This window comes from Micromonospora sp. NPDC093243 (assembly GCF_044753725.1).
Taxonomy (GTDB): domain Bacteria; phylum Actinomycetota; class Actinomycetes; order Mycobacteriales; family Micromonosporaceae; genus Micromonospora.
On the sequence record NZ_JBIVNT010000003.1, the window covers coordinates 57,033 to 510,107 of the forward strand.

At 72.7% G+C, this 453,075-nt stretch carries 405 protein-coding genes, 6 tRNA genes, 1 other RNA gene and 12 pseudogenes (2 of these 424 running past the window's edge); 263 read left to right on the forward strand and 161 right to left on the reverse strand.

All coding sequences use genetic code 11. The features are described 5' to 3' along the window. On the reverse strand, positions 1–387 hold the 5' end (the start) of the coding sequence (locus ACIP9D_RS09905; RefSeq protein WP_350868927.1) for a GNAT family N-acetyltransferase. 723 nt of this gene lie to the left of the window's left edge; the window shows 387 of its 1,110 coding nt (coding positions 1–387); the start codon lies at positions 385–387; its stop codon lies beyond the left edge, outside the window. Further along, a complete protein-coding gene (locus ACIP9D_RS09910) occupies positions 384–1,538 on the reverse strand; it encodes a GNAT family N-acetyltransferase (RefSeq protein WP_350868929.1) in 1,155 nt (384 codons plus the stop codon). Before ACIP9D_RS09910 ends, ACIP9D_RS09905 begins: the two co-directional genes overlap by 4 nt. Before the next feature lie 168 nt (positions 1,539–1,706). On the opposite strand from ACIP9D_RS09910, the gene secA reads away from it, so the two are divergent. Then, on the forward strand, positions 1,707–4,628 hold the full coding sequence (gene secA, locus ACIP9D_RS09915) for a preprotein translocase subunit SecA (protein WP_350868931.1): 2,922 nt from the start codon (positions 1,707–1,709) through the stop codon (positions 4,626–4,628). 144 nt (positions 4,629–4,772) lie between these two features. Here secA and ACIP9D_RS09920 read toward each other — a convergent pair whose 3' ends face one another. Together ACIP9D_RS09920 and ACIP9D_RS09925 are read right to left on the reverse strand one after the other, a co-directional pair. Continuing rightward, the gene (locus tag ACIP9D_RS09920) at positions 4,773–5,372 is read right to left on the reverse strand and encodes an Rv3235 family protein (RefSeq protein WP_350868932.1); all 600 of its coding nucleotides are present in this window, start codon (positions 5,370–5,372) and stop codon (positions 4,773–4,775) included. A 101-nt stretch (positions 5,373–5,473) separates the two neighbouring features. Next, the gene (locus ACIP9D_RS09925) at positions 5,474–5,701 is read right to left on the reverse strand and encodes a helix-turn-helix domain-containing protein (RefSeq protein ID WP_350868934.1); all 228 of its coding nucleotides are present in this window, start codon (positions 5,699–5,701) and stop codon (positions 5,474–5,476) included. 215 nt (positions 5,702–5,916) lie between these two features. On the opposite strand from ACIP9D_RS09925, the gene ACIP9D_RS09930 reads away from it, so the two are divergent. Then, on the forward strand, positions 5,917–6,426 hold the full coding sequence (locus tag ACIP9D_RS09930; protein ID WP_350868936.1) for a DUF6912 family protein: 510 nt from the start codon (positions 5,917–5,919) through the stop codon (positions 6,424–6,426). 10 nt (positions 6,427–6,436) lie between these two features. Here the strand turns inward: ACIP9D_RS09930 and ACIP9D_RS09935 are convergent, their stop codons facing one another. Continuing rightward, entirely contained in the window at positions 6,437–7,672 is a 1,236-nt protein-coding gene (locus ACIP9D_RS09935; protein WP_350868938.1) for a hypothetical protein, read from the reverse strand. A 269-nt stretch (positions 7,673–7,941) separates the two neighbouring features. Between ACIP9D_RS09935 and pruA the strand changes: the two genes are divergently transcribed. The 9 genes from pruA (at position 7,942) to ACIP9D_RS09980 (ending at position 15,983) form a co-directional block, all read left to right on the forward strand. Continuing rightward, on the forward strand, positions 7,942–9,570 hold the full coding sequence (gene pruA, locus ACIP9D_RS09940; protein WP_350868940.1) for an L-glutamate gamma-semialdehyde dehydrogenase: 1,629 nt from the start codon (positions 7,942–7,944) through the stop codon (positions 9,568–9,570). Positions 9,571–9,749: 179 nt separating this feature from the next. After that, positions 9,750–10,265: a PadR family transcriptional regulator gene (locus ACIP9D_RS09945; protein ID WP_350868942.1), complete on the forward strand. Its 516-nt coding sequence runs from the start codon at positions 9,750–9,752 to the stop codon at positions 10,263–10,265. A gap of 64 nt (positions 10,266–10,329) precedes the next feature. Continuing rightward, positions 10,330–11,451: a peptide chain release factor 2 gene (gene prfB, locus ACIP9D_RS09950; protein WP_350868945.1), complete on the forward strand. Its 1,122-nt coding sequence runs from the start codon at positions 10,330–10,332 to the stop codon at positions 11,449–11,451. Positions 11,452–11,569: 118 nt separating this feature from the next. After that, positions 11,570–12,250, forward strand: a complete 681-nt coding sequence (gene ftsE / locus ACIP9D_RS09955; RefSeq protein WP_109802316.1) for a cell division ATP-binding protein FtsE — start codon at positions 11,570–11,572, stop codon at positions 12,248–12,250. 68 nt (positions 12,251–12,318) lie between these two features. Continuing rightward, positions 12,319–13,194: a permease-like cell division protein FtsX gene (gene ftsX, locus ACIP9D_RS09960; protein WP_350868947.1), complete on the forward strand. Its 876-nt coding sequence runs from the start codon at positions 12,319–12,321 to the stop codon at positions 13,192–13,194. 152 nt (positions 13,195–13,346) lie between these two features. Beyond that, on the forward strand, positions 13,347–13,826 hold the full coding sequence (gene smpB, locus ACIP9D_RS09965) for an SsrA-binding protein SmpB (protein WP_350868949.1): 480 nt from the start codon (positions 13,347–13,349) through the stop codon (positions 13,824–13,826). Between the two features lie 105 nt (positions 13,827–13,931). Further along, positions 13,932–14,307, forward strand: a transfer-messenger RNA (tmRNA) gene (ssrA, locus tag ACIP9D_RS09970). A gap of 194 nt (positions 14,308–14,501) precedes the next feature. Further along, positions 14,502–14,969 carry a hypothetical protein gene (locus ACIP9D_RS09975; RefSeq protein ID WP_350868951.1) on the forward strand — a complete coding sequence of 156 codons (468 nt, stop codon included), beginning with the start codon at positions 14,502–14,504 and terminating at the stop codon, positions 14,967–14,969. Between the two features lie 45 nt (positions 14,970–15,014). Further along, positions 15,015–15,983, forward strand: coding sequence for a hypothetical protein (locus ACIP9D_RS09980; RefSeq protein ID WP_350868953.1), 969 nt, complete (start codon positions 15,015–15,017; stop codon positions 15,981–15,983). Positions 15,984–16,070: 87 nt separating this feature from the next. On the opposite strand, the gene mdlC is transcribed toward ACIP9D_RS09980, so the two are convergent. Continuing rightward, complete coding sequence (gene mdlC, locus ACIP9D_RS09985) at positions 16,071–17,666, reverse strand: benzoylformate decarboxylase (protein WP_350868955.1); 1,596 nt, start codon at positions 17,664–17,666, stop codon at positions 16,071–16,073. 153 nt (positions 17,667–17,819) lie between these two features. Further along, positions 17,820–18,623 (reverse strand): S-methyl-5'-thioadenosine phosphorylase, encoded by an 804-nt coding sequence (locus tag ACIP9D_RS09990; protein ID WP_350868957.1) that lies wholly within the window; start codon positions 18,621–18,623, stop codon positions 17,820–17,822. A gap of 161 nt (positions 18,624–18,784) precedes the next feature. Between ACIP9D_RS09990 and ACIP9D_RS09995 the strand changes: the two genes are divergently transcribed. The 3 genes from ACIP9D_RS09995 (at position 18,785) to ACIP9D_RS10005 (ending at position 20,365) form a co-directional block, all read left to right on the forward strand. Further along, the gene (locus ACIP9D_RS09995) at positions 18,785–19,375 is read left to right on the forward strand and encodes a YqgE/AlgH family protein (RefSeq protein ID WP_350868959.1); all 591 of its coding nucleotides are present in this window, start codon (positions 18,785–18,787) and stop codon (positions 19,373–19,375) included. A gap of 121 nt (positions 19,376–19,496) precedes the next feature. Next, positions 19,497–19,569 (forward strand) — tRNA-Ala (locus ACIP9D_RS10000). 178 nt (positions 19,570–19,747) lie between these two features. Further along, positions 19,748–20,365: a TMEM175 family protein gene (locus ACIP9D_RS10005; protein ID WP_350868961.1), complete on the forward strand. Its 618-nt coding sequence runs from the start codon at positions 19,748–19,750 to the stop codon at positions 20,363–20,365. A 28-nt stretch (positions 20,366–20,393) separates the two neighbouring features. Here ACIP9D_RS10005 and ACIP9D_RS10010 read toward each other — a convergent pair whose 3' ends face one another. The 4 genes from ACIP9D_RS10010 to ACIP9D_RS10025 form a co-directional block, all read right to left on the reverse strand. After that, positions 20,394–21,080 carry a TMEM175 family protein gene (locus tag ACIP9D_RS10010; protein WP_350868963.1) on the reverse strand — a complete coding sequence of 229 codons (687 nt, stop codon included), beginning with the start codon at positions 21,078–21,080 and terminating at the stop codon, positions 20,394–20,396. Between the two features lie 16 nt (positions 21,081–21,096). Further along, positions 21,097–21,972, reverse strand: coding sequence for an alpha/beta hydrolase (locus ACIP9D_RS10015; protein WP_350868965.1), 876 nt, complete (start codon positions 21,970–21,972; stop codon positions 21,097–21,099). 126 nt (positions 21,973–22,098) lie between these two features. Then, positions 22,099–22,893 (reverse strand): MBL fold metallo-hydrolase, encoded by a 795-nt coding sequence (locus tag ACIP9D_RS10020; protein ID WP_350868967.1) that lies wholly within the window; start codon positions 22,891–22,893, stop codon positions 22,099–22,101. A 4-nt stretch (positions 22,894–22,897) separates the two neighbouring features. Next, a complete protein-coding gene (locus ACIP9D_RS10025) occupies positions 22,898–23,692 on the reverse strand; it encodes an alpha/beta hydrolase (RefSeq protein ID WP_350868969.1) in 795 nt (264 codons plus the stop codon). A gap of 675 nt (positions 23,693–24,367) precedes the next feature. Here ACIP9D_RS10025 and ACIP9D_RS10030 point away from each other — a divergent pair. Beyond that, a complete protein-coding gene (locus tag ACIP9D_RS10030; RefSeq protein ID WP_350868971.1) occupies positions 24,368–24,958 on the forward strand; it encodes a hypothetical protein in 591 nt (196 codons plus the stop codon). 162 nt (positions 24,959–25,120) lie between these two features. Here the strand turns inward: ACIP9D_RS10030 and ACIP9D_RS10035 are convergent, their stop codons facing one another. Next, the gene (locus ACIP9D_RS10035) at positions 25,121–25,243 is read right to left on the reverse strand and encodes a 50S ribosomal protein L36 (RefSeq protein WP_091591861.1); all 123 of its coding nucleotides are present in this window, start codon (positions 25,241–25,243) and stop codon (positions 25,121–25,123) included. A gap of 197 nt (positions 25,244–25,440) precedes the next feature. Here ACIP9D_RS10035 and ACIP9D_RS10040 point away from each other — a divergent pair, with 197 nt between their 5' ends. Beyond that, positions 25,441–26,361: a lytic polysaccharide monooxygenase gene (locus ACIP9D_RS10040; RefSeq protein ID WP_350868973.1), complete on the forward strand. Its 921-nt coding sequence runs from the start codon at positions 25,441–25,443 to the stop codon at positions 26,359–26,361. A gap of 20 nt (positions 26,362–26,381) precedes the next feature. Here ACIP9D_RS10040 and mgrA read toward each other — a convergent pair whose 3' ends face one another. Further along, positions 26,382–27,377: an L-glyceraldehyde 3-phosphate reductase gene (gene mgrA / locus ACIP9D_RS10045; RefSeq protein ID WP_350868975.1), complete on the reverse strand. Its 996-nt coding sequence runs from the start codon at positions 27,375–27,377 to the stop codon at positions 26,382–26,384. A 108-nt stretch (positions 27,378–27,485) separates the two neighbouring features. Between mgrA and ACIP9D_RS10050 the strand changes: the two genes are divergently transcribed. The 7 genes from ACIP9D_RS10050 to ACIP9D_RS10080 all read left to right on the forward strand — a co-directional run bounded on the left by ACIP9D_RS10050 (position 27,486) and on the right by ACIP9D_RS10080 (position 35,175). Next, on the forward strand, positions 27,486–27,983 hold the full coding sequence (locus ACIP9D_RS10050; protein ID WP_350868977.1) for a hemerythrin domain-containing protein: 498 nt from the start codon (positions 27,486–27,488) through the stop codon (positions 27,981–27,983). A gap of 55 nt (positions 27,984–28,038) precedes the next feature. Continuing rightward, positions 28,039–29,286 carry a histidine kinase gene (locus ACIP9D_RS10055; RefSeq protein ID WP_350868979.1) on the forward strand — a complete coding sequence of 416 codons (1,248 nt, stop codon included), beginning with the start codon at positions 28,039–28,041 and terminating at the stop codon, positions 29,284–29,286. Further along, positions 29,283–29,933 carry a response regulator transcription factor gene (locus tag ACIP9D_RS10060; protein ID WP_350868980.1) on the forward strand — a complete coding sequence of 217 codons (651 nt, stop codon included), beginning with the start codon at positions 29,283–29,285 and terminating at the stop codon, positions 29,931–29,933. The genes ACIP9D_RS10055 and ACIP9D_RS10060 overlap by 4 nt, the downstream gene beginning before the upstream one ends. A 110-nt stretch (positions 29,934–30,043) precedes the next feature. Continuing rightward, entirely contained in the window at positions 30,044–31,117 is a 1,074-nt protein-coding gene (locus ACIP9D_RS10065) for a hypothetical protein (RefSeq protein ID WP_350868981.1), read from the forward strand. 65 nt (positions 31,118–31,182) lie between these two features. Next, positions 31,183–32,649, forward strand: a complete 1,467-nt coding sequence (locus ACIP9D_RS10070; RefSeq protein ID WP_350868983.1) for a sigma 54-interacting transcriptional regulator — start codon at positions 31,183–31,185, stop codon at positions 32,647–32,649. Positions 32,650–32,651: 2 nt separating this feature from the next. After that, complete coding sequence (locus ACIP9D_RS10075) at positions 32,652–34,604, forward strand: VWA domain-containing protein (protein ID WP_350868984.1); 1,953 nt, start codon at positions 32,652–32,654, stop codon at positions 34,602–34,604. Positions 34,605–34,710: 106 nt separating this feature from the next. Further along, positions 34,711–35,175, forward strand: a complete 465-nt coding sequence (locus ACIP9D_RS10080) for a hypothetical protein (RefSeq protein ID WP_350868986.1) — start codon at positions 34,711–34,713, stop codon at positions 35,173–35,175. Between the two features lie 15 nt (positions 35,176–35,190). Here the strand turns inward: ACIP9D_RS10080 and ACIP9D_RS10085 are convergent, their stop codons facing one another. Further along, positions 35,191–36,210: a DJ-1/PfpI family protein gene (locus tag ACIP9D_RS10085; protein ID WP_350868987.1), complete on the reverse strand. Its 1,020-nt coding sequence runs from the start codon at positions 36,208–36,210 to the stop codon at positions 35,191–35,193. Between the two features lie 52 nt (positions 36,211–36,262). Between ACIP9D_RS10085 and ACIP9D_RS10090 the strand changes: the two genes are divergently transcribed. Continuing rightward, positions 36,263–37,573 (forward strand): MFS transporter, encoded by a 1,311-nt coding sequence (locus ACIP9D_RS10090; RefSeq protein WP_350868989.1) that lies wholly within the window; start codon positions 36,263–36,265, stop codon positions 37,571–37,573. Between the two features lie 4 nt (positions 37,574–37,577). On the opposite strand, the gene ACIP9D_RS10095 is transcribed toward ACIP9D_RS10090, so the two are convergent. Continuing rightward, the gene (locus ACIP9D_RS10095; RefSeq protein ID WP_350868991.1) at positions 37,578–38,294 is read right to left on the reverse strand and encodes an RICIN domain-containing protein; all 717 of its coding nucleotides are present in this window, start codon (positions 38,292–38,294) and stop codon (positions 37,578–37,580) included. 100 nt (positions 38,295–38,394) lie between these two features. Further along, positions 38,395–38,865, reverse strand: coding sequence for a YbaK/EbsC family protein (locus tag ACIP9D_RS10100; protein WP_350868993.1), 471 nt, complete (start codon positions 38,863–38,865; stop codon positions 38,395–38,397). Between the two features lie 96 nt (positions 38,866–38,961). Between ACIP9D_RS10100 and ACIP9D_RS10105 the strand changes: the two genes are divergently transcribed. The 12 genes from ACIP9D_RS10105 to ACIP9D_RS10160 all read left to right on the forward strand — a co-directional run bounded on the left by ACIP9D_RS10105 (position 38,962) and on the right by ACIP9D_RS10160 (position 53,385). After that, positions 38,962–40,365, forward strand: a complete 1,404-nt coding sequence (locus ACIP9D_RS10105; protein ID WP_350868994.1) for an FAD-binding oxidoreductase — start codon at positions 38,962–38,964, stop codon at positions 40,363–40,365. Further along, positions 40,362–41,705, forward strand: a complete 1,344-nt coding sequence (locus ACIP9D_RS10110) for a class I SAM-dependent methyltransferase (RefSeq protein WP_350868996.1) — start codon at positions 40,362–40,364, stop codon at positions 41,703–41,705. Before ACIP9D_RS10105 ends, ACIP9D_RS10110 begins: the two co-directional genes overlap by 4 nt. Positions 41,706–41,799: 94 nt before the next feature. Continuing rightward, complete coding sequence (locus ACIP9D_RS10115) at positions 41,800–42,357, forward strand: helix-turn-helix domain-containing protein (RefSeq protein ID WP_350868998.1); 558 nt, start codon at positions 41,800–41,802, stop codon at positions 42,355–42,357. Then, positions 42,350–43,225 carry an SRPBCC family protein gene (locus ACIP9D_RS10120; protein ID WP_350868999.1) on the forward strand — a complete coding sequence of 292 codons (876 nt, stop codon included), beginning with the start codon at positions 42,350–42,352 and terminating at the stop codon, positions 43,223–43,225. The genes ACIP9D_RS10115 and ACIP9D_RS10120 overlap by 8 nt, the downstream gene beginning before the upstream one ends. 439 nt (positions 43,226–43,664) lie before the next feature. Further along, positions 43,665–44,597: a CHRD domain-containing protein gene (locus tag ACIP9D_RS10125; RefSeq protein WP_350869000.1), complete on the forward strand. Its 933-nt coding sequence runs from the start codon at positions 43,665–43,667 to the stop codon at positions 44,595–44,597. A 133-nt stretch (positions 44,598–44,730) separates the two neighbouring features. Then, positions 44,731–44,964, forward strand: coding sequence for a zinc-ribbon domain-containing protein (locus ACIP9D_RS10130; protein ID WP_350869002.1), 234 nt, complete (start codon positions 44,731–44,733; stop codon positions 44,962–44,964). A 250-nt stretch (positions 44,965–45,214) separates the two neighbouring features. Beyond that, the gene (locus ACIP9D_RS10135; RefSeq protein ID WP_400449638.1) at positions 45,215–46,633 is read left to right on the forward strand and encodes an MFS transporter; all 1,419 of its coding nucleotides are present in this window, start codon (positions 45,215–45,217) and stop codon (positions 46,631–46,633) included. 182 nt (positions 46,634–46,815) lie between these two features. After that, a complete protein-coding gene (locus ACIP9D_RS10140) occupies positions 46,816–47,139 on the forward strand; it encodes a hypothetical protein (protein WP_350869005.1) in 324 nt (107 codons plus the stop codon). Between the two features lie 58 nt (positions 47,140–47,197). After that, on the forward strand, positions 47,198–48,331 hold the full coding sequence (locus ACIP9D_RS10145) for a hypothetical protein (RefSeq protein ID WP_350869007.1): 1,134 nt from the start codon (positions 47,198–47,200) through the stop codon (positions 48,329–48,331). Next, complete coding sequence (locus tag ACIP9D_RS10150) at positions 48,328–49,854, forward strand: hypothetical protein (protein ID WP_350869009.1); 1,527 nt, start codon at positions 48,328–48,330, stop codon at positions 49,852–49,854. The genes ACIP9D_RS10145 and ACIP9D_RS10150 overlap by 4 nt, the downstream gene beginning before the upstream one ends. A 427-nt stretch (positions 49,855–50,281) precedes the next feature. Continuing rightward, positions 50,282–52,576, forward strand: a complete 2,295-nt coding sequence (locus ACIP9D_RS10155) for an EAL domain-containing protein (RefSeq protein WP_350869010.1) — start codon at positions 50,282–50,284, stop codon at positions 52,574–52,576. 50 nt (positions 52,577–52,626) lie between these two features. Next, on the forward strand, positions 52,627–53,385 hold the full coding sequence (locus ACIP9D_RS10160; RefSeq protein ID WP_350869012.1) for a MerR family transcriptional regulator: 759 nt from the start codon (positions 52,627–52,629) through the stop codon (positions 53,383–53,385). Between the two features lie 60 nt (positions 53,386–53,445). Here ACIP9D_RS10160 and ACIP9D_RS10165 read toward each other — a convergent pair whose 3' ends face one another. After that, on the reverse strand, positions 53,446–54,714 hold the full coding sequence (locus tag ACIP9D_RS10165) for a serine hydrolase (RefSeq protein WP_350869015.1): 1,269 nt from the start codon (positions 54,712–54,714) through the stop codon (positions 53,446–53,448). 134 nt (positions 54,715–54,848) lie between these two features. Between ACIP9D_RS10165 and ACIP9D_RS10170 the strand changes: the two genes are divergently transcribed. After that, complete coding sequence (locus ACIP9D_RS10170; protein WP_350869017.1) at positions 54,849–55,133, forward strand: antibiotic biosynthesis monooxygenase family protein; 285 nt, start codon at positions 54,849–54,851, stop codon at positions 55,131–55,133. A 126-nt stretch (positions 55,134–55,259) separates the two neighbouring features. On the opposite strand, the gene ACIP9D_RS10175 is transcribed toward ACIP9D_RS10170, so the two are convergent. After that, a complete protein-coding gene (locus tag ACIP9D_RS10175; protein ID WP_400449642.1) occupies positions 55,260–56,813 on the reverse strand; it encodes a gluconokinase in 1,554 nt (517 codons plus the stop codon). Between the two features lie 428 nt (positions 56,814–57,241). On the opposite strand from ACIP9D_RS10175, the gene ACIP9D_RS10180 reads away from it, so the two are divergent. The 3 genes from ACIP9D_RS10180 (at position 57,242) to ACIP9D_RS10190 (ending at position 62,256) form a co-directional block, all read left to right on the forward strand. Then, a complete protein-coding gene (locus ACIP9D_RS10180) occupies positions 57,242–58,408 on the forward strand; it encodes a hypothetical protein (RefSeq protein WP_350869020.1) in 1,167 nt (388 codons plus the stop codon). A gap of 126 nt (positions 58,409–58,534) precedes the next feature. Further along, positions 58,535–60,910 (forward strand): acylase, encoded by a 2,376-nt coding sequence (locus ACIP9D_RS10185; RefSeq protein ID WP_350869023.1) that lies wholly within the window; start codon positions 58,535–58,537, stop codon positions 60,908–60,910. A gap of 200 nt (positions 60,911–61,110) precedes the next feature. Further along, positions 61,111–62,256, forward strand: a complete 1,146-nt coding sequence (locus ACIP9D_RS10190) for a hypothetical protein (protein ID WP_350869025.1) — start codon at positions 61,111–61,113, stop codon at positions 62,254–62,256. A gap of 114 nt (positions 62,257–62,370) precedes the next feature. On the opposite strand, the gene ACIP9D_RS10195 is transcribed toward ACIP9D_RS10190, so the two are convergent. Beyond that, entirely contained in the window at positions 62,371–62,943 is a 573-nt protein-coding gene (locus ACIP9D_RS10195) for a hypothetical protein (RefSeq protein ID WP_350869026.1), read from the reverse strand. A gap of 203 nt (positions 62,944–63,146) precedes the next feature. On the opposite strand from ACIP9D_RS10195, the gene ACIP9D_RS10200 reads away from it, so the two are divergent. Continuing rightward, positions 63,147–63,632: a hypothetical protein gene (locus ACIP9D_RS10200; RefSeq protein ID WP_350869027.1), complete on the forward strand. Its 486-nt coding sequence runs from the start codon at positions 63,147–63,149 to the stop codon at positions 63,630–63,632. A gap of 118 nt (positions 63,633–63,750) precedes the next feature. After that, the gene (locus ACIP9D_RS10205; RefSeq protein ID WP_350869029.1) at positions 63,751–65,031 is read left to right on the forward strand and encodes a hypothetical protein; all 1,281 of its coding nucleotides are present in this window, start codon (positions 63,751–63,753) and stop codon (positions 65,029–65,031) included. Positions 65,032–65,077: 46 nt separating this feature from the next. Here the strand turns inward: ACIP9D_RS10205 and ACIP9D_RS10210 are convergent, their stop codons facing one another. Next, positions 65,078–65,515, reverse strand: coding sequence for a VOC family protein (locus tag ACIP9D_RS10210; protein WP_350869030.1), 438 nt, complete (start codon positions 65,513–65,515; stop codon positions 65,078–65,080). Between the two features lie 138 nt (positions 65,516–65,653). On the opposite strand from ACIP9D_RS10210, the gene ACIP9D_RS10215 reads away from it, so the two are divergent. Both ACIP9D_RS10215 and ACIP9D_RS10220 read left to right on the forward strand, forming a co-directional pair. Beyond that, positions 65,654–66,427 (forward strand): PPOX class F420-dependent oxidoreductase, encoded by a 774-nt coding sequence (locus ACIP9D_RS10215; RefSeq protein ID WP_350869032.1) that lies wholly within the window; start codon positions 65,654–65,656, stop codon positions 66,425–66,427. Between the two features lie 228 nt (positions 66,428–66,655). Further along, positions 66,656–68,002 (forward strand): phosphatidylserine/phosphatidylglycerophosphate/cardiolipin synthase family protein, encoded by a 1,347-nt coding sequence (locus tag ACIP9D_RS10220; protein ID WP_350869034.1) that lies wholly within the window; start codon positions 66,656–66,658, stop codon positions 68,000–68,002. Positions 68,003–68,044: 42 nt separating this feature from the next. Here ACIP9D_RS10220 and ACIP9D_RS10225 read toward each other — a convergent pair whose 3' ends face one another. After that, positions 68,045–70,840 (reverse strand): BTAD domain-containing putative transcriptional regulator, encoded by a 2,796-nt coding sequence (locus tag ACIP9D_RS10225; protein ID WP_350869036.1) that lies wholly within the window; start codon positions 70,838–70,840, stop codon positions 68,045–68,047. A 255-nt stretch (positions 70,841–71,095) separates the two neighbouring features. Here ACIP9D_RS10225 and ACIP9D_RS10230 point away from each other — a divergent pair, with 255 nt between their 5' ends. From ACIP9D_RS10230 to ACIP9D_RS10240, 3 genes are all read left to right on the forward strand, one after another. Continuing rightward, a complete protein-coding gene (locus ACIP9D_RS10230) occupies positions 71,096–71,866 on the forward strand; it encodes an SAM-dependent methyltransferase (protein WP_350869937.1) in 771 nt (256 codons plus the stop codon). 101 nt (positions 71,867–71,967) lie between these two features. Beyond that, positions 71,968–73,224 (forward strand): RNA polymerase sigma factor, encoded by a 1,257-nt coding sequence (locus ACIP9D_RS10235; RefSeq protein ID WP_350869038.1) that lies wholly within the window; start codon positions 71,968–71,970, stop codon positions 73,222–73,224. A gap of 76 nt (positions 73,225–73,300) precedes the next feature. After that, positions 73,301–73,666 carry a YciI family protein gene (locus ACIP9D_RS10240; protein WP_350869040.1) on the forward strand — a complete coding sequence of 122 codons (366 nt, stop codon included), beginning with the start codon at positions 73,301–73,303 and terminating at the stop codon, positions 73,664–73,666. Between the two features lie 53 nt (positions 73,667–73,719). Here ACIP9D_RS10240 and ACIP9D_RS10245 read toward each other — a convergent pair whose 3' ends face one another. Continuing rightward, positions 73,720–74,499, reverse strand: a complete 780-nt coding sequence (locus tag ACIP9D_RS10245) for a DivIVA domain-containing protein (RefSeq protein WP_350869043.1) — start codon at positions 74,497–74,499, stop codon at positions 73,720–73,722. Between the two features lie 211 nt (positions 74,500–74,710). On the opposite strand from ACIP9D_RS10245, the gene ACIP9D_RS10250 reads away from it, so the two are divergent. The 5 genes from ACIP9D_RS10250 to ACIP9D_RS10270 all read left to right on the forward strand — a co-directional run bounded on the left by ACIP9D_RS10250 (position 74,711) and on the right by ACIP9D_RS10270 (position 82,760). Continuing rightward, positions 74,711–75,619, forward strand: a complete 909-nt coding sequence (locus ACIP9D_RS10250) for a hypothetical protein (protein ID WP_350869045.1) — start codon at positions 74,711–74,713, stop codon at positions 75,617–75,619. A gap of 201 nt (positions 75,620–75,820) precedes the next feature. Continuing rightward, entirely contained in the window at positions 75,821–76,540 is a 720-nt protein-coding gene (locus ACIP9D_RS10255; RefSeq protein ID WP_350869047.1) for a hypothetical protein, read from the forward strand. Positions 76,541–76,543: 3 nt separating this feature from the next. Then, positions 76,544–77,380 carry a cobalt transporter gene (locus ACIP9D_RS10260; RefSeq protein WP_350869049.1) on the forward strand — a complete coding sequence of 279 codons (837 nt, stop codon included), beginning with the start codon at positions 76,544–76,546 and terminating at the stop codon, positions 77,378–77,380. 69 nt (positions 77,381–77,449) lie between these two features. Then, entirely contained in the window at positions 77,450–81,652 is a 4,203-nt protein-coding gene (locus tag ACIP9D_RS10265; protein WP_350869050.1) for a LamG-like jellyroll fold domain-containing protein, read from the forward strand. Positions 81,653–81,806: 154 nt separating this feature from the next. After that, a complete protein-coding gene (locus tag ACIP9D_RS10270) occupies positions 81,807–82,760 on the forward strand; it encodes a serine hydrolase (RefSeq protein ID WP_350869051.1) in 954 nt (317 codons plus the stop codon). Between the two features lie 241 nt (positions 82,761–83,001). Here ACIP9D_RS10270 and ACIP9D_RS10275 read toward each other — a convergent pair whose 3' ends face one another. After that, positions 83,002–83,259: a hypothetical protein gene (locus tag ACIP9D_RS10275; protein WP_350869053.1), complete on the reverse strand. Its 258-nt coding sequence runs from the start codon at positions 83,257–83,259 to the stop codon at positions 83,002–83,004. Between the two features lie 186 nt (positions 83,260–83,445). Further along, the gene (locus ACIP9D_RS10280; RefSeq protein WP_400449892.1) at positions 83,446–85,512 is read right to left on the reverse strand and encodes an MMPL family transporter; all 2,067 of its coding nucleotides are present in this window, start codon (positions 85,510–85,512) and stop codon (positions 83,446–83,448) included. Between the two features lie 178 nt (positions 85,513–85,690). On the opposite strand from ACIP9D_RS10280, the gene ACIP9D_RS10285 reads away from it, so the two are divergent. The 4 genes from ACIP9D_RS10285 (at position 85,691) to ACIP9D_RS10300 (ending at position 90,512) form a co-directional block, all read left to right on the forward strand. Continuing rightward, entirely contained in the window at positions 85,691–86,998 is a 1,308-nt protein-coding gene (locus tag ACIP9D_RS10285; protein WP_350869058.1) for a histidine kinase, read from the forward strand. Then, complete coding sequence (locus ACIP9D_RS10290; protein ID WP_350869060.1) at positions 86,950–87,594, forward strand: response regulator transcription factor; 645 nt, start codon at positions 86,950–86,952, stop codon at positions 87,592–87,594. The genes ACIP9D_RS10285 and ACIP9D_RS10290 overlap by 49 nt, the downstream gene beginning before the upstream one ends. A 184-nt stretch (positions 87,595–87,778) precedes the next feature. After that, complete coding sequence (locus ACIP9D_RS10295; RefSeq protein ID WP_350869062.1) at positions 87,779–89,896, forward strand: MMPL family transporter; 2,118 nt, start codon at positions 87,779–87,781, stop codon at positions 89,894–89,896. Between the two features lie 67 nt (positions 89,897–89,963). Beyond that, positions 89,964–90,512, forward strand: a complete 549-nt coding sequence (locus ACIP9D_RS10300) for a hypothetical protein (protein ID WP_350869064.1) — start codon at positions 89,964–89,966, stop codon at positions 90,510–90,512. A 91-nt stretch (positions 90,513–90,603) separates the two neighbouring features. Here ACIP9D_RS10300 and ACIP9D_RS10305 read toward each other — a convergent pair whose 3' ends face one another. Further along, on the reverse strand, positions 90,604–93,678 hold the full coding sequence (locus ACIP9D_RS10305; RefSeq protein ID WP_350869066.1) for a DUF3427 domain-containing protein: 3,075 nt from the start codon (positions 93,676–93,678) through the stop codon (positions 90,604–90,606). A 915-nt stretch (positions 93,679–94,593) separates the two neighbouring features. Between ACIP9D_RS10305 and ACIP9D_RS10310 the strand changes: the two genes are divergently transcribed. The 3 genes from ACIP9D_RS10310 (at position 94,594) to ACIP9D_RS10320 (ending at position 99,875) form a co-directional block, all read left to right on the forward strand. Then, entirely contained in the window at positions 94,594–96,900 is a 2,307-nt protein-coding gene (locus tag ACIP9D_RS10310; RefSeq protein ID WP_350869068.1) for an AAA family ATPase, read from the forward strand. A gap of 59 nt (positions 96,901–96,959) precedes the next feature. Further along, positions 96,960–98,114 (forward strand): 5-methylcytosine restriction system specificity protein McrC, encoded by a 1,155-nt coding sequence (locus ACIP9D_RS10315; RefSeq protein WP_350869070.1) that lies wholly within the window; start codon positions 96,960–96,962, stop codon positions 98,112–98,114. Between the two features lie 354 nt (positions 98,115–98,468). Then, the gene (locus tag ACIP9D_RS10320) at positions 98,469–99,875 is read left to right on the forward strand and encodes a hypothetical protein (protein WP_350869072.1); all 1,407 of its coding nucleotides are present in this window, start codon (positions 98,469–98,471) and stop codon (positions 99,873–99,875) included. A gap of 283 nt (positions 99,876–100,158) precedes the next feature. Here ACIP9D_RS10320 and ACIP9D_RS10325 read toward each other — a convergent pair whose 3' ends face one another. From ACIP9D_RS10325 to ACIP9D_RS10335, 3 genes are all read right to left on the reverse strand, one after another. Next, entirely contained in the window at positions 100,159–102,375 is a 2,217-nt protein-coding gene (locus ACIP9D_RS10325; RefSeq protein WP_350869074.1) for a choice-of-anchor J domain-containing protein, read from the reverse strand. 212 nt (positions 102,376–102,587) lie between these two features. Beyond that, complete coding sequence (locus ACIP9D_RS10330) at positions 102,588–103,796, reverse strand: hypothetical protein (protein WP_350869076.1); 1,209 nt, start codon at positions 103,794–103,796, stop codon at positions 102,588–102,590. Continuing rightward, the gene (locus ACIP9D_RS10335; protein ID WP_350869077.1) at positions 103,783–104,322 is read right to left on the reverse strand and encodes a SigE family RNA polymerase sigma factor; all 540 of its coding nucleotides are present in this window, start codon (positions 104,320–104,322) and stop codon (positions 103,783–103,785) included. The genes ACIP9D_RS10330 and ACIP9D_RS10335 overlap by 14 nt, the downstream gene beginning before the upstream one ends. Before the next feature lie 161 nt (positions 104,323–104,483). Between ACIP9D_RS10335 and ACIP9D_RS10340 the strand changes: the two genes are divergently transcribed. Further along, positions 104,484–105,779, forward strand: coding sequence for a phosphodiester glycosidase family protein (locus tag ACIP9D_RS10340; RefSeq protein WP_350869079.1), 1,296 nt, complete (start codon positions 104,484–104,486; stop codon positions 105,777–105,779). A gap of 205 nt (positions 105,780–105,984) precedes the next feature. On the opposite strand, the gene ACIP9D_RS10345 is transcribed toward ACIP9D_RS10340, so the two are convergent. Then, on the reverse strand, positions 105,985–106,710 hold the full coding sequence (locus ACIP9D_RS10345) for a DUF998 domain-containing protein (protein ID WP_350869081.1): 726 nt from the start codon (positions 106,708–106,710) through the stop codon (positions 105,985–105,987). Positions 106,711–106,950: 240 nt separating this feature from the next. On the opposite strand from ACIP9D_RS10345, the gene ACIP9D_RS10350 reads away from it, so the two are divergent. Continuing rightward, complete coding sequence (locus ACIP9D_RS10350; RefSeq protein WP_350869084.1) at positions 106,951–107,580, forward strand: hypothetical protein; 630 nt, start codon at positions 106,951–106,953, stop codon at positions 107,578–107,580. Positions 107,581–107,684: 104 nt separating this feature from the next. Here ACIP9D_RS10350 and ACIP9D_RS10355 read toward each other — a convergent pair whose 3' ends face one another. The 4 genes from ACIP9D_RS10355 to ACIP9D_RS10370 form a co-directional block, all read right to left on the reverse strand. Continuing rightward, a complete protein-coding gene (locus ACIP9D_RS10355; RefSeq protein WP_350869086.1) occupies positions 107,685–108,005 on the reverse strand; it encodes a GYD domain-containing protein in 321 nt (106 codons plus the stop codon). 88 nt (positions 108,006–108,093) lie between these two features. Further along, positions 108,094–108,348 carry a hypothetical protein gene (locus ACIP9D_RS10360; protein ID WP_350869088.1) on the reverse strand — a complete coding sequence of 85 codons (255 nt, stop codon included), beginning with the start codon at positions 108,346–108,348 and terminating at the stop codon, positions 108,094–108,096. A gap of 108 nt (positions 108,349–108,456) precedes the next feature. Then, complete coding sequence (locus ACIP9D_RS10365; protein WP_350869089.1) at positions 108,457–109,716, reverse strand: phosphodiester glycosidase family protein; 1,260 nt, start codon at positions 109,714–109,716, stop codon at positions 108,457–108,459. A gap of 228 nt (positions 109,717–109,944) precedes the next feature. Next, complete coding sequence (locus ACIP9D_RS10370) at positions 109,945–110,466, reverse strand: DUF6194 family protein (RefSeq protein WP_350869090.1); 522 nt, start codon at positions 110,464–110,466, stop codon at positions 109,945–109,947. 53 nt (positions 110,467–110,519) lie between these two features. Between ACIP9D_RS10370 and ACIP9D_RS10375 the strand changes: the two genes are divergently transcribed. The 7 genes from ACIP9D_RS10375 (at position 110,520) to ACIP9D_RS10405 (ending at position 120,951) form a co-directional block, all read left to right on the forward strand. Beyond that, positions 110,520–111,245, forward strand: a complete 726-nt coding sequence (locus ACIP9D_RS10375; protein ID WP_350869092.1) for a TioE family transcriptional regulator — start codon at positions 110,520–110,522, stop codon at positions 111,243–111,245. Between the two features lie 146 nt (positions 111,246–111,391). Continuing rightward, positions 111,392–113,875, forward strand: a complete 2,484-nt coding sequence (locus ACIP9D_RS10380; RefSeq protein ID WP_350869094.1) for a choice-of-anchor D domain-containing protein — start codon at positions 111,392–111,394, stop codon at positions 113,873–113,875. Positions 113,876–114,019: 144 nt separating this feature from the next. Next, positions 114,020–115,342, forward strand: coding sequence for an AAA domain-containing protein (locus ACIP9D_RS10385; RefSeq protein WP_400449893.1), 1,323 nt, complete (start codon positions 114,020–114,022; stop codon positions 115,340–115,342). 191 nt (positions 115,343–115,533) lie between these two features. Then, positions 115,534–116,061, forward strand: coding sequence for a DUF6244 family protein (locus tag ACIP9D_RS10390; RefSeq protein WP_350869098.1), 528 nt, complete (start codon positions 115,534–115,536; stop codon positions 116,059–116,061). 149 nt (positions 116,062–116,210) lie between these two features. Beyond that, the gene (locus tag ACIP9D_RS10395; protein ID WP_350869939.1) at positions 116,211–116,633 is read left to right on the forward strand and encodes a hypothetical protein; all 423 of its coding nucleotides are present in this window, start codon (positions 116,211–116,213) and stop codon (positions 116,631–116,633) included. 13 nt (positions 116,634–116,646) lie between these two features. After that, entirely contained in the window at positions 116,647–117,099 is a 453-nt protein-coding gene (locus tag ACIP9D_RS10400; RefSeq protein WP_350869100.1) for a SitI3 family protein, read from the forward strand. 198 nt (positions 117,100–117,297) lie between these two features. Next, positions 117,298–120,951 (forward strand): AAA family ATPase, encoded by a 3,654-nt coding sequence (locus ACIP9D_RS10405; protein WP_350869102.1) that lies wholly within the window; start codon positions 117,298–117,300, stop codon positions 120,949–120,951. A gap of 396 nt (positions 120,952–121,347) precedes the next feature. On the opposite strand, the gene ACIP9D_RS10410 is transcribed toward ACIP9D_RS10405, so the two are convergent. From ACIP9D_RS10410 to ACIP9D_RS10420, 3 genes are read right to left on the reverse strand one after another with little or no spacing between them, the layout of a single operon-like run. Further along, entirely contained in the window at positions 121,348–122,202 is an 855-nt protein-coding gene (locus ACIP9D_RS10410) for an ABC transporter permease (protein ID WP_350869104.1), read from the reverse strand. Then, the gene (locus ACIP9D_RS10415; RefSeq protein WP_350869105.1) at positions 122,199–123,212 is read right to left on the reverse strand and encodes an ATP-binding cassette domain-containing protein; all 1,014 of its coding nucleotides are present in this window, start codon (positions 123,210–123,212) and stop codon (positions 122,199–122,201) included. The genes ACIP9D_RS10410 and ACIP9D_RS10415 overlap by 4 nt, the downstream gene beginning before the upstream one ends. 25 nt (positions 123,213–123,237) lie before the next feature. Beyond that, a complete protein-coding gene (locus ACIP9D_RS10420) occupies positions 123,238–123,792 on the reverse strand; it encodes an NAD(P)H-dependent oxidoreductase (protein WP_350869106.1) in 555 nt (184 codons plus the stop codon). A 230-nt stretch (positions 123,793–124,022) separates the two neighbouring features. On the opposite strand from ACIP9D_RS10420, the gene ACIP9D_RS10425 reads away from it, so the two are divergent. The 3 genes from ACIP9D_RS10425 (at position 124,023) to ACIP9D_RS10435 (ending at position 126,931) form a co-directional block, all read left to right on the forward strand. After that, positions 124,023–124,529: a GNAT family N-acetyltransferase gene (locus ACIP9D_RS10425; protein WP_350869107.1), complete on the forward strand. Its 507-nt coding sequence runs from the start codon at positions 124,023–124,025 to the stop codon at positions 124,527–124,529. Between the two features lie 170 nt (positions 124,530–124,699). After that, complete coding sequence (locus ACIP9D_RS10430) at positions 124,700–125,350, forward strand: ABC transporter ATP-binding protein (protein ID WP_350869109.1); 651 nt, start codon at positions 124,700–124,702, stop codon at positions 125,348–125,350. A gap of 60 nt (positions 125,351–125,410) precedes the next feature. Beyond that, positions 125,411–126,931, forward strand: a complete 1,521-nt coding sequence (locus ACIP9D_RS10435) for a DUF6297 family protein (protein WP_350869940.1) — start codon at positions 125,411–125,413, stop codon at positions 126,929–126,931. Positions 126,932–126,965: 34 nt separating this feature from the next. Here ACIP9D_RS10435 and ACIP9D_RS10440 read toward each other — a convergent pair whose 3' ends face one another. The 3 genes from ACIP9D_RS10440 to ACIP9D_RS10450 all read right to left on the reverse strand — a co-directional run bounded on the left by ACIP9D_RS10440 (position 126,966) and on the right by ACIP9D_RS10450 (position 128,917). Then, positions 126,966–127,598, reverse strand: coding sequence for a PH domain-containing protein (locus tag ACIP9D_RS10440; protein WP_350869110.1), 633 nt, complete (start codon positions 127,596–127,598; stop codon positions 126,966–126,968). Beyond that, positions 127,595–128,062 carry a MarR family transcriptional regulator gene (locus ACIP9D_RS10445; RefSeq protein ID WP_350869112.1) on the reverse strand — a complete coding sequence of 156 codons (468 nt, stop codon included), beginning with the start codon at positions 128,060–128,062 and terminating at the stop codon, positions 127,595–127,597. Before ACIP9D_RS10445 ends, ACIP9D_RS10440 begins: the two co-directional genes overlap by 4 nt. A gap of 102 nt (positions 128,063–128,164) precedes the next feature. Continuing rightward, the gene (locus tag ACIP9D_RS10450) at positions 128,165–128,917 is read right to left on the reverse strand and encodes an SDR family oxidoreductase (RefSeq protein WP_350869114.1); all 753 of its coding nucleotides are present in this window, start codon (positions 128,915–128,917) and stop codon (positions 128,165–128,167) included. 104 nt (positions 128,918–129,021) lie between these two features. Here ACIP9D_RS10450 and ACIP9D_RS10455 point away from each other — a divergent pair, with 104 nt between their 5' ends. Next, entirely contained in the window at positions 129,022–129,864 is an 843-nt protein-coding gene (locus ACIP9D_RS10455) for a helix-turn-helix transcriptional regulator (protein WP_350869117.1), read from the forward strand. Here ACIP9D_RS10455 and ACIP9D_RS10460 read toward each other — a convergent pair. Continuing rightward, complete coding sequence (locus tag ACIP9D_RS10460; RefSeq protein WP_350869942.1) at positions 129,795–130,817, reverse strand: winged helix-turn-helix domain-containing protein; 1,023 nt, start codon at positions 130,815–130,817, stop codon at positions 129,795–129,797. The genes ACIP9D_RS10455 and ACIP9D_RS10460 overlap by 70 nt on opposite strands. A gap of 132 nt (positions 130,818–130,949) precedes the next feature. Here ACIP9D_RS10460 and ACIP9D_RS10465 point away from each other — a divergent pair, with 132 nt between their 5' ends. Next, positions 130,950–131,489 (forward strand): nuclear transport factor 2 family protein, encoded by a 540-nt coding sequence (locus ACIP9D_RS10465; RefSeq protein WP_350869120.1) that lies wholly within the window; start codon positions 130,950–130,952, stop codon positions 131,487–131,489. 70 nt (positions 131,490–131,559) lie between these two features. On the opposite strand, the gene ACIP9D_RS10470 is transcribed toward ACIP9D_RS10465, so the two are convergent. The 3 genes from ACIP9D_RS10470 to ACIP9D_RS10480 all read right to left on the reverse strand — a co-directional run bounded on the left by ACIP9D_RS10470 (position 131,560) and on the right by ACIP9D_RS10480 (position 134,346). Beyond that, entirely contained in the window at positions 131,560–132,252 is a 693-nt protein-coding gene (locus ACIP9D_RS10470) for a hypothetical protein (RefSeq protein ID WP_350869123.1), read from the reverse strand. A 128-nt stretch (positions 132,253–132,380) separates the two neighbouring features. Continuing rightward, a complete protein-coding gene (locus ACIP9D_RS10475; protein WP_350869126.1) occupies positions 132,381–133,232 on the reverse strand; it encodes an aldo/keto reductase in 852 nt (283 codons plus the stop codon). Positions 133,233–133,386: 154 nt separating this feature from the next. Next, a complete protein-coding gene (locus ACIP9D_RS10480; protein ID WP_350869128.1) occupies positions 133,387–134,346 on the reverse strand; it encodes a LysR family transcriptional regulator in 960 nt (319 codons plus the stop codon). A gap of 62 nt (positions 134,347–134,408) precedes the next feature. Between ACIP9D_RS10480 and ACIP9D_RS10485 the strand changes: the two genes are divergently transcribed. Continuing rightward, positions 134,409–135,359, forward strand: coding sequence for a serine hydrolase (locus tag ACIP9D_RS10485; RefSeq protein WP_350869131.1), 951 nt, complete (start codon positions 134,409–134,411; stop codon positions 135,357–135,359). 141 nt (positions 135,360–135,500) lie between these two features. After that, positions 135,501–136,481, forward strand: a complete 981-nt coding sequence (locus ACIP9D_RS10490; RefSeq protein WP_350869134.1) for an MBL fold metallo-hydrolase — start codon at positions 135,501–135,503, stop codon at positions 136,479–136,481. Positions 136,482–136,526: 45 nt separating this feature from the next. On the opposite strand, the gene ACIP9D_RS10495 is transcribed toward ACIP9D_RS10490, so the two are convergent. The 3 genes from ACIP9D_RS10495 to ACIP9D_RS10505 all read right to left on the reverse strand — a co-directional run bounded on the left by ACIP9D_RS10495 (position 136,527) and on the right by ACIP9D_RS10505 (position 139,028). Next, positions 136,527–137,066, reverse strand: a complete 540-nt coding sequence (locus ACIP9D_RS10495; RefSeq protein WP_350869136.1) for a DUF1697 domain-containing protein — start codon at positions 137,064–137,066, stop codon at positions 136,527–136,529. A gap of 76 nt (positions 137,067–137,142) precedes the next feature. Further along, positions 137,143–137,871, reverse strand: coding sequence for a response regulator transcription factor (locus ACIP9D_RS10500; RefSeq protein ID WP_350869138.1), 729 nt, complete (start codon positions 137,869–137,871; stop codon positions 137,143–137,145). Next, positions 137,868–139,028 carry a sensor histidine kinase gene (locus tag ACIP9D_RS10505; protein WP_350869140.1) on the reverse strand — a complete coding sequence of 387 codons (1,161 nt, stop codon included), beginning with the start codon at positions 139,026–139,028 and terminating at the stop codon, positions 137,868–137,870. Before ACIP9D_RS10505 ends, ACIP9D_RS10500 begins: the two co-directional genes overlap by 4 nt. Before the next feature lie 169 nt (positions 139,029–139,197). Between ACIP9D_RS10505 and ACIP9D_RS10510 the strand changes: the two genes are divergently transcribed. The 3 genes from ACIP9D_RS10510 to ACIP9D_RS10520 are packed head-to-tail and all read left to right on the forward strand — an operon-like array spanning position 139,198 to position 143,458. After that, positions 139,198–139,941 (forward strand): ABC transporter ATP-binding protein, encoded by a 744-nt coding sequence (locus tag ACIP9D_RS10510; protein WP_350869143.1) that lies wholly within the window; start codon positions 139,198–139,200, stop codon positions 139,939–139,941. Further along, on the forward strand, positions 139,935–142,367 hold the full coding sequence (locus ACIP9D_RS10515; RefSeq protein ID WP_350869144.1) for an ABC transporter permease: 2,433 nt from the start codon (positions 139,935–139,937) through the stop codon (positions 142,365–142,367). Before ACIP9D_RS10510 ends, ACIP9D_RS10515 begins: the two co-directional genes overlap by 7 nt. Positions 142,368–142,426: 59 nt before the next feature. Further along, positions 142,427–143,458 carry a hypothetical protein gene (locus tag ACIP9D_RS10520; protein WP_350869147.1) on the forward strand — a complete coding sequence of 344 codons (1,032 nt, stop codon included), beginning with the start codon at positions 142,427–142,429 and terminating at the stop codon, positions 143,456–143,458. 151 nt (positions 143,459–143,609) lie between these two features. Here the strand turns inward: ACIP9D_RS10520 and ACIP9D_RS10525 are convergent, their stop codons facing one another. Genes ACIP9D_RS10525 through ACIP9D_RS10535 form a run of 3 tightly spaced genes read right to left on the reverse strand, consistent with a single transcriptional unit; the run spans position 143,610 to position 146,040 of the window. Next, positions 143,610–144,353, reverse strand: a complete 744-nt coding sequence (locus tag ACIP9D_RS10525; RefSeq protein WP_350869149.1) for a hypothetical protein — start codon at positions 144,351–144,353, stop codon at positions 143,610–143,612. A gap of 2 nt (positions 144,354–144,355) precedes the next feature. Next, positions 144,356–145,150, reverse strand: a complete 795-nt coding sequence (locus ACIP9D_RS10530) for an ABC transporter permease (RefSeq protein WP_400449671.1) — start codon at positions 145,148–145,150, stop codon at positions 144,356–144,358. After that, positions 145,147–146,040 carry an ATP-binding cassette domain-containing protein gene (locus tag ACIP9D_RS10535; protein ID WP_350869152.1) on the reverse strand — a complete coding sequence of 298 codons (894 nt, stop codon included), beginning with the start codon at positions 146,038–146,040 and terminating at the stop codon, positions 145,147–145,149. Before ACIP9D_RS10535 ends, ACIP9D_RS10530 begins: the two co-directional genes overlap by 4 nt. A 133-nt stretch (positions 146,041–146,173) precedes the next feature. On the opposite strand from ACIP9D_RS10535, the gene ACIP9D_RS10540 reads away from it, so the two are divergent. The 4 genes from ACIP9D_RS10540 (at position 146,174) to ACIP9D_RS10555 (ending at position 150,200) form a co-directional block, all read left to right on the forward strand. Then, the gene (locus tag ACIP9D_RS10540) at positions 146,174–147,424 is read left to right on the forward strand and encodes a histidine kinase (RefSeq protein ID WP_350869155.1); all 1,251 of its coding nucleotides are present in this window, start codon (positions 146,174–146,176) and stop codon (positions 147,422–147,424) included. Further along, positions 147,403–148,182: a response regulator gene (locus tag ACIP9D_RS10545; protein ID WP_400449896.1), complete on the forward strand. Its 780-nt coding sequence runs from the start codon at positions 147,403–147,405 to the stop codon at positions 148,180–148,182. The genes ACIP9D_RS10540 and ACIP9D_RS10545 overlap by 22 nt, the downstream gene beginning before the upstream one ends. A gap of 125 nt (positions 148,183–148,307) precedes the next feature. After that, positions 148,308–149,702, forward strand: coding sequence for a DUF234 domain-containing protein (locus tag ACIP9D_RS10550; RefSeq protein ID WP_350869157.1), 1,395 nt, complete (start codon positions 148,308–148,310; stop codon positions 149,700–149,702). An 87-nt stretch (positions 149,703–149,789) separates the two neighbouring features. Further along, on the forward strand, positions 149,790–150,200 hold the full coding sequence (locus ACIP9D_RS10555; protein ID WP_350869160.1) for a hypothetical protein: 411 nt from the start codon (positions 149,790–149,792) through the stop codon (positions 150,198–150,200). Positions 150,201–150,297: 97 nt separating this feature from the next. On the opposite strand, the gene ACIP9D_RS10560 is transcribed toward ACIP9D_RS10555, so the two are convergent. Next, positions 150,298–151,074 carry a D-Ala-D-Ala carboxypeptidase family metallohydrolase gene (locus tag ACIP9D_RS10560; protein WP_350869161.1) on the reverse strand — a complete coding sequence of 259 codons (777 nt, stop codon included), beginning with the start codon at positions 151,072–151,074 and terminating at the stop codon, positions 150,298–150,300. A 306-nt stretch (positions 151,075–151,380) separates the two neighbouring features. Between ACIP9D_RS10560 and ACIP9D_RS10565 the strand changes: the two genes are divergently transcribed. Further along, the gene (locus tag ACIP9D_RS10565) at positions 151,381–152,022 is read left to right on the forward strand and encodes a DUF6642 family protein (protein WP_350869163.1); all 642 of its coding nucleotides are present in this window, start codon (positions 151,381–151,383) and stop codon (positions 152,020–152,022) included. Between the two features lie 50 nt (positions 152,023–152,072). Further along, positions 152,073–152,534, forward strand: coding sequence for a PPOX class F420-dependent oxidoreductase (locus ACIP9D_RS10570; protein WP_350869166.1), 462 nt, complete (start codon positions 152,073–152,075; stop codon positions 152,532–152,534). A gap of 9 nt (positions 152,535–152,543) precedes the next feature. On the opposite strand, the gene ACIP9D_RS10575 is transcribed toward ACIP9D_RS10570, so the two are convergent. Together ACIP9D_RS10575 and ACIP9D_RS10580 are read right to left on the reverse strand one after the other, a co-directional pair. Further along, positions 152,544–153,185 carry an NAD(P)H-binding protein gene (locus tag ACIP9D_RS10575; RefSeq protein ID WP_350869169.1) on the reverse strand — a complete coding sequence of 214 codons (642 nt, stop codon included), beginning with the start codon at positions 153,183–153,185 and terminating at the stop codon, positions 152,544–152,546. Positions 153,186–153,269: 84 nt separating this feature from the next. After that, positions 153,270–154,502, reverse strand: a complete 1,233-nt coding sequence (locus ACIP9D_RS10580) for a serine hydrolase domain-containing protein (RefSeq protein ID WP_350869171.1) — start codon at positions 154,500–154,502, stop codon at positions 153,270–153,272. Between the two features lie 74 nt (positions 154,503–154,576). Here ACIP9D_RS10580 and ACIP9D_RS10585 point away from each other — a divergent pair, with 74 nt between their 5' ends. From ACIP9D_RS10585 to ACIP9D_RS10610, 6 genes are all read left to right on the forward strand, one after another. Further along, entirely contained in the window at positions 154,577–155,170 is a 594-nt protein-coding gene (locus ACIP9D_RS10585; RefSeq protein WP_350869174.1) for a pentapeptide repeat-containing protein, read from the forward strand. A 45-nt stretch (positions 155,171–155,215) separates the two neighbouring features. Next, complete coding sequence (locus ACIP9D_RS10590) at positions 155,216–155,665, forward strand: pyridoxamine 5'-phosphate oxidase family protein (protein ID WP_350869176.1); 450 nt, start codon at positions 155,216–155,218, stop codon at positions 155,663–155,665. 223 nt (positions 155,666–155,888) lie between these two features. Continuing rightward, positions 155,889–156,833, forward strand: coding sequence for a hypothetical protein (locus ACIP9D_RS10595; protein ID WP_350869179.1), 945 nt, complete (start codon positions 155,889–155,891; stop codon positions 156,831–156,833). 119 nt (positions 156,834–156,952) lie between these two features. Next, entirely contained in the window at positions 156,953–157,390 is a 438-nt protein-coding gene (locus tag ACIP9D_RS10600) for a nitroreductase family deazaflavin-dependent oxidoreductase (RefSeq protein ID WP_350869182.1), read from the forward strand. Positions 157,391–157,507: 117 nt separating this feature from the next. Continuing rightward, complete coding sequence (locus ACIP9D_RS10605) at positions 157,508–157,852, forward strand: DUF1330 domain-containing protein (protein ID WP_350869185.1); 345 nt, start codon at positions 157,508–157,510, stop codon at positions 157,850–157,852. Between the two features lie 92 nt (positions 157,853–157,944). Continuing rightward, the gene (locus ACIP9D_RS10610; RefSeq protein WP_350869187.1) at positions 157,945–158,271 is read left to right on the forward strand and encodes a hypothetical protein; all 327 of its coding nucleotides are present in this window, start codon (positions 157,945–157,947) and stop codon (positions 158,269–158,271) included. 53 nt (positions 158,272–158,324) lie between these two features. Here the strand turns inward: ACIP9D_RS10610 and dacB are convergent, their stop codons facing one another. From dacB to ACIP9D_RS10625, 3 genes are all read right to left on the reverse strand, one after another. Continuing rightward, positions 158,325–159,908 carry a D-alanyl-D-alanine carboxypeptidase/D-alanyl-D-alanine-endopeptidase gene (gene dacB / locus ACIP9D_RS10615; RefSeq protein ID WP_350869189.1) on the reverse strand — a complete coding sequence of 528 codons (1,584 nt, stop codon included), beginning with the start codon at positions 159,906–159,908 and terminating at the stop codon, positions 158,325–158,327. 68 nt (positions 159,909–159,976) lie between these two features. Next, positions 159,977–160,414: a hypothetical protein gene (locus ACIP9D_RS10620; RefSeq protein ID WP_350869192.1), complete on the reverse strand. Its 438-nt coding sequence runs from the start codon at positions 160,412–160,414 to the stop codon at positions 159,977–159,979. Between the two features lie 121 nt (positions 160,415–160,535). Further along, the gene (locus ACIP9D_RS10625; RefSeq protein WP_350869194.1) at positions 160,536–161,261 is read right to left on the reverse strand and encodes an aquaporin; all 726 of its coding nucleotides are present in this window, start codon (positions 161,259–161,261) and stop codon (positions 160,536–160,538) included. Positions 161,262–161,379: 118 nt separating this feature from the next. On the opposite strand from ACIP9D_RS10625, the gene ACIP9D_RS10630 reads away from it, so the two are divergent. Both ACIP9D_RS10630 and ACIP9D_RS10635 read left to right on the forward strand, forming a co-directional pair. After that, positions 161,380–162,453 (forward strand): NAD(P)-binding domain-containing protein, encoded by a 1,074-nt coding sequence (locus ACIP9D_RS10630; RefSeq protein ID WP_350869197.1) that lies wholly within the window; start codon positions 161,380–161,382, stop codon positions 162,451–162,453. A 190-nt stretch (positions 162,454–162,643) separates the two neighbouring features. Beyond that, complete coding sequence (locus tag ACIP9D_RS10635; RefSeq protein WP_350869198.1) at positions 162,644–162,925, forward strand: adhesin; 282 nt, start codon at positions 162,644–162,646, stop codon at positions 162,923–162,925. Positions 162,926–162,929: 4 nt separating this feature from the next. Here the strand turns inward: ACIP9D_RS10635 and ACIP9D_RS10640 are convergent, their stop codons facing one another. Continuing rightward, on the reverse strand, positions 162,930–164,033 hold the full coding sequence (locus tag ACIP9D_RS10640) for a beta family protein (protein WP_350869200.1): 1,104 nt from the start codon (positions 164,031–164,033) through the stop codon (positions 162,930–162,932). A gap of 93 nt (positions 164,034–164,126) precedes the next feature. Between ACIP9D_RS10640 and ACIP9D_RS10645 the strand changes: the two genes are divergently transcribed. After that, positions 164,127–165,014, forward strand: a complete 888-nt coding sequence (locus ACIP9D_RS10645) for a sulfotransferase domain-containing protein (protein WP_350869203.1) — start codon at positions 164,127–164,129, stop codon at positions 165,012–165,014. A 139-nt stretch (positions 165,015–165,153) separates the two neighbouring features. Here the strand turns inward: ACIP9D_RS10645 and ACIP9D_RS10650 are convergent, their stop codons facing one another. The 3 genes from ACIP9D_RS10650 to ACIP9D_RS10660 all read right to left on the reverse strand — a co-directional run bounded on the left by ACIP9D_RS10650 (position 165,154) and on the right by ACIP9D_RS10660 (position 167,777). Further along, positions 165,154–165,726 (reverse strand): PepSY domain-containing protein, encoded by a 573-nt coding sequence (locus tag ACIP9D_RS10650; RefSeq protein WP_350869205.1) that lies wholly within the window; start codon positions 165,724–165,726, stop codon positions 165,154–165,156. Positions 165,727–165,807: 81 nt separating this feature from the next. Then, a complete protein-coding gene (locus ACIP9D_RS10655) occupies positions 165,808–167,085 on the reverse strand; it encodes a HAMP domain-containing sensor histidine kinase (protein ID WP_350869207.1) in 1,278 nt (425 codons plus the stop codon). Continuing rightward, complete coding sequence (locus tag ACIP9D_RS10660; protein WP_350869209.1) at positions 167,082–167,777, reverse strand: response regulator transcription factor; 696 nt, start codon at positions 167,775–167,777, stop codon at positions 167,082–167,084. Before ACIP9D_RS10660 ends, ACIP9D_RS10655 begins: the two co-directional genes overlap by 4 nt. Positions 167,778–167,880: 103 nt before the next feature. Here ACIP9D_RS10660 and ACIP9D_RS10665 point away from each other — a divergent pair, with 103 nt between their 5' ends. The 4 genes from ACIP9D_RS10665 (at position 167,881) to ACIP9D_RS10680 (ending at position 171,446) form a co-directional block, all read left to right on the forward strand. Then, the gene (locus ACIP9D_RS10665; protein ID WP_350869212.1) at positions 167,881–168,357 is read left to right on the forward strand and encodes a septum formation initiator; all 477 of its coding nucleotides are present in this window, start codon (positions 167,881–167,883) and stop codon (positions 168,355–168,357) included. Between the two features lie 197 nt (positions 168,358–168,554). Beyond that, a complete protein-coding gene (locus ACIP9D_RS10670) occupies positions 168,555–168,962 on the forward strand; it encodes a hypothetical protein (RefSeq protein WP_350869215.1) in 408 nt (135 codons plus the stop codon). 243 nt (positions 168,963–169,205) lie between these two features. Then, positions 169,206–169,595 carry a cupin domain-containing protein gene (locus ACIP9D_RS10675; protein WP_350869217.1) on the forward strand — a complete coding sequence of 130 codons (390 nt, stop codon included), beginning with the start codon at positions 169,206–169,208 and terminating at the stop codon, positions 169,593–169,595. A 54-nt stretch (positions 169,596–169,649) separates the two neighbouring features. Continuing rightward, the gene (locus tag ACIP9D_RS10680) at positions 169,650–171,446 is read left to right on the forward strand and encodes a glycoside hydrolase family 15 protein (RefSeq protein WP_350869219.1); all 1,797 of its coding nucleotides are present in this window, start codon (positions 169,650–169,652) and stop codon (positions 171,444–171,446) included. Between the two features lie 34 nt (positions 171,447–171,480). Here the strand turns inward: ACIP9D_RS10680 and ACIP9D_RS10685 are convergent, their stop codons facing one another. Together ACIP9D_RS10685 and ACIP9D_RS10690 are read right to left on the reverse strand one after the other, a co-directional pair. Further along, positions 171,481–172,671 (reverse strand): threonine synthase, encoded by a 1,191-nt coding sequence (locus tag ACIP9D_RS10685; RefSeq protein ID WP_350869222.1) that lies wholly within the window; start codon positions 172,669–172,671, stop codon positions 171,481–171,483. 14 nt (positions 172,672–172,685) lie between these two features. After that, positions 172,686–173,745 (reverse strand): annotated as a pseudogene (locus ACIP9D_RS10690) (DNA polymerase ligase N-terminal domain-containing protein). A gap of 124 nt (positions 173,746–173,869) precedes the next feature. On the opposite strand from ACIP9D_RS10690, the gene ACIP9D_RS10695 reads away from it, so the two are divergent. The 3 genes from ACIP9D_RS10695 (at position 173,870) to ACIP9D_RS10705 (ending at position 175,917) form a co-directional block, all read left to right on the forward strand. Further along, entirely contained in the window at positions 173,870–174,658 is a 789-nt protein-coding gene (locus ACIP9D_RS10695; protein WP_350869224.1) for an aldo/keto reductase, read from the forward strand. A 138-nt stretch (positions 174,659–174,796) separates the two neighbouring features. After that, positions 174,797–174,952 carry a hypothetical protein gene (locus ACIP9D_RS10700; RefSeq protein ID WP_350869225.1) on the forward strand — a complete coding sequence of 52 codons (156 nt, stop codon included), beginning with the start codon at positions 174,797–174,799 and terminating at the stop codon, positions 174,950–174,952. Further along, a complete protein-coding gene (locus ACIP9D_RS10705; protein ID WP_350869227.1) occupies positions 174,952–175,917 on the forward strand; it encodes an N-acetylmuramoyl-L-alanine amidase in 966 nt (321 codons plus the stop codon). Before ACIP9D_RS10700 ends, ACIP9D_RS10705 begins: the two co-directional genes overlap by 1 nt. Before the next feature lie 82 nt (positions 175,918–175,999). Here the strand turns inward: ACIP9D_RS10705 and ACIP9D_RS10710 are convergent, their stop codons facing one another. After that, positions 176,000–177,127 carry a GH12 family glycosyl hydrolase domain-containing protein gene (locus tag ACIP9D_RS10710; protein ID WP_350869230.1) on the reverse strand — a complete coding sequence of 376 codons (1,128 nt, stop codon included), beginning with the start codon at positions 177,125–177,127 and terminating at the stop codon, positions 176,000–176,002. A gap of 342 nt (positions 177,128–177,469) precedes the next feature. On the opposite strand from ACIP9D_RS10710, the gene ACIP9D_RS10715 reads away from it, so the two are divergent. Together ACIP9D_RS10715 and ctaD are read left to right on the forward strand one after the other, a co-directional pair. Further along, positions 177,470–178,576: an FAD-dependent monooxygenase gene (locus ACIP9D_RS10715; protein ID WP_350869233.1), complete on the forward strand. Its 1,107-nt coding sequence runs from the start codon at positions 177,470–177,472 to the stop codon at positions 178,574–178,576. Between the two features lie 140 nt (positions 178,577–178,716). Continuing rightward, positions 178,717–180,474: a cytochrome c oxidase subunit I gene (ctaD, locus tag ACIP9D_RS10720; protein WP_350869236.1), complete on the forward strand. Its 1,758-nt coding sequence runs from the start codon at positions 178,717–178,719 to the stop codon at positions 180,472–180,474. A 728-nt stretch (positions 180,475–181,202) separates the two neighbouring features. Here ctaD and ACIP9D_RS10725 read toward each other — a convergent pair. From ACIP9D_RS10725 to ACIP9D_RS10740, 4 genes are read right to left on the reverse strand one after another with little or no spacing between them, the layout of a single operon-like run. Beyond that, positions 181,203–182,444: an MFS transporter gene (locus ACIP9D_RS10725; protein ID WP_350869239.1), complete on the reverse strand. Its 1,242-nt coding sequence runs from the start codon at positions 182,442–182,444 to the stop codon at positions 181,203–181,205. Between the two features lie 40 nt (positions 182,445–182,484). Next, on the reverse strand, positions 182,485–183,066 hold the full coding sequence (locus ACIP9D_RS10730) for an isochorismatase family protein (RefSeq protein ID WP_350869241.1): 582 nt from the start codon (positions 183,064–183,066) through the stop codon (positions 182,485–182,487). A gap of 43 nt (positions 183,067–183,109) precedes the next feature. After that, the gene (locus ACIP9D_RS10735) at positions 183,110–184,396 is read right to left on the reverse strand and encodes a nicotinate phosphoribosyltransferase (RefSeq protein ID WP_350869243.1); all 1,287 of its coding nucleotides are present in this window, start codon (positions 184,394–184,396) and stop codon (positions 183,110–183,112) included. 16 nt (positions 184,397–184,412) lie between these two features. Then, positions 184,413–187,091 (reverse strand): LuxR C-terminal-related transcriptional regulator, encoded by a 2,679-nt coding sequence (locus tag ACIP9D_RS10740; protein WP_350869246.1) that lies wholly within the window; start codon positions 187,089–187,091, stop codon positions 184,413–184,415. 231 nt (positions 187,092–187,322) lie between these two features. Here ACIP9D_RS10740 and ACIP9D_RS10745 point away from each other — a divergent pair, with 231 nt between their 5' ends. The 15 genes and pseudogenes from ACIP9D_RS10745 to ACIP9D_RS10815 all read left to right on the forward strand — a co-directional run bounded on the left by ACIP9D_RS10745 (position 187,323) and on the right by ACIP9D_RS10815 (position 203,171). Next, complete coding sequence (locus tag ACIP9D_RS10745; RefSeq protein ID WP_350869247.1) at positions 187,323–188,858, forward strand: hypothetical protein; 1,536 nt, start codon at positions 187,323–187,325, stop codon at positions 188,856–188,858. Between the two features lie 148 nt (positions 188,859–189,006). Next, complete coding sequence (gene clpS / locus ACIP9D_RS10750) at positions 189,007–189,297, forward strand: ATP-dependent Clp protease adapter ClpS (RefSeq protein WP_350869249.1); 291 nt, start codon at positions 189,007–189,009, stop codon at positions 189,295–189,297. Positions 189,298–189,299: 2 nt separating this feature from the next. Further along, the gene (locus ACIP9D_RS10755; protein ID WP_350869252.1) at positions 189,300–189,800 is read left to right on the forward strand and encodes a DUF2017 domain-containing protein; all 501 of its coding nucleotides are present in this window, start codon (positions 189,300–189,302) and stop codon (positions 189,798–189,800) included. Between the two features lie 47 nt (positions 189,801–189,847). Further along, positions 189,848–190,336, forward strand: a complete 489-nt coding sequence (locus tag ACIP9D_RS10760; protein ID WP_350869255.1) for a M67 family metallopeptidase — start codon at positions 189,848–189,850, stop codon at positions 190,334–190,336. 68 nt (positions 190,337–190,404) lie between these two features. Further along, positions 190,405–190,704 (forward strand): annotated as a pseudogene (locus ACIP9D_RS10765) (MoaD family protein); the annotation flags it as partial. A 142-nt stretch (positions 190,705–190,846) separates the two neighbouring features. Beyond that, the gene (locus tag ACIP9D_RS10770) at positions 190,847–191,812 is read left to right on the forward strand and encodes a pyridoxal-phosphate dependent enzyme (protein WP_350869258.1); all 966 of its coding nucleotides are present in this window, start codon (positions 190,847–190,849) and stop codon (positions 191,810–191,812) included. Positions 191,813–192,176: 364 nt separating this feature from the next. Then, complete coding sequence (locus ACIP9D_RS10775) at positions 192,177–192,920, forward strand: MBL fold metallo-hydrolase (RefSeq protein WP_350869260.1); 744 nt, start codon at positions 192,177–192,179, stop codon at positions 192,918–192,920. 106 nt (positions 192,921–193,026) lie between these two features. After that, positions 193,027–194,172 (forward strand): glycosyltransferase family 1 protein, encoded by a 1,146-nt coding sequence (locus ACIP9D_RS10780; protein ID WP_350869262.1) that lies wholly within the window; start codon positions 193,027–193,029, stop codon positions 194,170–194,172. Next, on the forward strand, positions 194,169–195,326 hold the full coding sequence (locus ACIP9D_RS10785) for a glycosyltransferase (RefSeq protein ID WP_350869265.1): 1,158 nt from the start codon (positions 194,169–194,171) through the stop codon (positions 195,324–195,326). Before ACIP9D_RS10780 ends, ACIP9D_RS10785 begins: the two co-directional genes overlap by 4 nt. A gap of 62 nt (positions 195,327–195,388) precedes the next feature. After that, entirely contained in the window at positions 195,389–196,114 is a 726-nt protein-coding gene (gene rph / locus ACIP9D_RS10790) for a ribonuclease PH (RefSeq protein WP_350869268.1), read from the forward strand. Continuing rightward, positions 196,111–196,731, forward strand: a complete 621-nt coding sequence (gene rdgB, locus ACIP9D_RS10795) for an RdgB/HAM1 family non-canonical purine NTP pyrophosphatase (RefSeq protein ID WP_350869269.1) — start codon at positions 196,111–196,113, stop codon at positions 196,729–196,731. Before rph ends, rdgB begins: the two co-directional genes overlap by 4 nt. 207 nt (positions 196,732–196,938) lie before the next feature. Continuing rightward, complete coding sequence (locus tag ACIP9D_RS10800) at positions 196,939–198,999, forward strand: acyltransferase family protein (protein ID WP_350869272.1); 2,061 nt, start codon at positions 196,939–196,941, stop codon at positions 198,997–198,999. A 403-nt stretch (positions 199,000–199,402) separates the two neighbouring features. Further along, on the forward strand, positions 199,403–200,860 hold the full coding sequence (locus ACIP9D_RS10805; protein ID WP_350869274.1) for a hypothetical protein: 1,458 nt from the start codon (positions 199,403–199,405) through the stop codon (positions 200,858–200,860). Then, positions 200,857–201,813, forward strand: coding sequence for a glycosyltransferase (locus ACIP9D_RS10810; protein WP_350869275.1), 957 nt, complete (start codon positions 200,857–200,859; stop codon positions 201,811–201,813). The genes ACIP9D_RS10805 and ACIP9D_RS10810 overlap by 4 nt, the downstream gene beginning before the upstream one ends. Continuing rightward, positions 201,810–203,171 (forward strand): polysaccharide biosynthesis C-terminal domain-containing protein, encoded by a 1,362-nt coding sequence (locus tag ACIP9D_RS10815; protein WP_350869277.1) that lies wholly within the window; start codon positions 201,810–201,812, stop codon positions 203,169–203,171. Before ACIP9D_RS10810 ends, ACIP9D_RS10815 begins: the two co-directional genes overlap by 4 nt. A gap of 57 nt (positions 203,172–203,228) precedes the next feature. Here the strand turns inward: ACIP9D_RS10815 and hutH are convergent, their stop codons facing one another. The 6 genes from hutH to ACIP9D_RS10845 form a co-directional block, all read right to left on the reverse strand. Beyond that, a complete protein-coding gene (gene hutH / locus ACIP9D_RS10820) occupies positions 203,229–204,767 on the reverse strand; it encodes a histidine ammonia-lyase (RefSeq protein WP_350869278.1) in 1,539 nt (512 codons plus the stop codon). Then, the gene (gene hutI / locus ACIP9D_RS10825) at positions 204,755–205,987 is read right to left on the reverse strand and encodes an imidazolonepropionase (RefSeq protein WP_350869947.1); all 1,233 of its coding nucleotides are present in this window, start codon (positions 205,985–205,987) and stop codon (positions 204,755–204,757) included. Before hutI ends, hutH begins: the two co-directional genes overlap by 13 nt. 44 nt (positions 205,988–206,031) lie before the next feature. Beyond that, positions 206,032–207,390, reverse strand: a complete 1,359-nt coding sequence (locus tag ACIP9D_RS10830) for a formimidoylglutamate deiminase (protein WP_350869280.1) — start codon at positions 207,388–207,390, stop codon at positions 206,032–206,034. A gap of 82 nt (positions 207,391–207,472) precedes the next feature. Then, positions 207,473–208,669 carry an allantoate amidohydrolase gene (locus ACIP9D_RS10835; protein ID WP_350869282.1) on the reverse strand — a complete coding sequence of 399 codons (1,197 nt, stop codon included), beginning with the start codon at positions 208,667–208,669 and terminating at the stop codon, positions 207,473–207,475. A 55-nt stretch (positions 208,670–208,724) separates the two neighbouring features. Then, positions 208,725–210,380, reverse strand: coding sequence for a urocanate hydratase (hutU, locus tag ACIP9D_RS10840; RefSeq protein WP_350869284.1), 1,656 nt, complete (start codon positions 210,378–210,380; stop codon positions 208,725–208,727). A 13-nt stretch (positions 210,381–210,393) separates the two neighbouring features. Next, positions 210,394–211,245, reverse strand: a complete 852-nt coding sequence (locus ACIP9D_RS10845; RefSeq protein WP_350869286.1) for a MurR/RpiR family transcriptional regulator — start codon at positions 211,243–211,245, stop codon at positions 210,394–210,396. Between the two features lie 147 nt (positions 211,246–211,392). Between ACIP9D_RS10845 and ACIP9D_RS10850 the strand changes: the two genes are divergently transcribed. The 4 genes from ACIP9D_RS10850 to ACIP9D_RS10865 all read left to right on the forward strand — a co-directional run bounded on the left by ACIP9D_RS10850 (position 211,393) and on the right by ACIP9D_RS10865 (position 217,853). Next, positions 211,393–213,372: a hypothetical protein gene (locus ACIP9D_RS10850; protein WP_350869289.1), complete on the forward strand. Its 1,980-nt coding sequence runs from the start codon at positions 211,393–211,395 to the stop codon at positions 213,370–213,372. Positions 213,373–213,911: 539 nt separating this feature from the next. Next, positions 213,912–214,862 (forward strand): glycosyltransferase, encoded by a 951-nt coding sequence (locus ACIP9D_RS10855; protein ID WP_350869291.1) that lies wholly within the window; start codon positions 213,912–213,914, stop codon positions 214,860–214,862. A 184-nt stretch (positions 214,863–215,046) separates the two neighbouring features. Further along, a complete protein-coding gene (locus tag ACIP9D_RS10860; protein WP_350869294.1) occupies positions 215,047–216,192 on the forward strand; it encodes an endo-1,4-beta-xylanase in 1,146 nt (381 codons plus the stop codon). 203 nt (positions 216,193–216,395) lie between these two features. Continuing rightward, positions 216,396–217,853, forward strand: coding sequence for a sugar transferase (locus ACIP9D_RS10865; protein WP_350869949.1), 1,458 nt, complete (start codon positions 216,396–216,398; stop codon positions 217,851–217,853). 99 nt (positions 217,854–217,952) lie between these two features. Here ACIP9D_RS10865 and ACIP9D_RS10870 read toward each other — a convergent pair whose 3' ends face one another. Continuing rightward, positions 217,953–219,023 carry an LCP family protein gene (locus ACIP9D_RS10870; protein WP_350869297.1) on the reverse strand — a complete coding sequence of 357 codons (1,071 nt, stop codon included), beginning with the start codon at positions 219,021–219,023 and terminating at the stop codon, positions 217,953–217,955. Between the two features lie 141 nt (positions 219,024–219,164). On the opposite strand from ACIP9D_RS10870, the gene ACIP9D_RS10875 reads away from it, so the two are divergent. The 3 genes from ACIP9D_RS10875 to ACIP9D_RS10885 all read left to right on the forward strand — a co-directional run bounded on the left by ACIP9D_RS10875 (position 219,165) and on the right by ACIP9D_RS10885 (position 221,217). Next, on the forward strand, positions 219,165–219,998 hold the full coding sequence (locus ACIP9D_RS10875) for a class I SAM-dependent methyltransferase (RefSeq protein WP_350869300.1): 834 nt from the start codon (positions 219,165–219,167) through the stop codon (positions 219,996–219,998). A 4-nt stretch (positions 219,999–220,002) separates the two neighbouring features. After that, positions 220,003–220,821: an MOSC domain-containing protein gene (locus ACIP9D_RS10880; RefSeq protein WP_350869302.1), complete on the forward strand. Its 819-nt coding sequence runs from the start codon at positions 220,003–220,005 to the stop codon at positions 220,819–220,821. A gap of 69 nt (positions 220,822–220,890) precedes the next feature. After that, positions 220,891–221,217 carry a hypothetical protein gene (locus tag ACIP9D_RS10885; protein WP_350869304.1) on the forward strand — a complete coding sequence of 109 codons (327 nt, stop codon included), beginning with the start codon at positions 220,891–220,893 and terminating at the stop codon, positions 221,215–221,217. 75 nt (positions 221,218–221,292) lie between these two features. On the opposite strand, the gene ACIP9D_RS10890 is transcribed toward ACIP9D_RS10885, so the two are convergent. From ACIP9D_RS10890 to bcp, 3 genes are all read right to left on the reverse strand, one after another. Continuing rightward, entirely contained in the window at positions 221,293–221,838 is a 546-nt protein-coding gene (locus ACIP9D_RS10890) for a GNAT family N-acetyltransferase (protein ID WP_350869305.1), read from the reverse strand. 67 nt (positions 221,839–221,905) lie between these two features. Further along, positions 221,906–221,991 (reverse strand) — tRNA-Leu (locus ACIP9D_RS10895). 114 nt (positions 221,992–222,105) lie between these two features. After that, positions 222,106–222,582, reverse strand: coding sequence for a thioredoxin-dependent thiol peroxidase (gene bcp / locus ACIP9D_RS10900; protein WP_350869307.1), 477 nt, complete (start codon positions 222,580–222,582; stop codon positions 222,106–222,108). 161 nt (positions 222,583–222,743) lie between these two features. On the opposite strand from bcp, the gene ACIP9D_RS10905 reads away from it, so the two are divergent. Genes ACIP9D_RS10905 through ACIP9D_RS10920 form a run of 4 tightly spaced genes read left to right on the forward strand, consistent with a single transcriptional unit; the run spans position 222,744 to position 225,452 of the window. Further along, the gene (locus ACIP9D_RS10905; RefSeq protein WP_350869309.1) at positions 222,744–223,460 is read left to right on the forward strand and encodes an energy-coupling factor ABC transporter permease; all 717 of its coding nucleotides are present in this window, start codon (positions 222,744–222,746) and stop codon (positions 223,458–223,460) included. Beyond that, positions 223,457–223,906: a PDGLE domain-containing protein gene (locus tag ACIP9D_RS10910; RefSeq protein WP_350869311.1), complete on the forward strand. Its 450-nt coding sequence runs from the start codon at positions 223,457–223,459 to the stop codon at positions 223,904–223,906. Before ACIP9D_RS10905 ends, ACIP9D_RS10910 begins: the two co-directional genes overlap by 4 nt. 5 nt (positions 223,907–223,911) lie before the next feature. Then, entirely contained in the window at positions 223,912–224,682 is a 771-nt protein-coding gene (gene cbiQ, locus ACIP9D_RS10915; protein ID WP_350869314.1) for a cobalt ECF transporter T component CbiQ, read from the forward strand. Beyond that, positions 224,679–225,452, forward strand: a complete 774-nt coding sequence (locus tag ACIP9D_RS10920) for an ABC transporter ATP-binding protein (protein WP_350869316.1) — start codon at positions 224,679–224,681, stop codon at positions 225,450–225,452. The genes cbiQ and ACIP9D_RS10920 overlap by 4 nt, the downstream gene beginning before the upstream one ends. Before the next feature lie 9 nt (positions 225,453–225,461). Here ACIP9D_RS10920 and ACIP9D_RS10925 read toward each other — a convergent pair whose 3' ends face one another. From ACIP9D_RS10925 to ACIP9D_RS10940, 4 genes are read right to left on the reverse strand one after another with little or no spacing between them, the layout of a single operon-like run. Continuing rightward, complete coding sequence (locus ACIP9D_RS10925; RefSeq protein ID WP_350869318.1) at positions 225,462–226,535, reverse strand: hypothetical protein; 1,074 nt, start codon at positions 226,533–226,535, stop codon at positions 225,462–225,464. Next, positions 226,532–227,248 carry a thioredoxin domain-containing protein gene (locus ACIP9D_RS10930; protein WP_350869320.1) on the reverse strand — a complete coding sequence of 239 codons (717 nt, stop codon included), beginning with the start codon at positions 227,246–227,248 and terminating at the stop codon, positions 226,532–226,534. The genes ACIP9D_RS10925 and ACIP9D_RS10930 overlap by 4 nt, the downstream gene beginning before the upstream one ends. Then, positions 227,241–227,765, reverse strand: coding sequence for a MauE/DoxX family redox-associated membrane protein (locus ACIP9D_RS10935; RefSeq protein WP_350869321.1), 525 nt, complete (start codon positions 227,763–227,765; stop codon positions 227,241–227,243). Before ACIP9D_RS10935 ends, ACIP9D_RS10930 begins: the two co-directional genes overlap by 8 nt. A gap of 34 nt (positions 227,766–227,799) precedes the next feature. Next, positions 227,800–228,387 (reverse strand): sigma-70 family RNA polymerase sigma factor, encoded by a 588-nt coding sequence (locus ACIP9D_RS10940; RefSeq protein WP_350869322.1) that lies wholly within the window; start codon positions 228,385–228,387, stop codon positions 227,800–227,802. Positions 228,388–228,494: 107 nt separating this feature from the next. On the opposite strand from ACIP9D_RS10940, the gene ACIP9D_RS10945 reads away from it, so the two are divergent. The 4 genes from ACIP9D_RS10945 to ACIP9D_RS10960 all read left to right on the forward strand — a co-directional run bounded on the left by ACIP9D_RS10945 (position 228,495) and on the right by ACIP9D_RS10960 (position 232,848). Further along, positions 228,495–229,139 (forward strand): zf-HC2 domain-containing protein, encoded by a 645-nt coding sequence (locus tag ACIP9D_RS10945; RefSeq protein WP_400449709.1) that lies wholly within the window; start codon positions 228,495–228,497, stop codon positions 229,137–229,139. A 35-nt stretch (positions 229,140–229,174) separates the two neighbouring features. Beyond that, positions 229,175–230,836 carry a copper resistance protein CopC gene (locus tag ACIP9D_RS10950; RefSeq protein WP_350869326.1) on the forward strand — a complete coding sequence of 554 codons (1,662 nt, stop codon included), beginning with the start codon at positions 229,175–229,177 and terminating at the stop codon, positions 230,834–230,836. Between the two features lie 17 nt (positions 230,837–230,853). Continuing rightward, positions 230,854–231,582 (forward strand): YcnI family protein, encoded by a 729-nt coding sequence (locus ACIP9D_RS10955; RefSeq protein ID WP_350869327.1) that lies wholly within the window; start codon positions 230,854–230,856, stop codon positions 231,580–231,582. Between the two features lie 144 nt (positions 231,583–231,726). After that, a complete protein-coding gene (locus tag ACIP9D_RS10960; RefSeq protein WP_400449713.1) occupies positions 231,727–232,848 on the forward strand; it encodes a hypothetical protein in 1,122 nt (373 codons plus the stop codon). Between the two features lie 125 nt (positions 232,849–232,973). On the opposite strand, the gene ACIP9D_RS10965 is transcribed toward ACIP9D_RS10960, so the two are convergent. After that, a complete protein-coding gene (locus ACIP9D_RS10965; protein WP_350869328.1) occupies positions 232,974–234,278 on the reverse strand; it encodes a glycosyltransferase 87 family protein in 1,305 nt (434 codons plus the stop codon). Between the two features lie 66 nt (positions 234,279–234,344). Here ACIP9D_RS10965 and orn point away from each other — a divergent pair, with 66 nt between their 5' ends. Together orn and ACIP9D_RS10975 are read left to right on the forward strand one after the other, a co-directional pair. Beyond that, positions 234,345–234,941, forward strand: coding sequence for an oligoribonuclease (gene orn / locus ACIP9D_RS10970; protein ID WP_350869329.1), 597 nt, complete (start codon positions 234,345–234,347; stop codon positions 234,939–234,941). Between the two features lie 105 nt (positions 234,942–235,046). Continuing rightward, positions 235,047–235,119, forward strand: a tRNA-His gene (locus tag ACIP9D_RS10975). A 69-nt stretch (positions 235,120–235,188) separates the two neighbouring features. On the opposite strand, the gene ACIP9D_RS10980 is transcribed toward ACIP9D_RS10975, so the two are convergent. Next, positions 235,189–236,493 (reverse strand): Ig-like domain-containing protein, encoded by a 1,305-nt coding sequence (locus ACIP9D_RS10980; RefSeq protein ID WP_350869330.1) that lies wholly within the window; start codon positions 236,491–236,493, stop codon positions 235,189–235,191. Between the two features lie 260 nt (positions 236,494–236,753). Continuing rightward, complete coding sequence (locus ACIP9D_RS10985; RefSeq protein ID WP_350869331.1) at positions 236,754–238,013, reverse strand: Ig-like domain-containing protein; 1,260 nt, start codon at positions 238,011–238,013, stop codon at positions 236,754–236,756. 184 nt (positions 238,014–238,197) lie between these two features. Here ACIP9D_RS10985 and ACIP9D_RS10990 point away from each other — a divergent pair. Together ACIP9D_RS10990 and ACIP9D_RS10995 are read left to right on the forward strand one after the other, a co-directional pair. Beyond that, positions 238,198–238,273, forward strand: a tRNA-Lys gene (locus ACIP9D_RS10990). A 617-nt stretch (positions 238,274–238,890) separates the two neighbouring features. Further along, positions 238,891–239,688, forward strand: a complete 798-nt coding sequence (locus ACIP9D_RS10995; protein WP_350869333.1) for a DeoR family transcriptional regulator — start codon at positions 238,891–238,893, stop codon at positions 239,686–239,688. A gap of 420 nt (positions 239,689–240,108) precedes the next feature. Here ACIP9D_RS10995 and ACIP9D_RS11000 read toward each other — a convergent pair whose 3' ends face one another. Together ACIP9D_RS11000 and ACIP9D_RS11005 are read right to left on the reverse strand one after the other, a co-directional pair. Next, positions 240,109–240,819 carry a 5-formyltetrahydrofolate cyclo-ligase gene (locus ACIP9D_RS11000; protein WP_350869336.1) on the reverse strand — a complete coding sequence of 237 codons (711 nt, stop codon included), beginning with the start codon at positions 240,817–240,819 and terminating at the stop codon, positions 240,109–240,111. 10 nt (positions 240,820–240,829) lie between these two features. Beyond that, on the reverse strand, positions 240,830–241,996 hold the full coding sequence (locus ACIP9D_RS11005) for a helix-turn-helix transcriptional regulator (RefSeq protein WP_350869337.1): 1,167 nt from the start codon (positions 241,994–241,996) through the stop codon (positions 240,830–240,832). Between the two features lie 503 nt (positions 241,997–242,499). Here ACIP9D_RS11005 and amcA (ACIP9D_RS11010) point away from each other — a divergent pair. The 4 genes from amcA (ACIP9D_RS11010) to ACIP9D_RS11025 all read left to right on the forward strand — a co-directional run bounded on the left by amcA (ACIP9D_RS11010) (position 242,500) and on the right by ACIP9D_RS11025 (position 244,464). Further along, positions 242,500–242,664 carry a multiple cyclophane-containing RiPP AmcA gene (gene amcA, locus ACIP9D_RS11010; protein WP_350869339.1) on the forward strand — a complete coding sequence of 55 codons (165 nt, stop codon included), beginning with the start codon at positions 242,500–242,502 and terminating at the stop codon, positions 242,662–242,664. Beyond that, a complete protein-coding gene (locus ACIP9D_RS11015) occupies positions 242,664–243,014 on the forward strand; it encodes a hypothetical protein (protein WP_350869341.1) in 351 nt (116 codons plus the stop codon). Before amcA (ACIP9D_RS11010) ends, ACIP9D_RS11015 begins: the two co-directional genes overlap by 1 nt. Positions 243,015–243,216: 202 nt before the next feature. Further along, positions 243,217–243,879 (forward strand): pentapeptide repeat-containing protein, encoded by a 663-nt coding sequence (locus ACIP9D_RS11020; RefSeq protein ID WP_350869344.1) that lies wholly within the window; start codon positions 243,217–243,219, stop codon positions 243,877–243,879. A 15-nt stretch (positions 243,880–243,894) separates the two neighbouring features. Next, positions 243,895–244,464 carry a kinase gene (locus ACIP9D_RS11025; protein WP_350869346.1) on the forward strand — a complete coding sequence of 190 codons (570 nt, stop codon included), beginning with the start codon at positions 243,895–243,897 and terminating at the stop codon, positions 244,462–244,464. A gap of 96 nt (positions 244,465–244,560) precedes the next feature. Here ACIP9D_RS11025 and ACIP9D_RS11030 read toward each other — a convergent pair whose 3' ends face one another. Then, a complete protein-coding gene (locus ACIP9D_RS11030; protein ID WP_350869348.1) occupies positions 244,561–245,079 on the reverse strand; it encodes an HAD domain-containing protein in 519 nt (172 codons plus the stop codon). Positions 245,080–245,577: 498 nt separating this feature from the next. On the opposite strand from ACIP9D_RS11030, the gene ACIP9D_RS11035 reads away from it, so the two are divergent. From ACIP9D_RS11035 to ACIP9D_RS11050, 4 genes and pseudogenes are all read left to right on the forward strand, one after another. Further along, positions 245,578–246,453: a replication-relaxation family protein gene (locus ACIP9D_RS11035; RefSeq protein ID WP_350869349.1), complete on the forward strand. Its 876-nt coding sequence runs from the start codon at positions 245,578–245,580 to the stop codon at positions 246,451–246,453. A 371-nt stretch (positions 246,454–246,824) separates the two neighbouring features. Next, positions 246,825–247,593 (forward strand): annotated as a pseudogene (locus ACIP9D_RS11040) (DUF2637 domain-containing protein). Between the two features lie 136 nt (positions 247,594–247,729). Continuing rightward, complete coding sequence (locus tag ACIP9D_RS11045) at positions 247,730–248,137, forward strand: hypothetical protein (RefSeq protein WP_350869352.1); 408 nt, start codon at positions 247,730–247,732, stop codon at positions 248,135–248,137. Beyond that, complete coding sequence (locus tag ACIP9D_RS11050; protein ID WP_350869354.1) at positions 248,134–249,606, forward strand: tyrosine-type recombinase/integrase; 1,473 nt, start codon at positions 248,134–248,136, stop codon at positions 249,604–249,606. Before ACIP9D_RS11045 ends, ACIP9D_RS11050 begins: the two co-directional genes overlap by 4 nt. A 344-nt stretch (positions 249,607–249,950) precedes the next feature. Here ACIP9D_RS11050 and ACIP9D_RS11055 read toward each other — a convergent pair whose 3' ends face one another. Genes ACIP9D_RS11055 through ACIP9D_RS11070 form a run of 4 tightly spaced genes read right to left on the reverse strand, consistent with a single transcriptional unit; the run spans position 249,951 to position 255,281 of the window. Further along, on the reverse strand, positions 249,951–250,760 hold the full coding sequence (locus tag ACIP9D_RS11055; RefSeq protein WP_350869356.1) for a hypothetical protein: 810 nt from the start codon (positions 250,758–250,760) through the stop codon (positions 249,951–249,953). Further along, positions 250,757–252,328, reverse strand: a complete 1,572-nt coding sequence (locus ACIP9D_RS11060) for an AAA family ATPase (protein WP_350869358.1) — start codon at positions 252,326–252,328, stop codon at positions 250,757–250,759. Before ACIP9D_RS11060 ends, ACIP9D_RS11055 begins: the two co-directional genes overlap by 4 nt. Next, positions 252,325–253,851 (reverse strand): hypothetical protein, encoded by a 1,527-nt coding sequence (locus ACIP9D_RS11065; RefSeq protein WP_350869360.1) that lies wholly within the window; start codon positions 253,849–253,851, stop codon positions 252,325–252,327. The genes ACIP9D_RS11060 and ACIP9D_RS11065 overlap by 4 nt, the downstream gene beginning before the upstream one ends. After that, positions 253,848–255,281 (reverse strand): N-6 DNA methylase, encoded by a 1,434-nt coding sequence (locus tag ACIP9D_RS11070; RefSeq protein WP_350869362.1) that lies wholly within the window; start codon positions 255,279–255,281, stop codon positions 253,848–253,850. Before ACIP9D_RS11070 ends, ACIP9D_RS11065 begins: the two co-directional genes overlap by 4 nt. A gap of 1,694 nt (positions 255,282–256,975) precedes the next feature. Here ACIP9D_RS11070 and ACIP9D_RS11075 point away from each other — a divergent pair. The 7 genes from ACIP9D_RS11075 to ACIP9D_RS11105 all read left to right on the forward strand — a co-directional run bounded on the left by ACIP9D_RS11075 (position 256,976) and on the right by ACIP9D_RS11105 (position 262,250). Continuing rightward, entirely contained in the window at positions 256,976–258,337 is a 1,362-nt protein-coding gene (locus ACIP9D_RS11075; protein WP_350869364.1) for a hypothetical protein, read from the forward strand. Positions 258,338–258,344: 7 nt separating this feature from the next. Then, positions 258,345–259,229 carry a phosphotransferase gene (locus ACIP9D_RS11080; protein ID WP_350869366.1) on the forward strand — a complete coding sequence of 295 codons (885 nt, stop codon included), beginning with the start codon at positions 258,345–258,347 and terminating at the stop codon, positions 259,227–259,229. A 447-nt stretch (positions 259,230–259,676) separates the two neighbouring features. Beyond that, positions 259,677–259,841, forward strand: coding sequence for a multiple cyclophane-containing RiPP AmcA (gene amcA, locus ACIP9D_RS11085; protein ID WP_350869368.1), 165 nt, complete (start codon positions 259,677–259,679; stop codon positions 259,839–259,841). Continuing rightward, positions 259,838–260,173: a hypothetical protein gene (locus ACIP9D_RS11090; protein ID WP_350869369.1), complete on the forward strand. Its 336-nt coding sequence runs from the start codon at positions 259,838–259,840 to the stop codon at positions 260,171–260,173. Before amcA (ACIP9D_RS11085) ends, ACIP9D_RS11090 begins: the two co-directional genes overlap by 4 nt. Continuing rightward, entirely contained in the window at positions 260,170–261,312 is a 1,143-nt protein-coding gene (gene amcB, locus ACIP9D_RS11095; protein ID WP_350869371.1) for a cyclophane-forming radical SAM peptide maturase AmcB, read from the forward strand. The genes ACIP9D_RS11090 and amcB overlap by 4 nt, the downstream gene beginning before the upstream one ends. Beyond that, complete coding sequence (gene amcA / locus ACIP9D_RS11100; protein WP_350869374.1) at positions 261,309–261,491, forward strand: multiple cyclophane-containing RiPP AmcA; 183 nt, start codon at positions 261,309–261,311, stop codon at positions 261,489–261,491. The genes amcB and amcA (ACIP9D_RS11100) overlap by 4 nt, the downstream gene beginning before the upstream one ends. Positions 261,492–261,563: 72 nt before the next feature. Continuing rightward, positions 261,564–262,250 (forward strand): pentapeptide repeat-containing protein, encoded by a 687-nt coding sequence (locus ACIP9D_RS11105; RefSeq protein ID WP_350869376.1) that lies wholly within the window; start codon positions 261,564–261,566, stop codon positions 262,248–262,250. A 94-nt stretch (positions 262,251–262,344) separates the two neighbouring features. On the opposite strand, the gene ACIP9D_RS11110 is transcribed toward ACIP9D_RS11105, so the two are convergent. The 3 genes from ACIP9D_RS11110 to ACIP9D_RS11120 all read right to left on the reverse strand — a co-directional run bounded on the left by ACIP9D_RS11110 (position 262,345) and on the right by ACIP9D_RS11120 (position 265,585). Next, entirely contained in the window at positions 262,345–262,557 is a 213-nt protein-coding gene (locus ACIP9D_RS11110; RefSeq protein ID WP_350869378.1) for a hypothetical protein, read from the reverse strand. 302 nt (positions 262,558–262,859) lie between these two features. Next, positions 262,860–264,266: a carboxylesterase family protein gene (locus ACIP9D_RS11115; RefSeq protein ID WP_350869380.1), complete on the reverse strand. Its 1,407-nt coding sequence runs from the start codon at positions 264,264–264,266 to the stop codon at positions 262,860–262,862. A gap of 128 nt (positions 264,267–264,394) precedes the next feature. Beyond that, entirely contained in the window at positions 264,395–265,585 is a 1,191-nt protein-coding gene (locus ACIP9D_RS11120) for an MFS transporter (protein ID WP_350869381.1), read from the reverse strand. A gap of 221 nt (positions 265,586–265,806) precedes the next feature. On the opposite strand from ACIP9D_RS11120, the gene ACIP9D_RS11125 reads away from it, so the two are divergent. After that, positions 265,807–266,196, forward strand: a complete 390-nt coding sequence (locus ACIP9D_RS11125; protein ID WP_350869383.1) for a DUF2267 domain-containing protein — start codon at positions 265,807–265,809, stop codon at positions 266,194–266,196. A gap of 49 nt (positions 266,197–266,245) precedes the next feature. Here the strand turns inward: ACIP9D_RS11125 and ACIP9D_RS11130 are convergent, their stop codons facing one another. Beyond that, on the reverse strand, positions 266,246–266,746 hold the full coding sequence (locus ACIP9D_RS11130; protein ID WP_350869385.1) for a hypothetical protein: 501 nt from the start codon (positions 266,744–266,746) through the stop codon (positions 266,246–266,248). A gap of 227 nt (positions 266,747–266,973) precedes the next feature. On the opposite strand from ACIP9D_RS11130, the gene ACIP9D_RS11135 reads away from it, so the two are divergent. After that, complete coding sequence (locus ACIP9D_RS11135) at positions 266,974–267,696, forward strand: Clp protease N-terminal domain-containing protein (RefSeq protein ID WP_350869387.1); 723 nt, start codon at positions 266,974–266,976, stop codon at positions 267,694–267,696. A gap of 48 nt (positions 267,697–267,744) precedes the next feature. On the opposite strand, the gene ACIP9D_RS11140 is transcribed toward ACIP9D_RS11135, so the two are convergent. Together ACIP9D_RS11140 and ACIP9D_RS11145 are read right to left on the reverse strand one after the other, a co-directional pair. After that, complete coding sequence (locus tag ACIP9D_RS11140; RefSeq protein WP_350869388.1) at positions 267,745–268,263, reverse strand: hypothetical protein; 519 nt, start codon at positions 268,261–268,263, stop codon at positions 267,745–267,747. A gap of 101 nt (positions 268,264–268,364) precedes the next feature. Beyond that, on the reverse strand, positions 268,365–268,556 hold the full coding sequence (locus ACIP9D_RS11145) for a DNA repair protein (protein WP_350869390.1): 192 nt from the start codon (positions 268,554–268,556) through the stop codon (positions 268,365–268,367). Between the two features lie 234 nt (positions 268,557–268,790). On the opposite strand from ACIP9D_RS11145, the pseudogene ACIP9D_RS11150 reads away from it, so the two are divergent. The 3 genes and pseudogenes from ACIP9D_RS11150 to ACIP9D_RS11160 all read left to right on the forward strand — a co-directional run bounded on the left by ACIP9D_RS11150 (position 268,791) and on the right by ACIP9D_RS11160 (position 271,058). After that, positions 268,791–269,341: pseudogene (locus tag ACIP9D_RS11150) on the forward strand (DUF4396 domain-containing protein). A gap of 175 nt (positions 269,342–269,516) precedes the next feature. Then, on the forward strand, positions 269,517–270,179 hold the full coding sequence (locus ACIP9D_RS11155) for a GNAT family N-acetyltransferase (protein WP_350869392.1): 663 nt from the start codon (positions 269,517–269,519) through the stop codon (positions 270,177–270,179). A 519-nt stretch (positions 270,180–270,698) separates the two neighbouring features. Continuing rightward, positions 270,699–271,058 carry an STAS domain-containing protein gene (locus ACIP9D_RS11160; protein ID WP_350869395.1) on the forward strand — a complete coding sequence of 120 codons (360 nt, stop codon included), beginning with the start codon at positions 270,699–270,701 and terminating at the stop codon, positions 271,056–271,058. A gap of 32 nt (positions 271,059–271,090) precedes the next feature. Here the strand turns inward: ACIP9D_RS11160 and ACIP9D_RS11165 are convergent, their stop codons facing one another. Both ACIP9D_RS11165 and ACIP9D_RS11170 read right to left on the reverse strand, forming a co-directional pair. Then, positions 271,091–272,293, reverse strand: coding sequence for a PP2C family protein-serine/threonine phosphatase (locus ACIP9D_RS11165; protein ID WP_350869398.1), 1,203 nt, complete (start codon positions 272,291–272,293; stop codon positions 271,091–271,093). 74 nt (positions 272,294–272,367) lie between these two features. After that, the gene (locus tag ACIP9D_RS11170; RefSeq protein ID WP_350869400.1) at positions 272,368–273,822 is read right to left on the reverse strand and encodes a glycoside hydrolase family 3 N-terminal domain-containing protein; all 1,455 of its coding nucleotides are present in this window, start codon (positions 273,820–273,822) and stop codon (positions 272,368–272,370) included. A 179-nt stretch (positions 273,823–274,001) separates the two neighbouring features. On the opposite strand from ACIP9D_RS11170, the gene ACIP9D_RS11175 reads away from it, so the two are divergent. Beyond that, the gene (locus ACIP9D_RS11175) at positions 274,002–275,177 is read left to right on the forward strand and encodes an ROK family transcriptional regulator (protein ID WP_350869403.1); all 1,176 of its coding nucleotides are present in this window, start codon (positions 274,002–274,004) and stop codon (positions 275,175–275,177) included. A gap of 189 nt (positions 275,178–275,366) precedes the next feature. On the opposite strand, the gene ACIP9D_RS11180 is transcribed toward ACIP9D_RS11175, so the two are convergent. Then, positions 275,367–276,380: an ABC transporter permease subunit gene (locus ACIP9D_RS11180; RefSeq protein WP_350869405.1), complete on the reverse strand. Its 1,014-nt coding sequence runs from the start codon at positions 276,378–276,380 to the stop codon at positions 275,367–275,369. After that, a complete protein-coding gene (locus tag ACIP9D_RS11185; protein ID WP_350869408.1) occupies positions 276,377–277,405 on the reverse strand; it encodes an ABC transporter ATP-binding protein in 1,029 nt (342 codons plus the stop codon). The genes ACIP9D_RS11180 and ACIP9D_RS11185 overlap by 4 nt, the downstream gene beginning before the upstream one ends. Before the next feature lie 131 nt (positions 277,406–277,536). Between ACIP9D_RS11185 and ACIP9D_RS11190 the strand changes: the two genes are divergently transcribed. Continuing rightward, on the forward strand, positions 277,537–278,379 hold the full coding sequence (locus ACIP9D_RS11190; protein ID WP_350869410.1) for an ABC transporter ATP-binding protein: 843 nt from the start codon (positions 277,537–277,539) through the stop codon (positions 278,377–278,379). 50 nt (positions 278,380–278,429) lie between these two features. Here the strand turns inward: ACIP9D_RS11190 and ftrA are convergent, their stop codons facing one another. Beyond that, positions 278,430–279,467: a transcriptional regulator FtrA gene (gene ftrA / locus ACIP9D_RS11195; protein ID WP_350869413.1), complete on the reverse strand. Its 1,038-nt coding sequence runs from the start codon at positions 279,465–279,467 to the stop codon at positions 278,430–278,432. A gap of 70 nt (positions 279,468–279,537) precedes the next feature. Here ftrA and ACIP9D_RS11200 point away from each other — a divergent pair, with 70 nt between their 5' ends. Then, a complete protein-coding gene (locus ACIP9D_RS11200; protein ID WP_350869415.1) occupies positions 279,538–279,996 on the forward strand; it encodes a rhodanese-like domain-containing protein in 459 nt (152 codons plus the stop codon). Here the strand turns inward: ACIP9D_RS11200 and ACIP9D_RS11205 are convergent. Continuing rightward, positions 279,980–280,735: a hypothetical protein gene (locus tag ACIP9D_RS11205; RefSeq protein WP_350869418.1), complete on the reverse strand. Its 756-nt coding sequence runs from the start codon at positions 280,733–280,735 to the stop codon at positions 279,980–279,982. The genes ACIP9D_RS11200 and ACIP9D_RS11205 overlap by 17 nt on opposite strands. 94 nt (positions 280,736–280,829) lie before the next feature. Beyond that, positions 280,830–281,312: a DUF6232 family protein gene (locus tag ACIP9D_RS11210; RefSeq protein ID WP_350869421.1), complete on the reverse strand. Its 483-nt coding sequence runs from the start codon at positions 281,310–281,312 to the stop codon at positions 280,830–280,832. Between the two features lie 294 nt (positions 281,313–281,606). Here ACIP9D_RS11210 and ACIP9D_RS11215 point away from each other — a divergent pair, with 294 nt between their 5' ends. Then, positions 281,607–282,008, forward strand: a complete 402-nt coding sequence (locus ACIP9D_RS11215) for a nuclear transport factor 2 family protein (protein ID WP_350869424.1) — start codon at positions 281,607–281,609, stop codon at positions 282,006–282,008. Here the strand turns inward: ACIP9D_RS11215 and ACIP9D_RS11220 are convergent. Continuing rightward, positions 282,005–282,532 (reverse strand): DUF6232 family protein, encoded by a 528-nt coding sequence (locus ACIP9D_RS11220; RefSeq protein ID WP_350869427.1) that lies wholly within the window; start codon positions 282,530–282,532, stop codon positions 282,005–282,007. The genes ACIP9D_RS11215 and ACIP9D_RS11220 overlap by 4 nt on opposite strands. Before the next feature lie 98 nt (positions 282,533–282,630). Here ACIP9D_RS11220 and ACIP9D_RS11225 point away from each other — a divergent pair, with 98 nt between their 5' ends. The 4 genes from ACIP9D_RS11225 to ACIP9D_RS11240 all read left to right on the forward strand — a co-directional run bounded on the left by ACIP9D_RS11225 (position 282,631) and on the right by ACIP9D_RS11240 (position 287,079). Beyond that, complete coding sequence (locus ACIP9D_RS11225) at positions 282,631–283,404, forward strand: enoyl-CoA hydratase-related protein (protein ID WP_350869429.1); 774 nt, start codon at positions 282,631–282,633, stop codon at positions 283,402–283,404. 104 nt (positions 283,405–283,508) lie between these two features. Further along, positions 283,509–285,131 (forward strand): acetolactate synthase, encoded by a 1,623-nt coding sequence (locus tag ACIP9D_RS11230; protein WP_350869432.1) that lies wholly within the window; start codon positions 283,509–283,511, stop codon positions 285,129–285,131. A 170-nt stretch (positions 285,132–285,301) separates the two neighbouring features. Next, a complete protein-coding gene (locus ACIP9D_RS11235; RefSeq protein WP_350869434.1) occupies positions 285,302–286,273 on the forward strand; it encodes an ATP-binding cassette domain-containing protein in 972 nt (323 codons plus the stop codon). Beyond that, positions 286,270–287,079, forward strand: coding sequence for an ABC transporter permease (locus ACIP9D_RS11240; RefSeq protein ID WP_350869437.1), 810 nt, complete (start codon positions 286,270–286,272; stop codon positions 287,077–287,079). The genes ACIP9D_RS11235 and ACIP9D_RS11240 overlap by 4 nt, the downstream gene beginning before the upstream one ends. Here the strand turns inward: ACIP9D_RS11240 and ACIP9D_RS11245 are convergent. Genes ACIP9D_RS11245 through ACIP9D_RS11260 form a run of 4 tightly spaced genes read right to left on the reverse strand, consistent with a single transcriptional unit; the run spans position 287,063 to position 291,767 of the window. Further along, positions 287,063–290,455, reverse strand: coding sequence for a BTAD domain-containing putative transcriptional regulator (locus tag ACIP9D_RS11245; RefSeq protein ID WP_350869440.1), 3,393 nt, complete (start codon positions 290,453–290,455; stop codon positions 287,063–287,065). The genes ACIP9D_RS11240 and ACIP9D_RS11245 overlap by 17 nt on opposite strands. Before the next feature lie 32 nt (positions 290,456–290,487). Further along, complete coding sequence (locus ACIP9D_RS11250; protein WP_350869442.1) at positions 290,488–290,949, reverse strand: PLDc N-terminal domain-containing protein; 462 nt, start codon at positions 290,947–290,949, stop codon at positions 290,488–290,490. A 27-nt stretch (positions 290,950–290,976) separates the two neighbouring features. Continuing rightward, the gene (locus tag ACIP9D_RS11255) at positions 290,977–291,378 is read right to left on the reverse strand and encodes a DUF202 domain-containing protein (protein WP_350869445.1); all 402 of its coding nucleotides are present in this window, start codon (positions 291,376–291,378) and stop codon (positions 290,977–290,979) included. Beyond that, positions 291,375–291,767 (reverse strand): DUF202 domain-containing protein, encoded by a 393-nt coding sequence (locus ACIP9D_RS11260; RefSeq protein ID WP_350869447.1) that lies wholly within the window; start codon positions 291,765–291,767, stop codon positions 291,375–291,377. The genes ACIP9D_RS11255 and ACIP9D_RS11260 overlap by 4 nt, the downstream gene beginning before the upstream one ends. 41 nt (positions 291,768–291,808) lie before the next feature. Here ACIP9D_RS11260 and ACIP9D_RS11265 point away from each other — a divergent pair, with 41 nt between their 5' ends. The 9 genes from ACIP9D_RS11265 to ACIP9D_RS11305 all read left to right on the forward strand — a co-directional run bounded on the left by ACIP9D_RS11265 (position 291,809) and on the right by ACIP9D_RS11305 (position 300,760). Beyond that, positions 291,809–292,606 carry a GNAT family N-acetyltransferase gene (locus ACIP9D_RS11265; RefSeq protein WP_350869450.1) on the forward strand — a complete coding sequence of 266 codons (798 nt, stop codon included), beginning with the start codon at positions 291,809–291,811 and terminating at the stop codon, positions 292,604–292,606. After that, positions 292,603–293,016 (forward strand): hypothetical protein, encoded by a 414-nt coding sequence (locus tag ACIP9D_RS11270; RefSeq protein ID WP_350869452.1) that lies wholly within the window; start codon positions 292,603–292,605, stop codon positions 293,014–293,016. Before ACIP9D_RS11265 ends, ACIP9D_RS11270 begins: the two co-directional genes overlap by 4 nt. A gap of 405 nt (positions 293,017–293,421) precedes the next feature. Then, a complete protein-coding gene (locus ACIP9D_RS11275; RefSeq protein WP_350869455.1) occupies positions 293,422–294,201 on the forward strand; it encodes an electron transfer flavoprotein subunit beta/FixA family protein in 780 nt (259 codons plus the stop codon). 11 nt (positions 294,202–294,212) lie between these two features. Then, positions 294,213–295,172: an electron transfer flavoprotein subunit alpha/FixB family protein gene (locus ACIP9D_RS11280; RefSeq protein WP_350869458.1), complete on the forward strand. Its 960-nt coding sequence runs from the start codon at positions 294,213–294,215 to the stop codon at positions 295,170–295,172. Between the two features lie 438 nt (positions 295,173–295,610). Then, positions 295,611–296,789, forward strand: a complete 1,179-nt coding sequence (locus ACIP9D_RS11285; protein ID WP_350869461.1) for a cysteine desulfurase family protein — start codon at positions 295,611–295,613, stop codon at positions 296,787–296,789. Between the two features lie 246 nt (positions 296,790–297,035). After that, positions 297,036–298,109 carry a tRNA 2-thiouridine(34) synthase MnmA gene (gene mnmA, locus ACIP9D_RS11290; RefSeq protein WP_350869464.1) on the forward strand — a complete coding sequence of 358 codons (1,074 nt, stop codon included), beginning with the start codon at positions 297,036–297,038 and terminating at the stop codon, positions 298,107–298,109. A 62-nt stretch (positions 298,110–298,171) separates the two neighbouring features. Continuing rightward, positions 298,172–299,176 carry a methionine synthase gene (locus tag ACIP9D_RS11295; protein WP_350869467.1) on the forward strand — a complete coding sequence of 335 codons (1,005 nt, stop codon included), beginning with the start codon at positions 298,172–298,174 and terminating at the stop codon, positions 299,174–299,176. A gap of 36 nt (positions 299,177–299,212) precedes the next feature. Continuing rightward, positions 299,213–299,581: a VOC family protein gene (locus ACIP9D_RS11300; RefSeq protein WP_350869469.1), complete on the forward strand. Its 369-nt coding sequence runs from the start codon at positions 299,213–299,215 to the stop codon at positions 299,579–299,581. Positions 299,582–299,734: 153 nt separating this feature from the next. Beyond that, positions 299,735–300,760 (forward strand): ADP-ribosylglycohydrolase family protein, encoded by a 1,026-nt coding sequence (locus ACIP9D_RS11305; protein ID WP_350869471.1) that lies wholly within the window; start codon positions 299,735–299,737, stop codon positions 300,758–300,760. A 90-nt stretch (positions 300,761–300,850) separates the two neighbouring features. Here ACIP9D_RS11305 and ACIP9D_RS11310 read toward each other — a convergent pair whose 3' ends face one another. Continuing rightward, a complete protein-coding gene (locus ACIP9D_RS11310; RefSeq protein ID WP_350869473.1) occupies positions 300,851–301,732 on the reverse strand; it encodes an NAD(P)-binding domain-containing protein in 882 nt (293 codons plus the stop codon). A 95-nt stretch (positions 301,733–301,827) separates the two neighbouring features. On the opposite strand from ACIP9D_RS11310, the gene ACIP9D_RS11315 reads away from it, so the two are divergent. Beyond that, positions 301,828–302,271 (forward strand): helix-turn-helix domain-containing protein, encoded by a 444-nt coding sequence (locus tag ACIP9D_RS11315; RefSeq protein WP_350869475.1) that lies wholly within the window; start codon positions 301,828–301,830, stop codon positions 302,269–302,271. On the opposite strand, the gene ACIP9D_RS11320 is transcribed toward ACIP9D_RS11315, so the two are convergent. Next, positions 302,188–302,703 (reverse strand): type II toxin-antitoxin system PemK/MazF family toxin, encoded by a 516-nt coding sequence (locus ACIP9D_RS11320; RefSeq protein WP_350869477.1) that lies wholly within the window; start codon positions 302,701–302,703, stop codon positions 302,188–302,190. The genes ACIP9D_RS11315 and ACIP9D_RS11320 overlap by 84 nt on opposite strands. A 396-nt stretch (positions 302,704–303,099) precedes the next feature. Here ACIP9D_RS11320 and ligA point away from each other — a divergent pair, with 396 nt between their 5' ends. From ligA to ACIP9D_RS11350, 6 genes are all read left to right on the forward strand, one after another. Next, positions 303,100–305,235, forward strand: a complete 2,136-nt coding sequence (gene ligA, locus ACIP9D_RS11325; protein ID WP_350869480.1) for an NAD-dependent DNA ligase LigA — start codon at positions 303,100–303,102, stop codon at positions 305,233–305,235. 192 nt (positions 305,236–305,427) lie between these two features. Then, complete coding sequence (locus tag ACIP9D_RS11330; RefSeq protein WP_350869482.1) at positions 305,428–308,229, forward strand: bifunctional diguanylate cyclase/phosphodiesterase; 2,802 nt, start codon at positions 305,428–305,430, stop codon at positions 308,227–308,229. A gap of 242 nt (positions 308,230–308,471) precedes the next feature. Beyond that, positions 308,472–308,777: an Asp-tRNA(Asn)/Glu-tRNA(Gln) amidotransferase subunit GatC gene (gene gatC, locus ACIP9D_RS11335; RefSeq protein WP_350869484.1), complete on the forward strand. Its 306-nt coding sequence runs from the start codon at positions 308,472–308,474 to the stop codon at positions 308,775–308,777. Next, on the forward strand, positions 308,774–310,249 hold the full coding sequence (gene gatA, locus ACIP9D_RS11340; RefSeq protein WP_350869487.1) for an Asp-tRNA(Asn)/Glu-tRNA(Gln) amidotransferase subunit GatA: 1,476 nt from the start codon (positions 308,774–308,776) through the stop codon (positions 310,247–310,249). The genes gatC and gatA overlap by 4 nt, the downstream gene beginning before the upstream one ends. A gap of 13 nt (positions 310,250–310,262) precedes the next feature. After that, entirely contained in the window at positions 310,263–311,762 is a 1,500-nt protein-coding gene (gene gatB, locus ACIP9D_RS11345) for an Asp-tRNA(Asn)/Glu-tRNA(Gln) amidotransferase subunit GatB (RefSeq protein ID WP_350869489.1), read from the forward strand. Positions 311,763–311,903: 141 nt separating this feature from the next. Then, positions 311,904–314,261 (forward strand): transketolase-like TK C-terminal-containing protein, encoded by a 2,358-nt coding sequence (locus ACIP9D_RS11350; RefSeq protein ID WP_350869491.1) that lies wholly within the window; start codon positions 311,904–311,906, stop codon positions 314,259–314,261. A gap of 148 nt (positions 314,262–314,409) precedes the next feature. Here the strand turns inward: ACIP9D_RS11350 and ACIP9D_RS11355 are convergent, their stop codons facing one another. From ACIP9D_RS11355 to ACIP9D_RS11365, 3 genes are all read right to left on the reverse strand, one after another. Then, positions 314,410–315,987 carry a metallophosphoesterase gene (locus ACIP9D_RS11355; RefSeq protein WP_350869492.1) on the reverse strand — a complete coding sequence of 526 codons (1,578 nt, stop codon included), beginning with the start codon at positions 315,985–315,987 and terminating at the stop codon, positions 314,410–314,412. 73 nt (positions 315,988–316,060) lie between these two features. Beyond that, on the reverse strand, positions 316,061–317,236 hold the full coding sequence (locus tag ACIP9D_RS11360) for a PQQ-dependent sugar dehydrogenase (RefSeq protein WP_350869494.1): 1,176 nt from the start codon (positions 317,234–317,236) through the stop codon (positions 316,061–316,063). Positions 317,237–317,305: 69 nt separating this feature from the next. Continuing rightward, complete coding sequence (locus tag ACIP9D_RS11365) at positions 317,306–319,123, reverse strand: SpoIIE family protein phosphatase (protein WP_350869496.1); 1,818 nt, start codon at positions 319,121–319,123, stop codon at positions 317,306–317,308. Positions 319,124–319,292: 169 nt separating this feature from the next. Here ACIP9D_RS11365 and ACIP9D_RS11370 point away from each other — a divergent pair, with 169 nt between their 5' ends. Continuing rightward, entirely contained in the window at positions 319,293–320,219 is a 927-nt protein-coding gene (locus ACIP9D_RS11370; RefSeq protein ID WP_350869498.1) for a 2-hydroxyacid dehydrogenase, read from the forward strand. Here ACIP9D_RS11370 and ACIP9D_RS11375 read toward each other — a convergent pair. Next, entirely contained in the window at positions 320,213–320,599 is a 387-nt protein-coding gene (locus ACIP9D_RS11375) for a PH domain-containing protein (protein WP_350869501.1), read from the reverse strand. The genes ACIP9D_RS11370 and ACIP9D_RS11375 overlap by 7 nt on opposite strands. A gap of 229 nt (positions 320,600–320,828) precedes the next feature. Here ACIP9D_RS11375 and ACIP9D_RS11380 point away from each other — a divergent pair, with 229 nt between their 5' ends. Beyond that, a complete protein-coding gene (locus tag ACIP9D_RS11380; protein ID WP_350869502.1) occupies positions 320,829–323,201 on the forward strand; it encodes a bifunctional diguanylate cyclase/phosphodiesterase in 2,373 nt (790 codons plus the stop codon). Positions 323,202–323,236: 35 nt separating this feature from the next. Here ACIP9D_RS11380 and ACIP9D_RS11385 read toward each other — a convergent pair whose 3' ends face one another. The 6 genes from ACIP9D_RS11385 to ACIP9D_RS11410 are packed head-to-tail and all read right to left on the reverse strand — an operon-like array spanning position 323,237 to position 328,225. Further along, positions 323,237–323,980, reverse strand: a complete 744-nt coding sequence (locus ACIP9D_RS11385; protein ID WP_350869503.1) for a copper homeostasis protein CutC — start codon at positions 323,978–323,980, stop codon at positions 323,237–323,239. After that, entirely contained in the window at positions 323,980–325,002 is a 1,023-nt protein-coding gene (locus ACIP9D_RS11390) for an asparaginase (RefSeq protein WP_350869505.1), read from the reverse strand. Before ACIP9D_RS11390 ends, ACIP9D_RS11385 begins: the two co-directional genes overlap by 1 nt. After that, positions 324,999–325,883, reverse strand: a complete 885-nt coding sequence (locus ACIP9D_RS11395; protein ID WP_350869507.1) for an amino acid ABC transporter permease — start codon at positions 325,881–325,883, stop codon at positions 324,999–325,001. The genes ACIP9D_RS11390 and ACIP9D_RS11395 overlap by 4 nt, the downstream gene beginning before the upstream one ends. Next, positions 325,865–326,509: an amino acid ABC transporter permease gene (locus tag ACIP9D_RS11400; RefSeq protein WP_350869511.1), complete on the reverse strand. Its 645-nt coding sequence runs from the start codon at positions 326,507–326,509 to the stop codon at positions 325,865–325,867. The genes ACIP9D_RS11395 and ACIP9D_RS11400 overlap by 19 nt, the downstream gene beginning before the upstream one ends. Before the next feature lie 16 nt (positions 326,510–326,525). Next, positions 326,526–327,479, reverse strand: coding sequence for a glutamate ABC transporter substrate-binding protein (locus ACIP9D_RS11405; protein WP_350869513.1), 954 nt, complete (start codon positions 327,477–327,479; stop codon positions 326,526–326,528). Positions 327,480–327,496: 17 nt separating this feature from the next. Then, complete coding sequence (locus ACIP9D_RS11410; protein WP_350869515.1) at positions 327,497–328,225, reverse strand: amino acid ABC transporter ATP-binding protein; 729 nt, start codon at positions 328,223–328,225, stop codon at positions 327,497–327,499. Between the two features lie 192 nt (positions 328,226–328,417). On the opposite strand from ACIP9D_RS11410, the gene ACIP9D_RS11415 reads away from it, so the two are divergent. Beyond that, positions 328,418–329,605 carry an ROK family transcriptional regulator gene (locus ACIP9D_RS11415; protein ID WP_350869517.1) on the forward strand — a complete coding sequence of 396 codons (1,188 nt, stop codon included), beginning with the start codon at positions 328,418–328,420 and terminating at the stop codon, positions 329,603–329,605. Between the two features lie 254 nt (positions 329,606–329,859). Further along, a complete protein-coding gene (locus ACIP9D_RS11420) occupies positions 329,860–330,396 on the forward strand; it encodes a hypothetical protein (protein ID WP_350869518.1) in 537 nt (178 codons plus the stop codon). Between the two features lie 55 nt (positions 330,397–330,451). Here the strand turns inward: ACIP9D_RS11420 and ilvD are convergent, their stop codons facing one another. Next, on the reverse strand, positions 330,452–332,299 hold the full coding sequence (gene ilvD / locus ACIP9D_RS11425) for a dihydroxy-acid dehydratase (RefSeq protein WP_350869521.1): 1,848 nt from the start codon (positions 332,297–332,299) through the stop codon (positions 330,452–330,454). Between the two features lie 111 nt (positions 332,300–332,410). On the opposite strand from ilvD, the gene ACIP9D_RS11430 reads away from it, so the two are divergent. The 5 genes from ACIP9D_RS11430 to serA all read left to right on the forward strand — a co-directional run bounded on the left by ACIP9D_RS11430 (position 332,411) and on the right by serA (position 340,657). Continuing rightward, positions 332,411–334,825: a bifunctional diguanylate cyclase/phosphodiesterase gene (locus tag ACIP9D_RS11430; protein ID WP_350869523.1), complete on the forward strand. Its 2,415-nt coding sequence runs from the start codon at positions 332,411–332,413 to the stop codon at positions 334,823–334,825. A gap of 189 nt (positions 334,826–335,014) precedes the next feature. Then, positions 335,015–336,895 (forward strand): acetolactate synthase large subunit, encoded by a 1,881-nt coding sequence (locus ACIP9D_RS11435; protein ID WP_350869525.1) that lies wholly within the window; start codon positions 335,015–335,017, stop codon positions 336,893–336,895. Positions 336,896–336,974: 79 nt separating this feature from the next. Further along, positions 336,975–337,490, forward strand: coding sequence for an acetolactate synthase small subunit (gene ilvN / locus ACIP9D_RS11440; RefSeq protein WP_350869528.1), 516 nt, complete (start codon positions 336,975–336,977; stop codon positions 337,488–337,490). A gap of 88 nt (positions 337,491–337,578) precedes the next feature. After that, entirely contained in the window at positions 337,579–338,592 is a 1,014-nt protein-coding gene (gene ilvC / locus ACIP9D_RS11445; protein ID WP_350869531.1) for a ketol-acid reductoisomerase, read from the forward strand. Positions 338,593–339,058: 466 nt separating this feature from the next. Then, positions 339,059–340,657 (forward strand): phosphoglycerate dehydrogenase, encoded by a 1,599-nt coding sequence (gene serA, locus ACIP9D_RS11450; RefSeq protein WP_350869533.1) that lies wholly within the window; start codon positions 339,059–339,061, stop codon positions 340,655–340,657. Positions 340,658–340,736: 79 nt separating this feature from the next. Here serA and ACIP9D_RS11455 read toward each other — a convergent pair whose 3' ends face one another. Together ACIP9D_RS11455 and ACIP9D_RS11460 are read right to left on the reverse strand one after the other, a co-directional pair. Continuing rightward, positions 340,737–341,093, reverse strand: coding sequence for a hypothetical protein (locus ACIP9D_RS11455; RefSeq protein ID WP_350869534.1), 357 nt, complete (start codon positions 341,091–341,093; stop codon positions 340,737–340,739). A 327-nt stretch (positions 341,094–341,420) separates the two neighbouring features. Next, positions 341,421–342,266, reverse strand: a complete 846-nt coding sequence (locus ACIP9D_RS11460) for an FAD:protein FMN transferase (RefSeq protein WP_350869535.1) — start codon at positions 342,264–342,266, stop codon at positions 341,421–341,423. A gap of 221 nt (positions 342,267–342,487) precedes the next feature. Here ACIP9D_RS11460 and ACIP9D_RS11465 point away from each other — a divergent pair, with 221 nt between their 5' ends. Both ACIP9D_RS11465 and ACIP9D_RS11470 read left to right on the forward strand, forming a co-directional pair. Further along, entirely contained in the window at positions 342,488–343,519 is a 1,032-nt protein-coding gene (locus ACIP9D_RS11465; protein ID WP_350869536.1) for a 3-isopropylmalate dehydrogenase, read from the forward strand. Between the two features lie 366 nt (positions 343,520–343,885). After that, positions 343,886–344,983: a branched-chain amino acid aminotransferase gene (locus ACIP9D_RS11470; RefSeq protein ID WP_350869538.1), complete on the forward strand. Its 1,098-nt coding sequence runs from the start codon at positions 343,886–343,888 to the stop codon at positions 344,981–344,983. Between the two features lie 70 nt (positions 344,984–345,053). Here ACIP9D_RS11470 and ACIP9D_RS11475 read toward each other — a convergent pair whose 3' ends face one another. From ACIP9D_RS11475 to ACIP9D_RS11490, 4 genes are all read right to left on the reverse strand, one after another. After that, on the reverse strand, positions 345,054–345,794 hold the full coding sequence (locus ACIP9D_RS11475) for a tyrosine-protein phosphatase (protein ID WP_350869540.1): 741 nt from the start codon (positions 345,792–345,794) through the stop codon (positions 345,054–345,056). A 60-nt stretch (positions 345,795–345,854) separates the two neighbouring features. After that, positions 345,855–346,313, reverse strand: coding sequence for a PRC-barrel domain-containing protein (locus ACIP9D_RS11480; protein ID WP_350869542.1), 459 nt, complete (start codon positions 346,311–346,313; stop codon positions 345,855–345,857). A gap of 141 nt (positions 346,314–346,454) precedes the next feature. Continuing rightward, on the reverse strand, positions 346,455–346,985 hold the full coding sequence (locus ACIP9D_RS11485) for a carboxymuconolactone decarboxylase family protein (protein WP_350869543.1): 531 nt from the start codon (positions 346,983–346,985) through the stop codon (positions 346,455–346,457). Between the two features lie 2 nt (positions 346,986–346,987). Beyond that, positions 346,988–347,548 (reverse strand): peroxiredoxin, encoded by a 561-nt coding sequence (locus ACIP9D_RS11490; protein ID WP_350869546.1) that lies wholly within the window; start codon positions 347,546–347,548, stop codon positions 346,988–346,990. Positions 347,549–347,941: 393 nt separating this feature from the next. On the opposite strand from ACIP9D_RS11490, the gene cimA reads away from it, so the two are divergent. After that, positions 347,942–349,525, forward strand: a complete 1,584-nt coding sequence (cimA, locus tag ACIP9D_RS11495; protein ID WP_350869548.1) for a citramalate synthase — start codon at positions 347,942–347,944, stop codon at positions 349,523–349,525. Here cimA and ACIP9D_RS11500 read toward each other — a convergent pair. Next, positions 349,498–350,529: an endonuclease/exonuclease/phosphatase family protein gene (locus ACIP9D_RS11500; protein WP_350869550.1), complete on the reverse strand. Its 1,032-nt coding sequence runs from the start codon at positions 350,527–350,529 to the stop codon at positions 349,498–349,500. The genes cimA and ACIP9D_RS11500 overlap by 28 nt on opposite strands. Positions 350,530–350,884: 355 nt before the next feature. Between ACIP9D_RS11500 and ACIP9D_RS11505 the strand changes: the two genes are divergently transcribed. The 9 genes and pseudogenes from ACIP9D_RS11505 to ACIP9D_RS11545 all read left to right on the forward strand — a co-directional run bounded on the left by ACIP9D_RS11505 (position 350,885) and on the right by ACIP9D_RS11545 (position 357,415). Continuing rightward, positions 350,885–351,385, forward strand: coding sequence for a hypothetical protein (locus ACIP9D_RS11505; RefSeq protein ID WP_350869552.1), 501 nt, complete (start codon positions 350,885–350,887; stop codon positions 351,383–351,385). Between the two features lie 189 nt (positions 351,386–351,574). After that, positions 351,575–352,621: a MoxR family ATPase gene (locus ACIP9D_RS11510; RefSeq protein ID WP_350869554.1), complete on the forward strand. Its 1,047-nt coding sequence runs from the start codon at positions 351,575–351,577 to the stop codon at positions 352,619–352,621. Positions 352,622–352,644: 23 nt separating this feature from the next. After that, on the forward strand, positions 352,645–353,631 hold the full coding sequence (locus ACIP9D_RS11515) for a DUF58 domain-containing protein (protein WP_350869953.1): 987 nt from the start codon (positions 352,645–352,647) through the stop codon (positions 353,629–353,631). After that, complete coding sequence (locus ACIP9D_RS11520) at positions 353,628–354,587, forward strand: VWA domain-containing protein (RefSeq protein WP_350869555.1); 960 nt, start codon at positions 353,628–353,630, stop codon at positions 354,585–354,587. Before ACIP9D_RS11515 ends, ACIP9D_RS11520 begins: the two co-directional genes overlap by 4 nt. A 58-nt stretch (positions 354,588–354,645) precedes the next feature. Further along, entirely contained in the window at positions 354,646–355,512 is an 867-nt protein-coding gene (locus ACIP9D_RS11525; RefSeq protein WP_350869557.1) for a trypsin-like peptidase domain-containing protein, read from the forward strand. A 110-nt stretch (positions 355,513–355,622) separates the two neighbouring features. Next, a complete protein-coding gene (locus ACIP9D_RS11530; protein WP_350869559.1) occupies positions 355,623–355,919 on the forward strand; it encodes a hypothetical protein in 297 nt (98 codons plus the stop codon). 9 nt (positions 355,920–355,928) lie between these two features. Beyond that, a complete protein-coding gene (arfB, locus tag ACIP9D_RS11535; RefSeq protein ID WP_350869561.1) occupies positions 355,929–356,354 on the forward strand; it encodes an alternative ribosome rescue aminoacyl-tRNA hydrolase ArfB in 426 nt (141 codons plus the stop codon). Positions 356,355–356,455: 101 nt separating this feature from the next. Further along, positions 356,456–356,803: pseudogene (locus ACIP9D_RS11540) on the forward strand (DUF4180 domain-containing protein); the annotation flags it as partial. A 39-nt stretch (positions 356,804–356,842) separates the two neighbouring features. Beyond that, entirely contained in the window at positions 356,843–357,415 is a 573-nt protein-coding gene (locus ACIP9D_RS11545; protein WP_350869954.1) for a GNAT family protein, read from the forward strand. Positions 357,416–357,442: 27 nt separating this feature from the next. Here ACIP9D_RS11545 and ACIP9D_RS11550 read toward each other — a convergent pair whose 3' ends face one another. After that, a complete protein-coding gene (locus tag ACIP9D_RS11550) occupies positions 357,443–358,312 on the reverse strand; it encodes a 3-methyladenine DNA glycosylase (RefSeq protein ID WP_350869563.1) in 870 nt (289 codons plus the stop codon). Between the two features lie 33 nt (positions 358,313–358,345). Further along, positions 358,346–359,695: a hypothetical protein gene (locus ACIP9D_RS11555; RefSeq protein ID WP_350869565.1), complete on the reverse strand. Its 1,350-nt coding sequence runs from the start codon at positions 359,693–359,695 to the stop codon at positions 358,346–358,348. Positions 359,696–359,854: 159 nt separating this feature from the next. On the opposite strand from ACIP9D_RS11555, the gene ACIP9D_RS11560 reads away from it, so the two are divergent. From ACIP9D_RS11560 to ACIP9D_RS11570, 3 genes are all read left to right on the forward strand, one after another. After that, positions 359,855–360,658: a fumarylacetoacetate hydrolase family protein gene (locus tag ACIP9D_RS11560; protein ID WP_350869566.1), complete on the forward strand. Its 804-nt coding sequence runs from the start codon at positions 359,855–359,857 to the stop codon at positions 360,656–360,658. A 109-nt stretch (positions 360,659–360,767) separates the two neighbouring features. Next, a tRNA-Gln gene (locus ACIP9D_RS11565) sits at positions 360,768–360,839 on the forward strand. A 137-nt stretch (positions 360,840–360,976) separates the two neighbouring features. Next, positions 360,977–361,049, forward strand: a tRNA-Glu gene (locus tag ACIP9D_RS11570). Between the two features lie 205 nt (positions 361,050–361,254). Here ACIP9D_RS11570 and ACIP9D_RS11575 read toward each other — a convergent pair. Continuing rightward, positions 361,255–361,941, reverse strand: coding sequence for an IclR family transcriptional regulator (locus tag ACIP9D_RS11575; protein ID WP_350869568.1), 687 nt, complete (start codon positions 361,939–361,941; stop codon positions 361,255–361,257). A 49-nt stretch (positions 361,942–361,990) separates the two neighbouring features. On the opposite strand from ACIP9D_RS11575, the gene leuC reads away from it, so the two are divergent. The 4 genes from leuC to ACIP9D_RS11595 all read left to right on the forward strand — a co-directional run bounded on the left by leuC (position 361,991) and on the right by ACIP9D_RS11595 (position 367,033). After that, positions 361,991–363,433, forward strand: a complete 1,443-nt coding sequence (gene leuC, locus ACIP9D_RS11580) for a 3-isopropylmalate dehydratase large subunit (RefSeq protein WP_350869571.1) — start codon at positions 361,991–361,993, stop codon at positions 363,431–363,433. A 14-nt stretch (positions 363,434–363,447) separates the two neighbouring features. Continuing rightward, entirely contained in the window at positions 363,448–364,035 is a 588-nt protein-coding gene (leuD, locus tag ACIP9D_RS11585; protein ID WP_350869573.1) for a 3-isopropylmalate dehydratase small subunit, read from the forward strand. A 172-nt stretch (positions 364,036–364,207) separates the two neighbouring features. Next, positions 364,208–364,825, forward strand: coding sequence for an HU family DNA-binding protein (locus tag ACIP9D_RS11590; protein ID WP_350869575.1), 618 nt, complete (start codon positions 364,208–364,210; stop codon positions 364,823–364,825). A gap of 135 nt (positions 364,826–364,960) precedes the next feature. Further along, on the forward strand, positions 364,961–367,033 hold the full coding sequence (locus tag ACIP9D_RS11595; RefSeq protein ID WP_350869577.1) for an endonuclease/exonuclease/phosphatase family protein: 2,073 nt from the start codon (positions 364,961–364,963) through the stop codon (positions 367,031–367,033). A 71-nt stretch (positions 367,034–367,104) separates the two neighbouring features. Here the strand turns inward: ACIP9D_RS11595 and ACIP9D_RS11600 are convergent, their stop codons facing one another. The 5 genes and pseudogenes from ACIP9D_RS11600 to cofC form a co-directional block, all read right to left on the reverse strand. Further along, positions 367,105–367,983, reverse strand: coding sequence for an NUDIX hydrolase (locus ACIP9D_RS11600; RefSeq protein WP_350869579.1), 879 nt, complete (start codon positions 367,981–367,983; stop codon positions 367,105–367,107). Continuing rightward, positions 367,971–369,500: a CYTH and CHAD domain-containing protein gene (locus ACIP9D_RS11605; protein ID WP_350869580.1), complete on the reverse strand. Its 1,530-nt coding sequence runs from the start codon at positions 369,498–369,500 to the stop codon at positions 367,971–367,973. The genes ACIP9D_RS11600 and ACIP9D_RS11605 overlap by 13 nt, the downstream gene beginning before the upstream one ends. A 24-nt stretch (positions 369,501–369,524) precedes the next feature. After that, positions 369,525–371,726: pseudogene (locus tag ACIP9D_RS11610) on the reverse strand (RNA degradosome polyphosphate kinase); the annotation flags it as partial. A gap of 213 nt (positions 371,727–371,939) precedes the next feature. Further along, positions 371,940–372,137 (reverse strand): cold-shock protein, encoded by a 198-nt coding sequence (locus ACIP9D_RS11615; protein WP_350869584.1) that lies wholly within the window; start codon positions 372,135–372,137, stop codon positions 371,940–371,942. Between the two features lie 26 nt (positions 372,138–372,163). Then, a complete protein-coding gene (gene cofC, locus ACIP9D_RS11620) occupies positions 372,164–372,808 on the reverse strand; it encodes a 2-phospho-L-lactate guanylyltransferase (protein ID WP_350869586.1) in 645 nt (214 codons plus the stop codon). A gap of 129 nt (positions 372,809–372,937) precedes the next feature. On the opposite strand from cofC, the gene ACIP9D_RS11625 reads away from it, so the two are divergent. The 5 genes from ACIP9D_RS11625 to ACIP9D_RS11645 all read left to right on the forward strand — a co-directional run bounded on the left by ACIP9D_RS11625 (position 372,938) and on the right by ACIP9D_RS11645 (position 378,159). Further along, positions 372,938–373,669: a lysophospholipid acyltransferase family protein gene (locus tag ACIP9D_RS11625; protein ID WP_350869588.1), complete on the forward strand. Its 732-nt coding sequence runs from the start codon at positions 372,938–372,940 to the stop codon at positions 373,667–373,669. A gap of 156 nt (positions 373,670–373,825) precedes the next feature. Beyond that, positions 373,826–374,842, forward strand: coding sequence for an NAD(P)H-dependent glycerol-3-phosphate dehydrogenase (locus tag ACIP9D_RS11630; RefSeq protein ID WP_350869589.1), 1,017 nt, complete (start codon positions 373,826–373,828; stop codon positions 374,840–374,842). 7 nt (positions 374,843–374,849) lie between these two features. Further along, entirely contained in the window at positions 374,850–375,971 is a 1,122-nt protein-coding gene (locus ACIP9D_RS11635) for a cystathionine gamma-lyase (RefSeq protein ID WP_350869591.1), read from the forward strand. 160 nt (positions 375,972–376,131) lie between these two features. After that, complete coding sequence (locus ACIP9D_RS11640) at positions 376,132–376,920, forward strand: putative protein N(5)-glutamine methyltransferase (RefSeq protein ID WP_350869594.1); 789 nt, start codon at positions 376,132–376,134, stop codon at positions 376,918–376,920. A 189-nt stretch (positions 376,921–377,109) separates the two neighbouring features. Further along, positions 377,110–378,159, forward strand: coding sequence for an ROK family protein (locus ACIP9D_RS11645; protein ID WP_350869597.1), 1,050 nt, complete (start codon positions 377,110–377,112; stop codon positions 378,157–378,159). Positions 378,160–378,269: 110 nt separating this feature from the next. Here ACIP9D_RS11645 and ACIP9D_RS11650 read toward each other — a convergent pair whose 3' ends face one another. Then, positions 378,270–378,470, reverse strand: coding sequence for a DUF397 domain-containing protein (locus ACIP9D_RS11650; RefSeq protein ID WP_350869599.1), 201 nt, complete (start codon positions 378,468–378,470; stop codon positions 378,270–378,272). Positions 378,471–378,475: 5 nt separating this feature from the next. Further along, positions 378,476–379,329: pseudogene (locus ACIP9D_RS11655) on the reverse strand (helix-turn-helix domain-containing protein). Positions 379,330–379,605: 276 nt separating this feature from the next. On the opposite strand from ACIP9D_RS11655, the gene ACIP9D_RS11660 reads away from it, so the two are divergent. Further along, on the forward strand, positions 379,606–379,824 hold the full coding sequence (locus ACIP9D_RS11660) for a hypothetical protein (protein WP_350869600.1): 219 nt from the start codon (positions 379,606–379,608) through the stop codon (positions 379,822–379,824). A gap of 97 nt (positions 379,825–379,921) precedes the next feature. On the opposite strand, the gene ACIP9D_RS11665 is transcribed toward ACIP9D_RS11660, so the two are convergent. Beyond that, a complete protein-coding gene (locus tag ACIP9D_RS11665) occupies positions 379,922–381,205 on the reverse strand; it encodes an ATP-binding protein (RefSeq protein ID WP_350869602.1) in 1,284 nt (427 codons plus the stop codon). Between the two features lie 230 nt (positions 381,206–381,435). On the opposite strand from ACIP9D_RS11665, the gene ACIP9D_RS11670 reads away from it, so the two are divergent. Continuing rightward, the gene (locus tag ACIP9D_RS11670; protein ID WP_350869955.1) at positions 381,436–382,542 is read left to right on the forward strand and encodes a D-alanine--D-alanine ligase family protein; all 1,107 of its coding nucleotides are present in this window, start codon (positions 381,436–381,438) and stop codon (positions 382,540–382,542) included. Positions 382,543–382,555: 13 nt separating this feature from the next. Here the strand turns inward: ACIP9D_RS11670 and ACIP9D_RS11675 are convergent, their stop codons facing one another. Further along, complete coding sequence (locus tag ACIP9D_RS11675) at positions 382,556–383,203, reverse strand: DUF3515 family protein (RefSeq protein ID WP_350869604.1); 648 nt, start codon at positions 383,201–383,203, stop codon at positions 382,556–382,558. Next, the gene (locus ACIP9D_RS11680) at positions 383,204–383,437 is read right to left on the reverse strand and encodes an Lrp/AsnC ligand binding domain-containing protein (RefSeq protein WP_088646044.1); all 234 of its coding nucleotides are present in this window, start codon (positions 383,435–383,437) and stop codon (positions 383,204–383,206) included. Positions 383,438–383,583: 146 nt separating this feature from the next. Between ACIP9D_RS11680 and ACIP9D_RS11685 the strand changes: the two genes are divergently transcribed. Both ACIP9D_RS11685 and ACIP9D_RS11690 read left to right on the forward strand, forming a co-directional pair. Further along, positions 383,584–384,522, forward strand: coding sequence for a thiamine-phosphate kinase (locus tag ACIP9D_RS11685; RefSeq protein WP_350869956.1), 939 nt, complete (start codon positions 383,584–383,586; stop codon positions 384,520–384,522). A 28-nt stretch (positions 384,523–384,550) separates the two neighbouring features. Further along, the gene (locus ACIP9D_RS11690) at positions 384,551–385,018 is read left to right on the forward strand and encodes a GNAT family N-acetyltransferase (protein ID WP_350869605.1); all 468 of its coding nucleotides are present in this window, start codon (positions 384,551–384,553) and stop codon (positions 385,016–385,018) included. A gap of 57 nt (positions 385,019–385,075) precedes the next feature. Here ACIP9D_RS11690 and ACIP9D_RS11695 read toward each other — a convergent pair whose 3' ends face one another. Next, the gene (locus tag ACIP9D_RS11695; RefSeq protein WP_350869606.1) at positions 385,076–386,332 is read right to left on the reverse strand and encodes an ATP-grasp domain-containing protein; all 1,257 of its coding nucleotides are present in this window, start codon (positions 386,330–386,332) and stop codon (positions 385,076–385,078) included. Between the two features lie 188 nt (positions 386,333–386,520). After that, a complete protein-coding gene (gene rpmB, locus ACIP9D_RS11700) occupies positions 386,521–386,712 on the reverse strand; it encodes a 50S ribosomal protein L28 (RefSeq protein ID WP_007456456.1) in 192 nt (63 codons plus the stop codon). Positions 386,713–386,969: 257 nt separating this feature from the next. Here rpmB and ACIP9D_RS11705 point away from each other — a divergent pair, with 257 nt between their 5' ends. Both ACIP9D_RS11705 and recG read left to right on the forward strand, forming a co-directional pair. After that, positions 386,970–388,580, forward strand: a complete 1,611-nt coding sequence (locus ACIP9D_RS11705) for a DAK2 domain-containing protein (protein WP_350869608.1) — start codon at positions 386,970–386,972, stop codon at positions 388,578–388,580. Beyond that, the gene (gene recG, locus ACIP9D_RS11710; protein ID WP_350869609.1) at positions 388,577–390,835 is read left to right on the forward strand and encodes an ATP-dependent DNA helicase RecG; all 2,259 of its coding nucleotides are present in this window, start codon (positions 388,577–388,579) and stop codon (positions 390,833–390,835) included. The genes ACIP9D_RS11705 and recG overlap by 4 nt, the downstream gene beginning before the upstream one ends. 71 nt (positions 390,836–390,906) lie before the next feature. Here the strand turns inward: recG and ACIP9D_RS11715 are convergent, their stop codons facing one another. Continuing rightward, positions 390,907–392,007, reverse strand: a complete 1,101-nt coding sequence (locus ACIP9D_RS11715; RefSeq protein WP_350869612.1) for a hypothetical protein — start codon at positions 392,005–392,007, stop codon at positions 390,907–390,909. Between the two features lie 323 nt (positions 392,008–392,330). Then, a complete protein-coding gene (locus tag ACIP9D_RS11720; protein WP_350869614.1) occupies positions 392,331–393,839 on the reverse strand; it encodes a cell wall anchor protein in 1,509 nt (502 codons plus the stop codon). A 311-nt stretch (positions 393,840–394,150) separates the two neighbouring features. Here ACIP9D_RS11720 and rsmD point away from each other — a divergent pair, with 311 nt between their 5' ends. From rsmD to ACIP9D_RS11765, 9 genes are all read left to right on the forward strand, one after another. Next, positions 394,151–394,714, forward strand: coding sequence for a 16S rRNA (guanine(966)-N(2))-methyltransferase RsmD (rsmD, locus tag ACIP9D_RS11725; RefSeq protein ID WP_350869616.1), 564 nt, complete (start codon positions 394,151–394,153; stop codon positions 394,712–394,714). Next, positions 394,711–395,199, forward strand: coding sequence for a pantetheine-phosphate adenylyltransferase (gene coaD, locus ACIP9D_RS11730; protein ID WP_350869618.1), 489 nt, complete (start codon positions 394,711–394,713; stop codon positions 395,197–395,199). The genes rsmD and coaD overlap by 4 nt, the downstream gene beginning before the upstream one ends. 322 nt (positions 395,200–395,521) lie before the next feature. Beyond that, entirely contained in the window at positions 395,522–396,019 is a 498-nt protein-coding gene (locus ACIP9D_RS11735) for a hypothetical protein (protein ID WP_350869620.1), read from the forward strand. Positions 396,020–396,128: 109 nt separating this feature from the next. Continuing rightward, positions 396,129–396,692 (forward strand): YceD family protein, encoded by a 564-nt coding sequence (locus ACIP9D_RS11740; RefSeq protein ID WP_350869621.1) that lies wholly within the window; start codon positions 396,129–396,131, stop codon positions 396,690–396,692. A 5-nt stretch (positions 396,693–396,697) separates the two neighbouring features. Then, positions 396,698–396,871, forward strand: a complete 174-nt coding sequence (gene rpmF / locus ACIP9D_RS11745; protein WP_088646032.1) for a 50S ribosomal protein L32 — start codon at positions 396,698–396,700, stop codon at positions 396,869–396,871. A 114-nt stretch (positions 396,872–396,985) separates the two neighbouring features. Further along, positions 396,986–397,978 carry a phosphate acyltransferase PlsX gene (locus tag ACIP9D_RS11750; RefSeq protein WP_350869623.1) on the forward strand — a complete coding sequence of 331 codons (993 nt, stop codon included), beginning with the start codon at positions 396,986–396,988 and terminating at the stop codon, positions 397,976–397,978. Further along, positions 397,975–398,862, forward strand: coding sequence for a ribonuclease III (gene rnc / locus ACIP9D_RS11755; RefSeq protein ID WP_350869625.1), 888 nt, complete (start codon positions 397,975–397,977; stop codon positions 398,860–398,862). The genes ACIP9D_RS11750 and rnc overlap by 4 nt, the downstream gene beginning before the upstream one ends. After that, entirely contained in the window at positions 398,855–399,712 is an 858-nt protein-coding gene (gene mutM / locus ACIP9D_RS11760; RefSeq protein ID WP_350869628.1) for a bifunctional DNA-formamidopyrimidine glycosylase/DNA-(apurinic or apyrimidinic site) lyase, read from the forward strand. Before rnc ends, mutM begins: the two co-directional genes overlap by 8 nt. A gap of 233 nt (positions 399,713–399,945) precedes the next feature. Continuing rightward, positions 399,946–402,162: an MMPL family transporter gene (locus ACIP9D_RS11765; RefSeq protein ID WP_350869630.1), complete on the forward strand. Its 2,217-nt coding sequence runs from the start codon at positions 399,946–399,948 to the stop codon at positions 402,160–402,162. A gap of 84 nt (positions 402,163–402,246) precedes the next feature. Here ACIP9D_RS11765 and ACIP9D_RS11770 read toward each other — a convergent pair. Together ACIP9D_RS11770 and ACIP9D_RS11775 are read right to left on the reverse strand one after the other, a co-directional pair. Further along, a pseudogene (locus ACIP9D_RS11770) lies at positions 402,247–403,089 on the reverse strand (endo alpha-1,4 polygalactosaminidase). A 113-nt stretch (positions 403,090–403,202) separates the two neighbouring features. Next, a complete protein-coding gene (locus ACIP9D_RS11775) occupies positions 403,203–404,603 on the reverse strand; it encodes a CAP domain-containing protein (protein ID WP_350869632.1) in 1,401 nt (466 codons plus the stop codon). A gap of 372 nt (positions 404,604–404,975) precedes the next feature. On the opposite strand from ACIP9D_RS11775, the gene ACIP9D_RS11780 reads away from it, so the two are divergent. From ACIP9D_RS11780 to ACIP9D_RS11790, 3 genes are all read left to right on the forward strand, one after another. Next, entirely contained in the window at positions 404,976–405,170 is a 195-nt protein-coding gene (locus tag ACIP9D_RS11780) for a hypothetical protein (RefSeq protein ID WP_350869634.1), read from the forward strand. A gap of 373 nt (positions 405,171–405,543) precedes the next feature. Then, a complete protein-coding gene (gene smc, locus ACIP9D_RS11785; protein WP_350869635.1) occupies positions 405,544–409,158 on the forward strand; it encodes a chromosome segregation protein SMC in 3,615 nt (1,204 codons plus the stop codon). Next, positions 409,158–409,778 (forward strand): HAD-IA family hydrolase, encoded by a 621-nt coding sequence (locus ACIP9D_RS11790; RefSeq protein WP_350869637.1) that lies wholly within the window; start codon positions 409,158–409,160, stop codon positions 409,776–409,778. Before smc ends, ACIP9D_RS11790 begins: the two co-directional genes overlap by 1 nt. A gap of 4 nt (positions 409,779–409,782) precedes the next feature. Here ACIP9D_RS11790 and ACIP9D_RS11795 read toward each other — a convergent pair whose 3' ends face one another. The 4 genes from ACIP9D_RS11795 to ACIP9D_RS11810 all read right to left on the reverse strand — a co-directional run bounded on the left by ACIP9D_RS11795 (position 409,783) and on the right by ACIP9D_RS11810 (position 413,211). After that, on the reverse strand, positions 409,783–410,304 hold the full coding sequence (locus ACIP9D_RS11795) for a DinB family protein (RefSeq protein ID WP_350869639.1): 522 nt from the start codon (positions 410,302–410,304) through the stop codon (positions 409,783–409,785). A 43-nt stretch (positions 410,305–410,347) separates the two neighbouring features. Further along, complete coding sequence (locus tag ACIP9D_RS11800) at positions 410,348–410,842, reverse strand: universal stress protein (RefSeq protein WP_400449760.1); 495 nt, start codon at positions 410,840–410,842, stop codon at positions 410,348–410,350. 192 nt (positions 410,843–411,034) lie between these two features. After that, positions 411,035–411,475 carry a MarR family transcriptional regulator gene (locus tag ACIP9D_RS11805; protein WP_350869640.1) on the reverse strand — a complete coding sequence of 147 codons (441 nt, stop codon included), beginning with the start codon at positions 411,473–411,475 and terminating at the stop codon, positions 411,035–411,037. Between the two features lie 23 nt (positions 411,476–411,498). Then, on the reverse strand, positions 411,499–413,211 hold the full coding sequence (locus tag ACIP9D_RS11810; protein WP_350869642.1) for an alkaline phosphatase D family protein: 1,713 nt from the start codon (positions 413,209–413,211) through the stop codon (positions 411,499–411,501). 151 nt (positions 413,212–413,362) lie between these two features. Between ACIP9D_RS11810 and ftsY the strand changes: the two genes are divergently transcribed. The 9 genes from ftsY to ACIP9D_RS11855 all read left to right on the forward strand — a co-directional run bounded on the left by ftsY (position 413,363) and on the right by ACIP9D_RS11855 (position 424,571). After that, positions 413,363–414,547: a signal recognition particle-docking protein FtsY gene (ftsY, locus tag ACIP9D_RS11815; protein ID WP_350869644.1), complete on the forward strand. Its 1,185-nt coding sequence runs from the start codon at positions 413,363–413,365 to the stop codon at positions 414,545–414,547. A 6-nt stretch (positions 414,548–414,553) separates the two neighbouring features. Continuing rightward, positions 414,554–415,417, forward strand: coding sequence for an aminoglycoside phosphotransferase family protein (locus tag ACIP9D_RS11820; protein WP_350869647.1), 864 nt, complete (start codon positions 414,554–414,556; stop codon positions 415,415–415,417). A 245-nt stretch (positions 415,418–415,662) separates the two neighbouring features. Next, positions 415,663–417,075 (forward strand): ammonium transporter, encoded by a 1,413-nt coding sequence (locus ACIP9D_RS11825; RefSeq protein WP_350869650.1) that lies wholly within the window; start codon positions 415,663–415,665, stop codon positions 417,073–417,075. Positions 417,076–417,100: 25 nt separating this feature from the next. Continuing rightward, positions 417,101–417,439, forward strand: coding sequence for a P-II family nitrogen regulator (locus ACIP9D_RS11830; protein WP_348651077.1), 339 nt, complete (start codon positions 417,101–417,103; stop codon positions 417,437–417,439). Positions 417,440–417,449: 10 nt separating this feature from the next. Continuing rightward, positions 417,450–419,765, forward strand: coding sequence for a [protein-PII] uridylyltransferase (locus ACIP9D_RS11835; protein WP_350869652.1), 2,316 nt, complete (start codon positions 417,450–417,452; stop codon positions 419,763–419,765). Positions 419,766–419,860: 95 nt separating this feature from the next. Next, entirely contained in the window at positions 419,861–420,979 is a 1,119-nt protein-coding gene (locus ACIP9D_RS11840; RefSeq protein WP_350869654.1) for a histidine kinase, read from the forward strand. Next, on the forward strand, positions 420,976–421,629 hold the full coding sequence (locus ACIP9D_RS11845; RefSeq protein WP_350869656.1) for a response regulator transcription factor: 654 nt from the start codon (positions 420,976–420,978) through the stop codon (positions 421,627–421,629). The genes ACIP9D_RS11840 and ACIP9D_RS11845 overlap by 4 nt, the downstream gene beginning before the upstream one ends. Positions 421,630–421,822: 193 nt before the next feature. Next, on the forward strand, positions 421,823–423,376 hold the full coding sequence (gene ffh / locus ACIP9D_RS11850) for a signal recognition particle protein (protein WP_350869658.1): 1,554 nt from the start codon (positions 421,823–421,825) through the stop codon (positions 423,374–423,376). Positions 423,377–423,491: 115 nt separating this feature from the next. Continuing rightward, a complete protein-coding gene (locus ACIP9D_RS11855) occupies positions 423,492–424,571 on the forward strand; it encodes an amidohydrolase family protein (RefSeq protein WP_350869660.1) in 1,080 nt (359 codons plus the stop codon). 121 nt (positions 424,572–424,692) lie between these two features. Here ACIP9D_RS11855 and ACIP9D_RS11860 read toward each other — a convergent pair whose 3' ends face one another. Then, positions 424,693–425,250 carry a hypothetical protein gene (locus ACIP9D_RS11860; protein ID WP_350869662.1) on the reverse strand — a complete coding sequence of 186 codons (558 nt, stop codon included), beginning with the start codon at positions 425,248–425,250 and terminating at the stop codon, positions 424,693–424,695. A gap of 69 nt (positions 425,251–425,319) precedes the next feature. Here ACIP9D_RS11860 and proS point away from each other — a divergent pair, with 69 nt between their 5' ends. The 12 genes from proS (at position 425,320) to ACIP9D_RS11920 (ending at position 433,767) form a co-directional block, all read left to right on the forward strand. Next, on the forward strand, positions 425,320–426,726 hold the full coding sequence (proS, locus tag ACIP9D_RS11865; RefSeq protein WP_350869664.1) for a proline--tRNA ligase: 1,407 nt from the start codon (positions 425,320–425,322) through the stop codon (positions 426,724–426,726). Between the two features lies 1 nt (position 426,727). After that, complete coding sequence (locus ACIP9D_RS11870; RefSeq protein WP_350869666.1) at positions 426,728–427,396, forward strand: DUF402 domain-containing protein; 669 nt, start codon at positions 426,728–426,730, stop codon at positions 427,394–427,396. Between the two features lie 274 nt (positions 427,397–427,670). Further along, complete coding sequence (rpsP, locus tag ACIP9D_RS11875; RefSeq protein ID WP_350869668.1) at positions 427,671–428,144, forward strand: 30S ribosomal protein S16; 474 nt, start codon at positions 427,671–427,673, stop codon at positions 428,142–428,144. Between the two features lies 1 nt (position 428,145). Next, entirely contained in the window at positions 428,146–428,379 is a 234-nt protein-coding gene (locus ACIP9D_RS11880) for an RNA-binding protein (RefSeq protein WP_013284588.1), read from the forward strand. Next, the gene (rimM, locus tag ACIP9D_RS11885) at positions 428,379–428,948 is read left to right on the forward strand and encodes a ribosome maturation factor RimM (protein ID WP_350869670.1); all 570 of its coding nucleotides are present in this window, start codon (positions 428,379–428,381) and stop codon (positions 428,946–428,948) included. Before ACIP9D_RS11880 ends, rimM begins: the two co-directional genes overlap by 1 nt. 28 nt (positions 428,949–428,976) lie before the next feature. After that, positions 428,977–429,750, forward strand: a complete 774-nt coding sequence (gene trmD, locus ACIP9D_RS11890) for a tRNA (guanosine(37)-N1)-methyltransferase TrmD (protein ID WP_350869672.1) — start codon at positions 428,977–428,979, stop codon at positions 429,748–429,750. Positions 429,751–429,894: 144 nt separating this feature from the next. Then, the gene (gene rplS / locus ACIP9D_RS11895; RefSeq protein ID WP_350869958.1) at positions 429,895–430,251 is read left to right on the forward strand and encodes a 50S ribosomal protein L19; all 357 of its coding nucleotides are present in this window, start codon (positions 429,895–429,897) and stop codon (positions 430,249–430,251) included. A gap of 181 nt (positions 430,252–430,432) precedes the next feature. Then, the gene (gene lepB, locus ACIP9D_RS11900; protein ID WP_350869674.1) at positions 430,433–431,305 is read left to right on the forward strand and encodes a signal peptidase I; all 873 of its coding nucleotides are present in this window, start codon (positions 430,433–430,435) and stop codon (positions 431,303–431,305) included. Positions 431,306–431,315: 10 nt separating this feature from the next. After that, on the forward strand, positions 431,316–431,951 hold the full coding sequence (lepB, locus tag ACIP9D_RS11905) for a signal peptidase I (protein WP_350869676.1): 636 nt from the start codon (positions 431,316–431,318) through the stop codon (positions 431,949–431,951). 51 nt (positions 431,952–432,002) lie between these two features. Then, on the forward strand, positions 432,003–432,548 hold the full coding sequence (locus tag ACIP9D_RS11910; protein WP_350869678.1) for an NUDIX domain-containing protein: 546 nt from the start codon (positions 432,003–432,005) through the stop codon (positions 432,546–432,548). Beyond that, the gene (locus tag ACIP9D_RS11915; RefSeq protein WP_350869679.1) at positions 432,542–433,447 is read left to right on the forward strand and encodes a ribonuclease HII; all 906 of its coding nucleotides are present in this window, start codon (positions 432,542–432,544) and stop codon (positions 433,445–433,447) included. The genes ACIP9D_RS11910 and ACIP9D_RS11915 overlap by 7 nt, the downstream gene beginning before the upstream one ends. Next, the gene (locus ACIP9D_RS11920) at positions 433,444–433,767 is read left to right on the forward strand and encodes a DUF2469 domain-containing protein (protein WP_007075222.1); all 324 of its coding nucleotides are present in this window, start codon (positions 433,444–433,446) and stop codon (positions 433,765–433,767) included. Before ACIP9D_RS11915 ends, ACIP9D_RS11920 begins: the two co-directional genes overlap by 4 nt. A gap of 111 nt (positions 433,768–433,878) precedes the next feature. Here the strand turns inward: ACIP9D_RS11920 and ACIP9D_RS11925 are convergent, their stop codons facing one another. After that, on the reverse strand, positions 433,879–435,009 hold the full coding sequence (locus ACIP9D_RS11925; protein ID WP_350869681.1) for a sulfite oxidase: 1,131 nt from the start codon (positions 435,007–435,009) through the stop codon (positions 433,879–433,881). 394 nt (positions 435,010–435,403) lie between these two features. Here ACIP9D_RS11925 and ACIP9D_RS11930 point away from each other — a divergent pair. Beyond that, positions 435,404–436,000: pseudogene (locus tag ACIP9D_RS11930) on the forward strand (murein hydrolase activator EnvC family protein); the annotation flags it as partial. 73 nt (positions 436,001–436,073) lie between these two features. Here the strand turns inward: ACIP9D_RS11930 and ACIP9D_RS11935 are convergent. From ACIP9D_RS11935 to ACIP9D_RS11960, 6 genes and pseudogenes are all read right to left on the reverse strand, one after another. Beyond that, the gene (locus ACIP9D_RS11935) at positions 436,074–437,255 is read right to left on the reverse strand and encodes an aminotransferase class V-fold PLP-dependent enzyme (protein ID WP_350869683.1); all 1,182 of its coding nucleotides are present in this window, start codon (positions 437,253–437,255) and stop codon (positions 436,074–436,076) included. 64 nt (positions 437,256–437,319) lie between these two features. Further along, positions 437,320–437,826 (reverse strand): annotated as a pseudogene (locus ACIP9D_RS11940) (tyrosine-type recombinase/integrase); the annotation flags it as partial. 141 nt (positions 437,827–437,967) lie between these two features. Further along, positions 437,968–438,384 (reverse strand): annotated as a pseudogene (locus ACIP9D_RS11945) (site-specific integrase); the annotation flags it as partial. A 169-nt stretch (positions 438,385–438,553) separates the two neighbouring features. Continuing rightward, a pseudogene (gene dprA / locus ACIP9D_RS11950) lies at positions 438,554–439,815 on the reverse strand (DNA-processing protein DprA); the annotation flags it as partial. Beyond that, positions 439,812–441,332 carry a YifB family Mg chelatase-like AAA ATPase gene (locus tag ACIP9D_RS11955; RefSeq protein ID WP_350869688.1) on the reverse strand — a complete coding sequence of 507 codons (1,521 nt, stop codon included), beginning with the start codon at positions 441,330–441,332 and terminating at the stop codon, positions 439,812–439,814. The gene ACIP9D_RS11955 and the pseudogene dprA, both read right to left, overlap by 4 nt. A gap of 51 nt (positions 441,333–441,383) precedes the next feature. Next, positions 441,384–441,743 carry a YraN family protein gene (locus ACIP9D_RS11960; protein ID WP_350869690.1) on the reverse strand — a complete coding sequence of 120 codons (360 nt, stop codon included), beginning with the start codon at positions 441,741–441,743 and terminating at the stop codon, positions 441,384–441,386. 196 nt (positions 441,744–441,939) lie between these two features. On the opposite strand from ACIP9D_RS11960, the gene ACIP9D_RS11965 reads away from it, so the two are divergent. The 5 genes from ACIP9D_RS11965 (at position 441,940) to frr (ending at position 446,894) form a co-directional block, all read left to right on the forward strand. Continuing rightward, a complete protein-coding gene (locus ACIP9D_RS11965; protein ID WP_400449771.1) occupies positions 441,940–443,229 on the forward strand; it encodes a hypothetical protein in 1,290 nt (429 codons plus the stop codon). Between the two features lie 271 nt (positions 443,230–443,500). Continuing rightward, positions 443,501–444,367, forward strand: coding sequence for a 30S ribosomal protein S2 (rpsB, locus tag ACIP9D_RS11970; protein WP_350869694.1), 867 nt, complete (start codon positions 443,501–443,503; stop codon positions 444,365–444,367). 134 nt (positions 444,368–444,501) lie between these two features. After that, positions 444,502–445,329: a translation elongation factor Ts gene (gene tsf, locus ACIP9D_RS11975; protein WP_350869695.1), complete on the forward strand. Its 828-nt coding sequence runs from the start codon at positions 444,502–444,504 to the stop codon at positions 445,327–445,329. A 159-nt stretch (positions 445,330–445,488) separates the two neighbouring features. Next, positions 445,489–446,256 carry a UMP kinase gene (gene pyrH / locus ACIP9D_RS11980; RefSeq protein ID WP_350869696.1) on the forward strand — a complete coding sequence of 256 codons (768 nt, stop codon included), beginning with the start codon at positions 445,489–445,491 and terminating at the stop codon, positions 446,254–446,256. Positions 446,257–446,336: 80 nt separating this feature from the next. Further along, complete coding sequence (gene frr / locus ACIP9D_RS11985; protein WP_350869697.1) at positions 446,337–446,894, forward strand: ribosome recycling factor; 558 nt, start codon at positions 446,337–446,339, stop codon at positions 446,892–446,894. A 79-nt stretch (positions 446,895–446,973) separates the two neighbouring features. Here frr and ACIP9D_RS11990 read toward each other — a convergent pair whose 3' ends face one another. Beyond that, positions 446,974–447,417, reverse strand: coding sequence for a hypothetical protein (locus ACIP9D_RS11990; protein WP_350869698.1), 444 nt, complete (start codon positions 447,415–447,417; stop codon positions 446,974–446,976). Positions 447,418–447,805: 388 nt separating this feature from the next. On the opposite strand from ACIP9D_RS11990, the gene ACIP9D_RS11995 reads away from it, so the two are divergent. The 3 genes from ACIP9D_RS11995 to ACIP9D_RS12005 all read left to right on the forward strand — a co-directional run bounded on the left by ACIP9D_RS11995 (position 447,806) and on the right by ACIP9D_RS12005 (position 451,627). Next, the gene (locus ACIP9D_RS11995; protein ID WP_350869699.1) at positions 447,806–449,239 is read left to right on the forward strand and encodes a phosphatidate cytidylyltransferase; all 1,434 of its coding nucleotides are present in this window, start codon (positions 447,806–447,808) and stop codon (positions 449,237–449,239) included. 101 nt (positions 449,240–449,340) lie between these two features. Beyond that, a complete protein-coding gene (gene rlmN, locus ACIP9D_RS12000) occupies positions 449,341–450,492 on the forward strand; it encodes a 23S rRNA (adenine(2503)-C(2))-methyltransferase RlmN (RefSeq protein WP_350869700.1) in 1,152 nt (383 codons plus the stop codon). A gap of 31 nt (positions 450,493–450,523) precedes the next feature. Then, positions 450,524–451,627 (forward strand): DivIVA domain-containing protein, encoded by a 1,104-nt coding sequence (locus ACIP9D_RS12005; protein WP_350869702.1) that lies wholly within the window; start codon positions 450,524–450,526, stop codon positions 451,625–451,627. Positions 451,628–451,730: 103 nt separating this feature from the next. Here the strand turns inward: ACIP9D_RS12005 and ACIP9D_RS12010 are convergent, their stop codons facing one another. After that, a complete protein-coding gene (locus ACIP9D_RS12010; protein ID WP_350869704.1) occupies positions 451,731–451,952 on the reverse strand; it encodes a DUF2631 domain-containing protein in 222 nt (73 codons plus the stop codon). A gap of 91 nt (positions 451,953–452,043) precedes the next feature. On the opposite strand from ACIP9D_RS12010, the gene ACIP9D_RS12015 reads away from it, so the two are divergent. Next, complete coding sequence (locus ACIP9D_RS12015) at positions 452,044–452,913, forward strand: hypothetical protein (RefSeq protein WP_350869706.1); 870 nt, start codon at positions 452,044–452,046, stop codon at positions 452,911–452,913. Between the two features lie 128 nt (positions 452,914–453,041). Next, positions 453,042–453,075 carry the 5' portion of a Rieske 2Fe-2S domain-containing protein gene (locus ACIP9D_RS12020; RefSeq protein WP_350869707.1) on the forward strand. 1,547 nt of this gene lie beyond the right edge of the window, so 34 of the gene's 1,581 nt are visible here — the first part of the coding sequence; it begins with the start codon at positions 453,042–453,044; its stop codon lies off the right edge, out of view.

Here is a 453,075-nt window from a genome sequence, read left to right on the forward strand (position 1 = left end):
CAGCCGGGCCCACCCGGCGTCGAAGGCGTGTTCGCTGAGCGCCCGGGCGGCCGCGGTGGCCACCCCGCGCCCGCGCGCCGAGGGCGTCAGCCAGTAGCCGATCTCGACGGTGCCGAGATACGACGCCGGCCGACTCAGACCCACCGCGCCGAGCAGCCGGTCGGTGGCCGGGTCGGCGATGGCGTACGCCGCCCCGCCGCCGGACCGGACCGCCGGGGCGCCCTCGGCGATCCACCACCGGGCGTCCGCCTCGGTGTACGGCGCCGGCAGGGCGGTGACGAAACGCTGGCTCAGCGGGTCGGCGCAGCCGGCGACCACGTCGGCGATGTCGTCGAGGCGGAACGGCCGCAGCCGGACCCCGTCAGCCTCGATGACCTCCGGCGTCACGTCAGGTCCTCGGCGAGCAGGGCGCCGACCCAGGCGTCCGTCCGCTCGCCGCGGTGGAGGACCCCGGCCCGGGCGGTGCCCTCGAAGGTGAACCCGGCCTTCTCGGCGGCCCGCCGTGAGGCGGTGTTGCCCACGTTGGCCCGCCACTCGATCCGGGCCAGGCCGAGCGTGGTGAAGCCCCAGGCGCAGAGCGCGGCCAGCGCGGCCGGCATGAAGCCCTGGCCGCGGGCGGCCGGAGCGGTCATGAAGCCGACGTCGGCGAGGAGCGGGTCGCTGGGGGAGAGCCGCAGGTCGATCGAGCCGGCGTACCGGTCGTCGGCGTCGGCGAAGACGAAGCAGGCATTGGTGCCCGCGGCCCAGCCGTTCCGGACGAAGTCGAGGAAGCCTTCGGCGTCCGACCGCTCGTAGGGGTCGGGCACGGTGGTCCAGCGGATGCTGTCGGGGTCCCGGCAGGTCTCGACGACGGCGTCCAGGTCGCGCTCCTCCATCGGCCGGATCCGCAGCTCGGTGGCGCCGGCGGTGGCGAAGAGGGTGGGCTGCGGCCGGCCGAAGACGGCGGCCCGCCGGGCCTGGACGGTGCCGGCGGCGGCCGGGCCGGCCGTGCCGACCGCGGGCACCTCGCCGGGGAACAGCGAGCCGATCCAGCCGTCGGCGCTGCCCTCGGGGGCGGGATCGGCGAGCCGGAGCCGACCCTCGATCCGGAACCCGGTCCGGAGCGCGACCAGCCGGGACGCGTGATTGCCCACCTCCGCCTGCCAGATCAGCCGCCGCAGCTTGAGCGTGTCGAACGCCCAGCGGGCGACCGCCCGGGCGGCCCGCACGGTCACACCGCGGCCACGCGCCCAGGGCGCCGTCCAGTAGCCGATCTCCGCGGAGCCGAGGCGGGTGTCGATCGTGACCAGGCCGCAGGAGCCGAGCACCTCCCCGGTGGCCGCGTCGCAGACCGCGAACGGGGCTCCGGTGCCGTTCGCCCAGTCCTGACCGCTGACCTCGGTGACGAACGTGCTGGCGTGTTCCGGCAGGTACGGCCGGGGTACGGTGGTCCAGCGCTGGATGTCCGGATCCTGGCACGCACGGTGCACCGCCTCGGCGTCGGTGGCGCGCCACGGGCGCAGCAACAGGCCGTCTTCGGTGATCTCCACGGGCTCCACGGCAGCATCGTGCCGGATCGTTCGCCCACGGCGTAACCGGATATCCGCCGGTCTCCGCGCGGGGCGTGCGATATGTCGCTTTCCGGGGTCCGGTCCACCGCCACCAGTGACCATCGCCCCGATGTAGCGCCTACGATGGTTCGAGACTGTCTAGGGGAGCGTTGATCCGTGTCGATTCTGGAAAAGGTCCTTAACGCGGGCGAGGGCCGGATGGTGCGCCGGCTCAAGGCCGTCGCCAACGCCGTGAGCTCGATCGAGGACGACTACGTCAACCTCACCGACGACGAGCTGAGCGGCATGACCGAGCAGTTCAAGGAGCGGCTGGCCGACGGGGAGACCCTCGACGACCTGCTGCCGGAGGCGTTCGCGGTCTGCCGGGAGGCGGCCGCCCGCGTGCTCGGCCAGCGCCCGTACGACGTCCAGGTGATGGGCGGCGCGGCGCTGCACTTCGGCAACATCGCCGAGATGAAGACCGGTGAGGGCAAGACCCTGACCTCGGTCATGCCGGTCTACCTCAACGCGCTCTCCGGCAAGGGCGTGCACGTGATCACCGTCAACGACTACCTCGCCCAGCGCGACGCCGCCTGGATGGGCCGGGTGCACGAGTTCCTCGGCCTCAGCGTCGGCGTCGTGCTGCCGAACCGGCCGGCCACCGAGCACAAGGCCGCCTACGAGTGCGACATCACCTACGGCACCAACAACGAGTTCGGCTTCGACTACCTGCGCGACAACATGGCCTGGTCGAAGGAGGAGCTGGTCCAGCGGGGCCACAACTTCGCCGTGGTCGACGAGGTCGACTCGATCCTGATCGACGAGGCCCGCACCCCGCTGATCATCTCCGGCCCGGCCGAGCACTCGGCCCGCTGGTACGGCGAGTTCGCCGGTGTGGTGGCGCGGTTGCAGGCGGGCAAGGACGGCGAGGGCGACTACGAGGTCGACTACGCCAAGCGGACCATCGCGGTCACCGAGCGGGGCGTGGCCAAGGTCGAGGACCGGCTGGGCATCGACAACCTCTACGAGTCGGTGAACACGCCCCTGGTCGGCTACCTGAACAACGCGATCAAGGCCAAGGAGCTCTACAAGCGCGACAAGGACTACATCGTCAGCGACGGTGAGGTCCTGATCGTCGACGAGTTCACCGGCCGCATCCTGCACGGGCGCCGCTACAACGAGGGCATGCACCAGGCGATCGAGGCCAAGGAGGGGGTGGAGATCAAGCAGGAGAACCAGACCCTGGCCACCATCACCCTCCAGAACTACTTCCGCCTCTACGAGAAGCTCTCCGGGATGACCGGTACCGCCCAGACCGAGGCGAGCGAGTTCAACAAGGTCTACAAGGTCGGCGTGGTGACCATCCCGACCCACCGGCCGATGGTCCGTGAGGACCGGCCGGACGTGATCTACAAGACCGAGAAGGCCAAGTTCAACGCCGTGGTGGAGGACATCGCCGAGCGGCACCAGCTGGGCCAGCCGGTACTGGTCGGCACCGTCTCGGTGGAGAACTCCGAGATCCTCTCCCAGTTGCTGCGCCGCCGCGGCATCCCGCACTCGGTGCTGAACGCGAAGTTCCACGCCCGCGAGGCGGAGATCGTCGCCCAGGCCGGCCGTAAGGGCGCGGTCACCGTGGCCACCAACATGGCCGGCCGGGGCACCGACATCCTGCTCGGCGGCAACCCCGAGTTCCTCGCGGCCAACGAGCTGCGTCAGCGTGGCCTCGACCCGCTGGAGAACGAGGAGGAGTACGCCAAGGCGATGGAGGAGGTCCTGCCCACCTGGAAGCAGGCCTGCGACGCCGAGGCCGAGGAGGTGGCCGCCGCCGGCGGCCTCTACGTGCTGGGCACCGAGCGGCACGAGTCGCGCCGGATCGACAATCAGCTGCGCGGCCGCTCCGGCCGCCAGGGTGACCCCGGCGAGTCCCGGTTCTACCTCTCGCTGCAGGACGAGCTGATGCGGCGCTTCCGGGCCGGCGCGGTCGAGGCGGTGATGGAGCGCTTCAACATCCCGGAGGACGTGCCCATCGAGTCGAAGATGGTCACCCGCCAGATCAAGAGCGCCCAGGCCCAGATCGAGGGCCAGAACGCCGAGATCCGCAAGAACGTGCTGAAGTACGACGAGGTGCTCAACAAGCAGCGCCAGGTGATCTACGCCGAGCGGCTCCGCGTGCTCAACGGCGAGAACCTCTCCGACCAGGTCCGCAACATGATCGACGACGTGGTCGAGGCGTACGTGCAGGGCGCCACCTCCGAGGGCTACGGCGAGGACTGGGACCTCGAGCAGCTCTGGTCCAGCCTCAAGCAGCTCTACCCGGTGGGGATCACCATCGAGGAGCTGGAGGAGGAGGCCGGCGGGTCGCGCACCGGCATGGACGCCGACTTCCTGATCTCCCGGCTGAAGGAGGACGCGCACGCCGCGTACGACCGGCGCGAGGCGGAACTCGGCGAGGAGGGCGTCCGGCAGCTCGAGCGGATGGTGCTGCTCCAGGTCATCGACCGGAAGTGGCGCGAGCACCTCTACGAGATGGACTACCTCCAGGAGGGCATCAGCCTCCGGGCCTACGCCCAGCGCGACCCGGTGGTGGAATACCAGCGTGAGGGCTTCGACATGTTCGCCACCATGATGGACGGCATCAAGGAGGAGACGGTCGGCTTCCTCTACAACCTGGAGGTCCAGGTCGCGGAGCCGGAGCCGGAGGCCGAAGAGGTCGCTCTGCTGGACAAGCCGGTGGAGCTGCGGGCGAAGGGCCTCAACCGGGCCCCGCAGCAGCAGCCTCTGCAATACTCCGCGCCCACCATCGACGGTGAGGCGGGCGGCGGTTCGGTCGCCGTCGAGCAGGCCGAGCAGCAGGCGCCGGCGCTCGGCGTCGGCCGGCCGGCGAAGGCCGCTCCGGGCGGGCCGGGGACGACCGCCCCGACCGCTCCGCAGCGCCCCGCTACCGGCGTGCGCGGTCCGGCCGTCGCGGGCAACACGGCCCGCCGCGCGGCGACCGGTCAGGCGGAGGCCAGCAACGGCCCGTCCCGTAACGCGCCCTGCCCGTGCGGCTCCGGCCGCAAGTACAAGCGGTGCCACGGCGCGCCCAACGGCGGCGCCTGATCACCGCGCCGACGCCATCCGGCGTCGGCCACACCCGTTGGAAACCCGGGGCGCCCACCGACGAATGTCAGGTGGGCGCCCCGGGCGCATTCTGCGCCCCGGCCCCGCCTCGGCCCTGGCCTCGGGCGCCGTCGGGGCGGGCCTTCACAGGACGTGCAGCGCGGTGCAGAGCCAGCGGCCGCGGCGGTGTTCCAGGCGCAGCGCCATCGCCCACGTGCGCCCGACCGGGCCGGTGAGCACCGCGGCCACCTCGACCGCACCGTCGCGGGGCTCACCGGCGCGTAGCCGGCGCAGCCGGACCGTCGGGCGGGTCGACCTTCGCCGGGCCGGGCCGGTGCGGCTGGCGGCGTTCGCCAGCTCGGTCAGCAGGTCGTGCGCCCGGGCCGGGTCGAGCAGGGAACGCAGCTGCCCCGGGGGCCGGTAGCCGTTGAGCACCTCCAGGCAGGTGCCGACGAAGCGGTGGGCGGCTCGGGTCGCCTCCGGAGTGGCGGTCACCAGCGCCCCGGGCGGCAGCGGTGCGGCGGAGTGTCGGCCGGGGCCGGCGGGCACCGGTCGGAGCGCGGCCCGGCGGGCCGGCGGGCGGCCGGCATCGGGCCGCGCCGGTGCGAAGAGGTCGAGGGCGAGCTGGCCGTGGGTCGGCGGCGACCAGCCGTCGCCCTCGTCGGCGTAGGGCGGGTCGAGCGGGGGCGCGGGACGGAGCCGGATCGGGGGCCGGGATGGCCCGGGACGGCGGATGTCGCTCATCGGCTGCTCCCCGATCTTGCGTTTGCCTTCGTTTGCCTTCGACTGGCTCCATTCTCGGGCATGGCAGAGCCCTCGGTCAATGCCTCTACGAGTGCGGCGGGCTACTCGGAGTCGCGGTCGGTCAGCGGATTACCCCGTACCCATTCGGCCGTCTCGTCGTACTTCTGCTGGATGTACTCCTCCAGCCGGGCTCGCTCCACACGCCACTGACCCCGCCCGCCGATCTTGATCGCGGGAAGCTCGCCGCTGCGCACCATGTGGTAGACCTGCGAATCCGACACGTTCAGCTCGACGGCCACGTCGGACAGCAGCAGGAACCTGGGCTCCACGGAAACTCCCTCGATTGGCGTCGCTTGCCTCAGTTTGCCACCGACTGCCGACCTGGCCCAGCATCCGGCTGCGGCTGACGACGCCATCCTGGCGGGACACACCGGCGGGGAACTTCCACCGACCGGATGCGAGGTGTATGACGGTCACGGCGTACGGCATGATCGGCGCCCGGGCCGGCTGCCGCCGGCGGAGGACCTGAGCGGGGAGAAGACCGGTGACCGACGAGCTTGTCCGGGTGTACGTGCCGGCGACCGTGCCGATGCTGGCCCGGCTGCGCGAACACGGGCTCACCGCTGCCGAGGCGCACGCGGTCACCCCGGCGTTGCGCGAGTGGTACGCCGAGGGCGACGAGGAGGAGTTGGAGTACGTCGCCTTCACCCGCGCCGCGCAGGACGCGTTGCAGCTGCTCCGGGTCGATTCCGCCGCGCCCCGTCGCCGGGTGGTGGTCTCCGCCGATCTGCCGGCGGCCGTGGTCGGCCGCTCCGACGGCGAGTTGGGGTCCAGCATCGTCGGGCTGAACGGCCCGGTGCCGGTGGGCGCCGTCGCGGCGATCCACGTGGACGGCGCCGACGCGGTCGAGGACGTCGCCGCGGCGGCGGAGGTGGTGACCGAGGCGCTCGCCGGGGACCCGGACGCCCAGTTCACCGTCGACAGCGCCGAGGACCACGAGCTGGAGTGGTACGACGTGACCGAACTCGACGTGCTGCTCCGCGCCGGCTCCTGAGGGCGGTCGGTCAGCGGGCCGCCTCCGGCTCCAGGGTCTCCTCGTCCGGCTCGGCGTCGGCCGGCGACGGGCCGAGCGTCCGGCCGAAGGCGATGAGCGCGGTGAGCGCCCCGACGAAGAGCACCCAGATGCCGTTGTCCACCCGGGAGGTGCCGAGGGTGGTCTGGGCGACCGAGTCCGCTTCGCTCAGCGCGCCGGCCAGGTCGAGCAGCGAGCGCCCGCCGATCCGGATGATCACCTCGGCCAGCAGCAGGAGCAGGCCCGGCCCCGCCCCGGCCAGCAGGTACGCCGGCCAACGCGGGGCCAGCGCAGCGCCGCGCCGGTCGGCCCTGCGCCGGGCCCAGGTCAGGTATCCGAAGGCCAGCAGCCCGGCCACCAGCCCGGCCAGCAGGGACTCGGTGCGGGACACCCACTTGGCCGCGTTGACCAGCGACTCCTGGGTGTCTCCGGCGCCGTAGAGGTCGAAGAGGGCGTCCCGGGCGCGGCTGAACGCGACCACGAAGACCAGCGTGCCGAGCGCCGAGGCCACCACCGCGCCGACCACCGGCGCGGTACGGGCGCCGGCCACCGCGCTGCCGACGATCGCCGCGGCGGCGGCGGTGCCGGCGATGACGTTGGTGGTCGAGTTGTCGGCGTAGGTGAGGTTCACCGCCAGCGCGGCGGCGAGGCCGACCACCATGCCGGCGCCGATCGCCCCGACGAAGCGCACGGTCGTCTGGTCGTGGCCCCGGCGGGCGAGCAGGTTCCCGGCGGCGAGCGCGCCGGCGGCCCCGGCGACCAGGGCGGCCGAGATGACTCCGGGCAGCGCGAAGGCGGAGAGGCTGATCGCGGTGATGCCGGCCGCCGCGGAGAGGATCGCCTCCCGGGTCGACCAGAGCATCGCGGCCAACCAGCCCAGCGCGAGCAGCGCCAGCACCCCGGCGGCGGGGGCGAGCACCGACCCGTCGACCGGCTCCGTGGCGGCGTCGTCCGCGCCCTCGTCATCGGCGAACCGGTCGTCGACGGCGGCGGCCTGATCGTCAGCGGCGGCATGGTCGTCGCCGGTGGCCTGGTCGTCCACCTCCGCAGCCCGGTCGTCGTCCGTCGTCTCGTCGCCTGCCGGGGCGGGGTCGTCGACGGCAGCCTCGTCCGCGGTCCGGGCCGCGACCACCGCCGGGGCGACCTCGCCGACCGTGGTCGGTGCGGTGTCGCCGACCGTGGGCTGGTCCGGCTCCGCGGCCGTCGAGCCGCCGGGCTGCTTGGTCATCGTCTTCCCTTCACGGGTCGGCAGGTCACCGGTCATCCAGCCTAACCGCCCCGCGTTCCCACCTTCGGAACCCACCACCCGGGCCCCTGCACACCGGGCGTCGGCCCCGGGCGGCGGGGGAGGCGGGGCGGTCACCGGCGCGTGGGAGAATCGGCGCAGGTCCCGCCGTCGTCGCCGGTCAACCCGGGGTGGTGTGCGGCTTCCGGCCGTCCGGCCGGTGCCCGCGGGTCCGGTTCCGCCACCGCTGTCGAGATCGCCAGGAGCCTGTCATGGACGCCGTGTTCTCCGTACCCGAGCCGCGCAACGAGCCGGTCCGCACCTATGAGCCGGGCGGTGCCGACCGGGAGCGGCTCCAGCGGCGGCTGACCGAGCTGGCCGCCGAGCGGATCGACCTGCCGATGACCATCGCCGGCGAGCAGCGGATGGCCGGTGGCGAGTCAATCAACGTGGTGCAGCCGCACAAGCACGCCCACGTGTTGGGCGTCACCGCGCACGCCACCCACGACGACGCCCGGGCGGCGGTCAAGGCGGCCAAGGACGCGGCGCCGATGTGGCGGGCGCTGCCCTTCGAGGAGCGGGCCGCGATCTTCCTGCGCGCGGCCGAGCTGCTCGCCGGCCCGTGGCGCGACACCCTGAACGCCGCCACCATGCTCGGCCAGTCCAAGACTGCGGTGCAGGCGGAGATCGACGCGGCCTGCGAGCTGATCGACTTCCTTCGGTTCAACGTGCACTTCGCCCGGAACCTCCTCGCCGAGCAGCCGATGTCGTCGCCGGGGGTGTGGAACCGCTTCGACCACCGCCCGCTGGAGGGCTTCGTCTACGCGGTCACCCCGTTCAACTTCACCGCGATCGCCGGCAACCTGCCCTCGGCGCCGGCCCTGATGGGCAACACCGTGGTCTGGAAGCCGGGCCCGACCCAGCAGTTCGCCGCGCACTTCACCATGCGGCTCTTCGAGGCGGCCGGCCTCCCGCCCGGCGTGATCAACATGGTCACCGGGCGCGGCGAGGAGGTCTCCGACGTCGTGCTCGCCGACGCCGATCTGGCCGGCATCCACTTCACCGGCTCCACCAAGGTCTTCCAGCACCTGTGGCGGACCGTCGGCGAGAACATCGCCCGCTACCGCGGCTACCCCCGGCTGGTCGGCGAGACCGGCGGCAAGGACTTCGTGGTCGCGCACACCAGCGCCGACGTGGACGCGCTGCACACCGCGCTGATCCGGGGCGCCTACGAGTACCAGGGCCAGAAGTGCTCGGCGGCCTCCCGGGCGTACGTGCCGCGCTCGCTCTGGGAGGGCGGCCTGCGCGACCGGCTGGCGGCGACCACCGACTCGCTGACCTACGGCGACGTCACCGACTTCCGCAACTTCGGCGGCGCGGTGATCGACGACAAGGCGTTCTCCCGGCACACCGCGGCGCTGGAGTTGATCTCCGGTGACGACACCTGCCGGATCCTGGCCGGCGGCACCGCCGACGACTCGGTCGGCTGGTTCGTCCGGCCGACGCTCTTCGAGTGCAGCGACGCCGCGCACGAGACCTTCACCACCGAATACTTCGGGCCGATCCTCGGCGTGCACGTCTTCGAGGACGGCCGCTTCGACGAGGTGGTGGCCCAGGCCGAGTCGATCGCACCGTACGCGCTGACCGGGTCGATCTTCGCGACCGACCGCCAGGTCGTCGACGCGGTCGCCGAGAAGATGCGGTACGCGGCCGGGAACTTCTACATCAACGACAAGCCGACCGGCGCGGTGGTCGGGCAGCAGCCGTTCGGCGGCGCCCGGGCCAGCGGCACCAACGACAAGGCCGGCTCCTGGCACAACCTGGTCCGCTGGACGTCCCCTCGGACGATCAAGGAGACCTTCGTCCCGCCGACCGACCACACCTACCCGCACATGGGCTGAGCGGTCCCCGGCCGCCGGTGACGCGACCCGCGTCGCCGGCGGCCCGGACCGGCCCCACCGGGAGGCATCGATAGTCCTCAACGGACTGTCGCCCGCCGACAGTGCACATTGGAAGTCCTGTCGGGTGGCAAACCGCCAAATCCTGGACGCCGCGACGGCAAAGTGGCAGCGTAATGCCCATGGCGGATTCCGGAGTCAACCCCACGGCGGCGGCCCTGCTCGGGCTGCTCCACGAGGGCCCGATGACAGGCGGCCAGCTGATGGCCGCCGCCGAGCGCCGGCTGGCGCCGTACTGGTCGATGACCCGCAGCCAGGTCTACCGCGAGTTGCCGGTGCTGGCCGAGCGGGGGATGGTCCGGATGGGCAAGCCCGGCCCGCGGCTGAGCCAGCCGTACGCGATCACCGCGTCCGGGAAACGGACATTCTCCAAGTGGCTGGCCGAAAACCCCGGCCGGGACACGATCCGCAACCCGATCGCGTTGCGGATGGCCTTCGGCAACCTGCACTCGGCCAACCAGCTCAAGAACCTCTACGCGTCGGCGAACGAATACCACACCGAGGCGCTGGCGCAGGTCCGTGAGCAGGTCAAGAACGCCAAGAAGGAGGGCGAGACGTACGACGCGACCGCCCTGGAGTTCGCCGTCGCCTACCACAAGGCGGCGCTGTCCTGGCTGAAGACCGCCCCCGTCGGGTGACCTCCCGGCGGGTTCGCCAAGGGGAACGCGCTGCTCCGCGCGCGGCACAGTACGCTTGTCTGTCGTGACCGCTGCCGATTACGCCGAACAGCTCAAGGAACTCGACGCCACCCTGCGCAACATCGAGGCCGTGCTCGACCTTGACCGGCTGCGCGACGACAAGGCCCGGCTGGAGCAGGAGGCCTCCGCCCCCGATCTCTGGGACGACCAGGCCAAGGCCCAGCACGTGACCTCCCAGCTGTCGTACGTCAACGGCGAGATCGGCAGGCTGGGCAGCCTCCGCGCCCGGCTCGACGACGCCCGGGTGCTGCTGGAGCTGGCCGAGGCGGAGTCCGACCCGAGCGTGCTCGGCGAGGTGGAGAGCGAGATCACCGGGCTGACCAAGGCCATCCAGGAGATGGAGGTCCGCACCCTGCTCTCCGGCGAGTACGACTCCCGGGAGGCGCTGGTCGCCATCCGGGCCGGCGCCGGCGGGGTGGACGCGGCGGACTTCGCCGAGATGCTGCTCCGGATGTACCTGCGTTGGGCCGAGCGGCACGGCTACCCGACCGAGGTCTACGAGACCTCGTACGCCGAGGAGGCCGGGCTCAAGTCGGCCACCTTCACGGTCAAGGTCCCGTACGCCTTCGGCACGCTCAGTGTCGAGTCGGGCACCCACCGGCTGGTCCGGATCAGCCCGTTCGACAACCAGGGGCGTCGGCAGACCAGCTTCGCCGGTGTCGAGGTGCTGCCGGTGGTGGAGCAGACCGACCACATCGACATCCCCGAGAACGAGATGCGGATCGACGTCTACCGTTCCTCCGGCCCGGGTGGACAGAGCGTCAACACCACCGACTCGGCGGTTCGGATCACCCACATCCCGACCGGCATCGTGGTGACCTGCCAGAACGAGAAGTCGCAGCTGCAGAACAAGGCGTCCGCGCTGCGGGTGCTGCAGGCCCGACTGCTGGAGCGCAAGCGCCAGGAGGAGCAGGCCAAGATGCAGGGCCTGAAGACCGACGCGGCCGGCTCGTGGGGGGACCAGATGCGCTCGTACGTCCTGCACCCGTATCAGATGGTGAAGGATCTCCGAACCGAGCAGGAGACCGGCAATCCGAGCGCGGTCTTCGACGGCGATCTGGACAGCTTCATCGAGGCCGGGATCCGTTGGCGCAAGCAGCGGGAGCTTGCCGGCGACAGTGCGTGACGGCATGCGGGCGGAACGCGTCATCGATCTCCACACAACCCACTAAATCGATGACGCGACTCGCATGGGCGGGGCGTGGGGCTTGGCTCTCCGGTTACACCGCGTAGACTCACCACCCGTGATTCAGCTTGAGCAAGTGACGAAGACGTACCCGAAGGCGTCCCGGCCTTCGCTCGACAACGTGTCCGTCTCAATTGAGAAGGGCGAGTTCGTCTTCTTCATCGGGCCATCCGGCTCCGGCAAGTCCACCATCATCAAGATGCTGCTGCACGAGGTCAGCCCCAACAAGGGCCGCGTCGTGGTGAACGGCAAGGACGTCACGTCGATGCGGTCCTGGAAGCGACCACACTTCCGGCGCTCCATCGGCTGCGTGTTCCAGGACTTCCGGCTGCTTCCCAACCGCACCGCGTACGAGAACGTGGCGTTCGCCCTCGAGGTCATCGGCAAGACCAAGGCCGTGGCCCGCCGGGTCGTGCCCGAGGTGCTGGAACTGGTCGGGCTCGGTGGCAAGGAGCACCGCTACCCGCACGAGCTCTCCGGTGGTGAGCAGCAGCGGGTGGCCGTCGCCCGGGCCTTCGTGAACCGTCCGTTGATCCTGCTCGCCGACGAGCCGACGGGAAACCTGGACCCGGACACCTCGATCGAGATCATGCGTCTGCTGGACCGGATCAACCGCACCGGCACGACCGTCGTGATGGTCACGCACGACTCCAACATCGTCAACCAGATGCGCCGCCGCGTCGTGGAGATCGAGAGCGGCCGCATCGTGCGCGACCAGGCCCGCGGCGTCTACGGGTGACCCGACCCGTCACCCCCGCCGCCTGACGACGACGAACACCTCATGCCGGAGACCCGGAGGAATTCCCGATGCGCGTGAAATACGTCCTGTCCGAGGTACTGGTCGGACTGTGGCGCAACGTCACCATGACCATCGCCATGATCATTACGATGACCGTGTCGCTGTTCATGCTGGGCGCCAGCGGCCTTCTCTACCAGAAGGTCGGGGACATGAAGGACCTCTACTACGAGAACGTCGAGGTCTCGATCTTCCTGACCCAGGAGGTGACCGAGCAGCAGCGCACCGACCTCGACGGCCGGCTGAAGAGCGACCCCCTGGTCAAGGAAGTTGACTACGTCAACAAGGACCAGGCCTACGAGCGCTTCCAGCAGATGTACTCGGACGCGCCGGACCTGGTGAACGCGGTCAAGCCGGACCAGTTGCCGGAGTCGTTCCGGCTGACGCTGGTGAACCCGGAGCAGTACAAGAACATCTACGACCAGTACAAGGACACCGAGGGCGTCGACGAGATCGTCGACCAGAGCAAGCTGCTGGACAAGGTCTTCGGCGTGCTCACCTCGATCCAGAACTTCGCGCTCTTCATCGCGGTGGTCATGGCCGCCGCGGCGCTGCTGCTGGTCGCGAACACCATTCAGGTGGCCGCATACAGCAAGCGGCGTGAGGTCGCGGTCATGAAACTCGTCGGCGCGTCCAACTGGTTCATCCAGGCACCGTTCGTGCTGGAGGCGGTGGTCGCCGGTCTGTTCGGCTCGATCCTCGCCCTGGGCTGGCTGGTCGTCGGCAAGTACGTCATCGGCGGCGGCTCGCTGTCGGCTCTCGAGGGTCTGATCACCCCGATCTCCTGGTCGGACATCTTCCTGATGTTCCCGCTGATCGCCGTGGTCGGCAGCGTGGTCACCGCCATCACCGCCTGGGTCACCCTCCGCTTCTACCTGCGGGTCTAGTCGCCATACGGGTCGTCCCGGCGTCGTCGTCAGGGCCCTCCCGCGCCAGGAATAATTGGCGCGGGAGGGCCCTTGTCATTCGGGTAGCATGATCTCCGCTCTGCGGCCGGGCCGTCCCGGTCGCCGGCATTCCAGGAAGGGAGGTGGCGCCGATGCCACGGGAAAAGGGACGAAAGGTGGTCGCCTCCAACCGCAAGGCGCGGCACGACTACGCCATCCTCGACACCTACGAGGCAGGCATGGCGCTGACCGGCACCGAGGTCAAGTCGCTGCGCGCCGGGCGCGCCTCGCTGGTGGACGCCTTCGCGCAGGAGCGCAACGGCGAGCTCTACCTGCACGGCATGCACATCCCGGAGTACACCCAGGGCACCTGGACCAACCACGAGCCCCGGCGTACCCGCAAGCTGCTGCTCAACCGCATGGAGATCGACCGGCTGATCGGCAAGACCCGCGAGGGTGGCCACACGTTGGTGCCGTTGCAGGTCTACTTCGCCGACGGCTGGGCGAAGGTGGAGATCGCCCTGGCCAAGGGCAAGAAGGCGTACGACAAGCGGCAGGACCTCGCCAAGCGGGACGCGGACCGGGAGATCGCCCGGGTGTCCGGCCGGCGCGGCAAGGGGATGGACGACTGATTCATCCCGTCTGTCCGGGTCGCCACGCCGACCCGGGGCTCGGGATGAAACCCGTTGCGGCAGGCGTTAGGCTTGTCAGTGCCGCCACATCCGGCGGCCTGTCGAGGGGGTGACTGGTTTCGACTTCGTACGCAGCGACAGGGGAAGCGAGCCGAGGAAGCCGACGTCGTCTCGAGAATCGGTCGTCGGAAACTTATAAGCGCCAAGAACGATCGCGCTGACTTCGCTCTCGCCGCCTGAGGCGAGTAGTGAGTCTGTCGGCCTGGGAACGCCTTCGTCCCAGTTAGCCGGCATCAGCTAGGAGGCTGGCCAATCGGACCCGGTCGCGGGGTCCGTGCGGCGAGATCAATCAGCGACTGGGCCCGTCACACCAACTTGCTCGCGTGAGCGGTGGGGCCGAGTAGAGGCATAGCGAGCTGCGCTCGGAGAAGCCCTGACAAACCGGCGAAGGACCCGGGTTCGATTCCCGGCACCTCCACCACCTGACTGTGCGCCTCGGTCCACCGGACCGGGGCGCACAGTCGTCGGTACCCCCGGCGCCACCGGTGCGACTGCCGTGACCTGCGGGAACGGTGGTGCGAACGGGGCGGATGAGGCACCCGGGGGGACTGGACAGTCGGCATCGGCCGGGCTCACCATCGGGTACCTGGTCAAGCCGCTGTGCGGGAGGTGCCCATGGTCACCCAACCGATTCAGCAACCGTCCGCCGTCATCGGGGTGCTGCCGCCGGCGGCCCGCCCGACCCCGGCGTCCCTCCTCGGCGACCTGAACGCCCTCACCCGGGCGCTGGCCGTCGCCCCGGAGGAGCCACGCTGGCGGGAGTGGATGATGCTCCGCCTGGCCCCGGTCCGTCGCGGGTTCGCCGAGCATGTCGCGATGACCGAGGGGCCCACCGGCCTCTACGCCGAGCTGCTCGCGCAAGCTCCCCGGCTCGACCGCGGGGTGCGCCTGCTGGCCCGGGAGCACCTGGCCGTCGCCGCGGCGCTCGGTGCCCTCCAGCACGCCGCCGAGCTGCCCACCGCCCCGGCGGCCGAACTGCGCGACCTCGCCGGGCACCTCGTCCGGGTGCTGTCCCGGCACCGCCAGCACGGCGCTGACCTGCTCTGGCAGGCGTACCAGACCGATCTCGGCGGCGAGACCTGACCGGCGACGGGGGAACCGGCCGGGCGGGCCGGACGTCGTACCGGCATGCGTCGACCACTCGCCCTGCTGGGTCTTCCCCTGCTGGTGCTGGCCGCCGGGTGCGCGCCGGCCGGCACCGGAGCCGAAACGCCTCCCGTCGGGCCGGACGCCTCCTCGGACCACCGCTGGGAGGCATTCCACCAGCGGGCCGTCGAGGTCGCCGAAGCCTGGCACCCCGGTCCGACGTGGACCAAGGGGTACGTGCCGCTGCAGGGCCCGACCGTGCTGACCGGCGACCCGGGGTTCACCCCGGACACCGAGACGGCGTTCCAGGCCGGCTGGTACCGCGAGCAGTTCGCGCTGCCCGGCACCCGGCCGGCCGACGGGACCATCCGCTTCCCCGACGGGACGCTGACCGTCCCGCTGCTGAGCGCGGTCGAGGCGTACCGGCAGCTGGACCAGGGCGACCCGCCGGTGTGCGAGGGGCGACCGCAGCGGCCACCCACGGAGAAGGGCGGGCCGACCATCGAGCCTGGACCGGACGGCTGGGCGACCGGTCCGGTGCAGAACACCTGCACCCCGTTGACGGTCACCGCGGTGCGACTCGGCACCGCGCCGGTGCGGACCAGCCGGGGCGAGGCGCAGGTGCCGGCGTGGCTGTTCACCGTCGAGGAGCTGACCAGCCCGGTGGCCCGCATCGCGGTCGCACCGCAGGCGGTCGCCCCCGCGCCGGAGCCGAGCGCGCCGGCCCGACCCGCCCCGCCGGAGGTGGTCGGCGGCCAGGACCTCCAGGCGGTGGACGGCACCCGGCTCAGCTACCGCGTCGGGGTGGGCGCCTGCGACACCGGGATCACCGCGCTGGTGCAGGAACGCGACGACGTGGTGGTGGTCGGCGGCGGGGTGAGTCGCGCCAGTGGGGTCTGCACCGAGCAGCTGAAGCTGGCGCCGGTCGCCGTCACGCTGAAGGCCCCGCTGGGAGCCCGACCGGTCCTGGATGTGATCACCGGGGCTCCGCTGCCGCTGGGCCCACGCTGACCGCCACCGGCTTGGGCGGCCGGGGGTAGACCGCTGCAACAGTGGGGACGCCGGGAGTCGGCGGCCGCAACGGCGGGCAGGCCAGGATCAGAGGATCCGGGGCGGGTCGGTGGTGATCGGGACCGGCAGCACGGTCGGCCCGTCCGCCCGCAGGCCGGCGGTGAGCGCCGCGCCGAGCTGGTCGGGAGTCTCCACCACCTCGGTGGCGCAGCCGTACCCGTGTGCGACCGAGGTGATGTCCAGGCCGGGCAGGTCCAGACCGGGCACTCCGGGCGTCTCCTTGAGTTCGGCGAACGCCTTGAGGATCGCGTACTGCTGGTTGACCGGCACCACGACGACCAGCGGCAGCCGCAGCCGGGCCGCGGTCCACAGTGCCTGCACCGAGTAGTGGAACGAGCCGTCGCCGATCACCGCGACCACCGGCCGGCCCCGACCGGTGTCCCGCTCCGCCAGGGCCACCCCGACCGCCGCCGGCAGGCCGTACCCGAGACCGCCGCTGGCCATGGTGAAGTACGACGCCGGCCGGGTGATCCGCAGCTGGCGCCGCAGCGCCGGCAGGTTCGACGGGGTCTCCGTGACCAGCACCCCGTCCGCCGGCCAGTGTCGGGCCAGCGCGGCGAAGAGCGCCTCCGGGCTCAGCGGCGTGGTGACCTCGGGTGGCGCGGGGTCGGGTCGCGCGTCCGGCGGGGTCCGGTCCGTCGCCGGCAGCAGGTCGGCCAGCGCGGCCAGGCCCAGCGCGGGGTCGGTGAGCAGGGTGTCCCCGACCGGCGCGCGCGCCGCCTCGTCCGGGTCGTCGGTGACGTGCAGCAGCCGGGCACCGTCGGGCAGGTAGTCGCCCGGCACGTACGGGTAGTAACGGAAGACCGGCGCGCCGACCACCAGCACGGTGTCGTGCCCGCGCAGTGTGTCGGCGAGCGGGCCGATCGCGTACGGCAGCACCCCGCGGAAGTGCGGATGGTCCTCGGGAAAGCCGGTCCGCTCCGGCGCGGGGGCCGACCACACCGGGGCGGCCAGCCGCTCGGCCAGCGCGATCGCGCCGGGCCAACCGCCGGCCCGGTCGACCGCCGCGCCGAACACCAGCGCCGGGGCGCGGCTGGCGGCCAGCACGTCGGCGAAGCGGCGCAGCTGTTCGGGGTCGGGCGCGTAGCGGGTCGCCAGCGAGCGCGGCGGCGGGGGCGGATCGGCGGGCTGCGCCCAGTCGTCCAGCGGGAGCGAGAGGAAGACCGGCCCGGTCGGTGGCTGCACCGCGGTCGCGTACGCCCGCAGCAGCGCGCCGGGGATGTCCTGCGCCCGGACCGGCTCGTAGGCCCATTTCACGTAGGGCTGGGTCAGCTCGGCCGCCCGGCGGTTGGTCAGCCGGGGTTCGAGCAGCAGCATCTCCCGGGTCTGCTGACCGGCGGTCACGATCAGCGGGGTCTTGTTGTGCCAGGCCGTCACCAGGTTGCCCATGCCGTTGCCGGCGCCCGGAGCTGTGTGCAGGTTGACGTGCGCGGGGCGGCCGGTGGCCTGGGCGTACCCGTCGGCGATGCCCACCGCGGACGCCTCCTGCAGCGCGAGCACGTAGTGGAAGTCGGCCGGGAAGTCCTGCAGGAAGGGCTCCTCGGTGGAGCCCGGGTTGCCGAAGACGGTGGTCATGCCGAGGCTGCGGAGCAGGTCGTACGTCGTCTCCCGGACCGTTGCCATCGCCACCCGCCTCCGTGTCGCCGCGCGTGCTCGGCTCGCCGGAGACAGTTCGGCGCACCCCGACCCGTCCGAATCTATCGGGACAAGCCGGGCGGTTCGGGCGTTTCGCCGCTCCCGGCCACCGCTCGGGAACGGCCTGGTCGCCGGCGGCGGTCAGGGCAGCGAGAAGGGCAACGTGATGCCGTCCAGCGCCCGGCCGCACGCGCAGTCCCGTTCGGCCGGAAGCGCGGCGATCGCGTCCAGCAGCACCCCGCGCAGCCGGTCGGTGTTCTCGCCGAAGAACCGGAACACCTCCCCCTGGGTCACCGTCTCGCCGACTGCCAACCCGGCGTCGAGGTCGGTGACGAGCGCGATGGCCGAGTAGCAGAGCGCCAACTCCCGGGCGAGCACCGCCTCCGGGTGACCGGTCATGTTCACGACCGTGCCACCGATCGAGGCGTACCAGCGGGACTCGGCGCGGGTGGAGAAGCGCGGACCCTCGACCACCACGACCGTGCCGCCGTCGACCGCCGCGACGTCCCGGCCGGCCGCGGCGGCCAGCAGCGTGTGCCGGCCCCGAGGGCAGTACGGGTCGGCGAAGGGAACGTGCACCGCGCCCCTGTCGTAGTAGGTCTGCGGCCGGCCACTGGTGCGGTCGACGAGCTGATCCGGCACCACGAAGGTGCCCGGGCCGAGGTCGGGGCGGAGCCCGCCGACCGCGCACGGGGCGAGCACCTGGCGTACCCCGAGCGAGCGCAGGGCCCAGAGGTTGGCCCGGTACGGGATCAGGTGCGGCGGGTACCGGTGATCGCGGCCGTGCCGGGGCAGGAAGGCCACTCGTCGGCCGCTCACCTCGGCGATGGTCACCACGTCCGACGGTGGTCCGTACGGGGTCTGCACCTGGTGCTCGGTCGCGTCGTCGAGCAGCGCGTAGAGACCGGAGCCGCCGATCACCGCGAGTTCGGCCGTAGGACCCATCAACACTCCCTCTTCGCCGCCCGATCACCCGCCGGTCAGACCTTAGCCACGGCCCGTGGCGCAAGCTATGGTGCCAGGCATGGCGTTGACAGCGCGGATGCCGGCCGGCCCGCAGGACAGCGAGTCCCGCGTTTGCGGCGCGCGGCTGACGGGTGTGTGACATGCAGGGAGAGGGCCAGGCGATCGGCGGGCGGGCGATGGAGTCGATGACCGGGCGGCTGGTGGTCGCGACTCCGGCGCTGAAGGACCCGAACTTCGACCGTACGGTCGTGCTGCTGGTGGCCCACGAGCCCGGCGGCGCGCTCGGCGTGGTGCTCAACCGGGCGACGGAGGTGCCGGTGGCCGACGTCCTCGGCGACTGGAGTGACCTGGCCCGCCACCCGGCGGTGCTCTTCGAGGGCGGCCCGGTCCAGCCCGACTCGGCCATCTGCCTGGCCCGGATGCGCCAGCCGGTGAAGCGGGTCAAGGGGTTCCACCAGGTCTCCGGCGCGGTCGGCACGATCGACCTCTCGGTCGACCCGGAGCGGCTGCGGGAGAACGTCGGCGGCATCCGGGTCTTCGCGGGTTACTCCGGCTGGGGCGCGGGGCAGCTGGAGCAGGAGATCGAGGACGGCTCCTGGTTCGTGCTCGACGCGCTGCCCGGCGACGCCTTCGTCGACCGGCCGGACGATCTCTGGCCGATGGTGCTCCGCCGCCAGGGCGGGATGATGGCCGCGGTGGCCCACTTCCCGCCGGACGTGGCGCTCAACTGACCCGGCCGTCGCGCTCCGCCCCGCCGGCCCGCGGGTCGCCCCGCCGGGGACCCCGCGAGATGACCACGCCGGCGGCCGTGTGTATAGTTTCCCAGTGCCCGGGCGACCGGGACGACAGCAAGGGGCCGTGGCGCAGCTGGTAGCGCACCACACTGGCAGTGTGGGGGTCAGGGGTTCGAGTCCCCTCGGCTCCACCCTTCGCGACCAGGGCGTTCGTCAGACATGACGGACGCCCTTCGTCGTTTCGGGCGTCCGGAGCAGCCAACCCGGGAGCCGAGCTACCGACCGGGGCGGCGTGGCGGCGGCCGCGCCCGGCGGCAGGTGGCGGGGTGAATGCCCACGGCAGGTCCGGGTGTGCGGTAGAACCGGGTAGTGAGCCGAACTCGGCTGGAGGTATTCAGTGATGCGGTCTTCGCGGTCGCGATCACGCTTCTCGCGCTGAACCTGGCGGTGGCCGGCCCGGGTCATGGCCCACTCCTGCGTCAGGTCGGTGACCACTGGCCCGCGTTCGTCGCCTACCTGATCAGTTTCGCCACGATCGGACTCATCTGGCTCAACCATCACGCCCTCATCGGGAACCTGGCCGTCGTCGACCGGACCCTGGCCCTGCTCAACCTCGTCCTGCTGCTGTTCGTCGTCCTCATCCCGGTAGACACGGCGACGGTGGCCGAGTACCTCGCGCTGGGCGGGCAGGACGCCCGGGTGGCGGTGATTCTCTATGCGACTGCCTTCCTGGGGATGGGGCTCAGCTTCGCCGGGATCTTCGAATGGACCTTGCGGCCGGGGCGGCTCCAGCAACCGGTGCCGGAGCGGGCCCGTTGGAAGGCGCGGCTGCGATTCGGGACAGCGTCGATCATGTATCTGGCCGCGATCGCCGTCGCCTTCTTCAGCCCGCCGGTGGCACTGGCCATCATCGGCGTCGTCCCCGTCTACTACATCTTCGAACGCAACCTGGCGGTCGGCTCTCCCGCAGACGTGCCGCAGCAATAGCGAGACCCGCCCGCAGCAACCGTGCGCCCTACCGGTCTCGGCGCCCCGCCGTCTCGCCTCGAATCGGCAGCCAGTAGTACGGGACGAAGGCCGCGATCACCGCCACCCCGAGCAGCGGCACCAACCCGCCGAGCACGGTCCCGGCCCCGATCCAGAACAGGGCCAGCCGGAAGCGCCGGGTGATCGACCGCACGCTGGCGTCGTCGACAGCGCCGAGGAGCGAGGGTACGTGCCGGACGTGCCGCCAGATGATGTTGAACATGATCGGGGCCACCTCCAGCACGAGGCCGTAGAACACCACCGCGCTGCGTTGCCCGCCGCCGCTGTGGAAGGCGTCGGAGAGGACCGACGCGGCGAACGGCAGGAAGGCGATGTCCATCAGCAGCAACGTGTTGACCAGCAGCACCAGCCGATCGACCGACCGTATCTGGTCGAACATCACGTGATGGTTGACCCAGATCTGACCGATCAGCAGAAAGGTGATCACGTACGCGAGGTAGGACGGCCAGAGTTCCGTCAGGGAACGCAGCAGGTGCCGGAAGTCCTCCGGCGGGCGGATCTCCAGGACGAGCAGCGTCACCGCGATCGCGAAGACGGCATCGCTGAACGCGACGACCCGGTCGGGCTTGCGCACTCCACCGAACGCCGCCGGCGTGTGGTCACCGCCCTCGTACGAGGGTGAGGCTCCCCGGAACCGCAACCACCGCCGGGCCACGGCTAGGGCACCAGCGCTACTTCAGGAACTCGAGCAGTTGGCGGGTGGTCTCCTCGGGTGCCTCCTCGGGTATGAAGTGCCCGACCGGGAGCGGGCCGCCGCGGACGTCGTCAGCCCAGCCCCGCCAGATCGCGAGCGGATCCTCGTAGAGCTTCGCGACCGAACCCTGCTCGCCCCAGAGGAACAGCACCGGGCAGGCGATCTTCCGGTTGCCCCGGTCCGCCTCGTCCCGCTGGTAGTCGAGCGTCGCGGCGGCGCGGTACTCCTCGCAGATCGCGTGGACGGTGTCGGGATCACGGAACGTCCGGACGTACTCGGCGCGTACCTCGGGTGGGAAGGCGTCCTTCACCACCGGCCAGCTGTCGAGCATGTAGTCGACGAGGACGGCCGGCGCCGCGCCGATGAACTGCTCCGGCACCGGTTCCGGTGCGGCCAGGAACGACCAGACCCAGTAACCGAGGCTGAACTTCATCTCCGCCCGCGAGTAGGCGTCGCCGGTAGGGATGACATCCATGACGGCCAGCCGGGTGACCGCGTCCGGCTCGTCCAACGCGAGCCGGTAGGCGCAGCGCGCGCCGCGGTCGTGCCCGACCAGCCGGAACCGGTCGTAGCCCAGCTCCCGCATGACCTCGACCTGATCGTGGGCGGTCGCACGCATGCTGTACGGCTCGTGGTCGGCGGTGCTCGGTGGCTTGCCGCTGTCGCCGTAGCCGCGAAGGTCCGTGGCGATGACGGTGTAGTGCTCGGCGAGCGAGGGCGCCACCCGATGCCACATGAGGTGGGTCTCCGGAATGCCGTGCAGGAGGAGTACGGGCGGGCCGCTTCCGCCGCGACGTCCGTGGATCACCGCACCCGAGGTCGGGATGTCGAATTCTTCAAATCCGTCAAACACGGCCAAGATCCCTCGGTTGTCGACAGACCAAAGAGCGCCTGGACCGACCGTAACAGCGCGACGATCAATGGATTCGGGCTTCCAGCCGATTGGCCCACGCCGCCGGCGTCCTTCCCTGGTAGCCGGTCAGCCGGTGTCGGGCAGCGTCACCCGGGTGCCGATGGGCAGCCAGCGCAGCGCCGAACGGACGTCGGCAGGCGCCGCCGCGAAGGCCCGCTCGACGACCTCCCGGCCCTCGCGGAAGTGCCCCCAGCCCTCGTAGTGCACCGGCAGCACCGTCCTCGGGCGGAGCAGCCGGCACAGCTCGACCGCCTCGGGGGCGTTCATCGTGTACCGGACCGGCCCGGTGATGCCGAACCGGACCGCGCCGAGATGCAGCACCGCGGTGGCGACGCTCATCCGCTCGGCGACCTGGCGTACGCCGTCGTGGAGCACCGTGTCGCCGGAGATCCAGAGGGCGCCGTCCGCCCGGTCGGGCCGGTGCAGCGCGAAGCCGGTGACCTCCCCGGTGATCGCCCGGCTCAGCGGCGGGCCGTGCCGGGCCGGCGTCGCGGTGACCACGATCCGCTGGTCGCCGGACCCGACCGTGGCGGTCTGCCAGGCGGCGAGCCCGACGGCGTTGCCGCCGAGCCGACCCGCCGCCGACGGGGTGGTCAGCACGACGCCGGCGGCCGGCAGCAGCGCCCGGCCGGCGGCGTCGAGGTTGTCGCCGTGCTGGTCGTGGGTGAGCAGCACGGCGTCGATCGGCGGCAGGTCGGCTGCGGTCAGCGCCGGCCCGGTCGTCTTGCGGGAGGCCGAACCCCAGCCGAAGCTGTACCTCCGGCCGGGCGGGTCGAAGGTGGGATCGGTGAGCAGCCGCAGCCCGGCGACCTCGATCAGCGTGGTCGGGCCGCCGATGTGGGTGAACCGGACGTCGGCCACGCCGCTACCGGGCGTTCTGGACGGCCCAGGCGAGCACCTCGTCGGCGATCTGTTCCCAGCCGGGCTGGGCGGTGAGCAGGTGGGCGTAGCCCGGGTACTCCTTGACCTCTGTCAGGGTGTTCGACTTGTAGTGCTTGGCGTTGGAGCGCTGCACGCTGGGTGGCATGAGGTGGTCCTCGCCGCCGGAGACGAAGAGCAGCGGAGCCCGGTTGTCGTTGTGGTAGTCGACCCAGACGTCCTGGTGGCCGGGCTGGACGTTGGCGAGCAGGCTGCCCCAGAGGATCGAGGCGGAGGCCGGGATGTGGTAGCGCTCGTAGAGGGCGTGCGACTCCTGCTCGCTGAAGGTGTTGGTGAAGGCGTAGTGCCACTCGTCGTGCGTGAAGCCGATCGCCTTGTGCCGGTTGGCCGGGTTGCGCAGCACCGGAAACGTCGACTTCAGCTGCGACGGAGGCGCCACCTTGACGCCCTCGGTGGGCGCCGAGTTCAGCGCCACCCCGGCGGCGCCGAAGCCGTGGTCGAGCAGGAGCTGGGTGAACGCTCCGCCGGCGGAGTGCCCGATCAGGATGGGCGCGGTGGGCAGGTCGCGGATCACCGACTCCAGGTGCGCGATGATCTCCGGTACGGTCACCTTCTCGATCGGGGTCGGGTCGGCGTTGAGCGCCTCGACCTCGACCTCGTAGCCGGGATACGCGGGCGTGAGCACCCGGTAGCCCTGCCGCTCGTAGTGCGCCTTCCAGTACTCCCAGCTGCGTGGTGTCACCCAGAAGCCGTGGATCAGGACGATGGTGTCCGGTTTCATCGATCGTTCCTCCGAAGCGGGAGTCGCGGAAGGCGAAGCGGCGCGTCGCCGAGCCGTACCTGTGAGTGTGGGCGATTCCGCGCGGTGGCCCAAGGAGGACGACCAACCTCGCGCCGCTGATCCACCCGAGCGACGCACCTTTGATCCACTCGGGCGGTGGGATGTCCGAATGTCCTCGCCGTCCGCATCTCGCGACATCCGACGAACGCGTCGATCGTCCGATTCATGGCCGAGCCGGTCCGCCCGTGTCGGCCGGTTCGCGCCGGATGGGCGGTTCGGGATGTGACCGGGGGCATCGGGGGGCCGGAATGATGGGTGGCCGGGCGTCGTTGAATATCCGCGACGGCCGAGGTAGCAGCCCCGTCAGCCGGTCGGCGGCGCGGGCCCGGCCCCCCGGAATGATGGCGGGCTGTCGGTCGTTACATCTGGTCCCGGCCGGTGGCCCGGCCCCCCGGAATGATGGCGGGCCCCCGGTCGTTACATCTGGACCCGGCACCGTGAGGCCCCCCGCCTCGCACGCCGGATGGCCGATGAGTCGCCCTGCTGGTGTGGCCCGGCCGGAAGACTTTTCCCCTTTGGTTCATGAGCGCCCTGTCGAGGTGCTTTACATCCGCGCGTGAAACGCCGGCCCCCGTCGGTGGTGTGGGTGTCTACCCCCGAATTGGAGCTTTCCTGATGAACACGATCATGCGTAAGAGTGTTATCGGTCTTGCTGGTCTGGCTTTCGCCGGTGGTGTGATCGGTGGTCCGATCGCGGCGCACAACGCGCAGCCGGTCGACGGCAAGCCTGTTGCGGTGTTGCAGGTCGACAAGCCGGGTGTGGACACCGGCAAGCTGATCCCGCACGGTGTGCAGGGCGAGCAGTCGCACATCGACCTGAACGACGAGCAGGTCGCGAATGTGAAGGCGATCATCGCGGCGACGAAGAAGTCGGGTCTGGACGAGCGGGCCGCGGTCATCTCGATCGCCACCAGCCTGCAGGAGTCGAAGCTGGAGAACCTGGGCCACCTCGGCGACATGAACGACCATGACTCGCTGGGTCTGTTCCAGCAGCGCCCGTCCTCGGGTTGGGGTACGCCGGAGCAGATCACGGATCCTGAGTACTCGACGATGGCGTTCCAGAAGGGTCTGAAGCAGGTCGACGGGTGGCAGGACATGCCGCTGACCGAGGCCGCGCAGACGGTGCAGGTGTCGGCTTACCCGGACGCCTACGCCCAGTGGGAGCAGCAGGCCGCTGACCTGGTCGCCCAGTACTGGAACAGCTGACACAGCACGATCTGAACCGCTGGCCGGCACCCGGAGACGGGTGCCGGCCAGCGGCGTCTTCGCGTGTCGGGGCCGACCGAGCGCCGAGGCACTGGCCGGCCCTGGAACAGAGTTCGGCGCCGTCGCAACCGCGACGGCGCCGAATGTATGTGACGTCAGATGTCAGCCCTGGCGGCTCTTCCACTGCGGGTTGGCGCGGTTCACCACGACGACCCGGCCGCGGCGGCGGACCACCACCGAACCCGGCTTCTGCTTCAGCGACCGCAGGGAGCTGCGTACCTTCATCTCTGACCCTCCTCGGGTCTGGGGGCCTTGTTCGGTTCCATGGATTCAAACGCCAGGGCCTCGGCCGCGATTCCCCTGGTCCCTCGGGGTGGGGGGCCGTTCCGGTGCTACCCGGTGACGGGTGACCGGACGGCCGGCCTCGGGGTGGATCGAACGATTCGGTGCTCCCGCCCGTACCACTGCGGGAGGTCGACGTCATGCCCGTGTCCCGAATGCTCGCCGCCGTGCTGGTCGCCGCGGCGACCGTACCGTTCAACGCCGTGCCCGCCGCCGCGCACGGTGCGCCGACCAACCCGATCAGCCGGGCCGCGGCCTGCGGTCCGGAGGGCCGGCACGCGGCGGAGGCGGCCTGCCGTGCGGCGGTCGCGGCCGGCGCGGCGGTACGGGAGTGGGACAACGTCCGGGTGGCCGCGGTCGACGGCCGGGACCGGGAGCGGATCCCGGACGGGGAGCTGTGCAGCGGCGGTCTGTCGGCGTACCGGGGGTTGGACCTGGCCCGCACCGACTGGCCGGCGACCGAGCTGACCCCCGGTGCCCGCTTCGGCTTCCGCTACCGGACCACCATCCCGCACCGGGGCACGTTCCGGCTCTACGTCACCCGGCCCGGCTACGACCCGCGCACCCGGCTGACCTGGGACGACCTGGATGCGCGCCCGTTTCTGACGGTGACCGATCCGCCGGTACGGGCGGGCGCCTACCAGCTGGCGGGGCGGCTTCCGACCGGGCGCAGCGGCCGGCACCTGATCTACACCATCTGGCAGAACTCGAACACGCCGGACACCTACTACTCGTGCTCCGACGTGGTCTTCCGCCCGGCGGCGACCGGCGCCGGGGCCAAGCCCACCCGAGCTGCCCGGCCGGCCGGCTCGCCGGCCGCCGCGGGTACCGCCCCGACGGCCACCGAAGACCCGGTGGCGGCGGTGGCCGCCGAGCCGGGCGTCCCGGTCGCGTCGGTGACCGATCTCGGCGGGCGCTGGCCGGTGCTGGCCGGCGCGGCAGTCGTGATCATCCTCGTCCTGCTGGTGGCCGGCCGGCGGCTGCGCCGGGCCGGTGGGCCGCCGCCCGGCCGGCGGTCCGAGGTACGCAACCACCGGGCCGGGCAGCGCCGGATCTGGTGAGGCTCAGCAGCCGGTCGATCTCAGCCGAGCAGCCGGTCGATCTCGGCCAGTTCCTCGGCGGTGAAGTCGAGGCTGTCCAGCGCGGCGATGTTGGTCTCCAACTGCGGCACGCTGCTCGCCCCGATGATCAGGCTGGTCATCCGCGGGTCGCGCAGCGCCCAGGCGAGCGCGAGCTGGGCCAGCGACTGGCCGCGCTGCCCAGCGATCGCGGCGAGCCCGCGGATGGTCGCCATCCGCTCCTCGCTGAGGTCGCTCTCGTTGAGGAAGACGCTGGTCCGCACCCGGGAGTCGGCCGGGATGCCGCCCAGGTAGCGGTCGGTCAGCAGTCCCTGCGCCAGCGGGCTGTACGCGATGCAGCCGGTACCGACCTGCTCCAGGGTGTCCAGCAGGCCGTCGGTCTCCGTCCACCGGTTGAACATCGAGTAGGCCGGCTGGTTGATCAGCAGCGGGGTGCCCAGCTCACGCAGGATCGCGGCGGCTCGCGCGGTCTGCTCGGAGTTGTAGTTGGAGACGCCGACGTAGAGCGCCTTGCCGGAGCGGACGATGGCGTCCAGCGCGCCCATCGTCTCCTCCAGGGGGGTGTCCGGGTCGAACCGGTGGGAGTAGAAGATGTCGACGTACTCCAGGCCCATCCGGTGCAGCGACTGGTCCAGCGAGGAGATCAGGTTCTTGCGCGAGCCCCACTCGCCGTACGGGCCGGGCCACATCAGGTAGCCGGCCTTGCTGGAGATGACCAGCTCGTCCCGGTAGGGCTTCAGGTCGCTGGCGAGCAGCCGGCCGAAGTTCTCCTCGGCGGCACCGGGCGGCGGGCCGTAGTTGTTGGCCAGGTCGAAGTGGGTGACCCCGAGGTCGAACGCGCGGCGGACGATGTCCCGCTGCCGCTCGAAGGGGCGGTCCGGGCCGAAGTTGTGCCACAGGCCGAGGGAGATGGCGGGCAGCCGCAGGCCACTGCGCCCGCTGCGCCGGTAGGTCATGGTGTCGTAGCGGTCGTCCGCGGCGAGGTAGGTCATGATCATGAGCCTAGTCGCCCCGGTCGGGTGGCCCGAGGTGCCGGCTGGCGTGACCAAGTCCGCCGGTGGGCAGTTGACCCTGACGCCGAATACCCGAGCGGGGGACTGACCACGATGGACGACATCACCGCGATGATCATGGACGACCATGCCGCGTTCCGGCGTGGCTTCGCCCGACTGGACGACGCGCAGGACGAGCAGGAGCTGCTGGCGATCTGGGAGGCGCTCGCCCTGCACCTGGACATCCACGCCGAGGCCGAGGAGAGCATCCTCTACCCGCACCTGGTGCGTCACGGCGACGACGGCGAGGCCGAGACCGCCGACGCGGTCGGGGACCACAACAAGATCCGCGACGCGATCGCCGAGGCCAAGCTGCACCCGGTCGGCTCCGACGAGTGGTGGGCGGCCGTCTGGCGGGCCCGCCGGGAGAACAGCGAGCACCTCGCCGAGGAGGAGGACGAGGCGTTGCCGGACTTCCGCCGGCACGCCGGGGCCGAGCTGCGAGCCGAGCTGGGCCATCGCTGGCTGACCTTCTACGGCGAGCACAAGAACGGTCGTGACCTGGCCTTCCAGGACAAGGATCCGCAGCGGTACGTGCGCGAGCACCGCTGAGATATCCCCGGCACGGGGGAGTCGGTCGCGGGCGTGCCGGCGGCAGAATGAGCCGGTGAACCCCCGAGCGGCAGTGGCTCCGCTGGTCGCCGCCAGCACCTGGCGGCGCGGCGTCTTCCTGCTGCTGGGCGGCGTGCTCGTGCTGCCGTACGTGCTGCTGGCGGTGGCCTTCTGGCAGCTCTTCACCGGCCCGGCGGTGCCCCGGCTGCTGTCGGTCGGCCTGCTCGTGGTGGCCGTGCTGATCGCGGTCGTACCGCTGCTGCTGGACGGCAGCCGGGCGTTGGAGATCGCCGCCGCCCGGGCGCTGCTCGGCGTCGAGCTGCCCGATCCGGCCCCCGGGCACCGCAGCGACCGGGAGACCCGGCTGCGCGCCGCGCTCTGGATCGCCACCCACCTGACGGTCGGTGGGCTGCTGATGCTCGCGCTGCTCAGCGCGGTGCCGATGGCGTTGGCGTTCATCGCCCAGCAGTTCGGCGTCGGCACCGAGCTGACCAGCGAGGCGCGGTTCGGTCCGCTGGACGGGCAGGACACCGGCTGGTTGACGCTGACCGGGGTGCTGCTGCTGGCCGGCCTCGGGTACGCCGTCGCGGGGCTCGGCGCGCTGGCCGCGTCGATGGCGCCGGTGCTGCTCGGGCCGGCGCCGGCCGAGCGGATCGCCGCGCTCGAGGCCCGGGCGACCCGGTTGGCCGAGCGCAACCGGCTGGCCCGGGAGCTGCACGACTCCGTCGGCCACGCGCTCACGGTGGCCACCCTGCAGGCCGGGGCGGCCCGGGCGGTGCTGGACAGCGACCCGGAGTTCGTCCGCCGGGCGCTGGCCGCGATCGAGGAGACCGGCCGGACCGCGATGGACGAACTCGACGAGGTCCTCGGGCTGCTCCGCGAATCCGACGGCGCCTCGGGTGCCGCGACGCCGCAGCGCAGCCTCGCCGACCTGGACCGGCTGGTCGCCGACACCCGCGCCGCCGGCCTGCCCGTGCGGGCGCGTCGGGTCGGTGACCTGGCCGTCCTGCCCGCGGTGGTCTCCCGGGAGGGCTACCGGATCGTCCAGGAGGCGCTGACCAACGCCGCCCGGCACGGCCGGGGGCCCGTGACGCTCCGGCTCGACGCCGGGCCGGACGAGCTTGAGCTGGAACTGGTCAACGAACTGGTCCCGGGCCAGCGCCGGCCCGATCCGGGGCGGGGCGGCCGGGGCCTGGACGGAGTGCGGGAGCGGGTGCTGCTGCTCGGTGGCCAGCTGAGCGCGGGGGCGGAGGGCGACCGGTGGCGGATCCGGGTACGGCTGCCCTACCGGGGGCCGCGGTGACGATCGGCGTACTGGTCGTCGACGACGACGAGCTGGTCCGGGTCGGGCTGCGGGCGATCATCGACGCCCAGCCCGACCTGCGGGTGCTCGCGGAGGCCGCGGACGGCGCCGAGGTGCTGCCGTTGGTCGCCCGGCACCGCCCGGCGGTGGTGCTGATGGACGTGCGGATGCCCGGGATCGACGGGATCCAGGCCACCCGGCGGCTGCTGGCCGCGTCCGCCGACCCGCCCCGGGTGCTGGTGGTCACCACCTTCGCCAACGACGAGTACGTCTACGACGCGCTGCGCGCCGGGGCGAGCGGCTTCCTGCTGAAGCGGGCCAGGCCGGCCGAGGTGGTCGAGGCGGTACGGGTGGTCGCCGCGGGCGAGTCGCTGCTCTTCCCGGCGGCGATCCGCCGGCTGGTCGGGGCGTACGGGGGTCGGGGCGGCGACCGGCTGCGGACGGCCCGGCTGACCGAGCGGGAGGCCGAGGTGCTCCGGCTGATGACGGCCGGGCTCTCCAACCCGGAGATCGCCGCGCAGCTGGTGGTCGGGGTGGAGACGGTCAAGACGCACGTCGGCAACGTGCTGGCCAAGCTGGGGGTACGCGACCGCACGCAGGCGGTGATCGCCGCGTACGAGTCGGGCTTCGTCACCCCGGCCGGCTGACCTCGGCATCCGCCCGGCGCGTCGCCGATGCCGACGGCTCCCCTCGGCGGGGGAGCGGGTTCCCCGGCTCACGGGAGGGTTTCCGGGGCGCGCCGGCCGAGGCTGAGAGCATGACGATCACCGATGCGCCACCTCGCCCGGCCATCCGCTGGCCCGACCGACTCGCCCCGCTGGCCGCCGGCTGGCTCGGCCTCTGGGGCGTCCTCGCCCTCGTCGCCGCGCTCACCGGCGCCGGCTATCCGTTCGGCGCGAACGACCCGGACAGCGACCTCAACCTGCTGCGGCTGATCCCGGTCGGGCTGGGCGCGCCGCTCTTCGCCGGGTTGCTGCTCACCGCGGCGGTCGCCGCGCTGGCGATGAGCCGCCCGGCGGTCCGCCCGTCCCGCCCGCTGCGGACGCTGCTCGCCGGCTACACCGGGGCGGTCGCGCTCGTCCTCGCCGTGGTCGTGCCGGACGCCCAGGTGCTGACCATGCTCGGCTACGCGCCGATGCTGATCCTCGGTGCACCGTTCGGCTGGCCGCCGGTCGACTACGCCGAGATCTTCACCTGGCCGCTCCTCGCCCGGTTCGCCGCCGTGCTCGGCGGGCTGCTGCTGGCCGGCGCGGTGCTGGTCTGGCTGCGCCGTACCGCCGACGCCTGCCTGGCCTGCGGACGAGGCGACGCCGAGCGGGCCTGGGCCACCCCGGCCGCCGCCGCCCGCTGGGGTCGGTGGGCCGCCGGCATCGCCGCTGCCATCCCCTTCGCGTACGCGCTGACCCGGTTCGCCTGGGCCGTCGGCATCCCGCTCGGCATCTCCCGGGACTTCCTCACCGAGATGCAGGAGACCGGCCTGGTCTGGGCCGGTCTCGGGCTGGGCGCCTTCGCCACCGTCGGCGCGCTGCTCACCCTCGGGTTGGTCCAGCGCTGGGGCGAGCGGTTCCCGCGCTGGATGGTGGGGCTGGCCGGGCGTCCGGTGCCGGTGCGCCTGGCGGTCATCCCGGCCAGCGTGGTCGCGGTGGCGGTCGCCGCGGCAACCGTGGGGCTGGTCGGCAACCCGGAGTTCTGGGAGATGGCCGGCGAGGGATTCACCGCGGCCAGCGCCCCGATGCTGCTCTGGCCGGTCTGGCCGGTGGCCCTCGGCGCGGCCACCTACGCGTACCACCTGCGTCGGCGCGGTGGCTGCACGCGTTGTGGCCGGGGCTGAGGGTGGGAGCGGGGGTGCCCCTCAACGCAGGGGCACCCCCGCCCGGACCGCGCTAGCGTGGTCGGGTGACTGCGCCCAACCCGGTAATCCCGGTTCCACCGGCCGACCTGCCCCGCACGCTCGGCGAGCTGCGGGCGGCCGGCCACCGCTACCGCACCGTCAAGCAGGAACTCCGCGACAACCTGTTGGCCCGGATGCGGGCCGGCGCCGACCGCTTCCCCGGCATCGTCGGCTACGACGACACCGTCCTGCCCGAGGTCGAGCGTGCGCTGCTCGCCGGGCACGACGTGGTGCTGCTCGGCGAGCGGGGCCAGGGCAAGACCCGGTTGATCCGCTCGCTGGCCGCGCTGCTGGACGAGTGGACCCCGGTCATCGCCGGCTCGGTGCTCAACGAGCACCCGTTGCACCCGCTCACCCCGGCCTCCCGGGCCCAGGTCGCCGAGGCCGGCGACGACCTGCCGGTCGGCTGGCTGCACCGGTCGATGCGGTACGGCGAGAAGCTGGCCACGCCGGACACCAGCGTCGGTGACCTGATCGGCGACGTCGACCCGATCCGGATCGCCCAGGGGCGGACCCTCGGCGACCCGGAGACGATTCACTTCGGGTTGGTGCCGCGCACCAACCGGGGCATCTTCGCCGTCAACGAGCTGCCCGACCTGGCCGAGCGGATCCAGGTCGCGCTGCTCAACGTGCTGGAGGAGCGGGACATCCAGGTCCGCGGCTACCAGCTGCGACTGCCGCTGGACCTGCTCCTGGTGGCCAGCGCCAACCCCGACGACTACACCAACCGGGGCCGGATCATCACCCCGCTCAAGGACCGGTTCGGCGCGGAGATCCGCACCCACTACCCGGTCGACCTGGACCTGGAGCTGGCCCTGATCCGGCAGGAGGCCGACCTGGTCGCCGAGGTGCCGGAGCACGTGCTGGAGGTGCTCGCCCGGTTCGCCCGGGCGGTGCGCGAGTCGCCGTCGGTGGACCCGCGCTCCGGGGTCTCCGCCCGGTTCGCGATCGCCGCGGCCGAGACGGTGGCCGGGGCCGCGCTGCGCCGCGCCGGCCTGCTCGCCGCCGGCTCCGCGTCCGGTGCCGGCGACGCGACGGTACGGCCCGAAGCGCCGGTGGCCCGGGTGGGCGACGCGGTGTCGGTGACCTCCACCCTTCGCGGCAAGGTCGAGTTCGAGAGCGGCGAGGAGGGGCGGGAGGTCGAGATCCTGGCGCACCTGCTGCGCACCGCCACCGCCGAGACGTTCCGGGCCCGGCTGGCCGGGCTGGACCTCTCCGGCTTCACCGAGCTGGTCGCCGAGGGCACCGTGGTCGAGACCGGTGAGCTGGTCAGCTCGGCGGAGCTGCTGCGCCAGGTGGGCACCGTGCCCGGGCTGGCGAAGGTGCTGGACCGGCTCGGGATGGGCGACGCGCCGATCCCCGAGGAGGCCGCGGCCGGGGTGGAGTTCGTGCTGGAGGGGCTGCACCTGACCCGCCGGCTCGGCAAGGACGTCACCGACTCCGGTCGTACCGTCTACGGCGGCCGGGGCTGAGCATGGCCGGCAACCGGTTCCGGTACGGGCAGTGGCGCGGCGGGCCGGACCCGCTGGCGCCCCCGTACGACGTACGCGCGGCGGTGGATTCGGTCGGCGCGGAGGTGCTGGCCGGCGGCAGCCTGCGCGAGGCGCTGCGTGACCTGCTGCGCCGGGGCCCGCAGGGGCGCGCCGGGCTGGACGAGCTGGCCGCCCGGGCCCGGCGGCTGCGTCGGGAGGCGCTGCGCCGGGGCGACCTGGACGGGGCGGTAACCCGGTCGCGGGCCCTGCTCGACCAGGCGCTGGCGGCCGAGCGCGACGAGCTGCGCGATCGAGACGACGACGCCGCGCGGTTCGCCGAGTCGGTGCTGAACAACCTGCCCCGCTCCACCGCGCGGGCGGTGCAGGAGCTGTCCGGCTACGAGTGGGCCAGCGAGGACGCCCGCCGGTCGTACCAGCAGATCCTCGACGGGCTCCGCGACGACGTGCTGGGCCAGCGCTTCGCCGGGCTGCGCGACGCGGTGCGGGCCTCCGCCGATCCGGCGGCGCAGCAGCGGCTGGGCGAGATGATGGGCGACCTGAACGACCTGCTGGCCCGGCACGCCCGCGCGGAGGACACCACCGACGCGTTCGCCGAGTTCATGCGCCGGCACGGGGAGTTCTTCCCGGAGCAGCCGAAGGACGTCGACGAGCTGGTCGACGTGCTGGCCCGCCGGGCCGCGGCCGGCGAGCGGCTGATGCGCTCGCTGTCGGACCGGCAGCGCGAGGAGCTGGCCGGGCTGATGCAGCAGTCGCTGGGTGACCGGCTGGCCGGCGAGTTGTCCGCGCTCGACGGGCATCTGCGGGCGCTCCGGCCCGACCTGCGCTGGGGGCGGGGCGAGCGGGTGCGGGGCGAGCAGCCGCTCGGCTACGGCGAGGCGGCCGGCGCGCTCGACGAGATCGCCGACTTGGACGACCTGCTGGACCAGCTGGACCAGGAGCACCCGGGGGCGACCCTGGACGACGTCGACGTGGAGGCGGTGGCCCGCACGCTGGGCCGGGACGCCGCGGACGACGTACGCCGGTTGCGGGAGCTGGAGCGGGAGCTGCGTCGGCAGGGCTGGGTGAGCCGGGACGCCGAGGGCCTGACGTTGAGCCCGAAGGCGCTGCGCCGCCTCGGCGGGACCGCGCTGCGACGGGTCTTCGCCGATCTCACCGCCGGACCGCGCGGCCAGCACGACCTGCGCTCGGCGGGTGCCGCCGGCGAGGTGAGCGGCGGCTCCCGGCCCTGGGAGTACGGCGACGAGCAGCCGCTGGACGTGGTCCGGACGCTGACCCGGGCGGTGCGCCGGGCCGGGCCGCAGGTGCCGATGCAGCTCGCGGTCGACGACTTCGAGGTGGTGGAGACCGAGCGGCGGGCCTCGGCGGCGGTGGTGCTCTGCGTCGACCTGTCGTACTCGATGATCTCGCAGGGGCGGTGGGGGCCGATGAAGCAGACGGCGTTGGCCCTGTCGCACCTGATGGCGACCCGGTTCCCGCAGGACGCGTTGCAGATCGTCGGGTTCGGCCGGCAGGCGATGCCGTTGACCCAGCAGGAGCTGGCCGCCGTCGACCCGGACTTCGAGCAGGGCACGAACCTCCAGCACGCGCTGCGGCTGGCCGGTCGGCACCTGCGCCGGCACCCGGACGCCGAGCCGGTGGTGCTGGTGGTCACCGACGGGGAGCCGACCGCCCACCTGGACCCGGACGACGGTGAACCGCTGTTCCACTGGCCGCCGCTGCCGGAGACGATCGAGGCGACCATCCGCGAGGTGGACCGGCTGGCCCGCTACGGGGCGACGCTGAACCTCTTCATGCTCGGCGACGACGCCGGCCTGCGCCGCTTCGTCGACGCCGTGGCCCGCCGCTCCAAGGGCCGGATGTTCACCCCCGACCCCGACGACCTCGGCGAGTACGTGGTCTCCGACTACCTCCGCGCGAGGCACGGCCGCCGCTGACCCCCGTCGATCATGCAGTTGTGGTGGGGGACGAAAGCCGCCCGTCCGGGTGAACCGGGCACCACACCTGCATGATCGACGGGGCGGGGCGGGGTTGACTGGGGTGATGGAGAGCGGAGGGCTGCGGCGGGCGTATGACGCGTTGCTCCTGGAGATCGACGCGGGGGGCTTCGGGCCGCCGCCGGAGGGACAGTTGAGCGCCGAGCAGATCGTGGCGCACCTTGCCGCGAACGACGAGCTGATGACCGAGGCGACCGAGGCGGTGCTGGCCGGGTCGCCGTTCGCGTACTACGACCTGGAGACCATCCACCGCCCACAGGTGGACGCGCTGGTCGCCGAGTGCGGCGGACTGGACGGGCTGGCCACGCTCGTCCGGGCGACCAGCCAGAAGCTCTGCACGCTCACCGATCGGCTCGGTCTGGCCGCGGAGACGCCGGTGGAGACCCACCTGCGCGAGGGCTTCGACCTGAACGTCGACCAGCCGCTGCCCTGGGGCCGCACCCTGGACCTGCACGCCCACGTACACCTGCCCAAGCACCTGGCCCAGCTCCGGATGCTGCGCGCCGGCTGACCGACGGGACGGGCCTCAGATGGGCGCCGGTTCGGCCGGCGCCGGTTGCCGGCGGAAGGCCCGGCGGTAGGCCGAGGGGGCCACTCCGATCCGCAGGTGCAGCTGCTGGCGCAGTGCCGCCGCGGTGCCGAAGCCGCAGCGGCGGGCCACCTGGTCGATGCTCAGGTCGGTGGTCTCCAGCAGGAGCCGGGCGTGGTCGGTGCGCTGCTGGAGCAGCCACTGCGCCGGGCTGAGGCCGGTCTCCGAGCGGAACCGTCTGGTGAAGGTGCGCACGCTCATCCGGGACTGCTCGGCCAGGTCGCGCAGGCTGACCGGCTCGTGCAGCCGCTGCCGGGCCCACTCCCGGGCAGTGGCGGTGCTGCTGTCGGCGACCTTCGGCACCGGGTGCTCGATGTACTGGGCCTGGCCGCCCTCCCGCCACGGGGGCACCACGCAGCGCCGGGCCGCCCGGTTGGCCACCTCGGTGCCGTGGTCGGTGCGGATCACGTGCAGGCAGAGGTCGATCCCGGCGGCCACCCCGGCCGAGGTGAGCACCCGGTCGTCGTCGATGAAGAGCACGTCCGGGTCGAGGTCGACGTCGGGGTGCAGCCGGCGGAACCGGTCGGCGTACGCCCAGTGGGTGGTGGCCCGCCGCCCGTCGAGCAGGCCGGCGGCGGCGAGCACGAAGGCGCTGGTGCAGATCGACATGATCCGGGCGCCCCGCTCGTACGCGGCACGCAGGGCGGCGGTGACCTCCTCGTCCAGCGTCCCATCGGTGAGCGGCGCCCCGGAGTGGATGCCGGGGACGATCACGGTGTCCGCCGTCTCGATCAACTCCAGCCCGTGCTCGGGGGTCACCTGGTAGCCGGCGGTGCTGCGGACCGGCCGACCGCCCGGGGTGCAGACGTCGACCTGGTACATCGACGCGCCGTCGGCGGAGCGGGCGGTGCTGAAGACCTGCGAGGGAGTGCCGAGGTCGAGGCCGACGACGTCGTCGAGGGCGAGCACGGCGATCCGGTGCGGCGGCGAAGTGGTCATGGCCCGATTATTGCGCATGATGGCTCCCCGGCCACTCGTCGTGGTGCCCGGCGGTGCCGAGACTCGTACCGTGACCCGAGAACGTCGTCTGCACCCCGCCTGGCTCGTCGCCGCCGTCGCCTTCGTCGCGCTGGTCGGCGCGGCCGGGTTCCGCGCCACCCCGTCCGTGCTGCTGCACCCACTGCACGCCGAGTTCCGCTGGCCGCTGGCCACCATCTCCGCCGCCGTCTCGGTCAACCTGCTGCTCTACGGGCTGACCGCGCCGTTCGCCGCGGCGCTGATGGACCGGTTCGGCATCCGGCGGGTGGTCGCCGTCGCGCTGCTGCTGGTGGCGGCGGGCAGCGGGCTGACCGTGTTCATGACCGCCAGCTGGCAGCTCATCCTCTGCTGGGGTGTGCTCGTCGGGCTGGGCACCGGCTCGATGGCGCTGGCCTTCGTGGCGACCGTCACCGGGCGCTGGTTCGTCCGGCGCCGGGGGCTGGTCACCGGCGTGCTCACCGCCGGCGGCGCGGCCGGGCAGCTGGTCTTCCTGCCGCTGCTCGCCGTGCTGGTGCGCGACCACGGCTGGCGGGCGGCGGCGCTCGTCGTGGCCGTGGCCGCGCTGGCGGTCGTACCGCTGGTGGTCTGGCTGCTGCGCGAGCATCCGGCGGATCTGGGCCTGCCCGCCTACGGCGCGACCGAGGTCACCCCGGCCCCGGCGCCGGCCGGCGGGGCGGCCGCCCGTGCGGTCGGCGCGCTGGCCCAGGCGGCGCGGACCCGGCCGTTCTGGCTGCTCGCCGGCGGCTTCGCGATCTGCGGCGCGACCACCAACGGGCTGGTCGGCACGCACTTCGTGCCCGCCGCCCACGACCACGGGATGGCGGAGACCACCGCGGCCGGTCTGCTGGCCCTGGTCGGGCTCTTCGACATCGTCGGCACCATCGCGTCCGGCTGGCTGACCGACCGGGTGGACAGCCGACTGCTGCTCGGGGCCTACTACGGGCTGCGCGGCGCGTCGCTGCTGGTGCTGCCGAGCCTCTTCGCCAACAGCGCCGAGCCGAGCATGCTCGTCTTCATCATCTTCTACGGGCTGGACTGGGTGGCCACCGTGCCGCCGACCGTGGCGCTCTGCCGTGAGTACTTCGGCAGCTCCGGGGCCGTGGTGTTCGGCTGGGTGTTCGCCTCCCACCAGCTCGGCGCGGCGATCGCCGCCACCGGCGCCGGACTGGTCCGGGACCGGCTCGGCGACTACGCGCTGGCCTGGTACGTCGCCGGGGCGCTGTCGATCGGCGCGGCCGGGCTGTCCCTGCTGCTGCGCCGCCGCCGGGCCGGTGCCGAACCCGCGCCCGTGCTGGTCACCGCCGCGCCGGTGGGCCGGCGGGTGTGGAGCTACCGGGGCTGAGCCGTCAGCTGAGCGTCCACTGCTGCCGGGCGGCGCCGTCGCAGGGCTCCTGCCTGACGGCGTCGCCGGCCTCGTCGCCGTCGTCCTCGACCTGGCCGCACTTGCCGCTGTGCACGGCGACCAGCAGCACCGGCCCGGCCCCGGTCGGGGTCAGCCGCCACTGCTGGTTGACCTCACCGTGGCAGGGGAACTGCTGCAACTTCGACCCGTCGTCGGCGCTGCCGCCCTCGACGTCGAGGCACTGGCCGTACGCCGCGTTGGTCAGCGTCACCGCGTCCGCCGTGATCGGGTTGACGACCCACTGCTGCTCCGGCCCGCCCGAGCAGGCGGCGAGCTTCGCCTCGGCCTTCTCGCCGTCGCCGTCGAGGCCGAGGCAGAGCCCGGAGGTGACCGTCCGGAGCACCCTCGGCCCGGTGGGCGGCCCGGCCGGTGTGGTGGCCGCCGGGGTCGGGGAGGGTGCGGCCGGGGTGCTCGGCGCCGGCTCGCTCACGGCCGGAGAGGCAGCCGGGTCGGTGACGGGTGAACTGACCGCCGCGGGTGTCGCCGGCCCGTCGCCGCCACCGAACACGCCGGTGGCGAAGACCACCCCGAGGAGTACGCCGACCAGCCCGACGGCGAGGGCCACCCGCAGCAGCGGGTCCCGGGGCAGGAGGGAACGCGCCGGCTGGCGACCGCCGTAGACGGTGCCGGACGCCTCGGAGCGGTCACCCGGGAGAGACATGGGGTCATCCTGGCCCACGCCGGTGCCGCCGGGCCAGTCGCCCTGCTCCGGCGGCCTCCCGAGGCCACGCTGGTCGCCGTGCGGGCCGCGTCGACCGCGATCAGCGGGTCGGTTCCGGGTCGGTGACGTCGGCGACGGTGGCGTGCAGGGCCGCCAACGCGGCGTCGGCGTCGACCGCCACGGAGAGGCCGTGCTCGCCCGCGCCGAGCGTGATGGTCCGTCCGCGCAGCCGCTCGTCGGCGACCACGGGCCAGGCGGTGGTGGCGCCGAACGGGGTGATGGTGCCGCGTTCGTAGCCGGTGACGTCCTTGGCGGTGGCCGCGTCGGGCATCGAGAGGCGGCTCACGCCGAGCAGCGCGCGCAGCTTCGGCCAGGAGATGACCCGGCCGCCAGGGGTGAGCACGAAGAGGTGGTCGTCCGGACCGCGTCGCACGACGATGCTCTTCACCACGTCGGGCACCGCCACGCCACGCACCGCCGCGGCCTCGCTGAGGCTGGTCACCGGCCCGTGCCGGATCACCCGGTAGGGCAGCCCGGTGGCGTCGAGCGCGGCGAGCGCTGGGGTCGGCATGAGGTGCACGGTAACCCGGCGGGAGCTGGCCGGAAGTGTGAAAAGGTCAACGTGGACAACCGATGCCGCAGGCAACAAGGCGCGTACAGTGATCACATGTGCGCCGTCCGTGTGGATCATCAACCGGTCGATCACGACAGTGCGGTGGACCTGCTGCGAAGGTCGTACGCGGCGGTGCCGCCCGGGGAGACCGTCCGCCTCGCCAAACGCACCTCCAACCTGTTCCGCCCCCGTGCCGCGGTGCACACCCCCGGTCTCGACGTCAGCGGTCTGACCGGCGTCCTCGGCGTCGACCCGGCCGCCCGGACCGCCGACGTGCAGGGCATGTGCACCTACGAAAACCTGGTCGACGCGACCCTGCCCCACGGGCTGATGCCGCTGGTGGTGCCGCAGCTGCGCACCATCACGCTGGGCGGCGCGGTCACCGGGCTGGGCATCGAGTCCACCTCGTTCCGCAACGGCCTGCCGCACGAGTCGGTCACCGAGCTGGACGTGCTCACCGGGTCGGGCGAGATCGTCACCGCCCGCCCCGACGGCGAGCACGCCGAGCTCTACGCGGCCTTCCCCAACTCGCTGGGCAGCCTCGGCTACGCCACCCGGCTGCGCATCGAACTCCAGCCGGTCCGCCGTTACGTGGCGCTGCGCAACATCCGGTTCAGCCGGCTGGAGGAGCTGACCGACGCGATCGCCGAGGTGACCGCCACCCGGGCCTGGGCCGGAGTGCCGGTGGACGTGCTGGACGGCGTGATGTTCAGCCCCGGCGAGGCGTACCTGGTGCTGGGCACCTTCACCGATCAGGCGGAGGGGGCGCCCAGCGACTACACCGGCCAGGACATCTACTACCGGTCGCTGCGCCGGCGCACCCGCGACGCGCTGACCACGTACGACTATCTCTGGCGCTGGGACACCGACTGGTTCTGGTGCTCCTCGGCGTTCGGGGTGCAGCACCCGGTGGTGCGCCGGCTCTGGCCCGCGCGGCTGCGACGCAGCGACGTCTACCACCGGCTGGTCCGGATGGAACACCAGTACGGTGTCGCGGCCCGGATCGACCGACTGCGCGGCCAGCCCACCCGCGAGCGGGTGGTGCAGGACGTGGAGATCCCACTGGAGCGGACGGCCGACTTCCTGCGTTGGTTCGCAGGCAACGTCGGGATGACCCCGGTCTGGCTCTGTCCACTGCGACTGCGCGAGCCGGCGGGTCCCGGCTCTGCCCGGCCCTGGCCGCTATATCCGCTGCGGCCCGGGCAGGACTACGTCAACATCGGTTTCTGGGGGAGTGTGCCGATGGCCGAGGGCGCCGCCGACGGCGACGTCAACCGGTCCATCGAGCGCGCGGTGTCGGAGCTGGGCGGGCACAAGTCGCTCTACTCCGACGCGTACTACGACCGGGAATCCTTCGACCGGCTCTACGGCGGGCCGACGTGGCGCGCCGTCCGGGACCGCTACGACCCGGAGCACCGGTTCACCGGACTGTACGAAAAGGCGGTAGCACGAGCATGAGCCTGACCGACCGAGACCAGGGGGCGGCGAGCGCCCCCGGAACACCGCCGCCGGGGGGCCGGCGGCCCGGTCCGACCGTGGCGGACGTGGTCCGCACGGTGACGATCGGTGACCTGCCGATGCGGGTCACCGGCTACGACGGCAGCGCCGTCGGCCCGGCCGACGCCGGGCTGACCCTGTCCATCCGTACCGAGCGGGGGCTGTCCTACCTGCTCACCGCCCCGGGTGACCTGGGCATGGCCCGCGCCTACGTCAGCGGGGACCTGGCCCTGGAGGGGGTGCATCCGGGCGACCCGTACGAGGCGCTGCGGGTGCTCAAGGACGACATGAAGTTGCGCCTGCCGCCGCTGGCCGACGCGCTGAACCTGGTACGCGGGCTGGGCTGGGAGCGGCTGCGGCCGCCGCCGGCCCCGCCGCAGGAGGCGCAGCCGCGCTGGAAGCGGGTGATGAACGGGATGCGGCACTCCCGGACCCGGGACAGCTCCGCCATCTCGCACCACTACGACGTCTCGAACGCCTTCTACGAGAAGGTGCTCGGCCCGTCCATGACGTACACCTGTGCGGTCTTCCGCTCTCCCGACGACACGCTGGAGCAGGCCCAGGCGTCGAAGTACGACCTGGTCGCCGGCAAGCTGGCGCTCAAGCCCGGGATGCGGCTGCTCGACGTGGGCTGCGGCTGGGGCGGCATGGTCCGGCACGCGGCCCGGGAGTACGGCGTGAAGGCGCTCGGGGTGACGCTGTCGAAGGCGCAGGCCGAGTGGGCGCAGGCGGCGATCGAGCGGGAGGGGCTGACCGAGCTGGCCGAGGTGCGCCACCTGGACTACCGGGACGCCCCGCGAGAGCAGTTCGACGTGATCTCCTCGATCGGCTTGACCGAGCACATCGGGGTGCGCAACTACCCGGCCTACTTCGGTGCGTTGCGCGACCGGCTGCGCCCGGGCGGTCGGCTGCTCAACCACTGCATCACCCGCGCGGACAACCGGGCGCCGCACCGCTCCGGCGCGTTCATCGACCGGTACGTCTTCCCGGACGGCGAACTGGCCGGCCCGGGTCGGTTGATCAGCGAGCTGCACGACGTGGGGCTGGAGGTGCACCACGAGGAGAACCTGCGCCAGCACTACGCGCTGACGCTGGCGGGTTGGGGCCGCAACCTGGTGGAGAACTGGGACTTCTGCGTCAACGAGGTGGGCGCGGGCACCGCCAAGGTGTGGGGTCTCTACATGGCCGGGTCGCGGTTGGCGTTCGAGCGCAACGGCATCCAGCTGCACCAGGTGCTGGCCACCCGCAACGGCCCGGACGGCCAGAACGACTATCCGCTGCGCCCGGACTGGCTGCCCTGATCCCGAGCTGAGCCGACGAAAGCCGCGCCGATCCGGCGCGGCTTTCGTCGAACCCATTGACAAAGAAGTTTTGTACGTACAAACTGATTTTGCCATGAGAGACGTCCTGTACCTGGAGCAGATTGAGCAGGCCGAAGCCCTGCTCAAGCCGCAGCGCGTGGAGGTGCTGCGGCAACTGGCCGAGCCGCGCACCTGCACCGAGGTGGCGGCTCGGCTGGAGCAGACACCGCAACGCGTCTACTACCACGTCAAGCAACTGGTCGCGGCCGGTCTCGTCGACCTCGTCGCCGAGCGCAAGGTCCGCGGCATCACCGAGGGCATCTACCAGGCCGCGGCCCGGTCCTACTGGCTCTCGCCCCGCCTGGTCGGGCGGATCGGGCTGCGCCGTGCCCGCGACGAGCTGAGCCTGGGCTACCTGCTCGACCTGATGGAGGAGGTCCAGGCCGACATCGCCACGCTCGACCGGGCCGCGCCCGAGCTGCCCTCGGTCGGGGTGTCCGGTGAGATCCGGGTGCCGGCGGAGCAACGCCAGCAGTTCCTGCACGACCTGCAGACCGCTCTGCAGGACCTGTTCACCCGCTACGGCGGCGCCGAGGGAGACGCCTTCAAGCTCGCCGTGGCCTGCTACCCGAAGGGGAAAGACCGTGAGTGAATCGTTGAAGATGCACGCCCGCCTCGCCGCTCCGATCGAGGCCGTCCGCCGGGCCATCACCGACGCCGCCGAGCTGCGCGTGTGGCTGGCCGAGCACGCCGAGGTCGAGCTGCCGAGGCGGTACGAGTTCTGGGGGCGCTACACGCCGGAGGGGGAGGCGCCCCACCAGCGGCTGCTGCACGTCGACAACGACACGCTGCGCTTCGCCTGGCTGCTGGACGGGGTGGAGACCACCACCGAGCTCAGCCTGCGGGCCGACGGCGACTCGACCGTGGTCACGCTGGACCAGAGCCACTTCAACTTCGAAGAGGCGATCAGCGGCAGCACCATCCGGGGCGTGCTGCAGACCTTCTGGAGCCTCGCGATCGCCAACCTCGCCGCGCACGTCGAGGGGCAGCCGCTGATGCCGAAGACCGACTTCACCTCCGCCGAGCTGCGCGGCGAGATGGTCATCAACGCGCCGGTGGCCAAGGTCTACCAGTCGCTGACCGACTCCGAGCAGGCCAGCGCCTGGTTCGGCTACCCGATCGGGATCGAGCCCTGGGTCGGCGGCCGCTACGCCATGGGCGGCTTCGAAGCCGGCTACGCGGCCAAGGTCGTCGACCTCGACCCGGGCCGGAAGATGTCCGTCGACTGGGGGCCGACCGGCGTGACCACCTGGGAGCTGGCCGAGTCGGACGGGAAGACCAAGCTCACCTTCGTACAGAGCGGCTTCGACGAGTCGAACCCGCCGTACGGGGCCTGGGCCGGGTCGGTGGCCGGCCTCGCGGAGCTGCGCCGCTACCACGAGATGCAGGACTGGCAGTCGATCTGGCTCTCGGTCGAGATGCCGGGCGCGCAGCCCGAGACGGCCACCGCTGCCGGCTGACCGGGACCGAACCGACCGCGGGTCTCGGGACCTCGCGGCACCGCCACCGGACACGAAGCGCCTGATCGCTGACGAGCGGTCAGGCGCTTCGTCGTAGCCCTCTGCCGAACCACCCGACGGGCACAGAGTCGATCATTCCGATCAAGGACTCCCGAACTTGCCTGACGGTCGGATCAGGGAAGACAGCTCAGGTACCGGGTGAACATGGGACAATTTCACCATAGGGTGCCAATCGATACGAGTGCCGGACGACCAAGTTCCCCGGCGCGCGGCGCCCTCGCGTGCCTGCGCCCCGACGGGTGGTCAAGTGCCTCCGCCGAAACCCGGGCTCAGGCCCTTCTAGGAGGGAGCAACAGTGATGATCCGACGTACTCGACTTTGGGCTGTGGCTGTGGCGGCCGGCGCGGCGGTAGCGGCCACCGCCGTGGGAAGCGCGGCCATGGGCGACGGGCGGGACGATTCGGGCGACAAGCGCGAATCGCACGGCTCGTGGGACTCGGGCGACTCGCGCGACTCCGGTGATTCGCGGGACTGGCGCGACTCGCGGGATGGGAAGGAGCGGGAGAGGCAGCTGGCCGTCCGGGCGAAGCTCAGCGGCTACCAGGAGGACCCGCTCACGATCTCCACGCCGGGGAACGGCCGGTTCGAGGCGAAGATCGACGAGCGGCACAAGGAGATCACGTACCGGCTGAGCTACGACGACCTGAAGGACGTCCAGCAGGCGCACATCCACTTCGGTGGGCGGCACCAGAGCGGCGGGATCGCGGTCTTCCTGTGCTCGAACATCAAGGACGGGAAGGGCGGCCCGTCGAAGGACGTCCAGTCCTGCCCCGAGGCTCCGGCCACGATCAAGGGGACCATCAAGCCCGATGACGTCGTCGGCCCCGCCGACCAGGGCATCGAGCCCGGCGAGTTCGACGAGCTCGTCGACGCGATCGAGGCCGGCGTCACGTACGTCAACGTGCACACCAAGAAGTACCCGAACGGCGAGATCCGGGGCCAGATCAAGACCGACGAGGACCGGAAGAAGCACGAGGACCGCGAGAAGAAGGACGAAGGCCGGGAGAACGACGAGGGCCGGGAGAACAAGGACGAGGACCGGAACTGGGACGCCAGCGACTACCGGGCCTGGGACGAGAGCGACGAGGGCCGGGGCTCGGACAAGGGCGACGACTCGGGCTCGGACAAGGGCGACGAGTGGGGCTCGGACAAGGGCGACGACTCGGGCTCGGACAAGGGCGACGAGTGGGGCTCTGACAAGGGCGACGAGTGGGGCTCCGACGAGGGTGAGGACCGGGAGTCGGACAAGGGCCACGACAAGGGCGAGGACAAGGCCGACGACAAGAGCGACGAGCACCGCGACGAGAAGTGATCCAGCGGCAGTCGAAGGACTGAACGCCCGACCCGCATGACGGGTCGGGCGTTCTGCCGTGCCGGGCCCGTGCCGCCGCACCGCGCGAAGGATCTGTGGTGATGAACGGTGTCCCGCTGGGTACTGCCCGGCAATGTTCTTCATCTTCGGGCTCCGCACCAAGGTCGACCGGTCCGGCGTGGTCAGCGAGGTCTGCCGCAACTGCGGCAACCAGGCCGCGCAGGTGATCACCCGCCGGTCCACCAAGTTCACCCTCTTCTTCATCCCGCTGATCCCGGTCCGCACCCGCTACGCCCAGCAGTGCACGTACTGCGGCGCCCAGTACGAGATCAGCAAGGCCGAGGCGCAGCGCCTCCCGGTCGGCTGAACCGGCGATGACCCGCTTCCTGTGCTGGCTGATCGGTCGGGGACCGGCCGATCCCATCCCGGTGCACACCGCCGTCCGTCCGCCGTGCACCCCGGGGCGCCGCCCCCGACGTCGGCGGCAGCGCCGACCCCTCGCCGGCACCGGGCTGCCCCGCTCGCCCTGGAACCGCTCGGCCGGCCGGTGACGCCGCCGGTCATGTGATCTTCGACCCGGGTCGGACCCGGCCTCGACCGGCGGCACCTACGCTGGGATGGCCGTCCGAACGGGGAGAATCGTGCGCAACCACCCGGCCGTCGTGCTGGTCGCCGTCCTGCTGTCCACGTTGTTGCTGCCGCTGTCGCTGACCGGCGCCTCGGTCGCGCTGCCGGACATCGGCCGGGACCTCGACGCCGGCCTGGCCGGGGTCCAGTGGGTGGTCAACGGCTACAACGCCACCTTCGCCAGCTTCATGCTCGCCGCCGGTGCCCTCGCCGACCTGCTCGGCCGGCGCCGGGTCTTCGCCACCGGCGTGGCGATCTTCGCCGGCTCCGGGCTGCTCGGCGCGGTGGCCGGCGACATCCTGCTGCTCGACGCCCTCCGCGCCCTGGCCGGTGTCGGCGCGGCCGCCGCGGCGACCAGCGCCTCGGCGCTGCTCGCCGGCATGTTCCACGGCCCGGCCCGGGCCCGCGCGTTCAGTCTCTTCGGTACGACGATCGGGGTCGGCCTGGCCTTCGGCCCGTCCATCGCCGGACTGCTCATCGACACCCTCGGCTGGCGGGCGGTCTTCGCCGCGCCGGCCGTCGCCGCGCTGGTGGTGCTCGCCCTGGTGCCGCTGCTGCCCGAATCCCGCGCCCCGCACAGTGGCCGGATCGACTGGCCGGGCACGGTCTCGTTCACCGCCGCGCTGCTGTTGCTGATCTTCGGCTTCGTGCAGGGCCCCGAGTTCGGCTGGCACGACCCGCGGATCATCGTCGCGTTCGCCGCCGCGCTCGCGCTGCTCGTGGTCTTCGCCCGGGTGGAGCGCCGCCGCGCCGATCCGATGTTCGACCTCGCCCTGCTGGCCAGCCCCCGCTTCCTCGGCATCTGCCTGGCGGCGGCCACCATCGTGGCGGTGCTGGTGCCGTTGCTGGTCTACCTGCCGTCGTACCTGACCACGGTGGTCGGGCTGACGCCCGGCACGGCCGGCGCGACGCTGATCCTGCTGACCGCGCCCACCCTGGCGCTGCCCATGCTGACCGGGGTGCTGACCCGGCTGGTGCCGGCCGCGCTGGTGATCGTCGTGTCGGTGGCCGTGGTGGCGGTCGGCGCGGCCTGGGCCACCGTGCTCGGCCCGCACGTGCACGTCGCCGCGTTGGCCGGTCCGCTTCTCACCATCGGCGTCGGGGTCGGGCTCTCCATCGGGCTGCTGGACCAGTTGGCCATCTCCAGCGTGGCGGCGAGCCGGGCGGCGACCGGCGCCGGAATGATCAACACCGCCCGGTTGGCCAGCGAGACGGTCGCCATCGCGGTGGTCGGGGCGGTCCTGGCCAGCACCACGGCCGGCCGGCTCGCCGATCCCGGTTTCACCAGCGGCCTGCGGACCGTGCTCTGGAGCATGGCGGGCGTGGCCCTGGCTGCCGCCGTGCTCGTCGCCGTCCTGGTCCGCCGCGCCGCGCCCACCCCGGTGCCGGCCACCGTCGGGCGCCACTGACCGGGCCTCGGCTCGGCGTCGACAACCGCCGCACGGCGATGGCATGATCGCCACCATGATCGACAGTCGAAAGGGCGATGCCGCGTAGGCGTCCGAAGGCCCTTCGGGCCGAACGTTGGCAGCCGCGCCGAGACCGCCCTGCCCGCCGGATCCGAGGCGTCGCCGCCCGCACCCGCGTCGCCGTGCGCCGGCTCGAAGAAAGCCGCGGCCACCTGTACCTGAACGCGACCGCGAACGCCCTCGCCGGGTACGCGTCGGTGCTGCGCCAGTCAGGCCGTTACCTCAACGGTCCGCAGGGCCTGGACCCCGGCATCGAACCCGAGGATCACCGGGACACTCTCGCGGAGGTGTTGCGGCTGCTTCCCGCTGCGCCGCGCGCCGACCTCGGCCGCGTCGTCGACCGCCTCGACCGGGAGTACGAACGCCGTACCCTGCCCGCCGCCTGGCCGCCGACGGAGTGGGAACGCGGCCGGGGCTGGTGGTGGCGCAGAATGCGGGAGTTGTGAGGGCCATCCCGCGTGGGCCGCGCCGGACGGGTGCGGGGCCGGCATATCCTGGCGGATCATGACGAGCAGCGAGCAGCGTCTGGCCGCGATCCGGGGCGGCGTGCCGCCCCGGCGACACAACGCCCGGACGATCGCCGCGTTGACCGGCAACCCGGGCTGCACCCGCCGGGCGGTGCTCGACGGCGCGGGGGTGGACAAGCCGAAGCTGGCCGAGCGAATCGGCTTCCCCGCGCGGTTCGGGCAGTCCCGGTTCGCCATCACCCGGGGCAACGCCTTCGAGGCGCAGGTCAAGGCCGACGGCGGCGCCGAGCTGCTGCGCCTGGTCGCCGAGCGGCTGTCGGTGGCGGTGCCGGCGACGTCGAGCTGGACGGACCTCGGCGTCGACACCGACGACGGCACCGCTGCCCGTCAACAGCGCTCCGCCGCGCTGCTGGCCGCCGCCGCGTCGACCGCGAGCGGCGACGACTCGGCCGCGCCGGACGGTGAGGACGTCGCCGCGCTCTTCGACCATCCGCTGCTCGGCTTGGACGTCGCCGGTCGACGGGTGAACCTCGAACCGGACCTGGTCGCCGCCCGGCTCGCCGGCCGGTTCCACATCGTGGAGATCAAGTCGTTCCCGGTGGTCGACGGGCAGGCCGACCCGGCGAAGGTCGCCGCCGCCGCGATCCAGTCCGCCGTCTACGTGTTGGCGCTGCGCGAGCTGCTCGCCTCCGCCGGGCACGACCCGGAGTTGGTGTCGCACGACGTGGTGCTCATCTGCCCGCAGGACTTCACCTTCCGGCCGGTGGCCAGCCTGCTCGACGTGCGCAAGCAGCTGCTGGTGCTACGCCGCCAGCTCGACCGGATGGCCCGGATCGACGACCTGCTGGACGCGGTGCCCGAGGGTTTCAGCGCCGACCCGACCGCCGACCCGGCGACCCTGACGACCGCGCTGTCGACGGTGCCGGCTCGCTACGCGCCGGAGTGCCTCGCCACCTGCGAGCTGGCGTACTTCTGCCGGCACGAGGCGCGCGGCCACACCGGGGCGCTGGGCCGCCCGGTCCGCGAGTCGCTCGGCGGGCTCGCGACCGTGGCGGAGGTGCTGGCGCTGGCTGCCGGCGAGCGCGCCCCCGAGCCGGAGCAGGCCGAGGCCGCCGCGCTGCTGCGGGCCGCCGCCCGGTTGCGCGCCGACGCCCTCGGCGTTCCGTCATGAGTACGCTGCGCGCGCTGGCGAAGGCGCAGGCGCTCGCCGCCGGGGTGGCCCAGCCGGTGGCCACCGTGCGGCATCTGCACCTGCACGAGCGGCCGCTGGTGCTGGTACCGCTGGCCATGGCCGGCGAGGCGAACGCTCCGCTCGCCGCGCTGGTCGGAGCGGCGCCCGACGAGGCCCGACTGCTGATCGTGCCGCAGCCCCGTAACCGGGACCAGCGCTTCCGGTTCGCCGCCGAGTTGGCCGCGACCGTGCTTCCGTACCTGGACGGGCATCGCGCGGTCAGCGAGGCCGTGCCGGTCGACCGGGGACGGGACGTCCGGTACCGCTACGTCGATGCGCCGCAGCTGCTGGTGCCGAACCCGGCCGGGATCAACTTCCTGCGGCTGCTCGGCCGCTCCACCCGGTTCCGTCGGGCGGACGGGGAGTACCCGGTGCACCCGTCGGTGCCGCTGCTCGGGCGCTGGCTGACCTTCTTCGCCGAGCGGGCCGAGCATCCCGGCTCGTCGGCGCTGCTGGCGATGACCGACGCGCTGACCCTGCACTGGGCGACCGGGCAGAGCGCGGTGGAGGACCTGCACCTCCCGGCGCTGCTCGGCTGGGTCGACCCGCCGCCCGGGCTCACCGGCGCCGAGGCGGCGGCCCGCGCCGAGGACCCGTCGGTCTGCCCGCCGGCCGGGCCGGTCACCGACCCCGACTTCGACAACCAGCGGCTCGCCCCGGCCATCGGCGCGTACGCCGACGCCGACGACGACCCGGCCGCCCGCGCCGAGGCGTACGCGACGCTGGAAGGGCTGCTGCGCGAGCAGCTCGCGCCCACCTGGGAGCTGATGTGGCGCGGCATCGGACTGCTGCGCGGCCTGCCACCCGGCGCCCGGGTCGAGGGTCGGTGGGCCGGCGACCGGGACGCGTTCACCGCGCACGCGGAGCACGTCGATGCCGGTGGTGGCCCGCAACCCCGCCGGGACGGGGCGGTGGCGGCGGCGGTGCGGCTGCACCGGCTGGAGCGGGCACTGACCGCTTACACCGTGCAGCGCGCCTACGACGACCCGCTGGTGATGGCCGAGCACCGGCTGACCGGTGAGGCGTTCGTCGGCGAGGTGACGCTGGCCGACCCGAAGCGGGTCGACGACAGCGGCAAACGGCCGGTGTTGCGTCCCCGGATCCAGCTGGTCACCACCGAACCGGTGCTGGTGCCGGTCGGCGCGACGCTGTACTCGCCGGCCCGGCCCGGTCAGAAGGCCCGGGTGGTCTTCCTGACCCCGGCGGCGGACGGCAAGACCGAGGTGGTGCTGGAGCTCTCCGGCGGGATGGGGCGTGGGCTGACCGCACCACCGGGCAGCGTGCCCGAGGTGGGTGAACGGCTCTGCTACACCACCCTCTCCGACGCCTTCATGCCGGCCGGCGCCTTCCCGGCCCCGGAGGAGACCCCCTGGACCCACCGCGATCCGCCGGCCCCCGGCGCACCCGGCTCGGCCTCCGCTCCCACTGCGGCTGGGGGTGACCCGGGCGAGGAGTGGGCCTGACCGCAGGGCCGGTTGGCCCGCCGGCCAGGTGGGCTACAGCCAGGCCGGGGAGGGTCCGTGGTGGGCAGCGATCGCGCTTCGCGCTCGCTGTCGAGCTGCCCCACAAATGGGCCACACCGGGTGCCGGAGCATGGGCGGGGACCACGCTGCTCCATATATGGGGCAGTTCGACAGGAGCGCGATTGACCCGTCGAGGCCGGCCGGGTTGTGCAGGGCCCGCGCTCCAGCCGGGACCGTCCGCAGGGGACAGCCGGGGGCCGGTAGGGCCGAGCGCGGGGCCGCAGTGTCGGGGACGCGACCGCCCGGAGCGCCCGGAACGCGCCGGTCGGCCCTGGCGAGGGCACCCGGGCGCTGGCTAGGCTCTCCAGGTTTGCCGGGGACCGGTCCGTCCGTCGAGGTGCCCGCACGAGAGGGAGCCGGAGCGACCGTGCCGCCGCAGGACGTGAAGCAGGCCGCCTCAACCAGCTCGGCATTGGCGACGACCGTCGTACCGACGCGGTTCGGTCGCCTCGGCCTGCTCGCCGCGGCCGGTGTCGTGCTGCTCGAGGCGGTCTGGCTGGTGGCGGCGCTGCCCGGCGCCGCCCTGGTCAGCGACCTCGGTGCGCTGCTGGTGGCCGGCTGGGCGGCGGTCGTCTGTCTGGGCGTCGCCCACCGGCACCCGGCCGCGCTGCGCCGGTTCTGGGTCCTGCTCGCCGCCACCATGGCGCTGGCCGCGCTTGGCCGGGCACTCTGGACGGTGCAGCGGCTCGTCGGTGACGAGCTGCCGCATACCCCGCTGATCGGCGCGGTCTTCACCGCCGGCATCCTCACCGGCACCGCCGCGCTGCTCTGTTCGCTCTCCGCCCCACGCACCGCGGTCGGCCGGGCCCGCACCCTGCTGGACGGGGTGATCGTCGGGTTGGCGCTGGTGCCGATCGGCTGGGTGGTGGTGTTCCGCAACGTCGCCGCGGCCGACCTGGCCGATCCGGTCCGCACCCTCGGGCTGCTCTACCCGATGCTCGACCTGATGCAGCTGACCATCCTGGTGGCGGTGGCCGGCCCGGCCCGGCCGCTGTGGCGGCCGATGAGCATCATCGCGGCCAGCCTCGCCACCCGGGCGCTCGCCGACGCCGCCTACGTGTCGCTCGCCGCGCGCGGCGACTACTTCTCCGGTCATCCGATCGACATCTGCTGGCCGATCAGTTACCTGCTGATCGCCGCCGCCACCCGGTATCCGCCGCCCCAGGAGTGCCCGGACGCCGAGGAGACGGCCGAACCGCCGTTGCAGCCGTGGTGGCGGGTGGCGCTGCCGTACCTGCCGGTCGGCGGGGCGATCGTGGCCGTGATGCTGGCCCGCCAGCCGTCCGGGCAGACCCCGAAGCTGATCTTCGTGGTCATGATGACGCTGCTCGCCGCGCTCGCGCTACGGCAGGGGTTGGCCGCCAACGAGAACCTGTGGCTGGCGGCCCGGCTGCGCCGGCTCGCGTACACCGACCAGCTCACCGGGCTGCCGAACCGGCTGATGTTCAACCGGCGGCTGCGTCGGGCGCTGCGCGACGACGGGCCGGTGGCCGTGCTGCTGCTCGACCTGGACGGGTTCAAACAGGTCAACGACCGGTTCGGGCACGCCACCGGTGACACCCTGCTCACCGGGCTGGCGGCCCGGATGCAGGCCGCAGTCGACGGCGACGGCACCATCGCCCGGCTCGGCGGCGACGAGTTCGCGGTGCTGGTGGACCGCGAGCGGCCGGTGCCGCCGGAGCGGTTGGCCGAGCGGCTGCTGGACGCGCTGCAACCCTCCGACGGGGAGGAGGACGTCGGGGTTCACCCGTCGGCGAGCATCGGCATCGCCGAGTACGGGCCGCAGCACGCGTCGCACACTGACCTGCTGCGCGACGCCGACATCGCCATGTACGCGGCCAAGGCGGCCGGGAAGTCCGCGTACCGGACCTGCACGCCGGCGCTGCGGGAGTCGGCGGTGTCCCGGGCGGAGCTGATCGCCGACCTGCGCCGGGCGGTGGACGAGGAGCAGCTGCACCTGGAGTACCAGCCGATCGTCGACCTGTCCGGCGGTGCGGTGCGCAGCGCGGAGGCGCTGGTGCGCTGGCGGCACCCCCGGCTCGGGGTGCTGCCCCCGGCCCGGTTCCTGCCGCTGGCCGAGGAGACCGGGCTGATCCTGCCGATCGACCGTTGGGTGATCCACGAGGCGTGCCGGGCCGCGGCGACCTGGCGGGACCGGGCGCCGCAGGCCACCGTGGCGGTGAACATCGCGGCCGCGCACCTGCGCCGACCGGATCTGATCGCCACGGTCACCGCGGCCACCGCCGCCGCCGGGCTGGCCCCCCGGGCGCTCACCCTGGAGCTGACCGAGTCGGCGTTGATCGAGGGCAGCGAGGCGGTGCTGGACCGGCTGCGCCAGCTGCGCGAGCTGGGCATCCGGATCGCCATCGACGACTTCGGCACCGGCTACTCGTCGCTGAGCTACCTGCACCGCATCCCGGCCACCGAGCTGAAGATCGACCGCTCGTTCGTGGCCCGGCTCGACTCGGGCGACGACCGGGCGTACGCCACGGTCGAGATGGTGACCCGGCTCGCCGGCGCGTTCGACCTGTCGGTGGTGGCCGAGGGGGTGGAGACCGAGCGGCAGCACGCGGCGGTCGCCGCGATCGGCTGCCCGCGCGGGCAGGGCTACCTGTACGGACGGCCGGATCGGGCCGCCGCGGTGGGCCAGAATCGGCCTTGACCCTCACGTAACGGCAGGCGGGAGCCTGGTTTCCGGAAGGGAGGGAAGCCATGGCGTACACGGTGGGCCAGGTGGCGAAGGTCGCCGGCGTGACGGTACGGGCGCTGCACCACTACGACGAGATCGGGTTGCTCTCGCCGAGCGGGCGCACGGCGGCCGGCTACCGCCGCTACGACGACGCGGACCTGGAGCGGTTGCAGCTCATCCGCTACTACCGGGAGCTGGGGTTCCCGTTGGAAGAGATCGCCGCGATCCTCGACGAGCCGGCGGCCGACCCGGCGGCGCACCTGCGCCGCCAGCACGAGCTGCTGACGGTCCGGATCAAGCGGTTGCAGGAGATGGTCACGGCGATCGAGTTCGCGATGGAGGCGAGCAAGATGAACATCCGGCTTACCCCGGAGGAGCGGTTCGAGGTCTTCGGGGACTTCGACCCGGACGCGCACGCCGAGGAGGCGGAGCAGCGGTGGGGCGGCAGCGACGCGTACCGGGAGTCGAACCGGCGGGTGTCGCGCTACGGCAAGGAGGACTGGCTGCGGATCAAGGAGGAGAGCGAGGACTGGGGACGGCGGATCGTCGCGCTGATGTCCACCGGCGCGCCGGCGGACAGCCCGGCGGCGATGGAGTTGGCCGAGGAGCACCGGCAGATCATCGGCCGCTGGTTCTACGAGTGTTCGTACGAGGTCCACACCGGTCTGGCCGACATGTACCTGGCCGACGAGCGGTTCACCGCGCACTACGAGAACCAGGCGCCCGGGCTGGCGGCGTACCTGCACGAGGCGATCCACGCCAACGCGATCAGCCGCGCCTGACGGGTCCCGGGCGGAACCGACACGGGCCGCGCCCCGGCGCAGGGCGCGGCCCGTTCCGCGTCACTCCTCGACCGGCTCGACCAGATAGTCGTAGACGGTGCGGGCCAGCCGGCGGACGGTCTCGTCGCCGCTGGCCATCGGGCCGGAGGTGAGGAAGGCGACCGCGACCTGCGAGCCGGGAATCAGGTAGTAGCCGACGTCGTGCGAGGCGTCCGGCAGGTCGCCGGTCTTGTGGGCCACCGGCACACCGGGCGGCAGCGCCGCCGGGATCTTGGTGTTCAGGGTCTGCTCGGCCATGAAGCCGATCATCAGGTCGCGGGTGTCCGGGCTGAGGATCTGCGCGTCCCAGACCGCGCCGAGCAGCGCCACCACGTCGTCCGGGCTGGTGTAGTTCTCCTCGCCGCGCATGGCGGCCTCGGTGTCGAGCATCTTGCGGGCCAGCACGGTCTCCCGCTGGTTCATCGAGTCGATCAGCGCGTTGACCGGGGCGAAACCGCCCAGGTAGTCGATCAGCACGTTCGCCGCCGTGTTGTCGCTGTACTTGATCATGTATTGGGCGAGCCGGTACAGGGTGACCACCTGCGGGAAGTCCTCGTACTGCAGCTCGCCGGTGCCGTCGACCACGTCGGCGGGGGCGACCAGCACACCGTCGTCCAGCGACACCTGGCCGCAGTCCACCCGGCGCAGCAGCTCGACGAGGATCCACAGCTTGATCACGCTGGCCGCCTTCGGGCGGAGCGTGCCGTTCACCGCGATCTGCTGGTCGCCGTACCGGCCGGAGAGGTCGCGGACGGTCGCCCCGGCCGGGTTGGCGGTGGAAGCGTCCACGACCTGCTGGAGCTGCCCGGCGAGGGGGAGCAGCCGGCGGCCGGCGATCGGGTCGGTGGGCGGCTGCGGCTCGGTGACCACGTCGCCGACCAGCCCCTGCGGCTCGGCGTCGGGCCGGGTCACCTCGACGATGCCCCGGGTGCGGCCGACCAGCGGTACGTCGTAGGCGTAGGTCGTACCGTCGACGGTGACCTCGCCGCTGGCCAGCCGGCCGTCGACGCGCATCTCCGGGTCGGCGACCCGGCCGGTGTCGCCGTCGCAGGCCCGGTAGCGCACGGTGCGCGTCTCGCTGTCGACGGAGAAGACCCCGCCGGGGAAGGCCAGCCAGGCGAGGGTGCTGGCCGCCGGTCGCGGCGCGGCGGGCTCGGGTCCGCCGCCGTCGGCCGCCGCCGGCCCGGCGGCCAGCAGCGCGAGCGCGACGCCCGCGGCGGCCAGCTTGATCGGGGGTACGCGGCGCGCCGGGCGTCGGGAAGATGAGGGCTTCTTGTCGGTTTTCTTCACGTTTGTACGATAAGAAGTGGGCGGGGCGGGTGCTGCCTCCGACGAAGGCGTCACCCGTCCGGGTGCGGCGGCGGCGCGGAACCGCCGGCACGCGGGATCATCGCCGGAGTCATCGACATCACCGGAGGTCCACAGTGCTCATCGTCGCCGGCAGTCTCTACGTCGACTCCGCCGGGCGGGACGCCTACCTGGCCAGCTGCCTGGACACCGTGCGCCAGGCCCGCTCCGCGCCCGGCTGCGTCGACTTCGCGATCAGCCCCGACCCGGTCGAGCCGGGGCGGATCAACGTCTACGAGCGTTGGGAATCCGAGGAGCAGCTACTGGCCTTCCGTGGCGCGGGCCCGGCCGAGGAGCAGACCGTGGCGATCCTCGGCGCCGAGGTCCACCGTTACCTGATCTCCGCCGTCTCGGCCCCGTAGCCCCCGGTGCCGCGCCCGTCGATCATGGACTTGTGGTGGGCATTGTGCGGGTGTTCGCGCCTTTGGTGAAGCACCACAACTGCATGATCGACGTGAGCCTTGGGGGGCGTGGGCATCGGCGGTCCGTTACATGGGGGGTGGGGTCGGCGTGGGTTCTGGGGGGAGGTTCGGGGCCAGGCGGCGTAGTGAGGTGAAGGTGGGCACCAGCGCGTCGTACAGCTCGGCGAAGAGGGGCAGGAGCGTGGCGTAGGTGGCGGCGGCGGCCGGATCGGGTCGGATGGTCTCCTCGATGTGGACCAGGTCGTCGGCCACGTCGATGGAGGTGATCAGGCCGAGGGCCTGCATGCCGAGCACCGCGGCGCCGAAGCTGGAGCCCTCGTGGCCGCCCGGGAAGCTCACCGGTACGCCGAGCACGTCGGCGAGCATCTGCCGCCACAGTCCGCTGCGGGCGAACCCGCCGCTGGCCCGGATCTCCCGGACCTCGTTGCCGGCGGAGCGGACCGAGGCGAGCACCACCGCCAGCTGCTGGCAGACCCCCTCCAGCGCGGCCCGGATCAGGTGCTCGCGGCGGTGCCCGTGGGTCAACCCCACGTACGCGCCGCGGGGCAGCGCGCTCCAGTGCGGCGCGCGCTCGCTCAGCAGGTACGGCAGCATGATCAGCCCGCCCGAGCCGACCGGAGCGCGGGCGGCCAGCGCCAGCAGCTCCGGCTCGGCGTGCGCGCCGAGTTCCGGGGCGAGCGCCTCGCCGGCCCAGTGCAGCACGATGCCGCCGTTGTTGATCGCGCCACCGACCACCCAACGGTCCTCGGTCAGCGCGTAGCAGAACACCCCGCCGAGCGGGTCCACGTTGGGGCGCTCGACCATCACCCGCATCGCACCGCTGGTGCCGATCGAGCAGGCCACCATGCCGGGATGCACCGCGCCGAGCCCGAGGTTGGCCAGCGGGCCGTCGCCGGCGCCGACCACCACCGGGATGCCCTCGGGCAGGCCGGTGGCCGCGGCGGCCTCGGCGGTGAGGCCGGACAGCACGGTGGTGGTGGACACGAGCTGCGGCAACTGCTCCTCGGTGATGCCGGCGACGGCCAGCGCCTCGGTGTCCCACTCCAGCTGCTGGATGTCCATCAGGCCGGTGGCCGACGCGAGCGAGTGGTCGGTGACCAGCACCTCGCAGAGCCGCAGGAGCACCCAGTCCTTGATGCCCACCCAGTGCGAGACCCGTTCGAAGAGCTTCGGTTCCTGCTCGGCGAACCAGAGCAGCTTCGGCAGCGGGGCCATCGGGTGCACCGGCGTGCCCGTGCGTCGGTGCAGGGCCAGTCCGGACGGTACGGCGCGCAGCCGCTCGGCCTGCCGGCTGGAACGGGAGTCGGCCCAGGTGATCGACGGGGTGATCGGGTTGCCGTCGGCGTCGAGGCCGATCAGGCTGTGCATCGCGCTGCCGAACGAGAGCCCGGCGACCGAGCGGTCCAGCTCGGCGACGGTCACCCGAATCGACTCCAGCACCGCGTCGAGGATCCGCTGCGGGTCCTGCTCGGCGTACCCGGGTTGCGGCTCGTCGAGGGGATAGCCGACGGAGTGGGTGGCGAGCTGGCGGCCCCGCGTGTCGTAGGCGACCGCCTTGGTGCTGGTGGTGCCGATGTCGACGCCGATCACCACGCCCCGGGATTCGCCCGAGCCGGCCACGACGCTCACCCCCTCGCGCCGGACCGGCGGGCCGCCACCCGGCTGCGGGTGACGTTACCGAGACAGCCGGCTCCCCGTACGGCGATCACGGGCCTCGGTGGTTGCCGAAGGGTTGAGCGAAAATACGGCGACGGTCGTTGGATTCGCAAATAGCGCCGATCTCCCCGAGATTGTTACATCGCGGAATGTGGAACGCGCTATTTCATGTTACGCGTATTCGCGCTATTGAGACAGTTGGGCAGTTTGGAGCGCAGCGTGCCTGGCAGGGACCCCGGGAAACTGCGACGACAATATGCTCCCCGACGGATCCCTTCCGCTGTCAATAGACGTAGGTAAATAGTCATCTCCCCATTCCCGGTCGACGTGCGAAGCGCAGTTCAGGAATGGGGCTGCCGCGGAGTCGCGGCTGCGCCACCACTGGGGGACACATGGCGGTCGTCGTAGTGCTGGATATCGATGAAACTCTGCGCGAGCAGCACAGCCTGACGATCGAAGTCCGTTCGGACGACGCCGGTGTCCCCGTCGCGATGGCCGCGCTCCGGCAGGCCCTGCTCCGGCTCGAAGCGACGGGAGCCGGCGGGGAGCCGGTGGGCCCGGCCTTCGTCTCGTCACCGATCGCCCTGCCCGGCGCGCAGCTTCTCGTGGTCGACCTCGGCCCACTGCCCGCGGAGCATGTCCTCGCCATACCGGAGCTGCTGGCCCGGCAACTGCGCGACGCCGGCGTGCGGGACGCGCTGATCTCGGTGGCCCGACGCGGCCCGAGCCACGACATCGAGGAGTTCGGCCTGTCCGCCCGGGCCTACCTGCGCGGGCCGCTCGGTGCGCCGTTCGGCGACGCCCCGTGCCAGCTGCCCCCGCCCCTGCTGGGCGTGGCGCTCGACTGGTTGCACGCCGAGCGCGGACCCACGGACGAGCTGAGCGCCGTCGTGCTCGGCGTGCGGGTTCCGCTCATCGCCGAGGGGGCCGGCTCGGCCACCGCCGCCGTACTGGGCACCCTACCGACGGCGATCACGATGACTCTGCTCGCCGGCGACCTCACCGACCGGCTGGTGGCCGCGACCGTCGGCGGCTACCACGACGTGCTGCCGGCGGCGGCGTTCACCGTCACGCCGGACCGCGCCGGCCCTGCCGACGCCGGCGAGCTGGCCGGGCCGATGCACCGGCTGCGCGACAAGCTGCACGCGTGCAGCGGATTTCTGGTCTGGGGCGGAGTGGACGCCGAGCCGGACAGCCGTCGGGTGGCCACGCCACAGTGGTCGCAGCGGCTTGCGAGCGACGGGAAACCGGTGACCCGGCGGCCCGGGGTGGAGATGCTCGCGGATGCGCTCGTCCCCGACGCCATGTGGTACCAGATCCTCTCCGCCGGGCACCTCGACCGGCTCGGCGGCCTGCCACCCGGAGCGACGCCGCTGCCCGGCCGGCGGGCCGAGTTGACCATCGGGGACGCCGAGCAGTGGCTGCCGGGCCACCCCGACGCCCTCGCGGTCCGCGCCCGGGGCCGCGAGCTGCTCGCCGGCTGCCTGGTCGACGAGGCGCAGGCGTGGGCGATGGCGGCCGCCCGGATCCGCCGCGCCACGCCGCCCGCCGGCCGTTGACCGCAACGGGCAGGACGGTCGGCGCAACAGGGGTGTACGGGGCGCCGTGACGGCGACGAGAATGCCGATCAACGTGAATGTCCCTCGGTCGACGGCGTCCGGGGGACGCGACGGGGGGAGGACGCGGTGAAAGCATCAGCACGCCTCGGCGCGGCGGTGACCGCCCTGGGGCTGGTCGTGGCCGGGCTCGGTGCGGCCCCGGCCGGCGCGCACCAGCGCGACCGCGGCTACTCGGCCGAGATCCGCCGAGCGTCCTACGGTGTTCCGCACATCACCGCCACGAACTTCGCCAGCCTCGGCTTCGGCGTCGGATATGTGCAGGCCGAGGACAACCTCTGCGTCATCGCCGAGAAGGTGGTGACGGTCAACGCCGAGCGGTCCCGCTACTTCGGCGCCACCGGTCCGACCGACGCGAACGTGCGCAGCGACCTGTTCTTCCGCAAGGCCATCGACGACCGGACGGTGCAGCGGCTGCTCGACGGCCGCCGCGACGGCGTGCACTCCCCTTCCGACGACGTCCGCGACCAGATCCGCGGCTTCGTCGCCGGCTACAACTCCTACCTGCGCCGCACCGGCGCGGCGAAGCTCACCGACCCGGCGTGCCGGGCCAAGCCGTGGGTCCGCCCGCTGACCGAACTGGACATCTGGCGTACCACCTGGGCCAGCATGGTCCGGGCCGGCTCGCGGGCGGTGCTCGACGGGATCGTCGCCGCCGCCCCGCCCACCGCCACCGGCCCGGCCGCCGCGCAGGACGCGCCCGGCGCCGCCGCGGTGCTCGCCGCCTCCGACGGCGCCCCCGCCGGGGTGGGCAGCAACGCGTACGGGCTGGGCGAGGCGGCGACCGCCAACCGGGGCGGGATGGTGCTGGCCAACCCGCACTTCCCTTGGGACGGCGCGGAGCGCTTCTACCGGATGCACCTCAAGGTGCCCGGCCGCTACGACGTGGAGGGCGCCGCGCTGATCGGCGACCCGATCGTCGAGATCGGGCACAACCGCACCCTCGCCTGGAGCCACACCGTCTCCACCGCCCGCCGGTTCGTCTGGCACCGCCTCGCGCTGGTGCCCGGCGACCCCACCTCGTACTACGTCGACGGCAAGGCACGGAAGATGACCACCCGCACGGTCACCGTCCAGGTGCCCGGCCCGAACGGCGGCACCGTGCCGGTCAGCCGGACCTTCCACGACACCCACTTCGGGCCGGTCGTGGTGGTGCCCGGCACCTTCGACTGGACCGCCGGCAGCGCGTACGCCATCACCGACGTCAACGCCACCAACAACCGGGCCTTCGACGGCTGGCTGCAGATGGGTCGCGCCGGGACGGTGCGCGAGTTGAAGCGGGTGCTCGACCGCTACCAGTTCCTGCCCTGGGTCAACGTGATCGCCGCCGACTCCCGCGGCGAGGCGCTCTACGCCGACCACTCGGTGGTGCCCCGGGTGACCGACGCGCTCGCCGCCGCCTGCATCCCCGCCGCGTTCCAGCCGCTCTACGCCAGCAGCGGCCAGGCCGTCCTGGACGGCTCCCGGTCGGCCTGCGCGCTCGGCGCCGACCCGGACGCCGCGGTGCCGGGCATCCTCGGCCCGGCGAACCTGCCGGTGGCCATCCGCGGCGACTACGTCACCAACTCCAACGACAGCTACTGGCTGGCCAACCCCCAGGCCCCGCTGGAGGGCTACTCGCGGATCATCGGCGACGAACGGACCCCGCGCAGCCTGCGTACCCGGCTCGGCCTCGACCAGGTGCAGCAGCGCCTGGCCGGTACCGACGGGCTGACCGGGCGCGGGTTCACCGCCGACCGGCTGTGGCAGACCGTGTTCGGCAACCGGGCGTACGGCGGCGAACTGGTCCGCGACGACCTGGTCGCGCTCTGCACCGCGCAGCCCACCGGCACCGCCACCAACGGCGCGACCGTCGACCTGCGCGCCGCCTGCGCCGCGCTGGCCCGCTGGGACCTGCACGTCGACCTGGACAGCCGCGGCGCGCACCTGTTCACCGAGTTCGTCCTGGCCGGCGGGCTGCGCTTCGCCGACACCTTCGCGGTGACCGACCCGGTGCGCACCCCGCGCCGGCTCGCCAGCGCCGACCCGAGGGTCCGCACCGCGCTCGCCGACGCCGTGCAGCGCCTCGCCGGCGTCCCGCTCGACGCCCGGCTCGGCGACGTGCAGACCGAACCGCGCGGCGACAGGCGCATCCCGATCCATGGCGGACGCGCCGAGGCCGGCGTCTTCAACATGATCGTCAACAACCTGGTGCCCGGCATCGGCTACCCGAAGGTGGTGCACGGCTCGTCCTTCGTGATGGCCGTCGAGCTGGGCCCGCACGGGCCGTCCGGGCGACAGATCCTGACCTACTCCCAGTCCACCAACCCGAACTCCCCCTGGTACGCCGACCAGACCGCGCTCTACTCCGGCAAGGGCTGGGACACCATCAAGTACACCGAATCGCAGATCAAGGCCGACCCGAACCTGCGCACCTACCGGGTGGGCGAGGGCCGCCGGCACTGAACCGCCGGCCCTCGAGCGGCCGGGCTCGCTGCGGGCCCGGCCGCTGCCGGAAGCTGAATCGACGCACCAGTACCCCCCAATCGTCCAAATTGCTCCACTGTTCGGGTGGTTCGCCCCCGGACAGCGTCTCCCCGCCGGTCGCCGCCGGAGTTAACCCGAGTGACACCCCGGTTGGTGGCCTGCGCGGCGAAGGAGTCGGCGTGGCAAGGACTGATTCGACGGGTTCCACATGGCGGTACCGGTGGGCGCACCGGCAGAACGAGCGCCGACACCGGACGTTCCGCAGCGCCGAGAGCGCCTGGCGGCGGCGCGACGACGACCTGCGTCGGCTACGCGCCCGCGCCGCCGACTTCCAGGGCTCCCCGGCCGCCGGCGCCGGCCTCCCGCTGGAGCTCGCCCCGGACGAGGCGGTGCTCTGGGTGCTGCCCGCCGCGCAACTGGTCGAGGTGCGGCACACCGCCGTGCTGCCCGCGCCGGACCTGACCGTCCATCCGGAGGCCGCGCCGCTGCGCCCGCGCCGCCCGGACGGGGTCCGGGTCACCGACGCCGGAATGGCCGTGATCACCAGCCGCCGCCTGGTCCTGCTCGGCGGGCGCGGCCGGCGCGACTGGGCGTACGGGAAGATGACCGGGCTGGCCCACGACCCGGCCGCGCCGGTCACCCTGATCCAGGTGCTGGACCGGCGTCGCACCTCCGGGCTGCTGCTGCCCGCCGACGCGGCGGCCGACTTCCGGTTCATGCTGACCCTGGCGTTCGCCGACGCGATCGAGCAGCGCGGCGCGGTGCTCGCCCAGCTCGACGACCTGATCGCCGAACACGCCCAGCTGAAGCCGTTCCGGCCGGCGGTCGCCACCCCGGGGCAGGCTCGGATCTCGGCGCGGGTGCCCGGCGGTCGGCGTACCGTCGCGGTCGCCGCGGCCGTCGCGCTGCTGGTGCCCGCCGCGCTGATCGAATCCGGCCCGTCCGACCCGGCCGGCGAGCGGGCCGCCGCGGCCACCCCCGCGTCCAGCCCGAGCGGCGTCCCGGCGCTGATCCATCCGGCGGCCCCGACGCCCGCACCGGCCAAGCCGAAGCCGAAGCCGAAGCGGACCACCACGCCGTCGCCGACGCCGAGCGCCGAGCAGCGCTGCGGGGCCCCGGCCAACCCGATGGGGTACGACTTCTGCGGCGGTAACCGGATCCGTAAGCCGGCCGTCGAGATCTGCGACCACTTCGACTGCGCCCAGGAGTTCTGGGCCGGCCGGGGCTACCTGGTGCAGTGCCGCGACGGCGTGCTCAGCCTGACCGGTGGCCGCCGGGACGCCTGCGCCGAGCACCGGGGCGTGCGCCGCACCGTCTGGACCTGACCTTCTCCACCCGCCACCGGCTGTCGTTGCCGGCCCGCACCGCGGGCTGGCGGTGCGGGCTGTCGTCGTCGGTCCGCACCGCGAGGTGGTGGTGCCGGCAGTCGTTGCCCGACCTCACCGCGCGGTGTCGGGTCGTAGCGGGAGCAGGCCGGCGAGGATGAGCGCGCCGCCGACCGGCAGCAGGTCGAGGTTGACGGCGAGCGCGACGAAGCCGAGCAGGACCAGGGGTGGAGACCAGCGCGGCAGCCGGCGCGGCCGGGCGGTGGCGGCCTGGACCAGCAGCGTCAGCAGGCCGAGTTGGAACAGCAGCGGCCCGATCAGGAAGAGCGGATCCGGCAGCGGCGCCGCGTCGGCGAACCCGGCGAAGAGGTCACCGAGGATCACCCAGAGGAAGGCCGCCGCGCCGAGCAGCGTCGCCGCCGTTGCCGCGTCGGTGAGCGCCCGCCGGCGGGGCGTGCTGGCCAGCAGCATCCGCCGCAGCTGCACCGCGAGGGCGGCGAAGAGGGCGATCGAGACGAAGAAGAGGCTGTGGCCGATGTTCCAGGCCCAGCCCGGCCCGTGGTCGCCGTCGAGGCCGTCGACGAGCCGGCAGATGCCGTAGAGCAGGAGCAGCGCCGGGGCGGCGACGGCGACCATCCGTACCGCGGGAAGGCTCGGCCCGGCGGCCCGGGCATCGGTGGCGATCATTTCTCCAGCCTGGCAGTCGGCCGGCGGCCTGCCATCGGGGTCTCCCCGCAGCCCACCCGGATCCGCCACCCCGAGCGTCTCGGGGCCGACCGGGGGGTCGCGGTTACCCGGTGGCGCGTCGGCTCGGGCCGTGGTCCATGATCAGACTCACAGTGCGCCTGGTTCCTGCCCGGTTAATGCCTTTTGTCCGAGATGATAGTTGTATGGAGATGCGCTCCGACGATGGCGCACGGCTGCGGATCCGGCCGGTCGGTTACCAGCCGGGCGTCGAGCCGCCGGTCGATCCCGACGAGGCGGCGGACTGGGATGACTGGTTGCTGATCGAGGCGGATGCCCGTACCGCCGACGGGCAGGCCTGGTCCCGCTGCGATCCCTGCCTGACCACCGCCGAGGCCGGGATGCTGGCCGACTGGCTGCGGTTGCAGGCCGATCTGGCGGCAGACCCGTCGATGCTGCCGGCGGTGCTGCGCTTCACCGAGCCGAACCTGGCGTTCCGCACCCGGGTCATCCGGCGTCGGCGGGTGGAGTTGACGGTCGAGTTCTCCTACGAGTCGCTGCCGCCGTGGATGCGCCGGCCGCTGAGCGCGGTGTACCGACTGCCGCTGACCCTCTCGACCGACGCCCTGGCCGTGGCCGCCGAGCAGTGGGCGCGGGAGGTCGAGGCGTACCCGCAGCGGGTGATCTCCTAGCCGCGGTCCGGGCGGATCGGGACAGATTGGCGCAGGCCAATTCTCTCTTATCGGGAACAAAGGGAAGCATCGATCCCTCGCGCGTGTCCTGTCACGAACGCGAGCTGTTGTACCGCGTGTGACCACCACATCACCCGGCACAGTTGCCCTGGCCACGGCCGGCCCCGGCTGGCGGATCGCGTGGGCGGACCGCGAGAACGAGCGACGCCGGCGCGCCCACCTCGCCGACGTCGACCAGTGGCGCCGCCGCGCCGACGAGCTGACCCGGCAGCGGATCGAGGCCGAGAGCTTCCTCGGCTGCACCCAGCCCCGCACCGGGCTGCCGGTGACGCTCGACGACGACGAACTCATCTATCGGGTCCTGCCCACCGCCGAGCTGGTCGAGGCCGTCGCCCGGCACGTACCCGGACTGCCCGCGCCGGCGCTGAGCGTCGGGCCCCCCGGCACGACCGGCCGGGCGCTGCCCCGAGGCCTGCGGGTCGTCGACGCCGGCATCGCCGTGGTCACCAACCACCGCGTCGCCTTCGCCGGCCGCGAACGCCGGCGCGAATGGCGGTACGCGGACCTGACCGGCCCCGCCCACCACCCCGACGTGCCACTGACCCTGCTGCACACCGCCGACCCGGGCCGGCTCGCCGGGCTGCTGGTGCCGGCGAACACCGCGGCGAACACCCGCTTCTACCTCACCCTCGCGGTCGCCGCCGCCGACGGCAAACGCGCCGACGTCACCGCGGAACTCGACACGCTCACCGCGGCCCACCAGCGCAACCAACCCGCACCGCCACCACCGGCTCAACCGCACCAGGCGCCGCTGAGCGCGCTACGACCCGAGCGACGTGCGACCGCAGCCGCCGTCGCCGCGCTGGCCTTCGCCACGCTGAGCGCCGGCGCGTACGGCTCGGAGCAGGACGGCCCGACGTACCGGATCGGGGCGGGCGACGTCGCCGTGAACACCGACGCACCGGCGGGAATCGGCGCCCTCATCCCGGACCTGGTGCCCCAGCCCGGCTGGCCCGTCCCGGCCACGCCCCCGCCGGGAACCGGACCGCTCGCGCCGCCGATCACCGCCGACGCGCCGGCCGGACCGGCAGGGTCGGAGCCGACCGCTGCGCCGGTGGCCCCGCCGCCCGGCGCGGCGTCCCGCCCCGGCGCCCCCGCCGGGCCGAGCGCCGCACCAGTGCCGCCCACCGCACCGGCACCGCCTACCGTGGTGGCTCCGCCGGCCCCCACCGGGGCACCGACGACCACGGCCCCCGCCCCGAGCAGCCCGCCACCGACCACGGCGCCCGCGCCGACGACACCGCCGCCGTCGCCGGATGCCCAACTGCTCACCCTCTGCCTGGACCCGCTCAAGCTCCCGCTGCTGGACCGGCTCCTCTGCCCACCCACCGACGGCTGAGGATTCCCGGCCGCGCTGGTGCCGTGCCGGCCCGTTGCCGCGCCGGTCAGTCGGTGGTTCCGAAGTCGGGGAGGGTGAGGCTGCCATCCGCGCCGAGCGGGATGGCGGGGTTCCAGGCGATCTCCCAGACGTGGCCGTCCGGGTCGGCGAAGCAGCCCGCGTAACCGCCGTAGAACGTTTCCGTGGCCGGCCGGGTCACCTCGGCCCCCGCCGCGCCCGCCGCCGCCAACAGTTCGTCGACCTCGCCGCGGGACCGGACGTTCTGCGCCAACGTCATCCCGCCGAAGCCGCCGCCTCCCGGGTCGTCGATGCCGGCGTCGGCGGCCAGCTTGTCGCGCCCCCACAGCACCAGGGCCAGGCCGCCGGCCTGGAAGAAGACGGTCTCCTCGACCTCCTGGCCGCGCCAGCCCAACCGTTCGTAGAAGGCCCGGGCGCGCGGCAGGTCGGCGACGCCGAGGGTGACCAGACTGATCCGCTGCTCCATCCACGTAACCTAACCGCCGCCCACGCCGGAGCGTGGCAGCCGGCCCCGACGCTGTCGCCGGCCGGGTCGCGGACGAAGGCCGGGTGTGACGTGGAACGACCCGGGTCACACCGCCGCAGGCTGCGGCGTCTCGCTGGCATGAGACATACGATCCGGGCCGTCATCGGCCTGCTCGGCCTGCTCGCCGTCGCGGTCGGAGTGGTCGCGCTGCTCGCACCGTCCGCGTTCGCCTCGGCCGTCAACTTCCCACCGCACCGGCACTTCGTGCACGACATCGGCGCGTTTCAGCTCGGCATCGGGGTGACCCTGCTGCTGGCCATCATCTGGGCCGACGGGTTCACCGTGGCCCTGGCCGGATATCTGGTCGGCAGCATCGCGCACACGGTGGTGCACGTCGCCGACCGGAACCTCGGCGGCGCCACCGGGCAGACGGTGATCATCGGAGTCTCGTCGGTGCTCGCCGCCGTGGCCCTGGTCGAGCGGTGGCGCGAGCTGGGCTGGATCCTCGGCCCGGTGGAGCCGGGCAGCTCGCCGCAGTGGGCGCCGTTCAGCCGGCAGAAGACCATCGCGCTCACCACGTTCCGCCGCGACGGCACCCCGGTCGCCACCCCGGTCAGCATCGCCGTCCGCGGCGAACGTGCCTACGTGCGCAGCTACCAGCGGGCCTGGAAGACCCGGCGGATCCAGCGGAACCCCGCCGTCACCGTGGCCGCCGCCACCGGGCGCGGCACGCCCACCGGCCCGGCCGTGCGGGCCACCGCCCGCCAACTGATCGGTGACGAGTACGCCACCGCGCGGCGGGCGCTGCGCCGCAAGTACCCGCTGCTGCACGGGGTGCTGGTGGCGCTGACGCACCGGCTCGCCCGGCGCAGGACCGGCCGGACCGTGCACTTCGAGCTGCGCATCGAGTGACCGCCGGCCGACCGGTCCCTGCACTCTCCTTCCACAGCGCTTCCACCGCCACCTGGCAGCGTCGACGTCAGCCCGGGAAGGTGCACCGCAACGCACCTCGCCCGACCACCCACCGACCGACGGCTGGCTTGTGCGGCCCGCGCCGATGCCCGATCAGGAGCACCGGTGGCGGCACCACACGCTGACGGGGGCCAGCCGCCGGCCAGGAGCACGGGGAAGGACTGTCCGATGCAGTACGAGTCGCTGGGGAGAACGGCAGGAAACAGCACCGCCCGAAGGAGAAGGACACCGCTGCTGCGCGGCCTCGCCGTGGCGGCCGTCGCGGTGACGTCGCTGTCGATGGCGGTGACCCCGGCCAGCGCGGCCAGCACCGAGGCTGCCGCACCGGCCGCCGCCGCGGCGGTGGTGCCCATCGCCGCCTCAGAGGTCCGCAACTACGCCTGGTTCAACAACAAGACCGACGCCGACATGCACGGCGGAGTCGTGGCACACGTGGCCCGGCTGATCAACGCCGCGCCGACCGGGGCGACGCTCTCGCTCACCCTCTACTTCTTCAACCGCCCGGAGATCGTCACTGCCCTGCGCGGTGCCGCCGAGCGGGGCGTTCGGGTGCGGATCGTCATCAACGGCAGCCAGGTCGGCACCGCCCACTACAACGCGCTGAAGGCGATCCCGGCCATCACGCTGGTGGAGTGCGGCGAGCGGCGACCCGACAAGCAGTCGACCCGCGGTTGCGCGACCAGCCGCACCGGTGCGACGCCGCTGACCAACCCGCCCCTGATGCACAACAAGTTCATGACCATCTCCAGCGTGCAACTGGTCGGCGGTGGCACGGCCCGCAACGTCCTCTACGTCGCGTCGGCCAATCTGGATTACTACCGCGCGTACGAGAACGCCATCACCATCAGCAACGCGGGCCTCTACTCGGCCTACCTGAGCTACTTCAACGCCCTGATGCGCTATGGCAACTCGGGGCGCAACAACCCCAACCTGGGCAGCACGACGGCCGTCGGCGACCACCGCGTCTACACCTTCCCCCGCCGGGAGGCGGCCGGGCGTAAGCCGGGCGGCGCCAGCAACGACCCGGTCGTCAGCCTGCTGAAGGCGACGAACTGCTCCGGCGGGACCCGCATCGACCTGGCCAACTTCCGGATCCAGCGTGCCGCGGTGGTGACCGAATTGAAGGCCGCCCGGAGTCGGGGCTGTCAGGTCAGGATCGTCACCGGCGCCACCTCGGGCCGGCCGCACGACGCGGGCGCCCCGATGCGGGCACTGGTGGACCTCGCCCGGGCGATGCCGGTGCACCTGTGCGGCTACACCGCGGCCGGCGGCGTACCCATGCACGAGAAGTTCATGATCGTGCGCCGTGGCGCCCAGTCCACGCTCTACGTGGGCAGCCACAACCTGACCTACCGTGCGCTGCGGCAGAACGACGAGAACATCCTGGCGCTGCGCAACCACCCGCTGAACGTGCCGTTCCAGCAGCGCTTCGACTCGCACTACAGCACGTGCCTGCCGTGGACGCCGCCCGCCAACGCCGCGGCTGACGCCCCGGACACCGACGACCTCGACTAGCGGCCAGGCCGGCCACACCCCGCCACCGGGGTGTGGCCGGCATCAGCCGGGCGTCGACGGTTCGGACGCCTGGCGTAGCTGTTCCCGGACCTGTTCGGCGTCCGGGTGGTCGAGGTCGACGAAGATGTCCAGCGCCTGCTGCCAACATTCGCGGGCCGCCGGGAGGTCACCGGCGGCGTGTTGGGTTTCGCCGAGGTGGCGCAGGGTGACCGCCTCGTTCATCCGGTCGCCGAGTTTTCGATAGAGGCCGAGGGCCTCCTGATAGCACGAGAGGGCCTGGTGAAGGTCGACGTGCCGGTACGCGTAGCCGAGGCTGTCCCAGGTGCCCGCCGTGCCGACCGGGTCGCCGAGCCGCTCGAGCAGGGCCAGCGCCCGACGGCAGTGTTCGATGGCCTGCTCGTGCTCGCCGAGCAGCGCGTTACACCAGCCCACCGAGTTGTGGGTGTTGGCGACCCCGCGCTCGTGACCGGCGCGCCGGAACAGCTCCAGCGCCCGCAGGTCGTGCCGCAGCGCCGCGCGGACGTCGCCCTGCTGCTCGGACAACCAGCCGAGGCTGCGGTAGGTGAAGCCCTGCCCGACCAGGTCACCGAGGTCGTAGAAGAGGCCCAACGCCTGCCGGTAGTCGTCCTGCGCGGCGTCGAACTGCCGCAGGCGCACCCGGGCACCGCCCAGGATCCGGTGCGCCTCCGCCTCCGCCGCGCGGTCATCCTGCCGCCGCGCCGCGGTCACCGCCATTTCCCCGACGTACGCCCAGTCGAGCCAGTGCCCCCGGCGGGCGAAGAAGTTCGCGGTGGCCCAGGCGAGCTGCCAGACCCGCTCGTCGAAGCCGGCCTGCGCGGCCCGATCCAACGCGGCGAGCAGCACCCGGTGCTCGGCGGTGAACCAGGCCAGCGCCGCCGGCCGGTCCCCGAACGCCTCCGGTTGCGCGCCCGGCGCGGCCACCGGCGGGTCCGGCGGATCGCGATGCGGCCAGAGCAGGCGGTCGGCGGCGAGCGCGGTGTGCAGGTAGTGGTCGAGCGCCCGTGGCAGCGCGGTTCCCACCTCGTCGGCGCCGGCCAGCTCGTTGCCGTAGGCGCGCAGCAGATCGTGCAGCGCGAACCGGCCGGGCACGTGCTCGACGACCAGGTGCGCCGCGGCCAACTCCCGTACCCCCGGCCGTACCTCGTCGACGGGCAGGGCGGCCAGACTGGCCGCGGCGGCGACGGTGACGTCCGGGCCGGGATGCGCCGCGAGCAACCGGAACAGCCGGGCCGCCGTCGGGGTGAGCCCGCGGTACGACCACGAGAAGACCGCCCGTACGTCGGTGTCGCCCACCGCGAACGCGTCGAGCCGGCCGGCGCCGGCCCGCAACTCCCCGGCGAGCGCGTCGAGGCTGAACTCGGGGTGGGTGGCCGCGCGGGCGGCCACGATGGCCAACGCCAGCGGCAGCCGGCCGCACGACTCGATGATCTGCCCGACCGCCGCCGGCTCGCCCGCCAACCGGGCCGCCCCGACCCGGCGCGCGATCAACTCACTGGACTCACCGCCGCTGAGCAGACCCAACCGCAGCGGCCGGGCACCCTCGGCGACCACCAGATCGGGCAACTGGTTGCGGCTCACCACGATGGCGGCGCAGCCCGGCGCGCCCGGCAGCAGCGGGCGGACCTGCGCCACGTCACGGATGTTGTCGACCAGCACGAGGATTCGCCGGCCGGCCAGCAGAGCGCGGTACAGGCCGGTCTGTGCCGCCAGGGTCGCCGGCATCTTCTCGGGCGTGACCGCCAGCGCGTCGAGGAAACCGCGCAACGCCTGGCTCGCGGTGAGCGGCGCCGCGACCGGGTCGTAGCCGCGCATGTCGACGTAGAGCTGCCCGTCGGGGAACTCCTCCCGTACCTCGTGGGCCAGGCGCACCGCGAAGAGCGTCTTGCCGACCCCGGCCAGCCCGCTGACCAGCACGGTGGGACAGCTCTGCTCCCGGGCGAGCAGAAGCTGGCGGGCCGCGTCGAGTTCGTCCACCCGGCCGACGAACTGTGGCGGATCCGGCGGCAGCAACGAGGGCCGTGGCGGCTTGGCGTGCTCCGCCGGCAGCCGCGGCAGTGGCACCTGGCGGCGCAGGATGTCGCGCTGCAGGGCCTGCAACTCCGGCGCGTCCAACCCGCGTTCCCGGAGCAGGTTCAGGCCCTCCCGGCACACCTCGGCCGCCTCGTCCACCCGCTGCTCGGCGTAGAGCGCCACCGCGAGCAGCCGCCGGATCCCCTCGTCGTACGGGTCGTCGACCACCGCGCCCGACAGCTGCGCGATCGCCTCGGCGTGCCGCCCGAGCGCGGTCAGCCCCTCCGCGTGGCCGCGGCGTGCCGCCCGACGCTCCGCCTCGAGTTGGGCGACCGCCGGCAGCACGAACGGCCGGTCGGCCACGTCGGCGAAGGCAGGACCACGCCACAGAGCCAACGCTTCCGCGAGCCGGGCGACCCCCCGCTCGACCAGGTCCGGCTCGCCGGCCGAGACGAGTCCCCGGCCCTCCGCACACCACCGCACGAAGCGGTGCGCGTCGACCACGTCCGGCGCCAGCGTGAGCCGGTACGCCGACGCCGCCCCGGCGCCGACCGTCGCCACCGCCGGCTCGTCCGCCGCCGTTCCGACCCGCAGCGCGCGGCGCAGGTGCGACACGTGACTGCGCAACGTCGTGCGGGCGCCCGGCGGAGGCGAGTCGGCCCACATCAGCTCGACCACCCGCGAGGCCGGCACCGCCGTACCTGGCTCGACGAGCAGGATCGCCAGCAGCTCCACCAGTTTCGGGCCGAGCCGCACCGGCCGGTCGTCGACCTGCACCCGGACGGGGCCGAGCACGCTGATGCGCAACAACCCGTCCTCACGCTCCCATCCGCCGCGTCCCCACTACGGTAGTGGTCGATCTCATGACCCTACGTGTAGTTGATCGAGTTTCCCGAATGTCGGGTAAGCGCCATAGGAGGCGCGCGGTGGATGCCGCCTGAGCCCCTGACGCGGCACCCGTGATCGACGGGACCGTGCGAGCATGGTCTGTCCCCTGTGCACAGTGACGATCCGGAAGGCAGCATCGTGGCAGACAACGCCCCGTTCTCCGTGACCGAGCAGATGCCGAAGATCGACGCGAGCGTGCCGCACTCGGCCCGGATCTGGAACTACTGGCTGGGCGGGAAGGACAACTTCGAGGCCGACCGGGCTGCCGGCGAGCAGGTACGCGCGATCTTCCCCGCGATGATCGAGACCGCTCGCGAGTCGCGGGCGTTCCTCTCCCGCGCCGTCGGCTTCCTCGCCGGCGAGGCCGGCATCCGGCAGTTCCTCGACATCGGCACGGGCCTGCCCACCGCCGACAACACCCACGAGGTGGCCCAGCGGGTCCGACCGGACAGCCGCGTCGTCTACGTCGACAACGACCCGATGGTGCTCGCCCACGCTCGCGCGCTGCTGGCCGGCACGCCCGAGGGCCTGACCCGATACCTGCACTCCGACCTGCGCGACCCCGACGCGGTTCTGCGCCAGGCCGCCGAGCACCTCGACTTCACCCAGCCCGTCGCGGTCCTGCTCTTCGGCGTGATGGGGCACATCGCCGACGACGACGAGGTGGCCGACGTCATCCGGGAGCTGCTCGCCGCGGTCCCCTCGGGCAGCTACCTGGCGCTCTCCGACGGCACCGACACCAGCGAGGCGGTCGTCGAGTCCCACCGGCAGTACAACGAGAGCGGCGCGGTGCCCTACCACCTGCGCAGCCCCGAGCGGATCGCCCGCTTCTTCGACGGCCTGGAGCTGGTCGAACCCGGCCTGGTGCCGTTCACGCACTGGCGGCCCGGGCAGGGCACCCCCGCCGACGTCGACGGCTACGGCGGCGTCGGCCGCAAACCCTGACCGACCGGGAACCGGTCCCTGACGGGGCTGTGCCACCTCTGAACTGCGAATTCACCGGGGGTCGGTGGCGAACGCCGGACCGGGGATGCTGTCATGTGCCGGTGGGGGAGTCAGAGGTACGGCGCACCGTCGAGACGGTGTGGCGGATGGAGGCCGGGCGGGTCGTCGCAGGCATCGCCGGGATCGTGCGCGACGTCGGCCTGGCCGAGGAGTTGGCCCAGGACGCGCTGGTCGCCGCCCTCGAACAGTGGCCGCGCGACGGCGTACCGGCCAACCCCGGCGCCTGGCTGACGACCGTGGGCAAGCGGCGGGCCATCGACGCGCTGCGCCGCCGGCAGACCCGCGAGCGTACGCTCGCCGAGCTCGGCCGCGACCTCGACGAGCAGGTGAACCCCGACTTCGACGCCGCCGTCGAGGACCGCATCGAGGACGACCTGCTCCGGTTGATCTTCGTCGCCTGCCACCCGGTGCTCTCCCCGATCGCGCGGGCCGCGCTCACCCTGCGGCTGATCGGCGGCTTGACCACCGGCGAGATCGCCCGCGCCTTCCTCACTACCGAACCCACCGTCGGCCAGCGGATCACCCGTGCCAAGCAGACCCTCGCCGCCGCCCGGGTGCCGTTCGAGGTCCCCGGGCCCGCCGACCGCGCCGAACGCCTCGACTCGGTGCTGGAGGTCGTCTACCTGATCTTCAACGAGGGGTACGCGGCCACCGCCGGCGACGACCTGATGCGCCCCGCCCTGTGTCAGGAGGCGCTGCGCCTGGCCCGGCAGTTGCAGGCGCTGATGCACGGCGAGCCCGAGGTGCACGGCCTGGCCGCGCTGCTGGAGATCCAGGCCTCCCGCACCCACGCCCGCACCGCCCCCGACGGCGAGCCCATCCTGCTCAACGACCAGGACCGCCGCCGCTGGGACCAGTTACTCATCCGCCGCGGGCTCGCCGCGCTCGACCGGGCCCGCACCGACCACCCCGGCCCTTACGCCGTGCAGGCCGAGATCGCCGCGTGCCACGCGCGGGCGCGTACCCCCGAGGAGACCGACTGGGCGCGGATCGCCGCGCTCTACGCGGAGCTGGCCCGGCTCGTGCCCTCGCCGGTCGTGGAGCTGAACCGGGCCGTCGCGATCGCCCAGGCCGAAGGGCCCGCCGCCGGTCTGGCGGCGGCCCGGGCGCTGGCCGACGAGCCGGCGCTCGCGCAATATCACCTGCTGCCCAGCGTGCTCGGCGACCTGCTCGCCAAGCTGGGCCGGCACGACGAGGCCCGGCAGGAGTTCGAGCGCGCGGCGTCGCTCGTCGACAACGCGCGGGTGCGGGCACTGCTGCTCGACCGGGCCGCCGACTGCGGCCAGAAAAAATCTTGAGAGCGGATGTCGGATCCCGGCCGACCCGCCCGACGCGTCAGTGAGAGACAGCAAACTTCCTGGAAGGAACCCTGAGATGCGCTACATGCTCATGCACAAGCTCGACGAGAACCAGCCCGGCGCCTTCGACCCCAGCCCGCAGTTCCTGGAGCGGCTGGGCGCCTTCATGGGGGAGGCGATCCAGGCCGGTGTGCTGCTCTCGGGCGAGGGGCTGGAGAAGAGCAGCAAGGAGTCGGCCCGGATCACCGCCGAGAAGGGCAAGACCACCATCATCGACGGCCCGTTCACCGAGACCAAGGAACTCATCGCCGGGTTCGCGCTGATGGAGGTGCGGTCGAAGGAAGAGGCGGTGGAGTGGGGCAAGCGGTTCGCCGACCTCTTCATCGCCGACGGCATCGACGTCGAGGTCGACGTCCGCCGGGTCAACGAGGGCCCGGCCTGAGCCGACGTACGACGGGGAGCCGGCCGCGCCGGTCGGCTCCCCGTGCGGCCCGGCTAGGAAAGTGCCTGCTCAGGCTCCGCGCCCTCATCACCCCAGCGGGCCAGCGCGGCTGACAGCTCGTCCAGGAACGCGTCGACCTGCCGGACGTCATATCCGCGCATCGCGATGATCAGCCCGGCGCGCGCCCGCTCGAACTCCGCCTTGACCTGGTACCGCTGAATCACGCTCTCCGACATCAGCGCGTCCTGGCCGCGCCGGATCAGGGCATCCACCGGGCCCGGGTCATATCCCCGTAACCCCATAGCGAAGTCCGGCGCCTCGAACCGCTGCCGGCGCAGCTGCCGGGCATCGGTGAAGCGGTCGCCGCCGAAGTGGGCGAGGGTCGCGGCCACCTCGTCCGTCTGCTGCCGGACGTCGTCGAGGTCGAGCAGGACCAGACCGGCCCGGCCGTCGACCGCGCTCCGCCCGTCGAGGGGACGGTCGATCGCCGACCCGTCGGCCGGCACCAGCAGCAGGTTCGGGGACTTCGACCTGCTGCCGCCCACCGTCGGCACCGGCTGATCGAGGATGATCGCGTCGATCTCGGCCCACGGCACCAACCGGTTGAGCCCGGCCGTCCGCAGCGTCAGCCCATCGGCTCCGATCTGGAACGTGAACGGCTTGAACTCGCTGACGACCAGTGCGCCACCGATGACCAGCAGGAGACCGCCCAGGATCCACGCCCCGACGGACGGGGGCGATGCGCCGGCCGCGCCGCAGAGCAGCACACCGGCGCCGAAGGCCAGGAACACGAGGCCGAGCACCAGCAGGCGTCGACTCTTCCGAAGCTCCACGCCCACACCTCGAATCTGCTGGGGACCGCCGCGCAGAGCATGGCACGGCATCGCAAGGGTCCGCCGACTCCGACGGCGTCAGTCGATTACCTGACGTAGTCGGTTTGGAGATAATGCCTGGTCGCTTGACTACCTAGCGTGAGCGCGTCAACGACGAAGCGCCGCAGCGGTCATCCGATCACGCTGCGGCGCGGCAGACAGGAGAGCACACATGTCAGCTCGAAACGCCTCCCGCCGGTTCGGTCCCCGCGCGCTCAGCCTCACGGTCGGCCTCGCCGTCACCGGCGCAGTCGTGGTCGCCCCCGCCGCCCCGGCGTCGGCCGCCGTCCCCGGCCTGGTCCGGGTCGCCGTGACCAGCGTCAGCAACTCCACCGACTTCCGCAGCGTCACCGCGACCTGCCCGGTCGGCAAGGTGTTGACCGGCGCCGGCTACGAACTCAACGGGGCGACCGGCGAAGCGGTCGTCGACGACTTCCGACCAAACGGCGGCCCGGCCACCGCCCCGACCGCCGTCACCGTCGGGGCGTACGAGGCCGAGGTCTTCGCCGGCAACTGGTCCGTCACCGCGTACGCGGTCTGCGCCAACCCGGTGGCCGGCCTGGTGCGGGTCGCCGTGACCAGCGTCAGCAGCTCCGCCGACTTCCGCAGTGTCACCGCGACCTGCCCGGTCGGGAAGGTGCTGACCGGCACGGGCTACGAACTCAACGGCGTCACCGGTGAGGCGGTCGTGGACGACTTCCGGCCCAACGGCGGTGTGGCCGCCGCGCCGAGCGCCGTCACCGTCGGGGCGTACGAGGCGGACGCCTTCGCCGGCAACTGGTCCGCCACGGCGTACGCGATCTGCGCAAACCCGCTCGCCGGACTGGTCCGCACCTCGGTGACCAGCGTCAGCAACTCCACCGACTTCCGCAGCGTCACCGCGACCTGCCCCGCCGGGAAGGTGCTGACCGGCGCCGGGTACGAGCTGAACGGCGTCACCGGTGAGGCGGTCGTGGACGACTTCCGACCCAACGGCGGCCCGGCCATCGCGCCCACCTCGGCCACCGCCGGCGCGTACGAGGAGGACGCGTTCGCCGGCAACTGGTCGAACACCGCGTACGCCATCTGCGCGACGGCCTAACGGCTCCTCGGCGGACACGGGTGACGAGGGTGCGGACGCGACGGTCCGCACCCTCGTCTTCGGACTCACCGCGCACCCACTCTTCGAGGTCCGGCAATCTCGACGTCAACGTTCGCTCAGTTTCCGTGACCTCGCCGGTCACCTGGAGCCGAAACGATCACGGGGATCGCGCCTGGTCCCCGAGCGAATTGCGAGTCCACCGTGTCCTCCCCACGCCGTGCCCCGCGCCGCGTCCGGCGTTGCTCCTGGGGCGTGCTCGCGCTGGCCCTGATCGGGGTGCTCGTGCCGGATCCGGCCTCGGCGCACCCCTTCGGCGCTCCACAGCAGATTGAGGTCGCGGGCCAGGGCGAGCACGCCGTGCGGGTCCGCTGGCTGGTCGGCGGAACCGACGACCTGACCCTGCTCGGCATCGACCTCGGCGTGCTCCCGAAGGACCGGGTGATGCTGGACGGCGCGGTCAGCTACGAGGACTCCGACGCCGAGGCGATGGCCAAGGCGCCCGAGTTCGCCCGGTACCTGACCGAGCGGATCACCGCGACCCAGGACGGGCGGTCCTGCGCGGGCGAGGTCAGCGTCGCCGGCGACCTGGCGGCCGACGGCGCCGAGGTGCTGTTCACCTGCCCCGCGCCGGTGAGCCGAGTGACCGTGACCTCGCGGATGCTCACCGACCTGCATGAGGCCTACCGGACGCTCGCCAGAGGCCCCGACGGGCAGAAGGCGGTGTACGACGCCACACACGAGTCGGCCGACTGGAGCATCACCGCCGGCCCGGACCCCGGTTCCCGTGCCGCGTCGACCCGGACGGTCGCCGCGGTGTCGTCGGACCGCAGCGCCCGGCAACTCCTGGTCATCGGGGGCGTCATGCTGGCCGCCGCCGCGGCCGGGATCTTCTTCTACCGCCGACGCCGACGAGCGGCCTGAACCGTGGACGCCACCGCACTCGTCGGCGACCCCATTGCCCGCCTGCTCAACGGTGATCTCTTCGGGGCCGCCAGGATCGGCGATCAGCTGATCGAGATCGTGCAGTCGCCGGGTTTCGTGCCGGTGGCGCTGGTGATCGCCTTCCTGGCCGGGGCCGCGCACGGGCTCGCGCCCGGGCACGGCAAGAGCCTCGCGGCGGCGTACCTGATCGGCTCGCGCGGCCGGGTCCGCGACGCCGCCTGGCTGGGATTCTCGGTGGCCGCGATGCACACCGTCTCGGTGCTGGTCGTCGCGGTGGCCTGGACCTTCTTCTCCCTCTCCGACCTGGTCAGCCTCGAGCGCCTGACCACCGGACTGCAACTGGTGGCCGGCCTGACCGTCGTCGCCGTCGGGCTCTGGCTGCTGCGACGCCACCTGCGTCGACACGGCCACCACCACCCGCACGACCACGACCACGGTCACAGCCACACCCACGGCCACACCCACGGCCACACCCACGACCACGGCCACACCTCCCGGCCGGGTCTGCTCCTGCTGGGGGTGTCCGGCGGTCTGACGCCGTCCCCGGCGGCCTTCCTCGTGCTGGTGACCGGCATCTTCGCCGGCCGGGCCGGGTTCGCCCTGCTTCTCGTGGTCTGCTTCGGCCTCGGGCTCGCCGCCGTGCTCTTCACCGTCGGACTGCTGGCCCTGACCGGCCGCTCCCTCGTGGCCCGCGCCGCCTCGTCCGGCGCCCTCGTACGGCTGGCCGCGCGGGTGGCCCCCGTGCTGGCCGCCTGCGGAATCACCCTCATCGGCGTCGGCATCTCCGCCGCCGCCGTCGCCGGCCTGCCCGGGACCTGACCCGCTGTCGCGGATCCCCGACCACCGACCACCCCACACCAGAAGAACCCCCAACCAGAAGGAGATGTCGTGAGGACACGACTCCATCCGATCGCCCGAGGATGGCGCCGCCTCGGCGCGACCACCCTCGGGCTCGTGGTGGCCGGCGGCGCGCTGCTGCTGCCCGCCCAGGACGCGCCGACCCTGGGCAGCGTCAACCCGGTGGCCGTGGCTGTTCCGGCCGCGGACGTGCTCGATGTCGCGTTCACCGGCGGCACCGCCACCGACCGGGCCCAGGGCCTCGCCCCCACCACCTGGGGGACCCCCGGCTACGCCGCCGAACCGGCGATCGGTCACGACATCCTCAAGGTGGACGGCGTCGACGACGCGGTCTCCTTCGACTTCGCCGACCAGTGGAGCCGCTTCTCCGCCGGCTTCGCCATCGAGTGCGTCTTCCGGGTCGACACCACCATGCCGGTGAGCGGCGAGAAGGACCTCTGCTCCGACAAGGAGGGCGGCGGCTTCTCGGTCTACGTCAACGCCGGCAACCTCGGCACGATGGCGCACATCGGCGGCGGCTACAAGTCGGTGCTGACCCCGATCACCGGCAACCGCTGGTACCACGCCGTCTCCGTCTGGGACGGGCAGGCACTGCGCCTCTACCTCAACGGTCAGCTGGCCGGCTCCACCGCCGCCACCGGCGCGCTCACGCTGCCGGCCGCGACCGCCCGCCGGTTCGTCATCGGCGCCGACGCGGCCCCCACCGGCATCGGCCAGGTCGCCCCGCCGGCCTCCTTCGCCGGCAGCAAGGTCTGGAGCCGACCGCTGGACGCCGCCCAGGCGGCCGAGCTGGCGTCGGCGTACGGGCTCAAGCCGCCGGTGCCGGTCGCCGACGTCCTCGACGTGGACTTCGACGACAGCACCCCGAAGGACGACGCGCAGAACCTCGCCGTCACCACCGTCGGCGAGCCGGTGATCGCCCAGGACGCCGCGGTGAAGGTGCCGGTCGCCTCCTTCGACGGCGCCAACGACGCGTACGCCTACGCGATGGGCGACGCGCAGTGGGCGAAGATCGGCAACCAGGTCTCCATCGAGTGCACCTTCAAGGAGAACGGCACCCTGCCCAACTCCGGCGAGCACTCGGTCTGCTCCGAGAAGGAGACCGGCGGCTACTCGATCGTCGTCTACGGCGACAAGCTGACCTTCGCCGTGTACGCCAACGGCGCCTACCGCAACGCCCAGGTCCCGATCTCCTCCGGCCGCTGGTACCACGCCGTCGGCACCTGGGACGGCGCCACCGCCCGCCTGTACGTCGACGGCATCCTGGCCGCCTCGGTCGCCGCGCCCGCACCGCTCGGGCTGCCGGGTGGCGCCGCCCGCAACTCCTTCTACGTGGGCGCCGACGCGGTCAACCAGTTCTGGGCGCCGGCCACGGTGCGCAACGCCCGCATCTTCTCCCGGGTACTCACCCTGGACGAGGTGCAGGCCCTCAACGTCGCCGCGCTCGGCGACGTGCGGGACGCGGGCGTCGCGGTCACCGCGACCGTACCGGCCGAGGGCGCCCACCTCAGCCGCCCGACCGAGCTGCAGGTGAGCGTCGCCAACCAGGGCAACGCCACCGGCTGGCGCTACCTGCTCGACGGCCAGCCCGTGCAGGTCGGCCAGGAGATCGGCGCCGGCCTGAAGTCCGGCACCCACACCCTGGCGATCTCGGCGACCGACGTGTTCGGCAGGGCCGTCGGCAAGACGGTCACCTTCACCTCCGACGCCATCCCGACCGGCGGCGGCACCGACATCGGCCAGGGCAAGGGCCGGGTCACCCTCTCGGCGATCGCCCACAACCCGGACGGCGGCGACGTCACCACCACGTTCAAGCAGGCCACTCCGAGCGTGCCGGTGGGCGGCTTCCAGGGCGTCGTCCCGGTGATGCCGTCCACGCTGGAATTCTCGTACATCGAGGGCGGCCAGATCGGCGCCAGCCCGCGCCCCGACGGCAACCTGGCGAACAGCCCGTCCACGGGCAACATCCCGTTCCAGCGCTACGACGTGCAGGTGCCGGCGTCGGCCGAGCGTCGCCAGATCCTGTGGAGCGGCGTGGTCGACCCCGAGCGGGCGGTCTCCCTGCACGCCTGGAACACCACCACGGGGTCGTGGACCGAACTCGCCACCGCGCGCGGCCAGGCAGAAGGCGACACCACGCTGAAGGCCGCCGTCCGGCCCGAGCTGGTCGACAACGGCACCGTCCACGTCCTGGTGGTCGGCGAGGACCCGTTCGCCGACGACCTCGCGCCGCGCGACGGCACCGCCAACGACCCGGCCAACCGGGACCACTTCGACGACCCGTCGAAGTACGACTTCTCGCTGGCCCACTTCACCGACACCCAGTACCTCGCCGAGGGCGCGGCCGGCGGCACGTACGACGACTTCGACGGCGTCGACGAGCCGACCGACAAGATGACCATGGAGGAGCGGGCGCTCTGGCAGAAGTCCTACCAGGACACCACCCAGTGGCTCGCCCAAAACGCCGGCGGCAAGAAGATCGCCTACACCGCGCACACCGGTGACGTCATCGAGAACGACCACTCCAACCCGCTCGCCAAGGACTCGAACGGCAACCTGCTCTACCCGGGCCTGGACGAGCAGGTGACCCGCGAGTTCCAGTTCACCTCGCAAGCGCAGCGGACGCTGGACGACGCCGGCCTGGTCAACCAGGTCGTCGCGGGCAACCACGACAACCAGGGCGGCAACGAGACCGGCCCGACGTCGCGCTTCAACCAGTACTACGGCCCGGATCGCTACTACGACGGCTCGCAGAAGTGGCCGGCCGTGTCCAAGGCCTCCTACCACGCGTGGGACGAGACCACCGACGCGGCGGGCAATACGGTCACCCGGGGCAAGGACAACCAGAACAACTACGTCCTCTTCTCCGCCGGCGGGCTGGACTTCGTGGCGGTGGGCCTGTCCTACGGCGTCACGCAGGCCGAGGCCGACTGGGCCAGCTCGGTGTTCCAGCGCTACCACGACCGCAACGGCATCCTGCTGACCCACGCCTACCTGGCCCCGTCCACGACGCCGGACGGCCGCGGCGCCAACTTCTCCACCGACGGCTCCCGGGCCTTCTCGAGCATCGTCCAGTCCAACCCGAACGTGTTCCTGGTCCTCGCCGGCCACGAGCACGGCGTCGGCACCAACCTCAAGACCGGGGTCGGCGTGACGGTGGCCCACGACGTGGTCGAGCTGCTCGCGGACTACCAGTTCTACAAGATGACCGCGGGCGAGCTGTGGCCGGAGAAGGTCGACGCCGCAGGCAACCTCGACCTCAACGGCGACGGCACCGTCGACCACAAGAAGGACGACCTGCTCCAGTTCGGCGCCAGCTTCCTGCGGCTGCTGCAGATCGACGTCGACCGGTCCGAGATGAGCATCGACACCTACTCGCCGATGCTGAACAACTTCGGCGCCACCGAGTACGACGACCGCAAGCGCTACAACGGCGCCGAGGACAACATGGTGCTGCCGATCGACCTGTCCAGCCGGACCACCAGCTTCGGCACGGACAGCCTGGTCGTCGTCACCCCCACCGACACGGTGATCGGCACGGCCACCGCGAAGTCGGGCTGGCCGGCCAGCGTCGAGTGGAAGGGCCTCGCCGAGGGCGAGCTCTACGCCTGGACCAGCACCAGCAGCACCGGCGACGGTGAGCAGGTCGGCTCGGCGGACCAGTTCGGCGGCGTCTTCATCGCCACCGCGGCCGGCACGGACGTCACCCCGCCGGTGCTGACCGTCCCGGTCTCGACCACCGTCAAGCAGGGCGAGCCCTTCGACCCGCTCGCCGGGGTCACCGCGGTGGACAACACCAACGGCAACATCACCGACCGGATCCAGGTGGTCGGCACGGTCGACACCAACACCCCGGCCAGCTACGCGCTCACCTACCTGGTCTCCGACACCAACGGCAACCAGGCGGTCGCCAGCCGCGTGGTCACCGTGACGAAGACCCCCACCGAGGTACGCATCCCGACGTCGGTCCGCGCCGACGACGTGACGGCGACCTGGCGCAAGACCCTGAAGCTGACCGCCACGGTCAAGCCCAGCTCGGCGACCGGTCCCGTGCAGTTCCTCATCGGTGAGGACGTGCTGTGCGAGGCCAAGGTGAAGAAGGGCGTCGCCACCTGCGAGGTCGACCGGCTGCCCAGGCCCGGCACCCACCAGGTCCGGGCGGTCTACGGCGGTGACAAGAAGTACGCGCCGTCGTACGACGACTTCACCCTGAAGGTGGTCGAGCGCCGCTGATCAAGAGGTCCGCCACGTGAGCGGGGCCGGTCCGATCGGACCGGCCCCGATTCTCGCCTGGGGTCCGGTTCCGGACGGGGTGACAGCCCTCACACCCAGGACTTTCACAGGTGGCGTCCAGGCTGCTACGAGGGTGACCTGGATATTTGCCCGCATGGACGACGTCGCGCCGCGAGGCCGGAGGGTTGCCCGCTACCTCGCGGTGGCGCTGGCCGTCGCCCTCTGCTGCGCCCTCTCCGTGTTGGTCGGTGTCCGCGCCGGCCACTCCAACACCACCACCGCCGCACCGAGCGAGCCGTCACCGACGGCCTCACCGTCCGATCCGACGCCAGCGGTTCCGACACCGCCGGCCGAGCCGCGGCCCGGGAAGGTCGATCTGGGCGACGCAAGCGCCGCGGTCGCCGCCTCGGTCCAGGCCTACCTCAAGGGTCAGGGCGACCGGAGCGCCGTCGCCGTGCTGGACCGCACGACCGGCGCGCACCTGTCGGTGAACGCGGACGCCGGGTTCCACACGGCCAGCATCGTCAAGGTGGACATCCTCGCCGCCCTGCTGCTCGAGCGGCAGACGGCACAGGGTCTCACCGCGAAGGAACAAAACCTCGCCTTCGACATGATCACCAAGAGTGACAACAACGCCGCGACAAGTCTCTGGAAAGAGATCGGCGGCGCCTCCGGGCTGGCCGCCGCCAACCGCACGCTCGGGCTGACCGAGACCATCCCTGCCGACGGCGGCTCCTGGGGTACCACGACCACCACCGCCAACGACCAGATTCGCCTCCTGCAGACGCTGACCAACGCCAGCGGCCCGCTCAACGCCACCAGTCGTGGCTACGTGCTGAACCTGATGAGCCAGGTCCAGGACGATCAGGACTGGGGCGTGCCGGCCGGGGCATCGGCGCAGGCCAGCGGCGTGTACGTGAAGAACGGCTGGATGGGCGATTCCCGCGACGACGGGCTGTGGGTCACCAACAGCATCGGCCGGATCGTGGAGCCCGGCCACGACTGGCTGGTCGCCGTGCTCACCAGCGGGAACACGGACGAGAGCAGCGGCATCAACATCGTCGAGCACGCCGTGACCCTTGCCGTAGGCGGCCTGCGGACGTCGTAGCGGCTAGGGCGATTCGATGGTGCGCGCGCCGAGGCGCTGGGGCGGCGACCGGGACCCCGGCTCGGCCAGCGCCTGTGGCCCGGGCCTGGTGTGCACAGCCGGCTCCCGGGCTCGGAAGCCCGGCGGAACCGCGCGGGGTTTGCGTCAAGCGGCCGGAACTCACCGGTGAGAAAACGACGATTCCCTGCGCGCCGCGGTCATCCGGCGGGTCGCGGCGGTGGCGTGGTCCGTGCTGTCCTGGTCAGGCGGTGCGCGGCGGGTCGGCCAGTGGCGTCGTGTTGGTGACGGGCCGAGAGCGCGACCGGTTCGGCACCCGGTAGGTGACCGCTCCGGTACCACTCGCCGCGACTACGAACGCCAGCACGGCAGTGACCCACTGCCCGGCCGTGATCGTGTCCCAACCGCTGTTCTCGCCCTGCAGCGCGGTCAACAGGGACGACAGGAAGGCAATGATGCCGCTGGCCACCGCCGACCAGATCGCTTTCAGATAGGGGCCCACAGCTTCCTCGCGGTGGCTCGGGTGGATCCGCTCACTATCCACTGTGATGCCCTGGCGGCCGCCGTGTCAATGTCGATCCTCGACGTTTGCGCTGGTCAAGGGCATCGGGCTTCGACCCGCCGACAGCCGGCGCCGGCCGTGCCCCGGTGGCACGGCCGGCGCCGGTGATCGTCACTCCTCGCGGTTCTACGACGCTGCCGGCGCCCGCTCTGACGGCGGGGCCGCGACCGGCCGGCGTGCGGTCCGGGCCAGGCGGCTCGGCCACCAGGTACGCCGGCCGAGGTGCAGCGCCAGCGCCGGGACGAGCAGGGTGCGGACGAGGAACGTGTCGAGCAGCACGCCGACCCCGATGATCACAGCCGTCTGCACGGACGGCACCAGCGGCAGCACGCTCAGCGCGCCGAACGTGGCGGCCAGCACCACGCCCGCGCTGGTGATCACCCCGCCGGTCACGGTCAGCGCGTGCAGCACGCCGTTGCGGTGCCCGAGCTGCGCGGCCTCCTCCCGGGCGCGGGTGCTGAGGAAGATCGTGTAGTCGACGCCGAGCGCGACGAGGAACAGGAACGTCTGCAGCGGAATCCCGACGAACAGGTTCGGGTAGCCCATCGCGTCGAGGATCAGCCCGGCCGCCCCCAGCGCGGCGGCGTAGGACAGGACCACGCTGGCCAGCAACAGCAGCGGCGCGACTAGCGCCCGCAGCAGCAGCACCAGGATGACGAGGACGACCGCCAGCACCAGCGGCACCACGACCCGGTTGTCCCGGTCGACTGTCCGCTCCTCGTCGATCAGGTACGCGGTGTCCCCGCCGACCAGCGCCTGCGCACCCGGCACGGCGTGTACCGCCGCGCGGAGCCGCTCGACCGTGTCCAGCGCCACGTCGCTGTCCGGCGTGTCCGCCAGCACCGCCGCGATGCGTACCCACTGGCCGTCCGGCGAGCGTTCCGGCTCGCCCACCTCGGCGACCCCCGGCACGGTACGGGCGGCGGCCACCACCTGCTCGGCCGGGCCGGCGGCGGCCAGGATCTCGGCGGGCGCGACCGATCCCCGAGGGTAGTGCGCCTCGATCATCCGCTGGCCGGTGACGGAGCCGACCTCCTTGGTGAACGACTCGTCGTGCGGCATGCCGATGCTGAGGTTGACCATGCCGAAGCTCAGGGCGACCAGCACCGCCGCGGTACCCAGCCAGATCGCGCGCGGCCGCCGGCCCACGAACCCGGCGATGCGGCGCCACAGCCCGTGCTCGGCCGCCACGTCGAGCGCGACCGCGTCGGGCGAGTACCGGGGAACGAACGGCCAGAACAGCCACCGCCCGAAGATGACCAGCACCGCCGGCAGCAGCGTGGTCATGGCCAGCAGCGCCGCGACGATGCCGACCGCGCCGACCGGACCGAGCCCCCGGGTGGACGGCAGCTGCGCGGCGAGCAGGCACAGCAGGCCGAGCGCGACGGTCGCCGCCGACGCGGCGATCGCGCCGATCGACCGGCGCAGCGCCACGGCCATCGCCGCGTGCCGGTCGGCGTGCCGGCGCAGCTCCTCCCGGTAGCGGGCGATGAGCAGCAGGGCGTAGTCCACGCCGACGCCGAAGACCAGCACGGTCAGGATGCTCTGGCTCTGGAAGTCCACGGCCAGGTTGGCGTACCGGGCCAGCAGGTACACCACCGCGCTGGCGAGCTGGTTGGCCAGCGCCACCGTGATCAACGGGATCAACCACAGCACCGGACTGCGGTACGTGATGAGCAGCAGCAACGCGACGGTGCCCGCGGTCGCCAGCAGCAGCGCGGTGTCCATGCCGGCGAACGCGTCGAAGACGTCGTCCTCCCCGCCGGCCGGACCGGTGAGCGCGGTCCGCAACCCATCCGGTACGTCCGCGGTCAGGCGGTCCTTGATGGCGGTTACGGCGTCGGCGCGCTGGTCGGCGTCCCCGGAGACGGGGAAGGAGAGCAGCAGCGCCTGCCCGTCGTCGCTGGGCACCGGCGGGGACACCTGACCGCCAGCGGCGTACGGGATGAACGTCGCCAGGTCGCCGTCCACCTTGGCCCGGTCGGCTTCGGTGAGCCCGCCGTCACGGGCGTAGACGGCCACGGCCAGGGGCTCCTGCGAGTCGGGGAACGCCTCCTCCGCCCGCTGCACCGCCCGGCTGGCCTCGGCGCTGGCCGGCAGCGCACCGAGGCTGTCGTTGTCCTGCACCTCGGTCAGCTTGATCGCCAGCGGCCCGGCCGCCGCGACGAGCACGAGCCAGAAGACGAGCATCATGTACTTGCTGCGACGGCCGGACGGCAGCCCCGCCAGCCGGTGGCGCGCGGTTTCCTTTTGCCTGGTCATGCCATCGATCCTTCGGCCGGAGCGGCCCGAAGGCAGGGGTGGCACGTCCCGAAGACAGGTGGTGGTAGCACCACCGAATTCCGTGGCGTCCCGGGCGGAGAATGACGCCGTGGACCGCTCCGTACGTTCGACGATCTGGCAGCAGATCCGGCCCGGCGCCCTCGCCGCCGGGCAGGGCCTGGCCGTGGCCCTGCTGAGCCTGACCACCAACGTGGCGCTGTTCGCGCTGTCGGTGGTCTCCCTCGCGCTCATCCCCGCGCTCGGCATCGGGTTTGCGCTCTTCCCGGCGGTGACCGTGCTCGTACGGCTGTCGCTGACGGCGCAACGCCGGCTGAGCCGCTGGGCCGGCGTGCCGATCGCCTCGCCGTACCCGCCGGTGCCCGCCGGCGCACGGCTCGGCACCTGGCAGCGGTTCCGGTGGGTGGTCTCGGACCCGGCGACCTGGCGAGACTTCGCCTGGCTGATCCCCGGCACCATCACCGGCGGCGTCTGCCTGGCCGCGTTCGTGCTGCCCGCCTACGGGCTGGAGGGCGCCCTGTTCGTGCCGCTGGTGCTCTACCTGACCATCGACTGGTACGGCTACGGCGTGTTCTGGCCGATGGACAACTTCGCGAAGGCATGGCTGGCCGCGCCGCAGGGCTGGCTGCTCCTCGCCGGCGGGCTGGCCGTCGCGCACTGGCTGGTGTGGTTGCACTTCCGATTCGCCGGCTTCTTCCTCGCCCCCACCCGGGCACAGGAGCTGGCCCTGCGGGTCCGCCACCTCGCCACCACCCGCGCCGACACCGTCGACTCCCAGGCCGCCGAGCTGCGGCGCATCGAACGCGACCTGCACGACGGAGCGCAGGCCCGGCTGGTCGCGCTGTCGATGAGCATCGGCCTGGCCGAGAAGCTCATGGCCGACGACCCGGCACGGGCGGCGCGACTGCTCAGCGAGGCGCAGGAGACCAGCGGCCACGCCCTCGCCGACCTGCGCAACCTCGTGCGCGGCATCTACCCGCCGGTGCTCGCCGAACGCGGCCTTCCCGGTGCGGTGGAAGCCCTCGCGCTGACCGCACCGCTACCCGTGGACGTCGACGTGCGGCTACCCGGCGGCGGCCCACCCGCGGCGGTCGAATCCGCGTCCTACTTCGCCGTGGCCGAGGCGCTGACCAACATCGCCAAACACAGCGGCGCGGCGCGCGCCTGGATCCAGCTCTCCCACCATGACGGTGTCCTGACGATGGTGGTCGGCGACGACGGCCGTGGCGGGGCCACGCTGGACGCGGGCACCGGCCTCGCGGGCGTACGACGCCGTCTGGCAGCCTTCGATGGCACGATGACCGTGCAGAGTCCGCCCGGCGGACCCACCGTCGTGACCATGGAGCTGCCGTGCGAGTTGTCATCGCGGAGGACCTCGCCCTCCTCCGGGACGGGCTGACGCACATCCTCGACGCGTACGGGCACCGGGTGGTCGAGGCCGTCGCCGACGGGCCGTCCGTGCTGCCGGCGCTCACCCGCCACCGCCCCGACATCGCCGTCGTCGACGTACGCCTGCCACCCACCTTCACCGACGAGGGACTGCAGGCCGCGCTCGCGGCCCGGGTGCAGATGCCCGGGCTGCCGATCCTCGTGCTGTCTCAACACGTCGAGCAGCTGTACGCGCGGGAACTGCTCGCCGACCGCAGCGGGGGAGTCGGCTACCTGCTCAAGGACCGGGTGTCGAACGTCGGCCAGTTCATCGACGCGCTACGCCGGGTCGCCGACGGCGGCATGGTGATGGACCCCGAGGTGGTGTCCCAGCTGCTGGCCCGCAACTCGGGTACGCAGCAACTGCGGGACCTCACCGCCCGGGAGCGGGAGGTGCTGGGGCTGATGGCCGAAGGGCGGTCGAACGCGGCGATCGCAGGGCGGCTGTTCGTCACCGAGAAGGCCGTCAGCAAGCACATCAACAACATCTTCAGCAAGCTCGGCATGCCGCCGTCCGATGACGACAACCGACGGGTGCTCGCGGTGCTCGCGTACCTGAACAGCTGAAACTCGCGCCGCCGCCGGAGCCCAAGCATCCGAAAAGGAGTGCCAGGCGCAGGTACTCTGCACAACGAGTAGCGAAGACTGCCGGCAGAGTGACGGGCGGGTGCCCTGGGCGCTCCAGGCCCCAGACGTCGGTGGTGCCGAACACACGGGGGAAACCATGTTCGAGCGGCTGGGCAGATTCGTTGTGGGCAAAGCGTGGTGGGTGATCGCCGGGTGGGTGGTCGCGGCAGCCGCCATCATCGCCACCACGCCCTCGCTGAGCGACATCACCTCCGCCGATCAGGAGAGCTTCCTGCCCCGCTCCTACGAGTCCGTGCAGGCCACCGAGCTCGGGCAGAAGGCATTCCCGCAGCAGGCCACCGCGACGGCGATCATCGTGGTCAAGCGCGTCGACGGGCAGAAGCTCACGCCGGCGGACGAGGCGAGGGTGGGCCAGCTCGCCCAGTCGCTCAAGGCCAGGAACATCCCGCACACGTCCGGCTACCTGACCGGTCCGCCCGCGGTGGCGCCGGACAAGTCGGTGCAGATCATCAACGTCGGGCTCGATGCCCCCACCCCCGACGACCCGGCGCTGCTCGACGCCGTACGCGATCTGCGGGCAGACATCGGCCCGGAGCTGGCGAACAGTGGATTGACCGCGGGCGTGGCCGGCGACGTGGCGAGCTTCGTCGACAACGAGGACACCTTCAACAACGCCTTCGCCGTGGTCGGCATCGCGACGATCATCCTGATCATCGGCCTGATCCTGATCATCTTCCGCAGCCCCATCGCCGCGCTGCTGCCCGTGGTGGTCGTCGGCGTCGTCCTGAGCATCACGACGGGTCTCGTCGCTGCCGCCGGAAAGGCCTTCGATCTCAGCGTCAGTCAGGATCTGCAGACGATCCTGCTGATCGTGCTGTTCGGCATCGGCACCGACTACATCCTGTTCCTGCTCTTCCGCTACCGGGAGCGGCTGCGCGCCGGTGACGACAAGCGCACCGCGATGGTCGTCTCCGTCCAGCGGGTCGGTGAGGTCATCACGTCGGCCGCCGGAGCGGTCATCGTCGCGTTCCTCGTGCTGCTCCTCGCCTCCCTCGGCTTCTTCGGCTCGCTCGGCCCGGCGCTCGCCATCGCGGTCGCCGTCATGCTGGTCACCTCGCTCACCCTCATCCCAGCGGTCGTCTCGCTGCTCGGCCGGTACGTCTTCTGGCCGTCGAAGGCGTGGCAGCGTACGCCCAAGGCCACCCTGTCCCACCGTCTCGGCACCGCCGTCGGACGCCGGCCGGCACTCGTCGCGGCGGCCTCCGGCGTCCTGCTGGTCGCGCTCGCTGCGGGCGCGCTGTTCTACAAGTCCGACTACGACTTCAGCGCCGGCTTCCCGCAGGACACCGAGTCGGCGAAGGCCGCGCAGGACCTGCAGCGCGGGTTCGCCGCCGGTGCGCTCGCCCCCACCGAGGTCTACCTGACCACCAGCAACGGGTCGCCGCTGACCGAGCAACAGGTCAACGACTTCGCGGCGGCCGTGGCGAAAGCCCCGGGTGTGGGCCAGGCGCAGCCCCCGGAGCGCAGCACCGACCCGAGTGTGGCCCGGGTCAACCTGCTGCTCAACGAGAACCCGGTCTCCAACGAGGCGATCAACCTCGTCCGCGAGGACCTGCGCGGTGCCGTGCACGCGGCGGCCCCGCCCGGCACCCGGGCGCTGGTCGGCGGGACCACCGCGATCTTCGCGGACATCAACTCGGCGAACAACCGCGACCTGTCGGTGATCCTGCCGGTCGCGGCCGGCCTGATCGCGCTCATCCTCGCGCTGCTGCTGCGCAGCCTGGTCGCGCCGATCTACCTGGTGATCGCGGTGCTGCTCAACTTCGCCGCCACGTTGGGCGCCACGGTCTACCTGTTCCAAGGGCTGCAGGGCGAGCCCGGCGTCACCTTCCAGCTGCCGATCATCCTCTACCTCTTCGTGGTGGCGATCGGGACCGACTACAACATCCTGATGATCGCCCGACTACGCGAGGAAGCGCGGGAAGGCAACGAGCCACGCAAGGCCGCCGCCATCGGCGTGGAACACGCCGGCCCGACGGTCGCGGCAGCAGGACTGATCCTGGCCGGGACGTTCGCGGTGCTGCTGCTCGCGCCCATCTCGTTCCTGCAGCAGATGGGCTTCGCGGTGGCGATCGGCATCGTACTGTCGGCGTTCGTCATGTCGATGTTCTTCGTCCCCGCCCTGACCGCGCTGATCGGGCACAAGGCGTGGTGGCCCGGCCACGGCGACGAGCGGCCGACCAGCGGGCGGCACGCCCGTACCGCCGACCAGCCGGGTTAACCGGTCGAGGCCGCCGGTCCAGCGTGGTCTTCGGCGGCGGCGGCCGCACGGGCGTACGCTCGGTGCCGTGGTGGCGACGGGGCGTCGATACCGGTACGTCGGCCCGACGGACGTGCGAGCGTCGGTCGGCGACTCCCCCGAGGGCGCGCCCATCCGATCATCGGCCGATCTCGACGCCTACCTGGCGGCCGCAGATCCGCGCGACCGCGACGAGCCGTTCACCTACGTCATCGACCCCGGCGGCACGCTGCGGCTCGCGCCGAGACGCAGCGAGCATGTCGCCTGCGCCGGCGGTGGGGCGGTCCTCGGCGCGGGGGAGATCGCCTTCGCCGGCGAGCGGGACGGCTGGGTCGTGACCGAGGTGAGCAACCAGTCCACCGGCTACTGCCCCGATCCCAGCTCATGGGCGGCGGTGGCGGTCGCCCTCGATCGGGCGGGTGTCAGCCGCCCGGAAGGCTTCACCGCGGCGGTCGTCTTCCGGCGCTGCCTTGCCTGCGGCGAGCGCAATGTCGTCCGCGACGACGACTTTATCTGCGCGCTCTGCGGCGCTGAGCTGCCGGAGGATGTGGAACCCCGGCTGACAGCTCAGCCGCCGACCGTCCAGCGTTCGCGCTGACGACCGATCCCGGGCCTTGTGCGTTGCTCGACGACCGTTCTGTCGGCGCAGGCGTAGCGAGGTCAGCAGGCCCATATCTCCTGCACCGCGCTCAGGCGGCGATAGCCCGGGCGGCGGCGTACATGTCGGCGGGTAGCGCGTGCTGCATCCGCCACAGGATGCGCATCGGGCGGTCGCCGGTGTGCGACTCGTACGTCATGGGGCCGGCATAGAGGTAGGCCGGTGCACCCAGGTCACGGTCGGCGACCTTGGTCTCCCGGATGAACAGGTGCACCGTCGACTCGCGTTCCGCGTGGTGGATGTAGCGCTGCCCAGTCGCCGAGGCAGCCGACGTGGTGCTTTGCGACTCCCACTGGAAGAGCGTGTCGGTGATGGCCCGGTCGGCGTACATCGTGGTGGGGGAGTAATGCGTCTCGGACTTGACCAGGGTGACGAAGAACAGGTCGGCCCGGGCGTCCGGCAGCCACTTCACGCCCTCGCGCAGCGACCCGGGGTTCGGCATCCCGAACGCCGCGCACGCCTCGTTGCGGCTGTACCGGGCGTGGACCTGCAACGGCACGTCCTTCTGCCCCACGGCCTCGGTGACCCGGTGGATGCGATCGCGCAGCACCTCGGCCACCTGCCGCAGCTCGGCGCAACGCGCCGGGTCGGCCCAGAGCCGGGCCAGCCGTTCGTTCCGGGAGGTCAACGGCGCGTTCGGCCCCCACAGGTCGAAGTGCAGCATATCCCACAGCCGCCCGGCGTCCGGCCGCTCACCCGCCGCGACTCGGGCCAGCAGGTTCAACCGGTCGAGGTCGTCAAGGTGCAGCATCCGCCCGATGGCCCGGCTCAGCTCGCGGTCGTCCGGCCCGGGCGTCGAGGGGTCCAGGCCGGCGAGCCGCCGCAGCCCGGTCCACCCGCCGACGCTCGCCGATCGGTACACGTCCTCGACCTCTAGGCCGGTCTCCCGCAGGTACTCTGCGAGATTGAGGTCGCCGAGCTGCCGCAACTCGGCGACCAGGCCCGGCTTCGACGTCGGCAGCGCCGACTTCAGGTTGGCGAGCACAACCTCCTTGGCCACCCGGTCCAACTGGACGTGGCAGCCGCTCGGCAGCATCGGGAAGTCCTGCTCGACGGCTTCCTTGATCGCCCGTCGGCTCACCCCGGTCAGCGCCCGCCACCGCAGGTCGAAGCGGAAATTGGCGTGCTGCCCGCCGATGAAGTCGAGCACGGTCAGGCAGGCCTTGTCGTCGTCCAGACGCAGCCCACGGCCGAGCTGCTGGAGGAAGATGGTTGCGCTCTCGGTGGGCCGCAGCATCAGGATCGTGTCGACCATCGGCAGGTCGACACCCTCGTTGAACAGGTCCACCGTGAAGAGCACCCGTAGCGCGCCGGTCTTGAAGTCTTTGATGAGGGCTTGCCGGCCGGCGGGGTCGACCCGGGAGGTCGCCGCCGCCGACGGTACGCCGTGCCGAGTGAACCAGTCCGCCATGAACTCGGCGTGCCCGATGCTCACGCAGAAGCCCAACGCTCGCATCCGCGACACGTCGACCAGGTCCCGAGCCGCCCGCAGCACCGCCCGCGCCCGCGCATCATTGCCGGTGTAGAGAATGTCCAGCTCCGTCGGGTCGTACCCCTGCCCGCGCTTCCACCGCAGCTGCGACAGGTCCACGTCGTCGTGCAGCCCGAAGTACTGGAACGGCGCCAGCAACTGCCGCTCCAACGCTTCCCACAGATGCAGCTCCACAGCAGCGCGGCCGTCGAACCACCGGCGCACATCGCCGCCGTCGGCCCGGTCGGGAGTCGCGGTCAGCCCCAGCAGTACGCGGGGCCGTAGTCGCTCCAACAACCGGGCGTACGTCGGCGCCTCCGCGTGATGGAACTCGTCCACGATCACCATGTCGTACGCCTCGGGGTCGATCTCCCGACGGTGCAGCGACTGGATTGAGGCGAAGACGTGCTTCCACTGCTGCGGCTCTCGGCCACCCACCAGCGTCTCCCCGAAGCTGCCATCCCCCATCACCTGCCGGAACGTCGACAGACTCTGCCGCAGGATCTGCTCCTGATGAGCGACGAAGAGCAGCGAGTCGACCGTGCCTGCGCGGTGCAGCCGCCGGTAGTCCAGGGCGGCGACCACGGTCTTGCCGGTGCCGGTGGCCATCACCACGAGGTTGCGGTGCCGCCCGTGCACCTTTCGCTCGGCGTCCAAGTCGGCCAGGATCTCTGCCTGATAGCCGTACGGCCGCACATCCAGGTTCGAGATCTCCGTCGGCCCCTCACCCGGGCGCTCCCCGCCGAGGGCGTGCCGGAGTCGTTCTGCATCACGGGCCGGGTCGTAGTCCTCGAACGCCGGATAGTTCCAGTAGTCCTCGAAGGTTGCCGTGAAGGTGTCGATGACGTACGGCTGCTCCATGTTCGAGATGCGGACGTTCCACTCAACGCCATCGACCAGCGCGGTCCTCGACAGGTTAGATGAGCCAACGTAGGCGGTGCTGGTGCCGTTGTTGCGGCGGAACAACCATGCCTTAGCGTGCAGTCGGGTGGTCCTGGTCTCGTAGGACACCTTGATGTCAGCGCCCAGCTCGGCGAGCCGGTCGAGGGCCCGCTGATCGGTCGCGCCCATGTACGTCGTGGTGATCACGCGAAGGCGACAGCCACGGGCGATCAGGTCTCGGATTGCCGGCTCAACGATGCGCAGGCCGTGCCACTTGATGAACGCACAAAGCAGGTCGACCTGGTCGGCGGACGCCATCTCGTGGGTGACCTCGTGGCCGATCCGCGGCTGGTGCTTGCCGTTCACCAGGAGGGCACCGATGGAGAGCGGGGTGGTGGGGCGCGCCGGGAAGACGGGCTGCGCGGGTGCGATCGGCGGGCCGGCGACGGCGGACAGCAGGTGCTTGGCATCGGCGATTTGGTCCTGTATACCGTCCGTGGTCGGGATGAGCGCGGCGATGTTGTCGGCGATGCAGTTGGCCAACCCGACCTGGCGGGCAAGCTTGTCGTCACCGTTCGGTACGGCTTGCAGGACGCGACGGGCTAGGGCGGCGATGTGGCGGGCGAGCGCCTCGTGGGTGTCGGCGGGGTCGAGCTTCGTGCGATCGACCAGGGCGGGGTCGAGGCGCTGAAGCTGTTCGGCCAGCTTCCGGGTGATCAGATGGTCGTAGATGCCTCGCGCAAGATCCGTCACCCTGGCAACGTAGCTGGCGCCGCCGATAAGTTGCGGACCTCGAAAGCCCGGCCAAATCCGTCTGTCGGGTCGCCGACAGCAGGGCTTCATGTCGCTGCAGGGGTTGCCCTGGCACCTGCGCTACTGGGCGGCCATCGCGCTTGCTCCAGATATTTCGGCCTCTGGGCCTCCACCTGCGCAAAACCGTCACTGCCGCAGCTGGCTACCCGGCGGCGGTATCCACTCGACAGGTTGTTGACACGGCAGAGAGGCTAGGCGGGCACACCTAGACGGGCGATCGCGAGGGGTCCCGCCGGAAGAAGAGATGCCGGTAATGTTCCCGATACGCCTTGTGGGGAAGTGAGGATGATGGTTGCTGGGCTGGACGTAACGCCCGCCATGGAAGTGGAGCGAGTGATCGCCACAGTGGTGGCGGACCTGAACTCGGGCGGCCATCGAGGCGCTGTGGCGGACTCGGTGTTTGCGGTTGAGCGTGATTCTTCATTGTTGTTAGGCGCTGAGGGCTGGTAGGTCGTTGGTGTCGATGGTCTCCTTCGTGTCAGTGGTGATGAGGGTGAGGCGGGATTTGGCGAGATGTCGAGGCCGAGGTAGCGGCGGCCTGGCTGCCACGAACTGGCGTTCTAACCTCCACTTCAATGACTTGATGTGAGGCAAAACGCATTTGTGGAAGGTCACGGGTAGAAGTCAGCGATTCAGTCGACCTGCTCTACCCCCGCCCACCCAGCCCAGGCGCCTGCCAGCCAAGAACTCGCCGCCATACCACCAATGCCGGCAGCACCACGATGGTCGGACCCAGCTGCAAACACAGCTTGCGCGCATTTTGGTCCGTTCGGGTCTGTGGTGCGGCGTAGCTGCGTCGGTAGGTTACTTCGGACGTGATTAGACGGCCGTTGGCCGCGGGCTGGGTAGCCGCTCATGATCGAGACGAGGTCGGGTGTGGATGACAAGGCGATCATTCCTTCGCGTGCCGACGACATGGTGCGGTCTGTTGGCCGCGAGTTCATCGACGTAGGGCTTGGTGAGGCCGGATCATTGTTCCTTCCCGGCAGGTCGGTGTGGACGCAGGCGGCTGCGGCTGAGCTGTTCCGCGTCTACAACGAGCGCCCCGACGACGGCTCCGACCCGTTCATGGTCAAGCTGCAACGGCAACTTGACGGCGCGTCCGATGGGGCAAAGCTGTTAGCTGTGGAACTGCTAACGCTGCAGGCGCTACCGCTACGCAACCTGACCGCGGCAATGAAGCAGAGGCGCGTCGAGTCCGTGCTGGCGTGGATGCGTACGCCCGCGACGGTGCCAGAGGCGGTCCTGGCCGCTTTCCGGCAGTACACGTGGAATGGCGGCATCGGGGCACACACGATGCTGTGGAAGTGGCTCGCCGACGCCATCGAGTTCCTCCTGGGATGGTGGGCGCTTTCCGATAATCGGCGAGCCTCGGCGCTGGTTGATCCCTGGGTGTGGCAGGAGGTCGTGTACGCGAAGAAGCTGATGGCGTCGCTTCGGGAGACACTGCTCTACCTCGGGTTTCCGACGCACTTCCTGCCGATCGTCAACGTCGACCACAAGCGGGCAATTCGCGACGCGTTCGCCCCAAGCGCCGACGTGGGGCCCACGACTGACCTCAATCGCGACCTGTTCCAGATCACCGTCCGGGTGCAGGAGCAGGTCGGCGGGGAGCGGGTTGATTTCTATCGACCGCCGTTCGCCAGCCAATGGAAGTCGCCCCCGCAGGGGCGGCGTGCCTGGCTCGTCCGGCCGAGGGGAGCCGACGACACGCTCGACGCCTGGAGACACGACCGGGCGGTCTGGCTCGCAGCCACGCATCTTGGCGAGGTGCCGGCGAGCGCCGAGCGGCCCGATGTCCGGGCTGCCGTGGATGCTGGTTTCGGGCATCTGGATTACGCCGCTCGGCTGGTGCTCGCCACGGAGTACCACGCTTTCCTGTCGTTGATGAACGTCGAGGACATCGTGGCGACGGTGGTGAGCGACCGGCTCCACCTCGGAGTGATCGATGGTGACCCGGAATATTTCTCGGATGGCGACGGGGTTTGGCTGCGCAGGCCGGTGCAGTGGTTGGCGATCGACGCCCTCACGGTGGACACCCTTCCAGCACCGCTGCCCGCCGAACTGGATCAACAGGGCACCGTCGTCGATCTGACTGGCGCCCTGGAAGTACTCACCGGGCTGATCGAGAAGGTGGTCGAGCCTGCAGACCCGGGCGTGGACGATGATAGGCGTGGACCGGAGCTGGGGCAGGTGCCTCCGCTGGCGGCCGCCACCGACGAACTCGCTGATCGCCTGCACCTGCCTCGACGTTGGTTGCAGGACCTGCTGGATCTGTGGCACGAGCGCTCCCAGGTGGTGCTCTTCGGCCCACCCGGCACCGGCAAAACGTTCATCGCCCAAGCCATCGCCAGACACATCGCTGACCGGGAAGCCGTTCGCCTGGTTCAGTTCCATCCCTCCTACGCCTACGAAGACTTCTTCGAGGGATTCCGGCCAGTCGAGGGCAGAGACGGTGGAGCCGTGGGCTTCGCTAAAGTCCCCGGACCACTGCGAGAGATTGCCGCGGCAGCCAAGGCGGACCCGGCCAAGCCATACGTCCTGATCATCGACGAGATCAACCGGGCAAATCTAGCCAAGGTCTTCGGGGAACTGTACTTCCTCCTGGAATACCGGCAGGCCACCGTCCGCCTCCAATACTCGCCGGCGGAGGCATTCAACCTGCCGCCCAACGTCTTGCTCATCGGCACCATGAACACCGCCGACCGGTCGATCGCCCTGGTTGATGCGGCCATCCGGCGCCGCTTCGCGTTCGTCGAACTGCATCCCGACGACGAACCAGTCAGATCGGTGCTGGACGAGTGGCTGAAGAAGCAGGGCAAGGCCGATGATGCACGCCCGGCGCTGCTGCGTGCCCTTAACGAGGCGATTGGGGACGCGGACCACGACTTCAAGATCGGCCCGTCCTACTTGATGCGACCAGGCGCAGACCACGACGACGGACTTGGCCGTGTCTGGGACCATGACCTGCTGCCTCTACTCGAGGAGCACTACGCGGGGCGCCTGTCACGCGCAGCCGTCCGCAGCAAGTTCGGCCTCCCAGCCATCCGACTGATCACGAGCGCCGGAGTGCCTAACGGTGCGCAAGGTGGTGACGGCAGCAACGCCGGATACACCTTGCCGGTGCCGGACGTTGCCAACGCGGCCGCGGGCGAGGCGTGAACTCAATCGGCGCCCCGGAACCAGTCGTCCTCACGGAGGTGGGGACTACAGAGGTGGTAATGGCGCTGGACGACAACCAAGTGGCCGCACTACGCGCTGCCGACCTCGTGAGGGTGCGCCGCGCGGCCGGTGGTCAATGGAAAATCAAGGCTGGCCGCAAGGTTGGTGCGATCCGGATCGGAAACATCGAGATCGAGGTAATGCCAAAAGTCGGTGTTGCCAACATGCTCTTCTTCCTCGGCTATGCGACCCACCCGGGATTCCGCCCCGAAGACGTGGCCGGCATCCCGACGGCAGGCCTGTGGCCCGCGCTGGCTACGTCGCTGATCCGCCAAACCCGTCGGGCGCTCGCCTCGGGGCCGCTGCGCGGATACGCCACCGTCGACGACGCCCTGCCCCTCGTCCGCGGACGGGTCCGGTTCGGCGACCATCTCGCCGGCCGCCCCGGCATACCGCTGCCCATCGAGGTGCAGTACGACGACTACGGCTCCGACATCCCAGAGAACCAAATCTTGCGCACCGCCGTACGGCGAATGCTCGCCGTGCCGCGGCTCAGGCCCGCCGACCAGATCGACCTGGCCGAGCTGGACGCACGCCTGGCCGGCGTGACCGTGCTGCCACCAGGCACCCCGCCGCCCAGGTGGCACAACAGCCGGCTCAACGCCCGGTACGCACCGGCGCTCCACCTCAGCGAGCTGATCCTGCAATACTGCTCCGCCGACCCGGGCGCCGGCTCCCACACGATCGCAGCGTTCGTGGTCAACATGGAAAAGGTCTTCGAAGCGTTCATCGGGGCCGCGTTGCGCGAGGCCCTGTCGTCCTACCCCGGCAACACCGAAACCCCGGGCAAGGACACCCTCGATGAAGGGCGAGCCATCCGAATTGAGCCCGACGTCCTACACGTCATCAACGGGCAACCTGCGGCGGTGTTCGACGCCAAGTACAAAATCGAACCGGGTGCGGGAAAGCCCACCAACCCCGACGTGTACCAGATGCTCGCCTACTGCACTGCGCTGAATCTCCGCATCGGATGGATCATCTACGCCGAAGGTAGCGAGCCGCCTACGACGTGGCGCGTCCGCAACTCCGGCATTACCGTCGGCTACCGCCCTCTCAACCTGCGCCAACCACCTGCCCAAGTGTTGAGACACGTGCAGTACTTTGCGGACTCGGCCATGCGTGAAGCCGCAACACTTCGTCGCCACCATGCTTGATCAGTGGCCCCCGCCGGAGCCAGTGGCCCAGACCTCACTCCGGGCCCCGCATGGCGGCTATAAGCCGAACGGAATGGTGTCGAAAAGCGCGGTCGGGGTTTGAAAGGGCTCGTGCAAGGTGGACGACCCAATGCCACAGACCAGTAGGGAAGTTAGCTGCGTATAGCCCGAGCCCCGTCACGCTCGTCCTGCGACGAGGGTAAACCCTTCTGACTGCCGAGCCGGACCGAAGTAGGCACATGAGGTCGTAGGACCTTGCCCTAGGCTTGGTTCGTGTCGGACTCGGAGGAGTGCAGTCCCCGCTGCCCGGTCGTCGCCGGCCACCGCTGGACTCCACACACACCGGATAGATCGATGTTCACGCACCTGGTCGGTGCCCACGCCACGGAGGTCGACCAGTGGCTTCTACGGGAGTGCGCATCCTCCAAGATCCTGGCTGCCAGTGGCCCGCCATACACGATCGAGGCGCTCCTCGAACGCGATGAGCCTGCCCGCCAGCTCGCCTTGGAGCGGCTGACGGCGGCCCGGATCTCCATCGGCATCCGGGCTGCCCAAGAGACGCTGCGTCAGCTCGGACAAAAATCCCGACACCCCGCCGGAGTTACCCGCCACTACGACTTCGCCGCACAGGCGCCCTCCGCGCAGGCCGAGATCGACCTGTGGCGGAACCTGACGCTTCTTGCGCACCTAGGCCATGACCCGCGGGTCGAGCGCGACGGCGTGCTCCGAAGGATCGAACGCTTCGCCCGCGACAACGCCGAGAGCTGGGCGCGGTTTCTGCCTTGGCTACTCCTTGTCGGACCGGAGATCGGCGATCGTGACATCGTTATCACCACCTGGCTCGTGGAGGATCATCCGCGCGTCGTGGCCGCGCTCGCCGAGGCGGCCGCAAGTCCCCTGCCCCGTGTCGGTCTCCGCGCCTGCGGAATTCAGGCGCGCCTCGACGGCGGCCACGAGGACACCGAGATACGGGCAGTGAATGTCCTCGCGTCGCAAGTGGACCGTCGGCGGGACGTCTTTCCGCGACCCTTGGCCGGGCCGGCAGCCACCTGGCTCGGTGATACGGATCTGGAGGACCTGGTACGAGGTGGCACAAAGGCTGCCCTCCGGGACTTCGCCGCGGTGGTCGACACGCAAGGAGCCGCCGAGGAGGAAGGGCTCACGCAACGGCTGTTGGGGCTGCTCGAACGTCACCTAGGTGAACTCTCCCACACCCTGACGGCTCTGGGCGGCGGCACCCACCAACCGTCCATCGCCCTAGCGCAGCGGACAGTACCGAAAGCCGAGGAACGGCGAATCGGTGCGGACCTCGGGATCGTGGTTACCGCCAGCGTCGGTGGTGAGCTGCACATCCGGTTCGGTGATGTTGTTCAGGTAAAGAAGAGCAACCTCTTCACCCGTCCAAGCGGACAGTTCGACAGTTGGCGGATTGAGGCGAGACAACTGCGTGACTTGCTCGCCGTCAATCCCACCGCCGCCTACTGGTTGGTCCCGAAGTCAGGCGAGGTGCTCGTAGTGCCGGGGAAGTTGCTGCACGCTGTCTGCACGGAGCGCTGCCACAGCGGCCAGCGGACGTTCACGGTGCGCCACGGGGACGTACGACATGCGGCCATCGGACTAGACCAATACCTCTGCGACCTGACGTTGGGTATGTGGGTCGGTACTTTCGACCCGGACAAGCTCGCCCTGGTGGATGGCACCAACTCCCGGACCAGGCCGACGAACATCTTGGAGATCCGGGTCCGCTGGATCCAGGGCTGACGGGCTGCGCATCGCGTTCGCTCCATACGGACGCGGTGGCGATCGTCCCGGAGGCTGCGAGCTGGCACCATAATCGGCATTCCGTTGGTACGGCGTTCAGCCGTCGCACCGCGTCACACTCACCGCGCGGATAACGACTCGCGGACGCAAGCCGGACAATGCGGCGACGGTTGAGGACATCGCCGGCTGACTGGGCCGGCGCGAGGTCCGCTGGCAGGAAAAGGGCCAGGGCACCTGCCCCCCGGTGCGGTGACAGGTGCCCTGGCGGTCATATCGGCTCAGGTCAGGAGGTGCCGCCCGGCTGGGCCACCCCGTTGACCTTCAGGGTGTACGGCGCGTACTGGCTGACCTGCTCGGTCGGCTCGTCGTAGGCGACCACGGCGACGACCTTCGGGAAGACGCTCAGCAGGGCCAGCTGCGCCCGGTTGAGGGTCACGCTCGACTTGCCGTCGAACTCGAACTGCCAGGCGAGCGAGTGCTTCTCGTCGAGGCCGATCAGGCGCACGTTCCAGTTGTGGACGCTGACTGGCTTGATCTCGGTGGGCGAGTCGAACGGGGTGAGGCTGCTGCCGTCGCTGATCGTGGTGCCGCCGACGGTGATGTCGTCGATGAGCCAGCCGCCCTCGTTGACGCCGCCGTCGCTGACGTAGCGGAAGCCGAGCAGGACGGACTTGCCGGCGTACGCGGACAGGTCGTAGCTGTGCGCCTCGAACCCGTTGGTGGTGCCGTTGACCGCAGGGCCGAGCGGGCCGTCGGTGGTCTTGTCACCCGGGATGGCGGTGTAGGTGGCGCCGCCGTCGGTGGACACGGTGACGTAGCCGTAGTCGAAGCCGAGTTCCGCGCCGTACTTGGCGACGAAGCGCAGCGTCGGGTCGGTCGTCGGCACGGTGAGCGTGGTGACGGCGCCCGCGTCGGTGTTGTTGTCGTTGCCGGAGAACAGGACCGGGTTGCCCGCGCGGTCCGGGTCGTTGTTCACCACGGTCCAGGCCAGCGGCAGCGCCGGCAGGGTCTTGCCGCCCTGGAACGACAGCGAGCGCAGGTCACGGCCGCGCAGCAGCTGTCCGTCGGCCTTCTGCAGCGGCACGTAGTCGGCGCCGTTCGGCGCCGCGCCCGGGGTGGCGTTGGCGGCCGGGTTGGCCAGGTTGACCGTGGAGCGCAGGCTCTTGGTGGTCACCCGGCTCTTCGGTACGCCGAGCACGATGCCGTGCCGGTTGTCCCCGACGATCTTGTCGACCAGTGTCATCGTCTGGTAGTCGTGGATGACCTGGTACATGTCCTTGGCGCCCTCGGCCTTCAACGCCGCGCCCAGGCTGGCCAGGCCCTGCAGGTCACCGTCGTTGTGCAGGCGGTGGACGATGTCCGTGCCGTACCGGTCGTAGAGGAACTGGATGAACGAGTACGCGTTGCCGTAGTCGGCGAGCACCGCGTTCGCGTTGGGGCTCTCGTCCCAGAGGTTCAGTGAGTTCTCCGGGCCGCCGCAGTCGCGCGGGTTGGCGTTGTACGGCGTCTGCACGGTGCCGAAGCCCTGGTAGCAGTAGAGGTGACCGTCGGCGCCCCGGTCGAAGACGGTCGCCGTGGTGTCGACGTAGCCGGTCAGCGTCTGGGCGAAGTCGGAGAGACCTTCGTTGAGCCAGGTTCCCTCGAACGGGTCGGTGTAGTAGTGCGCCAGGTGCTGCCACTCGTGGGCGAAGGTGCCCTCGTAGCTGAACGGGCGGGCCGGGCGGCTGGTGCACAGGTCGTCGGTCGGCTCGTTCGGCGGGTTCGCCCCGGTGCGGTGCAGCCAGTCGAACGCGTCGATGGTCATCACGTTGCGGTCGAACAGCTCGTTGAGCTGCGCCGAGAAGAAGCCGGCGATGTAGGTCGGCGCGGCCGGGAACTGGAAGTAGTTGTCGTCGCGGACGTTGTCGATCAGGGTGACGGTCTTGTTGCCGCCGCCGGTGTAGACCCCGCCGTTGCCGTCGGCGTCCGGGCCGATCAGGGTGTTGGTGCCGTCGCGGTCCGGCGGACGGCTGAACGCGGCCGTCTCCTTCGGGTACATGTTGGTGTCGAACTCGTGCACGAAGTTCTGCACCTGCGCGTCGGTGATCTGCGTCGAGGAGGCCACCTGGTTGCGGCAGTCGTTCGCCGGGAACCCGAGGTCGTTGGCGACCCACACCTCGATGTTGTCGCCGACTCCCCGCAGCGTGTAGTCCTTGCGGTAGTAGCTGCCCTGGGTGTCGTCGAGCCCGAGCCACTGCCGGACGGTGCCGACCGCCGGCGTCTCCGCTGCCTGGGCCTTGAAACGCGCCTGGGCGCGCGGCTGGTAGCGGGCCGGCGTCTCGACCTTGCGGCCGTCGAGGGTGAAGTCCTTGCGGGTCAGCTCGCGGGTGTCGTCGCTGGGTCGGCCGTTCGTCGCGGCCGGCTGGGCGGGAGCGGCCGCCGCGGCGGTCGCGGGCAGGACACTCAGGAGCGGTAGGACGAGTGAGATGGCTGCGGCACCGGCGATCCGGCTGCGTGCCATTGGCCCCCCTTAAGTCTGTTGAGTCCGGTGGACGGGGTCTGCGTCGCGAGCCACCGGGATTCCATCCACGTTCGTACTGCTAATGGTTGCCTTTGGCAATCATCTCGCCGCATGATCCACCGCACTCACTGCCCCGTCAATGGCGGCGGGCCGGGCCCGGCGAAATCGCCGGGCCCGGCCCAGGGGAGGGGGAGTAGGACAGTACGGCCAGGTCAGCCGGCCCGCAGGGCGGTGGCGGCTTGCGGCCAGGTGCGCTCGTCGGTGACGTCGGCGAGCGTGATGCCCTTCAGGATCCTGGTCATCTCCGCGTCGGAGAGCCGGCCGTCGCTGTCCACCTGGATGGTGGTCCTGCCGTCCGGGCTCCAGGCGTTGCAGAAGCCGTTACCGCACTTCGGCTCGGCCGGCGGCTTCTCGCCGTCCTTCAGCGCCTGGTTCGAGTTGGCGTTGGGGCTGACGAAGATCTGGAAGCTGCCGGGCGGGTCCTCGCCCTCGGGGCCGCCGTACGGCTCGGTGAGCCCGGTGCTGGGCAGGGCCGGGGCGGCGAAGATGGCGCCGCCGTAGTTGCCGTCGCCGGCCGCGGCGATGCCGTTCAGGCCGGCGTAGGCGTGCTGGCCGAGTTCGGCGGCGTGGTAGCCGGCGGGCAGGTAGCCGACGGTGAACGGCACCCGGGCCGGCGCGGGGACGCTGGGCCGCAGCCCGGCCACCAGGGCACGCAGGTCGGCGGCGTCAAGGTCGGACGGCTCGGCGAAGCTGTCCGCCACCGCCCAGGCGTTGTCGGTGTACTCCCAGGCGAACGCCCGGCGCAGGTTCGCGCCGTAGTTCGGCCCCTCCTGCTCGATCGCCTGGTGCCCGTCGACGGTGACCCGGTTTCCGGTGAACTTCTCCGCGTCGAACGCGCCCGGGCGGTAGACGGTCAGGTAGGCGTAGAGCTGCCGCGCGTCGTCCCCGGGCGTCGAGATGCCCTTGGGGCCGGCGCCATCCTGAGGCTCGACGACATCCTTCGGGTCGACGGCGCGATCGTTGGTGACCAGGCCGTCCATGTGCAGCGGGGCGATCTGGTAGGCGCTCGACACGACGATCGGGTCCTTCACGTGCAGCTTGCCCGCGTCGAACCGTTGGAAGACGTACTGGAACGGGTCGTCCGGGAACTCCCAGCCGGCGGCCGGGGTGAGCGGCGACGCCGTCGCCAGGGACGTGCCGGCGGCGGCCTGCTCCCCGGCGCTCGGGCGCACCGTGGTGTCGGGCAGGCCGATGCTGACCGCCGCGACCACGCCGGTGACGGCGAACGCGGCGGAGGCCACCGTCCACCCTGCCCGGCGCCGCCGCTGCACCTTCCGTCCGGCGGTCACGATGTCGTCGACCGTGTACCGCGGCGACGGCGCGTCGGAGGTCACCTTCTCCACCAGTTCATCTGCGCGCACTGGTTATCTCCCTTTCTGGATCGATGGTGTGGTCAAGGTCGATCTGGTCGTGGGCCAGGACCTCGCGCAGCCGGGCGAGGCCGCGGGAGGTCTGGCTCTTGGCGGTGCCGATGTGCCAACCGAGCACGCTGGCCGTCTCCTCAAGGCTCATGCCGAGGTAGTGCCGGCAGACCACGGCGGCGCGCTGCCGGGGCGGGATCTCCCGCAGGGCGGCCCTGACCCGCAGCCGTTCGTCGACCGCCGTCGTCGGGTCGCGCTGCGTCGGCTCGGGCAGCGCGTCACCCGCTGAGCGCTCCCGCCGCCACGGCCGGCGTTTCTCGTCGATGGCGGCGCGGACCACCATCGTCTTCGCGTACAGGTCGGGTCGCTCCAGCCGCGGCCATCGCGGGTACAGCTTGGCCAGAGCGGTCGCCGCCGCGTCCTCCGCCGTGTGCCAGTCACCGCAGGTGACGTACGCCAGTTTCCGCAGTACCGGCAGCTGGGCGGCGACGAACTCCCGGAAGCCTTCCTCGTCCTCGGCTTTCACGCGGGTAGAACGGAGCGGGGGCCGGCAAATGTTGCCGCGCGCGGGAATCTTTTTCCTCAACTTCTCCGAGCCCGCCCCGGATCCCCCTTCTTGCAGCACAATTCGCCGAAGTGTCAGCTGGAGTCGGGTATGCCGTTCCCCAGCGTCGCCAGGGTCGGGGCATGACTGTTTCCCACTCTGGCCTGTCCGGCTTCCGCCGCGCCGGGGCGCTCACCGCCGTCGCGCTGGCCGCCGTCGCGCTCGGTGTCGTGCCCGGGGCCCGCGCCGAGGCCGCCGCCGGCACCCTGCCGATCGGCGACGCCGACCTGACCGAGGTACGCACCGGCAGCACCCTGGCCGCCGGCGTCACGCTGACCCGCATCGTGCGGGGCACCGAGCCGGCGCCGGCCGACCAGATCAACACGACCACCCGGGGCCCGTGGGTGGTCAACGTGCTCACCATCGACCCGCGCCGCGCGCGGGGCCACCTGAAGGCGACGTACGGCCCGAACCTCAGCCAGGTCGAGAAGACCACCGAACTCGTACGCTCCGCAGGCGCGCTGGCCGGCGTCAACGCCTCGTTCTTCACCTTCACCGCCAGCCAGCAGTACCCGGGCGACCCGGTGGGGCTGGGGATCTTCGGTGGGAAGCTGCTCAGCGAGCCGACCACCGACCCGGCCGAGGTCAACTTCGTGGTCGACGCCAACACCAACCGGGCGCTGACCGGGAAGCTCAGCTGGTCGGGCAGCGTCCGGAACCGGCTGACCGACGCCATCCTGCCGCTGGAGTACATCAACCACCCGCCGGTGGTCCCCGCCGGCTGCGCCGCCCTCGCCGACCAGACCCGGTGCACCGAGCCGGGCGACGTCGTGCAGTTCACCCCCGAGTTCGCCTCGGCCACCCCGTCGGGCGCGGGCGTGGAGGTCGTACTCAACCGGCTCGGCTGCGTGGTGCGCACCGCGACCACCCGCGGCACCGCCCTGGCCGCCGGCCAGACCTCGCTGCAGGCGACCGGGCGCGACGTCGTCGCCCTGCTCGACGTGGCCGGACGCGGCTGCGTGGACCGGGACTCGACGCTCACCGACCGGCAGGGCCGCAAGCTTCCGCTGCGGCCCGGGCTGTTCGGCGTGAACGGGCGGTACCCGTTGACGGCGGACGGGCAGATCGTCGTGCCCGACGGCGCCCCCGGTGACAGCTTCTTCGCCCGCAACCCGCGCACCGTCGCCGGCACCACGCGGGACGGCAAGATCGTGCTCGCCACCATCGACGGCCGGCAGACCACCAGCGTCGGCACCACCCTGGACGAGACGGCCGCCGTCGCCCAGGCGCTCGGCCTGTCCGACGCCATCAACCTCGACGGTGGCGGCTCGACCGCGATGGCCGCCGAGGGCGCGCTGGTCAGCCACCCGAGCGGGGCCGAGCGGGCCGTCGGCGACGCGCTCGTCTACGTGCCGGGCCGGTACCGCAGCGGGAACTGAGCGCCGCCACCGACGGCGCTGCGGCAGCGGCGTGGACGGTGCTCGACGACTGGTGCGGCTGGCCACTGCGGCCGGCCGCACCAGTCGTTTGGACCGGCGTAGAGCCAATGGCTACGGCGGCTCGGTCGGATCCCCCTCGACGAGCGTCCGCGCAGTCCTGTGCTCGTCGGTGGAGAAACGGCGTGTCGCTCCGCCGAGAGCCGCGTCAGCGTCGCGCGGAGCCGCGCGCGGCGGTACTGGACAGGTGGCTACGCAGGTGGACGGCGAGCAGGGTCAGCCAGAGCAGGCCGATGACAATGGTGATCCGCTGGTAGAGCCCGGCGAGGTCGACCAGGCCGGCGGTCTGGGAGAAGCCGGCGCTGGCGAGGATGAAACCGGCCAGGAAGGTGAGGCCGGTGAGGGCCGAATAGATCGCCCACCCGCGCCGGCGCTGCCCGGCGAACCTGCGGGTGAAGACGAAGAACGCGACGATCAACGCCGGGAACGCGACCAGTGCGGCCCCGTCGTGCAGGGCGCCGCTGGTGGTGTACGCGGTCGGCGCGTCCGGGGTGCCGGCGGGATAGCCGCTGACCGGGTCGGTGGTGAACGCCCCGGCGACGAGCAGCCCGACCGCCCAGACGCCGATGAGCAGCGGCCCCCACGTCGCCGCCCGGCCCTGCCGCACAGCTCGCCGCACGCCGATGGCGAAGGCCAGGGTGAGCAGGCCGCACACGAGGAAGTTGACCGTCTGGGTCCAGCCGTGCTCTCCGAGCGCGAGGGAGCTGACCGGGTGCCGCAGCGGGTCGTAGCCCTCGCGGGTGGCGCCGTCGATCAGGAACGTCAGGACGAAGAGCGGGCCGGCGACGATCCCGCAAAGGAGGAGTTTCCTCGTCCGGTCGGGTCGAGGGGCGGGGGGTGTGGCGGCGGCGAGGAGGGTGGTGGTCGTGGTCATCGCCGGACTCCTTCCGGTCGTCATGTCTGTCAACCTACATTGACACCCCAAGTAGCGTCAACCCTAGTTGACATGGCTCGGTGGATACCGCGATATGCCGTTGCCGGTCCGCGGGCCGTCACTCCCGTCGATAGCGTCCGGCCAGCCGGCTCCGATCTCGACGGAGATGCCGGTCGACGGACAGGAGGAGGAATCCGTGACCGAGTCGAACGCTTCCGCGCTGGCCGGTGAGCCCGGCCCGTGACCGTCCATCTCGGCCGATGGCGCGACGTGCTGCCACCGAACGCGTGGCCGACGGGGTTTCCGGAGACGGGGGTCGTGTGGCGGCGGGACGTGTTCACGGTCGCCGAGGCGTGGCGCGCCGGCGACGCGAGCGCGCGGCAGCTGCTGGCCGCCGCGCTGATGTGGGGTTACGGCCCCATCGGGTACGGCCCGTGGCGCACCGCCCGCTCCCTGGAAGGCGATCCGGACGGCACGCGGCTCGCGCACGCGCTCGACGGGCTGCAGGCTCCCACCCTGAACGAGGACGGCCTGCAGGCCGCGTACCAGCGCCTGCGTGACCCGAAGGAGTCACGCCTACCCCGGCTCGGGCCGGCCTTCTTCACGAAGCTGCTCTACTTCGCCGGCTACCGGCGCGGCGCGGGCGGCCCGCAGCCGCTCATTCTCGACAGCGTCGTGGCGCGCCGGCTACCCGGCGAGGCGGGTGTGCGCCGCTCGTCCGCGTGGATGTCCGAGGAGTGGCTCACCTACCTGCGCTGGGCGGCGGGGCAGGCGTACGGCAGGGGCATCGAGCCGGACCGGGTGGAGATGGCGGTCTTCCACGACCGTTGGCCGCTGCCCGGAGTGGGAGCGGCCAACCGGGCCGACTGACGGGCAGGCCGCCGCGACGCTCGGCCTGCGTCGCCTGCTCACACGTGGTCACCGACGCCCGCTGACACCGCGACCCAACGCAGCCGCCGGCGGCGGTCAGGCGCTCACCTGCCCGGCGGTTGGTAGCCGGCCTGCTGCTCGGTCGCCATGTCGACTTCCTCGGCGGTCAGCAGCGGCTCGACCCGCGTGTCGACGCCGCCGGCCGCGCGGATGGCGATGGCCAGGCCGGCCGCGGTCTTGTGGTCCGGCAGGTCGCAGACCACGTACGTGTCGTGGCCGCCGAACCCGAAGTACATCGACTCCACCCGCCCGCCGGCGTTCTCGACGATCGCGCGCACCACCTCGACGCGCTTCGAGCCGCCGTCGACGGCCAGGCCCTTCACCCCGTCGACGGTGTAGGTCGACTTCAGCAGGAACTTCGCCACCGCGACGTCACCTCCCGGGACGATGCGGCACCCGCGCGGCGAGCGCGGGTGCCGCTGACAGTCATGACGCGGCGTACCACGATCGTGGTCAGCCGCCTTGGCGTTGCACCCGCTCGCTGCCCTCGACCTTGGCGCGGCCGTGGTCACGTTCGCTGCCGGAGGTGCCGGTCGCGGCCCGCAGGTGCCGGCGCTCCGGCGAGCGCTCGACCTCCGAGCCCTGCCGGCCGCGGGCCCCGCTGCCGGGATGCCGCCGTCCGCGCGCCGATTCGCCACCGGGATCATGCTTGTTCGGCTTCTGGCTACCCATGGCCAGCGCGTACCCGGCCAGCCGACGGCTAGTCATCGAGCAGCCGGACCGCCAGGTCGCGGAAACCGGGCATCCGGCTGGGCAACGCACGTAAAGAGAAGCGCCCCGCTCCGAGGCGGGGCGCTTTCTTTACCGATGGGTCAGTCAGTGGCGGCCGACGAAGATGCCGATGCCGTTGGCGACCGCGCGCTCCGTACCGTCGGAGGGGTTGTTGCGGGCGGTGGCCGCCGCCTGGCCCGGCTCCCGGACGGCGACCGTGGTCGAGCCGCCGCCGTCCAGGTTCACCGCGGCGTCCGCGCCGAGCGAGCGCATCAGGTCGGCCAGCTCGGCGATCGTGAAGCCCGCGCTGGCGGGGGCGCGGCCGGCCAGCGCGACGAGGTAGACCGTCTGGCCGTCGGCGCTGACACCGGCCGCGCTGCGCACGGCGGCGGTCTTGGTGTCCAGGCCGACCAGCGGCTGGCCGTTGCGCAGGATCGGGGCGCCGCCGACCGCGAAGGTCAGCTTCGGCTTGCCGACGGAGACGAGCTTCTCGTCCACCTTCACCCGGTCGCCGACGACGAGGTCGTCGAGGGCGTCCGCACCGGCCTCGCGGCCGACCAGCACCTGGGTGTCGCTGGGGATCGCGCCCGCGCCGGGCGTCTGGCTCACCGAGGTCACCACGCCGTCGCGCACGGTCACCTCGTAGGTGTGGGTGCTGCACGGGTCGTTGCGGCTGGTGTCGCTGCCGCAGGTCGACCGGACCCGGGAGGCGGTGCCCCAGTCGGAGGTGAACACGCCGACGCCGCCGACGGGGAGCGCGTACTGGTTGAGGCCGCCGAGGGTGATCGTGCCCTTGTCGCTGCGTACCTCGCCGGTCAGGCTCAGGGTGTCGACGCGCGCCTTGCCGTTCACGCCCACCCCGAAGACGTCCCGGGTCGAGGTGCCGGGGGCGAGCCCCGGGCCGAAGCGCTGCGCGTTCGGCACGGCGAACTTCAGCGCCTCGCCGTCGGCGATCTCCGGCCCCGACGCCGAGTTGGTCGGCGCGACCCCCGCGTGGGTTTCACTGATGTTGAAGAAGTCCCCGTTGACGCCGGCGACGGCGCCCTGGGCATTCGTCATCGCCGAGACGACCTGCCGCTGCGCGACCGCGTCGGGGTGCAGCAGGTCCAGGGAGACCTTGTTCTTGCGCAGGTCGGCGGTGAGTAGGTAACCGACGGTGACGCCGCGCGCGGTGTTCACCTGGAACGAGCCGTACGTCAGGCCGGGAGCGAGCTGCTCGGTCGAGGTGACGGTGAACGGGGCGTCCGCTGTGGACGCGGACGATACGGGCGCGGCCTGGGCGACGCCGGTCGGCGCCGCGAGCGTGCTCAGCCCCGCGGCGAGCAGCAGCGCCAGACTCGGGCGTACGAGCTTCGATGACCTCATCGTCGCTCCTTTCGTGGTGCGGTACCCGAGTCGGTGCTCGGCGGGTCGAGCCGGACCGACAGGGGGCCGGACCAGCGGAAAGCTTCCCGGCCAGCCGATCATGCGGGGGTGAACGGGGGAGATGCTCGACGTGAACCGCCTGTGCCTTTTGATCATCTGCCCCCGCGCTCGCCGCGATGACCGACGACGCCACGAACAGCGCGGCCCGGAACCGCGCGCCGGGACCGGTCAGGAAGGCCGGTCCCGGCGCTCGACCGCACGGCGGTGCCGCTCCAGCGCCCGGCCGTGCGCGTACGCGAGCAGCCGATCCACCTCGGCCAGGCTCCGCGGGCCCGGGTTGAGCACGCACGCCCAGCCGGCCGTGGCGTAGACCGGGTGGGGCAGCACCTCGTCCACAGTGGTGAAGTCGATCGCCGAGCGGTGCTCGGCGGACGCGGCCGGCGGGTAGCCGAAGAGCCGCTCGAACTCCGGCCGCCCCAGGTCCAGGTTGAGCCGGAAGACCCCAGGCCGGTCGAGCCGCGAGTCGTCGTCGAAGCCGGCCATGTCGTGCTCGCCGAGGGTGGCGAACGGCAGCCGCCGGTCCGGCCCGACGAAGAAGAACCGCCAGCCCCACGCCGGTTCCGGGGCGCCCGACGCCTCGTCGGCCAGCAGCACGGCCACCTCGGGCAGGGCGGCGATCCGCTGGGCGATTTCGTCGGCGCTCGGGCCGGGGCCGGCGGGCGAAGCAGGGGGTACGGGTGAAGAAGCCATGACCTTCACCGTATCGTTGAACCACCTTTTTAGGCTTTCTCGCAGTCGCAGGCTTGGAGGATCGACTGAACCCTCAAAACCCGCGACACCGTCCGGTCGACCTGGCGCGTGAGCACGGGATCTCCACCCAGGCCGTACGCAACTACGAGCGCGACGGCGTGATCCCAGCCGCCGAGCGCACCGCGAGCGGCTACCGCACCTACACCGACCTGCACGCGGTGGCGCTGCGGGCGTACCTCGCGCTCGTGCCGGCGTACGGCTATGCGACCGCCGCCGAGATCATGCGTGCCGCGACCCGGGGTGACCTCGACGCGGCCCTGGGCGCCGTCGACCACGGCCATGCGCAGCTGCTGCGGGATCGGGAGACCCTCGACGCCGTCGAGGCGACCGTCGGCGTGCTGGCCACCGCACCGGCCGGCGAGCGGACCGCCCGGCCGCTGACGGTGGGCGCCCTCGCCCACCGGCTCGGCGTCACCCCGGCGACGCTGCGCAAGTGGGAACGGGCCGGCATCCTCGCCCCGGCCCGCGACCGGGCCAGCCGGCAACGCCTCTACGACACCGACGACGTCCGCGACGCCGACCTGGCCCACCTGCTGCGCCGCGGTGGCTACCTGCTGGACCACATCGCCACCGTCATGCGGCAGGTCCGCGCCGCCGACGGTCCCGGTCCGCTGGCCGACTCCCTGGCCACCTGGCGGCAGCGGCTGGCCGCCCGGGGCCGCGCCATGCTGGTCGCCGACGGCCGTCTCGCCGACTACCTGAAGACCGCCGGACTCTGACGGCCCGCGGTTCCAGCGAGACCGGTGGTCCCGAGCCCGCCGACGATCCGTGCGACGACCGTCCGACTCTGGCGGCCCTTCGGACAGTTCTCCAGAGGTGATCTTGCCGGTCGACGGATGGAGAACCTACTGTCCCGCTGGCGATCATGCCTTCAACCAACAAGACGGGGGTCTCGTTGCGTTACCTTCGTGGTGTCGTCATCGGCACCATAACCCTGCTGGCAGCGGTGACGGCGGTGGCCACCCCGGCCAGTGCCGCTCCCGCGCCGGCTGCTCCCTACACCGCGCTGTCCGTCGACGGAAACCCGCTCTCCTGGTGGCACCAGGGCTCCCGGGTCTACGACCAGGCTGGGGGCGCCACCTTCGCGGTCACTCCGAGTGCCGGTGACGGCCTGGCCTTCCGCGCGGACCAGGCTGGCGACTCCTGGACGTTCCGGTTGGCCCCACCGAGCGGCGAGTCGTGGACCGTTGGGACCACGTACGAGCTGACGGGTGTGGAGCACGCCCCGGACTTCGCCTTCGTCGACGTCGCGCACAACGGCGCCACCTGCGACGAGGTGCCGGGCTACCTCTCCGTCCAGGATGCCACCCGGGACGCCGGAACCGGCGCGCTCACCGGTTTCGCGGCCTTCTACGTGATCTCGTGCGGCACCAACCGGCACGACCTGTTCGGCGAGATCCGATGGAACTCGAACGTCGGCTTCGTCGCCGCCGGCACCGACACGATGTCGCACAACTTCGGCGACCGGGTCGTCGGAGGCCCGGCGGCGAGCAAGACGATCACCGTACGGTCGATGGGCTCCGACCCGGTGGAGTACGGCACGGCCTCGTTCGACACCTCGGGCGGCTACTCGATCACGGCCGACACCTGCTCGGGCACGACCCGCGCGGCCGGTGAGACGTGCACCGTCACGGTGAGCGCGAAGCCGACCAAGCTGGGCGGCGACTGGACGTTCCTCCGGCTGCCCGACAACACCGTCCTCGGCGAGCGGCTGGTGCAGCTCGGCGTCAACGGGCTCGACCCGCGTACGGTCAACGTCACCCCGGCGTCCCTGGCGTTCGGCGACCAGTACATCGCCGAGACGGGCTCGACGCAGTCGGTGACCGTGACCGGCACGGGTGACACGGCGATCACCTTCGGCGCCGCCACGATCGGCGGCACGGACGCCTCGTCGTTCACCGTCAAGGCGGACACCTGCAAGGGCGTCACGCTGGCCAAGAACCAGACCTGCCGGGTGGACGTCTCGGCGAAGGCCGGCGGCAAGGGCGCCCGCAGCGCCACCCTGCAACTGCCGAACAACAGCCTCACCAACCCACGTACCGTGCCGTTGACCCTCAACGGCGTGGTGGGCGCGAGGGGTACCTACTACCCGCTGACCCCTGCGCGGATCATGGACACGCGCACCGGCACCGGCGCCCCGAAGGCGAAGGTGGGCACCAATGGCACGGTCAACCTGCAGGTGACCGGGCGTGGTGGGGTCCCGTCGAGTGGTGTGGGCGCGGTCGTGCTGAACGTGACCGTCACCGAGCCGACGGCGTCGAGCTTCCTGACGGTCTACCCGGCCGGTCAGGCGAAGCCGACGGCGTCGTCGCTGAACTTCCAGCGGGGCTGGATCCGGTCGAACTCGGTGACGGTCGCCGTCGGCGCGGGCGGCAAGGTCGCCATCAACAATCTCTCCGGCTACACCCACGTCATCGTCGACGTGCTGGGCTACTACGCCAGCGACAACACGCCGCTGATCAACACGGGTCAGCTGGGTGGGCAGTTGCAGCCGGTACCGCCGCTGCGGGTGTTCGACAGCCGTAGCGACTGGGGCACCAAGCTGCCGGCCGAGAACCAGGTGCGGGTCGCGGTGAACTACGGCACCGACGCCAACTGGCGCATGAAGGCCGTCGTCCTCAACATCACCGCGGTGTCGCCGTCGTCCAACGGATTCCTGACCGCCTGGAACGGCGAGTGGCCGGAACCGAAGACCTCGACCGTCAACTACACCGGCGGATCGGTCACCCCGAACCTGGCGATCGTGCCCGTCCGGCACTGCTACGACTGCCCGTGGGGATCCGAGTTTCCGACCTTCGGCGTCTACACGCTGAAGGACACCCACGTGATCGTCGACATCGTCGGTTTCCTCGACGACAGCAGCCTCGCCGACGGTCTGCGCTTCAACCCGAAGACGCCGACCCGGATCGTGGACAGCCGCAAGGGGCAGGGGCTGCCCAGCAGCCTCGGCGCCGGACGGACCGGCACCGTCACCACGCCCGGTGCGCTGCTGACCGGCGGCACCCACGCGTTGGCGCTCAACGTCACCGCGGTGACGCCCACCGCCAACACGTTCCTGAAGCTGTGGCCGAACGGCATCAGCGGCATCAACCAGCCGGACGTCAGCAACGTGAACGCCACGGCCGGTCAGATCGTCGCCAACGCCGCCATCACCCAGCTCGGCCCGACCAACCAGTTCAACGTCTACAACCACCTGGGCACCACCGCCGTCGTCGCCGACGTCGTCGGCACCTTCTGGCGCTACCCGGGAACCGCCAGCGGAGCCGCCGTCCAGGGCTTCGCCGGCGAAACCCCGCGGTCGCCGTACGCGCCGGGCGACAGGCCGACGCCGGACCGGGTCACGCGATGACCGGCTGAACCCGCACCACCCGTAGAGGCGGTGGCCGTCGAGCATTCGACGGCCACCGCCTCTGTCGTCGGCAGGGACCGAACACGGCCGGCCCTGCCCCGGCCGATACTCTTCCGGAAACGGCGTGCAGGGGTGAGAGCTGTGCTGGCTGGGCTGGAGTTGCCGCCCGCGGTCGAGGCCGACCGGGTCATCGCGGGCGTGCTGGCCGACCTGCGCACCGGCGAGCACCGCGGCGTGGTCGTCGACTCGCCGCCCGGGGCCGGCAAGTCGACCCTGGTGGTACGCGCCGCCGTCGAGCTGGCCGCCGCCGGCGAACCGCTGATCGTCATCGCGCAGACCAACGAGCAGGTCGACGACCTCATCGACCGGCTGGCGCGCAAGGCCCCCGAGCTGCGGATCGGTCGGTTCTCCGCCACCGACTACCAGCCCTCGGAGCGGGTCAAGGGCCACGACACGGTCCGGGTCGGCGCGAAGGTCACCGACCTCGACAGCCCGGCCGTCATCATCGGTACGGCCGCCAAGTGGGCCACCGTCACCGACGGCTCCTGGCCGTGGGCGATCGTCGACGAGGCGTACCAGATGCGCTCGGACGCCCTGCTGCGCGTGGCCGGCAGGTTCCAACGGGCCCTCTTCGTCGGCGACCCCGGGCAGCTCGACCCCTTCTCCACCGTCGAGACCGCGCGCTGGACGGGCCTGGCCTGGGATCCGACGCAGTCGGCCGTGGCGGTCCTGCTGCGACACAACCCGGAGCTGCCCGTCCACCGGCTGCCGGTGTCCTGGCGGCTGCCGGCAACCGCCGCGCCCCTGGTGGCGGCGGCGTTCTATCCGTTCACCGGCTTCCGCGCCGGCACCGGCCCCGACGAGCGGACCCTGTCGTTGACCAGGCCCGGGCCCGGTGACCGCGTCGACCACGCGATCGAGTTGGCCGCGGCGTCCGGGTGGGGTCTCTACGAGCTGCCGGCGCGGCAGACCCTGCGTACCGATTTGGAAGCCGTCGCGGCCTGCGCGGCGCTCGCGGTGCGGCTCGTGGAACGAGGCCCGGTCGCCGTCTCCGAGCAGACGCCACAGGGTGCGCCGGTCACCGCGGACCGGATCGCGATCGGCGCCGCGCACCGCGACCAGGTCGCCGCCATCCGCGCGCAGCTCGGCCCGGCCGGCGCGGGCATCACCGTCGACACCGCCAACCGGCTCCAGGGCCGCGAGTACGACGTCACCATCGTGCTGCACCCACTCTCGGGGCGGCGGGACGCCACCGCGTTCCACCTGGAGTCCGGGCGGCTCTGCGTGCTCACCTCCCGCCACCGGCACGCCTGCATCGTGGTGGCACGGGACGGCATCGGCGAGCTGCTCGACGCCCACCCGTCGACCGAACCGATGCACCTCGACGTGCCGGTCAAGTTCCCCGACGGCTGGGAGGCGAACCAGTCGATGATCACCCACCTGCGTCGGCACCGCGTCCAACCCTGATCCTCGGGCCGCTCAACGCTTCAGCCCGGACGCCCAGCGGCCATCCTTCCGGCGCCCGCCCTGGTGGACGCCCGATCCAGGGCCGGTGGGGTCGCCGGGTCCAGGGCCGGTGGGGTCGCCGCCCGGGTAGACGGCCCGGTAGTTTCAAGGCCCAGCAGCTCCACCGTCGTCGATTGAGGTGGTCAGGTCACGTGTCGCAGGTCGAGAAGATCGCCGGTGAACTCCACGCGCTGACCGCCGGCGTCGAGCGGGCGCAGGGACTGACCGCCGCCGCCGACAACCAGGCCCAGGAGGTGGCGCTGCGGGCCGCCGGCGCCGGCTTCGCCGCCGTGGCGGCCGGCATGGCCCGGGTACGCAGCGCGATCGGCGACATCCGGGGCGGCTTGACCGCCCTCGCCGTCGCGGTCGACGAGGCCACCAAGGGCACCGCGAGCGTCCCGCGTGAAGCCACTCCGCAGGACACCATCGGCGCACTGGCCCCCGTCCGGCAGGGCATCATCGGCGCCCGCGAGGCGTCCGCCGCGACCATCGCCCAGGTCGACGCGGCCAAGCAGCTCGCCGCCGCGCTCCTGCAGGGCGGGCAGCCCGGACCGATACTCCAGTCGCTGGAGAGCATCAAACAGGTCCTGGCCCTGATGACGCAGCGAGCCGCCACCGCCGAACAGACCGTCGAAGCGGCGATCGCCGAGGCGCGGCGGCTGGGGTCGGCGGGAAACTGACCGGGGCTGGCGGCCCCCCACCGACCAGCCCTCTCCTCGATCAGGCCCTCGTCGTGCCTGCCAGGGACGGCATCGACGTACTGGGCGCGCAATGGACGCGAAAGCCCACAGGCGTTCCAGGCGGCACCCCCACCGGACGGCGGACCCGGATACGTCCGGCAGACGACGATGCCACGCGGCGCTCGCTGGAGTTAGAGAACCAGTGCGCCGATGCGGTGGCGCACAAGGGCTACCAGGTACACCAGAATCCGACGCAGGAGGAGATCGCCGGTGCACGAAGAACGACCGGAGACAGCGGTGACCCCAAGACGTTGCCCGACTACCTGATCGAGGGCTACGTATTCGACTGTTACTCGCCCACCCCGCCGGCCTCCCCTCGCGCGATAGGGAGCGCGGTCCTCAAAAAGGTCACCAGCTCGCAGTCGCAGCGGGTGGTAATCAACTTGCACGACTGGCGCGGAGAGCTGAAGGCACTGCAGCAACAGTTTGATGATTGGCCGGTACCGGACCTCAAAGAGTTGGTAGCGGTCACCCGGGACGGGAGAATCGTGCAGATCGTGCGGCGGGACTGAGGAGGGGCCGAAGTTGTCCATCGACTACCAGTTGGCGCTTGCGGGAGACATCCCGCTGGAGCGGCTGTCGGAGTTGGCCGCGCCAGGTGCCACCGAGACGCTTTCGCCAGCCGGCAATCGGCTGATGAGCGCCGATCTCTACGACGAGAACGGATACGGCGTAAGCATCGTCCCCGGTGACCACGGCTACTACGAGGCGGAGAGCGACGGCGGTGAAGTCTGGTCGTGGGAGCCGGATCGATTTGTCGACATCACCTTTCACATGGGCAAGGACACGATGGCCGAGAAGGGAGTGCCGAACATGCTGAAGGCCGTGGCCGCGGTCCTGAGCGACCGCAGCGAGGACGCAGCGCTGACATTGAACAGCAATTGGCTGCTGTTGACCCGTAACGACGGGGTGCTCCGCAGGCACCGGCCGGACTGGTGGAGCCACCACGACCTCGATGGCAAGGCGATGCGGCCGTAAGCCGAGCGAGCCGGCGCCCTCCTGGTCGGGCGCTGGGTGATCCACTCCAGGTCGGGGATATGGGGGTGTCCGGCCGGCGCGGATACCGCGATGTCGGCGAACTGGAGTGGATCAGCCGGCCTGACGGCACGCGGTCGCAACCTTGCCGACACCGAGCGTCACCCCGTTGTCGGGGGCGTCCGTTACCGTCGGGAGGTCATGGAGGCGCGGGCCGGCGAAGCGATCATCGGGCGGGATCACCCCGCGGGGTTGCTGCGCGCCGAGCTAGACCGGGCGACCACCAGCCACGGCGGTCTCGTCCTGATTACCGGCGAGCCGGGCATCGGCAAGACGACGTTGGTCACGGCGGCCGCACGGGAGGCCCGCGAGCGGGGCGCGCTGGTGCTCGGGGCGGCCTGCTGGGATTCGGAGTCCGCCCCCGGCTACTGGCCGTGGGTGCAGGTGCTGCGCGGCCTGCGGCGCTCCGCCGACGACTGGGCGGTGGCGCGGCAGGCCGCCAAGCCCGCGCTCGCGGCGCTGCTGGGCGAGCCGACCGGCGCCCCGACCGAGCTGACGAGCCCGACCGGGGTGTCCGGCCCGACCCAGCTAACCGGCCCGACCGAGGTGGCCGGCCCGGCCGGTGGCGACGTGGCCGGCGACGCCGATCAGGAGACGTTCGCCCTCTACGACGCGGTGACAACCGCGCTGGTCGCGGTCTCCCAGCACCGTCCGGTCGTGGTGGTCCTCGACGACCTGCACTGGGCCGACCCGGCCTCGTTGCGGCTGCTGGAGTTCGCCGCCCAGCACACCTGGTTCGAACGGCTGCTGCTGATCGGCACGTACCGCGACGCCGAGGTCGAAGCGGGCGACCATCCGCTGCGCCCGCTGCTCATGCCGCTGCTGGCCAAGGCGACCACGGTCACCCTGACCGGGCTGTCCCGCGACGAGGTCGGCGCGCTGATGACGCGTACGGCGGGCCGGGAGCCGGACGCCGGGCTGGTCGACGAGGTGCACCGCCGTACCGGTGGCAACCCGTTCTTCGTCGAGCAGACCGCGCGGCTGTGGCGGGCCGACGGCGCGGCCGGCACGATAGCCCCAGGGGTACGCGAGGCGGTGCGCCGCCGTCTCGCCCAGCTTCCCGCGCCGGTGGTCGAGGCGCTGACCGTCGCCGCCGTGCTGGGGCGCGAGTTCCACCGTCAGGTCCTCGCCGCGTCCGCCTCGGCGCCGGTGGCCCAGGTCGACCGGTTCCTCGACAGGGCGGTCACCGCCCGACTCGTGGTGGCCCGCGGTGGCGGCCGGTTCGCCTTCGCCCATGACCTGGTACGGGAGACGCTCTACGACGGCCTCGCCGACGACGAGCGGCGGGCCCGGCACGCCGCCGTGGTGCGGGCGGTCGACGCTTCCACCGATCTGGGCGAGCGGCTGATCCCCGCTGATCTGGCCCGGCACGCCTACCTCGCGGGCGCGGCCCTCGACCCGTCCCGGGCCACCGACCTGCTGGTCGCCGCGGCGCGCTACGCGGGTGGGCGGCTGGCCGCCGACGAGTCGGTGGTGCACTTCCGGCGGGCGCTGGAGGTCGTCCAGGACCGGGCGCACCAGGTGAAGATCATGGTGGAGCTGGCGCAGTGGCTCGTGCACTGCGGGGCGTCCGACGAGGCCAGGAAGCTTCTCGGCGAGGCGGCGGCGCTCGCCCGCACGGTCGAGGATCCCGTGGTGCTGGCCCGGGTCGCGCTCACCGTACAGCGGCACCGACACGTAGGCGGCGGGCGCATCTCGCAAGCGGAGGAGCTGCTGCGCGAGGCGTACCGGCGGCTGATCGGCGAGCCCGACGCCGCGTTGCCGGTCAGCACGCTCGTCACCGATCTGATCACCGCGACCGAGACGCTGGCCCGCCGCGGCCAGGACGACGAGGCGCTGACCTTCAGCCTCTGGGCCCGACACGACACCACCTGGGGGCTGGGCACGGCCGCCGACCGGGCCGCGCTGACCGCCGAGATCCGGGAGGTCGCCCGCCGTAGCGGTGATCAGGAGACCGTGCTGTGGGCGACCTCGCTGCGTTGGGTCGCGCTGCTCGAACTTGGCGACCCGCGATACGCCGAGGAGCTCACCGCCTTCGTCCGCCAAGGACGAGCCGGCGACGTGGCCCGCAACCGGATGGCGGCGGCCATCGACGGCGGCATCATCGCCGGTTTCCGGGGCGACTTCGCCGGGGCCGACGAGCAGTTCACCGCCCTCGACGAGATCGGCGAGGCGCCACCGACCGACTTCGCCTTCATGGTCCACCACCTGCGCTGGGCCCGGCTGGTGCTTGAGGGCCGGTTCGAGGAGATCGACGACCTTCTCGACGGGCTGGACAAGAACACCTACCCCCACCTCGATCTGGCCCGCGCGATCACGGCGGCGGAGCGTGGCGACCACGCGACGGCCGTCCGCATCACCGCCGACATCGAGGCCGCCGGCATCACGTACGCCCGGCCGGTGTCGCCGTTGTGGCTGCGCCTGCGGGCGCAGGCCGCCGCGGCGTCGGGTGACCCGCGGCGCTGCGCCGAGGCGCGGGCGGCCCTGGCCCCGCACCGGGGGCAGTGGATGGTGGGGCTCTTCGGCTGTGACATCGGCGGCCCGGTCGACCACTGGCTGGCGGTGCTCGACGCCGCGCAGGAGCGCTGGGACGACGCTGTCGCGGGGTTCCGGGCGGCCCGCGACGCGGCCGATCGGATGGGCGCCCGCCCCTGGTCGGTCATCGCCCGCACCGGCCTGGCCGATGCGTTGGCCCGCCGCAATCAGGCGGGCGACGCGGAGACGGTGCGGGCGCTCTGCGATGCCACCGGGCGTGAGGCAGCCATGCTCGGCATGCGGTTTGTGGTGGAGCGGCTGCCCGATCCCACCGCCCTGGACGCCTCCGCCATCGGATCAGCGTCGAGCCGCCAAGTGACGGGTGCCGGGTCGCGGCCGGTCGGCGCGGTGGCGGGATCCCCGCCGAGTCCGGCGGCTGTGGTCTCCGACGGCCTGCCGGTGGACGAGGAGCTGCCGGCGATGGCCATCAGCCGGCACCAGGACGGCGGGTCCGCCGGAACTGGCCGTCGCTTCGAGCCGGCTGCGGCAGTTCCCGGCGGGTATCCCGTCGGGGCGAGCGCCGCAGCGGAAGCGGCGGCCAGCACGTATCCGGTCGAGGCGAGCGCCGCAGCGGAAGCGGCGGCCAGCACGTATCCGGTCGAGGCGAGCGCGGCGGCGGCTGCGACCGGCACCTATCCGGTCGGGGCGAGGGCGGCGGCCCGGGCGGGGGCAACCGTCGAGCCGGACGGCGTGCCCGTCGCACCGTCGGTTTCGCGCTACGAGTTCCGCCGGGACGGCCCCGTTTGGCAGCTCGGATACGCCGGGATGGTCGTGCACCTGCCCGACGCCAAGGGCCTGCACGACCTGCACCTGCTACTCAGCCGGCCGGGCAGTGACGTCCCGGCCGTGGAGCTGCTCGACCCGGCCGCCGGGCCGGAGCTGGTGGCCGCCCGCCGGATGGGTGGCGACCCGGTGCTGGACGACGAGGCGAAGGCTCGCTACCGGCGGCACCTGGACCGGCTGGACGACGAGATCGACCGGGCCGCCGGGCGCGGTGACGACGCCAGGGTGGCCGCCCTGGACGCCGAGCGGGAGGCGCTGCTCGCCGAGTTGCGCGCCGCGGCCGGGTTGGCCGGTCGGACCCGCCGACTCGGTGACGAGGCCGAACGCGCCCGCAAGACGGTGACCGCCCGGATCCGGGACACGCTGCGCAAGCTCGACGACCGGCACCCGGCGCTCGCCGCCCACCTGCGCGAGACCGTCTCCACCGGCGGCGCCTGCCGCTACCTCCCGCCCGAACCCCTGCCCTGGCGGCTCTGACCGTTGCGCGCCCCCGGCGGCGGCGGCCGGGGACCGGCGGGGAGCTGTTCGCCCCGAAGTACGGGGCGCGGCCAATGCACGGCCACACGCCAGCCCGCCCGCGACCGGGTTGATCGACTCCACGTCGCCGATGTGGCGGTGTTCCGGTACATCGGATACCGCCAGGTCGCCGACATGGCGGGACCCGGCGGCGAGCCACCGCGGGCGACGACGGCCGCAAGACGACGACGGCCGCAAGCGACGACGGCCCCGCGAGACGACGACGGCCGAAAGACGACGGCGGCCGGCCAGGGCGAGGCGAGGGCGGCTGGGCGGCTACGCCGCGGTGCGGGCGGCCCGGGGACGCCGAGCGGGCGCCGCCACGTTCGGTGGCGGCGCCCGTCGGTCAGGGATGGGTCAGCGTCGGTTGTAGCGGTACATGGTGAGCGTGCCGAAGACGACCAGGAACCCGGCGCTCCACAGCAGCAGCCACATCATGTTCGTCGCATCCGACGAGCCGGCCATCGCCGCGCGTACCGACGCCACCAGGTGGGTGATCGGGTTGGCCTTCACGAACGCCTGGAGCCAGCCGGGCATGGTGCTCGGCTCGACGAAGACGTTGCTGAGGAAGGTCAGCGGGAAGAGCACCATCATGCTCACCCCCATCACCGACTTCTCGCTGCGCAGGATCAGGCCGAAGAACGTCCAGACCCAGGAGAACGCGAACGAGAAGATCACCAGTAGGCCGATCCCGACGGTCACGCCGAGCACGCCGCCGTCCGGCCGGAAACCGAGCACCAGACCCACGCCGAGGATGACCAGCGCGGCCAGGATGTAGCGCAGCACGTCGCCGAAGATCATGCCGACCAGGGCGGCCGGCCGCCAGACCGGCAACGTCCGGAAGCGGTCGAAGATGCCCTTCTCGATGTCGGTGTTCAGCCCGATCCCGGTGTACATGGTGATCATCACGACGCTGGTCACCATGATGCCGGGCAGGAAGAACTGCAGGTAGTCCTGCGGGCTGTCGGCGAGCGCGCCTCCGAACAGGTAGGTGAACATCAGCACCATGATGATCGGGAACGCGGTCACGTCGAAGAGCTGCTCGGGTACGTGCTTGATCTTCAGCATGGCCCGCCAGCCGAAGGTCAGCGACGCGGCCAGGGCGCTCGGCCTCGGCGGTCGGGCACCGGGCGCGAGGACCGTCGACAGCGCCTCGCTGGAGGGTACGTAGACGGACGGCGCCCGCCCGGTCGTGGTCGTGACGTCGCTCATCGGGCTGCCTCCAGCTGCTCGTCCCGCTCGTCGGCCGGCGTGGCGGGGTGGTCGGTCAGGGCCAGGAAGACCTCGTCCAGGCTGGGCTGGCCGAGGGAGAAGTCGTCGACGAGGATGCCGGCGCGGGCCAGGTCGGCCAGTGCCCGGGCGGCCTGCTCGCTGGCGGCCAGGCCACTGCCCTCGCCGCCGACCCGCGCGGTCAGCGCGACCGGATCCGGTTCCAGCTGCACCGGTACGCCGAGCGCCGTGTGCAGCACCTTCTCCGCCTCGGGCCGCTGACCCGCGTCCCGCAGTCGCAGGTGGACGGTGCCGGAGCCGACCGACGACTTCAGCTCGCCCGGGGTGCCCTCCGCGATCACCCGGCCGTGGTCGACCACCGCGATCCGGCCGGCGAGCTGGTCGGCCTCGTCCAGGTACTGCGTGGTCAGCAGCACCGTGGTGCCGTGGGCCACCACCGCGCGCACGATCTCCCACACCTGGTTGCGGCTGCGCGGGTCGAGACCGGTCGTCGGCTCGTCGAGGAAGAGCAGGTCGGGCGTGTTCAGGATGCTCGCGGCGATGTCGATGCGCCGGCGCATGCCGCCCGAGTACTTCTTCACCTGCCGGTCACCCGCCTCGGTCAGGCCGAACGCGGCGAGCAGTTGGTCGGCCCGTTCCCGGGCGGCGGTCTTACGCAGCCCGAGCAGGCGGCCGAGCAGCACCAGGTTCTCGACGCCGGTCAGGTCCTCGTCCACCGAGGCGTACTGGCCGGTGAGGCTGACCCGGGCCCGGACCGCGTCGGCCTGGGTGAGCACGTCGTGCCCGAACACCCGGGCCCGACCGCCGTCCGGGCGCAGCAGCGTGGCCAGCACCCGTACCGCGGTGGTCTTGCCAGCCCCGTTCGGGCCGAGCAGGCCGTAGACGGTGCCGGCGGGCACCTGGAGATCCATTCCGGCCAGCGCTCGGGTCTCCCCGAACGACCGGGTCAGGCCCTCGGCCTCGATGGCCAGGCCGGTCGTGCGCTTACTCATGATCGTTGCCTTCCTTCCAGGGAATTCAGGAGACGTACGGGCGCGCCGCGCGGCCCTCGCGCAACGCCAGGCCCCACCAGCAGAGCTGGTCGAGCAGGACGCGCGCGTTCTGGCGGTGCTGGTCGGCGTGCAGCGGCGTCGGCTCGCCACAGAGCAGGTCGACGCCGACGACGTCGCGCACCGTTGTCGCGTGCAGCGCGGTGAAGACCGTGCGGAGCTGGTCCACCGCGTGCAGGCCGGTGGAGCGGCAGCCGTACGCGACGAAGCCGACCGGTTTGGCCTGCCACTCGTCGTACGCAAAGTCGATCGCTTGTTTCAACGAGGCCGGGAAGCTGTGGTTGTACTCGGGGGTGACCACGGCGAACGCATCCGCCCGGCGCACCTCCCGGACGAACGACCGCACGGCGTCGGTCGGCTCGGCCGGGTAGCTGGCCGGAAAGTCGTAGTCGGCCAGGTCGACGACGGTCACCGCGAGGTCGTCCCGGCCGGTGGTCTGGTCGACGAACCAGCCGGCGACCCTGTCTCCCATCCGGCCCTCACGGGTGCTGCCGATGATCACGGCGAGCCGCAGCGGCGTCATGGTTCCCCCTCCGGCGTCTCGGTCTCATCCCTGAGGCGCGAGAACCCGCCAGCCCCCCGCTAGTTCCGATCTAGCGGACCGAGAACCCCGGCGACACCTGCGTTGATCATGAAGTTGTTGCGCTGACACGCCGCTACGGATGGCAATAACTTCATGATCAACGGGGAGGCTCGACGGTGTTGTCGGGGGCGTGGGGTTGGGTGGGGGTCGGTGGATGAAGGGGAGTGGGCATGGTGGGGGTGCGGATCGTGCCGTGGGGCGAGGGTGATCTTGAGCTGTTGCGGCAGCTCAACGCGCCGGAGATCCGCGCGCACACCGGCGGGCCGGAGACCGACGAGCAGGTGCTCGCCCGGCACGAGCGCTACGTGCGCTTCGGCGGCACCGGGCAGGGCTGCATGTACACGCTGGTGCTGGCGGACGGGGCGAGCGTGGGCAGCGTCGGCTACTGGGAGCGGGAGTGGCGCGGCGAGCAGGTCTACGAGCTGGGCTGGGCGGTGCTGCCCGCGTACCAGGGGCGGGGGCTGGCCACGGCGGCGGTGCGCGCGGCGCTGGACGTCGCCCGCGCCCGGCGGACCCACCGCTGGGCGCACGCCTATCCGTCGGTCGACAACCCGCCGTCGAACGCGGTCTGCCGCAAGGCCGGCTTCACGCTGCTCGGCGAGACGGACTTCGAGTACCCGCCGGGCCAGCTGATGCGCGCCAACGACTGGTGCTTCGATCTGGCGGCCGGCGGCTGAGGCACGCCCAGGGGTGGCGACCAGGCGCGCGACGACAAGAGGGCGGCGCGCCGCTGGGCCGCGATCACGCCCGCGACGAAACCGGGGCGGCGTGCGCGGCGCAGTAGCATCTGAGCAATGCGGCACCTGGAGAGCACCACCGGCCGTCGCCACGCCCGGGGCGCCGCGCGATGAGCGTCGACATCGAGACCGACACCGCCGTCGAGATCACCGGCCTGACCGTCACCTACGGGTCGACCACCGTCCTCGACTCGCTGGACCTGCGGGTGCCCGCCGGCGCCGCGCTCGCCCTGACCGGGGAGAACGGGGTGGGCAAGTCCACCCTCCTGCGCTGTGTCACCGGCCTGCAGGAGCCCTCCGGCGGCACGGTGGTCGTCTTCGGCGAGACACCCGGCCGGGGCGTGGCGTTCTGGCGCCAGGTGGCGACCACCGTCGAGTCGCCGTCCTGGTACCACGGTCTGACCGTGCGGGAGCACCTGGACCTGGTGCGGGTGGCCAACGGCGGAGACCCGGGCGACGGGCAGATCGACGAGATCTCCGCCCTGCTCGGCATCACCGGCCTGGCCGACAGCCTTCCGCTCACCCTCTCGTCCGGCCAGCGGCAGCGCTTCCTGCTGGCGGCGACCTTCGTCCGCCCCAGCCGGCTCCTGGTGCTCGACGAACCGGAACAACGCCTGGACACCGCCGTCAAGCGGGCCCTCGCCGCGCACCTGCGGGGCTACCTGGCGGCCGGCGGGACCCTGCTGATCGCGAGCCACGACGAGCAGTTCTGGCGCAGCGTCGGGGCGACCGAAGTCCTCCTGACCCGGCCGGAGGGCTGAGCCGGTGACCATGATCCAGGTGCCGGCCGTCGCGCCGGCGGGACGGCTGAGCCGGTGACCATGACCCGGGTGCCGGCCGCCGCGCCGGCCGCACCCGCCGACATCCGTCGCCGGGTCCGGCGCATGCGGATCGCCGCCGTCGGCCGGGTCGACCCGTCCAGCGTCTACTGCGTGCTGCTCGCGATCGGCATGGCCGTGGCGCTGGTCTGGAAGCCGCTGGTCGGCGTGGTCTGGCCGACCGGCACCGGCCGGCCCTCGGTCCTGGCGCCGGTCGGTGCGGCCCTGGTGCTGCTGGCGTTCTTCGGCGTGCTGCGCCAGCTCGGCCCGGTGGTGGTCAGCCGAGGGGACGCCACCTGGCTGCTGCCCGCGCCGGTGCCCCGGCGGACGCTGCTGACCCCGGCGCTGCTGCTGACCGCCGTCGCCGCGACCGCCGTCGGCGGCATGGTCGGGCTCGCGCTCGCCGGCCGAGTCACCGAAGGCACGGCGACGGCGAGCGCGATCCTCGCCGGTCTCGCCGGTGGTGTCGTCGCCGCCCTCCTGGTGGCGCTGCTCGCAATGCACGGCCAGCGCCACCCGCGCACCGGCGGGATCCTCGACCTGGTCGCCGCTGGCATCGGCGCCGCGCTCGTCGCCGCCGCTGCCGGCGTGCAACTGGCTGACGGGTACGCCCTGCCGGTGGGCCCGCCGGCCGCGTCGATCGGGCTGTCGCTGGCGGGCGTGGCGCTGGCGCTCGCCGTCGCCGCCGTCGGGTGGGCGTGGTGGCGACTGGACGGCTGGCCGACCCACCGGGTTGTCGAGGCCTCCGCGACGACCGGTTCCTACGCCGACGCCGTCCACGCGGTCGAACCGTCGTTCCTGAGCGAGCAGAGCGCCCGCCGGTACTGGCGGGGCCGGACCGGCATCCGCGCCTCCCGGCTGCTGCGCGGTCGCCGGGTGCCGCCGTTGGTGGCCCAGGACCTGCTGCACGTCAGACGTAAGCCGGGGCGGCTCGCGTGGCTGGTCGGCACCGCGCTGGCGCCGACCGTCCTCGCCGACGGGCCGACCTGGCTGCTGATCGCTGTGCTGCTGATCGGCGTGCTGGCCGCTGCCAGCCTCACCGGCGAGTCGACGCACGCCGACGCGTCGAACCCGGCGGTGCTGCGGCTGCTCGGGCTCACCACCCTGCAGGTCCGCGCGCAGCGGCTGGTGGTCCCCACCGGGATCGCCGTGCTCTGGCTGCTGCTCGCCCTGGGCGTGTTGCAGGCCGCTGGCGGGCTGGCCGGCCCCTGGTGGGCGCTCGGCGTCGCGGCCGGCCCGTCGGCCGCCGTCGCCGCCCTCTATCGCGCCAAGATGAGCGCCGCCAGTATCGGCAGCGTCTTCGTCGACACCCCGCTGGGCGGGTTTCCGAGCGGGATGCTGCTCTGGCTGGCCAACGGGGTGGACGTCGTGGCGGTGCTGACCCTGCCGGTGTCGATCGGCCTGGCCACGGTGCACGCCCCGGAGGCGCTCGGCTGGAACTGGGTGCTGGCGCAGGCGGCGGCGTCGGCCGCCGGCTGCCTCCTGCTGCTGCGCCGCTCCGCCGCCGCTACCGTCGGGGCGTGAGGGTGGGGCCGGCCCGAGCCGGCCCATCCACCGGTCACCCGGCGACGGGCCGGTACGCGGCCAGCCGCGCCCGGGCCGCCGCGACCAGCGCCTCCGGGTCGTCGGCGTGGAAGCGCAGCTCGGTGACGGCCGCGCCGCGGGCCTTGCGGACCGGCACCTCGATCGGCTCGCGCAGCAGTACGTCGATGCTGGTCTGGCTGCCCAGGCCGAGCATCAGCGTGACGCCGGTGGCGTTCGGCTCCACCTGGGTCTGGCCCTCGGGGAGCATCGATCGGCGGTGCACCCGGACCGCCTCCACCGCGGACCACGGGATCGTGTGATCGAGGCTGATGCCGTTGCGAATCCGGATGCCCGCCTCGCCGACCACGTGCGGGCGCACCCGGAGGCTGGCCATCAGGCCGAACATCCAGAAGAGGCCGTAGATGCCGAGGCCCAGCGCGATGTTCGAGACGAGCTCCCAGGGCAGGATCAGCTCCAGGATCGGGATCTCGATCGCCGAGACGATGATGAAGATCCACAACAGGGTCATCACGGCGCCGCTGTAGCCGAACGTCTCGTCGCCGGGCGCCAGCCGCTCCGGCCGGCGGAAGATCCACCGGTAGAGGCTGCGCCACAGCGCGATCTCGTAACGGACGCTCATCCGGAGCAGCCGCAGCACCGTGCTCATCGGTCCTCCTCGCGTAGTTCGGGGGAGAGGCCCTGCTCGCGTAGCCGGCCGAGAATCTCGTCCAGGCCGGCGACGAAGGCGTCCAGCCGCTCGGCGGGCATCTGCCCGAAGAGCAACTCGGCGAACTCCCGTTGACCCTGTTCCAGCCCCTCGACGGTGCTCAGGCCGTGCGGGGTGAAGGTCACCAGGAAGGCCCGCCGGTCGGTGGGGTGCGGCTCGCGGGTGACGAAACCCGACGCGACCAGGCCGTCGACCAGGCCGGTGATGGTCCGGGCGCTGACGCCGAGCGCCTCGGCCAGCTCCCGCTGCGGCACCGGGCCGGTGCGGCGCAGCGTCCAGAGCAGGGTGGCCCGGGACTCGGTGAGCCCGTCCCGGGCCAGCCCTCGGCTCATGTCGTCGCCCAGCACCACGACCAGTTCCAGCACCCGGTCCAGCGCGGCGGTCCAGCGCTCCCGATCCGACACCGTTACCTGCCCTCATAGTGAGCTTGCATCACTATGATGCCACAGCACGGTCTTTCCCGGCCATCGCCGCCGGGCGGGGCCAGGACGCTCGACGTCAGCCCCTCACCAGGGCAGCACGCCGTACCCGCCGTCGCCGTCGGCGAGGTGGCCCCAGAGCTGCCCGCTCGGACCGTCCGCGGGCAGCGTCGCCAGGTGCACACTCACCTCGGCGCCCTGATCCGGGCTCCGGAAGCCGCTGTTGCCGTTCAGGTCGGTGGCGCAGTAGCCCGGGTTCGCCGCGTTCACCTTGATCGGGGTGTCCCGCAGTTCCTTGGCGTACATCGCGGTGACCATGTTCAGCGCCGTCTTCGACGACGGGTACGGCACCGAGGTCAGCGGGGCGAGGAAGCTCTTCGGGTCGGTCATGGTGGTGATCGAGCCGACCTCGCTGGAGACGTTCACGATCCGGGCCGCGGGCGCCCGGCGCAGCAGCGGCAGCAGCGCGTTGGTCACGGCGACCGCCCCGAAGACGTTCGTCTCGTACACCCGGCGCAGCGTCGCGAGGGTGGTCTCGCTGGGCAGCGCCCGCGCGCCGTCGCCGAGCACGATCCCGGCATTGTTGACCAGCACGTCGAGGCGGCCGTACTCCTCCTCGACGAGCTTCGCGGCGACGGCCACCGAGGCGGCGTCGGTGACGTCCAGCGGCACGAAGCGGGCGTCCGCCCCGCCGGCCCGCAACTCCCGCTGCGCCGCCTGCCCCCGCTCGGCGTCGCGGGCGCCCACCAGCACGGTCATCCCGAGGCCCCCGAGCTGCCGGGCGGTGGCGAGTCCGATTCCCTTGTTGGCCCCGGTGATCAGGGCGATCATCTTCGTCATGCGCTCGACGCTGCCCGCCCGCCCCCGGGCCGCGGGAGAGGCCGGCCGAGGCTGGTACCGGCGGTACCACCCGGCGCGCCGCCGGTTGGGGCAAGCTGGGGCGCATGACCAGCACCGGCCTGCGCCGCGAGGAACTGGCGGCGTTCCTGCGCAGCCGCCGCGCCCGGCTGCGCCCCGCCGAGGTCGGCCTCCCCGACGGGATACGCCGCCGCACGCCCGGCCTGCGCCGCCAGGAGGTGGCCCAGCTCGCCGGCATGTCGATCGACTACTACATCCGGCTGGAGCAGGGCCGCGGCCCACACCCGTCCCGGCAGGTGCTCGCCGCGCTGGCCCGGGCCCTGCTGCTCAGCCGGGACGAGCGCGAGTACCTGTTCCGGGTGGCCGGGGAGAGCCCGCCACCGACCGCCGGGCCCAGCCGCGAGGTGCCCCCTGGGCTGCGGCACCTGATCGACGCGATGACCGAGACGCCGGCATACCTGGTCGACGCCAGCTACGAGGTGCTGGCCTGGAACCGGCTGGCCTCGTACTTCGTCGGGGATCTCTCGGCGGTGCCCGCGTCGGACCGCAACATGATCCGCTGGACGTTCCGCAGGTCCGCCGACGACGGGCACTGGGATGATCCGGAGACCGTGAGGTTCGTCCGCAGCTCGGTCGCCGACCTGCGCGCCGCGTACGGCCGCTACCCCGGCGACCGGACCATCCAGCAACTGGTCACCGAGCTGCTCGGCACCTCGCCGCGGTTCGCCCAGCTCTGGGCAGAGCACGACGTGCAGGAGCGCCGGCCGATCGTCAAGCGGGTGCCGCACCCCGACCTCGGGCCGCTGGAGTTCGAGTGCCGAGTGCTGCACGTCCCGGAGACCGACCAGCGGCTCATCGTCTACGTCCCGGAGCCCGGCTCGCCCACCCAGGCGGCGTTCCGCGGGCTCGCCGAGCGCGTCGGTTCCTGACCCACCAGCCCTTCACCGTGGGCGGAGCGCCGGTAGAGCACGGTGTGCCGGTCCCGGTTGCGCAGCACCAGGCCGGAGCGGAGCAGCACCCCCAGGTGGTAGGAGACGGTGGCCGGGGCCAGCCGGCGCCGCTCGCTCAGCTCCCGGGTGGACCTCGGCACGTCGAGGTCGGCCAGGATCGCCGCCCGGCTCGCGCCGACCAGATCACCGAGCCGACCCGGCCGGCACTGGTCCACCGGCCCGGCGCCGACCGGATAGACCAGCACCGCGTTGCCGGCGTCGCAGAGCTGCGTCGAGAGCCGCGGCCAGGCCAACGCAGACGGCGCGAGCACCAGCTCCGCGCCGGCCAGCGCCGTGGTGATCCGGTACGAGCTGTCGATGGTCAGCGACCGGCCGGTCCAGCCCACCCTCGGATGCAGGTTGTTCAGCACGCTGCCCACCCCGGTGCTCGCCATGGTGGTGGCCTGCCGGGCCAGCTCCGCCTCCAGCGTGGCCCGCAGCACCGGCCACTGCTCGGCCAGCGCGGCCTGCCAGAAGTACCGCAGCCCGTCGGCGACCCGTCGGGCGAGAACGCCCTCGTCCAGGGCCGCCCGGACGCTCGTCGGCAGCCCACCGTCGGGGAACCGGGCCGCCACCTGCACGGCCACCTCGCCGGCCGGGGTCGCCGCGGCGGCCGCCAACTGCTGGTCGAACACGGCGTCGGGCGGGCCCAGCGGCGGCTTCGGGGTGAGCAGGTCCGGCGTGTAACCGCCCCGACCGGGTGGTGTCACCAGCTCCGCGACCAGGGCCACGTCGGGGTGCCGCAGCGCGGCGCGGGCGGGCGGGCCCGGATCGCCGTGCACCGGATGCCCGAACCGGGACAGCGCGGCCTGCAGCCAGGACGCCACCTCCGCCGCCGGCGAGATCGCCAGCCGGAGTCGGGCGAGGCTCGGGCCGTCCAGATGCGCGACCATCACAGCGCGGATCGTACAAGCAGCCGCGTCGATGGACTGTCGGCATTCGAACCCGGTCGAATCACTACCCGGACGCACCGTGGGCCGGTTTGGCTGCTCCTCGCAGACCCACTCGTAGCCAAGGAGCAACCGATGCGTTCACCCGCCTTCCTCCCCGGCCGGCTCGGCCGTACCGTCGCCCTGCTCGGGCTCGCGGCCGGCCTGCTGGCCGCTGCCCCCGCGGCCGTCTCGGCCGCCACCCCCGGCCCGACCGCCGGCGACGACGCGTCCGCCGGGCACGGCGACGACGCGTACCGCGGCTGCGAACGGGCCTTCGACCGCGCGGTCCGGGCGTACGTGGACACCACCGCCCGGCGCGACCTGGACGGCTTCGCCGCGCTGCTGCACCCCGATGTCACCTCCGTCTTCGCCTCCGACGGGGAGGTCCTGGACGGCAAGCGGGCCACCGTGGACTGGCTGCGCGGGTTCTTCGCCGACGACTCCTGGACCCAGTCGTTCAGCGTCGCCAAGCGGACCGTGGTGGGCTGCCGCACCGGGTTCGTGCTCTTCGACTCCGTCTACGCGGTGCCGGCGAGCCGCACCCGGGTGCCGTTGCTGATCGGGGTCAGCTTCACCTACCAGCATGGCCGGTGGCTGGTCCTGCAGAACCAGGACTCCGTCGGCCGGATCTGACCGGGGGGCGCCGAACCGGGGGGAGGGGCGGGGATGCGGCGGGTTGCCCGTCCCCGCCCCATGGCGATGCTCAGGCGATCTTCTCGAGGGCCGCCGTGGCGAGCGGGGCGATCTTCGTCAGCAGCGCGGCGCCGGCGGCGAGGTCGCCGTCCGCCGCCGAGGCGTCCACCTCCAGCACGAAGTTGCCGCGGGTCATGAAGAGCGTGCACTGGTGTCGGGTCGACTCGCCCTTCAGCCGCTCGCAGAACGTGATCACGTCCGGACCGTTCGGCACCGGCGGCGGGGACGGCCGCACGATCGTCGAGGTGCGCCCGTCGTTCGGCACCTCGTACTGCTTGCACGTCTTCAGCACCGAGCGCAGCTCGTCGGCGAGCTTGCGGCCCGGCACCTTCAGGTAGCCGACCACGTACTGCCGGATCCACACCGTGTCGCCGTCCCAGACCCGCTCCCGGTAGGCGGTGCGCTTGCGATCCGACGGCAGGCCGTCCCGGCACAGCGAGATCAGCTTCCACGCGTCGGTGTTCTCGTCGGTGTAGGCGGCCGTCTCGGGGTGGAACGTCGCGTCCAGGTCGAGCATGGCCTCGGTCACCCGGGTACGTGCCTCGGCGGTGGAGGTCGGTGCCGGGCGGGGCGGCGGCGGGGTCGGTGACGCCGAGGTCGGCGCGGACCAGCGGGGCGTCTCGGCGGCCTGACTCGGGCCGCACGCCGCGGGGCTGAGCAGGAGCAACGACAGCAGGACCAGCGGAGCACGGCGGAGCAGCATCGCGGCGGGAGGTTCCTTTCGTACGCGAGAAGGGGGCCCGTTCGGGTCGGGCCCCCTTCTGTCTGCGCCAGCACCGCCCGCCGCGTTACGTCACGCGGCGGCCGACCTCCGCCGCCGGCCGCGGCACCTCAGGCCGGCAGGTAGTCGAAGGTGTCCGGGTCGCCGCCCTGCCGTCCGGCCGCGCCCCGGTCGAGCGAGGTGATCCGCTCCATCGCGGCGTCGTCCAGCTCGAAGTCGAAGATCCGGAAGTTCTCCTCGATCCGCTCCGGGGTGGTCGACTTCGGGAAGATGACGTCGCCACGCTGGATGTGCCAGCGGAGCACCACCTGGGCCGGGGTCCGGCCGATCAGCTCGGCGATGTCCGCGACCGTCGGGTCGTTGAGCACATTGCCCTGCGCGATCGGCGACCAGGCCTCGGTGATGATGTTGTGCTTCCGGCCGTAGGCCCGCACCTCCTCGTTGCCGAAGTACGGGTGCACCTCCACCTGGTTCACCGCCGGCACCACCCGGGCCTCGGTGATCAGCCGCTCCAGGTGTGCCGCCTGGAAGTTCGACACCCCGATCGAGCGGGCGCGGCCGTCGCGCTGGAACTCCTCCAGCGTCTGCCACGTCGAGACGAAGTCGCCGTCGTAGAGGGTGGGCAGCGGCCAGTGGATCAGGAACAGGTCGATGTAGTCCATCTTCAGCGTCGACAGGGTCGACTCGAACGCCTTGCGGGCGTCGTCCGGCCGGTGGAACGCGTTGCTCAGCTTGCTGGTCACGAAGACCTCGCCCCGGTCCAGCCCCGAGCCGCGGATCGCCTGGCCGACCTCCGCCTCGTTGCCGTACATCTGCGCGGTGTCGATGTGCCGGTAGCCGATCTCCAGCGCTCGGCCCACCGCCTCCGCGGTGTCTCTCGGCTCGATCTGGAAGACCCCGAAGCCCAGCTGCGGGATGGTGTTGCCGTCGTTCAGGCTGATGCGGGGAATGGTGTTCGCCACTTCGGCTCCTTCGTCCGTCGTCGGGCGTCCGGGCCGGGAGGGCGCGTGCGCGCCCGAGCCGGGAGGACCTGCCGTCCGCTACCCCATACCCCGCCCGGCCGCCGGCTCACGGACTCGTCGCGGGTGATCCGAACCACCTGATCCGAACCACCCGTCAACCCGCCTCGTCGAAGAGCACCGGCCACGGCCGCCGCGCGGGTGCCACCGGCGGGCCGGACGACGCCGGCTCGGTCTCGGCGAGCACCTCGGCGGCGAGCTGGCCGAACATCGCCGCCGCCGGGTGCGCCGAGCGCTCCGGCCAGGCCGCCGAGGTGCGCTTGACCAGCGGCGTGCCGGCGATCGGTCGCCAGGCGATGCGGGGTTCCCGCCGGGCGGTGGTCGCCGGCTCGACCGCCACCCCGCCGCCGGCCAGCACCAGCCCGAAGAGGAACTCCGGGTTGCGCGCCGGTCGGACCCGCCCCGGCCGGAAGCCGTGCTCGGCGCAGACCGCGAGCAGGTGGTCGTGCCAGCCGGGCGCGGTGGCCCGCGGCGCGGTGACCAGGTCGAGGCCGGCCAGCGCCGCCAGCTCCACCTCCCGTGCCCGGGCCAGCGGCGAGGACCGCGGCACCAGCACCCCCAGCGGTACGTCGACGGGCGCGCCGAAGCGCAGCCCGTCCGTCGCCGCCGGGTGGTGCACCAGTCCCACGTCGAGCCGCCGCTCGGCGAGCATCCGCAGCTGCTCGCCGCTGGTCAGCTCGTGCAGCTCCACGTCCAGCCCGGGCGCCCGGTCGGTGAGCCGATCCAGCAGCGCGCGCAGCGTCACCGCCGGCGTCTCCGGCGGCACCCCGGCCCGTAGTACGCCGAGCGCTCCGGCGCGTACCTGGTGCATCAGGTTGCGCAGTCGTCCCTCGGCGGCGAGCAGCTCCTCGGCCTCGCCGAGCAGCAGCTCACCGGCGGTGGTCAGCCGGACCTGCCGGCGGGACCGGTCGAAGAGCTCCACCGCCAGCTCCCGTTCCAGCCGCTGCACGGACTGGCTCAGCGGCGGCTGGGCCATGCCGAGCTGCTCGGCGGCCCGCCCGAAGTGCAGCTCGTGGGCGACCACCACGAAGTGCCGCAGGTGCCGGAGCAGGTCCACTGGGCGGACCCTACGCCGTGCCCGGCACTGGCGTTGGGTCGGCGGGTGGATACCGTGCCGGGGTGGCAGTGGGAGAGCTGATCGAGGACATCTTCGGCCGGGCGGGGGTGACCGCCAGCCTGCATGTGGTGGACATCGACGCGGCCGGCGCGGGCGATCAGGTGCCGGCGGCGGGCGCCGCCCGGCCGGCCGGCGGCGGACGGGAGGTCGCGCTGCGGGCGGACGAGCAGGTGGTGATCGCCTCGATCTTCAAGATCCTGCTGGTGCTGGAGTTCGCCCGGCAGGTCGACGCCGGTCAGCTGGACCCCACGGAGCGGGTGCTGGTCACCGCCGTGGACCGGCTCGGCGGCTGGGGACTGGCCGGCTGCGCCGACGACGCCGAGGTGTCCCTGCGCGACCTGGCCTACTTCGCCATGTCGGTCAGCGACAACACCGCCGCCGACCTGCTGCTGCGGCGGGTCGGCGCGGACCTGCTGCCGATGCTCGCCGCCGAGCTGGGGCTGGCCCGTACCCGGATCGTCGGCGGGCCCCGGGAGCTGGTCGAGATGATGCTCACCGACGTGGGGGCGCGCACCGAGGCGGAGTTCGCGCGGATCTTTCCGACCCTGCCCGCCGAGCGGATCCGCGCCATGCCGGTCTTCGACCCGCAGCGGACCACCTCCAGCACCGCCCGGGAGATCACCCGGCTGCTCGGCCTGATCTGGCGGGACGAGGCCGGCACCGCCCCGGCCTGCGCCATGGTCCGCGGCTGGATGGCCCGCCAGCTCTTCTGGACCCGGCTGGCCGCCGGCTTCCCGCCGGGGGTGCGGGTGGCCGGCAAGACCGGCACGCTGCCCGGGCTGCACCTGGAGGCGGGAGTGGCCGAGTACCCCGACGGTGGCCGGTACGCGATCGCGGTCTTCGCCCGCACCGACGAGCTCGCCACCCGCCGCATCGAGGTGGACCTGGCCATGGGGGAGGCCGCCCGGGTCGCGGTCGAGGCGCTGCGCGGCGAGTCAATCTTTCCCGGCTGACCCGGCTCGGGCACCGGGGCTGAGCAGGTCCGATATGCGTCGGCATATCGACGGTGCGGCTGATGAATCTTGGACGTGGCCGGGGTGGCGTTGGTTGGCTCGGTGCCGACCGATCGCCCAGCACACGGGGAGCAGATCCGCATGCCCACTCTCGACCGCCGTCGCTTCCTCCGCGACGCAGCCGCCTCCACCGCCCTGGTCTCCGCCGGCGGGCTCGCCTCGACCGCGCTCACCGCCGCCCCGGCGCAGGCCGCCGCACCGGCCGCCGCGGCGCCCACCGGCCGGCGCGCAGGCCGAGTCAGTTTCCGCTGGTGGGGCACCGCCGGCTGGCGCCTCGACATCGGCGACCGGACCGTCCTGGTCGACCCGTTCCTCAGCCGGATCGACACCGGGCTCTTCACCGGCGCCTTCAACACCGAGACCAAGCTGACCGTCCGGACCGACGTGGTCGACGCGCACGTCGACCGGGCCGAGACGGTGCTGGTCACGCACACGCACTGGGACCACTTCATGGACGTGCCGTACATCGCCGGCCGGACCGGGGCCCGGGTGTTCGGCACGCTCACCGCCTACCACCTGGGGCTCGCCTACGGGGTGCCGTCCGGCCAGCTCAGCGCGGTCAAGGGCGGCGAGGTGCTGGACTTCGGCGACTACACCGTCGAGGTGGTCGCCTCGCTGCACAGCCGCAACGCCTCGTACGCGGTGGCCTTCCCCGGCGTACGGGTGAACCCGCCGGCCAAGCCGGAGACCATCGCGCAACTGCCCGAGGGCGACACGCTCAACTACCTGGTCCGGGTGTCCGGCGGCCCGTCGGTCTTCTTCATGGGCGCCAGCGACTTCGTCGCCCGCAACCTCGCCGGGCTCGCCCCGGACGTGGCCATGGTGGCGCTGAACAGCACCACGGTGACCGCCGACTACGTGGCGCGGCTGATGGCGGCGCTGGACCACCCGAAGGTCGTGGTGCCGGTGCACTTCGACAACTTCGAGACCGAGCTGCGCAACCCACCGACCGTGGCGCCGGCCGACCGCACCCGCCTCGACCAGCTGATCGCGGCCGTGCGCGCGTCGTCCCCGCGCAGCCGGGTGCTGGTGCCCGAGTACCGGACCGCGTACCACTTCTGACCGGCGGCCGACGGGTGGTCGCGGCGCGCGCGACCACCCGCCGGGTCAGCCGGCGGCCAGGTCGGCCAGCGCCCGCACCGACTTCCAGTTCCGGGTGGTGGCCACCACGCCCAGCTTCTTCTCCAGGTACGCGTTGGTGAACCTGGACCGGCCGTAGCCGCCCTCGGGAAAGTGCAGGTAGACCTCCCGCCCGGTCACGGTGAAGTCGACGTTCTCACCGCCGGGCACGGTGAGCACGTCCACGGTGGAGCGTTTCGGGGCGGCGCCGAGGAAGACCACCAGCAGCTTCGTCGGATCGTCCTCCCGATCGGCGTACGGGTTGCCCTCGACGCTCGCGGCCAGCTCCGCGGCGCTGCGCACCAGCACCGGCACGGTCAGCCCCAGCTCGTCGGTTATCGCCTTCTCGATGCCGCCGGCCAGCCGCCCGGCGTCGCGCCCACCACTGCCGAAGACCACGTTGCCGCTCTGCAGATACGTCCGGACGTCGGCGTGCCCGAGCGCCTCCACAAGCCGGCGCAGGTCGGCCATCGCGATCCGGGTGGTGCCGACGTTGACCCCGCGCAACAGGGCGACGTACCGGGTCATGGCGTCCTCCTCGTCCGTCGAGGCCAGCCTAGAGCCGCCCGGTCGGGCCGGTGGGCCGCCGCGCTCCGGCGGCCGTTCAGCCCGACCTGCGATCGCCGATCGGCCCGGGTCGATCGGCTGGCGGGAACTCCCCGCGTGGCCCGGGTACGGCCGGGCCGACCAGGCCGGTCTCGTAGGCCACGATCACCAGCTGCGCCCGGTCGCGGGCCGCCAGCTTGGTCAGCAGCCGCCCGACGTGCGTCTTGACGGTGGCGAGACTGAGGTGCAGGTGCGCGGCCAGCTCCGTGTTGGACAGCCCCCGGGCGATCAGTGTCAGCACCTCCCGCTCCCGTTCGGTGACCCCGTCGAGCCGGCGCGGCAGCGGCCGGGCCGGCTCGGGCCGGCGGGCGAACTCGTCGATCAGCCGCCGGGTCACCGTCGGCGCGAGCAGCCCTTCGCCCGCCGCGACGACCCGGATGCCGGTCAGCAGCTCCGCCGGCGGGGTGTCCTTGAGCAGGAACCCGCTCGCTCCGGCGCGCAGCGCGCCGTAGACGTACTCGTCGAGGTCGAACGTGGTCAGGATGAGCACCCGGACCCCCGCCGTCGCCGGGTCGGCGCAGATCCGCCGGGTGGCCTCGATGCCGTCCATCTCGGGCATCCGGACGTCCATCAGCACCACGTCCGGGCGGTGCCGGGCGGCCAGCGCGACCGCCTCCGCGCCCGTCCCGGCCTCGGCGACCGTGCTGAGACCGGGGGCCAGGTCGACCAGCACCCGGAAGCTGCCGCGCAGCAGCGCCTGGTCGTCGGCGATGAGCACCCGGATCATGCGGCGACGGCCCGGTAGGGCAGGCGGGCGGTCACCACGAAACCCCCGGCGGAACGCGGGCCGGCCGAGAACTCCCCGCCGTGCAGCGCCACCCGCTCGCGCATCCCGGTCAGCCCGTGGCCCTCCCCGGCCATCCGGACCGGGCGCCGGCCGTCGTCGGTCACCTCGACGCGTACCTCGTCCGGCGCCACGGTGACCGTGGCCTGGCAGGCGGCGGGTGCGGCGTGCTTCACCACGTTGGTCAGCGCCTCCTGCACGATCCGGTACGCCGCCAGCCCCACCGACTCGGGCACCGCCACGTCCGGTGCGTCGTGCCGGACGTCGACGCGTACCGCCACGCCGCCGATCGCGGCCTGGTCGGCCAGCCCCGGCAGCGCGTCCAGGCCGGGCGCCGGAGCATACGCGGTGCCCTCGCGCAGCGCGCCGAGCACCCGGCGGACGTCGGTCAGCGCCGTCCGGCCGGTCGCCTCGATGACCCGCAGCGCGTCCCGCGCCTCCGCCGGATCGGACTCGGCGACGTGGTTGGCCACCGCCGCCTTCACCACGATCAGGCTCATCGTGTGGGCCACCACGTCGTGCAGCTCCCGGGCGACCCGCAGCCGCTCCTCGGTGGCGGCCTGGCGCACCAGATGCTCGCTCTGCCGGGCGGCGAGGGCCCGCCGCTCCCGGATCGACCAACCCAGCAACCAGGCCGGTGCGATCATCACCGCGCCGTAGACCATCGCGCCGCTGCGGGTCCACAGGTCGTCGTCGGTCAGCGCCAACGCGACGCTCACCACCACGAGACCCGCCGCCGCGCAGGGCAGCGACCGCCAGGCGGGCGTGGCGACGGCCAACGTGTAGAACGCCAGGCCGATGGCGACGGCGGGCGCGGCGGCCGCGAAGTTCGGGATCACGCCGGTGGCGATCGCGGTGGCGGCGGTCAGGCTCACCGCCACCGACACCGCGACCGGCCACCGCCGCCGGAGCGCCACCGGCAGCCCGATGACCAGCCCGACGAGCACCGACACCCAGACCGGCTCCCGGACACCCCCGTGCAGTGGCGACTCCAGCGCCGCGTACGCGCAGAGCGCCGCGCCGACCACCACGGCCAGCGCACCGTCCACCAGGTACAGATCCACCGGCCGCAGCCGCCGGGTCAACAGGTGAGCGCTCACCCGTCAGACGGTAGCCGTGAACCGGGCCGGCCGCGTCGACCGGAAGAAGGTCATCCCCGGGGATGACGCCTCCCCGCCGCGGGGCGTCCGGCTACCTCACGAAGCGGAGCGGAAAGTGCCGGCCCCGGCACGACGCGCCGCAACCACCGGCCACGGCACCGTGACGGGCATGACGACACAGACGGTGACGCTGACCGGCCTACGGGTCGCGTACGGCTCGGGCCTGCGCCGGGTGACCGCGCTCGACGGCGTGACGACCGGTTTCGCGGGCGGCACGTTCACGGCGGTGATGGGCCCGTCCGGCTCCGGCAAGTCGACCCTGCTGCACTGCGCCGCCGGGTTGGACCGCCCAACCGAGGGGACCGTCACCGTCGACGGTGTCCGGCTGGACCAGTTGGGCGAGGACGAGCTGACCCGGCTGCGCCGCGACCGGATCGGCTTCGTGTTCCAGGCGTTCAACCTGATCTCCACGCTGACCGCGGCGCAGAACGTCGAGCTGCCGCTGCGCCTGGCCGGCCGGCGACCGGCGGCCCGTGACGTCACCGCCGCGCTCGCCGCCGTCGGGCTCGCCGACCGTGCCGGGCACCGGCCCGGCGAACTCTCCGGCGGCGAGCAGCAGCGGGTCGCCATCGCCCGGGCACTGATCACCCGACCGGCGGTGCTCTTCGCCGACGAACCCACCGGCGCGCTGGACAGCGCCGCGTCCCGGCAGGTGCTGCGGCTGCTGCGCGGGCTGGTCGACGAGCACGGGCAGACCGTGGTGATGGTGACCCACGACCCCACCGCGGCCGCGTACGCCGACCGGATCCTGCTGCTCGCCGACGGCCGCCTCGCCGACGAGCTGACCGGCCCGCTCACCGCCGCCACCGTGGCCGCCCGGATCGCGGACGCGACGCCGGAGCTGTCGTGCTGACCGCCCGGCGATCGGCTGGCGCGTTCGTGGCCGTCGCCGTCGGGGTGGCGCTCGTCGCGGCGAGCACCCTGCTCCTGGCGTCCGGCCGGCCTCAGGTGCCGGACCGGCTGGCCCGCGCGGCCGTGCTCGTGCAGAGCCCTCCGGCGCACAGCCCGGCGGATCCGTTCCCGCCCACCCGGCCCTGGTCCTCGGCCGTGGCGACGGAACTCACCGGCCGGCTGGCCGGCCTGACCGGCGTGGAGGCGGCCGTGCCGGACCGGAGCTTCTACGCCCAGCCGCTCGTCGACGGCCGGCCGCCAGCCGCCGACGGCCAGCGGCAGGACGCTCACCAGGGGCACGGCTGGGCCAGCGCCCGCCTCGGCGGTCTGCGGTTGACCGCCGGCGAGCCGCCCCGACGCGCCGGCGAGGTGGTCGTGGACGCCGCGCTCGGCCTGCGCCCCGGCGCTGCGGTCACGCTGCTGACCGCGACCGGAACCCAGCCGTACACGGTCACCGGCCTGGTCGACGCGCCCGGCGTGCACGTCGCGGACGAGGTCGCCGCGACTCTCGCGCCGGGGGTGCACGCCATCGGCCTGCTGCTGGCCCCGGACGCCGACCCGGACCGGGTCGCCGACGCCGCCCGCGGTGTCGTCGGCGACGCCGCTCGGGTACTCACCGGCGCCGAGCGCGGCGCGCTGGAACCCCGCGCGGACGCCCGTACCCGCTGGATCGGCCTGCAGGTGCTCACCGCCACCGCCGCCCTCGCCGGCTTCGTCACCGTCTTCGTGGTGGCCGCCACCTTCGCCTACGTGGTGGGGCAGCGCCGCCGGGAGCTGGCGCTGCTGCGCGCCGTCGGCGCCACCCCCCGCCAGGTACGCCGCATGGTGTACGGCCACGCCCTCGCGGTCGGCGCCGCCGGGGCGGTCGCCGGCCTGCTGCTCGGAGCGGCGCTCGCGCCCGTCCTGGGCCGGCTGCTGATCGACGCCGGCTTCGAGCCGGCGACCTTCCGCGTCCGGTACACCCTCTGGCCGGTCGCGGCCTCGCTCGCGGCCGGGCCGCTGGTCGCGCTGCTGGCCGTTGGGACGGCGGCTCGGCGGGCGGCGCGGGTGCGGCCGCTGGAGGCGCTGCGCGAGGCGGCGGCGGAGCAGCGGCCGATCGGCCGGCCGCGCGCTGTCACCGGTGCGCTCCTGGTCGCCGCCGGTGTGGCGCTCGGCCTCGCCACCGCCACCGCCGACTCCGCGCAGGACGGCGCGAACTTCGCCCTGTACGCGGTGATGGCCCTGGTCACCGGGGCCACCGTGCTCGCCCCGATGATCGTCGGCCCGGTGGTCCGGCTGCTCACCCCACCGGTGCGACGGCGGCGCGGCGGCGCGATCGGGCTGCTGGTCCGGGCGGGGGCGATGACCGCGACCCGGCGGACCGCGTCGACCGCCGCGCCGGTGCTGCTCACCGTCGCCTTCGCGGTGCTGGTGTCGGGTCTGGTGCAGACCTCCACGGCGGTCTACGCGGCGGGCCGGCTGAGCGTCGTCAACGCCGGCTGGGTGGCCCTCCCGGACCGGGCGCCCGGGCTCAGCGACGAGGCGGTCGCGGCGACGCCGGGAGCGGCCGTGCTGCCGACCACGGTCTTCGTCACCGACGACGCCGCGCCGACGCCGATCCGGCCGCTCACCGCCCTCGGCGTCGACCCGGCGGCGTTCACCGCGGCGAACCGGGCGCTCACCGTCCTCGCCGGATCGCTGGGAGAGCTGCGCGGCGACGACACGGTGGTGATCACCGCCTCGGCGGCGTCGTCATCCGGGTTGCCCACCGAGCCGTACCCGGTGGTCTTCGCCGACGGCGAGCGGGTGGCGCTGCGCGTCGTCGCGGTGGTGATCGACGACTCGCTCCCCGGTGACCTGCTCCTGCCCCGCGCCGCCGTACGGGCACACGACTCGTCGGCGCTGACGTCCGCGGTCTACCTGGCCGAACCGCTCGACCCGCCGGCCGGGGCGCGGGTGGTCGACGTGGCCACCTGGGCCGCCGAGGCCGACCAGGCGGAGGATCGGCTGGTCTGGCTCGCCACCCTGCTGCTGATCGGGGTGTCGGCCGGTTACGGGGGCATCGCGGTGGCCAACACGCTGCTGATGGCCGCGGCCGGGCGGGCCGCCGACCTGCGGCTGGTCCGGCTGGCCGGGGCGACCCGGCGGCAGGTCCTCCGGCTGGTCGCTGCGGAGTCGGCCTTGGTGGTGCTGATCGGCGCGGCGCTCGGCGGGGCGGTGGCGTTCACCGGTCTGCTGAGCATCCGTGCCGGCCTCGCCGAGCAGGTGGGAGCGCCGGTGCAGCTCGTCGTGCCGTGGCCGGTGGTCGGTGGCGTCATCGGTCTGTGCCTGCTGCTCGCGCTGGCGGCGAGCGTCGCGCCGACCTGGCGACTGCTGCGCCGCCCGCCGGTCACCGAGGCCGGCCAGTGATCGAGGCCCGTCCCGCCCGTGGGGTCGCGAGCTGGCCGGCGGCGGGTTAGCGTGCGCGGATGCGATCCGCGCGCCCGGCCGGGCTGCTCCTCGCCGCAGCCGCCGCCGTGCTCTGGGCGGTCAACCTGACCGTGCTGCAACCGCTCACCGAGCCGATCGGACCCTGGTCGGAGACGCTTCCGGGCAACAACACCTACTGGGCTCGCGACCTGCGTTTCGTCGCGATCCTCGGGGTGGTCCTGGGCCTGGTGCTCGCCGGGCGGGGCGACCGCCGGTGGAGCGCGCCGGCCGTGCTGCTCGGCGGTGTCTGGGTCGCCGCCGACGTGGCGCTGGACCGGGCCGATCCGACCGGCGCCGTGCCCGCTGTGGTGCTCGCCGCCGGCGGCTGTGCCCTGCTCGCCGTGCTCGCGACCCTGCTGGCACTCGTGGAGCGCGGTAGGCCCGGTGCCGTCGGCAACCCCGCCGACCTGGCGCGCCGGCGGGCGTTGACCGTCGCGGCCTGCGTGGCCGCAGTGTCCACCATGGTGGCCGCCGGCATCGAGTCGCCGACCGACCGCGAGCCGGAGCTGCATCCGGCGGCCCTCGCCACCGCGGCGCTGCTGGCCGCGCTGGCCATCGGATGTGCGCTGGCGGCCGCGCCGGGTGGGACCCGGGCCCGGGGCTGGCTGGCCGCCGGGCTGGGCGCGGCCACGCTGCTCGTCCTCGGGTTGGTCCGCGCCGTCCCGCCCGGTCCGCGGCTGCTGCCCGAGGTGGCCCTCGGCGCCGTGCTGCTCACCGGGGTGACCCTGCTGGCCTGGGAGTGGCCCGGCGGCCGTCCGGACTGGGGTCGGCACGCGCTGGCCGCGATCGCGGCGCTGATCGGCCCCACGGCGATGCTGCTCGTCGTCGCCATCGTCATGATGATCCTGCGGGTCGCCGCGCCGTTCACCGCGCTCGCCGGCAACAGCCCGATCCACGCCGCCGACTCCGACATCCTGATCTCCCTGGCCGGGCTGCTCGCCGGGCTCGGGATGGGGCTGCTGCTCGCCTGGCCGCCGGCGCTGACCGCCGGTCCCGCCGCGGCGGCCCAACCGACCCAGCCCGTCAGCTGAGCGAGTTCACCGGCCATGGCGGTGGCGTCGGTGCTGGCCGGTACGGACCAGACACCTCAGCGGCATAAATATGACTCTGAGGTATCTGGCTCATCGAGTGCTCGCCCCCGGCCAACGGTCCGTCCGACCTGACGCACGCCCGGCGTGCGAGCTACCGGTGATCGATTTCCGGTTCGGTCGGGGCCGGCTCCGCTGGGGGGAGGACGGCCCGCCCGGTCAGCCGCCAGTACTGCCGGTGCTCCTCGTCGCGCACCACCACCCCGATCCGACCCAGCTCCCGGCGAATCTCCCGTACGTCGCCCTTGCGGTCCCGGGTCAGGGCGTCCTGCCGGGCCCGCAGCAGCGCGTCGGCCCCCACCGGCAGCCCGGGCAACCCGGCCACCCACAGCCGGTACGCCGCCCGGTGCGGGTCCTCGTCCGCCCACGGCCAACCGTGCGCGCGAAATGCCGACCGCAGCCGGCCCCGGTCCAGCTCCGTGCGCTCCCGGACCAGCTCGCCGCCGTCGGCGTCGAGCAGCACCAGGTCCCGGTCGTCGGCGAAGACGACCCGGACCTCGCGCCGCCCCACGTCCTGCCGCCGGCCGTCGCGACGCAGCCCGACCCGCTCGGTCTCCACCGTGACGGTGAGCCGTTCGGCGGTGCCGGCCGTTGCCAGCAGCCCACCGGCGAGCGCGCCCAGCGCCGCGGCGCCGATCGTCACCTGCGGCTGCGGCAGCCGGGACAGCGCCTCGAACAGCCCCTGCGCCGGCGCCCACGGCAGCTCGGCGATCCAGCCGGCCGCCGCGGCGAGCAACCAGCCCGCTCCCGCGCCGAGCAGCGGGAACCCACCCCACATGACGGCCAGCTCGGCCGCCCCGCCGGTGACGGTGCTGCGCGATCCAGGGGCGCCGAGCATGGTCAGGCCACCTCGCGGCGCAGCGTGCGGACCAGCCCGGCGAGCACCGGCACGGCCAGCCAGACCAGCAACGACACCGCCAGCCGGCCCCACTGCCCGGCGGTCAGCTCTCCGGTGAACAGCGGCTCCATGGTCCGGCCGGTGTCCAGCCAGCCGGCCGGCCCGCGCAGCCCCGGAACCAGCTCGCCGAGGATCGACCACACGGTGGGCAGCAGCAGGTAACTGACCACGGCGAGCGGGGTGTTGAGCAGCAGCAGCCCGAAACCGGCGCCCATCAGCACGTTGGCCACCTGGAAGATCACGGCGTTCAGCAGCAACGACTCGTCGAACCGCCAGCCGCCACCGTCGCCGATGGCGCCGGCGACCAGCGTGCCGGCGGCCGCCACCGCCAGGCTGGCCAGCACCGAGGCGAGCGCCGCCACCACGACCGCGGCCAGCTTCGCCGCGACCACCCGCTCCCGGCGCGGCACCAGGGCGTACGTGCTGAGCGCGGTGCGCTGCGACCACTCGCTGGTGATGGAGAGGATGCCCAGCACGGGCAGCAGCACCCCCACCGGCAGCATCGACGGCACGAAGAAGTTCACGAACGTGTGGTCCGCCTCGTTCGCGTAGATGAGTTGCAGGACCACGATGGCGGCGGTGGTGAGCCCGATGGTGATCAGCAGCCAGAGCCCGGCCCGAGTGTCGGTGAGCTTGCGCAGCTCCACCCCGGTCAACCGGAGCAGGGACGGTCGTCGTAGGCCGGGACGGCGCTGCGGAGCGACGGCGCTGGCGGTGGGTGCGGTCGTGGTGGTCACTTGTCGGCCTCCCTGGTCGACTCGGCGGCGGTGAGGGTGAGGAAGAGCTGCTCCAGCCCGCCGCTGGCCGGGCGCAGCTCGGTCAACGCCACCCCGGCGTCCACGGCGGCCTGCCCGACGGCCTCGCCGTCGGCGCGGACCACGAGCCCGTCCGCGGCGTCGGTGGCGGCGAGGCCGGCGGCGTCCAGGGCCCGGCGCAGCGCCCCGACGTCCCGGGCGCGCACCATCGTGCCGCCGCCGGCGAGCAGTTCGGTCTTGTCGCCCTGGGCCACGATCCGGCCGCCCCCGATGACCACCAGCCGGTCCGCGACCGCCTCCACCTCGCGCAGCAGGTGGGAGGAGAGCAGCACGGTGCCGCCCCGGTCGGCGAAGTCGCGCAGCAGACCGCGCATCCAGAAGATCCCCTCCGGGTCCAGCCCGTTGGCCGGCTCGTCGAGGATCAGCACCCGCGGGTCGCCCAGCAGCGCCAGCGCCAGACCGAGGCGCTGCCGCATGCCCAGCGAGTACGCCCGGACCCGCCGCTTCGCCGCCGCCGCGTCCAGCCCGACCTGCTCGAGCTTCGCGCCGACCTCCCGCCGGTCCACCCCCATCGTGTACGCCGCCACGGCCAGCGCCTCCCGGCCGGTGCGCCCGGCGTGCTGGGCCGAGGCGTCCAGCAGCACGCCCACCTCCCGCCCGGGGTTGGCCAACTGCCGGTAGGGCCGCCCGTCGACGGTGGCCCCGCCGGCGGTGGGTGGGGTGAGCCCGCAGATCATCCGCAGGGTGGTGGACTTGCCGGCACCGTTCGGCCCGAGGAATCCGGTCACGGTGCCCGGCTCACAGCGGAACGACACGTCGTCGACGGCCGAGTGCCGGCCGTACCGTTTGCTCAGATGCTCCACGCTGATCATGCCGTCGAGCGTGCCCGCGCCGGCCGGCCGTCCGCTGCGGCCGGCGGTCGGTGACCACGGCGACCTTGGTCGACGCCTGGATCTCGACTTTGGTCGCTGGTCGCCGGGCGGCGCCGGTGCCTAGCATGGGCGGGTGACCAGCGCCGTCGTGCCGGAACACCCGTGGCTGCTGCCCGGGGCGCTCGTCGTGCCGACCGCCCGGTCCCGGGCCCACCCGCGGCGCACCACCCGCGACTGGATCGTGGACAGCCTCGCCTTCCTGCTCTGCCTCAGCTGGGTCCTGTACAGCACGGCGGACGCCCTCACCCCGCACCCGACGCTCGCCACCCGGCTGCCATACGGCTGGATGATCGTGGCGGACGCGCTGCTCGGGCTGGTCTGCTGCGGGCTGCTCTGGTTCCGCCGGCGCTGGCCGCTCGGGCTGGCGGTGGCCAGCCTGCCGCTGACCGCGTTCTCGCTCGGCGCGGCGATACCGCTGCTGATCCTCTACTTCACGGTGGTGGTGCACCGGCGCACGGCGGTCGCGTTGGCGATCACCGCGGCCGGGCTCGTCACCAACTTCGCCTTCGGCTACCTGCGCCCGGATCCGGACATGTCGTACTGGGCGGTCACGGTGTGGGGCGTGGTGATCGCCGGGACGGTGCTGGCCTGGGGGATGTTCGTCCGGGCCCGCCGGCAGTTGGTGGTGTCGCTGCGTGAGCGCGCCGAGCGGGCCGAGACGGAGCAGCAGTTGCGCGTGGCGCAGGCCCGCCAGTTGGAGCGCACCCGGATCGCCCGGGAGATGCACGACGTGCTGGCGCACCGGATCTCCCTGCTCAGCCTGCACGCCGGCGCACTGGAGTTCCGCCCGGACGCGCCGGCCGAGGAGGTGGCGAAGGCCGCCGGGGTGATCAGGGGGAGCGCGCACGCGGCGTTGCAGGACCTGCGCGAGGTGATCGGGGTGCTGCGCGCGGAGACCGCCGACGAGGAGGATCCGCAGCGCCCGCAGCCCACCCTGGGTGACCTGCCGGCGTTGATCGAGGAGTCCCGGGCCGCCGGGGTCCGGGTCAACGCGAGCGACCTGGTGGCCGCGCGGGGGTCGGTGCCGGCCGCGGTCGGGCGCAGCGCTTACCGGATCGTGCAGGAGGGGCTGACCAACGCGCGCAAGCACGCCCCCGGCGCGGTGGTGACGGTCAACCTGGCCGGCGGGCCGAGTGACGGGCTCACCGTGGAGATCCGCAACCGGTGGCCGGTGGGCGGGGTGAACGCCCCCGAGCTGCCGGGCGCCGGCACCGGGCTGGTCGGCATCACCGAGCGGGTCACCCTGGCCGGCGGCCGGCTCGAGCACGGGCGCGACGACCGGGGCGACTTCCGGCTCGCCGCCTGGCTGCCGTGGCCGGCGTGACCGGGCCGGGGGTGGCCGGCTCGGAGTCGTTCGCGGCCGGCCCGGCGGGTTCCGGCGGCGGGGCGCCGAGCGAGCCCGCGCCGGGCGGCGAGCCGGTGCGGGTGCTGATCGTCGACGACGACCCGCTGGTCCGGGCCGGGCTGTCCATGATCCTCGGCGGGGTGCCGGACCTGCGGGTGGTGGGGGAGGCCGCCGACGGCAGCGAGGTACCGGCCGCGGTCGCCGCCACCCGACCGGACGTGGTGCTGATGGACATCCGGATGCCGAGGCTGGACGGCCTGGCCGCGACCGAGACGCTCCGCGCGCTGCCGCAGCCCCCCGAGGTGCTGGTGCTGACCACCTTCCACGCCGACGAGCAGGTGCTGCGGGCGTTGCGCGCCGGCGCGGCGGGCTTCCTGCTCAAGGACACCCCGCCGGCCGAGATCGTGCAGGCGGTGCGCCGGGTGGCCGCGGGCGAGGCGACCCTCTCGCCGGTGGTCACCCGTACCCTGATCGCGCACGTCACCGGTGCCGCGCCCACTGCCGCCGGGCCAGATCCACGCCGGGACCGGGCGCTGCGCCGGCTGGCCGGGCTGAGCGAGCGCGAGCGGGAGGTCGCGGTGGCGCTCGGCCAGGGCCGGACCAACGCGGAGATCGCCGCCGAGCTGTACATGAGCGTGGCGACCGTCAAGGCGTACGTCTCCCGGCTGCTGACCCGGCTCGACCTCAACAACCGGGTGCAGGTGGCTCTACTGGTGCACGACGCCGGCCTGGTCTGACTGTTCCGCCGCCGCGTCTACGCCCCTGATTAACACAGCTGAGGGTTACACTCATTCTTGAGTGTTCCATTTTTGGAAGTATCAGGGGTAGCTGCATGGACGGGTTCGTGGGGCGTCAACGGGAGTTGGCGCAGCTCGACGGCATGCTGCGCCGGGTGCGCGGCGGTGGCCGGGCAGGTCGTCCGGGCCGTGCCCTGCTCATGCGCGGACGCCGTCGAGTGGGCAAGTCACGCCTGGTCGAAGAGTTCGTCGAGCGTGCCGAGCTCCCACACCTGTACTTCACCGCCTCGGCGCAGCCCACTGTCGGCGCGGAACTCGGGTTGTTCGTCGAGGCGGCGGCCGGCTCGACGCTCCCTGGCGCGCATCTGTTTCAGGCGCAGGTTCCACGTACCTGGGACGCCGCGCTCACGCTGCTCGCCGCCGCGCTGCCCACCGACGGCCCCAGCGTGGTCGTGCTGGACGAGATGCCATATCTGATCGCCAGCGACCCCGGCTTCGAGGGCACGCTGCAGAAGGTGTTCGACCGGGAGTTGTCCCGGCGGCCGGTCCTTCTGATCTGTGTGGGCTCGGACCTCGCCATGATGGAGGCGTTGAACGATTACGGCCGCCCGTTCCACCAGCGCGCCAGCGAGATGGTCATCCCGCCGCTGGGCCCGGCGGAGGTCGCGCAGATGCTCGCACTTCCGGCTGCCGAGGCGTTCGACGCCTACCTGGTCTCCGGAGGCCTGCCCCTGATTCTCGACGAATGGCCCGCGGGCGCGACGCTGCGGGACTATCTCGCCGATGCGGTGACGGACCCGACCTCGGCGTTGATCGTCAGCGGCGAGCGGGCGTTGGCGGCCGAGTTCCCGGTGCAATCCCAGGCCGGGTTGGTGCTGCGGTCGATCGGGTCCGGCGAACGGACCTTCTCGCTGATTGCCCGGGCAGCCGGCGACCTACCGCAGGCGTCACTCACGAGAGCGTTGCGACTGCTGACCGACAAGCGGATGGTCGAGGTCGGGCTGCCCCTGTCCACCAGACCGTCCCGGGAGACCCGGTACAGCGTCGCCGACCCGTACCTTCGTTTCTGGCTGTCGTTCCTCGGGCCCTATTTGTCCGAGATCGAGCGAGGACGAGGCGACCTGACCCTGGGTCGGATCAATTCGGCGTGGACGACCTGGCGAGGACGTGCGATCGAGCCGGTCGTGCGCGAGGCTTTGCGCCGGCTGCCGCCGGGCCACCTGCCAGCGGGCACGAGCGAGGTCGGCGGCTACTGGACCCGGACCAACGACCCGGAAATTGATCTCGTCGGTGCCGATCGGGGGCCGATCGCCAACCGACTCACCTTCGTGGGGTCGGTCAAATGGTTGGAGAACCGGCCCTTCGACGTCCATGACCTGGGCCGGCTGCTTCAGCACCGGTCCCGGCTACCGGGTGCGGACGAGGACTTGGCGCTGGTCGCGGTCTCGCGCAGTGGTGTGGTCACCGAAGGCGTTCAAGGGTTGCTGCCGGAGGACCTGCTCGCCGCGTACCCGCATTGAACTTTCGGTCGGCGGCGGCCGTACCACTGCCCGAGGATGTGGTGCGGCGGGCCCGCCGCGCCGCTGCCGAGTTGCGGGAGGTCTGCCGTGCGAGTTGGTGAGCAGTCGACGGATCCCATCGATCAGGTACTGGGTGAGGTGCCGGTGCCGGCGCCGCTGACCCCCGAGGACGTCCGGCTCGCGGTCCGGGCGGTGGTCGTGCACACCGCGGAGGAGTGGCCGACCGGGCCGCTGTGCCGCAACGACGGGGCCACATATCCGTGCCGCCTGCACCGCTGGGGCCGGCGGGTGCTGAGCGCGCACGGGCTCAACGACCGCCAGATCGAGGCGCTGATCCGGCACGGCAACCCGTTCGTGCACGTGCCCTTCCCGTTCACCGCCACCGGTCAGCCCGCCCGGGCGGTGCCGCCGGGCGTACGCCCGGTGGTGCACGCCGCGGGCACCGGCCGGCCGGTGGTTCCCCCCGCCCCCGCGCCGCGCTGGCCCCGGGCGAGCTGAGCGGAGGTACGGCCGCCAGCCTTACCGGGGCAGGACGACGCCGGCCCGACGCGGGGTTCCCCACCCGCGCCGGGCCGGCGTCGGTACCGGTGACCGCTCAGCGGACCCCGCAGTCCGGTGCCGACCAGCTCGTCGTGTTGGAGCTGTTGTCCCTGTTGTTCTCCCGGCGCGAGTCCACGTGCACGTGGTCGTCGTGGTCCGGGTAGCCCGGCCCGTAGATGCCGCTGAAGCCGTGGTTGCGCGCCTCGCGGGCGACCTGGCAGAGCGACGAGTTGCGCGAGGTCACGTCGGCGGCGTTGCCGTAGAGGTGCTGGCTGTCCGACGCGCCGCCCACCCGGTTGTTGCAGGTCTGGCTGCGGAAGCCGCTGCTGATGTTGAGCGGCTTGTCGCCGAGGCTGCGCCGCAGCGCCTCCAGCTTCCACATGTTGCGCAGCGCGTTCTCCCGGGTCTCGGCGGCCGGGCGCGGGCCGCCGCTCCAGCCGCTGCGCCCGCAGCCGTCGTCCAGCTCGGTGAAGCTGAAGTGCCGTGGCGTGCAGTCGTTGTCCTGCAGCTCGTAGAGCTTGCCGTAGGTCTGTGGGCCCGCGACGCCGTCCGCCCGCAGGCCGTACGCCTGCTGGAAGCGCCGGACCGCGGCGGCGGTCTTCGGTCCGAAGATGCCGTCGTTCTCCACGATGTCGCGGTAGCCGGCCCAGCCGGCGATCCGGATCTGCAATTGCCGGACGTCGCTGCCGGAACGCCCCTGGTAGAGGTTGCGATTCCAGGTGTAGCAGCCGTCGGCGTGGGCTGCTGGCGCGGCGACCACCGTGGCGATCGCGGCGCCCGGCAGAGCCAGGGCGAAGGCGACGGCAGCCCGCTTCAGGGTGTTTACGCGCACAGAAGTCCTCCCGATAGGAGAGCGATTGGGGTGGGCTTCGGGACATCGACCTCGCGTCCCGTGATTTCCACCCTGACACTCATCGTTCGGGTTGGTGGCGATTAACGAGAATCGTCCTCATGATTCGCGGTTCCTGGGTAGTGACTGTGAATTCGGCTGATTTGCGAAACAGCCATTCCCGCCGTACGGCGGCAGAAAAGCGCAAAACCGCACCGAACGTCGCGCCGTGCCCCACCGAGGGTGATGTTCTCCCGCCTCGGCCACCCGGTAACGTCAGCGCCGGTTGATGGACTGGCGGAGGTGGACGTGGCCCGGGGAGGCGTCTTCTGCGTCGAGGGGCAGTGGCACCGCGACCTGAACGAACGCGGCTCCGTGCTGCCCACGCTCGAACTGCTCGAACGGCTCGGCAAGATCCGGTTCATCCACAAGGACGCGGCCACCCGCGACGAGCTCTTCTACTTCCTGGACCGCTGGCTGCTCAAGCAGTACGCCGACCACCGGGTCGGCTTCTTCGCCATGCACGGCGAACCGAGCCGGCTCCGCCTCACCGACTGGCACTCGGTCGAACTCGCCGACGTCGCCGAACTGATGGCGGGCCGCTGCGAGGGGCGACGGCTCTACTTCGGCAGCTGTTCGGTGCTGCGCGCCTCCGACGCCGCGCTGCGTGAATTCCTGGACATCACCGGAGCGGCCCTGATCTGCGGTTTCACCCGCGAAGTCGACTGGGTTGAATCGGCTGCCTTCGAAACCGTGCTGCTCGACGTGCTCGCCAATGGGCATCGGCACAACGCGGCCGAACTGCGGATGGGCTCGGCGCACTGGGCGCCGCTCGCGTCGTACCTCGGCTTCCGGGTGATCTACGCCAACGGCCGTGCCTGGCGCCCGACCGGCCGGCCCCGGGTGCCCGCCCAGTCCGCCGTCGACCGTCGCGCCCACCATCCCCGCTGACCCGGGGCACCGCGCCGCGGCCCGGCCGGATGCCCTGGTAGAAACGATCCGTGGCCCCCAGCATCGCGACAAACACGAAGGTCGACCGGGACGCCCTGGTCGAGTTCCTCCGGCCCCGGCACAAGGTGCTCCTGATGACCACCCGGGCGGACGGGCGACCGCAGTCGTCGCCGGTCGCCGCCGGGGTCGACACCGCCGGCCGGCTGGTGGTCTCCACCTATCCCGAGCGGGCCAAGGTGGCCAACATCCGCCGCGACCCGCGGGTGTCGGCCTGCGTGCTCTCCGACGACTGGAACGGGCCCTGGGTGCAGATCGACGGCACCGCCGAGGTGCTCGACCTGCCGGAGGCGCTCGAACCGTTGGTCGAGTACTTCCGCTGCATCTCCGGCGAGCACCCGGACTGGGACGAGTACCGCGCGGCGATGCTCCGGCAGGGCAAGTCGCTGATCCGGGTCACCATCGACAGCTGGGGGCCGATCGCCACCGGCGGCTTCCCGGCCCGCCTCGCCTAGCCTCCGCCGTCAGTACGCGGCGGTGAAGCGGGTGTTCTCGTGTCGCGGGTTCTCGATCTCGTCGACGATCGCGACCGCGAGGTCCTCGTAGGTGAGCACCGAGCGGCCCTGGTCGTCGGTGACCGGCTGGTCGGTGCCGGTGCGGTACTGCCCGGTCCGCTCGCCCGGATGGAACTCCAGCGGCGGTGGGGAGACGTACGTCCAGGTGACCCCGTCCGCGCAGGTGCGGTAGTAGTCGAGGGCGTCGGCCTGCCCCTGGGCCGAGGCGCGGTACTCGGCCGGGAAGTCCGGCTCGTCGAGGTAGGGCGTCCCCTTCGGGGTGAGCAGGGTCGACCCACCGCCGAGGTGGATGATCCGCGGCGGATCGGGCATCTCACGCAGCGTGCCGACCAGCGTCTCGGCCGCGTCGCGCCACAGCTCCCGGTCGCCCCCGCCGATCGCCACCACGAAGACGTCCGCCGCCGGGGCCAGCTCGCGTACGCTCCGCTCGCTGGTGGCGTCCCCGGTGACCACCTGGACACCGGTCGGCAGGTACGAGGTGGCCTCCGGGCGGCGCACCGCCCCGGTCACCCGATGCCCCCGGTCGATCGCCTCGGCGGCGACCCGGGATCCCGCGGTGCCACCCGCGCCGAACACGACGATGTTGCTCATGATCGCCTCCCGCCGGACGTAGCCCCGCCCTCAGGCTATTGACCGGCCCGGCCGGCGTGTGCCGTTACCCGAAGAACCGGGCGGTCAGTCGACCAGCGCGGAGTAGACGAGCTGGCGCAGCTGCGGTCGGATCGGGTAGGTGCTGGACGGCATGAGCTGGGTGAAGAAGAGCGCGGTGATCTCCTCCGCCGGATCGACCCAGAACGCGGTGCTCGCCACCCCGCCCCAGTAGTACTCGCCGACGCTGCTCGGCACCCGGCTGGGGATCGGGTCGTCGACCACCGCGAAGCCCAGCCCGAAACCGATCCCGTCGAGGGTGGTCTCGGCGAAACCGCCGGTGGAGAGGGTGCCCAGGTCCTGCCCGCCGGGCAGGTGGTTACGGGTCATGAAGCGCACGGTGCGCGGCCCGAGCAGCCGCACCCCGTCCAGCTCGCCGCCGCGCAGCAGCAGCTGGGTGAACCGGTGGTAGTCGGCGGCGCTGGAGATCAGGCCACCGCCGCCGGAGTGCAGGACCGGCTTCTCGTACGCCAGCGCGCCCAGCTTGTCGTAACGGAACGCGCGGCCGGTGCGCGGATCGGGCGCGTAGAGGGCCGCGAGCCGGTCCGCGGCGTCACCCTCGACCCACCAGTGGGTGTCGGTCATGCCGAGCGGCCGGAAGATCCGGTCGGCGAAGAAGGCGTCCAGGCTCTGCCCGGAGACGACCTCGATCAGCCGGCCCAGCACGTCGGTGGCGACCGAGTAGCCCCAGGCGGTGCCGGGCTGGAAGAGCAGCGGCAGCTCGCCGAACGCCCGGGAGGCGGTGGCCAGGTCGACGTCCGCCGGTGGGTAGAGGTCGTAACCGGCGGCCCGGTAGAGGCCGTCGACCACCGAGGTCTGCATGAAGCCGTAGGTCAGGCCGGAGGTGTGGGTGAGCAGGTGCCAGACCCGGATCGGCTCGACCGCCGGCACGGTGTACGGCTTGAGCGTCGAGCCCTTGGCGTAGACCCGCAGGTCGGCGAACTCGGGCAGCCAGCGGCTGATCTCGTCGGTCAGCTCGAAGCGGCCCTCCTCCCACAGCATCATCGCCGCGACCGAGGTGATCGGCTTGGTCATCGAGTAGATCCGCCAGAGGGTGTCCGGCTCCACCGCGACGCCGGCCTCGACGTCCCGCAGCCCGTGCGTCGTGGAGTGCACCACCTCACCGCGCCGGGTGACCACCGCCTGCCAGCCGGCGAGCCGGCCGTCGTCGACGTACCTGCCGAAGTGCTCGTCGATCCGCGCCAGCCGCGCCGGGTCGAAGCCGATCTGGTCCGGGTCGATGCTCCGCGCCACACTCACGTCGCCGAACCTACTCGCCGGTTCGCCGCTACCGGAAGGGCCATCGTGTCGGCGACGCCCACTAGCCTGGCCGGATGCCGGAGCTGACCGAGGACACCACCTTCCGCCACGAGGACTGGTACGGCGAGGAGCTGACCGATCGGCACTTCGTGGGCTGTGAGTTCTTCCACGTGGACCTGACCGAGGCGGTGAGCCGGGGCGCGGTCTTCACCGGCTGCACCTTCGGCAACGTGCTCTTCAACGCCTCCCGACACGTCGACTCCGCCTTCACCCGCTGCGTCTTCAAGCGGTGCAACTTCTTCGAGGCCGAGTTCACCGGCTGCAAGCTCGTCGGCAGCACGTTCAGCCAGTGCGATCTGCGTCCGCTGACGGTCGCCGGCGGCGACTGGTCCTTCGCCGCGCTGCCCGGCGCCGACCTGCGCGGCGTCCGGCTCACCGACGTACGGATGCGCGAGGTCGACCTGAACGGGACCAACCTCACCGGGGCCACGGTGACCGGCGTCGACCTCTCCGGCGCGCAACTGCACAGCGCCCGACTGAGCGGGGCCGACCTGCGCGGCAGCGACCTGAGCGCGCTCGATCCGCTGGTCGTCGAGCGGGCCGGCGCGGTCGTCGACCCGGAGCAGGCCATGATGATCGCCCGGGCGCTCGGCTTCGAGATCCGCTGACGAAAGTCGACGGCGGCTGTCAGGTATGGCTGCCATGGTGGCCACATGGTGTGGTGGTCAGATCTGATCGAGGAGCAGCCCGAGTTCGCCGACCGGGTGCGGGCCCGCTTCGCGGTCCGCAAGCACGGCACGATGGCGACCTTGCGCCGCGACGGCGCGCCGCGGATCAGCGGCACCGAGTTCGACTTCGGCGCGGATCACCTGCGCCTGGGCAGCATGACCGGGGCTCGCAAGGCGACGGACCTGCGCCGCGACCCGCGGGTGGCGCTGCACTGCCCGACCGAGGACACTCCGGCCGACGACCCGACCTCCTGGGGCGGCGACGCGAAGATCAGCGGCATCGCCCACGAGGAGAACCCGGCGGACGACGGGTCGCACCGGTTCCGGATCGAGCTGACCGAGGTGGTGTTGACCCGCGTGGGTGACCCGCCCGACCACCTGGTGATCGAGAGCTGGCACCCGGGTCGGGGGCTGCGACGCCGCGAGCGGCGCTGATCCTCCGGGCGGTCGTCACGGCCGCCCGCCATGTCCCGGCCCGCGGTCCGTAAGAGGTGTACCGAGATTCCGCTTCCGATCGATGTCCGCTACCTTGCCGTAACAGACTGGGCGCCGCGACCGTCCGGTTCTGGTGGATCCGACGAACCGGGCGCGGCACGACTGTGCCGCGGCACGGCCGCGCGCCACCGGGCCGAATCGTCCGGTGCGGAGCGGAGGACCGGTGGCGGAGGAGGACTTCACCCGGACGGGCACGGGTGCGTCCGGTCGGGGAGCCGGCCATCGTGCAACCACCACACCGGCGCGGCACCGGTCGCGGGCCTCGTTCGCGGCCCATCCGGCGCTGCGCTGGTGGCTGGCCCCGGTCCGCCAGCGTCGATGGGCGGTCGCCGGGCTCGCCGCGCTGGCCAGCCTCACCGCCCTGATCGCGTACGTCGGGTCCGGTCCGGAGCCCGAGTCGGGCCCGCACGGCGGGGTGCCGGCCGGGGTGGGCCGGCCGACCGGCTTCCCTGCGGTCGAGGCGAACGGGAGCGACACCGGGCCGGCCAGCCCCGGGCTGCGGCCCCGTCAGCGACCGCCGAGCGTCGCGCCCACCCCGTCGGTCACCACTCCCACGCCCGCGCCGGCGCTGCTTACCGTCAGGCAGGGCGACATCCCGGCCGAGGTCGACCTGACCGCCGCCGGGCCCCGGGACTGGGTGCACTGGGGGCTGCGCGGCGGTGACTCGACGGTCCGCAAGCGGAACGGCTCCGGAGAGATCGCGGACGAGGGTGGCCGCGGCGCCCGCGGCGGCTGGGACGGCAACCAGGAGGTGTTCAGCTGGCGGGACGGCGCCGCGGTGCGGGCGGCCAGCGGCACCCCGAACGGCGTCTACACCTGCGGGGCGGGCAACGGTTTCGCGCTGGCCGTCGCCGGCAGCGGCGAGCTGCGAACGGTGCGGCTCTACGTCGGCCTCTGGATGGCCCGAGGCCGGTTGGAGGCTCGGCTCTCGACGGGGGGCCCGACCACCACGCTGCGGATGGAGGATCCACACACCAGCCGCAGCGCCGAGTTCACGCTGAGGTTCCGGGCTCCCCGGGGAGCCCGGCTGCTGATCAACTGGAGCACCGAGAAGGTCTTCACCGGCGACTGCGGCAACGTCGGGGTCCAGGCGGTCGCCCTGCGCTGACCAGCGACACGTCCGGCCGTTCTCGGCGGTGGTCGGCGGCGGTCGTTCGTCCGGCCGGCAAGTGCGGGCGGGGGTAGCGTGGGCGCGATGAATCTGGTCGATCAGAAGGGACCTCGGCGATGACCTCCAGCGAGCAGGTCGTGGACAGCCCGACGAGCTGGGTTGCCGACCACATCCACCGCTACGTGCAGACCGGCGGGGCGGACGGCCACGAGTGGCGGCCCGGGGTGTTCACGCTGCTGCTGACGACCCGGGGTCGGCGCAGCGGCAAGCCGCGTCGCACCGCCCTCATCTACGGGCGGAACGGCGAGGACTACCTGGTCGTCGCCTCGCAGGGCGGTGCGCCGGAACACCCGGCCTGGTACCGCAACCTGCTGGCGGATCCGGTGGTGGAGGTGCAGGTCGGCGCGGAGACGTTCACCGCCCGGGCGCGCACCGCCACGCCGGAGGAGAAGCCGCGGATGTGGACGACGATGGCGGCGATCTGGCCGGCGTACGACGACTACCAGACCAAGACCGACCGGGAGATCCCGGTGGTGGTGCTGGAACGCGACTGACCCGCACCCGCGCGGTCTCCTTACCCCGCAGGTAATCGACGGCCCGGCGCGTGCCGCGCAGACTTCTCCCATCGGCCCGGCCTCGCCGGCCGGGCCGCACCGACTGGGAGGACCCTCATGCCCGCGTTCGCGCTCGCCCACCTGCGTACCCCGAACACCAACGAGGACGTGCTCACCTACATCGAGCGGATCCAGGCCACCCTGGACCCGTTCGGTGGCCGGTTCCGGGTGCACGGCGCCGAGGTGGAGGTTCTCGAGGGTGAGTGGCCCGGGACCGTCGTGATCGTCGAGTTCCCCGACGTGGAGGCGGCCCGCGCCTGGTACGCCTCGCCGGCGTACCAGGAGATCCTGCCGCTGCGGACCCGGCACATCGAGGGCTCGGCGATCATCGTGTCCGGGGTCGGGCCCGACTACGACCCGACGCGGACCGCGGCCCGGCTGCGCGCACAGGTGGCCGGCTGAGATCGACGGGACAGTTTGTCCGTCACCGCGCGTCGACGCGGACGTACCTTTCTGCTGTCCCGGTCTGACCGTCCTGTGTGGAGGCCCCGCAGATGAGCAGCAGCACCGCCCACCGCGCCCCTACCCTCACCCCGACCCGTGCGGCGGAGCCCGTCGGCGACGTGCTCCGGGAGATTCCACTGCCGCCCTACGTGACCGGTGAGGACGCCCAGTTCGCGGTGCGGGCGGTGGTGGTGCACGCACCCCGCAGCTGGTCCGGCGGGACGGTCTGCCGCAACGATGCCAGCCCGCACCCGTGCCGGCTGCACCGCTGGGGAGCCCGGGTGCTGGCCCTGCGCGGCCTGCGGGACGCGGAGATCGCCGCGCTCATCGAACGCGGCGACCCGACGGCACCGGTGCCCACCCGCGCGGGCGCCTGACCGGCGGCCCCCGGCCCTCGCGAGACGCCGGGGCCGGGGACCGGACCGGCCGGTCAGCAGGCGATCGGCTTGACCCAGGAGCACTCCACTCCTTCCGGCGCGCGCGGCATGTCGGGCGCCGCCGGTGGCGCCACCCGCGCGGCGCTGGCACCCTGCTCGCTGTGGCCGGCGAGCGCGATGGCGATCTGGTCCTCCAGCGGCTTCACGGTCGAGGCGAGGTAGTTGTTCAACACGACGGAGAAGGCCAGCAGCCGGCCGTCGGCGTCGGTGGCGTAGCCGGAGAGGCTGGAGACGCCGGTGAGGCTCCCCGTCTTGGCGTGCACGTTTCCGGCCGCCGCGGTGCCCCGCATCCGGCTGCGCAGCGTGCCACCGACGAAGCGCTCGGCCTCTCCGGCGATCGGCAGCGCCGCGTACCAGGTGTCGAACCAGGGCTCGGCCCGGACCGCGGCGAGCAGGTCCACGAACTCGCCGGCCGGTACGAGGTTGCGACGGGACAGTCCGGAGCCGTCCCGCTGGCGTAGCGTGCCGGTGTCCATGCCGGCGCCCGCGACGTACTCGCTGATCTCGGTGAGCCCGGCCGACCAGGTGCCCGAGCCGGCGAGCACCCGGCCGATCTCCTTGGTCAGCACCTCGGCGTGCCCGTTGTTGGAGAGCTTGAGGAACGGCACCAGCAGCTCGGCCAGCGGCATCGAGTCGTGCCGGGCCACCGGGGTCGCCCCGCCCGGGGTGGGCTGGCCGAGCACCGTGCGACCGAGCACCCGTACGCCGTGCCGGTGCAGCGCCGCCCGGAAGACGTCGGCGGCGTAGCCGGTCGGCTCCCAGACCGTGACCCAGTCGCTGGCCGGCTCGTCCCCCACCGCGATCTGGCCGGTGACCACGATGGTGTTGCCGCCGTGCTCGCGCTCGAAGGAGACCGACGTCTCCCCGTCGGTCACCGTCTCGGCCCGGTTGTCGATGCGCAGATAGCCGGTCGGCGGGGTGGTGGTGATCACCGGCCGGGCGCCGGCGGCCTTGCCGGGCGCGGCGTGGACGATCACGGTGCCCGCGTCGTAGTCGGTGTCCGGCGCGACCGTCAGCGCGGAGACCTGCGCGGCGTAGTAGTAGGGCTCGTCGTCCCAGGTCCAGTCCGGCCCGAGCCGGGTCCGGTCGTAGCGGGTGTCGTCGGCGACGAGGTTGCCGGCGACCACCCGCACGCCCTTGGCCGCGATCTGGGCGGCGAGCGCGTCGTAGTCGGTGGCCAGCATCGTCGGGTCGCCGCCGCCACGCAGGTAGAGGTTGCCGGAGAGCAGCCCGCCCGCGCGTTTGCCGTTGGTGCTCACGTCGGTGGTGAAGCGGTGCCCCGGCCCGAGCAGCGCCATGGCCGCGGTCGAGGTGAGCAGCTTCGTGTTGGAGGCGGGCACCAGCCGGCGGTCGCCGTTGCGGTCGTAGAGGGTCTCGCCGGTGCTGGTGTCGACCACGACCACCGAGGCCTGCGCTCCGGCCAGCCGGGAGTCGGCGAGGATCGCGTCGATGGTCGCGTTGAGGCGGGTCACCGCGGGTGCCGGAGCCTCGGCGGTTGCGCCGGGCGCGCCGGCGGTCGCCGCCGCGGCGACCAGCGCCACCAGCGCCAGCGTCCGGGGGAAGAGACGTCGATGCATGCGTCGATGCTGTCATGGAGATAATCGCCAGAGAAGGGCCCAGGCCGAAAGTTATTGCCGCCGGAGTGTCAGTCGGCGAGCCGGGTCGCGACCACCGGACCCTCCAGTTCGCCGCTGACCGGTGTCAGTACGGCCACCGCCCGGTCGACCAGACCGTCGTCGACCAGCACCAGCCGTTCGCAGGCGGGATCGCCGGTCCGCTCGGGCAGGTGGTCGGCGAGTGCGCGCACCTGCTCGGCGGCGGCGTCGTCGAGCACGAACCCGTCGGCATCCCACCGGCCGTCCACGGTGAAGAACGCCTTGCTGTCCCGCTCGAGATCGCCGTTGAGGACTACCGTCGGGTTGTCGCCGTCGAGGTCGCTGGACGCCTCGTTCAGGCCCCAGACCTGGTACGACCCCTTTCCCTCGGTCGGCGCGTCGGCCACCGAAACACCCGTGCAGCCGGTGAGCAGCAGCCCCAGCGCCGCTGCCGGCAACAGCCTCGACCAGCCATGTCGTCCCACCATCACGCCTCCGCCCAGCCCGTGGTCCCAGGTCCCACGAGTCAGACCCGACACGCGGCCATCCGGTTCCCGTCGACCGGTCCGCGTCGGTCGGCCCCTGCGCAGCGTCGAGGGTGGGCGGGTGTCAGACCGGTCCGGGTCCCCGGTCCGCGTTCTGGTCGGAGCCGCCCCAGTAGCGCCCGTCCGGCCGGAGGATCAGCGGTGCCGCCAGCGCGGCCAGCGCCCCACCGAGCAGCGGGAAGACGATGAACACCCAGAGCTGCCGCAGGGCGACGCCGCCCTCGAAGAGGGCCGGGCCGAAGGACCGGGCCGGGTTGACCGAGGCGCCGTCGAGGGTGACGCCGACCAGCTGGGTCACGGCGAGCGCCAGGCCGATCGCGACGCCGGAGATGGCCGCCTGGTCGGCGCGGGTGCCCGCCACCAGCACGACCAGCACGAACAGGAAGGTCAGCACGATCTCGAGCACCGCCGCGCCACCCCGGTTGATGTGCCCGCCGTACCCGTTGCTGCCCAACGCGCCGGTCTGGTCCGCCACGTCGCCCCACCGGGTCAGCGCCCAGAGGATGAACGCGGCGATGGTTGCCCCGACGAACTGCGCGATCCAGTAGGCGACCGCGCCGATCAGCGAGATCCTGCCGGAGAGCAGTACGCCGAGCGTCACCGCCGGGTTGACGTGGCTGCCCGAGAGTGGCCCGATCGTGTAGACCAGGGCCAGCATGACGAAGCCGAAGGCGAGCGCGACCACCACCACCCCGCCCTCGATCCGGGCGGCGATCGCGCTTCCCACACCGAAGAAGACCAGCAGCAGGGTGCCGATGAGCTCGGCGAAGTAACGGTGCACGTCCTTCATGAGGCTCAGCGTATGGACTAATCGGGCTTACCAGTGCGAAATGGTAGGTCCATGCAACTGTGAGCGGGGCGACGGCGTGCGCGGGCACAGCGGCGGACCCATCGCTGTTGTACCCGGCGTGGAAACCCGCTCGGTCGACGTGGTGGTGATCGGCGCCGGTCAGGCCGGCCTCTCCGCCGGGTACCACCTGCGTCGCGCCGGCTTCGCCCCCGGCACCGGCTTCGTGATCCTGGACGCCGACGACGGCCCGGGCGGAGCATGGCGGCACCGCTGGCCCACCCTCACCGTCGAGCGGGTGCACGGCTTCCACGACCTGCCCGCGATGCCCTTCCCCGCCGCCGCGCCGGACCAACAGGCGGCCCAGGTGGTGAGCGACTACTTCGAGGCGTACGAGCGGGAGTTCGGGCTAGCGGTGCGCCGCCCGGTCCGCGTCCAGGCGGTGCACCCGCAGCCGGACGGGCGGCTGGACCTGCACACCGACCGGGGGCGGTGGAGCGCCCGGGCCCTGATCAACGCGACCGGCACCTGGAGCCGGCCGTTCTGGCCGCACTATCCCGGCCGCTCGTCGTTCCGGGGTCGGCAGTTGCACACCGCCGACTACCGGGGGCCGGCGGAGTTCGCCGGCCAGCGGGTCGTGGTGGTCGGCGCCGGCACCTCCGCCGTCCAACTGCTCGGCGAGGTCTCCGCGGTCGCCGCCGGCACCACCTGGGTCACCCGGCGTCCCCCCGACTTCCGGGAGATCGAGTTCACCTCGGAGCACGGTCGGGCTGCCGTCGCACTGGTCGACGCGCGGGTCCGGACCGGCCGCCCGCCGACCAGCGTGGTCGGGGTCACCGGACTGCCGGTCACCCCCGAGGTCCGGCGCCTGCGCGAGCAGGGTGTGTTGACGCGGTTACCCATGTTCGACCGGATCACGCCCGACGGGGTCGCCTGGGCCGACGGCCGTTTCGTCGCCGCCGACGTGATCCTCTGGTGCACCGGATTCCGCGCCGCGCTCGACCACCTCGCGCCGCTGAAACTGCGCGCCCCGGGCGGCGGGATCACCATGGACGGGACCCGGGTGGTGGCCGACGAGCGGATTCACCTGATCGGGTACGGCCCCTCCGCGAGCACGATCGGCGCCAACCGGGCCGGCCGCGCCGCGGTCCGCGAGATCCGCGCGCTGCTCACGCCGGCCACCGCTCTCGACTGACCGCGCTCTATTTGACGGATCGCCCGGCAGCGGGCAACGTAGGTGCTGAGGGGCCCTTCACCTGCCCCGATGCGGTGGTGGCGACTGGGTCGCCCCGCGATCGCCTCCCACGTGTGCCCCGGACGCGGGCCGACATCCCGGTCTGCGCCGTTCCGACCGCGATCCGAGAGAATCCACGAGGAGTTCCACCATGCTCACCATGACCGACAACGCCGTCCTGGTCATTCGTGACCTGGCCAATCAGCAGGACGTCGCCGAGGACGGCGGGGTGCGCATCGCCGCCGACGCCGAGGCGGGCTCGCTCACCGTCGAACTGGTCGCCGAGCCGATCCAGGGCGACCACGTGGTGGACACCGAGGGTGCCCGGATCTTCCTGGACGCCGACGCCGCCGAGATCCTCGGCGACGCATCCGTCGACGCGACCGTCGACGACGACGGCATCATCCAGTTCGGCTTCACCGAGCGGCAGTAGCCACTCAGCCGGCCCGGCGGGGCTCGCCGCCGCGCTGCGCCCGGGGCGGTCGGCCACGGCCCGCCGCCTCCGGCCCGGCCGGCCAGGGCGCAGTCCCGCCGTCCCGGCTCGGAGGTCGTAGCCCGGCCAGCACCTGGGCCATATGGTGCGAGGTGCTCCACGCCGTCCAGCTGCTGGTCGAGCCGGCGCCGGCCCCTCGGCGCGCGCGGCGGAGGATCTCGTGGTCGCCCCAGGAGAACGACGCTCCGGCGGCCGGCCAGTGCGGCGCGCCGACCAGCGTGCGGCACAGGTCCGCGAACCGGTCGTCACCCCGCCCGCCCCGTCGTGACCAGCGGTAGATCCACCAGGCACCGTCGGCGGTGTAGCACATGGTGGGCAGCCGGTCGCCCGGCTGCCCGGCGCCGGGCAGCGCCGAGCCGACGCCGTAGTCGCCGTAGCCCACGCCGGAATCGGCGAGGCGCTGCCAGAGCAGCCAGTCCCACCGGCTCAGCCGGACCGGCTCGTCGGTGGGCAGCCGGGAGAGGGTCGGCGGCAGGCCGCCGGCCGCCACCGTCACCGAGCGCCAAGAGTGCCGCCGGGCCCAGTCCAGCAGCCGACGCACCCGCGGCTCGGCGAGCCGGACATCCGCCGGGCAGCACACGTCGCCCGCGTCCACCAGCAGGTCGCACTGCTCCGGCACGAGCCGGGTGAACCGCCAGATCCGCTCCACCGCCGAGGTCGTCGCGTCCGGGCCGGTGCGGTCACGGCCCGCGCGTAGCCGGATCACCGATCGTTGCGCGTACGCCCGGGCCGCGGCACCGTGCGCGACCAGCCGGCGGTCGCTCTCCGCCAGCCCGATCACCGGCACCAGCGGTACGCCCCAGCGGACCAGTTCGTGCTGCGACGTGTCGGGCAGCGCGGTGATGTCGACGGCCGGTAGCAGACCGTCCGGCAGCCGGGTGAGCGCCTCCGATGTGGACCGGTCGGCCAGGTCGACGTCGAGGATCGGGGCGATCAGCGCGGCGGCGGTGGCGTCGAGGTGACTCAACGCCTCCAGCTCGCCCCGCCGGGTGGCGAGGATGGGGCGGTAGACCGGTTCCGCCGCCCGGCCCCCGTGGGCGGGCACCATAGTTCAATGTAGCCAGGCATTCCCATACCTCACAGGGCCGATCGGGCCGGTAAATGACCGGACGCCCGGCGGCCCCGCCACTACGATCGCCGGATGCCCGAGACCCCGCACCGCTACCGGTCGTCCGACGAGGACAGCGCCCGGTGGCTCGGCTTCCCGTTCCGCGACGGGGACATCGTGATCAGCACCCGGTCCAAGAGCGGCACCACCTGGATGCAGATGATCTGCGCGCTGCTGGTGCTCGGCACCCCGGAGCTGCCCGCGCCGCTGCCGGTGCTCTCACCGTGGCTGGACTGGCTGGTCGAGCCGCGCGAGGAGGTCTTCCGACGGCTCGCCGCCCAGCCGCACCGGCGCTTCATCAAGACCCACACCCCGCTGGACGGGGTACCGATCGATCCCCGGGTGACCTACGTGGTGGTGGCCCGGCACCCGCTCGACATGGCCGTCTCCCTCTACCACCAGGCCCGCAACCTGGACCGGGCCCGGATGCGCGAGCTCACCGGGCAGCCGACGCCGACCCAGCCGCCGAAGCCGCCGGCCCCCGTCGAGCAGTGGTTGAGCCGTTGGGTGGACCAGGAGGTCGATCCCCGCGCGGAGCTGGACTCGCTGCCGGGGGTGATGTGGCACCTGCGCGACGCCTGGGGCCGGCGGCACGAGCCGAACGTGGTGCTGGTGCACTACGCCGACCTCCTGAGCGACCTGGACGCGCAGATGCGCCGGCTCGCCGACCGGTGCGGTCTCACCGTGCCCGACGAGCGTTGGCCGGAGCTGGTCGAGGCGGCCACCTTCACCCGGATGCGGGAGCGGGCCGAGCGGCTCGCCCCCGACCCGGCCGGGGTGCTCAAGGACCGTAAGGCGTTCTTCCGGGCCGGGCGGTCCGGGCAGGGGCGAGAGCTGCTCGACGCGGCCGGCCGGGCCCGCTACCAGGACCGGGCCGCCGCGCTGGCCCCGCCCGACCTGCTCACCTGGCTGAACCGCTGACCGACCCGGCGCCCGCCGTCACCCGGCGGGCGTCTGTGCCGCACCGTCGACCCGCCAGACGGCTCCGGCCCGCCGCCGGCTGAGGGCGGTGGGCCGGAGCATCGACGCGGAACCGGAGATCAAGCCGGCTGGCGGAAGCTCAGTCGTCGTCGCCGTGATCGTCGTCGTCGCTGTCGTCATCGTCATCGTCATCGTCATGCTTGTCGTCGTCGTCAGCGTCGTCGTCCGCCGACTCCTGCTCGGCCCGGAGTACCGCACCGCTGTCCCGGTCCACGTCGATGTCGTGCTCGGTGCCACCGGCCACGATCTCCACGCTCCACACCGGACGGCCGTGCTCCTGCTCGGCCTCGACCTCGACGATGCGTCCGCCACCGGCCCGGGCCAGCGCGATCTCGCCGGCCCGCTGCTGGTCCACCCGGTCGCCGGTCGCCGGAGCACTGCTCTGCCCCGGGGTGGCGCTGTTCGTCGGGGCGCCGCTCGGGCTGCCCGGTGCGCCGCTGGTGGCACTGTCGTCCGGCGTAGCGCTGGCGGTGCTGTCGTCCGGCGTAGCGCTGGCGGTGCTGTCGTCCGGCGTGCCCGGCGCGGTCGTGGCGGCGGCCAGGGTGGTGCCCTGGGCGCGCTGCCCGTCGGCGGCGCTGACGCCGAGCGCCACCCCCGCCACCGCGAGCACGGCCGCTCCGGCCGTGGTCAGGATCATCGCGCTGCGCTTCATGTCTCCACCTTTCCTCGGTTGTCAGTTACGAGGATCGGTTTCGCCCGGATAGCACCGCGCTGTGCGGATGCTAAGGCCCGGTTAAGCCGCCGGCGGGCCGAGCCGGAGGCGGACCTCCGCCCCGCCGCCCGGGGCGGTGGCCAGCTCCAACAGTCCGCCGGAGGCCTGCGCCGCCCGCCGGGCGATGTCCAGCCCGAGGCCGGTCGAACCGGCCGCGCTGGCACCCCGACGGACCGCGTCGGCCGGCATGCCCGGCCCCCGGTCGGCCACGGTCAGCACCACCTGCCCGCCGTCGCGGACCAGCCGGACGGTGAACGGGGTGCCGTCCGGGGTGTGCGCGAAGACGTTGCCGAGCAGGGCGTCCACCGCCGCCGCCAGCTCGTCGGCGGGCACGCCGACCGGGAGTGGGCCGGGTGCCAGGTCGAGGATCACCGCTCGGCCGGTGTCCTCGGCGAGCACCGACCAGAACTGCACCCGCTCGCCGACGATGCCGGCCGCGTCCGAACCGGCCGGCCCGGCCCCCGGCGACCGCCGCCAGCGGGCCTGCTGGATCAGGCCGGTGACCGCCCGTTCCACGCCGTCCACCGCGGCGGTGAGCCGGGCGGCGTCGTCCGGGTCGCGCAGCGACTCCGCCTCCAGCCGCAGCGCGGTCAACGGGGTACGCAGCCGGTGGGACAGGTCCGCGACCTGCTCGCGCTCCTGCACCAGCAGCACCTGGATCCGGCTGGCCAGATGGTTCAGCGCGCCGGCGACCTCGCGCAGCTCGGCGGGCCCGGACGGGGTGACCCGGGCGTCCAGTTCGGCGTTGGCGAGCCGGTGCGACACCGCGGAGAGCGCGCCGATCGGCCGGACCAGGGTGCGCGCCAACCGGTCCGCGACCAGCAGCCCGATCAGCACCAGCAGCACCCCGAGCAGGGCGAGCACCAGCCAGGCCCGGGTCACTCCCGCGGTCAGCTCGGCCCGGGGCACCTCGACCCGGATCACCCCGGTGCCGTCCGCCCGGCCCTGTACGGCGATGACCACCTCCCGGCCCGCCGCGGACTCCCCGGTCAGGCTCTGGCCACGGGCGGCCAACGCCACCGCCGCGGTACGGGGCACCGGCGCGCCGAGCACGGCACCGTCGGGCAGGTAGACGCTCACCGGTCGTCCGGAGTCGGCGGCGAGCTGCTCGACGGTGAGCCGGATGGTGGCCGGGTCGGCGGTGCCCACCACCGGGACGAGGCTCTGCGCGTCGGCGGTGGCCCGCACGGTGGCCCGGTCCTCGGCGACGGTCCGCACCAGCAGAGCCAGCGGCACCAGGAACGCGATCAGGATCAGCACGCTGACCGCGGCGACCAGCAGCGCCAGCCGGGCCCTCATCCGGCGACCGCCGGCGGTTCCAGCCGCACCCCGACGCCGCGCACGGTGTGCAGGTAGCGCGGCTCCTGCGCGCTCTCGCCCAGCTTGCGGCGCAACCATGACAGGTGCACGTCGACGGTCTTGTCGGCGCCGCCGTAGGGGATCTGCCAGACCTCGGTGAGCAGCTCCCGTTTGGTGATCACCTGCCCGGGGCGGCCGGCGAGGTGGTGCAGCAGGTCGAACTCGCGCGGGGTCAGCTCGATCGGCGCCCCGTCGAGGGTGACCTGCCGGGACCGGGGGTCGACGCGCAACCCGCCGACGACGAGCGCCGGGTCGGACGTCCCGGCGCTCGACGGCCCACGTCGGAGCACCGCGCGGGCCCGGGCGTCGAGCTGGGCCGCGGTGAACGGCTTGACCACGTAGTCGTCGGCGCCGGCGTCGAGCACCCGGACGATCTCGGTCTCGTCGTCCCGGGCGGTGGCCACGATGACCGGCACCGAGCTGACCGCGCGCAGCATCCGCAGCAGCTCGCGACCGTCCAGGTCGGGCAGCCCCAGGTCGAGTACGACCAGGTCGGGGCGGTCGTCGAGCGCGTCGCGCAGCCCGGCCATCGCGGTCGAGGCGGCGGCCACCGCGTGCCCACGTTCGCGTAGCGCCCGGATCAGCGGCGTGCGGATGGTCAGGTCGTCCTCGATGAGCAGCAGGCGGGCCACAGCTCGCAGGCTAACCGCTGTCGGCGTCGATCCGGCGGTGCGTTAACCGTCCTTTAGCGTCGTGCTGTGCCGGCGCCAACCTCCGGTCGGGGACACTCGGAGGATGTCCCGCCGTTCGCTTCTCGTCGCCGCCGGGTGGCTGGCCACCGCCGCCGTCGCCACCCTGATCGGGTTGGCGGCGATCCGACTGGTGGGGGAGAGCATCACCGGGACGCCGGGTGGAGTGCGCAGCGAGGAGGAGGTGGCCCGCGCGCTCTCCGCCGATCCGTTGCCGTCGGCGTCGACCGCCGGGCCGACGGCGAGCGTGCCGCCGGCCACCGCCCCGTCGTCGTCCGCCCCGCCGTCGACCGGTACGGGCGCCCGGCGCAGCTTTGCCACCCCGGGTGGCACCGCCGTCGCCGAGTGCACCCCCGAGGGCGTACGTCTGGTCTCCTGGGCACCGGCGCAGGGCTTCCGGGTGCGTGACGTCGACCGGGGGCCGGACGACGACGTCGAGGTGCGCTTCGAGGGGGGCGCCGGAAAGCACGAGCTGCAGGTGCGCTGCCTCGGTGGTGAGCCGGTGTCGGTGCCGGACGACTGACTCCGCAGCAGGTCAGGCGATATGAAGTCACTTCGCGGTATCGACAAGTGTCCATGATCGGACAGTGCTGCGACTGGTTGCCGCGCGGATTTCCGCTCTACTTTCGATGACAAAGGGTGCGATCGTCGCTGATCCCACTTTGCCCCACAACTGCCTCATCGCTGCCCGGCCCGGCCGGCCAGCAGGGAGGACCGCGCATGCCCAGCTCGAGATCCCGGCGGGGGTCGATGGCCCAACCCACACCGGAGGAGGGCGATGTCGTTCGTGCCGATGACGAACTCCCCACCTGCACCCCCGTCGGCCTGCCGGCGACCGCGCGGGTGCTCTTCGCCGTGGTCAACGCCAACGGCGCCCTGATCCGCGGGCTCGGCGTCGCGACCGCCAACCGCCTCTCCGCCGGCATGTATCAAGTGATCTTCGACCAGGACGTGTCGGCCGCCGGGTACGTCGGCACGCTCGGCCTACCCGGCAGCGCCGGCGTCGCGCCGGCGGGGGAGATCTCGGTGGCCGGCCGGACGGGCATCCCGAACGGCGTCTTCGTGGAGACCTTCGCCAGCGACGGCACCGCCGCCGACCGCGGGTTCCACCTCGCGGTGCTGGCCTGAAAACGGCTCCGCAGACGAGCGCACGGCGCCGCCCGACCTGGGTCGGAACGTCGCCGCGCTCTGGCCGTCTCCCACCGTCGCAGCCGTTCGGCGGTACGCCAGCGGGGACCTGGCTCGACCGGCTAAGTGCCCGTCAGCCTTGTCGATCCCCGGCCGGTACGGATCCAAACCTCCGCCGAGTGGCGAATTCCACCATCTGCGAGTCCCGGCGTGGCGCGCCGCCGGAACGGGTATGAGCGCGGCATGGAGCATTTCACGATCGCGACCGTCGCCGAGAAGAGCCCGGACTTCCGGCGGGTGCTGTGGACCGGGGAACACACCCAGCTGGTGATCATGACGATCCCACCGGGCGGCGAGATCGGCGAGGAGGTGCACGAGGGAATCGACCAGATCCTCACCTTCGTCAGCGGCACCGGCGAGGCCCGCGTCGCCAGGGAGAAGCGGGAGGTCGTCCAGGGCGACCTGGTCGTGGTGCCCGCCGGCACCAAGCACAACTTCGTCAACACCGGCCCCAACCCGCTGGTGCTCTACACCGTCTACGGCCCGCCGGAGCACGCCGACCAGGCGGTGCACAAGACCAAGCAGGAGGCGGACGCCGCGGAGGCCGCGGGCGAGGACGAGCCCCCGAGCTGATCCGGCCGGCTGTCGCGGCGGTCTGATCTGATTCGATCGGGGTACCCGCCGCGGATGGAGCAGCCCGCCATCTCCGACTACGGATTCCTCTCCGACTGCCGCTCCGGCGCGCTGGTCGGGCTGGACGGCTCCGTCGACTGGTGGTGCCCGGACCGGTTCGACAGCCCGTCCGTCTTCGCCCGGCTCCTCGATCCCGGCGCCGGCCACTACCGGCTGGCCCCGGTGGGCGTCGGCGGGTCCGGGCACCGGGTGGAGCGGGCCTACAGCCCGGACACCCTGGTGCTGCGCACCGTGCACTACACCCCGGAAGGGAGCGTGGCGGTCACCGACGCGCTGGCCGCGGCGGCCGGCGCCCGCGGGCACGACCTCGGCATGGAGTCGCCCGCGGTGCTGCTGCGGGTGGTCGAGGGGCTGACCGGGCGGGTCCGGATGGCGCTGGATTTCGCACCACGCCCGGAGCACGGCCTGCTCAGCCCGTACGTGCACGAGCAGCCGGACGGCGGGGTGCTCGCCGCCGCGGGCCCGGCGGTGCTGGTGCTGCGCGCCGGTGGGCTGCCGTTGCGGGCCGACCGGGACCGGGTCCACCACGAGTTCGAAGTCGCGGCCGGGCAGACGATCGGCTTCGACCTGGCGTACGCGCCGGCCTACGGAGACCCGCCGGCTCGGGTCGACCCGGTGGCCGGGCTCAACGAGACGATCCAGGCCTGGGAGGCCTTCCGGGAGGTGCACCCCTACTCGGGCCGGTACCCGGAACTGGTCCGGGCCAGCTCGACGGCCCTGACCGGCCTGACGTACGGCCGCAGCGGCGCCGTGGCCGCGGCGCTCACCACCTCGCTGCCCGAACAGCTCGGCGGCCAGCTCAACTACGACTACCGCTACTCCTGGCTGCGCGACTTCTCCATGACGATGCGCGCGCTCTGGGTGGCGGCCTGCCCGCACGAGGCGTCCCGCCTCTTCGCCTGGGTCACCCGCTCGATCGGCCGGATCGGCGACCAGCCGGTGCCGGTGCTCTTCGGGCTGCAGGGGGAGCGGGACATCAGCGAGCACTACTGCCCGCACCTCGACGGCTACGCCGGCAGTCAGCCCGTCCGCATCGGCAACGAGGCCTGGAAGCAGCGGCAGCTCGACGTGCCCGGCGAGATCATCTCATCGGTCTGGCGGCTGCGCGACTACCTCGGGCAGACCTTCGACGAGGAGTTGCGGGAGATGGTGCTCGGGCTGACCGAGCAGGTGGCGTGCACCTGGCAGCTCCCCGACCGGGGCATGTGGGAGGCCCGGGCGGTCGAGCGGCACTTCGTGTCGTCGAAGGTGCTCTGCTGGGTGGCCATGGACCGGGCGGTGGGTCTGGCGGACCGGCTCGGCGACCGGGCCGACCCGCGGCGCTGGGCGGCGGTCCGGGACGAGATCCGCGCGACCGTGCTGCGCGAGGGCTGGAACGACGAGATCGGCGCGTTCACCGCCTCGTTCGGCTCCACCGAGCTGGACGCCTCGGCGCTCTTCCTGCCGGTGGTGCACTTCCTGCCGGCCACCGACCCCCGGATGCGCGCCACCATCGCCGTCGTCGAGCGCGAACTGGGCACCGACGGGGGTCTGGTCCGGCGGTTCAGCCACGACCCCGCCGGCTTCGTGCTCTGCTCGTTCTGGCTGGTGGAGTGCCTGGTGCTGACCGGCGAACAGCAGCGCGCCGAGGCGCTGTTCGAGCAGGTCGTCGGGCACGCCAACGACCTCGGGCTGTTCAGCGAGCAGATCGACCCGGCCGGTCGGCTGCACCTGGGGAACTTTCCGCAGGCGCTGTCGCACATCGGCCTGATCAACGCGGCCTGGCGGATCACGGACCCGACGCAGTTCTGACCCACCACGCAGGCAGCGCCGGCGGCGGTCCACCTCAGGCCAGCACCGGGACCCCGGAAACGTCGACCGTCTCCGGGTACTTCAGCCCGGCGCCGGTGTTGAGCACCACCACGCGCTCCCCGGCCCGGATCCAGCCGCCGGCCCGCAGCTGCCGGGCCGCGGTCAGGCAGGCCGCCCCCTCGGGGCAGAGCAGCAGCCCTTCCCGGGCGGCGAAGTCGCGCAGGTCGGTGAGGATCTCCTCGTCGGTCACCGCCACCGCGGTGCCGGCGCTGGCGCGCAGCGCGGCCAGGATCAGCTCGTCGCCGAGCGGGGCCGGCACGGTGATGCCGAACGCGACGGTGTGCGCGTCCGTCCACGGCTCGGCCCGATCGTCTCCGGCCGCGAACGCCCGGACGATCGGCGCGCAGCCGGTGGACTGCACCGCCACCAGCCGGGGCAGCTTCTCCTCGATCCAGCCGAGCTCGCGCAGCTCCTGCAGCGCCTTGTGGATGCCGATCAGGCCGACGCCGCCGCCGGTCGGATAGATGATCACGTCGGGGACCTGCCAGCCGAGCTGCTCGACGATCTCGTACCCCATGGTCTTCTTGCCCTCGAGCCGGTAAGGCTCGCGCAGCGTGCCCGCGTCGAAGATCGCGCCGCCGGAGCCGGCGATCAGCTCGGCCACCCGCCGGCCGGCGTCGCTGATCAGCCCGTCGACCAGACGCAGGTCGGCGCCGGCGGCCACGCACTCGCGCCGGCAGATGCTCGGCGCGTCCAGCGGCATGACGATGGTGGCGCCCATGCCGGCCCGCGCGGCGTACGTCGCCCAGGCCGCCCCGGCGTTGCCGTTGGTCGGCATGGCGATGCGCTCGACGCCCAGCTCGCGGGCCCGGCTGATGCCCACCGCGGCGCCCCGGGCCTTGAACGAGCCGGTCGGGATGAGCCCCTCGTCCTTGACGATCAGCTCCGCGATGCCGATCTCGGCGCCGTAGTTCGGGGTGCGCAGCAGCGGCGTCCAGCCCTCGCCCAGGCTCGTGACGTGCCGGGGGTCGGCCACCGGCAGCAGTTCCCGGTAGCGCCACAGATCCGCCGGGCGCAGGGTGAACCGCTCCGGCGTGACCGCCTGGGCCACCGCGGCCAGGTCGTAGCGGGCCAGCACGGGGGAGCCGCAGTCGCAGAGGTTCTGTGGCCGGTCGGCCGGGTGCTCCTTGCCGCAGCGCGGGCACTCCAGGTGGGTCAGGTACACGTCGCTCCTCGCCGTCAGGCCGCGTCGATGCTCAACCAGCGCCGGCTCCGCCGGCCCGGCTCGTAGGCCGAGTCCAGCCGTTTCGCCACCACGCCGGGCAGCCCCTGCTCCCGGCCGGTGCGCAGGGCCTCGGCGCCGGTGCCGGGGAACCACGGCGGAGTCTGCCAGTGCGGGCCGGTCAGCGCCAGGCCGTCGAGCAGCTCCCGGCGCTGGGTGTACGGCAGGTCGACGCAGCTCACCCCCTCCAGCCAGAGCAGGTCGAAGAGCAGGTACTGGGCGCCGGCGGGCACCCGGCCGCGGGCGTTCGGCCTGGCCGGCCGGATCCGGCCGGAGTCGTCGATCCGGACCAGCACGCCGTCCAGCACCACCTCGGTGGGTGCCAGCTCCTCGGCCAGCTCCCGCAGCCAGCCGTACGCCCCCGGTGACGTCCTCGTCGGTCTCGGAGAGCAGCCGCAACCGCCCGCCCGACACGTACGCCAGCGCCCGGACGCCGTCCCAGCGCAGCTCGTACCCCCACTGCTGCTCATCGCGGGGCAGTCGGCCGGCCGGCGTGGGGCGCATCGGACGGACCAGCTCGGGCATGCTCGTCCAGCCCTCGGGTGGCGGGTCGGTCCGCCGGATCATCCAGTCCCGGCCGTTCTTGCCGCCGGTCGCGAAGAGGACGTAGCGCCCGGCGGTCCGCTCCCCGTCGAGCACCACGATGACCTCGTCGTCGCGCCACTTCTCGGTGCGGTAGGTGCCCCGGTCGTGGACGGTCATCGTGCCGCCGCCGTACTCGCCGGCCGGGATCTCGCCGTGGAAGGTGAGGTACTCCATCGGGTGGTCCTCGGTGTGCACCGCGAGGTGGTTGCGGCCCTGATCCCGGGGCAGGCCGCGCGGCACCGCCCAGGACGCCAGCACCCCGTCGCGCTCCAGCCGCAGGTCCCAGTGCAGGCTCCGGGCGTGGTGCTGCTGGATCACGAACCGGGCCCTGCCGCCCTCGGCCTGCCGGCGACGTGGCGTCTCGCGCGGCACCGGCTCCGGCGTCCGGGCCGCGTCGCGCCGGCGTCGGTACTCCTCCAGGCGGTCCGCCACACCCCGCATTCTCCGGCAACCCGGGCCGCGCCGCTGCGGAGCGCGGGGTCCGGGTTGCCTGGTCGGGTCGGCGCGGGGTCCGGTTCGGCCGCACGGCGGGGTGAGGAGGAGTAGAACGGTCGTCATGGACCACGATGACCAGCCCACCGTCCCGCTCCCCGGTGAGGTGCGGATGCCCCTGCTCGGATTCGGCACCTGGCAGGCCACCGGCAAGGCCGGATACGACTCCGTGCTCGCGGCGCTCGACGCCGGCTACCGGCACATCGACACCGCCACGATGTACGGCAACGAGAAGGAGGTCGGCCGGGCGGTGCAGGAGAGCGGCCTGCGCCGGGAGGACATCTTCATCACCACGAAGCTGCCGCCGGACCGGGCGGGCCGCGAGCGGGAAACGCTGGAGGCGAGCCTGAGCGCCCTCGGCACCGACCACGTGGACCTCTGGCTGATCCACTGGCCGCCGTCCTCGCCCGCGGACAGCATCCCCATGTGGCGGGAGATGCTGGCCGCCCGGGACGAGGACCTGACCCGCGCGGTCGGGGTCAGCAACTACAGCACCGCGCAGATGGACGAGCTGATCCAGGCCACCGAGGAGAATCCGGCCGTCAACCAGATCCGGTGGAGCCCCTTCCTGTACGACCGGCAGCGGCACGCCGAGCACCGGGATCGCGGCATCGTGCTGGAGGGGTACAGCCCGTTCAAGACCAGCGAGCTGTCCGACCCGGTGCTGGCGCGGATCGCCGCCGCGCACAACGTCTCGCCGGCCCAGGTGGTGCTCCGCTGGCACATCGACCACGAGATCGTGGTGATCCCGAAGAGCGTGACCCCGGAGCGGATCCGGGCCAACGCCGACGTCTTCGGCTTCTCGCTGACCGCCGAGGAGATGCGCGACATCGACGCGCTCGGCGGCTCCTGAGGCCGGGCCCGCTGCCAATTTCCTTCAGTCGGGGGGTCGGCGGTGAAGGGTATCGACATCGACGTACGTGAGGATGTAGCGTCCCCGCCATCACGTACGTCGATGTGTCGTGATCCCTCCGCCCGCTGAAGGAGCGCCATGGCCACGTCCCGATCCGTCCGTCTGCGGCGCCGGGGTCTGCTCGGCATTCCGGCCCTGGTGGCCGCCGCGCTGACCGCCGTCGCCGTCCGACCCGCCCCGGCGGCCGCCGCGCCGAAGCCCGAGTGCCTGGCCGACCTGCTCGGGGGCTCGTGATGGCCACCGTTCCCTGGCTGGTGGACGTGCTCCGGGCGGCCGGCGTCCAGGTCGTCGTCGAGGGCGACTGGCTCAACCGGATGCGCCCCGGCGACTTCAACCCGATCGGGGTGCTCTGGCACCACACCGCCTCCACCTCCAGCGCCACCAATCCGCACCCGGCGCTGAACATCTGCATCAACGGCCGGTCCGACCTGCCCGGCCCGCTCTGCCAGGCGCTGGTCGACTACCACGGCGTCTTCCACGTCATCTCCGCCGGCCGCTGCAACCACGCCGGCGCCAGCCGCGGCAGCGGCCCGATCCCGGCCGGCGACGGCAACACCCTGATGATCGGGTGGGAGATCGACTACAACGGGGTCAACCAGGAGATGACCGCGGCGCAGTACAACGCGTCGATCGCGGCGACCGCCGCCGTGCTCACCCGGCTCGGCAAGGACAGCAGCTACGCCCGGGGCCACCGGGAGACCAGCACCACCGGCAAGATCGACCCGTCCTTCATCGACCTGGACGTGATGCGGGCCGACGTGGCCGCCAAGATGTCCGGCGGCGGCACCGCCTGGTCGTCCATCGTGGACAACACCACCGCCGGCCGGTTCACCGCCAGCGCGAGCTGGGGCGTCTCGTCGTACTCCGGGCAGCGCTACGGCGCCGACTACCGCTACGCCGACCCCGTCGCCGCCAGCGACGCCGCCTGGTACCGGTTCAACGTCCCGGCGGCCGGCAACTACCGGGTCGACGCCTGGTGGCCGGCGAACTCCGGCTACAACAGCTCGACGCCGTACATCGTCGCCACCAGCACCGGCAACCGGACGATCACCGTCGACCAGCGGGCGACCGGCGGGCAGTGGCGCATCCTCGGCACGTTCGCGCTCCCGGCCGGCGACGCGAACCGGGTGGCGGTCAGCCGGTGGAGCTCGGCCGGCGGCCTGGTCATCGCCGACGCCGTCCGCCTCACCCGGGTCTGAGCGACGAGGGCCGCGCAGCGCCCGAAGCGGCGGCGGGACGGCTGCGTGCTCTGCCACGCAGCCGCCCCGCCGCCGGTGGGGGTCAGGTCCGGGTACAGGCGGCGCCGTTGAGGGCGAAGCTGGTCGGCGAGGAGTACGCGCCGCTCAGCGTCCCCTGGTAGCCGAAGCTGGCGCTGCCGCCGGGGGCGATGGCGCCGTTCCAGCTCAGGTTCCGCGCGGTCACCGTGGAGCCGCTCTGGCTCACCGTCGCGTTCCAGGCGCTGGTGACCTGCTGCCCGGCGGGCAGTTGGTAGGTGAGCGTCCAGCCGTTGACCGCGCTGGACCCGGTGTTGGTGATCCGTACGTCGGCGGTGAAGCCGTTGTTCCAGGAGTTGGGCGTGTACGTCACCGCGCAGCCGGCGCCGCCCGGCGGCGGGGTGGTCGGCGGGGGCGTGGTGGGTGGCGGGGTGCCGCCGCCGTTCACCGCGGCGGCGAACGAGGTCACCGCGAGCCCGGCACCGCCCTGCCACGGCTCGAAGCCGGCCTGGATGCTGGTCAGGTACCAGGAGTTGGTGATCGCGCCCCGGCTGCGGACGTCGGCGATGAATTCGAGCACGCTGAAGTCGAGGCTGGTGATCGGGGACGGCGCGACGTAGGAGATGACGTTGTTGGAGCCGTTGCTCCCCCGCCAGACCTCCCAGCTCCGGCCGGCCAGGTTGGCGGTGCCGACCGGTGAGCCGATGGGCTGGATCGGGCCCTGCCGGTTGAGCCAGATCATGATCTCCATCTGGTTCACCCCGTCGGTCTTCGGACTGGGGTCCAGCCAGATGTCGTACGAGGCGTTGTAGACGGCGCCGCTGACGTACCGGTAGCTGATGCTGCTGGTCGCGCTGCTGATCTGGCTCACCTGGATCGGCAGGTTCGTGCCGGGGGAGCAGTTGGTGTAGTGGCAGCCGAGGAAGACCGACGGGTACGCGGTCGGGGCGCCGTTGGTCGGGTTGCTGCCGTTCTGGGTGGTGATCTCGAAGCCGGTGCTGGTGACGTTGATGCACTGCTGGGCGGTGGTGCCCCAGCGGTTGTTCTGCACCACGTAGCGGTTGCCGATGACGGTCGAGCCGTACTGTTCGCAGATCTGGGTGTCGGCGGAGGCGTTTCCGCCCAGGGCCACGGCGACGATGGAGCCGCTGACCAGCAGGCCGGCGGCCACGAGGGCCCGAAGTCGACGTTTCATGCTGCTCCTAGCGTGTGGCGCTGCCCGGGCGCCGGATGGGTGAACGAATGCGGGAGCGCTCCCACGCTCGATGACACATTTACATCTGTGAAACAAACGCGCAACCGGTCGGAGGAAACCAGCCGGGATATGAGGTTTCCCGTGCGGTGCCTTCGGTGGGGTGCCCCGCCTGAGTGACAGCGGTGAACCGCCCAGGTGACAGCTTCCGGCCGCCGGCCGACCGGCGCCCCGCCCCCGATGCGCGCGCTCCCGCGGGCCGATCAGCCCTGGTGTGCGCCGATTGCGCCGAGTAATGTCTTGCATCCGACGCGTGCCGAACCCCTCCGGAGGCGTACCGCAACCATGGGTGGCTCTCCCCTGCGCATCCTCGTCGTCGGCGCGGGCATCGCCGGTCTGGCCGTGGCCCGGGCGCTGCGCATGGCGGGCTTCCGTCCGGACGTCACCGAGAAGCTCCCGCCGGGCGAGTCCCACGAGACCGGCCTCTACCTGCCCGGCAACGCCGCCCGGGCGCTGCGGCGGCTGGACCTCGACGGCCCGGTCCGCCCGCTCGGCCACGTCGTGCACCGGCAGCGCTTCCTCGACGCCGACGGCGCCCCGCTCTGCGAGGTCGACCTGGACGCCCTCTGGGCCGGGGTCGGCGAGTGCCGGGCCCTGCCCCGGGCCGAACTGCACCGGGTCCTGCTCACCGGGGCCGGCGGCGCCGTCCGCCACGGTGCCGAGGTACGCACCCTCGACCTGCTGCCCGCCGGCGTCCAGGTGACCTTCGTCGACGGCACCGCCGCCGAGTACGACCTGGTCATCGGCGCCGACGGGCCGCGCTCCTCGGTCCGCGCGCTCGCCGCGCTCGGCGGCCCGCCCCGACCCGCCGGGCAGGTGGTCTACCGCACCGTGCTGCGCGACGGCCCGACCGTCACCGAGTGGACCGCGCTGCTCGGCCAGCGCGCCGGCTTCCTGATCGTGCCGATCGGGGCCGGGCGGCTGCACTGCTATGCCGACGAGGCCGGCACCGAGCGGCCCGCCGACCCGGTGGGCCGATTGCGCGAGCTCTTCGGCTCGTACGGCGGCCCGGTGCCGGAGGTGCTGGACGCGCTGGAGTGGGTGCACGTCGGAGTCACCGACGAGGTGGAGCTGGGCCGTTGGTACCGGGGACGGGTGCTGCTGGTCGGCGACGCCGCGCACGCGACCGCGCCTACCCTCTCCCAGGGCGCGGCGATGGCCCTGGAGGACGCCGTGGTGCTGGCCGAATCGCTGAGGGCGGCCGGCAGCGTCGAGGCGGCCCTGGTCGCGTACGAGAGTCGCCGTCGCCCGCGTACCCGATGGGTGCGCGACCGGACCCGCGACCGCAACCGGACCCGGGACGTCCCGCCGGCGCTGCGCGACCCGTTGCTGCGCGGACGTGGCGGCCGGATCTTCGGCGAGCACTACCGGCTACTGCTCGGCCCGCTCTGACCCTCGGCGTCGGGGGCCGATGATCGTAGCTGGCCACCCCACGCCGGGGGGCCACCTGCCGGGGACTATCCTCCTTGCGGATGACGGCCCGCAGAAATCAGCGCGTGCCGAGCGGGACAACCGAGAACCGGAGGCCACTCGTGACCACCGTCGCACCCAAGCCGGTCGTGACCCGGCCCTGGCCGGTCCGAGAGCCGGTCAAGGGGTCGGCCATCGCGCGGCTGCTGCGGACCACGGACGCGAAGCAGATCGGGATCATGTACATGGTCACCGCGTTCGCGTTCTTCATGATCGGTGGCCTGATGGCCCTGATCATGCGGGCCGAGCTGGCCCAGCCGGGGCTGCAGTTCCTGTCGCCCGAGCAGTACAACCAGCTCTTCACCATGCACGGCACGATCATGCTGCTGTTCTTCGCGACGCCGATCGTGTTCGCCTTCGCGAACTACATCGTGCCGATCCAGATCGGCGCGCCCGACGTGTCGTTCCCGCGGCTGAACAGCTTCGCCTACTGGCTCTACCTGTTCGGCGGCACCATCGCGACCGCCGGCTTCCTCACCCCGGGCGGCGCGGCCGACTTCGGCTGGTTCGCGTACGCCCCGCTGAGCAGCGTGGAGCACTCCCCGGGCGTCGGCGCCAACATGTGGATCATGGGTCTGGCCATCTCCGGTCTGGGCACCATCCTCGGCGCCGTCAACATGATCACCACGGTCCTCACCCTGCGGGCCCCCGGCATGACCATGTTCCGGATGCCGATCTTCACCTGGAACATCCTGGTCACCAGCCTCCTGGTGATCCTGGTCTTCCCGCTGCTGGCCGCCGCGCTCTTCGCGCTCGCCGCCGACCGCATCCTCGGCGCCCACGTGTACGACCCGGCGACCGGTGGGCCGATGCTCTGGCAGCACCTGTTCTGGTTCTTCGGGCACCCCGAGGTCTACATCGTCGCGCTGCCGTTCTTCGGCATCATCAGCGAGATCATCCCGGTCTTCTCCCGCAAGCCGATCTTCGGCTACAAGGGTCTGGTGGCCGCGACCCTCGCCATCGCCGCGCTGTCGATGAGCGTCTGGGCGCACCACATGTTCGCCACCGGCCAGGTGCTGCTGCCGTTCTTCAGCTTCCTGAGCTTCCTGATCGCCGTGCCCACCGGTATGAAGTTCTTCAACTGGATCGGCACCATGTGGCGCGGCCAGGTCAGCTTCGAGACCCCGATGCTCTGGTCGGTCGGCTTCCTGGTGACCTTCCTCTTCGGTGGTCTCACCGGTGTGCTGCTCGCCAGCCCGCCGATCGACTTCCACGTCTCCGACTCGTACTTCGTGGTGGCGCACTTCCACTACGTGCTCTTCGGCACCATCGTGTTCGCCGTCTTCGCCGGCATCTACTTCTGGTTCCCGAAGATGTTCGGCCGGATGCTCGACGAGCGGCTCGGCAAGGTGCACTTCTGGCTGACCATGATCGGCTTCCACACCACCTTCCTGGTGCAGCACTGGCTCGGTAACGAGGGCATGCCCCGCCGCTACGCCGACTACCTGCCCAGCGACGGCTTCACCACGCTGAACATGATCTCCACGATCGGCGCGTTCATCACCGGTATCTCCACGCTGCCGTTCATCTACAACTGCTGGAAGTCGTACAAGACCGGCCCGGTGGTCGAGGTCGACGACCCGTGGGGCCACGGCAACTCGCTGGAGTGGGCGACCAGCTGCCCGCCGCCGCTGCGCAACTTCGACCGGATGCCGCGGATCCGCTCCGAGCGGCCGGCGTTCGACCTGAAGTTCCCGGAGCTGGCCGCCGGCCACCAGAGCCTGGCCGGCCCGCCGGAGGGCGGCTCCAAGCCGCTGACCAGCGAGTCGGACGGCGGCGCCCGGTACGCCGAGGACACCGCCAGCAACATCGACCGCTGAAACCCAGCACCACGTCCGACGGGCGCCGCCCTCCCTTCCCGGGAGGCGGCGCCCGTCGCCATTCCCGCCCCTGCCTGGTCGCCGCCCCTGCCTGGTCGCCGAGCCGGTCTGGTCGCCGGGCCGGTCTGGTCGCCGAGCCCGCCTGGTCGCTGGGTCGGCCTGGTCGCCGAGCCGGCGGGGCGCCCGGCTCGCCCTCGGAGGTTGATCGACTCCATGTCCCCGACATGGTGGTGTCCCGGCGTGCCGGATGCCGCCATATCGCCGATCTGGTGTCGATCAGGCCGGCCGTCGGGAGGTTGATCGACTCCATGTCCCCGACATGGCGGTGTCCCGGCGTGCCGGATGCCGCCATGTCGGCGACCTGGTGTCGATCAGGTCGGTCGGCTGGGCTGATCGACTCGGCTTCTGGGATGTCGGGGTGTCCGGTCGGGCCAGACACCCCGACTTCAATGACCCCGAGTCGATCGTGTGGCAGTTGGCCGTTGTGCAGGACGCTCTGTCCGGCGCGCCCGCCGGGCACGCCTCGCGAGGTAGTGATCACCGCCCGCCGAGGGCACCTGCCCGGGCGTGTCCGCTGTCGAGGCGGCCCGCCCCATGGCCGTACCGCGGCTGCCGGGCGCGCCTGTCGGGCCCTCGTCTGCTGGCCGTGTCGGTCCTGACGGTCGCGCATGCCGCAGGCGCACAGGGGACTGCCGGGGCCTGGTGAGGTCGCTGCGGTGGGAGCCGGGTCAGTGGGTGGTGGTGGGGGCGAGTTCGGGTTCGGCGGGTACGGGGGCGGCGGCGGCGCGGCGGCGGCGCAGTTCGATGGGGAGCACCGCGAGGGCGACCAGCGCGCCGATGATGCCGGTCACGGCGAACCCCCAGGCCGGCGCGGAGGCGTCGATCACCGCGCCGGCGAGCGGGGCGCCGACCGCGATGCCGACGGTGACCGCCGAGCCGTGCAGGCCCATCGCCTCGCCACGTACCTCGGCCGGGGCGAGGCGGCTGACCGCGTCGGAGGTCGCCGCGATGGTCGGGGCGCAGAGCGCGCCGGCCGGGATCAGGGCGAGGCAGAGCAGCCACCAGTGTGACCCGCCCAGCCCGACCGGGATGGTGCAGAGGCTCAGCGCGGCCATCAGCGCCAGCGGGGAGAAAGAGCGATGCACGGCTCCGTAGGCGAAGCCGCCGACCAGCGAGGCGACCGCCCACATGGCGAGGACGGCGCCGGTCCAGCCGACCTCGCCGCCCTCGCGGAGCACGGCGACGACCGCCACGTCGGTGCCGCCGAGCACCAGCGTGGCGGCGAGGCTGACCGCCAGCACGGCCAGCAACCGGGGCGTCACCCATTCCCGCCGGGGCACCCGTCGGTGTGGCGTCCCCGGCTGCTGTTCGCTGCCGGTGGGCGGGTTGAGCAGCCAGAACGCCACCCCGGCGGCGACGATGCCGGCGCCGACCAGGTAGAGGGTGGTCTGCGCCGAGATGGCGGTGGCCAGCGCCACGGCCAGCGCCGGGCCGACCATGAACGACAGCTCCACCGACATCGAGTCGAGCGCGTACGCCGGTCGGCGTTGCTCCTCGGGCACCAGCGCGGCGATGGACTGGCGGACGACCGAGAAGATCGGCAGGGCGAGCGAACCGGCGACGAAGGCGGCCGGCAGCAGCAGGAGGTAGGGCAGCGAGGGCGCGGTGGCCCAGTAGACCGCCTCGACGATCGCGGTGAGCACCAGCACCGGCCGTAGACCTCGGCGGTCGATCTGCCGACCGAGCAGCGGGCCGCCGATCGCCGCGCCGACGGTGATCGCGGCGCCGACCAGCCCGGCGGCGGCGTAGCCGCGGCCGAGGTCGAGCACGTGGAGGGTCATCGTCACCCCGGTCGCGGTGAGCGGGATGCGCGCGAGCACCGCCACCAGCAGCAGCGAACGGAGACCGGGCAGGGCGAGCGTCTGCCGGTAAGGCTCAAGGTTCACGACGGTCCATACCTCCGGCGCCATCCTCGACGCTGGGTACGACAGCCGCCAACCAATTACCGGGTCATGCGTTCTTGATCACAGGCTCACCCTGCAGGGAGACCCCGGCGCCCTCCAGCGCCCGTAGCGCCAGGTCGGTGGTGTCCGGGGCGACGCCGGCGGTCAGGTCGAGCAGCACGGTGGTGGCGAAGCCCTCCCGTGCGGCGTCCAGCGCGGTGGCCCGGACGCAGTGATCGGTGGCGATGCCGACCAGCTCGACCCGGTCGACGCCGTGCCGGCGCAGCCAGTCGGCCAGGCACTCGCCGTCGGCGGCGTGCCCCTCGAAACCGGAGTACGCGGCCGCGTGCTCGCCCTTGTGGAAGATCTCCTCGACCCGCCCGGTGTCCAGATCGGGGTGGAACTCCGAGCCGGGGGTGCCGACCACGCAGTGCCGCGGCCAGGAGTCGACGAAGTCCGGCCGCTCGGCGAAGTGCGCCCCCGGATCGACGTGGTAGTCCTTCGTCGCGACCACGTGCTCCCAGCGGCCCGGTTCGGCCGCGAGCAGCCGGGTGACGCCGGCTGCCACGCCGGCCCCGCCGCCGACGGCCAGCGAGCCACCCTCACAGAAGTCGTTCTGCACGTCCACGATGATCAACGCGTTGCTCACCGCTGCTCCCTTCCTGACGCCTCGGCCCGGGACCGGGCAACCTTCACTGTGCGGGCACCACGGTGACCGGGATGGCCGGATCGCCCGCGGAGAGCTTCAGCCCCTCCCACGGGATGGAGATCAGGCACTCCCGCAGGTGCTCCCGCGACTCGTCCAGCGTGGGCAGGTCGACCGGTTCACCGCCGGCCACGAACGAGCGCTGGAGCAGCCGGTCGTTGGGCTGCCGGTCCGGTACGCCCTGCGGGACGATGACCTCCTCGGTGGCCGTACCGGTCGGCTTGTGCCGCCGGACCGCGACCTTGCGGCCACCGATGGTCGCCTTGTGCTCCGAGCGCTTCACCACCGCTCGGCCGTCGACCTCGACCAGCTTGTAGACCAGCCCGACGGTGGGCGCACCGGAGCCGGTGACCACCGCGGTGCCCGCGCCGTACATGTCCACCGGTTCGGCGGCGAGGGCGGCGATGGCGTACTCGTCCAGGTCACCCGAGACGATGATCTTCGTCTCGGTGGCGCCGAGCGAGTCGAGCAGCTCCCGGGACTGCTGGGCGATCACCGCGAGGTCGCCGGAGTCGATCCGGACCGCCCGCAGGTCGGTGCCGGCGACCGCGATCGCGTTGCGGATGCCCTGGCTGATGTCGTACGTGTCGACCAGCAGCGTGGTGTCCTTGCCCAGGGTGGCGACCTGCGAGGCGAACGCGGCCCGCTCGTCGTCGTGCAGCAGGGTGAACGCGTGCGCCGCGGTGCCGGCGGTGGGAATGCCGTAGCGGCGGCCGGCCTCGAGGTTGGAGGTGAACCGGAAGCCGGCCAGGTAGGCGGCCCGGGCGGCGGCCACCGCGGCCCCCTCGTGCGCCCGGCGGGAGCCCATCTCGATCAGGGTGCGACCGCGGGCGGCGGTCACCATCCGGGCGGCGGCAGCCGCGACGGCGCTGTCGTGGTTGAGGACGGAGAGCACCAGCGTCTCCAGCACCACGCACTCGGCGAAGCCGCCGCAGACGGTGAGGATCGGCGAGTTGGGGAAGAAGAGCTCGCCCTCGGCGTACCCGTCGATGTCGCCGGTGAAGCGGTAGTTCCGCAGCCAGGCCGCGGCCTGGTCGTCGACCACGCCGGTGCGCAGCAGGTGGTCGACGTCGGCGGCGTCGAACCGGAAGTCCCGGATCAGCTCGATCAGTCGCCCGGTGCCGGCGACCACGCCGTAGCGGCGACCGGTCGGCAGCCGACGGCTGAAGACCTCGAAGACGCAGCGGCGGTCGGCGGTGCCGTCGCGCAGCGCCGCGCTGATCATGGTCAGCTCGTAGTGGTCGGTCAGCAGTGCGGGGCGAAGGGTGCTCACCGTCCCAGCCTAAAGTTCAGCTCGCGTCCCCGCCCTCGTGGCCCGGGATCGCCCGCAGCGCGGCCCGCAGTTCGGCGCGACTGGTGACGCCGAGCTTGGCGTAGATCCGCTGAAGGTGGTTCTCCACGGTGCGCGCCGAAAGGTAGAGCCGGTCGGCGATGGCCTTGCTGGTCGCCCCCTCGGCGGCGAGCCGGGCCACCTGCCACTCCCGCTCGGTCAGCACCGGCGCCCCGGCGCGCAGCGCCGGAGTGCGGATCACGTCGCAGCGGTTCAACAACGCCGCTAGGCGTTCCCGGGCCTCGTTGGCGGCGGCGGGCCGCTCCCGGCGTAGCACGTGCAGCGCGGTGGCGGTCGCCTCGGCGGCGTAGAGGTTGAGATCCAGCGCGGCGAAGTCGTCGGCGACCGTGAGCAGGTCGGCCGCCGAGCCGGCGACCGCGGCCCGGGCGTGTCGGGCCAACAGCGGCGGCAGCACCCCGTCGACCCGTTCGGAGAGTTCGGAGAGGCGCTGAGCGACGCTGCGCCGGCTGCCGTCGGAGCAGGTGGGCCCGACCGGCGCGGCCGCCTGGTCGAGGCGTACCAGGTCGTGCAGGACGTGCACCTCGTGGCCGGCGAAGTCGTCGGCGCGCAGCCGGTCGACCAGTTCGGTCAGCTGCTTCACCGCCCCCGGCAGGTCGCCGGCCGCGGCGAGCGCCGCACCGCGGGCCTGCTCGAGCCACGGATAGAGCACCGCCATGCCGGGGGCCTGGGTGCGGTCGGCCTCGGCCATCGCCTCGGCGGCCTGGGTCGCGTCGCCCCGCAGCGCGGCCGCCTGGGCGCGCTCGGCCTGGGCCAGCCCGGCGTAGACCCGGCTGGTGGCGAGCACCGCGCACGCGCCGAGGCTGGTCCGCAGCGCGGCATCGCTCTGACCGCGCAGCCGGGCCGCGTACGCCTGAAGGATGGCCAGGTAGCCGGTGCCGAGCCGGAAGTCCCCGGCGCCGGCGAGGTCGGCGAACTCGTCGGCCACGATCGCGTCGATGCCGGCCAGGTCGCCGGCGAGGGTGAGCCGGGTGCCCCGGGCCAGCTCCAGGGCGAGCTGGAGGTAGGGCATGTCGGCTCGCCACCGGGCCGCCTCGGAGTGCACCTGGTTGACCGCGGTGCCGCTGCGGCGCAGCTGCCCCTGTGCGGCCTGCAGGTAGGCGATCGTGCACCGGGCCAGCTCGCGCGCGGCGATGCTGGCCGCCGGGCGGTCCAGCACGCCCTGGCTGAGCCGCAGCGCCGTGGCGGTGTCCAGCCGGTGCAGCCGCATGATCGCCTCAAACGCGCGGACCCGGGCCTGGTCGGCCGAGTCGGCGAGGTCGCCGGCCCGCGCCGCGATCTCCTCCACCGTGGACTCCTGGCTCAGCCCCCAGTAGGTGACCATCCCGCGCACGGTCAGCCAGCGGCTCAGCCGGTGACTGTCGGCCGAGCCGGGGGAGACCGCGTCGAGCACCTCGATCGCCTCCTCCGGCCGGTCGGCGAACATCAGGATGGTGGCCAGCAGCTCGGCCGCGTCGAACCCGCCGCCAGCTTCGAGCGCCGCGCGGGCCAGCCGGGTCGCCAGCGGTACGTCGTAGCGGCTGAACGCCTGCACGGCCGCGTCGAGCAGGAGCGCGGCGTCCTGGGCGGTGCCCGAGTCGAGCCGCCACACCGCCACCCGGAGCAGGTCGTCGCGGCGTCGCTTGCCCACCCGCTCCAGCAACTCGGCGAGGTGGGCCTGCAACCGGCGGGTGCGGCTGACCGGGCAGCGGCGGCGCATCACCTCGCCGTAGAGCGGGTGCGCGAGCCGGACGTTGGTCCGCCGGTCGTGCTGGATCACCGAGATCAGGCCACGCTCCTCGGCGACCTCCACATCGGTCGGGTCGACGGCCTGGTTGAGTAGTTGCAGGCCGAGCGGTTCACCGAACGCGACCAGCTCGACGACCGCCCGGACGCCGGGGGTGAGCTGGCCGATCCGGATGTCGATCAGATCGGTCAGGTTCGGTGCCAGCTCCAGCCGCCCGGTCCACTTCCAGATCCCGTACGTGCGGGTCAGCTCCTCGCTGCCGGAGGCGGCGTGCACCAGCTCGCGCAGCAGCAGCGGGTTGCCGGCGGAGAGCCGGCCCAGCCGGTCGGCGGAGCCGGCGTCGACCGGGCCGCCGAGGATCGCGGCGAGCAGCCCGGCGGTCTCCGCCGGCGCCATCGGGCTCAGCTCGGCGTTCTCCACCAGGTCGTCGGTCCAGAGTGCCCGGATCGGCAGCGGGATCTGCTCGCCGTTGCGCAGCGTGCCGATCACGGTGGCGTTCTCGGCGCGGGCCACCAGGTGTACGAGCGCGGCCGACGGCGGGTCGAGCAGGTGGGCGTCGTCGATGGCGAGCACGATGCGCCGCCCGGCCGCCTGCTGCTGGAGCACGTCCAGCGCCCAGCGCAGGATGCCGGCCGGCGACAGGCCCTGCGGCTGCTCCGCGGGGAGCACCTGGACCAGCCCGCCGAACGGTAGCGCCGCCGTGGTGGCGCTGGCGGCGATGGACCAGATCGCGTAGCGGTCGGTGGGCAGCGCAGCCACGCCCTCGCGCAGCAGTCGACTCTTGCCGATGCCCGCGTTGCCGCTGTAGAAGAGCCCTCGACCCTCGGTGCCGGTCACCGCCGACAGGAGACGGTTGAGCTCATCCGTTCGGCCGACGAATTTCCACCGACTCATCCGGGCAGCATATCCATCGAAATCGGTCCGCGTGCATACCGTCACGCACCGAAGTTGAGTAATCTCGCGATTACTCGTGAGTACCCGAAGTGTTCCGCCCGGACCCCGGGTCGCTCGTAGTCTTCCGGCATCCGGGTTGACTCGCCGGACAATCCACGCGGCCGGCCGCTGCCGGTCCGCCTGCCACGGGAGGTCGCCCTGATGAAGCCGGGTCCTCTCCCCTCGGTCGAAATGCCTGACGACGTGCCGGGCTCCGCCGACCCGCCGCGCTGCGCGCCCCTGCCCACCCGGCTCGGGGTGACCGAACCCGGCCCCGAGGAGCCGCTCGGCGTGCTCGCCGTCGGTCCCGCCGGCGCCGGCCGACGCGCCGTGCTCGCCACCCTGCTCGATCTCGACCCCGCTCTGCTCGCCGTGCCGGACGGCAGCTGGCTGGTGGCCCGGCACGCCGCGAAGCCCTCCCGCGCGGCGTACGTGCCGGGCTATCGCCAGCCGCACGCCTACGGTGCGGACCGCACGGCGGCCGGTCCCGCGCTGGCCCGCCCGCCGCGCCGGGTCGAGATCGGCCTGCCCGATCCGCTGCTGCGGCACTTCACCCTGGTCGACACGCTGGACACCGGGACCTTCGGCGTCGCCGGCGCCCGGGTGCTGATCGAGGCGGCCGGTCGGGCCGGGTCGCTGCTCTTCGTGATCGCCGCCGACCAGGCGTTCACCGCGGCGGAACTCAACCTGCTCGCCGAGGTCGCCCGCACCTCGGTCACGGTCTTCTTCGCGGTCACCCCGGGCTCGACCGGCTGGGCCGGGCCAGACAGCACGGCGACGACGGAGGACGCGGGGGCGTCCGTCCCGCCGTCCGGGGCCGGGTCCCCCTCACCCGGCCCCGCCGTGGATCCGGTCGCCGTGACCGTCGAGGCGCACCGGGCGGCGCTGCTCTCCGCGGTCCCCGCCCTCGCCGATGCCCGCTGGTTCGCGCCGCACCACCCCGCGGCCGTGGCCGACCTGCGCCGGGCGCTGGTCGGCTGGGCCGCCGACGAGGGTCTGCGCCGAGCCAGCTCCGACCCGCCGCTGCCGACGGGCGGGCACCTCCGGGTGAGCGTCGCCGCCGACCCGGGTGACTGGTCCGAGCGGCTCGACAGGCGGACCCGCTCCTGCACCCAGCGGATCCGCCAGCACCTCGCGCTGGAACTCGCGAACACGCACCTGCGGGTGGTCCAGGAGATCGTCTTCGGGGTCGGCTGCGCCGGGCTGCCCGAGCTGCTCGACCGCGAGATGGAGGCGCTGTCGCTGCTCGCCACCGCTCAGTGCGACCACGCGGTCCGGGGGATCATCGAGGAGATCACCGCCCGGGTCATCGGCGGCCCGCTGCCCGAGGGCGTGCACCAGCGGGTCACCCACGCGATGAGCTGGGGGCTGACCGAGGAGCGCGACCGCGCCGGCCGGGATCTCGACCGGGTGCTGCTGGTCACCAGCACCGCCGGGGTGGCCGGGCTCTCCGGCGACGGCGCGATCGACGCGGTGGCCGGCTATCCGAGCCCCGCCCGCGCCGAGGTGCTTCCGCCGGTCGCCGTCGCCCTCTCCGGCGGCTGCTGGCAGCACTGGCGCAGCCCGGGCAACAACGATCCGAACGGCGCGCGGGCCTGGGCCCAGCGGGCGCTGCGGGAGGTCGAGCTGGAGCTGGCCCGGGAGATCTCCCGGCGGTTCGAGGTGATCCGTCTCTCCCTGGGCGCGGTGCTCTCCGATGCGGTTGACCACGGCATCCTGCTCGCCTGAGGGCGCCCGAGACGTCCGGCCCGCCGGGCCCGCCCGCCCACCCCTCGGGCGCGGTCCCGGCGGGTCCGGGCCGCCCCCCGACGGCGATCCGCGCCCGGCCGGCGTTCCGGTTCCTCGGTTCCGGGAGACCGGTGGCACGATGGGGGGCATGGCGGCTCCGCAGGTTGCACCGGTCGAGACGCCGGCCACCGAAGAGGTGCCGGCCTCGGACCGGCCGTGGGTGACGATCGTGTGGGACGACCCGGTCAACCTGATGACGTACGTGACCTGGGTCTTCCAGAAGCTCTTCGGCTACAGCCGGGAGAAGGCCGAGGAGCTGATGTTGGATGTGCACCACAAGGGCCGCGCCGTGGTCTCCACGGGCGCCCGGGAGCGGATGGAGCACGACGCGTCGCAGCTGCACGCGTACGGGCTGTGGGCGACGGTGGACCGCTCGTGAGCATGTTCCGCAGGCAGAGTGGGCGCTACGTCGCCAGCTTCGCGGTCGACGAGGTGCGGGTGCTGCGCAAGGTCGCCGGTGAGGTGGTCGGTCTGCTCACCGACGGCTTCGACCACTCCGACCCGGTGGTCGGCCGGCTCTTCCCCGAGGTCTACCCGGACGACCCGACCGGTGCCGCCGAGTTCCGCCGCTACACCGAGGGCGACCTCAAGACCGCGAAGATCGACCAGGCCGGCGCCATCCTGGCCGCGTTGCCCGACGAGGCCGGCGGCGAGGTGCGGCTGGACGCCGAGGCGGCCGAGGCGTGGCTGCGCGCGTTGAACGACGCCCGGCTCGCGATGGGCGTGCGGTTGGAGATCAAGGACGGAACGGACCTCGGCGAGGAGCTGGACGACGCGGTCGCCGAGGACCCGACCTCCAGCCGGGTGTTCCAACTGTCGGTATATGCATACCTCGGCTATCTGCAGGAGTCCCTGCTCAACGCCCTGATCGACGGGGCGTGACCGCCACCACTTCGGGCCCCCGGCCGCCAGGCGTTAGGCTGGGCAGCGTGCTGAGCATCGACCGGTCGATCGTCGACGCGATCGTGGCCCACGCGCGTCGGGACCACCCCGACGAGGCGTGCGGCGTCGTCGCCGGCGCCGCCGGCAGCGACAGCCCGACCCGGCACATCCCGATGGACAACGCGGCCCGCTCGATGACCTTCTACGAGTTCGACTCGATGGAGCAACTGCGAGTGTGGCGCGAGATGGACGACCGGGACGAGGAGCCCGTCGTCATCTACCACTCGCACACCGCGACCGAGGCCTACCCGTCCCGCACGGACGTCTCCTTCGCCGGTGAGCCGGGCGCGCACTACGTGCTGGTCTCCACCCGGGAGCCGGACACCGAGGAGATCCGCTCGTTCCGGATCGTCGACGGTGTGGTGACCGAGGAGCCGGTCCGGATCGTGGAGGCCGGGGTGGACCCGCACGCCGTCCAGTCCTACATGTTCGGGCAGAGCCCGGCGACGGTCGACTACGAGTGTTCCGACCGCTGATCCCCCGCGGCGCGTAACACCCGTCCACGTCCCGTCACCGAGGCACACCCGAAGAGGAGCACGACATCATGGCCATCGAGGTTCGCATCCCCACCATCCTGCGCAGCTACACCGGCGGCGCGAAGGTCGTCGAGGGCGCCGGCGACACCCTGAGCGACCTGCTCACCGACCTGGACTCGCGGCACGGCGGCCTGAAGGGCCGCCTGGTCACCGAGGCCGGAGCGCTGCACCGGTTCGTCAACGTCTACGTCAACGACGAGGACGTCCGGTTCCTGGGTTCGCTGGACGCCAAGCTCAACGACGGTGACAGCGTCACCATCCTGCCGGCGGTCGCCGGCGGCGCGTTCGGCTTCGCCGCCGCTGCGGCGATCGCGCAGCACAGTGCCGCCGCCGCGGCGATCGCGCAGCACAGTGCCGCCGCCGCGGCGATCGCGCAGCACAGCGCGGCGGTCGTGTCCGCGCCGGCGGCCCCGGGCCGTCGGGCCGTCACCGGCCGCTGAGGCGGCCGCCATGGCGCGGTACGACAGTCTGCTCGACGCCTCCGGCGGCACACCCCTGGTCGGCCTGCCCCGGCTTTCGCCGACGGTGCCCGATCAGGCGCCGCCGGTGCGGCTCTGGGCCAAGCTGGAGGACCGGAACCCGACCGGCAGCATCAAGGACCGGGCGGCGCTGTTCATGGTCCGGGCGGCCGAGGAGGCCGGCCGGCTCCGGCCGGGCGACACCATTCTCGAGCCGACCAGCGGCAACACCGGCATCTCGCTGGCCATGGTGGCGAAGCTTCGCGGCTACCGGCTGGTCTGTGTGATGCCGGAGAACGTCTCGACCGAGCGGGTCCAGCTGCTCCGGATGTACGGCGCGGAGATCATCTTCTCGGCGGCGGCCGGTGGCTCCAACCAGGCGGTCGCCACGGCCAAGCAGATCGCGGCCGAGCATCCCGACTGGGTGATGCTCTTCCAGTACGGCAACGAGGCCAACGCCCGGGCGCACTACGAGACCACCGGCCCGGAGCTGCTGCACGACCTGCCCAGCATCACCCACTTCGTGGCCGGTCTGGGCACCACCGGCACGCTGATGGGCACCGGCCGCTACCTGCGGGAGAAGGTCGACGGCATCCAGATCGTCGCGGCGGAGCCGCGCTACGGCGAGCTGGTCTACGGCCTGCGCAACATCGACGAGGGCTACGTACCGGAGCTCTACGACGCCACGGTGCTGTCCCGGCGGTTCTCCGTGGGCACCCGGGACGCGGTGCTGCGCACCCGGCAGCTGGTCGAGGTGGAGGGGATCTTCGCCGGCTTCTCCACCGGTGCGATCCTGCACGCCGCGCTGGCGGTGGCGCACGAGGCGGTGCGCGAGGGCCGCGGCGCCGACGTGGCCTTCGTGGTCGCCGACGGCGGCTGGAAGTACCTCTCCACCGGGGCGTACGGCGGCACGCTGGCCGATGCCGAAAACGCCCTCGACGGGCAGCTCTGGGCCTGAGCCCGACCACCGTCCGACGGGCCGGGGCCGCCGACGAGCGTCGGCGGCCCCGCCTCGTTCCGGCTGCCTTGGCGCCGGCCGGTCCGCGGCAGGTCCCGGCGGCTCGGCTGTCCCACCGACGGGCGCTGGCATCCAGATGCTCCTCACGCTCCGCAACGGTCGCGCCGGTGTCGGGCGCCCGCCCGGTGGTGGCGGTCCGGTGGTCCCGCCAGCCGGTGTCACCTTGGTGACAACTTCCAGCGGATGATTCTTGCGTCCCCGTGCTCCGGCGTAGGCTGCGCAGCGTGGCGTACGCGTCGGTAAAGATCATGAGCCGAGCAGCGGCCGGCGTGGCGACTACGCAGCGTGGTAGCGAGACCACTCGATGCGACTGACCGTCCTGGGCTGTGCGGGAAGTTTTCCCGGACCGGAGTCCCCCTGCTCGGCCTACCTGGTCGAAGCGGACGGTTTCCGGCTGCTCGTCGACTTCGGCCCCGGCTCGCTGTCCAGCCTGCAGCGCTACGCGGGGCTGCACGCCCCGGACGCGATCCTCCTCAGCCACCTGCACTGCGACCACATCCTCGACGCCGTGTCGTACGTGGTGGTCCGCCGGTACGCCCCCGACGGCCCCTACCCGGCCCTGCCCGTGTACGCCCCGTCCGGCGCGCCGGACCGGCTCAGCGCCGCCTACGGCGACGACGGGACGATGGACGACGTCTTCCAGTTCTACGGCTTGCAGCCCGGCACCTTCCCGATCGGGCCGTTCACCGTCACCGTCGACCGGGTCAACCACCCGATCGAGACGTACGGGGTGCGGCTGGAGCACGAGGGACGGGTGCTCTGCTACTCGTCCGACACCGCGCCCTGCGACGCGCTGCTGCGCCTCGCCCAGGACGCCGACGCCTTCCTCTGCGAGGCGAGCTACCTCGACGGCGTGGAGAACCCGCCGGATCTGCACCTGACCGGTCGGGAGGCCGGCGAGGCGGCGACCAAGGCGGGCGCACGCCGGCTGCTGCTCACCCACCTGGTGGCCGCCTGGGGCAGCGAGGCGCACACCGTCGAGTCGGCCGCCGCCGCGTACGCCGGCCCGCTCGAGGTCGTCCGGCCCGGCGCCAGCTACGACGTCTGACTGACCCGGCGGCCGGTGCGCCGCCGCGACCGCTCTTGCCGCATTGTTCGCCGGCCGGTCAGCGGCCGGTCGTCTGGCGCACCCGTGAAACCCGCACGGTGTGGGCATGCGGATCGCCATCGTGACCGAGTCGTTCCCGCCGGACGTGAACGGCGTTGCGCACTCCGTCGTCCGGACCGCCGAGCACCTGGTCGCCTGCGGCCACCAGCCGTTGGTCATCGCCCCGGCCCCGCCGGGCGCCGCCCGGAACGACACCGGCGCGTACCCGTACCCGGTGGTGCGGATCCCGAGTGTGCCGCTGCCCCGTTACCAGGGTTTCCGGCTGGGCGTGCCGACCACCACCCGGCTCGCCGGGGCGCTGCTGGCGCACGCGCCGGACGTGGTTCACCTGGCCAGTCCGTTCATCCTCGGCGGCCGGGCCGCCACGCTCGCCGCGCGGCACGGCCTGCCGACGGTGGCCGTCTACCAGACCGATGTGGCGTCGTACGCCCGCGCGTACCGGGTCGGCTGGGGCGAGGCGGCCGCCTGGCGACGGCTGCGCGAGATCCACAACTCGGCCGGGCGCACCCTCGCCCCGTCCACCCGGGCCGCCGCCGACCTGATCGCCAACGGGGTGCAGCGGATCTGGCTGTGGGGGCGCGGAGTGGACGCGGAACGCTTCCAGCCCGCGAAGCGCTCAGCCGAACTGCGGGCCCGCCTCGCACCCGGTGGCGAGCTGCTGGTCGGCTACGTCGGCCGGCTCGCCCCGGAGAAGCGGGTCGACCTGCTGGCGGCGGTCTCCCGGCTGCCCGGCGTACGGGTCGTGGTGGCCGGAGACGGTCCGGCCCGTCGGCAGCTGGCCCGGGCGCTGCCCGAGGTCACCTTCCTCGGCGTGCAGCACGGCGAGGATTTGGCCCGGCTCTACGCCAGCCTGGACGTCTTCGTGCACACCGGCCCGCACGAGACCTTCGGGCAGACCGTGCAGGAAGCGCTGGCCAGCGGGGTGCCGGTGGTCGCGCCCGCCGCCGGCGGACCGCTGGATCTGGTGGAGTCCGGGGTGACCGGGCTGCTGGTCCCGCCGGAGGACGGCGACGCGCTGGCCGCCGCGGTCGGTGAGCTCGGCGCGGACGAGGCACGCCGTCGCGGGTACGGACTGGCCGCTCGGGCCGCGGTGCGCCGCCGTAGCTGGGCCGCGGTGGGCGACGAGCTGATCGGGCACTACCAGGCGGTCCGCTTCGGTCGGGCGGCCGTCGACCTGCCCGCCGCCTCATGACCGGGCGCGTCCCCGCCGGCGGGCTGCGGATCGTCCGGCTGGCCAACTTCGTGACCGCCCGCTCCGGCGGCCTGCGGACGGCGCTGCGCCACCTCGGCGAGGGCTACCTCGCCGCCGGGCACGAGCCGGTGCTGGTCGTGCCCGGCAGGCGGGATGGCGACGAGCGGCACCCGTGGGGGCGGGTGGTCACCCTCGCCGGCCCGGAGCTGCCCGGCAGCGGTGGTTACCGGCTGCTGACCGGCCGGCGTCGGCTGAGCCGGCTGCTGGCCGAGCTGGCACCCGATCGGCTGGAGGTCTCCGACCGGTTCACCCTGCGCTGGACCGGGAGCTGGGCGCGGGCGCACGCGGTGCCCGCGGTGATGGTCTCGCACGAGTCGCTGACCGGCCTGCTCGGGCAGTGGGGCGTGCCGGACGGGTTGCGCCGGCCGATCGCCGACCGGCTCAACCGGCGCACCGCCCGGTCGTACGACCGGATCGTCTGCACCACGCAGTGGGCGGCGGAGGAGTTCACCCGGATCGGGGCGGGCAATGTGGAGCAGGTGCCGCTCGGCGTCGACCTGGACACCTTCGGACCGGACCGGGTCGACCCCGGCCTGCGTGCGCGGTACGCCGACCCCGCGGAGCTGCTGCTGGTGCACTGCGCCCGGTTGTCGGCGGAGAAGCGCCCCGAACTGGCCGTCGACGCGCTCGCCGCGCTGCGCCGCGCGGGCGTGCCGGCGGTGCTGGTGATGGCCGGCGACGGCCCGATGCGATCGGCGCTGGTCCGCCGGGCGGCCGGGCTGCCGGTGCACTTCACCGGGTTCCTGCCCGATCGGCTCACCGTAGCCGGGCTGCTGGCCAGCGCGGACGTGGTCCTCGCGCCCGGACCGGTGGAGACCTTCGGCCTGGCCGGGCTGGAGGCGTTGGCCAGCGGCACCCCGGTGGTGGTCAACGCCGCCAGCGCGCTGCCCGAGGTGGTCGGCCCGGCCGGACTGGCCGCGTACGGCTCGCCGGACGCCATCGCCGCGGCGGTGACCCGGTTGACGGCCCGCCCGGAGGCGCAGCGGCGCCGGGCTGCGCGGGCGCGCGCCGAGGAGTTCGGCTGGCCGGCGGCGGTCGCCGGATTCCTGCGGGTGCACGACGCGCAGCCGGTCCGGCCCACCGCTCCGGCCTGACCGATCGGGCAGGTCGGGACACCGCGGCGTGGTTGGATCACCGCACCGCATAGGGTGCAGGCATGGCGCGACCCGACGGGCGACGGCCCGACCAACTCCGACCGGTGACGTTGACCAGAGGTTGGAGCACCCATCCCGAGGGCTCCGTGCTCGTCGAGTTCGGCGCGACCCGGGTGCTCTGCACGGCGAGCGTGACCGAGGGGGTGCCCCGCTGGCGCAAGGGCTCCGGTCTCGGCTGGGTCACCGCCGAGTACGCGATGCTGCCCCGGGCCACCAACACCCGCTCCGACCGGGAGAGCGTCAAGGGGCGCGTCGGTGGGCGTACCCATGAGATCTCCCGGCTGATCGGCCGGAGCCTGCGCGCCTGCGTCGACCTGAAGGCGCTCGGCGAGAACTCGGTCGTGCTCGACTGCGACGTGCTCCAGGCCGACGGCGGCACCCGGACCGCGGCGATCACCGGGGCGTACGTGGCGCTGCACGACGCGGTGACCTGGCTGGCGCAGCGTAAGGCGCTCGCCGGCAAGCCGGCGTCGGTGATGCACCGGTCGGTGGCCGCGGTGAGCGTCGGCGTCATCGCCGGCGAGGCACGCCTGGACCTCTGCTACGACGAGGACGTGGCCGCCGAGGTCGACATGAACGTGGTCTGCACCGGCACCGGCGAGTTCGTCGAGGTGCAGGGCACCGGAGAGGCGGGCGTCTTCGCCCGCGACCAGCTCGACGCGCTGCTCGACCTCGGCGTGGCGGGCTGCGCGGAACTGGCCGAAGCCCAGCGGAAGGCGCTCTCATGAACAAGGTGCTGCTCGCCACCCGTAACCGTAAGAAGCTGGTGGAACTCCAGCGGATCCTCGACGGCGCGCTCGGCGCGCACCGGATCGCCCTGGTCGGCCTCGACGACGTCGAGGAGTACCCGGAGCTGCCGGAGACCGGCCTGACCTTCGGCGAGAACGCGCTGATCAAGGCGCGGGAAGGGTTCCGCCGGACCGGCCTGCCCACCATCGCCGACGACTCCGGGCTGGCCGTCGACGCGCTGAACGGCATGCCCGGTGTGTTCAGCGCCCGGTGGGCCGGCCGGCACGGCGACGACCAGGCCAACTTCCAGCTGGTGCTGGACCAGATCGCCGACGTGCCGGACGAGAACCGGGGCGCCTCGTTCGTCTGCACGGTCGCCCTGGTGCTGCCCGGCGGCAAAGAGCACCTGGTGGACGGCCGGCAGTCCGGCCAGCTCCTGCGTGCCCCGCGCGGCGACGGCGGCTTCGGCTACGACCCGATCTTCCTGGGCGACGGGCAGACCCGGACCAACGCCGAGCTGACCCCGCAGGAGAAGGACGCGATCAGCCACCGCGGCAAGGCGCTGCGCGAGCTGGCCAAGCTGGTCGCCAAGGTGCTCCCGCCGAACGGCGGCTGAAGGCATCCGCTCTGACCTCGCCTGATGCCGCCCGGCCGCCGATCGCGGCCGGCCCGGCATCGGTTGGTCCGACTCCGCTTCGTCGTGGCCGGCGCCGTACCGGATAGAGAAAAGGGGTGCCGGCCGTATAGCCTCGCCGACGCCGCCACTCTGTGGCGGCGTGGCCGCCGAGCGCCACCCTTACCCCTACCGCCGTGGCGAGGCACAGTGCGTGATTCGAAGCTGACCGATCGCGGCGTGCTGCGGCCGGAGATCCAGGCTCTGCGGGCGCTTGCCGTGCTCCTGGTGCTGCTGTTTCATTTCTGGCCACACCGGATTCCGGGCGGTTACGTCGGTGTCGACGTCTTCTTCGTGATCAGTGGCTTCCTCATCACCGCGCACCTGGTACGGGAGGTGCAGAAGACAGGGTCGGTCCGCCTCGGCTCCTTCTGGGCCCGCCGCATCCGGCGTCTGCTGCCCGCCTCGCTGCTCGTGCTCGTCGCCACCGGGGCGGCCGTCTTCATCTGGGTGCCGCAGCTCTACTGGCCGCAGATCCTGCGTGAGATCGCGGCAGCGACCATCTACGTCGAGAACTGGCAGCTGGCGCACGACGCTGTGGACTACCTCGCCGCGGAGAACGTCCAGTCGCCGGTGCAGCACTACTGGTCGCTCTCGGTGGAGGAGCAGTTCTATCTGGTCTGGCCGCTGTTGATCGTGGTCGCGATCGCGGTCGCGGGCCGACTCCGGCGGACGGATCCGACCGACGCGATCCGGGCCACGCTCGCCGTCATCGTCGCGGCGTCCTTCGCCTACTCCGTCTACGCGACGCTCACGAACGGCGCGGCCGCCTACTTCGTCACCCCCACCCGGGCATGGGAGTTCGGGGCCGGAGCGCTGCTCGCGACGTTGCCCGGGCTCGGCCGGTCCGCCGGCGAGCGCACCCGGGCGGCGGTCTCCTGGCTGGGGCTGCTCCTGATCGGCGTGGCCGCGTTCGTGCTGCACGGCGGAACCCCCTTCCCGGGCTACGCGGCGGCGCTGCCGGTGGTCGGTGCGCTCTGCGCCATCTGGGCCGGCGCTCCCGGCCCGCGGTGGTCTCCGCTCGGGCTGATGAAGCTGGCGCCGGTGCAGAAATTCGGTGACTGGTCGTACTCCGTCTACCTCTGGCACTGGCCGCCGATCGCGATCTTCGCGCTGGCGACGGGCGACAAGATGACCTGGCCGGTGAAGCTCGTCGTCATCGCCGGCGTGGTGGTCCTGGCGGCGCTGACCAAGCGCCTCGTCGAGGATCCGGTGCGGTTCGGTGTGTTCGCCGGTCGGCGCCGGCTGTGGCCGCAGTACGCGGCCGCGGCGATGTCGATGGCGATGGTGATGTCCGTCGTCGTGGTCGGAAACCGGCTGCTGGAGCAGAGCAGCCAGGCGAGCGATTCGCGCCTCGAACAGTTGTTGGCCGAGGGAGCGCCGTGCCTCGGGGCGGGTGCGATGATCGCCGCGAACGGCTGCGCGCGGGGCGCCCTGGGCCGGGAGGTGTTCCCCGAGGTCTCGATGCTCACCAAGGACACCGGCTCCGCGTACCGGTGCTACGACCAGAAGCCGGGTGCCGAGCTCAGTTCGTGCCGGATCGGCTCCCAGCGGCCCGATGCGACAAAGGTCGCGATCGTGGGGGACTCGCACGCGGCGATGCTCATCCCGGCCATCGAGGGTCACCTCGAGGCCCGGAACTGGGCGCTCGACACCTATGTCGCCCGGGGCTGCATCTGGGCGAGGGTGGACACCGTCGACCAGGCCGACCCGTGCTACGCGCGACGGCAGGCGATGATGCAGCGGCTTGGTGCCGGCCCGAAGTACGACCTGGTCATCATCAGCGGGCGGCGCAGCGCGAGCGCCGACCGCCGCACGGCCGACGGCCAGACGCGCAGGTACGTCGAGGCGTGGCGCCCGGTGCTCGCGCGGGGGACCAGGATCGTCGTGGTGGCGGACAACCCGACGCTCGGCGAGGAGGATCTCGGCTGTCTCGTCGACGACGCGGCGAACGGCGGGGATCCGACCCGGTGCTCCGTCGAGCGTCGGACGGCGCTCGGCACCGGGGACGCCCTCGAGGCTGCCGCACGTCGGGCCGGCGACAAGGTGCAGGTGGTCGACCTGATCGACCTGTTCTGCACCACGACCGAGTGTCCTTTGGTGATCGGCAACGTCATCGTCTATCGCGACACGCACCACATCACCGCGACCTACGCCCGCACGCTCGGCACTCACCTCGTCGACCGCATCGCAGCAAGCACCGCGCGGTGACAGCGAGCCCGGTGCGGACGGGGAGCGGGCGCGGTGACCGTCGCGCCGAGGCTTCCCGGCGCTCCGGCCACGTTCCGTCCCGAGAACGCCGCCGGTACGTGCGGGACGGCGCAGATTACCGCTTGAGGCTCGGTGCCGGTGCCATTGAACGTGCCGGCGTGGTCGACAGTTATGGCAGTTCTCCGCCTAATGGCGGCGATCGGTCCTCGCGGTTGCCGACGCGCGTCCTGCCGCGGCCGACCGAGATGCGGTCGAAAGCGGGGAAAATGCCGCGAGACGGCGGTGCTCGTCGCCGGGTTTCAGGGCGACAGAGGCGACCTCTGGTGGTCATGGTCCTCGCGTATAGTGCCCCGAGAGGTAGGGCGGAGAGGATCATGAAATGGACATAATGCCTCAGAAGCCGGTGGCGACCCAGACTGTGGACGGTGGCCGTCGTCTGATGGGCAGGAGCCTGCCGCTCTCCGCCGACACCGCGCACAATTCTTCAGGCGACACCCCGATCACACGCTTTCTCTGGGCAGCCGCCCGGATAATGACGGTGCTCGCCCTGGTGATGGTTGGCGTGAAGCCATTCTTCGACGTCTTCGGTGCGAAGGTCGCGGCCGACACCGTGGATTCCGGCATGGTGGCGACGGTGATTGGCGCGGTTCTCATGGTGGGCGCCTTCGTCGCCGTGACCGTGGCGTCGAGAAGGTTCCTGAGCAATCTGACGCCCGCGATCGTCGCGCTGGTTCTCCTCGGCCTGTTCTCCGTTATCGGCCTGATCGCCCTGCCGGCCCGGGAAGAGTTCTTCCAGGTCTTCACCACGGCCAACGTGCGGGAGATCTTCGGGCCGTACATCGCGCCGAAGAGCGGGATCATCACGCAGGCCGCCCAGCTCGCGGTCGGGTTCGCGCCGATCGTGTTGTTGGCGGTCATGTTCGTCAGGCCGGGCTGGTTCTCGCTCGACCGGCTGCGCTGGGTCCTGCTGCTCGTGGTCGCCGGCGCCGTCGTGCACTCCGTGATCGCCTGGCTGCAGGTCGTCGGCGTCGTGCCGTACACCTACTTCTTCAACCTGATGAGCGGCAAGGTCGGGCGTGCCTCGGGTGGCTACTTCCACCCGGCGTCGCTCGGGCGGCTCCTGATCTTCGCGGTGTTCATTCTCTATGCCGCCGGTGACCGGCTGCGGATCAGCCCGCTGGCCCGCTATGCCGCCGTCGCGTTCCTGACCGCCACCGCGGTCGTGAGCACCCACCGGATAACCATCGTCTGCGTGGCTTTCGTGATCGTGGCGTTCGAGCTGCGCCGGCTTCCCGAACTGATCCGTCAGGTTTCCAACCTGCGATTCCGCACCGCCGTGTGGGGCGCTGTCGCTCTCGTCGTGCTGGTGGTCCTCGCCGCTGTCCGTTGGGGCGCCTATCTTTTCGACCGCGCGGTCTTTCTCGCCACCCAGATCGGCTCGCTGAATCCGACGAACGACGAGTTCCTGCACGGCCGCGGGCAGATCTGGTTCAAGTTGGCGGAGGTGTGGGGGGACGCCCCGCTGGATATCTGGCTCATCGGGCTGGCCTACGAACCGTGGAACACGCACAGCGACCCGTTACGGATCTTCGTGGTCTGGGGGCTGCTCGGGGTCATCCTGATGACGATTATCTTCATCAACCTCTGGCGGGTGACGAGGCGTGCCATCGCGGTCGAGGCGCGCTGGATGCTCTCGGTCCTCTACGCCGTGACAGTCATCTCGGCGCTGACGCAGAAGCCGACCTCCTATTCGTACTTCATGTGGATGTTCTTCCTCTCCCTGATGCTGATCATCGCGTTCTATCCCCGGGTGAACGCGCCGGTCGCGCTGGCAACGGACACTAGTGGTGATCGCGAATGAGCGCCCCCCTCTTCATTTCGTGGAAGCGTTATCAGCGTCGGTCGGACGTACTCGCGCAGGCGTTGGGCGCCGAATTGGCATGGCGCCCGGCCAAGGCGACGCCGAAGGCGCTCCGCCCCTTCGACTACCTCGCCCACACCTGGAACGACCTCAAGCTGCTCCGGTCCCGGCGACCATCGTTCGTGGTGGCGCAGGCGCAGCCCCACCTGGCGGCCCTGGCGCCCTACCTCGGTCGGGTTCCCTACGTGGTCGACGCGCACAACGGGCAGTTCCAGTCGTGGTGGCGCCGGGTTCCGAGCACCGAAACGGTGCTGCGCGGGGCGAAACTGGTCCTGACGCACACCCAGGAGGCCGACGTCATCGCCCGCGCGGCCTTCCCGGGCCTGCGCACACTCGTCGTGCATGACCCGCTCCGGGAGATCCCGCCGGCGGCACCGCGCGACTGGGTGTTCGTCGTGGCCACCGTCGCCCCCGACGAGCCGATGGACGTCCTCATCGACGCGATCGAGGCCCTGCCCGAGGTCAACTTCGTGACCACCGCACCACTGCACCGGCTGCCCCCGCCGCTTCGCGAGCGCGCCGAGCGGCTGCCCAACTTCACCACCCTGGGCTTCCTCGACCTCCCCGACTACGAGGCGGCGCTCGCCGCCGCGCGTGCGGTCGTCGTGTTGACCGACCGGGACGCCACGCAGCCCAGCGGCGCGTGCGAGGCGCTGAGCGCGGGCCGACCGCTGGTCCTGTCGCACACCCGCACCACCGAGGCCCTGTTCGGAAGCTTCGCTACGCTCGTCGCCAACGAGCCCGAGGCCCTCGCCGCCGGCGTCCGCAAGGCGATCGGAGACGACCCTGCCGCAGCCGGGCGGATCGCGGCGGCCCGCGAGGCCTGGATGAGTCGCACGGAGGCCGAGCTGGAGATGTTGAGGTCGCACGTCTCGGCCAGAGCGACCAGATGATGGTGGAGCTGCGGACCGGTACGTCGACGTCCAGCCGGTCCGGCGGCGGCATGGCACGCCGGCTCCGTCAGCTGGGAATGCTCGGGATCAGCCAAGCCGGCGTCACCCTCATCGCGTTCCTCACCCAGGTGCTGCTCGCCCGTAGCCTGCCCAAGGCGGACTTCGGCGCCTTCATGTCAGTCATCTCGCTGGTGACGCTGGCCGGGCCGTTGGCCATCTTCGGGGTCGCCGAGTTCTGGTTGCAGCGGTTCGGACGCGAGGGACCGAGGGCGTTCCGCTGGGTGCGGCCCTCGATCGTGCTGGTGGTCGTCACGTCCGGCCTGCTGGTCCTGGCGCTCGTCGGGTGGGGTCTGCTCGACCGGGACGACTCCGTCACCGCCGGCCTACGCATCGGGCTCGCCCCGATCATCCTGTCGCTCGTCGCCATGGCGCTGTCCGGGTCGGCCCTCCAGCTTCAGGGCGCCTACGGGCAGCTCGCGGCGCTGCAACTGGCGCCGCAGGTCGGCCGGCTCCTGGTGGCCCTGGTGACCGGCTTCTTCGGGCTGTCGGCGCTCATGGTGGCGCTGGGCTACGCCTTCGTGGCCGCCGTCACGGTGGTCATCAGCGTCCTGGTGATCGCACCGTTCTGGTACGCCCGGGCGACGTTGGAGGGCCACACGCAGGTGCTCGGTCGCCCGGCGCGCGCTCCCCGGATGAGCCACCTGGTCAGCGGAACCAGCCTGTTCCTGCTGGGCAGCCTCTTCTATCAACTGGGCATGCAACTGGGCATCGTCACCTCCGCCGAGTTTCTGAGCCCGGAGGCCGCTGCCGTGCTCGCCGTGCCGATGACCCTGCTGACCGCGATCTATCTCCTGCCCCGCATCGTCTACCAGCAGTACTTCCTGGCGAAGCTGCACCGGTGGTCCCGCTCCAACCGCGGCGCGGTCCTCATCGCCTATCGTGCCGGCACGGTCGGGATGATCGGTCTCGGGCTGCTGGTCGGCCTCGTCGTCGCCGTCGCAGGCCGCTACGCCATTCCCTTGATCTTCGGCGCCGAGTACCGCCCGTCCGTCCCGGTGATGGCGATTCTCGCGCTCGCGATCCCACTCCGCTTCGGCTCCGCCAGTGTCGAATCGCTGCTGATGAGCGGCGGCCTGGTGCGGCAGAAGGTGCTCTATCAGGGGCTGGGAGCACTCGTCTACCTGGCCGCGCTGGCCACCGCGATCCCGATGTTCGGCGTGGCCGGAGCCGCCTGGGCGACGGTGCTGTCCGAGGCGATACTTCTGGTCCTGTTCTGGTCCCGGGTGAAGCGGAATGTCGTGGCGGGCGCCCAGCTGCCGTCCTGGGCCGAGATCCGCCGGACGGTCACCGGAGGTTGAGCCCGCGTGGGCACAGGGGTGGAGCGAGCCCCACCCCTGTGCCGGCTCGGCCGCCGGTCAGGCCAGCGGACCGATCTCGCGTTCGATGGCAGCGCGCAGGTCGGGGCCGGCGAGCACGTCGCGGGCGGCGGCCATCACCGGGGCGAGGAAGGTGTCCGGCCCCGGGTCACCGGCGATGCCGCCGAGGGCGGCGACCGCGGCCTGTCCGGCCGGCGACGGGACCAGTGGCGCGCGCAGCTGCAGGCCGCGTACCCCGGCCAGCAGCTCCACCGCGAGCACGCTGGCCAGGTTGTCCAGCACCGTACGCAGCTTCTTGGTCGCCGCCCAGCCCATCGAGACGTGGTCCTCCTGCATCCCGCTGGTGGGCAGCGAGTCCACCGAGGCGGGCGCGGCCAGCCGGCGGTTCTCCGCGACGATCCCGGCTGCGGTGTACTGGGCGATCATCAGCCCGGAGTTGACGCCGGCGTCGGGCGAGAGGAACGCCGGCAGGTCCCGGCTGCGGGTGACGTCCAGCAGCCGGTCGACCCGCCGTTCGGCGATCGCCCCGACCTCGGCGGCGGCGATGGCCAGGAAGTCGGCGGCGAAACCGAGCGGCGCGCCGTGGAAGTTCCCGGTCGACTCGACCCGGCCGTCCGGCAGCACCACCGGGTTGTCCACCACCGAGACCAGCTCGCGGGCCGCCACCGTACGGGCGAACTCCAGGGTGTCCCGGGCCGCGCCGGCCACCTGCGGGGCGCAGCGCATCGAGTACGCGTCCTGCACCGCGTGCGCCAGGTCGTCCCGGTGCGAGTCCATCACCCGGGAGTCCTGCAGCAGCCGGTGGATGTTCGCCGCCGAAGCCGCCTGGCCCGGGTGCGGCCGGATGGCGTGCAGCTCGGGCAGGAACGGCCGCTCGGAGCCGAGCATCGCCTCGATCGCCAGCGCGGCGGTCACGTCGGCCATGGCGAACAGGTGGGCGGCGTCGTTCAGGGCGAGCAGCAGCATGCCCAGCATGCCGTCGGTGCCGTTGATCAGCGCCAGGCCCTCCTTGGCGGCCAGCTCGATCGGCTTCAGCCCGGCCCCGCGCAGCGCGTCGGCCGCGTCGATCCGCTCACCCGCCGGGCCGAGCACCCAGCCCTCCCCGAGCAGCACCAGCGCGCAGTGCGCCAGCGGCGCCAGGTCGCCGGAGGCGCCGAGCGAGCCGTGCTCCGGCACCCACGGGGTGATCTCGTGGTTGAGCAGGTCGACCAGGGCCTCGGCGACCAGCGGTCGGACGCCGGACCGGCCCAGCGCGAGCGAGCGCACCCGCAGCAGCATCATCGCCCGGACCACCTCGCGCGGCATCGGCGCGCCCACGCCGGCGGCGTGCGAGCGGATCAGCGCGTGCTGGAGTTCGGCCCGCCGCTCCGGCGCGACGAAGGTGTTGGCGAGCGCTCCGAAACCGGTGGAGACGCCGTAGACGGGGCGGCCGGCGGCTTCGATGCCGTCCACGATCGCCCGGCTGGTCGCCATGGCGTCCGTCGCGGCCGGGTCGATCACGACCTTGGCGGTGCCGCGGGCCACGGCGAGCACGTCGGCGGGGGAGACCCCGGTGGGCTGAATGGTCACGATCGACATTGCGGTACTCCGTTTTGCAGGACCTGGCGGATCAGTGGAACCCCGGGCCGGTAGGCCAGGTGCAGGTGGGACGGGGCGTCGAGGACGATCAGGTCGGCCCGGGCGCCGGGGCGCAGCACCCCGACGTCGTCGCGGCGCAGCGCCCGGGCGCCGCCCGCGGTGGCGGCCCAGACGGCCTCCGCCGGGGTCATCCGCATCTCGCGGACGGCGAGGGCGACGCAGAACGCCATCGACGAGGTGTACGACGAGCCGGGGTTGCAGTCGGTGGCCAGGGCCACGGTGACGCCGGCGTCGAGCAGGCGACGCGCGTCCGGGTAGGGCGAGCGGGTGGAGAACTCGGCGCCGGGCAGCAGGGTGGCCACGGTGGACGTGTGCCGCCCGTCGGCGCACATGCAGTCGACCGTGGTCGAGGCGAGCGCGTCGACGTCGGCGTCGCTGAGGTGGGTGCAGTGGTCCACGCTCGCCGCGCCCAGCTCCACGCCGAGCTGAACGCCCGGGCCGGGGCCGAGCTGGTTGGCGTGCACCCGGACGCCGAGCCCGACGGCCTGCCCGCAGGCGAGGATGGCCCGGGCGTGGTCGACGTCGAAGGCGCCCCGCTCGCAGAAGACGTCGATCCAGCGCGCGTGCGGGGCGGCGGCGGCCAGCATCGGCCCGCACACCATGCCGACGTAGTCGTCGGGGCGGTCGGCGTACTCCGCCGGGACGACGTGCGCGCCGAGGAACGTGGTGTCCTCGCTGAACTCGGCGGCGATCCGCAGCGAGCGGGCCTCGTCGGCGACGGTGAGGCCGTACCCGCTCTTGATCTCGATGGTGGTGGTGCCCTGCCGCAGCGCCTCGTCGCGCAACCGCCGAACGTTGGCCCGTAGCTCGTCGTCGGTGGCCGCGCGGGTGGCGCCGACCGTGGTCCGGATGCCGCCGCCGGTGTACGGCTGTCCGGCCATCCGGGCGGCGAACTCGGCGGCCCGGTCGCCGGCGAAGACCAGGTGGGCGTGGCTGTCCACGAACCCGGGCAGCACCGCCGCGCCGTCGGCGTCGATCCGCCGGTCGGCGGCCGGGGCGTCCCGGGCCGGCCCGATCCAGGCCACCTGCCCGTCCTCGACGAGCAGGGCGGCGTGCCGGCGGATGCCCAACGGGCCGCCCGTGCCGCCGTCGGAGTTGGTGACCACCTCGCCGATGTTGTCGACCAGCAGGCTGCCGGTGTTCCGGCCCGCCGGGCGCACCGGGTCGCCCGGCCGGGCCGGCCGCTGGGGGAAGAGGTCCGTGGTCACGACGTCACCGCCGTGATGGCCGCCCGCAGTTCGGCCGGTACGTCGACGGCCACGTGTCGCCCCTCGGCCACCACCGTCCGCCCGTCGACCACGACGTGCGTGACATCGGCGGCGGTGGCCGCGAAGAACACCCCGACCGGCGGCACCCCGGCGGTCCGGGCACTGTCCGGCCGTACCGTGACCAGGTCGGCCCGGTCGCCGACCGAGAGCCGGCCGGCGTCGGTCCAGCCGAGCGCGGCGTGCCCGGCGGCGGACGCCGCGCGCAGCAGGTCGAAGCCGGTGAAGTGGCCGCGCCGGCGGGTGCGCAGCCGCTCGTCCAGCTCCACCGCTCGGGCCTCCTCGAAGAGGTCGATCACCGCATGGCTGTCGCTGCCCAGGCTGAGCGGGATGCCGACGTCGGCCATCCGCCGCGCCGGGCCGATCCCGTCCGCCAGGTCCCGCTCCGTGGTGGGGCAGAGGCAGACACCGGTGCGGCTCTCCCCGAGCAGCGTCAGGTCGCCGCTGGTCGGATGGGTGGCGTGCACGGCGGTGGTGGCCGGGCCGAGCACCTCGTGGTCGGCCAGCAGCCGGGTGGGCGTGCAGCCGTGCGCCGCCCGGCAGGCGTCGTTCTCCGCGGGCTGCTCGGAGAGGTGCACGTGCAGTGGCGCGTCGCGCTCGCGGGCCCAGCGCGCCACCGTGCTCAGCTGCTCGGCGGGGACGGCGCGCACCGAGTGCACCGCCGCGCCGACCCGGACGTGCCCGCCGGTCGGGGAGAACGCGGCCGCCCGTTCGGCCCACCGCACCGCGTCGGAGTCGCCGAAGCGCAGCTGCGGCCCGACCAGCGGGTCGCCGTCCACCGAGGCGGTCAGGTAGCAGGCGTCGAGCACTGTGAGCCGGATGCCGGCCTGGGCGGCCGCCTCGACCAGCGCGGCGCTCATCGCGTTCGGGTCGTCGTAGCGCGTCCCGCCGGGCCCGTGGTGCAGGTAGTGGAACTCGCCCACACAGGTCACCCCGGCCAGCGCCATCTCGGCGTAGGCGGCCCGGGCCAGGGCCAGGTAGGTGTCGGGATCGAGGCGGTCGGCCACCGCGTACATCTGGTCGCGCCAGGTCCAGAAGTCACCCCGGCCGCCGTGGGTACGCCCGCGCAGCGCCCGGTGGAACGCGTGCGAGTGCGCGTTGGCCAGCCCGGGCAGGGTCAGCCCGGGCAGCCGTACCGCGTCGGTCAGCACGTCGACCCCGGCGGTCGGTGAGTCGCCGCCGGTCAGCGGCGTCACCGCGGTGAACCGGCCGTCCGTCGCCTCGATCAGCACGTCGGCCGTCGGCTCGTCGTGGTCGGGCAGCCAGGCGTACTCGGCCAGCCAGCGGGTCGCGGTCATTCCGCGGGCCCCCTCTCGAAACAGCGCGAACGCGGCGATCCGCCGCCGCCCGCCGGTGCCGGGCGGGCCGCGGCGACGGCCGTCAACATGCCAGCTCCGCCAGCACCCGGGCCAGCGCGGTCACCCCGGCGGCGCAGTCATCGTCGCTCGCCGACTCGGCCGGGGAGTGCGACACACCGGTCGGATTGCGGACGAAGAGCATGGCGGTCGGCAGGTGCGCGGCGAGGACGCCGGCGTCGTGTCCGGCTCCGGTCGGCAGCACCGGCGCGTCGAGCAGCCGGGCCAGCCGGTCGGCCAGCCCGCCGTCGAAGGCGACCAGCGGGGTGGCGGACTCCTCGGTCACCGTCATCTCGGTGCCGTCGCGCCGGGCCCGCTCGACGGCCTTGCCGTGCACCGCCTCGACCAGGCCGGCCAGCGTCTCCGGCTCGGCCGCGCGGGCGTCCAGCCAGCCGGTCACCTTCGACGGGATCGCGTTGGTGGCGTTCGGCTCCACCGACACCCGGCCCACAGTGGCGTGCGCGCCGCGCAGCCGGGCCTCCTTGTTCGCCGCCAGCACGGTGAACGCGTACGTCAGCATCGGGTCGCGGCGGTCGGCCATCCGGGTGGTGCCGGCGTGGTTGCCCTCGCCGGTGAAGTCGAAGCGCCAACGCCCGTGCGGCCAGATGGCACTGGCCACCGCCACCGGCGCTGAGGTGTCGGCCAGCGCGCGGCCCTGCTCGACGTGCAGCTCCACGAAGGAGGAGAACCGGCCGAGCAGCTCCGGTCGGGCGCCCGCCGGCGGGTGGCCCAACGCGTCGGCGAAGCTGACCCCGTCGGCGTCCCGCAGCGCCGCCGCCCGCTGCGCCGGCAGTGCGCCGGTGAGCAGCCGGGAACCCAGGCACGGTACGCCGAACCGGGCCCCCTCCTCCTCGACGAACGCGCCGACGACCACCGGCCGGGCCGGGGTGACGCCCGCGGCGCGCAGCTCGTCCAGGGCGAGGAACGCGCTGACGATACCGAGCGGACCGTCGTACGCGCCGCCGTGCGGCACCGAGTCGAAGTGGCTGCCGGTCAGCACCGCGTTCCCGGCGTCCGCCTCGCCCCACCAGGCGAGGAGGTTGCCGTTGCCGTCCTCGGTGACCGGCAGCCCGCGCCGGTCGGCCTGCTCCCGGTACCAGGCCCGCAGTCGCAGCTCCGGCTCGGTCAGCGCGTAGCGCAGGTAGCCGCCGCTGCCGGCGTCCCGCCCGATCGGCGCGATCTCGTCCCAGAGCGCCCGGAACCGGGCGGCGAGGTCGCTCACGCGGTACTCCTCTTGTTCGCGGTGGCGGGGCTCCGCTGCGCTGCACTCCTCGCGCTCACGCGCTTCCCTCGGCCATCGGCACCCGCACGCCGGTCCGCTCGGCCACCTCGCGGGCGGTGTCGTAGCCGGCGTCCACGTGCCGGATCACGCCCATCGCCGGGTCGTTGGTCAGCACCCGCTCGATCTTCTGACCGGCGAGCGCGCTGCCGTCGGCGACGCAGACCTGGCCGGCGTGGATCGACCGGCCCATGCCCACCCCACCGCCGTGGTGGATGGAGACCCAGGACGCGCCGCTGGCCGTGTTGACCAGCGCGTTGAGCAACGGCCAGTCGGCGATCGCGTCGGAGCCGTCGGCCATCGCCTCGGTCTCCCGGTAGGGGCTGGCCACGCTGCCGGTGTCCAGGTGGTCCCGGCCGATCACCACCGGGGCGGAGAGCTCGCCGGAGGCGACCATCTCGTTGAACCGTACGCCGGCCTTGTCCCGCTCGCCGTAGCCCAGCCAGCAGATCCGGGCCGGCAGGCCCTGGAACGCGACCCGCTCCCCGGCCAGCCGGATCCACCGGGCGAGCGACTCGTTCTCCGGGAAGAGCTCCAGGATCGCCCGGTCGGTGGCGGCGATGTCGGCCGGGTCGCCGGAGAGCGCCGCCCACCGGAACGGGCCCTTGCCCTCGCAGAACAGCGGCCGGATGTAGGCCGGCACGAAGCCGGGGAAGTCGAAGGCGCGCTCAAAGCCGCCCAGCTGTGCCTCGCCCCGGATCGAGTTGCCGTAGTCGAAGACCTCCGCGCCGGCGTCGAGGAAGCCGACCATCGCCTCGACGTGCTTCGCCATCGACGCCCGGGACCGGTCGGTGAACTCAGCCGGCTTGGCCGCCGCGTAGTCCCGGGCGTCGGCCAGCTCGACCCCCTCGGGCAGGTACGACAGCGGATCGTGCGCGCTGGTCTGGTCGGTGACGATGTCGATGGCGACGCCCCGGCGCAGCAGCTCCGGGAAGACGGCGGCGGCGTTGCCGACCACGCCGACGCTCAGTGCCCGGCGGTCCCGCTTGGCCGCCAGCGCGCGCTCGACCGCGTCGTCCAGGGAGTCGGCGACCTCGTCGAGGTAGCGGTCGTGCACCCGCCGGTCCAGCCGGCTGCGGTCCACGTCGACGATCAGACAGACGCCGCCGTTCATGGTGACCGCGAGCGGCTGTGCCCCGCCCATTCCGCCGCAGCCGGCGGTGAGCGTCAGCGTCCCGGCCAGTGTGCCGCCGAACCGCTTGGCCGCGACCGCGGCGAAGGTCTCGTAGGTGCCCTGGAGGATGCCCTGGGTGCCGATGTAGATCCAGGAGCCGGCGGTCATCTGCCCGTACATGGTCAGGCCGAGCTGCTCGAGGCGGCGGAACTCCGGCCAGGTGGCCCAGTCGCCGACCAGGTTGGAGTTGGCCAGCAGCACCCGCGGCGCCCACTCGTGGGTGCGCATGACCCCGACCGGTCGACCGGACTGCACCAGCATCGTCTCGTCGTCACGCAGATCGGTGAGGGTACGTACCAGCGCGTGGTAGGACGGCCAGTCGCGGGCCGCCTTGCCGGTGCCGCCGTAGACCACCAGGTCCTCGGGGCGCTCGGCGACCTCCGGGTCCAGGTTGTTCATCAGCATCCGCAGCGCGGCCTCCTGCGGCCAGCCGCGGGCAGTGCGCTCGACGCCGCGGGCGGCGCGGACCGGTTGGGACATCTCGGTTCTCCTCTCAGCCGAGGAACAGCTGTCGGCGGGCGGCGGACGCCTCGAACGCTTCCAGCCGGCGCTGGGTGTCGGCGGGGGCGGCGTCGCAGATCGCCTGGAGCAGCACCATGGCCAGGGTCATCGGGGCGGTGTGCAGGTCGAAGACGAGTTGGGCGCCGACCGCGGCGGGCAGCACCACGTCGGCGTGTTCGGTGGCCGGGCTGACCGGCGAGTCGGTGATCGCCACCACGGTCAACCCGGCGGCGCGTGCGTCGCGCAGCGCGTCCAGGGTCTCCCGGGGGTAGCGGGGCAGTACGAAGGCCAGTACCGCCGAGGCGCCGGCCTCGGCCGCCTGCTCCAGGCGGTCGGTGAGCAGGCTGCCGCCGTCGTCGAGCACCCGGACGTCGGGGTGCACCTTGGCGGCGAAGTAGGCGAAGTACGCGGCCAGCGGCGCGGCGGCGCGCAGGCCGAGCACCGGCAGCGGGCGGCTGGCGGCGAGCTGCCGGCCCGTCTCGGCGATCCGGTCCCGGTCGGCGAGCTGGTCGGTCAGCCGGTCCAGGTTGCCGATCTCGGCGCGGACCGCCTGCTGGAGTTCGTTGCCGGCGTCGGTCGGACCCCCGAGCGCGCCGGCGGTCAGCTCGCGGAGCCGGCGGCGCAGCGCGGGGTAGCCGTCGTGGCCGAGCGCGACCGCGAACCGGGTGACCGAGGGCTGGCTGACCCCGGCGAGCTCGGCCACCTCGGCGGCCGAGAGGTACGCCGCGGCCGGCGCGTGCTGCACCAGACAGTGCGCGATCCGGCGCTGGGTGGGGGTGAGGCGCACCCCGTGGAACAGATCGAGCACCCGCTCGGTGGGCGCGGCGACAGCTCCTTCATTCACACCGTGACTCTATGCATGAAAACTTTCAGAGAGCAACCCCGCCGTGCCGCCGCATCCTCTCGGTGGCTGTCGGTCGGCCGACCGGCGGACGGACTCGTGAGCGTCCCCTCTGTAGGATCCGCACGGCGGTCGAGCAGAGGAGTGCGCATGCAGTCGGTTGGCCCGTACCGGTTCACCCACTTGTTGGGCACCTGCCCCGTGGGCAAGGCCTGGGCCGCGATCGACGGGCAGGGCCGGTTCGTGACGGTGGCGGTGCTGGACGCTGCGGCCGCGAACACACCGGGCTGGCGGGAGAGCTTCGCCGGTACCGCCGACGCCATGTCCCAGACGCCGGGCGGCCAGGCCTTCGCGTACGCCGACTTCTCCGCGGCGGAGCCGTGGGTGGCCTATCCAGCAGAGGTTGGCCCGGGCGCCGAGAAGCTGTTCCGCGCGTTGGGGCAGGAGTACCAGCTGGTACCGACGGACGATCAGGGCGGCACGGAGCCGGTCTCCGGGGTGCCGCAGCAGGTTTCCGGGCCGCCGCAGTCGGTGTCCGGGGTGCCGCAGCAGGTCTCCGCACCACCGCAGTCGGTCTCCGGCGCTCCACATCAGGTCTCCGCGCCACCGCAGCCCGTCTCCGGCGCTCCGCAGCCGACGTCCGGCGGATCGTTCGCACCCTGGGCGCTGCACGCCGGCCCGCTGCCCACCGTGCAGCCCGCGCCGACCCCGCAGCCCGCTGTCGACGCACCCCACTCACCCGCACCGGTGTCCGCCGCTCCTTCGGACCCGCCGTCCTACGACCCGTTCAACGCCCCGGTCCGGCGGATCAAGCCGTCGGAGCCGCCGCGGCGACGTACCGGACTCTGGGCGGGGGTGGCCGCGCTCGTGCTGGTGGCGGCCGTGGGCAGCGGCGTCGGCGTCTGGGCCATCGCCGGCAACGACCAGGCCGATCCGGACCCTCTGCCGACGATCGTCGCCACTGCGGCCCCCACCGCCGAACCGGTCGAGCCGGGGCTGAAGCCGTGGGCGCAGGCCGCCCTCTACAGCCCGGAGGAGCACGCCCTCGCGGTGGCCGCGCCGTCGCTGGTCTTCGTCGAGGCGATCTTCACCGGTTATGTCCGCGACGCCACGACGAATGCCCTGGTACGCCCCACCCCCGTCAGCTTCATCCGCCGATGCAGCGGCTTCCTGGTGAGTTCGAGCGGCCACGCCGTCACCAGCGGCTCCTGCGTCGCGCCGGACGAGGATCACGCCCGGTGGATCGCCGTCGACGCGCTCGCCCGGGTGCTCGTGCAGGAGAAGAAGCTTCCCAGTGAGGAGGTCGCCAACTACATCCGGACCAACCTGCCCAAGGTGCGGTTCACCGGCGCCGAACCGGGCACCAAGCCGGTCAGTGAGGTGTACGGGCAGCTCAACAACGCCAAGGGCAACGTGTCGAAGGAGCCGGCCATCCGGGCCGAGGTCGTTCGGGCCCTGCCCGCGGAGAGTGGCAGCACTGCATTGATCAAGCTTGGCCAGGAGAATCTGCCGGCGGTGGAACTCAACCGGTCGGCGAGCCTCGACCAGGACGCCTCGCTGTTCATCCTCGGCTTCCGAACCACCGACACCGTCTTCCGCAACGCTGTCTACCGTCCCCAGTCGAAGAAGGTGACGGTCACCGGCACGAGCCGGCTCGGCTCGGTCTCGATGTACCGGATCAGCGGAGACCTCGGGACCGTGTCGCACGGTGGTATCGCCCTCGATCCCAGCGGCCGGGTAGCGGGTGTGGTCGACCAGGACCAGGCGCTACCGGACAAGGCGAACCGGGCGGTGGTGCCGGCGTCGACGATCGGCGCACTTCTCGACGAGGCCGGAGTCGCCAACACGCTCGGCGACACCGACAAGATCTACCGCAGCGGGCTGGACGCGTACTTCGGCGGCGACCTGTCAGTCGCTGTCACCCAGTTGGAGAAGGCCGCCAGCGCGGCACCCGCCAACCTGCTCGCGCAGGCGTACCGGCAGAACGCCGCCGAGCGCGAGCGGTTGGACAGCGCGCAGGGGGATGGGTCGGGTCTGGTCCTTCCCCTGCTGGTCGGATCCGGCGTGCTGCTCGTCGGGCTCGTCATTCTGGCCGTGCTGCTCGTCCGTCGGCGATCGCCGACCGGCTGACCGCCGGGTGCCGCGGAGTGGCCGGCCGCCGGCTCGTGATCGGACGATTACACCGGATCGGACACATGGGAATGTAAGCGTAGACATACCCCGGTTGTTCGCCTTCGCCCGTCATTCGCACACCACGAACAACCCGTGCCGCCGTCAAGATCGTATTTTTGGTCAATGTGGATTCCACCGGACGGTGCCAGTTCGGCCGGCTGCTTCGGCGGTATGCCTGACCGGCGCCGCAATAGGTCTCTGACCAGCGAATCCCTGGCTGCATCAGCGATTTCCGGCCCTCATCGTGCTGACTGATAGGTGATGGTGCGGGGGTGTAGCGGTGGCTATACTCCCTGTTGTTGCGCGATGGATCTTCATTGTCGTCGATCAAGGGAACGTTCCTACGAACGCGTCGCTGAAAATGTCGCTGCAAATGGTGGCTTTCATGGGGGTGGCGAAGGTATGGACGTGTTGGATCGCGGAGCCGTGTCGACCGGTGGAGCCGACCTGCCGGGCGGCACCGGTAGCCCATCCGGGCTGCGAAACGGCCTTCGTCCGTGACGAGCCACCCCGCCTACTCGACGCCTTCGCTGCGTGACTCCGCCGGCAGCACGCTCCCGTCCGATCAGGAGCCCCAGCTGTCAAAGATCGACGAGCCCACGGTGCTGATGATGCCGGCCGTCGACGCGTCGACCGTGTCGCTGGTGCGGGCGGCCGAACGGGTCACCCCCGCGATCTCGGTCTGCATCGCCGTCCGGGACCGACCCCAACTGCTGGTGAAGTCCATCCAGAGCGTGCTCGCCAACAGCTTCAGCGATTTCGAGATCGTCGTGGTGGATGACGGATCGGCCGTACCCGCTCGGGACGGGCTGGCCGAGGCGGGCCTGCTGACAGACCGACGGATTCTCGTCGTCCGGCAGGAGCCGACGGGCATCAGCGCCGCGCGCAACGCGGCCCTGCGGGTGGCCCGGGGCAGGACCGTCACCGTGCTCGACTCGGACGACGAACTGGCCCCCGATGGTCTGGCCCGGATCCACGACTTCCTGTCTCGCACGGGCGCCCGCTGGGTCTACACCGACTACGAGGAGTTCGTCGGCGACTCGGCAAGGGTGATCAGGCTTCCGTCCTACCCCGACTCGCGTCGGATGCTCTGGTCCGTGCTGACCCGGCCACGGCTGCCCTTCAAGCACTCCGGCATGTCCATCGACCGCCAGCTGCTGCTTCAACTCGGCGGATATGACGAGCAGATGTCGATCAAAGTGGATGTCGAGCTGGTGCTGCGTGCCCTGAGCACCGGCGTGCACCTGCAACGACTCGACCAGCCGGTCGTCCGGTTCCACCGGCACAGCGGCAACATCAGCCGACGGCGCCTCGCCGGCGTCGCCGCCTGGCGCAAGATGATCAAGAAGTACAGTCGCCCGCGCATTCCGGGACTCGCCCTGTGTATCGTGGCGGTGCGCGCGGCGAGTGAGGTCGGCAAGTGGTTGGTCACCGCCGCCGGGCGGTGATCCGTCGGCTGGCGGCCCGGGCGGCGGAGCGACTCGCCGAGTAGAACCGTCCAACCGCGACCGTCGGGCTCGTTCGTGCTGGCCTCGCTGCTTGGGGATCGTGATGACTGGAGTTGTCCCCGTCGGATCTGCCGTCCGTGCGGCCGATCCCACCAGGGACGTCACTCGGCAGGCGGCAAGGACGGTGGACGACGCGGCGGATCCCGCAGTTGACGCCCGACGTCGACGTCGACAGCACGGCCTGATCCGGCTGGCCGCGCTGACCGTGGTGGCCACCGTCGCGGTCGGCGGGGTGCTCGTCGCCCAGTCACAACGGGGCGAAACGCAGACGTTGCCGTCCGCTTCCCCCTCGCCCTCGCCGTCGTGGTCCGGGCTGCGCGGCCTCGCGTCGCCGAACATGCGGATCGGCTCCGCGGTCGACGGGCGACGGCTCGCCGCCGACCAGCAATATCGCGAGACGCTCGCCGCCAACTTCAACGCGGTGACGGCCGAGAACGTGATGAAGTGGGCGAGCCTCGAGCCCCGACGGGGAGAGTACGACTGGACCGCAGCCGACCGGCTCGTGGAGTTCGCCCACGCGCACGGTCAGGCCGTCTACGGCCACACCCTGGTCTGGCACACCAGCGTTCCGTCCTGGGTGACCGACGACTGGTCAGCCGAGCGTCTTCGCGCGCTGGTGCGGGAGCACATCGTCGCCGTCGTCACCCGCTACCGGGGCAAGGTCTGGGCCTGGGACGTGGTGAACGAGGCGCTGAACGAGGACGGGACTCTGCGGGACAACATCTTCCTGCGCAAACTCGGGCCCGGCTACATCGCCGACGCGTTCCGTTGGGCGTACGAGGCCGACCCCGACGCCCGACTCTTCATCAACGACTACGGGGCGGAGGGCCGGTCCAAGAAGGCGGACGCCCTGCTGGGCTTGGTCCGCGAGCTCCGGGCGCGTGGAGTGCCGGTGCACGGTGTCGGCTTCCAGAGCCACCTGCGTGCCGATCAGGCACCCACCGGCATTGCCGGAAACCTTCAGCGGTTCGCGGATCTGGGTGTGTCGGTAGCCATCACCGAACTCGACGTCCGGGTCAAGCTGCCGGCGACGCCGGAGAAGCTGGTTTCGCAGGCGCTGCTCTACCAGCACATGCTCACGACCTGTCTGGCCGTGTCGACCTGCGAGTCGTTCACGCTCTGGGGGTTCTCCGACGGCAGCAGCTGGATCGGCGCACACTTCCCGGGCTACGGAGCCGCCTGCGTCTACGACGGGGAATTCAGGCCGAAACCCGCCCACGACGCGCTGATGCAGGAGCTTCGGTCGCGCCATCGACAGTCGACGAACTGATCAGACCAGGCCAGGTACGGCCGAATCGCCACTAGGCAGGGCACCGCGCCAGCGCATAGGGTGCTCGTCGCGATCTCCCGTCGGGGGCGATGTGGGAAAGGAAGGTCGTGTCCGCGCACACTCAGTTCCTCCAGGCTGTCGCGCCGCAGGCGACGCCGAGGTTCGACCCCGATTTCGGGGTCATCACACCGCCATCCAACGGTATGCCCCGATCGGCGTTCGGTCGTCCGGTGGCCCCGCGAGCGGTCTGGCGCCGGCGCTACGTGGCCTGGCTGGTCCTGCTCGACGCCCTCGCCGCGCTGGCGGCCAGCCGGACGGTCGTGGTCGCGCTCGACGAGGCCGACGCCGGCTTCTGGGACCAGCAGGTCCTGGGTGGCATCAGCTCGTTCTCGCTGGTGGCCAACGTCGGTGTGCCGCTGGGCTGGCTGGTCATGCTCGCCGCTCTCGGCGCGTACGACCGGCAGGCGCTCGGGCGTGGCACCGAGGAGCTCAAGCGGGTGGTCCGGGCCAACGTGGCGATGGCCGCCGCGGTGTCGTTCCTGGCCCTCGGCTTCAAGAAGGACCTGTCCCGGGCGACCGTCGCCGCGATCATCCTATGCCTGCTGCTCTACGCCCTGGTGGCCCGGTTCGCGGCCCGGGTGGTGCTGCGCCGCATCCGGCGTAGCGGGCGGGCGTCGCAGAAGGTGCTGTTGGTAGGCCGGCTCTCCGACGCGCTCGCGCTGCACGAGGTGGTGACCCGCAACCCGGGCGCCGGGTTCTACCCGATCGGCATCCACCTGCCGAACCACCCGCGGCCGGGGGAGCGGGTGACCGCCCCGGTGCCGGTCTACGTGGGCTGGGACCTGGTGCCGCTGGTGCAGCAGCTCGGCGCGGACACCATCGCCGTGTGCGGTCCGGCCAGCCTGGAGTCGTACGAGCTGCGCAAGCTGGCCTGGCAGATGGAGGGCACCGGGCTGAACCTGGTGGTGGTGCCGCAGGTCACCGACGTCACCGGTCCCCGCATCCACGTCCGCCCGATCGAGGGGCTGCCGCTGCTCAACGTCGAGGAGCCGACCATCTCGGGCCTCTCGCTGCTGACCAAGAGCGTGCTCGACCGGGCCGCCGCGCTGCTCGGACTAGTGCTGCTCAGCCCGGTGCTGCTCGCGATCGCGATCGCCATCAAGTTCGCCGACCCGGGTCCGGTGATGTTCCGGCAAACCCGGATCGGTTACCAGGGCCGCGCGTTCAAGGTGTGGAAGTTCCGGACCATGTACACCGACGCCGAGCAGCGGCTGGAGGCGTTGCGGGGGCAGAACGAGAGCGACGGCCTGCTCTTCAAGATCAAGGACGATCCTCGGGTCACCCCGATCGGCCGGCACCTGCGGGCGCTCTCGCTGGACGAGCTGCCCCAGCTGATCAACGTGGTGTTCGGGCAGATGTCGCTGGTCGGTCCGCGCCCGCTGCCCACCGAGGACGACGACTACCGGGGCGACGTGCGGCGGCGGCTGCTGGTACGCCCCGGCATCACCGGGCTCTGGCAGATCTCCGGCCGCTCCGACCTCACCTGGGACGACGCGGTCCGGCTGGACCTGCACTACGTGGACAACTGGTCGCTCGTCTACGACCTGGGCATCCTCTGGCGGACGGCCAGCGTGGTGCTGGCCCGCCGCGGCGCGTACTGATCGAGCGCCCAACGAGCGACGCGAAACGGGCGGTGGCCTCGTGGCCACCGCCCGTTTCGCGTGTCGGTGTTCGGGCCGTCCGTCGGGCGACCCGGTCGGCTACTTCTTGCCCTGCGCGATGATGTCCGGCACCGCGTCCCGCCGCACCGCCTCGTAGAACGACGGGATCCGCTTCGTGTCGGCGAAGACCACGCTCTCCGAACCGACCGTGCCGGTGCCCTTGGTAGGGCTGGTGAGGAACGTCAGGTTGCTGCCGCGCACCCCGCGCATCTGGTTCGCCATGTCCAGCAGGGACATGTTCTTGTCGACCGAGACCGAGTTCGAGGTGGCCTGCAGGAACGAGTTCAGCTTGCCGGGGTTCGTCAGCAGGCCACCGGAGGACGCCTTGTCCAGGATCGCCTTGATGACCTGCTGCTGGTGCCGGATCCGGGCGAAGTCGCCGTCCGGGAACTGCTTGCGCTGGCGCGAGTAGTCGAGCGCCGTCTCGCCGTCCATCCGCTGCACCCCCTGCTTGAAGGCGCGGAACGGCGGGTGGATCGACGTGAAGTTCTTCTCCACGTTGACGTCGATCCCGCCGAGGGCGTCGATGATCTCCTTGAAACCGGCGAAGTCGATGATGGCGACGTGGTCGATCCGGACGTCGGTGAACTTCTCCACGGTCTGCACCATCAGCGGCACACCGCCCCAGGCGTAGGCGGCGTTGACCTTCGCGTCCCGGCCGCCGTGGTTGCCGTCCTTCGACTTTGGCACCGGCACCCAGGTGTCGCGGGGGATCGAGATCAGCTGCGCGCTCGACCGGTCCTTCGGCAGGTGAGCCAGGATGATGGTGTCGGTCCGGGAACCCTCCGTCCGCTCTGGATCGCGGGTGTCGCTGCCCAGGATCATGATGTTCATCGCGCCCTTGACGACCGGCTGCGGGCGGGCCTCCTCGGGCACGTCCTCGAAGGCGTCGACCCGCTCGATGCCCGACTCCACCGAACGCAGGTAGAGCCCGCCGGCTACCGCGCCACCGGCGCCCAGCAGCGCCACCACCAGCAGACTGATCAGGACTATCCGCCGCCACCGCCGCCGCCGGGGTGGCTGCGCCCCGGTCGGCTCCTGCTCCGGTCCACCGGTCAACCCGTTCGTCTCGTCCGAGCCGGGGTCCGCGGTCTGCTCTCGACGTGGCATGGGCGCGATGCTACTGATTCAGATTCCGGCTCGCGTACCCTCGTCCGGCCAGGACCGCGCACCGGTCGGCCGCCGTCGTCGCGCATATCGAACATGAGCATTTTCAGCCATCGGCCAGCTTCAGCTGGTATGAACCAACCCGTGGATGCAACGAAGCTCCGGCGGGCGATCGCCCGTACCCCCCTCGCCCCCGTTGCCGCCTTCCCCAAGCGGCTGGCCCGGGTCGCCCGCCACGACGCCAAGGTGCTGCGCACCTCGGCCCGCTGGCTGGTCACCTCCCGGGAGCACCACAACTACACGTACGAGCTGACCAAGCTCAGCCGCCACCACCTGGCCTGGTTTGTCAGCGTCGTCTGCGACCTGCCGGTGAAGCAGGTCCGCGGCTACCTCGCCGAGATCGAGTCCGACGACGTGCTGCGCCGGCACATCGAACAGGCCACCGCCGGCGCCGCCCGCCGTGGCCTCGCCGACAAGCAGGTCCGATACGCCCGCCGGATCGGTTGGTACGCCATCGTCCGGGCCACCCGTCCGTCGCATGTGGTCGAGACCGGAGTGGACAAGGGACTCGGCAGTTGCGTACTCGCCTCGGCCCTGCTGCGCAACGCCGAGGAGGGGCACCCTGGGCGGCTCACCTCGCTGGACATCAACCCCGAGGCGGGCTACCTGGCCCGCGCCACGCCCTGGTCGGAGGTGGTCGACCTCGTGATCGGCGACTCCATCGCCTCGATCGCCGCGCTCGACCGACCGGTCGACCTCTTCCTGCACGACAGCGACCACAGCCGGGCTCACGAGAAGCGCGAGTTCGAGGCGGTGGAGCCGAAGCTCGCCCCGGGCGCGATGCTGCTCACCGACAACGTCACGGCCACCAACGTCCTCGCCGAGCACGCCGAGCGGACCGGCCGACGGTTCCTCGCCTACCGGGAGACCCCGGCCAACCACTGGTACCCCGGGGACGGCATCGGCGTGGCATGGTAGCCGCGTGCGGCTGAAGGCGATTTCCACGTACCCGGTCAAGGGTTGTCACCGGCTCGACCACGACGGCGCGGTCGTGCAGCCGTGGGGGCTCGCCGGCGACCGGCGCTGGATGGTGGTCGACGCCGACGGCGTCGGCGTCACCCAACGGGAGACCACCCGGCTGGTCGGGCTGCGCGCGACGCCCCGCGACGGCGGTCTGCTGCTGCGCGCCGACGGGCAGCCCGACCTCGACGTGCCCGAGCCGGCCGACGGCGAGCCGGTCCTGGCGCGCACGTTCCGCAGCCGCAAGCTCCCCGTTCCCGCGCTGCCCGCCGGGCCGGCGGCGGACGACTGGTTGAGCGCGTTGCTCGGCCGGCCGGTCCGGCTGGTCTGGCTGGCCCAGCCCGCTCGGCATATCGCCGCCGACGAGCGCGCGCACGACACGGGCGACCAGGTCAGCTTCGCCGACGCCTACCCGCTGCTGCTGGCCAACGCCGCGTCGCTGACCGCCCTGAACGACTGGCTCGTCGAGGCCGGCGAGGAATCGGTGCCGATGAGCCGGTTCCGCCCCAACCTGGTCGTCGAGGGCGCGCCGGCGTGGGCCGAGGACGGTTGGGAGGGCGGGTCGCTGCGGATCGGCGGCGTCCAGTTCCGGGCCGCCGGGTCGTGCGACCGCTGCGTGGTGACCACCACCGACCAGGAGACCGGGGTACGGGGCCGGGAGCCGCTGCGCACGCTGGCCCGGTACCGCAACGTCCGGCAGAAGCTCCTCTTCGGACTGCACCTCGTCCCGGTGCGGACCGGCCGGCTGGCGGTGGGCGATCCGGTGACCGTCGACGGCTGACCTGGTCGGCCTTGTGTCCCGCGACCTGCGGATCGATGATGGTCTCAACATCGAGCCGGAGGTGGCGACATGACAGTGCTGCATCAGCCTCGGGTGGCCTGGGACACCGCCCGGGTGTTCGTCGGTTCGGTCCACGACGACGACCTGTTCAACGTGCTCAGCGCGGAGGTCGGCGAACTGTTCGGCCCGGCCTGGCAGGCGCAGCTCGGCCAGACGCGCGAGCGGCTGCGCTGGGCGGCCGATCAGCAGCCCGGCCTGGTCGAGGCCGGGCTGTGGCGGGTCCGGTTGGAGGAGAAGCTCCGCGGCCGGCCCGAGCTGGCGGAGCCGCTGCGCTCGCTGACCACGGTCGCCGCCGGCCGGCTGCGGCAGCGCGCCATTGGGTCGACGCTCTCTTGAGCTGACCACCCAGCGCCTACCGCCGCGACGCCGGCCCGGGCCCGGCCGCGGCTACGGCCGGTTGCCCGGCTTCGGTCAGGGCCGGTCGGCGGCAGCCGTGGCGGGGACGAGGTCGAGCCACATGAGGACCTCGTCGCGGTCGTCGCCGGGGCCGACCCGCAGCGCGCCGGGCAGCCGGCCGACCTCCCGGTAGCCGAGCCGCTGGTAGAAGTTCTCCAGCCCCAGTCCGCCGCGCAGGGTGACGTGCAGCGCCGTCAGACCCAGCTCCCGGCCCAGGCGCTCGGCCTCGCGCATCAGCGCGAGCCCGTACCCCTTGCCCTGCGTGTCCGGGTGGACCATCACCCGCTTGAGCACGCACCAGTGCGCCTTGAGGTTGAACCGGTTGTCGGTGAGGATCAGCGCGGCGACGAGCTGATCGCCCGCGTAGCCGAGGAGCAGTCGGTCCGGGCCGTCGGAGATCGCGGCGAACGCCGGGCCCGCGAGGGTACGGACGTCGTCGGTCGTGACCGGTGGCACGAAGCCGACCGCCCCGCCGGCGTTGGAGACGTCCGTCCAGAGCGCGACGATCCGTTCGCGCAGCTCGGGAGTCAGGGCGGGGTCGAGGACGAAACGCAAACTCACGCCCGCCATCCTGTTACGGCAGCAGCCGTGCTGACCCGCGATAGTGACCCTCGTGACAGGGCTGCTGTGGTGCGGGAGGGGGGATTCGAACCCCCACGTCCTTTCGGACAATAGGACCTAAACCTACCGCGGCTGCCATTACGCCACTCCCGCCGACCCGCTGAGTCTAGAGCGTCGGCCCACGGCGGTCGCGGGGCCGGCGTCCCGTCTCAGGGGCGTACCGGTGTCGGGCCAGGCGCCGACTTGTGCCGGCCCGGTGCGGTGGGGTCAGTCGAGGCCCAGGTCGCGGCGGAGCTTGGCGACGTGCCCGGTGGCCTTGACGTTGTAGAGCGCGCGCTCGATCTTTCCGTCCGGGTCGATGACGAAGGTCGAGCGGATCACCCCGGTCACCGTCTTGCCGTAGAGCTGCTTTTCGCCGTACGCGCCGTAGGCGGTGAGCACGGCCTTGTCCGGGTCCGAGACGAGCGGGAAGGTGATGGCGTCCCGCTCGCGGAACTTGGCCAGCTTCTCCGGCTTGTCCGGCGAGATGCCGACCACCTCGTAGCCGGCGGCCTGGAGCGAGGCGAGCGAGTCGCGGAAGTCGCAGGCCTGCTTGGTGCAGCCGGGGGTCATCGCCGCCGGGTAGGCGTAGAGGATGACCGTGCGGCCGCGCAGGTCGGCCAGGGAGAGCGTGGCGCCGGTGTCGGTCGGGAGGCTGAACTCGGGGGCCGGGTCACCGGGGGAGAGGCGGTCGGGAGCGGTCATGGCCCGACCCTACCGCCGGTGGTGGTCGACGGGCCGGCCCCGGCACGCGGTGGGTCCGTGATCAACACCATGGCTTAATGCCAACTCTTTGCAAGAGAAAGGTTCGGGAAATAGTCTGAGCCCGCCGGCGCGGAGGGCCCCGCCGACGCGTGGGAGGTCGCGTGGAAACCCTGGCGATGCACATCTCGAACGGGATCATCAACGGTCCCGTGGCCGCGGTCTTCGCGGCGCTCGCACTGGCCGCCCTGACCATCTGTGTGCTTCGCGGCCGGCGGGACCTGGACGACCGGCTCGCTCCGATGGCCGGCCTGGTCGCCGCGTTCATCTTCGCCGTGCAGATGCTCAACTTCCCGATCTTCACCGCCGGGGTGAGCGGTCACCTGCTCGGCGGTGCGCTCGCCGCGATGCTGGTCGGCCCCTGGGTCGGCGCGCTCTGCGTGGCGGTGGTGCTGGTCGTGCAGGCGCTCGTCTTCGGTGACGGGGGCGTGGCGATGCTCGGCCTGAACATCACCAACATGGCGCTGATCGGCACCGCCGCGGCGTACCTGCTGATCGCGCTGCTGCTGCGGGTGCTGCCCCGCACGCCCGGCGGCCTCGCGGTGACCGCCTTCGTCTCCGCCGTGCTCAGCGTGCTGGTCGCGTCGCAGGGCTTCGTCCTGCAGTACTGGCTGGGCGGCACCACCGACCTGGGCGGCAACCTGGCCGGCCTGGCCGGCACGATGGCGGGCGCGCACCTGCTGATCGGCATCGGCGAGGGCCTGATCACCGCGACCACGGTGGTCACCGTCGCCAAGGTCCGCCCCGATCTCGTCTACGCGCTGCGCGGGCTCCGCCCGGTCGCCGCGCCCGCCGTCCCGGCCGTCGGAGGTGCCCGGTGAACAAGCGTCCCTGGATGTTCGTCGTCGGCGGCCTCCTGGTCGCGCTGCTGCTCGCCGGCGTGGTGAGCAACTACGCCTCGTCCCACCCGGACGGCCTCGACTCCTCTCTGCTCAAGGGCTGCACCGTCGACGCCGATGACAACATCACCGGCGGCAGCTGCCCGGCGCAGCAGGCCAAGGATCACGAGCTGGCCGACAGTCCGCTCGCCGACTACGGCGTACGCGGCATCGACAACGCGTTCCTCTCCACCGGGCTCTCCGGGGTCCTCGGCGTGCTGCTCACCTTCGCGGTGGGGGCCGGCGCCTTCTGGCTGCTCCGCCGCCGCACTCCCGGCACCGGCGCGGCGGCCGGCACCGGCGCGACAGCCGGTGGCGACGACCCGACGGCGCCGGCGGCCACCGGGGCGGCGGCCGGCGCGGCCGGCGGCTCCGCCGACCGGAGCTGACGACGATGGGAGCCGGGCACGGGCACGTGCTGTACCGAGAGAGCCGCTCGCCCGTGCACCGGCTCCCACCCGAGGTCAAGATCGTGGCGATGGTGGTCTTCACCATCGCGGTGGTGGCCACCCCGCGTGAGGCGTTCTGGGCCTTCGGCGGGTACGCCCTGTTGGTGGCGGCGGTCGCGGCGCTGGCCCGGGTGGGCTCGCGCTGGCTGCTCAGCCGGGCGCTGATCGAGCTGCCGTTCCTGCTCTTCGCGGTCGCGCTGCCGTTCCTCGGCGCCGGGGAGCGGGTCGAGGTGGCCGGCCTGCACCTCTCGGTGGACGGCCTCTACGGCAGCTGGAACATCGTGGCGAAGGGCACCCTCGGGGTGCTCGTCTCGCTGCTGCTCGCCGCGACGACCACCACCCGGGACCTGATCGTCGGCCTGGACCGGCTGCGCTGCCCACAGGTGCTCACCCAGATCGCCACCTTCATGCTGCGCTACCTCGACGTGCTGGTCGGCGAGGCCCGGCGGATGCGGGTGGCCCGGATCTCCCGGGGCGACGACCCGCGTTTCCTCTGGCAGCTGCGCGGCTTCGCGGCCGGCGTCGGCGCGCTCTTCCTGCGGGCCTTCGAGCGCGGCGAGCGGGTCTACCTGGCGATGCTCTCCCGTGGCTACTCCGGTCGGATGCCCGCGGTCTGGCAGGGCGCCGGCGCGGCCACCACCGGGCAGTGGCTGGTCGCGGCCACCGTGCCGGCCCTGGCGACCGCCATCGCCGCCACCGCGGTCGTGCTGGGATGATCGGCGACGTGCAGTCGACAGCTCCCAGCCTGGACGTCACCGGGGTCCGCTACGCCTACCCGGACGGCCACCACGCCCTGCACGGGGTGGACCTCACCGTTCCGCGCGGCGGGCGGGTGGCCCTGCTCGGCCCGAACGGCGCCGGCAAGACCACGCTGGTGCTGCACCTCAACGGCATCCTCACGCCGACCGAGGGGAGCGTGAGCGTCGGCGGGCTGACCGTCACCCCGGACCGGGCGACGCTGGCCGAGGTGCGGCGCCGGGTGGGCATCGTCTTCCAGGACCCGGACGACCAGCTCTTCCTGCCCACGGTCGCCGAGGACGTGGCGTTCGGCCCGGCGAACCTCGGGCTGCGTGGCGCGGAACTGGCCGCCCGGGTCGACGAGGCGCTCGCCGCGGTCGGGATGTCCGCGCACCGGGACCGGGCCCCGCACCACCTCTCGTTCGGGCAGCGCCGGCGGGTGGCGGTGGCCACCGTGCTCGCCATGCACCCGGAGATCCTGGTGCTCGACGAGCCGTCGTCGAACCTCGACCCGGCCGCCCGGCGCGAGCTGGCCGGGATCCTGCGCGATCTGCCGGTGACCCTGCTGATGGTGACTCACGACCTGCCGTACGCGGCAGAGCTCTGCGACCGCTCGGTGATCCTCGACGGCGGCCGGATCGTCGCCGACGCCCCCACCGTGGACCTGCTCGCCGACGCCGACCTGCTGGCCCGGCACCGCCTCGAACTTCCCTACGGCTTCGACCCCCGGGCGGTGGCCGGGCGCTGACCGCGCCGTTCAGACCCGGGTGGTCGCGGGGGTGCGGGCGGCGTGCAGGCGCAGGACGCCGGCGGCGGTGGCGCCCGCACCGGCGATGAGGACGATCGCGACCAGCACCCGGGCCGACGTGGCGGGCCACGGCACCGGCGCGACCGAGCGGGCGAAGACGGCGGCGTTTGCCACCCCGGCGAAGAGCGCCAGGCAGGCGCCGGCCAGTGCCACGGCGAAATCGGCGGCGGGTCGGCGGGCCAGCGCGTAGCCACCCGCCACGATCGCGCCGAGGCCGGTGAGCAGCGCCCAGATCTGCCCGCCGAGCAGCCCCAGCAGCACCCCGCCCACCCCCTGCGCGCCGGCGTCCAGCTCCCGGCCCACCGTGTAGACCACCGCTGCCGTGCCTCCGGCGACGAGCAGCGCGCCGAGTCCGGCGAGCGCCCGGGCGCCGGGCACCGACCCGGCGGCCAGCAACCCGACCGCGCCGACGGCGAGCAGGCCGACCGTGGCGATCGCCCACCAGGTGTACGCGTCCGGCGGCGGCACCCAGTCCAGGGCGCCGCGGATCTCCACCGGGTCGGCACCGTCGCGCAGCGGGACCGCCCAGTCCCGGATCCGGTGCTCCCGCTCGGGGGCGGCCCGGACCGCGCTGGGCGGGGCGGACTCCCGGTACAGCGCGCGCTGGTCGTGCCAGCGCACGCTCGGTCCGTCGGCCACCCGCCGCCAGGACGGCGCCGCAGCCGGGTCGGCCTCCGGTGGCAGCGTGGTCTCCCCGGCGATGGTGCGGTTGAGGTACGTGGCGGGGGAGTGCGCGTTCTCGAACACCCCGTCCGGGCCGATCCGCAGGTACGGCTCGCCGGAGTAGCCGATCACCTCGACCGGCCGCCCGGTGCGGTTGGTCAGCTCCAGCCGTGCGCCCGCCTCGACCACCCGGACGCTCACCCCGTACCGGGCGGGAGTGATCCCGCTCACCGTGGTGCGGTAGTCGGTGCCGTCCGGCGCGTCGGCGCCGTGCGCGGCGGCCGGAGTGGCGGTCGCGAGGGTGGCGGTGAGCACGCCCGCGGCCACCAGACCGGCGCGGGTCAGCAGGGTGCGGATCACTTGCCGGCCGCCGCCACCGCTGCCCTGATCGCCTCCGGGCTGGGGTTGCTCACCTGCTCACCGTCGATGATCACCGTGGGGGTGCCGGTGATGTTGTTCCGGCTCGCCTCCTCGGTGACGTGCTCGGTCCACGGCTTGAAGGTGCCCTCGCGTACGCAGTTGCCGAACCCGTCGCGGTCCAGTCCGACACCGGCGCCGATGTCGATCAGCTGGTCGTCGGTGAGCCCGGCGCTGCCCTCCGGTGGTTGCTGCTCGAAGAGGGCCTTCGCGTACTCCCGGAACTTGCCGCCCTCGGCGGCGCAGCCGGAGGCGGCCGACGACCGGGTGGAGTACTCGGTGCTGGAGAAACGGTTGAGGTAGGCCACCGGGTGGTAGACCACCCGGATCTTCCCCTCGCTGATCAGCTGGTCGATGGTGGCCCCGCTGGTCTGGTCGAACTGCTTACAGACCGGGCAGAGGAAGTCCTCGTAGATGTCGACGGTCACCGGCCCGGAGCCGGCCACCACCCCGGTGCCGTTCTCGGCGGACCCGGTGGGCGGGGTGAAATCGTCCGACCGCTGGCTGGACCAGACGCTCCAGCCGATCAGGCCGGCGATCACCAGCACGACCACCGCCGCGGCCGACACCCAGATCGTCCGCCTGCGCCGCCGCTCCCGGGCCAGCTGCTGCCGGACCACCTGGGCAGCGCCCTTCTGCCCCTTGCGACTACTCATCCTCGTCCTCCACGACGGGTTCGCCCGTCAACCAGCCGTCCACCGAGACGGGCGTGCGGGGCCAGATCAAAAGGAATGCCGCCAACACCAGGAATCCCAGGTCCCGGAGGATCTCCGGGAGGTAGCTCGGTGCCTGCCCCTCGGCGAGCTGCCCGCCGCTGCCGAAGCACCCGCAGTCGATGGCGAGGCCGCGGGCCCAGGCCGAGGCGATGCCGGCGATGAAGACCACCAGCAGCGCCGCCGAGACGCCCGCGCTGAGCCGGGTGGCCAGGCCGAGCAGCAGGAGCACCCCCAGCGCCAGCTCGACGAAGGGCAGCGCCGCGCCGACCACCGTCGACACGTCGTACGGCAGGAGCTGGTAGGCGTTCACCGCGCGGCCGGAGGCGGCCAGGTCGTCGACCTTCGACGCCCCGGCGAGCAGCCAGACGGCGGCCAGGCCCAGCCGGGCGGCGACGCCGAGCCAGGGGCGGACGGCGGGCCAGCCGGCGGCCCGGATGCGGGGTGTTGTCACGGTCATTGGTCGTCCCGTCGCCACCGGAAGTTCCGCCCGGTCAGCCGGCGAGCGCGTCGTTGACGGCTTCGATGAGGTCGTCGCGGGCCCGGGCGACCCGGGAGCGGATGGTGCCCACCGGCACCCCCTCGACGGCGGCGGCCTCGGCGTAGGAGAGACCGAGCAGTTGGGTGAGCACGAACGCGCCGCGGCGCTCGGCGGAGAGCCGGCGCACCAGGTCGGCCGCGCCGAGCTGCCCGGCCGGGTCCGGGTGCGGCCGGTCGGTGTGGGCGTTCGTGGCGAGCCGCGCGTCGAGCCGTCGGCGGCGGACCACCGTCCGCAGGTGGTCGGCGCAGGTCCGCCGGGCGATGCCGAGCAGCCAGGTACGGGCGCTGGAGCGGCCCTCGAACGTCGGCAGCGCCCGGAACGCCCGCAGGTAGGTCTCCTGGGTCAGGTCGTCCGCGCTGTCCGGATCCACCAGCGCGGCGGCGAACCGCCAGACCTCCACCTGGGTCAGCCGGACGAACGCGGCCTGCGCCGCGGGATCGCCGTCGCGGGCGGTCAGCGCCCACTCGGTGGCCGGATCCCGGGCAGCGCCATCAGCCGGGTCGGCCGAGCCGGCGGCGGTGTGGCGCGGGGCGGGGATCACGACAGTCCAGGTTACGCGGCGCGAAAGGGGCCGGGAGGGTCCTTGGACCCTTCCATGGTCTGCGCCACGCCGGGAACTTTTCTCGCGCCCGGACCGACTACCCCCTCATGAACTGTGACGACGTGCGTGCGGCGCTGTCGGCACGGCTGGACGGTGAGGATCCGCAGGTCGCGCCGGCGGTGCTGGACGGGCACCTGCCGGGCTGCCCCGGCTGCCGCGCCTGGCTGGCCCGCGCCGAGCAGGTGACCCGGCTGGTCCGGGTGCAGTCGGTGCAGGTGCCCGACCTGACCGCGTCGGTGCTGGCGGCGGTGGCCGCCGACCCGCAAGCCGCCGGTCGTACGCCGGCGGCGACGCTGCGGGCGCGCCGTCAGGTGCTCCGGGTCGCGGTGGGGGTGGCTGCCGTCGCCCAGCTCGCCATCGCCATGCCCATCCTGCTCGCCGGCCTCGGCGTCAGCGTCGACCCGCACACCAGCCGGGAGATGGCCTCGTTCGACGTGGCGTTGGCTGTCGGTTTCGCGCTGGCCGCCTGGCGGCCCGATCGGGCCCGCGCGTTCGTGCCGGTGGCCCTGGTGCTGGCGGTCTGCCTCGCTGGCACCAGCGCGGTGGACATCGCCAACTCGACCACGGCGTTGGTGCACGAGGTCGGTCACCTGGCCGCGGTGGTCCAGGCCGGCCTGCTCTGGGCGCTCGGGCGGGCCAGCCGGGACGCCGATCGGCCGCTGGCGCCGGTGCTTGCCGTGGGGCGCGGGTGAGCAGGGGTGGTCGGATACCGTCTCCGTCGGCGAGCATGATCGGCATGACTGCTGCCCCTCGTCGCTGGCTCGCCCGGCTCTGCGCCACCGCCGGCCTGCTGGTCACCGTCGTCGCCCTCCTGATCGCCCCGGCCGGCCCCGCGAGCGCGCACGCGGTGCTGGTCAGCAGCAGCCCGGCCGCGTCGGCGGTGCTGCCGAGCGGGCCGGCCGAGGTGGTGCTGACCTTCAGCGAATCGGTCCGCAAGGTGCCCGACAAGGTCCGGGTCATCGCGCCGGACGGCTCCCGGGCCGACCGGGGTGAGCCCACCTTCGGCGGCACGGTGGTGACCATCCCGGTCGACCCGGCCGGCGAACGCGGCACCTACCTGGTCAGCTACCGGGTCATCTCGGCCGACAGCCACCCGGTCTCCGGCGCGTTCACCTACTCGGTCGGCGCGCCGTCGCCGCCCCCGGTGGACACCGGCGACGACGGCCGGGCAGACCCGGTGGTCGGCGCCGCGGTGAAGGTCGCCAAGTTCCTCGGCTATGCCGGGCTGGTGCTGCTGGTCGGGCCGGCGCTGGTGCTCGGCGCGCTCTGGCCGCGGCGGCTCAGCCGGCGCGCTCCGGCCCGGCTGGCCTGGGCCGGCCTGGGCCTGGTCGCCCTCTCCACCCTCGCCGACCTGTGGTTGCAGGTGCCGTACACCGCCGGTGGCGGACTCTTCGACGTCACCGGCGCCGGCCTGAGCAGCGTGCTGGGCAGCACCTTCGGGGCGGCGCACCTGGTGCGGCTCGGCCTGCTGGCCGCGGCCGCCTTCCTGCTCCGGCCGCTGCTCGCCGGGCCGGTCGGCCGCGCGGACGGGATCATCCTCACCGTGCTCGGCGTGGCCGCCCTGCTGACCTGGCCGGTGGCCGGGCACCCGGCGGCGTCCCCGGCACCGGCCGTCTCCGTGGTCGTCGACGCGGTGCACCTGGGCAGCATGGCGGTCTGGCTCGGTGGCCTGCTGATGCTCGCCGTCTTCCTGCTGCGCCGGGCCGACGAGCGGGAACTCACCGCGATCCTGCCGATCTGGTCTCGCTGGGCCGCGGTGGCCGTCTCCGCGCTGCTGCTCGCCGGCACCGTCCAGGCGCTGATCGAGGTGGCCACCCCGGACGCCCTGGTCAACACCACCTACGGCCAGCTGCTGCTGGCAAAGATCGGCCTGTTCGTGCTGGTGATCGCGGTGGCCGCGTACTCCCGGCAGCTGGTGCGTCGGCGGGTCGCGGCGCAACGGCCGGTGCCGGTGCGCCGGGCCGTCTGGGTGGAGCTGGCGGTCACCGCGGTGGTGCTCGGCCTCTCCGCCACCCTGGTGCAGACCCCGCCGGCCCGCACCGCCGCCGACGTGGCCGGTCCCGAGGCCGGCTACTTCACCACCACGCTGGACAGCCCGCTGCTCAACATCCAGGTCGAGCTGGACCCGGCCGAGCGGGGCAACAACTCGATGCACCTGTACGCGTACACGAAGGACAACCGTCCGCAGCCGGTGGTGGAGTGGCGGGCCACCGCCGCGCTGCCCTCGGCCGGGATCGAGCCGATCGAGATCCCGTTGCTGCCGCTCACCGACAACCACGCGACCGGCGAGATCAACCTGCCCGCGTCCGGCGACTGGCAGCTGCGGCTGACCGCCCGGACGTCCGACATCGACCAGGCCACGGTGACCGCCACCGTGCCGATCCGTTAGAGAGAGGTCCCGACTCCATGATCCGTACCCGGCGTACCGCCACGGCAGCTGCCGGCCTGGCGCTCGGCGTCGTCGCCACCGCGGTGTTCGGCTTCGCCGCGCCCGCCTCGGCCCACGTCACCGTGAACCCGAAGGAGGCGACCCAGGGCGGCTACGGCCGGATCGCGTTCCGGGTGCCGAACGAGAGCGACACCGCGTCGACCACCAAGCTGGAGGTGGTGCTGCCGGAGAACGCCCCGGTGGGCTCGGTCTCGACCATGCCCGTGCCGGGTTGGACGGTGGCGGTGGAGAAGCGGAAGGTGGACCCGCCGATCGAGGTGCACGGCAGCCAGCTCACCGAGGCGGTGTCGAAGCTGACCTGGACGGCGACCGGTGACGCGGCGGTCAAGCCGGGCCAGTTCCAGGAGTTCCCGGTCTCCCTCGGGCCGCTGCCGCAGGTGGACCGGATGGTCTTCAAGACGCTGCAGACCTACTCGGACGGCAACGTGTCGCGGTGGATCGAGGAGCCGACCCCGGGCGGTGAGGAGCCGGAGAACCCGGCGCCGGTGCTCACCCTGACCGCCGCCGCGCCGACGACGGCACCCGCCGCGGCGACCGGACCGGTCGCCGACGATGACGACGACGCCGAGGGGAACGGCCTCGCCACCGGGCTCGGCATCGCCGGTCTGGTCGCCGGCGTCGGCGGCCTGGCGCTCGGCGGGCTGGCGTTCGCGCGTACCCGGCGGGAGCCGGCCGCGAAGGCCTGAGCCGAACCGACCAAGCGGGCCCGCCGGATCTGTACCGGCGGGCCCGCGGCTTTCCACCGATCGCGTGCCGTGGATATCCCCTGATCGGCCGGCCTGCGTCGGTAAGGTCGGCCGGGTACCTGGCCACGGAGGGGGACGGAACGGATGCGGTTCGTGCGGGCGATCGCCGGAATGCTGTTGCTGATCATCGGTTTGCCGGCGCTGATCGTCGGCGGGGCGCTCGGGGTGGTCACCCGGCACGCCGACCCCAGCGGCGCGTTCACCGCCCGGTTCGAGACCGTGCACACCGCCGGGCACGCGGTGGTCGTCACCGACCTCGGCGAGCTGCTGCGGCGGGAGGCGCCGTTCGCCCGGTTCGGGCAGCAGCGGATCCGGCTGGAGGCCCGCACCCCCGACGGGCCGGCGTTCGTCGGCCTGGCCCCGACCGACGAGGTGCGGCGCTGGCTGGAGCACGTCCCGCATGACGCCGTGCGCCGGGTGGCGCTCGCCCGCGGTCCGCTGCCGATCCGCCTGGACGGAGGCGGGACCGCCCTGCCCGCCGGGACTCCGGCCGCCGAGGCCGCGCCGATCGGCCGCCCCTTCTGGGTACGGGAGGGGATCGGCGCGCTGGAGTGGACCCCCGACGACCTGGCCGGACGTTCGCTCAGCCTGGTGGTGACGCGCCCGGACGGCCGCCCGGACTTCGACCTGGAGATGCGCGCCGAGTTGCGGGCCGGGTGGACCGCCCCGGCCACCTGGGGCCTGCTGGCCGGCGGCGTACTGCTGGTGGCGCTGGCCGTGCTGTTCCTGCTCCGCCCGCCGCGCCCCCGGGAGGTGGTCTTCGTGGTCGAGCCGGACCAGGTGCCGGTGCTCGCCGGCCGGCTCGGTGTCAGCTCGCTCAGCGGCTTGGGCGCCCAGCCGACCGGCTCCGACGGCCGGGTGGTGCTGGCCCAACGGCAGCTCGCCGCGGTCGGCTCCGGCCCGACCGAGCGGTCCCGGGCCGCCCTCGGGGCGTCGCCCGACCGCCGGCCGGCCAGCCTGGCCGACCTCGTGGCGGCCGAACCGACCGCGAAGGACGGGGCGACGCTGCCCGCACCGCCACCGGAGCTGTCCCTCACGCTGGCCTGGCCGCCGGTGGCGGCGGAGGGCACCCCCCAGCCGGTCCCGGCGGGTCGGCTCCGGCCGGCCACCCCGGCCGTCGACGCCGACGCGGCCGCCGCCGGCCCGGCTGGTGACGACGCCCGGTCGGCCGAGCGTCGGCCGGTCGACGGCGGGCAGCCGGGCTGAGCCGGCCGCGACAGGCGAGTGGCCCTCCGCGCTGCCGACGCGGAGGGCCACCCTTCACCGGGGGATCGGTGCTGCTACCCGAGATGCGCTTGAGGTAGTTGAGGCCAGATTAGCGCTGATCGTGGCTACTCGGGACGTGTGTCCATTTGGTGCAACTTCTCGGGCTCGGCCGCCGGTCGGCGCGGCACCCCCGGACCCTCGTTGCGCCGCGCCGGCAACGTCACCAGCAGCAGCAGGCTGAGCAGGACATACGTGTTGCGGACCAGGAACTCGCCGGGATTGTCCGTGCGGGCGGGCGCCACGCCCCAGTCGTAGAACGAGACGACGCCGTAGATGATCAACGCGGCGGTGCCGATCGCCAGTGTCGCCCACCAGTACCGCCGCCGGGCACCCTCGACGGTGGACCGGTCGGCGCGCGCCGCCGCGTCGGCGAGCACCACCACCGCCGGGATGAACCAGTAGAGGTGGTGGGTCCAGGTGATCGGGCTGACCAACCCGCCGACCAGCCCGGTCAGGGTCAGGCCGGCGAGGTGGTCGCCGGCCCGGGCGGCACGGGCCGCGCGCCACAGCCCGTACGCGGCGATAACGGCGACCAGCAGCAGCCAGGGCAGCCGGTCCGGCTTGTCGGGCGCGGTGAACCGGCTGAGCAGGCCGAAGAGCGACTGGTTGCCGGTGTAGTCGGTGCGCCCGACCCGGTCGTTGTCCCAGAGCTCACGCGTCCAGAACCGCCACGAGTCGTCCGGCGCGACCGCCGCCGCCAGCAGCGTCGCCGCGGCGGCCGTGGCACTGGCCACCGCCGCCGCCCACCAACGCCGGCAGGCCAGCAGGTAGACGATGAAGATGCCGGGGAAAAGCTTGAGCGCGGTCGCCAGGCCGACGCCGACCCCGGCCCAGCGCCGCCCTTGGGGTACGGCGAAGAGCAGGTCGGCCAGGATCAGCACGACCAGGAACATGTTGATCTGGCCGAAGGTGATGGTCTCGCGGGTGCTCTCCACGGCCAGCACCAGCAGCACCGCCACGGTGACGGTGAACATCCGAGGCAGCTGGTGCCGGGCGATCATCGGGCCGAGCAGCCAGCGGGTGGTCAGCACCACGCCCAGGCCGGTGAGGATCGTGAAGATCACCACAGTGGCGCCGAGCGGGAGCAGCGCGAACGGTCGCAGCAGCAGGGCGCTGAACGGCGGGTAGGTGAAGTAGAGCTCGCCCTGGACCCGATCCGGTTGGACGTAGTCGTAGAGCGGGTTCCCGTCGGCCCACCAGCGCATCGCCCGCATGTAGATCTTCAGGTCGAAGAAGTCGTGCACCAGGCCGGGCAGGTAGAGCGCGGGCAGCACGGCGGCGAGCGCCACCAGCGTGACGAGGCGACGGACCGTACGGCCACCGGGATCGTCGTCGGTGACGGCGGGCGGTGCGACGGGTTCGGCTGGCACTCCGAAACCCTAGCGGGCTGCTCCGCCAGGAGCGCGCAGCCGCGCACCGTGGGCTGCGCGTAGTCTGTGCCGGTGGCTGATCTCCTCGTCTGGATCGACTGTGAGATGACCGGGTTGGACCTCGGCAGGGACAAGCTGATCGAGGTTGCGGCCCTGGTCACCGACCCGGATCTCAACGTGCTCGGTGACGGTGTCGACGTGGTGATCCACGCGGACGAGGCGGCGCTGGCGGCGATGCCGGAGATCGTCCAGACGATGCACGCGAAGTCCGGGCTGACCGAGGAGGTCCGCCGCTCGGCGGTGACCCTGGCCGAGGCGGAGGACCTGGTGCTCGACTACGTCAGCACCTTCGTGAAGGACCCGCGTACCGCCCCGCTCTGCGGCAACTCGATCGCCACCGACCGGGGCTTCATCGCCCGGGACATGCCCCGGCTCGACAACCACCTGCACTACCGCATGATCGACGTCTCGTCGATCAAGGAGCTGTGCCGCCGCTGGTATCCCCGGGTGTACTTCGGCCAGCCCGCCAAGGGACTTGCGCACCGGGCGCTTGCCGACATCCGGGAGAGCATCCGGGAGCTGGAGTACTACCGGCGGACCGTCTTCGTACCGCTGCCCGGCCCGGACGTGGAGAGCGCCAAGGCGATCGCCGCCCAGCTCTGAGCCGGGCGGGCCCGCCGCGGGCAACCCGGTGGACGTGGCCGCCCCGCGTGGGGGTATTATTTCTCCGCACCCCGCCCGGGGCGTTCGACCGGGTGCGGCGGCATGGTGGCTGTAGCTCAGTTGGCAGAGCACCGGGTTGTGGTCCCGGTTGTCGTGGGTTCAATTCCCATCAGTCACCCGGCAGACGGAAGCCCCCTCCTCGCGGAGGGGGCTTCCGTCGTTGTGGGCCGCCGGGCGGCCCGGCCGCTCAGGCGGTCGGGCCGGTGCTCGGCGTGGTGTCCGGGTCCGGGGTGGCGTCGGCCCCCGGCTCGGCCGGCGGCTCGTACGGCACGGCGCTGCCCTTGACGTAGTCGTCCCAGCTCATGTTCCAGTCGGTCCAGCCGTTGCCGTTCTGCAGCTTGCGCTCGGTGCCCTTCACCGTGATCGGGTCGCCGATCCGGGTGTTGCTGAAGAGCCAGGCGCCGTTGGCCATCGAGACGTTCACGCAGCCGTGCGAGACGTTGACGCTGCCCTGCTGCCCCTCGGACCACGGGGCGGCGTGGATGAACTCGCCTCCCCAGGTGAGCCGCTGGGCATAGTCGATCTTCGTGCGGTAGCCGTCCTCCGGGCCGAGCTCCTCGAAGGTGTCGAAGACCGTCTTGCGCAGCTTCTCGATCACCACCATGGTGCCGCTCGACGACGGAGTGCTCTTCTTGCCGAGGCTGACCGGGATGGTCTTGATCACCGAGCCGTTACGGGTGACCGTCATCCGCTTGGTCTTGTTGTCGACCGTCATGATCAGGGACGGGCCGATCGTGATGTCCACGGTGAGATCGGCGCGGCCGTACCAGCCGTTGCCCATCGGCAGGCCGCCGGCCTGGACCCGGTAGGAGATCTTGGTGTTGGCCTTCCAGAACGCCTTGGGCCGGTAGCGGATCTCGGTGGGGCTCACCCAGTGCCAGATGCCCTCCTGGGCGGGGGTCGAGGTGACGGTCATCCGGCGCTGCACGTCGTCGCGGTAGTCCTCGGGGACCGCCCGGCTGAACTTGACGATCAGTGGCATGCCGACGCCGACCACCTGGCCGTCGCCGAGGAAGCTGCTCACCCGGATCTGGTTGCCGGGCTTGGCCATCGTGGTGAAGTTGCTGGTCGCCGTCGCGGGGCGGCCGTCGTCACCGGTCGCGGTCACGGTGGCGGTGTACGCCTCGCCGTACTTCAGCGCACCCGTCGGGAGCCAGCTCTTGCCGTCGGCGGCGAGGGTGCCCTCGACCGCCGTGCCGGCGGAGTCCTTCAGCTCGACGGCGGTCTCGACCGCGTCCTTCGTGGTGAAGGTGATGCCGGTCGAGGCCGGTACGTCCTTCGCGTCGGCCTGCGGCTCGCTGATGGTCGCCGCGGCCTTTGGTGCGGGACTCTCCCCGCCGCCCTGCCACGAGGACGGCTTCCCGCCGTCGCCGTCGGTGCAGGCGGAGGTCAGTGCCATCGTGACGGCGAGCAACCCCGCCGCGAAGAGGCGGCGCCGCCCTCGGGGTCGGCTGCCGCGCCGTCCGATCAGCTGGTCCTGGTCAGCTCGCATGATGTCCTCACAGTCGTGGTCCCCCGCATCGCTCATCCTCTCTCACAGACGCACCAGTACTGGTACCCGTTGCAGAGGGTGAAACGAAACACTGCACGGCATGATGCCGGAATATTGATAGAATCCGGCAATTTGTGAGGTCGGCTCGGATCCGCGCGACCATACGAGACCTGACCAGGCCCGAGGCGGCCCGCTGGTGCGACTCCCTGGCGTCGGCCGCGACGCCGGCCCGGAAACCCGGGCCGGCGCCGTCGGCGAGGTCAGACGGCCGGGCCGGCACCGCCGTCGGGCACCGGCAGGGCGCTGCCCTTCACGAACTCCGACCAGCTCAGGCTCCACGCGGTCCAACCGTTGCCGGCGGCCAGCTTGCGTTCGGTGCCCTTGACGGTGATCGGGTCACCGACCTTGGTCTTCCCGAAGAGCCACCGGGCGTTGGCCATGGAGACGTTGACGCAGCCGTGCGAGACGTTCTGCCGGCCCTGGACGTGCTCGGACCAGGGTGCGGCGTGGATGTACTCGCCACCCCAGGTCAGCCGCTGAGCGAAGTCGATCTCGGTGACGTAGCGGTTCGCGGGATTGGGATCGTCGCGGGTGTCGAAGACCGTGGACTCCTTCTTCTCCATCACCACCATGGTGCCGCTGGAGGAAGGGGTGCTCTTCTTGCCGAGGCTCACCGGCAGGGCCCGGACCAGCTTGCCGTCCTCGTACACGCTCATCTGCTTGGTGGAGTTGTCCACCTTCATCACGAAGGACTGGCCGATCTTGCCGGTCGCCTTGCGGTCAACGTCGCCGTACCGGCCGTTGCTCAGCGGTACGCCGGCCAGCGCGATCCGGACGGTGATGGTGGTGCCCGGCTTCCAGTACTCCGGCGCCCGGTAGTAGGCCTGGGTGCCGTTCGACACCCAGTGCCACGCCCCCGGCTGCGGCGGGTCGGTCCGGACGAACATCCGCTTCTGCACCGCCGCCCGGTCCTTCTTCGGGATGCCCGGGTGGAACTCGGTGACCACCGGCATGGCCACCCCGTAGGTCTTGTCGTCGAAGAGGTAGAGCCCGGAGCCGATGGTGGACTTCGGCTTCTTCATCGTGGTGAAGGTGCTGGTGCCCTGGCTGCTCGCCCCGTCGGCGCCGGTCGAGGTCACGGTCGCGGTGTAGCGCACGCCGTACTTCAGCGGGCTGTTCGGTACCCACGACGAGCCGTCGGTGCGCAGCTTCCCCTCGACCTTGGCACCCTCGGCGGTGGTCAGGGTGACCTGGGACACCTTGCTGCCGTCCGGCAGCTTGGCGCTGATCTCCGTGCTGACCGGCCTGTTCTTCGACCCGTCCGCCGGGGCGAGGGTCAGCGGCGGCCCGCTCGGCGTCGCCGGATCGGCGGTGCCGCTGGCCGTGTCGACGCTGGCGCTCGGCGAGGCCCCGCCGACGAAGGACGGCTTCTTCTGCTCGTTGCCGCAGCCGGTCAGAGCCAGCGACGCCGCCAGGGTCAGGACGCCCAGCACCGCCCCAGCTCGCGTGAACCTGCCCATCCCCACCTCTTCTCGCGTACCTGGCGGACATCGTGCCGTATCCCTGCCGTTCCTCAGGACCCGCGGCTCTCGCACCGGGGCGCTTTAGGCTATTTGCCCGTTAAGCTCGCCCGAAGGGTGGAGCCGGGTATCGGATTGGAACCCCCCTCATGGGCCGTGCTAAGGTTCTCCCCGTTGCCAACGAGCGCCGCTAGCTCAACTGGCAGAGCAGCGGACTCTTAATCCGCGGGTTCGGGGTTCGAGTCCCTGGCGGCGCACCAGCAATTAAGGCTCTGGCCTGGTGGTTGTTCACCTGGCCAGAGCTTTTTTCGTGTCCATGGCGACGGCGGGGTGCTCGGTGGGTGCTCGGGAGCAGTGGGACCCTTCCGGCTGTCGGTGGACTTGGTGCCGTGACCATGGACCCGCACTCGGGTCGGATGGTCGCCGGTGAGGAATCCTCGCCCGGCTCGGCGCTCCGGCCTGTCGACGTTTGGGGCCCGGCGCTGTTGCTGTCAGTGACGGTCGCTCTGACGGGGCGGAGCGTCCTCGCCGAGCCGGCGCTGGACGTCCCAGGTCTGTTGGCGATCGGAACCGCAGTGCCAGTCTGCTGTTGAAGATCAACTGGCGGTCGTCGGGTTTGTGTGGATCGCAACGTCTGTCCTCAGCTCATTGGCTAATTCTCTGAACAGTGATCTTCATAATCGGCCCCGGAACCCCGATTTGAGTACGGGGGTACTCGCACGGTCCGCCGGCGCTTCGCCTAGGAGCCGCCGAGAGCACCGTCTCCGGGCGCGGTAGTCCTGGCATCGCGGCGTTCAGGTCGGTCCACTGGCTACCCTCCGTTACAGCGTCCGGAAACCGGGTGTCGACTTCCGGTGTCCCGAGGGACCATCGGGAGATGGGTGACCATGTGGCCGTGCGGCGGTTGTCGCCGCGGCGGTGGCGGGTCCTGTCGTTCCTGGCGCAGCACGGTTCGGCGTCGACGCTGGACGTGGCCCTGGTTTGTGTCGTGTCGCGGCTGACGGCTCACCGGGATTTGGTCTGGCTTCACGAGGCGGGGCTGGTGCGCCGCGAGCGCTTTGAGGAGGACCGTACCCATACCTGGTGGTACGAGGTCACGGCCGAAGGGACCGAGGCGCTTCGCCGCGACCTGACGGCGTCGGGGCGGCCGGTTCCGTTGCAGCTGGGACAGCGGCCTCCGGGCGCGGCGGACGCTCTGCTGTTCCTGCCGTTGGTCGAGGTGTCGCGGCGGAACCCGGGGCGGTGCGAGCTGTTCCAGTGGCTGGCGACTATGGAGACCTCGGCGTGGTTGCGCCAGCACGACCTGGCGCAGCTGCGGGCCGACGGCTACGGCGTCTGGCTGGAGGACGGGCAGTGCCTGCGGTTCCTGGTGCATGTCGACCGTGGCGCGGTCGGTGACGCTATCGCTGACCATGAGCGGCGGCCGTCAGGGCTGGGTGGACTGCTGACCGGCTACTGGCGCACCGACCGAGTGGCGCCGGTCGGGGCGGTGCTTGTCGTCGCGCAGGACGGCGAGCGGGAAGATCAGCTGTCGGTCGACCTGGTCCGCAGGCCTCTGCGGGCACCTACCGCCACGACAACGATGAACCTGTTGTACCGCCACTGGCCGAACGAGCAGGTGTGGCGGATACCGGGCGAGGAGGACCGGAGCCGACTGATCGAGATTGGCACCTGACTTGGCGGGGCACTGCGAGGCGACCGGGATGATCCGTCAGAAACCCTTCTAACGAAGTGGATCCCCGGCGAGCATGAGGGAGGCAGACTCGAGGTCCAGGGGATTGATGCCGGCGTCCAGATGGATGTGGGCTCCCGACGGCACCCGCGCGTCGGACAGCGCCAGGCACATGCGAGCAAGATCTCGGAGGCCGGCGGGGTCGCCGAAGATCTCTACCGTGCATCGACGATGTTGACAGTGATCGTGCCGCCCTCGGCGGGGGCTACAACCCCGATGGCCGGGTCGTACGCCGGCACAGAAAGCGAGGTCTCGGTCATCGCACGTGTGTGCCGTACCGACGCCCGTTCTCAATTTCATGGCACCGACATTGGTCCCCCGGCCGAGGAGCCCTGAGCTACACGAGCCAGGTGTCCTGCCGCCTTAGGCGCGCAGTATGGGAATACTGTCGAGCTGATCTTGACGAAGGTTTGATCCGATGATGCCGGGCGGCCGTCCCCGGTCGGGACTGCAAGCCACTACCTCGTTCGGCGTGATCGCGAAGTCGACGCTGGAGTCATGGTCCGCGTTGGGCAGCTCATCCTCGAGTAGCTGGGTCTGGTGGATCGTGGTGGCGATCGTGGTCTCGGTGGTAACGAGTGCGGCCTCGGTGAGGAGGGCGATCTCCAGGTCGGAGTAGCCGGCACCCTTGCCGACCCGCACGCCGCTTTGGCGGCTGACAGCGACGCTGCCACAGACGATGAGGTCCACCGGACGCATTTCGGCTGGTCCCACGGTGGGAGCGACCTGCGGCGCACCAGTACTCGTAACTGCGGTCTCGATCGGTGTGGTGAGGCTGGCGGGGTCGAGCAGATAGAAGGGCTTGGGAGTAGCGAGTCTCGGGACTGCCATGTAGAGCAGTTTGCCCTCCTGCAGGGCTCGTACCCGGACGGGAAGTTGGGCCCGGTCCGGGTTGCACTTGATCACTCGGGCCTTCCTCCATACGTCCAGTTTCGCGAGGCGGGCTGCGGCCTCTTCCTTGCCGACGAAGTCGGGGATGTGACCGTGCACGCCGGGTGGGGCGGCGCCGTCACGTTCAAGGAGGTCCCAGACGTGTTGCCGAACGGCTTGCTTGGCGTGGTCGATGTCGGTCACGTTGGTGCTCCTATGGGCTCATGAGAGTGAGGAGTCGGTCGTTCACGTCCTGGACTGAGGGCTCGTTGCGCCAGGGGCGTAGCTGTCGGGCGGCGGCGAAGGCGAGGTTGAGTCCGCCGCCGGCGCGGGTCCGCTCGATGACGTCGATGGCCTGATGCAGATAGGACGTTGCGGCGTCAACGTCGCGTTGGAGGATGCTGGCGAGGGCGAGGTTGCCGAGGATGACGGCGGTGGATTTGCGGCGGGCGGCGATCAGTTGTCGGGCGTTTTCTAGCGCTGGCACGGCTTCGTTTGGCTTGTTGAGGGAGAGCCAGCAGGAGCCCGCGAGCCTCGTGTAGTGGCTGGGGCAGAAGATGTCGGTGGCTGGATCTCGGGCGTCGAGAGCGGCGAAGTGAGCTTCAGCGGTACCGAGAGCGTCGGAGCAGTCCTTGGCCTGACCGAGCATCGCGTGTGCCTCAGCCCGGTGTAGTTGGGCGAGGCCAGCGATGACGTGACTGTCGCTGTGGCTGACGGCGGCGGCGCGGGTCGTCAGGACAAGGCCGGCGTTGGGTTGCTTGGTGCCGTAGAGGGCGAGGTAGCTCTTGCGGAGCAACGCATTGGCCTCGGTGACCGCGTCTCGCGTTTCCTGGGCCGCGCAGATCGCCTGGTCGAAGTAGGCGGCGCTGGCGACATGGTCGCGCCGCTGCGAGGCGTCCCAGACGAGTTGACCCATCAACGTCGCGGACTCGGCTACTGCTGCCGCCAGTTCGCGCTGAACCGGCCCGTTGCTGGCGTGCTGGCGAAGGAAGATTGCCTGACCGTGTAGTTGCCCGGCCTCGGCGAGCAGGAGCGTCGAAGGCGTCTGGTCGTAGCGCTCGTCGAGGCGCTGCACACGTTCCCTCAGGTACGCCACAGCGATCAGGTCGACGCGGCCGGGGTTGCGCAGAACGTAGCCGAGACGCTCGTCGGGCGGTGACGGTGCCTGGCCGACGTCGGCCAGGAGGTCGGCCAGTTCCTCGATCGACAGCTTGAGGGCCGCGGCGAGGCGCGGCCGGTGCCAGGGCTGCGGGTCGGTCTCGGCCCGTTCCCATCGCACGATGGTGGAGCGGTCGACGCCGAGGGCTTCGGCGAGGCGTTCCTGGCTAAGCCCGATCGCCTTGCGGCGTTGGGCCAGCCGGTGCCGACGCCTATCCGCCACGTACCGCCTCCCTTCGCCGCTCATCCGTCACGGTTCCATTCATCCAGCTCACACCCTGTGACGCAATGGGGATGCGTCAGTTCTGCGCCGTTGCCGCGCTGGGAACCAGCGACCGCCGGGGCTTGTGTAGACGCATGGCCGGAAAGGGTGAGAGCAGAAGACGCTGTGCAAGGCGTGGCGACTACGTGAGCTCCCGCCCGTTCCGCTGCCACTCCAAGCCGACCTACTGAGTGGGGGAAAGAAGTGAGCGCCCAGGAGCGAGACCGGCTCGATTCCACCGGAGCGTTTTCTGCCGCCCGGACCCCGACCCGTCTGAGCCGGCTGGTATCGCCGCAGACCACTCCCTCGAGCGTGTTGATGTCCCCCCGCCTGCGTACTGCTACGAGGGCTGCGCGGGCGGGCGCCCGGCGGCTTGCTTCCACGCGCCGTCGAATGGTGGTGGGCTCGTCGTCCTGCCGACGAGCCCACCATCAGCGGGTCCCAGCTCGGGCAGGGGAGCGGACGTGACCATCTACGTCTCGCGCAACGCCACGACCGGGCAGCTGTGGCGACCCGGCACCTCGTCAGGCGCTCAAGAAGCGGCACAGGTGAGGGCGGCGAATCCACCACTGTTCAACCACGTATGGCGCCAGATGTTCGAGCGGCAGGCCCGAGAGAGCAGGCCCTGATGAACGAAGAGTCCGCGCGCCCCGCACAGGCCCAACGCCTCGACTCCGGGCCCAGAAAGCACACCCCGCTGCGCCCGATCTGGCTCTGCCGTGCCTGCGGCCAACCCTGGCCCTGTGGCCGGGCGAAGCTCGCCCTCGTCGCCGAGTACGACGGCAACCCGGTCAGCCTGTTCCTATACCTGGCCAGTCTGCTCCATGACGCCATCGGCGACCTGCACAAGCTCAACCCCACCACCACTGGGTGCGCCAGCGACATGTTCGATCGGTTCCTTGGCTGGCCCGCCCGACACACCGGCCTCTACCGGATGACCGAGATCAACTCGCCGCGGCCCAAGGAGACAGAAGCGTGAAAGACGCCCGTGTCGTCGCCCCGCTCGACAATGCCGGCGAGAGCCGGGACGTTCCACCCCTGGTTGCTGCGGCCCACAAACCAGAAACGGAAGTTCGACAGCCCGCCCGGCCGGGGCAACTGGAAGAATTGACCGACCGACCGGGGGCACATCCGACGCGCGAGGTGGCGAGCCCTTTCCTTCGGCAACAGGTTGAGGACACGTGCGCACCACGACAGTCGGCGACATCAAGGTCCTGCTACCGGACCTCGATCCGGAGGACCTCGACCGCGTAACCGACCTGGCCGATGGCCTCACGGAGGCTCTCGTCGAGGGCGCGTCGTGGCGCGGTGTGCAGCTGGAGGATCACCGCATCCGCAGCAGCCGGATCACCGGTGGCGACCTCAGCGAGAGCACCTGGGAAGCCTGCAGCCTCTACGGCTGCGAGATCAGTCGCACCGACTTCTCCGGCGCGGCCCTGACCGGCGTCACCATCGAACGGTGCGCCATCACTGGCTCACGGTTCACCGGCACCAGACTCACCGACGTACGCCTCAAGGACGTCCTGTTCGACGGCTGCCGCTTCGACTACGCCACCCTCCAGCGCGTTACCGCCGTCGGCTCGGTCGCCTTCACCGACTGCACCTTCACCCACGGCACCTGGTCCACCTGCCGCCTGCCAGGAATCGCGCTGCGGTCCTGCGACCTCGCCGGTCTGGAGTTGGACTCCTGCCACCTCGACGGCGTCGACCTGCGAGGCAGCCGGCTCCGCGGGCTCAAGACGCCACTCGACAACCTGTCCGGCGTCACCTTCGCGGAGAACCAACTGCCCGACCTCACCCAGCTGGCTGTCGACGCCCTCAAACTGACTGTGCGCAACGACTGACTGCGAGGGAGCACCGTGGTTGTTGACTCGGTCCCGACCGGCAGCGCGGACACAATCCTCGTCTGCGTTCGAGGTAACTCCGGCTCGGGTAAGAGCAGCATCGCCCGGGAGCTGCGGCGTCGGCACGGCCGGGGTTGCGCGCTGGTCGAGCAGGATTACCTGCGCCGCATCGTGTTGCGTGAGCGGGATCAGCCCGGCGGCGCGGCACCGGCGTTGATCGGACAGACCGTCCGGTTCGCGCTCGATCACGGCTACCACGTGGTGTTGGAGGGCATCCTGCACACCGGCCGCTACCGGAGCATGTTGACGGGCCTGCGGGATGGTCATCGGGGGCGATCGCTGTTCTGCTACCTCGACGTGTCCCTGCCCGAGACGTTGCGCCGGCACCTCACGCGTCCGCAGGTCAGCGAGTTCAGCGCTGAGCAGATGAGTGGCTGGTACGCCGCGCACGACGTTCTGGGCTGGTCCGACGAGCTGATCCTGCCGGAGAGCACCGGGCTGGAGGAGGCCGTTCAGGCCATCGCCGCAGTCGCCGGACTTCCACAGGCCGGACGTGACGCCGATGTTCTCCCGATCGTCCCGTAGGACTCGCGAGTTCCCGCGCTGCCGTGTGAGCGGGGATTCCGGCACGATCTCCGCTGGGCTCGTGACGAGTAAGGCGTCTCACGGTCCCGATGATCATCAAGGTAGCGGCGGCGGGTGAGGCGCGTGTGCGTGCTCCAGCCAGTTGTTGATGACGGTGAAGTCGCGTTTGGTCAGTCCGTCACGGGGGTCGACCCGATGCAGCAGGGCTGGGCCGTGGTGATGGGCGGACACCCAGACGCGATCGGTTGGGCGTATCTCGTCGTCGACCCAGACGAAGGGGTGACCCTGGGCCCACTCGACCAGGCGGCGGGTCTTCCAGTGCAGGGCGTCGTCCTCGTCTGAGTCGGGCCAGTCCACCACCGGCAGGGCCGGCAGTCCTAGCAGCGGAGCAAGTACGTCGTTCGCGTCGCTCATCCACGTGGTCTCCCACACGAGATCACACGGCAGGGCGGACAGCAGGCGCCCGTGTTCCGGCGTGACCCTGTGCAGCAACGGATGGGCGTCGTCCGGTCGAACCTGTACACGGGTCTGCTGCTCCGCCGGTGGCGTTCCGAACGGGATGAGGGTGCCGTCCACGTCAAGGAACAACAGCGGACGCTGCACCGGGGAGGACATGGCCCAGAGATTAGCCCTCAACTCGTGACCGAGAACCTCCGCGCACCTCCACGAAGCCAATCGATAGGCCTCCGTTCGATGCCGCCCGCCATCCGGCCTTTGCTGACAGCAGTGATCGGGACAAAGCCCCTTCTGCCACCGGGAGGCACGTCCGCCGGAGCCGTCCGCTCCGGCAGCCGCCCGTGTTCCGGCCCACGCCATCACCACCGCGGTCCAATTCCTGAACCAGAGGAGTCCCCTTGCCTTCGCCGACACCTCCGGCTGCCGCCGTAGCCAACGGCAGTGACCACCTCCGGCTTGACCCTCGCTCGGGGGTCAGAGTTGACGTCCCCGTTGGGGTCAGTCTTCATCCGGGCCCCCGAACCGACCCCCACGCCCCACTCACACCGCAGCTCAGCGGGCCTGTCAGCGGCGGCTGGCCGTGCTGGGACAGACCCTCCCTGTCTCGGGTCTCTCCCCCTGGGCAGCGGCTCGCGCATCGAAGGGAGGTAGTGGCTGGTGGATGATCCGGTTCTGCGGGTTCAGTCGCAGCTGACCGACCGCGACCGGGTGCTGCTGGGCTGGCTCTACGACCACGGGGTGCTGACCTCGTTCCAGATCGCCCGCGCCCTGTTCTCGTCGTTGGACTTTTGCCAGCGCCGGCTTCGCACGCTGTACCGACTGCGGCTGGTGGCCCGGTTCCGGCCGCAGCGCGCCGACGGTGGCTCATATCCGTATCACTACGTCATCGATCAGCTCGGCGCCGAGGTCGTCGCCGCCGGCCGCGACGAGCGACCGCCTCGGCGTGACCACGCCCGCGTGGAGCGGCGACGCTGGACGTCCAGCCGGAGCCTGGCTCACCGCCTCGGGGTGAACGGCTTCTTCACCGACATGGCCGGCCACGCCCGCACCCACCCGAACGCCGAGTTGATTGAGTGGCTGTCGGAGGCGGCGTGCCAGCGCTCGGCAATGTTCACCCGCCGCGAGGACCCGGGTCTGGTGCGCGCGTACCAGCCGCGGGTCCGCCCGGACGGCTACGGCCTGTGGGCGGAGGGCGGCGTGATGGTGCCGTTCTTCGTCGAGTACGACACCGGCGGCGAGCAGTTGTCGGTCCTGGTCGGCAAGCTCGACGGTTACCGGGAGCTGTTCGCCACGATCGGCCGGGTGTGGCCGGTGCTGTTCTGGCTGCACTCCGCCGCCCGGGAGGCCAACCTGCGCCGCCTGTTCGCCGATACGGCGCCACAGGTGCCTTTAGCTACCGGGGCTCGCGACCGCGCCGCTACGGCGGGGCTGTGTCCCGCTGAGGCGGTCTGGGCCGTACGGGCCGGCGGAGGCCGCCGGTATCGCTTGGTCGACCTGTCCCGCTACGTCGCCGACAACCGGGAGGCGGCATGATCGGCGGCCGGCGTGCGGGCGTGAAAGGTAGCTCGACCGCGCGCCTGACAGCAATGCGCGTGGCCTCTCCCCGGTCTGTCACCGGCGAGCCCGCCGTGACTGACAGACCGGTGACAGCAGGAAATCGTTCCGTCGCCAGGCTGATGGAGGTACCGTCCCGCGCCCGGTCCACCGGAGGACGGTCCGTCCCCGCTGCGGTCCGCGGCACCGGCTCACGGACCGTCCGCGCCCCTGCCGATCCCACTGCGCAGGCGAGCACTTCTGCGCCCTGCTTTGGTCTGGGGAGGTGATCCGCCACGACCCCAACACAATCTGATGGGGACCGTGGTCCGCGCGGCAGTCGCGCTGAGGGTGCGGTCCAGATCGTGATCATGCTCGCCATCGGCGGAGCCGCTGGAGCGGCCAGCTTCACCCACGTCCACAACGTCGCCGCCGCCCACGGCCAACCCGGATGGCTGGCCTGGGCCGACGCGATCGTCCTCGAACTGATGTCTATCGCCTCTGGCCTGGAGTTACGCCGCCGCAAACGCGCCCACACCTCGACGGTCTTCCCCCGCGAGTGTGCTGGCCTGCGCGGTCACGCTGTCTCTCGCCGCGCAGGTTGTCGAGGCCGAACCATCACCTATCGGCTGGATCGCAGCAGCCGTGCCTGCGCTCGGCTTCCTCGTCATGGCCAAGATCGCCCTCGGCTACGCCAACACCCCGACCGCAACCACCACACCCCCGCCGACAGACCAGGATCCGGAACAGACCGCGCAGACAGCACCATTCACCGAGCACGTCAATCGGGACCGGTCCGCCGGAACGGCGGGGGAGCGATCCATGTCCTGGACCGTCCGCCCACCAGACGCCGCCTCGCGCCCCCGCGGACCGGACCGCCGTCACGGTAGACAGAGCCGCGGACGGTCCGCGCCGCCCTTCCGAGACACGGGCCAGCTACTACCGGCGGCGCGACAGGTCCGGGACCAACTCGCCGCCGACGGACGTCCCCTCACCCGGGCAGCGCTCGCCGACGCCCTCCGACAGGCGGGCCACACCGTGTCCAACACCCGGCTCTCCGAACTCCTCCAGATCCTCCGAGCTGAGACGTCCTCGACTCCCAGAGCGCATCACGATCCGCCTCCTGCCCCGAGCCCGTGACGGCCACGCGCTGCGACGTCGACAGCGAAGGGGAACTGCCTGCCCGTCGGACGACCGTAGCCCGCCTTACCCGGCCGTCACGCGCTCCCGCCCCTAAGAACCCTCAGTTATCAGAGAAGTCAGGAGAACACCGCTGATGAGTACCCACCTGAACCCCACCGAGAAGACCTCCGAGGCCGCGATCGAAAGAGCGGCCAGCACCCTTCCCGGCGAGGTGTGGACCGTTGATCGTGTTCGCGCCCTCGGCGTGACGACCACCCTCGCCACCGCCGCATCCATCCTCGGGGTCAGCCGATCCCAGGCCTACCGGCTCGCCGCCACCGACGCCTTCCCGGCACCACTGATCCGCGCCGGCAACCGCATCATCGTCCCGGTCGCCGGCCTCCTGCAGCTCCTCCTACTCGACAGCCCGGCCCCGACTAATGGTGGTCGGCGACTTGATCCGGATGTGAAGGTGAGCGTGGATGCGACGACCCCGCCACCAGCGGATTCCACCCGACATCGCTGGCGGCACCAAACGAAGCATCCAGGAGACGATGAGTGAAGGGATCCACCTCCAAGCGCTGCGGCTGCCGCGACAGCGTCACGGGCCGGCGACTGGGACGATCCTGTCCCCAGCTTCGCCGGCCCGGCGGCGGCTGGTCCCGCACCCACGGCCAATGGCACTGGCAGATCGAAATCCCCGCCCGCGCCGACGGCACCCGCCGCCCCCTCCGCCACGGCCCCTATCCCACCCAGGCCGACGCGGACACCGTCCTGGACCACATCCGGGCCGCGCTCGCCGTCCCTGATCCCACCGACCCGCACGCCACCGTCAAGACCGGTGACCTGATCGAGGCCGCCGTCAAGTCTGGAGCGTCCGTTCCCAGCCCTGATCAGGTTCGGCGGGCGCTGCACCTGGACATCACCCCGACCGAACTCCCGACGATGGAGGCGTACCTGACCGACTGGCTCGCCGGACGCAAGAACATCAAGACCGGCACCCTGCGCTCCTACGAAGGGCACATCCGGCTGTACCTCATCCCGCACCTCGGCCACCTGCGCATCGACCGACTCCGCCCCGGCCACATCGACGCCATGTACGACACCATCGCCGAACGCAACACCACCATCGCCACCCTGCGCGCCAGCCGCGACTCCGCCAAACGCGACCAGGTCAAAAACCAGCGGATCGTCGGCCCCAGAACCCTGCACGTCATCCACGCCACCCTGCGCAAAGCCCTCAACGACGCGATGCGCCGCCACCGCTACATCGACACCAACCCCGCCCTCATGGTCGAACTACCAACAGCCCGACCACCCAAGCCCACCGTCTGGACCGACCAACGCGTCCGCACCTGGCGCGACACCGGCAAGACCCCCAGCCCCGTCATGATCTGGACCCCCGGACACACCGGCAGATTCCTCGACCACACCCACGACGCGAACGATCGGCTCTACGCCCTCTACCACCTCATCACCTTCACCGGTCTACGCCGAGGGGAAGCCTGCGGCCTGCACTGGGACGACCTCGACCTCGACGCCGCCACCCTCACCGTCCGCTGGCAACTCGTCCAACACGGCTGGGCCACCGCCATCGACACCCCCAAGACCACCGACAGCGAAGCCGCGGTCGCTCTCGACACCGAAACCGTCGCGGTGCTGCGCGCCCACCGCACCCGACAACACCGCGAACGCCTCGCCGCCGGTGCCGCCTGGACCACCACCGGACTCGTGTTCACCACACCCACTGGCGGGCGGCTCCACCCCGCCGACGTCACCGATCACTTCCACCACCTGGCTGCCCAAGCCGGCCTACCACCCATCCGGCTGCACGATCTCCGCCACGGCGCCGCCACCATGGGCCTCGCCGCCGGCGTCCAGATGAAAGTCATCTCCAACCGACTCCGCCACTCCAGCCCACACTTCACCGCCAAGTTCTACGGCGACGTCCTGCCGGAGCTGTCCCACGCCGCCGCCGAAGCAACCGCATCAGTCGTCCCGCGACGGCGTCTCTCGACGGGGCCGGCGTAGACCCGAAGGCTGCCGACCGCGGCGGTCCAGCTGGCACTTCCAGGTCCACCGCCTCGTTGGCCGATGAACTTGTCGAGGCAATCAGGACCGTACGGCGGCAAGTCCGGCGATCGGCCCTGTCGGGACGGCGACGCAGTGTGGGATTCAAGGAAGCGACTATGTTGCAGCGCCGTCGTTGGGCGACGGCTAGTTCTCATACAGGCCCCGACCTTCTCTTGACCGAGCGGCTCTGGAATCCGCCGCCCAGCGCAATTCACCGGCTATCCCAACTGCCGCAAGCGCGAACGGCGGGGCGAAGGTAGCGGTGACATCGGTAGCGGTGGCCGGAGGTTACGCCGCCCGCTCTATTTGGTCTGCAGGAAGCCGACCAAACGAGGGTCATTGGCGCTGAGGAGGCAGGCGCGTGCAACTGCTGACAATTCCTGGTCCTCTCCAAGCATTGCTCGGATCATTCCGGCCAGGCGCTTGGCGCGGTCGCGAGCAATCACCTTACTCGGATCTCGTTGGAAGGCCGTCAGTTCGGTTTGGTAATCACAGATGTAGCCCCAACACTCGGACCATCGCTGTTGCCGCTTCGTGCGAAGCGCCTCAAAAGAATTGAGGTTGTAACGCTTTATCGAGTATTCCACCCGATGCCGCTCCCAGGAGTCTGTGACGTGCGGAGCAACTATGGCATCACCAAAGACGTTAAAGAACAGAAGGGCTGGATCTTCTTCGTCCGCTGGATCGAGAAGGTCGAACTGCTCGGCGCGTAGATCACTATTTCGTGTCGCGCGCTGTGTCAGTTCGCGCACAGGGAAGAACGTGCCCTTCTTCCGGTTTCCCGCCGTACCGCAGATTCGGAGGTTCCGCCAGTCGAAGGCCAGCCACCAGTATCCGTCTTCCGTTTCTCCATTAAGCCCTCGAGCGGACTTCTTCGGCCTAAAGTGCTCGACGTCCCAGTGGCTGAAGCAATCCTTGGCTTCTGAAAACCAGCACTTATCATGAGACAGCTTGAGTAACCAAGGCTTTAGCTGTCCCCAAAAAGCGGCGTTATCGTCGATAATTTTATGCCGCTCATCTGAGCTAGACGCCTTGTCCAACTCAGCTAGAATCTCCGACGCCTTCTCGAGCCACTCCGGGTAGGGGGGAGGGGGCATTTTAATGTATCTCAAGCCGAATCCTCATCTCCGGTATCCTCGAGTTCCAGCTCGCGAAGAATTTGATCCGAAAGGGCGGCTTGTTCGTTCATTTCCTCCTCAGTAAGCCTCACCGCACCAGGTTGTCGCCTACGTGCCAACGCAGCCGCGAAGCTGTTAAAGTAGGGGTTAGGATAGGTGTGCGCGATGCCGAGCTCGTTTAGCTCACGGGATACTTCGCTGAGGCGCGCCCTACCTTGATCGGAAAGGTCCTCCCCCAGAAGCGCGTATTGCTCGTCAAGGAGTGCGAGTACCTGCTTACTCAGGGTTGACCGAAGGCCGTACATCTCCGAGCGGAGAACTCCCTCGATACTCATGCTGACGGGATCGTATTCTGGCTCGATCGCGACGTGGCTCGTACCTTGACGGTTGAAGCGACGCACCTGTTCACGTACCAGGCCACCGATCATAAGGGGGTTATGGGTCGCGACAAGCAGCTGCCCCTTGTCTTGCCGGATGGTATCCTGCAATAGGCCCAGGTATTCGTAAGTCCATATTGGATTAAGATGCGTGTCGGGCTCGTCGAGGAGATAGAGCGACTCGTCGTTCCTCGTGAACAACATCAGCCCTAAGACGGTGAGGAACTGCTGCTCACCTTCGCTCATCTGGACGAACTTCACGCGGTGACCATCGGTTCGACGAATTACGACTCGCACTTCATCGATTAAATCACACAGAAACAAGCTCTCTAGATGGCCGAAGAGTTCTTTAACCTCGTCCCCCGAGCGTTGAAGCCGCGCAAGACTACTCAGGTCGCGTAGGAATAGATACTGACGCTCCGACTGCTCTGGCTGCTTCCGTATGTCCCGTGCAACACGGTCTTCGGCCCGAATGGGAGCTAATGACTCGCTCCACAACTTGGCAAGGAAAGGGCGGAACGCACCGCGCGCATACCAGAATCTGGGATCGCCGTCCTCGAGTTGGGCGCGATTCGGTTTTCCATTAAACCACCAGGGACGCTTAAGAACGAATAGCGCAGAGTCGAAGTCCGCAATCGCTAGGTACTTCTCGAGGACAACGCGAGCGATGTCAGGCGGCGCCAGAAAAAAGGCGAGCAAGACTAACTGACTGTATTCCTTACGGCAGAAGAACATACGTCTGAGCGGCAGGCCAACGCCCCCGCTATCCATCACTGCTTCGTAATGACGACGTGTCGGCTCGTCGAACTGTCTTTCCAGGCGATCGCTCCACCCCGAATAGTAGGCGAAAACGTAGCTGGGCAGAAGTTGCGCCGCCTGCTCGCGGAATCGCTTCTGCGCAATCCGCTCGCCGTTGACGCTAATCGTTAGAGGCCGTGACGTCTTTGATGGGTCATTGGAGACCTCTACGGTTTGTCCTCGACACGTATATAGAATCCGATAAGGAAAGGCCGAGGCGTCTGCAGTCTCCAGATCTCGGAATATTTCCACAATCGCTTCGATAAGGTGTGACTTGCCCGTGCCATTCCCGCCAATAAGCGCAGTTGTCGACTGCTCCTCGTCGAAGTCGATTACAAAGTCTCGCAAGTTCCGATAGCTGGGCAGGCTCAAGCTGAGGATTTTCACCGTCGCACCAACCTTCGCTCCGACTCATCGTCATCAGAGCGAACTTCCACGATAAGGCCAGCAATGACCTCGTCACGAAGTTGATCGTAGAAGTCATCAATGTTCAGCCTCGACTCCTCCCATAGATCTATGGGTCTAAGGCCGTCTCCGCTCTGGATCAGTTGACTCAAATGGTCCCTGGAAATTTCTCCGCGACTTAGCAGCCGTCGATGTTCAACCTTCGGCCGGTTACGACGTTCGCGAGCGTCGACCACATCTCGCTGAGCCATCGAACGCACCTCCTCCTCGATTTCCTCGAGCAGCAAAGAGTCTGTCTCATCGAACGCACTGCGTGATGACGGCAACTCGGCAAAAGCTCGTTGTAAGGCGATATCGCGTACATTGGGAAGGCCCTCGAGAATTTCCATCCCGGCCTGCTGGAGGCGCCTGACGTGCCCTTTGGCCGCCATCAGCCTGTTCACGACCGCTTCCTGCCTACCGACACTGGGCAGGGTAAATCGAAAATCGAGTAGGTTTCTCAGATTGATGTTCGACTGACTGAGACCATCCACCTTGACGTTCCGGCAGTAGGCGCGCCCCAGGGGCGAGTTAAGCAAAACGGAGACATACTCAGGGAGCACGTGGTCCGCGAGCTGTAGACGAATCAAGTAACCAGCGAATACCGCGTTGCGACTGCCTCGAAATACAGCCGTTTTTCCTACGAGCTCAGGACTATTCGTGCGGTTGAAGAGGAGGTCGCCCTCATTCAGGCTGTATTTGTCGATCTCTGCGTCGTCGGAGCTGTAAACCAAATCGGACCAGTCAATCTCACCGTCTTGGAGGTTGCCCATCCTAAGGACTGGAACCTTGCCCTCCCGGGAAGACTTCTTGCTGGTCCCGTAGTTCGCTCGCGTGACGACATCTTTTAGCCGTACCGTCGGTCCTCGTTCAGAGAGTTCATCGAAGGTCCGCTCAGCGAGGTGAGCCCAGATCACATCTAGGGTGCCCGGAATTCGCGCCACAGCGTTACGAATAGCTTCGATACGGAGAAAGACGTCATCTAAGTAGTCGGTGACGAAGCGCTGCCGTTGAGTCGAGGCGAATAGGAAGGGGGCGTCGCGAAGCCTCGCAGGACTAACCCTGGGCATATTAGTTCCTTGACTCGCAACATTTGCGTAGTCTCGGAAAGTTGGATGTTGCATCCAGTAATAGAGGTATCTACTGTCGAGGGCGTGAGGGGCTCGAAGCGGCACAATCTCGGTAGAGCAGTATCCGTCTTCCGTTGCTTGGATAACCTTGTTTAGGTATGGGCGAAGCTTGCCGTACAGGATGTCGCCTGCTAAGAACCGTGTCTTCTCGCTTTTAGGTGCTCGTTCAGCTTTAGTCACACGCTGCAAGAGTCGGCCGGTGTCCCGCTCGATGTCCTCAAGCTCCAGCAACCATGCTTCGCCAGCGATCTCCGACGGTTCCGCCTTGGGCCGAGTCGCTACGTATACGCATTCGCCGAGTTTGATAGGGCGCGACGATGGCGGCAGTTCGTTCACGCTGGTCCCTTTCGGACCATATCGCTGAGCTCGCGGAACGCGGACATGCTTACTTCTAGGCTCTTCTCGAGAACTTGAAGAGCCTCCTCGAGATCCTCCGGTGACTCGGGGGTAGGTTCTGCGTCTATAACTAGCGAGAGGTTGTCTCCGCGCTCCCTGATCTCTGCACGCGAGAACACCTGATATGAGTCGTTGAGGGAGTCTAGTCTTGTGCGCCGGGCTTCAGGGCCAACCTTCGGGTCGTTCCCATAGGCATGCTCGAAGGCACGCAGCGTCTCTTCAGTGAGGCCTTCAGATTTGCTGCGCCCGTGACCCTGCCCTCGGAGGTCATACAACCAGAGGTCCTTGGTGCCTTGAAAGCTGCCTCCATCGTTCTTGGTGATGAAAAGCACATGTGTCTTCACCGAAGCTGCATAAAAGAGCCCTGGTGGCAGGCGAAGCATGGTGTGAAGGTCGCAGGAATCCATCATATACCTGCGAACGTTGAGACCCACCGTCTCTTCGTATAGGACGTTGTCGGGTACCACAATTGCCGCCCGACCCCCAGGTGCAAGCGCTGAAATAATGTGCTGAACAAAGCAGAGCTGTTTATTGCTCGTTGGGAAAGGGAGATCGTCCCGATCTGGAAGACCGCCTCCCCGCTTCGTTCCAAAAGGAGGGTTGCTCAAGATGAGAGTCGCCGGCGGAAGGTCCTTACCTGCGCTCGATAGTGTGTCTCCGTATACTAGGCCAACAGAGTCGTCGTTCACGAGGCCATGCAAGAAAAGGTTCATTAGGGCAAGCGAGTACGTGTCGTCAACATGTTCGACTCCGTGAAAGATGGCCGAAAGCTCTTTCTCGGAGACATCGGACCAGGCATCGCTGTTCGCTCGAATATAGTTTCCGGCTGAGACAAGAAAGCCCGCCGTGCCTGCGGCTGGATCCTGAATTACGTCCCTCAGGGAGGGTTTCATCACTCGGACGATGCTGTCGATCAGTAATCGGGGTGTGAAATACTGCCCAGCACCCGATCGCTTCTCGTTCGCGTTCTTTTCGAGGAGGCCTTCGTAGAGGTCGCCTAGTCCTTCGCGAGAGATCTCGTACCAAGCGAAACGGTCGATGCCTTGAATGAGTACCCTAAGGGTCTTGGCCTTCTTTATGGAGGTGCGACTCTGGGAAAAGATTCTGCAAACGACCTCGGAGTCTGATGTCGCAAGCGAGCGAAGCAGAGCTCCATAACGTTCCAGAAGGAGGTTTTCAGGGCATTCTGTTAGGGCGCTCCACCTGCAACCATGCGGCAGCTTGTGCTCGACCTTCAACTCGGCGGCAAGCTTCAGGAACAGGAGGTACGAAAGCTCTACAAGATACTGGTGGAAAGTGACGCCGTCATCCTTAAGCGCGTTACAGAGCGCCCACACCTTGTTGACGCTGTCTCTAGTCTCGGCTCGCAAGGTCGACGTCCTATCCTTCACCTGGCAGTTGCTCCCAGAGCCTACGCAAAGGCTGAGACAGTACCTAGCCTCAGGTCTCGACCGCCGGGGGGCGCGAGCTGCTCACCGTCGCTCGGCGCTTGTTAGTGAGCACTGAGGGCTACCAGCGGGCGGCGGCACCGCGGTTGGCGGACCGTGGTGACGAGTGCGGCATGCGGCTATGCGGGACGAGTGAGGGTAGTCGAAGCGCCGCCGACCTGTCTGACTGGGCTGCAATCCGCATGGACAGCGGCGATCAGCGAAGCTCCGCGGCCGACCTCTGTGAGGCTGGTCGGCCAGGTCGTCCCGCTGCCCCGGGCGGTCTTCAGGGCCATCGGGTCAGTTGTCAGGGGAGCCGACAGCCGACACTTGCACCGGCGAGCGCGTCCTTCGCGCTTAGCAATGACTCGCCCCTCACGACCCGACGCCAGCCCGGCACCTGTGACGAACGGCGGCGCTCGTTGAGCTTCCATCCCGACGGAGAGACCTGAGCAGGCTCGCAGCGGTGCGGTCGACCAAGATCGACCGCCCGGGACACGAGCTTCGCAGCCGACTCATCCAGCCAGCATCCCGCTCCACGCCAGCCTGACCCGCCGGATCGAGCTGAGTTGCGACCGGCGCCGCGCGTTCGGCGGCCGTTGACGTCGGTTGCCTGCACTGCGGACGGCGCTGATCGCCTCGGCGCACCTGCGCGACGGCGACAACCTCGCCCGCCGTGCGGCCGGCTTCGAGCTGTCGCTGACGGACGTGTGGCACTAACTACGCGAGGCCGACGAGCTGCTCCAGCGGCGGAGATCAGCCGCGATGTCAGCGCGCAGAACATGCTGGTACGGAAACGCCTCAGCCAGCAACGCGCCGACGGGATCCCGCGATAAACCCTGGGACCGGATGATCATGGTGGTACTCCTCTCACAGTGGGATCACGCTGAGCATGGGTGCGGCAGCGTGGGGCCCGATTGGCAGGAGCGCGGAAGATTGGCGGCCTATCCCAGGTAGGTAAAGGTCCTGAGAATCCAGATGGGTAGAGCCGCAAGCGGTCTGTAGCCCTCGGCGTTTACGCCGCGATGCGGGCTCCGCGAAAGGAAGCGGCAAGCAAGGGGAGACGGATAGACCGGCGTCCCGACTTCTACACCGTACGACGGGCACGAGCGGCGCACAAGGGCCTCTGCGCCCACCGCTCTGAGTGGCGTGGCCGGCCAAGCACCGGTTCCGCTCGGCTGTCTTATGGTCGTCCGGGACGCGGTATGCGGGTGCTCGCCGGGTGCTCGCCCGCCGTGGACGACGGGCATCCGGTGGCACACGGCGGCCCACAGGCGATGGACTTGTAAGGGGGATGTGGGACTGCCAGCGCCGTGCGGGACCGATGAGCACGGCATCGACGGGGCTCTTAATCCGCGGGTTCGGGGTTCGAGTCCCTGGCGGCGCACCAACGATCAAGGCTCTGACCTGGTGGTTCACACCGGGTCGGGGCCTTTTTCGCGTACGCCGGTGGTGGGTGGTCGCTCGGGAGCCGTTGGGCACGCCGGCGTTGCCGGGACACGGTGAGGGCCCATCGTGGGTGTTCCGGATGCTGTCCCATGCCTCGACGCTGGGTGGGCTGTTGACTCGACCGTCATTGGACTTGATGTGACGGCGCGGATGCGCTGTGCTGGCAACTGCTCGTCGTTCGATCGGGGGTGATCGTGGCCGCGCAGGTGGATCCAGAGTGGTGGAGCTCGGGGCTGTGGAACGGTCGACCGATCGGTGAGTTTCTGCGGCGGCGCGATATCACTGCGGTCTTCCGATTCCTCCACTCGCGGGGCGTGTCATACGGCAGGATCGCAGCTCTTGTCGGTGTCTCGTCCAACCGCGCTGCTGAAATAGCCAAGGGTGTCCGGCAGGTCACGGCCTACGAGGTGTTGGAACGGATCGCGGACGGTCTGAACATTCCGCGTCCGGCTATGGGGCTCGGCCGCGACGAGGACGCCCTTGTGCCTGACGACCTTGGCCGTGTGGCCGTGAATGGTGGAGCGGACCGATCGCTGGCCGGTGTGGGTGCCAGCGTGGAGGTCAGCGATTTGGTGAGACTCCGGCTGGGATTGGACGAGGCTCTGGCGGCGGCGAGTGTCGCTCCTCGGCAGCTTGAGCTGATTGAACAAGCTGCGGGCGAGCATATGAGGGTCTACCCTTCGGCTTCGCCGCAAATCATGCTGTCGCTGCTGGCCGCCGACTGCCGAGAGGTCCAGGCGCTTTCGCTTCGGCGGCAGCCGGCGGCAGTCCAGTCCCGGCTGTCCGGGGTGGCGGCGTTGCTGGCGACGATGTGCGCTGATGCGTTGATGAGGCTCGGAGACGTGTCCGAGGCTCGACGGTGGTACGGCACGGCGATCCACGCGGCGGACGACAGCGGGGATGCTCGTTTCAGGGTGCTCGTGCGGGCCCAAGCGGCGATGCTGCCGTACTACTTCGGGGATCCAACCCAAACCGTCGCCCTGGCGGATGCGGCTCTGGCGGTGACGTCGAACGCATCGTCGCCGGGTGCCCTGGCAGCGGCGGGCCGGGCGCGTGCTCTGGCCCGGATCGGCGCCATCGAGCACGCGCGGTCGGCCATCGATCAGGCACGGCGGCTGTTCGATCAGGCCGGCGACGAGGACACCGACGTGGCGTTCAGGTTTCCGGCGAAGCGGCTGCTGTTCTACCTCTCCGGGGCATACACCTGGATCGGTGACACGGTGGAGGCGTACGGGGTCCAGGACGAGGCATTGCGGCTCTACGGCGCGGCTCCGGCCGTACCGATCGACGTGGCGCTCATCGCCTTGGACCGGTCGATGTGCCTCGCGCGAGACCGGCGGGCGACCGAAGCGGCGACGACTGCGCGTGATGCCGTCGCGGGCCTGCCCGAGACGCAGCGTACGGAGATCATCCTGACCAGGGCCACCGACGTGGCCACGGCGATCCCCGAGAAAAACGGGCGCGGCGAGGCCGCCAGCTTGACGGACTACCTACGGGCGTGCCGCGAGCACGCCCGTAGTCTTGGGACCACAGCCGCACTCGGTCCCTAGGAGCCCCATGTTCGTCGAGGCGCGCACCCGGCCGGTGCTCGCCGAGGTGTGTCGTCTCCTCGGCTACCCCGACTCGAACGCGATCCTGCTGCGGCACCACACCAACGCCGTCTACGCAGTCGGTGACGTGGTCGTCAAGGTCGCCCCGGGCGATCATGACCTGGAACGGGTGCGCGGGATGGTGGCCGTGGTCGACTGGCTGGTGGCCCGAGGTTTCCCCACGGTGGGCCTTCACCCGGGCGTGTCCCAGCCGATGCGGGTGGGCGGGTACGCCGTTACGGTCTGGCAGCGTCTGGACCCGGCACACGACGACCCCATCACCGTCTCCGAGCTCGGAAGCCTTCTCCGGGACCTGCACGCCTTGCCCACCCCGCCGGTGCCGCTGCCTTCACTGCGACCGATCCACGGCATCGAGCGGGCCGTCACCCGTTCGGAGATCCTGTACGGCAAGGAACAGGATCTGCTGATGGGCCGGCTCGAGGCGCTGGCCGCCGGCTGGGAGGCGATGCGGTTTCCCCGCGGCACGAGTCTGATTCAGTCAGATCCGCAGATCCGCAACGCGCTCCGGCGCTTCGACGGCACGCCCGTACTGGCCGACTGGGACGGCGCCGCCCTCGGGCCCCGAGAGTGGGACATCGCCACGGTCGCTGTCCACTGCCGCCGGTTCGACCCGCCCGGTCCCGATGCCTTCGCCGGCTTCATCGCCGCCTACGGCTGGGATGCCACATCCTGGCCGAGATTCGAAGAACTGTGCCAGCTCCGTGAGCTGCAGATGATCGCGACCAACGCTCGCAAGTCCCGGCCCGGAACCGAGGCCGCAGACGAGGTGCACCACCGGATCGCGGGCCTCGTCGACGACGCGTCGGAACTGCGCCGCTGGCACATCCTCTGAGCCGAGTCTTGTAGGGCGGGCACCGCCTGACCTCTCCGCGTTGGCTCAGGCGGGACACGGTGAGGCCCACCGTGGCCCACCACGCTGGGTCTGTCTCCCGGCCAGTGCCGCCAGCGATCGTGGACGTCAGGAACACGTCGGCGGCACGGTCCAGGACCATCCTGACCCCCATGGCGCGCCGACGGGCCAGCGGCAATGTCACGCCAGGGAGACCCAGATGGACGTGCCACTTGGCGACAGGTCGGAACGTGACCCGACGCACCGGCAAGTGCTCGCGCCGGGCACTCCGTCGACCGCACGGGTGACTCCCCGTTCGCGTACCGCCAGCAGGGCTGCGTGGGCGGGTGACCGGCGATCTGCTCTCAGCCGCTGGCCGACGGCGGTGGGCTTGCCGGTACGCCGGCAAGCCCACCGCACAAACGCGCCGACGCCGACCGGGAGCTGGCTATGACGGTGTACGTCTCGCGGTACGCGGCGACCGGCGAGCTGACGACAGACCGCGCAACGGCGCTTCCGGCGTCGGCGCGGCGGGGCTCGACCGATTCGCCACTGCTGACGCACGTCTGGCGGATCGTGTTCGAGCGGCAGGCGCGGGAAAGCGACCGCCGATGAGCGGCGACGGAGTGTCTGCCGCTCAGACAGACCCGAAGCTGCAGTCGGAGCACTTGCCACTGCGTCCGCTCTGGCTGTGCCGAGCCTGCGGGCAGCCCTGGCCGTGCGGACGGGCCAAGCTCGCCCTGTTGACCAGCTACCAGGGCAGCCGGATCAACCTGCTGCTCTACCTGTCCGGCTGCCTACACGAGGCCATCGACGACCTGCACCGACTCAACCCGGGCACCACCGGCGACGTCAGGAACCTGTTCGAGCGCTTCCTCGGCTGGCCGGCCCGGCACCGCAGCCCTCGCCCGTTCATTGCCGAACCGCAGACAGCGGAGGAGACATGACCGTCCGGGACATCGGGATCATTGCCAGGACAGGGCAGCCGGCTATCGCTGGGACCTTCCACACCCTGGTCCTGCAGCCCACCAGCTTTTGCAACCTGGACTGCAGCTACTGCTACCTACCCGACCGACGCTCGCGCCAGATCATGTCCGTCTCCATTGCGACTGCCTGCGCCCGGTCGATCGAGCAGCAGGACAGCATCCATCCGGTGAGCGTCGTGTGGCACGGCGGCGAGCCCACCGCCACACCGATCGACGTCTTCCATGAGCTGCTCGCTCCCTTCGAGGCTCTGAGGCGGGCCGGGCGGGTGCGCCACGAGATTCAAACCAACGCGACGCTGATAAACGAGCGGTGGTGCGATCTGTTCGCCGCCTACGACTTCGAGATCGGCGTCAGCATCGACGGGCCCGGCATGCTCAACCGCAACCGGCTCGACCGGGCCGGGCATGCGACCACGACCCGGACGATCCGCGGCACGCGATTACTGGCCGCGACCGGCTTGCCGTACTCGGTGATCTGCGTCGTGACACCGGAAACCATCGACCACGCCAACGACCTCGTCGAGTTCTTCACCGCCCTGCCCGGATGCGAGTCGGTGGGCTTCAACATCGAGGAGCAGGAAGGCGCCGCCCGCACGCCGGTGCCGGAGGAAGCCGCGTACTGGTTCTGGAGCCGACTCGTCCGGCAACGGCTCGCCGGCAGTCCGCTGCGGATCCGCGACCTGGATCGCTTGGCCGACTACCTTGGCGCGACCCGTGCCGGCCTCACCGACCACGGCCCGTACGAACCGATACCCACCGTCGCCCACGACGGTCGGGTGGTCCTGCTCTCACCGGAACTGCTCGGCATCACAAGCCCGCGGTACGCCGACTTCATAGCGGGCAACGTCCTTCGTGAGCCGATCAGCGACATGGTGGCTCGTGCCGGCGAGCTGCGATACGTCATCGAGTTCGTGACGGCGCTCAACGACTGTGCGGACCGCTGCGCGTTCTACGACTTCTGCCGGGGCGCCCAGGCCGGCAACCGCTACTTCGAACACGGCACCTTCACCGCCAGGGAGACCGCTTACTGCCGTACGACCCGGCAAGCCCTGATCCGCGCCGCCGCGGATCACCTCACCCCTCAAGGAGAAATGTCATGACCAACGCCCTCGCCGCGCTTCTCGACGCACCGCCGGACCGCCTCGCCCTCCTCGGCGTCGATCCGGAGCGCGCGGTAGCGTCGATCGATGCGGCGAAGTTCGACAATCGCCCGACCTGGGACAACAAGGGGAAGTTCGACAGCCGCCCCGGCTGGGACAACTGGAACAAGAAAAAGTAGCCCGCCGACCGGCGGCTCGAGTCGACGCGCGGGGTGGCGTGCCCACCCCGCGCCCGAACAGGTGGGAAAGACATGCGTACGACCACCGTGGGCGACGTGACGATCCTCCTGCCCGACCTCGATCCGGAAGACCTCGACCAGGTCGCCGGCCTACCCGACGACGACCTCCGCGACGGCCTGTTGGAGGAGGTCTCCTGGCGAGGTCAGCAGATCGCGGACCGGAACCTCCGAGGCTGCCGGATCACCGGAGCGGATCTCGGTGAGATCGCCTGGGAGGGCGGTGCCCTTTACGGCTGCGAGATCGTCCAGACGGACCTGTCCGGAGCGGCCCTGACCGGCGTCAGCATGGAGCGGTGCTCGGTCACCGGCTCCCGCTTCACTGGAACCCGACTCATCGACGTACGCCTCAAGGATGTCCTGTTCGACAACTGCCGGTTCGACTACGCCACCTTGAGTCGGGTCAGCGCCGCCGGTTCGGTGGCCTTCACCGACTGCACCCTCGTCCACGGCACATGGTCATCCTGCCGGCTCTCCGGCGTCGCGTTGCGGTCGTGCGACCTGAGCGACCTGGAACTGGACTCGTGCCGTCTCGATGGCGCCGATCTGCGGGGCAGCCGGCTGCACGCCTTCACGGCGCCGCTCGACAATTTGCAGGGCGTCGCCCTCACCGAGGAGCAGCTTCCCGAGCTGACCCGGATGGCCATCGACGCCCTGAGCATCGACGTCCGCGCCGACGCGGCGCGCGGCCACGACCGTTGACACCGCTACCAGCTGCGGCTTGTTTGCTGCAACAGCCGCGAGACCGAGCGAGTGGTTGTTCGCCGGAGACACCGTCCACGGCTCGTCCGGTCGTCTACCTGAATGGGGGTGCGCCTCCGTCCTCGAGGTAGACGCCGCCGCGTCCGATCGCGGCAATCGCCGCAGTGACCCGTCGAGCCAACCGGGGGATCAACACCTCGCCCAAGCGCTCCGGCTTGACTAACTCGAACCGGTCGAGCTCGTCCGGGCACCGCCGCATCGCCACGATCTGGTCCGCCGTCAGCACGCCGCCGTCGAACACGAACATGAGCCCGCCGTCCTATGGCGGGCTCGCCGGCACAGTCGACGCACAGCAGCGCTCCTGCGAGTACCGATAGGCCCAGCTCTTCTCGGCGGCGTGGCGCGAAAAGCCGGCGTAGCCCGGAGGCCGCCCATTCGATCGTGTGGACTGACTGGGACGCCGACTCGACCGAGTCGGGCCATGACCGCGAACAGTTGGACTCAGTAGACCTGGTTGTCGAGGCCATCGCCGCAGCCGCCGGCCTGCCCCAGACCGGACGCGACGACAACGCGCTCCCGACCGCCCCGTAACCCTGGACGGACACCGCGCTAGCCGAAGCGATGGACCTGCCCGCCCCGACTCCCGTACGGCGCCCAGCCGCGCTCGGTCAACGCCTCCGCGCCCCGGGCCGCGAACGACAGCCAGGCCGAGCGCAGCGAGCCGCCACGGTCGGCCACGTCCGTCCACAGCTGCCCGGCGAGCATCGGCGCCTGCGCCCAGGCGGCCTCGTCACCGAAGAGCCAGGGCAGGTCGCTGCAGTGGCAGGCCTGGTACGGCGAGGTCGAGCACGTCGCGTCGATGCGGTACGCGAAGACCCGGGCACCGCCTTGGGCCAGCAACCGAGCGAACCGCAGGGTCGGCCGGGCGAAGACCGACCGGGTCGCCAGCCCGATGAGCCCGTTCTCGACCGCGCGCCCGACCAGCGGTACGCGCTGGGAGACCGGACCGCCGGCGAGGAAGTAGGCGATCTCGCGGCGGGTGGTGCCGAGCACGACCTCGAGTTCCGCGGCGCCCGTCCGGCAGGCGATCCGCCACTCCCGTTCGTCCGGTAGCGGATCCACCCCGGCCACCGGCCCGTACACCGGGGCGAACCCCAGTCCGAGGCGACCGGCCAGGTCCCGGTCGGCGAGTTGCTGCGCCGTGACGATCTCCGCCGGCGATGCTTCCCGCGGATCCTGTCCGAGCCGGGCGAGGAAGCGCTCCGCCACCCGTCCGGCCCTGGCTTCGCCGACCAGCCCCAGCCCGAGCGGCGGGCTCTGCAACACCGCCCGGCGGAACAGCGGCCGGGCCTGCGCCACGCCGAGCAGGCAGGCGACCGAGTGGGCGCCCGACGACTGCCCGATCACGGTGACGTTCTCCGGGTCGCCGCCCAGCGCCTCGGCGTTGGCGCGGACCCAGCGCACCGCCTCGATCTGGTCCAGCAGGCCCAGGTTGCCGGGGGAGATGCCCGGCGCCCGCAGGTAGCCGAGCGCCCCGAGCCGGTAGTTGACGCTCACCACGACCGCGTCGCCCTCGCGGGCGAGCCGGTCGGTCCGGTACCGGTCCCAGGAACCGGCGCCGGAGCGGTACGAGCCGCCGTGCAGCCAGACCAGCACCGGCCGTCGGGCCCGGTCGGCGGCCGGTGTCACGATCGTCAGGTTGAGGCAGTCCTCGGACTGGCGGCCCACCTCCGACCAGCCGGCGGTCGCCACGGATCGGGTCGGTGGTTGCGGGCTGACGCCGCCGTGCTCCAGCGCGTCGCGGATCCCGGACCACGGTCGTTCGGGCACGGGTGGGGCGAACCGCTGCGCGGTCGCGTACCGGACGCCCCGCAGGATCGTCAGCCCGTCCGCCCGCCGGCCGCGCAGCGTGCCACCGCGTACGGTGACCAGCACCTCCGCCTCGACGTCACGGTGCCCGGCCGGGACGTTGCGGGTGACGGTGGTGCCGTCGCTCGTGATCGGCTCGAACGTCACTGCTGACCCTGCCTCTCAACGCCGCCTCCGCCAGAGAGGCGAGACCGCGCGCCACCCTAGCCTCGCCGCGAGCTGGGCGACTGGCGGCGTCGGCACCGGGAGACGCAGGTCATCGGGTGTCGGCCGGGTCATCCGGGCGCCCTCCTGGTGGCCCCGCGCAGCCCGAGCAGGGCGATGGCGGCCAGGACGATGACGCCGATCGTGTACTCGTCGGCGGTGCGGGGCAGGCCGCCGCCGTAGACCACCAGGAAGCCCGCGACGACGGCCGGCAGCCCGAGGCCGGCGTAGCAGACGATGTAGAGCAGGGAGAAGACGCTGGCGCGTTCGTGCGCCTCGACCAGCGGCATGACCGTCTTGAGGCTGCCCTGGAAGCCGCCGCCGAAGCCGATGCCGCTGATCGCGACGCCGAGGAAGAAGACGCCGACGGAGTCGGTGTTGATCGACACCATGGTGACGACCATGCCCACGATCAGGGCGGCGATCCCGGTGAGCATCAGGGTTCGGGCGGGGGCGTTGCGCATCACGAGCACGGTGATGGACGAGATGCCGGCGAGGACGAAGAGGGCCACCCCGCCGAACACGATCGAGGTGGGTCCGATGGCGCGGACCAGCGCGGGACCGAGCGAGCCGAAGAAGCCGGCCAGCGACCAGGCGGCGAAGAGCACCGGTGCGACCACCAGAATCGGTCCGCGTACGTTGCGGGGCAGTTTGACGTCCGGTCGCAGGCTCTGCAGCGCTCCCTTCGTCGGGCTGATCGTCTCGGGCATCAGCGCGACCCCGACGCCCTGGATCAGCAGGACCACCAGCAGGACGACGTACACCAGTCGCGTCGGCGCGGGCAGGAACTGCACGAGCAGCGCCGAGAGCAGCGCGCCGCCGCCGGTCCCGATGCCCGGCGCGATGGAGTTGGCGAGCGTGCCGCGGGCGCGGTTGATGTCGAGCATGGCGGCGCCGATGGCGCCGGTGGCGGCGCCGGCCGCCAGCCCCTGCACGATGCGGGCGGCCAGCAGGGTGGGTACGCCGTTGGCGAAGACGAAGATGACCAGCGAGATCATCTGGACCGCGATCGCGACGAACAGGATCGGCCGCCGTCCGACGTGGTCGGAGAGCTTGCCGAACGTGAGCAGGGTCGCCAGCACCGCGACGGCGTAGATGGCGAAGACCACGGTGGTCGTGATCGGGGAGAAGTGCCAGTTCGTCTGGTAGGTCCCGTAGAGCGGGGTCGGCGCGGCCGACGAGGCCAGGAACGACACGAGGAGGGAGGCGAGCAGCAGCAGGGTGAGGTTCGGTGAGAGTCGGCCCCGTTGCGCGATACCCATGTCACCGCTCCTGGAGTTGAGCCCCGGGCGGTTGCCCGCGGTCGACGTGGGCGCCCCTCCGATGACGGGCAGCCGCAGCGAAGTACCCGATGTGCTCGCACACACGCGGCCTGGGCGACCCCGACCTGCGCCGGGACGGGGCGGGCGCTGACGGGCCACTGGCCCCGTTTGTCGTCGGTGGCTGCGGGTAGGCACGCTTCTCCGATCGGGAAGGACGGGGCATGGCCGAGCTGAAGTTCTTCGACAAGGTGGCCGCCCGGGCGGGCGTCCCGGACGACACCGCGCGCGCCCTGAGCGAGGCCACCCTGCGTACCCTCGCGGAGCGGATCAGCGGCGGTGAGGCGGCCGACCTGGCCGGCCACGTGGCGCACGAGCTGCGTCCGCTGCTGGCGCGGGCCGCCCAGGAGGAGCCGGAGGTCTTCGCGTACGACGAGTTCCTCCGCCGGGTGGCAGAGCGCGCGGGGGTGGGGCCGCAGCTGGCCGAGCGGGGCGCGGGGGCCGTCCTGCAGACCCTGCATCGGGTGGTCGGGCATCGGGAGTTCGAACGGGCGCTGGCGCAGCTGCCCACCGAGATCCAGGCGCTGGCCCAGCCGGTGCCGCAGGGCCCCTGACCGGACCGCCCCGGGACGGGCCGCCGCGCCGTGCGGTGGCGGCCCGCGGTCAGCGCGGCAGAGCGTCGAGCAGCCGGCGCAGCGCCTGCTCGTACCCGTCGGGGCTGCCCCCGAGGCGGGCGAAGCTGCTCAGCGTCATCGTGTAGGTGCCCCCGTCGTCGATGCGGACGGCCTGGGCCTCGATGTCCTTGACCGCGAGGTAGCCCTTGCCGTCCAGGTCGAGGTCGGTCACCTGCCGGTAGATCTGGTCGGCCTGTTCGCGCTGGTAGTCGTAGGTCATCTCGCCGGCCGTCCGCGATGCCGTCGTCACGGTCAGGCTGGCCACGCCTTTGCCGTCGCCGAAGAGGCAGTTGCCCTGGTCGACCAACGGCTCACCGACCAGCTCGGAGGCCTGGGCGGCGGTGAACGGGCAGGCGGGCGGGGGTGCGTCGGCGATGTCGACCGGGGCGTCCAGGTTCACGCCGGCGTCGGACGCGGGCGCTTCGGTGCTGTCGCAACCGGTCAGGGCGAGGGTGGCCAGGCAGAGCGCGGGAAGGATCAGTCGGCGCACGGGTCGAGCTCCGTTCTTGCGTTCGGACGGCCGCCGGGCGGTTGACACCGGGCGGCGGACCCGGCGGGTCGTGCCATTGACGCTACGGGCGGGGCGCGGCGCGGGAATCGGGTGTTTCCCTAGCCTTTGATCCCGGCTCGTCGGGCTCATTACCGGCCCGGGCGGGAGGTCGAGCCGCCGTCAACTCAGGGTTGACGGTTGAAGCTTCGTCAACCTATGGTTGACGCATGACGAATCCCGCGAACTCCGTACGACTGGACGACCTGATCCAGGCGATCAAAAAGGCACATGACCAGCCCCTCGACCAGCTCACCGACGCGGTCCTCGCCGCGGACCATCTCGGCGAGGTGGCCGACCACCTGATCGGGCACTTCGTGGACCAGGCGCGCCGCGCCGGCGCCTCCTGGACCGACATCGGCCGGAGCATGGGCGTGACCAAGCAGGCGGCGCAGAAGCGCTTCGTTCCCCGGCCCGCGGACGCACCCCTGGATCCGCAGGAGGGCTTCAGCCGGTTCACCCCCCGCGCCCGCAGCGTGGTGATCGCCGCGCAGAGCATGGCGCGGGCCACCGGGCAGACCGAGATCCGCACCGAGCACCTGGTGCTGGGGCTGCTCAACGAGCCGGAGGCGCTCGCGGCCAAGGCGATCGTCGCGCAGGGCGTATCGCTGGAGCGGGTGCGCGAGGTCGCGACGGCCGTGCTGCCGCCGCCCACGTCAGGGGACATGCCGGAGCTGATCCCGTTCGACGCGCAGGCGAAGAAGGCGCTGGAGTTGACGTTCCGCGAGGCGCTGCGGCTGGGGCACAACTACATCGGCACCGAGCACATCCTGCTCGCCCTGCTGGAGTTGGGCGACGGGACGGGCGTGCTCGCCGGCCTCGGCGTCGACAAGGCCGCCACCGAGGCCGAGCTCATCGCGGCGCTCGACGCCGCCGTGCGGAAGCAGGACTGAGCCGGCGGCTCAGGACGCGGTGGGGGGAAGCGGGACTGAGCCGGCGGCTCAGGACGCGGTGGGGAAGCCGTAGCGGGTCGCGTGCTCCGGGTCGTCCGGGTCGATCTGACGGATGCCGGCGTCGGCGAGGCGCTTGTTGACCTCGTCGAGCTGCTCCCGCACCAGCCGGGCCTCCTCCTCGGTGACCCGGCCCCGGTGCGGCTTCCCGGCGTGTTCGATGGTGGCGTAGTCGAGCCGCTCGGGGCCCTTGCGGGCCTTCGGCGGACGGACCCGCTCCGCGGTCTTCAGCAGCTGCGCCATCGGCACATCGGTGGCCATCGCGTCGAACTCGCTCGCGGTGAGCACCACCCGGCGCGGCTCGCCGCCGCCGTGCCGATCGTGGATCTCCACGACGGCCACGTCGAGCGCGGCGTCGTCGATGTTCTCCACCTCTGTCGGGGTCGCGTCCAGTTGCACGGGGCCGGCCACCAGGTCAGGGTGCTCCAGCACGACGACGCGGACCACCTCGTCGTCGGGCTGCAGGACCGTGCCGCTGAAGTCGGAGACGTGGATCGTCTTCTTGCCCATGCGCGGAGCTTCTCCTGTCGTCGGCCGGGATTCCGGACCAGGAGACGTTACCCGACAGGTGTGCGAAAGCCCTTGGTGGACGACCGGGTGTGTCGCCGGCGTCAGCGGCTGTTGAGGCCGTGCCGGGCGGAGACGCCGGCCGGAAGCTTGTTCAGCTCGGCCCACCCCTGCCCTTCGCCAGCCTGACGGGCGCCCCGGTAGGGCGGCTGGGCCGGGAACCGGTCGGCGCTCTCCGGGGCCTTCCAGAGTCGGTCGGTGTCCTGCTGGAACCGGTCATTCGGCTGAATCGGCATGACCATACCGTCCCAAAGAAAGTTGTACATGTATGGAAATAGATATGACGCAGAACCTGAACGTCGGGTTCCGTTGCGGAGAAAGGAATCCGGCCGGGTCCGATCGGTAGGGCCCACCTACCCGTCCGGGGTCTTCGTCAATCCAGGGTCGGCGGGGAAAGTGACCACCGTCGCTGGCGTGATACCCCCGGGGGGTATACGGTCTCCGCCATGGAGAACGCGAACCTCACCCGGATGGCCATCGCCGCGACCCTGCACTGCCTCACCGGCTGCGCGATCGGCGAGGTGCTCGGCATGGTCATCGGCACCGCGCTCGGCTGGCCCGACCTCGGCACCGTCGCGTTGGCGGTCGCGCTCGCCTTCGTCTTCGGCTACGCCCTCACCGTCCGCCCGGTGCTCCGCTCGGGTCTGCCGCTACGCACCGCGATCCGGGTGGCGCTCGTCGCCGACACGTGAGCATCGCGGTGATGGAGGTGGTCGACAACGGCGTCATGCTGCTCGTGCCGGGCGCGATGGCCGCCGGGCTGACCGAGCCGCTGTTCTGGGTCAGCCTCGCCGGTGCGCTGGCGGTGGCCTTCCTGGTCACCGTGCCGGTCAACCGCGCCCTGATCGCCCGCGGACGTGGGCATGCGGTGACCCACGCCTACCACGACGGCGCCGGGCACCCGGCCGAGGCCGAGCACCCCGTCCCGGACCCCGGCATGCCGATCCCGGGAGCCGGCAGCCCGGCGCCGGGTGAGCCGCGGGCGGGGAACGAGGCACCCACCGCTCACCACCGGCACTGACCGGATCCGCCCGTCCCGGCCGCCGTGCCCGGCGTACGGTGATCGGCGACGGCGCCCCGCGTGGCCGAGCCGGCCCGGGCGCCACGCCGCCGGGACGGGCGGGCGCGGCGGATCGGGAAGGGTCGTCGGGCCGGGACGGTGGGCCCGGGCGAGGCGGATCAGGGGAGGTGGTGGCGTGCTCGACCGACGGCTCCACCTGCACCTGGCGTCCTGGCTCGGGCAGTGGCCGGCTGGCCCGGGGCTGCACGTGGTCAGCTCGCAGCGACGTGCCCGACCGGCCTGGGACGGCCGGCTGCGGCCCGCGATCGCGGTCGGCAACGCGTCCAGCACCGTGCTCTCCGTACCGGCGGATCGGGTGGTGGCGGTCCGCTCGCTCGCCGGACGCCCGGTGGAGCGGCTGATCCCGGCGCTGCCCGCGGCCGTCGGCCTGCCCGACTGGCCCACCCACGACGGCGCGTTCCGCTGGAGCCTGGCCCCGGCGCCGCTGCCGGACGTCGGGGAGTGGATCCCGCCCACCTCGCCCGGGCTGCCCGCCTGGCTGCGGCTCTTCGACCGGGACGTGCTGGTGGTCCGCGGGTCGGGCGGTGAGTACCTGGCCGGGGCGGGCATCAAGCGGCACGACGCGCACGGTCACGAACTGGCCGTCGGCACCGTGCCGGCCGCCCGGGGCCGGGGCTTGGCGCGGCGACTGGTCGCCCAGGCGGCCCGTCGGGTGCTCGACGAGGGCGCGGTGCCGACCTACCTGCACGAGCGGAACAATCGGGCGTCAGCCCGGGTCGCGGAGGCTGCCGGCTTCCCGGATCGGGGTTGGCGCTCGTTCGGGGTCTACCCCGCCTGAGGCAGGGCCGGGCGGTCGCGGGGGCGGGCGATACCGCCGGGCGCGGACCGTGGATCCCGGGCCGGATCCACGGTCCGCAGCCTCCCCCCAGGTCCCCGTGCGAGCGCCCGGCGGCGGGTGCGTCCGGTCGCTACTCCCGCCGATCACGCTACGTATCGAACTGACCCGGGGCAAGATGCGCCCTGCCGGTTCGGCGTGTCGAATAGTGGACTTGACCTGGAACGGAAGCTGCCCTTGCGCCGGGCGGGGTCAGTGACGCAGCGTGCGGACAAGGCCGAGCACCTGCCGGGTCCGGACCTGCTCCGGCGACCGGTCGCGACAGGTGCAGGGCCACTTTCAGGTACGCCGGCCAGAGCAGCTCCGGCAGGTGCGGGCGCAGCTCGCCGTCGACCTGCGTGGTGGACCGGAGACCCGTCGAGATCGGCCGACGCGCCGAGCGTCGGGCGCGACCTGCCGGTATGGTCGAACGGCGCCGGCCGTCGGGCCGTGCGGACCGACGACTTCCCGCGGGGGCGACAGATGGACGTGCGCCTGCGCGACGCGGGACCGGGGCAGCTGATCCTGCGCCCGGTGGGCGAGGTCGACATGGCCACCGCCGACACCCTCGACGCCGCCCTGGCCGACGCGCTGAGCCGGCCGGGCACCCGGGAGTTGGTCGTCGACCTGACCGAGGTCCGTTTCCTCGACTCCACCGGCGTACGGGTCCTGGTCGGCGCCGCGGCCACCGCGCGCCGCGACGGCGTGACGTTCCGGGTGACCGACCCGCAGCCCATCGTGGCCCGGGTGCTTCGCATCACCTCGGTCGGCGCGCTGCTCGGACTGGGCGCGGACGGGCCGGCCCGGCCCGCCGGGCAGGGTTTCCGGGGCCTCGACCGGTGACCGGTCGGACACCCGGACCGCCGGACGCAGCGTCACGGCTCCACTCTCGCCGCCGCTTCCGGTGACCACTCGACCAGCAGCAGGGTGGTGTCGTCGCGCAGCCGGCCGTCCTGGTGCTCGATCACCGCGTGGCTGAGCCGACGTAGCGTCTCCGGGGTGGGCAGACCGGAGCTGATGTGCCGCTCCGCGAGATCGGCGAGCCGGCCGAGGCCGAACAGCTCGCCCGCGTCGTTTCGCGCCTCGGTCACCCCGTCGGTGTACAGCAGCAGCCGGTCGTCGGGCTCCAACCTGGTCCGGGCCGCCTCGATCCGGTCGTTCGGCAGGCCGAGCGGGAGCCGTCGGCCCTCCGTCAGGGCCTGCACCGTGCGGCCGCCGCGCAGCAGCAGCGGCGGAGGATGCCCGGCGTTGAGGTAGCGCAGTAGGCCGGTGCCGGTGTCGAACTCGGCGAGCACCGCGGTGACGAAGCGGGCGTCCCGCCACTGGCTGAGGATCGCGGCGTCCACCGCCCGGGCCAGCCCGGCCAGGTCGCTGCCGGCCCGCCGGGCGGCCCGCATCGCGGCCAGCGCGACCGAGGTGGTCAGCACCGCCGGCAGGCCGTGCCCGACCCCGTCGAGGATGGCCAGCGTGACCGTGTTTCCGTTCAGGGCGTAGTCGAAGGCGTCCCCGCCGACCTCGTAGGAGGGTTCGAGCAGCGCGCTGATCGTCGCGTCGGGAGTGGCGAAGGTGAGCGGCGGCAGCAGCTGCCAGAGCAGCTCTGCGGAGACCTCCATCCGTTGACTGCGGCGGGCCCGTTGCAGGCCGTCGCCGTAGCTGGACTTGCTGGTGATCAGATGCCCGATCAGCCCGGCGACCAGTCGGCAGCCGCCCCGCAGCGCCGCGTCGTCGAGGTCAACTCCCGGCGGCGGGACGATCTCCAGCAGCCCCAGCCGGTCGGTGCCGTCGACCACCGGCACCCAGAGCCGGGGCGGTGGCCCCTGGCCGGCGTGCACCTCGACCTGGGTGAAGGCACGCCCGGCGAGGCTCACGTCGATCGGCAGCGGAGCCGGCGTCGGCCGGCCCGGTGTCGGCAACGGGCGCAGGTCGCACTGCTCGGCGTCGACCAGGTAGATGGTCGACGTGACCCCGAGCGGCCGGAGCACGGCGTCGACCACCATCGGCAGGTCGTCCGGCAGCAGCCGGTGCGACCGCAGTTGCAGGTCGGCCAGGGCCCGGAGCCAGGGTTCGGTCGCGGTCATGCCGCCCATTACCCCGGCCCCGGCCGACCACGCCCCACGAAGCGGGTGACCCGTGGGGTGTGGTCGGCGACTGCTCAGCCGGCCAGGCCGAGCGCCTCGGCCGCGGCGCGGCCGTTGGCGTGGCTCGCCCCGTACGTGGTGACGAAGGCGCGGACGCCCACCGGACGCCACCGTGCCGGCCAGCCCATCTCCACCACCGTCACCGGGTGCTCGGCGGCCAGCGCCGCGACCAGCTCCGGGCCGCCGGGCAGTCGGTGCAGGTGCCGGCCGACCAGCACGATCGGCCGGTCCCCGGCGCGCTGGCGCAGGCTCGCCGGGTCGGTCTCGGCGGCCACCACCCGGATCTCCTCCGCGTCGGCCAGGTGCGGGCCGAGCCCCCAGGGCACCCGGCCCTCGGCGATGGTCGAGGCGGCGTGCAGCTGCACCACCAGCGGCCGGTTCAAATCGGTGAGCACGCCGTCGATCTTCACGGCGCGTCGCGCCGCCGCGTACCCGAGGTCGGTGCCGCCGCCGGTCGGCTCGCGGCCGGCGGCCCGGGTCCAGGCGGCGAGCGTGGCGGCGCGCCCGGCCGCCTCCTCGACGCGGGCGGAGTCCAGCCGCCCGTCGCCGAGCGCGTCCGCGATCTCGGCGGCGACGTGCTCCACCAGCTCGGCGTCGACCGCGGCGCCGATGCAGAGCAGGTCCGCGCCGGCGGCGAGGGCCCGGACGGCGGCCGGCCCGACGCCGCCGGCGGCGACGGAGGCGCCCTTCATCTCCAGCGCATCGGTGATCACGGCGCCGGTGAAGCCGTACTCGGTGCGGAGCAGGTCGACCAGGACCGCCCGGCTGAAGGTGGCCGGGCCGTCGCCGGTCAGTGCCGGCACCCGGATGTGCGCGGTCATCACGGCCTGGGCGCCGGCCGCGACCACGGCGGCGAACGGCGGCAGATCCCGTCGGCGCAGCACGTCGAGTGGAACGTCCACGGTGGGCAGTTCGTGGTGTGAGTCGGCGACCGTGGCGCCGTGCCCGGGGAAGTGCTTGGCGCAGGCCGCGACGCCGCTCGCCTGAAGCCCGGCCACCGCGGCGGCGGAGTGCGCGGCGACCCGGACCGGGTCCGCGCCGAAGGAACGGGTGCCGATCACCGGGTTCTCGTCGGCGGTGTTCACGTCGACCGTCGGGGCGAGGTTCACCGTGATGCCGAGCCCGGCCAGCTCGGTGCCGATCGCCTCGTAGACCCGGCGGGTGAGAGCCACGTCGCCGATCGCGCCGAGCGCGGCGTTGCCGGGGTAGGGGCTGCCGGTGGCGTGCGCCAGCCGGGTGACGTCGCCGCCCTCCTCGTCGATGGCGATCAGCACGTCGGCCCGGCCGACCCGCAGCGCGGCGGTACTCGCCGCCACCTGCGCCGGGTCGTGCACGTTGGTGCCGAACAGGGTGTGCCCGGCGAGACCCTCGGCAACCAGGTCGACCGCCCAGTCCGGCGGCACCGGCCCCGGGTACGCGGCCAGCAGCGTGCCCAGCGCGAGCCGGCGCAGTCCTGGATCCAGCCCCACGTGATCTCCCCTTTCGGTGCCGAATCGGCACGGATGTCGTACCCGGTCCCGGCCGTCCCGGTCGTGCAGCGCTGCCGGGTCGTCCGAGTACTGCCGGTCCGGGTGGCCGATACGCTACGGCTACCCGTTCGCAGGTAGGTTTACAGTTAGCAAAGTTTACTAAATCTAGAGGACGTGGCATGAGTGCGACCCGGCTGCCCGGCACCCCCCGCCTGTTGCGGGCGCTCAACGACCGAGCGGCGCTGGAACTGCTGCTCGAGCGGGGGCCACTGACCCGGGCCCGGCTCGGCGAGCTGACCGGGCTCTCCAAGGTGACCGCGTCGCAGCTCGTCGAGCGGCTGGAGGAGCGCGGCCTGGTCACCCGGGTCGGCGAGCAGGCCGGCGGGCGAGGGCCGAACGCCCAGCTCTACGCCGTACGACCGGGCAGCGCGCATGTCGTCGGCGTGGACGTCGGCCCGGACCGGGTGGTGGCCGCCTGCGCGGACATCACCGGCGCGGTGATCGGCCGGGTGGAGCAGTCGACCCGGGACACCGACGATCCGGTGGGCGTGGTGCACAACGCGGTGGTCCAGGCGGCGAGCAGCGCTCAGGCGCAGCTGTCCAGCGTGCGGCGAATCGTGCTCGGCACGCCGGGCCTGGTCGACCCGGGCACCGGCGACATCACCTTCGCCTTCAACCTGCCGCGCTGGCACAGCGGCCTGCTCGCCGCGCTGCGCGAGGACCTGCACACCCCGGTGGTCTTCGAGAACGACGTGAACCTCGCCGCGGTCGCCGAGGCGCAGTCCGGCGCCGCCCAGGGGGTCTCCGACTTCGTGCTGGTCTGGGTCGGCGCGGGCGTCGGTCTGGCGATCATGCTCGGCGGGCGGCTGCATCACGGCAGCAGCGGCGCGGCAGGCGAGATCGGCTACCTGCCGGTGCCCGGCGCTCCCATTCCGCGTGACGTCTCGCGCCGGGCCAAGCCGGCGTTCCAGCAGGTGGCCGGTGCGGACGCGGTCCGCGCCGTGGCCCGCGAGCACGGCTTCCGCGAACGGGACACCGCCGACGCGGTACGGGCGGCGGTCGAGGCCGGCGCCGCCGGCGGCCCCATGCTGGACGAGGTGGCCCGCCGGTTGGCGCTCGGTGTGGCGAGCACCTGCGTGGTGCTCGACCCGCCGCTGGTGGTGCTCGCCGGCGAGGTGGGCCAGGCGGGCGGCGCGGCGCTGGCCGAGCGGGTGCAGCGAGAGGTCGCGGCGATCACGCTGGTCCGGCCCCGGGTGGTGCCGACCGGGCTGACCGAGGAGCCGATCCTGCGGGGCGCGCTGCGCACGGCCCTGAACGCCGTCCGCGACGAGGTCTTCGGCTCCACCGTCGGCTGACCCGCTCCGGGGGGACCGGAAGAACCCGGCCCCGGCCCACCCGGCGCGCCCCCGCCAGCCGGACCCGAGCGCCGACCCCACCCCTGCGGGTGGGGTCGCGCCGCGATCCGTCATGCGAAGGAATTCTTCACCATCGGCCCGGGCGCTGCAAGGCGTCGCCGCCGCGCCCGGGCCGGGCTTCGCCGCAGCTCAGATCAGGTCTCGGCGGCGGAACGTGGTGAATGCCGCCACCGCCAGCACCGCCGTCAACCCGAGCAGCACGGCCAGGGCCGGGGCCCAGGTCAGGGTGTACGAACCGTCGCAGAAACCGGTGCCGCTGTTGATGCAGGCCCGGGCGTCCCAGAACCGGGCCTCGCCGCTGAGCCAGGCACCGATGTGGCTGGAGAGCATGAGCTGGTCCGGGCGGGCCGCGTCGACGATCTCCAGCACCAGCCGCGCGCCGAGTTCCCAGACCACCGCGTACGCCGCGGCCGCGCCGAGCGCGGCGGAGGTGTGCCGGCCCAGCGTGGCGAGCGCGAAGCCGAGCGTGCTGGCGAGCAGCACCAGCACCATGCCGCGGCCGTGGATCGCGCCGAGCCCCCGCCAGAACTCACCGTCCAGCCGGCCCGGCAACCCGGCGGTCTGCCCGATGACCCAGAACGTGGCGAGATAGGCCGCCGAGGCGAGCAGCGACAGCACCAGCACCGCACCGAGCAGCGTGCCCAGCTTCGCGCCGAGCACCGTCAACCGGCGAGGCCGCCAGAGCAGCAGGTTGACCACCCCGCCCGAGTTGAGGTCCGCGCCGATGTAGGAGGCGCCGACCAGGAACCCGAACAGCACCAGGAAGGCGATCAGGAAGTAGAGCAGCGGCCGGGCCTGCTGGTCGAAACTGAAGACCCCGGTGAGGAAGTCGCTCGCCACCGGCAACCGCTCCATCCGCCCCGGGTCGAGTTCGCTGCAGTTCTCCGGGAAGTACTCGCGCTCCACGCCGGGCGCCAGGGTGCCGTTCACCTGGTCCACGCAGCGCTGGTAGGTGAGTTCCAGTTGCTGCCGCGCCTGGGCGGCCTGGCTGCGGGCCTCGGAGAGTTCGCTCGCGGTGGGCCGGTGCGACCCGGCCAGGGTGGTCGCCGCGGTGACGCCGAACGCCAGCACCAGCAGGACCATCATCAGCTGCACGAAGCGGCGGGCGCCCAGCCGCTCCAGCTCGGCACGGACCAGGTTCACGCGTTGCCTCCTCTGCCCGCGCCGGCCTCGGCGTCCAGGTCGATCAGCCCGTCCACCGGCGGCGGCGCGTCGGGCAGCGCCGAACCGTCGACCTGGCGGGGCAGCGCCAGATGCGAGCCCTCGCCGGTCAGTTCCAGGAAGACGCTCTCCAGGTCGGGCCGCAGCGGAGTCAGCTCGGTCACCCAGAGACCCTGCTCGCCGAGCACCCGGCTGAGCACGCTCGCGTCGGTGACCTGGCCGACAACCAGATGCTCGGGGTGCGCGGCGACCGGCAGCCCGGCCTCGCGCAGCAGCTCCGCCGCCCGCTCCGGCTCGGCCACCCGGACCAGGAACTCGTGCTGGTCGAAGCCGGCGAGCACCTCGTCCACCCGACCCGCCGCCACCCGACGACCCTGAGAGATGATCGTGACGTGGTCGCAGATCAGCTGGATCTCGCCGAGGATGTGGCTGGAGACCAGCACGGTCACTCCGGCCGCGGCCAGTGACCGCATCAGGTCCCGCATCTCCCGGATACCCGCCGGGTCCAACCCGTTTGCCGGCTCGTCGAGGATGAGCAGCTCCGGATCCTTCAGCAGCGCCGACGCGACGGCCAGCAGCTGCTTCATGCCGAGCGAGTAGCCCTTCACCCGATCGCCGCCCCGCTCGAGCAGGCCGACCTGCTCCAGCACCTCGTCCACCCGGCCGACCGGCACGCCGCCGGCCCGGGCGAGCAGACGCAGAGTGCGGTGGCCGGTGAAGTTGCCGAAGAACTGCGGGCTCTCCACGATCGCCCCGACCCGGCCGGCGACCTGGGGCAGCTGTGCGGGCGACGGGGCGCCGAGCACGCTCATCCGCCCGCTGTCCGGACGGACCAGCCCGAGCAGCGCACGCAGGGTGGTGGTCTTGCCCGACCCGTTCGGGCCGAGGAAGCCGTGCACCTGGCCGGCCTCGACCAGCAGGTCGAAGCCGTCGACCGCGACCCGGCGGCCGTGCCGCACACTGTGGAAGGTCTTGCGCAGACCCTCGATCTCGATGACCGCGCTCATCCGCGCGGCTCCCTGCTCGGACCGGGCATGGACCGTCCTCCGGGTGTGGTGACCAACGACACGGCGCCCCACCCTATGGCGGGCATGCCGCCCGTGGGGGGCACCGACGCGCTGCGTGGTTGGATGGGCGGGTGACTGGTGACCTGATCCCCGGCGCCGCCGGCGCCGCCCCCGCCGCCACCCCCGTGGACGCGGATCTGGTGGTCAGCCTCGACGGTGTCGGCGTACGTCGCTCCGGCACCGCGCTGCTGCACGACATGCACTGGCGGGTCGAGCTGGACGAGCGCTGGGTGGTGCTCGGGCCGAACGGGGCCGGCAAGACGACCCTGCTCAACCTCGCCGCCGGCCGGCTGCACCCGACCACCGGCACCGCGCACGTGCTGGGTGAGCGGATCGGCCGGACGGACATCAACGAGCTGCGTACCCGCATCGGGCTCTCCACCGCCGCGCTGGCCGAGCGGGTGCCGGCCGAGGAGCGGGTCGCCGACGTGGTGGTCACCGCCGCGTGGTCGGTGGTGGGCCGTTGGCGGGAGAGCTACGACCGCTCGGACGAGGCCCGCGCCCGCGCGCTGCTCGGGCAGCTCGGCATCGGCGGGCTCGCCGACCGCCGGTACGGCACCCTCTCCGAGGGGGAGCGCAAGCGGGTGCAGATCGCCCGGGCCCTGATGACCGACCCGGAGCTGCTGCTGCTCGACGAGCCGGCGGCCGGGCTCGACCTGGGCGGGCGCGAGGACCTGGTCGCCCGGCTGGCCGAGCTGGCCCACGACCCGGACGCGCCGGCGTTGGTGCTGGTCACCCACCACGTCGAGGAGATCCCACCCGGCTTCACCCACGCGCTGCTGCTGCGCGAGGGGGCGGTGGTGGCCCAGGGGCTGCTCCGGGACACCCTCACCGGCGACAACCTCTCCAAGACCTTCGGCCTGCCGCTGGTGGTCGAGCGCTCCGGCGACCGGTACACCGCCCGCGCCGCCTGAGGCCGCGCCGCTCCCGCATCCCGCCCGACCCAACAGGCGGCGGCCGGCCTCTACGCCCCGAACTGACGCCCGGCCGTCGAGCCGGTACGGAACGCCCGCCGGTACGCCGACGGCGAGGTGCGCATGGCCCGACCGAAGTGGTGGCGGTAGGTGACCGGCGAGTCGAAGCCGACCATGCCGGCGATCTCCTCGATCGGCACGTCGGTCGTCTCCAGCAGCGTCAGGCTGGCCCGCACCCGCTGCCCGATCAGCCACCGGATCGGGCTGGTCCCGGTGGCCCGGGCGAACTGCCGCAGGTAGGTGCGGGTCGACATGTGTGCCTGCCCGGCCAGCCGGGCCACGGTCAGCGGCTCGGCGAGACGGGCCAGCGCCCAGGCGATGCTGCCGGCGATCCGGTCGTCGTCCGGGTCGGCGGGCACCGGCGCCTCGACGAACTGGGCCTGCCCGCCGTCGCGGTGCGGCGGGATCACCAGCCGGCGGGCCACCGCGTTGGCGATGGCCGCGCCGTGGTCGCGCCGGACCAGGTGCACGCACAGGTCCAGGCCCGCCGCGCTGCCGGCGCTGGTGAGCAGGTCGCCTTCGTCGAGGTAGAGCACGTCCGGATCCACCTCGACGCGGGGATACCGGCGGGCCAGCAGCTCCGCGTACTGCCAGTGGGTGGTGGCCCGCCGGCCGTCGAGCAGGCCGGCGCCGGCCAGCGCGAACGCGCCCGAGCAGATGGACATGACCCGGGCGCCGCGCCGGTGCGCCCGCCGCAGCGCGGTGACCAGTTCTGGCGACGGCTCCGCGGTCACGTCCGGCACCCCCGGAACGATCACCGTCCGCGCGGCGGCCAGCACGTCCAGGCCGTACGGGGTGTGCAGGCTCGCGCCGCCGACCACCGGCACCGGGCCGGGCCGCTCCGCGCAGACCGTGAGGTCGTACCAGTCGACGTCGAACTCGGGCCGGGGCAGGCCGAAGACCTCGGTGACGATGCCGGTCTCGAAGACCGACATCCCCGGGTACGCGAGCACCGCGACGGTCCGCTCGACTGCCGCGTGGGCGCCGGGCCGGGAACGCGGCCGAGGCGCGGCGACCGACTGGACCATGGCGGGATGTTAGCGCAGGACGTCGTTCCCGCCACTCGTCCCGCCCGCCGGCGACGCGCAGGATCGGTTCATGACGAACACCTTCGCCGTCGCGGCGGCCGACCCCGCGTCCGCCGCCGCCCACTTCCGCGCCCGGCTCAGCTTCGAGACCGACGTCAGTGACGTGCACGCCGACCTGAGTGCCGCAGTGCCCGGCCTGGTGGTGGTCGACTCGCGGGGCGCCGCCGCCTGGGCGCAGGGCCACCTGCCGGGCGCGGTGCACCTGCCGACCGCCGAGATCGCCACCCGGGCGGCCGAGCTGGTGCCGCCCGGTTCCGCGGTGGTCACCTACTGCTGGGGACCGGGTTGCAACGGCGCCACCCGGGCGGCCCTGGAGTTCGCCCAGCTCGGCCACCCGGTCAAGGAGATGCTCGGCGGCTACGAGTACTGGGTCCGCGAAGGGCTGCCGGTGGTGACCGGGAGCGGGCTGACCCGCCGCCCGGTCGACGACCTGACCGCGCCCCGGTCGACGATCAGCTGCGACTGCTGACGGAGCCTCTCTGGTCGGCGTCCTCGTCGGAGAGCTTCTCGCCCCGCCGGCGCAGCATGCCAAGCCCGGGAATACCGGCGACGGCGAGCTTCAGATCACGGGTGACGTCGAGCAGGTCGTGCAGGTCGGGGCCGACCCGGTCCAGAGTGGCCAGGATCGGCAGGACGTCGGCCGTGAGGTGTTCCCGCAGCTTCGGCAGCTCGTCGATGAGCCGGATCGCCGCGGTCACCTCCTCGTGGCTGAGCTGCTCGACGAAGCGGGCCGCCATCGGCGCCGCCCGACGCAGCGCCGGCTCGTACGCCGTCAGCAGCTCAGCCGCGGTGGCCGCCGCCTCCGTCGCGGTGCCGACCGTGACCGCCGCCCGACCGGCCACCGAATCCGCCTCGGCGACCACCGTGCCGGCCCGCCGGGACACCCGCTCCGCCTCGCCGACCACCACCGCGGCGGCGGTGGCGACCTCGGTGGCGGTCTCGATCGCGGTGGTCGCGGCGGCGCTGATCACCTCGACCTCCCGCACGGCCTTCTCGGCGTCGGTGAGCACCCGGTCGGTGCGGTCCAGGGTCTGCTCGATCCGGTCCACCACCGCGTTGATCCGCCCCAGCAACGCCTCCACGTCGTCCAGCACCGCGAACGCGCGGGCGGGCACGGCCGCGAACGAGGCGGCCGTGCCGAGGGCCTGGTCGACGGCGGAACGGGTGAGACCGACGACGGCGGCCGGCCGGGGGAGGGGAATCGCCATGGCACCCAGTGTGCGTCGCCGACGCTCGCACCGCCTGTCGGCCGGGTCGCCGCACCCTGCGGCGTCGAGGTGGCGTGCCCCGGGCCCGCGCCGCTCAGCGCCGGTCGGTGTGCTGCTCGACGGCGCGCTGCACCGCCCGGTAGATCTGCCCGAACCGCAACGCGTCCGGGATCCGCAGCAGCAGTTCCTCGCGGCCGTGGTGCTGCACCCAGAGCTCGTGCACCTGGTTGCCGCGCTCGTAGGAGCGGTCCAGCCAGCCCAGCGGCAACTCCAGGAACGGGGTCAGGGCGAGCGCGCCGACCGCGCAGCCGACCAGGATGACCAGCGCGAGCCGCCACTCGCCGCGATCCTGCGCCGACCAGGCCAGCGAGACGACGCAGACCAGCGCCACCAGCGGCGGCAGCGACAGCAACAGGACCAGGACGCCGCGGCCGAGCACCCGCCCCCGTACGCCGATGGTCGCCCGTCCCCGGGCGTGCCAGACGAATGTCACGTCGGCGAGCGCCACCAGGTGCCCGCCCACCCGGATCGACTCGGAGGTCACCTGCACCACGTCGTCCCGGTAATAGACCGTCATCACTCAGCTTAAGCACGCCCCGACAAGCCGCGCCGTCGGTGCCGGTGCCTTGTCCGCGACGCTGTCGAACTGCTCCATATTTGAACCGCCGGGCCGGCGAGATTTGAACCCGACGGGGCCTGACGCGGGCTTTGTTGTTCATATCTGGAGCAGTTCGACAGCCTCCGCTGCTCGACAGCCTCCGCTGCGCGACAGCCTCCGCTGTGCGGCCGGGTCCGCTGTGCGGCCGGGTCCGCTGTGCGGCCGGGTCCGCTGTGCGGCCGGGTCCGCTGTGCGGCCGGTAGCGTCGCGCGGGTGACGGAGCTGGAGCGCAACGTGGAGGTGGTCCGCCGCTACCTGCGGACCTTCGTCAGCAGGGACCTGGCCGAGCTGCGCGCGGTGGTCGCGGCGGATGTGCAGATCTACGGATCGGGCGCCGCGGTGCGCGGACGGCGCTTCGTCGAGCAGGCGGTCATGTCGCCTGGTCTGACCGTGCTCGACCAGCAGATCCTGGAGATCTTCCCGGCCGGTGACCGGGTCACCGTGGCACTGGCGCAGACCTACCGGCGGGACGCCACCGGTGCGACAGCGGTGCAGAGCGCCTGCAAGATGTACCGGCTGGCCGGAGGGGTGATCGTGCAGTTCTGGGGCGAGCAGGATCTCTACGGACTGCTGCGCGGCCTCAGCATGCTGCCCGACGAGCCGATCCGGTTCTAGTCGCGCCGGTCGCGGGCGCGCGATGCGGTCGGACCTGGCGAGGGACGGGCGGCGCGGCCCGCCCGCACGGGCTGCCCGTGTTCCATCGCCCGCTGCACCGCCCGGTAGATCTGGCCGAACCGCAGCGCGTCGCTGGTGCAGAGCAGGCGGACCGGCTGGCCGCGCCAGCGCGCCCAGATCTCCAACTGCCGACTGCCCCGGGTGTAGGACCGGTCCAGGTGTTCGAAGAGGAAGTCGGCGAGCGGGCCGACGGCGAGCCCGACCAGCACGGAGGCGCCGATGATCGCGGTGGTGACGGTGACCGAGCTGTCCAGCCAGAGCGCCAGCGCGACCCCGAACGCGGCCGCCACCAGCGGGCCGGCCAGGGCGGCGCCGATCGCGCCGCGCCCGGCGAGCACCCGCCAGGAGCGGCTGCCGCGCCGGTGCCAGACCATGGTGAGTTCGCGCAGCGGGAACGTCCGGCCGTCCACCCGGACGGCGGTGGAGGTGACCTGCACCGATCGGTCGTCGTAGTAGGTGATCATCGCTGGCCTCCCGGGCCCGGGCCTGATACCAGACTACGTACCCCAACGAGCCGGGCCGTAAGGTTGGCACGCGACTTCGACGAGGAAGTGAGGGCAGCGTGAGCGAGTTCGTGCGGCTGGAGACCAAGGACGGTATCGGCACCATCCGGCTGGAGCGGCCGCCGATGAACGCGCTCAACACCCAGGTCCAGGAGGAGTTGCGGGCCGCCGCCACGGCGGCCACCGCCGACCCCGAGGTCCGCGCCGTCATCGTGTACGGCGGCGAGAAGGTCTTCGCCGCGGGCGCGGACATCAAGGAGATGACCGACATGTCCTACGTGGACATGGCGGAGCGGGCCGCCGACCTGTCCAGCGCGCTCGGCGCGATCGCCCGGATTCCCAAGCCGGTGGTCGCCGCGATCACCGGGTACGCCCTCGGTGGCGGCTGCGAGCTGGCCCTGGCCTGTGACTGGCGGGTGGTTGCCGAGGACGCGAAGCTCGGCCAGCCGGAGATCAAGCTCGGCATCATCCCCGGCGCCGGCGGCACCCAGCGGCTGGCCCGGCTGGTCGGCCCGGCCCGCGCCAAGGACCTCATCATGTCCGGCCGGATGGTCGACGCCCAGGAGGCGCTGCGGATCGGCCTGGCCGACCGGGTCGCCCCGGCCGCCGAGGTCTACTCGACCGCGGTCGAGCTGCTCCGCCCGTACCTCTCGGGGCCGGCTCAGGCGCTGCGCGCGGCGAAGCTCGCGGTCGACGGCGGCCTTGACATGGACCTGAACTCCGGCCTGGCCTGGGAGAGTCAGCTCTTCGCCGCGCTCTTCGCCACCGACGACCGGCGCGAGGGCATGGCGGCCTTCGTCGAGAAGCGCAAGCCGGACTTCACCGGCCGCTGACCGGACCGTCGGGCGAGGACCCGCCCGATGACCTGAAGAGTGTTCACATTCTTCCTACCGGCCAGTAGCGTGTGACTCCGGTCGGGCGACGAAGGGGAGCAGCGATGACGGAGCGGATCGAGGGTCACGGCGGTGAGCTGGCCCTCGCGGCACTACGCGCCTACGGCGTACGGGAGATGTTCACTCTCTCCGGCGGGCACGTCTTCCCGCTCTACGACGCCGCGCACAAGAGCGACTTCCCGATCTACGACGTCCGGCACGAGCAGTCCGCGGTCTTCGCGGCAGAGGCGGTGGCGAAGCTCCAGCGCCGCCCCGGGCTCGCCGTGCTCACCGCCGGTCCGGGTGTCACCAACGGGATCTCCGGCCTGACCAGCGCCTTCTTCAACGCCTCCCCGGTGCTGGTGCTCGGGGGCCGGGCACCCGCGTTCCGCTGGGGCTCGGGCAGCCTTCAGGAGATGGACCACCTGCCGCTGGTCGCCCCGGTCACGAAGCACGCCGAGACGGTGTTCAGCACCGACGACATCCCGCGCGCGGTCAGCGCGGCGCTGACCGCAGCGCTCACTCCGCACCGCGGCCCGGTCTTCCTCGACTTCCCGCTGGAGACCGTCTTCTCCGTCTCCGACGCGGCGCTGCCGACGGTGCCCGGGATCGCACCGGTCGAGCCCGACCCGGACGAGGTCTCCCGGGCGGCGAGCCTGATCGCCGGCGCCGAGCGGCCGGTGATCATCGCCGGCTCAGACGTGTACGCGGGCGACGCGGTGGCCGCGCTGCGCGAGGCGGCCGAGGCGCTGCAGGTGCCGGTCTTCACCAACGGCATGGGCCGTGGCTCGCTCCCGCCGGAGCACCCGCTCGCCTTCGCCAAGGCCCGCCGGGCCGCCCTCTCCGGTGCCGACGTGGTCGTGGTGGTCGGTACCCCGCTGGACTTCCGGCTCAGCTTCGGCGACTTCGGCGACGCCAAGGTGGTGCACATCGTCGACGCGCCCAGCCAGCGCGCCGGGCATGTGCAGCCGGCCGCCGCCCCCGCCGGCGACCTGCGGCTGATCCTTTCCGCGCTGGCCGACCACGCCGGTGACCGGGCCGACCACACCGGTTGGATCGCCGACCTGCGCGCCGCGGAGGACGCCGCCAAGGCCCGCGACGCCGAGGAGATGGCCGCCGAGACCGACCCGATCCGGCCGGCCCGGATCTACGGCGAGCTGCGCAAGGTTCTGGCCCGCGACGCGATCACCATCGGCGACGGCGGCGACTTCGTCTCGTACGCCGGGCGCTACCTCGAGCCGGCGCAGCCCGGCACCTGGCTCGACCCCGGCCCGTACGGTTGCCTCGGCACCGGCATGGGCTACGCGATGGGGGCCCGGGTCAGCCACCCGAACCGGCAGATCTGTGTGCTGATGGGCGACGGCGCGGCCGGCTTCTCGCTGATGGACGTGGAGTCGTTGGCCCGCCAGAAGCTGCCGGTGGTGATCGTGGTGGGCAACAACGGCATCTGGGGGCTGGAGAAGCACCCGATGCGGGCCATGTACGGCTACGACGTGGCCGCCGACCTGCAGCCGGAGCTGCGCTACGACCACGTGGTGAGCGCGCTCGGCGGGGCCGGCGAGACGGTGGCGAAGGCCGCCGACCTCGGGCCGGCGCTGCAGCGCGCTTTCGACGCCGGGGTGCCGTACCTGGTGAACGTGCTCACCGACCCGGCGGACGCGTACCCCCGCTCGTCCAACCTCGCCTGAACCTCCCAGCCGCCGCCGTCGCCGAAGCCCGGCGACGGCGGCGCCCGGTTCCGCCACCAGCAAAATCAGCAGCGTGTCAGCGCCTGTCGTCGTAACGTCAGCGCCGGATCGACGGAGTGTCAGCGCCGTCGTTCATGGTGGTGACACCAGCGAGGACGACAGGAGTTGCGATGGACTACGCGATCCGCGCCGAGGGACTGGTGCGACGCTTCGGCGCCACCACCGCCCTCGCCGGAGTTGATCTGGCGGTCCCGACCGGGACCGTCTTCGGGCTGCTCGGGCCGAACGGCGCCGGCAAGACCACCGCGGTGCGGGTGCTCGCCACCCTGCTGCACGCCGACGAGGGGCGGGCCACCGTGGGCGGCTACGACGTCGTCCGCGACGCCCACCAGGTACGCCAGCTGATCGGCCTGACCGGTCAGTACGCCTCGGTGGACGAGACCCTGACCGGCACCGAGAACCTGCTGCTCATCGGCCGGCTGCTCGGCCTGAGCCGGGCCGATTCGCGGGCCCGGGCCGGGCAGCTGCTCGCCGACTTCCAGCTCACCGACGCGGGTGACCGGGCGGCCAAGACCTACTCCGGCGGCATGCGCCGGCGGCTCGACCTTGCCGCCAGCCTGGTGGGCCGGCCCCAGGTGCTCTTCCTCGACGAGCCGACCACCGGCCTCGACCCGCGCAGCCGCAACGAGTTGTGGGACATCGTCCGGTCGCTGGTGGCCGACGGGGTGACCGTGCTGCTCACCACCCAGTATCTGGAGGAGGCCGACCAGTTGGCCGGCGAGATCGCGGTGGTCGACCACGGCCGGGTGATCGCGCAGGGCACCCCGGAGGAGCTGAAGGCCAAGACCGGCGGGCAGAGCCTGGCGGTGCGGCCGGCCGACGTCGCCGACCTGCCCACCGTGGTGAGCATCGTCGGTGCGGTGGCCGGCGTCGCTCCGGAGGTCGCCCAGAACACCGTCACCGTGCCGGTGAACGATCAGCGTGTGTTGCCCGCCGTGGTTCGTCGCCTCGACGAGGCCGGGATCATCGTGGCCGAGCTGGCGTTGCGCGGGTCCAGCCTGGACGAGGTCTTCCTGTCGCTGACCGGCCACCGGGCCGAGGACGACCCGGCCGCCGCCAACCTCGAAGGGAGCGTGGCATGACCAGCGCCACCCTGACCGCCCCGCTCGTCCCGGCCCGCCGGCTCGGCATCGGCGCCGGTCTGCGGCACACCCTCACGCTCGCCTGGCGCAGCCTGGTGCAGATCAAACACAACCCGATGGAACTGCTCGACCTGAGCATCCAGCCGGTGATGTTCGTGCTGCTCTTCACGTACGTCTTCGGCGGGGCGATCTCCGGCTCGCCGGGCGACTATCTGAAGTTCGCGCTTCCCGGGATCATCGTGCAGAACGCCTTCTTCGCCACGATGACCACCGGCTTCGGGCTGAACAACGACCTCACCAAGGGCGTCTTCGACCGGCTGCGCGCGCTGCCGATCGCGCGCTGGTCCCCGCTGGCCGGGCGGATCCTCGCCGACACCGTCAAGCAGGCCTGGTCGGTGGCGCTGCTGATCGGGGTCGGCATGATCCTCGGCTTCCGGCTCGGCAACGGCCCGCTCGGGCTGCTCGGAGCGTTCGCCCTGCTGCTCGCCTTCTCCCTCGCCGCGGCGTGGATCTCGGTGCTGGTCGGGGTGCTGGTTAGCGAGCCCGACAAGGTGCAGATCTTCGGCTTCATGGTGATCTTCCCGCTCACCTTCACCAGCAACGCGTTCGTGCCGACCGAGACCATGCCGGGCTGGCTGCAGAGCTGGGTCGAGGTCAACCCGGTCACCGTGCTGGCCGACGCGCTGCGTGGCCTGCTGGTCGACGGGCCGGTGGCCGGCCCGGTGGTGCAGTCGCTGATCTGGGCGGCCGCCATCGCGGTGATCTTCGCGCCGCTGGCGGTGCGCGGGCTCAAGCGTCGAGTGTGACCCGGATCAGCTCGCACGCCTGATCGGGCCGGGTGCCCCGGCCGCCCGCGTACGCCTCGGCGAACTCCGGTTCACCGAGTGCCTCGTGGGCGGCCCGGGTCACCCGGGCCGCGTCCAGGGAACCGCGGTCGCTGCCGCCCCGGACCCCGTCGGCCCCGCCGAGCAGGGTGGCCGCTTCAGCGGGGCGCCCCGCCCGCAGCGCCAGGTCGGCGTAGCCGACCAGCACGATCGAGACCACCGGGGCGTCCGTCGACTCGATCGCCAACGCCAATGCCCGGTCGAGGTGGGCCCGGGCGGCGGGCAGGTCACCGACGGCGGCCGTCACGTGGCCGAGCGCGGTGGTCACCATGGCCCGCCACTGTGGCGCCACGTTCCGCCGGCCGACCACCGCCGCGGCGCGCTCGGCCCAGCGCGCCGCCGCCGGCCAGTCTCCGGCGTCGCGGAGGAGATCGCTGTAGGCGAATGCCACTGCGGCCCGGGGCTCGTCGGCGCCGAGCCGCTCGGCCTCCCGGTACGCCTCGTCGAGCAGCGCGCGCGCCTGGTCCCGGTCGCCGGCCTGCCACCAGAGGTGGGCGAGCTGGGCCCGCATCTGTGGCACGTCCTCGGCCGCCCCCAGCAACTCCACGTCCCGCAGGGCCTCGCGCAGGTGCGCGATGGCGGTGGCGTGGTCCCCGCTCCGGGTGGCCAGGTCGGCGAGGGAGAAGCGGCTGGTCGAGATCCCCCACCGGTCGCCGGCCGTCTCGAACAGCTCCAGCGCGGCCCCGAAGTTCCCGGCGGCCTCCTCGGCCGGCGATCCGCCGTTGAGCACCATGTGCCCGTGCATCAGCCGGGCCACCGCGGCCACCCAGGGCTCCGGGTCGGTGAAGAGCTTCCGGAGCGCGGGCAGCGCGGCCCGCGGGTCGGCCAGGTCGACCATCCCGGACATGGGCCCGACCAGGCGCAGCATGATGTGCTCCGACGTGTCGTCGGCCAGCTCGGCGGCCCGCCGCATCCAGGCCCGGGTTCCGTCCAGGTCGGCGTGGCCGGCCAGCAGGTTCATCCCGCCGACCGCGTAGGCCGTGGCCAGCGCCTCGGGCGGCAGTGGCGCCGCCGTCCGCTCGGCGAGTGCGACGACCTCGCGGGTCAGGTCGGCGCCCTCGGCGCGCTGCCCGCGCAGCCACCAGTACCAGCCGAGCGCGCCGACGAGACGGACCGCCGTGCCGGCGTCGCCGGCGCCGATCACCCAGCGCAGCGCGGCGTGCAGGTTGTCGTGGTCGGCGCGCAGCCGTGCGATCCACCGCAGTTGCTCCGGCCCGCGTAGCTCCGGATCGGCCCGCTCGGCCAGGGCGAGGAACTCGGCGGCGTGCGCCTGCCGCATCCGCTGTCCCTCGCCTGCCTCGGCCAGCCGGGCCAGGCCGTACTCGCGGATCGTTTCCAGCATCCGGTAGCGCGGTTCCCGGTCGCCGACGGCGAGCACCAGCGACTTCTCGACCAGGGCGCTGAGCCGGTCGAACACGTCGTCCGGGGGCAGCTCGCCGCCCGCGCAGACCCGCTCGACCGTCGCCGCGGTGGCCCCGCCGGTGAAGACGGCCAGCCGCCGCCAGAGCGCCCGCTCCGCCGGGTCGAGCAGGTCCCAGCTCCAGTCGATCACCGCGCGCAGCGTCTGGTGCCGGGGCAGCGCGGTCCGGCTGCCCCCGGTAAGCAGCCGGAACCGGTCGTCCAGCCGGGCCGCCACCTGGTCGGCGGTCATCGACCGTAGCCGGGCGGCGGCCAGCTCGATGGCGAGCGGGATGCCGTCCAGTGCTCGGCAGATGCCGACCACCGCGGCCACCGTCCCGGTGTCCACCCCGAAGTCCGGCCGCACCGCGCCGGCCCGGTCGATGAAGAGCCGCACCGAGGGGTACGCCGCCGCGGCCGCCGGATCGGCGCCGGGCGGTGGCAGGGCGAGCGGCTCCACCGGGCGCAGCGTCTCGCCGGTGATGCCGAGCGGCTCCCGGCTTGTGGCCAGTACCCGCAGGTCGGGGGCGGCGCCGAGCAGCCGGTCGGCCAGCTCGGCGGCGGCGTCGAGCAGGTGCTCGCAGTTGTCCAGCACCAGCAGCGCGCACCGGGGGGCGAGCGCCTCGATCAGCCGCGCCGTCGGGTCGGCCGCCTCACCCGGCGGCACCCGGGGTCGACCGGCGATCAGTGCCTGCTCGCGCAGCCCGAGCAGGGCGAGCACCGCCTGCGGCACCTCGGCCGGATCGGTGACCGGGGCCAGTTCCACCAGCCAGACGCCGTCCGGGAAGCGGTGCGCGACCGCGCGTCCGGACTCGATGGCCAGCCGGGTCTTGCCCGCCCCACCCGGCCCGGTCAACGTGACCAGGCGGGAGCGGCCGAGCAGGTCACCGACCCGGTCGACGGCGGCCTCCCGACCGACGAAGCTGGTCAGCGTCGCCGGCAGCCCGCCGGGCTTGTGCACCGGGAACCGCGCGGCGGCGGGGTGCTCGTCGGTGGGCGCGGCCCGTTCGGCCCGCAGCGGCGCGGCGGCGCCGGGGTGCCGGTCAGCAGGCGCCGTAGGAGCGGCCTGAGCGGGCCCGGGTGTGCCGTTCACCGGCCCGGCGCCCGGCATGGTCGGGGCGCCGAGATCCGGTGCCGCCTCGGCGTACCTCGGGTGCTGGGTGCCGGCGGCCGGCTCACCGCGCAGTACGGCCAGGTGCAGGGCGTTGAGTTCCGGCCCCGGGTCCGCGCCCAGCGTCTCGGCGAGCGTGGTCCGCAGCCGGTCGTACTCGGTCAGCGCCTCGGCTGGCCGGCCGGCGCGGTGCAGCGTCAGGATGAGCTGGTGGGCGAGTCGTTCCCGCAGCGGATGGGTGGTGACCAGCTCGCGGAGTCGGGGCAGCAGGGCGGCCGGGTCCTCAGTCGCGGCGCGCGCCTCGATTAGGTCCTCGGTGCCGGCCAGCCGCAGCTCGTCGAGGCGGGCCACCGGCGCGCGGGCGAAGTCGGCGTCCGCGGCGTCGGCGAGGGCCGGTCCGCGCCAGAGGGTGAGCCCCGCGTCGAGCCGCCGCGCCGCGTCGGACGGATCGGTGGTGAGCAGGGCCCGGCCGGCGGTCAGTGCCGCCTCGAACCGGTGCACGTCGACCGCCGTCGGTTCGACCGCGAGGCGGTAGCCGCCCGGGCCGGCCTCGACGGGAAGCCCCGGCGCGGCTCGGCGTAGCCGGGAGACCAGTGCCTGGAGCGCGTTCACCGCGCCGGCGGGGGGTTGGCCGTCCCAGACTGCGTCCACCAGCCGCCCGGCGCTGACCAGCCGGCCCGGCTCCAGGGCGAGCACGATCAGCAGTCGACGCAGCCGCGCACCGCCGACCTCGACCGGCGCCCCGGAGTCGGTGTGGACTTCCAGCGGCCCGAGCAGGCTGATCCGCACGTGGTCGATTCTGCCGTGCCGCCGTCGCCCAGCTACACCTCCGGGCGGTCCTCCTCGCGCGGTGGTTCGCTGTCGCGGGGACGCAGCGGCGGCTGCGGCCCGTCCGGCGGTGTCCCCTCGCGGCTGCGCAGGTCGTCCTCTCGGCGGCGCAGGTCCTCTTCCCAGCGGCGGAAGAGCTCCTGGTCGTCGGGGCGGGACCGGTCGGCGAGGGAGCCGAGGAACTCGGGGTCGTCGTCGGGGGCGACGGGACGAGGGCGCTCGCGCGCCGGCGTCCACCGCTTGGGCCCGGAGGTGGCCGGTCGGCCGGGGGCGGTTTCCCGACCGGCGACGAACCAGGCGATCGAGCCGATCAGCGGGAAGAACAGGATGATCAGCACCCAGGCGATCCGGGGCAGGGCGCGGATCTCGCCCTCCTCGGCGGAGAGACAGCTGATCAGGGCGCAGACGGCGAGGACGATCTGCACCAGGAAGAGGAGGGCGTAGAGCCGGGCCATGCGCCCATCATCGCGCACCCGGCCCAGTCACCACACCCCGCGTAGCACCACCAGCACGGCCAGCAGGGCCAGCGCCGCCGTGCCCACGCCGGCCAGCGGCAGGGTCCGCCCACCGCTGCGCGCCGGTCCGGTCCCGGTGCCCCGCCACCAGCAGAGCAGCAGGAGCCCGCCCGAGGCCAGCACGGTGAGGGCGGCGAGCAGCGCGCCGGCGAGGTCGCTGGCGAGGGCTATCCGGAGGGCGAGCACGGCCACCACGGTCACCGAGAACCCGGTACGCCGCCAGGCCAGTCGGGTCCGCTCCGGTTGCAGCCCGGGGTCGGGCAGCGGCCGGCCGGCGGCGGACGCCGCACCCCGGCCCGCCCTGCCTGTCGGGCCGGACGGTGGCTCCGGGCCGGGCACCGGGCCCGGCGGCCGGCGTGCCCGGCTCACCGTCCGCCGACGGCTCGGAGCAGCACCGCGACCACCAGCAGCAGGGCACCGAGGCCCACGGCGAGGGCGAGCACCGCCGGGAACCGGGAGGCGGGCAGCTCCTCACCGAGCCGGATGGCCCGTTCGGTACGCGCCCAGTGGTCGACCGCGCGGATCGCTACCGCGCCGCCGAGCAGCAGCAGCGCGATCGCCATCGCCTCACGCAGGTGCCGCAGCGGCAGCGGCGGCAGGAACTGGGCCACGGCCAGCCCGCCGGCGACCAGCGCCAGAGCGGTACGCAGCCAGGCGAGGAACGTCCGCTCGTTGGCCAGCGAGAACCGGTAGTCCGGGGTGTTGCCGACCGAGCGCAGCTCCCGCGGGTCGAACCAGCGCCTGATCGACTCCCACACGTCGCCCATTATCCGCTGGCGTCCGGTCGTAGCCTGAAGCGATGACGGATCTTGATGTGGCCACCCTGCGCAACGCGTACGACACCCAGCTGCGACCGGAGCTGCCCGACCCGCTGCCGGCCGGGGTGACCGTCGAGCGCGACGGGCCGCTGCACCGGGTGCTCGGGCTCGACCGCCGTGGTTTCCTCACCTACCAGGACCTGGGTGGGCTGACCGGCGCGGCGCTGGACGATCTGATCGCGCGGCAGGTGGAGCTGTTCCGGCAGCGCGGCGAGCCGGTGGAGTGGAAGCTCGCCGGGCACGACGAGCCGGCCGACCTGCCGGACCGGTTGCGGGCCGCCGGGTTCGTGCCGGAGGAGCGGGAGACCGTGGTGATCGGCCCGGTCGCGCCGCTGGCCGCCATGCTCCCGGTGGTGCCCGAGGGGGTACGCCTGCGGGAGGTGACCGCCCGGGCGGACCTGGAGCGGATCGTGGCGATGGAGGAGGCGGTCTGGCAGGCCGACCGGAGCCATCTCGCGGACGCGCTGGCCCGGGAGATCGCCACCGACCCGCACTCGATCACCGTCGTGGTGGCCGAGGCGGAGGGGACGGTGGTGAGCGCCGGCTGGGTCCGCTACCTGCCGGCCACCGGCTTCGCCTCGCTCTGGGGCGGTTCGACCCTGGCCGAGTGGCGGCGCCGGGGGATCTACCGGGCGCTGGTGACCTACCGGGCCCGGCTCGCCGACCAGCGGGGACACACCCTGTTGCAGGTCGACGCGTCCGACGACAGCCGGCCGATCCTTCAGCGGCTTGGGTTCGTCCCGGTCACCACGACCACCCCGTACGTCTACACTCCGTGATCATGGAGCAGCGGTTGACGGACGAGGAGCGGCTGACGCTGAAGACGGGGGCGTTCGGCGCGGTCTTCCTGGTCTCGAACGCCGACCCGGGGATGCTGTCGGTGCTCAGGGAGAGCGCGGCCGCCTCCGGGGCGTTCGCCGACGCGAGCGGCATGGTCAAGGAGGCGCTCACCACCGGCCCGCTGCCGAAGCTGCCCCGCGACTCGGCCCTGGAGATCGAGTCGACGGTGCTGCCGGCGCTCACCCGGGCGCTGCGGATCCTGCACGCGAAGTCACCGGCGGAGGTGGCGGCGTACCGGTCGGTGGTGCTGGCCGCGGCCGATCGGGTGGCCCGGGCACACGCCGGAGTCGCCCCGGCCGAGGCGGCGGTGATCGAGCGGATCAGGGCGGCGTTGGCCGAGCCGGCGTGAGTCCGGCGGTCGGCGCGGGCACCCGGCGCGTCGGCGACCAGAGCGCCCGGACGGTGGCCCGGACGCAGCGGTCCCGCACCCGGCCGCAGGCACAGCGGTACGTGTCGGACAGCAGTCGGCGGCAGCCGTCGGAGCGGCCGGCCGGTAGGCCAGGCCTCTTTCCTGATCGTTGCCCACTATCCAACATGTCCCGATACCTCCCGATATGCAACTTTACTCAGGCGGAGGCGGCGCGGTGAGCTGTGTCACTCCGAGCGCCCGGGAGGCCGAACCTACTGGCAGGTAACATGGCCTTCGTGGGCAACTGCACAGCAGCTCGCGGTTGACCGGGCGTCAACTGACAGGCGAGGCTGCGCCCACCGGGCGAGCGATCGCAACACCACACAGGAGGGTCGTCGAAGCGCGATGAACATCGTCGTACTCGTCAAGCAGGTGCCTGATTCGGGCGCGGACCGCAACCTGCGCAGTGACGACAACACCGTCGACCGCGGTTCGGCGAACAACGTCATCAACGAGATGGACGAGTACGCCATCGAAGAGGCGTTGAAGATCAAGGAAGCGCACGGCGGTGAGGTCACCATCCTGACCATGGGTCCGGACCGGGCGACCGAGTCGATCCGCAAGGCCCTCTCCATGGGCCCGGACAAGGCCGTGCACGTCGTGGACGACGCCCTGCACGGCTCCTGCGCCGTGGCGAGCTCGAAGGTGCTCGCCGCCGCGCTGGGCACCCTCAACGCGGACCTGGTCATCTGCGGCGCCGAGTCCACCGACGGTCGGGTGCAGGTCCTGCCGCACATGATCGCCGAGCGGCTGGGCGTGGCGGCGCTGACCGGCGCCCGCAAGCTCACCGTCGACGGCGGCACGCTCACCGTCGAGCGGCAGACCGAGGAGGGCTACGAGGTCATCACCGCCGCGACTCCCGCCGTGGTCTCCGTCTGGGACACCATCAACGAGCCGCGCTACCCGTCCTTCAAGGGCATCATGGCGGCCAAGAAGAAGCCGGTGCAGACCCTCTCCCTGGGTGACCTCGGTGTCGCCCCGAGCGAGGTCGGCTTCGACGGCGCGACCAGCGCCGTGCTGGAGCACGCCAAGCGCCCGCCGCGCTCCGGCGGCGAGAAGGTCACCGACGAGGGCGAGGGCGGCGTCAAGCTGGTCGAGTTCCTCGCCACCGAGAAGTTCGTGTGAGAGGTCTGGACATGTCTGAGGTTCTCGTCGTCGTCGAAGCCACTCGGGAATTCGGCGTCAAGAAGGTCACCCTGGAGATGCTCACCCTCGCCCGCGAGCTGGGCACGCCCAGCGCCGTGGTGCTCGGCGGGCCCGGCGCGGCCGAGGCGCTGAGCGGCAAGCTGGGCGAGTACGGCGCGGAGAAGATCTACGCCGCCGAGGGCGAGGAGATCGACGGCTACCTGGTGGCGCCGAAGGCCACCGTGCTGGCCGAGCTGGTCAAGCGGGTCCAGCCCGCGGCGGTGCTGCTCGCCTCCTCCCAGGAGGGCAAGGAGATCGCCGCCCGGCTGGCGGTCAAGCTGGACAACGGCATCCTGACCGACGTGGTGACCCTGACCGCCGATGGCACCGCCACCCAGGTCGCCTTCGCCGGTTCCACCATCGTCAAGAGCAAGGTCACCCGTGGCCTGCCCCTGGTCACCCTCCGGCCGAACTCGGTGAACCCGGTGCCGGCCGCCGCGACCCCGGCGGTCGAGCAGCTCAGCGTCACCGTGGCCGACACCGACAAGCTGGCCAAGGTGGTGGAACGGGTCGCCGAGCAGAAGGGCTCCCGGCCCGAGCTGACCGAGGCGTCGGTGGTCGTCTCCGGCGGTCGCGGCGTCGGCAACGCCGACAACTTCAAGCTGGTCGAGGAGATCGCCGACCTGCTCGGCGGTGCGGTCGGCGCGTCCCGGGCGGCCGTCGACTCCGGCTTCTACCCGCACCAGTTCCAGGTCGGGCAGACCGGCAAGACGGTCTCCCCGCAGCTCTACGTCGCGCTCGGCATCTCCGGGGCGATCCAGCACCGGGCCGGCATGCAGACCTCGAAGACCATCGTCGCGGTGAACAAGGACGCCGAGGCGCCGATCTTCGAGCTGGCCGACTTCGGCGTGGTGGGCGACCTGTTCAAGGTCGTCCCGCAGGCCGCGGAGGAGATCCGCAAGCGCAAGTGACGCGGGGTTTCCGGGGGCGGCAGGTCGTCGCCTCCGGGCCGGAGACACCACGAGTGGCCATCCGCTGCCGGATGGCCACTCGTCGTGCATGTGCTGCGGGAACCGCCGGCGAGGGAGCTGATCGGCGGGCCGGGGAGCTGAGCCGGCCCGCCGATCAGCCCGTCAGGGTGCCCCTGGGCGTGCGGTCGCCGCAGGAGGCAGGCTGTGTCGCTCGGCGGAAGACGTCGACAACCGAGTATGCCTTAGCCGCGGCGATCGGTGGCACCGCGGGCCGTGCTACCCGACGTGAATCGCCCGCGACCCCTAGTACCCCGGCACGTCCCGGGCATTCATCGCCGGCCGTACGCGGTGGGCGACGTCCCCGGCCCGGCTCACCGCGCTCACCGACGGTGCCCTCGGCCGTCGGGCGCCCACCGCCCGGCCGTAGGCTGAACGGTGATGGCTTACCTGGATCACGCGGCGACCACTCCCATGCTCGACGAGGCACTGGAGGCGTACGTCGCCACCGCCCGCGAGGTCGGCAACGCGTCGTCGCTGCACGCGGCCGGCCGGCGCGCCCGTCGCCGGGTCGAGGAGTCCCGGGAGCGGGTGGCTGCCGCGCTCGGCGCCCGGCCGTCCGAAGTGATCTTCACGGGCGGCGGGACGGAGAGCGACAACCTCGCGGTCAAGGGCATCTTCTGGGCCCGCCGAACGGCCGACGGCGCCCGCCGCCGGGTGGTCTCCAGCTCCGTCGAGCACCACGCGGTGCTGGATTCGGTCGACTGGCTCGTCGCGCACGAGGGCGCCGAGGTCGGCTGGCTGCCGGTGGACGGCGCCGGCCGGCTGGACCCGGCCGCGCTGCGCGCCGAGCTGGCGGCGCACGCCGACCAGGTCGCCCTGGTCACCGCGATGTGGGCCAACAACGAGGTCGGCACCGTCCAGCCGGTGAGCGAGCTGGCCGCGGTCGCCGCCGAGTACGGCGTGCCGTTCCACACCGACGCGATTCAGGCGGTCGGCCAGGTGCCGGTGGACTTCGCCGCCAGCGGCGCGGCCGCGCTGACCGTGACCGGGCACAAGCTCGGCGGCCCGATCGGTGTCGGCGCGCTGCTGCTCGGCCGGGACGTCGCGGCGACCCCGCTGCTGCACGGCGGCGGCCAGGAGCGCGACGTCCGCTCGGGCACCCTCGACACGGCCGGCATCGTGGCCTTCGCGGTCGCTGTCGAGGCGGCGGTCAAGGGTCAGCAGGAGTACGCGGCCCGGATCGCCGCGCTCCGCGACGACCTGATCGAACGGGTCCGCCAGGCGGTGCCCGAGGTGATCTACAACGGCGATCCGGCCGATCGGCTGCCCGGCAACGCGCACTTCTCCTTCCCCGGCTGCGAGGGCGACGCCCTGCTGCTGCTCCTCGACGCCCAGGGCATCGCCTGCTCCACCGGTTCCGCCTGCTCGGCCGGCGTCGCCCAGCCCTCGCACGTGCTGCTGGCGATGGGCGCCGACGACGACCGGGCCCGCTCGTCCCTGCGGTTCACCCTCGGACACACCTCCACCACGGCAGACGTGGACGCGCTCATCGCCGCACTTCCCGCCGCCGTCGACCGGGCCCGCCGCGCCGCCTCCTACCGCACCCCCCGCCCCTGACCCGCACCCCCACCCCCGCCCACCCTCACCCACCCTCACCCACCCCCCGCCCCACCGCCGCACCGCCGCACCGCCCCACCGCTGCGTGGATCATGCAGTTGTGGTGCCCGTTCTGCCCCGGTAAGTACACCTTGTCCGCCACCAGAACTGCATGATCGGCGGACCCGGCGGCGGGGGAGCGGGGTGCGTGGATGAGGGGTCGCGGGCGGGGCGGATAGGGTTGTGGTGCGGAAGGGAGTGTGGCTGGTGAGGGTCTTGGCGGCGATGTCCGGCGGGGTGGATTCGGCGGTCGCGGCGGCGCGAGCCGCCGAGGCCGGGCACGACGTGACCGGCGTGCACCTGGCGCTCGCGCGTAACCCGCAGACCTACCGCACCGGGGCGCGCGGCTGCTGCACGCTGGAGGACTCCCGGGACGCCCGGCGAGCCGCCGACGTGATCGGCATCCCGTTCTACGTCTGGGACATGGCCGAGCGGTTCCACGCCGACGTGGTGGACGACTTCGTCGCCGAGTACGCGGCGGGCCGTACCCCGAATCCCTGCCTGCGTTGCAACGAGAAGATCAAGTTCGCGGCGGTGCTGGACCGCGCGGTGGCCCTCGGGTTCGACGCCGTCGTCACCGGGCACCACGCCCGGCTCGGCCCGGACGGCCTGCTGCGCCGCAGCGTCGACGTCGCCAAGGACCAGTCGTACGTGCTTGCCGTGCTCACCCGCGCGCAGCTGGACCGGTCGGTCTTCCCGCTCGGCGACTCGACCAAGGCGGAGGTCCGCGTCGAGGCCGCCCGCCGTGGGCTGGCCGTCGCCGACAAGCCGGACTCGCACGACATCTGCTTCATCGCCGACGGCGACACCCGGGCGTTCCTCGCCGGCCGGCTGGGTGAGGCGCCCGGCGAGGTGGTCGACGCGAGCACCGGCGCGGTGGTCGGCAGCCACAGCGGCGCGTACGCCTACACCGTCGGCCAGCGGCGCGGCCTGCACCTGGATCGGCCGGCCCCGGACGGCCGACCCCGCTACGTGCTCTCCATCACGCCGAAGACCAACACGGTGACCGTCGGCCCGGCCGAGGCGCTGGAGGTGTCCCAGGTCCGCGCCGAGCGCCCGGTCTGGACCGGTGGCCCGCACCCGGACGCGCCGGTCGAGTGCGAGGTGCAGCTGCGCGCCCACGGCGAGGTGGTACCCGCCACCGTGGCGCTGGCCGGCGACACCCTGCACGCCGAGCTGCGCCGGCCGGTCCGCGGCGTGGCCGCAGGCCAGGCCGTGGTGGCCTACCGGCCCGACCCGGCCGGTGACGTGGTGCTCGGCTCCGCCACCATCACCGGTTGACCTGTGGCGGCGCGCACGCGGGCTCCGGCCCCGGGCGGTCGCCCACCCGATACCCTGCGGCAGTGACAGATCAGGCATGGCCGTGGCCAGCCGGCGCGGCGACCGGCATCGGCTCGCTACCCGGCACCGACATCGCCGAGGCGCAGAGGATCGTCCTCGGTGAACTCCCGGCGCTGCCCCACCTGCCGGAGCTACCGGCGCGCGGCCCGGGCGCCGACCTGATCGGCCGCGGCGCCGGCCTGCTGGTCGAGCTGCCGGTGGAGTTGTACGCGGCCCGCTGGCGGATCGCCCCACGCCCCGGCCGCGATCTGCGCCGCGCGCGGGACCTGATGGAGCGCGACCTCGACCAGCTCGCCGAGCAGGCCGAGGAGTACGCCGGCCCGATCAAAGTGCAGGCCGCCGGGCCGTACACCCTGGCCGCTGCCGTGGAACTGCCGATCGGCGGCCGGCTGCTGCGCGACCCGGGGGCGGTCCGTGACCTCGCCGGGTCGCTCACCGAAGGGCTGCGCGGGCACCTCGCGGCGGTGGCCCGCCGGCTGCCCCGGGCCTCGGTGCTGCTTCAGCTCGACGAGCCGTCGCTACCGACGGTGCTTGCCGGCCGGGTGCCGACCGAGAGCGGCCTCGGCGTCTACCCGGCGGTGCAGTCGGAGGACGCCGCGGCGCTGCTGCGCTCGGTCGTCGAGGGCGTCGGGGTACCGACCGTGGTGCACTGCTGCGCGGCGGACGTGCCGATCGAGCTGATCCGCTCCACCGGCGCCGTCGGGGTCGCCCTCGACCTGGCGCTCGTCACCGACCTGGATCCGCTCGGCGAGGCGATCGACGCCGGGCTCGGGCTGCTGGCCGGCGCCGCGCCCACCAGCCCGCCGTCGACCGGTCGCGCGCCGACCTCGGCCGAGGTGGCGCAGCGGGTACGCCAGCTCTGGGACCGGCTGGGTTTCCCGCGCTCGCGCCTTTCGGAGCAGGTCGTGGTGACCCCGGCGTGCGGGTTGGCCGGCGCCACCCCGGCGTACGCCCGCGCCGTGCTCGCCGCGTGCCGCGACGCCGGGCGGCGGCTCGCCGAGGACTGAGGTTTCCCGTCGTACCCGCGGGGCAGGATCACCACCATGATTGGACAGTTGCGTTCAACGGTGATCGACTGCCCGAATCCGCGGGCCCTCGCCGCGTTCTACGCGGAACTGCTCGGCCTCGACCTGATCGAGGACAACTCCGACGGTGACGAGTGGGTGGTGCTCGGTGGCCGGCCGGGGCACCAGCCGCGGCTGGCGTTCCAGAAGGCGCTCAACCTGCGCGCGCCGGCCTGGCCCGATCCGGAGCGACCGCAGCAGTTCCACCTCGACGTCACGGTCGACGACATCGAGGCCGCCGAGAAGGCCGCGCTGGCGCTCGGTGCCCGGCGGCTCCCCGGTGAGGGCGAGGGCTTCCGGGTCTACGCCGACCCCGCCGGCCACCCGTTCTGCCTCTGCTGGGACTGAGCGCGGGCCGCCGGCGGTTCGGCGCTCGGCCGGCCTGGCGGTCGGCCCGGCCCGGCTGGTTGCGCGCCGGGCGGTCGGCCCGGTCGACGACCGGCGGCACGGCTGGCGGCCACGGCGGGGCGGCGCGCCTGGCCGGGGTGGCGGCCGGCGGGCATGATCACAGGCGTGATCGACTCCTCGCTCCGCCGGGCCGCCGGCTCGCTCTTCGGCCTCGCCTACGGTGACGCGCTCGGCAAGGAGACCGAGTTCCTCGCCGTTACCGAGATCGTCCGCCGTCACGGCCCGTCCGGCCCGCGCGAGCTCGTCGGAGATCCGGCGCTGGTCACCGACGACACCCAGATGGCGCTGGCGGTTGGCTGGGCACTGCGCGAGGCCCCGGCGCTGACCCCGGAGGCGGTCGAGCCGGCACTGCGGCGACGCTTCCTGGCCTGGGCGGCCAGCCCGGAGAACAACCGCGCTCCCGGCATGACCTGCCTGCGGGCCTGCGGCGAGCTGGGACGGGGGTTGCGCTGGCAGGAGGCCACCGTCGCCGGCTCGAAGGGCTGCGGGGCGAACATGCGGGTCACCCCGGTCGGGCTGCTCGACGTCGAGGTGGACACTCTCGCCGGGCTCGCCCAGCTCCAGGCCGGCCTGACCCACGGACACCCGACCGGGCTGGCGGCCAGCGAGCTCACCGCGTACGCGGTGCGGGTGCTGCTCGACGGCGTCGCGCTCACCGAGCTGCCCGCGCTGCTCGCCGATCGGGCCCGGTCGCAGCGGAGCGTCTACCGCGCCGACTGGCTCGGCGACCTGTGGCAGCGCACCGGGGCGACGAGCCCGGCGGAGTTCATCGCGGCGGGCTGGGACGAGTGCCTCGTCGCGCTCGACCGACTGGCCGAGGCGCTGGCCCGCCCCGACGACGGTGGCGATCCGTGCCGGCTGACCGGCGAGGGCTGGGTGGCCGAGGAGGCGCTGGCCACCGCCCTGTACTGCGCGCTGCGGCACGCCGACGACCCGGTCGGTGCGCTCGCCCGGGGTGCCACCACGGCGGGCGACTCCGACTCCATCGCGGCGCTCGCCGGCGCCTTCGTCGGCGCCGCCGCCGGCATGCCCGCCTGGCCCACCACCTGGGCCACCCGGATCGAGTACGCCGACCAGCTGACCACCCTCACCACCCCCGCCCGCGACCCGTCGCGGTGATCAAGAGATCTGAGTCAGATCGGCCCGCCCCGGTGACGCGAACCTCTTGATCACCGGGGCCGGAGCGGGGGGCGAGCGGCGAGCGGCCGGTCAGTGCACCAGCAGGTCGATCACGCCCGTCAGATCCTCCTCGCCACTGCCCTCGGCCAGGCGGCGGCGCATCAGCTCGAAGTAAGGGCTGAGCAGTTCCGGGCTGACCCCCTGCTGCTCGGCGGTGCTCAGGAAGGTCGGCGTGCCGGCCACCTGCATGGCGAGATTGGAGACGACACCCTTGGTGTAGTCGCCGCTGCGCAACTGCTCGGCGGTCTGGTGAACTGCCGGGGCCATCGCGACGAGCCAGTCGGCGAGCAGCGGGGCGAGCGACGCGGGGTCGATGTCCTCCTTGCGGATCAGGGCGAAGGCGTGCGAGGTTCCGGCGAACATCCCGTACATGGCGCTGAGCAGGGCCACGTCGTGCAGGGCTGCGAAGCCCGCGTCCTCGCCGACGTAGGTGGTGCCGACCGGGACGCCCAATGTCTCCTGGTGCTGCTCGAACAGCTCCCGCGAGCCGCTGTAGAAGACGTAGCCGCCGGCTTCCGGCACGCCGATCATCGGAGGGACAGCCATGATCCCGCCGTCCAGATAGCGGGCGCCGCGCTCGCCGGCCCACTCGGCGCGGGCGCGGGCCTGGGCAGGGGTGCTGGTGGTGAGGTTGACCAGGTCCCTGCCGGCCAGGTCGGTGTCAGCCAGCACCTCGTCGACAGAGGTGTCGTCCAACAGACAAACGACGACCAGGGTGTTCGCTGCGACCGCCTCAGCGGCGCTGTCCGCGACCCTCGCACCCTCGACGGCGAGCGCTGCGGCGCGGGCCGGGGTTCGGTTCCAGACGGTGAGCGGGTGGCCGGCGGCAAGCCAGGTACGGGCCAGCGCGGTGCCCATCGCGCCGAGGCCCAGCATCGTGACGGAGGTCTTCTCAACGGTGTTCTGTGCCATGCCGATTAGGCTGGTCACCGGCCCGGAGGTGATCAAGTACGCACTTCGGAGTGGGTGGTTACCCCGGGGTGAGCGAGCACGTCGGAAGGTGGGGCATGACGACGCTGAACCGGCCGGGCGCACCAGACGGACACGCCTGCGGGATCGACGCCGCGATGGAGGTGATCGGCGGCAAGTGGAAGGTGCTGATCCTCTGGGCGCTCCACGAGCATCCCTACCGCCGCTTCGGCGAGCTGCGTCGGTTGCTTCCGGGGATCACCGAGAAGGTGCTGGCCTCTCACCTACGTGAGCTGGAATCGGACCGCGTCGTGCACCGCGTCTCCTACGACGAGGTGCCGCCCCGTGTCGAGTACTCGCTGACCGAGGACGGCAAGCGCCTCAACGACGCACTCGAGCCGCTGGCCGCCTGGGGACGCGAGCGGCCGACCGCTCGACGGCTGGGAGCAGAGGGCGGTCTAGGGGGAGAGGTGGGGCAGGGCGCGGAGGCGGCGCCAGAGGGCCGGATCGCAGTCACCGGCGCGGTCCTCGAAGGCCGGTAGGGCCACCCGGATCGGGTCGCTCAGGTCGAGGTAGCTGTCGTGGTCGGCGTCCGGATCCCAGTCGCGGGTCGGGATCGGCACGTGGTCGTCGCGGTCGCTCTTGTCCTGACTGGTGATCTTGAGGACGTCGGCGCCGCGGGCGTCGGCGCGTAGCACCAGGCACGGGCGAACCTTCGCGCCGCTGCCGTCGGCGAACGGGACCTCGGCCCACCAGATCTCACCGGGGCGGGGCGCACCGGCCGGTGCCCGGTCGGCGGCGCGAGGCCGGGGTGGCGCGCCCGTCCGGCCGGGTCCACGGGTCGGGGCGGAGCGCCCGGCCGGCCGGTTCCGGGCCGCGTCCCGGCGGGTGGTCCGCTGCCGCCGGTCCTGCCAGGCCCAGCCAGCCGCCACCGCCAGCACGATCGCGGCCGCCCAGAGCAACCATTCCGGCATCCGTATCCCTGCCTCTCGCCTGCCGCCCGGCGCGGTGCGGCGATCCTCGCACGCCACCCGGCCCACCGTCCGGCTGGCGCCGCGCGGCGGCGCGCCGGAGCGCGGCGCGGCGGGTACCGAGGGCGCGGCGGATGCGGCGGTGCGGTCGATGCCGGCGCGGCGGACGCGGCGGTGCGCCGCGTGCGGTCGATGCCGGCGCGGCGGATGCGGCGGTGCGTGGGGTGGTGGGATGCAGCCGGCGGTGCGGTCGATGCCGGCGCGGCGGTTGCGGCGGTGCGTGGGGTGGTGGGATGCAGCCGACGGTGCGGTGGGTGGGCGGCGGATTGTCCCACCGGCCCGATACCGTGCCGGAGTAGCGTGATCAGGGGAGGTCAGAGCGTGTCCGAAGGTGGCGGCGTGTCCGAGGAGCAGATCGGCCAGCAGGTCAGCCCGGCGCAGGAGGCGGCGGCGGGTGGCGAGCCGACGCCGGAGGCGCGTGAGCGGCACACCACGCTCAGCCGCGAGCTGACCGAGCACCAATACCGCTACTACGTGCTCGATGCGCCCACGATCTCCGACGCCGAGTTCGACCGCCAGCTGCGTGAGCTGGAGGCGCTGGAGGCGGAGTTCCCGGCACTGCGCACGCCCGACTCGCCCACCCAGCGGGTCGGTGGCACCTTCTCCACCGACTTCGCCCCGGTCACCCACGCCGAGCGGATGCTCTCCCTCGACAACGCCTTCGCCGACGAGGAGCTGGCGGCCTGGGCCGAGCGGGTCGAGCGCGACGCCGGCGGGCCGGTGCCCTACCTGTGCGAGCTCAAGGTGGACGGCCTGGCCATCAACCTCACCTACGAGAAGGGTCGGCTGGTCCGGGCGGCCACCCGCGGCGACGGCCGCACCGGCGAGGACGTCACCGCCAACGTGCGCAGCATCCGCGACGTGCCGGGTCAGCTCGCCCCGTCGGCCGAGTTCCCCGACGTGCCCGAGCTGCTCGAGGTCCGGGGTGAGATCTACTTCCCGGTGGCCGCCTTCGCCGACCTCAACGCCGGCCTCGTCGAGCAGGGCAAGGCGCCCTTCGCCAACCCGCGTAACGCGGCCGCCGGCAGCCTGCGGCAGAAGGATCCGCGGGTCACCGCGTCACGACCGCTGCGCTTGGTGGTGCACGGCATCGGCGCCCGGCGCGGCTTCCAGCCGGTGGCTCAGTCCGAGTCCTACGCGGCGCTCAAGGCGTGGGGTCTGCCGACCAGCGACCGTTGGCGGGTGGTGCCCGATCTCGGTGGCGTCGCCGACTACATCGCCCACTACGCCGAGCACCGGCACGACGTCGAGCACGAGATCGACGGCGTGGTGGTCAAGGTCGACCCGGTCTCCATCCAGGGCCGGCTCGGCTCGACCAGCCGGGCTCCGCGGTGGGCGATCGCCTTCAAATATCCGCCCGAGGAAGTCACCACCAAGCTGCTCGACATCGACGTCAACGTCGGGCGTACCGGGCGGGTCACTCCGTTCGCGGTGCTCGAACCGGTGCGGGTGGCCGGTTCCACGGTGGCGCTGGCCACCCTGCACAACGCGCGCGAGGTCGAGCGTAAGGGGGTGCTGATCGGCGACACCGTGGTGCTGCGCAAGGCCGGCGACGTGATCCCCGAGGTGCTCGGCCCGGTGGTCGACCTGCGGCCGGCCGACGCCCGGCCGTTCGTGATGCCGACCAGCTGCCCGGCCTGCGGCACTCCACTCGCCCCCGCCAAGGAGGGCGACGTCGACATCCGCTGCCCCAACACCCGCAGCTGCCCGGCCCAGCTGCGCGAGCGGGTCTTCCACCTCGCCGGCCGTGGCGCGTTCGACATCGAGGTGCTCGGCTACAAGGGCGCCGCGGCGCTGCTCGACGCCGAGATCATCCAGGACGAGGGCGACCTATTCCTGCTCGACGCCGAGCAGCTGCGCCGGTCGCCGTTCTTCGTCAACAAGGACGGCAGCCTGGGCAGCAACGCCGCCAAGCTGCTCGACAACCTCGCCGTGGCCAAGGAGCGGGACCTGTGGCGGGTGCTGGTGGCGCTCTCCATCCGGCACGTGGGCCCGACCGCGGCGCAGGCGCTCGCCCGGCACTTCCGGTCCATCGAGGCGATCGACAAGGCCAGCGAGGAGGAGCTCGCCTCGGTCGACGGGGTCGGCCCGACCATCGCCGCGAGCATCCGCGAGTGGTTCGCGGTGGACTGGCACCGCGAGGTCGTCCGCAAGTGGGGCGAGGCCGGCGTACGGATGGCGGAGGAGGCGGTCGACGAGGGCCCCCGACCGCTGGAGGGGATCACCGTGGTGGTCACCGGGACGCTCGCCGGGTTCTCCCGCGACCAGGCCGCCGAGGCGGTGCAGAGCCGAGGCGGCAAGGTGAGCGGCTCGGTCTCCAAGAAGACCGGCTTCGTGGTGGTGGGCGACAACCCGGGGTCCAAGGCGGACAAGGCGGCCAGCCTCAAGGTGCCGGTGCTCGACGAGGACGGCTTCCGCCGGCTGCTCGACGCCGGCCCGGAGGCCGCCCGCGAGGTCGCCCGCGTCGAGGAGTGACGGCCGGCCGGTGGGTGGCGCCGCCGGCTGACGCCCGGCTATCGGCCTCCTGCGCGCCGGCTGACCGCGTATACCAACTTAATTACGACTACGACCGATTCGTGACTGTCATACCGGGAAACCCGCCACCGAGGGCGTTTCATTGGTGCACGGCGCGTGAACGGGCGCGCCGACCGCTTTCCGGGAGGTGTGATGGAGGTCGCCGATCCGCGCAACCTCATCCCGCCCGGGCGGCTGGGGCCGTTCACCGCCTTCATCGGCGCGGTCCTGACGGCGGCGCTGCTCTTCTCCGTCGGTCCACTCGCGACGCTGCCGGATCAGCTGCCCGACCTGCCGGTGGCGTTCTGGACGATGGCGGCCCTGGCCGTCGTCTGTGACGCCCGGCCCTTCGTCCCGCCCGGGCGGCGGCAGTCCTCCGCGGTCTTCCCGTCCACCTGCTTCACCTTCGCCATCCTGCTCGGGTGGGGTCTGGGCCCGGCGGTGGCGGTGCAGGCGGTGGCCGTGATCGTCTCCGGCTGGCGACTGCGGCACGCCGCCTGGCGCACCGCGTTCAACGTCGGCCAGTACGCCTGCGCCCTCGCCGCCGCGTACGCGATCACCCGGCTCGGGCCGGGCACCATCTTCGCGGGCGGTGCGCTGCACTCCTCCGACGTGCTGGCGGTCGCCGGCGCGACGGTGGCCTGGTTCGTGGTCAACTACGGGCTGGTCAGCGCGGCCGTCCGGCTCCGCTTCGGCGACCGGTGGTGGCCGAGTTTCCGCCAGGGGCTGGCGTTCGAGCTGCTCTCCACCGGGTCGCTGCTGCTGCTCGCACCGGTGCTGGTCGCGGCGGCCCACACCAGCGCGGCGCTGATCCCGCTGGTGCTGGTGCCGCTCTTCGCCGTCTACCGGATGGCTCGGCTCACCGTCGAGCAGCAGCAGCTCGCCTCCCTCGACCCGCTCACCGGCCTGCCGAACCGCAAGGCGCTGCTGGCCGAGGTCGCCGAGCAGGTGCACCTGCACGCCGAACGATCGGGGCGTGGAGAGCCCGACGGGCACCTGGCGCTGCTCCTGATCGACCTGGACCGGTTCAAGAACGTCAACGACGCGCTCGGGCACGCGGTGGGCGACCGGCTGCTGGTCGAGGTCAGCCAGCGGCTGACCGCCGTGGTGGACGGCCGGGACATGGTCGCTCGGCTCGGCGGGGACGAGTTCGCCATCGTGATGACCGGCCTGCTGGACGTCGCCGAGGCCCGCGACCTGGCCGACCGGGTGGTGCGGGCGCTCGCCGAGCCGGTGCCGCTGGACGGGTTGCCGCTGGACGTCGGCGGGTCGATCGGCATCGCGCTCTTCCCCGAGCACGGCGAGGACTTCGCCACCCTGATGCGCCACGCCGACGTGGCGATGTACGACGCCAAGCACCGCAACGACACCGTCGCCGTCTACGCCGCGGAGTCCGACCACAACTCCGCCGAGCGGCTCGGTCTCCTCGCCGACCTGCGCCGCGTACTCGATGCCGGTCCGGCCCTCGACGACCCCGCCGTCGGTGCGGAGGCCGATGCTCCGGGCCAGGGCCGGTCGGCCGTCGCGGAGACACCCGGGCCGGGCTCGGCGCGCCCGGTCGCCGAGACACCGGGTGGGGCACGCGGCGGGGACGGTGCCGCGCTCGCCGCCCCCGACGACGACACCCCCGCCGTTCTACTCGCCGCTTCCGAGGACCGTGGCGTTGTCGCCGGTAGCGGCGGCGATGCGGGTGCCGCTGGCGCCGCGCTCGCCGGCGACAGCGCCGGCACGACGGCCGTCGCCGCCACGCCGGACGGCGGCCGGTTCGCCCGGTGGCGGCTGCGCCGCCGCGGCCCCCGGCCCGAGGTGGTGCCCGACGACGAGCTGATCAGCCAGATCGTGACCGGGGCCGACCCGACCCGTCGGCGCGCCGGCCGGCCGGTTACGGCGGTGGTCGATCGGGGATCGGTCATCGACCGGCGACCGGCCGTCGGCCGGGGCGCAGCCGCCGAGCGCCGAACCGGCGACGCGCCATCGACGGAGTCGGACGCCGGGACGGACTCGGGCGGGCCGGCGGCGGGTGCCGGATTCGACTCCGGCGCCGAGGGCCGGCGAGCGGGCGGGAGGCCGGGGCAGGACCGGCCCGGAGCGGGCCTGCCTGCCCTGGTCAACGGCGATCGCCCGCACCGGGGGCGCTCCGGCGGGCGGGACGCGGAGACCGACCAGGCCGCCGACGCAGGCGAGATCACCATGTACTACCAGCCGCAGATCGCCATCGCCACCGGCGAGGTGGTGGGCGTCGAGGCGCTGCTGCGCTGGCGGCACCCGCGCCGCGGAATGGTCGACCCGGAAGAGCTGATCAAGGTCGCCGAGCAGAGCGCGGTGATGCGGCTGCTCACCCGCCGGGTGGTGGACGACGTGGTGGAGCAGCTCGCCAAGTGGTCGGCCGCCGGCATCGGGCTGCGGGCCGCGCTCAACGTGAGCGTCCGGGACCTGCACACCGGCGAGATCGCCGACCAGATCGCCGACCGGCTGGCCCGGTACGGCGTACCGCCGGGACGGCTGCAACTGGAAATCACCGAGGGGGCGCTGATGGCCGACCCCCGCCGGGTGCTGGCCACCATCTCCCGGCTGCATCGCATCGGGGTGGCGATCGCCCTGGACGACTTCGGCACCGGCTACTCGTCCCTGCAACACCTGCGCCGACTGCCGCTCTCCGAGGTGAAGGTGGACCGCAGTTTCGTGCTCGGGATGGCCGACGACGCCGACGACGCGGCGATCGTCCGGTCGATGATCGAGCTGGCCGGGGCGCTCGGCCTGCGGGTGGTCGCCGAGGGGGTGGAGGACGAGCGGACCTGGCGGATGCTGCACGCCGCCGGCTGCGATGCCGCCCAGGGCTGGTTCTACGCCCGGCCGATGCCCGCCGAGGAGCTGGTCACCTGGCTGGCCCGGTATCGCCCGGTGCGCCCCACCGGCGGCCCCGACCCGGGCGCCCGCCGTAGACACGCCCGCTAGCCCGTGTCGGCTTCCCCGCCGAGAGCGCCGGGTGTGGCGCGGCGCACCCGTCCGGGTGGTCGGCGAAGCCGCTGGGCGCCCCCGCCGGCGGCGCCGGATGCGTCCGGTTGCCGGGCGGAGGGGGAGTCGGGGACGCGGCCCCGGCGCGGAACAATAGACTCGCTCCGGTCACCGCGCGTCACTCCGCATCGCCGCGCGGTCGGCAGACAGCCGGACCTAGGACCGTCATGAAGGGGGCACCGATGGCCGCCATCTCCCGCGAGGAGGTCGCGCACCTCGCGCGCCTGTCGCGGCTTGCCGTCACCGAGGAGGAGCTGGACACCTTCGCTGGCCAGCTCGACGTGATCCTCCAGGCGGTCGCCCAGGTCGGCAAGGTCGCCGCGGCGGACATCCCGCCGACCTCGCACTCGGTGCCGCTGACCAACGTGCTCCGTGAGGACGTCGAGACGCCCTGTCTGACTCCCGAGGAGGCGCTGTCGGGCGCACCCGACGTGGCGGAGCAGCGGTTCCGCGTACCGCGGATCCTGACCGAGGATGTGGCCTCATGAGCGACCTGACCAGAATGACCGCGACGGAGCTCGCCGGCCTGGTGGCCGGCGGCGAGGCCTCCGCCGTCGAGGTCACCCAGGCCCACCTGGACCGGATCGGCGCGGTCGACGAGCGGGTGCACGCGTTCCTGCACGTCGACGGCGAGGGCGCGCTGGCCTCGGCCCGCGCGGTGGACGAGCGCCGCGCGGCCGGCGAGCCGCTCGGCCCGCTGGCCGGTGTGCCGGTCGCGGTCAAGGACGTGCTCGCCACCCGAGGCGTGCCGACCACCGTCGGCTCGAAGATCCTCGAGGGCTGGCGCCCGCCGTACGACGCGACGATCGTCGAGCGGCTGCGCGCGGCCGGCACGGTGATGCTCGGCAAGACCAACATGGACGAGTTCGCCATGGGCTCCTCCACGGAATACTCCGCGTACGGCGTGACCCACAATCCGTGGGACCTGAGCCGGATCCCGGGCGGCTCCGGCGGCGGCAGCGCGGCGGCCCTCGCCGCGTACGAGGCGCCGCTGGCGATCGGTTCGGACACCGGCGGCTCGATCCGCCAGCCCGGCGCGGTCACCGGCACCGTGGGCGCGAAGCCCACCTACGGCGGCACCTCCCGCTACGGCCTGGTGGCGTTCTCCTCGTCGCTGGACACGCCCGGCCCGTGCGCGCGTACCGTGCTGGACGCCGCGCTGCTGCACCAGGTCATCGGCGGGCACGACCCGCGCGACTCGACCTCCATCCCGCAGCCGGTGCCGGACGTGGTGGCCGCGGCGAAGCTCGGCGCGAGCGGCGACCTGACCGGCGTGAAGCTCGGCATCGTGACCGAGTTCATCGGCGAGGGCGCCGAGCCGGGCGTGATGGCGGCGTTCCGCGAGGCGGTCGACGCGCTGACCAAGCTGGGTGCGGAGATCGTCGAGGTGTCCTGCCCCAACTTCACCTACGCGCTGCCGGCGTACTACCTGATCGCGCCGAGCGAGTGTTCCTCCAACCTGGCCCGGTTCGACGGCGTCCGGTTCGGCCTGCGGGTCGGCGACGACGGCAACCGGTCGCTGGAGGAGGTCATGTCGCTGACCCGCGAGGCCGGCTTCGGTCCCGAGGTCAAGCGCCGCATCATGCTCGGCACGTACGCACTCTCCTCGGGTTACTACGACGCCTACTACGGCCAGGCGCAGAAGGTCCGCACCCTGATCACCCGGGACTTCACCGCGGCGTTCGAGCAGGTGGACGCGCTGATCTCGCCGACCACCCCGTTCGTGGCGTTCCCGATCGGCGCGCGCACCGCCGACCCGTACCAGATGTACCTGGCCGACCTGTTCACCATCCCGACCAACCTGTACGGCGGTCCGGGCATCTCGGTGCCGTGCGGGCTCTCCGACGGTCTGCCGGTTGGTCTGCAGGTGATGGCCCCGACGATGGCCGACGACCGGATGTACCGGGTCGCCGCCGCGTTGGAGAGCGCCGTCGGCACGTTCACCCCACCGGCACTGTGAGGCAGGAGCACCGATGACGACGACACTGCCCGCGTACGACGAGGTCGTGGCGCGCTACGAACCGGTGATCGGCCTGGAGACCCACGTCGAGCTGGGCACCCGCACCAAGATGTTCTGCGGCTGCCCGACCGACTTCGGCGGCGAGCCGAACACCCGGACCTGCCCGGTCTGCCTGGGCCTGCCGGGCTCGCTGCCGGTGGCGAACAAGGCGGCCATCGAGGCGACGATCCGGATCGGTCTGGCGCTGAACTGCTCCATCGCCGAGTGGTGCCGGTTCGCCCGGAAGAACTACTTCTATCCGGACATGCCGAAGGACTTCCAGATCAGCCAGTACGACGAGCCGCTCTGCTTCGACGGCTACCTGGACGTCGAGGTCAACGGGGAGCTGGTGCGGATCGGCATCGAGCGGGTGCACCTCGAGGAGGACACCGGCAAGACGCTGCACGTCGGCGGCGCCACCGGGCGGATCCACGGCGCGACCGAGTCGCTGGTCGACTACAACCGGGCCGGCATCCCGCTCGTCGAGATCGTCACCAAGCCGGTCCCCGGCACCGGTGAACTCGCACCCGAGGTGGCCCGCGCCTACGTCACCGAGCTGCGTGACGTGATCCGCTCGCTGGGCGTCTCCGACGTCCGGATGGAGGAGGGTTCGCTGCGCTGCGACGTGAACACGTCGCTGAACCTGCCCGGGCAGGAGTGGGGCACCCGTACCGAGACGAAGAACGTCAACTCGCTGCGCTCCGTCGAGCGGGCGGTGCGTTCGGAGATGCTGCGCCAGGCGTCGGTGCTCGACGCGGGGGGCCGGATCACCCAGGAGACCCGGCACTTCCACGAGGACACCGGCGACACCACCCCGGGCCGGTCCAAGGAGACCGCGACCGACTACCGGTACTTCCCCGAGCCGGACCTGGTGCCGCTGGCGCCGGACCCGGCCTGGGTGGCCGAGCTGAAGGCAGCTCTGCCGGAGCTGCCCCGGGTGCACCGGCGCCGGCTCCAGGAGCAGTGGGGCCTCTCCGACCTGGACATGCAGTCGGTGCTCAACGCCGGCGCGGTCGAGTTGATCGAGCAGACCGTGGCCGCCGGCGCCAGCCCGGCCGCGGCTCGCAAGTGGTGGCTCGGCGAGCTGTCCCGGCGGGCCAACGAGACCGGCGTGGAGCTGACCGACATCGGGGCCACCCCGGCCCAGGTGGCCGAGCTGCAGGGCCTGGTCGACGCCGGCAAGCTCAACGACAAGCTGGCCCGGACGGTGCTGGAGGGTGTGGTCGCCGGCGAGGGTTCGCCGACCGAGATCATGGCCAACCGGAACCTGGAGGTCGTCTCGGACACCGGCGCGCTCACCGCCGCGGTGGACGAGGCGATCGCCGCCAACCCGGCGATCGCCGAGAAGGTCCGCAGCGGCAAGGTCGCCGCGGCCGGCGCCCTGGTCGGGGCGGTCATGAAGACCACCCGCGGCCAGGCCGACGCCAAGACCGTCCGTGAACTGATCCTGGCCCGCCTCGGCGTCCAGGGCTGACTCTGCGGCCAAGGGCCCTTTCCGACGCCTCCGGGCGGCGGAGGGGGCCCTTGCTGACACCCCCGCCGCTCGCCGTCCCGGCCGGCGCGACCCCGCACCCCCCTCGGAAGGCGTCAACGGCGACGCCCGGATGGAGCCACCGTGAACCAGCACGACCTCGACGTCCTCGACGAGATCCAGCGGCGGGTGCTCTGGCTCGCCACCCGGATCGTGGACGCGGCGAACCATGACCGGAGCACCGGCGACGGTGTGAAGGTCGGCGGGCACCAGGCGTCCAGCGCCTCGCTGGTCACCGCGATGACCGCGCTCTGGTTCGCGCACCTGGACGGCGCCGACCGGGTGGCGGTCAAGCCGCACGCCTCCCCGGTGTTCCACGCCATCCAGTACCTGCTGGGCAACCTCGACCGCTCCTACCTCACCCGGCTACGGGCCCGCGGCGGCCTGCAGTCCTACCCGTCGCGCACGAAGGACCCGGACGAGGTCGACTTCTCCACCGGCTCGGTGGGCCTCGGCGCGGCGGCGCCGCTCTTCGCCGCGGCCACCCGGCGCTACGTCGACGCGCACTTCGGCGCCCGGCCGCGGTCCCGGTTCATCGCGCTGATCGGTGACGCCGAGCTGGACGAGGGCAACATCTGGGAGGCCGTCGCCGACCCGGCCACCACCGGCCTCGGCGACGTCATGTGGCTGGTCGACTTCAACCGCCAGTCGCTGGACCGGGTGGTGCCCGGGGTGCGGATCAACCAGTGGCGGGGTCAGTTCGAGGCGGCCGGCTGGCACGTGGTCGAGGTCAAGTACGGCCGCAAGCTCGCCGCGGCGTACGACCGACCGGGCGGGTCCGCGCTGCGTGACTGGATCGACGCGATGCCCAACGAGCAGTACCAGTCGCTCTTCGGGCTGGCCGGGCCGGCGCTGCGCAAGCAGTTCCTCGACGGCGCGCCGGCCGAGGTGGGCGCGTTCGTGGCGGACATCGGAGACGACGAGCTGGGCCCGCTCGTCACCGACCTGGGCGGGCACGACCTGGCGGCGCTGCTCGACGCGTACGCCCAGTGCGACGCGGTCACCGACCGGCCCAGCGTGGTGTTCGCGTACACGGTGAAGGGTTGGGGACTGCCGATCGCCGGCAACCCGCGCAACCACTCCGCGCTGCTCACCGGCGAGCAGGTCGAGGCGCTGCGGGCCGCGCACGGGTTGACGCCGGAGACCGAGTGGGACCGGCTCGACCCGGCGTCGGAGGCCGGCATCCGGGCCGGCGAGCGCCGGGAGGCGCTGGCCCGCGCGCCGCGCGAACGGGCCCTGGGGGTCACCGTCCCGGAGAGCACCCGGGTACGCGCGAACAAGCCGGTCTCGACCCAGGAGGTCTTCGGTCGGGTGTTGGTGGAGCTGGCCCGGGACGCCGAGGTGGGCCGGCACCTGGTGACCACCGCCCCCGACGTGGCCACCTCCACCAACCTCGCCGGGTTCATCAACAAGACCGGGGTGTTCGCCCCGACCGCCCAGCGCTCCTGGACCGAGGACCGGATGCTGCGCTGGACCGAGGGCCCGACCGGGCAGCACATCGAGCTGGGCATCTCGGAGATGAACCTGTTCCTGCTGCTGGGTCAGCTCGGCCTCGCCTGGGATCTCTCCGGTCAGCCGCTGCTGCCGGTGGGCACGGTCTACGACCCGTTCGTGCTGCGCGGGCTGGACGCCTTCCTCTACGGCACCTACTCCGGCTCGCGGTTCGTGGTCGCCGGCACCCCGTCCGGGATCACCCTGGCCCCCGAGGGCGGCGCGCACCAGTCGACCATCACCGCCTCGGTCGGGCTGGAGCTGCCGGGAGTGACCTTCGTCGAGCCGGCGTACGCGGTCACCCTGGACTGGCTGCTCTGCGACGCCCTCGGCCAGATCGCCGCCGGGGCGGCCCCGCCGGCGACGGCCGCGCCGGCCGAGGACGGCGCGTACTACTTCCGGCTCAGCACGAGGCCGCTGGACCAGGCCCCGTTCGAGGCGGCCCGGGCCCGGCTGGGCGACGCGGTGCTGCGCCGGCAAGCGGTGGCCGGCGCGTACCGGCTGGTCGACGCCCACCAGGCGTACCCGCACCTGGTCGACGCACCGGTGGTGCAGCTGGCCGCGTCGGGCGCGGTGCTGCCCGAGGTGCTCGCCGCAGCGGCGGAGCTGGCCGACGAGGGCATCGCCGCGCACGTCGTGGACATCACCTCGCTGGACCGGCTCTACCGGGCCTGGCAGCGCACCCTGCGGCAGGGCGTGCGCACCGCGACGGTGCCGAGCGTGCCGGGGGCGCTCCGATCGGCCTTCGACCATCGGGCGCCGGTGGTCACGGTGCACGACGCGGCCTCGCACGCGATGGCCTGGCTCGGCTCCGCGCTGGGTGTGCCCGCGGTACCGCTCGGGGTGGACGAGTTCGGCCAGTCCGGCAGCGTCGCCGAGCTGTACGAGCTGCACGACCTGCTGCCTGGCAGCATCGTCAACGCCGCCCTGGCCGCCCTCTCCCTACGCTGACGGCCCTGCCCCCACCCCACCCCCCCACCCCTACCCGCCGATCATGCAGTTGTGGTGCCTGTTGTGCGATCATTCGTACCTTTGGTCCCCCACCACAACTGCATGATCGGCGGGGCGCGCGGGGCGCGAGGGCGCGCGGGCGCGGGGGTTAGCGGGTCGGGGTTGGGGTGACCGGGACCGGGTCGCCGGCCTTCGGGTCCTGGATCACGTGCCGCTCCAGGCTCACCTGGGCCTGGCCGGTGCCGCCCACGGTGATGTCGTCGTACGCCTGGAGCAGTTTGTCCTTGTTGTCGAAGTAGAGCACGCTCATCGACAGCGGGGTTGGCTTCTCACCCTCCAGGCCACGCAGCCCGGCGCCGCCGGTGGAGCCCTCCACCATCAGCTGGGTCGGCATCTGCCCCGGCTGCTGCGGCAGCTTGGAGACCTGCCGGGCGTGGGTGTGCCCGGCCAGCACCAGCGGGCAGGTGCCGGAGAGCGGGCCGGCCGACGCCGGGTCGTGCACCAGCGCGATGTTCACCGGTCGGGGCGAGCTGCGTACGGTGCTGGCGAGCTGCTCGCCGACGCCGATCACCTGTTCGGCCACCTGCTTGGTGAGCCCACTGCCGGCCGGAGAGGTGTTCTTGTCCGGGGTGAACCGCGGGTCGCCGATGCCGGCGATGGTGAGCCCGGCGACCGTGGTGGTGGTGTTGTCCAGCACGATCGCGTTCGGCTGCCGGGCCACCGCCGCGGCGGTCCGGTTCGAGTCGTGATTACCCCGGATGAACACGTACGGCTTGCGCAGCAGCCCGATCGAGCCGACGAATGACGCCTCCGGCTCACTGCCCCAGTCGGTGATGTCCCCGGTGTCGATCACCACGTCGATGTCGAACTGTTCCACCACCGTCCGGATCAGCTGCCAACCGGTCGGGTTGAGGTGCATGTCCGAGACGTGCAGCACCCGGGTGGTGTCCGGCGCGGGCTCGAGCACCGGCAGCGCCGACACGGTGGTGTAGAGCTGGCTGACGTTGCCGACCAACCGTTGGAGCTGCTCGGCGTAGCGGGTGTAGTCGTTGGCGATCCGCCGCGCGTCGCCGACGATCGCCGGTGCGTTGACCAGCAGCCCCTCGTACCGTGGCTCCTCGATCGCCTGCGGGCGCACGCTCGCCGCGGCCGCCCCCAGGCTGCCGACGGTGACCAGCAGCGCCAACCCGCCCGCCCAGGCCGTGCGGCGCACGTTCCGGAAGACCAACGCGGCCAGCAGCAGGGTGGCCAGCACCGCGGCGCCGACGGTACGCAGCCCCAGCCGCATCACCCCGGACCGGACGTCCTCGACGGCGGACTGGCTGGCCCGCTGGATGCTCGCCGGGTCGTCGATCAGCGCCTCGGTACGCCCCTGGTCGAGCGCGCCGAGCCGGACGGTCAGCCGGGTCGGCCCGTCATGGCTGTTCAGCAGCAGCGCTCCCAGCGGCGGGACGTCGACGGTGGTTCCCCCGTCGGTGGTCGGGGTGAGGGTGAGGGTCGCCTGGAACGGTCCGATGTCGGTGTCCACCCGGCCTCCGCCGAGGACGCCGAGCACCACCCCGGTCACCGTGACCGTTGCCACCGCCAGCATGAGCCCGGCCAGCCGCAGCGCGCGGAACCAGCCGGACCGGGGCTCGCCGCGACGCGCCGTCCAGCGGCGGCGACGGCCGGCCGCCGGGGACTGGTCGTCCCCGGTGGCGTGCTCCTCGTTCTGCTGCCCGTCCATGGTGAAATCCTGACCTGCCCGTAGAAGGATCTTGGCAAACCTGAGGACGGCCGGCCGGAAACCCGGCCCCGGGTCAGCTCCGTCCGGCACCGCCGTCGGCGAAGACCAGTCGGAGGATCCGGTCGTCCTCCGGCGTCGGGTCGCCCCGTCCGTCGTGGTTGGAGGTGGTCACCCAGAGCGAGCCGTCCGGCGCGGCGGCCACCGCCCGCAGCCGCCCGTAGCGATTGGTCAGCAGCTCGCGCGGCTGGCCGAGCACGGTGCCCGTGTCGGTCAGCTCGACCACCCAGAGCCGCTTGCCGCGCAGACACCCGGTCACCAGCAGCCGGTCCACCGCGGCCAGACCGGAACAGGAGGCGTCGGAGGTCCGCCACTGGGTGATCGGGTTGACGAAGCGCTTGTCGTCGGAGCGCCCCTCCACCTGCGGCCACCCGTAGTTCTTACCCTTGACGATCTCGTTGATCTCGTCCCAGGTGTTCTGGCCGAACTCCACCGCGTACATCCGCTTGGCGGCGTCCCAGGCGAAGCCCTGCACGTTGCGGTGCCCCAGCGACCAGACCGGCGAGTTGGGGAACGGGTTGCCGGCTGCCGGCTTGCCGTCCGGGGTGATCCGCAGGATCTTGCCGCCCAGGTTCTTGACGTCCTGGGCGCGCGGGCGGTCACCGGCGTCGCCGGTGCTCGCGTAGAGCTGCCCGTCCGGGCCGAAGGCCAACCCGCCGCCGTTGTGCACGCCCGCCTTCGGGATGCCGGTGACGATCGGGGTCGACTCCTCGCCGAGTTGGAGCCGGACTATCCGGTTGTCCCGCTCGGTGGTGTAGTAGACGAAAAGCGTCCGGTCCCGCTGGTAGGCGGGGGAGACGGCGATGCCGAGCAGGCCGCCCTCGCCGGCCGCCGCCACGTCGGTGATGGTGTGCGCCACGCTGACCCGCAGGCCGTCCGGCCCGGACTCCGGGCCCACCTTCAGGATCCGGCCGCTGTCGCGTTCGGTGACCAGCGCGGCCCCGTCGGGCAGGAACCCGATCGCCCACGGCACCCGCAGCCCCTTGGCCAGTACCGTGGCCACCACCTGCTGGCCGGCGCCGCCCTGGCTCGGAGAGGTGGACGGGGTGGGGAAGTTCGGCGGCTCGCCCGCCGGATCGGGCTCCGGCTCGCCGAAGCTGCAACCGGTCGCGGCCAGCAGCAGCGCCGCGCACGACGCCGCCAGGGCCACCCGGGCGCGGCGGATGCGAGGGTACGGGGGACGGGCGCTCACCCGGCCCAGGGTATCCCGCCGCACGGCCCGCACGGGGCGGTCGGCGACAGGAGTGGCCGGTGCGCCGCCTCAGCGTGCCCGGACGGTCAACAGCGCGACGTCGTCCTCGCCGCGGTGGGCCGTGCCGAGCAGTCGGTCGCAGAGTTCGTCGAGCGGCAGCCGGTGCGTCCCGGCGAGCCAGCCGGTCAGCTCGGCCAACCCCTCGTCGATCGGTCGGTCCCGCCGCTCGATCAGCCCGTCGGTGTAGAGCAGCAGGGTGTCACCGGCGGCCAAGGCGGCCCGCCGCGTCGTCCGGCGGACCGGCCGGACCAGCCCGAGCAGCGGTTCGGGCGACCCGGCGAGCACCTCCACCGCTCCGCCGGCGCGTACCACCAGCGCCGGCGGGTGCCCCGCGTTGCACCAGGTCACCAGGCGACCGCCGGTGGGGTCGACGCGGAACCGGACCAGGGTCGCGGTGGCGGCGGTGTTGAGGTGCAAGCCGCGCATCGCGTCGTCCAGCTGGGTCATCAGCTCGCCGACCTCGTCGGGCCGGCCGAAGGCGTTGCCCCGGACCATGTTGCGGAGCTGGCCCATGGTGGCTGCCGCCTCGATGTCGTGCCCGGCCACGTCCCCGATCGCCGCGATCAGGTCGCCGTCGGGCTGGACGAACGCGTCGTACCAGTCGCCGCCCACCTCGACCCGGTCGGCCGCCGGCTGGTAGCGGGCCGTCAGCTCCAGGCCCGGAATCTCCGGCAGCCGCGGCAGCATGCTGTGCTGCAGCACCTCGGCGACGTGCCGCTGCTCGCCGTACATCGAGCTGTTGCCGATGGCCTGCCCGGCCCGGCGCCCGACGTCCAGCGCGGTGAGCATGTCGCGGTCGTCGAACTGACGTCGGCGCGCGCCGTTGACCAGGGTGATCGCACCGAGCACCGTGCCGCCGGCCGTGGTGATCGGCACGCTCAGGTGGGACGCGAAGCCGAGCCGGGCGGCGATCGCCGGCATCTCCGGGCCGGTCGTGCCCCGCTCCACGTCGGCCAGGGTGGCCGCGCTGCCCAGCACCGGCTGGCCGGTGCGCAGCACCGCCCGGGTGATCGACTCCGGGGCCAGCCCGGTGCGCATCAGCTGGGCGAAGCGGTTCACGTCCGCCGCCAGCGACGGGTCGCGGTGCACCGCGGCGACCTCCTGCGGCAGCCCGGCCGGGCCGACCACCGACACCAGGCACCAGTCGGCCAGCAGCGGCACCGTGGTCTCGGCGAGCCGGCGCAGGGCGGTGCCCACGTCGAGCGTGCCGCCCAGCGTCTCGCTCAGGCCGGCGAGCAGCTCCAGCCGCTCGTGCGCCTCCTCCGCCCGCCGCCGCGCCTCCTCGGCGCCGTCGAGCGCGATCCGCAGCCGCAGCTCCGAGGAGCAGGCGGCGGCCAGGTCGGCGAGGGTACGCAGCTGCGCCGCCGTCCACGACCGAGGCTTGCTGTCGATCGCGCAGAGCGAGCCGAGGACGTTGCCCGACAGGTCGGTCAGCGGCATCCCGGCGTACGCGACCACGCCGAGGTCGGTGATCGCCAGATTGTCCCGGACCCGGGGATGCAGCCGGGCGTCCGGCAGCACCATCGGCACCTCGATGTCGACCACGTGCTGACAGAACGAGTGACTCAGCGGGGTCTGCCGCCGGCCGGCCCACGGCTCCGGCAACCCGACCGCCCCGGGAAAGAACTGGCGGTCGGTGGAGACCAGTGAGACCAGCGCCACCGGCACGTCGAGCAGGTCGCTCACCAGCCGGGCGAACCGGTCGAACGCCTCGTCCGGCGCCGCGTCCAGCCTGGTGTCCGCCAGCGCCCGCAGCCGAGCCGGGTCGGCGAGCGCCGAGGGCGCGGCGGCGGCACGCGGGGTGGCGTGCGCGGAGCGGTCGATCATGGTGCACCTGTCTGCGGGTGGACGGAGGCCGGTGGGCGCTGCGGCTTCTCGTTATACCCCGCTGGACCGACTGCCGATGCCTGCCAATTCCTCCCCCGCTCGCCCCGGCACCCGGCGGCGGGGACGTGCGCTGACATGCCCCCACCGACGGGGGCTATCGTCGTCGGGCGTGAAGGTATGGATTCCGCATGAGGCCGGCCTGGCGCTCCTCGGTGAGCTGCCCCCGGAGGTCACGGTCGAGGTCGCCGAGCAGCCCGAGAAGCTTCCGTCGGAGGTGGCCGGCGTCCGGTTCTGGGTGCCGCCGTTCCTCGCCGGTTCGGACGCCGGCGCGCTGCTGAAGGAGCTTCCCGACCTCGCGGTGGTGCAGCTGCTCTCCGCGGGCGCGGACGCCTGGGTCGGCCGGATGCCGGACGGGGTCACGCTCTGCGACGCCCGTGGTGTGCACGACCCGTCCACGGCCGAGTGGGTGGTCACGGCGATCCTCGCTCAGCTGCGGGCGTTCCCCGCCTTCGCCCTGGCGCAGGCCCGCCGGGAGTGGGCGTTCGGTGCGGTGGCCCCGACCGACGAGCTGACCGGCAAGCGGGTGCTGATCGTCGGCGCCGGCTCGATCGGCAGCGCGGTACGCGACCGCCTCGCGCCGTTCGACGTGAGCTTCACCCTGGTCGCCCGGACGGCCCGGCCCGAGCAGGGCGTGCACGGCGTCGAGGAGCTGCCGCGGCTGTTGCCGGAGGCGGACGTGGTGGTGGTGCTGGTGCCGCTCACCGAGCAGACCCGTGGGCTGATCGACGCGGCGTTCCTCGCCGCGATGCCGGACGGCGCGCTGCTGGTCAACGCCGCCCGGGGGCCGGTGGCCCGGACCGAGGCGCTGGTCGCCGAACTCGGCACCGGGCGGATCTCCGCCGCGCTGGACGTCACCGATCCGGAGCCGCTGCCCGCCGACCACCCGTTGTGGGACATGCCCAACGTGCTGCTCACCCCACACGTCGCCGGCTCGGTGCGTGGTCTGCTGCCGCGGGCCTACCGGCTGGTCGGGGACCAGGTGCGGCGGTTCGCGGCCGGGCAGCCGCTGATCAACGCGGTGGTGGACGGCTACTGACTCGCCTCGGCCGCGCCGGGCAGCGTCTGGCCGGTGGCCGAGACGAGCCGGGGCAGGTCGGTCCCGCGTACCGCCGGCAGGACGACCTGCTGCCCGTCGTCGAGCCGGGCCACGGCCCGCCCGCGCGGGTCGGTGGTCAGCTCGACGACCCGGTCCCAGGCGATCCGGCGCTGCCCGGTGAGCGCCCGCAGGCGTAGTTCGCGGGCGTCGGCGTCGGTGCCGGCCCGCCAGGCCCAGACCCCGACGGCCAGCGGAACGAGCAGCACCGGCAGCAGGTAGGCCCGGGCGTTGGCCAGCGGCAGGGCGCCGATGAAGGCGATGATCGCCGCGGCCAGGATCGCCTGGTTGTACCGGAAGCGGACGGTGTCGGGCTTACTCACCCTGCGATGATCCCACCCCGTCCCGGACGGCCGCGCGTCGGGCGGCGTCCGGCCTCCGGTCGGGTCGCGGAGTGGCCAGGGTCACTTGTCCGGCGCGAGGCTTCGCCGTAACCCATTCCCCTCGCCGATCGTTCACGATGGTTGGGCACCGGACCCGCCCCCGACCCGATCCGTCCGACGCCCGCGCACCGCCGTACCGCCCCAGTGCCCCCTCACGAAGGCGACCGTCGTGCCCCTCGCCGCCCCGTCCCGTGCCCGCCTGCCCCGCCGGATGGTGCCGGAGACCGCCGCGCTCGCGGCGGTCGCGCTGCTCGTCCTCGGCGCCGCGGTCGGCCTGCTCCCGGCCGTGGCCGTGGCCACGCTCGCGGTTGGTGCCGGCGCCACCCTCGCCGGCGTACGGCTCTCCCGGCTTGCCGCCCGGCCACCCGTCGACGCTCACCGCGACGCCGGGGCCGAGCCCCGGGCAGCTGCCACCCGGGCCGCCCGGCGGGCGTGGTCCTCGGCCCGCTCGGCCGCCCTGCTGCTCGACGTCGCCGTGGTCGCCGCCGGGCTCACCGCCGCCCTGTTGCCGCTGATCGAGCGGGGCCGACCGGCCGCGGCCGGATCCGGAGCGGCCGTGATGGCGGGTTTCGCCGTCCTCGGGTTGCGCCGGCTGCCCGGTCCACCGCGACCGCCCGGCCGGGTCCGGTTGCGCCGGCTCGCCGACGCGGCCGGTCCGGCCATCGGGCTGGCCCTCGCCGGCTGGCTGCTGCTGCCCAGCTCCGCCGGGCCGTACTCGGCCCGGCTGGCGGCCGCGCTGCTGCTCGGGGTGCTCGGCATGACTGCGCTCACCGCGCTGACCGGCCCGCACCGCCGGCCCGGGGCGGCCACCTGCCGGGGTGGCGTGGCGCTGATCCTGTTCGGGCTGGTGCTGCTGGCGGCCCTCCCCGCCGCGCCGGCCGCGGGCCGGTGGACGCTGCTGGCGCTGCCGCCGCTGGTGGTCGGGATGCTGCTCGCCGCGGCCGGCGCGCGGCGTGCCGTCGTGATCGAGCCGGCGGCGGCCCGCCCGGCGCCGCGCTGGCCGCGGGCGGTGGTCCCGGCGGTGGCGCTGCTGCTGGCCGCCGGCTGGCATGTCGGCTCGGCCCTGCCGCCGGACCGCGTCACCGTCCTGCTCGCCCTGGCGGCGGTCCCGCCGTTGGTGCTCCGCGAACTGCTGCGCGAGGCCGAGTCCGGCGGAGGCGCCCACTCGGCCGACCGCCGGCGCGCGCGCCGACGACCGCCGGTGGAGGCGTCCGGACCAGCGGCCGGGCTTCCGGCAGCAGGCCGGGAAGCCGCCCCGCCCGCGGTCACCGTGTCCGAGCCGATGGCGGCGCCCGCGGCGGCCGGGCTCGCCGGCCGGTCGGCGCTGCTGCGCGCCCTCGCCCCGCTGAGCCAGGCCGCGCCGCCGGCCGGGGCGCTGCTGGTGGTGGACCTGCACGTCCCCGGCACCGACGGCGTCGCACCGGCGCTCCGCGAGGACGTCCTGGCCGAGGTGGTCCACCGGGCCCGCGCGGTGGTCGGCCGCGGCGATCTGCTCGCCGCCCTGGGCGGCGCCGGGTTCGCGGTGGTCACCGCGGTCGGGCCGGTGCTGGCGTACGCGCTCGGCACCCGCCTGCTGGCCGCGTTGACCCAGCCCTACCAGGTCGCCGGGGCGGTGCTGCGGGTGCAGGCGAGCATCGGGCTGGCCGAGGTCACCGGCGGCGGCCCGGACGACGTGCTGCGCCAGGCCGACCTGGCCCGGCGGCGGGCCGTCCAGCTCGGCCGGGACCGGGTCGAGTGGTACGACGCGTTCCTGGAGGAGCAGCTGGTCCGCCGGCTCGACCTGGAGCGGGAACTGCCCGGAGCGGTCGCCCGGGGCGAACTGGACCTGGTCTACCAGCCGGTGCTCGGGCTGGCCGACCGGCTGCCGGTCGGCACCGAGGCGCTGCTGCGCTGGCGCAGCCCGGTGCTCGGCACGGTGCTCCCCGCCGAGCTGCTGCCGGTGGCCGAGGACCTGGACATCGTCGGTGAGCTGGAGTGGTGGGTGTTGGACCGGGCCTGCCGCCAACTGGCCGAGTGGTCGGCCGAGAGCCGGCAGCTCTGGATGGCGGTCAACGTGACCACCGGCGAGTTGACCACGCCCGACTTCGTGCAGCGCACGGCCGCGGTCCTCGCCGCCTACGGGGTGCCGGCCGATCGGCTGGTGGTGGAGGTGGCCGAGCCGCGGGTCGGCAACGAGTTGCCCACCGTGGTCGCGCGGCTGGCCGGGCTGCGTTCGCTCGGCGTCCGCACCGCGCTCGACGACTTCCGCGCCGAGCACGCCTCACTGGCGCAGCTGCGCCGGCTCCCGATCGACCTGCTGAAGGTCGGCGCCAGCCTGGTCGACGGGGCGCCGGGCGCCCAGCGCCCGCTGATCGACGTGGTGGTCAGCGTGGGCGAGCGGCTCGGCGTCGAGGTGGTGGCGGAGGCGCTGGAGTCACCCGCCCAGGTCGAGGGCGCGTACCGGGCGGGCTGCCGGTACGGGCAGGGCTTCGCGCTGGCCCGGCCCGCCACCGCCGAGCGGGTCGAGGCGTACCTCGAGGAGTTCCCCTCCGCGTCGCGTTGACCCCTCGGCTGGTGGCGGTCGGTTCGGTCGGGCGGTCAGGCGCGGGCGGCGGCGAGCACCTTCCCGATCAGCTCGCCGGAGGTGCCGGAGCGCTCGTACTCGGAGCGGTTCAGGCTGCCGCCCATCAACGGCGCCGGGTTCCGGTGCACGGCCGGGCTGTCCGAGGTGACCAGCGCCGCGAAGTGGTACTCCCGCGCGCCGGTGGCCTCGACGATGCGGGCGATGTTGCGCGGGGTGATGCCACCACCCGGCATGACGATGATGCGCCCACCGGCGCGGCGGACCAGCTCGGCGATGAGCGGGGCTCCCTCCAACACGCTCACCTCCTGGCCGGAGGTCAGCACCCGGCTGACGCCCAGGTCGATGAGCTGTTCCAGGGCCTGGAACGGGTCACGGACCATGTCGAACGCCCGGTGGAAGGTGACGCTGGCGTCGCCGGCGGCCTCGATCAGCCGGCGGGTGGTGGCGACGTCGACGTCGCCCTCGGCGGTCAGTGCGCCGATCACCACGCCGTGCGCGCCGGCCGCCACCGCCGCCCGCACGTCGCGCACCATCGCCTCGACCTCGTGCTCGGAGAAGATGAAGTCACCGGCCCGCGGCCGGATGATGACGTGCACCCGGATCCGGTCCACGCTGCGCAGGGCGACCTCGATGGTGCCGATGCTCGGGGTCAGCCCGCCCTCGAAGAGCGCGGAGCAGAGCTCCACCCGATCGGCGCCGGCCGCCTCCGCGGCGATCGCCCCCTCGACGCTGTCGATGCAGATCTCGAAGTTCGTCATCATTTTTCCCTCTCCGTGCGGGGAGTTCCCGCGGTCCAATCGATGGCGGCGTCGACGGCGCCCACCGGCTCACCGCCGCCGAGCACCGGCACCCGGCGCAGCTCCGGGGCGCCGTCGACGGCCGCACCGGCGGCCGTCAACGCGGCGAGCGCGATCGAGGAGGTGGCCCGAGGGCTGCCGTCGATCACCTTCACCGCGACCGCGTACCCGTCGGGAGTCGCCACCCCCAGCACGCCCTCGGCGCCGCCCTTGGCGAGCACCCCGGGCAGCGCCCGCATGAGGTCGGTGTTCGGATGGCCGTGCCAGCCGCCGACGTGTTCCGGGTGCTGGCGCATCGCCTCGGCCACCCGCGCCTCGTCGCTGCCGGGCCGCGCCGTGGCCAGCGCCTGGAACGTGCGGGCCAGGCCGGTGAGCGGCAGGCCGAACAGCGGCGCGCCGCAGCCGTCGACTGCGACGGCGGTGACTCCGGTGCCGGCCAGCCGGGCGACGCTGGCGGCGATCTCCCGTTGCAGCGGGTGCGCCGGGTCGAGGTAGTCCCGCGTCGACCAGCCCCGCGCGACGGCGGCGACCAGCATGGCGGCGTGCTTGCCCGAGCAGTTCATCCGGATCTGGCTGCGCTGCTCGCCGGCCCGGACCAGACGCTCCCGCGTCGCCTCGTCCTCCGGCCAGTCGACCGGGCAGCCCAGCGCCGCCTCGGTCAGCCCGGCAGCGGTCAGCAGTCCCCGTACCACCGCGACGTGCCGGTCGTCGCCGGTGTGGCTGCCGGCGGCGATGGCCAGTGCGGGCCCGGCGAGCGACGCGGCGGCCGGCGACGCGGGGTCGGCGGCCGTCGCGGCCGTCAGACAGGCCAGCGCCTGCACCGGCTTGAGGGTGGAGCGCGGCAGCACCGGTTCGTCGGGTACGCCGGCGCGCAGCGCGACGGCACCGGACGGGTCGAGCACCACCACGCTGCCGTAGTGCCGGCTCTCCACGAAGCCGTTGCGGGTCACCCGCGCCAGTTCCGCGTACCGGGCAGTGGTCATCGGGCGGTTCCCCCTTGGGTGAGCGGCGGCGTGGCCGGGCCGGGCGCCGTGGACCGGCCGCGGGTGAGCCGCCCGTTGCGGGCCTGCAGTACGCGGGCGAGCTTCGACAGCGAGGCGTTGACCACCAGGTAGATCAGCGCCACCACCAGGAACGTCTGGATCAGCAGGTGGGTGTAGGAGGCGAGCACCTGACCGCTGTAGAGCAGCTCGGTGTAGCCGACCACGAAGCCGAGCGAGGTGTCCTTGAGCAGCCCGACCAGCTGACTGACCAGGGACGGGGTGAGCCGGAGCAAGGCCTGTGGCAGCACGACCAGCCGCATCACCTGCCCCCGGCGTAGCCCGATCGCGAGGCCCGCCTCGGTCTGGCCCCGGTCCAGCGCCTTGATGCCGGCCCGGAAGATCTCGGCGAAGGCAGCCGAGTTGGAGACGACGAGCGGCACCACGAGCTTCCAGAACAGCGGGAAGTTCAGGCCGTACTTGGGCAGCGCGAAGAGCGTCACGTAGACCAGGAGCAGTACGGGTACGGTCCGGAAGACCTCCACGTACGCGCCGGCCAGCCACCGCAGCGGCCGTCGTGCCGACAGCCGGCCGAGCGCGAGCAGCAGCCCCAGCGCGGCGCTGAGGACGGCGGTCGCCGCGGCGGCGAGCAGCGTCGACCAGAGCGCGTTGAGCAGGTATCGCCAGATCGGCCAGGTGGTGAAGGGCTGCCACCGCTCCGCGGCGAGTTCGCCGTAGCTGGCGAACCGGTGGATCGCCCAGGCGAGCCCGCCGAGGAGGACGAGCGCGCCCAGCACGGTGGCGATCCGGATGCGGCGTTGAGCCCGTGGGCCCGGCGCGTCGAAGAGGATCTGCTGGTTCGGGTTCATCGCACGATCGCCCACCTTCGCTCCAGCGTCGCGGTGACCCGGCCGATCAGCAGCGCCAGCAACATGTAGGCGAGACCGGCGCCGGTGAAGACGGCGATCGGCTGGGCCTCGACGAGGTTGACGTTGTTAGCGGCCTGGGTCAGCTCGACCACCCCGACCGCGGCGGCGAGCGAGGTGTTCATCAGCAGCGCGATGTAGATGTTGCCCATCGGCTGGATCACCGCGCGCAGTCCCTGCGGCAGGATCACGTACCGCAGGGACTGGCTGAAGGTGAGCCCGATGGCGCGTGCCGCCTCGGCCTGCCCCACCCCGACCGTGTTGATCCCGGCTCGGATCGCCTCGGCCAGGTACGCCCCCTCGTAGGCGGCGATCACGATGGCCGCCGAGGTGAACAGGGGGAAGGTGATGCCGATCGTCGGCAGGGCGAAGACGAAGAGGACCAGCAGTGCCAGCAGCGGCAGGTTCTGGAGGACCTCGACGTAGACCATGCCGACGCCGCGCAGCAGCGGTACCGGGCAGACCCGCAGGGTCGCCACGACGACGCCGAGCAGCAGCGCGCCGATGGTGGTCACGACGGTCAGGTGGACCGTCGTGAGCAGCCCGTGGCCGAGTTCGTCGAGGTGACCGGTGAGGGCTTCCATGGTGTGGGAGTGATCCTCAGGAGCCCTCGACGGACCCGATCGCCGGCGGGGTGGGCGTGCCGCCCTCCACCACCGAGCCGAGGGTGCTCTGCCAGACCTTCGACCAGGTGCCGTCGGCCTGGATCTTCCGCAGCCAGTTGTTGACGAACTCCTTGAACTGGGTGTCCTCCCGGGTGAGGCCGATCCCGTACGCCTCGGTGGTGAAGGGGTCGCCGACCACCTTCATTCCCGGGTTCGTCTTGGCGTTCGACGCGAGCAGCGTGAAGTCCTGCACGTACGCGTCGCCGCGCTTCTGCAGCAGCGCCTGCACCGCCTGGGGGTCGGTGGCGAAGGCGACCTGCTTGGAGCCGGGGGCGGCGCTCGGCAGCGCGGTGACCGCCGGGGTGTTGGCGCCGACGATGACGGTCTTGCCGGCCAGGTCCTTGACGCCCTTGATGCCCGTCTCGTCCTTGCGCACGGCGACCGCCAGCCCGGAGGTCAGGTACGGCCCGGCGAAGGCGACCTGGGTGGCCCGCTGCGGGGTGATCGTGTAGGTCTGGAAGACCGCGTCCACCGACTTCGCCTGGAGCATCGCCTCCCGGGTCTGGGTGCCGATGGTCACCGTCTTCACCTCGGGCTTGCCGATGATGTACTTGGCCAGCAGTTTGGCCATGTCGGCGTCGAAGCCTTCGATGTCGCCGCTGACCGGGTTCTGCTGGGACAGCAGCGGGGCGTCGAGGGAGCCGCCGACGTTCAGGTAGCCGCGCTTGCGGATCATGTCCATGGTGGAGCCGGCCGGGATGTCGGCGTCCGACGCCACCGGTGCGGCGTCGAAGACGGACTGGGCCACCTTCTGGCCGTCCGCCTGTCCCGGCAGTGCCGGGGCGGATCCGCCGTCGCCGCAGCCGGCGGCGGCGAGCGCGACGGTGACGGCCGTGGCGGCGATCGTCAACGCGCGGCGGCGTGTGACGTTCGTGAAGCGAATCGACATGGCACCCTCCTCGGGGGTCAGTGCTGGAGGATCTTGGAAAGGAAGTCGCGCGCCCGCTCGGTGCGTGGGGCGGCGAAGAACGCGTCGGGGCTGCCGGACTCGACGATCCGGCCGTCGTCCATGAAGACGACCCGGTCCGCGGCGCGGCGGGCGAAGCCCATCTCGTGGGTCACCACGATCATGGTCATCCCCTCAGCCGCCAGGGAGACCATCACGTCCAGGACCTCGTTGACCATCTCCGGGTCGAGGGCCGACGTCGGCTCGTCGAATAGCAGCACCTTGGGCCGCATGGCGAGGGCGCGGGCGATCGCCGCGCGCTGCTGCTGACCGCCGGAGAGCTGCGCGGGGTAGTGGTCGGCCTTGTCGGCGATGCCGACCCGGTCGAGCAGGGCGAGGGCCCGCTCACGCGCCGCGGCCTTCGGCGTCCGGCGGACCCGCACCGGGCCGAGCATGACGTTCTCCAGCACGGTGCGGTGGCCGAACAGGTTGAAGGACTGGAAGACCATGCCCACGTCGGCACGGAGCCGGGCCAGCTTCCGCCCCTCGGCCGGCAACGGCTCACCGTCGATCTCGACGCTGCCGGCGTCGGCGACGGCCAACCGGTTGAGGCAGCGGCAGAGGGTCGACTTGCCGGATCCGGACGGGCCGACGACGACCACCACCTCACCGGCGGCCACCGTGAGGTCGATCTCCTTGAGCACGTGCAGCGGGCCGAACCACTTCTGCAGGCCGTGGACGGCCACCATCGGCCGATCCGGCCGGGTGGGCCCGGCCCGGTCCGCGAGACCGGGTGCCGCCGTCGGTGCCATCGCCCGCCTCACTTCCTGCAACAGTCGAACAAAGATCTGTTCATTTCGAATCAACGGTGCCATCTAATGCGAGGATCAAAACCAAGTCAACCGCTTGCTAGAACAAAGCTCGGATGCTAAGAACCTGGCGTGACGATCGACGACGCCGCGCGGGACAGCCCGCGGGGCGGCCCCCGCGAGCTGCTCCGGTTGGTGTCCAGCGGAGCGGCGGTCAGCCGGGCGGATCTCGCCCGGCTCTCCGGGCTGTCGCCGTCCACCGTCTCCCTACGGGTCGAGGCGCTGATCAGCGAAGGTCTGCTCCAGGAAACCGGCGACGGAAAGTCCCGGGGCGGGCGCCGTCCCCGCCAGCTCGCGGTGCCCACCGGCGACGCACTGGTCGGCGCGATCGACCTGGGCGCGCACCACGCCCGCCTCGGCACCCTCGACCTCACCGGGCGGGTCGTCGAGGTCCGGTCCCGGCCGATCCGCATCGAAGACGGGCCGGAGGCCGTCCTCGGCGCGCTGCTCGACGAGATCGCCGCGCTGGCGCCCCGGCCCGCCGCGCCGGTACCCGGCCAGCGGGGCGGCGCCACCGCCGGCGGGCTGCGCGGCATCGGCATCGGCATTCCCGGCCCGGTGCACTTCGACACCGGCCGGATCGTCAGCCCCTCCCGGATGCCCGGCTGGAACGGCTTCGACGTGCGTGCCTTCTGCGCCGAGCGGACCGAGGTGCCGGTCGTCGTCGACAACGACGCCAACCTGATGGCGCTCGGCGAGCACCGGTTCACCCATCCCGAGCTCGACCACGCCGTCTACGTCAAGGCCGGCACCGGCATCGGCGCCGGTGTCATCTCCGGTCGGCGACTGCACCGGGGCGCCCAGGGCTCCGCCGGGGACATCAGCCACTGTCGGGTGGTCGCCGATCCGGGGCCGCTGTGCAGCTGCGGCAACACCGGCTGCCTGGAGGCGGTGGCCAGCGGGGCCGCCCTGGTCGCCGCGCTGCGCGAGCAGGGCGTACCGGTGGAGAACCTGAGCGGCGTGATGCGGCTGATCGACGACGGCGACCGGCACGCCACCGCGCTGGCCCGCCGGGCCGGCCGATCGATCGGCGAGATCCTCGCCGTGGTGGTCAACTTCTTCAACCCGCAGGTGGTCGCGATCGGCGGTCGGCTGGCCGAGTGTGAGCCCCTGCTGGCCAGCATGCGGGCCACCCTCTACGAGCGCTGCCTGCCGCTGGCCACCCAGGCATTGCTCATCGAGCGGGTCGTCGCCGGCCCGGACGTCGGCATCATGGGCGCCGCGCAGCTGGTCATCGACCGGATCGTCGACCCCGGCTGACCGGAACCGTCCGGTCCAACCCGGACGGTGGCGTGGATCAGCTGGGCAGGGCGCCCGGCCCGGCCAGCAGCTCCAGCCGCTCCTCGGGCGAGAGCACCGGGTAGGCCGGCTCGTTGGCGCGTAACTCATGATCGCTTCCTGGGCTCGCAAGGTACCGGTGCCCGAGCGAGGGCCTGCCAAGATCGGGACCGACGCCCGCGCCAGACGGCCGACCCCCGGATCACCCCCGCACGGCGCAGCACCGGAGGAGAATCATGATCGCGGACCACATTCGTGACGCGGCGGCCACCGCCTTCGTCTTCGGCTTCTTCGCGTCCAGTTGGTTCGGTTGGGCGCAGGAAGCACCGCCGCGCAGGTGGCGGACGCCGCTCGCCGTCGGATCGGTTCTCTCGCTGCTCACGGCGGCAGCCGGTGGAGTTCTCGCCGGGCGGCACTGGTCGGACGGCACGGTCTTCGACGCCGACACCAGCCGCACCTTCGGCCTCGTCGTGGGCGTCGAGTTCGCTCTCGCCGCGCTCGGGGCCGGCCTGCTCGCCCTGCGCCGCCGCAAGGACCTGATCCCGGTCTGGGTCGCGCTCGTGGTGGGGGTGCACCTGTCCCCGGTCGCGGCGCTGCTCGACTATCCGCTGATCCACCTGGTCGCGGCTCTGGTGACGGCGGTGGCGCTGGCGGCCGTGCCGGTGGCCCGGGCCCGGGCCGTCACGGTGAGCGCGGTGGTCGGGCTGGGCACCGGCGCCGTGCTGCTGGTCGCCGCGCTGACGTCGCTCGCCGTCGCCCTGTTCGGGTACTGAGGCGACCTCGGGCCCCTGCCGCCCAGGGAAGCGGCGACAGGGGCCTCGTGCGCGTCTACTCGGGGACGCGCCGGTAGGCGCCGTCACTGGCCGAGGTGGCCATCGAGGCGTACGCCCGCAGCGCCGCGGAGACCGGGCGCTGCCGGTCGGCCGGGGTGTAGGGGCGGTCGCGCTTCTCCTCGGCGACCCGGCGGGCCTGGAGCACCTCATCGGGCACGTTCAACTCGATGGACCGCCCCGGGATGTCGATGACGATCTCGTCGCCCTCCTGGACCAGCGCGATCAGCCCGCCGGAGGCGGCCTCGGGCGAGGCGTGCCCGATGGAGAGCCCCGAGGTGCCGCCGGAGAACCGCCCGTCGGTCAACAGCGCGCAGGCCCGGCCGAGCCCGCGGCCCTTGAGGAACGAGGTGGGGTAGAGCATCTCCTGCATGCCCGGGCCGCCCTTCGGCCCCTCGTACCGGATCACCACCACGTCGCCGGCGACGACCTGCTTGGCCAGGATCGCCGTCACGGCGTCGTCCTGGGATTCGTAGACCTTCGCCGGGCCGCGGAAGGTCAGGCACTCCTCGGGCACCCCGGCGGTCTTCACCACGCAGCCGTCCGGCGCGAGGTTGCCGTGCAGGATGGCCAGCCCGCCGTCGGCGGAGTAGGCGTGCTCCCGATCCCGGATGCAGCCGCCGGCCGCGTCGGTGTCCAGCGACGACCAGCGGTTGACGGTGGAGAAGGGCTCGGTGGTCCGGACCCCGCCGGGCGCGGCGTGGAACAGCTCGACCGCGTCGGGCCGCGGGGAGCCGCCCCGGACGTCCCAGTCGGTGAGCCACTGGGCGAGCGAGGGGGAGTGCACCGCGTGCACGTCCCGGTTGAGCTGGCCGGCGCGGTCCAGTTCGCCGAGGATGGCCGGGATTCCGCCGGCCCGGTGCACGTCTTCCATGTGGTACATCGGCGAGTTCGGGGCGACCTTGGCCAGGCAGGGCACCCGCCGGGAGATTGCGTCGATGTCGGCCACGCCGAAGTCGAGCTCGGCCTCGCGGGCGGCGGCGAGCAGGTGCAGCACCGTGTTGGTGGAGCCGCCCATCGCCACGTCCAGCGCCACCGCGTTCTCGAACGCGGCCTTCGAGGCGACCGCGCGGGGCAGCACCGAGGCGTCGTCCTGGTCGTACCACCGCTTGGCGATCTCCACGACGGTGCGGCCGGCCTCCACGAAGAGCGACTTGCGCGCGGCGTGGGTGGCCAGCGTCGACCCGTTGCCGGGCAGCGCCAGCCCGATCGCCTCGGTCAGGCAGTTCATCGAGTTGGCGGTGAACATCCCGGAGCAGGAGCCGCAGGTCGGGCAGGCCGAGCGCTCGATCTCGCCGAGCTGTTCGTCGGTGACCGCCTCGTTCGACGAGGCGATCATCGCGTCGATCAGATCGATCTTGCTGTGCACGATCCCCTCGATCGCGACCGTCTTGCCGGCCTCCATCGGGCCGCCGGAGACGAAGACGGTGGGGATGTTGAGCCGGAGCGCGGCGAGCAGCATGCCTGGAGTGATCTTGTCGCAGTTGGAGATGCAGACCAGGGCGTCCGCGCAGTGCGCGTTGACCATGTACTCCACCGCGTCGGCGATCAGCTCCCGGCTGGGCAGCGAGTAGAGCATGCCGCCGTGCCCCATCGCGATGCCGTCGTCGACGGCGATGGTGTTGAACTCCCGACCGACCCCACCGGCCTCGGCCACCGCGTCCGCGACCAGGCCGCCCATGTCCTTGAGGTGTACGTGACCCGGCACGAACTGGGTGAAACTGTTCGCGATGGCGACGATCGGCTTACCGAAGTCGTCGTCGGTCATCCCGGTGGCCCGCCAGAGGGCCCGGGCGCCGGCCATCGTCCGACCGTGCGTGGAGGTCTTCGACCGCAGCTCAGGCATGCGTACCAGTCTTGCACCGCCGCGGGCGCCCCGGTCGTGCGTGGGCGCCGTGTCCCAACAGATGCACACCCGGCCCCCCATCACGGGCGCTCGTCCGGCAGAGTTGAGGGCGTGCATCTCGCCCCGGGCACGGCCGCCGTCGCGGCGCTGAGCTGGCTCGTCGCCGCCTCGGCCACCGCGCTGCTGGTGGTCGCCGCCCGGCGGCGCACCGGCCGGCACCGCCCGGCGCTCGTGCTGCTCGCGGCGGGTGCCGGGCTGGCCCTGGCCAGCCTGCTGACCGGGCTCGGCGCGGCGCTCGACGCCGGCCCGCACTGGGCGCACGCGCAGGAGCAGCGCACCGGTTGGGCGACGCTGATATCGGTCGGTACGGCGGCCAGCGGGTTGGTCTTCCTCGCCGGGCTGCTCCGGCTGCCGGGGGTGGCCCCCACCGCGGCGGCGACCGTACGACTCGCCCTCGACGGGTTGACCGCGGCCGCCGCGCTCTGGTTCGTCGGTTGGGTGCTCCTCTCCGAGCCGACCCGGCTGCTCGGCGACGCCACCCCGATGGCCTGCGCGCCGATCCTGCTCGCGACGGTCAGCGCGGCGCTGGCCGCCGGGCTGGGACCGATCGTGGTCTTCCGAGCCGCCGCGCCGCGCCACCAGCTGGCCGCCCTCGCCGCCGGCATCGCCGCGGTCACCTGCGGCGGGCTCGGCGTCGCCGCCGGGCTCTGCCAGGCCGGCCCGGCGATGGTGCTGATCGGTGCCGGGCTGCTCGCCGCCGGCCTGCTGGCCGCCGCGCTCTCGGTCCGTCGGCTCGATCGCCCGCGCCCGGTCGAGCCGGATCTGATCAATCGCGACGGCGACTACGCGATCCTGCCGATGTTCGCCATGGCCGCCTCGGCGATCTACCACCTCCTCCAGGACGGCCGGTTCGGCGCGCTCGGCATCATCGCCGGCACGGTCGAGGGCTTCGCCCTGGTGGCCCGGCAGGCCCTCACCCTGCGCGACGTGCGGGGCTACGCCGGGCGGCTGGCCGAGCGCGAGGCGCACTTCCGCGAGCTGGCGCACACCGACCCGCTGACCGGGTTGGCCAACCGGCGCGGGCTGCTGCGGGCACTGCACCGTTGCGCCGAGGCGGGCTCCGACTGCGTGCTGCTCGGCCTCGACCTGGACGGCTTCAAGAACGTCAACGATATGCGCGGGCACGACGTGGGCGACGCGGTGCTGGCCGAGGTGGGCCGGCGGCTGGGCGGCAACCTGCGCCCCGGCGACGTGGCCGCCCGGCTCGGCGGTGACGAGTTCGCGGTGCTGATGCACGGCCGCCCGGCCGAGGCCGAGCGGGTGGCCGAGCGACTGTTGGCGGTGCTCGGCCGCACCTACGACGAGGTGGACGGGCCGGTCTTCCTGTCGGTGAGCATCGGGATGGCCGGCTGGGCCGGCGAGCCCGACGTGGAGCTGTTGCAGCGCCACGCAGATCTGGCGCTGCGCTACGCCAAGCAGCGCGGCAAGAACCGGATCGAGCGCTACGACGCCGCGTACGACCAGCTGCTGCGCCGGCGCACCACGCTGGAGCACGAGCTGCGTGGCGCGATCGAGCGCGACGAGCTGCGGCTGGCCTTCCAGCCGGTCGCCTCGCTGCCCTCGGTACGCCCGGTCGGCGCCGAGGCGCTGCTCCGCTGGCACCACCCGGAGCTGGGCAACGTCCGCCCGGACGAGTTCATCCCCCTCGCCGAGGAGTGCGGGATGATCGCCAAGCTCGGCGCCTGGGTGCTGCACCAGGCCTGCTACCAGCTCTCCCGCTGGCTCGCCGACGGGCACGACGTCTGGGTCTCGGTGAACGTCTCTCCCCGGGAACTGCACGCCCCGGAGTACGTCGTGCTGGTCGCCGATGCGTTGCGCGCGCACCACGTGCCGCCGCAGCGGCTGGTGCTCGAGGTGACCGAGCACGCCGTCGCCACCGACCTCGACGAGCTGATCCGGCGGCTGACCGCGCTGCGGCGGACCGGGGTCCGGATCGCGTTGGACGACTTCGGCGCCGGCTACTCCTCGCTGGGGCAGTTGCGCCGGCTGCCGATCGACATCCTGAAGATCGACCACAGCCTGGTCGCCGAGCACGAGCCGGTTCGCCCGGTGGGACGCGACGGCCCGGCGTTCGCGCCGATGGTCGACATCGTGATGCGCCTCGGTCACCAGCTCGGTCTGGAGGTCATCGCCGAGGGGGTGACCACCCCCACCGAGCTGGCCGCGGTGGTGGCCGCCGGCTGCCGGTTCGGCCAGGGCGCGCTCTTCGGTTGGGGCGTACCGGCCGAGCATCTGGAGGCGATGCTGGAGGCGGCCACCTCGCCCGGCGCCCGGCCGGCGCCCCCGGGCGTCCGCGCCGTACCGCCCGCCATCCGGACCACCGCGTTGCCCGCCCAGCGCTCCCCGCAGGCCGGGTCCGGGCAGCTCACACCGGCCGCCGAGGGCGCGTCGCGGGCCGACGCGCCGACATCCGTTGACCAACATGTGGGATCAGTTGACTCATCGCGTGAGATGCGTCAGGCTTGAGCCCATGTCGTCGTACCGGTCGCTGCGAGTACTTATCTGAGCGCACTCTCCCTCATCGAGAGTGCGCTGGCCCCGTGCATCTGCACGTGGGCCGTTTTTATTGCCGTCGGATCTCCCAGGGACGGGCTCCGCCCGGGTCCCCATCCGCTCCACCAGCCGCACCCACTCCAGCCGAAGGCCTGAACCGCCATGACGAGACCCACGCCAGAGACACTCGCCCACTCCGCCCGGCGGGCCCGCGCGGCCACCGGGCCGGCGATCGACGCCGAGCCCGCCGCCCGCGCCGCCGCCACGCCGGCCGCCCCGGCGGTACGGACACCCGCGCCGGCTCAGCTCTCCGGGGCCGGTTCGCTCGTGCGGTCCCTCGAGGCGCTCGGCGTCGAGGTCGTCTTCGGCATCCCGGGCGGCGCGATCCTGCCGGCCTACGACCCGCTCTACGACTCCTCCGTCCGGCACATCCTGGTCCGCCACGAGCAGGGCGCGGGGCATGCGGCGACCGGCTACGCGCAGGCCACCGGCCGGGTCGGCGTCTGCATCGCCACCTCCGGCCCGGGCGCGACCAACCTGGTCACCCCGATCGCCGACGCCTACATGGACTCGGTGCCGATGGTGGCGATCACCGGCCAGGTGGCCCGGCCCTCGATCGGCACGGACGCCTTCCAGGAGGCGGACATCCAGGGCATCACCCTGCCGATCACCAAGCACAACTTCCTCGTGCAGAACGCCGAGGAGATCCCGCAGGTGCTGGCCGAGGCGTTCCACCTGGCGAGCACCGGGCGGCCCGGACCGGTGCTGGTCGACATCCCCAAGGACGTGCTCCAGGCGTCGACCACCTTCAGCTGGCCGCCGACCCTGGATCTGCCCGGCTACCGGCCGACCCTGCACCCGCACGGCAAGCAGATCCGGGAGGCGGCCCGGCTGATGACCACGGCCCGCCGGCCGGTGCTCTACGTCGGCGGCGGGGTGCTCAAGGCCGGCGCCACCGAGGGGCTGCGCCGCCTCGCCGAGCTGACCGGCATCCCGGTGGTCACCACGCTGATGGCGTTGGGCGCCTTCCCCGACTCGCACCCGCAGCACCTCGGCATGCCCGGCATGCACGGCACGGTCTCCGCGGTTTACGGGCTGCAGAAGGCGGACCTCATCGTGGCGCTGGGCGCGCGCTTCGACGACCGGGTGACCGGCCAACTGGAGTCCTTCGCCCCCGACGCGGCGGTGGTGCACGCCGACATCGACCCGGCCGAGATCGGCAAGAACCGGCACGCGGACGTGCCGATCGTCGGCGACGCCCGGCACGTCATCGACGAGCTCATCGCCGCGGTCGGCGCCGAGCAGTCGGCCGGACACACCGCCGACCTCGCCGACTGGTGGACCCAGCTCGAGGACCTGCGCAACCGCTACCCGCTGGGCTACGACGAGCCGGCCGACGGCACGCTCTCCCCGCAGTACGTGATCAAGCGGCTGGGCGAGATCGCCGGCCCGGACGCGATCTACGTGGCCGGGGTGGGCCAGCACCAGATGTGGGCCTCCCAGTTCATCTCCTACGAGAAGCCGCACACCTGGCTGAACTCCGGCGGTCTCGGCACGATGGGCTACGCCGTGCCGGCGGCGATGGGCGCCAAGGTCGGCAAGCCCGACACGGTGGTCTGGGCGGTGGACGGCGACGGCTGCTTCCAGATGACCAACCAGGAGTTGGCCACCTGCGCCCTGGAGGGCATCCCGGTCAAGATCGCCGTGATCAACAACGGCAACCTCGGCATGGTCCGGCAGTGGCAGACGCTCTTCTACAACGAGCGCTACTCCAACACCGAGCTGGGCACCCACAAGCACCGCATCCCGGACTTCGTGAAGCTCGCCGAGGCGCTCGGCTGCGTCGGGCTGCGCTGCGAGAACGCCGCCGACGTCGACAAGACCATCGCGGCCGCCATGGAGATCAACGACGCCCCGGTGGTCATCGACTTCGTGGTCGGCAAGGACGCCATGGTGTGGCCGATGGTCGCCGCCGGCACCAGCAACGACGAGATCATGTTCGCCCGCGGCGTCCGCCCGGTCTTCGACGAGGATGACCTGTAGCCATGACCGAGCGCAGCGAGGGCCATGAGGGCATGACGGGAATGACATCTGACATGAGTGAGCGAAGCGAGGTCGTGGCATGACGGTGCACACGCTTTCGGTCCTGGTGGAGAACAAGCCAGGTGTCCTGGCCCGGGTGTCCGGGCTCTTCTCCCGGCGCGGGTTCAACATCGACAGCCTGGCCGTCGGCGAGACCGAGAACCCCGACGTCTCCCGCATCACCATCGTGGTCAACGCCGAGTCCTCTCCGCTGGAGCAGGTCACCAAGCAGCTCAACAAGCTGGTCAACGTGCTCAAGATCGTCGAGCTGGATCCGCAGGTCTCGGTGGCCCGGGAGTTGCTGTTGGTCAAGGTCCGCGCCGACCGGGCGGCCCGCAGCCAGGTGCTGGAGACGGTGAGCCTGTTCCGCGCCCGGGTGGTCGACGTGGCTCCGGACACGCTGACCATCGAAGCCACCGGCACGCCGGACAAGCTGGACGCGTTGCTGCGCGACCTCGAACCCTTCGGCATCAAGGAGATGGTCCAGTCGGGGCTGGTGGCGATCGGGCGCGGCTCGCGTTCGATCACCGCGGGGCCCGCGCTACGGGCCGCCTGACCTGACGGGCGGCCCGCGCGGGCCGCCGTCGACCCAACCGCACAGACCACGACGGGCCGTCCGGGCCGTCGTACGAAAGGGAAGTTTCATGAGCGTTGAGGTGTACTACGACGACGACGCCGACCTGGGCCTGATCCAGGCCAAGAAGGTCGCGGTCATCGGCTACGGCAGCCAGGGCCACGCCCATGCGCTGTCGCTGCGCGACTCCGGTGTCGACGTGGTCATCGGCCTGCCGGTGGGCTCGAAGAGCCGGCCGAAGGCCGAGGAGCAGGGTCTGCGGGTGGTGTCGCCGGCCGAGGCGGCGGCCGAGGCCGACGTGATCATGGTGCTCGCCCCGGACACCGCCCAGCGCAGCCTCTACACCGAGGCGATCGCGCCCAACCTGGCTCCGGGCAAGGCGCTCCTCTTCGGCCACGGCTTCAACATCCGCTACGACCTGATCAAGCCGCCGGCCGAGATCGACGTCGCGATGATCGCCCCGAAGGGCCCGGGGCACCTGGTCCGCCGCCAGTACGTCGACGGCAAGGGCGTGCCCTGCCTGGTCGCGGTCGAGCAGGACGCCTCGGGCAACGCCTTCGCGCTGGCCCTGTCGTACGCCAAGGGCATCGGCGGCACCCGGGCCGGTGCCATCCGGACCACCTTCACCGAGGAGACCGAGACCGACCTCTTCGGTGAGCAGGCGGTGCTCTGCGGCGGCGCGGCGGCGCTGGTGCAGACCGGCTTCGAGGTGCTCACCGAGGCCGGCTACGCGCCCGAGGTCGCCTACTTCGAGTGCCTGCACGAGCTGAAGCTCATCGTCGACCTGATGTACGAGGGCGGCATCGCGCGGATGCGCTACAGCGTCTCCGACACCGCCGAGTACGGCGACCTCTCTCGCGGCCCGCGCGTGATCGACGCCCGGGTCAAGGAGGAGATGCGCAAGATCCTCGGTGAGATCCAGTCCGGCGAGTTCGCCCGCGAGTGGATCGCCGAGGACGACGCGGGCCGGCCGAACTTCGCCAAGTGGCGGGCCGAGGGCGCGGCGCACCCGATCGAGGAGACCGGCCGGAAGCTGCGCGGCATGATGAGCTGGGTCGACCGCCCGATCACCGAGACCGCCTGACGTTTCCCCGGTGCGTCCGGTCGTCGGGTACGACCGAGCGCTCCACCGGCGGCCCCGACCCGGCGCTCTCCCCAGCGCCGGGCCGGGGCCGCCGTCGTTGCTGCCAGTCCGCGAAGCCGAGTCGGATGCTCACGTGGTGGGACCGGGTGACCAACGCCTCGGCCAGGGCCGGGCCGGGGGTGGATCGACCTGGGCCGGCGGGCGGAGCAGGCACGCCGCCTCCTCCGCTGGCGGTGCCGCGTGCGGTTGTATCGGCGCAACGTGACGGTGAACGGCGGGTGGCCGGCGGCCGACACGGTGTGTGAGGGCGCTCACCCCGCGGTCCGGGGCACCTCGGCCAGCCCGCCCCCTACGATCGCGTTAGGTGCGTAGCCGGCACCTGACGGCCATGATCCGGATCGGCGCAGGGCGCAGTGCGGCGTCCGACCGCCCCGGCCGACCGCTCTGACTACAGCTACGAGGACCGATGAATCCTGTCGTACTGATCGCCGAAGAACTCGCTCCCGCCGCCATCGAGGTGCTCGCGCACGACTTCGACGTCCGCCACGTCGACGGCACCGACCGCCCGGCCCTGCTCTCCGCGCTCGCCGAGGCCGACGCCGTCATCGTCCGCAGTGCCACTCAGATCGACGCCGAGGCGATCGCCGCCGCGCCGCGGCTCAAGGTGGTCGCCCGCGCCGGTGTGGGTCTGGACAACGTCGAGGTGCCGGCCGCCACCGCACGGGGCGTCATGGTCGTCAATGCCCCCACCTCCAACATCGTCTCCGCCGCCGAGCAGGCCGTCGCACTGCTGCTCGCCGTCGCCCGCAACACCGCCGCCGCGAGCGCCGCGCTGAAGGCGGGGGAGTGGAAGCGGTCCAAGTACACCGGCGTGGAGATCCAGGGCAAGACCGTCGGCGTGGTCGGCCTCGGCCGGATCGGCGTGCTCTTCGCCCAGCGGATCGCGGCCTTCGGCACCCGGCTCATCGCGTACGACCCGTACATCCAGCCGGCCCGTGCGGCCCAGCTCGGCGTCCGCCTGGTGGGCCTGGAGGAGCTGCTGCGGGAGAGCGACTTCATCTCCATCCACCTGCCGAAGACGCCGGAGACGGTCGGCCTGATCGGCGAGAAGGAGCTGGCCGTCGTCAAGCCGGGCGTCCGGATCGTCAACGCCGCCCGGGGTGGTCTCGTCGACGAGCAGGCCCTCGCCGACGCGATCGCCGAGGGGCGGGTCGCCGGCGCCGGCGTGGACGTCTACGCCAAGGAGCCGTGCACCTCCTCGCCGCTGTTCGCCTTCGACAACGTGGTGGCCACCCCGCACCTGGGCGCCTCCACCAACGAGGCGCAGGACAAGGCCGGCCTGGCGGTGGCCAAGAGCGTGAAGCTGGCGTTGCAGGGCGAGTTCGTGCCGGACGCGGTGAACGTGCAGGCCGGCGGCGTCGTCGCCGAGGACGTCCGGCCGCTGCTGCCGCTGGCCGAGAAGCTCGGCCGGGCGTTCACCGCGGTGGCGGGCGGGATCGCCGCCAGCGTGACCGTCGAGGTGCGGGGCGAGATCGTCAACCACGACGTGTCGGTGCTCAAGCTCGCCGCGACCAAGGGCCTGTTCAGCTCGGTGGTCGAGGAGCAGGTCACCTACGTCAACGCGCCGCACCTGGCCGCCGAGCGCGGCGTCGAGGTCACCCTGGCGACCCAGGCCGACACGGTCGAGCAGCCCACGCTGGTCACCGTCCGCGGCGCCCTGCCCGACGGGCGGACGGTCAGCGTCTCCGGCACGGTGACCACCAGCGGTGCGCGCGACGTCATCAAGCTGACCGAGGTGGACGGTTTCGACGTGGAGATCGGCGCGGAGGGCATCCTGCTCTTCCTCCGCTACGCCGACCGCCCCGGTGTGGTCGGCACCGTCGGCACGCTGCTCGGCGAGGCCGGCATCAACATCGCGGCCATGCAGGTGGCCCGTCGGGAGGCCGGCGGCGAGACGCTGATGACGCTCACCGTCGACCAGGCGCTCGGCGCCGACCTGCTCACCTCCGCCGCCGACTCGATCGGCGCGACGGCGGCCAGCGCCGCGGACCTGCGCGACGAGTGATCTGACGGCAGCACAACGGGGGGCCCGGCGATCCGCCGGGCCCCTTCGCCGTACCGGGGCCGGTTGCCGGTCCCGGTGCTCAGCCGGGCAGCCGGGCCGGTGGCGGGTAGACCGAGCCGTCCTGGGCGTCGAAGAGCATCAGCCCGTGCTCGCCGGCGAGCCGCTCGATGTCGAGCAGCACCTGATCCGCGCAGGTCGGATACAGGTTCATCTCGATGTGGTCGTTGGCCGCGTGCAGCGGGGCGACCTCCCACGGGGTGCCCGGCCTGGCCGGCCGGTCGGGGTACGCGGCGGTGATCGCCCGGTAGAACGTCACCACGCGCGGGTCGGGATGACGGTCGACGTGCTGCCCCTGCCGGCACCGCTGCACCGCTGCTCGCACGTCCTCAGGCGTCGCCCCGTCCGGCAGGGCCCACACGCTCAGATCGAAACTCACGGCGCACAGCGTGCCATTGAACGTTCACCGTGTCGAAACTGCCCCGCCGCAGGCCAGCCGTTGAGTTGCCACACTCCTGGCGGGACGGTCCGCTGTGGAGACTCTTGCGTCGAGTTGCGTCGATTCGCTAGCGTACCGGTGCGGTCACCGGCCGAGTCCGGGACGTCGGCCCGTCTTCGGGTGGCGCGGTCGACCCTCGGCCCGACCGGCCCGCACCCCTCGATTGCGCGAGCCACGCGCACTCGTCGCTGACCGGCCCCCACGGCCGTTGCCGCGGGCGTGGGGGCCGATCGCGCGGCCCCGGGCGGTTTTTCAGCGGCGGTGGGCTCAGCGGCGGTGGGCGAAGAGCGCCCGATAGTCCGAGCCACCCCGGAACCACGCGAGCCCGCTCGGGCCGGCGGCGTAGAGCGCGGTGGCGTAGGCGTCGGCCACCGCGAGGTCCGGGCCCACCACGGTCGCGGCGAGCAACTGATCTGCCGGCTCCCCGGTGTGCGGGTCGACCACGTGCCCCTGTCGTCCGCTCACCCCCGAGGTGCCGACCGCGCCGGTGGTCATCTCCAGCACCAGCGGCGTCTGGTCACGGTCGGTCGGATGGTGCACGGCCACCCGCCACGGCCCGCCGTGCGCCGCGTGGCCCCGTACCACCAGGTCGGCGCCGGTGACCACGGCGTAGTCGTGGATGCCGTTGGCGCGCAGCCGGGCGGCCGCCCGCTCCACGGCCCAGCCGCCGAGCAGACCGCCGGGATCGAAGCCGCCGGGCACCGCCCAGGCGTCGAACCAGCCGTCGGTGGCCGCCCGCATCGCGGCGCAGCGGTCCACCAGGTCCGCCAGCGGGGCGTACGACGCGGGGCTGATCTCGCCGCGGCGCAGCCGGGAGACCAGGCTCTCCGGGCGGGTAGGGCCGTAGGTGAGGTCGATCGCGCGCAGCTCGGCGACCGCGTCCCGCAGCGCCTCACCGACCGCCCGCCGGCCCAGCCAGTCGGGCGCGTTGAGCAGCAGCGTGTAGTCGGCCGTGGCGGTCTGTACGGTGTGCTGCACCGCGATCCGGTCGCCGGTCACCGTGCCGGCCCGGTCGAACCGCGGGGTACGAGGGCCGAGCCGCAGATCCGGACGGCGATGCCGGAAGGCGGACAGGTCGGGCCACCGGGTCCGCGGCTGCTCGTCGATGCGCATGGCGAATCGCTCCCTCGCGATGGGCGGCCACGCCCTCGCGACCACCGGCACGGGCCCCCGTGACCCGCTCGACTACCAGGCTAAGCAGCGAAGATGACCGCACCATGAGTCTCGCCTGGGAGAGTGCTGTGCATACCGCAGTCCCATGATATGGACGATCTGTACCGGGGTGCGGGACGTCGACGTACCGTGGTCGGGACGGCGAGCAGAGGAGCACAAGCGTGGCACGGATCGCGGTGGTGGCCGGGGACGGGATCGGTCCCGAGGTGGTCGCGCAGGCCCGCAAGGTTCTCGACGCGGTGCTCCCCGGCGTACAGGCCACCGAGTACGACCTCGGCGCCGCCCGCTGGCACCGCACCGGCGAGGTGCTGCCCGACTCCGTGCTGGCCGAGCTGGCCGGGCACGACGCGATCCTGCTCGGCGCGGTCGGCGATCCGACCGTGCCGCCCGGCGTGCTGGAGCGCGGCCTGCTGCTCAAGCTGCGGTTCGCCTTCGACCAGTACGTCAACCTCCGCCCGTCGCGGCTCTGGCCCGGGGTGGCCGGCCCGCTCGGCAGTGTGAAGCCGGGCGAGGTCGACCTGGTCGTGGTGCGCGAGGGCACCGAGGGGCTCTACGCCGGCGCCGGCGGCTCACTGCACCGGGACACCCCGGCCGAGATCGCCACCGAGGAGAGCCTGAACACCCGGCACGGGGTGGAGCGGGTGATCCGCGACGCGTTCGCCCGGGCCCGCCGCCGCGAGCGGCGCAAGGTCACTCTCGTGCACAAGACCAACGTGCTGACCCACGCGGGCTCGCTCTGGTCGCGCACCTTCGACGCGGTCGCCGCCGAGCACCCCGACGTGAGCACCGAGTACCAGCACGTCGACGCCGCGGCGATGTTCCTGGTCACCCAGCCCCAGCGCTACGACGTGGTGGTCACCGACAACCTCTTCGGCGACATCCTCACCGACATCGCCGCCGCGGTGACCGGCGGCATCGGGCTGGCGGCCAGCGGCTGCATCAACCCGGAGGGCAGCTACCCCTCGATGTTCGAGCCGGTGCACGGTTCGGCGCCGGACATCGCCGGGCAGGGGGTGGCCGACCCGGTCGCCGCCGTGCTCTCCGCCGCCCTCCTGCTCGACCAGCTCGGGCACGGCGACGCCGCGGCCCGAGTCACCGCCGCGGTCGCCACCGAGCTGGCCGGCCGGGCGCCGGGCGTACCGGTGCGCACCGCGGAGGTGGGCGACCGGCTCGCCGGTCACGCCGCCGGCTGACGCCGGCCCGGCGCGAATACTCGGCCGGTCCCGGCTCGGGCGGCCGGGCTCCGGCGACCTGAGCCCGGCGCGGCGCCGGCGGCGCGGCTGCGACCGCCCGGCCCGGCGGTGCCTTCGATGGCCGCGCGGCCCGCACCGGGCGCAACCGCAGCGCACCTCGGCGTGCAGGCCCGTTCCTGTTCCGGGCGACCGTCGTGGTCCGTCGGACGGCGACGGCGGCGGGCGCTTCGGGCACCGCCCGTTCGGGGCCGTCGCACGGCCCGGGCGGCGCTACCCGCTGAACGAACGTTCGGGGTAAGTTTTCTGAGCATCAGTGCAGTCGGCGTGCGGTCCCGCACGCCGTTGTCCGGCAGGGAGGTCAGCGCGATGAGCGGTGGTGACAAGCTCGAATTCGAGATCCGTCCGAATCCCGCGCCGGTATCCGCCGCGGACCGGGCCGCTCTGCTGGCCAACCCCGGGTTCGGGCGGGTCTTCACCGATCACATGGTGACCATCCGCTACGCCGACGGCAAGGGCTGGTACGACGCCCGGGTCGAGGCGCGTGGTCCGATCCCGATGGACCCGGCGGCCGCCGTGCTGCACTACGCGCAGGAGATCTTCGAGGGGCTCAAGGCGTACCGCACCGCCGACGGCGGGGTGACCATGTTCCGGCCCGAGGCCAACGCCGCCCGGTTCGCCACCTCGGCGCAGCGGATGGCGATGCCGGCCCTGCCGCAGGAGGCGTTCGTCGACTCGCTGCGTCAGCTCATCGAGATCGACCGGGAGTGGATCCCGACCGGCGCCGACGGCAGCCTCTACCTGCGACCGTTCATGTTCGCCAGCGAGGTCTTCCTCGGCGTCCGCCCGGCCAACGAATACCTCTACGTGGCGATCGCGTCGCCGGTCGGGGCGTACTTCGCCGGCGGGGTCAAGCCGGTGAAGGTGTGGGTCTCTCCGGACTACACCCGGGCCGCCCCTGGTGGCACCGGCGCGGCGAAGTGCGGCGGCAACTACGCGGCCTCCCTGGTCGCCCAGGCCGAGGCGATCGAGCACGGGTGCGACCAGGTGGTCTTCCTGGACGCGGTGGAGCGTCGGTTCGTCGACGAGCTGGGCGGCATGAACGTCTTCTTCGTCTACGACGACAACACTGTGGTGACGCCGCCGCTGACCGGCACGATCCTGCCCGGCATCACCCGGGAGTCGGTGCTCACCCTCGCCGCCGAGGCCGGGCACCGGGTCGTGGAGCAGCCGATCACCTTCGCCGACTGGCAGGCGGACGCGGCCAGTGGCCGGCTGCGCGAGGTCTTCGCGTGCGGCACCGCCGCGGTCGTCACCCCGATCGGCGAGGTCCGCTTCCCGGACGGGGAGTTCCTGATCGGCGGCGGCGAGCCGGGGCGGGTCACCATGGCGCTGCGCCAGCAGCTGGTCGACCTGCAGCGCGGCGACGCCCCCGACCCGCACGGTTGGGTGCGGCGCGTCCTCTGAGACCGATTGGCCACGGCCCCTGCCCCTTCGCGGGAGCGGGGGCCGTAGCCGTTTGCGGGTGCGGGTGGGGCTAATCGAGCAGGTGCTCGCGCAGAGCGGTGAGCTGGGCGTCGGTGACCCCCGCGTGCCGCAGGTAGCCCTCGACCGACCCGTGTCCGGTGCGCAGTTCGGCGAGGAAGAGCCGCATCGCGTCGGGCGGCGAGGCGAGGAACGGCGCCGGCACTTCCGCAGCGTCCGGCGCGGTGGCGGCGAGCCAGGCGCTGTACCGCTGCGACGCCGCGCTGCTCAGCCCGTAGTCCTCGGCGATCTCGTCGTCGGCCACGCCGAGCACGGCGAGAGTGAGCGCGCAGACGATGCCGGTGCGGTCCTTGCCGGCCACGCAGTGCACGACGACGGGGGCGTTGGTGGCATCGGCGATCAGCCCGATCGCCTCGGCCACCCCGGCCGTGCCGGTCTGCGCGAGGTCGGCGTACCGGTCGGCCAGGTAGCGGGCCAGGCTGGTCCCCGGCTCGTGCGGCCGCTCACCCCACTCGGCGTGCTCGGGATGGATGTGCCGCCAGGTCAGGCCGTCCCAGTCGGGAACGCGGCCGTCACGCTCCACTTCGTACGGACGGCGCAGGTCGACCACCGTGCGGACGCCGAGGGCGGTGAAGGCCGCCCGGTCGGTCTCGTCCAGCCGGTGCAGCGAGTCGGAACGGTAGAGCCGGCCCTGGCGCACGGTGCGCCCGTCGTGGCCGGCGTAGCCGCCGACGTCACGGAAGTTGAACGTCGCGGAGAACGGGATGTGCCGGGTGACCTCGGTGGCGTCCACCCCTGACACGGTACCGGCCGGCGGGGCTGAGCCCCACCGGCCGGCCAACAGGAACTACCGTCACCTGGCGGTACCCGGCGGAATGGCCGAGTACGTGTCGCCGTAGTAGCCACCGAGCTTGTCCCGGTATGTCGGGTCGGTGTCGGCGGTCTCGTCGAACTCGGGCGCGGCCTTGATCTGGTCCTTGCTCCGGTCGACGTAGACCTTCCGCTCGTCGTGGTCGACGTGGTTGACGGTGCCGGCAGGGATCATGACCTTCTTACCGAAGATCCACGGACCGGTGTCGACCACGAGGAAACTAGAGTTCACCTCGTGGCTGGCACGGTCCACCTTGCCGATGCCGCCGTCGCCCGCTTCCACCTTGTAGCCCACCAGGTCGACGCCGGTCACGCCGGCCTCGTCCCGGTAGCGCCACGGGTCGAAGGCGCCGCCGGGCGTGTCACCCGGGAAGGCGCCCTGTCCACCGTGCACGAGCGGGTCCGGCGTCCCGTGGGTCGTTCGAGGGTCGAGCCGCTCCATGGCGTTTCACTCCTCTACTCGACTGATCGGGGGTTGGTGCCCTGTCAGCCCCATGTCCTACCCGGTGTCGAGATCGCTACACCCCCGCCACGGAAAAAGGACCGGCCGGTGTGACCGGCCGGCCCTTCTCGTCGGCGATGCTCAGGCGAGCGCGGCCTCCGCGTCGTACGCGACTGCGGCGGCGTGCACCACGGAGGCGATCCGCAGCCCCTCGTGCACCTGCTCACGGCTGAAGCCGGCGGCTCGCAGGGTCTTCTCGTGCGACTCGAGGCAGACGCCGCACCCGGTGATCGCCGAGACGGCGAGGCACCAGAGTTCGAAGTCCACCTTCTCCACACCCGGCCTGGCGATGATCTGCATCCGCAGTCGAGCCGGGATCGACTGGTACTGCTCGTCGCCGATCAGGTGCTTGGCCCGGTAGTAGATGTTGTTCATCGCCATGATGGTCGCCGCGGCCTTGGCCGCCTCGACCGCCTCCGGCGCGAGGTGTTCGGCCGCCTCGGCGGCGATCTCCCTCAGCACCACCGGGTTGCGGGCGGCCACCGCGCAGGCCAGAGCGGTGCCCCAGGCCTGGTCCGGCTTCAGCGTCGAGGTGGTGATGGTCGAGCCGAGGTTGAGCTTGATGTCCTTGGCGTAGTCGGGCAGGCCCGCCTTGATCGCGTCGAGGCCCACGGTCAGACTCCGGCGCCGGCGAGCAGCGTGTTGGCGTCCAGGGTCGCGCCGCCCTTGTTCCAGTTGCAGGGGCAGAGCTCGTCGGTCTGCAACGCGTCGAGCACCCGCAGCACCTCGGAGACGTTGCGGCCGACCGAGCCGGCGGTGACCATCGCGAACTGGATCTCGTTGTCCGGGTCGATGATGAAGGTCGCCCGCTGGGCCACGCCGTCCGCGCCGAGCACGCCGCAGTCGCTGGTCAGCTCGCGCTTGATGTCGCTCATCATCGGGAACGGCAGCTCACGCAGGTCCGGGTGGTCCTTGCGCCACGCGTAGTGGACGTACTCGTTGTCCACCGACACGCCGAGAACCTGGGCGTCCCGGTCGGCGAACTCGCCGTTGAGCCGGCCGAACTCGGCGATCTCGGTGGGGCAGATGAAGGTGAAGTCCTTCGGCCAGAAGAAAACGACCCGCCACTTGCCCTGGTGGGACTTGTGGGTGATCGTCTCGAACGCCTTGTCCGCGTCGAGCGAGACGCAGGCGGTGAGTTCGTACTCGGGGAAGCGGTCACCGACAGTGAGCAAGAGTCCTCCTTGACGCCGGCACGAGGCCGTTAACTGGATCAGTTCCAGATACTGCCGCAGCAGCGTTTTCCCTTGACAGCGCCCAGATGACTTGTGAAGTCGATCACGGATGATGGTCTCTGGCCGGGTGCTCGGCGCTCGCGCCGTACGACAACCCTCCGTCACTGTCCCGACATGTGGATTGTTCCTCCCAAAACCAGTGAGCGGGTGGCAGAGTACCGATCGTGAACAGCACCGCCCTGATTCTTGGCAGCTAGCGCGCCGGCCCCTCCCCGCCGAGCGCGCAGACCTCCCGCATCCGCGGGGGGTCTTTTTGTTGCTCCCGGCGGTCCCGTCCGGTCGATGCCCGCAGCCCACCCGCGTCCCGCAGCTCGTTGGAGAGAAAGGCACGCCATGAGGTTCCAGGTCTACGACACGACGTTGCGCGACGGCGCGCAGCGCGAGGGGCTCAGCTACTCGGTGGTCGACAAGCTGGCCGTGGCCCGGCTGCTCGACGAGTTCGGGGTCGGCTTCATCGAGGGCGGCTGGCCGGGGGCGGTGCCGAAGGACACCGAGTTCTTCCACCGGGCGCGTACCGAACTCGACCTGCGGCACGCGGTACTGGTCGCGTTCGGCGCCACTCGGCGGGCCGGCGTCGCGGTCGGCGAGGACCCGCAGGTGCGCGCGCTGCTCGACGCGGAGACGCCGGCGGTGGCGCTGGTCGCCAAGGCCGACCTGCGGCACGTCGAACGGGCGCTGCGCACGACGGCGGGGGAGAACCTCGCCATGATCCACGACACGGTGGCGCACCTCGTCGCCGAGGGGCGACGGGTCTTCGTCGACGGCGAGCACTTCTTCGACGGCTACCGCAACGACCCGGCGTACGGCGCGGCGGTGGTGGAGACGGCACTGGCCGCCGGCGCTGAGGTGATGGTGCTCTGCGACACCAACGGCGGGATGCTCCCGTCGCAGGTCAGCGCGGTGATCGCCGATGTCACCGACCGGCTCGGCGTGGCACCGGAGCGGCTCGGCATCCACTGCCAGAACGACACCGCCTGCGCGGTGGCCAACACCATCGCCGCCGTCGAGGCCGGCGTCCGACACGTCCAGGGCACCGCCAACGGGTACGGCGAGCGCCCGGGCAACGCCGACATCTTCGCGGTCGTCGCCAACCTCCAACTCAAGCTTGGGCTGCCCGTACTACCGGCGGGCTGCCTGGAACAGATGGTGCGGGTCTCGCACGCCATCGCCGAGATCGCCAACATCGCCCCCGACACTCACCAGGCCTATGTCGGGGCCGCGGCCTTCGCCCACAAGGCGGGGCTGCACGCGAGCGCGATCAAGGTCGACCCGTTGCTCTACAACCACGTGGACCCGTCGGTGGTGGGCAACGACATGCGGATCCTGGTTACCGAGATGGCCGGTCGGGCCAGTGTCGAGCTCAAGAGTCGTGAGCTCGGTCTGGACCTGGCCGGCCATCCGGAGACCCTGTCCCGGGTGACCAGGCGGGTGAAGGAACTGGAGGCCGGTGGCTGGTCGTTCGAGGCCGCCGACGCCTCGTTCGAGCTGCTGGTCCGCTCCGAGCTGCCGGAGGGCGCCCCGGCGCGGCCGTTCGCGCTCGAGTCGTACCGGGTGCTGGTCGAGCACCGGGAGGACGGCGCGGTGGTCTCCGAGGCCACCGTCAAGATCCGGGTACGCGGTGAGCGGGTGATCGCCACCGCCGAGGGCAACGGCCCGGTCAACGCCCTGGACGAGGCGCTGCGGGTCGGGCTGGCCCGGCACTACCCGGAGCTGCGTGACTTCGAGTTGGCCGACTACAAGGTGCGCATCCTGGAGGGCAGCCACGGCACCGGCGCGGTGACCCGGGTGCTGGTGGAGACCGCCGACGGCGCCGGACGCGACTGGACCACGGTCGGTGTGCACCCCAACGTGGTCGAGGCGAGCTGGCACGCCCTCGTCGACGCCCTCACCTACGGCCTCTCCCGCGCCAAGGTCTGACCCGCCTGGTCGGGGGTGGGGAGGCGGAGGGTGGCGAGGACCGGCCGGTGATCGCTGCCGGCGAGGGGCCGGACCTCGACCGCCTGGGCGGCGATCCGCCGGTCGACCAGGACGTGGTCGATGGTGACCGGCGGGATCAGGTCGCCGTCGTACGGCCCCCAGGTGCCGACCAGCCCCTGACCGGTCGCGTCGGCCGCGTCCACGTAGCCGGTGCCCAGCAGGGCCCGCAGCGGTGCGTGGTCCAGGGTCGCGTTGAAGTCGCCGGCCAGGATCCGCAGCGTGCCGTCCGGGGTGGCCGGGGGTTGCGCCGCCAGGTCGGCGCGCCAGAAGCCGACCTGGTCGACGGCGTACGGCGCGGACGGGTGCGCGGACTCGACCCGTACCGGTGGTGCGCCGGGGACGGTGAGGGTGCCGTAGGCCTGGGTGAAGCCCCAGCCGCCACGGTTGCTGCGGACCCCGGCGTCGCTGATCGGGAAGCGTGCGTAGAGGCCGGAGCCGGGGGTGCCGACGAGCGGGTTGAGCTGCCGGTGGGGCAGCAGCCGGTCGAGCCCGAGCCGGTCGAGGTCGGCCTGCGCGCCGGGGGTGAACTCCTGCACGACCAGCACGTCGACGCGGTGCCGGCGGACCAGGTCGACCAGCGCGGCCGGATCGGCGGCTCCGGCCAGCAGGTTGGCGGTGAGCAGTCGTACGGTCGGGCCGCGGGCCGGTGGCGGCGCCGAGCCGAGCGCCCGCGGCGCGACCACGCCGAGCAGCGCCACCGCCGCCACCGCCGCGACCAGCGCCGGCCACCGCCGCCGCAGGGCGAGTGCGAGCACCACCGGCGCCAGGCTCCAGGCCGCGACGTACGGCGTGAAGGCGAGCGCCTGCACCAGCGGCCCGCGGTCCAGGCCGGCCAACCGGAGCCCGGCCCAGATGGCGGCGGGTGTCACGGCGAGCCAGCAGAGTGCGTCGACCGCTCGCCGCCGCCGACTATCGGCCGGCCGTACCCGAGGCTCGGTGATCATGCGAGCAATCTATCCCGCGCCGCACGCGGGCATGGCCCGGCAATTTCGTGAATGGTCACGCGTTCACATTTCACAATTCTTCTGCCAGGTAGGCGACAGTTGCCGGGCCGCTTGTCGCTATTGACGTCCAGCTTTTTGCGGTGCTACGTTCCACGTGGTCAAAGCTCCGCAACTCTGAGTAGTAATACCTGCTCAGCTTGGGTGGAAATTGATTGAGGAAGCAAATCACGGTGCGCTGAAGCTATTTCCTCGACAGTTTTCGGGCGGAGTCAGTCGACGATGGAAAAACAAGGCTGTCATCCGTCCCGCCCCGCGGGTCGGCCGAATTTTCACGGTCACACAAGGGGGACCTGTCATGACCACACCATTCCGACGTAAGGCGATCGCTGTCGCGTTCGCCGTTCTCGGACTCACCCTGGCCGGGGGCGGCATCGCCGTCGCCCAGCCGGCCGCGAAGGCGCCGGAAGCCGTCCAGCCGGCGGCTCGCAGCACCAGCACCCAGCCGCCGGTCACGGCCGAGTCGGCCCGTAAGGCGCGGGCCGCGCTCAACGCCAACAGCACCCTCATCGCCAGCACCAGCATCACCGTCGTCAACGCCAACGGCACCAAGGCCCGCGGCGCCGGCACCGTCATCAAGTACGGCGTCGGCCAGTACGAGGTGCAGTACGGCTACATCGTCTCGGCCGGGGTCTACGTGGCCACCATCGGTCGGCCGGACCCCTGCTGCATCCCGGCGGGTGGCGAGATCGCGGTCGCACCGCGGCTCTCCACGCCCAACGCGGTCTTCATCCAGACCCGCAACTCGGCCGGTGTCGCGGCCGACCTGCCGTTCCACCTGGTCGTCCACACCAGCTGACGGCACCGGCGTCGGCCCCTGCGCGATCCGCGCGGGGGCCGCACCGTGTCCATACCTGTTGCGTGCCTCGTGCCGCCCCGGGCCGTCCGTCGCCCACTCAGGCGGGTTGTCCCGATCCGGGAGCGAAACGGCCGCTCCGGCGCTGATAATCCGACGTTTGTCCGGCCACCGCCACGGGAAGCAAGCACCGTGACGGACATCTCGGACACCCTGGCCAGCATGCCCAGCTCGGTCGAAGCCGAACCGACACCAGCCGAGCTGGAACAGACCCTCTTCGAGGTCAAACGCGTGATCGTCGGGCAGGATCGGCTCGTCGAGCGCCTGCTCACCGCCCTGATCGCCGACGGGCACTGCCTGCTCGAAGGGGTGCCCGGCGTGGCCAAGACCCTGGCCGCGCAGACCCTCGCCACAGTGGTCGGTGGCACCTTCTCCCGGATCCAGTTCACCCCGGACCTGGTCCCGTCGGACATCGTCGGCACCCGGATCTACCGGGCCTCCCAGGAGAGCTTCGACATCGAGCTGGGGCCGGTGATGGCGAACCTGGTGCTCGCCGACGAGATCAACCGGGCCCCTGCGAAGGTGCAGTCGGCGCTGCTGGAGGCGATGGCCGAGCGGCAGGTCTCCATCGGCGGGCGCAGCTATCCCGTCCCGACGCCGTTCCTGGTGCTGGCGACCCAGAACCCGATCGAGTCGGAGGGGGTCTACCAGCTGCCGGAGGCACAGCGGGACCGGTTCCTCATGAAGGTCGTCGTCGACTACCCGAGCGACGCCGACGAGCTGGCCATCCTCTACCGGATGAGCACCGACCGGCCCACGTCCCGGCAGGTGCTCGACCCGGAGCGGCTGCGGCAGCTGCAGGCCCGCGCCGAACGCGTCTTCGTCCACCACGCGCTGGCCGAGTACGTGGTCCGGCTGATCCTGGCCACCCGGGACCCGGGACGGTTCGGGCTGCCCGAACTCGCCCCGCTGCTGGCGTACGGGGCGAGCCCGCGAGCCACCCTCGGCCTGGTCGCCGCCGCCCGGGCCCAGGCGCTGCTGCGCGGGCGCGAGTACGTGCTCCCCGAGGACGTCCGCGAGCTGGCCACCGACGTGCTCTCGCACCGGCTGGTGCTCTCCTTCGACGCGGTCGCCGACGGGGTCACCGCCGAGTCGGTCGTGCGGCGGCTGGTCGAGGCGGTGCCCCCGCCCCGCCTGGCCACGAAGCCGGAGCAGGCCCCGGATCTGGCGGCGGCATGAGGCGCACCGAATCCGTCGCGGCCGTGCCGGCCGATCCCGGTCTCGCCGACCTCGCCCCCGACCAGCGGTTGCGTCGCCTGGAACTGACCGTCATCCGGCGCCTGAACGGCCTGCTGCACGGCCAGTACCGCGGTCTGCTGCCCGGGCCGGGGAGCGAGCCGGCGGGCAGCCGTGAGTACCGGCCCGGCGAGGACGAGGTGCGCCGGATGGACTGGGCGGTCACCGCCCGCACCAGCGTGCCGCACATCCGTCAGGTGGACGCCGACCGGGAGCTGACCACCTGGTTGCTGGTGGACGCCAGCCCGAGCATGGAGTTCGGCACCGCCGAGCTGGACAAGCGGGAGCTCTCCGTGGCGGCGGTCGCCGCGATCGGCTTCCTGACCGCGGGCGTCGGCAATCGGCTCGGCGCGCAACTGCTCACCCCGGCGGGACTGCGCCGGTTCCCGGCCCGCAGCGGGCGTACCCACCTGCTGAGCCTGCTGCGGGCGCTGCTGGCCGCCCCGCGCACCGGCGGGTACGACGAGGCGACCGCGCCCCTCGCGCCACCGGACCTGGCCGACGCGCTCGCCGCCGTGCAACGGGTGGCCGCCCAGCGTGGCCTGGTCGTGGTGGTCTCCGATTTCCTCGACGGGCTGCCCGACGACCCCGACCACCCGCCGCCCTGGGAGCGGACCCTGCGCCGTCTCGGCGTCCGGCACCAGGTGCTCGCGGTGGAGGTGACCGACCCGCGCGAGCTGGAGCTGCCGGACGTCGGCCTGGTCACGCTCGTCGACCCGGAGACCGGGCGCCGGCGCGAGGTGTGCACTTCGGACCGTGGGCTGCGGGACCGGTACGCCGTTGCGGCGGCCGCCCAGCGCGACCAGGTGCGTCAGGCGCTGCGCCGCAGTGGGGCGGCGCACCTGTCGTTGCGGACGGACCGGGACTGGTGTGCCGACATCGTGCGGCACGTGCACGCCCAGCGTCGGCTGGCCGCCGTGCCGGTCGGCGTCGGCCGGGGAGGTGCCGCGTGATCTGGCTGTCGCCGGCCCGGCTCTGGCTGCTGCTCGGCGTGCTCGCCCTGGTGGTGGGCTACCTGATGATGCAGCGCCGACGCAGCCGGTACGCGGTCCGCTTCACCAATCTGCGGCTGCTCGACCGGATCGCGCCGCAACGCCCGGCCTGGCGTCGGCACGTGCCCGCCGGGCTCTTCCTGGCCATGCTGGCGCTGCTGGTGGTCGGTTTCGCCCGGCCGACCGCCGAGGTGCGGGTGCCCCGGGAACGGGCCACCGTGATGGTGGCGGTGGACGTCTCCACCTCGATGCTCGCCACCGACGTCGACCCGGACCGGCTCGCCGCGGCCAAGGGCGCGGCCCGCAAGTTCGTGGACGGGCTGCCGGACGAGTTCAACGTGGGGCTTGTCGCGTTCGCCGGCAGCGCGGCGGTGCTGGTGCCGCCCGGCACGGACCGGGAGGCGCTGCACGACGGGGTCCAGCGCCTCGCCGAGGGGATCACCGGAGTGCAGGGGACCGCCATCGGTGAGGCGATCAGCACCTCGCTCGGCGCGGTGAAGGGCCTGGACAGCGAGGCGGCGAAGGCGCCGCCGCCGGCGCGGATCGTGCTGCTCTCCGACGGGGCGAACACCTCGGGCATGGATCCGATGGAGGCCGCCGCGGCGGCGGTCGCGGCGAAGGTGCCGGTGCACACCATCTCCTTCGGCACGCCCGGCGGTTTCGTGGACCGGGGCGGGCGCCCGATCCAGGTGCCGGTGGACGGGCAGACCCTGCACGCGGTCGCCGAGGAGACCGGCGGGATGTTCCACGAGGCCAGCACGACCGAGGAGCTGAAGGCGGTCTACGACGACATCGGCACCTCGGTCGGTTACCGCACCGAACGGCAGGACGTCTCCGCCCGGTTCATCGGTCTCGGACTGGTGTTCGCGATGGGTGCCGCGGCCGGCTCGATGCGCTGGTTCTCCCGCCTGCCCTGACGAACCGCGGCCGGCACGCGCCCGGCCACCGCCCAGGACACCGACGTGAGGAGTACGCATGGCAGTGCAGACCGGACTGGGCGAGCCGCGTGGTCCCTGGTTCGTCTCCCCGGAACTGGATCCGGACGGCCGGGCGCGCTGGGACGGGCCCGGATCGGGGCGGGACTCCGGCCGGCGCTGGCGGGTTCGGTTGCTGGCCGCCCTGGCGGTGGTGGCGCTCTCCACCGCCTCGGGCGCCGCGGCCGGCGGCTGGGTGGCCAGTCGTGGCGGCACCCCCGGCCCGGCGGCGGCGTCCGCGGCGCCGGTGCCGGCGGAACTGGTGACCGCGGCCGAGCGCACCGTGCCCGGGGTGGTGTCGGTGCTGGTCGGCGGCGGGGCGGCCGGTGCCGCGGCGGCCACCGGGTCCGGCTTCGCGGTCGACGACCAGCAGCACATCATCACCAACGACCACATCCTCGCCAAGGGCGGCGGCGGATCGGTCACCGTGGAGATGCCTGACGGGCGGCGCTTCACCGCGGAGGTGGTCGGCCGGGAGCCGAGCAGCGACCTGGCGGTGCTCAAGGTGCCGCCGAGCGCGGGGCTGGCGCCGTTGCCGCTGGCCAAGCCGGGCTCCACGCGGGTCGGTGAGCCGGTGCTGGCCGTCGGGTCGCCACTCGGCCTCTCCGGCACCGTCACGGCCGGGATCGTCAGCGCGCTCAACCGCCAGGTGCGCCTCGGGGCCAACCGGCATACGGCGGTGCAGACCGACGCGTCCATCAATCCGGGCAACTCGGGTGGGCCCCTGGTCAACGCGCGCGGCGAGGTGGTCGGGGTGAACACCGCCATCGCCACGATCGACGGGAACGGCTCGATCGGCATCGGCTTCGCCATCCCGATCGAGCAGGTGCAGCAGACCGCCGACACCATCATCGGCAAGGGCGGCTGAGCTGCGGGTACCGACGGGTAGCGCGAGCTGGGAAGGCATCGACTGTCGGATATCCGGCCCGGGAGCATCGGGCCATGGAAATATTACGCTGAGTATGGATACTGGCGGAGGTGGAGCGTCCTCTCATCGCGGTCCTCCTGGTGGCGGGCCTGCTCATCGGAACTGGCGTCGGATCGGCATACACCCGCGCCCGGCGCGGCTGGGCCGACTATCAAACGGTCAAGAAGAGCGTGCCGGGAGCCCGGAAGACGGCCTGGCTGCTGATCCGGGCGGTCACCACGAAGGTCGGCGTCATCGCGCTACTGCTGATCGGCGCGGTCGCCTACGCCGCGGTCGGCTCCGACGACGAGACCGCCGGACCGGCGCCAACCCCCTCAGTCACCCCGAGCGAGCGGCCCGGGCGATAGCCTCATGGGGTGGATGGCGGACTGCGGGTCAACGACCGGTGGGTCGTCCCCGCCGCCGAGCTCCGGGAACGCTTCTCCCGGTCCTCCGGCCCGGGCGGCCAGGGTGTCAACACCGCCGACTCCCGGGTCGAGCTGAGCTTCGACCTCGCCGGCTCGCCGAGCCTGCCGGAATCGCTGCGCGCCCGGGCGCTGAGCCGACTCGCCGGTCGGCTGGTCGACGGCGTGCTGACCATCGCGGCCAGCGAGCACCGGGCGCAGCTGGCCAACCGCGAGGCGGCCCGGGAGCGGCTGGCCGGCCTGCTTCGCGAGGCGGTGGCGCCGCCGCCCCCGCCGCGTCGACCGACCCGCCCGTCCCGGGGCGCCAAGGAGCGCCGGCTGGCCGAGAAGAAGCGTCAGTCCCAGCGCAAGCGGGAGCGCCGGGTCGACGGCGACTAGACGCCTGCGGCGACCGGCCGTCGACGGCCACCAGCGGTCGGCGGCGGCGCGCCGGTTATTCACGCGCGTCCGGCGGGTGCGGAGCACTACCGTCCTCCGGCATGGCCACCGACACCCTTCGACACCTGCACGGCGTACCCGTGCTCGACTGCGCCGACGACGGCCCGGCGCTGCGCGACCGCGACGCCGCGCTCGACGTGATCGGCGACGCGCTCGGGCGCGGCGCGGAGCTGGTCGTGCTCCCCGCGGCCCGGCTCGGCGACGAGTTCTTCCAGCTGCGCAGCGGGCTGGCCGGCGAGATCGTGCAGAAGTTCGTCAACTACCGGCTGCGGCTGGCAGTGGTCGGTGACATCTCCGCCCGGCTCGCTGCCAGCTCGGCGCTGCGCGACTTCGTGACCGAAGCCAACCGGGGTCACCAGCTCTGGTTCCTGGCCAGCCGGACGGAGCTTGACGACCGGCTCCGGCCGGCCGGCGGAGCAGAGCCGACGATGCCCGTGCCGTTCTCCGTCAAGCCCACCCTGACCGGCGAGCGGGTCGTGCTGCGCCCGTTCGTCGACGCCGACCTGGCCGTCTTCCGGGCTGTGCTGGCCGATCCCGAGGTGCAGCGGCTGACCGGCAGCCCGCCGGACGGGCCACCGGACGAGGAGCGGCTGCGGCAGTGGTACACCACCCGCAACGCCCAGACCGACCGGCTGGACCTGGCGGTGGTGGACCGGGCCGGCGGCGCCTGCGTCGGCGAGGCGGTGCTCAACCTCTGGGAGCCGCAGAACCACAGCTGCAGCTTCCGGATCCTGATCGGGCCGGGCGGACGCGACCGCGGCCTCGGCACCGAGGCCACCCGGCTGCTGGTCGGCTACGGCTTCGAGCGGCTCGGCCTGCACCGCATCTCGCTTGAGGTGTACGCCTTCAACCCGCGTGCCCGGCGGGCGTACGAGAAGGTCGGGTTCGTCGCCGAGGGCGTGCTGCGGGACGCGCTGCGCGACGGTGATGGCTGGGTGGACGCGACGGTGATGTCGATCCTGGCGTCGGAGTGGGCGGTGCACCACGGCCAACCCGGGTGAACACCCGCCGGCGCCCGGACGGGGAGTTCAATCCGGAACGGTGACCAGCAGCCGGTCGCGCAGCGCGGCGGCCCGTACCGCGAAGTCCCGCTGGGCGGCGGCGTACTCGGCGCGGCCCTGCGCGGTCTCCACCCGCACCGGCGGATAACCGAGCGCCGCCAGGTCGTAGGGACTGGCCCGCATGTCGAGCGTGCGGATCTCCCTGGCCAGGGCGAACGCGTCGGCGACCAACTCGGCGGGGACCAGCGGAGAGAGCTTGTACGACCACTTGTAAAGGTCCATGTTGGCGTGCAGGCAGCCCGGCTGCTCGTGCGCGTGCTGGGTCTCCCGGGTCGGGGTGAGCAGGTTCAACGGCCGGGCCGGCGCGGTGAAGAACCGGTACGCGTCGAAGTGGCTGCACCGGACCCGGTTCGCCTCCACCGCCCGGGCGGTCTGCTCCGGGCTGAGCCGCAGCGGCCAGGCGTTGTGCCGTACCTCCGCCTGGGTCTGCCGGTAGACCATCGCCCACTCGTGCATCCCGAAGCAGCCGAAGTGCGCCGGGCGGCCGGCGGTGGCCGCGAGCAGCGACCGGATCCAGCGGATCGACTCGGCGCGGCGGGCGCGTACCGCGGCCACGTCGAGGACGATTCCGTCGTCGGTGGCCCGGTAGTCGGCGCCGAACGCCGCCGGGTCGGCGCCGCGCAGCTCGACCCCGGCGCCCGGATGCCAGCGGCGCAGCTGGGCCGGGCGGTGCGAGTAGTAGGTGAAGAGGAAGTCCTCCACCGGGTGCTTCTCGCCCCGCCGTCGGCGGGCCAGGTGCGGGGTGAGCCAGGCGTCGACCCGCTCCTCGTGCGCCCGCTGCCGGGCCTGCCACTGCGCCGCGTCGAGCACGGTGGCGGGGGCGAGGGCGGCGGTCACGGCACCCAGCGTACGACCGCCGCCCACGGCTGGTCAGGGCACGTCCACCCGCACCCCGGCGGAGAAGACGCCGCTGCGCAGCTCCAGCTGCTTGGGCGGGTCCCGTCCGTCGACGGTGAAGACCAGCGGCAGCACCACCCGGCTGCCGGCGGCCACCGGTTGGGCGAAGACGTCCCGGCCCAGGTTGGCCTTGCGGGTGGCCGGCTCGTCGGTGCTCACCCACCGGCCGCCGGGCAGGTACGCCCGTTGCAGCTGCCCGTGCCAGGCCTGGTGCTCCGGAGTGAGGTTGCGCACCCCGACGGTCGCCTGGCACTGCCGCCCGGTGGTGGCGGCGGCCGCCGAGCAGGCCATCCGGTACACGGTGAACTCGAACGCCGTCTCACGCAGCGGCACGCCCACCGCGCCGGCGGCCCCGCTGCCCATCCAGGCCCCGCTGGTCGGCTGCTTGTCGGTGTCGATCGCGGCGACCCGGCGGGTGGCCGTCCAGCCGGCGGTGCCGGCGATCGCGGCGAGCACCACCACGGCCGAGCTGACCAGGAGCCAGACCGGCGGGCTACGCCGCCGGCCAGCCGGCCGGGGTGTCGCCGGGCGCGGATAGATGGTGCCCCGGCCCTGCCGAGGATCGCTGCTCGGGGCCGCGCCGCCGGCCAGGGCGGCGGCCACCGGTCGGCGGCGTCGCCGCCACACCCACCAGCCCGCGCCGGCCAGGAGCAGCACCGCCCCCAGCACCCCCAGCAACACCGGCGTCCGCTGCCAGAGCGGGGTCGAGGTCGTCTTGGCCGCCCCGGTGGCCGCCGCGCTCCAGGTGGCGGTGGCGCAGTCGTACGGACGGCTGCCATCGCTGGTGAACGCGCAGGCGGGCGCGGTCATCGGCTGGCCCGCCGGGGCGGTGGCGAGCGACGTGTTCAGCGTGGTGACGCTGCGCGCCGGCAGCTTCAACCGCCAGGTCACCTCGCTCGCCGACTGCGCGCCGACGTGGCTGGCCCGACCGCCGGCGGTGATCAGCGACGGTGCTGACCCCGGCGGCAGCTCCTGCCGGATCGTGGTCTCCACCGGGGCGCTCCCGCTGTTGCGGACGTGGATCCGGTAGGCCGGCGCCGGCGTGGGTGCCGGCGCCACCGCCACGGTGACCGGTGGCTTGGGTGGCGGCGGCATCGCCTGGGTGGGCGTGGGCACGGCCGGCGGCGCGGCGGGCATGCCCGCCCGGCCCGTGGGCGGCGCCGACGACTCCGGCGGTGACGGCTCGGGCGCCACCGCCGGTGGTCGCTGGTGCGCGGCCGCCGGTTCGCGGGCCACCGCGGGCAGTGCCGGCACGGCGGCGAGGATGCCGAGGCAGTGAACGAACACCGCCAGGGCCTTGTGGTGTCGTGTCGATGCAGGCATGCGAACGAACCTCCGGAGCCGACGCTATGGGCGGGATCACGTCGTGCGGGTACGAAGTGGCGAAACCGGCCCCGGTCGCCGTCGGTTCGCGTACTCTGCGCCGCCACACCCTCACCCACCTGGGCCCGGGGTCCTCGCCGGCGGGGATAGATTGGCCGGGTGCGTATCGCTCGTTTTGCTCATGCCAAGGGAATGTCGTTCGGGGTCGTCGAGGGCGAGCCGGAGGCCGGGCCGCAGGGCCTGACCATCGCCGAGATCGAGGGGCACCCGTTCGGCCCGATCAAGTTCAGCGGTGGCCGCTGGGCCCTCTCCGACGTCCGGCTGCTCTCACCGATCCTGCCCAGCAAGGTGGTCTGTGTCGGCCGTAACTACGCCGAGCACGCCGCGGAGCACGGCAGCGAGGTGCCGAAGGAGCCGCTGCTGTTCCTCAAGCCGTCCACCTCGGTGATCGGGCCGCGCGACGCGATCCGGCTGCCGATCTTCTCCAAGCAGGTCGAGCACGAGGCGGAGCTGGCGGTGGTGATCGGGGCGCCGGGCGCGCGCCGGGCCGACCGGGCCGCCGCCGAGCGGGCCATCTTCGGCTACACCTGCGCCAACGACGTGACCGCCCGCGACCTGCAGCGCTCCGACGGTCAGTGGACCCGGGCGAAGGGCTTCGACTCGTTCTGCCCGATCGGCCCGTGGATCACCACCGGGCTGGACGTCAGCGACCTGGAGATCCGCTGCGAGGTCGGCCCCGACCCGGACGCGATGGAGGTCCGCCAGCTGGGCCGGACCCGCGACATGGTCTTCGACGTGCCCGCGCTGGTGTCGTACATCTCGCACGTGATGACGCTGCTCCCCGGCGACGTGGTGCTCACCGGCACTCCGGCAGGGGTTAGCCCGCTCGCCGACGGGGATACGGTCAGCGTGCGGATCGAGGGGATCGGCGAGCTCACCAACCCGGTGGTCCCGGTCGCCTGATCCGGCGCCAACGTCCGAGAAACTACTGGTCAGGTGGGGTTTCGGGGGTTGGATTTGGCCTGTCGGTGGCGGGAGGGTAAAGTTCATTCCCGGCACCGCAAGGGGCCAATGGGGTATGGGGTAATTGGCAGCCCGACTGATTCTGGTTCAGTTAGTCTAGGTTCGAGTCCTGGTACCCCAGCAACCGACGTTCGCGAGAATGTCGGTCGCTGCAGTGTGTTGGAGTCCGGCTCCGCTCCCCGTCAGGGGGGCCGAAAAAGATCTCTGATAGACTTCAGCGGCGCCGCCCGGCAGGGCGGCGAAGGGAAAGATGGTTCTGGCCCCGTCGTCTAGCGGCCCAGGACGCCGCCCTCTCAAGGCGGTAGCGCCGGTTCGAATCCGGTCGGGGCTACAGCAGCAAGAGCCCGTCGCGCGCAAGCGCGGCGGGCTCTTCTCCTTTTGCCGGGTCTACCCTTACCCCCTCCCACCCTCCCCACACCCGTACCCCGCGCCTCCACCACGACGCCTCGCCTGTCGATCATGAAGTTGTTGTCCCGACACGCCGATCGGGGTGACAACAACTTCATGATCAACGAGGGGCGGGGGGTGGGTGGGGGTTAGAGGCCGGAGAGGCGTTGGCCGGCGCGGACCACGGCCATGGCGTGGCGTTCGCCGGGGCGGCGGCCGAGGCGCTCGATCGGGCCGGAGATGCTGACCGCGGCGATCACCCGGCCGGTCCGGTCCCGGATCGGCGCCGAGACGCTCGCCACACCGGCCTCCCGCTCGGCCACGCTCTGCGCCCAGCCGCGACGGCGGACCTCGGCCAGGGTGCGTCCGGTGAACTTCGACCGGGGCAGCAGCGGCATCACCGCCTCCGGCGGCTCCCAGGCGAGCAGGATCTGCGCGGCCGAGCCGGCCGTCATCGGTAGCACCGAACCCACCGGAACGGTGTCCCGCAGCCCGCTGGCCCGCTCGGCGGCGGCCACACAGATCCGCTCGTCCGCGCGGCGCAGGTAGAGCTGGGTGCTCTCGCCGGTGGCGTCGCGCAGCGCGGCCAGCAGCGGCTCCGCGGCGGTCAACAGCACGTCCGGCGCGGCGTTGGCCAGCTCACCCAGCCGTGGCCCGGGACGCCAGCGGCCCTGGGTGTCCCGTACCAGCATCCGATGGATCTCCAGCGCCTGTGCCAGCCGGTGCGCGGTGGCCCGGGGCAGCTTCGTGCGCTCAACAAGTTCGGCCAGGCTGGCGCCGTCGACACAGGCGGCCAGGATGACCACCGCCTTGTCGAGAACGCCGACACCGCTCATACTGTGTCCCACAAGCCGAAACTTACCTCCCAGAATTTAGGATGTCCAGATGGTGGGAGTCACTCAACCGAGGACCCTGGCCGAGAAGGTCTGGGACGCGCACGTCGTACGGTCCGCCGCCGGCGAGCCGGACCTGCTCTACATCGACCTGCACCTCTTGCACGAGGTGACCAGCCCGCAGGCGTTCGACGGGCTGCGGCTCGCCGGCCGTCCGGTGCGCCGTCCCGATCTGACGATCGCGACCGAGGATCACAACACCCCGACCGGCTACGCCGACCCGGCGTTCCGTCAGCGACGCGGCGACCTGCTGACCATCGCCGACCCGACCTCGCGCACCCAGATCGAGACGCTGCGCCGCAACTGTGCCGACTTCGGCGTGCGGCTGCACCCGCTGGGCGACGACAACCAGGGGATCGTGCACGTCATCGGCCCGCAGCTCGGGCTCACCCAGCCCGGCACGACGATCGTCTGCGGCGACTCGCACACCGCCACCCACGGCGCGTTCGGAGCGCTCGCCTTCGGCATCGGCACCAGCGAGGTCGAGCACGTGCTGGCCACCCAGACGCTGCCGCAGAGCCGGCCGAAGACCATGGCGGTGACGGTCACCGGTGAGCTCGCGCCCGGGGTCACCGCCAAGGACCTGGTGCTCGCGCTCATCGCGAAGGTGGGCACCGGCGGCGGTCGCGGACACATCGTCGAGTACCGCGGCGAGGCTATCCGCTCGCTCTCCATGGAGGGCCGGATGACCATCGCCAACATGTCCATCGAGTGGGGCGCCAAGGCCGGCATGATCGCGCCGGACGAGACCACCTTCGCGTACCTCAAGGGGCGGCCGAACGCGCCGCAGGGGGCGGACTGGGACGCGGCGTTGGCCTACTGGCGGACGCTGCCCACCGACCAGGGCGCCACCTTCGACGCCGAGGTGACGCTGGACGCCGGTCAGGTCACCCCGTTCGTCACCTGGGGCACCAACCCCGGCCAGGGCGCACCGCTGAGCGCGCCGGTGCCCGATCCCGAGGAGTTCGGCACCGACTCGGAGCGGGCCGCGGCCCGGCGGGCCCTGGAGTACATGGATCTGCGCCCCGGCACGCCACTGCGCGAACTGCCGATCGACGTGGTCTTCGTCGGCTCCTGTACCAACGGCCGGCTGGAGGACCTGCGCGCCGCAGCCGACGTGCTGCGCGGGCACAAGGTGGCCGGCGGGGTGCGGATGCTGGTCGTACCCGGGTCCGCCGCCGTCCGCGAGGCCGCCGAGGCGGAGGGGCTGGACAAGGTTTTCACCGACGCGGGCGCCGAGTGGCGCTTCGCCGGCTGCTCGATGTGCCTGGGCATGAACCCGGACACCCTCAAGCCGGGCGAGCGCTCCGCCTCCACCTCCAACCGCAACTTCGAGGGCCGGCAGGGCCGGGGCGGGCGTACCCACCTGGTCTCGCCGCCGGTCGCCGCCGCCACCGCCGTGGCCGGCCGGCTGGCCGCTCCCGCCGACCTGTAGAGGAGACACCGCTGATGCAGAAGTTCACCACCCACACCGGCACCGCGGTTCCGCTGCGCCGGTCCAACGTGGACACCGATCAGATCATCCCGGCCGTGTACCTCAAGCGGGTGACCCGGACCGGTTTCGCCGACGGGCTCTTCAGCGCCTGGCGGGAAGATCCGGAATTCGTGCTCAACGATGCCGTCTATTCGGGGGCGTCGATTCTTGTGGCCGGTCCCGAGTTCGGCACCGGGTCGTCCCGGGAGCACGCCGTCTGGGCGCTGCGCGACTGGGGCTTCCGCGCGGTGCTCTCGCCCCGCTTCGGCGACATCTTCCGCGGCAACGCCCTCAAGGAAGGTCTGCTGCCGGTCGAGTTGGAATTGAAAGCGATCGAGGAGATCTGGGATCTCGTCGAGTCCGACCCGAGCGTGCGGATCACCGTCGACCTGGCCACCCGCGAGGTCAGTGCCGGGCACGCCACCTGGTCGTTCCCGCTGGACGACTTCAGCCGGTGGCGGTTGATGGAGGGCTTGGATGACATTGGACTCACCCTCCGACACGAGGCCGAGATCAGCGCCTACGAGGCGACCCGACCGCCGTTCCTGCCCGCTGTGGCATAGCCGTTCGCCCGACGCGTACAGCGGATTCGCCCCCACCGGTGCCGCCGGTGGGGGCGAATCCGTTACGACACAAGGGCTTTTTTCTACCGAATGTTTGTGTCCAGGCAGCACAGGGCATACCGTGCGCGCAGAATGGCTCGCGTCGAGTCAGTTGCACAATCGGGAGGAAGTCGTGAACAAGGCCGAGCTCATCGAGGCGCTCGCCGTTCGCCTGGGGGACCGGAAGACGGCGACGGCCGCGCTCGACGCGGTCCTCACTGAGGTCCAGGCGGCGGTCACCAAGGGCGAGAAGGTGGCGATCACCGGATTCGGAGCGTTCGAAAAGCGTGTCCGGGGAGCGCGAACAGCGCGGAACCCGCGCACCGGCGAGGCGGTGAAGGTCAAGAAGACATCCGTGCCGACCTTCCGCGCGGGCGCCGGGTTCAAGGAGATGGTGGCCGCCGGCAAGGTGCCGAAGGCCACGGCGGCGGCCAAGAAGATCGCGGCCGCCACCAAGACGACCGCGGCCGCCAAGACCACCGGGGCGAAGGCGACCGGCGCGAAGGCGACCGGGGCCAAGGCGGCCGGCAAGAAGACCGCCGCGGCGAAGGCGACCAAGACCAGCGCGGCGACCAAGACCGCCGCCAGCAAGAAGACCGCCCCGGCGCGGAAGACCGCGGCGGCGAAGACGACCACGACGAAGAAGACCACCGCGGCGAAGAAGACCACCGCGGCGGCGAGCAAGAGCACGGCGGCCAAGAAGGCGCCGGCGAAGAAGGCTCCGGCCAAGAAGGCGGCCACCCGGCGCTGACCGGCCGGCTCGAAGGGCGTCCACCGCAAGGGTGGGCGCCCTTCGGCGTATCCGCGGACATTGACCGGTGCCGTCGCCGCGCGGAGAATCGCCGTGCCGGTCACCCCGCCGGCGCCGGACGAGAAGAGGGCGTCGGTGCGTCAGCGTCAATTCGCCGTCGGTGCACTCGCCCTCGGCGTCGTGCTGCTCACCGACGTGCTGCGGGTCTGGCTACCGGGCATCATCACCATCTTCGGGCAGGCCGCGTCGACCCCGGCCGAGCTGATGGGGGCCTTCGCCCTCGGCTGGTTCGTGCTCGCCCTGGCCGCGCCGGCGCTGATCCGCCGGGTCGGTGCCCGCCGAGTCACCGTCGCGTCGGCCGTACTGCTGGCCGCCGCCCGGATCGCGCTCACCGCCACCCCCGGCGGGCGGCCCCAACTCCTGCTCGCCACCGCAGGCCTGCTCGCCGGGCTGATCTGGCTCGCCGGCACCGCCTCGACGACCGACCGCCCGGTTCCGGGCCTCGCCCTGGGACTGGCCGTGGGCGCGGCCGGGCACGCCGTCCTCGACACGTACGACCTGGTGTGGTGGGGGCGCTGGGAGGCGTGGGTGGTCAGCCTGGTCCTGGTGGCGCTCTTCCTGGCCGGGCAGGCGGCGCGGTCCGCGCCGTCCGGCGCCGGTGGTGCCCGCGCCTGGCTGCTGGCCGGCCCCGCGCTGCTGCTCGCCGGCATGGTGGCGCTCTCCCCGGCGCTGGCCCGCACCGGGAACTCCTACCTGCAGGGCGAGGCGGGCGTCGCCCGTTCCCCGTTGGTGGGTCTCGCGCCGCTGCCGCTGGCCGTCGCCGCCTTCCTGCTGGCCGCGCTGGCCGGAGCGCCCCGACCAGCCGGGCGGCTGCTCCGACCGGTGGCCGTGCTGATCGGCCCGGTGGCGCTGTTGGCCGGCGGGGTGCTCTTCGCCCTGCACCGGGGCGACCTGCTGCTCCCGGCGATGCTGCTCGCCGCCGTCGGCCTCGGCGCCTGCCTGGCCCAAGCCGCCGGGAACGCCGCCACCGCCGGGAACGCCGCCACCGCCGGGAACGCCGCCGCAACCGGGACCGCCGCCGCCGGGAACGCCGCGGCCGCCGGGAACACCGCTGGTCTAGCCGGTCCCGCCGCCCCGGGCGGCACCACCCGGGATCCGGGCGACGCAACGGGCGTCGAACCGGTCACCCGCTCGACGGTGGACCCGGCGGAGGCCCGGGCCGCCACCGGCCGGGGCTACGCGGCCGTCGGCGGCATGCTCGTCTTCGCCCTCGCCGCCGTCGCGTACTACTCGGCCTACGACCTCGGCTACCCCAACGGCTGGGTGCCGGTGCTGGTCGCCGTGCTGGTCGCCGCGGTCGCGCTGGCCGCCCGGCCCGCCGGTGAGCCGGTGCCCCCACCGCTGCCGGCGGCCCGGACCACCGCGGCGGTCACCGCGTTGGCGCTGCTGGCCCCGGTGGTGGCCGACGAGGTGCCGCTCTCCGGCAACCGGGACGGGCCGCCGAAGCAGCTGACGGTGGTGGCCTACAACATCCGGATGGGCTTCGGGCTGGACGGGCGGCTCGACCTGCCCGGCCTGACCGCCGCCGTACGCCCGCAGCAGCCCGACGTGGTGATGCTCAGCGAGGTGGACCGGGGCTGGCTGCTCAACGGCGGGCACGACACCCTCGACCTGCTCGCCGACCGGCTCGGCATGCCGTACGTCTTCGCGCCCGCCGCCGATCCGCTGTGGGGCGACGCCGTGCTCAGCCGATGGCCGCTCACCGAGCCGCGAACCCTGTCGCTGCCCGCCGTCGGCGCTCCCACCGGTGCGCAGGCCCTCGCGGTCACCCTCGACCTCGGCGACGGGGTACGAGCCGCGGTGGTGAGCACCCACCTGCAGCCCCCACCGGGACAGGGGCCGGTGGTCCAGGCGCGCGCGGTCGCCGAGTTCGCCACCGGGTACGCGGCCGGCCGGACGCTGGTGGTGGCGGGTGACCTGAACACCGAGCCCGGCGATGCGGCGTTCGCCGAGTTCACCCGGGCCGGGCTGGTCGACGCGCTGGCCGCGGCCCGACCGTTGCCGACCAGCCCCGCCGACCGTCCACGGCAGCAGATCGACCACGTCTTCGTCACCCCTGACCTCGCCGCCACCGGGGCCCGCGCGCCGCGCGGCACGGCCAGCGACCACCTCCCGGTCGCGGTCACCCTCACCCTGCCGGCGGCCTGAGCGCAGGCCCGACGGCCGGGTCGGTCGTACCGGTGCCAACACGGGCCGCGCGCCAGCATCGGACGGGTCGGTCAGAGGCGCTCGGCGGAGAGCAGCCCGTCAGTGGCGAAGGCGAGCAGCCAGCCGCCGCCCTTCGGGGTGGTGAAGTCCTCGCCGATCCGGCCGGTGAGCTGTTCGAGAGCACCGGGGATCACCTTGCCCTGGCTGCACACCGCCACCCGGTCGCCGGTGCCGGCCAGCTCCAGCAGCCGGGCGGCGAGGACGAGCGCCCGCTCGTCGCGCTGCTGGCCCGGCTGCGGTTCGTCCAGGTCGCCGCAGACCTCGACCGGCAGGTCGAGGCGGGCGGCGGCCGGGCCGAGCGTCTGCACGCACCGCCGCGGCGACGCGGACACCAGCCGGGCCGGCCGCAGCAGCGACACCAGTTCCGCCAGCGTCTGCGCCTGTGCCCAGCCCTCGGCGTCGAGCGGCCGCGCCGTGTCCGGCCCGGACCAGGTCGCGCGCATGCCGGCGTGGGCGTGCCGGACGAGCGCCACCGTCCCGATCACCGGCGGCAGCGCGGCGAACCCGGCCAGCACCTCGGCGTCGTGCGGGTAGCTGACCAGCCGGATCGCGTCGTCCACGGCGAGCCAGCGCACCTCGTCAACCTCGGTGCCGGGCTGGAAGCCGCCGGTCGCCACCGCGCGCATCGACCAGTAGTCGACCACCTTGGGCCGCCCCTCGCTGCGGTAGCGCGCGCCGGGGAGCCGGACCTGCGGCACCGCCCGCACGTCGGTCTCCTCGGCCACCTCGCGGACCGCGGCCACCAACGGGTGCTCGGCCGGCTCCAGCTTCCCCTTCGGCAGCGACCAGTCGCCGTAGCGGGGCCGGTGCACCAGGCAGACCTCGACCCCGCCGGCTGCCGGCCGCCAGGCGACCCCGCCGGCCGCGCGGATCTCGGTCACCGCAGCCATCTGGTCCGCTTCCGCCGGTTGGCGCGATGCCAGGCGGCGGGGAAATCGGCCCGCATCCGGCGCACCGTGGCGCGCTCCCGTTCGGCGAGCCGCCCCGCGGTGACCGCCAGCTCGTGGTCGGCCGGCTGCGCGGCGGCCAGGGCCAGCCAGGTCTCCGCCGCGACCGCGGCGTCCTGGTGCTCGCCGAGCACGTCCTGCACCCGCTTCAGCTTGCGGGCCAGCTTGCCGGCGTCCGCGCCGAGCACCGGCGCGACGGCGGCGACCGCGTAGCGGGCCTGCTTGCCCCGCTTGCGCACCTCGTGCCACTGCTCGTCCGGCCCGGCCGGGTCGAGCGCCGCCACCGCGCCCGGGCGGCGCTTCCCGCCGGCGAGCCGGCGCCACGGCCGGGCCACCAGCCGGGGCAGCACCCGGGCGGCCGGGCGCTTCGCCTTCGGGGTGAGCCGGGGCGCCCGGGTGGCCAGCACCAGAGCGTCCACCAGGGCCAGGTAGCGGGGGGAGCCCAGCGCCTCGGCCACCTCCGCCAACGCCCGGTCCTGCCGTTCGGCGAGCGCGGCGTCCAGCCGGTCCACGGCGGCGGGGTCGAGCGGGCTGGTCGGGTCGGCCGCGGCGGTGCGACGCAGCCGGTCACGCAGCACCTCGACGTCTCGCGCCGCGCCGAGCACCCCGGCGAGCCAGGCCAGCTCGTCGCGGAGCGCGCGGGCCCAGGCGGGCCGCAGCAGCGGGGCGAAGGTGCGCAGGTCGCTGCGAAGCCGTCGGCAGCCCACCCGCATCTGGTGTACGGCGGTGTCGCCGTCGAGCGGGACCCGCAGCCGGACCAGCGGGTCGTGCTCCACCAGCCGCCGTACGCCGCGCCGGATCGCCTCGGTGACCACGTCACCGGCGGTGGGCTTGGCCGGCAGGCCGGTGGGCGGGACCAGGTCCGGCTCGCGCTCGGCCGCCGGGCCGAGCGCCCGCACGTGCTTCGGGACGAAGGATCCGCCGCGTGCCCCGGCCTCGCGCAGCACCGACCCGATCCGGTCCAGCAGGGCGCGGTCGCCGGCCTTGCGCTCCACCTCGAGCTCCCGGAACGCGCCGGTGGCGGATCCGTCGCCGGCGAGCGTGGTCACCCGGTCGTCGACCACCTCGGCGAGCACCTCGCCGGCCGGCCCGAGCACGTCGTACGCGTGCCGCTCGGTGCGGACCAGCGCGGCCGGGGCCAGTGGCGCTCCCCGGGCGTGCACGGTGACCAGCGCCGCCAGTTCCGCCGGCGGGTCGCCGACCGGCCCGGCCCGGGAGATCTCCTGCCGGATGCCGGGGGTGTCCGTTGGCAGTTTCACCGTCCAGGGCAGCTCGTCGCCCTCCCGGCGGCGCAGTGAGACCCCGGCCCGGGCCAGCCGCAGATCGACCGTGTCGACGTAGGTGGCGAGCAGGGTCACCGGTGCTCGGGCGCGCACCTCACCACCGGGCGGGGCGGCCGACGAGAGGTCGGGCAGCACGAAGGCGTCATCCACCTCGTACTTCCGTTCCTCCTCGACCACTTCGTCAGCCTATTCCCCGCACGGTCAGCCGGCAGTGCCACCGACCCGGCGCAGCAGCAACTCCTGCAGGTGGGCCAGCGGCTCCTCGGGGGTGCCGGCCCGCCGGGTCCAGGCGCCGTCCCCAGCCAGCTCGAACCCCTCCACCTCGGGGCTCATCGCGGCCGTCAGCACCTGGTCCAGCTCGGCCCGGGCGACCGGATCGGAGACCTGCACCAGCGCCTCCACCCGACGGTCCAGGTTGCGGTGCATCAGGTCCGCCGACCCGATCCAGAACTCGGCGTCGCCGTTGTTGCCGAACCGGAAGACCCGGGAGTGCTCCAGGAACCGGCCGAGGATCGAGCGCACCCGGATGTTCTCCGACAGCCCCGGCACCCCCGGGCGCAGCGTGCACATGCCCCGGATCAGCAGGTCGACGTGCACGCCGGCGCGGGAGGCGCGGTAGAGCGCGTCGGTGATCGCCTCGTCGACCAGCGCGTTCACCTTGAACTGCACCAGACCGGGCATGCCGAGCCGGACGTGGGAGATCTCCCGTTCGATCCGTTCGATCAGGCCGCTGCGGATGCCCTGCGGGGCCACCAGCAACCGGCGGTACGCGGTCTGCCGGCTGTAGCCGGTGAGCACGTTGAACAGGTCGGTCAGGTCGGCGCCGATCTCCGGGTCGGCGGTGAGCATGCCGAAGTCCTCGTAGAGCCGGGCGGTCTTCGGGTGGTAGTTGCCGGTGCCGATGTGGCAGTAGCGACGGATCTGGTTGCCCTCCTGCCGTACCACCAGAGCGGTCTTGCAGTGCGTCTTCAACCCGACCAGGCCGTACACCACGTGGCAGCCGGCGCGTTCCAGCGTTCGGGCCCAGCCGATGTTGGCCACCTCGTCGAAGCGCGCCTTCACCTCCACGAGCACCACCACCTGCTTGCCGGCGGCCGCGGCGTCGACCAGGGCGTCCACGATCGGGGAGTCGCCGCTGGTGCGATAGAGGGTCTGCTTGATGGCCAGCACGTTCGGGTCGGCGGCGGCCTGCTCGATGAAGCGCTGCACGCTGGTGGCGAAGGAGTGGTACGGGTGGTGCACCAGGATGTCCCCGTCGCGCAGGGTGGCGAAGACGCTGCGCGGGACCTCGCCCTCGGTGAGCCGCGGATGGGTGGACGGCACGAACGGCCTGTCCTTCAGATCCGGCCGGTCCGCCTCGCCGTAGAGCTGCCAGAGCGCCGAGAGGTCGAGCAGGCCGGGCACCCGCAGCACGTCCTGGTCGTCCATGTCCAGCTCACGGACGAGCAGCTCCAGCATGTGGTCGGTGATCGAGGCGGCCACCTCCAGCCGGACCGGCGGACCGAACCGGCGCCGGGCCAGCTCCCGCTCCAGCGCCTGGAGCAGGTCCTCGTCCCGGTCCTCGTCGACCTCCACCTCGGCGTTGCGGGTGACCCGGAACAGGTGGCACTCGACCACCTGCATGCCGGAGAAGAGCTGCCCGAGGTGCACCGAGATCAGGTCCTCGACCGGCAGCATCCGCAGCCCGGGCTGGTCCCGGTGCACCCGGACGAACCGGGGAACGTTGTTCGGCACCTTCACCCGGGCGAACAGCTCCGACCCGCCGTCCGGGTCGCGGACGGCCACGGCCAGGTTGAGCGACCGTCCGGAGATGTACGGGAACGGGTGCGCCGGGTCGACCGCGAGCGGCGTCAGCACCGGGAAGATCTGCTCCCGGAAGTAGGCGCGCAGCCGCTCCCGTTCGGCGTCGTCCAGCTCGCTCCAGCGCAGGATGCGGATCTCCTCGTCGGCGAGCTTGGGCAGCACGTCGTCCACGAAGCAGGCGGCGTGCCGGGCGACCAGCGCGGCGGCCTTCTCGGCGATCAGTTCCAGTTGGGTGCGCAGCGGCATCCGGTCACCGCCGCGGACCGGCAGCCCGGCCTGCAACCGGCGCTTCAGCCCGGCCACCCGCACCATGTAGAACTCGTCCAGGTTGCTGGCGAAGATGGCCAGGAACTTCGCCCGCTCCAGCAGTGGGGTGCGGGGGTCCTCGGCGAGCGCCAGCACCCGGGCGTTGAAGTCGAGCCAGGAGAGTTCCCGGTTGAGGAACCGGTCATCGGGCAGCGGTTCGGCGGCCGGCGGTTCGTCGTCGCCGCGGTCGGCAGCCAGGTCGGGGGCGGGCGCGGGTCGGGGGGCGGGGGCCGATCCGGGGGTGGCAGTCGGGTCGAGCACCTCCTCGAGCCCGTCCGACGCTGCTGCCGCGTCGGCGGCGGGGACGTCGGTGCGGGCGGCCCGGGGTTGCTCGACGCCGTCGGGCGGGCCACCGGGGCGGGAACGGCCGTCGTCGCCACGCAGCCGGGTGCCGTTGCGGGCCCCGGTGCGGTCGGGGGTGGGCTTGGCGGGTTCTTCGCGAGGGGTGCTCACCTGCTCATAATCACCCGAATCCGGTGAACGCAAAATGAACTTGGCGGCGACGCGTCAGCTCATCGTCGGCAACGTCACGCGTACCACCTCACCGGCGGCGTCGGTTTCCACCCGCAGCCGCTGCCCGAGGCGGAGCAGACGCAGGCCGGAGGCGTCGAAGGCGCGGGCCGGAAAGTTCAGCTCGGTGCCGTCGTCGAGGAGCAGCAGACCGCTGCGGGTCGCCGCGTCGTAGGTGGCCACCGTGCCCTGCATGCGAGCACCGTACACCGGCGGGCCCGTCAGCCCGGTGCGCCGGCCGGGCAGTGGGCCCCGACGAGTGCGGCGCTGCGTGGCCCGAGCCCGATCCCGGCGGCGACGGTGAGGTCGGCCGCGGTGTCGACGTCCCGGCGCAGGCTCGGCCAGTCACCGGTGAGGGGCAGCGCCCCGCTCGCCGCGTGCGCGGCGGCCGAGTCGATCCCGAACCGGGGGTCCAGCGGCGTCCCCGGCGGCGCGGTGAGCAGCACGGTGCCGCCGCCCGGCGCGTCGGCCACGAACCGGCGTACGGCCGGGGCGGCCTGCGCCGCCGCCAGCGCCGCGGCCAGCTCGGCCGGGCGCAGCGCGGGCAGGTCGGCGGTGAGGCCGGCCACCCAGCGGCCGGGCGTGGCGGAGGCGCCGTGTCGGAAGGCGGCGTTAAGGCCCGCGTCGGGCTGGTCCGGCAGCACCCGCGCGCCGGCCTGCCGGGCCGCCTCGCCCACCCGGGGGTCGTCGGTGACCACCAGGATCTCGGCGACCGCCGGGCAGGCCCGCACCGCGCGGACCGTGTCGGCCGCCAGCGCGAGCGCCAGTTCCTCGTGGGGTACGCCCGGCAACGCCCCGCGCAAGCGGCTCTTCGCCGCAGCCAGGCGCTTCACCGGGACCACCACGGTCCACCTCGGCTGACTCACACCTGCAATCCTGCCAGCCGGGCGGCGGTACCCCTCACTGGCCGTACCCCGAGGCAGCAGGCATGATTTCCGCTGCGGGTGTCACCGGCGGGGCCGGTGGGCGGGGCCCGGGCGGCACGAGGAGGCGCAGTGGCACGGCGGAGGCTGGGGTTCTGGCGACGGTTCGCCGTGTTGCTGGTCAAGCCGGTGATGACCGTCTGGACCCGGCGGACCTGGCGGGGGATGGAACACCTCGGCCGGGACGGCGGCATGATCATCGTGGCGAATCACCTGTCGCACGCGGACCCGCTGGTCTCCGCACACTTCATCTTCGACTCCGGGCGCTGGCCGCAGTACCTGGGCAAGGCGAGTGTGTTCCGGGTGCCGGTGGTCGGCTGGATCCTGCACCGCTGCCGGCAGATCCCGGTGGAACGGGGCACGGTGGACGCGGCCCGGTCGCTGGACGCGCTGATCAACGCGGTCAAGGAGGGTGGCGCCGTGGTGATCTACCCGGAGGGCACCACCACCCGGGAGCCGGAGCTGTGGCCGATGAAGGGCAAGACCGGCGCCGCGCGGCTCGCGCTGGCCACAGGCGCTCCGGTCGTCCCGGTGGCGATGTGGGGCCCGGAGCGGATCTTCGACCCGCGGAGCACCCGGCTGAGCCTGCGCCCCCGGATCCCGGTCACCGTGGTGGCCGGTCCGCCGGTCGACCTGAGCCGGTGGGCCGGCGCGTCGCCGAGCCGGGTCACCCTGGAGGAGATGACGGACGCGATCATGCTGCAGCTGCGCGACATGCTCGCCGAGATCCGCGGCGGCACCCCGCCACCGCTCTGGGAACGCCCCGGCCGCGCCCAGCGCCAGCAGCAGGGAGACGCGGCATGAGCGAGCGGCAGCGAGCGAATCATCGACTCAGTGCGGTGGTGCCTCATGGCAGCACGGAGCGCAGCGGAGTGCTGGCATGAGCGGGCGGCAGCGAGCGAATCATCGACTCAGTGCGGTGGTGCCTCATGGCAGCACGGAGCGCAGCGGAGTGCTGGCATGAGCGAGCGGAGCGGGCACGTCGCGGTGCTGGGCGCCGGCTCCTGGGGCACCGCGTTCGCCAAGATCCTGGCCGACGCCGGTCGGGATGTGACCATCTGGGCCCGGCGGCAGCGGGTCGCGGACACCCTGCGGGACGAACGGCGCAATCCGGAGTACCTGCCGGGCCTGGCGCTGCCGGAGCGGGTCACGGCGACCGGGGACGCCGCCGAGGCGATCACCGGCGCCGAGCTGGTCGTGCTGGCGGTGCCGTCGCAGACCCTGCGCGGCAACCTGGCCGAGTGGTCCGGTCACCTGCACCCGGACGCCACGCTGGTCTCCCTGATGAAGGGCATCGAGCTCGGTACCACCCGGCGGATGAGCGAGGTGATCGTGGAGACCGCCGGGGTCGCGGCGGATCGGGTGGTGGTGGTCTCCGGCCCGAACCTCGCCCCGGAGATCGCGGCCGAGCAGCCGGCCGCGACCGTGGTCGCCGGAACGGACAGCCGGCGGACCACCCTCGTGCAGTCGTCGATCCGCACGCCGTACCTGCGCCCGTACACCAACGACGACGTGATCGGCTGCGAGCTGGGCGGGGCGGTCAAGAACGTGATCGCGCTGGCGTACGGCATCGCCACCGCGATGGGCTTCGGCGACAACACCCGGGCGATGCTGATGACCCGGGGGCTGGCCGAGACCGCCCGGCTGGGCGTGGCGCTCGGCGCGGACCCGATCACCTTCGCCGGTCTGGCCGGCATGGGCGACCTGGTCGCCTCCTGCTCGTCCCCGCTGGCCCGCAACCGGACCTTCGGCGAGCACCTGGGCCGCGGCGAGACGCTGGAGGAGGCGCAGACCGCCACCCGGCAGACCGCCGAGGGTGTGAAGAGCTGCCTGGCGATCCGCGACCTGGCGCGGGCGCACGGTGTGGAGATGCCGATCACCGAGCAGGTCGAGCGGATCTGCCACGAGGGGATGGACCCGCGCCTCGCCGTGGACACCCTGATGAGCCGGACCGCCAAGCCCGAGTCGTACGAGTGAGGATCCGATGACTGATCTGGGGGACGGCACCCGCTGCGTGCGCGCCGGGCTGCCCGAGCCGGCGCCCGGGCAGCCGTTCCTGCCCGGTCCGGTCTTCGCCGCGCCGTACCACGTCGACCCGTGGGAGGGGCCGGCGGCGAGCCCGAACGGCTACGGCCGCCCGGACAACCCGACCCGCCGGCTGCTGGAGGCGGCCATCGGTGAGCTGGAGGGCGCCGACTGCCGGGTCTTCGCCAGCGGGCAGGCCGCGATCACCGCGCTGCTGCTGACGGTGCTCCGGCCGGGCGACACCGTGGTGCTGCCCACCGACGGATACTTCCCGGTCCGGGCGTTCGCCACGGACGTGCTGGCGGAACTGGGCGTCCGGGTGCTCTTCGCGCCGACGGTCGGCCCGTACCCCGACCTGGCAGGGGTGCGGCTGGTGCTGGTGGAGACCCCGGCCAATCCGGGTCTCGACGTGGTCGACGTGGCCGCGCTGGCCGACCGGGCACACGCCGCCGGCGCGCTGCTCGCCGTGGACAACACCACCGCGACTCCGCTGGGCCAACGTCCGCTGGACCTCGGCGCGGACCTGGTGGTCGCCTCCGGGACCAAGGCGCTCACCGGGCATTCCGACCTGTTGCTCGGCTACCTGGCCACCCGGTCCACGGTGCTGCTCGATGCGGTGACCGCTTGGCGTACCACCACCGGCGCGGTCCCCGGCGCGTTCGACGCCTGGCTGGCCCACCGGTCGCTGGCCACCCTGGACCTGCGACTGGCCCGGCAGAGCGCCAACGCGGCGGCGGTCGCGGCGCTGCTGGCCGACCGCGCGGACGTGACCGGGCTGCGCTGGCCCGGCCGACCGGAGGACCCGGCCTACCCGGTGGCATCGGCCCAGATGCGCCGGATGCCGGGGGTGCTCTGCTTCGACCTCGGCACGGCGGACCGGGTCGGCCGGTTCGTCGAGGCCGCCCGACTGGTCGCCGCGGCCACCTCGTTCGGCGGTCTGCACACCACGGCTGACCGCCGGGCCCAGTGGGGCGACGACACCGGCCCCGGCTTCGTCCGGCTCTCCTGCGGGGTGGAGGACACCGCGGATCTGGTGGCCGACATCGCCGCCGCGCTCGCCGCCGCCGGCCCGGCTACCTGATCCCCGCCCGCCGGGTTATCGTTCCGGGTGGCCCGCGACGGCCCCGAATCCGAGGAGGTGAGTCCGATCCGCCCGACATCAGGACCGGCGCTCCCTCCCACGTCCAGGCCGCCACGGTAGCGGCCACGGGAGCGCCGTCGAGCGCTCCCGGAGGCTTTCCATGACCGTGCCCTTCCCCACCGACCGTCCCGCCCTGGTGCACCGGCTGCGCGCCGCCGGCTGCGTCTACGCCGAGGACGAGGCCGAGCTGCTCCTCGACGCCGCCGAGTCCCCGGCCGCGCTGGCCGACCTCGTCGATCGCCGGATCGCCGGCACACCGCTGGAACACCTGCTCGGCTGGGCCGAGTTCTGCGGGCTGCGGGTCGCCGTCGACCCCGGCGTCTTCGTGCCGCGCGGACGGACCGGCCTGCTGGTCGCGGCCGCCGCGGCGGTCACCGGGCCGGCGCCGGCCGTGGTGGATCTCTGCTGTGGCTCCGGGGCGACCACGCTCGCGCTCGCGCAGCGGCTCAGCCCTCGCTGGCTCGCTGCCGCCGACATCGACCCGGCGGCGGTGGCCTGCGCCCGGCGCAACCTCGCCGATCTGGCCGTGCCGGTCTTCCAGGGCGACCTGTTCGCGCCACTGCCGGCGCGCTGGCGAGGCCGGCTGGACCTGGTCGTCGCCAACGCCCCGTACGTGCCGACCGGGGCGGTGGCGCTGATGCCGGCCGAGGCGCGGCTGCACGAGGCGCCGGTGGCCCTGGACGGCGGCTCGGACGGCCTGGCGGTGCTGCGCCGGGTGGCCGAGGGGGCGGCCGACTGGCTGGCGCCCGGCGGACACCTGGTGGTGGAGGCTGCCGCGGTGCAGGCCGACGCGCTCTGCACGGAGCTCACCGGTCTGGGGCTGACGCCGCAGGTACGCCACGACGAGGACCTGGACGCGACGGCGGTCACCGCCCGTTGCCCGGCCTAGCCGCCGGGTCCAGCCCGCCCGGCCGGGCCGCCGACGCCGACCGGCCCGTACCGCCCGCTCCTGCCGCCGGTTGCCCGGTCGGCGTGGCGGTGGCCGGGGAAGGAGCACTAGCCTCTGCTCACAGCTCGCCGGTCCGCGTCGACCACGGCGCGGGCGGGCCGGGCGTCATCAGGGACGGGAGGCGGTTCGGTGGGCAGCGCAGGGGTTCCGGTGGTCGTCGGGCTGGACAACGGCGGCACCAGCAACAACGCCACGGTCCTCACCCTGGACGGCCGGTTCCTGGTCGACGGGCTGGTGGAGATACCGAGTGAGGTGCAGGACGGCCCGGGCGCGGCGATCGAGGCGCTGGCCCGCGCGCTGGACGGCGTCCTGGCGCACGTGAGGGTGCCGCGCGAGCTGGTCCGGGCGGTCGGGTTGGACACGCCGGGCCCGGCGAGCGCCACCGGGGTGATCTCCTCGCGCGGGTCGACCAACTTCTCGCAGCCGGCCTGGCGGGGCTTCGACGTGCGCGGCGCGCTCGAGCGGCGACTCGGCCTTCCGGTGGTCTACCACAACGACGGCAACGCAGCGGCGCTCTACGCCCACCACGTCCACTTCGGAGCCGAGGCGATGGCCCGGTCGTCGGTTTCGGCGATCGTCGGCACCGGGCTCGGTGGCGGCGTGGTGGAGGGCGGCCGGGTGATCGCCGGGGCCGCCGGGATGGCGGGCGAGCTGGGCCACGTGCACCTTCCGCTGCACGGGCTGCTCGCCCCGGACCAGCCGGTGCCGGTCTGCGCCTGCGGCTTCGACGGGGACGCGGAGAGCATCGCCTCGCTGACCGCCATCGAGCACAACCTGCTGCCGTACTGGCTGACCCGGTACGTCGGGCACCCGTTGGCCGCGGAGCCGCCGGCCCGGGCCGCGAAGCTGGTCCGGGGTTACGGCGAGCGGGGTGACGCGCTGGCCCGCGCGATCTTCACCCAGCAGGCCATGGCGCTCGGCCGGTTGTTCACCATCGCCGCCAACTTCACCGATCCGCACGCGTACTTCGTCGGCGGCGGGGTGGTGGAGGCGGCGCCGGAGTTCCGCGACTGGTTCCTCGCCGAGGTCCGGGAACACACCGTGCTCCGTGCGGAGCAGGCGGCCGTGGCCACCTTCGCCCTGGTCCCGGACCGGGACATGGCCGGCGCCCGCGGGGTGGCGATCGCGGCGCTGGAGGCGCTGCGGGCCGGCCCCGCGCCCCGGTCGGTGGTCGCCTGACCGGCAGCCACCTCCGGATCACCCTGGCCCGGCCGGCCACCGCCCACCGGCGGCCGGTCGGGCCTCGGCGGCCGGCCACCGCCCACCGGCGGCCGGACGCCGAGGGGTGGTCAGCGGCGCGGCGGCGCCTGGGCGAACGCGGCCCAGGCGGTCGGCGCGAAGAGCAGCGCCGGGCCGGTCGGGTCCTTGGAGTCGCGGACGGCGACCAGTTGAGGGATCACCGCCACCTCCACGCAGGCGCCCTCGTCGCCGCTGCGGCTGCTCTTGCGCCAGCCGGCTGCGGCCAGCGCCGCGCTGATCGTCGGTGTCATCGGTCCTACCGTCCCTTCAGGAGTTCGAGGAGCTGGTCGCGGCTGTCCGCCGGGCTCAGCGCGACCGTCCGCAGGTGTTCCATGATCTTGGTGCAGGTACGCAGGTACGCAGGTCGCCGGGGCGGTCGAGGATCATCTGACCGGCCACCGTCTCCACCGAGGCGATGATCGGGTCCTCCGGGTCGGCGAACTCCAGGATGTGCAGCGACCCCCGCGTGCCCCGGTGGTAGCCGGCGGCCAGGGGAATCACCTGGACCGTGATGTTCGGCAGCTCGGCCATCTTCACCAGGTGCCGGAGCTGCCCGTCCATCACCGACCGCTCGCCGACCGGCCGGAGCAGCGCGCCCTCGTCGATGATCGCGTCGAAGATCGGCGGCTCGTCGCCGGTCAGCCGCTGCTGGCGGTCCAGCCGGAGCTTGACCCGCTGCTCCACCTGCTCGTCGCTGAGCGTGTGCGGGCCGCCGCGCATCACTCCGCGGATGTAGTCGGCGGTCTGCAGCAGCCCCGGCACCACCGACGGCTCGAAGTTGGCGATCCCGGTGGCCTCGGACTCGAAGGCGATGAAGTCGATCGTCCGGCGGTCCAGCAGGTACGAGTAGGAGACCCACCAGCCCGGCTTGCGCGCGTCCTTGGCCAGTTGGACCGCCGCGGCGACGTCGTCCGGGCCGACCCCGTAGAGGGTGAGCAGCGCCCGCACGGTGGCCGGATTGACCAGCGTCTGGGCGTTCTCGTACCGGGACAGGGTGCTGCGGGTGCTGTTGATCTCATCCGCCGCCGCCTCCAGGGTCAGGCCGGCGGCCTCCCGGTTGGTGCGCAGCGCGATGCCCAGGCGGCGGGCGCGGGCGGTCTTCGGAGCCATGCATCGATGGTCGCACACATTTCTGGGAACCGATACATGAGAGAACGCCGATGAGAGTTGCATTCATGGGTCTACAGCTGTCAATCTGTTATCGCGTCCTCACCGCCGGTTGTCGTGGCGACGGTGGTGGTGAGCGACCGGAGGGGATGGGGCGCGCGGCGATCGGGTTTCTCCCCCGTACCCGATCGCCGCGTGCCGCGCCGTCCCGGCCCGTCCGAAGGGAGTCAGCGTGCGTACCGGTCCGCAAGCCCGCGTCGGCCACCCTGGGGCCCGGCGATGACCCGCTTCCTGGTGGTGCTCACCGACGTACGCCCGATCGAAGGGCCCGTCCGCAACGAGCGGACCAGCCCGGAGCGGCGTCGCCAGGTGGTCGGCGCCAGCAGCCGGGAGGCGGCGGACCGGATCGCCGGGGCGTTCATGGCGCTCGGCATGGTGAGGGCCGGCCGCCAGCGGGTGAAGGTGATCGCCGTGGGCCGGCGGCACGCCCGCGACTGACGCCGTCGGGGCGGGTGGCAGCGCCCGTCCGGCCCGCCCCGACGGTCAGACCCGACGGTCAGACCCGACGGTCAGACCCGACGGTCAGACCCGACGGTCAGAGCAGCTTGCGCTTCTTGAGGTAGGCGACGAGGTCGTCGTAGACGCCGCCCTCGTTGGCGAACATGGCGACGTTGCGGGCGGTGGCCATCCACGGCCGGGTCGACGGCCGGACCTCCTTCAGCGCCCGGTCGAAGTCCCGCTGCTCGATCATCCGCACCTCGCCGCTGCGCACCGAGTCGGCCATCGCGAACTCGGCGGCCGTCTCGCAGAGGTGGGCCAGGTCGGCCCCGGAGTAGTCCTCGCTGGCCGCGACCACCTTGCGCAGGTCGATCTTGGCGATCGGCCGCTCCCGCAGGTGGTACTCGAGGATGGCTCGCCGGGCCTCCGGGTCCGGCGGCAGCACCAGCACCACCCGGTCGAGCCGGCCCGGACGGCGCAGCGCCGGGTCGACGTCCCACGGGGTGTTGGTGGCGGCCAGCACGAACACGCCCTCGTTGTTGCCCTCCATGCCGTCCAGCTCGGCGAGCAACTGGTTGCCCAGCGTCCGCATCGAGCTGGAGCCGACCTGGGAGCGCTTGTGCCCGAGCGCGTCGACCTCGTCGAGGAAGAGCACGCACGGCGCGTTGCGGCGGGCCGCCTCGAACAGCTCGTGCAGGTTGCGCTCCGAGTTGCCCATCCACATGTCCAGCACGTCCACGATGGAGAGCGAGACGAACTTCGCGCCCATCTCCCCGGCGACCGCCCGGGCCAGGAACGTCTTGCCGCAGCCGGGCGGCCCGTAGAGCATCAGCCCGCCGCGCAGGCTCTTGCCGTACATCCTGCGCAGCTGAGGGTTGCGCAGCGGGCCGAGGAAGGCCAGCTCCAGCCGCTCCTTCACGGCCGACATGCCGCCCACGTCGGCCAGCCGGATCGTCGAGGTCTCCACGTCGTACACCCGGTCGTCGTCGCCGGTGACCGGGTCCGGCTCGTCGTCGGCGCGGGCGAAGCGCGGCGGGACGACGTCGGCGAGCTCCTGCTCGTAGGCCGCGAGCGGGTCGTCGCCCGCCGGCCCGGCCGCGCGCTGCGCGGGCGGCCGCGTCGCCGGGCCGGAACCGGGCGCCGGGGCCGCGCCGGGCGCGGGGGTCGGCGGCGGTACGGCGGCGCCGAGCGCCCGCTGCATCAACGCCTGCGCCTGGTCGCTGCCCGGGTCTCGGGCGAGCGCCTGGCCGATCTGGGCGATCGCCTCGCCGCCGCGGCCGGCGTCCAGCAGCAGCGTGGCGAGGTGCAGGCGGAGCGGCAGGTCGTCCGGGCGCGCGTCGAGCGCGGCCGACAGGGAGTCGATGAGGGCGTCGGAGCTCACAGCCGAGCAGCGTAGTGCCGCTGCCGTCGAGCGCGCTCACCCGCTCCGCCGTGGCCGACGCAGGCGTACCCTCCGAATGCCGTGGGTGATTACGCACCGTATAAGCCATGCTGACCGAATGCGGTGTGGTGCCGCGTCTCACCGGGTATGAGCCTCGGCCGGTCGCCACGCACAGTAAGGTCAACCGGGTGAGCGACGAGCCCGCATCCGCGACCGGAGAGGTGACCGGAGTGACCACCCCAGGCAAGACCCGCGTGGCGATCGTCTTCGGCGGCCGCAGCCCGGAGCACGGCATCTCCGCTGTCAGCGCCGGCAGCGTGATCGGCGCGCTCGACCCGGACGAGTACGAGGTGGTGCCGGTCGGTATCACCCGCGCGGGGCAGTGGGTGCTCACCAGTGGCGATCCGGAGCAGCTCGCCATCAACGCCCGGCAGTTGCCGGAGATCACCGCCCAGTCCGGTGTCGACCTCGTGCTGCGCGCCGACCCCACCGGCAACGGGCTGATGGTGCTCGACCCGGCCGAGGGCCCCCGGGCACTGGCCGACGTGGACGTGGTCTTCCCGGTGCTGCACGGCGCGTACGGTGAGGACGGCACGATCCAGGGGATGCTGGAGATGGCCGGCATCCCGTACGTCGGGGCGAACGTCTTCGCCTCCGCCGCCGCGATGGACAAGGAATTCACCAAGAAGCTCTGCGCCGCGGAGGGCATCCCGGTCGGCCCGTACGCCGTGCTGCGCAACGGGATGACACTGAGCGAGGCCGACAAGGAGTGGCTGGGCCTGCCGGTCTTCGTCAAGCCGTCCCGGGCCGGCTCGTCGTTCGGCATCACGAAGGTCACCGACTGGGCCCAGCTGGACGCGGCCGTGGCCACCGCCCGTCAGATCGACCCGAAGGTGCTGATCGAGGGCGCGGTGATCGGCCGCGAGATCGAGTGCGGCGTGCTGGAGGGCGAGGCCGGTGGCGCGCCCGAGGCGTCGGTGCTGGCCGAGGTGCGGCTCGTCGCCGGCTACGAGTTCTACAACTTCGAGGCGAAGTACATCGACTCGGAGCAGGCCTGCGAGTACGACATCCCGGCCGGCCTGCCCGAGCGGGTGACCCGCCAGGTCCAGGAGTACGCGGTACGGGCCTTCACGGCGCTGGACTGCGCCGGACTGGCCCGGGTCGACTTCTTCGTCACCCCGGAGCTGGACGTCTACCTCAACGAGATCAACACGATGCCGGGCTTCACCCCGTCGTCGATGTTCCCCCGGATGTGGGCGGCCGCCGGCCTGGAGTACCCGAAGCTGGTCGACCGGCTGATCCGCACCGCGCTCAACCGCGGCGTCGGCCTGCACTGAACGGCCGGGGGCGTCAGCCCTGGCAGCCGGCCGGGGTGTCGCCGCCGGAGGGCACCGAGGCCACGATGGTGTCGGAGATGGGTGCCGCCCACTGCAACGGCTGCCCGTAGGCACGGGGCACCCGGACCGTCACCGCGGTCTCCCGGTCCACCGTGGTGAGCACCGTCACGTCGGTCTGCTCGGCCGCGTGCCAGCAGACCTTGTTGACCATCCAGACCTCGTCGGTCGCCGGAATGGTCGGCTCGGCGCCGCCGCAGGCCACGGTGAGCGCCGGATCGCCGTACGCGGCGTTCTGCTCCGGGCCGGCGGTGACCGGGCGCTGGTTCAGGTCGCGGACCGTCGGCGGCAACTGGGAGAGCAGGGCGCGACAGACGGTGGCCGGCCGCGCGGCCAGCGCCGGGGCGGCCATCTCGACCGGCGCGGTGGACTGGGCTCGGGCGGTCGTCGCCGACGCGCTCGGTGTGGGCGCCGGTGCGTCGGGGGAGAGCTGTGCGAAGACGAACGCGGCCACCAGCAGGGTGACCGGCAGTGCGATCAGCGCCGAGATCAGGGCGGCGCGGCGGTTGCCGCCGTCCCGCCCCGGCCCGGTGCCGGCGGTCGCCTCGGGGCGCTCGTCGGCCCGGTCCGGGGAGTCGGCCGGAGAAGTAGTGATCTTGTCCACTTACAGCCGCACCACCGAACACGTGAGCGTGCGGGTGATGCCGGGCACCATCTGCACGTTGCTGACAATGAGTTTGCCGAGCTCGTCGACGGTGTTCGCCTCGGTGAGGACGACCACGTCGTACGGCCCGGTGACGGCGTCGACACGTACCACGCCGGCGAGGTCCGCGATGAGACCGGCCACGTCACGTGCGCGGCCCACCTCGGTCTGGATGAGGATGTACGCCTGTACCACGACTGACCTCCCTCCGTCGCCGCCCTCGGGCGGCCCGAAGGGTGAAACTACCCTACGGAGCAGGTCCGATCCCTATCGGTGGTCGAGGAGCAGCGGTGAGCGAGCACGCCGGGGTTGGGCGGCAGGAGCGGAACGAGGTGGCGGGGGTGAGCGTCGCGGGGATCGGCGAGTTCGGATTGATCGAGCGGGTGACCGCCCGGCTGGCGTACGGGCCGGCGACCCTGCTCGGGCCCGGTGACGACGCGGCCGTGGTCGCGGCGCCGGACGGCCGGGTCGCGGCGTCGACCGACGTGCTGGTCGAGGGGCGGCACTTCCGGCGGGACTGGTCCAGCGCCCGGGACGTCGGGCACCGGGCGGCGGCGGCGAACCTGGCCGACATCGCGGCCATGGGAGCGACCCCGACGGCTCTGCTGGTCGCCCTCTGCATGCCGGCCGAGCTGGAGTCGGGCTGGGCGGAGGAGCTGGCCGACGGGCTGGGCGCCGAGGCGGCGATCGTGGGCGCCAGCGTGGTCGGCGGTGACATGTCGGCCAGCCCGACGTTGACCATCGCGGTGACCGCCCTCGGCGACCTCGGTGGCCGGGAGCCGGTACGGCGTTCCGGGGCCCGCCCGGGGGACGTGGTGGCCCTCGCCGGCCGCTCCGGCTTCGCGGCGGCCGGGCTGACCGTGCTCTCCCGTGGTTTCCGCACGCCCCGGCTGCTGGTCGAGGCGTACCGGCGGCCCGAGGTGCCCTACCAGGCCGGCCCGCACGCCGCCCGCCTCGGGGCCACCTCGATGATCGACGTGTCGGACGGGCTGCTGGCCGATCTGGGGCACGTGGCGAAGGCCAGCGGCGTCGGGATCGACGTACGGCGGGACGCCTTCGAGGTGCCCCGGCAGATGCGTGACGCGGCGCAGGCGCTCGGCGTCGACCCGTACTCCTGGATCCTCGGCGGTGGCGACGACCACGCGCTGGCCGCCACCTTCCCGTCGGCGGTGGCGCTGCCGGACCCGTGGCGGCCGGTCGGCCGGGTGGTGGCCGGGGCTGGCGTCACCGTCGACGGCGAGGCGTACGCCGGACCGGCCGGCTGGGACCACTTCCGGTAGCGGTAACCGCAGGTCGTAACCTTTTCCGGTGAGCGAGATCGAGATCCACGCCGTGCCCTTCGACGCACCCGTGGCGCAGCGACTGATCCGGGACGCGCTGGCCGACCTCGGCGAGCGGTACGGCGGCAGCGGCGACGACACCCCGGTCGACCCGGCCGAGTTCGTCCCACCGGCCGGCGCCTTCCTCGTCGCTCACCTCGACGGTGCGGCGGTCGGCTGCGGCGGCTGGCGCAGTCACGGCGAGACGGGGGAGTTCGCCGAGCTGAAGCGGATGTACACCGCGCCGGCGGCCCGGGGCCGCGGGGTGGCCCGGGCCGTGCTGGCGGCGGTCGAGCGCTCCGCCCGCGAGCACGGGCGCAAGCAGATCATCCTGGAGTGCGGCGACCGGCAGCCCGAGGCGATCGCGATGTACACCTCGGCCGGGTACGAGCGGATCCCGAACTTCGGCTTCTACAAGGACGAGCCGGGCTGCCTCTCCTTCGGCCGCACGCTCTGACCGCGCCGGCCCGGGTGACCGTCCCCGGCCGGCCGCGCCGGCCGTCAGCCTCCCAGCTCAGTCGGTGCTGATGTGGATCTGCTCGGCGGCCTTGCCGGCCGCGGCGGTCGCCTCGGCCAGGTCGGCGCCCCAGGCCAGCACGTGCCCGCTGCGGGCCAGCGAGCAGGTCACCTCGCCGACCGTGGCGCCGACCGCGACGTCGAGCTGCACGCCCAGCACTCCGGAGACCCGGCGGGCCGCCCGCAGACCGTCGACGGCGGTGACCGTGCCGGGCGGGGCCAGCAGGAACTCCACCGCCGCCGCGCCGGTCGGCCGGGCGGGCAGCACCGGGCGCTCGCCGCGCAGCGTCCGCAGGTAGGCCTCGATGAACCCGCACTCGTAGGCGATCGAGATCAACGCGGTGATCATGTCGCCGGGCAGCCGGGCGGCGCACTCGACCAGCGTCGGCACGCCGTCGGCGATGATCCACTCGCTGTGCAGCACCCCGGTGCGGAAGCCGGCCGCCCGGGCCAGCCGGGCGGCCGCGTCGAGCAGCTCCCGCCGGACGCCGTCGGGCAGCGCGGACGGGACGGTGTGCCCGGTCTCCACCGGTCGTCGTCCGGGCTGTACCCGCTTGTCGGTCACGTTGCTGAAGATCACCTCGCCGTCGGCGACCAGCAGCTCGACGCTGTGCTCCCGGCCGTCGAGCACCTGCTCGACCAGGACGGCCGTGGGCACCCCGCGGTCGGTGGCCTCCGGCGGCGCCTCCGCGGCGGCGGTGTCCGCCCACGCGTCGGCGACCTGCTCCGGGTCGGTGAGGATCTGCACCCCGAGGCTGCCGGAGCGGCGGGTGGGCTTCAGCACGCACCGGCCGCCGTGCCGGCGGGCGAAGGCGGCCGCTTGGGCGGGGCCGTCGACCAGCTCGAACGCCGGGTTGGCCAGACCGGCCTCGGCCGCCAGCAGGCGCAGCTGGTGCTTGTCGCAGAAGACGTCGGCGGCCGTGCCTCCGGCGCCGGGCAGGCCGAGCGCGTCGGCCAGCCGGGCGGCGGCGCCCACCGCGTACTCCATGCCGGGCATCACCAGTCGGGCGGCGGCGAGCCCCGGCTCGCGAGCGAGCAGCGCGGCGGCGTCGAAGCCGGTCTGGTATTCGGCGGGCACCACCCGGGAGACGAACGGCAGTTGCCCGGCCAGGCGCTCGACGTCGCGACGGCGGATCACGTCGGGTTCGTCGATGAGCACGACACTGTCGGCGGGCAGGTCCTCGGCGAAGGAGCGCAGCATGCCGTGCGAGGTCCCGATGATGATCATGTGGTCCCGGCCCAGGTCCAGCTGCACGGCTCGCCCCCCACGGTCGGCCCCCGACCGGGCTCTCCGGCGGTCGGCGCAGGGAGACACTAACCGGGCGTACGACAGCAGTCGATGGGTCGTCGCGTTCCCGTCAGAGGGCCGTCCGGGCACACGAAACAGCCGGCGGACCCGATGGTCCGCCGGCTGTGCCGTCGATCAGGTGGTCTGCCGCGCGGTCAGGCGCGGGTGACCTTGCCGGCCTTGATGCACGAGGTGCAGACCTGCAACTTCTTGGTGTTGCCGCCACCGGCCGGGGTGCGCACCGACTGGATGTTCGGGTTCCAGCGGCGGTTGGTCCGCCGGTGCGAGTGGGACACGTTGTGGCCGAAGCCCGGCCCCTTGCCACAGACGTCGCACACGCTAGCCACGGGATACTCCTGGGATTGAAACGTTCATGGGGTCGCCGGCAGGTGCTGCCCGGGCAACCTGGCCAGGTTACCCGATGACCAGGCGTCCTGCCCAACCGGGCCACGTGAGCGGGCCGGCCGGCCGGTTCGTCCCGCGCTTTCCTGCCGGGGCGGGGCCGCCCGCCGAGGGTAGCGCGGGTCCCGGAGCGGGCGGCCAAGGCCCCGGACACGCCGGGCGAGGCCGCCGGCTGTCGGCGCGCGCCAGTAGGCTTCTCGCCGTGCTGGACACCCTCGACGCCGCCGCGGTGCGCCGCTGGTGCACGGGCGGGTTGGCCGCCCTGAAGCGGCACCAGGCCGAGATCGACCAGCTCAACGTCTACCCGGTGCCCGACGGCGACACGGGCACCAATCTGGTGCTCACGCTGACCTCGGCGCAGCAGGCGCTCGCGATGGACCTGGACACCCTTCCCGACGGCGGCGCCACCGCGCACGGGCACGCGCTGCGGCTGATGGCCCGGGGCGCGCTGCTCGGCGCCCGGGGCAACTCCGGCGTGATCCTCTCGCAGATCCTGCGCGGTTTCGCCGACGCGGCCGGCGCCGTGCCGGCGCTGCGTGGCCGGGAGTTGGCCGCCGCGCTGCGCGACGGCACCGTCGCCGCCTACACCGCGGTCGCCCAGCCGGTGGAGGGCACCCTGCTCACCGTGGTGGCCGCGGCGGCCACCGGCGCCGAGCGGGCGGACACCGACGACCTGTGCGCCGTGGCCGGGGCGGCGGCCGAGGAGGCGGCGGCAGCGCTGGCGCGTACCCCCGAGCAGTTGCCGGCGCTGGCCCGCGCCGGCGTGGTCGACGCCGGCGGCCGGGGCCTCTGCCTGCTGCTGGACGCCCTGGTCGAGGTGGTCACCGGCGAGCGGGTGGCGCGGGTCTCACCCGCGCCCCCGCCCGCCGCCGGGCCGGCCGTCGCGCCGCGGGAGACCGGCTCCGACCGGTACGCCTACGAGGTGCAGTTCCTGCTCGACGCCGGGGCGGAGGCGGTCGACCGGATGCGCGCCGTGCTCGCCGGCCTGGGCGACTCCCTGGTGATCGTCGGTGACGGCGTCGGACCGGAGCCCACCTGGAACGTGCACGTGCACGTCAACAACGTCGGCGCGGCCGTCGAGGCGGGCGTGGTCGCCGGCCGACCGCACCGGATCTCGGTGACCCGCTTCGCCGACCAGCCGCCGCCGGCGGCCCTGCCGGCGGACGCGCGGGCGGCCGTCGTGGTGGCCCCCGGCGCCGGCATCGCCGAACTCTTCGGCGGTGAGGGCGCCACGGTGGTGCCGGGCAACCCGTCGATCGGCGAACTGGTCGACGCGATCCGGGCCACCGGCGCGACCCGTGTGGTGGTGCTGCCCAACGACCCCAACACCCAGGCCGTCGCGAGCGCCGCGGCGAAGGAGGCGCACCGGCTGGGGGTCAAGGTCAGTGTGGTGCCCACCCGGTCCCCGGTGCAGGCGCTGGCCGCCCTGGCGGTCCGCGACCCGGGGCGACGCTTCGAGGACGACGTCATCGCGATGGCCGAGGCGGCCGGGGCCTGCCGCTACGCCGAGGTCTGCCACGCCAGCCGGGAGGCGTTGACCGTCGCCGGGCCCTGCCGGCCGGGCGACGTGCTCGCCCTGGTCGAGGGGGAGGTGCACCTGATCGGCGCCGACCTCGTCGACACCTGCGTCGCGATGGTCGACCGGATGCTCGGCGGCGGTGGCGAACTGGTGACCCTGATCTCCGGGGTGGACGCCCCGGCCGGCCTCGTCGACGCGGTCCGCGCCCACGTCGGGCAGCGTTGGCCGTTCGTCGAGGTGCAGGCATACCCGGGTGGGCAACCGCACTACCCGCTCCTGGTGGGGGTCGAATGAGCGAGCCGAGCGAGTCGGCCACGGTGGAGACGCCGCTGAAGAAACTGGTCGGTGAGAAGACCGCCAAGGCCCTGGCGGCTCACCTCGATCTGCACACCGCCGGCGACCTGATCTACCACTTCCCGCGCCGCTACGACGAGCGTGGCGAGCACACCGACATCCGGTCGCTGGACGTCGGCGAGCAGGTCACAGTGCTGGCACAGGTGCAGCGCACCGCGGTGCGGCCGATGCGCCAGCGCCGCGGCAACCTGCTGGAGGTGACCGTCGGTGACGGCTCCGGCGGCCTGCTCACCCTCACCTTCTTCGGCAACCAGGCCTGGCGCGAACGGGAGCTGCGCCCCGGCCGGTGGGGGCTGTTCGCCGGCAAGGTCACCGAGTTCCGGGGCAAGCGCCAGCTCAACGGGCCGGAATACGTGCTGCTCGGCGAGGGCGGCGACGGCGAGGCGGCGGCCAGCGAGGAGATCGAGGAGTTCGCCGGTGCGCTGATCCCGGTCTACCCGGCCGCCGCGGCCATGCCCACCTGGGTGATCGCCAAGTGCGTCCGGGTGGTGCTGGACACGGTCACCCCGCCCGAGGACCCGGTGCCGGCGACCGTGCGGGCCAGCCGCAACCTGGTCGGGCTGGGCACCGCGCTACGCGAGATCCACCGGCCGTCCAGCAAGGAGGAGCTCTACCGGGCCCGGCACCGGCTCAAGTGGGACGAGGCGTTCGCGGTGCAGCTGACCCTGGTGCAGCGCAAGCACCGGGCCGCCGACTGGCCGGCCCGGCCCCGGCCGGCCCGCGCCGGCGGCCTGCTGGACGCGTTCGACGCCCGGCTGCCCTACGAGCTGACCCCCGGCCAGGTCGACGTCGGCCAGGAGATCGCCGTCGACCTGGCCACCCCGCATCCGATGCACCGGCTCCTGCAGGGCGAGGTCGGCTCCGGCAAGACGGTCGTCGCGCTGCGCGCGATGCTCCAGGTGGTGGACGCCGGCGGGCAGGCGGCCCTGCTCGCGCCCACCGAGGTGCTCGCCGCCCAGCACCACCGCGGCATGCGCGACCTGCTCGGTCCGCTGGGCCGCGCCGGCGAGCTGGACGCCGCCGAACACGCCACCCGGGTGGAGCTGGTCACCGGCTCGCTCGGCGCGGCCGCCCGCCGCCGAGCGCTCGCCGAGGTCGCCGAGGGTCGGGCCGGCATCGTGCTCGGCACCCACGCCCTGCTCTACGAGGGCGTCGACTTCGCCGACCTGGGCCTGGTGGTGGTCGACGAGCAGCACCGGTTCGGCGTCGAGCAGCGCGACGCGCTGCGGGCCAAGGCCGACCAGCCACCGCACGTGCTGGTGATGACGGCCACCCCGATCCCGCGCACCGTGGCGATGACCGTCTACGGCGACCTGGAGGTGTCCACCCTCTCCCAGCTGCCCCGGGGGCGCTCGCCGATCGCCTCGCACGTGGTGCCGGCCGCCGAGAAGCCGGCCTTCCTGGACCGGGCCTGGCGCCGGCTCCGCGAGGAGGTGGCCGCCGGGCATCAGGCGTACGTGGTCTGCCCGCGGATCGGCGATTCGAGGTCCGGGGCCGGAGCGGCCAGCGCGGAGGCGCCGGACTTCGAACCGGGCCCGGCGAGCGACGAGGAGCCGCCCCGGGACGACGACAACGGCCGCCGGCCGCCGCTGGCGGTGACCGAGGTGGCGCCGCTGCTCGCCGAGGGTCCGCTGCACGGGCTGCGGATCGGGGTGCTGCACGGCCGGCTGCCCGCCGACGAGAAGGACGCGGTGATGCGGTCGTTCGCCGACGGCCAGCTCGACGTGCTGGTGGCCACCACCGTGGTCGAGGTCGGGGTGGACGTGCCGAACGCGACCGTGATGATCGTGTTGGACGCCGACCGGTTCGGCGTCTCCCAGCTGCACCAGCTGCGCGGACGGGTCGGCCGGGGCTCGGCGGCCGGGCTCTGCCTGCTGGTCAGCGAGGCGGTGGAGGGCAGCCCGGCCCGGGAACGGCTCGACTCGGTCGCCTCCACCACCGACGGCTTCAAGCTCGCCGAGCTCGACCTGGAGCAGCGTCGCGAGGGCGACGTGCTCGGCGCCACCCAGTCCGGGCGCCGCTCCCACCTGCGGCTGCTGTCCCTGCTGCGCGACACGGATCTGATCCGGGACGCCCGGGCGGAGGCGATCGCCCTGGTCGAGGAGGACCCCGAGCTGATCCGGCAGCCGGCCCTGGCCGCCTCGGTGGCCGCGCTTGTCGACGAGGAGCGCGCGGAGTACCTGGAGAAGGGCTGACGGCGTGGGCGTAGCGGCCGAGGGCGCGCCGACCGGCCGGTCGATGCGCCCTCGGGTCGGCTCGGTTCCGCTCAGGCGGTGAACCGCAGCCGGCGACGGCGCGCCATCAGGAACAGGCCCGCGCCGACGAGCAGCAGCAGGGCGGCGCCGGACGCGAGGCCGCCGGTGGAGGCGCCGGTCAACGGCAGCCCGCCGGTGCCGGCTCCGCCGCCGCCGCAGTCGGCGGGCTGCTCCCACTCCCACGGGCCGTAGTAGTCACCGTCGGGGTCCCAGTAGTCGTACTCGGCGACGACGGCCTGCCCCTCCCTGCCCTCGAAGGTCTCCTCGATCGTCTGACCCGGCTTGACGACCCGCTTGCGGGCCTTGCCGTACGTCGGCGAGAAGGTCACCGTCCAGGTGTCGCCGTTGGGCGGGTCGGCGAAGACCACCGTGAAGGTGTCGCAGGTGGAGCGGCTGGTCACGTTGGCGAGGGCGCAGTTGCCCGGGTCCGTCCAGAGATAGGTGGCGAGCGGTTCGGTGCTGCCCGCCACGGTCACGCTGACCCCGTCCCAGCCCTCGACCGGGAAGCGCACGTCCTTCTTCTCGCCGGGGGCGAGCGGCACCGTCTGGGCGGCGCCGCCGGCCGGGATCGAGGCGAGCACGAGCTCGACGGCGGGCGCCTTGGCCGGGTTGGTCAGGCGCACGTCGATCGCGCTCGCGCAGATCGAGGTGAAGCTGGCGCTCGGCCCGCCCGGCTGGTCTTTCGTGCCGCACGTGCCGGCGAGCGCCACCACGCCCTCACGGGCCTGATCCTCGGCGTGGCCGTTGTTCCACTGGGCCCGTACGGCCAGCCGGGCCTCGGTCGCGTCACCGGGCACCGTCTGCACGCCGGTCACCGGCTCGCCGACCGGGTGCGGGAACTCGTTCTCCGGGCCGGTGGCGATGTCGCCGACGGTGCCGGCCGGTGCGGTGTCGACGGCGACGAAGCGGAAGCTCGTCGCCGCCGGCGGGGTGCTCTCGCTGCGTACCGTCCAGCGGACCTGGTAGCTGCCGTCGACGCAGCTCGCCTCGCCCTGGACCGCGGTGTGGTGGGCGCTGGCCGGGGCGCCGAGGGCGGTCACGCCGGTGAGGCCGATCACCGCCGCGCCGAGGACGGCGAGCGGGCGGCGCCAGAGCGATCGATGCCTCTTCATGGACTCTCCTGTCGTCGGACGCGCCTGACGCACAGAGCCGGCCAGGCCGGTGCGGGTGATGGATCGACGGCCATGCGGCTCGCGGATGGCCGGTTCGTCGCCCGACGGTAACCACGAGGGGCGCTTCCGCGCGGTCCCGTGCGACCCCGGAGGTCGCCTCCCGTGGCCGAATCGTGACCCGTCCGCTCCGGCCCGCTCGGAGCCGACGAGGGCGCGCTCTGCGCCGGACGGGCCACGGTGGACGCAGAAACGCCACGGGCGCGCCGACCGGTCGGTCGACGCGCCCGTGGCGCTGTTGAATCAGGCGCTCACACGCCGTCGGATCAGGCGGTGAAGGTCACCCGACGCCGACGCGCGATGACGAAGAGCACCGCGCCCGCGGCGAGCAGGGCCAGCGCGCCCGCGGCGATGCCGCCGGCCGCCGCACCGGTCACCGGCAGGCCCGGCTCCTCGCCGCCGGCCCCGCCGCCGCCGCACTCACCCTCGGGGGCGTACACGGCCTCCAGCTCCAGGTCCAGCTCGGGGAGGGCGACCAGCGCCTTCTCGTCCTTGCCGGCCTTGAAGGTCACCGACTCCGACTTGCCCGGCTCGACGGTGCGGGTCTCGGTCTTGCCGTCGTAGGTGAACTCGACCTTGACCGGCATGCCACCCTCCGGGTTGGTCGCGGTCAGGGTGAAGTTCTTGCAGTCCGCCTTGGTGGTCACCGTGGGCAGCGGGCAGTCCTCGGGGCGCTGCCACGAGTACGTGCCCTTGTCGATCACCTTGCCGTCGACCAGCACCTCGACCTTGCCGGCGTTCTCGGCCGGCACCACGATGCCGTTGTCGGCCTTGCCCGGCTCGACGGTGACCTTCTTGGACCAGCCGTTCTCGCCCTTGACCTCGAACTCGACCGGGTACTTGCTGATCTTGCCGTCGTTGCTCAGCGAGACCGTGACGGTGCCGTCGCAGTTGGACGCGAAGGTGGACGCCGGGGTGGTGCAGCTCTTGTCGCCGCCGTTGTACCAGCCGTCTGGGCCGGTGGAGCGGTTGCCCGGGGCGCCCGGCGAGCCGAGCTTGATGTTGCCGTAGCGCTTGCCGCCCTCGACCAGCGGGTCGATGACCTCGTCGGCGTCGCCCCAGATCAGGTCGACCTGGGTGTGGCAGTTCGGGATCTCGACGTTCAGCTCGATCTCGGTCTTGGTGCCGCCGATCCAGTCGCTGTCCGGCGTGCCGTAGACGTACTGCGGGGTGGCGAACTGCGGTCGCGGCGCGAAGTACGAGACCAGCGTGAACGGCTGCTTCGCCTCACCGCAGAGCGGCAGGTCACCGTCGAGCTTGACGGTCGCGGTGCCCTTCGGCCCGTCGAAGGTGTGGCTGTACTTCGCCTGGCTGGCGTCCACGCACTTCGGCGCCGGGGTGCACGGCTTGTCGGCGGACAGCGTGACGCTGCCTTCGTTGGTCGCCTCCTGGCCGTTCTTCTTCCACTTGCCGTGGATGGTCAGCTTGGCGCTCGCGGTGTCGCCGGGCACCCGCTGGACGGCGTTGACGCTGCCGCCCTTGGCGACGACCGTGCCCTCCAGCAGGACGGGCTCGGCGCTCTCGATCGCCAGGTGCACCGGGGTGGCCGGCTCGGCGGTCACCGTCTTCAGCGTGACGGCCTTGTCGCGCTCGCTGTTCTCGACCTTCCACGTGATCACGCGCTCGCCGGTGAGCTGGTCACAGTCGACGGTGCCGGTGATGGTGGTGTGGTGGGCGCTGGCGGGGGCGGCCAGCACGAAGGCGCCGGTGAGGCCGAGCAGAGCGGCCCCCAGGACGGCCAGCGGTCGCCGTAGCGACAGCTTGGGACGGATCACGCGTACTCCCGGGGTGAAGAAGCGTCAGGGGTGTCTACACGGGAGGCGGCTGGACGGTCGCTTGGAGCGTGGAGCACGTCCGGTTCGGGCCTCCGCGTGTTGTGAGCCGATATCAGGTCATCGGCACCCGGCAGACCCTAGCGATTACGCCGCCGTCGTTACAGCGCTCAGCATCCGCTAAGACTGATGTTATGAATTTGAGATCATTGATATACGAGGGGTGATCTTGCGGTTGCGCGGACCGTACCGGCGGTGTCGGCCGGCGCCCGCGCGAGGTCGCGTAGCGTCGGAGGCATGAGCAGGTGCAGACGATGACCCGCATCGTGGCCGGGGCGCTCGGCGGACGCCGGATCGCCGCGCCGCCCGGCGCCGGCACCCGACCCACCTCCGATCGGGTCCGGGAGGCGCTGTTCAGCGCCGTGCAGGCCGAGAAGGATCTCGTCGGCGCCCGCTTCGCCGACCTCTACGCCGGTTCCGGGGCGGTCGGGCTGGAGGCGCTCTCCCGGGGCGCCGAACACGTGCTGCTGGTCGAGTCCGACCCCCGGGCGGCCCGGGTGATCCGCGAGAACGTCGCCGCGCTGCGCGCCGCGCCCGCCGCCCGGCTGGTCGCCGGCAAGGTGGCGACCGTGCTGGCCGCCGGCCCCGAGGGGGAGCCCTACGACGTGGTCTTCGCCGACCCGCCGTACGCGGTGCCGGACGACGAGATAAGCGCCGTGCTGACCGCGCTCGTGGATCGCGGCTGGCTGGCGCCCGACGCGCTCGTCGTGGTGGAGCGCTCCAGCCGGGGCGCCCCCCTCGACTGGGTGCGGGGCGTCACCGGCGAGCGCAGCCGCCGCTACGGGGAGACCACCCTTTGGTACGGTCGCCGATCATGAGACGTGCGGTGTGTCCCGGCTCGTTCGACCCGGTCACCAACGGACACCTCGACATCATCGGCCGGGCCAGCCGGCTCTTCGACGAGGTGATCGTCGGAGTGCTGGTGAACCAGTCGAAGAGCGGCCTGTTCACCGTCGAGGAGCGGATCGACATGCTCCGCGAGGTGACCGCCTCGTACGAGAACGTCCGGGTGGAGTCCTTCCGCGGGTTGCTGGTCGACTTCTGCCGGGCCCAGCAGGCGAGCGTGCTGATCAAGGGCCTGCGCGCGGTCAGCGACTTCGACTACGAGCTGCAGATGGCGCAGATGAACATCGGCCTGGCCGGCGTCGAGACGCTCTTCATGCCGACCAACCCGCTCTACTCGTTCCTCTCCTCCAGTCTGGTGAAGGACGTCGCCAAGTGGGGCGGGGACATCTCGGCGCACGTGCCCGACCGGGTCCGCGCCGAACTCCAGGCGCGGCTCTCGCCGCCGCCGCGCCACTGACCGGGCCGACCCGACCAGCCCCGCCGACCCGACCCGCCCCGCCCGCTGGCCGGGCCGGGCCGGGCCTGCCGACCGGCGCCCACCGGCGCGCGGCCGGCCAGGAACGCCGCCAGCGCCGCAACCACATCGAATCGCCCAGGTCAGGATGATCCGGGAGCCCCGCCGCGCGCGGCCGACCGGCCCCGCCCGGGCCGCGCGACGCGCCGTGTCGAGGGGGAAGGGTGGCCGGGTGGTGCTGCGCGAGATGATGAGTAGAGCGGGAACCCGGCCGTAGCCCGCATCATGTAGGTCGGCCGAGAAGAACGACAGGAGTGAGGTACCGGTGGACCCGCTCGATCGCATCGACGAACTGATCGCCATGGTGGAGCAGGCCCGCTCCGTCCCGATGTCTCGGAACAACTGCATGGTCGACCGAGGCGAGATGATCGCGGCCCTGGACGAGATGCGCGCCGAACTCCCCGCCGACCTGCGTCGGGCCGCCGCGCTCCTCGATGAGCGCGACAAGATCATGGAGGCCGGCAAGCGCGAGGCGGACCGGATCATCAGCGAGGGTGAGGCGGAACACGCCCGGCTGGTGTCGGTGAACGAGATCACCGTCTCCGCCGAGCACGAGGGCGCGCGGATCATCGCCGAGGCCCGGGCCGAGGCCCAGCGGCTGCGTGAGGAGGTCGACGACTACGTCGACACCGCGCTGGCCAACTTCGAGCAGTTCCTGACCCGCGCGCTCGCCTCGATCGAGCGCGGCCGGGACAAGATGCACGCGCTGCGCGAGATCGGCACCTTCGCTGGGGATGAGGCGGAACGCCCGCTACCCTTCTGAGCGGCACCTCACCAGCCGGCATGCAAGGCGGGCGTCGCCCCCGGTTCGACGGTCCGGCGGTCGCCCAGGTAACCTTTTTTGTCGGCCTCTCACCGGCCGGAGTCTGACTATGCCCAAACACTCGCCATCGACACTCGACCCCAGGTCGCCGCTGGTCCTCGACACGAGGGACCTGCCGCGTCGGCCTGGCGCGTTGCGTACGGTCAAGCGGGTCGCGCCGGCACCGGCAGACCTCGGTGTGGAGTTGATCGGCGTGCCGGAGGGCGCGGACCTCGACCTCGACCTGAGGTTGGAGTCGGTGTCCGAGGGTGTGCTCGTCTCGGGGACCATCACCGGTCCCGTCCGGGGCGAGTGCGGCCGCTGCCTGCGCGAGATCAACGACTCGATGGCCGTGACGATCCAGGAGCTGTACGCGTACGAGAACAGCACCACGGACGTCACGACCGACGAGGACGAGGTGGGCCGGATGCAGGGCGATCTGATCGACCTGGAGCCGGCGCTGCGGGACGCGTTGGTGCTCACGCTGCCGACCAACCCGCTCTGCCGGGAGGACTGCCCAGGACTGTGCCCCGAATGCGGGGCGCACTGGGATGATCTGCCGGCCGACCACAGTCACCAGCAGATCGACCCGCGATGGGCGGGCCTGTCGCAACTGACCCGTAAAGAGGAGTAAGAACCGTGGCCGTCCCCAAGCGCAAGATGTCGCGCAGCAACACCCGGTCCCGCCGGGCGAACTGGAAGGCGGCCGTGGTCGCGACCGTCGCGTGCCCGCAGTGCAAGTCCCCGAAGCTGCCGCACGCCGCGTGCTCCGTCTGCGGCACGTACAACGGCCGCCAGGTTCTCGAGGTCTGACCTGGACGCCGAGTGACGCCCCCGACCCCTGGTCGGGCGGCGCGCGCACCCTGGCACACGCCCGGTGCCCCGGCTCCCTCCGACGCCGGCCGGCCTGCTCCGGCCGGCGTTCCGATGGAGCCGGGCACCGCGCGGATCGCCGTTGACCTCCTCGGCGGGGACGATGCTCCCGCCGTCGTGGTTGACGGCGCTCTGCGGGCCATGCGCGCCGACCCCGATCTGCACCTGCTGCTCGTCGGCCCCGTCGAGGTCGCCGACGGGCTGATCGCTGCCCTCGGCCCGGCCCAGCGGGCCCGGGTCACCGTGCGGCCGGTGCGGGACGCGGTCGGGATGGCCGACCACCCGAGCGCCGCGCGGGCCGAGAGCACCGTGCGCGCCGCCGTCACCGCCGTCCGCGACGGCATCGCCGACGCCGTGGTCTCCGCCGGCTCGACCGGCGCCACCGTCACCGCGGCCGCGCTCGGCTTCGGCCGGTGGCCGGCCGTGCGTCGGCCGGCCCTGGTCGCCACGCTTCCCGCGGTCGCCGGTCCGGTCGTGCTGCTCGACGTCGGCGGCTCCCTGGAACCCCGCCCGGCCACCCTCGCCCGGCACGCCGTGCTCGGCGCCGCCTACGCCGCGGTGGCGCACGCCGTCGTCGCGCCCCGGGTCGGGCTGCTCTCCGTCGGCACCGAGGCGGGCAAGGGCGACCGGGTCCGCCGGGCCGCCGATTCCGTACTCGCGGCCGAACCGCTGCCCTGCGACGCCCGCTACGTCGGCCTCGTCGAGGGGTACGACGTCTCAGGCGGCGCGCGCGCCGATGTGGTGGTCACCGACGGCTTCACCGGTAACGTGCTGCTCAAGGCGATCGAGGGCGCGTACGCGATGGCCGGCGGTCCCCCCGCCAGCGGCGGCGCGCCCCGGGCGGCCGCCCTGCTCGGCGTCGCCGGCACCGTGGTGGTCTGCCACGGCGCCGCCGGTGCCGACGACGTCGCCTCCGGCATCGCGCTCGCCGCCCACCTCTGGCGGCGCCGCGCCACCGACTCCGTCGCCGCCCTGCTCGCAGGCGTTGCCCCGACGGACCACGACCGCACCGACCGCCCCACTGACACCGAGGTAGCCACACCATGAGCAACGACAAGCGGCGGCGGGCGTCCGTCGGTCACCTCGAGGCCGCCTTCGGCGTGACGCTCGACCCCGAGTTGCTGGAACGCGCGCTGACCCACCGCTCGTACGCGTACGAGAACGGCGGCCTGCCCACCAACGAGCGGCTGGAGTTCCTCGGTGACTCGGTGCTGGGCGTGGTGATCACCACGGCGCTCTTCCACAACCACCCGGACCTGCCCGAGGGGCAGCTGGCCAAGCTGCGGGCCAGCGTCGTCAACATGCGCGCCCTGGCCGACGTGGCCCGGGGCCTCGGCCCGGACGGGCTCGGCGCCTACCTGCTGCTCGGCAAGGGCGAGGAGACCACCGGCGGCCGGGACAAGGCGAGCATCCTCGCGGACACCCTGGAGGCGCTGCTCGGGGCGATCTACCTCCAGTACGGCCTGGACACCGCCGCCATCGTCATCCACCGGCTCTTCGACCCGTTGATGGCCGAGTCGGCCGGCCGGGGCGCGGCGCTGGACTGGAAGACCAGCCTCCAGGAGCTGACCGCCGCGCTCGGGCTGGGTGTGCCCGAGTACCGGATCGAGGGCGCCGGCCCGGACCACCTCAAGACCTTCACCGCCTGGGTGGTGGTCGCCGGCAACCGCTACGGCGGCGCCGAGGGGCGCAGCAAGAAGGAAGCCGAGCAGCGGGCCGCCGAGGCGGCCTGGCGGACCCTCACCGAGCAGACCGAGCAGACCGACGGCGGGGCCAGCCCGGCTCGGCCCGGTGGCGCCACCGGTAACGGCGCCGGCCCGGCCGACGGAGCCAACGGCAACGGCACCGGCCCGGCCGGCGGAACCGGTGCGATCGACGCCGGTGCGGTCGACGCCGAGCCTGCCGACGGATCGGGTTCCGCCCGTGCCTGAGCTGCCCGAGGTCGAGACCGTCCGGCAGGGGCTGGCGCAGTGGGTGATCGGCCGGCGGATCGCCAGCGTCGAGGTGCGGCACCCCCGCGCGGTCCGTCGGCACACGCCCGGCGGCGAGCACTTCGCCGACGTGCTGACCGGCCAGACAGTGCTCGACGTACGTCGTCGCGGCAAGTACCTCTGGCTGCCGCTGGACAGCGGCGACGCGGTGGTCGGGCACCTTGGCATGTCCGGTCAGCTGCTGCTGCAACCGGCCGACGCCCCCGACGAGACGCACCTGCGGATCCGGTTCCGCTTCGCCGACGACGGCCCGGAGCTGCGCTTCGTCGACCAGCGCACGTTCGGTGGGCTGGCGGTGAGCGAGGGCGGTGCGGAGCTGCCGGCGGAGATCGCGCACATCGCCCGGGACCCCATGGACCCGCAGTTCTCCGACGCGGCGTTCGTGACCGCGCTGCGGCGGCGTCGGACCGAGGTGAAGCGGGCGCTGCTCGACCAGACGCTGATCTCCGGGGTGGGCAACATCTACGCCGACGAGGCGCTCTGGCGGGCCGGCCTGCACGGCACCCGGCCCACCGACGCGCTGACCGGCCCGGCCGCGCAGCGGCTGCTCGGGCACGTCCGCGACGTGCTGGGTGAGGCGATCAAGGAGGGCGGCACCAGCTTCGACGCCCTCTACGTCAACGTCAACGGCGAGAGCGGCTACTTCGACCGGGCGCTCAACGTCTACGGCCGGGAAGGCGAGCCGTGCCGGCGCTGCGGCGCGCCGATCCGCCGGGAACCGTTCATGAACCGCTCCTCCTACAGCTGCCCCCGCTGCCAGCCCCGGCCCCGGGGGTCCGTCCGGGGATGACCCTGAGTCGGGTCGGGGGCGCGCCCCGCGCGTCGGCCCGGACCGCTCCGGGGCACTCCCCGGTGATCGTCCGATTCGGCCGGTGACGCCCTGGTTCCGCGCTCCGGCGGACCGCTCGCCCCGCCGGGGTGCACACCCGGGACGAGCCGGGGATGCTCCCGGATGTCCGGGTCTCGTCAGCTCCCTAGCGTCAGCAGCGTTGACCTAGGTCTGAGCTGACAGGGGGACCCGCGATGGGGGCAAGACCGGTGACGGTCCGGTTGGCGCGGTGGAGCGCCGAACATCCGTGGCGCGCGATCGCGCTCTGGGTGGTGTTCGTGGCGGTCTGCTTCGTCGGGGGCAGCGCCGCCGGCCTCAACGAGGCCACCGAGTCCGATCAGGCGATCGGCGAGTCCGGCCGGGCCGGGCTGATCGTGTCGGCCGGTGACTTCCACGATCCGGCCGTGGAGAACGTCCTGATCACCCCGCGTGCCGGCACGCTGGACCAGGCGGCGGCCCGGGCGGCGGCCGACGACGCGGCGGCCCGGTTGCGGTCGGTGACCGGGGTGGCCGGGGTAGGGCAGCCGGTGCCGGCGCGGGACGGCTCGGCGCTGCTGCTGCCGATCACCATGTCCGGCGATCCGGAGACCGCCAGTGACCGGGTGCAGCCGCTGCGGGACGCCACCGCCGACGTCCAGGACGCCCACCCGCAGTTGCGCGTCGAACAGGTCGGCGGGCCGTCGATCAACAAGGCGCTCGACGACACCCTCGGCAAGGACTTCCAGCGCGCCGAGCTGCTCAGCCTGCCGGTCACCCTGGCCATCCTCATCATCGCGTTCGGCGCCTTGATCGCGGCCGGCGTGCCGGTGCTGCTGGCGCTCTCCTCGGTGGCCGCCGCGATGGGGCTCTCCACTCTCGCCTCCCACCTGGTGCCGTCGACCGACGTCACGAGCAGCGTCATCCTGCTGATCGGCATGGCGGTCGGGGTGGACTACTCACTCTTCTATGTGCGCCGCGAGCGCGAGGAGCGGGCCAAGGGCCGCTCCGGCCTGGACGCGGTCGAGATCGCCGCGGAGACCTCCGGACACGCCGTCGTGGTCTCCGGCTTCGCGGTGATCATCTCGATGGCCGGTCTGCTGCTCGCTGGCGACGCGGTCTTCTCCAGCCTGGCGGTGGGCTCGATCCTGGTGGTCGCGGTCGCGGTGGCCGGCTCGTTGACCGTGCTGCCCGCGCTGCTCGCCAAACTCGGCCGATGGGTCGACCGGCCCCGGGTGCCGCTGCTGTGGCGGTTGACCGCGCCGCGTACCGGCCGGCCGGGCGAGCCGGCGCCGCGCTTCTGGCCGGCGTTGCTCCGCCCCGCGCTGCGGGCGCCGGTGCCGACCCTGGTGATCTCGGTCGGGCTGCTGCTCGCGCTCGCCGCCCCGGCGCTGGGCATGAAGTTGAAGTTCCCCGGCATGGAGGACCTGCCGCGCAGCACGCCGGCGATGCAGGCGTACGACCGGCTGACCGCGGCGTTCCCGAGCAACGGCACCAGCCACACGGTGGCGGTACGGGCGCCGGCGGCCGAGGCGGACCGGGTACGGGCGGCGCTTACCGACCTCGCCGGCCGCGCCGGGGGTGACCCGCTCTTCGCCCCCGTCGAGGCGGACGGCCCGAAGATCCAGGTCTCCGACGACCGGCGGGTCTCCGTGCTGGAGGTGGCCACCCCCTACGCCAGCCGCGACGACAAGGCGGTCGACTCGATGCACCGGCTCCGGGACGATCTGGTCCCGGCCGAGCTGCGGGGCATCCCCGGCGTCGAGTACGCGGTCGGTGGCGGGGTCGCCGCCAGCGAGGACTACGCGGCGCACGTGCGGGACAAGCTGCCGCTGGTGATGGGCTTCGTGCTCGTGCTCACCTTCCTGGTGATGGTGCTGACCTTCCGGTCGGTGGTGGTGGCGGTCAGCTCGATCGTGCTGAACCTGCTCTCGGCGGGCGCCGCGTACGGGCTGCTGGTGCTGGTGTTCCAGGGCGGCTGGGCGGACGACCTGCTGGGCTTCACCTCGATGGGGGCGATCGTCTCCTGGCTGCCGCTCTTCCTGTTCGTGGTGCTCTTCGGTCTCTCGATGGACTACCACGTCTTCGTGGTCAGCCGGATCCGTGAGGGGATCTGCGCCGGAATGTCGAATCGGGACGCGGTGGCGTACGGCATCACCTCGTCGGCCGGAGTGGTGACCAGCGCGGCGATCGTCATGGTCGGCGTCTTCTCGATCTTCGCGACGCTCAGCACGATCGACATGAAGCAGCTGGGCATCGGCCTGGCCGCGGCGATCCTGCTGGACGCCACGATCATCCGCGCGGTGGTGCTGCCAGCCCTGATGACCATGCTCGGCGACGCGAACTGGTGGGCGCCGCGCTTCCTGCGTCCCCGGCCGGCGGCGACGCCGACGGACCCGCCGGCGCCCGCGGACGAGCTGGTGCCGGTCGGCTGAACCGGTGCCGGTGCCGGTGCCGGGGCCGGTGCCGGGGCCGGACCGCGAGCCGCGGTCCGGCCCCGGTGCGGGTGGCGGGAGCGGTCAGGGCAGCGGGCAGCTGAGCCGCCAGGCGTCGAGCGTGCGCTGCTTGCGGATGGAGGCGAAGCCGTAGCCGACCGTGGTGACGCAGAAGTCGGCGGTCGCCCCGGTGTACTCGACGTGGAAGACGGGCTTTCCCGCGTCGGTGAAGGGCAGCAGCTTGGCGCAGAGGTTCAGCCGCACGCACTCCTCGTTGACCGCGAAGTCGAAGTCCGGGGCCAGCGCCGCGAGCTGGGGCACGTCATTGACCAGCCCGGGGGAGAGGGACAGGGAGCGGGCGAGCGCCGCCAGCCGGCGGTTGAAGCGCAACTGCTCGTCGAAGTCGAGCGGGAAACCCGAGCGGTGCAGGTAGCCGTCCGCGTCGGCCAGCGCCACCGCGCCGAACCCCTTGCCCCGCTAGAGCCGGAACCGGTCGGCCAGCGCCGGTTGGATCGCGTCCCACTGCCGTACGTCCAGCCAGTGGCTCTGCGGGCGACGCCCGGCTGCGCCGATCACGGTGCCCGGGAACCGGGTCGCGTCCGGGTCGGTCGGCAGCACCGACCCGACGTGCACCTGGCAGATCAGCCGCCGGTCGCGGGCGCGCAGCTCGGCGGTCTCCTCGGCGGTGGTGTGCACCGGGTCGAGCAGGAACACGTCCGCGTCGACGTCCGGGTCGAGCGGGCCGGTGAGCTGCCACTGCCACTGCCAGTGGCGGGCCGACCCGGCCGGCCACGGGGTGGGTGCCCCGGGCGGGGTGAACTCGACCCGGCAGCCGTAGACCGGGATCAGCAGGAGCAGCGCGGCGCCGACCGAGAGACCCCGGCGCAGCCGGCACCGGACGGCGCGTCGCCGCAACCGGATCCGCATCGGCAGCTCCCGGGTCCCGGGCGGCGCCCCGCCGCCCCCACCGGTACGCCGCCCCCACGCCGGCGTACCTCACCGGGTGAAACGAGCGCGGACCCGCCGACGACTCGCCCGGGTCAGCGCGGCGCGGCGAAGACCTGCGTCCAGTACGGCCCGTTGCTGCTGGCGATACCCACCCCGATCTCGGTGAACGCGCAGTTCAGGATGTTGGCCCGGTGCCCCGAGCTGTTCATCCAGGCGTCCATCACCGCGGCCGGCGTCTTCTGGTTCCAGGCCACGTTCTCGCCGTAGGTGCGCCACGCGTAGCCCACCCGGTCGAGCCGGTCGCCGGAGTCGCTGCCGTCGCTGCCGGTGTGCGACATGTTCTGGTGGTCGGCCTGGTCCTGGCTGTGCCGCTGGGCCGCCGTCATCAGCTTGTCGTCGATGCTCAGCGCCTTGCAGCCGGCCTTGGCCCGCTCGGCGTTCACCAGGTCCACCACCTCGCGTGCCTGCGCGCTGACGTTGCCGCTCAGCGGGGCCTTGGTGCCGGTGCTGCTCGGCGCGCTGCTGCGTTCGCTGCGCCGGGACGGCGCGGTGGTCCGCGACGGCGCGGGGGTGGACTTGCTGGTCCGGCTGGGCGACGGGGTGGGGCGGGCGGTGGTGGGCGAGGCAGTCGGGGAGGGTGCCACCAGCGCCTGGCCGGGAGCCGTCTCGTCGGTGGTCAGCTCCGGTGCGGTGGCGACGGTGTCGTCGACCGCGGTCGGGTCCGCCGCCTCGCCGCCGCCTCCGGGCAGGGCGAGCGCGCCGACGCCGAGGCTGACCACCAGGGTGGCCGCCGCGGCGGCGCCGCCGATCAGCAGCGGGCGCGGGAACCGGCGGGGCGAGCGGTGCCGCCCCTCGCCGCCGGCCTGCTCCGCGTCGGACTGGCCGGCAGCCGCGAACGGCGCGCCGTACGTCCCGGCCTCGGTCAGCGCGTCGGCGGCCCGGTCCCCGTACGCCGGGCCGTGGCCCGGGTGGCCGGCCGACCAGCCGCCGTCCGGCTCGCCGGACCAGCCTCCGGTCGCCGGCTCGGCCGCCCAGGTCTGCCTGTTCGGCTCGGCGGACCACTGCTCGGTTGCCGGCTCGGCCGCCCAGTTCCCGGTGGCGGGCTCTGCCGCCCAACTCCCGCTGGCCAACTCGGGGGACCAGGTGCCGGTTGCCGGCTCGGCGGACCAGGTGCCGCTGGTCGGCTCGGCGGACCAGGTGCCGCTGGTCGGCTCTGCGGATCGGCCCGCGGTGGGCTCGTCCGCCCAGGGTCGGCTCGGCTCCGCCGACCACTGGCCGGTCGGCTGGTCACGCCACCCGTCCGTGGGCTGGCCGGACCAGCCCTGCGTCGGTTGGTCGCGGTGCCACTCCTCGGCCGGTTGCTCGGGGTCGTCGCCGAACAGGTAGGCCGAGCGTGGCTCCGGGCGGTCGCTCAGCCAGGCCGGCTCGTCACGCGGCGGCTCGGCACGCCGGGCGGCGGCATCCGGGTCGTTCGGGTCGGTCCAGCCGTACACGCCTTGGCCTCCAGGGGTCGGTTGCGGGCCGGGCTGACGCTACGGGCGCGCCGCGACCTGCGGCAACGTGGCTAAGGAAGAGTTAAAGCGAACCCGGACGCCCGGGTGCGGACTTCCCCGCATTGGAGGCGTACAGTTAGGGCGTCCGGACAGAGCGTGTCCGTGCCCTTGTGGCAGCCCCCGGCGAGTGGACAGGCCGACGTAGAGATGATCTACGGCCTGCGAGAACTTGACGAAGAGGGGGTTTGCGGCTCAATATATAGGTGTCGCCAGTCGCGCCCGGTCATGCCCAGATACAGCTGGAATGGCAGTCGCGAACACGTGGGCGCGCGTTGGCCGGCCTTTCCGGCAGCGCATATCAAGGAGTTCAAAATGGCGAAGGCCCTCTACGGCCACGTAGGTGCAGCGCCCGACCGGCGTCTGCTCGACGAGGTCACCCGACTGCGTGCCAGGGTTCAGGCACTGGAGTTCGAGCTCACGCGGTTGCGTGCCGAGAACGATCGGCTCGCCGCCGCCGCGACCGAGGCGGATGATCTGCTCCGGCTCGCCGAGCCCGCGCTTACCTGATCTTCGGGTCGCAAAAACTGAATCGCACCACCAGAAAAAGCGCGCCGACACCTCTGTGCCGGCGCGCAGCTCTGTTTCCACCCCTTTTCCCCGGTCGCCATTCTTTCGATCTTGCGGTGACGCGGCGCGGAACTGCGCCGGGACGCCCGGGAAACGGTGCGCCGGACGCGCCTATGAACGATGCCCGCCTTTGTCGCCGGGCAGCGCGGGCGCCGTTCTCCTCGGGCCGGCCCCCGACGGGCCGGGACCGGCCACCGGCGGCGGTCGGGGCGGGTCGCGTGGTGGGTGCCCGGGGGTCCCGGGTTAGTCTGCGAGTTCACCAGGTCCGCGCAGCCGGCGACGGTACGGCGGCCACCGGACGAGGATCGAGAAGGTGCATCTCAAGAGCCTGACGGTGAAGGGCTTCAAATCCTTCGCCTCCGCGACGACGCTCAAGCTGGAGCCCGGGATCACCTGCGTGGTGGGTCCGAACGGCTCCGGCAAGTCCAACGTCGTCGATGCCATCGCCTGGGTGCTCGGCGAGCAGGGCGCCAAGGCGCTGCGCGGCGGCAAGATGGAGGACGTCATCTTCGCCGGCACCGCCGGTCGAGCGCCGCTGGGCCGGGCCGAGGTCACCCTCACCATCGACAACACCGACGGTGCGCTGCCCATCGAGTACACCGAGGTCTCGATCACCCGCCGGATGTTCCGCTCCGGTGAGAGCGAGTACGAGATCAACGGCAACACCTGCCGGCTGCTCGACATCCAGGAGCTGCTCTCCGACTCCGGCATCGGCCGGGAGATGCACATCATCGTCGGCCAGGGCCGGCTCGACGGCATGCTGCACGCCAAGCCGGAGGACCGGCGGGCGTTCATCGAGGAGGCGGCGGGCGTCCTCAAGCACCGCAAGCGCAAGGAAAAGGCGCTGCGCAAGCTCGACGCGATGCAGACCAACCTCAACCGGCTGACCGACCTCACCACCGAGCTGCGCCGCCAGCTCAAGCCGCTCGGTCGGCAGGCCGAGGTGGCCCGGCGGGCCGCCGCCATCCAGGCCAACCTGCGCGACGCCCGACTGCGGCTGCTCGCCGACGACCTGGCCACCCTGCGCGCGACCCTGGACAAGGAGATCGCCGACGAGACCGCGCTGCGGGAGCGGCGTGAGCAGGTCGAGGCCGAGCACACCGAGGTGCAGGCGCGCCTCGGTGAGCTGGAGGCAGCGCTCGCGGAGGACGCGCCGCTGCTCGCCGCCGCCCAGGACACCTGGTACAAGCTCTCCGCCCTGCAGGAGCGGTTCCGCTCGATCGAGCAGCTCGCTCGGGAGCGGCTGCGTCACCTCAGCGCCGCCGGCGACGACGAGCGGCCCGGGCGCGACCCGGACCAGCTGGAGGCCGAGGCGGAGCGGGTCCGCGAGCAGGAGGAGGAGCTGCGCGGCGCGCTCACCGACGACCAGATCCGGCTCGCCGAGGCGGTGGAGCACCGCCAGGAGCTGGAGCGGCAGCTCGCCGCGGCGGAGCGGGAACTCGTCGCGGCGGCCAAGGCGATCGCCGACCGGCGGGAGGGGATGGCCCGGCTGACCGGCCAGGTCAACTCGGCCCGGGCCCGCACCACCAGTGCCGGGGAGGAGATCGAGCGGCTCGCCGCCGCGCACACCGATGCGCTCACCCGGGCCGAGAAGGCCCAGGCCGACCTGGACGCGGTGGCCGCGCAGTCGACCGAGGCGGACCGGGACAACGCCGACCTGGACGCCCGGCACGACGAGGCGGTGGCCGTACAGGAGCAGGCCCAGGCGACCGTCCGGTCCCTCTCCGACGCCGAGCGCGCCGCCGAGAAGGACGCCGCCAGCTGGAAGGCGCGCGAGGAGGCGCTCGCCCTCGGCCTGCGCCGCAAGGACGGCGCGGGCGCCCTGCTGGCCCGGGCCGGTGAGGTGCCGGGGCTGCTCGGCAGCCTCTCCGGGCTGCTGACCGTCGCCCCCGGGCACGAGGCCGCCCTCGCCGCCGCGCTGGGCGGTCTGGCCGACGCGGTCGCGGTGACCGGTGTGGACGAGGCCGTCGAGGCGATGCGGCTGCTGAAGATCTCCGACGCCGGCCGGGCCGGCCTGCTGGTCGGCGGTCCCGCCGGTCCCGGCATGGACGGTTCGGCCGACGCGCTGCGCCCGAAGCTGCCCGACGGCGCGCGCTGGGCGCCGGACCTGGTGGAGTGCGCCGAGCAGCTGCGCCCGGCGGTGCACCGGGCGCTGCGCGACGTGGTGCTCGTCGACGATCTCGCCGCGGCGGCCGAGCTGGTCAGCGGCAACCCGGAGCTGCGCGCGGTCACGCCCGAGGGTGACGTGGTCGGGGCGTACGCGGCGGCCGGGGGGTCGGCCAAGGCGCCCAGCTTCATCGAGGTGCAGGCGGCCGTCGAGGAGGCCCGGGCGAACCGGATCACGGCCGAGCGGACCGCCGCCAAACTGCGCGACCAGCTTCTCGAGGCGCGGGCCGAGGTGGCTGCCGCCAAGGAGGCGGTGCAGCACGCCGCCGCGGCCAAGCGCGAGGCGGAGAGCCACCGCAACGCCGCCGCCCGGCGGCTGGCCGAGTTGGGCGCGGCGGCCCGTTCGGCGAAGGCGGAGACCGATCGGCTCGGCGAGTCCCGGGCCCGCGCGGAGGCCGCCCGGGAGCGGGACCTGCTGACGCTCGCCGAGTTGGAGGAGCGGCTGCGGCTGGCCGAGGAGACCCCGGTCGACGCCGAGCCCTCCACCGAGGATCGGGACCAGCTCGCCGCGATGGTGCCGCAGGCCCGGCAGAACGAGATGGAGGTCCGGCTGGCGGTGCGTACCGCCGAGGAGCGGGTCTCCTCGATCGCCGGCCGGGCCGACTCGCTGCGCCGGCAGGCCACCGCGGAGCGTGCCGCGCGGGAGCGGGCCGCGGCCCGGCGGGCGGCGCGGACCCGTGGCGCCCAGATCGCCCGGGCGGTGGCCGGCGGCGCGCGGGAGGCGCTCAGCCGGCTGAGCACCTCGATCGCCACGGCTGAGGAGCAGCGGGACGAGGTCGCCCGGGAGAGGGCCGCCCGGGAGGCCGAGCTGCAGGAGGTACGCGGCGCCGCCAAGCGCTTCGGCACCGAACTGGAGCGGCTGACCAGCCAGGTGCACCGGGACGAGGTGGCCCGCGCCGAGCAGAGGCTGCGCATCGAGCAGCTGGAGGGCAAGGCGGCCGAGGACTTCGGCCTGGACGTGGAGACCCTGGTCGCCGAGTACGGCCCGACCCAGCCCGTCCCACCGACGCAGGCGGACGTCGCCATCGCCGAGCGGGACGGCCTGCCGGTGCCCGAGCCGGTCCGCTACGAGCGGCCGGTGCAGGAGAAGCGGGCCGCCAAGGCGGAGCGCGAGCTGGCCCTGCTCGGCAAGGTGAACCCGCTGGCGCTGGAGGAGTTCGCCGCGCTGGAGGAGCGTTACAAGTTCCTCTCCGAGCAGCTGGAGGACCTCAAGGCCACCCGTCGCGACCTGCTCACCGTGGTCAAGGACGTCGACGAGCGGATCCTGGAGGTCTTCGCCAGCGCCTTCGCCGACACCGCCCGCGAGTTCGAGCAGGTCTTCACCGTGCTCTTCCCCGGCGGCGAGGGCCGGCTGATCCTCACCGACCCGGAGGACCTGCTCACCACCGGTGTCGAGGTGGAGGCCCGCCCGCCGGGCAAGAAGATCAAGCGGCTGTCGTTGCTCTCCGGCGGTGAGCGGTCGCTGACCGCGGTGGCCATGCTGGTGGCGATCTTCCGCGCGCGACCCAGTCCGTTCTACATCATGGACGAGGTGGAGGCGGCGCTCGACGACGTGAACCTGGGCCGGCTCATCACGCTGCTGGCGCAGCTGCGGGAGAAGAGCCAACTGATCGTCATCACGCACCAGAAGCGGACCATGGAGGTCGCCGACGCGCTCTACGGGGTGACCATGCGCGGCGGCGTCACCCAGGTCATCAGCCAGCGGCTCAACCGGGCCGACGGAGAGAACGAGCGGCTCGGCCGCGGCGAGGAGAACGGCTAGTGGCTCGGGAACGCGCGAGGGCGCTCCTGGTGGATTTCGACGGCGTCCTGCGGCGCTGGGACCCGGCGGTGGCCGCCGGAGTGGAGCGGCGCTACGGCCTCGCCGACGGGGTGCTCACCGAGATCGCCATGCAGTGGGGGCGCCTCCAGCCGGTGCTCACCGGGCAGGTCAGCCACGCCGACTGGATGAGCAGCGTGGCCGACGCGCTGGCCGAGCCGGCCGGCGGCCCGGAGCGTGCCCTGGCGGCGGTGCAGGAGTGGCAGCGCTACCGCGGTGAGGTGGACACCGAGGTGCTGGGCTTCCTCCGGGAGGCGCGGGCCGGTGGCATCCGGGTCGGCCTGGCCACCAACGCCACCGACCTGCTCGACGCCGACCTGGCCGCGCTCGACCTGACCGACGAGTTCGACGCGGTGGTCAGCTCGTACCGGCTCGGGGTGAACAAGCCGGCCAAGGAGTACTTCCGGGCGGCGTGCGAGGCCGTGGCCACCCCGCCGAACCGGGTGCTCTTCGTCGACGACGAGGACTGGTCGGTGGGCGGCGCCCGGGCCGCCGGGCTCTCCGCCCACCGCTGGGGCGGGCCCGGCGACCTGCGCTACCTGCGGGCCGCGCTGGCGTACTGAGGGGTCACTCGCCGGTGTGCCCGTCGATCCGTTCCCGGATCAGGTCGGCGTGGCCGTTGTGCCGGGCGTACTCCTCGATCAGGTGCGTGTAGACCCAGCGCAGGTTGAACTGCCGGCCCTGCGGACTCACCTCGGTGAACGTCTCGTCGAGCGAGCGGCCGGCCGCCGCGGCCCGGGCCAGCGCCACCTCACGGTGGAAGATGGCGAAGTCGGCCTCGGGGTCGGCGGCGGTGACGTCGAAGTCGGCGTCCGGGTGCTCAAGGGTGTAGTAGGGGTAGTCGACCGACTGGCCGGCGAAGTTCTCCCGGAACCACCAGGCCTCGACCTCGGCCAGGTGCCGGACGAGCCCGATCAGGGTGAGCCCGGACGGCTCGACGCTCGGGGTCTTCAGCTGCTCGGCGGTCAGCCCGGCGCACTTGAGCAGCAGGGTCTGCCGGTGGTAGTCGAGCCAGCCCTCCAGCATCGTGCGCTCGTCGCCGACGTAGGGCTCGGGGGTCCGGGTGATCTCCGGTGCTCTCCAGGTCATCCGGCCATCCTCGCCGGAACGTCTGACAACGGGCGACCGGTTATCAGGGGACCACGACGACCGGCCAGCGGCCGGTGCGTACCAGCCGGGTGGCCACCGAGCCGACCAGCCGGTGCCCGGCCTGCTCGGAGGCGCCGACCACCACCAGGTCCGCCTGGAACTCGTCGGCCGCGTCCCGCAGCTCGGTGTACGCGTCACCGTGCCGGCAGACGAAGGTGATCGGCAGGCCCAGCTCCTCGGCGCCGCGCCGGATCTCCTCGCGCAGCTCGGCGGCGAGTTCGTCCTGGGTCCGCCGGACGGCCCCGGCGTCCACGCCCGGCATCATCGCGATGAGCCCGTTCGGCGCGCTGACGAAGACGACCACGAGCGCCGCGCCCTGCCGGCGGGCCAGGCCGGCGGCGTACCAGCCGGCGCGGGCGGAGGTGCGGGTGCCGTCGACGCCGACCAGCACCACCCTCGGCCCGTCGGTGCCGCGCTCGAACGGCAGGGGTCGGGCCTCCGGACCGTACTCCTCGCGATCCGGTGCTCCCAGGCTCATGGCCGCCTCTCTCAGCTCTGCTCGCCGATGCGGTCCCACCACTATCGCTCGGATCGGCGGCGGCGCCATCGGTAGCGGACCGCCGTCAACCCCGAGAGTTGTTTCAGATTAGTCCTGGTTGCCTGGAGCAACAACCTGCCAATGTGATGTTGTGGTTGCCGTGCGAGGAGGAACGACGCGCGGTGGGGTAGGTCAGGACCAGGCCTCGTTGAAGCGGCCCAGCAGCCGGGCGAACTCCGCCACGTCCTGCGCCGGCCAGCTCTCCAGCGTGTCCCGGATGTGCCTCATGCGAGCGGCCCGCGCCGCGTCGAACCGGCGCTGCCCCTCCGCGGTGAGGCTCAGCTGGGCGGCCCGCCGGTCGCTCGGGTCCGGATCGCGGTGGACCAGGCCGAGGGCCTCCAGCCCGCGGATCTGCCGGCTCAGCGTCCCCTTGCCGATGCCGAGCCGGACGGCCAGGTCGGTCAGCCGGATCGACTCGCACCGGCGCAGCCAGAGCAGCAGACCGTAGGCGTTCGGCTCCAGGTTGGGGTGCACCTCCCGGGCGACCTCCCAGGAGACCGCCCGGCCGCGCCGCAGCAGGGCGGTCAGCTCGTCCTCGACCGCCCGAAGGATCTCCGCCTGCTGCTCCTCCACGGCGTAGAGAGTACGGGGCCGGGTCAGCGCGCGCCGGTGAGCCGGCGGCGCACCACCGGGCGAAGGTGACCGTCGCTGGTGGTGCCCTCGATGGTCACCTCGGCGGAGCGGCCCCGGTGCTCCAGGGTGGCCACCGCGTTGCCGAAGTACGGCCCGGCCAGCTTGCGCCAGCGCACGCCGGGTCGGCGCACCCCGGCCGAGCGGGCCAGCGCCCGGGTGGCCGCGGCCGGGCCCGACGACCAGCCGAGCCGCATCAGCGGGCGCATCCCCGCCGGCACCTGGTTGTGGATCGGCGAGCAGGTGAGCTGGTGCACCGGGGTGGTCACCGCGGGGTCGTCGAACCGGGCCCGGGCCACGTACGAGTGGTGCACGTCGCCGGAGAGCACGCTGATGGACGCCGGCGGGGCGTACGCCGGGCCGGCGCCCACCCGGTCGCCCGGCGCCCCGGGGGTGCCGCTGCCGATCCGGGCGAACGTCGCGCCGAGCGCCTCGAACGACCGGCGGAACGCGGCCCAGTGCTCCAGGTCGAGCGCCCGGCGCAGCTTCTCGCCGAACCGGGCGACCCAGGGCCGCCCGGAGTCGGCCAGGCGCTCGTTCCACGCCTCGACGTGGTGGATGCCCGGCGGCAGCAGCCAGGGCAGCGAGGCGCCGACCACCAGGTGGTCGTAGACGCCGTGCGCCTGGTCGAGGAACCAGGACCACTCGCCCGGTGGCAGCATCGCCCGGTTGTCCGGGTCGAGCACCCGGCTGCACCGGTTGTCCAGCATCACCAGACGGGTCCGCCCCACGTCCAGCGTGTAGCTCCACTGGTACTGCACCGCGCGCCACCGCTCGGTGTCGTGCGCGAGATCGGCCTCCTGGTCCACCCGGTGGCCGAACTCCCGCAGCACGCCGGTGGCGTCCTCGGCCGCGCTGACCTTGGCGAAGATCGGGTCGGCCGCGATCTCGTCCGGCGCGAGGTTGCCCAGGTGCTGGTAGACCCAGTACGAGGCGAGCCCGCTGGCGATCCGCTCCGCCCACCACGGCTGCCGGCGCACCTCGTCGCGCCAGCTGGCGGAGGTGTTCCAGTCGTCGATGATCTCGTGGTCGTCGAAGATCATCACGCTCGGCACGGTGGAGAGCAGCCAGCGGATCTCCGGGTCACGCCAGGACTCCAGGTAGAGCTTGGTGTACTCGTCGAAGCTCACCACCTGGTCGGCCGGGGCCCCCCGGGGCCGGCGCCGACGCCGCTTGAGCAGCCGGCGCACCGTGGGCGAGGTGACGTCCGCGTAGACCTGGTCGCCGAGCAGCACCAGCAGGTCGGGCAGCGCACCCGGCTCGGGGTCGGCCATCAACCGTCGGGCGTACGCGTCCAGCGCGTCCGGCGGCAGCTTGCGGGTGGTGGCGTGCTGGGTGGTCTCCCGGCAGGAGCCGAAGATCAGCCGGACCGGCTGCTCCCGGTCGTCGGCGGCCCGGGTGCGGATCACGCTCGGCGGAAATCCGGAACGTGGCTCAGGCCACACCACCTCGTCGTCGAGCAGCACCTCGTAGCTGGTGGCGCTCTGCGGGGTCAGCCCCTCCACCACCACCAGAGCGTAGTGATGGTCGTACGCGGTGAAGGTGGGCGCGGTGCCGGTGGCGCCCGCCGCGGTACGGACGGTGACCACCGCCGGCGCGTCGGTTTCGACCCAGACGGTGGCCCGCGTCCCGACGACCCGACGCAGCAAGGGGCCGATGAGCAGGTGTGCGGCGGGCATGGCGGGACCTCCGAGATGAGCGGACTTCATCTTTACTACCCGGCCGGCGGTCGCACCACTGCTGGCTGTGACCGAGCGTACCGTCGCTTCCGGAACCTCTCGGGGGAGCCGTGGCTGGGACGGCGTCGTCGGCATCTGACAGGATTTCGGCATGACGGAATACCTCCTCATCGCGCTCGCCCTGCTCGGGGTGCTGATCCTCGGCGCCCTCGGGCTGGTCGTACCGCGCCTGCGCCGCCGCCCGGAGCCACCGCTGCCGACGACGGAGGTCGAGACACGGGCGGAGGAGGACCTGGCCGGCCCGCCGGTCGAGGCCCCGGAGTCCGAACTCTCCACCGGGGTGCTGGTGCCGCCCGTGGTCGAGGCGCCGACGCCGGTGCTGGAGGTCCCCGAGCCGACCGCCGGGCGGCTGGTCCGGCTGCGCGGGCGGCTCTCCCGCTCGCAGAACGCCTTCGGCAAGGGTCTGCTCGGCCTGCTCAGCCGGGACCACCTCGACGAGGACACCTGGGAGGAGATCGAGGACAGCCTGATCACCGCGGACGTCGGCATCGACGCCACCCGGGAGATCGTCGACCGGCTGCGCGAGCGCACCCGGGTGCTCGGCACCCGGACGGCCGGCGAGCTGCGTACGCTGCTCGCCGCCGAACTGGTCAACGCCCTCGCCCCGGAGCTGGACCGCTCGCTGAAGACCCAGCGCAAGGACGGCGTCCCGGCGGTGCTGCTGGTGGTCGGCGTCAACGGCGCCGGCAAGACCACCACCTGCGGCAAGATCGCCCGAGTGCTGGTCGCCGACGGCCGGAGCGTGGTGCTCGGCGCGGCCGACACCTTCCGCGCCGCCGCGGCCGACCAGCTGGAGACCTGGGGCGGGCGGGTCGGCGCCGAGACGGTACGCGGCCCGGAGGCCGCCGACCCGGCCAGCGTCGCCTTCGACGCGGTCAAGCGCGGCATCGACACCGGGGTCGACACGGTCCTGATCGACACCGCCGGCCGGCTGCAGAACAAGGTCGGCCTGATGGACGAGCTCGGCAAGGTCAAGCGGGTGGTGGAGAAGCACGGCCCGATCGACGAGACGATCCTGATCCTCGACGCCACCACCGGGCAGAACGGCCTGGAGCAGGCCCGGGTCTTCACCGAGGTGGTCAACGTGACCGGCGTGGTGCTGACCAAGCTCGACGGCACCGCCAAGGGCGGCATCGTGATCGCGGTGCAGCGCAAGCTCGGCATCCCGGTGAAGCTGGTCGGCCTCGGCGAGGGCCCCGACGACCTGGCGCCGTTCGACCCGGCCCAGTTCGTCGACGCGCTGCTGGGCACCGAAGCCGCCGCACGGGACGCGTAGGCTCGGGTGACCACCGACGATCGCGCGTACGCGGGCTGGCGCGACCCGAGCCACCCCTCGCAGCGCCTGGGGAGACCGTACGTGACGTCACAGGAGATCCCGCTGCACGGCGGGAACGTGAGCACCGTGGTCCGGGTCGGCGACACGGTCCGGCGCAACGCCGGGCCCTGGACCCCTTCCGTGCACGCCCTGCTGCGCCACCTCGAGTACGTCGGGTTCACCGGCGCCCCGCGGGCGCTCGGCATGGACGAGCGCAACCGCGAGGTGCTGTCATACCTGGAGGGGGAGTGCGGGGAGTACCCGCTCGCCCCGCACTGGGTGACCGACGAGGCGCTGGTGACCGTGGCCACCATGCTGCGGATGTTCCACGACGCCCAGTACGGCTTCGTCCCGGCGCCCGGCGCGGTCTGGCGCTCGTTCGGGCCGCCGCCGCCGGACACCGAGGTGATCTGCCACCACGACGCCGCGCCGCACAACGTCATCTGGCGGCCGGACGGCACCCTCGGGCTGATCGACTTCGACCTCGCCTCGCCCGGCGCACGGATCTACGACGTGGCGTACGCGGCGTGGACCTGGGTGCCGATCTTCTCCGACCGGGACTCGATCACCCTCGGCTGGAAGCACCCCGACCGACCGCGTCGGCTGCGCCTCTTCGCCGACGCGTACGGGCTGATCCCGCGGGACCGGCACCGGCTGATCCGGACCATCCGCAAGCGGATCGTGGACCACGTCGAGGGGATCCGGCGGATGGCCGCCGCCGGCGAGCCGGCCTTCGTCCGGATCGTGCACAAGGGGCACCTCCGCCGCCCGATGCGCGACCTGCGGCTGCTCGACTACGAGCGGCACGCGCTGGAGCACGCGCTGCGCTGAGCTGAGCCACAGCGGTGGATCGGCCGGCCGGTCGGCCATCGACGCCCGCCGTACGGCCGATCCACCGTCGTCCATGCCTCCTGGCGGACGACCCTCTTCACACGTCCGAAACAAGCCGTCACCGAACGGAAACCGGCATGGGACCCTCGGTGAAACAGCGGACAACCAAGCTTCCGCGCAACCGGCGTACGGGCGACGCTGCCCCGGAAGCCGCGAAGGAGGGAACTTAACCTTAGGAGGCCAGCGTGCCTGATGCACCGACGATCGACTCCGGCAACACCGTCTGGCTGCTGGTGTCGACCGCGCTCGTGCTCCTCATGACCCCGGGTCTGGCGTTGTTCTACGGCGGTCTGAACCGGGCCAAGGGCGTACTGAACATGATGATGATGAGCTTCACCGCCATCGGGCTCATCACCGTTCTGTGGTGGTTCTACGGCTTCAGCATCGCGTTCGGCAGCGATGTCAACGGCTTCTGGGGCGACCCGGCGGCCTACCTCGGCACCAAGACCTTCCTCGCCGAGACCGACCTCTGGGGCGCGACCGCCGAGAACCCGAGCGGCATCGGCGTCCCGCTCTACGTGTTCATGGCATTCCAGATGGTCTTCGCGGTGATCACCGTCGCGCTGATCAGCGGCGCCATCGCCGACCGGGCCAAGATCGCCGGCTGGCTGCTCTTCGCCTTCGGCTGGGCGACCCTGGTCTACTTCCCGGTCGCGCACTGGGTCTGGGGCGGCGGCATCATCGGCGGCGACATCCACGCGCTGGACTTCGCCGGTGGCACCGCCGTGCACATCAACGCCGGAGCCGCGGCCCTGGCCGTCGCGCTGGTGCTCGGCAAGCGGCTGGGCTGGCCGCGGGAGGGCATGAAGCCGCACAACATCCCGCTGGTCGCGCTCGGCGCCGGCCTGCTCTGGTTCGGCTGGTTCGGGTTCAACGCCGGCTCGGAGCTCACCGTCGACTCGGTCGCCGGGCTGGCCTTCATCAACACCCAGCTGGCCACGGCCGCCGCCGTGCTCGGCTGGATCGCGGTGGAGTGGATCAAGGACAAGAAGCCGACCCTGGTCGGCGCGTCGTCCGGCGCCATCGCCGGACTGGTGGCCATCACCCCGGCCTGTGGCTTCATCGCGCCCTGGGCGTCGGTGCTGCTCGGTCTGGTCGCCGGCGCGGTCTGCGCGGTCGCGGTGAGCCTGAAGTACAAGCTCGGCTACGACGACTCCCTCGACGTGGTCGGCGTGCACTTCGTCGGCGGTTGGATCGGCTCACTCTGGCTGGGTCTCTTCGCCACCAACTCGGTCAACGCCGCGATCACCGACGTGGTCGGCGCCTCCGACGGCCTGTTCTACGGCGGCGGGCTCACCCAGCTGGGCCGGCAGGCCCTGGCCGGCCTGATCGTCAGCGTCTGGTCGTTCGGCATCGCCTGGTTGCTCGCCTTCGCCATCGAGAAGACCATCGGCTTCCGGGTCCGCTCCGAGGCCGAGGTCGAGGGCATCGACATCGCCGAACACGCCGAGAGCGGTTACGACCTCTCGCCGGCCGGCGGCGGCAGTGGCGGTGCGTTCGCGATGGCCGGCATCGGCACGCCCGCCGGCGCCGTGGCCGGTGGCGCCAAGCCGGCGGAGGAGTCCGCCGAGCCGGTCAGCGAAAAGGTCGCCGGTTAACGTTCCTGTGATGGAGGGGTTGGACATGAAACTGGTGACCGCGGTCATCAAGCCCTACCAGCTGGACGCGGTGAAGGAGGCCCTGCACGCCCTCGGGGTGGCCGGGCTGACCGTCAGCGAGGTCCAGGGGTACGGGCGGCAGAAGGGGCACACCGAGGTCTACCGGGGTGCCGAGTACACGGTCGAGTTCCTGCCCAAGATCCGGGTCGAGGTGCTCACCGACGAGATCGACGTCGAGAAGATCGTCGACGCGATCGTCGGGGCCGCCCGCACCGGGAAGATCGGTGACGGGAAGGTCTGGGTGACCGCCGTCGAGGAGGTCGTCCGGGTCCGCACCGGCGAGCGCGGTCTCGACGCGCTGTAGGAACGCCACGATGACCTCGTTGACCGGGAGGGCCACGCCGCGAATCACCGACGGCGTGCGCCCCCCGGTCGGCGGGGTCGTCGCCGTTCCCGGCATCGGCGGGCCGGCGCGGCAGGCGCGGGCGGCCGGGTACGACGCGTTCCTCGAGCCGTTGCTGACGCATCGGGACGGGGTGGCGCTGCTCGCCGTCGGCGGGCTCGGTCGTCGGCAGTGCGCGCCCTACGGCGACCTCGACCTGGTGCTGCTGCACGCCGGGGTGCCCGGCATCGACGAGCTGGCCGCCGCGATCTGGTATCCGGTCTGGGACGCCGGCCTGCGGCTCGACCATTCGGTGCGTACCCTCGCCGAGGCGCTCTCGGTGGCCCAGGACGACGTGAAGGTGGCGCTGGGGCTGCTCGACGCCCGGCTGGTCGCCGGCGACCCGGCGCTCGCCGACGCGCTGATCCGCACCGCCGCCGACCACTGGCGGCGCACCGCCGTACGCCAGATCCCGCACCTGCGGGAGATCACCGCCGCCCGCTGGGCGGCCCACGGCGAGCTGGCCTTCCTGCTCGAGGGCGACCTCAAGGAGGCCGCCGGCGGGCTGCGTGACGTGGGCATCCTGCGGGCCATCGCCTCCGCCGGCGTCACCGATGCGCTGCGGCCCGCCGTGCGGGCCGCGCACCTGCGACTGCTGGATGTCCGCGACGCGTTGCACCAGCAGGTCGGCCGCCGGGTGGACCGGCTGCTCGCCCAGGAGCGCGACGGCGTGGCCGAACTGCTCGGGCTGGAGGACTCCGACGCCGTGCTGCGCCGGGTGGCCGGCGACGCCCGTACCGTCAGCCACGCCCTGGACGACGCGTTCCGCGCGGCCGAGCGACTGCGGGGCGGCCGGTCCCGGCTCGGCGCCGGACCTCCGGTGCGCCGGCCGGTGGCCCGGGACGTGGTCGAACACGACGGCGAGCTGGTGCTCGCCCGCACGGCGATCGGGGCCCGGCCCGACCCGAGCCTCTCCCTCCGGATCGCCGCCGCCGCGGCCACCACCCGGTTGCCGATCGCCCGGGCGACCTGCGAATGGCTGGCCGCGTACTGCCCGCCGCTGCCCGCGCCCTGGCCGGCCGAGGCCCGGGCCGCGCTGATCACCCTGCTCGGCGCCGGCGCCGGCCTGGTGCCCGCCTGGGAGACCTGCGACCGGTACGGGCTGGTCGACGGCTGGCTGCCGGAGTGGACCCGGATGCGCAGCCTGCCCCAGCACAACCCGGTGCACCGGTTCACCCTCGACCGGCACCTGGTGCAGACCGCCTTCGAGGCCAGCCGGCACACCCGCGACGTGGAGCGCCCCGACCTGCTGCTGCTCGGCGCCCTGCTGCACGACGTCGGCAAGGGGCTGCCCGGTGGCGTCGACGTACCGGCCGGACGGCACGTTCCCGGCGGCGGCTCGGCCGACCACAGCACGGTCGGCGCCCCGATCGCGGAGGCGGTGGCCGGCCGGATCGGCCTGCCCGCCGCCGAGGTCGCGGTGATCGGCCGGCTGGTCCGGCTGCACCTGCTGCTGCCCGACGTGGCCACCCGACGGGACCTGACCGACCCGGTCACCATCTCCGGGGTCGCCGACGCGGTCGGTGATCCGGCCACCCTCGACCTGCTGCACGCCCTGGTCCGGGCGGACGCCGCGGCCACCGGGCCGGCCGCCTGGTCGGACTGGAAGGGCCGACTCGTCGCCGAGCTGGTCGCCCGGGTCCGCACCGCGCTGGACACCGGGGCGCTGCCCGCCCCGCCCGCACCCGACCCGGCGCTGCTCGCCGAGCCGCTGCCGGTGGTCCAGCTGAGCGCGGACCGGGTGGCGGTCGCCGCGGCCGATCGGCGCGGCCTGCTCGCCACGGTGGCCGGCTGCCTGGCCCTGCACCGGCTCGAGGTGATCTCCGCGGACGCCTCGGCGGCCGACGGACGGGCCCTCGTCGAGTGTCGGGTGCAGCCCCGCTACGGCCTCGCGCCCGACCCGATCGCGCTCAGCGCCGATCTGCGCCGGGCGGTCGCCGGCGACGTCTCGGTCAACCAGCGGCTGCGTGGCCGGGCCCTGGCGGCCCGCGGGGCGGGTGCCGCGCCCCGGGTGGTCTGGCACCGCGAGGCGGCCACCGACGCGGCGCTGCTGGAGCTGCGCGCGGCCGATGCCGCCGGGCTGCTCTACCGGGTGGCCTGCGCCCTCGACGAGGCCGACGCCGAGGTCCGCGCGGCCCGCATCTCCACCCTCGGCGGCGACGTGGTCGACACCTTCTACCTGGTCGGCGGTTGGCCGGACGACGCCACCCGGGCGCGCCTGGAGGCCGCGGTGCTCGCCGCCGTCTGACCGGTCCGGGTCGCCGGCGGTACGTTCCCGGTCGTACGGCGAGCGCCGCCCGTCGACGCACGACGACGGCGCCCGGCGAGGGCAGAATGACCGCCATGCGTACGAGCAACCACGAGCGGCGGCGGGCGGTCCTCGCCGACACGACGCTGGCTGTGGCCCTGCTCGGGTTCGCGCTGCTGGCGACGGGACTGGCCGGGGAGAACCAGCCGGGCTCGGCCCCGGTGGATCTCTGGTGCCGGCTGCTGATCGCCGTGGCCACGCTGGCCCTGGCCGGGCGGCGGCTGGCCCCGCTCGGCACGTTGGCCGTGGTCACCGGGGCGGTCTCGACGTACCTGGTGCTCGGCTATCCGTACGGACCGGTGCTGGTGGCGTTCCTGATCGCGGTCTACACCGTGGCGGTCCGCCTTCCGGTGCGCTCGGCCGCCCCCGCCGCCGGGGTGGCGCTGGTCGCGCTGCTGGTCCACGCGTTCCTCTCCCGGGGGTCGGAGTCGGGCTGGTACGGCGTGCTGCCCGCGTCGGCCTGGGTGGTCGTCCCGTTCGCGGTGGGGGTGGCGGTGCGGACCAACCGGGAGACGGTGACCCGTACCCGGGCCGACCAGGCCCGCCGGCAGGCCGACGAGGAGCGGCTGCGTATCGCCCAGGAGGTGCACGACGTGGTGGGGCACGGGCTGGCCGCGATCAGCATGCAGGCCGAGATCGCGCTGCACCTGCTGCCGAAGCGCCCCGAGCAGGCCGAGGCGGCGTTGACCGCGATCAGCCGCTCCAGCCGGGAGGCCCTCGACGAGCTGCGGGTGACGCTCGGCGCGGTACGCCGGGGCGCGGGGCGGGAGCCGGTGCCGGGGCTGGCCCGGCTGGACGACCTGCGCGAGCGGCTCGCCGACGCCGGCCTGGCGGTGACCGTGCGGGTCGACGGCGAGCCGCGGGAACTGCCGGCGGCGGTGGACCTGGCGGCGTACCGGGTGGTGCAGGAGGCGCTGACCAACGTGCTGCGCCACGCCGGCGTACGCGCGGCTGAGGTCGTCGTCGGTTACCCGGACGGGGCGGTCACCGTGGAGGTGACCGACCGGGGCGTCGGCGGCGCCGGGGGAGCGGGGCACGGCCTGGCCGGCATGCGGGAGCGGGTCGCGGCGCTCGGCGGCGACCTGGCGACCGGGGCCCGACCCGGCGGCGGGTTCCGGGTCGCCGCGCGACTGCCGGTGGAGGAGCACCAATGATCAAGGTTCTGATCGCCGACGACCAGGATCTGGTCCGGATCGGGCTGCGTGCCCTGGTGCAGAGCGAGGACGACCTGGAGCTGGCCGGCGAGGCGGCCGACGGCCTGGCCGCCGTCGAGCTGGCCCGTCGGGAGCGCCCGGACGTGATCCTGATGGACGTCCGGATGCCCGGCGTGGACGGCATCGAGGCGACCCGGCGGATCGTCGCCGATCCGGAGCTGACCGGCACCCGGGTGATCGTGCTGACCACCTTCGAGCTGGACGAGTACGTCTTCGACGCGCTGCGGCACGGGGCCAGCGGGTTCCTCACCAAGGACACCCGCCCGGCCGAGCTGCTGCGGGCGATCCGACTGGTGGCCGAGGGGGAGGCGCTGCTCTCGCCGTCGGTGACCCGCCGGGTGGTGCGCGAGTTCGCCGCGCGGCCGCCCCGGGTGCCCCGGCCCCATCCGAGGCTCGGGGCGCTCACCGACCGGGAGCGGGAGGTGGTCGGCCTGGTCGGCGAGGGGCTCAGCAACGCCGAGATCGCCACCCGGTTGGTGCTCAGCCCGGCCACCGCGCGTACCCATGTCAGCCGGGCGATGATCAAGCTGGGCGCCCGGGACCGGGCCCAGCTGGTCGTCTTCGCGTACCAGTCGGGGCTGGTCGCCTGATCATCGACGGAGCCGCTTCCGCGGCGCACGGTCCGCGACCGGCGCGGATCCTGGCGGGCCATGGTGGGGCCCGGGGCGAGGGCTGGGCTGGGCCGGAGCGCGGGTGAGCGCGGCGGGCTACCCTAGCGATGGCCGGACTCCACGGAGCCGGCCGCCCTGTGCCCGACGAAACACTGACAAACGGGATGTTCGCGTGTTTGACACCTTGAGTGACCGCCTCTCCGGGATCTTCACCAAGCTCCGCGGCAAGGGCCGGCTCACCGATGCCGACATCGACGCCACCGCGCGCGAGATCCGCCTCGCGCTGCTGGAGGCGGATGTCGCGCTGCCGGTCGTCAAGGGCTTCATCGCCAACGTCAAGGAGCGGGCGCGCGGCGCGGAGGTCTCCCAGGCGCTCAACCCGGCCCAGCAGATCGTCAAGATCGTCAACGAGGAGCTGATCAACGTCCTCGGCGGCGAGGGGCGGCGGCTCCAGTTCGCCAAGCAGCCGCCGACGGTGATCATGCTCGCCGGCCTGCAGGGCTCCGGTAAGACCACCCTCGCCGGCAAGCTGGCCCGCTGGCTCAAGACCCAGGGCCACCAGCCGCTGCTGGTCGCCGCCGACCTCCAGCGCCCCAACGCCGTCGGGCAGCTCCAGGTGCTTGGTGGCCGGGCCGGGGTCGAGGTGTACGCCCCGGAGCCCGGCAACGGCGTCGGCGACCCGGTCCAGGTGGCCCGCGCCTCGATCGAGCACGCGAAGCGCGCGGCCCGGGACATCGTCATCGTCGACACCGCCGGCCGGCTCGGTATCGACGCCGAGATGATGCAGCAGGCCGCCGACATCCGCGACGCCGTCCAGCCGGACGAGGTCATCTTCGTCATCGACGCCATGGTCGGTCAGGACGCCGTCCGTACCGCCGAGGCGTTCCGCGACGGCGTCGGCATCAGCGGCGTGGTCCTCTCCAAGCTCGACGGCGACGCTCGCGGTGGTGCCGCGCTCTCCGTCCGCGAGGTCACCGGGCAGCCGATCCTCTTCGCCTCCACCGGCGAGAAGCTGGAGGACTTCGACGTCTTCCACCCCGACCGGATGGCCAGCCGGATCCTCGGCATGGGCGACGTCCTCACTCTGATCGAGCAGGCCGAGCAGGCCTTCGACTCCGATCAGAAGGAGAAGATGACCGCCAAGCTGATGGGCGGCGAGCAGTTCACCCTGGAGGACTTCCTCGACCAGCTCATCGCGGTCCGCCGGATGGGCCCGATCGCCAACGTGCTGGCCATGATGCCTGGCATGGGGCAGATGAAGGACCAGATCGCCGAGCTGGACGACAAGCACTTCGACCGGGTCACCGCGATCATCCGCTCGATGACCCCGGGTGAGCGGACCAACCCGAAGATCATCAACGGCTCCCGCCGGGCGCGTATCGCCAACGGCTCCGGGGTCACCGTGATGGACGTCAACCAGCTGCTCAACCGCTTCGCCGACGCGCAGAAGATGATGAAGCAGATGGGCGGCATGATGGGCCTGCCCGGTGGTGGCCGGCGCAAGGCGACCAAGTCGCCGAAGAACAAGCGCAAGGGCACCAAGGGCGGCAACCGGCCGCGCGCCGGCGCCGGGATGTCGGGCGGCTTTCCGGGCGGCATGCCGCAGCTCCCGCCGGGCCTGGACCCGGGTGACCTGGCCGGTGGGCAGGGCCTCCCGCCGGGCTTCAAGCTGCCGAAGATCGACTTCAACAAGCTCGGCAAGGGCGGTGACAACCACCCCCGCTGAACCGCGCCGACGTCGAGCGGCCCCGCCACCGGTCCTGGTGGCGGGGCCGCCGTGGTTCCGGGCCGCAGCTGGGCTGCTCGCGCGCCACAAGGAGTGATCCGGTAGGACTGTGCACATGGCTCTGCATGTGCGTGGTGTGCTGCTCCCCGACGACGAGGTCCGGGATCTCTGGCTGGTCGGCGACCGGGTGACCTTCGAGCCGGTGCCGGGTGCGCAGACCGTCGCCGACGGCGGCTTCGTGCTCCCCGGGCTGACCGACGCGCACTGCCACATCGGCATCGCCCGGGGTGGCGCGCCGATCACCTCCCTCGACCAGGCCCGCGAGCTGGCCCGCACCGACCGGGATGCCGGGGTGCTCGCGATCCGCGACGCCGGCTCGCCGTACCCGTATCCGGAACTCGAGGACGAGCCGGACCTGCCGCGGCTGGCCCGGGCCGGGCGGCACGTCGCCCCGCCGAAGCGCTATCTGCGCGACATCGGGGTGGAGGTGGGCGCCGCCGAGGTGGCCGCCACGGTGGCCGAGCAGGCCCGGGCCGGCAACGGCTGGGTGAAGCTGGTCGGTGACTGGATCGACCGGGGCGTCGGCGACCTCGCGCCGGCCTGGGACGCGGACACCATGACCGCGGCGGTCGAGGCCGCACACGCCGCCGGGGTACGCGCCGCGGTGCACACCTTCTCCGAGTCCGCCGTGGAGATCATGGTGCGGGCCGGGGTGGACTCGGTGGAGCACGGCACCGGGCTCAGCCTCGACCTGATCGACCTGATGGCCCGGCAGGGCACCGCCCTGATCCCCACGATGATCAATATTCAGACCTTCGGTGGGATCGCCGATCAGGCCCGCGCGAAGTTCCCGGGCTACGCCGATCACATGATCGCCCTGCGCGACCGCTTCCCCCAGGTGGTCCGGTCGGCGTACGAGGCGGGCGTGCCGATCTATGTGGGCACCGACGCCGGCGGGGGCATCGCGCACGGGCTGGCCGCAGAGGAGATGCTGCTGCTGCACGAGCAGGCCGGCATGTCCCCGGTCGACGTGCTCGCCGCCGCCTCCTGGCGGGCCCGGGAGTGGCTCGGCTTCCCCGGCCTGGTCGAGGGCGGCCTCGCCGACCTCGTGGTCTACCCCGAGGATCCGCGCGCCGACCTGCGGATCGTCCGCACCCCGTCCAGAATCGTCCTCCGCGGCCAAGTCCTCCGCTGACCCCGACCCCCGACCTTGTTGATCATGAAGTTGTTGCGCTCCAGCACGGCGTGTCGTGGCAACAACTTCATGATCAACCCCGGTGCGCGGGGGCGTGGAGGGGGCGGGGTGGGGGGCGGGGTCAGCGGGCGTCGATGAGGTACTGGGCCTCCACCCAGAAGCGGCCGCCGTCGGTGCCGCCGAAGGCCAGCTCGTGACGGCCCGGCGTCAGCGGCGGGACCAGCGCCCACAGGCCCCAGCAGGAGACCGGAACGGGCCACGGCCAGGTGGTGACGATGTTGTTGAAGAAGCCCCGGACCGGGAACGGCTCGGCCGAACCCGCGGGCGTCAGGGCCACCGGCACCCCGTCGACCTGTGCGTGGCCGGTGGCGCCCGGGGTGGGCTGGGCCGGACCGGCGCCCCGGCCCACCTGCCACCAGGAGAAAGCGGGGAAGAAGAGCGGCCGCCCCGCCGGCAGCGCGCACTGTCGCTGCACCGAGCCGCCGTAGCTGCCGGCGAGGAACCAGACATCCCCCGGCTGGTGGTGCCCGGCGTGGCGGCCGTACTTGTCGGCGATCGGGTCGGCCGGCCGGCGGTGCGCGGCCACCCAGCGCACCCACCTGGCGGCCAGGTCGGCGAGCGCGGGCTGGTCGGGCGAGGGCGGCACGGCCGCTCCGGGCTGCGAATCGGGGGTGGACATGACGGAAGATGCTAGCGATGTCGCGCCCGATCGCGCTGGCCCCTTGGCCGGCGCATAGGATGTGCGGTCATGGCACGCGTGCTCACTCCCCGTGCGGAGGACTTTCCCCGCTGGTACCAGGACCTGATCGCCAAGGCGAAGCTGGCCGACAACGGCCCGGTCCGCGGGACCATGGTCATCCGACCGGCCGGCTACGCCATCTGGGAGCGGATGCAGGCCGAGATGGACGCCCGGATCAAGGCGGCCGGGGCGGAGAACGCGTACTTCCCGCTCTTCATCCCCGAGAGCTACCTCAAGCGCGAGGCGCAGCACGTCGAGGGCTTCTCGCCGGAGCTCGCGGTGGTCACCCACGGTGGTGGCAAGCAGCTCGCCGAGCCGGTCGTGGTGCGCCCCACCAGCGAGACGGTCATCGGCGAGTTCATGGCCAAGTGGATCGACTCCTACCGGGACCTGCCGCTGCTGCTCAACCAGTGGGCGAACGTGGTCCGCTGGGAGCTGCGCCCGCGGATCTTCCTGCGCACCAGTGAGTTCCTCTGGCAGGAGGGGCACACCGCGCACGCCACCCGCGAGGACGCCCGTGCCTACGCCCGGCGGATCCTGCACGAGGCGTACGAGGACCTGATGGTCACCGTGCTCGGCATTCCGGTGGTGGTGGGCCTGAAGACGGCCCGCGAGCGGTTCGCCGGCGCGACCGCGACCTACACCTGCGAAGGCATGATGGGCGACGGCAAGGCGCTCCAGCTCGGCACCAGCCACGAGCTGGGGCAGAACTTCGCCAAGGCCTTCGACATCAGCTACTCCTCGGCCGAGGGCGGCCGGGAGCACGCCTGGACCACCTCCTGGGGCACGTCGACCCGGATGCTCGGCGGTCTGATCATGGCGCACGGCGACGACAACGGCCTGCGGGTGCCGCCGAAGCTGGCCCCGATCCAGGCGTACGTGATGATCGTCAAGGACGGCGAGGGCGTCGGCGAGGCGGCGGCCAAGCTGCGCGACGGCCTGCGCGACGCCGGCGTCCGGGTCGCGCTCGACGACCGGACCGACACCGCGTTCGGCCGCCGGGCCGTCGACGCCGAGCTGCGCGGCTATCCGGTACGCGTCGAGGTCGGTCCCCGCGACCTGGCCGCCGGCAACGCGGTGGTGGTGCGGCGTACCGACGGGTCGAAGACCCCCACGCCGGTCGCCGACGTGGTCGGCGCGGTGCTCGCCGCCCTCGACGCCGACCAGCAGAAGTTGCACGACCAGGCGCTGGCGAACCGCGAGTCGCGGACCGTCGAGGTGGCCACCCTGGCCGAGGCGATCGAGGCCGCCGCGACCGGCTGGGCCCGGGTGCCGTGGTCGGCGGTGGGCGTCGCGGGGGAGGCCGAGGCGAACGGCCAGGGCGTCACCGTGCGCTGCCTGCTGCGGGCCGACGGCTCGGTGCCCGACTCGGAGGACGAGCCGGACCTGGTCGCCATCCTGGCCCGCGCGTACTGAGGTGCGCCCGGGCGATCCCGCCGGACGGTTCGCGCCGGGTCGGCTGATCCTGCACCGCAACGTGCGGCGCGGCCGGATCGGTTGGGTCCGGCCGGGCCGGGTGGTCAGCGACGACGAGCGTGGCCTGCTGATCTGGGTCGCCCGGAACTCGCCGGTGGCCAGCGAGGTCACCGAGGCCGGCCTGGGCATGCGGGCGATACCGTTCGCCGAGTGGATCACCTCGTCCTACCGGCTGGCCCCCGGCCGGTGGGCCGGGCCGGGGTTGTTGAAGTTCCTGCCCACCGGCGCGGCCCACTCGGTCTGGTGGTTCTGGGACGCCGAGGGGCGATTCACCCACTGGTATGTGAACTTGGAGGAGCCGGGCGTCCGCTGGGACGACGGCGACCTGGCCGGGGTGGACATGGTCGACCAGGACCTGGACGTGGTCGTCCACCCGGACCGCAGCTGGCAGTGGAAGGACGAGGAGGAGTTCGTCGAGCGGCTGGCGCACCCGGACGACTACTGGGTGGCCGACGAGGCGGCGGTCCGCAGCGAGGGCAAGCGGGTCATCGCACAGGCCGAGGCCGGCGAGTTCCCGTTCGACGGCACCTGGTGCGACTTCACCCCGCCGGTCGAGTGGACCGTTCCGGTGGGGCTGCCGACCGGCTGGGACCGGCCGCCGGTCCGCTGACACCCGCTTTTGCCGCCGGGGGGCGTCCCCGGGATGTGCGTCGGGTCACCGGCCAAGGGCGGCGCGGGCGGGTTCTGCGCCTCCGGTGTGAGAGATCGGCAGCGGATCTGGCAGAATGGGTCGCTGGTATCCGGCGCGCGTCCGGCGCCCTCTAACCCGGGCGCGTCGCCAGTCCACCGAGCAGTCTCCGGCCCAACCCCACTGTGCCGGTCGGCGCTCACCCATGCACACCGCCCTCCCGGGCCGGTGAGATCGCAACAGGAGCGAAACAACTGTGGCCGTAAAGATCCGGCTCCTGCGGATGGGTAAAATCCGCAACCCGCAGTACCGCATCGTCGTCGCCGACTCGCGCACCAAGCGCGACGGCCGGGCGATCGAGTTCGTCGGGATCTACCAGCCGAAGGAAGACCCTTCGGTCATCGAGGTCAAGTCGGACCGGGTCCAGTACTGGCTGTCCGTCGGCGCGCAGCCGAGCGAGGCGGTGCAGCGGCTGCTGGAGCTGACCGGTGACTGGCAGAAGTTCAAGGGCCTGCCGGCCCCGCCGCCGCTGAAGGTCGCCGCCGAGCGGGCCGACCGCACCGCGGCCTACGAGGCCGAGGCGAAGGCCGCGGCCGGGCTGGCCCCGGAGACCCCGGCCAAGCCGGCCAAGAAGGCCGCCAAGGCTGCCGAGGCCCCGGCCGAGACGCCGAAGACCGAGGCCCCGGCCGAGGCTCCGGCCGCTGTCGCCGACGCCGGTGAGCAGGCCTGACATGCCTCTGCGTCCGGCGTTGGAGCACCTGGTCAAGGGCATCGTCGACCACCCGGACGACGTCCGGGTGCGGATGGTCGATTCCCGTCGGGGCAAGCGGCTGGAAGTCCGCGTGCACCCCGAGGACCTCGGCACGGTGATCGGGCGGTCCGGCCGGACCGCCAAGGCACTGCGCCAGGTGATCGGCTCCATCGGTGGGCGCGGCGTACGCGTCGACATCGTCGACTCGTACTGATGCAGCTCATCGTCGGCAGGATCGGCAAGCCGCACGGCATCCGCGGTGAGGTCACCGTGGAAGTGCGGACCGACGAACCCGAGGCGCGGTTCGCCCCTGGTTCGGTGCTGCGCACCGAACCAGGGGCGAAGCCCAAGGCCGAGCCCACGGTCGAGCCGGGGGCCGAGGCGGGCGTGCCGTTCCGGGTTCCGGCCGAGCTGACGGTGGAGACCGCCCGCTGGCACCAGGGCCGGCTGCTGGTGGTGTTCGACGGCGTGCTGGACCGCAACGTCGCCGAGGAGCTGCGCGGCACCCTACTGGCCGTGGACAGCGCCGACGTGGCCCCGCCCGAGGACCCGGAGGAGTTCCACGACCACCAGCTGGTCGGGCTCTCCGTGGTGACCCCGGACGGCGAGCAGCTGGGCGAGGTGGCCCGGATCGACCACGCACCCGCCTCCGACATGCTGGTGCTGCGCCGCCCCCAGGGGACGACGGCCCTCATCCCGTTCGTCCGGGCGATCGTTCCCGAGGTCGACCTCGCCGGCGGACGCGTGGTCGTCGACCCGCCCGGCGGCCTGCTCGATCTGTAGCGCCCGTAGACCGCTGGAGCACCCCCGCATGCGCGTCGACATCGTGTCGATCTTCCCGGAGTACTTCGCCCCGCTCGAGCTGTCGCTGATCGGCAGGGCCCGGGCCAACGGCACGCTGCGGCTGGCCGTACACGATCTGCGGACCTGGACCCACGACGTGCACCGCACGGTCGACGACACCCCCTACGGCGGTGGGCCGGGCATGGTGATGCGGCCCGAGCCGTGGGGTGAGGCGCTGGACGCCCTCGCGCCGCCGGAGGCGACGCCGCCCCGGCTGCTGGTGCCCTCCCCGGTCGGTGTCCCGTTCACTCAGGCGCTGGCGTACGAGCTCGCGGCCGAGCAGCATCTGCTGTTCGCCTGCGGCCGCTACGAGGGCATCGACCAGCGGGTGCTGGAGCACGCGGCTGCCCGGATGCCGGTCACCGAGGTCTCCCTCGGCGACTACGTGCTCTTCGGCGGCGAGGTCGCGGTGCTGGTGATGCTGGAGGCGATCACCCGGCTGCTGCCCGGCGTGCTCGGCAACGCGGGCTCGCTGGACGAGGAGTCGCACGCCCACGGGCTGCTGGAGGCGCCGGTCTACACCAAGCCGCCGAGCTGGCGGGGGCACGAGGTGCCCGAGGTGCTCCGCTCCGGAGACCACGGGCGGATCGCCCGGTGGCGGCGGGAGGAGGGGCTGCTCCGCACCGCCGTCCGCCGCCCGGACCTGCTCGCCGCGCTGGACCCGGAACGGCTGGACAAACGGGACATCGCCGCGTTGGACCGGGCCGGATTTCAGCTGCCACCGGGGGATGTGGCAAAGTAGAGGGGTTGCCGCAGTCGGCCGCGCCCGTGGGCGGCTGCGAGGATCCTCGACCGGGGTCGGCCCGCCCGATCGCCACCCGGGGATCAGAATCACCCATCCGCGCATCGACTGACGATGCGCCGTGAGCCTTACGAGGACGCAGCGATGAACATCCTGGACGCCCTTGACGCCCAGTCGAAGCGGGTCGACCTTCCCGACTTCCGCGCCGGTGACACCGTGAAGGTGCACGCGCGAGTCGTCGAGGGCAACCGGTCCCGTGTGCAGATCTTCCAGGGCGTCGTCATCCGCCGCCAGGGTGACGGGCTGCGCGAGACCTTCACCGTCCGCAAGATCAGCTTTGGTGTCGGCGTCGAGCGGACCTACCCGCTCAACGGCCCGGGCATCGACCGGATCGAGATCGTGACCCGCGGTGACGTGCGTCGCGCCAAGCTCTACTACCTGCGTGAGCTGCGCGGCAAGAAGGCCAAGATCAAGGAGAAGCGGGAGAAGCAGCCCAGCTGACTTCCCGCTCGCCACGCCTGAGCTGCGCATATGCCGTACCGACCGGTCCGCACTACCCTGGTCGGCACGGGCGCAGCCTGGCACTCACCCCGCGACGCCGCGGGGAGCTGTCCACCGCCGCCCGGGGGGCCTCACCGAGGCTCCCGGGCGGCGGTGTCGTTTCTGCTGATCGGGGAGTGGCGTGGCGCAGACGGTTGACGAGGACGGCACCGTCGACCCGTGGCGCCGGCGGGTGCGCCGCAACCGCCGGCAGATGCCGCTCTGGCAGGAGCTTCCGCTGCTGCTGGTGGTCGCGTTCTGCCTCGCCGTGCTGATCCGCACCTTCCTGCTCCAGGCGTTCTTCATCCCCTCCGGGTCGATGGAGGACACCCTCCTCGTCGGCGACCGGGTGCTGGTCAACAAGGTCGTCTACGACGTACGGGATCCGGTGCGCGGCGAGGTGGTGGTCTTCCGGGGCACCGACCGCTGGGCGCCCCAGGTCGACGAGCAGCCCGAGCCGGGCTTCGTGGGCAAGCTCGGCCGGACCGTCGGTGACCTGGTCGGGGTGAGCCGCCCAGGCGAGAAGGACTTCATCAAGCGGGTGATCGGCCTGCCCGGCGACCGGGTGAAGTGCTGCGACGAGCAGGGCCGGGTGACGGTCAACGGCACCCCGCTGGACGAGCCGTACGTCCTGGAGAACTCCCCCCTCGACGTGCCGCCGAACCCCCGGGAGTGCCGCTCACGCCGCTTCGACGAGGTGGTGGTCCCGCCCGGTCAGATCTTCGTGATGGGTGACCACCGGCTGGTCTCTCAGGACGCCCGCTGCCAGGGGCCGGTGCCGATCGACAATGTGGTCGGCCGGGCCTTCACGGTGGTCTGGCCGTCGTCACGGTGGAGCTCGCTACCGGTGCCGGAGACCTTCGACAACGTCTCCGGCCCGGGCGTCGCGGCACCGGCCGCCCCGGCCCCGGCCAGACCGACCCCGGAGGGCGGCGTGCTGCTTCTTCTGCCGCTCACGGCCGCGCTGGCCCGTTCTCGCGCGTTCCGGACGGTGACGTCCAGTCGGGCAACGTAGGCTCCTTGGCGTGATTGACGAGCAGACCGACAAACCGCGTAGCTCCTTCTGGAAGGAGCTGCCGATCCTGCTGGGTGTGGCGATTCTGGTCGCGGTGCTGGTGCGCGCCTTCGTCCTGCAGACCTTCTTCATCCCCTCCCCGTCGATGGAGAACACCCTCCAGATCGACGATCGGGTGCTGGTCAACAAGCTGGTCTACGATTTCCGGTCGCCGCACCGCGGCGAGGTCGTCGTCTTCAAGGCGCCGACCGAGTGGAGCGGCAACCCCGACGGCGAGGACTTCATCAAGCGGGTGATCGGCGTCGGCGGCGACCATGTGGTCTGCTGCGACCCGCAGGAACGGTTGGTGATCAACGGACAGCCGCTCGACGAGCCGTACATCTTCTCCATGGACGGCGTCCGGGACAAGCCGGCCGACCAGGAGTTCGACATCACCGTGCCGAAGGGGCGGCTCTGGGTGATGGGCGACCACCGATCGGCCTCCGGCGACTCGCTGGAGCACTGGCAGCAGTCCGGGCAGAACATCACCAGCGCCACCATCCCCGTGGACGAGGTGGTGGGACGGGCCTTCACCGTCTTCTGGCCGGTGAGCCGGGCCACCTGGCTGAGCGTGCCGGAACAGTACGACGGCATCCCGAACCCGTAGTGGCGCCGGGCGGGCGTGGGCGATCGGCGCCGGGTCTGGCAGGCTGGTGCGGTGAACCTCTACACCCCTCGGCGCGCGGCGCGGGTGCTGCTCGTCGATGCGGACGGCCGGGTGCTGCTCTTCGCCGGGTTCGACCCGGCCCGCCCCGAGCACCGCTACTGGTTCACGCCGGGCGGCGGGCTGGATCCGGGTGAGTCGTCGGCCGCCGGTGCGGCCCGGGAGTTGGCCGAGGAGACCGGGCTGCGGCTGACCCCCGCCGAGCTGGGTGAGCCGGTCTGGCGGGAGACGGTCGAATATCCGTTCGACGGCGTGTGGTACCGGCAGGAGCAGGAGTTCTTCCTGGTCCGGGTGCCGTCCTGGGAGGTGGACACCGCGGGCTTCGACGACGTCGAGCAGGCCAGCGTCACCGGCCACCGCTGGTGGCTGGCCGCGGAGCTGGCGGCGAGCGCCGAGCGTTACTACCCCGTCGACCTGCCCGCCGTGCTGGCCCAGGCGCTGCCCGCCGCTGCTGGTCCGACCGTGGCTGCTCCGGCCGCCGATGCTCCGCCCGCCGAGGGCCCGGCTGGCGTGGCCGGCGAGGGAGGTGCCCGGTGCTGACCCCGCCGCGCACCGTCGTGCGCCGGGAGGCCGGGCTCTACGCGCTGGAGCGGGCGTTGCAGCGGCGCGGGTTCCGCAACGTCGCCGGCGCCGACGAGGCCGGTCGGGGCGCCTGCGCCGGGCCGTTGGTCGCCGCCGCCGCGGTGCTGCCCGAGGGGCGGCGCGGGGAGATCGAGGGGCTCGCCGACTCCAAGCTGCTCACCCCGGCCAGCCGCGAGCGGATCTACGACGAGGTGGTCGACCGGGCCCTGGCGTACGCCGTGGTGGTGATCCCGGCCGAGGAGGTCGACGCGCGGGGGCTGCACGTTTGCAACCTCGCCGCGATGCGCCGGGCGCTGGCCTCGCTCGACACCCGGCCGGACTACGTGCTCACCGACGGCTTCGGCGTGGACGGGCTGGACGTGCCCGGCCTGGCGGTCTGGAAGGGCGACCGGGTGGCCGCCTGCGTCGCGGCGGCCAGCGTGCTGGCCAAGGTCACCCGGGACCGGCTCATGGTGGAGCTGGACGGGACGTTCCCGGCGTACGGCTTCGCCGAGCACAAGGGCTACATCACGCCCGAGCACACCGCCGCGCTGCGGGAGCACGGGCCGTGCCGGGAGCACCGATTCTCGTACGTGAACGTGGCCAGTGTGTCGGGCCGTGACGGCCGGCCGCCGCGGGCCCGTCGGCCCGTCCTGGCAGCCGGCCGGGCGCCCGCCGGAGACGCCCCGGAGACCCTCTTCGGGGACGGCTCGGCGGGGCTCTTCGGCGACGGCCCGACCGGGTCGCCCGGTGGCCCGGACGAGCCGATGGAGCGCTCTTGCGCGCCAGGGAGTACCGTCGGCGTGGCGTTGGGCGAGCAGCCTCGGCCGCCGCTGCCGGTGGGGGAAGATGTGGTCATGGAAGGCGGAGAGCGATGAGCGCGGAAGATCTCGAGAAGTACGAGACCGAGATGGAGCTGCAGCTCTACCGGGAGTACCGCGACATTGTCCGCCAATTCTCCTACGTGGTGGAGACCGAGCGCCGCTTCTACCTGGCCAACCAGGTCGACCTGCACGTACGCAACTCCGACGGCGAGGTCTACTTCGAGGTCGAGATGCACGACGCCTGGGTGTGGGACATGTACCGTCCTGCCCGGTTCGTGAAGAACGTCCGAGTGATGACCTTCAAGGACGTCAACGTCGAGGAGCTGGAGAAGCCCGACATCTCGCTCCCCGCCGACTCCGGCTTCGGCGGCTGACGGCCGCTACGCCCCGGCGGTCGCGCCGGCCCACCACCGCGTCGGCGTCCCCACCCGCCCACGGTCTCCGGCCGGTCGCCACCACACCGGCGGCGCGCGTGCCGCCGCCCGTCACTCCGCGATGACGGCCACCTCGACCCGCTGGACCAGGTTGTTGGCGAAGCCGCCCCGGTTCCACGGCTGCTCGACCGGCTGGGTGCGGCCCGACGCGTCGGTCGCCCGCGCACCGAGGACGTGGCGGCCCGGCCGCGCGTCCCACTCGTAGCGCCAGCGCCGCCAGGAGAACTCCCCGCCGGCCGGCTCGTCCAGAGTGGCCGGTGCCCAGCTGACACCGCCGTCCGTGGTCACCTCGACCGAGACGATCGGGGCGTGACCCGACCAGGCCCGACCGTCCACCGTGCACTGTCCGGGCCGGACCACCCGGGACCGGGACATGAAGTCGGGGAAGCCGGGCGGCCGGACCAGCGCGCGCGGCTCGATCCGGGTCACCGGCACGCCCGGGTCGTCGGCGTCCTGCCGCACCCGGTACGCGACCGCGTTCTGGTAGCCCTGGAACGGCTCGGTGACCACGCTGATCGAGCGGAGCCACTTGACGTGCGCCATCCCGTACCAACCGGGCACGATCAGCCGCAGCGGGGCACCGTGCTGCGGCAGCAGGGGCGCGCCGTTCATCTCGTACGCCAGCAGCACCTCCTCGCGCAGCGCGTCGGCGACCGGCAGCGCCCGCTGGTAGTCCTGCTCGACCCCGCGCTCGACGCCGTGGTCGGCCCCGGTGAAGACCACGTCGACCGCCTCGGGGGCGATGCCGGCCTCACGCAGCAGCGGGGCCAGCGGGGTCCCGGTCCACTCCGCGTTCCCCACCGCCTCCACCAACCAGGGCTGGCTCACCGGACGCGGGTGCAGCAGCGCCCGGCCGTTGCCGGCGCACTCCAGCGTGACCCGCCGGGTGACCCGGGGCCGCTCGCGCAGCTCGGCCAGGCCGAAGGTGCGGGGCCGGTCCACCGCGCCGTCGACGGTCAGCGCGTGCGTCTCCGGGTCCAGCTCCGGGATGTCGTAATGGATCAACAGGTAGTGCAGCCCGGCCGGGGTGACGTCGTAGCGCAGCGCCTCCAGCGGGATGCCGTGGTTGCGCGCGGCCAGGCCCAGCTCCTCGGCGCTGATCCCCTCGTCGGGCTCGGCAAGCCGGGACGGCCCGCTCACCTCGGTCACGGCCGGTCGGCTCAGGTCGTCCACGGTCGTCATGGTGATCTCCCCGGTCCCGACGGCGGCGGCGCCACCGTGCCCGCCGTCCAGCCTAGGGTGTGCCGCCCGGGCAGGGCAGTGGGCCACCCGCCGGGCTCCTGCTGATGGGGGCGGGGTGGGGCCCCGTCGCCCGATGGCTGCGGCTGGCTGTGCGGGACGCGCGGGTTCGTCGGTAGCGGCGGGCTTGTCCGGGGCGCGCCAGTTTGGTGGTGGCGGCTGCCTGTGCGGGGCGTGCCGGCCAGGCGGTATCCGAGCCCGGCGCGGTGGCCGCGGTGGTGGGCCGCCGCTTAGCAGATCAACCGGCCGTGTGGCGACTGTCCACAGGGCGCCCCGTCATCCACAGCCAGCGTCGGCGTCGTGGCGCGGGTGGGTGTCGCCCGGCAGGCTGCCCGTCATGCGACCGCCACCGAGCGACATCCGCCGTACCCTGCTGCTCTGCGCCGTCGTGCCGGTCTGGCTCGCGGTCCAGCTCTGCGTGGCGGTGCTTCTCGCCGCGTTGCCGGCCGCCGCCAGCCCGGGCTGGTCCGCCGGGTCGACCGAGACCGCTCGGGAGCCGGTGCCAGCCGGGACCCGGGGCGTCGCCGGTCAGTTCCGCTGGCCGGTCGACGGTGCGCCGCTGCCGGTGCGTCCCTTCGATCCGCCGCCACAGCCGTGGCTGCCCGGGCACCGGGGCGTCGACCTCGCCGCCGCAGCGGGCAGCACAGTCCGCGCCGCCGGGCCCGGCACCGTGCTCTTCGCCGGCCCGATAGCCGGGCGGCCGGTGGTCACCGTCGGGCATGCCAACGGGCTGCGCACCACCTACGAGCCGGTGGACCCGGCGGTCGCCGGTGGGGCGTCGGTCCGCGCCGGCAGCCCGCTGGGTCTTCTGCTCGCCGGCCATCCGGGCTGTCCGGCCGCCGCCTGCCTGCACTGGGGGCTGCGCCGCGGCGAGCAGTACCTGGACCCGCTGACGCTGCTGGGGCTCGGCCCGGTCCGGTTGCTGCCGGTCGACAGCCCGACCTCGGACCCCGCTGTGGCCTCTCCGGCCGCCGCTCGTCGGGGCGTCGTGGCGGTCCGCCGGTCGGTCAGCGCTGGGCGAGCAGCGGAGGCAGCCGCACCGCGAGCCGCTCGTACTCGTCCGGGGCGTTGTAGACCTGCCCGCAGAGGCGGAGCCAGCCCCGGCCGTTCCACGTCATCACCGCCACCTCGGTGGCGAGCCGCTCGGCGATCCGCTGCTGCAACCCCCGCGCCCCGTCGATGGTGGTGGCCAGACCGGGCGGCAGCGGGATGATCCGCATGGCCACCTCCGGCCCGCCGGGGTCCGGCAGGTCGGCCGGCGCCACGCCGAGCGCGTCACCCACCACCCGTTGGCCGTACGCCGCCAGCGCGGCGTTGTGCGCCCGGACCCGGTCGACGCCGAGGCTGCGCAGGGTGAACAGCCCTGCCGGGGCGGCCAGCCACGATGTGTAGTCGAGGGTCGCCTGCCACTCCATCCGGGCCGGAAAGCCGGCGTCCTGCTCCCACGAGACCACCAGCGGTTCGATCCGGTCCCGCCACGACGGCGCCACCACCAGCGCGGCGGTGCCCCGCGGCGCGTACCCCCACTTGTGCAGGTTGCCCACCCAGAAGTCGGCGCCGACGCTCGCCACGGTGGTCGGCAGCATGCCGGGCACGTGCGCCGCGTCGACCAGCACGGGCACCCCGTGCTCGTGGGCCACACCGACGATGGCGGCGGCGGGAAAGATCTTGGCGGTGGCGGAGGTGAGCTGGTCGATGACGAGCAGCCGGGTCCGGCCCGGGCGCAGCCCGCCCCGGATCGTCTCCACGATCTCCTCGGCGCTGGCGGCCAGCGGCACCGGCAGCACCCGGCTCTCGGCCCCGGTGCGGCGGCACTCCCGCTGGATGGAGAAGCTGACCGCGCCGTAGCCGTGGTCGGTGCTGAGCACCTCGTCGCCGGGGCGCAGGCCCAGCGACTGGAGCACCACGGCGACTCCGGTGGTGGCGTTGGCGACCAGCGCGGTGCCGTCCGGGTCCGCGCCGAGGAAGGCGGCCAGGTGCCGGCGGGTGTGCGCGACCCGGTCGACCAGCCCCTGGGTGAAGAAACGCAGCGGGTTGGCTTCCATCTCGTCGCGCAGCCGCTGCTGGGCCCGCTGAACGCCGAGCGGTACCGCGCCGAACGAGCCGTGGTTGAGGTGGCTGACCGCCGGGTCGAGGGAGAAGAGCAGGCGGGCACCCGGAATCGGCTCCGGTGGCTGCGGGACGCTCACGCGATGATCGTAACTGTCGGTCGATCATCGTCCGCCGGTTCGGGCGGGCGGTGCCCCGGCGGGGTCAGGCGCGGGGATGGGCCTGGCGGTACGCGGCCCGCAGCCGCTCGACCGAGACGTGCGTGTAGATCTGGGTGCTCGCCAGTGACGAGTGGCCGAGCAGCTCCTGCACCGCGCGTAGGTCCGCACCGCCCTCGAGCAGGTGGGTGGCGGCCGAGTGGCGCAGGCCGTGCGGACTGGTCGGGGGCAGGCCGGCGGCCTCGGCGTAGCCGCTGACGATGCGGCGCGCGGTGGTCGGGTTGAGCCGGCCGCCACGGGCACCGAGGAGCAGCGCGTCCCCCGACTGCGCTCCGGCCAGCGCCGGCCGTCCCTGGCGTATCCACTCGTCCAGCGCGCGCTGCGCCGGCACCCCGTACGGCACCGTCCGCTCCCGCCCACCCTTGCCGAACACCCGGACCACCCGGCGGGCGTGATCGACGTCCGCGAGGTCCAGCCCGCACGCCTCACTGACCCGGACGCCGGTGCCGTAGAGCAGCTCCAGCAGCGCGCGGTCCCGCAGCAGCACCGGCTCCGCCGTGCCGGGCACCTCTCCCGCCCCGCCGCCGGCTGGTTCTGCGGTTGCGCCACCAAGGTCGGGTGACTCCAGAGCGTCGCCGGGTGCTGGCGACCCGTCGACCCGGCCGACGCGCGCCGCGGGAAGTCGGCCGGGGGCCTCGACCAGGGCGGCGGCCTGCTCGGCCCGGAGGACGCCGGGCAGCTCCCGGTGGGCACGAGGGCTGGCCAGCGCCGCGCCCACGTCGGTCGGCAGCAGGCCGCGGCGATGTGCCCAGGCACTGAACACCCGGGCGGAGGCGGCTCGCCGGGCAAGTGAGCTCCGGGCCGCTCCGCTCGTCCGCTGCCGCGCCAGCCAGCTGCGCAACACGGTCAGGTCCACGCCGGCGACGTCCGTACAGCCCATCCGGGTGGCGTGGTCGAGCAGCGAGACCAGGTCGGTGACGTACGCCCGCACCGTGTGGGCGGAGCGGTTGCTGACCCGGGACAGATGATCGGCGAACTCGTCGACCGCCTCGCGAAGCGCGGGCGGAAGCGCCTGATGGGCGGCCCGGGTGCCGCCGGCGTCGCGGCTCATCGCCGCCGCACCCGTACGGGCGGACAGGAGCGCCCGGACCGCGCGGACCCGCTGTCGGCTGGCACGGCGCAAGCCTACGGGCGTCCCGACCCGGACGCGCGCCACTAGCTCGCGCGGCCCCGGCGCGCGCCACTGGCTCGCGCGGCCCGGCCCTGGCTCGAGTGGCCCGGCCCGCCCCTGGGCTCGCGCGGCCTGGCGCGGCAGGCGCGACCCGGCGCGCTGTCCGGATCGTCACCCGTCGCCGGCGGGGTTGGCCGGCACCCGGTTGGGCGGCGCGAGGGCGTACCCGTCGTCGCGGCGGACCACCAGGGTCAGCTCTTCCAGCAGGGAGAGCTTGCGCAGCGCGGTCCGCACGTCCAGGCCGGCTCGGGCGGCGAGGCGCTGCACGTCGGCCCTGCCGCGCCGGGGCATCGCCTCCAGCACCGACCGGGCCTCGTCGTCGAGCGCGTCGGTCGGCCGATCCGGCCCGCGCGCCGGCGGCGCCAGGTCGGCGCCGATCCGGCCCACCTCCTCCAGCACGTGCGCCACCCCGGTCACCAGGCGGGCCTTCGGATGGTCCCGGAGCAGCTCGTGGGTGCCGACCGACATCGCGGAGGTGACCGGACCCGGTACCACCATCGCCGGACGGCCGAGCGCGAGCGCCCGGTGCGCGGTCTGCGTCGCGCCGCTGCGGGCCGAGGCCTCCACCACCACGGTGCCGAGAGTGCCGGCCGCGATGACCCGGTTGCGGATGAGGAACCGCGGGCGCAACGGCTCGGCGCCGGGCAGCCACTCGCTCACCAGCAGCCCGCTCTCGGCGATCCGGTCGAAGAGCGCGGCGTTGCCCATCGGGTAGGGCCGGTCCACGCCGCAGGCGAGTACGGCCACCGTCAGGCCCCCGGCGTTGAGTGCGCCTCGGTGCGCGGCGGCGTCGATCCCGAACGCGCCACCGGAGACGACCGTCCAACCCCGGTCGGCCATGCCGTAGCCGATCTCGGTGGCGACGTGCGTCCCGTAGCCGGTGCAGGCCCGGGCGCCGACCACGGCGACCGAGCGGTCCAGCGCCTCGGCCAGCGGCCACGAGCCGCGTACCCAGAAGCAGAGCGGCGGAGCGGTCTCGGTGTCGACCCTGCGGTAGGCCCCGGGCAGTTCGAGCTTGCGCAGGTCGGCGAGGCGGGCCGGCCATTCCTCGTCCTCCGGGGTGACGATCCGTGCGCCGAGGCGCTCGGTGCGTGCGAGCGCGTCGGCGGCGGCGGCCTGGGCGTCACCGTGGGCGCTGCGGGCGGCCACCGCCGACCGCAGCTTCTCCTCCGGAGCCCGGCCGGCGAGCAGCAGGTCGAGTGTCGACACCGGACCGAGCCGGGTGACCAGCCGGTACACCGAGCGGGTGCCCGGCTCGGTCAACCAGGTCAGTGCGACCCGGGCCAGCGTTCGTTCCTCCTGGGTGCTCATGTCGCGTCCCCCGTCCGCAGTTGGATGGCCTCCCGCACGTCGTCACGGTCCGGCCGGTCCCGGCCGTCGAGGTCCGCGATGGACCAGGCCATCCGGATGACCCGGTCGAAGCCCCTGGCGGAGAGCGACCCCGAGTCGAGCCGGCCGCGCAGCTCCGCCGTGTCCCGCGCGGGCAGGCGCCACGGTGCCCGGCGCAGGTGCGGCCCGGGCACCTCGGCGTTGAGCCGGCGGCCGAGGCCCGCCCAGCGCTCGGCCGCCGCCTGCCGTGCCGCCGCCACCCGTTGCCCCACCGCCGCCGAGGACTCGCCACCGCCGTCACTGGCCATCAGCTCCGCCGCCCGCACCGGCGGCAGCTTCACCTGCACGTCGATCCGGTCGAGCAGTGGCCCGGAGAGGCGGCCGAGGTAGCGTCGGCGGGCCAGTGGACTGCACTCGCAGTAGGCGTCGCCGGCCGGCTTGGCGCACGGGCACGGATTGGCGGCGAGCACCAGCTGCGTGCGGGCCGGGTATTCGGTGCCACCCTGGCTGCGGGCCAACTGGACCCGCCCGTGCTCCAACGGCTGGCGCAGCGCCTCCAGGGCGCCCTTGCTGAATTCGGGCGCCTCGTCGAGGAAGAGCACCCCGCGGTGGGCCAGCGAGATCGCGCCCGGTCGGGCCAGCCCGGAGCCGCCACCGACCAGCGACGGCACGGTCGCGGTGTGATGTGGGGCCTGGAACGGTGGCCGGCGCAGCAGCCGGCCGCCGGGCGGCAGCAGGCCGGCGATGGAGTGCAGGGCGGTGACCTCCAGCGCGGCGTCGTCGTCCAGCGCGGGCAGGATCGAGGGGAGCCGTTCGGCCAGCATCGTCTTGCCGGCGCCCGGCGGGCCGAGCAGGGCCAGGTGGTGCCCGCCGGCGGCGGCGACCTCCAGCGCCCGCCGGCCCAGCGACTGCCCGGCCACGTCGATCAGGTCGAGCTCATCGCCGGTCGGCGACGGCTCGACGGCGGCCGGCTCGATCAACGGGGTGCCGTCGCGGACGAAGGCGACCAGCCGGTGCAGGGTGTCGACCGCCCGGACCCGTACGCCGGGGATGACGGCCGCCTCGGCCGCGTTGCCCTGGGGCACGATCACCCGCTCGATGCCGGCCCGGGCGGCCGCGGCGACCATCGGCAGCACGCCGCGTACCGGCCGGACCGTCCCGTCCAGCCCCAGCTCGCCGAGGATCACCACCTGGTCCAGCGGTACCAACGGCAGCTCGCCGGAACCGCCCAGCAAAGCCGCGGCGATGGCCAGGTCGAACGCCGAACCGAACTTCGGCAGGGTGGCCGGCAGCAGGTTGAGCGTGATCCGCCGGTTCGGCCAGCGCTGGCCGGAGTTGACCACGGCGGCGCGGACCCGGTCCCGGGCCTCGTGCAGCGCGGTGTCCGGCAGGCCGGAGATCACCACCGCGGGCAATCCGGCGGCCAGGTCGGCCTCCACCTCCACCAGGTGTCCGGTCACCCCGACCAGCCCGACGCAAAGCACCTTCGCGTAGCTCATCGCGCGCTGCCCGTCCGGGCCGGGCCGACGGGTGTCGTCCGCCCGGGCATCTCAGAACGCGCCCTTGAGGTGCTCCACCCGGGCCGGGCCGGCGTCGGGCAGCCGGACCGAGAGCACGTCGAAGCGGACCTCGTCGGCGGTGGTGCCGGTCTCGGCCAGCCACCGGGCGGCCAGGCCGCGCAGCCGCCGGGCCTTGGCCGGTACGACGGCCTCGGCCGGGCTGCCGAACTCGCCGCCCCGACGGGTCTTCACCTCGCAGAACGCGAGCACCGGCCCGTCCCAGGCGATGATGTCGATCTCTCCGGCCGGGCAGCGCCAGTTCCGGGCGACCGGCCGCAGCCCCGCCCCGATCAGGTGTCGGACGGCGCACCGCTCGCCGTACGCGCCGACCGCCTGGTTCCGCTTCGTCATGGCCGGCACGCTGCCCTGCTCCGGCCGCTCGGGGCGACCCCGGACCGGCCGGCCTGTGGACGGCGCCCCGCCTGTGGACGGCCGGACGATCATGCCGGCCGCGTGCTATGTCACCTGGGCCGACCGGCGGAATCGGAGGCGGTGCGGCGTCAGGGTCGAATGGCGTCCGCCGGGCCGGTCGCATACGGTGCCGGACGTGGACGGACGACGGAGCTTCCCCGACGACCAGGAGTCGCGCTGGTACCCCGGTGAGCGCGAGCGCGGCTACGAGCCGGACTGGCGCGGCGCGGACGACGCGCGTCCTCCGCGGGACGAGGGGTTCCGGGCCCCGGAGCAGCGTGGCGCCGGCGACGAGCCCCGCTACGCCGACACCGCGGGCTACCGCGAGCCGGCGCGCTTCGGCGCGGCCGACGCCGACTCTGGCCGGTTCGCAGCGGCCGACGGGGGTTTCGGCGTCGCCGAGGCCGACTCTGGCCGGTTCGCAGCGGCCGACGGGGGTTTCGGCGTCGCCGAGGCCGACTCCGGCAGGTTCGCGGCGGTCGACTCCGGGTTCGGCGTGGCCGAGAGCGACTCTGGCCGGTTCGCGGCGGTCGACTCCGGGTTCGGCGTGGCCGAGCGGGACGCCCGACGCCGGGCCGAGCCGGGAGGGTTCGGCACCGAGGACGACTCGGGACGCTTCGGGGCGGTGCGGCCGGCCGGGGATGACCGGCAGGATTCCACCGGCTACCGGGTCAACCGGGCACGGCGCGCCGAACCGGACCCCACGGAGGTCTCCGGCGACCTGACCCTCGCGCGCACGGGCCGCCGCGCCGAACCGGACCCGGCTGAGGTTCCCGGCGACCTGACTCTTTCCCGCGCGAGCCGCCGTGCCGAAGCGGACCCGGCGGACGCCACCGGCGACCTGGCCGCCGGGCGGGCCGGCCGCCGCGCCGCCCGGGAGGTGACGGAGCCGGTCGCCCCCGAGCCGCCGGCCGCCGCCCGGGAGCCCGAACCCGCCGGGGCCGAGCCGCCCCGGACCGCCCCACTCGCCGGCTATCCGATCGTCGACGCCGGCCGGGGCGGTGGGCAGCCGCACCCGCTGGAGATGCCGACCGGGCCGATGCAGCCGATCGGGCCCCGCGCCGACCTGCCGCCGTACCTGCCGGGCGCCGCGCCGGACGGGGCACGCCAGCCCGCCGGCGACGGGGTCTACCGGACCCGCCGGCCGGTGCTGGCGGTGCTCTTCGCCCTGCTCGCCCTGGTCTTCGAGATCCCCGCGCTGCGGTTGCTGGCCAGCGGCGTGACCGGGGACCCGGTCTCGGCCGGGAACGTGGTGGCGGGGACCTTCCTGGTCGCCGGGCTGCCGATCTTCGCGATCGGGCTGTACGGGCTGCGTACCGGTGGATTGTCTCTGGCCGACGGCGGCCGGGGCTGGTTGCGCCCGCCGACGGCCTACCTGACCGTCGCCCTGGTGCTCTTCGTCGCCGCCGCGCTCGCCGCCGGCTGACGCGCGCGCCGGTCGCCCTACCGGCCGGCCGGTCGGCCGCCCTGGTGGGCCCGGCGCACCCGGAGGCCGGCGGGCGGGGGAGGGGCGTACACTGGTCGACTGGCGACCGCCTCGTGCGGTCGACCTCGCGCGCCCTCTCCACGAGCCGTCGTGGGGCGACGGCCTCCCTGGTCCCGATCTTGATCGGGCCCGCCATGGCCGGCGACCGGGCGCCAGGACGCCCGGCCGCCGGCCGGGCGCGACAACCAGGGACCGCAAGGAGTACCCCACCATGGCCGTCGTGACCATGCGTCAGCTGCTGGAGAGCGGTGTCCACTTCGGGCACCAGACCCGGCGCTGGAACCCGAAGATGAAGCGCTTCATCTTCACCGAGCGCAACGGTATCTACATCATCGACCTGCGCCAGACCCTCGACTACATCGAGAAGGCGTACGAGTTCGTGCGTGGCACCGTCGCCGAGGGCGGCAGCATCCTCTTCGTCGGCACCAAGAAGCAGGCCCAGGAGGCGATCTCCGAGCAGGCGACGCGGGTCGGCCAGCCGTACGTGAACCACCGCTGGCTCGGTGGCATGCTGACCAACTTCCAGACCGTGTACAAGCGGCTGCAGCGGATGAAGGAGCTGGAGGCTCTCGGTGACCTGAGCGGCACCGCCGCCGGCTACACCAAGAAGGAGACCCTGCAGCTCTCCCGCGAGAAGATCAAGCTGACCCGCACCCTGGGCGGCCTGCGGGACATGCAGAAGCTCCCGGCTGCGATCTGGGTGGTCGACACCAAGAAGGAGCACATCGCCGTCGATGAGGCCCGCAAGCTGGGCATCCCGGTGATCGCGGTGCTCGACACCAACTGCGACCCGGACGAGGTCGACTTCCCGATTCCGGGCAACGACGACGCGATCCGCTCGGCCGAGCTGCTGACCAAGGTCGTCGCCGCCGCCGTGGCCGATGGTCTGATCGCCCGTTCCGGCCGGCGCCGGGGCACCGACGAGAAGCCGGAGCCGGGCGTCGCCTCCGACGAGCCGCTGCCCGAGTGGGAGCGCGAGCTGCTCGAGGAGCCGAAGAAGGCCGACGAGCCGGAGCAGCCGGCCGCGCAGCAGCAGGAGCAGCCGGCCGCCCAGCCGGCGGCCGCCGCCGCGGAGTGACCGTACCGTCGCTGTCCGGCCGTCCGTTTCGGCGGACGGCGGACAGCGACGGCCGGGTCGGCACATCCGGCCCGGATCCGGGTAACCGGCACCTCTGACCATCCACACGCCGTCTCAACATCGAAGAGAGAGCCATGTCCCAATTCACCGCCGCGGACGTCAAGAAGCTCCGCGACCTCACCGGCGCCGGCATGATGGACAGCAAGAAGGCGCTGACCGAGGCCGAGGGCGACTTCGACAAGGCCGTCGAGATTCTGCGCGTCAAGGGCGCCAAGGACGTCGGCAAGCGGGCCAGCCGGACCGCCGCGAACGGCCTGGTGGCGCACTCCGGCCAGGCGCTGCTCGAGCTCAACTGCGAGACCGACTTCGTGGCCAAGACCGAGTCGTTCATCGCCCTGGCCCAGCAGCTGGTCGAGCACGGCGAGCGTTCCGGCGTCACCAACGCCGAGGAGCTGCTCGCCAGCGAGCTGGACGGCCGGCCGGTGGCCGACCTGATCCAGGAGCAGTCCGCCAAGATCGGCGAGAAGCTGGTGCTCAACCGGTTCGTCAAGCTCGACGGCACCACCGCCGTCTACCTGCACCGCAAGGCCCAGGACCTGCCCCCGGCGGTCGGCGTGCTGGTGCAGTACACCGGCAAGACCGACGAGGCCGGCGACGCCGACGCTCGTGGCGTCGCCATGCAGATCGCCGCGATGCGGCCGAAGTACCTCACGCGTGACGAGGTGCCGGCCGAGATCGTCGAGTCCGAGCGGCGCATCGCCGAGCAGACCGCCCGCGAGGAGAACAAGCCCGAGGCGGCCCTGCCGAAGATCGTCGAGGGCCGGGTGAACTCGTTCTTCAAGGACTTCGTCCTGGTCGAGCAGGCGTCGGTCACCGACAACAAGAAGTCGGTGAAGCAGGTGCTGGCCGAGGCTGGCATCGAGGTCACCCGCTTCGAGCGGTTCGAGGTCGGCCAGGCCTGAGCCGTCACCGGGCGCCTCGGCGCCCGTGGGCAGGAAACGTAGACGAGGAGGTCGTGGTGTACGTGACAGGCACCGCGGCCTCCTCGTCCCATAGGGTCGGCAGCGGCAGGTTCGCGGTACGCGGCGCACGGGGCGTCGGCGTGGGGAAGGGCGGGGCGGATGACGCAGGTTGTGAGTGACCGGACGCTGGCGGAGGACGATCCGACCGCACCGCCGCCCGGCCGGGCTCGCCGGGTGGTGCTGAAGCTCTCCGGTGAGGTCTTCGGTGGCGGCGCGATCGGCGTCGACCCGGACGTCGTCCAGGCCATCGCCCGGCAGATCGCCACCGTGGTCCGCCGCGGCGTGCAGGTGTCCGTGGTGGTCGGCGGCGGCAACTTCTTCCGCGGCGCCGAGCTGCAGAAGCGCGGCATGGACCGGGCCCGCGCCGACTACATGGGCATGCTCGGCACCGTGATGAACTGCCTCGCGCTGCAGGACTTCCTGGAGAAGGAGGGCATCGAGACCCGGGTGCAGAGCGCGATCACCATGGCCCAGGTCGCCGAGCCCTACATCCCGCTGCGCGCTATCCGGCACCTGGAGAAGGGTCGGGTCGTCATCTTCGGCGCCGGCGCCGGCATGCCGTACTTCTCCACCGACACCGTCGCCGCCCAGCGGGCGCTGGAGATCCGCGCCGACGTGGTGCTGATGAGCAAGAACGGCGTGGACGGCGTCTACACCGCCGATCCCCGGATCGACCCCACCGCCAGCAAGTTCGACTCGATCACCTTCTCCGAGGTGCTGCGCCGCAACCTGCGGGTCGCGGACGCGGCGGCGTTCAGCCTCTGCATGGAGAACGGCCTGCCGATGCTGGTATTCGGCGCGCAGGGGGATGACACGATCGTCCGCGCCGTGGGTGGCGACAAGATCGGCACCCTGATCACCGCCTGAACGATCGCCGGCGGCGACGGCAGCGGTCCTCCGACACACAGCAGAGCCCACCACGAGCACAGAAGGAGGCGAGGAGACCGGTGATCGACGACACCCTCCTCGAGGCCGAGGAGAAGATGGAGCGTGCGGTCGAGCACGCCAAGGAGGAGTTCGGCGCGATCCGAACCGGCCGTGCCAACCCGGCCATGTTCTCCAAGGTCATCATCGACTACTACGGCACGCCCACCCCGCTGACCCAGATGGCGTCCGTCGCGATCCCCGAGCCGCGGATGGCCATCATCAAGCCGTACGACGCGTCGCAGATCAACGCCATGGAGAAGGCGATCCGCGACTCCGACCTCGGCGTCAACCCGAACAACGAGGGCAACCAGCTGCGCATCCTGCTCCCGCAGATGACCGAGGAGCGCCGCCGCGACATGATCAAGGTCGCCCGGCAGAAGGGTGAGGAGGCCAAGGTGGCGGTCCGCAACGTTCGTCGCCGCGGCAAGGAGGAGCTGGACCGGATCGTCAAGGACGGTGAGGCCGGCGAGGACGACGGCCGCCGGGCCGAGAAGGAGCTGGACGACCTGACCCAGCGCTTCGTGGCGAGCATCGACGAGCTGGTCAAGCACAAGGAGACCGAGCTGCTCGAGGTCTGAGAGCAGGCCGCGCCGTGCGGCACCGCACGTGACACGAGGCCCGTCCCCGGACATCGGGGGACGGGCCTCGTGGCGTACGTCAGTTGGGGATCCGCACCGTCCTGGTGCCCTCGGCCAACTGCTCGCTGGTGGACGCGTCGCGCAGCGAGAACCGGACGGTGGCCCGGCCCGGGTGCAGCAGCGGCTCCCTCCGGGAGAAGGCCATCGAGAGCATGACCGTGCCGCCGTCGCACCGGACCTCGCCGGCGCCGTGCCCCCACACGGCCCAGAGGGTCGGCAGGCCGTCCTGCACCAGCGAGGCCGACATCAGGTAGTCGCCGGCCGGGCAGTGCAGGGCGGCGGCGTTGACACTGGTCGCCGGGTACGCCTCTCCCGGCGCGCCGCCGGGCGGCTCGAACGGGTACAGCTCGCTGGCCCGGTGATCGATGACGATGCTGGCCTCTGGCGTGTCGGCGGCGGCCGGTGCGGCGGCGGCCAGGACCATGGCGACCACCGCGAGCACCGCCAGACTGATCTTGTTCATGCGTGTTTCCTTCCCCCGTTGGTGACGCCGGCGGGGCCGGCGCGACCACCAGCGGACCACGTCCGGTGTCCCCGGCTCAGTACCTGATCGGGCACCGGAGGAGTCGGATCGAGGGCTGCGGGTCTCCGGCGACGTGCGCGCGGCGGGTGTGCCCGTCCGCCGCTCCTCCACGGGCTGTCGGCCCGGGTGAGGGCTCGTCGCCCGAGCCTCGTCCGCAGTGCCGGTCCGGCGGGTGCAGTAGGCTCGGCAGGATTCCCGGCCACCGGGCGGTGAACGTTGGGGATCGACCGGCCGTCGCGCCGGTCAACCCGGAAGAACAGTCGCGCGTGTAGGGGATGCTTGTGGTCTTGCGTCATGTGGTGGTACTCGCGCCGCGTCGCGGTGCGTGATGTCCCACCCCGACCCCTACGGCGGCGCGGAGTCCCGCGGCTGGGACCGACCTGACCGGTCGGCCGCCCTGCCCTGGCCGGAACCCGAACTCGAGCCGTGGACGCGGCACCCGGACGCCGGGCCGGAGATGTACGCGGAGCCGGAGATGTACGCCGAGCCGCGGACCCGGTCCCGCCCGCACGGTGAGCCGTACCCGGACCGTGGCGCCCCGTTCCCACCGGACCGCTACGACGACGGCGGCCGGTACCCGGCCGACCCCTACCCGCGCCGGGGCGCCCCGGAGCGGCGTGACGACCGGCGCGGCCCCGACCCGTACGCGGATCGCGGCCGGACCGAGCCGCACCAGGGCCCGAACCCCTACGACGACCGGTACCACGACGACCGCTACGACCGACGCGACGACGAGCGCGGCGCCGGCCGGTACGACGGGCCGCCGGGCGCCGGCCCGGGCCGGCACGACGACGAGGACGCCTATCCGACCGCTCAGCTGGAGCCGGTCCGGGACGACGCCGTCCCGCAGGCCGCGGCGGAGGCGGAGTCCGAGCCGCCCGCGGGCCGGCGGCAGCCCGGCCGGCGGCGGGCGAGCGCGAGCCGACCACCCACCCAGCAGACGGCGAGTCGGGCCGGTCGCAACCTGCCCGCCGCCATCGGCGTGGGGCTCGCCCTCGGCGCGCTGATCGTGGTTCCGCTCTTCTTCTTCCCACCGGCGTTCCTGGCGGTCGTCGTCGCCGCGATCTGCGTCGGCATCTGGGAGATGGCCCGGGCGGTCCGGCGCAGTGGGGCGCACCCGCCGTTGGTGCCACTGGTCGCCGGCGGCGCGCTCACCGTGGGGCTGGCCTGGTACGCCGGCCCGGACGCTCTCAGCCTGGGGCTGCTGGTCACGGTGCTGGGCACGATGATCTGGCGGCTGGGCGACGGGCCCGGCGGCTACCAGCGAGACCTGACCGCGGCCACCCTGATCGCGGTCTACGTGCCGTTCCTCGGCGGGTTCGCCGCGCTGCTGGCGGCGGCGCCCGACGACGGCCCGTTGCGGATCCTGGCCACCCTGGTCGCGGTGGTGCTCTCCGACACCGGCGGGTACGCCGCCGGCGTTTCCTTCGGCAAGCACCCGATGGCACCCACGGTGAGCCCGAAGAAGTCCTGGGAGGGCTTCGCGGGCTCGGTCACCGCCGCGGCCGCCGGCAGCGCCCTGCTGCTCTGGCTGATGTTCGACGTGGCTCCCTGGTGGGGTGCGCTGTTCGGGGTGGCGATCTCCTGCGCCGCGGTCCTCGGCGATCTCGCCGAATCCATGATCAAGCGGGATCTCGGGGTGAAGGACATGAGCAACCTGCTCCCCGGGCACGGCGGGCTGATGGACCGGCTCGACTCGATCCTCTTCGCGGTGCCGACCGCGTACCTGCTGCTGGCGGTCCTCGTGCCGGTGGCGGGCTGAGGCGTGCGGGGCGCCGGCGGCGGGTCGGCCGGAGGGCCGGGGTCGGTTCGGCACCTCCGGACAGGTACGTCCGCCGTTCGGCGTGACAGACTGGACCAGCCATGACAAGCCTGCCCTTGATCCCCGTCGCCCCGGACGCCCCCGCCGCGCGCCGCGCCGCCATGCCCCCGCAGCACCTCGCCGACCTCGACCTGGCCGGCCGCCAGGCGCTGGTCACCGAGCTGGGCGAGCCGGCGTTCCGCGCGAAGCAGATCTCCACCCATTACTTCGGCCGGCTGGTCCGCGATCCGCAGCTGATGACCGACCTGCCGGCCGCCACCCGCGAGCGGCTGGCGGACCGGCTGCTGCCGTCGCTGCTCACGCCGGTTCGCGAGATGGCCTGCGACGACGGCGCGACCCGCAAGGCGCTCTGGCGGCTGCACGACGGCTCGCTGGTGGAGAGCGTGCTGATGGGCTACCCGGACCGGGTCACCGTCTGCATCTCCAGCCAGGCCGGCTGCGGCATGGCCTGCCCGTTCTGCGCCACGGGGCAGGCCGGGCTGACCCGCAACCTCTCCACGGCCGAGATCGTCGACCAGGCGGTCTACCTGGCCGGGGTGGCTGCCTCCGGCGCGGTGGCGGGATCCCCGGCGCGCCTGTCGCACGTGGTGTTCATGGGCATGGGTGAGCCGCTGGCCAACTACTCCCGGGTGATCGCCGCGATCCGACGCCTGGTCACGCCGGCTCCGGAGGGGCTCGGCCTGTCCCAGCGGCACATCACCGTTTCCACGGTCGGGCTGGTTCCGGCCATCCGCCGACTGGCCAGCGAAGACCTCTCAGTGACTCTTGCGTTGTCGTTGCACGCGCCCGATGATGATCTGCGCGACGAACTCGTGCCGGTCAACCAGCGCTGGAAGGTAGCCGAGGTGCTGGACGCAGCGTGGGACTACGCGGCCAGGACGGGACGCCGCGTGTCGATCGAGTACGCGATGATCAAGAACGTGAACGACCAGCCGTGGCGAGCTGACCTGCTCGGCCGGCTGCTGGCCGGCAAGTTGGCCCATGTGAACCTCATTCCGCTCAACCCGACGCCGGGCAGCCGCTGGGACGCGAGCCCGAAGCCGGTCGAGCGGGAGTTCGTCCGGCGGTTGCGTGACGCCGGGGTGTCCACCACCGTGCGGGACACCCGGGGCCGCGAGATCGACGGCGCGTGTGGGCAACTCGCCGCGGCTGAGGACAGGGACATCGACCGCGCCGGAGCGGCACCGGCATGACCGGGCGCGGCGAACGAGACCAGGAGACATAGTGGCGAGTCAGGGTCAGCGTTTCCGGCGTAAGGCGCTTCGCCGGGGATACAAGGTCGACGAGGTGGACGCCTTCCTCGACCGGGTGGAGGCGACGCTCTCCGGCCAGCCGGTCGGCGCGCCCGTGGCCTCCCAGGAGGTCCATGACGTCGTCTTCCGGGTCCGGTTCAACGGCTATGACGAGTGGCAGGTCGACCTGCACCTCGACCGGGTGGAGCGGCAGCTGGCCGAGCTGGAGGAGCGCGGTGCGGCCGGCGGGCGCGGTGGCGACCCACGGCTGGGTGACCGGCTGGGTCCGCCGGACCGGATGGGCCCGCCGATGCGCGACGACCGTGGCATGCCGCCGGTCCCGCAGCCGATGCCGCCCCGGCCGATGCCGGCGCAGGCCGGTCCGCCCGCTGACCGCTACGGTCGCTACGACGAGCCGACGGGCGCCTTCGCCGGTGGTTACGACGCCCCGCGCGGCGGCTACGACGGTCCGCGTGGTCCCGGCGGCCCCGGTGGTCCGGGCGGTCCGGGCGGTCCCAACCCGGGCATGCCGATGGGGCCGGGCGCCCCGATGGGCGGCCCCGGTGCGCCCCAGCGCGGCCTCCCGCCGGGCCCGAGCGGCTACGGCCCCCCCGAGGAGCAGCGCTTCGACGGCTTCGAGGCTGGGCGGCGCGCCCGCGCCGACATGACCGCCGAGATCCGGATGCCGGAGCGGGACCCGCGCGACATGCGCCGGGGGCCGGCCGGCCCGCCGCCGATGCCGCAGCCGGGAATGGGTGGCCCGCCGATGGGTGGCCCGCCGGCGGTGCCTGGCCCGCCGGTCGGTGGCCCGCCGATGGGTGGCCCGCCGATGGCCGGCCCCCCCGGCAGCGACCTCTACCGGGTCGACGCGATCCGCCGCAGCTTCCAGGTGCGCCGGTTCGGCAGCGGCTACGACCCGGACCAGGTCGACCGCTTCTTCGAGAGCCTCCTCGGCGGGATGGCCGGCCGCAACCAGATGCCGGTCAACCCCAAGGACCTGGACACGTTGCGCTTCGGCCTGGTCCCGGGCGGCTACTTCGAGGCCGAGGTGGACGCCGCGCTCAAGGACGTGCAGGACATCCTCTTCGGCCGCTGACCCCGGCCCGCGTACGGCGAAGGCCCGCTCCCCGGTGGGGGAGCGGGCCTTCTGCGTGGTCGAGGCCGGTGCGCGCCGGATCGGGGCGGCGCCGGCGCCTGGGTCAGGACCGCAGGCCGTTGCGGCGCAGCACGGCGTCGCCGATGACGATGATCAGCAGCAGCGCGGCCAGGCCGGCCAGCCAGATGTTCTCGACGCTGCCCTCGTGGTTGCCGATGATCATTGCCAGCAGCGCCAGCGCGGTGAGCACCGCGCCGATCCGCCCCGACTTGCGGTGCCCGGGCTTGTGCTGGTCTGGCGACGTTACCGGCTCGCTTCCTGCCACTGTCGGTCCTTCCCTCGCGATCGGATCTCCGGTTAGTCTGGCACGCCTCGTGCCGGGCCCGGCGCAGGGTCCGGCACGGACGAGGGACCGCATGACCCGCAAGGATGACCGGGAGTTGCTCAAGGCCGCGTACGAGGCGTGGGACGCCGAGGAGTGGGCCCTGGCCGGGGAGCGGTTGGAGCGGCTGGTGCGGCGGCATCCGGACCACCGGAAGTCAGCGGTCTGGTGGTACGACGCGGCGCTGGCCCACAAGTTCCTGCGCAACTGGGCGAAGGCGCACGAGCTGGGCCGGGAGGCGGCCGCGCGGGCCGAGCGGGGCACTCAGGACCCGGCGTTCTGGAACCTCGGCATCGCCGCGACGATCATGGAGGACTGGGCGACGGCCCGGGACGCGTGGCGGGGGTACGGGCTGACCGTTCCCGACGGCGACGGCGAGATCGAGGCCGATTTCGGCGTCACCCCGGTCCGGCTGAACGCCGAGTCCGGCGGCGGCGAGGTGGTGTGGGCGCGGCGGCTCTGCCCGGCCCGGGCGCGGGTGCTGAACGTGCCCACGCCGGAGTCCGGCCGCCGGTACGGCGAGGTCGTGGTGCACGACGGGGCGCCCAACGGCGAGCGGACGGTCGCGGGGGAGCGGTTCTCCGTCTTCGACGAGCTGCTGTTGTTCCGGGCGTCGGACCTGCCGACCTCCACCGTCGAGGTGGGCGCCGGCATGCCGGAGGACGTTCGCGCCCTGGCGATGCTCTTCGACGAGCACGGGTACGCGGCGGAGCCCGCCAGCGGCGTACAGCTGGTCTGCTCCTGCTGTAGCGAGGGCAGCGTGGAACAGCATCCCGACCATCAGGTTGGTGGTGGGCAGCGGGTGCATCTGGCCGCCCCGGTGGGAAAGATTCCTGAGCTGATGGCCGCCTGGTGCGCCGACGCGCCGGAGCGCCGGAGCTGGACGGGCGCGATCCAGGGCTGAAGGCCCGGGTAGTCGGGCCTGTCCCGGCGGGGGCGAAGGGCACTACCGGCGTCGCGGAACGGCGGCCACACTGCCTCCGGTAGCGTTTGGCGTACACCTTGATACGTCTTTTTGAGGGGGAAACTGCGGTGCGAGTGACCGGGACCGGGCACGCCAGCATGC

Excerpts from the sequence above, each read along its gene's own strand:
- ACIP9D_RS11715 (WP_350869612.1), bottom strand. The coding sequence starts at position 392,007 with ATGAAGAGGCATCGATCGCTCTGGCGCCGCCCGCTCGCCGTCCTCGGC.
- ACIP9D_RS11600 (WP_350869579.1), bottom strand. The coding sequence starts at position 367,983 with ATGGCTGCGGTGACCGAGATCCGCGCGGCCGGCGGGGTCGCCTGGCGG.
- ACIP9D_RS10105 (WP_350868994.1), top strand. The coding sequence starts at position 38,962 with ATGTGCGCCGTCCGTGTGGATCATCAACCGGTCGATCACGACAGTGCG.
- ACIP9D_RS11635 (WP_350869591.1), top strand. The coding sequence starts at position 374,850 with ATGACTGATCTGGGGGACGGCACCCGCTGCGTGCGCGCCGGGCTGCCC.
- ACIP9D_RS11650 (WP_350869599.1), bottom strand. The coding sequence starts at position 378,470 with ATGACACCGACGATCAGCGCGGCGCTGGCCGCAGCCGGCTGGCGCAAG.
- ACIP9D_RS11995 (WP_350869699.1), top strand. The coding sequence starts at position 447,806 with ATGTCCCACCCCGACCCCTACGGCGGCGCGGAGTCCCGCGGCTGGGAC.
- ACIP9D_RS11080 (WP_350869366.1), top strand. The coding sequence starts at position 258,345 with ATGTTCGTCGAGGCGCGCACCCGGCCGGTGCTCGCCGAGGTGTGTCGT.
- ACIP9D_RS10075 (WP_350868984.1), top strand. The coding sequence starts at position 32,652 with ATGGCCGGCAACCGGTTCCGGTACGGGCAGTGGCGCGGCGGGCCGGAC.
- ACIP9D_RS10195 (WP_350869026.1), bottom strand. The coding sequence starts at position 62,943 with ATGATCGCCACCGATGCCCGGGCCGCCGGGCCGAGCCTTCCCGCGGTA.
- ACIP9D_RS10945 (WP_400449709.1), top strand. The coding sequence starts at position 228,495 with ATGAACTGTGACGACGTGCGTGCGGCGCTGTCGGCACGGCTGGACGGT.
- ACIP9D_RS10180 (WP_350869020.1), top strand. The coding sequence starts at position 57,242 with ATGGCGGTCGTCGTAGTGCTGGATATCGATGAAACTCTGCGCGAGCAG.
- clpS (WP_350869249.1), top strand. The coding sequence starts at position 189,007 with ATGGCGGCTCCGCAGGTTGCACCGGTCGAGACGCCGGCCACCGAAGAG.
- pyrH (WP_350869696.1), top strand. The coding sequence starts at position 445,489 with ATGACGCAGGTTGTGAGTGACCGGACGCTGGCGGAGGACGATCCGACC.
- ACIP9D_RS11175 (WP_350869403.1), top strand. The coding sequence starts at position 274,002 with ATGAGTGCGACCCGGCTGCCCGGCACCCCCCGCCTGTTGCGGGCGCTC.
- ACIP9D_RS10030 (WP_350868971.1), top strand. The coding sequence starts at position 24,368 with ATGAACACGATCATGCGTAAGAGTGTTATCGGTCTTGCTGGTCTGGCT.
- ACIP9D_RS10040 (WP_350868973.1), top strand. The coding sequence starts at position 25,441 with ATGCCCGTGTCCCGAATGCTCGCCGCCGTGCTGGTCGCCGCGGCGACC.
- ACIP9D_RS11160 (WP_350869395.1), top strand. The coding sequence starts at position 270,699 with ATGGACGTGCGCCTGCGCGACGCGGGACCGGGGCAGCTGATCCTGCGC.
- ACIP9D_RS10520 (WP_350869147.1), top strand. The coding sequence starts at position 142,427 with ATGCGATCCGCGCGCCCGGCCGGGCTGCTCCTCGCCGCAGCCGCCGCC.
- ACIP9D_RS10645 (WP_350869203.1), top strand. The coding sequence starts at position 164,127 with ATGCCCGAGACCCCGCACCGCTACCGGTCGTCCGACGAGGACAGCGCC.
- ACIP9D_RS10455 (WP_350869117.1), top strand. The coding sequence starts at position 129,022 with ATGACCAGCACCGGCCTGCGCCGCGAGGAACTGGCGGCGTTCCTGCGC.
- ACIP9D_RS10210 (WP_350869030.1), bottom strand. The coding sequence starts at position 65,515 with ATGGAGCAGCGGATCAGTCTGGTCACCCTCGGCGTCGCCGACCTGCCG.
- ACIP9D_RS10145 (WP_350869007.1), top strand. The coding sequence starts at position 47,198 with ATGACGAGCAGCGAGCAGCGTCTGGCCGCGATCCGGGGCGGCGTGCCG.
- ACIP9D_RS11545 (WP_350869954.1), top strand. The coding sequence starts at position 356,843 with ATGCCCGTGCCGTTCTCCGTCAAGCCCACCCTGACCGGCGAGCGGGTC.
- ACIP9D_RS11315 (WP_350869475.1), top strand. The coding sequence starts at position 301,828 with ATGACGACGCTGAACCGGCCGGGCGCACCAGACGGACACGCCTGCGGG.
- ACIP9D_RS11105 (WP_350869376.1), top strand. The coding sequence starts at position 261,564 with ATGCGTACGACCACCGTGGGCGACGTGACGATCCTCCTGCCCGACCTC.
- ACIP9D_RS11320 (WP_350869477.1), bottom strand. The coding sequence starts at position 302,703 with ATGCCGGAATGGTTGCTCTGGGCGGCCGCGATCGTGCTGGCGGTGGCG.
- ACIP9D_RS10315 (WP_350869070.1), top strand. The coding sequence starts at position 96,960 with ATGGCGCTGGACGACAACCAAGTGGCCGCACTACGCGCTGCCGACCTC.
- ACIP9D_RS10745 (WP_350869247.1), top strand. The coding sequence starts at position 187,323 with ATGCCTGACGACGTGCCGGGCTCCGCCGACCCGCCGCGCTGCGCGCCC.
- ACIP9D_RS10420 (WP_350869106.1), bottom strand. The coding sequence starts at position 123,792 with ATGACGCCGCTGCGGCTCGCCGTGATCATCGGCAGCACCCGTGAGGGC.
- mgrA (WP_350868975.1), bottom strand. The coding sequence starts at position 27,377 with ATGATCATGACCTACCTCGCCGCGGACGACCGCTACGACACCATGACC.
- ACIP9D_RS10500 (WP_350869138.1), bottom strand. The coding sequence starts at position 137,871 with ATGATCCGGGTGCTCATCGCCGACGACCAGGCGCTGCTGCGCGGCAGC.
- ACIP9D_RS11230 (WP_350869432.1), top strand. The coding sequence starts at position 283,509 with ATGACGGAGCGGATCGAGGGTCACGGCGGTGAGCTGGCCCTCGCGGCA.
- ACIP9D_RS10035 (WP_091591861.1), bottom strand. The coding sequence starts at position 25,243 with ATGAAGGTACGCAGCTCCCTGCGGTCGCTGAAGCAGAAGCCGGGTTCG.
- ACIP9D_RS11470 (WP_350869538.1), top strand. The coding sequence starts at position 343,886 with ATGAGCGGTGGTGACAAGCTCGAATTCGAGATCCGTCCGAATCCCGCG.
- ACIP9D_RS10160 (WP_350869012.1), top strand. The coding sequence starts at position 52,627 with ATGGCGTACACGGTGGGCCAGGTGGCGAAGGTCGCCGGCGTGACGGTA.
- ACIP9D_RS11480 (WP_350869542.1), bottom strand. The coding sequence starts at position 346,313 with ATGGAGCGGCTCGACCCTCGAACGACCCACGGGACGCCGGACCCGCTC.
- rdgB (WP_350869269.1), top strand. The coding sequence starts at position 196,111 with ATGAACAAGGTGCTGCTCGCCACCCGTAACCGTAAGAAGCTGGTGGAA.
- ACIP9D_RS09995 (WP_350868959.1), top strand. The coding sequence starts at position 18,785 with ATGCAGGGAGAGGGCCAGGCGATCGGCGGGCGGGCGATGGAGTCGATG.
- ACIP9D_RS11435 (WP_350869525.1), top strand. The coding sequence starts at position 335,015 with ATGACGAGACCCACGCCAGAGACACTCGCCCACTCCGCCCGGCGGGCC.
- ACIP9D_RS11660 (WP_350869600.1), top strand. The coding sequence starts at position 379,606 with ATGACCCGCTTCCTGGTGGTGCTCACCGACGTACGCCCGATCGAAGGG.
- smpB (WP_350868949.1), top strand. The coding sequence starts at position 13,347 with ATGCCACGGGAAAAGGGACGAAAGGTGGTCGCCTCCAACCGCAAGGCG.
- ACIP9D_RS10490 (WP_350869134.1), top strand. The coding sequence starts at position 135,501 with ATGCCCACTCTCGACCGCCGTCGCTTCCTCCGCGACGCAGCCGCCTCC.
- ACIP9D_RS10380 (WP_350869094.1), top strand. The coding sequence starts at position 111,392 with ATGCCTTCAACCAACAAGACGGGGGTCTCGTTGCGTTACCTTCGTGGT.
- ACIP9D_RS10125 (WP_350869000.1), top strand. The coding sequence starts at position 43,665 with ATGGGCGACGGGCGGGACGATTCGGGCGACAAGCGCGAATCGCACGGC.
- ACIP9D_RS10885 (WP_350869304.1), top strand. The coding sequence starts at position 220,891 with ATGACAGTGCTGCATCAGCCTCGGGTGGCCTGGGACACCGCCCGGGTG.
- ACIP9D_RS10650 (WP_350869205.1), bottom strand. The coding sequence starts at position 165,726 with ATGAAGCGCAGCGCGATGATCCTGACCACGGCCGGAGCGGCCGTGCTC.
- ACIP9D_RS10115 (WP_350868998.1), top strand. The coding sequence starts at position 41,800 with ATGAGAGACGTCCTGTACCTGGAGCAGATTGAGCAGGCCGAAGCCCTG.
- ACIP9D_RS11220 (WP_350869427.1), bottom strand. The coding sequence starts at position 282,532 with ATGATCACCTACTACGACGACCGATCGGTGCAGGTCACCTCCACCGCC.
- ACIP9D_RS10680 (WP_350869219.1), top strand. The coding sequence starts at position 169,650 with ATGGAGCAGCCCGCCATCTCCGACTACGGATTCCTCTCCGACTGCCGC.
- ACIP9D_RS10535 (WP_350869152.1), bottom strand. The coding sequence starts at position 146,040 with ATGATCAGCGTGGAGCATCTGAGCAAACGGTACGGCCGGCACTCGGCC.
- ACIP9D_RS11145 (WP_350869390.1), bottom strand. The coding sequence starts at position 268,556 with ATGCCGATTCAGCCGAATGACCGGTTCCAGCAGGACACCGACCGACTC.
- ACIP9D_RS10430 (WP_350869109.1), top strand. The coding sequence starts at position 124,700 with ATGAGCGTCGACATCGAGACCGACACCGCCGTCGAGATCACCGGCCTG.
- ACIP9D_RS11920 (WP_007075222.1), top strand. The coding sequence starts at position 433,444 with ATGAGCGCGGAAGATCTCGAGAAGTACGAGACCGAGATGGAGCTGCAG.
- rnc (WP_350869625.1), top strand. The coding sequence starts at position 397,975 with ATGAGCAACGACAAGCGGCGGCGGGCGTCCGTCGGTCACCTCGAGGCC.
- rph (WP_350869268.1), top strand. The coding sequence starts at position 195,389 with ATGGCGCGACCCGACGGGCGACGGCCCGACCAACTCCGACCGGTGACG.
- ACIP9D_RS10110 (WP_350868996.1), top strand. The coding sequence starts at position 40,362 with ATGAGCCTGACCGACCGAGACCAGGGGGCGGCGAGCGCCCCCGGAACA.
- ACIP9D_RS10870 (WP_350869297.1), bottom strand. The coding sequence starts at position 219,023 with ATGCCACGTCGAGAGCAGACCGCGGACCCCGGCTCGGACGAGACGAAC.
- ACIP9D_RS10710 (WP_350869230.1), bottom strand. The coding sequence starts at position 177,127 with ATGAAACGTCGACTTCGGGCCCTCGTGGCCGCCGGCCTGCTGGTCAGC.
- gatC (WP_350869484.1), top strand. The coding sequence starts at position 308,472 with ATGGCCGCCATCTCCCGCGAGGAGGTCGCGCACCTCGCGCGCCTGTCG.
- ACIP9D_RS10150 (WP_350869009.1), top strand. The coding sequence starts at position 48,328 with ATGAGTACGCTGCGCGCGCTGGCGAAGGCGCAGGCGCTCGCCGCCGGG.
- ACIP9D_RS11125 (WP_350869383.1), top strand. The coding sequence starts at position 265,807 with ATGGCCGAGCTGAAGTTCTTCGACAAGGTGGCCGCCCGGGCGGGCGTC.
- ACIP9D_RS10575 (WP_350869169.1), bottom strand. The coding sequence starts at position 153,185 with ATGAGCAACATCGTCGTGTTCGGCGCGGGTGGCACCGCGGGATCCCGG.
- ACIP9D_RS10960 (WP_400449713.1), top strand. The coding sequence starts at position 231,727 with ATGCGGTTCGTGCGGGCGATCGCCGGAATGCTGTTGCTGATCATCGGT.
- ACIP9D_RS11525 (WP_350869557.1), top strand. The coding sequence starts at position 354,646 with ATGGCAGTGCAGACCGGACTGGGCGAGCCGCGTGGTCCCTGGTTCGTC.
- ACIP9D_RS10510 (WP_350869143.1), top strand. The coding sequence starts at position 139,198 with ATGACGACACAGACGGTGACGCTGACCGGCCTACGGGTCGCGTACGGC.
- hutH (WP_350869278.1), bottom strand. The coding sequence starts at position 204,767 with ATGTCGATCGTGACCATTCAGCCCACCGGGGTCTCCCCCGCCGACGTG.
- recG (WP_350869609.1), top strand. The coding sequence starts at position 388,577 with ATGAGCGAGCCGAGCGAGTCGGCCACGGTGGAGACGCCGCTGAAGAAA.
- proS (WP_350869664.1), top strand. The coding sequence starts at position 425,320 with ATGGCACGCGTGCTCACTCCCCGTGCGGAGGACTTTCCCCGCTGGTAC.
- ftsX (WP_350868947.1), top strand. The coding sequence starts at position 12,319 with ATGCGCGTGAAATACGTCCTGTCCGAGGTACTGGTCGGACTGTGGCGC.
- ACIP9D_RS10785 (WP_350869265.1), top strand. The coding sequence starts at position 194,169 with ATGACCGGGCGCGTCCCCGCCGGCGGGCTGCGGATCGTCCGGCTGGCC.
- ACIP9D_RS11285 (WP_350869461.1), top strand. The coding sequence starts at position 295,611 with ATGGCTTACCTGGATCACGCGGCGACCACTCCCATGCTCGACGAGGCA.
- ACIP9D_RS10930 (WP_350869320.1), bottom strand. The coding sequence starts at position 227,248 with ATGAGTAGTCGCAAGGGGCAGAAGGGCGCTGCCCAGGTGGTCCGGCAG.
- ACIP9D_RS10665 (WP_350869212.1), top strand. The coding sequence starts at position 167,881 with ATGTCCCGCCGTTCGCTTCTCGTCGCCGCCGGGTGGCTGGCCACCGCC.
- rlmN (WP_350869700.1), top strand. The coding sequence starts at position 449,341 with ATGACAAGCCTGCCCTTGATCCCCGTCGCCCCGGACGCCCCCGCCGCG.
- ACIP9D_RS10080 (WP_350868986.1), top strand. The coding sequence starts at position 34,711 with ATGGAGAGCGGAGGGCTGCGGCGGGCGTATGACGCGTTGCTCCTGGAG.
- ACIP9D_RS10470 (WP_350869123.1), bottom strand. The coding sequence starts at position 132,252 with ATGCTGCTCCGCCGTGCTCCGCTGGTCCTGCTGTCGTTGCTCCTGCTC.
- ACIP9D_RS12015 (WP_350869706.1), top strand. The coding sequence starts at position 452,044 with ATGACCCGCAAGGATGACCGGGAGTTGCTCAAGGCCGCGTACGAGGCG.
- ACIP9D_RS10695 (WP_350869224.1), top strand. The coding sequence starts at position 173,870 with ATGGACCACGATGACCAGCCCACCGTCCCGCTCCCCGGTGAGGTGCGG.
- ACIP9D_RS10100 (WP_350868993.1), bottom strand. The coding sequence starts at position 38,865 with ATGCCGACCCCAGCGCTCGCCGCGCTCGACGCCACCGGGCTGCCCTAC.
- ACIP9D_RS11135 (WP_350869387.1), top strand. The coding sequence starts at position 266,974 with ATGACGAATCCCGCGAACTCCGTACGACTGGACGACCTGATCCAGGCG.
- ACIP9D_RS11855 (WP_350869660.1), top strand. The coding sequence starts at position 423,492 with ATGGCTCTGCATGTGCGTGGTGTGCTGCTCCCCGACGACGAGGTCCGG.
- ACIP9D_RS10240 (WP_350869040.1), top strand. The coding sequence starts at position 73,301 with ATGCGCTACATGCTCATGCACAAGCTCGACGAGAACCAGCCCGGCGCC.
- ACIP9D_RS11955 (WP_350869688.1), bottom strand. The coding sequence starts at position 441,332 with ATGAGCTACGCGAAGGTGCTTTGCGTCGGGCTGGTCGGGGTGACCGGA.
- ACIP9D_RS11280 (WP_350869458.1), top strand. The coding sequence starts at position 294,213 with ATGTCTGAGGTTCTCGTCGTCGTCGAAGCCACTCGGGAATTCGGCGTC.
- ACIP9D_RS10450 (WP_350869114.1), bottom strand. The coding sequence starts at position 128,917 with ATGACGAAGATGATCGCCCTGATCACCGGGGCCAACAAGGGAATCGGA.
- ACIP9D_RS10625 (WP_350869194.1), bottom strand. The coding sequence starts at position 161,261 with ATGAAGGACGTGCACCGTTACTTCGCCGAGCTCATCGGCACCCTGCTG.
- ACIP9D_RS11750 (WP_350869623.1), top strand. The coding sequence starts at position 396,986 with ATGGAGCCGGGCACCGCGCGGATCGCCGTTGACCTCCTCGGCGGGGAC.
- ACIP9D_RS09975 (WP_350868951.1), top strand. The coding sequence starts at position 14,502 with ATGGTCACCCAACCGATTCAGCAACCGTCCGCCGTCATCGGGGTGCTG.
- ACIP9D_RS11120 (WP_350869381.1), bottom strand. The coding sequence starts at position 265,585 with ATGGGTATCGCGCAACGGGGCCGACTCTCACCGAACCTCACCCTGCTG.
- ACIP9D_RS11925 (WP_350869681.1), bottom strand. The coding sequence starts at position 435,009 with ATGACGACCGTGGACGACCTGAGCCGACCGGCCGTGACCGAGGTGAGC.
- ACIP9D_RS10425 (WP_350869107.1), top strand. The coding sequence starts at position 124,023 with ATGGTGGGGGTGCGGATCGTGCCGTGGGGCGAGGGTGATCTTGAGCTG.
- ACIP9D_RS11140 (WP_350869388.1), bottom strand. The coding sequence starts at position 268,263 with ATGGGCAAGAAGACGATCCACGTCTCCGACTTCAGCGGCACGGTCCTG.
- ACIP9D_RS11275 (WP_350869455.1), top strand. The coding sequence starts at position 293,422 with ATGAACATCGTCGTACTCGTCAAGCAGGTGCCTGATTCGGGCGCGGAC.
- cbiQ (WP_350869314.1), top strand. The coding sequence starts at position 223,912 with ATGGGAGCCGGGCACGGGCACGTGCTGTACCGAGAGAGCCGCTCGCCC.
- ACIP9D_RS11835 (WP_350869652.1), top strand. The coding sequence starts at position 417,450 with ATGACCTCGTTGACCGGGAGGGCCACGCCGCGAATCACCGACGGCGTG.
- ACIP9D_RS10705 (WP_350869227.1), top strand. The coding sequence starts at position 174,952 with ATGGCCACCGTTCCCTGGCTGGTGGACGTGCTCCGGGCGGCCGGCGTC.
- ACIP9D_RS11385 (WP_350869503.1), bottom strand. The coding sequence starts at position 323,980 with ATGACGAACTTCGAGATCTGCATCGACAGCGTCGAGGGGGCGATCGCC.
- cimA (WP_350869548.1), top strand. The coding sequence starts at position 347,942 with ATGAGGTTCCAGGTCTACGACACGACGTTGCGCGACGGCGCGCAGCGC.
- ilvN (WP_350869528.1), top strand. The coding sequence starts at position 336,975 with ATGACGGTGCACACGCTTTCGGTCCTGGTGGAGAACAAGCCAGGTGTC.
- ACIP9D_RS11800 (WP_400449760.1), bottom strand. The coding sequence starts at position 410,842 with ATGAGCCTGGGAGCACCGGATCGCGAGGAGTACGGTCCGGAGGCCCGA.
- ACIP9D_RS10620 (WP_350869192.1), bottom strand. The coding sequence starts at position 160,414 with ATGGTGGGACGACATGGCTGGTCGAGGCTGTTGCCGGCAGCGGCGCTG.
- ACIP9D_RS10850 (WP_350869289.1), top strand. The coding sequence starts at position 211,393 with ATGCAGTCGGTTGGCCCGTACCGGTTCACCCACTTGTTGGGCACCTGC.
- ACIP9D_RS11185 (WP_350869408.1), bottom strand. The coding sequence starts at position 277,405 with ATGAGCGCGGTCATCGAGATCGAGGGTCTGCGCAAGACCTTCCACAGT.
- ACIP9D_RS10230 (WP_350869937.1), top strand. The coding sequence starts at position 71,096 with ATGCCGAAGATCGACGCGAGCGTGCCGCACTCGGCCCGGATCTGGAAC.
- ACIP9D_RS11405 (WP_350869513.1), bottom strand. The coding sequence starts at position 327,479 with ATGTCGATTCGCTTCACGAACGTCACACGCCGCCGCGCGTTGACGATC.
- ACIP9D_RS11165 (WP_350869398.1), bottom strand. The coding sequence starts at position 272,293 with ATGACCGCGACCGAACCCTGGCTCCGGGCCCTGGCCGACCTGCAACTG.
- ACIP9D_RS10460 (WP_350869942.1), bottom strand. The coding sequence starts at position 130,817 with ATGGTCGCGCATCTGGACGGCCCGAGCCTCGCCCGACTCCGGCTGGCG.
- ACIP9D_RS10675 (WP_350869217.1), top strand. The coding sequence starts at position 169,206 with ATGGAGCATTTCACGATCGCGACCGTCGCCGAGAAGAGCCCGGACTTC.
- ACIP9D_RS11575 (WP_350869568.1), bottom strand. The coding sequence starts at position 361,941 with ATGAGCGGTGTCGGCGTTCTCGACAAGGCGGTGGTCATCCTGGCCGCC.
- ACIP9D_RS11310 (WP_350869473.1), bottom strand. The coding sequence starts at position 301,732 with ATGGCACAGAACACCGTTGAGAAGACCTCCGTCACGATGCTGGGCCTC.
- dacB (WP_350869189.1), bottom strand. The coding sequence starts at position 159,908 with ATGCATCGACGTCTCTTCCCCCGGACGCTGGCGCTGGTGGCGCTGGTC.
- ACIP9D_RS10365 (WP_350869089.1), bottom strand. The coding sequence starts at position 109,716 with ATGAGGTCATCGAAGCTCGTACGCCCGAGTCTGGCGCTGCTGCTCGCC.
- ACIP9D_RS10715 (WP_350869233.1), top strand. The coding sequence starts at position 177,470 with ATGGGTGGCTCTCCCCTGCGCATCCTCGTCGTCGGCGCGGGCATCGCC.
- ACIP9D_RS11460 (WP_350869535.1), bottom strand. The coding sequence starts at position 342,266 with ATGCGCATCGACGAGCAGCCGCGGACCCGGTGGCCCGACCTGTCCGCC.
- ACIP9D_RS10700 (WP_350869225.1), top strand. The coding sequence starts at position 174,797 with ATGGCCACGTCCCGATCCGTCCGTCTGCGGCGCCGGGGTCTGCTCGGC.
- ACIP9D_RS10655 (WP_350869207.1), bottom strand. The coding sequence starts at position 167,085 with ATGAGGGCCCGGCTGGCGCTGCTGGTCGCCGCGGTCAGCGTGCTGATC.
- ACIP9D_RS10640 (WP_350869200.1), bottom strand. The coding sequence starts at position 164,033 with ATGGTGCCCGCCCACGGGGGCCGGGCGGCGGAACCGGTCTACCGCCCC.
- ACIP9D_RS10435 (WP_350869940.1), top strand. The coding sequence starts at position 125,411 with ATGACCCGGGTGCCGGCCGCCGCGCCGGCCGCACCCGCCGACATCCGT.
- ACIP9D_RS11030 (WP_350869348.1), bottom strand. The coding sequence starts at position 245,079 with ATGTCCTCCCCGGTGCAGCGTCCGCTGTTGTTCCTTGACGTGGACGGC.
- ACIP9D_RS10215 (WP_350869032.1), top strand. The coding sequence starts at position 65,654 with ATGAGACATACGATCCGGGCCGTCATCGGCCTGCTCGGCCTGCTCGCC.
- ACIP9D_RS10600 (WP_350869182.1), top strand. The coding sequence starts at position 156,953 with ATGACCTCCAGCGAGCAGGTCGTGGACAGCCCGACGAGCTGGGTTGCC.
- ACIP9D_RS10325 (WP_350869074.1), bottom strand. The coding sequence starts at position 102,375 with ATGGCACGCAGCCGGATCGCCGGTGCCGCAGCCATCTCACTCGTCCTA.
- ACIP9D_RS10410 (WP_350869104.1), bottom strand. The coding sequence starts at position 122,202 with ATGAGCGACGTCACGACCACGACCGGGCGGGCGCCGTCCGTCTACGTA.
- ACIP9D_RS10980 (WP_350869330.1), bottom strand. The coding sequence starts at position 236,493 with ATGCGAGCTGACCAGGACCAGCTGATCGGACGGCGCGGCAGCCGACCC.
- ACIP9D_RS10920 (WP_350869316.1), top strand. The coding sequence starts at position 224,679 with ATGATCGGCGACGTGCAGTCGACAGCTCCCAGCCTGGACGTCACCGGG.
- rsmD (WP_350869616.1), top strand. The coding sequence starts at position 394,151 with ATGACCCGCATCGTGGCCGGGGCGCTCGGCGGACGCCGGATCGCCGCG.
- rimM (WP_350869670.1), top strand. The coding sequence starts at position 428,379 with ATGCAGCTCATCGTCGGCAGGATCGGCAAGCCGCACGGCATCCGCGGT.
- ACIP9D_RS11240 (WP_350869437.1), top strand. The coding sequence starts at position 286,270 with ATGACCAGCGCCACCCTGACCGCCCCGCTCGTCCCGGCCCGCCGGCTC.
- ACIP9D_RS10220 (WP_350869034.1), top strand. The coding sequence starts at position 66,656 with ATGCAGTACGAGTCGCTGGGGAGAACGGCAGGAAACAGCACCGCCCGA.
- ACIP9D_RS11740 (WP_350869621.1), top strand. The coding sequence starts at position 396,129 with ATGCCCAAACACTCGCCATCGACACTCGACCCCAGGTCGCCGCTGGTC.
- ACIP9D_RS10810 (WP_350869275.1), top strand. The coding sequence starts at position 200,857 with ATGAGCGCCCCCCTCTTCATTTCGTGGAAGCGTTATCAGCGTCGGTCG.
- mdlC (WP_350868955.1), bottom strand. The coding sequence starts at position 17,666 with ATGGCAACGGTCCGGGAGACGACGTACGACCTGCTCCGCAGCCTCGGC.
- amcA (WP_350869374.1), top strand. The coding sequence starts at position 261,309 with ATGACCAACGCCCTCGCCGCGCTTCTCGACGCACCGCCGGACCGCCTC.
- hutU (WP_350869284.1), bottom strand. The coding sequence starts at position 210,380 with ATGTCCCAACCGGTCCGCGCCGCCCGCGGCGTCGAGCGCACTGCCCGC.
- ACIP9D_RS10935 (WP_350869321.1), bottom strand. The coding sequence starts at position 227,765 with ATGACCGTGACAACACCCCGCATCCGGGCCGCCGGCTGGCCCGCCGTC.
- ilvC (WP_350869531.1), top strand. The coding sequence starts at position 337,579 with ATGAGCGTTGAGGTGTACTACGACGACGACGCCGACCTGGGCCTGATC.
- ACIP9D_RS11110 (WP_350869378.1), bottom strand. The coding sequence starts at position 262,557 with ATGTTCGTGTTCGACGGCGGCGTGCTGACGGCGGACCAGATCGTGGCG.
- ACIP9D_RS10135 (WP_400449638.1), top strand. The coding sequence starts at position 45,215 with ATGGCCGTCCGAACGGGGAGAATCGTGCGCAACCACCCGGCCGTCGTG.
- ACIP9D_RS10415 (WP_350869105.1), bottom strand. The coding sequence starts at position 123,212 with ATGAGTAAGCGCACGACCGGCCTGGCCATCGAGGCCGAGGGCCTGACC.
- ACIP9D_RS11365 (WP_350869496.1), bottom strand. The coding sequence starts at position 319,123 with ATGATCGACCGCTCCGCGCACGCCACCCCGCGTGCCGCCGCCGCGCCC.
- ACIP9D_RS10995 (WP_350869333.1), top strand. The coding sequence starts at position 238,891 with ATGGGTGACCATGTGGCCGTGCGGCGGTTGTCGCCGCGGCGGTGGCGG.
- ACIP9D_RS11990 (WP_350869698.1), bottom strand. The coding sequence starts at position 447,417 with ATGAACAAGATCAGTCTGGCGGTGCTCGCGGTGGTCGCCATGGTCCTG.
- pruA (WP_350868940.1), top strand. The coding sequence starts at position 7,942 with ATGGACGCCGTGTTCTCCGTACCCGAGCCGCGCAACGAGCCGGTCCGC.
- ACIP9D_RS10370 (WP_350869090.1), bottom strand. The coding sequence starts at position 110,466 with ATGGCTTCTTCACCCGTACCCCCTGCTTCGCCCGCCGGCCCCGGCCCG.
- ACIP9D_RS09935 (WP_350868938.1), bottom strand. The coding sequence starts at position 7,672 with ATGACCAAGCAGCCCGGCGGCTCGACGGCCGCGGAGCCGGACCAGCCC.
- ACIP9D_RS11630 (WP_350869589.1), top strand. The coding sequence starts at position 373,826 with ATGAGCGAGCGGAGCGGGCACGTCGCGGTGCTGGGCGCCGGCTCCTGG.
- ACIP9D_RS10605 (WP_350869185.1), top strand. The coding sequence starts at position 157,508 with ATGCCCGCGTTCGCGCTCGCCCACCTGCGTACCCCGAACACCAACGAG.
- ACIP9D_RS10130 (WP_350869002.1), top strand. The coding sequence starts at position 44,731 with ATGTTCTTCATCTTCGGGCTCCGCACCAAGGTCGACCGGTCCGGCGTG.
- ACIP9D_RS11400 (WP_350869511.1), bottom strand. The coding sequence starts at position 326,509 with ATGGAAGCCCTCACCGGTCACCTCGACGAACTCGGCCACGGGCTGCTC.
- ACIP9D_RS11640 (WP_350869594.1), top strand. The coding sequence starts at position 376,132 with ATGACCGTGCCCTTCCCCACCGACCGTCCCGCCCTGGTGCACCGGCTG.
- ACIP9D_RS11250 (WP_350869442.1), bottom strand. The coding sequence starts at position 290,949 with ATGGCCCGGCTCTACGCCCTCCTCTTCCTGGTGCAGATCGTCCTCGCC.
- ACIP9D_RS11795 (WP_350869639.1), bottom strand. The coding sequence starts at position 410,304 with ATGACCTGGAGAGCACCGGAGATCACCCGGACCCCCGAGCCCTACGTC.
- ACIP9D_RS11500 (WP_350869550.1), bottom strand. The coding sequence starts at position 350,529 with ATGATCACCGAGCCTCGGGTACGGCCGGCCGATAGTCGGCGGCGGCGA.
- ACIP9D_RS11505 (WP_350869552.1), top strand. The coding sequence starts at position 350,885 with ATGACCACACCATTCCGACGTAAGGCGATCGCTGTCGCGTTCGCCGTT.
- ACIP9D_RS11355 (WP_350869492.1), bottom strand. The coding sequence starts at position 315,987 with ATGGACGGGCAGCAGAACGAGGAGCACGCCACCGGGGACGACCAGTCC.
- gatB (WP_350869489.1), top strand. The coding sequence starts at position 310,263 with ATGACGACGACACTGCCCGCGTACGACGAGGTCGTGGCGCGCTACGAA.
- ACIP9D_RS11330 (WP_350869482.1), top strand. The coding sequence starts at position 305,428 with ATGGAGGTCGCCGATCCGCGCAACCTCATCCCGCCCGGGCGGCTGGGG.
- ACIP9D_RS10815 (WP_350869277.1), top strand. The coding sequence starts at position 201,810 with ATGATGGTGGAGCTGCGGACCGGTACGTCGACGTCCAGCCGGTCCGGC.
- ACIP9D_RS11410 (WP_350869515.1), bottom strand. The coding sequence starts at position 328,225 with ATGGTGGCCGTCCACGGCCTGCAGAAGTGGTTCGGCCCGCTGCACGTG.
- amcA (WP_350869368.1), top strand. The coding sequence starts at position 259,677 with ATGACGGTGTACGTCTCGCGGTACGCGGCGACCGGCGAGCTGACGACA.
- ACIP9D_RS11200 (WP_350869415.1), top strand. The coding sequence starts at position 279,538 with ATGACGAACACCTTCGCCGTCGCGGCGGCCGACCCCGCGTCCGCCGCC.
- ACIP9D_RS11090 (WP_350869369.1), top strand. The coding sequence starts at position 259,838 with ATGAGCGGCGACGGAGTGTCTGCCGCTCAGACAGACCCGAAGCTGCAG.
- ACIP9D_RS10830 (WP_350869280.1), bottom strand. The coding sequence starts at position 207,390 with ATGACCGCGACCCGCTGGCTGGCCGAGTACGCCTGGCTGCCCGACCAC.
- ACIP9D_RS09920 (WP_350868932.1), bottom strand. The coding sequence starts at position 5,372 with ATGAGCGACATCCGCCGTCCCGGGCCATCCCGGCCCCCGATCCGGCTC.
- ACIP9D_RS10770 (WP_350869258.1), top strand. The coding sequence starts at position 190,847 with ATGGCGCGGTACGACAGTCTGCTCGACGCCTCCGGCGGCACACCCCTG.
- ftrA (WP_350869413.1), bottom strand. The coding sequence starts at position 279,467 with ATGGTCCAGTCGGTCGCCGCGCCTCGGCCGCGTTCCCGGCCCGGCGCC.
- ACIP9D_RS10320 (WP_350869072.1), top strand. The coding sequence starts at position 98,469 with ATGTTCACGCACCTGGTCGGTGCCCACGCCACGGAGGTCGACCAGTGG.
- ACIP9D_RS10610 (WP_350869187.1), top strand. The coding sequence starts at position 157,945 with ATGAGCAGCAGCACCGCCCACCGCGCCCCTACCCTCACCCCGACCCGT.
- ACIP9D_RS11420 (WP_350869518.1), top strand. The coding sequence starts at position 329,860 with ATGATCGCGGACCACATTCGTGACGCGGCGGCCACCGCCTTCGTCTTC.
- ACIP9D_RS11880 (WP_013284588.1), top strand. The coding sequence starts at position 428,146 with ATGCCTCTGCGTCCGGCGTTGGAGCACCTGGTCAAGGGCATCGTCGAC.
- trmD (WP_350869672.1), top strand. The coding sequence starts at position 428,977 with ATGCGCGTCGACATCGTGTCGATCTTCCCGGAGTACTTCGCCCCGCTC.
- ACIP9D_RS10495 (WP_350869136.1), bottom strand. The coding sequence starts at position 137,066 with ATGACCCGGTACGTCGCCCTGTTGCGCGGGGTCAACGTCGGCACCACC.
- leuD (WP_350869573.1), top strand. The coding sequence starts at position 363,448 with ATGCAGAAGTTCACCACCCACACCGGCACCGCGGTTCCGCTGCGCCGG.
- ACIP9D_RS11305 (WP_350869471.1), top strand. The coding sequence starts at position 299,735 with ATGATCACAGGCGTGATCGACTCCTCGCTCCGCCGGGCCGCCGGCTCG.
- ACIP9D_RS11780 (WP_350869634.1), top strand. The coding sequence starts at position 404,976 with ATGGCGAAGGCCCTCTACGGCCACGTAGGTGCAGCGCCCGACCGGCGT.
- ACIP9D_RS10755 (WP_350869252.1), top strand. The coding sequence starts at position 189,300 with ATGTTCCGCAGGCAGAGTGGGCGCTACGTCGCCAGCTTCGCGGTCGAC.
- ACIP9D_RS10740 (WP_350869246.1), bottom strand. The coding sequence starts at position 187,091 with ATGAGTCGGTGGAAATTCGTCGGCCGAACGGATGAGCTCAACCGTCTC.
- ACIP9D_RS10280 (WP_400449892.1), bottom strand. The coding sequence starts at position 85,512 with ATGATGCTCGTCTTCTGGCTCGTGCTCGTCGCGGCGGCCGGGCCGCTG.
- ACIP9D_RS11810 (WP_350869642.1), bottom strand. The coding sequence starts at position 413,211 with ATGCCCGCCGCACACCTGCTCATCGGCCCCTTGCTGCGTCGGGTCGTC.
- ACIP9D_RS11210 (WP_350869421.1), bottom strand. The coding sequence starts at position 281,312 with ATGACGGTCTATTACCGGGACGACGTGGTGCAGGTGACCTCCGAGTCG.
- ACIP9D_RS09980 (WP_350868953.1), top strand. The coding sequence starts at position 15,015 with ATGCGTCGACCACTCGCCCTGCTGGGTCTTCCCCTGCTGGTGCTGGCC.
- ACIP9D_RS11300 (WP_350869469.1), top strand. The coding sequence starts at position 299,213 with ATGATTGGACAGTTGCGTTCAACGGTGATCGACTGCCCGAATCCGCGG.
- ACIP9D_RS11840 (WP_350869654.1), top strand. The coding sequence starts at position 419,861 with ATGCGTACGAGCAACCACGAGCGGCGGCGGGCGGTCCTCGCCGACACG.
- ACIP9D_RS10270 (WP_350869051.1), top strand. The coding sequence starts at position 81,807 with ATGGACGACGTCGCGCCGCGAGGCCGGAGGGTTGCCCGCTACCTCGCG.
- ACIP9D_RS10200 (WP_350869027.1), top strand. The coding sequence starts at position 63,147 with ATGGAGATGCGCTCCGACGATGGCGCACGGCTGCGGATCCGGCCGGTC.
- ACIP9D_RS10025 (WP_350868969.1), bottom strand. The coding sequence starts at position 23,692 with ATGAAACCGGACACCATCGTCCTGATCCACGGCTTCTGGGTGACACCA.
- ACIP9D_RS10950 (WP_350869326.1), top strand. The coding sequence starts at position 229,175 with ATGATCGGCATGACTGCTGCCCCTCGTCGCTGGCTCGCCCGGCTCTGC.
- bcp (WP_350869307.1), bottom strand. The coding sequence starts at position 222,582 with ATGACCGCTCCCGACCGCCTCTCCCCCGGTGACCCGGCCCCCGAGTTC.
- ACIP9D_RS11390 (WP_350869505.1), bottom strand. The coding sequence starts at position 325,002 with ATGACCACTGCCCGGTACGCGGAACTGGCGCGGGTGACCCGCAACGGC.
- ACIP9D_RS11845 (WP_350869656.1), top strand. The coding sequence starts at position 420,976 with ATGATCAAGGTTCTGATCGCCGACGACCAGGATCTGGTCCGGATCGGG.
- ACIP9D_RS10635 (WP_350869198.1), top strand. The coding sequence starts at position 162,644 with ATGCTCACCATGACCGACAACGCCGTCCTGGTCATTCGTGACCTGGCC.
- rplS (WP_350869958.1), top strand. The coding sequence starts at position 429,895 with ATGAACATCCTGGACGCCCTTGACGCCCAGTCGAAGCGGGTCGACCTT.
- amcB (WP_350869371.1), top strand. The coding sequence starts at position 260,170 with ATGACCGTCCGGGACATCGGGATCATTGCCAGGACAGGGCAGCCGGCT.
- ACIP9D_RS11555 (WP_350869565.1), bottom strand. The coding sequence starts at position 359,695 with ATGCCTGCATCGACACGACACCACAAGGCCCTGGCGGTGTTCGTTCAC.
- ACIP9D_RS11615 (WP_350869584.1), bottom strand. The coding sequence starts at position 372,137 with ATGCAGGGCACGGTGGCCACCTACGACGCGGCGACCCGCAGCGGTCTG.
- ACIP9D_RS11015 (WP_350869341.1), top strand. The coding sequence starts at position 242,664 with ATGAACGAAGAGTCCGCGCGCCCCGCACAGGCCCAACGCCTCGACTCC.
- ACIP9D_RS10865 (WP_350869949.1), top strand. The coding sequence starts at position 216,396 with ATGCCCCGATCGGCGTTCGGTCGTCCGGTGGCCCCGCGAGCGGTCTGG.
- ACIP9D_RS09945 (WP_350868942.1), top strand. The coding sequence starts at position 9,750 with ATGGCGGATTCCGGAGTCAACCCCACGGCGGCGGCCCTGCTCGGGCTG.
- serA (WP_350869533.1), top strand. The coding sequence starts at position 339,059 with ATGAATCCTGTCGTACTGATCGCCGAAGAACTCGCTCCCGCCGCCATC.
- ACIP9D_RS10065 (WP_350868981.1), top strand. The coding sequence starts at position 30,044 with ATGACGATCACCGATGCGCCACCTCGCCCGGCCATCCGCTGGCCCGAC.
- ACIP9D_RS10985 (WP_350869331.1), bottom strand. The coding sequence starts at position 238,013 with ATGGGCAGGTTCACGCGAGCTGGGGCGGTGCTGGGCGTCCTGACCCTG.
- ACIP9D_RS10955 (WP_350869327.1), top strand. The coding sequence starts at position 230,854 with ATGATCCGTACCCGGCGTACCGCCACGGCAGCTGCCGGCCTGGCGCTC.
- ACIP9D_RS10725 (WP_350869239.1), bottom strand. The coding sequence starts at position 182,444 with ATGGCGCCGGAGGTATGGACCGTCGTGAACCTTGAGCCTTACCGGCAG.
- gatA (WP_350869487.1), top strand. The coding sequence starts at position 308,774 with ATGAGCGACCTGACCAGAATGACCGCGACGGAGCTCGCCGGCCTGGTG.
- ACIP9D_RS10310 (WP_350869068.1), top strand. The coding sequence starts at position 94,594 with ATGATCGAGACGAGGTCGGGTGTGGATGACAAGGCGATCATTCCTTCG.
- ACIP9D_RS10585 (WP_350869174.1), top strand. The coding sequence starts at position 154,577 with ATGCCGGAGCTGACCGAGGACACCACCTTCCGCCACGAGGACTGGTAC.
- ACIP9D_RS10405 (WP_350869102.1), top strand. The coding sequence starts at position 117,298 with ATGGAGGCGCGGGCCGGCGAAGCGATCATCGGGCGGGATCACCCCGCG.
- ACIP9D_RS09990 (WP_350868957.1), bottom strand. The coding sequence starts at position 18,623 with ATGGGTCCTACGGCCGAACTCGCGGTGATCGGCGGCTCCGGTCTCTAC.
- ACIP9D_RS11205 (WP_350869418.1), bottom strand. The coding sequence starts at position 280,735 with ATGGCGATTCCCCTCCCCCGGCCGGCCGCCGTCGTCGGTCTCACCCGT.
- ACIP9D_RS11830 (WP_348651077.1), top strand. The coding sequence starts at position 417,101 with ATGAAACTGGTGACCGCGGTCATCAAGCCCTACCAGCTGGACGCGGTG.
- ACIP9D_RS10095 (WP_350868991.1), bottom strand. The coding sequence starts at position 38,294 with ATGTCTCTCCCGGGTGACCGCTCCGAGGCGTCCGGCACCGTCTACGGC.
- rpsB (WP_350869694.1), top strand. The coding sequence starts at position 443,501 with ATGGCCGTCGTGACCATGCGTCAGCTGCTGGAGAGCGGTGTCCACTTC.
- ACIP9D_RS11860 (WP_350869662.1), bottom strand. The coding sequence starts at position 425,250 with ATGTCCACCCCCGATTCGCAGCCCGGAGCGGCCGTGCCGCCCTCGCCC.
- ACIP9D_RS11045 (WP_350869352.1), top strand. The coding sequence starts at position 247,730 with ATGAGTACCCACCTGAACCCCACCGAGAAGACCTCCGAGGCCGCGATC.
- ilvD (WP_350869521.1), bottom strand. The coding sequence starts at position 332,299 with ATGCCTGAGCTGCGGTCGAAGACCTCCACGCACGGTCGGACGATGGCC.
- ACIP9D_RS10780 (WP_350869262.1), top strand. The coding sequence starts at position 193,027 with ATGCGGATCGCCATCGTGACCGAGTCGTTCCCGCCGGACGTGAACGGC.
- ACIP9D_RS10085 (WP_350868987.1), bottom strand. The coding sequence starts at position 36,210 with ATGCGCAATAATCGGGCCATGACCACTTCGCCGCCGCACCGGATCGCC.
- ACIP9D_RS10360 (WP_350869088.1), bottom strand. The coding sequence starts at position 108,348 with ATGACTAGCCGTCGGCTGGCCGGGTACGCGCTGGCCATGGGTAGCCAG.
- ACIP9D_RS11235 (WP_350869434.1), top strand. The coding sequence starts at position 285,302 with ATGGACTACGCGATCCGCGCCGAGGGACTGGTGCGACGCTTCGGCGCC.
- ACIP9D_RS10465 (WP_350869120.1), top strand. The coding sequence starts at position 130,950 with ATGCGTTCACCCGCCTTCCTCCCCGGCCGGCTCGGCCGTACCGTCGCC.
- ACIP9D_RS10345 (WP_350869081.1), bottom strand. The coding sequence starts at position 106,710 with ATGACCACGACCACCACCCTCCTCGCCGCCGCCACACCCCCCGCCCCT.
- ACIP9D_RS10775 (WP_350869260.1), top strand. The coding sequence starts at position 192,177 with ATGCGACTGACCGTCCTGGGCTGTGCGGGAAGTTTTCCCGGACCGGAG.
- ACIP9D_RS10590 (WP_350869176.1), top strand. The coding sequence starts at position 155,216 with ATGGTGTGGTGGTCAGATCTGATCGAGGAGCAGCCCGAGTTCGCCGAC.
- ACIP9D_RS11265 (WP_350869450.1), top strand. The coding sequence starts at position 291,809 with ATGACGGATCTTGATGTGGCCACCCTGCGCAACGCGTACGACACCCAG.
- coaD (WP_350869618.1), top strand. The coding sequence starts at position 394,711 with ATGAGACGTGCGGTGTGTCCCGGCTCGTTCGACCCGGTCACCAACGGA.
- ACIP9D_RS10340 (WP_350869079.1), top strand. The coding sequence starts at position 104,484 with ATGACTGTTTCCCACTCTGGCCTGTCCGGCTTCCGCCGCGCCGGGGCG.
- ACIP9D_RS10050 (WP_350868977.1), top strand. The coding sequence starts at position 27,486 with ATGGACGACATCACCGCGATGATCATGGACGACCATGCCGCGTTCCGG.
- ACIP9D_RS10440 (WP_350869110.1), bottom strand. The coding sequence starts at position 127,598 with ATGAGCACGGTGCTGCGGCTGCTCCGGATGAGCGTCCGTTACGAGATC.
- leuC (WP_350869571.1), top strand. The coding sequence starts at position 361,991 with ATGGTGGGAGTCACTCAACCGAGGACCCTGGCCGAGAAGGTCTGGGAC.
- ACIP9D_RS10670 (WP_350869215.1), top strand. The coding sequence starts at position 168,555 with ATGCCCAGCTCGAGATCCCGGCGGGGGTCGATGGCCCAACCCACACCG.
- ACIP9D_RS11960 (WP_350869690.1), bottom strand. The coding sequence starts at position 441,743 with ATGACGAAGCGGAACCAGGCGGTCGGCGCGTACGGCGAGCGGTGCGCC.
- ftsY (WP_350869644.1), top strand. The coding sequence starts at position 413,363 with ATGACGGAATACCTCCTCATCGCGCTCGCCCTGCTCGGGGTGCTGATC.
- ACIP9D_RS10250 (WP_350869045.1), top strand. The coding sequence starts at position 74,711 with ATGTCAGCTCGAAACGCCTCCCGCCGGTTCGGTCCCCGCGCGCTCAGC.
- tsf (WP_350869695.1), top strand. The coding sequence starts at position 444,502 with ATGTCCCAATTCACCGCCGCGGACGTCAAGAAGCTCCGCGACCTCACC.
- ACIP9D_RS11765 (WP_350869630.1), top strand. The coding sequence starts at position 399,946 with ATGGGGGCAAGACCGGTGACGGTCCGGTTGGCGCGGTGGAGCGCCGAA.
- ACIP9D_RS10525 (WP_350869149.1), bottom strand. The coding sequence starts at position 144,353 with ATGCTCGGCGCCCCTGGATCGCGCAGCACCGTCACCGGCGGGGCGGCC.